At 31.3% G+C, this 461,373-nt stretch carries 371 protein-coding genes, 1 tRNA gene and 1 pseudogene (1 of these 373 running past the window's edge); 179 read left to right on the top strand and 194 right to left on the bottom strand.

The genetic code is table 11. The features are described from left to right. Window positions 1-1,137 carry the 5' portion of a hypothetical protein gene (locus ACE193_RS17405; protein ID WP_375559497.1) on the bottom strand. Its footprint begins 48 nt before the window's first position, so only the first 1,137 of its 1,185 coding nucleotides appear in the window; the start codon lies at window positions 1,135-1,137; the stop codon falls past the left edge of the window. A 196-nt stretch (window positions 1,138-1,333) separates the two neighbouring features. Then, window positions 1,334-2,329 carry a ribonucleoside-diphosphate reductase small subunit gene (locus ACE193_RS17400; RefSeq protein ID WP_375559496.1) on the bottom strand — a complete coding sequence of 332 codons (996 nt, stop codon included), beginning with the start codon at window positions 2,327-2,329 and terminating at the stop codon, window positions 1,334-1,336. Between the two features lie 458 nt (window positions 2,330-2,787). Between ACE193_RS17400 and ACE193_RS17395 the strand changes: the two genes are divergently transcribed. Then, window positions 2,788-3,363 (top strand): hypothetical protein, encoded by a 576-nt coding sequence (locus tag ACE193_RS17395; RefSeq protein WP_375559495.1) that lies wholly within the window; start codon window positions 2,788-2,790, stop codon window positions 3,361-3,363. Between the two features lie 144 nt (window positions 3,364-3,507). Here the strand turns inward: ACE193_RS17395 and ACE193_RS17390 are convergent, their stop codons facing one another. From ACE193_RS17390 to ACE193_RS17380, 3 genes are all read right to left on the bottom strand, one after another. Next, the gene (locus ACE193_RS17390; protein WP_375559494.1) at window positions 3,508-4,350 is read right to left on the bottom strand and encodes a DUF5694 domain-containing protein; all 843 of its coding nucleotides are present in this window, start codon (window positions 4,348-4,350) and stop codon (window positions 3,508-3,510) included. A gap of 182 nt (window positions 4,351-4,532) precedes the next feature. Next, window positions 4,533-5,690 (bottom strand): acyl-CoA dehydrogenase family protein, encoded by a 1,158-nt coding sequence (locus ACE193_RS17385; RefSeq protein ID WP_375559493.1) that lies wholly within the window; start codon window positions 5,688-5,690, stop codon window positions 4,533-4,535. 133 nt (window positions 5,691-5,823) lie between these two features. Beyond that, entirely contained in the window at window positions 5,824-6,441 is a 618-nt protein-coding gene (locus ACE193_RS17380; protein WP_375559492.1) for a hypothetical protein, read from the bottom strand. 180 nt (window positions 6,442-6,621) lie between these two features. On the opposite strand from ACE193_RS17380, the gene ACE193_RS17375 reads away from it, so the two are divergent. The 3 genes from ACE193_RS17375 to ACE193_RS17365 are packed head-to-tail and all read left to right on the top strand — an operon-like array spanning window position 6,622 to window position 9,733. Further along, the gene (locus tag ACE193_RS17375) at window positions 6,622-7,521 is read left to right on the top strand and encodes a DUF2167 domain-containing protein (protein ID WP_375559491.1); all 900 of its coding nucleotides are present in this window, start codon (window positions 6,622-6,624) and stop codon (window positions 7,519-7,521) included. 55 nt (window positions 7,522-7,576) lie between these two features. Continuing rightward, window positions 7,577-8,545 (top strand): 6-phosphofructokinase, encoded by a 969-nt coding sequence (gene pfkA, locus ACE193_RS17370; protein WP_375559490.1) that lies wholly within the window; start codon window positions 7,577-7,579, stop codon window positions 8,543-8,545. Between the two features lie 27 nt (window positions 8,546-8,572). Next, entirely contained in the window at window positions 8,573-9,733 is a 1,161-nt protein-coding gene (locus ACE193_RS17365) for a hypothetical protein (RefSeq protein ID WP_375559489.1), read from the top strand. 72 nt (window positions 9,734-9,805) lie between these two features. Here the strand turns inward: ACE193_RS17365 and ACE193_RS17360 are convergent, their stop codons facing one another. The 8 genes from ACE193_RS17360 to ACE193_RS17325 all read right to left on the bottom strand — a co-directional run bounded on the left by ACE193_RS17360 (window position 9,806) and on the right by ACE193_RS17325 (window position 20,303). Continuing rightward, window positions 9,806-10,558, bottom strand: coding sequence for a DUF4382 domain-containing protein (locus tag ACE193_RS17360; protein ID WP_375559488.1), 753 nt, complete (start codon window positions 10,556-10,558; stop codon window positions 9,806-9,808). Between the two features lie 149 nt (window positions 10,559-10,707). Beyond that, window positions 10,708-11,715, bottom strand: coding sequence for a hypothetical protein (locus tag ACE193_RS17355; protein WP_375559487.1), 1,008 nt, complete (start codon window positions 11,713-11,715; stop codon window positions 10,708-10,710). A 223-nt stretch (window positions 11,716-11,938) separates the two neighbouring features. Continuing rightward, window positions 11,939-13,102, bottom strand: coding sequence for a glycosyltransferase (locus ACE193_RS17350; RefSeq protein WP_375559486.1), 1,164 nt, complete (start codon window positions 13,100-13,102; stop codon window positions 11,939-11,941). Between the two features lie 187 nt (window positions 13,103-13,289). Further along, window positions 13,290-13,493, bottom strand: a complete 204-nt coding sequence (locus ACE193_RS17345) for a hypothetical protein (protein ID WP_375559485.1) — start codon at window positions 13,491-13,493, stop codon at window positions 13,290-13,292. A gap of 339 nt (window positions 13,494-13,832) precedes the next feature. Further along, window positions 13,833-15,515, bottom strand: a complete 1,683-nt coding sequence (locus tag ACE193_RS17340) for a formate--tetrahydrofolate ligase (protein WP_375559484.1) — start codon at window positions 15,513-15,515, stop codon at window positions 13,833-13,835. 78 nt (window positions 15,516-15,593) lie between these two features. Then, window positions 15,594-16,706 carry a hypothetical protein gene (locus ACE193_RS17335; RefSeq protein ID WP_375559483.1) on the bottom strand — a complete coding sequence of 371 codons (1,113 nt, stop codon included), beginning with the start codon at window positions 16,704-16,706 and terminating at the stop codon, window positions 15,594-15,596. 403 nt (window positions 16,707-17,109) lie between these two features. Further along, window positions 17,110-17,844 carry an aspartate/glutamate racemase family protein gene (locus ACE193_RS17330; protein WP_375559482.1) on the bottom strand — a complete coding sequence of 245 codons (735 nt, stop codon included), beginning with the start codon at window positions 17,842-17,844 and terminating at the stop codon, window positions 17,110-17,112. Window positions 17,845-17,915: 71 nt separating this feature from the next. After that, a complete protein-coding gene (locus tag ACE193_RS17325; RefSeq protein ID WP_375559481.1) occupies window positions 17,916-20,303 on the bottom strand; it encodes a TonB-dependent receptor domain-containing protein in 2,388 nt (795 codons plus the stop codon). Window positions 20,304-20,755: 452 nt separating this feature from the next. Between ACE193_RS17325 and ACE193_RS17320 the strand changes: the two genes are divergently transcribed. Beyond that, window positions 20,756-21,769: an IS110 family transposase gene (locus ACE193_RS17320; RefSeq protein WP_375559480.1), complete on the top strand. Its 1,014-nt coding sequence runs from the start codon at window positions 20,756-20,758 to the stop codon at window positions 21,767-21,769. A gap of 188 nt (window positions 21,770-21,957) precedes the next feature. Here ACE193_RS17320 and ACE193_RS17315 read toward each other — a convergent pair whose 3' ends face one another. From ACE193_RS17315 to ACE193_RS17300, 4 genes are all read right to left on the bottom strand, one after another. Continuing rightward, window positions 21,958-22,371, bottom strand: coding sequence for a hypothetical protein (locus tag ACE193_RS17315; protein WP_375559479.1), 414 nt, complete (start codon window positions 22,369-22,371; stop codon window positions 21,958-21,960). A 15-nt stretch (window positions 22,372-22,386) separates the two neighbouring features. Next, the gene (locus ACE193_RS17310; RefSeq protein ID WP_375559478.1) at window positions 22,387-22,605 is read right to left on the bottom strand and encodes a DUF2281 domain-containing protein; all 219 of its coding nucleotides are present in this window, start codon (window positions 22,603-22,605) and stop codon (window positions 22,387-22,389) included. Between the two features lie 3 nt (window positions 22,606-22,608). Beyond that, window positions 22,609-23,196: a Uma2 family endonuclease gene (locus ACE193_RS17305; RefSeq protein ID WP_375559477.1), complete on the bottom strand. Its 588-nt coding sequence runs from the start codon at window positions 23,194-23,196 to the stop codon at window positions 22,609-22,611. Window positions 23,197-23,277: 81 nt separating this feature from the next. Next, window positions 23,278-23,877, bottom strand: a complete 600-nt coding sequence (locus ACE193_RS17300) for a hypothetical protein (protein WP_375559476.1) — start codon at window positions 23,875-23,877, stop codon at window positions 23,278-23,280. 288 nt (window positions 23,878-24,165) lie between these two features. On the opposite strand from ACE193_RS17300, the gene ACE193_RS17295 reads away from it, so the two are divergent. Further along, window positions 24,166-24,618 (top strand): hypothetical protein, encoded by a 453-nt coding sequence (locus ACE193_RS17295; protein WP_375559475.1) that lies wholly within the window; start codon window positions 24,166-24,168, stop codon window positions 24,616-24,618. 221 nt (window positions 24,619-24,839) lie between these two features. Beyond that, on the top strand, window positions 24,840-25,928 hold the full coding sequence (locus tag ACE193_RS17290) for an ISAs1 family transposase (RefSeq protein WP_375558711.1): 1,089 nt from the start codon (window positions 24,840-24,842) through the stop codon (window positions 25,926-25,928). A 131-nt stretch (window positions 25,929-26,059) separates the two neighbouring features. Here the strand turns inward: ACE193_RS17290 and ACE193_RS17285 are convergent, their stop codons facing one another. The 4 genes from ACE193_RS17285 to ACE193_RS17270 form a co-directional block, all read right to left on the bottom strand. Continuing rightward, a complete protein-coding gene (locus ACE193_RS17285; protein WP_375559474.1) occupies window positions 26,060-26,497 on the bottom strand; it encodes a hypothetical protein in 438 nt (145 codons plus the stop codon). 697 nt (window positions 26,498-27,194) lie between these two features. After that, window positions 27,195-27,848 (bottom strand): hypothetical protein, encoded by a 654-nt coding sequence (locus ACE193_RS17280; RefSeq protein WP_375559473.1) that lies wholly within the window; start codon window positions 27,846-27,848, stop codon window positions 27,195-27,197. 28 nt (window positions 27,849-27,876) lie between these two features. After that, complete coding sequence (locus tag ACE193_RS17275) at window positions 27,877-28,689, bottom strand: hypothetical protein (RefSeq protein WP_375559472.1); 813 nt, start codon at window positions 28,687-28,689, stop codon at window positions 27,877-27,879. Between the two features lie 87 nt (window positions 28,690-28,776). Then, entirely contained in the window at window positions 28,777-32,175 is a 3,399-nt protein-coding gene (locus tag ACE193_RS17270; protein ID WP_375559471.1) for a methylmalonyl-CoA mutase family protein, read from the bottom strand. A 272-nt stretch (window positions 32,176-32,447) separates the two neighbouring features. Here ACE193_RS17270 and ACE193_RS17265 point away from each other — a divergent pair, with 272 nt between their 5' ends. Both ACE193_RS17265 and ACE193_RS17260 read left to right on the top strand, forming a co-directional pair. Then, on the top strand, window positions 32,448-34,244 hold the full coding sequence (locus ACE193_RS17265) for a T9SS type A sorting domain-containing protein (protein WP_375559470.1): 1,797 nt from the start codon (window positions 32,448-32,450) through the stop codon (window positions 34,242-34,244). A gap of 229 nt (window positions 34,245-34,473) precedes the next feature. Further along, window positions 34,474-34,629, top strand: a complete 156-nt coding sequence (locus tag ACE193_RS17260) for a hypothetical protein (protein ID WP_375559469.1) — start codon at window positions 34,474-34,476, stop codon at window positions 34,627-34,629. Window positions 34,630-34,829: 200 nt separating this feature from the next. Here ACE193_RS17260 and ACE193_RS17255 read toward each other — a convergent pair whose 3' ends face one another. From ACE193_RS17255 to ACE193_RS17245, 3 genes are all read right to left on the bottom strand, one after another. Beyond that, window positions 34,830-36,560: a von Willebrand factor type A domain-containing protein gene (locus ACE193_RS17255; protein ID WP_375559468.1), complete on the bottom strand. Its 1,731-nt coding sequence runs from the start codon at window positions 36,558-36,560 to the stop codon at window positions 34,830-34,832. A 151-nt stretch (window positions 36,561-36,711) separates the two neighbouring features. Next, window positions 36,712-37,311, bottom strand: coding sequence for a hypothetical protein (locus ACE193_RS17250; protein WP_375559467.1), 600 nt, complete (start codon window positions 37,309-37,311; stop codon window positions 36,712-36,714). A gap of 262 nt (window positions 37,312-37,573) precedes the next feature. Then, on the bottom strand, window positions 37,574-39,115 hold the full coding sequence (locus tag ACE193_RS17245; protein WP_375559466.1) for a polysaccharide biosynthesis C-terminal domain-containing protein: 1,542 nt from the start codon (window positions 39,113-39,115) through the stop codon (window positions 37,574-37,576). A gap of 216 nt (window positions 39,116-39,331) precedes the next feature. Between ACE193_RS17245 and ACE193_RS17240 the strand changes: the two genes are divergently transcribed. After that, window positions 39,332-41,485 carry a prolyl oligopeptidase family protein gene (locus ACE193_RS17240; protein ID WP_375559465.1) on the top strand — a complete coding sequence of 718 codons (2,154 nt, stop codon included), beginning with the start codon at window positions 39,332-39,334 and terminating at the stop codon, window positions 41,483-41,485. 66 nt (window positions 41,486-41,551) lie between these two features. Here ACE193_RS17240 and ACE193_RS17235 read toward each other — a convergent pair whose 3' ends face one another. From ACE193_RS17235 to ACE193_RS17195, 9 genes are all read right to left on the bottom strand, one after another. Further along, on the bottom strand, window positions 41,552-41,869 hold the full coding sequence (locus tag ACE193_RS17235) for a hypothetical protein (protein ID WP_375559464.1): 318 nt from the start codon (window positions 41,867-41,869) through the stop codon (window positions 41,552-41,554). A gap of 73 nt (window positions 41,870-41,942) precedes the next feature. Continuing rightward, window positions 41,943-42,656 carry a hypothetical protein gene (locus tag ACE193_RS17230; protein WP_375559463.1) on the bottom strand — a complete coding sequence of 238 codons (714 nt, stop codon included), beginning with the start codon at window positions 42,654-42,656 and terminating at the stop codon, window positions 41,943-41,945. 126 nt (window positions 42,657-42,782) lie between these two features. Further along, entirely contained in the window at window positions 42,783-44,060 is a 1,278-nt protein-coding gene (locus ACE193_RS17225) for an amidohydrolase (protein ID WP_375559462.1), read from the bottom strand. A 254-nt stretch (window positions 44,061-44,314) separates the two neighbouring features. After that, window positions 44,315-45,916, bottom strand: a complete 1,602-nt coding sequence (gene gldM / locus ACE193_RS17220; RefSeq protein WP_375559461.1) for a gliding motility protein GldM — start codon at window positions 45,914-45,916, stop codon at window positions 44,315-44,317. Between the two features lie 87 nt (window positions 45,917-46,003). Next, window positions 46,004-46,813: a gliding motility protein GldL gene (gldL, locus tag ACE193_RS17215; RefSeq protein WP_375559460.1), complete on the bottom strand. Its 810-nt coding sequence runs from the start codon at window positions 46,811-46,813 to the stop codon at window positions 46,004-46,006. 955 nt (window positions 46,814-47,768) lie between these two features. Continuing rightward, complete coding sequence (locus ACE193_RS17210) at window positions 47,769-48,830, bottom strand: SUMF1/EgtB/PvdO family nonheme iron enzyme (protein WP_375559459.1); 1,062 nt, start codon at window positions 48,828-48,830, stop codon at window positions 47,769-47,771. Between the two features lie 584 nt (window positions 48,831-49,414). Continuing rightward, complete coding sequence (locus ACE193_RS17205) at window positions 49,415-50,422, bottom strand: type IX secretion system membrane protein PorP/SprF (protein ID WP_375559458.1); 1,008 nt, start codon at window positions 50,420-50,422, stop codon at window positions 49,415-49,417. 382 nt (window positions 50,423-50,804) lie between these two features. Further along, a complete protein-coding gene (locus ACE193_RS17200; RefSeq protein ID WP_375559457.1) occupies window positions 50,805-50,987 on the bottom strand; it encodes a PspC domain-containing protein in 183 nt (60 codons plus the stop codon). A 158-nt stretch (window positions 50,988-51,145) separates the two neighbouring features. Continuing rightward, the gene (locus ACE193_RS17195; protein ID WP_375559456.1) at window positions 51,146-52,477 is read right to left on the bottom strand and encodes a DUF4419 domain-containing protein; all 1,332 of its coding nucleotides are present in this window, start codon (window positions 52,475-52,477) and stop codon (window positions 51,146-51,148) included. Between the two features lie 58 nt (window positions 52,478-52,535). Between ACE193_RS17195 and ACE193_RS17190 the strand changes: the two genes are divergently transcribed. Together ACE193_RS17190 and ACE193_RS17185 are read left to right on the top strand one after the other, a co-directional pair. Next, window positions 52,536-53,078, top strand: coding sequence for a transposase family protein (locus ACE193_RS17190; protein ID WP_375558620.1), 543 nt, complete (start codon window positions 52,536-52,538; stop codon window positions 53,076-53,078). Next, window positions 53,032-53,472 (top strand): transposase family protein, encoded by a 441-nt coding sequence (locus ACE193_RS17185; RefSeq protein ID WP_375558619.1) that lies wholly within the window; start codon window positions 53,032-53,034, stop codon window positions 53,470-53,472. The genes ACE193_RS17190 and ACE193_RS17185 overlap by 47 nt, the downstream gene beginning before the upstream one ends. Here ACE193_RS17185 and ACE193_RS17180 read toward each other — a convergent pair. From ACE193_RS17180 to ACE193_RS17170, 3 genes are all read right to left on the bottom strand, one after another. Continuing rightward, entirely contained in the window at window positions 53,457-53,828 is a 372-nt protein-coding gene (locus tag ACE193_RS17180) for a hypothetical protein (RefSeq protein ID WP_375559455.1), read from the bottom strand. The genes ACE193_RS17185 and ACE193_RS17180 overlap by 16 nt on opposite strands. Window positions 53,829-53,963: 135 nt before the next feature. Next, window positions 53,964-57,752 carry a gliding motility-associated C-terminal domain-containing protein gene (locus tag ACE193_RS17175; RefSeq protein WP_375559454.1) on the bottom strand — a complete coding sequence of 1,263 codons (3,789 nt, stop codon included), beginning with the start codon at window positions 57,750-57,752 and terminating at the stop codon, window positions 53,964-53,966. 175 nt (window positions 57,753-57,927) lie between these two features. Then, on the bottom strand, window positions 57,928-58,089 hold the full coding sequence (locus ACE193_RS17170) for a hypothetical protein (protein WP_375559453.1): 162 nt from the start codon (window positions 58,087-58,089) through the stop codon (window positions 57,928-57,930). A 360-nt stretch (window positions 58,090-58,449) separates the two neighbouring features. Between ACE193_RS17170 and ACE193_RS17165 the strand changes: the two genes are divergently transcribed. Further along, entirely contained in the window at window positions 58,450-58,908 is a 459-nt protein-coding gene (locus tag ACE193_RS17165) for a hypothetical protein (protein WP_375559452.1), read from the top strand. A gap of 98 nt (window positions 58,909-59,006) precedes the next feature. On the opposite strand, the gene ACE193_RS17160 is transcribed toward ACE193_RS17165, so the two are convergent. Together ACE193_RS17160 and ACE193_RS17155 are read right to left on the bottom strand one after the other, a co-directional pair. After that, window positions 59,007-60,188 (bottom strand): hypothetical protein, encoded by a 1,182-nt coding sequence (locus tag ACE193_RS17160; RefSeq protein WP_375559451.1) that lies wholly within the window; start codon window positions 60,186-60,188, stop codon window positions 59,007-59,009. A gap of 90 nt (window positions 60,189-60,278) precedes the next feature. Further along, window positions 60,279-60,707 (bottom strand): OmpA family protein, encoded by a 429-nt coding sequence (locus tag ACE193_RS17155; RefSeq protein ID WP_375559450.1) that lies wholly within the window; start codon window positions 60,705-60,707, stop codon window positions 60,279-60,281. Between the two features lie 185 nt (window positions 60,708-60,892). Here ACE193_RS17155 and ACE193_RS17150 point away from each other — a divergent pair, with 185 nt between their 5' ends. Beyond that, on the top strand, window positions 60,893-61,822 hold the full coding sequence (locus ACE193_RS17150; protein ID WP_375559449.1) for an Rpn family recombination-promoting nuclease/putative transposase: 930 nt from the start codon (window positions 60,893-60,895) through the stop codon (window positions 61,820-61,822). Between the two features lie 63 nt (window positions 61,823-61,885). On the opposite strand, the gene ACE193_RS17145 is transcribed toward ACE193_RS17150, so the two are convergent. The 3 genes from ACE193_RS17145 to ACE193_RS17135 all read right to left on the bottom strand — a co-directional run bounded on the left by ACE193_RS17145 (window position 61,886) and on the right by ACE193_RS17135 (window position 67,323). Next, window positions 61,886-62,443 carry a hypothetical protein gene (locus tag ACE193_RS17145; RefSeq protein ID WP_375559448.1) on the bottom strand — a complete coding sequence of 186 codons (558 nt, stop codon included), beginning with the start codon at window positions 62,441-62,443 and terminating at the stop codon, window positions 61,886-61,888. 108 nt (window positions 62,444-62,551) lie between these two features. Then, on the bottom strand, window positions 62,552-65,863 hold the full coding sequence (locus ACE193_RS17140; protein ID WP_375559447.1) for a S41 family peptidase: 3,312 nt from the start codon (window positions 65,861-65,863) through the stop codon (window positions 62,552-62,554). A gap of 242 nt (window positions 65,864-66,105) precedes the next feature. Beyond that, window positions 66,106-67,323 (bottom strand): choice-of-anchor L domain-containing protein, encoded by a 1,218-nt coding sequence (locus ACE193_RS17135; RefSeq protein WP_375559446.1) that lies wholly within the window; start codon window positions 67,321-67,323, stop codon window positions 66,106-66,108. Between the two features lie 264 nt (window positions 67,324-67,587). Between ACE193_RS17135 and ACE193_RS17130 the strand changes: the two genes are divergently transcribed. Then, window positions 67,588-68,406, top strand: coding sequence for an IS5 family transposase (locus tag ACE193_RS17130; RefSeq protein WP_375559445.1), 819 nt, complete (start codon window positions 67,588-67,590; stop codon window positions 68,404-68,406). Between the two features lie 31 nt (window positions 68,407-68,437). Here the strand turns inward: ACE193_RS17130 and ACE193_RS17125 are convergent, their stop codons facing one another. The 6 genes from ACE193_RS17125 to ACE193_RS17100 all read right to left on the bottom strand — a co-directional run bounded on the left by ACE193_RS17125 (window position 68,438) and on the right by ACE193_RS17100 (window position 73,330). Next, window positions 68,438-69,643 carry a PQQ-dependent sugar dehydrogenase gene (locus ACE193_RS17125; protein ID WP_375559444.1) on the bottom strand — a complete coding sequence of 402 codons (1,206 nt, stop codon included), beginning with the start codon at window positions 69,641-69,643 and terminating at the stop codon, window positions 68,438-68,440. Window positions 69,644-69,885: 242 nt separating this feature from the next. After that, window positions 69,886-70,197, bottom strand: coding sequence for a helix-turn-helix domain-containing protein (locus ACE193_RS17120; RefSeq protein WP_375559443.1), 312 nt, complete (start codon window positions 70,195-70,197; stop codon window positions 69,886-69,888). A 6-nt stretch (window positions 70,198-70,203) separates the two neighbouring features. Further along, entirely contained in the window at window positions 70,204-70,542 is a 339-nt protein-coding gene (locus ACE193_RS17115) for a type II toxin-antitoxin system RelE/ParE family toxin (RefSeq protein WP_375559442.1), read from the bottom strand. A 149-nt stretch (window positions 70,543-70,691) separates the two neighbouring features. Then, a complete protein-coding gene (locus tag ACE193_RS17110) occupies window positions 70,692-71,066 on the bottom strand; it encodes a hypothetical protein (RefSeq protein WP_375559441.1) in 375 nt (124 codons plus the stop codon). A 144-nt stretch (window positions 71,067-71,210) separates the two neighbouring features. Continuing rightward, a complete protein-coding gene (locus ACE193_RS17105) occupies window positions 71,211-72,215 on the bottom strand; it encodes a zinc-binding alcohol dehydrogenase family protein (protein WP_375559440.1) in 1,005 nt (334 codons plus the stop codon). A 92-nt stretch (window positions 72,216-72,307) separates the two neighbouring features. Then, window positions 72,308-73,330 (bottom strand): methyltransferase domain-containing protein, encoded by a 1,023-nt coding sequence (locus tag ACE193_RS17100; protein ID WP_375559439.1) that lies wholly within the window; start codon window positions 73,328-73,330, stop codon window positions 72,308-72,310. Between the two features lie 150 nt (window positions 73,331-73,480). Here ACE193_RS17100 and ACE193_RS17095 point away from each other — a divergent pair, with 150 nt between their 5' ends. Further along, window positions 73,481-73,999 carry a 3'-5' exoribonuclease domain-containing protein gene (locus ACE193_RS17095; protein ID WP_375559438.1) on the top strand — a complete coding sequence of 173 codons (519 nt, stop codon included), beginning with the start codon at window positions 73,481-73,483 and terminating at the stop codon, window positions 73,997-73,999. 260 nt (window positions 74,000-74,259) lie between these two features. Beyond that, window positions 74,260-74,646 (top strand): hypothetical protein, encoded by a 387-nt coding sequence (locus ACE193_RS17090; protein WP_375559437.1) that lies wholly within the window; start codon window positions 74,260-74,262, stop codon window positions 74,644-74,646. Window positions 74,647-74,885: 239 nt separating this feature from the next. Here the strand turns inward: ACE193_RS17090 and ACE193_RS17085 are convergent, their stop codons facing one another. The 6 genes from ACE193_RS17085 to ACE193_RS17060 form a co-directional block, all read right to left on the bottom strand. Further along, window positions 74,886-77,927 (bottom strand): SbcC/MukB-like Walker B domain-containing protein, encoded by a 3,042-nt coding sequence (locus ACE193_RS17085; RefSeq protein ID WP_375559436.1) that lies wholly within the window; start codon window positions 77,925-77,927, stop codon window positions 74,886-74,888. Between the two features lie 100 nt (window positions 77,928-78,027). Next, window positions 78,028-78,900 (bottom strand): hypothetical protein, encoded by an 873-nt coding sequence (locus ACE193_RS17080; RefSeq protein ID WP_375559435.1) that lies wholly within the window; start codon window positions 78,898-78,900, stop codon window positions 78,028-78,030. Between the two features lie 135 nt (window positions 78,901-79,035). Beyond that, a complete protein-coding gene (locus tag ACE193_RS17075) occupies window positions 79,036-80,067 on the bottom strand; it encodes an Omp28-related outer membrane protein (RefSeq protein ID WP_375559434.1) in 1,032 nt (343 codons plus the stop codon). A gap of 295 nt (window positions 80,068-80,362) precedes the next feature. Next, window positions 80,363-80,662: a ribosome hibernation-promoting factor, HPF/YfiA family gene (gene hpf, locus ACE193_RS17070; protein WP_375559433.1), complete on the bottom strand. Its 300-nt coding sequence runs from the start codon at window positions 80,660-80,662 to the stop codon at window positions 80,363-80,365. A 247-nt stretch (window positions 80,663-80,909) separates the two neighbouring features. Beyond that, window positions 80,910-83,219: a 7TM diverse intracellular signaling domain-containing protein gene (locus ACE193_RS17065; protein WP_375559432.1), complete on the bottom strand. Its 2,310-nt coding sequence runs from the start codon at window positions 83,217-83,219 to the stop codon at window positions 80,910-80,912. Between the two features lie 351 nt (window positions 83,220-83,570). Next, on the bottom strand, window positions 83,571-87,503 hold the full coding sequence (locus ACE193_RS17060; protein ID WP_375559431.1) for a response regulator: 3,933 nt from the start codon (window positions 87,501-87,503) through the stop codon (window positions 83,571-83,573). A gap of 412 nt (window positions 87,504-87,915) precedes the next feature. On the opposite strand from ACE193_RS17060, the gene cdaA reads away from it, so the two are divergent. Further along, window positions 87,916-88,740 carry a diadenylate cyclase CdaA gene (cdaA, locus tag ACE193_RS17055; protein WP_375559430.1) on the top strand — a complete coding sequence of 275 codons (825 nt, stop codon included), beginning with the start codon at window positions 87,916-87,918 and terminating at the stop codon, window positions 88,738-88,740. Window positions 88,741-88,768: 28 nt separating this feature from the next. On the opposite strand, the gene ACE193_RS17050 is transcribed toward cdaA, so the two are convergent. After that, a complete protein-coding gene (locus ACE193_RS17050; RefSeq protein WP_375559429.1) occupies window positions 88,769-90,289 on the bottom strand; it encodes a sodium:solute symporter in 1,521 nt (506 codons plus the stop codon). Window positions 90,290-90,359: 70 nt separating this feature from the next. After that, a pseudogene (locus tag ACE193_RS17045) lies at window positions 90,360-90,746 on the bottom strand (GxxExxY protein). Window positions 90,747-91,129: 383 nt separating this feature from the next. Here ACE193_RS17045 and ACE193_RS17040 point away from each other — a divergent pair. Continuing rightward, window positions 91,130-92,095 (top strand): VWA domain-containing protein, encoded by a 966-nt coding sequence (locus ACE193_RS17040; protein WP_375559428.1) that lies wholly within the window; start codon window positions 91,130-91,132, stop codon window positions 92,093-92,095. Window positions 92,096-92,203: 108 nt separating this feature from the next. Beyond that, entirely contained in the window at window positions 92,204-94,351 is a 2,148-nt protein-coding gene (locus ACE193_RS17035; protein ID WP_375559427.1) for a GAF domain-containing protein, read from the top strand. A gap of 48 nt (window positions 94,352-94,399) precedes the next feature. Here the strand turns inward: ACE193_RS17035 and ACE193_RS17030 are convergent, their stop codons facing one another. The 5 genes from ACE193_RS17030 to ACE193_RS17010 form a co-directional block, all read right to left on the bottom strand. After that, window positions 94,400-96,460, bottom strand: coding sequence for an OmpA family protein (locus ACE193_RS17030; RefSeq protein ID WP_375559426.1), 2,061 nt, complete (start codon window positions 96,458-96,460; stop codon window positions 94,400-94,402). Between the two features lie 186 nt (window positions 96,461-96,646). Further along, window positions 96,647-97,912 carry a hypothetical protein gene (locus ACE193_RS17025; RefSeq protein WP_375559425.1) on the bottom strand — a complete coding sequence of 422 codons (1,266 nt, stop codon included), beginning with the start codon at window positions 97,910-97,912 and terminating at the stop codon, window positions 96,647-96,649. A gap of 42 nt (window positions 97,913-97,954) precedes the next feature. Beyond that, complete coding sequence (locus ACE193_RS17020) at window positions 97,955-98,482, bottom strand: hypothetical protein (RefSeq protein ID WP_375559424.1); 528 nt, start codon at window positions 98,480-98,482, stop codon at window positions 97,955-97,957. Between the two features lie 12 nt (window positions 98,483-98,494). Next, entirely contained in the window at window positions 98,495-99,340 is an 846-nt protein-coding gene (locus ACE193_RS17015; RefSeq protein WP_375559423.1) for a glycosyltransferase family 2 protein, read from the bottom strand. 2 nt (window positions 99,341-99,342) lie between these two features. Next, window positions 99,343-100,590, bottom strand: a complete 1,248-nt coding sequence (locus tag ACE193_RS17010) for a glycosyltransferase family 4 protein (protein ID WP_375559422.1) — start codon at window positions 100,588-100,590, stop codon at window positions 99,343-99,345. A gap of 67 nt (window positions 100,591-100,657) precedes the next feature. Between ACE193_RS17010 and ACE193_RS17005 the strand changes: the two genes are divergently transcribed. After that, complete coding sequence (locus ACE193_RS17005; RefSeq protein WP_375559421.1) at window positions 100,658-101,419, top strand: methyltransferase domain-containing protein; 762 nt, start codon at window positions 100,658-100,660, stop codon at window positions 101,417-101,419. Between the two features lie 5 nt (window positions 101,420-101,424). On the opposite strand, the gene ACE193_RS17000 is transcribed toward ACE193_RS17005, so the two are convergent. The 7 genes from ACE193_RS17000 to ACE193_RS16970 form a co-directional block, all read right to left on the bottom strand. Further along, window positions 101,425-102,072, bottom strand: coding sequence for a hypothetical protein (locus ACE193_RS17000; RefSeq protein WP_375559420.1), 648 nt, complete (start codon window positions 102,070-102,072; stop codon window positions 101,425-101,427). 96 nt (window positions 102,073-102,168) lie between these two features. Next, window positions 102,169-102,837 carry a class I SAM-dependent methyltransferase gene (locus ACE193_RS16995; protein ID WP_375559419.1) on the bottom strand — a complete coding sequence of 223 codons (669 nt, stop codon included), beginning with the start codon at window positions 102,835-102,837 and terminating at the stop codon, window positions 102,169-102,171. Window positions 102,838-102,920: 83 nt separating this feature from the next. Continuing rightward, window positions 102,921-103,874: a glycosyltransferase family 2 protein gene (locus ACE193_RS16990; protein ID WP_375559418.1), complete on the bottom strand. Its 954-nt coding sequence runs from the start codon at window positions 103,872-103,874 to the stop codon at window positions 102,921-102,923. A gap of 59 nt (window positions 103,875-103,933) precedes the next feature. Further along, on the bottom strand, window positions 103,934-105,271 hold the full coding sequence (locus ACE193_RS16985) for a flippase (RefSeq protein ID WP_375559417.1): 1,338 nt from the start codon (window positions 105,269-105,271) through the stop codon (window positions 103,934-103,936). 40 nt (window positions 105,272-105,311) lie between these two features. After that, the gene (locus ACE193_RS16980) at window positions 105,312-108,506 is read right to left on the bottom strand and encodes a gliding motility-associated C-terminal domain-containing protein (protein WP_375559416.1); all 3,195 of its coding nucleotides are present in this window, start codon (window positions 108,504-108,506) and stop codon (window positions 105,312-105,314) included. A gap of 95 nt (window positions 108,507-108,601) precedes the next feature. After that, window positions 108,602-110,215, bottom strand: a complete 1,614-nt coding sequence (locus ACE193_RS16975) for a gliding motility-associated C-terminal domain-containing protein (RefSeq protein ID WP_375559415.1) — start codon at window positions 110,213-110,215, stop codon at window positions 108,602-108,604. Window positions 110,216-110,492: 277 nt separating this feature from the next. Then, entirely contained in the window at window positions 110,493-112,355 is a 1,863-nt protein-coding gene (locus ACE193_RS16970; RefSeq protein ID WP_375559414.1) for a hypothetical protein, read from the bottom strand. Between the two features lie 77 nt (window positions 112,356-112,432). Between ACE193_RS16970 and ACE193_RS16965 the strand changes: the two genes are divergently transcribed. Together ACE193_RS16965 and ACE193_RS16960 are read left to right on the top strand one after the other, a co-directional pair. Next, window positions 112,433-113,722: a DUF4271 domain-containing protein gene (locus ACE193_RS16965; protein ID WP_375559413.1), complete on the top strand. Its 1,290-nt coding sequence runs from the start codon at window positions 112,433-112,435 to the stop codon at window positions 113,720-113,722. A gap of 285 nt (window positions 113,723-114,007) precedes the next feature. Next, entirely contained in the window at window positions 114,008-114,808 is an 801-nt protein-coding gene (locus ACE193_RS16960) for a uroporphyrinogen-III synthase (protein ID WP_375559412.1), read from the top strand. A 114-nt stretch (window positions 114,809-114,922) separates the two neighbouring features. Here the strand turns inward: ACE193_RS16960 and ACE193_RS16955 are convergent, their stop codons facing one another. Then, complete coding sequence (locus ACE193_RS16955) at window positions 114,923-115,048, bottom strand: hypothetical protein (RefSeq protein WP_375559411.1); 126 nt, start codon at window positions 115,046-115,048, stop codon at window positions 114,923-114,925. Between the two features lie 118 nt (window positions 115,049-115,166). On the opposite strand from ACE193_RS16955, the gene ACE193_RS16950 reads away from it, so the two are divergent. Beyond that, window positions 115,167-116,354 carry an ISL3 family transposase gene (locus ACE193_RS16950; RefSeq protein ID WP_375558606.1) on the top strand — a complete coding sequence of 396 codons (1,188 nt, stop codon included), beginning with the start codon at window positions 115,167-115,169 and terminating at the stop codon, window positions 116,352-116,354. Here ACE193_RS16950 and ACE193_RS16945 read toward each other — a convergent pair. From ACE193_RS16945 to ACE193_RS16935, 3 genes are all read right to left on the bottom strand, one after another. After that, complete coding sequence (locus ACE193_RS16945; RefSeq protein ID WP_375559410.1) at window positions 116,315-116,842, bottom strand: retron system putative HNH endonuclease; 528 nt, start codon at window positions 116,840-116,842, stop codon at window positions 116,315-116,317. The two genes, ACE193_RS16950 and ACE193_RS16945, sit on opposite strands and share 40 nt — an antisense overlap. A 30-nt stretch (window positions 116,843-116,872) precedes the next feature. Then, entirely contained in the window at window positions 116,873-119,488 is a 2,616-nt protein-coding gene (locus tag ACE193_RS16940; protein WP_375559409.1) for an AAA family ATPase, read from the bottom strand. A 276-nt stretch (window positions 119,489-119,764) separates the two neighbouring features. Then, a complete protein-coding gene (locus ACE193_RS16935; RefSeq protein WP_375559408.1) occupies window positions 119,765-120,175 on the bottom strand; it encodes a hypothetical protein in 411 nt (136 codons plus the stop codon). A 181-nt stretch (window positions 120,176-120,356) separates the two neighbouring features. On the opposite strand from ACE193_RS16935, the gene ACE193_RS16930 reads away from it, so the two are divergent. From ACE193_RS16930 to ACE193_RS16880, 11 genes are all read left to right on the top strand, one after another. Next, window positions 120,357-121,310, top strand: a complete 954-nt coding sequence (locus ACE193_RS16930) for a leucine-rich repeat domain-containing protein (protein WP_375559407.1) — start codon at window positions 120,357-120,359, stop codon at window positions 121,308-121,310. 310 nt (window positions 121,311-121,620) lie between these two features. Next, window positions 121,621-122,703 carry a transposase gene (locus ACE193_RS16925; RefSeq protein ID WP_375558860.1) on the top strand — a complete coding sequence of 361 codons (1,083 nt, stop codon included), beginning with the start codon at window positions 121,621-121,623 and terminating at the stop codon, window positions 122,701-122,703. A gap of 22 nt (window positions 122,704-122,725) precedes the next feature. Next, a complete protein-coding gene (locus ACE193_RS16920; protein WP_375559406.1) occupies window positions 122,726-123,808 on the top strand; it encodes a leucine-rich repeat domain-containing protein in 1,083 nt (360 codons plus the stop codon). 11 nt (window positions 123,809-123,819) lie between these two features. Further along, window positions 123,820-124,188, top strand: a complete 369-nt coding sequence (locus ACE193_RS16915) for a hypothetical protein (RefSeq protein ID WP_375559405.1) — start codon at window positions 123,820-123,822, stop codon at window positions 124,186-124,188. A 294-nt stretch (window positions 124,189-124,482) separates the two neighbouring features. After that, window positions 124,483-127,179 (top strand): DNA gyrase subunit A, encoded by a 2,697-nt coding sequence (gene gyrA, locus ACE193_RS16910; RefSeq protein ID WP_375559404.1) that lies wholly within the window; start codon window positions 124,483-124,485, stop codon window positions 127,177-127,179. A gap of 152 nt (window positions 127,180-127,331) precedes the next feature. Next, window positions 127,332-128,540, top strand: a complete 1,209-nt coding sequence (locus ACE193_RS16905) for a tetratricopeptide repeat protein (RefSeq protein WP_375559403.1) — start codon at window positions 127,332-127,334, stop codon at window positions 128,538-128,540. An 891-nt stretch (window positions 128,541-129,431) separates the two neighbouring features. Continuing rightward, window positions 129,432-130,100: an L-threonylcarbamoyladenylate synthase gene (locus ACE193_RS16900; RefSeq protein ID WP_375559402.1), complete on the top strand. Its 669-nt coding sequence runs from the start codon at window positions 129,432-129,434 to the stop codon at window positions 130,098-130,100. A gap of 401 nt (window positions 130,101-130,501) precedes the next feature. After that, window positions 130,502-131,140, top strand: a complete 639-nt coding sequence (locus ACE193_RS16895) for a hypothetical protein (protein WP_375559401.1) — start codon at window positions 130,502-130,504, stop codon at window positions 131,138-131,140. Window positions 131,141-131,222: 82 nt separating this feature from the next. Then, window positions 131,223-131,861 carry a hypothetical protein gene (locus tag ACE193_RS16890; protein WP_375559400.1) on the top strand — a complete coding sequence of 213 codons (639 nt, stop codon included), beginning with the start codon at window positions 131,223-131,225 and terminating at the stop codon, window positions 131,859-131,861. A 122-nt stretch (window positions 131,862-131,983) separates the two neighbouring features. Beyond that, window positions 131,984-132,838, top strand: a complete 855-nt coding sequence (locus ACE193_RS16885) for a CPBP family intramembrane glutamic endopeptidase (RefSeq protein ID WP_375559399.1) — start codon at window positions 131,984-131,986, stop codon at window positions 132,836-132,838. Between the two features lie 171 nt (window positions 132,839-133,009). After that, window positions 133,010-133,792, top strand: a complete 783-nt coding sequence (locus ACE193_RS16880) for a metallophosphoesterase (RefSeq protein WP_375559398.1) — start codon at window positions 133,010-133,012, stop codon at window positions 133,790-133,792. A gap of 126 nt (window positions 133,793-133,918) precedes the next feature. On the opposite strand, the gene ACE193_RS16875 is transcribed toward ACE193_RS16880, so the two are convergent. Further along, window positions 133,919-134,680: an EI24 domain-containing protein gene (locus ACE193_RS16875; protein ID WP_375559397.1), complete on the bottom strand. Its 762-nt coding sequence runs from the start codon at window positions 134,678-134,680 to the stop codon at window positions 133,919-133,921. 70 nt (window positions 134,681-134,750) lie between these two features. After that, on the bottom strand, window positions 134,751-135,758 hold the full coding sequence (locus ACE193_RS16870) for a DivIVA domain-containing protein (RefSeq protein WP_375559396.1): 1,008 nt from the start codon (window positions 135,756-135,758) through the stop codon (window positions 134,751-134,753). 160 nt (window positions 135,759-135,918) lie between these two features. Here ACE193_RS16870 and ACE193_RS16865 point away from each other — a divergent pair, with 160 nt between their 5' ends. Continuing rightward, the gene (locus ACE193_RS16865; RefSeq protein WP_375559395.1) at window positions 135,919-136,467 is read left to right on the top strand and encodes a 2OG-Fe(II) oxygenase; all 549 of its coding nucleotides are present in this window, start codon (window positions 135,919-135,921) and stop codon (window positions 136,465-136,467) included. Window positions 136,468-136,534: 67 nt separating this feature from the next. On the opposite strand, the gene ACE193_RS16860 is transcribed toward ACE193_RS16865, so the two are convergent. The 4 genes from ACE193_RS16860 to ACE193_RS16845 all read right to left on the bottom strand — a co-directional run bounded on the left by ACE193_RS16860 (window position 136,535) and on the right by ACE193_RS16845 (window position 139,391). Continuing rightward, window positions 136,535-137,395: a hypothetical protein gene (locus ACE193_RS16860; protein ID WP_375559394.1), complete on the bottom strand. Its 861-nt coding sequence runs from the start codon at window positions 137,393-137,395 to the stop codon at window positions 136,535-136,537. Window positions 137,396-137,442: 47 nt separating this feature from the next. Then, complete coding sequence (locus ACE193_RS16855) at window positions 137,443-138,237, bottom strand: sterol desaturase family protein (protein ID WP_375559393.1); 795 nt, start codon at window positions 138,235-138,237, stop codon at window positions 137,443-137,445. A gap of 149 nt (window positions 138,238-138,386) precedes the next feature. Next, window positions 138,387-138,983 (bottom strand): Crp/Fnr family transcriptional regulator, encoded by a 597-nt coding sequence (locus ACE193_RS16850; protein WP_375559392.1) that lies wholly within the window; start codon window positions 138,981-138,983, stop codon window positions 138,387-138,389. An 81-nt stretch (window positions 138,984-139,064) separates the two neighbouring features. Further along, window positions 139,065-139,391, bottom strand: a complete 327-nt coding sequence (locus ACE193_RS16845; RefSeq protein ID WP_375559391.1) for an ATP-dependent Clp protease adaptor ClpS — start codon at window positions 139,389-139,391, stop codon at window positions 139,065-139,067. Between the two features lie 169 nt (window positions 139,392-139,560). On the opposite strand from ACE193_RS16845, the gene ACE193_RS16840 reads away from it, so the two are divergent. Continuing rightward, a complete protein-coding gene (locus ACE193_RS16840) occupies window positions 139,561-140,628 on the top strand; it encodes a glycosyltransferase family 2 protein (protein WP_375559390.1) in 1,068 nt (355 codons plus the stop codon). Between the two features lie 250 nt (window positions 140,629-140,878). Beyond that, window positions 140,879-141,193, top strand: coding sequence for a rhodanese-like domain-containing protein (locus ACE193_RS16835; protein WP_375559389.1), 315 nt, complete (start codon window positions 140,879-140,881; stop codon window positions 141,191-141,193). Window positions 141,194-141,294: 101 nt separating this feature from the next. Here ACE193_RS16835 and ACE193_RS16830 read toward each other — a convergent pair whose 3' ends face one another. After that, window positions 141,295-142,479 (bottom strand): CapA family protein, encoded by a 1,185-nt coding sequence (locus tag ACE193_RS16830; protein WP_375559388.1) that lies wholly within the window; start codon window positions 142,477-142,479, stop codon window positions 141,295-141,297. A gap of 319 nt (window positions 142,480-142,798) precedes the next feature. On the opposite strand from ACE193_RS16830, the gene ACE193_RS16825 reads away from it, so the two are divergent. After that, window positions 142,799-142,975, top strand: a complete 177-nt coding sequence (locus ACE193_RS16825) for a hypothetical protein (protein ID WP_375559387.1) — start codon at window positions 142,799-142,801, stop codon at window positions 142,973-142,975. Window positions 142,976-143,026: 51 nt separating this feature from the next. Here the strand turns inward: ACE193_RS16825 and ACE193_RS16820 are convergent, their stop codons facing one another. Further along, a complete protein-coding gene (locus ACE193_RS16820; RefSeq protein WP_375559386.1) occupies window positions 143,027-145,132 on the bottom strand; it encodes an AAA family ATPase in 2,106 nt (701 codons plus the stop codon). Between the two features lie 57 nt (window positions 145,133-145,189). Next, a complete protein-coding gene (gene gldC / locus ACE193_RS16815) occupies window positions 145,190-145,531 on the bottom strand; it encodes a gliding motility protein GldC (protein ID WP_375559385.1) in 342 nt (113 codons plus the stop codon). A 313-nt stretch (window positions 145,532-145,844) separates the two neighbouring features. Here gldC and odhB point away from each other — a divergent pair, with 313 nt between their 5' ends. Then, the gene (gene odhB / locus ACE193_RS16810; RefSeq protein ID WP_375559384.1) at window positions 145,845-147,401 is read left to right on the top strand and encodes a 2-oxoglutarate dehydrogenase complex dihydrolipoyllysine-residue succinyltransferase; all 1,557 of its coding nucleotides are present in this window, start codon (window positions 145,845-145,847) and stop codon (window positions 147,399-147,401) included. A gap of 82 nt (window positions 147,402-147,483) precedes the next feature. Here the strand turns inward: odhB and ACE193_RS16805 are convergent, their stop codons facing one another. From ACE193_RS16805 to rpsT, 5 genes are all read right to left on the bottom strand, one after another. Further along, window positions 147,484-152,403, bottom strand: coding sequence for a PAS domain-containing protein (locus tag ACE193_RS16805; protein WP_375559383.1), 4,920 nt, complete (start codon window positions 152,401-152,403; stop codon window positions 147,484-147,486). Window positions 152,404-152,453: 50 nt separating this feature from the next. Further along, the gene (locus ACE193_RS16800) at window positions 152,454-156,824 is read right to left on the bottom strand and encodes a PAS domain-containing protein (RefSeq protein WP_375559382.1); all 4,371 of its coding nucleotides are present in this window, start codon (window positions 156,822-156,824) and stop codon (window positions 152,454-152,456) included. Window positions 156,825-157,109: 285 nt separating this feature from the next. Continuing rightward, the gene (locus tag ACE193_RS16795; RefSeq protein ID WP_375559381.1) at window positions 157,110-161,312 is read right to left on the bottom strand and encodes a PAS domain-containing protein; all 4,203 of its coding nucleotides are present in this window, start codon (window positions 161,310-161,312) and stop codon (window positions 157,110-157,112) included. 461 nt (window positions 161,313-161,773) lie between these two features. Further along, on the bottom strand, window positions 161,774-163,717 hold the full coding sequence (gene dxs, locus ACE193_RS16790) for a 1-deoxy-D-xylulose-5-phosphate synthase (RefSeq protein WP_375559380.1): 1,944 nt from the start codon (window positions 163,715-163,717) through the stop codon (window positions 161,774-161,776). A 188-nt stretch (window positions 163,718-163,905) separates the two neighbouring features. Next, a complete protein-coding gene (gene rpsT / locus ACE193_RS16785) occupies window positions 163,906-164,163 on the bottom strand; it encodes a 30S ribosomal protein S20 (RefSeq protein WP_375559379.1) in 258 nt (85 codons plus the stop codon). A 710-nt stretch (window positions 164,164-164,873) separates the two neighbouring features. On the opposite strand from rpsT, the gene ACE193_RS16780 reads away from it, so the two are divergent. Then, on the top strand, window positions 164,874-165,257 hold the full coding sequence (locus ACE193_RS16780) for an STAS domain-containing protein (RefSeq protein ID WP_375559378.1): 384 nt from the start codon (window positions 164,874-164,876) through the stop codon (window positions 165,255-165,257). A gap of 109 nt (window positions 165,258-165,366) precedes the next feature. Here the strand turns inward: ACE193_RS16780 and ACE193_RS16775 are convergent, their stop codons facing one another. The 10 genes from ACE193_RS16775 to ACE193_RS16730 all read right to left on the bottom strand — a co-directional run bounded on the left by ACE193_RS16775 (window position 165,367) and on the right by ACE193_RS16730 (window position 175,829). Then, a complete protein-coding gene (locus tag ACE193_RS16775) occupies window positions 165,367-166,932 on the bottom strand; it encodes an OmpA family protein (protein ID WP_375559377.1) in 1,566 nt (521 codons plus the stop codon). 82 nt (window positions 166,933-167,014) lie between these two features. Next, window positions 167,015-168,151, bottom strand: a complete 1,137-nt coding sequence (locus ACE193_RS16770) for a hypothetical protein (protein WP_375559376.1) — start codon at window positions 168,149-168,151, stop codon at window positions 167,015-167,017. A gap of 97 nt (window positions 168,152-168,248) precedes the next feature. Continuing rightward, window positions 168,249-169,361, bottom strand: a complete 1,113-nt coding sequence (locus ACE193_RS16765; RefSeq protein WP_375559375.1) for an NAD(P)/FAD-dependent oxidoreductase — start codon at window positions 169,359-169,361, stop codon at window positions 168,249-168,251. Between the two features lie 118 nt (window positions 169,362-169,479). After that, window positions 169,480-170,607 (bottom strand): DUF4369 domain-containing protein, encoded by a 1,128-nt coding sequence (locus tag ACE193_RS16760; protein ID WP_375559374.1) that lies wholly within the window; start codon window positions 170,605-170,607, stop codon window positions 169,480-169,482. 90 nt (window positions 170,608-170,697) lie between these two features. Further along, a complete protein-coding gene (locus tag ACE193_RS16755; protein ID WP_375559373.1) occupies window positions 170,698-171,237 on the bottom strand; it encodes a DinB family protein in 540 nt (179 codons plus the stop codon). A gap of 129 nt (window positions 171,238-171,366) precedes the next feature. Beyond that, window positions 171,367-171,879, bottom strand: a complete 513-nt coding sequence (locus ACE193_RS16750) for a hypothetical protein (RefSeq protein WP_375559372.1) — start codon at window positions 171,877-171,879, stop codon at window positions 171,367-171,369. A 221-nt stretch (window positions 171,880-172,100) separates the two neighbouring features. Beyond that, entirely contained in the window at window positions 172,101-173,033 is a 933-nt protein-coding gene (gene gldN, locus ACE193_RS16745) for a gliding motility protein GldN (protein WP_375559371.1), read from the bottom strand. Window positions 173,034-173,282: 249 nt separating this feature from the next. Then, window positions 173,283-174,083, bottom strand: a complete 801-nt coding sequence (locus ACE193_RS16740) for a hypothetical protein (protein WP_375559370.1) — start codon at window positions 174,081-174,083, stop codon at window positions 173,283-173,285. A gap of 3 nt (window positions 174,084-174,086) precedes the next feature. After that, complete coding sequence (locus tag ACE193_RS16735) at window positions 174,087-174,935, bottom strand: hypothetical protein (RefSeq protein ID WP_375559369.1); 849 nt, start codon at window positions 174,933-174,935, stop codon at window positions 174,087-174,089. 42 nt (window positions 174,936-174,977) lie between these two features. Then, window positions 174,978-175,829 carry a hypothetical protein gene (locus ACE193_RS16730; protein WP_375559368.1) on the bottom strand — a complete coding sequence of 284 codons (852 nt, stop codon included), beginning with the start codon at window positions 175,827-175,829 and terminating at the stop codon, window positions 174,978-174,980. Between the two features lie 229 nt (window positions 175,830-176,058). Here ACE193_RS16730 and ACE193_RS16725 point away from each other — a divergent pair, with 229 nt between their 5' ends. Further along, window positions 176,059-176,346 (top strand): hypothetical protein, encoded by a 288-nt coding sequence (locus ACE193_RS16725; RefSeq protein ID WP_375559367.1) that lies wholly within the window; start codon window positions 176,059-176,061, stop codon window positions 176,344-176,346. A 14-nt stretch (window positions 176,347-176,360) separates the two neighbouring features. Here ACE193_RS16725 and ACE193_RS16720 read toward each other — a convergent pair whose 3' ends face one another. The 9 genes from ACE193_RS16720 to ACE193_RS16680 form a co-directional block, all read right to left on the bottom strand. Continuing rightward, complete coding sequence (locus tag ACE193_RS16720; RefSeq protein ID WP_375559366.1) at window positions 176,361-177,107, bottom strand: hypothetical protein; 747 nt, start codon at window positions 177,105-177,107, stop codon at window positions 176,361-176,363. Window positions 177,108-177,153: 46 nt separating this feature from the next. Next, entirely contained in the window at window positions 177,154-177,927 is a 774-nt protein-coding gene (locus ACE193_RS16715) for a hypothetical protein (RefSeq protein ID WP_375559365.1), read from the bottom strand. Then, the gene (locus tag ACE193_RS16710) at window positions 177,924-178,508 is read right to left on the bottom strand and encodes a hypothetical protein (RefSeq protein ID WP_375559364.1); all 585 of its coding nucleotides are present in this window, start codon (window positions 178,506-178,508) and stop codon (window positions 177,924-177,926) included. The genes ACE193_RS16715 and ACE193_RS16710 overlap by 4 nt, the downstream gene beginning before the upstream one ends. Then, window positions 178,498-179,451, bottom strand: a complete 954-nt coding sequence (locus ACE193_RS16705; protein ID WP_375559363.1) for a hypothetical protein — start codon at window positions 179,449-179,451, stop codon at window positions 178,498-178,500. The genes ACE193_RS16710 and ACE193_RS16705 overlap by 11 nt, the downstream gene beginning before the upstream one ends. A 160-nt stretch (window positions 179,452-179,611) precedes the next feature. After that, on the bottom strand, window positions 179,612-179,971 hold the full coding sequence (locus ACE193_RS16700; protein ID WP_375559362.1) for a hypothetical protein: 360 nt from the start codon (window positions 179,969-179,971) through the stop codon (window positions 179,612-179,614). Between the two features lie 288 nt (window positions 179,972-180,259). Further along, a complete protein-coding gene (locus tag ACE193_RS16695) occupies window positions 180,260-181,141 on the bottom strand; it encodes an aspartyl protease family protein (RefSeq protein WP_375559361.1) in 882 nt (293 codons plus the stop codon). A 148-nt stretch (window positions 181,142-181,289) separates the two neighbouring features. Next, complete coding sequence (locus ACE193_RS16690; RefSeq protein ID WP_375559360.1) at window positions 181,290-182,660, bottom strand: PDZ domain-containing protein; 1,371 nt, start codon at window positions 182,658-182,660, stop codon at window positions 181,290-181,292. 112 nt (window positions 182,661-182,772) lie between these two features. After that, complete coding sequence (locus ACE193_RS16685) at window positions 182,773-183,813, bottom strand: helix-turn-helix domain-containing protein (RefSeq protein ID WP_375559359.1); 1,041 nt, start codon at window positions 183,811-183,813, stop codon at window positions 182,773-182,775. Between the two features lie 17 nt (window positions 183,814-183,830). Continuing rightward, on the bottom strand, window positions 183,831-184,937 hold the full coding sequence (locus ACE193_RS16680) for an ATP-binding protein (RefSeq protein ID WP_375559358.1): 1,107 nt from the start codon (window positions 184,935-184,937) through the stop codon (window positions 183,831-183,833). Window positions 184,938-185,052: 115 nt separating this feature from the next. Between ACE193_RS16680 and ACE193_RS16675 the strand changes: the two genes are divergently transcribed. Both ACE193_RS16675 and ACE193_RS16670 read left to right on the top strand, forming a co-directional pair. Beyond that, window positions 185,053-185,505, top strand: coding sequence for a hypothetical protein (locus ACE193_RS16675; RefSeq protein ID WP_375559357.1), 453 nt, complete (start codon window positions 185,053-185,055; stop codon window positions 185,503-185,505). A 150-nt stretch (window positions 185,506-185,655) separates the two neighbouring features. After that, window positions 185,656-186,426 carry an NRDE family protein gene (locus ACE193_RS16670; protein WP_375559356.1) on the top strand — a complete coding sequence of 257 codons (771 nt, stop codon included), beginning with the start codon at window positions 185,656-185,658 and terminating at the stop codon, window positions 186,424-186,426. Between the two features lie 4 nt (window positions 186,427-186,430). Here ACE193_RS16670 and ACE193_RS16665 read toward each other — a convergent pair whose 3' ends face one another. Then, window positions 186,431-188,275: a chloride channel protein gene (locus ACE193_RS16665; protein WP_375559355.1), complete on the bottom strand. Its 1,845-nt coding sequence runs from the start codon at window positions 188,273-188,275 to the stop codon at window positions 186,431-186,433. A gap of 205 nt (window positions 188,276-188,480) precedes the next feature. On the opposite strand from ACE193_RS16665, the gene ACE193_RS16660 reads away from it, so the two are divergent. Continuing rightward, window positions 188,481-188,708, top strand: a complete 228-nt coding sequence (locus tag ACE193_RS16660; RefSeq protein ID WP_375559354.1) for a hypothetical protein — start codon at window positions 188,481-188,483, stop codon at window positions 188,706-188,708. A 218-nt stretch (window positions 188,709-188,926) separates the two neighbouring features. Here the strand turns inward: ACE193_RS16660 and nuoH are convergent, their stop codons facing one another. Further along, entirely contained in the window at window positions 188,927-190,015 is a 1,089-nt protein-coding gene (nuoH, locus tag ACE193_RS16655) for an NADH-quinone oxidoreductase subunit NuoH (RefSeq protein ID WP_375559353.1), read from the bottom strand. A gap of 352 nt (window positions 190,016-190,367) precedes the next feature. Here nuoH and ACE193_RS16650 point away from each other — a divergent pair, with 352 nt between their 5' ends. From ACE193_RS16650 to ACE193_RS16640, 3 genes are all read left to right on the top strand, one after another. After that, window positions 190,368-191,477, top strand: a complete 1,110-nt coding sequence (locus tag ACE193_RS16650) for a DUF6268 family outer membrane beta-barrel protein (protein ID WP_375559352.1) — start codon at window positions 190,368-190,370, stop codon at window positions 191,475-191,477. A 200-nt stretch (window positions 191,478-191,677) separates the two neighbouring features. Then, complete coding sequence (locus ACE193_RS16645) at window positions 191,678-192,199, top strand: DUF2147 domain-containing protein (protein WP_375559351.1); 522 nt, start codon at window positions 191,678-191,680, stop codon at window positions 192,197-192,199. Between the two features lie 425 nt (window positions 192,200-192,624). Next, window positions 192,625-193,530 (top strand): IS982 family transposase, encoded by a 906-nt coding sequence (locus tag ACE193_RS16640; protein WP_375558897.1) that lies wholly within the window; start codon window positions 192,625-192,627, stop codon window positions 193,528-193,530. A gap of 200 nt (window positions 193,531-193,730) precedes the next feature. Here the strand turns inward: ACE193_RS16640 and ACE193_RS16635 are convergent, their stop codons facing one another. Continuing rightward, window positions 193,731-194,549, bottom strand: a complete 819-nt coding sequence (locus ACE193_RS16635; RefSeq protein WP_375559350.1) for a DUF2711 family protein — start codon at window positions 194,547-194,549, stop codon at window positions 193,731-193,733. 125 nt (window positions 194,550-194,674) lie between these two features. Beyond that, complete coding sequence (locus ACE193_RS16630; RefSeq protein ID WP_375559349.1) at window positions 194,675-196,180, bottom strand: Do family serine endopeptidase; 1,506 nt, start codon at window positions 196,178-196,180, stop codon at window positions 194,675-194,677. 729 nt (window positions 196,181-196,909) lie between these two features. On the opposite strand from ACE193_RS16630, the gene ACE193_RS16625 reads away from it, so the two are divergent. The 9 genes from ACE193_RS16625 (at window position 196,910) to ACE193_RS16585 (ending at window position 205,802) form a co-directional block, all read left to right on the top strand. Further along, window positions 196,910-197,134: a FeoC-like transcriptional regulator gene (locus ACE193_RS16625; RefSeq protein ID WP_375559348.1), complete on the top strand. Its 225-nt coding sequence runs from the start codon at window positions 196,910-196,912 to the stop codon at window positions 197,132-197,134. 310 nt (window positions 197,135-197,444) lie between these two features. After that, a complete protein-coding gene (locus ACE193_RS16620) occupies window positions 197,445-198,413 on the top strand; it encodes a TOMM precursor leader peptide-binding protein (protein WP_375559347.1) in 969 nt (322 codons plus the stop codon). 8 nt (window positions 198,414-198,421) lie between these two features. Beyond that, window positions 198,422-199,711: a YcaO-like family protein gene (locus ACE193_RS16615; protein WP_375559346.1), complete on the top strand. Its 1,290-nt coding sequence runs from the start codon at window positions 198,422-198,424 to the stop codon at window positions 199,709-199,711. A 52-nt stretch (window positions 199,712-199,763) separates the two neighbouring features. Continuing rightward, the gene (locus ACE193_RS16610; protein ID WP_375559345.1) at window positions 199,764-200,639 is read left to right on the top strand and encodes a SagB/ThcOx family dehydrogenase; all 876 of its coding nucleotides are present in this window, start codon (window positions 199,764-199,766) and stop codon (window positions 200,637-200,639) included. Next, window positions 200,636-201,496, top strand: a complete 861-nt coding sequence (locus ACE193_RS16605; RefSeq protein WP_375559344.1) for an ABC transporter ATP-binding protein — start codon at window positions 200,636-200,638, stop codon at window positions 201,494-201,496. Before ACE193_RS16610 ends, ACE193_RS16605 begins: the two co-directional genes overlap by 4 nt. 12 nt (window positions 201,497-201,508) lie before the next feature. Then, entirely contained in the window at window positions 201,509-202,225 is a 717-nt protein-coding gene (locus ACE193_RS16600) for an ABC transporter permease (RefSeq protein WP_375559343.1), read from the top strand. A gap of 14 nt (window positions 202,226-202,239) precedes the next feature. Beyond that, window positions 202,240-202,713, top strand: coding sequence for a hypothetical protein (locus ACE193_RS16595; protein ID WP_375559342.1), 474 nt, complete (start codon window positions 202,240-202,242; stop codon window positions 202,711-202,713). A gap of 11 nt (window positions 202,714-202,724) precedes the next feature. Continuing rightward, window positions 202,725-203,531 carry a hypothetical protein gene (locus ACE193_RS16590; protein WP_375559341.1) on the top strand — a complete coding sequence of 269 codons (807 nt, stop codon included), beginning with the start codon at window positions 202,725-202,727 and terminating at the stop codon, window positions 203,529-203,531. Window positions 203,532-203,639: 108 nt separating this feature from the next. Then, window positions 203,640-205,802, top strand: a complete 2,163-nt coding sequence (locus tag ACE193_RS16585; protein ID WP_375559340.1) for a carboxypeptidase-like regulatory domain-containing protein — start codon at window positions 203,640-203,642, stop codon at window positions 205,800-205,802. 164 nt (window positions 205,803-205,966) lie between these two features. On the opposite strand, the gene ACE193_RS16580 is transcribed toward ACE193_RS16585, so the two are convergent. Next, window positions 205,967-206,119, bottom strand: coding sequence for a hypothetical protein (locus tag ACE193_RS16580; RefSeq protein ID WP_375559339.1), 153 nt, complete (start codon window positions 206,117-206,119; stop codon window positions 205,967-205,969). Between the two features lie 426 nt (window positions 206,120-206,545). On the opposite strand from ACE193_RS16580, the gene ACE193_RS16575 reads away from it, so the two are divergent. Then, window positions 206,546-210,715, top strand: coding sequence for a two-component regulator propeller domain-containing protein (locus tag ACE193_RS16575; protein WP_375559338.1), 4,170 nt, complete (start codon window positions 206,546-206,548; stop codon window positions 210,713-210,715). Between the two features lie 109 nt (window positions 210,716-210,824). After that, entirely contained in the window at window positions 210,825-211,370 is a 546-nt protein-coding gene (locus ACE193_RS16570) for a SiaB family protein kinase (protein ID WP_375559337.1), read from the top strand. Here ACE193_RS16570 and ACE193_RS16565 read toward each other — a convergent pair. Together ACE193_RS16565 and ACE193_RS16560 are read right to left on the bottom strand one after the other, a co-directional pair. Next, on the bottom strand, window positions 211,367-211,792 hold the full coding sequence (locus tag ACE193_RS16565; RefSeq protein ID WP_375559336.1) for a hypothetical protein: 426 nt from the start codon (window positions 211,790-211,792) through the stop codon (window positions 211,367-211,369). The two genes, ACE193_RS16570 and ACE193_RS16565, sit on opposite strands and share 4 nt — an antisense overlap. Before the next feature lie 61 nt (window positions 211,793-211,853). Next, window positions 211,854-212,351: a GNAT family N-acetyltransferase gene (locus ACE193_RS16560; RefSeq protein ID WP_375559335.1), complete on the bottom strand. Its 498-nt coding sequence runs from the start codon at window positions 212,349-212,351 to the stop codon at window positions 211,854-211,856. A gap of 180 nt (window positions 212,352-212,531) precedes the next feature. Between ACE193_RS16560 and ACE193_RS16555 the strand changes: the two genes are divergently transcribed. Then, entirely contained in the window at window positions 212,532-212,999 is a 468-nt protein-coding gene (locus ACE193_RS16555; RefSeq protein ID WP_375559334.1) for a DUF4293 domain-containing protein, read from the top strand. Window positions 213,000-213,101: 102 nt separating this feature from the next. Here ACE193_RS16555 and porV (ACE193_RS16550) read toward each other — a convergent pair whose 3' ends face one another. The 3 genes from porV (ACE193_RS16550) to ACE193_RS16540 all read right to left on the bottom strand — a co-directional run bounded on the left by porV (ACE193_RS16550) (window position 213,102) and on the right by ACE193_RS16540 (window position 217,230). Further along, window positions 213,102-214,250 carry a type IX secretion system outer membrane channel protein PorV gene (gene porV / locus ACE193_RS16550; RefSeq protein ID WP_375559333.1) on the bottom strand — a complete coding sequence of 383 codons (1,149 nt, stop codon included), beginning with the start codon at window positions 214,248-214,250 and terminating at the stop codon, window positions 213,102-213,104. Between the two features lie 332 nt (window positions 214,251-214,582). Then, the gene (gene porV, locus ACE193_RS16545; protein ID WP_375559332.1) at window positions 214,583-215,770 is read right to left on the bottom strand and encodes a type IX secretion system outer membrane channel protein PorV; all 1,188 of its coding nucleotides are present in this window, start codon (window positions 215,768-215,770) and stop codon (window positions 214,583-214,585) included. Between the two features lie 365 nt (window positions 215,771-216,135). Further along, window positions 216,136-217,230 carry a hypothetical protein gene (locus ACE193_RS16540; RefSeq protein ID WP_375559331.1) on the bottom strand — a complete coding sequence of 365 codons (1,095 nt, stop codon included), beginning with the start codon at window positions 217,228-217,230 and terminating at the stop codon, window positions 216,136-216,138. Window positions 217,231-217,686: 456 nt separating this feature from the next. Here ACE193_RS16540 and lysM point away from each other — a divergent pair, with 456 nt between their 5' ends. The 3 genes from lysM to ACE193_RS16525 all read left to right on the top strand — a co-directional run bounded on the left by lysM (window position 217,687) and on the right by ACE193_RS16525 (window position 220,841). Further along, window positions 217,687-218,178 carry a peptidoglycan-binding protein LysM gene (lysM, locus tag ACE193_RS16535; protein WP_375559330.1) on the top strand — a complete coding sequence of 164 codons (492 nt, stop codon included), beginning with the start codon at window positions 217,687-217,689 and terminating at the stop codon, window positions 218,176-218,178. Window positions 218,179-218,350: 172 nt separating this feature from the next. Next, the gene (locus tag ACE193_RS16530; protein WP_375559329.1) at window positions 218,351-219,877 is read left to right on the top strand and encodes an MBOAT family O-acyltransferase; all 1,527 of its coding nucleotides are present in this window, start codon (window positions 218,351-218,353) and stop codon (window positions 219,875-219,877) included. Window positions 219,878-219,881: 4 nt separating this feature from the next. Then, on the top strand, window positions 219,882-220,841 hold the full coding sequence (locus tag ACE193_RS16525) for a hypothetical protein (protein WP_375559328.1): 960 nt from the start codon (window positions 219,882-219,884) through the stop codon (window positions 220,839-220,841). Window positions 220,842-220,913: 72 nt separating this feature from the next. Here the strand turns inward: ACE193_RS16525 and ACE193_RS16520 are convergent, their stop codons facing one another. The 3 genes from ACE193_RS16520 to coaBC all read right to left on the bottom strand — a co-directional run bounded on the left by ACE193_RS16520 (window position 220,914) and on the right by coaBC (window position 223,604). Continuing rightward, window positions 220,914-221,531: a class I SAM-dependent methyltransferase gene (locus ACE193_RS16520; protein ID WP_375559327.1), complete on the bottom strand. Its 618-nt coding sequence runs from the start codon at window positions 221,529-221,531 to the stop codon at window positions 220,914-220,916. 83 nt (window positions 221,532-221,614) lie between these two features. Then, a complete protein-coding gene (locus tag ACE193_RS16515; protein WP_375559326.1) occupies window positions 221,615-222,178 on the bottom strand; it encodes a class I SAM-dependent methyltransferase in 564 nt (187 codons plus the stop codon). 46 nt (window positions 222,179-222,224) lie between these two features. Beyond that, entirely contained in the window at window positions 222,225-223,604 is a 1,380-nt protein-coding gene (gene coaBC, locus ACE193_RS16510) for a bifunctional phosphopantothenoylcysteine decarboxylase/phosphopantothenate--cysteine ligase CoaBC (protein WP_375559325.1), read from the bottom strand. Window positions 223,605-223,747: 143 nt separating this feature from the next. On the opposite strand from coaBC, the gene ACE193_RS16505 reads away from it, so the two are divergent. After that, complete coding sequence (locus ACE193_RS16505; protein WP_375559324.1) at window positions 223,748-224,074, top strand: hypothetical protein; 327 nt, start codon at window positions 223,748-223,750, stop codon at window positions 224,072-224,074. A gap of 352 nt (window positions 224,075-224,426) precedes the next feature. Next, complete coding sequence (locus tag ACE193_RS16500) at window positions 224,427-224,975, top strand: EF-hand domain-containing protein (protein WP_375559323.1); 549 nt, start codon at window positions 224,427-224,429, stop codon at window positions 224,973-224,975. Window positions 224,976-225,070: 95 nt separating this feature from the next. Here the strand turns inward: ACE193_RS16500 and ACE193_RS16495 are convergent, their stop codons facing one another. Next, on the bottom strand, window positions 225,071-226,084 hold the full coding sequence (locus tag ACE193_RS16495) for an IS110 family transposase (protein WP_375559131.1): 1,014 nt from the start codon (window positions 226,082-226,084) through the stop codon (window positions 225,071-225,073). 298 nt (window positions 226,085-226,382) lie between these two features. Between ACE193_RS16495 and ACE193_RS16490 the strand changes: the two genes are divergently transcribed. From ACE193_RS16490 to ACE193_RS16455, 8 genes are all read left to right on the top strand, one after another. Next, a complete protein-coding gene (locus ACE193_RS16490) occupies window positions 226,383-227,183 on the top strand; it encodes an alpha/beta fold hydrolase (RefSeq protein ID WP_375559322.1) in 801 nt (266 codons plus the stop codon). A gap of 13 nt (window positions 227,184-227,196) precedes the next feature. Next, entirely contained in the window at window positions 227,197-227,742 is a 546-nt protein-coding gene (locus ACE193_RS16485) for a hypothetical protein (protein WP_375559321.1), read from the top strand. A 28-nt stretch (window positions 227,743-227,770) separates the two neighbouring features. Then, window positions 227,771-229,072: a 3-deoxy-D-manno-octulosonic acid transferase gene (locus ACE193_RS16480; RefSeq protein ID WP_375559320.1), complete on the top strand. Its 1,302-nt coding sequence runs from the start codon at window positions 227,771-227,773 to the stop codon at window positions 229,070-229,072. A gap of 133 nt (window positions 229,073-229,205) precedes the next feature. Beyond that, complete coding sequence (locus ACE193_RS16475) at window positions 229,206-229,478, top strand: DUF4834 family protein (protein ID WP_375559319.1); 273 nt, start codon at window positions 229,206-229,208, stop codon at window positions 229,476-229,478. 131 nt (window positions 229,479-229,609) lie between these two features. Beyond that, the gene (locus ACE193_RS16470) at window positions 229,610-231,010 is read left to right on the top strand and encodes a DUF4419 domain-containing protein (protein WP_375559318.1); all 1,401 of its coding nucleotides are present in this window, start codon (window positions 229,610-229,612) and stop codon (window positions 231,008-231,010) included. Between the two features lie 166 nt (window positions 231,011-231,176). Continuing rightward, window positions 231,177-231,839, top strand: a complete 663-nt coding sequence (locus ACE193_RS16465) for a fatty acid desaturase (protein WP_375559317.1) — start codon at window positions 231,177-231,179, stop codon at window positions 231,837-231,839. A gap of 116 nt (window positions 231,840-231,955) precedes the next feature. After that, on the top strand, window positions 231,956-232,414 hold the full coding sequence (locus ACE193_RS16460; RefSeq protein WP_375559316.1) for a hypothetical protein: 459 nt from the start codon (window positions 231,956-231,958) through the stop codon (window positions 232,412-232,414). A 96-nt stretch (window positions 232,415-232,510) separates the two neighbouring features. Further along, window positions 232,511-232,942 carry a hypothetical protein gene (locus ACE193_RS16455; protein ID WP_375559315.1) on the top strand — a complete coding sequence of 144 codons (432 nt, stop codon included), beginning with the start codon at window positions 232,511-232,513 and terminating at the stop codon, window positions 232,940-232,942. Between the two features lie 146 nt (window positions 232,943-233,088). Here ACE193_RS16455 and ACE193_RS16450 read toward each other — a convergent pair whose 3' ends face one another. Beyond that, window positions 233,089-235,374, bottom strand: coding sequence for a carboxy terminal-processing peptidase (locus tag ACE193_RS16450; protein ID WP_375559314.1), 2,286 nt, complete (start codon window positions 235,372-235,374; stop codon window positions 233,089-233,091). A 423-nt stretch (window positions 235,375-235,797) separates the two neighbouring features. On the opposite strand from ACE193_RS16450, the gene ACE193_RS16445 reads away from it, so the two are divergent. The 6 genes from ACE193_RS16445 (at window position 235,798) to ACE193_RS16420 (ending at window position 243,072) form a co-directional block, all read left to right on the top strand. Further along, window positions 235,798-236,475, top strand: coding sequence for an FkbM family methyltransferase (locus ACE193_RS16445; RefSeq protein ID WP_375559313.1), 678 nt, complete (start codon window positions 235,798-235,800; stop codon window positions 236,473-236,475). Next, window positions 236,472-237,275 (top strand): hypothetical protein, encoded by an 804-nt coding sequence (locus ACE193_RS16440; protein ID WP_375559312.1) that lies wholly within the window; start codon window positions 236,472-236,474, stop codon window positions 237,273-237,275. The genes ACE193_RS16445 and ACE193_RS16440 overlap by 4 nt, the downstream gene beginning before the upstream one ends. A 216-nt stretch (window positions 237,276-237,491) precedes the next feature. After that, window positions 237,492-239,372 carry an O-antigen ligase family protein gene (locus ACE193_RS16435; RefSeq protein ID WP_375559311.1) on the top strand — a complete coding sequence of 627 codons (1,881 nt, stop codon included), beginning with the start codon at window positions 237,492-237,494 and terminating at the stop codon, window positions 239,370-239,372. A gap of 186 nt (window positions 239,373-239,558) precedes the next feature. Further along, window positions 239,559-240,734, top strand: coding sequence for an MBL fold metallo-hydrolase (locus ACE193_RS16430; RefSeq protein WP_375559310.1), 1,176 nt, complete (start codon window positions 239,559-239,561; stop codon window positions 240,732-240,734). An 80-nt stretch (window positions 240,735-240,814) separates the two neighbouring features. Further along, window positions 240,815-241,615 carry a helix-turn-helix domain-containing protein gene (locus ACE193_RS16425; RefSeq protein ID WP_375559309.1) on the top strand — a complete coding sequence of 267 codons (801 nt, stop codon included), beginning with the start codon at window positions 240,815-240,817 and terminating at the stop codon, window positions 241,613-241,615. 80 nt (window positions 241,616-241,695) lie between these two features. Beyond that, window positions 241,696-243,072 (top strand): S41 family peptidase, encoded by a 1,377-nt coding sequence (locus ACE193_RS16420; RefSeq protein WP_375559308.1) that lies wholly within the window; start codon window positions 241,696-241,698, stop codon window positions 243,070-243,072. Window positions 243,073-243,165: 93 nt separating this feature from the next. Here the strand turns inward: ACE193_RS16420 and ACE193_RS16415 are convergent, their stop codons facing one another. Both ACE193_RS16415 and ACE193_RS16410 read right to left on the bottom strand, forming a co-directional pair. Then, the gene (locus ACE193_RS16415; protein WP_375559307.1) at window positions 243,166-244,593 is read right to left on the bottom strand and encodes a C1 family peptidase; all 1,428 of its coding nucleotides are present in this window, start codon (window positions 244,591-244,593) and stop codon (window positions 243,166-243,168) included. A gap of 241 nt (window positions 244,594-244,834) precedes the next feature. Further along, on the bottom strand, window positions 244,835-245,968 hold the full coding sequence (locus tag ACE193_RS16410; RefSeq protein WP_375559306.1) for a transglutaminase domain-containing protein: 1,134 nt from the start codon (window positions 245,966-245,968) through the stop codon (window positions 244,835-244,837). Between the two features lie 353 nt (window positions 245,969-246,321). Here ACE193_RS16410 and ACE193_RS16405 point away from each other — a divergent pair, with 353 nt between their 5' ends. From ACE193_RS16405 to ACE193_RS16395, 3 genes are all read left to right on the top strand, one after another. Continuing rightward, on the top strand, window positions 246,322-247,389 hold the full coding sequence (locus tag ACE193_RS16405; protein ID WP_375559305.1) for a DNA polymerase beta superfamily protein: 1,068 nt from the start codon (window positions 246,322-246,324) through the stop codon (window positions 247,387-247,389). 90 nt (window positions 247,390-247,479) lie between these two features. Next, window positions 247,480-252,312, top strand: a complete 4,833-nt coding sequence (locus ACE193_RS16400; RefSeq protein ID WP_375559304.1) for a TIR domain-containing protein — start codon at window positions 247,480-247,482, stop codon at window positions 252,310-252,312. Window positions 252,313-252,473: 161 nt separating this feature from the next. Further along, window positions 252,474-253,478 (top strand): helix-turn-helix transcriptional regulator, encoded by a 1,005-nt coding sequence (locus ACE193_RS16395; RefSeq protein WP_375559303.1) that lies wholly within the window; start codon window positions 252,474-252,476, stop codon window positions 253,476-253,478. A gap of 419 nt (window positions 253,479-253,897) precedes the next feature. Here the strand turns inward: ACE193_RS16395 and ACE193_RS16390 are convergent, their stop codons facing one another. The 3 genes from ACE193_RS16390 to ACE193_RS16380 all read right to left on the bottom strand — a co-directional run bounded on the left by ACE193_RS16390 (window position 253,898) and on the right by ACE193_RS16380 (window position 258,116). After that, window positions 253,898-254,995 carry an HNH endonuclease gene (locus tag ACE193_RS16390; RefSeq protein ID WP_375559302.1) on the bottom strand — a complete coding sequence of 366 codons (1,098 nt, stop codon included), beginning with the start codon at window positions 254,993-254,995 and terminating at the stop codon, window positions 253,898-253,900. Further along, on the bottom strand, window positions 254,988-256,490 hold the full coding sequence (gene dcm / locus ACE193_RS16385; protein ID WP_375559301.1) for a DNA (cytosine-5-)-methyltransferase: 1,503 nt from the start codon (window positions 256,488-256,490) through the stop codon (window positions 254,988-254,990). The genes ACE193_RS16390 and dcm overlap by 8 nt, the downstream gene beginning before the upstream one ends. 168 nt (window positions 256,491-256,658) lie before the next feature. Next, entirely contained in the window at window positions 256,659-258,116 is a 1,458-nt protein-coding gene (locus ACE193_RS16380; protein ID WP_375559300.1) for an adenosine deaminase, read from the bottom strand. Between the two features lie 209 nt (window positions 258,117-258,325). On the opposite strand from ACE193_RS16380, the gene ACE193_RS16375 reads away from it, so the two are divergent. Next, window positions 258,326-259,516, top strand: a complete 1,191-nt coding sequence (locus ACE193_RS16375) for an AIR synthase related protein (protein ID WP_375559299.1) — start codon at window positions 258,326-258,328, stop codon at window positions 259,514-259,516. A gap of 171 nt (window positions 259,517-259,687) precedes the next feature. Here the strand turns inward: ACE193_RS16375 and ACE193_RS16370 are convergent, their stop codons facing one another. Further along, entirely contained in the window at window positions 259,688-260,980 is a 1,293-nt protein-coding gene (locus ACE193_RS16370; RefSeq protein WP_375559298.1) for a hypothetical protein, read from the bottom strand. 221 nt (window positions 260,981-261,201) lie between these two features. On the opposite strand from ACE193_RS16370, the gene ACE193_RS16365 reads away from it, so the two are divergent. After that, window positions 261,202-261,801 (top strand): carboxymuconolactone decarboxylase family protein, encoded by a 600-nt coding sequence (locus ACE193_RS16365; RefSeq protein ID WP_375559297.1) that lies wholly within the window; start codon window positions 261,202-261,204, stop codon window positions 261,799-261,801. Between the two features lie 416 nt (window positions 261,802-262,217). On the opposite strand, the gene ACE193_RS16360 is transcribed toward ACE193_RS16365, so the two are convergent. Further along, a complete protein-coding gene (locus ACE193_RS16360; RefSeq protein WP_375559296.1) occupies window positions 262,218-263,000 on the bottom strand; it encodes an N-acetylmuramoyl-L-alanine amidase in 783 nt (260 codons plus the stop codon). A gap of 202 nt (window positions 263,001-263,202) precedes the next feature. On the opposite strand from ACE193_RS16360, the gene ACE193_RS16355 reads away from it, so the two are divergent. From ACE193_RS16355 to ACE193_RS16315, 9 genes are all read left to right on the top strand, one after another. After that, window positions 263,203-264,669, top strand: a complete 1,467-nt coding sequence (locus tag ACE193_RS16355; RefSeq protein ID WP_375559295.1) for a peroxiredoxin family protein — start codon at window positions 263,203-263,205, stop codon at window positions 264,667-264,669. 219 nt (window positions 264,670-264,888) lie between these two features. After that, the gene (locus ACE193_RS16350) at window positions 264,889-266,121 is read left to right on the top strand and encodes a PP2C family protein-serine/threonine phosphatase (RefSeq protein WP_375563368.1); all 1,233 of its coding nucleotides are present in this window, start codon (window positions 264,889-264,891) and stop codon (window positions 266,119-266,121) included. A gap of 192 nt (window positions 266,122-266,313) precedes the next feature. Then, window positions 266,314-267,210 (top strand): prolipoprotein diacylglyceryl transferase, encoded by an 897-nt coding sequence (lgt, locus tag ACE193_RS16345; RefSeq protein WP_375559294.1) that lies wholly within the window; start codon window positions 266,314-266,316, stop codon window positions 267,208-267,210. Between the two features lie 118 nt (window positions 267,211-267,328). Beyond that, window positions 267,329-267,694 (top strand): hypothetical protein, encoded by a 366-nt coding sequence (locus ACE193_RS16340; RefSeq protein WP_375559293.1) that lies wholly within the window; start codon window positions 267,329-267,331, stop codon window positions 267,692-267,694. Window positions 267,695-268,014: 320 nt separating this feature from the next. Continuing rightward, entirely contained in the window at window positions 268,015-271,146 is a 3,132-nt protein-coding gene (locus ACE193_RS16335; RefSeq protein WP_375559292.1) for a two-component regulator propeller domain-containing protein, read from the top strand. A gap of 131 nt (window positions 271,147-271,277) precedes the next feature. Next, complete coding sequence (locus ACE193_RS16330; RefSeq protein ID WP_375559291.1) at window positions 271,278-272,015, top strand: LytR/AlgR family response regulator transcription factor; 738 nt, start codon at window positions 271,278-271,280, stop codon at window positions 272,013-272,015. Window positions 272,016-272,366: 351 nt separating this feature from the next. After that, window positions 272,367-273,218: a T9SS type A sorting domain-containing protein gene (locus tag ACE193_RS16325; protein ID WP_375559290.1), complete on the top strand. Its 852-nt coding sequence runs from the start codon at window positions 272,367-272,369 to the stop codon at window positions 273,216-273,218. 366 nt (window positions 273,219-273,584) lie between these two features. Continuing rightward, window positions 273,585-274,082 carry an Lrp/AsnC ligand binding domain-containing protein gene (locus ACE193_RS16320; RefSeq protein ID WP_375559289.1) on the top strand — a complete coding sequence of 166 codons (498 nt, stop codon included), beginning with the start codon at window positions 273,585-273,587 and terminating at the stop codon, window positions 274,080-274,082. Window positions 274,083-274,101: 19 nt separating this feature from the next. Next, a complete protein-coding gene (locus tag ACE193_RS16315; protein ID WP_375559288.1) occupies window positions 274,102-274,650 on the top strand; it encodes a hypothetical protein in 549 nt (182 codons plus the stop codon). A gap of 107 nt (window positions 274,651-274,757) precedes the next feature. On the opposite strand, the gene ACE193_RS16310 is transcribed toward ACE193_RS16315, so the two are convergent. After that, on the bottom strand, window positions 274,758-275,795 hold the full coding sequence (locus ACE193_RS16310) for an oxygenase MpaB family protein (protein WP_375559287.1): 1,038 nt from the start codon (window positions 275,793-275,795) through the stop codon (window positions 274,758-274,760). A 288-nt stretch (window positions 275,796-276,083) separates the two neighbouring features. Here ACE193_RS16310 and katG point away from each other — a divergent pair, with 288 nt between their 5' ends. Then, window positions 276,084-278,330, top strand: a complete 2,247-nt coding sequence (gene katG / locus ACE193_RS16305) for a catalase/peroxidase HPI (RefSeq protein ID WP_375559286.1) — start codon at window positions 276,084-276,086, stop codon at window positions 278,328-278,330. 111 nt (window positions 278,331-278,441) lie between these two features. Here the strand turns inward: katG and gltX are convergent, their stop codons facing one another. Continuing rightward, on the bottom strand, window positions 278,442-279,986 hold the full coding sequence (gltX, locus tag ACE193_RS16300; RefSeq protein ID WP_375559285.1) for a glutamate--tRNA ligase: 1,545 nt from the start codon (window positions 279,984-279,986) through the stop codon (window positions 278,442-278,444). A 285-nt stretch (window positions 279,987-280,271) separates the two neighbouring features. On the opposite strand from gltX, the gene ACE193_RS16295 reads away from it, so the two are divergent. From ACE193_RS16295 to ACE193_RS16280, 4 genes are all read left to right on the top strand, one after another. Beyond that, window positions 280,272-281,003, top strand: coding sequence for an ATP-grasp domain-containing protein (locus ACE193_RS16295; RefSeq protein ID WP_375559284.1), 732 nt, complete (start codon window positions 280,272-280,274; stop codon window positions 281,001-281,003). A gap of 647 nt (window positions 281,004-281,650) precedes the next feature. Then, complete coding sequence (locus ACE193_RS16290) at window positions 281,651-282,109, top strand: hypothetical protein (protein WP_375559283.1); 459 nt, start codon at window positions 281,651-281,653, stop codon at window positions 282,107-282,109. 422 nt (window positions 282,110-282,531) lie between these two features. Next, a complete protein-coding gene (locus ACE193_RS16285) occupies window positions 282,532-283,731 on the top strand; it encodes a hypothetical protein (protein ID WP_375559282.1) in 1,200 nt (399 codons plus the stop codon). A gap of 89 nt (window positions 283,732-283,820) precedes the next feature. Further along, window positions 283,821-288,809 carry a C25 family cysteine peptidase gene (locus ACE193_RS16280; protein ID WP_375559281.1) on the top strand — a complete coding sequence of 1,663 codons (4,989 nt, stop codon included), beginning with the start codon at window positions 283,821-283,823 and terminating at the stop codon, window positions 288,807-288,809. A gap of 331 nt (window positions 288,810-289,140) precedes the next feature. Here the strand turns inward: ACE193_RS16280 and ACE193_RS16275 are convergent, their stop codons facing one another. After that, the gene (locus ACE193_RS16275; RefSeq protein ID WP_375559280.1) at window positions 289,141-289,773 is read right to left on the bottom strand and encodes a TetR family transcriptional regulator; all 633 of its coding nucleotides are present in this window, start codon (window positions 289,771-289,773) and stop codon (window positions 289,141-289,143) included. Window positions 289,774-289,902: 129 nt separating this feature from the next. Between ACE193_RS16275 and ACE193_RS16270 the strand changes: the two genes are divergently transcribed. From ACE193_RS16270 to ACE193_RS16255, 4 genes are all read left to right on the top strand, one after another. After that, entirely contained in the window at window positions 289,903-290,796 is an 894-nt protein-coding gene (locus ACE193_RS16270; RefSeq protein ID WP_375559279.1) for an alpha/beta fold hydrolase, read from the top strand. 112 nt (window positions 290,797-290,908) lie between these two features. Next, the gene (gene pyrF, locus ACE193_RS16265) at window positions 290,909-291,724 is read left to right on the top strand and encodes an orotidine-5'-phosphate decarboxylase (RefSeq protein ID WP_375559278.1); all 816 of its coding nucleotides are present in this window, start codon (window positions 290,909-290,911) and stop codon (window positions 291,722-291,724) included. 93 nt (window positions 291,725-291,817) lie between these two features. Next, complete coding sequence (locus ACE193_RS16260) at window positions 291,818-292,270, top strand: hypothetical protein (protein WP_375559277.1); 453 nt, start codon at window positions 291,818-291,820, stop codon at window positions 292,268-292,270. Between the two features lie 93 nt (window positions 292,271-292,363). Beyond that, window positions 292,364-294,214 carry a cystathionine beta-synthase gene (locus tag ACE193_RS16255; protein WP_375559276.1) on the top strand — a complete coding sequence of 617 codons (1,851 nt, stop codon included), beginning with the start codon at window positions 292,364-292,366 and terminating at the stop codon, window positions 294,212-294,214. 41 nt (window positions 294,215-294,255) lie between these two features. On the opposite strand, the gene menD is transcribed toward ACE193_RS16255, so the two are convergent. The 9 genes from menD to ACE193_RS16210 form a co-directional block, all read right to left on the bottom strand. Continuing rightward, the gene (gene menD, locus ACE193_RS16250; protein ID WP_375559275.1) at window positions 294,256-296,037 is read right to left on the bottom strand and encodes a 2-succinyl-5-enolpyruvyl-6-hydroxy-3-cyclohexene-1-carboxylic-acid synthase; all 1,782 of its coding nucleotides are present in this window, start codon (window positions 296,035-296,037) and stop codon (window positions 294,256-294,258) included. 319 nt (window positions 296,038-296,356) lie between these two features. Beyond that, window positions 296,357-297,073 carry a tRNA pseudouridine(55) synthase TruB gene (truB, locus tag ACE193_RS16245; RefSeq protein WP_375559274.1) on the bottom strand — a complete coding sequence of 239 codons (717 nt, stop codon included), beginning with the start codon at window positions 297,071-297,073 and terminating at the stop codon, window positions 296,357-296,359. Between the two features lie 28 nt (window positions 297,074-297,101). After that, complete coding sequence (locus ACE193_RS16240; RefSeq protein WP_375559273.1) at window positions 297,102-297,611, bottom strand: hypothetical protein; 510 nt, start codon at window positions 297,609-297,611, stop codon at window positions 297,102-297,104. A 46-nt stretch (window positions 297,612-297,657) separates the two neighbouring features. Next, window positions 297,658-298,272 carry a TMEM175 family protein gene (locus tag ACE193_RS16235; RefSeq protein WP_375559272.1) on the bottom strand — a complete coding sequence of 205 codons (615 nt, stop codon included), beginning with the start codon at window positions 298,270-298,272 and terminating at the stop codon, window positions 297,658-297,660. 79 nt (window positions 298,273-298,351) lie between these two features. Further along, on the bottom strand, window positions 298,352-298,849 hold the full coding sequence (locus ACE193_RS16230) for a rhodanese-like domain-containing protein (RefSeq protein ID WP_375559271.1): 498 nt from the start codon (window positions 298,847-298,849) through the stop codon (window positions 298,352-298,354). Window positions 298,850-299,007: 158 nt separating this feature from the next. Continuing rightward, window positions 299,008-299,907, bottom strand: a complete 900-nt coding sequence (gene lipA / locus ACE193_RS16225; RefSeq protein WP_375559270.1) for a lipoyl synthase — start codon at window positions 299,905-299,907, stop codon at window positions 299,008-299,010. Between the two features lie 126 nt (window positions 299,908-300,033). Further along, a complete protein-coding gene (locus ACE193_RS16220) occupies window positions 300,034-301,065 on the bottom strand; it encodes a hypothetical protein (protein WP_375559269.1) in 1,032 nt (343 codons plus the stop codon). A 148-nt stretch (window positions 301,066-301,213) separates the two neighbouring features. Next, window positions 301,214-302,248 (bottom strand): acyl-CoA reductase, encoded by a 1,035-nt coding sequence (locus tag ACE193_RS16215; RefSeq protein ID WP_375559268.1) that lies wholly within the window; start codon window positions 302,246-302,248, stop codon window positions 301,214-301,216. A 189-nt stretch (window positions 302,249-302,437) separates the two neighbouring features. Continuing rightward, on the bottom strand, window positions 302,438-303,142 hold the full coding sequence (locus ACE193_RS16210; protein WP_375559267.1) for a porin family protein: 705 nt from the start codon (window positions 303,140-303,142) through the stop codon (window positions 302,438-302,440). A gap of 871 nt (window positions 303,143-304,013) precedes the next feature. Between ACE193_RS16210 and ACE193_RS16205 the strand changes: the two genes are divergently transcribed. From ACE193_RS16205 to ACE193_RS16190, 4 genes are all read left to right on the top strand, one after another. Continuing rightward, on the top strand, window positions 304,014-304,901 hold the full coding sequence (locus tag ACE193_RS16205; protein ID WP_375559266.1) for an ABC transporter permease: 888 nt from the start codon (window positions 304,014-304,016) through the stop codon (window positions 304,899-304,901). A 27-nt stretch (window positions 304,902-304,928) separates the two neighbouring features. After that, window positions 304,929-306,200, top strand: coding sequence for an ABC transporter ATP-binding protein (locus ACE193_RS16200; RefSeq protein ID WP_375559265.1), 1,272 nt, complete (start codon window positions 304,929-304,931; stop codon window positions 306,198-306,200). Between the two features lie 28 nt (window positions 306,201-306,228). Continuing rightward, complete coding sequence (gene cysD, locus ACE193_RS16195) at window positions 306,229-307,131, top strand: sulfate adenylyltransferase subunit CysD (protein WP_375559264.1); 903 nt, start codon at window positions 306,229-306,231, stop codon at window positions 307,129-307,131. Between the two features lie 224 nt (window positions 307,132-307,355). After that, window positions 307,356-308,465: a cytochrome-c peroxidase gene (locus tag ACE193_RS16190; protein WP_375559263.1), complete on the top strand. Its 1,110-nt coding sequence runs from the start codon at window positions 307,356-307,358 to the stop codon at window positions 308,463-308,465. A gap of 58 nt (window positions 308,466-308,523) precedes the next feature. Here ACE193_RS16190 and ACE193_RS16185 read toward each other — a convergent pair whose 3' ends face one another. The 3 genes from ACE193_RS16185 to ACE193_RS16175 form a co-directional block, all read right to left on the bottom strand. Further along, window positions 308,524-308,808, bottom strand: a complete 285-nt coding sequence (locus tag ACE193_RS16185) for a TIGR03643 family protein (RefSeq protein ID WP_375559262.1) — start codon at window positions 308,806-308,808, stop codon at window positions 308,524-308,526. Window positions 308,809-308,912: 104 nt separating this feature from the next. After that, complete coding sequence (locus ACE193_RS16180; protein ID WP_375559261.1) at window positions 308,913-309,335, bottom strand: arsenate reductase family protein; 423 nt, start codon at window positions 309,333-309,335, stop codon at window positions 308,913-308,915. Window positions 309,336-309,408: 73 nt separating this feature from the next. Beyond that, complete coding sequence (locus ACE193_RS16175; RefSeq protein WP_375559260.1) at window positions 309,409-310,140, bottom strand: hypothetical protein; 732 nt, start codon at window positions 310,138-310,140, stop codon at window positions 309,409-309,411. A 164-nt stretch (window positions 310,141-310,304) separates the two neighbouring features. Between ACE193_RS16175 and ACE193_RS16170 the strand changes: the two genes are divergently transcribed. Continuing rightward, entirely contained in the window at window positions 310,305-311,588 is a 1,284-nt protein-coding gene (locus tag ACE193_RS16170) for a metal ABC transporter permease (protein WP_375559259.1), read from the top strand. 19 nt (window positions 311,589-311,607) lie between these two features. Here the strand turns inward: ACE193_RS16170 and ACE193_RS16165 are convergent, their stop codons facing one another. Both ACE193_RS16165 and ACE193_RS16160 read right to left on the bottom strand, forming a co-directional pair. After that, window positions 311,608-311,946, bottom strand: coding sequence for a GRAM domain-containing protein (locus ACE193_RS16165; protein ID WP_375559258.1), 339 nt, complete (start codon window positions 311,944-311,946; stop codon window positions 311,608-311,610). 45 nt (window positions 311,947-311,991) lie between these two features. Further along, complete coding sequence (locus ACE193_RS16160; RefSeq protein ID WP_375559257.1) at window positions 311,992-313,470, bottom strand: OmpA family protein; 1,479 nt, start codon at window positions 313,468-313,470, stop codon at window positions 311,992-311,994. Between the two features lie 145 nt (window positions 313,471-313,615). On the opposite strand from ACE193_RS16160, the gene ACE193_RS16155 reads away from it, so the two are divergent. Further along, window positions 313,616-314,383, top strand: a complete 768-nt coding sequence (locus ACE193_RS16155; RefSeq protein WP_375563367.1) for a CDP-alcohol phosphatidyltransferase family protein — start codon at window positions 313,616-313,618, stop codon at window positions 314,381-314,383. A gap of 56 nt (window positions 314,384-314,439) precedes the next feature. Here the strand turns inward: ACE193_RS16155 and ACE193_RS16150 are convergent, their stop codons facing one another. The 3 genes from ACE193_RS16150 to ACE193_RS16140 all read right to left on the bottom strand — a co-directional run bounded on the left by ACE193_RS16150 (window position 314,440) and on the right by ACE193_RS16140 (window position 321,485). Continuing rightward, a complete protein-coding gene (locus tag ACE193_RS16150; RefSeq protein ID WP_375559256.1) occupies window positions 314,440-316,692 on the bottom strand; it encodes a GAF domain-containing protein in 2,253 nt (750 codons plus the stop codon). Window positions 316,693-316,994: 302 nt separating this feature from the next. Continuing rightward, the gene (locus ACE193_RS16145; protein ID WP_375559255.1) at window positions 316,995-320,324 is read right to left on the bottom strand and encodes a carboxypeptidase regulatory-like domain-containing protein; all 3,330 of its coding nucleotides are present in this window, start codon (window positions 320,322-320,324) and stop codon (window positions 316,995-316,997) included. Between the two features lie 213 nt (window positions 320,325-320,537). Further along, a complete protein-coding gene (locus ACE193_RS16140; RefSeq protein WP_375559254.1) occupies window positions 320,538-321,485 on the bottom strand; it encodes a hypothetical protein in 948 nt (315 codons plus the stop codon). A gap of 348 nt (window positions 321,486-321,833) precedes the next feature. Here ACE193_RS16140 and ACE193_RS16135 point away from each other — a divergent pair, with 348 nt between their 5' ends. Beyond that, entirely contained in the window at window positions 321,834-323,402 is a 1,569-nt protein-coding gene (locus ACE193_RS16135; protein WP_375559253.1) for a choice-of-anchor D domain-containing protein, read from the top strand. 436 nt (window positions 323,403-323,838) lie between these two features. Then, window positions 323,839-324,732 (top strand): IS982 family transposase, encoded by an 894-nt coding sequence (locus ACE193_RS16130; protein WP_375559252.1) that lies wholly within the window; start codon window positions 323,839-323,841, stop codon window positions 324,730-324,732. A gap of 8 nt (window positions 324,733-324,740) precedes the next feature. Here the strand turns inward: ACE193_RS16130 and ACE193_RS16125 are convergent, their stop codons facing one another. Next, on the bottom strand, window positions 324,741-324,962 hold the full coding sequence (locus ACE193_RS16125; protein WP_375559251.1) for a hypothetical protein: 222 nt from the start codon (window positions 324,960-324,962) through the stop codon (window positions 324,741-324,743). Window positions 324,963-325,107: 145 nt separating this feature from the next. Beyond that, complete coding sequence (locus ACE193_RS16120; protein WP_375559250.1) at window positions 325,108-326,085, bottom strand: AAA family ATPase; 978 nt, start codon at window positions 326,083-326,085, stop codon at window positions 325,108-325,110. Between the two features lie 325 nt (window positions 326,086-326,410). Between ACE193_RS16120 and mazG the strand changes: the two genes are divergently transcribed. Then, window positions 326,411-327,283, top strand: a complete 873-nt coding sequence (mazG, locus tag ACE193_RS16115) for a nucleoside triphosphate pyrophosphohydrolase (RefSeq protein ID WP_375559249.1) — start codon at window positions 326,411-326,413, stop codon at window positions 327,281-327,283. 84 nt (window positions 327,284-327,367) lie between these two features. Then, window positions 327,368-328,396: a UDP-3-O-(3-hydroxymyristoyl)glucosamine N-acyltransferase gene (gene lpxD / locus ACE193_RS16110; protein ID WP_375559248.1), complete on the top strand. Its 1,029-nt coding sequence runs from the start codon at window positions 327,368-327,370 to the stop codon at window positions 328,394-328,396. Between the two features lie 131 nt (window positions 328,397-328,527). Here lpxD and ACE193_RS16105 read toward each other — a convergent pair whose 3' ends face one another. Together ACE193_RS16105 and ACE193_RS16100 are read right to left on the bottom strand one after the other, a co-directional pair. Further along, window positions 328,528-329,280, bottom strand: coding sequence for a hypothetical protein (locus ACE193_RS16105; protein WP_375559247.1), 753 nt, complete (start codon window positions 329,278-329,280; stop codon window positions 328,528-328,530). Further along, the gene (locus ACE193_RS16100) at window positions 329,270-330,214 is read right to left on the bottom strand and encodes a hypothetical protein (protein WP_375559246.1); all 945 of its coding nucleotides are present in this window, start codon (window positions 330,212-330,214) and stop codon (window positions 329,270-329,272) included. Before ACE193_RS16100 ends, ACE193_RS16105 begins: the two co-directional genes overlap by 11 nt. Before the next feature lie 304 nt (window positions 330,215-330,518). On the opposite strand from ACE193_RS16100, the gene ACE193_RS16095 reads away from it, so the two are divergent. From ACE193_RS16095 to ACE193_RS16085, 3 genes are all read left to right on the top strand, one after another. Then, entirely contained in the window at window positions 330,519-331,910 is a 1,392-nt protein-coding gene (locus tag ACE193_RS16095) for a bifunctional UDP-3-O-[3-hydroxymyristoyl] N-acetylglucosamine deacetylase/3-hydroxyacyl-ACP dehydratase (protein WP_375559245.1), read from the top strand. A gap of 28 nt (window positions 331,911-331,938) precedes the next feature. After that, the gene (locus ACE193_RS16090; protein WP_375559244.1) at window positions 331,939-332,571 is read left to right on the top strand and encodes a LysE family translocator; all 633 of its coding nucleotides are present in this window, start codon (window positions 331,939-331,941) and stop codon (window positions 332,569-332,571) included. A gap of 77 nt (window positions 332,572-332,648) precedes the next feature. Further along, window positions 332,649-333,185, top strand: a complete 537-nt coding sequence (locus tag ACE193_RS16085; protein WP_375559243.1) for a DUF1877 family protein — start codon at window positions 332,649-332,651, stop codon at window positions 333,183-333,185. A 47-nt stretch (window positions 333,186-333,232) separates the two neighbouring features. Here ACE193_RS16085 and ACE193_RS16080 read toward each other — a convergent pair whose 3' ends face one another. The 3 genes from ACE193_RS16080 to ACE193_RS16070 all read right to left on the bottom strand — a co-directional run bounded on the left by ACE193_RS16080 (window position 333,233) and on the right by ACE193_RS16070 (window position 337,219). Next, window positions 333,233-334,465 carry a M14 family zinc carboxypeptidase gene (locus ACE193_RS16080; RefSeq protein WP_375559242.1) on the bottom strand — a complete coding sequence of 411 codons (1,233 nt, stop codon included), beginning with the start codon at window positions 334,463-334,465 and terminating at the stop codon, window positions 333,233-333,235. Window positions 334,466-334,467: 2 nt separating this feature from the next. Beyond that, window positions 334,468-335,265, bottom strand: a complete 798-nt coding sequence (locus tag ACE193_RS16075) for a hypothetical protein (protein WP_375559241.1) — start codon at window positions 335,263-335,265, stop codon at window positions 334,468-334,470. Between the two features lie 79 nt (window positions 335,266-335,344). After that, window positions 335,345-337,219, bottom strand: a complete 1,875-nt coding sequence (locus ACE193_RS16070) for a TrkH family potassium uptake protein (RefSeq protein ID WP_375559240.1) — start codon at window positions 337,217-337,219, stop codon at window positions 335,345-335,347. A gap of 318 nt (window positions 337,220-337,537) precedes the next feature. On the opposite strand from ACE193_RS16070, the gene asnS reads away from it, so the two are divergent. The 5 genes from asnS to ACE193_RS16045 all read left to right on the top strand — a co-directional run bounded on the left by asnS (window position 337,538) and on the right by ACE193_RS16045 (window position 342,740). Further along, window positions 337,538-339,007, top strand: coding sequence for an asparagine--tRNA ligase (asnS, locus tag ACE193_RS16065; protein ID WP_375559239.1), 1,470 nt, complete (start codon window positions 337,538-337,540; stop codon window positions 339,005-339,007). 12 nt (window positions 339,008-339,019) lie between these two features. Continuing rightward, a complete protein-coding gene (locus tag ACE193_RS16060) occupies window positions 339,020-339,451 on the top strand; it encodes a hypothetical protein (protein WP_375559238.1) in 432 nt (143 codons plus the stop codon). Beyond that, window positions 339,448-339,948 carry a DUF2199 domain-containing protein gene (locus ACE193_RS16055; RefSeq protein WP_375559237.1) on the top strand — a complete coding sequence of 167 codons (501 nt, stop codon included), beginning with the start codon at window positions 339,448-339,450 and terminating at the stop codon, window positions 339,946-339,948. Before ACE193_RS16060 ends, ACE193_RS16055 begins: the two co-directional genes overlap by 4 nt. Window positions 339,949-340,069: 121 nt before the next feature. After that, window positions 340,070-341,395, top strand: coding sequence for a TraB/GumN family protein (locus ACE193_RS16050; protein ID WP_375559236.1), 1,326 nt, complete (start codon window positions 340,070-340,072; stop codon window positions 341,393-341,395). A 493-nt stretch (window positions 341,396-341,888) separates the two neighbouring features. Continuing rightward, entirely contained in the window at window positions 341,889-342,740 is an 852-nt protein-coding gene (locus tag ACE193_RS16045) for a hypothetical protein (protein ID WP_375559235.1), read from the top strand. A gap of 523 nt (window positions 342,741-343,263) precedes the next feature. On the opposite strand, the gene ACE193_RS16040 is transcribed toward ACE193_RS16045, so the two are convergent. Then, on the bottom strand, window positions 343,264-344,745 hold the full coding sequence (locus ACE193_RS16040; protein ID WP_375559234.1) for a sugar MFS transporter: 1,482 nt from the start codon (window positions 344,743-344,745) through the stop codon (window positions 343,264-343,266). Window positions 344,746-345,054: 309 nt separating this feature from the next. On the opposite strand from ACE193_RS16040, the gene ACE193_RS16035 reads away from it, so the two are divergent. The 6 genes from ACE193_RS16035 to ACE193_RS16010 all read left to right on the top strand — a co-directional run bounded on the left by ACE193_RS16035 (window position 345,055) and on the right by ACE193_RS16010 (window position 348,835). Beyond that, window positions 345,055-345,142 (top strand) — tRNA-Ser (locus ACE193_RS16035). A 478-nt stretch (window positions 345,143-345,620) separates the two neighbouring features. Next, window positions 345,621-346,469, top strand: coding sequence for a MotA/TolQ/ExbB proton channel family protein (locus ACE193_RS16030; RefSeq protein ID WP_375559233.1), 849 nt, complete (start codon window positions 345,621-345,623; stop codon window positions 346,467-346,469). Between the two features lie 155 nt (window positions 346,470-346,624). Further along, window positions 346,625-347,152, top strand: a complete 528-nt coding sequence (locus ACE193_RS16025) for a hypothetical protein (RefSeq protein WP_375559232.1) — start codon at window positions 346,625-346,627, stop codon at window positions 347,150-347,152. 12 nt (window positions 347,153-347,164) lie between these two features. After that, on the top strand, window positions 347,165-347,746 hold the full coding sequence (locus tag ACE193_RS16020) for an ExbD/TolR family protein (protein ID WP_375559231.1): 582 nt from the start codon (window positions 347,165-347,167) through the stop codon (window positions 347,744-347,746). A 62-nt stretch (window positions 347,747-347,808) separates the two neighbouring features. Next, on the top strand, window positions 347,809-348,267 hold the full coding sequence (locus ACE193_RS16015) for an ExbD/TolR family protein (RefSeq protein ID WP_375559230.1): 459 nt from the start codon (window positions 347,809-347,811) through the stop codon (window positions 348,265-348,267). A 124-nt stretch (window positions 348,268-348,391) separates the two neighbouring features. Next, a complete protein-coding gene (locus tag ACE193_RS16010) occupies window positions 348,392-348,835 on the top strand; it encodes a hypothetical protein (RefSeq protein WP_375559229.1) in 444 nt (147 codons plus the stop codon). Window positions 348,836-349,011: 176 nt separating this feature from the next. On the opposite strand, the gene ACE193_RS16005 is transcribed toward ACE193_RS16010, so the two are convergent. Beyond that, on the bottom strand, window positions 349,012-349,707 hold the full coding sequence (locus ACE193_RS16005; RefSeq protein WP_375559228.1) for a VanW family protein: 696 nt from the start codon (window positions 349,705-349,707) through the stop codon (window positions 349,012-349,014). Next, window positions 349,704-350,369 (bottom strand): class I SAM-dependent methyltransferase, encoded by a 666-nt coding sequence (locus tag ACE193_RS16000; RefSeq protein WP_375559227.1) that lies wholly within the window; start codon window positions 350,367-350,369, stop codon window positions 349,704-349,706. Before ACE193_RS16000 ends, ACE193_RS16005 begins: the two co-directional genes overlap by 4 nt. A gap of 544 nt (window positions 350,370-350,913) precedes the next feature. Here ACE193_RS16000 and ACE193_RS15995 point away from each other — a divergent pair. Continuing rightward, a complete protein-coding gene (locus tag ACE193_RS15995; RefSeq protein ID WP_375559226.1) occupies window positions 350,914-351,627 on the top strand; it encodes a DUF4386 domain-containing protein in 714 nt (237 codons plus the stop codon). Between the two features lie 4 nt (window positions 351,628-351,631). On the opposite strand, the gene ACE193_RS15990 is transcribed toward ACE193_RS15995, so the two are convergent. The 5 genes from ACE193_RS15990 to ACE193_RS15970 form a co-directional block, all read right to left on the bottom strand. Then, window positions 351,632-352,213: a Crp/Fnr family transcriptional regulator gene (locus tag ACE193_RS15990; protein WP_375559225.1), complete on the bottom strand. Its 582-nt coding sequence runs from the start codon at window positions 352,211-352,213 to the stop codon at window positions 351,632-351,634. 325 nt (window positions 352,214-352,538) lie between these two features. Continuing rightward, window positions 352,539-352,745, bottom strand: coding sequence for a hypothetical protein (locus tag ACE193_RS15985; protein WP_375559224.1), 207 nt, complete (start codon window positions 352,743-352,745; stop codon window positions 352,539-352,541). A gap of 185 nt (window positions 352,746-352,930) precedes the next feature. Next, complete coding sequence (locus ACE193_RS15980; RefSeq protein ID WP_375559223.1) at window positions 352,931-353,620, bottom strand: hypothetical protein; 690 nt, start codon at window positions 353,618-353,620, stop codon at window positions 352,931-352,933. A gap of 97 nt (window positions 353,621-353,717) precedes the next feature. Next, window positions 353,718-354,296, bottom strand: a complete 579-nt coding sequence (locus ACE193_RS15975; RefSeq protein WP_375559222.1) for a Crp/Fnr family transcriptional regulator — start codon at window positions 354,294-354,296, stop codon at window positions 353,718-353,720. Window positions 354,297-354,654: 358 nt separating this feature from the next. Further along, window positions 354,655-355,116, bottom strand: coding sequence for a hypothetical protein (locus tag ACE193_RS15970; protein WP_375559221.1), 462 nt, complete (start codon window positions 355,114-355,116; stop codon window positions 354,655-354,657). A 424-nt stretch (window positions 355,117-355,540) separates the two neighbouring features. Here ACE193_RS15970 and ACE193_RS15965 point away from each other — a divergent pair, with 424 nt between their 5' ends. Then, the gene (locus tag ACE193_RS15965) at window positions 355,541-356,554 is read left to right on the top strand and encodes an IS110 family transposase (protein WP_375559220.1); all 1,014 of its coding nucleotides are present in this window, start codon (window positions 355,541-355,543) and stop codon (window positions 356,552-356,554) included. Window positions 356,555-357,244: 690 nt separating this feature from the next. On the opposite strand, the gene ACE193_RS15960 is transcribed toward ACE193_RS15965, so the two are convergent. From ACE193_RS15960 to ACE193_RS15950, 3 genes are all read right to left on the bottom strand, one after another. After that, window positions 357,245-357,832, bottom strand: coding sequence for a transposase (locus ACE193_RS15960; RefSeq protein ID WP_375559219.1), 588 nt, complete (start codon window positions 357,830-357,832; stop codon window positions 357,245-357,247). A 232-nt stretch (window positions 357,833-358,064) separates the two neighbouring features. Next, window positions 358,065-361,793: a methionine synthase gene (metH, locus tag ACE193_RS15955; RefSeq protein WP_375559218.1), complete on the bottom strand. Its 3,729-nt coding sequence runs from the start codon at window positions 361,791-361,793 to the stop codon at window positions 358,065-358,067. 265 nt (window positions 361,794-362,058) lie between these two features. Continuing rightward, on the bottom strand, window positions 362,059-362,769 hold the full coding sequence (locus ACE193_RS15950) for a DapH/DapD/GlmU-related protein (RefSeq protein WP_375559217.1): 711 nt from the start codon (window positions 362,767-362,769) through the stop codon (window positions 362,059-362,061). 573 nt (window positions 362,770-363,342) lie between these two features. Between ACE193_RS15950 and ACE193_RS15945 the strand changes: the two genes are divergently transcribed. Further along, window positions 363,343-364,353: a M23 family metallopeptidase gene (locus tag ACE193_RS15945; RefSeq protein ID WP_375559216.1), complete on the top strand. Its 1,011-nt coding sequence runs from the start codon at window positions 363,343-363,345 to the stop codon at window positions 364,351-364,353. 133 nt (window positions 364,354-364,486) lie between these two features. Here the strand turns inward: ACE193_RS15945 and ACE193_RS15940 are convergent, their stop codons facing one another. Together ACE193_RS15940 and ACE193_RS15935 are read right to left on the bottom strand one after the other, a co-directional pair. Continuing rightward, window positions 364,487-364,792: a hypothetical protein gene (locus ACE193_RS15940; protein ID WP_375559215.1), complete on the bottom strand. Its 306-nt coding sequence runs from the start codon at window positions 364,790-364,792 to the stop codon at window positions 364,487-364,489. Window positions 364,793-364,953: 161 nt separating this feature from the next. Continuing rightward, on the bottom strand, window positions 364,954-365,832 hold the full coding sequence (locus ACE193_RS15935) for a DUF2911 domain-containing protein (protein ID WP_375559214.1): 879 nt from the start codon (window positions 365,830-365,832) through the stop codon (window positions 364,954-364,956). Between the two features lie 217 nt (window positions 365,833-366,049). Between ACE193_RS15935 and ACE193_RS15930 the strand changes: the two genes are divergently transcribed. Then, on the top strand, window positions 366,050-366,913 hold the full coding sequence (locus tag ACE193_RS15930) for an undecaprenyl-diphosphate phosphatase (protein ID WP_375559213.1): 864 nt from the start codon (window positions 366,050-366,052) through the stop codon (window positions 366,911-366,913). Between the two features lie 87 nt (window positions 366,914-367,000). On the opposite strand, the gene ACE193_RS15925 is transcribed toward ACE193_RS15930, so the two are convergent. Together ACE193_RS15925 and ACE193_RS15920 are read right to left on the bottom strand one after the other, a co-directional pair. Further along, on the bottom strand, window positions 367,001-367,699 hold the full coding sequence (locus tag ACE193_RS15925) for a hypothetical protein (protein WP_375559212.1): 699 nt from the start codon (window positions 367,697-367,699) through the stop codon (window positions 367,001-367,003). A gap of 94 nt (window positions 367,700-367,793) precedes the next feature. Further along, window positions 367,794-368,972: a cysteine desulfurase family protein gene (locus tag ACE193_RS15920; RefSeq protein WP_375559211.1), complete on the bottom strand. Its 1,179-nt coding sequence runs from the start codon at window positions 368,970-368,972 to the stop codon at window positions 367,794-367,796. A gap of 421 nt (window positions 368,973-369,393) precedes the next feature. On the opposite strand from ACE193_RS15920, the gene ACE193_RS15915 reads away from it, so the two are divergent. Continuing rightward, entirely contained in the window at window positions 369,394-371,061 is a 1,668-nt protein-coding gene (locus tag ACE193_RS15915) for a tetratricopeptide repeat protein (RefSeq protein ID WP_375559210.1), read from the top strand. Between the two features lie 351 nt (window positions 371,062-371,412). On the opposite strand, the gene ACE193_RS15910 is transcribed toward ACE193_RS15915, so the two are convergent. After that, window positions 371,413-372,177, bottom strand: a complete 765-nt coding sequence (locus tag ACE193_RS15910; protein WP_375559209.1) for an S-adenosyl-l-methionine hydroxide adenosyltransferase family protein — start codon at window positions 372,175-372,177, stop codon at window positions 371,413-371,415. A 261-nt stretch (window positions 372,178-372,438) separates the two neighbouring features. Between ACE193_RS15910 and ACE193_RS15905 the strand changes: the two genes are divergently transcribed. Further along, on the top strand, window positions 372,439-373,722 hold the full coding sequence (locus ACE193_RS15905; protein ID WP_375559208.1) for a sensor histidine kinase: 1,284 nt from the start codon (window positions 372,439-372,441) through the stop codon (window positions 373,720-373,722). A 13-nt stretch (window positions 373,723-373,735) separates the two neighbouring features. Here the strand turns inward: ACE193_RS15905 and ACE193_RS15900 are convergent, their stop codons facing one another. Then, entirely contained in the window at window positions 373,736-375,457 is a 1,722-nt protein-coding gene (locus ACE193_RS15900) for a tetratricopeptide repeat protein (RefSeq protein ID WP_375559207.1), read from the bottom strand. A gap of 167 nt (window positions 375,458-375,624) precedes the next feature. Beyond that, window positions 375,625-376,533 (bottom strand): cell division protein FtsX, encoded by a 909-nt coding sequence (locus ACE193_RS15895; protein ID WP_375559206.1) that lies wholly within the window; start codon window positions 376,531-376,533, stop codon window positions 375,625-375,627. A 347-nt stretch (window positions 376,534-376,880) separates the two neighbouring features. Between ACE193_RS15895 and guaB the strand changes: the two genes are divergently transcribed. The 5 genes from guaB (at window position 376,881) to ACE193_RS15870 (ending at window position 382,209) form a co-directional block, all read left to right on the top strand. After that, complete coding sequence (guaB, locus tag ACE193_RS15890) at window positions 376,881-378,326, top strand: IMP dehydrogenase (protein WP_375563366.1); 1,446 nt, start codon at window positions 376,881-376,883, stop codon at window positions 378,324-378,326. A 192-nt stretch (window positions 378,327-378,518) separates the two neighbouring features. Then, window positions 378,519-379,058: an acyl-CoA thioesterase gene (locus ACE193_RS15885; RefSeq protein ID WP_375559205.1), complete on the top strand. Its 540-nt coding sequence runs from the start codon at window positions 378,519-378,521 to the stop codon at window positions 379,056-379,058. Window positions 379,059-379,107: 49 nt separating this feature from the next. Beyond that, window positions 379,108-379,557, top strand: a complete 450-nt coding sequence (locus ACE193_RS15880; protein WP_375559204.1) for a hypothetical protein — start codon at window positions 379,108-379,110, stop codon at window positions 379,555-379,557. Between the two features lie 263 nt (window positions 379,558-379,820). Then, entirely contained in the window at window positions 379,821-380,936 is a 1,116-nt protein-coding gene (locus ACE193_RS15875; RefSeq protein ID WP_375559203.1) for an SPOR domain-containing protein, read from the top strand. 151 nt (window positions 380,937-381,087) lie between these two features. Continuing rightward, the gene (locus ACE193_RS15870; protein WP_375559202.1) at window positions 381,088-382,209 is read left to right on the top strand and encodes a hypothetical protein; all 1,122 of its coding nucleotides are present in this window, start codon (window positions 381,088-381,090) and stop codon (window positions 382,207-382,209) included. Between the two features lie 128 nt (window positions 382,210-382,337). Here the strand turns inward: ACE193_RS15870 and ACE193_RS15865 are convergent, their stop codons facing one another. Continuing rightward, the gene (locus tag ACE193_RS15865) at window positions 382,338-382,844 is read right to left on the bottom strand and encodes a pyridoxamine 5'-phosphate oxidase family protein (RefSeq protein WP_375559201.1); all 507 of its coding nucleotides are present in this window, start codon (window positions 382,842-382,844) and stop codon (window positions 382,338-382,340) included. 160 nt (window positions 382,845-383,004) lie between these two features. Continuing rightward, complete coding sequence (locus ACE193_RS15860) at window positions 383,005-383,349, bottom strand: hypothetical protein (RefSeq protein ID WP_375559200.1); 345 nt, start codon at window positions 383,347-383,349, stop codon at window positions 383,005-383,007. A 335-nt stretch (window positions 383,350-383,684) separates the two neighbouring features. On the opposite strand from ACE193_RS15860, the gene ACE193_RS15855 reads away from it, so the two are divergent. The 6 genes from ACE193_RS15855 to ACE193_RS15830 all read left to right on the top strand — a co-directional run bounded on the left by ACE193_RS15855 (window position 383,685) and on the right by ACE193_RS15830 (window position 394,648). Beyond that, window positions 383,685-384,344, top strand: a complete 660-nt coding sequence (locus ACE193_RS15855; RefSeq protein ID WP_375559199.1) for a hypothetical protein — start codon at window positions 383,685-383,687, stop codon at window positions 384,342-384,344. A 220-nt stretch (window positions 384,345-384,564) separates the two neighbouring features. Continuing rightward, the gene (locus ACE193_RS15850) at window positions 384,565-385,164 is read left to right on the top strand and encodes a hypothetical protein (protein ID WP_375559198.1); all 600 of its coding nucleotides are present in this window, start codon (window positions 384,565-384,567) and stop codon (window positions 385,162-385,164) included. A 140-nt stretch (window positions 385,165-385,304) separates the two neighbouring features. After that, complete coding sequence (locus tag ACE193_RS15845; protein ID WP_375559197.1) at window positions 385,305-386,159, top strand: hypothetical protein; 855 nt, start codon at window positions 385,305-385,307, stop codon at window positions 386,157-386,159. After that, complete coding sequence (locus tag ACE193_RS15840; RefSeq protein WP_375559196.1) at window positions 386,149-388,650, top strand: leucine-rich repeat domain-containing protein; 2,502 nt, start codon at window positions 386,149-386,151, stop codon at window positions 388,648-388,650. The genes ACE193_RS15845 and ACE193_RS15840 overlap by 11 nt, the downstream gene beginning before the upstream one ends. A 223-nt stretch (window positions 388,651-388,873) precedes the next feature. Further along, window positions 388,874-391,585, top strand: a complete 2,712-nt coding sequence (locus ACE193_RS15835) for a CHAT domain-containing protein (RefSeq protein ID WP_375559195.1) — start codon at window positions 388,874-388,876, stop codon at window positions 391,583-391,585. A 207-nt stretch (window positions 391,586-391,792) separates the two neighbouring features. After that, complete coding sequence (locus tag ACE193_RS15830) at window positions 391,793-394,648, top strand: CHAT domain-containing protein (protein ID WP_375559194.1); 2,856 nt, start codon at window positions 391,793-391,795, stop codon at window positions 394,646-394,648. Between the two features lie 128 nt (window positions 394,649-394,776). Here ACE193_RS15830 and ACE193_RS15825 read toward each other — a convergent pair whose 3' ends face one another. Beyond that, window positions 394,777-397,221: an outer membrane beta-barrel protein gene (locus ACE193_RS15825; protein ID WP_375559193.1), complete on the bottom strand. Its 2,445-nt coding sequence runs from the start codon at window positions 397,219-397,221 to the stop codon at window positions 394,777-394,779. 246 nt (window positions 397,222-397,467) lie between these two features. On the opposite strand from ACE193_RS15825, the gene ACE193_RS15820 reads away from it, so the two are divergent. The 13 genes from ACE193_RS15820 to ACE193_RS15760 all read left to right on the top strand — a co-directional run bounded on the left by ACE193_RS15820 (window position 397,468) and on the right by ACE193_RS15760 (window position 412,302). Beyond that, window positions 397,468-400,965, top strand: coding sequence for a two-component regulator propeller domain-containing protein (locus ACE193_RS15820; protein WP_375559192.1), 3,498 nt, complete (start codon window positions 397,468-397,470; stop codon window positions 400,963-400,965). Window positions 400,966-401,011: 46 nt separating this feature from the next. After that, window positions 401,012-401,920 carry a response regulator gene (locus ACE193_RS15815; RefSeq protein WP_375559191.1) on the top strand — a complete coding sequence of 303 codons (909 nt, stop codon included), beginning with the start codon at window positions 401,012-401,014 and terminating at the stop codon, window positions 401,918-401,920. A gap of 239 nt (window positions 401,921-402,159) precedes the next feature. After that, window positions 402,160-402,648 (top strand): DUF4494 domain-containing protein, encoded by a 489-nt coding sequence (locus ACE193_RS15810; RefSeq protein WP_375559190.1) that lies wholly within the window; start codon window positions 402,160-402,162, stop codon window positions 402,646-402,648. Window positions 402,649-402,979: 331 nt separating this feature from the next. Next, complete coding sequence (locus ACE193_RS15805; RefSeq protein WP_375559189.1) at window positions 402,980-403,861, top strand: helix-turn-helix domain-containing protein; 882 nt, start codon at window positions 402,980-402,982, stop codon at window positions 403,859-403,861. Between the two features lie 115 nt (window positions 403,862-403,976). After that, window positions 403,977-404,537 carry a hypothetical protein gene (locus tag ACE193_RS15800; protein WP_375559188.1) on the top strand — a complete coding sequence of 187 codons (561 nt, stop codon included), beginning with the start codon at window positions 403,977-403,979 and terminating at the stop codon, window positions 404,535-404,537. A gap of 7 nt (window positions 404,538-404,544) precedes the next feature. Next, window positions 404,545-405,426: a hypothetical protein gene (locus tag ACE193_RS15795; RefSeq protein ID WP_375559187.1), complete on the top strand. Its 882-nt coding sequence runs from the start codon at window positions 404,545-404,547 to the stop codon at window positions 405,424-405,426. Window positions 405,427-405,495: 69 nt separating this feature from the next. Beyond that, entirely contained in the window at window positions 405,496-405,795 is a 300-nt protein-coding gene (locus ACE193_RS15790) for a hypothetical protein (RefSeq protein ID WP_375559186.1), read from the top strand. Window positions 405,796-405,889: 94 nt separating this feature from the next. Further along, window positions 405,890-406,090, top strand: coding sequence for a hypothetical protein (locus tag ACE193_RS15785; protein ID WP_375559185.1), 201 nt, complete (start codon window positions 405,890-405,892; stop codon window positions 406,088-406,090). Between the two features lies 1 nt (window position 406,091). After that, window positions 406,092-406,721, top strand: a complete 630-nt coding sequence (locus ACE193_RS15780; protein WP_375559184.1) for a ferric reductase — start codon at window positions 406,092-406,094, stop codon at window positions 406,719-406,721. Window positions 406,722-407,066: 345 nt separating this feature from the next. After that, on the top strand, window positions 407,067-409,016 hold the full coding sequence (locus ACE193_RS15775) for a DUF3857 domain-containing protein (RefSeq protein WP_375559183.1): 1,950 nt from the start codon (window positions 407,067-407,069) through the stop codon (window positions 409,014-409,016). Window positions 409,017-409,167: 151 nt separating this feature from the next. After that, a complete protein-coding gene (locus ACE193_RS15770) occupies window positions 409,168-410,379 on the top strand; it encodes a retropepsin-like aspartic protease (protein ID WP_375559182.1) in 1,212 nt (403 codons plus the stop codon). A 226-nt stretch (window positions 410,380-410,605) separates the two neighbouring features. Continuing rightward, entirely contained in the window at window positions 410,606-411,088 is a 483-nt protein-coding gene (locus ACE193_RS15765; RefSeq protein WP_375559181.1) for a MarR family winged helix-turn-helix transcriptional regulator, read from the top strand. Next, the gene (locus ACE193_RS15760) at window positions 411,085-412,302 is read left to right on the top strand and encodes a retropepsin-like aspartic protease (RefSeq protein WP_375559180.1); all 1,218 of its coding nucleotides are present in this window, start codon (window positions 411,085-411,087) and stop codon (window positions 412,300-412,302) included. Before ACE193_RS15765 ends, ACE193_RS15760 begins: the two co-directional genes overlap by 4 nt. A gap of 99 nt (window positions 412,303-412,401) precedes the next feature. Here the strand turns inward: ACE193_RS15760 and ACE193_RS15755 are convergent, their stop codons facing one another. Further along, a complete protein-coding gene (locus tag ACE193_RS15755) occupies window positions 412,402-415,404 on the bottom strand; it encodes a glycoside hydrolase family 3 N-terminal domain-containing protein (protein ID WP_375559179.1) in 3,003 nt (1,000 codons plus the stop codon). Window positions 415,405-415,635: 231 nt separating this feature from the next. Between ACE193_RS15755 and ACE193_RS15750 the strand changes: the two genes are divergently transcribed. Next, complete coding sequence (locus ACE193_RS15750) at window positions 415,636-416,154, top strand: hypothetical protein (protein ID WP_375559178.1); 519 nt, start codon at window positions 415,636-415,638, stop codon at window positions 416,152-416,154. Between the two features lie 180 nt (window positions 416,155-416,334). On the opposite strand, the gene ACE193_RS15745 is transcribed toward ACE193_RS15750, so the two are convergent. Beyond that, the gene (locus ACE193_RS15745) at window positions 416,335-417,642 is read right to left on the bottom strand and encodes an MFS transporter (protein ID WP_375559177.1); all 1,308 of its coding nucleotides are present in this window, start codon (window positions 417,640-417,642) and stop codon (window positions 416,335-416,337) included. 384 nt (window positions 417,643-418,026) lie between these two features. On the opposite strand from ACE193_RS15745, the gene ACE193_RS15740 reads away from it, so the two are divergent. Together ACE193_RS15740 and ACE193_RS15735 are read left to right on the top strand one after the other, a co-directional pair. Continuing rightward, window positions 418,027-420,003 (top strand): AAA family ATPase, encoded by a 1,977-nt coding sequence (locus ACE193_RS15740; protein WP_375559176.1) that lies wholly within the window; start codon window positions 418,027-418,029, stop codon window positions 420,001-420,003. Between the two features lie 130 nt (window positions 420,004-420,133). After that, a complete protein-coding gene (locus ACE193_RS15735) occupies window positions 420,134-421,078 on the top strand; it encodes a hypothetical protein (protein ID WP_375559175.1) in 945 nt (314 codons plus the stop codon). Window positions 421,079-421,116: 38 nt separating this feature from the next. Here the strand turns inward: ACE193_RS15735 and ACE193_RS15730 are convergent, their stop codons facing one another. Beyond that, entirely contained in the window at window positions 421,117-424,215 is a 3,099-nt protein-coding gene (locus ACE193_RS15730; RefSeq protein ID WP_375559174.1) for a PD-(D/E)XK nuclease family protein, read from the bottom strand. Window positions 424,216-424,435: 220 nt separating this feature from the next. On the opposite strand from ACE193_RS15730, the gene ACE193_RS15725 reads away from it, so the two are divergent. From ACE193_RS15725 to ACE193_RS15715, 3 genes are all read left to right on the top strand, one after another. Then, on the top strand, window positions 424,436-425,185 hold the full coding sequence (locus ACE193_RS15725) for a hypothetical protein (protein ID WP_375559173.1): 750 nt from the start codon (window positions 424,436-424,438) through the stop codon (window positions 425,183-425,185). Window positions 425,186-425,724: 539 nt separating this feature from the next. Next, entirely contained in the window at window positions 425,725-426,387 is a 663-nt protein-coding gene (locus ACE193_RS15720) for an RNA polymerase sigma factor (protein WP_375559172.1), read from the top strand. Next, on the top strand, window positions 426,368-427,804 hold the full coding sequence (locus ACE193_RS15715; protein ID WP_375559171.1) for an outer membrane beta-barrel protein: 1,437 nt from the start codon (window positions 426,368-426,370) through the stop codon (window positions 427,802-427,804). Before ACE193_RS15720 ends, ACE193_RS15715 begins: the two co-directional genes overlap by 20 nt. Before the next feature lie 185 nt (window positions 427,805-427,989). On the opposite strand, the gene ACE193_RS15710 is transcribed toward ACE193_RS15715, so the two are convergent. Then, the gene (locus ACE193_RS15710) at window positions 427,990-428,721 is read right to left on the bottom strand and encodes an NAD-dependent epimerase/dehydratase family protein (protein WP_375559170.1); all 732 of its coding nucleotides are present in this window, start codon (window positions 428,719-428,721) and stop codon (window positions 427,990-427,992) included. 301 nt (window positions 428,722-429,022) lie between these two features. Further along, complete coding sequence (locus tag ACE193_RS15705; RefSeq protein WP_375559169.1) at window positions 429,023-429,913, bottom strand: dienelactone hydrolase family protein; 891 nt, start codon at window positions 429,911-429,913, stop codon at window positions 429,023-429,025. A 138-nt stretch (window positions 429,914-430,051) separates the two neighbouring features. Between ACE193_RS15705 and ACE193_RS15700 the strand changes: the two genes are divergently transcribed. The 3 genes from ACE193_RS15700 (at window position 430,052) to ACE193_RS15690 (ending at window position 431,399) form a co-directional block, all read left to right on the top strand. After that, entirely contained in the window at window positions 430,052-430,192 is a 141-nt protein-coding gene (locus ACE193_RS15700) for a DUF2256 domain-containing protein (protein ID WP_375559168.1), read from the top strand. 118 nt (window positions 430,193-430,310) lie between these two features. Continuing rightward, entirely contained in the window at window positions 430,311-430,772 is a 462-nt protein-coding gene (gene smpB / locus ACE193_RS15695) for an SsrA-binding protein SmpB (protein WP_375559167.1), read from the top strand. Window positions 430,773-430,817: 45 nt separating this feature from the next. After that, window positions 430,818-431,399 (top strand): NUDIX hydrolase, encoded by a 582-nt coding sequence (locus tag ACE193_RS15690; protein WP_375559166.1) that lies wholly within the window; start codon window positions 430,818-430,820, stop codon window positions 431,397-431,399. Window positions 431,400-431,405: 6 nt separating this feature from the next. On the opposite strand, the gene ACE193_RS15685 is transcribed toward ACE193_RS15690, so the two are convergent. Then, window positions 431,406-432,554 (bottom strand): DUF1573 domain-containing protein, encoded by a 1,149-nt coding sequence (locus tag ACE193_RS15685; RefSeq protein ID WP_375559165.1) that lies wholly within the window; start codon window positions 432,552-432,554, stop codon window positions 431,406-431,408. Between the two features lie 154 nt (window positions 432,555-432,708). Between ACE193_RS15685 and ACE193_RS15680 the strand changes: the two genes are divergently transcribed. The 3 genes from ACE193_RS15680 (at window position 432,709) to ACE193_RS15670 (ending at window position 435,633) form a co-directional block, all read left to right on the top strand. Further along, complete coding sequence (locus tag ACE193_RS15680; RefSeq protein WP_375559164.1) at window positions 432,709-433,368, top strand: hypothetical protein; 660 nt, start codon at window positions 432,709-432,711, stop codon at window positions 433,366-433,368. A gap of 385 nt (window positions 433,369-433,753) precedes the next feature. Beyond that, the gene (locus tag ACE193_RS15675) at window positions 433,754-435,091 is read left to right on the top strand and encodes a tetratricopeptide repeat protein (protein ID WP_375559163.1); all 1,338 of its coding nucleotides are present in this window, start codon (window positions 433,754-433,756) and stop codon (window positions 435,089-435,091) included. A gap of 131 nt (window positions 435,092-435,222) precedes the next feature. Continuing rightward, window positions 435,223-435,633, top strand: coding sequence for a hypothetical protein (locus ACE193_RS15670; protein ID WP_375559162.1), 411 nt, complete (start codon window positions 435,223-435,225; stop codon window positions 435,631-435,633). Between the two features lie 89 nt (window positions 435,634-435,722). On the opposite strand, the gene ACE193_RS15665 is transcribed toward ACE193_RS15670, so the two are convergent. The 10 genes from ACE193_RS15665 to rpsF all read right to left on the bottom strand — a co-directional run bounded on the left by ACE193_RS15665 (window position 435,723) and on the right by rpsF (window position 441,692). After that, entirely contained in the window at window positions 435,723-436,244 is a 522-nt protein-coding gene (locus tag ACE193_RS15665; RefSeq protein ID WP_375559161.1) for a hypothetical protein, read from the bottom strand. A 167-nt stretch (window positions 436,245-436,411) separates the two neighbouring features. Next, complete coding sequence (dcd, locus tag ACE193_RS15660) at window positions 436,412-436,948, bottom strand: dCTP deaminase (protein WP_375559160.1); 537 nt, start codon at window positions 436,946-436,948, stop codon at window positions 436,412-436,414. A 45-nt stretch (window positions 436,949-436,993) separates the two neighbouring features. Beyond that, window positions 436,994-438,082, bottom strand: a complete 1,089-nt coding sequence (gene ribD / locus ACE193_RS15655; protein ID WP_375559159.1) for a bifunctional diaminohydroxyphosphoribosylaminopyrimidine deaminase/5-amino-6-(5-phosphoribosylamino)uracil reductase RibD — start codon at window positions 438,080-438,082, stop codon at window positions 436,994-436,996. Between the two features lie 60 nt (window positions 438,083-438,142). Further along, the gene (locus ACE193_RS15650) at window positions 438,143-438,424 is read right to left on the bottom strand and encodes a hypothetical protein (protein WP_375559158.1); all 282 of its coding nucleotides are present in this window, start codon (window positions 438,422-438,424) and stop codon (window positions 438,143-438,145) included. 97 nt (window positions 438,425-438,521) lie between these two features. Then, window positions 438,522-438,962: a transposase family protein gene (locus ACE193_RS15645; RefSeq protein ID WP_375558619.1), complete on the bottom strand. Its 441-nt coding sequence runs from the start codon at window positions 438,960-438,962 to the stop codon at window positions 438,522-438,524. Continuing rightward, window positions 438,916-439,458, bottom strand: coding sequence for a transposase family protein (locus ACE193_RS15640; protein ID WP_375558620.1), 543 nt, complete (start codon window positions 439,456-439,458; stop codon window positions 438,916-438,918). The genes ACE193_RS15645 and ACE193_RS15640 overlap by 47 nt, the downstream gene beginning before the upstream one ends. 50 nt (window positions 439,459-439,508) lie before the next feature. Beyond that, window positions 439,509-440,348, bottom strand: a complete 840-nt coding sequence (locus ACE193_RS15635) for a hypothetical protein (protein ID WP_375559157.1) — start codon at window positions 440,346-440,348, stop codon at window positions 439,509-439,511. Between the two features lie 147 nt (window positions 440,349-440,495). Beyond that, the gene (gene rplI, locus ACE193_RS15630; RefSeq protein WP_375559156.1) at window positions 440,496-440,939 is read right to left on the bottom strand and encodes a 50S ribosomal protein L9; all 444 of its coding nucleotides are present in this window, start codon (window positions 440,937-440,939) and stop codon (window positions 440,496-440,498) included. 60 nt (window positions 440,940-440,999) lie between these two features. Continuing rightward, complete coding sequence (gene rpsR, locus ACE193_RS15625; protein ID WP_338760526.1) at window positions 441,000-441,257, bottom strand: 30S ribosomal protein S18; 258 nt, start codon at window positions 441,255-441,257, stop codon at window positions 441,000-441,002. 60 nt (window positions 441,258-441,317) lie between these two features. Next, window positions 441,318-441,692, bottom strand: a complete 375-nt coding sequence (rpsF, locus tag ACE193_RS15620) for a 30S ribosomal protein S6 (RefSeq protein ID WP_375559155.1) — start codon at window positions 441,690-441,692, stop codon at window positions 441,318-441,320. A gap of 154 nt (window positions 441,693-441,846) precedes the next feature. Here rpsF and ACE193_RS15615 point away from each other — a divergent pair, with 154 nt between their 5' ends. The 3 genes from ACE193_RS15615 to ACE193_RS15605 all read left to right on the top strand — a co-directional run bounded on the left by ACE193_RS15615 (window position 441,847) and on the right by ACE193_RS15605 (window position 446,000). Continuing rightward, window positions 441,847-442,407: a Uma2 family endonuclease gene (locus ACE193_RS15615; RefSeq protein ID WP_375559154.1), complete on the top strand. Its 561-nt coding sequence runs from the start codon at window positions 441,847-441,849 to the stop codon at window positions 442,405-442,407. Between the two features lie 203 nt (window positions 442,408-442,610). Further along, entirely contained in the window at window positions 442,611-443,069 is a 459-nt protein-coding gene (locus ACE193_RS15610; RefSeq protein ID WP_375559153.1) for an SH3 domain-containing protein, read from the top strand. An 81-nt stretch (window positions 443,070-443,150) separates the two neighbouring features. Continuing rightward, window positions 443,151-446,000: an OmpA family protein gene (locus ACE193_RS15605; protein ID WP_375559152.1), complete on the top strand. Its 2,850-nt coding sequence runs from the start codon at window positions 443,151-443,153 to the stop codon at window positions 445,998-446,000. A gap of 36 nt (window positions 446,001-446,036) precedes the next feature. On the opposite strand, the gene ACE193_RS15600 is transcribed toward ACE193_RS15605, so the two are convergent. Both ACE193_RS15600 and ACE193_RS15595 read right to left on the bottom strand, forming a co-directional pair. Next, window positions 446,037-446,516: a hypothetical protein gene (locus ACE193_RS15600; protein WP_375559151.1), complete on the bottom strand. Its 480-nt coding sequence runs from the start codon at window positions 446,514-446,516 to the stop codon at window positions 446,037-446,039. Window positions 446,517-446,596: 80 nt separating this feature from the next. Continuing rightward, window positions 446,597-447,040 carry an HAD family hydrolase gene (locus ACE193_RS15595; RefSeq protein WP_375559150.1) on the bottom strand — a complete coding sequence of 148 codons (444 nt, stop codon included), beginning with the start codon at window positions 447,038-447,040 and terminating at the stop codon, window positions 446,597-446,599. Window positions 447,041-447,159: 119 nt separating this feature from the next. Between ACE193_RS15595 and ACE193_RS15590 the strand changes: the two genes are divergently transcribed. After that, window positions 447,160-448,386 (top strand): S41 family peptidase, encoded by a 1,227-nt coding sequence (locus ACE193_RS15590; protein ID WP_375559149.1) that lies wholly within the window; start codon window positions 447,160-447,162, stop codon window positions 448,384-448,386. 319 nt (window positions 448,387-448,705) lie between these two features. Further along, on the top strand, window positions 448,706-451,369 hold the full coding sequence (gene ccsA / locus ACE193_RS15585; RefSeq protein WP_375559148.1) for a cytochrome c biogenesis protein CcsA: 2,664 nt from the start codon (window positions 448,706-448,708) through the stop codon (window positions 451,367-451,369). 61 nt (window positions 451,370-451,430) lie between these two features. On the opposite strand, the gene ACE193_RS15580 is transcribed toward ccsA, so the two are convergent. After that, complete coding sequence (locus tag ACE193_RS15580) at window positions 451,431-452,273, bottom strand: hypothetical protein (protein ID WP_375559147.1); 843 nt, start codon at window positions 452,271-452,273, stop codon at window positions 451,431-451,433. A 187-nt stretch (window positions 452,274-452,460) separates the two neighbouring features. On the opposite strand from ACE193_RS15580, the gene ACE193_RS15575 reads away from it, so the two are divergent. The 6 genes from ACE193_RS15575 (at window position 452,461) to ACE193_RS15550 (ending at window position 459,957) form a co-directional block, all read left to right on the top strand. After that, window positions 452,461-452,901: a hypothetical protein gene (locus tag ACE193_RS15575; RefSeq protein WP_375559146.1), complete on the top strand. Its 441-nt coding sequence runs from the start codon at window positions 452,461-452,463 to the stop codon at window positions 452,899-452,901. A gap of 15 nt (window positions 452,902-452,916) precedes the next feature. After that, complete coding sequence (locus tag ACE193_RS15570) at window positions 452,917-453,366, top strand: MarR family winged helix-turn-helix transcriptional regulator (RefSeq protein ID WP_375559145.1); 450 nt, start codon at window positions 452,917-452,919, stop codon at window positions 453,364-453,366. Window positions 453,367-453,399: 33 nt separating this feature from the next. Then, window positions 453,400-454,032: a nitroreductase family protein gene (locus ACE193_RS15565; protein ID WP_375559144.1), complete on the top strand. Its 633-nt coding sequence runs from the start codon at window positions 453,400-453,402 to the stop codon at window positions 454,030-454,032. A 195-nt stretch (window positions 454,033-454,227) separates the two neighbouring features. Continuing rightward, window positions 454,228-454,674: a GNAT family N-acetyltransferase gene (locus ACE193_RS15560; RefSeq protein ID WP_375559143.1), complete on the top strand. Its 447-nt coding sequence runs from the start codon at window positions 454,228-454,230 to the stop codon at window positions 454,672-454,674. A 114-nt stretch (window positions 454,675-454,788) separates the two neighbouring features. Further along, entirely contained in the window at window positions 454,789-455,472 is a 684-nt protein-coding gene (locus ACE193_RS15555) for a hypothetical protein (protein ID WP_375559142.1), read from the top strand. 387 nt (window positions 455,473-455,859) lie between these two features. Further along, window positions 455,860-459,957 carry a LamG-like jellyroll fold domain-containing protein gene (locus tag ACE193_RS15550; protein ID WP_375559141.1) on the top strand — a complete coding sequence of 1,366 codons (4,098 nt, stop codon included), beginning with the start codon at window positions 455,860-455,862 and terminating at the stop codon, window positions 459,955-459,957. Between the two features lie 156 nt (window positions 459,958-460,113). Here the strand turns inward: ACE193_RS15550 and ACE193_RS15545 are convergent, their stop codons facing one another. Then, window positions 460,114-461,256 (bottom strand): glycosyltransferase family 4 protein, encoded by a 1,143-nt coding sequence (locus ACE193_RS15545; protein ID WP_375559140.1) that lies wholly within the window; start codon window positions 461,254-461,256, stop codon window positions 460,114-460,116. Window positions 461,257-461,373 lie beyond the last annotated feature (117 nt).

Raw genomic sequence — 461,373 nt, 5'->3', positions numbered from 1 at the left:
CTCAATAAGATTTTCATAGTTTTCTTCTACAAACATTTTGAGATACTTTTTATCTTTAGCTTGTATTTTTTCTATTTGGGAATTTACATTTTTTATTACTTCTTTTATCTCTTGTTGATTTTCTTTTATGACACGCTTTGATAGGTTATCAAACTCTTTTTTACCTAATGTTTTTATTAAAATAGTAGGTAAGTTTGCCTCATGTCCTAGGCTTTCTTTCTGTTCTTCCAACTCACGAGCTTGATTGAGAAGCATTGTATTAAAATAATTGATTTTCTCTTCACTCAATTTTGTGTTATCGGTTTCATCAAGTTGTGCTAGTTGTATAGACAATAGAGTAAAAAGGTCATCATTGCGATAGGCTTCTGTAATTTCTTGAACGAGCTGTGTTTTTTCTAATTGTTTGATTTCATCAGGTTCTTTATCAGGGTGCAACTCTTTCATGAGTTCTTTGTACACTTGCTTTACAGTTTTGCTAATATTTTCTAATTCTTTATTTCTTTTTTCTTCTTTTTCTAGTTGCTTTTGACTTTTCTTTCGCTCTCCAAATCCAAAATCTCCAAAAAAAGAATTTTTAGCATTTTCTAAATTTTCACTAGAGAATTTCTTTTCAAATTCTTCCATAAACTCTTCATCTTCTTCATCACTGAGTAGTTTTTCTTTTTCTTCTTCAGTAATTTCAAATCCAAACATATCCATCACTCGTAATAACTTTTCTTTTTCTTCTTTAACAGCTTCAGCTTCTGTTTCTTCTATGGTTTTTTCTGCAAAACGTTCATAGAGTTCGTCTAATCCTTCTTGTTCTTTCTCAAAGATTAAATCCTCAATAAGAAACAATATTAATGCCTTAAATTTTTCATTTTGTTTTTTTCCTTTCAGTATTTTTTCATCAAAAATAGTTACTAATTCTTTAATCAAAACAACTTGTCTTTCGTTTATTTTATTAGTGGCAGGAATAACTTTAGACATCATTTCTTGACGAAAAGACTGAACCTGTGTAGAGGCTAAATTTATATTGTCTTTTAATCTTTTGACACGCTTGATACGGTAATTAAATAGATTCTCTAGTTTGGAGAGTTCTTTCTTCTTTTTATCAATAACTGGAATAATCTGTTTGTCTTTGGAAGCCTCTTTCATAGAAAAATATAATTAATTTCAAAAAAATATAAGCTATAATTACAACAAAAGTACAGATAAAAAAAATATTTTACACATTTTGAGTGATGTAGTGTGCTTTTTTACAAAAAAAACCGAAATTCAATAGATTTGAATTTCGGTTTTTTTTATTAACCGTCGTTGAGGTCTGAACTGTCAACGAGGATTTTACAAAAATCTAAAAATCTTCATCTAAAGAAAACTTTGGAGAATCATCATTATTATTCATAACTCCAGCTTTTTGATATTCTGCTACACGTTTTTCAAAGAAATTTGTCTTTCCTTGCAAACTAATCATTTCCATAAACGGAAAAGGATTATGACTTCCATACTGCTTTTCACAATTTAGTTCGCCTAATAATCTATCAGCTACAAATTCAATATATTGATTCATCAAATCAGCATTCATTCCGATAAGACTTACAGGAATGGCATCAGTTACAAACTCTTGTTCAATTTTTACAGCATCTGTAATAATTTCTATAATACGTTCTTTTGGAAGTTTGTTTTGTATGTAATTGTTGTATAAAAGACAGGCAAAATCACAATGCAAACCTTCATCACGAGAAATAAGCTCGTTAGAGAAAGAAAGCCCTGGCATTAAGCCACGTTTTTTAAGCCAAAAAATAGAACAGAAAGAACCACTAAAAAAGATTCCTTCCACAGCAGCAAAAGCTACCAAACGCTCTGCAAAATTATCACTTTCAATCCATTTCAATGCCCAATCGCCTTTTTTTGCAACACAATCTAAGTTATCTAAGGCATTGAATAAATAATCTTTTTCTTTTGTTCCTTTTATATAGCTATCAATAAGAAGTGAATAGGTTTCGGCATGAACATTTTCCATCATTACTTGGAAACCATAAAAACAACGAGCTTCTGGAAGCTGCACTTCCTTCATAAAATTGACAACCAAATTTTCATTCACAATTCCGTCAGAAGCTGCAAAAAATGCAAGAACATGTTTTACAAAGTGGCGTTCGTTGTCACTCATATTTTCCCAATCCTTCATGTCATTAGAAAGGTCTATTTCTTCGGCAGTCCAAAAACTAGCTTCTGCTTGTTTGTACATTTGCCAAATATCGTCGTGTTTGATAGGAAAAAGGACAAAACGATTTGGGTTTTCGGCAAGTAAAGGTTCGTGTAAAAGTTCTTTCGATGGTGTATTTGACATATAAAAATGATTTTGATATTTATATAAAAGGGCGTAAAAAACAACCCTGTATTTGTTTAAAAAACGTTTTCAGATTTTATTAGACTTTTTTAGTCTGTATTTAAAGTAAATGAATAGTGTACCAACAAATTGTAAAACGAAAAGGGTTGCAAAACTACAACATTATTTTTCTTTCCTTTACCATTATTCGTTTGTTTTGTTGATTTTTAGTTTTTGGAATTGGACAGATAGCTATTTTACTAACGATAAATTTCTCTACATATTCCCTCCACATTCTCACAATCTCATATATCTTTACAATAGTTCGTGTGTTTTTACAAAGGTCGATATTTTGAATTTATTTAAAGAGTTTTTTTGAAATAAATCTCAAATTAAATTTTTTGTTTCTACTCAAACCTGTATGTTTCTCAAAATCTTGTAAGTTTAAATTCTGATTAACCTATTTTTTTACGCCTTCTATGAAATCATTTGTTTACAGCTTTCTGATTCTATTTTTCTCAATTATTCTTTTTTCTTGCAATCCTGATAAAAAAAAACGAGTTTCTCCTACTGAACCAAGAAATTCTACTACACAGAGTTCTGTTTTGTTTTTTAAGAATATGCGAAGTTTGGATTATGATAAAATAGATGAACCCAAACTCAAACGAGAAATTTATGTACACGAAGATGCTAATAAAGATACTTTAGCACCTGTTTTGAATCTGACTATTGTTTATTTGTGGGATAAAGATAAAGCCTATATCATTACAGACCCAAACAAATACATAGAGGATTATTTTGATACATCTGAAAATGATACGCTCAAAATCCGATGGAAAAACCCAAAAACAAAGGCACAGGGAACGCTTTTTTATATTGCAGGACACGTCGATACACAATATGAATTTGCAACACGCATGTATAACAGCCTTTTGGATAAACACGAATTTTATATGCTACCTAATGAAATACCAATTCTGAATACTGAAAAAGAACGAGAAACTTTTCGTATTACAATGATGGATTATTATCGTTTGGTGGGAGTTTTTAGGTAGATTATTTGTTTTTATCGTTGACGTTTTAAATCTATTTACACAAAAGCCTCTTATAAAAACTAATAGTTTTTTATGAAAAAACATCCATTTAGGAAATATATTTCTTGAATGGATGTTTGAATAATTTAGAATAGAATTTTATTTTTAATCTAAAATTTCTTGTAGTTCTATTCCTTTCAAATTTGAATGAGTTGAAATAACTTCATGGATAAGTGTCACATGACTTGAACCTAACAAAATCATAACTTTTTCATCTTCATTTGTGACTTGTCTCTGCATAATAGAAAGCATGTACAAATTTCTTCTATACCATTCTGATGCTAAATAAGCACCCACAAAATTATCTATACTACCTATTTCATTTATTGTTTGAGTATAAAGTGCAATATCTTTTTGACGTAAAGATGAACTATTAAGAAAATATAAAATTTCTTTAAGAGATTTATCAGCATCTATTTGATCATCAAAGCGTGCTGAAAATTCTTCAATAGTTTGCATAATTTCATTTTGTAATGCTGATTGATTATTTTTTTGAGCTACTTCCATCAAACTATCAAAAGGGAAATTTACATCTGTATAATCCATTGCATACACTTTATTATGACCTAACTTTTTAGCTGCACGAAAAGCAAGTTGAAAAATTTCATTTTTTTTATAAAAATCAGATAATTCTGGATTCTCAAAATATGTTCCTTTTAAATATAGGTCATACAAAGAATCTAACTCTTCCTGTTCATTGTATTCCCACTCTACAAAAATTTTGGAAGGATTATAACCCTTTATTTTGTCTGTAATCTCATCTAACTCTGCTTGACTTTTCTCGCTTTCAATATTAAAACTTTTTGTTTTAGCTGCGTCAAGACCTGGGTTATTAAAATGAAAAGTGCCAAAAAGAAGAACTTCAGTAGGTTTACTTTGTTCAGAGTTTTGAGCGATTACTGAAAATGAAATACACAATAGAAATACGAAGCAACATATTTTTCTCATAACTTATAAAATTTGAATAATGATTAATGAATTAGAATACTTTTTTTGAATGAGATACGACTACTAGATTTCAATATGTCAAAAAAGGTTGCAAGTTACCTAAGAAAAAAACTACACAAGTAAAAAGCCCATTCTAATTTTTAATCAGAATGGGCTTTTATTTTTTTATAATTTAGAGACCTTTACTTCAAAATTGCTCTTGAGATAACGAGTTTCTGAATTTCAGAAGTTCCTTCTCCAATCGTACATAATTTAGAATCTCTGTAATACTTTTCTACTGGAAAGTCTTTTGTATAACCATAACCTCCAAAGATTTGTACTGCCTCAGAAGCTACTTTTACACACACTTCAGAAGCTACATATTTTGCCATGGCAGATTCTTTATTTACACTTTTTCCTTTATTTTTTAGGTCGGCTGCTTGACGAGTAAGAAGTTCGGCAGTTTCTACATCAGTAGCCATTTCTGCTAGTTTGAAGGCAATCGCTTGGAAATTTGCAATCGGTTGATTAAACTGCTCACGCTCTTTTGAATATACAATAGAATGACGCAAAGCTCCTTTTGCAATCCCAAGGCTAAGAGCTGCAATCGAAATACGTCCACCATCCAATACTTTCAATGACTGTACAAATCCTTCGCCTACTTTTCCTAAAATATTATCTTTATGAACTCTACAATTATCAAAAACGAGTTCGGCAGTTTCAGAAAGACGCATTCCTAATTTGTCTTCTTTACGTCCACCAGAAAACCCTTCTGTCGTTTTTTCGATAACGAAAGCAGTCATTCCATGAGAATCACCTACTTCACCAGTACGAACAATTACAACAGCAATATCGCCACTTTTTCCGTGTGTAATGAAATTTTTTGTTCCATTTATTACCCAATAATCTCCATCTTGAACGGCAGTTGTACGCATATTTCCTGCATCCGAACCTGTATTTGCTTCTGTAAGTCCCCACGCACCAATCCATTCAGCCGTTGCTAGTTTTGGTAACCAACGTTTTTTCTGTTCTTCGTTTCCAAACTGCAAAATATGACCTGTACAAAGTGAGTTATGAGCAGCCATTGAAAGCCCAATGGAAGGGTCAATAACAGCAAGTTCTGAAATAGCAGTTACGTATTCTTGATAACCAAAACCACTTCCACCATACTCTTCAGGAACTAAAACGCCCATTAAGCCCAAATTACCTAATTCTTTCATTACATCAACAGGAAAATGTTGGTCGTCATCCCATTTATTACGGTTTGGTGTGATTGCACGTTCTCCAAAGTCTTGTACCATTTTGGCAATCATTTGAAGGGTTTCTTCTGTGTTTGTTTGTGTAGGTGTTACTACTGACATATATTTTATTTTTTATGGTTGTTTTTTATTGATTATTCTAGCTCTAAAGTTACGAATTTTTTATGAATTTTTATCTGATAATAAAATTCAGATTGCTTGTTTTTACTACTAAATGAGGAATTAATTTGTTTATCTAAAAAGCAAACCCTAGAGTAATTCCTAAACGCAAATCATTTTTATAACCTTCACTTAATTTTACTTCTTTTCCAAAAGAATCAAAAAATATAAAATCTCGTTTTTCTCGGCTTGAAATTAAAAATCCATACCCTGCAAAAGCAGAAAGAGCAAGGCGTTTGTAATTATATCTATATCCTAGATTTAGTCCTGCAAAAAAATTATTATAACTGTGTGAGTAGTTTATATTGTCAAGTGTTATAATTTTAGTTTCTTTTCCTGTTCTATATTTTACATAAAGTCCTCCAAACAAACCATTACTAAATTTATAAGATTTGTTAGCAAAAAAATAATAACGATATTCTGCTGCAACAGAGAACATATTTCTGTCTTCTTCTTTCAAAAGACCATTCAAATGATAATTAAAACCTAGCCAAATAGCTTTATTTTTAAAGGCTCGCTCATAGCTCATTACTAAGTTTGCTGAAGGAAGTCCTAAAAGATTGAGTGAAACTCTATTTTTGTATTGAGGATACATAGTTTGAGAATCAGAATTTTCAATATCCTGTCCTTTTACCAAACTGATAGACAAAATAAATAGAGCAAAAGATAAAAAGCAGAAAATAATAATTTTCATAAAAATATCTATTTGTGATTTTGTAAAATGTGATTAGAAGCAAAATAGTCTTTATTTTTTTAGAATCATATTTTGGAGAGCTATTTATTATCCAAAAATAATAGATGAGAAAGAAAATAATTTTGTATCTTAAATCTTACAAAAACCAACAACACACTACTAATTTTAAAATATTGAGCTATGAAAACACTTTTTTATTTTTCAACCTATTTATTTATAGCTTGTTGTTTATTTATTTCGCCTTTTGCTTTTGCTCAAAACGAAATACAAAAAGAAACAATTGGACAAATTGGACAAATAGATTTGGCAGGTGTTGCTTTACTTTCTGTGCCCAAAGGTTTTGTTTTTATGGAAGGAAATTCTGCACAATCTCCTTATCGAATAGCTTGTGATAGTATCGAATATTTAGGTTGTTTGGTAGCCATTCCAACTAAAAACACTCCTGATTCGATTACTGAACCTCCTTTTATTATAGAGTTGGTTTATATAGAAACAGGTTATATTCCTGATACGACTATTTTCAAAACACCTGAAGATTTTTTTTGGAAAGATATTATTCAAACGAACCATAAAAAAAACAAATACATTCAAAAACAAGGTTGTGATACTCTCGCTATTCAATCTTGGGCAATGAAACCCTACTTTTTAGAGAATCAACATCAGTTGCAATGGGCTGTTTCTTGTTCTTCTAATAAGAAAAATTATATTCGTCATAGCACACACAAACTGGGTAGATATGGAGTTTTGGAAATGAATATTAGCACTTCGCCTAGCCATCTTTTAGAAGTCAATTCTCAAATTCCTTTACTGACTTCTAGTGTAGAATTCTATAACGGATTCAGACATGAAGATTTTGACCCTAATTTTGATAATCTAGCAGCTTTTGGATTTGCTGGTATTTTGGCTGGAAAAGTTCTGACAAAAGTAAAAGTTGTTCCTTTTATTTTTAAATGGCTCAAATGGGTAATTATTGCATTACTTGGTGCTTTTACATTCTTTAAAAGAAAATTAATAAAAAGAGATTTGGAAAACAATTTAGAAATAAACTATCTTGAATCAGAATTAGAAAATGAGGAATAAAAGTTCATTTTTAATAAAAAAAACCAATACTTAACCATTAATCACTAATTAAGACGTGAAAAAAATTGGAGTTTTTACATCTGGAGGAGATTCTCCTGGAATGAATGCGTGCTTGAGAGCCGTTGTAAGAGGTGCGTTATATTACGGTGTCGAAGTCTATGGAATTCATAGAGGGTATCGTGGAATGATAGAAAATGACATTCACACTATGACTTCTAGAGATGTCAGTAATATTATTCAGCGTGGAGGAACAATTTTAAAAACAGCTCGTAGCCAACGTTTTATGACAAAAGAAGGGCGAGCAAAAGCCTATCAAAATCTCAAAAATTTAGAAATTGACGGACTTGTTGCCATTGGTGGAAACGGAACACTAGCAGGAATGCAAGCCTTTTCAGCAGAACACAAAATGCCATTCGTGGGTGCACCAGGGACAATCGATAACGACCTCAACGGAACAGATTACACCATCGGATTTGATACAGCCATCAACACAGCTTTAGAAGCCATCGACAAAATAAGAGATACAGCCGATTCATTAGAAAGAGGTTTTTTTATCGAAGTAATGGGCAGACATTGTGGAGATATTGCACTCTTGACAGGAATTGGAGGAGGAGCAGAAATAGTCATGCTTCCCGAAATTGTAGATTCTTTAGATGAAATAGTTGTTTCTATCAAAGAGATGTTAGCCAATAAAAAAACATCTTTGATTGTAGTGGTAGCAGAAGGCGACGAACTAGGAAATGCCGAAGAACTGGGTAAAAAAGTAAGAGAGCAAATACCAAAATTCAAATTTAGGGTTACTAATCTAGGACATATTCAGCGTGGAGGTTCGCCAACAGCAGCCGATAGAGTTTTAGCTAGTCAGTTAGGGTTAGCAGCAGTAGAAGGGCTTTTATCTGGAAAAACCAATGTTATGGTCGGACAACTGAAACGAAAACTAACTTATACTCCCATTGAAGAGTGCTTGAAACCTAGAAAGATTGATAATGACCTTGTAAGAATGCTCCGTATTTTGAGTACCTAGAATTATCATCACTTTTATTAGAAAATAATGCCAAAAGATTATTACGATAAGCCAGAAGATTTTGAAAATATGCAAGTGTATATTGACAAAATAGAAGAAGGTAAAAAAACAGGAGTGCCTGTCGCTATTCAAGCTTTATGGGATGGAGATACACAAGGTTGGTGTATTTATATGGAAGTCATTATTGATACTAAAAATAGATTTTCTAAATACTCAATTTTCCATTTATGTACGATGCGTTTTGCATCCGATTTACGGATTTTTAATGGACAACCTACACCTTGGGAAGAAACAATCGTAGCAAAAAAAATTGGAAACCTCATCAGTAAAAAATATAATATTCCTTTTTGGTTTCCTGCTTCAGAAGCTCCAGACGATGATTGCCCTTCTTGGCTTCAAAGAGATAAAGGAATACATTGTGCTGATTGTAATAAACTTATTATTCCTACTGATAGCTCGTATTTGCCAAAAGATATTTGTTATAGTTGTCATTTGAGAAGAGAAGCAAAAAAAAATTTCAGTAATGATATTTCTACAAATGACGAATTGACTATTTATACAATAAAGTATGATTTAGATAAAAATGATTTTAATTCTTATCAAGGATGGATGATGATGCAAGGAAAAGGAGATATTTATGCAATGATTGATACTATTTTGGATGAAAAAAATATAAAGATAGAAGAGATAGAGAGCTACAGTTTCTTTGAGAAAGATTTGAAAAAATTAATCACACTTTATGAAAAGCAAATAGAGAATTACTTTGAAAAATACTATGAAGATTTGAGAGAAGATTTTGAAGATGATGATGAGGAAGAGTTTATAAAATTTGTCCATAATGGTAAAGCATACTTTATCCATCACTTTTTTGACCACGATGTAATAAGTGATACTGACACCATAAAATCTCTTCAATCCATAATTGACGAAAACCAATACCTTTATCTCTTCTTTTCTAGAAATAAAACAAAACAGCTTGATACCATAATGGGGTTCATGAAGGGAGAAAAAAACACAACTCTACAAAAAATCACAGATTACTACTCTAAGGCTGAAAATGAAAAATATAGAACAACTTTAAGTAAAGAACAAATCAACAAAAATATTCAGAGATTGATAGAAAGAGATTATATTTCTATTGATGAAAATGAAGTGACTTCACTTACTTTCAAAGGAAATTTTTATTAGAGTTTCATCACAAAAAAACTCATTTTACACGATGTGTAAAATGAGTTTTTGATATTTTTTTTCTACAAACGATTACTGAATTGTAATTGTCTCTAATGTTTTTACTTCTCCATCACTAATTACTACATCAGAAATTGTAACAGGAGAGTATGCTAAAGGAGGCTCAACTCTTACTTGATACGTTCCTGCTGGAAGTCCTTTGATTAAGAAACATCCATCATTTGTATAAGCACTTGCTACAAACACACCATTTTGAGAAACAGTAACTAAAGACTGAACAGAAGAAGGCGAAGTACAACCTTTCAGAGAACCACCATCGCTTTCTACAAAAGTACGAATAACTGGTTTTAGATTATAATTTCCAGAATTTCCTGCTTTTACAATAGAACGAGCAGCATCAAAGTCTAGCATAATCACATATTTCAAATCAGCTTCTAAAGTAGTATTGATTTTCAACTTTAAACCTGATTGTTGTGCGCTAGGTGTTTTGAGGTCGTGAGTTTCTCCATCTTCTACAAGTGTATTGTTTTCTCCCAAAACCAGACGAATTTGAGATACTTTACCAGCAGGAAGTTCTTCGCTTGCCAAAAGAGCATCAATACCGTTAGTAAGTTCTAAAAGATTATATATTCCTTGATTGGTTGAAAGTGTTGTCCAGCCTTGGTCTTCATCAGCAGCCGTTTCAGAAGTATGGATTCTGACTTCTCTAACATCAATATAAACAGCATCATACTCAGCAGGTGCATCTACAAGGCGTACTTCTAATTTGGCATTTCCATTTTTATCCTTATCATTACAGGAAAAAAGAGAGATTGAGAGTAGCAAAAAAAATAAATAATGAATTTTCATAATATGTTCTTTAGTTTCAAGATAAAAAAATACAGTTCCTATTGAAAGAACTGTATAACTATAACAAAAATAATACTACGTTGTTTTAACAAAAATTGTACTCATTTATTTTTAGAAAAACAAAATCAACTTTGACTTTCAGAATCATCTGAACACTCATCTTTTGTTTTATATTTAGATTCTATGTTTTGTATATGATTTTCTAAATCCTCAAAATCTGAAAAGACTTGAATTTGAGAAAGTCTATTATCATCTTCTTCATCTATTTCTTCTTCCTCTTCTTCAAAGTCATTTTGTGTTTCCTGTTCTGTTATTTCTTGTTCCAAATTAAAGTGTTGAAGTTCTGTTTCTGTATCAAATTTTGAAATCGGTGTTGTCATTTCTGTTTCAACTATCTCCTTCTCTTCTTTGGTTATTTCTTCTTTATCAATTTCAGTATTGAAGCTAGGCTTTGGTGTTTTTTCAATTTTTTCAGTTTCTGCAACTATATTATTTTTGTCATAATCTGTTGTTGGATTTTCATATTCTTCCATCACTTCCTCCAATTCGTCATCACTATAAACAGGACTTTCAGGATGTGTATATTGTCTTAACCATACTTCTCCTTCTTCTATCGTCTTAAAAACGGCACAATTAACAAGCGACATGAGCTTTTCTCCCATTCCATATTTTAAAGAAAAAACAGCAAAAATATCTTTATCCGAAACCACAGTAGCAAAATGTTTCAAACCTGCGTCATGCACCATTTGCGACCAAACTTCATTTGCCCAGCGAGGAATATTTGGATTTGTTCCTTTGAATTTTTGAGCATCTAAAAAAAGACATGTTACTTTTGTGTGCCGAATCATAGCCACTTCTCTCAAAAGCACTTCACGAACTTTGTCCTCACTCACAAACTGTTTCCAAATTACATCAATACGACGTTTTTCTGGAAGCCATTTCATAGAAATATAATCTGTTTCGAAATGAGTGGGTGTATCAATGAAATTTTTGTGTGTCGTTTGTGCCAAAGGTTGATCTACAGCAGGACGCTTGACAGAAGGAAAAATAGGCTTTAAACTAGACGATTTTTTGACAGAATTATTCTCTGAATTCGTATTTATATTATTCTGTATATTATTATTTATGTTCATATCCGTTGCTACAAAGTAAATAGAATAGAAAGTTATGACAAGGAAAAAAATTACAAACTACTTTTTTTTATTTAGTAATAGCAGTTTATAGCTTTGTCTTGTGTATTTTTTATTGAATTATTTATAGAATAGGATTTGTTATTGTAACACTAATAAGTTCAAATAGTTAGCCATCAATACTTTGTTGATAGAGGAATAATGGGTTTTTGTCGAATAGAAAAAGCTATTCTATTTCTTCATACAGCTCTAAAATTTTCTTTGCTAGGTTTTCCCATGAATACTTTTCTTTAAAAACACGTAGGTTTTCGCCATAATCTATGTCTTTCTTTTTATCAAAAAGCTCTTCTATTGCATTCTGAATGGCTTTTGGTGTCGCATTTTCGGCTATTGTACCTGCATCGTAAGGCTCTATCAAATCACGAAGTCCTCCTACATCTGTAACAACAGACGGAACTTCAAAATGAAAAGCGATTGCTGTAACTCCACTTTGAGTAGCGTGTCTGTAAGGCAAAACATTAGCATCAGCAGCCGAAAAAAGTAGATTTACTTCACTATCCGAAACATAACGCAGACGAGTATCAATATTTTGTTTTTTTGGATGATTATCTAAAAGATTTTGAAGCTCTTTATTTTCGTTATCTGATAAATATGATTCTCCTGCAATAATCAAAAAATAATCATTATCTAATTCTTTAAAGGCTTCTAAAAGTAAATCCAAGCCTTTATATTTTCTGACAAAACCAAAATAAAGTAATATTTTTTTATCTTCAATTTTATCAATTCCTTCTATTTCTGAAAGTCCTAGTTTTTCTAATGCTTCTTTTCGTTCTACTTTTTCTCCAAAATGCTCATAAATTGGATGTGGATGAAAGATATATTTTGCATTTGGTTTTCGTTCTAAAAGATCTTTCTCCACAGATTTGCTCATCACAATATACGCATCTGTATTTTTGAGAAAATATTTTGTAAAAATCTCATCAAAAAAACGTTTTTCGTGGGGAATCATATTATCTACAATGACAATCGATTTTGTTCCTTTTTTCTTCAATTTCTTAGAAACTGTTGCTAAAGCTGGCGCAAAAAAAGGCAACCAGTAGCGCATCAAAAGCAAATTAGGTTCTTCTTTTGAGATTTTGGAAGTCGTTTGTAGATAGGAAATTGGATTTATACTACTGATGATTCGTTGTGTCGGAATTTGGTCTGCATTGTCTTCCGAAGTAGAGTATTGTGTCTGCCCTGGAAAGAGAAATTCGGGATATTGCGTAGTAAAATTATAAGCAGAAACAGAAATATTTAATTTCTCAAAATTGCGATACAAAAGCGCATTAAACTGTGCAATTCCTCCACGAAAAGGATAAAAAGTAGATAAATAAGCTATTTTCATCATATATTATTTTGTTGATGTTGCTATGCTAAAATATCAATAAAGGCATTTTTTTAGTTTGCGAAATGTAATAAAAACAAAAACCACCAATTAGTAGATTCTAATTGATGGTTTAAAGGACGGTATTTTTTTTAGTAAAGTAAAGTTTTATTTGTGCTATTTGTTTTTTCTAACAAAATAAACTCTAAAATTATAATGCAGGTATTAGATGAGGTACTTCTGTTTGATTAGGTGTGCTTACTCTTGCTTTGCTTGTTGTAGCATTCGGATATTCTGAATTTTGTGCTGTTTTTTTATATTGAAAATGCATCATCACAAAAGCCATAATTATCAATACTGTCAAAGCCCAAATCGTCAAATTTTCTTTTTGCTGAAAAAAAACATAGTTTTTCATTGGGTTATAAGTTATTTAAAGTAAAGTAGTTATTGTTATTTTGTCCAAACTATCTTTTGAGTGCATAGATTTTTTGATAGTTTTACTATTGTGATTTATTATACGGAAATAAAGAATAGTTGTTGCCATAAATACTTATTTAAAAAAAATAATTCTTTAAAAAATGATAAAATAGCTTAACAACTTTAGTATTTCCTTTTAATCTTCCCTTGTTTTACACAAAGTAACTACTTATCTATTATTGATGGATTACAACAATATTAATTTATTGATGAATTTTAAAATGGTAGGCTAGAAAAATACAAGCCTTTTAGCCTATAAATGAGCTAGACTAAAAACCTAACTCAAGCCTTCTATAAATCCATCTTTTATATCAATTTGTAATGCTTGTGGTTCTTTTGGCAATCCTGGCATTCTCATAATTGCACCTGCAACAGCCACAATAAATTCAGCACCACTATTGATAACCAAATCTTCAACATTGAGTGTAAAATCTTTAGCTACACCCAATCTTTTGGCATCATCAGAAAAAGAATATTGTGTTTTGGCAATACAAATAGGAAAATGAGAAAAACCTAAATTATTTATCTTAGTAAGCATTTTTTGAGCTTTATCAGATAACGAAATAGTATTTGCTCCATAAATTTTTTGAGCTACTTTTTTGATTTTGGTTTCTATATCGTCTTCATTTTGATATGTAAATGCTAAAGGCTTTGAAGGATTATCTTGACACATTTCTACAACCGTTTGGGCTAGTTGTTCTGCTCCTTTTCCACCTTCCAAAAAGCCATTATTGATAGCAAATTTTACATTTTTCGAATGACAAAACTCTTTCAAAAATTCAATCTCTTCATCTGTATCAAAACTAAATTTATTAAAAGCCACAACCACCGATTGTCCAAAAGACTGCATATTTTCGATATGCTTTTCTAGGTTTTTTGTTCCTTCTTTTATTCCTTCCAAATTCGGTTTCTTGATTTCCGATTCTGCTATATTTCCATGAAGTTTTAGAGCTTGAGAAGTAGCTACGATAACAGTAATTTTTGGAGAAAGTCCAGACTTACGACACTTTATATTCATAAATTTTTCAGCTCCCAAATCTGCTCCAAAACCAGCTTCCGTAACTACATAATCAGCAAAATGAAGAGCCATTTTGGTAGCCAAAACTGAATTACAACCATGAGCAATATTTGCAAAAGGTCCTCCATGAATAATTGAAGCTGTATTTTCAGTTGTCTGAACTAAATTTGGTTGAATAGCATCTTTCAAAAGTACTGTAATTGCGCCTTCAAAGCCTAAATCTTTTACAAAAACTGGTTCTTGTTTTACTCTATATCCTAATAAAATATTTCCGATTCTAGCTTTCAAGTCTTCCAAATCATTCGAAAGACACAAAATCGCCATAATTTCGGAAGCAGGCGTAATATCAAAACCTGTTTCGGTCGGCACTCCATTACTAATACTTCCCAACCCTGTAACTACATTTCTAAGCGAACGGTCATTGACATCCAAAACTCGTTTCCAAAGAACTTGACGAAGCTGATTTTCAGAACCTCTATTTTGAAACTGATAATTATCCAAAAGAGCAGCAATCATATTATTTGCCGAAGTAATAGCATGAAAATCGCCTGTAAAATGCAAATTGATATTTTCCATTGGCAAAACCTGTGCATAACCTCCACCTGCTGCGCCTCCTTTCATTCCAAAACAAGGTCCTAGAGAAGGCTCACGGAGTGCTACAATCGCCTTTTTTCCAATCTTTGCAAGTCCTAATCCCAAACCTACCGAAGTGGTTGTTTTTCCTACTCCAGCTTTTGTGGGTGTAATAGAAGTTACTAAAATTAAACTTGACTTTTGACTTTGTTTTTCAGAATTATTCTTAAAATCAAGTAATTCTAAAGGTAATTTTGCAATATATTTTCCATAAGGAATTAATTCTTCTGTTGGAATAGTTACTTTTTTTGCTATTTCTGCAATAGGTAATAGTTTGGTTTGGCGAGAGATTTCTATATCAGATTTCATGGTAAGTTATTTTTTGTAGTTTGTTAAGGATTTACAGGATTGATGGAATTTTAAATAAAAAATTATCTACTTTATAATTTATTGAATTACCAAATTTTGTTTTGAATCCTTGTTATCAACTATTTTACTTCTGATAATTATGTCGCTATCCATTGTAAAAAGATTGTGTTTTTGTAGTATTTCTGGAGCTTCTATCCCATGTTGTAAAAAAGCATTCAATGCAATGGTATGAATAAGACCTTCAAAAACTTCCATTTCAGAGTAGTTAGGAAAACAAGTAATACACTGTTTGACCATCACACCATCTGGAAAACCTAGAGCAGGCAAACCATTGACATCAAAAAAGCGCAAAGTTCCCTCTTTATCCAATCTGCCATCAATACGAGTAATACCTTGTACGTTTAGGGCTTTTGCTATGGGTGCAATATGTGTTTTCAGTTGGCTCAGAATAGCTTCATCTGAAATATAGGGTTGTATTTTATCGTCTTTATCCCACGAACGAAGTCTTTCCTGACGATTAAGAATATTATTTTTACCTGGTACGCTTTTTACAATATAAGCCGTCGGTAAAAGCAAAACATCATTACCTAGCTGAAGATAACCACACGTAATATCATCACTCGGTAAAAACTCTTCGATAATTACATCGCTATGTGGAAAGTCATTTAAAATTTGAGAGGTGTATTCTTTTACTTCTTCTTGATTTTTTGCCAAGCAAACACCAATACTACCCGATTCGGCAGTAGGTTTTAATACAAGTGGGTACGGATAATCAGAAAATTGAGAAATTAAAGTATCAATTTCATGTATATTTTCACGAGTAATAAGAGTAAAAAAAGGAATTGGCGATTGATTTTCTTTCAATATTGCTTGACAAACATCTTTTTTTAGAACGCTTTGAAGTGTCTTAGAATCAGAACCCACAAAAGGCAAATTGCGATTTTCTAGGTATTCATTTAACCAAACAACCTTATTATTTTCATCATCGACAAAATAAGCATTTGACCAAACTAAAGTATCCGAAGAAAGCTCATCTAAGGTTTTTTCTAATTGCACAATGTTTTCTACTTCTGTTGTTGTTACTTCTATGCCTGCTTTATGCAAAACATTTATTGCAGTTTTTAAGTCGGAAGGAGAAGTAAACCATCCATGAGTCCAATGATTTTTGCTATTGATAAGTAGTATTTTCATGAGTAAGTTGTTTTTTGTTTAAAATTATAGTACAATGTGATATACAATAAATTATATTTTTATTGATTTCGTTTCACTAAAACACCAATAAAGGCAGGTACATAACCCTTGTTTTTTCTAAAATTCTTGGATGTATGCTTACCATTATAATCAACTCACGTTTTGTGGTATAAGTATTTTAGACTTCCTAGTCTGAATAAAGTCATTTTTTTTACTTTCATAATAGACTGGGAAGTCTGTTATACACAACTTGAGTTGATTACCAAAAGAGCCTTTTCCAAATATATAAATTTCTTCCAAAAAAGATTACTACTTTCAAAACAAAAAGCATTATTTTATCTAAGTCTTTGGTTTATGTCAAAATAAAGGTAAAACAGTAAGTGTATGGAAAGTTATTTCAGGTTTATTCTTTTAATTTGAAAGGATCTACTTCTCGAATTAATGCTCTTGCTAATATTAGGTTAGGGTCTATTATTGGCTTTGATGAATCTATATTTTTGATAATCAAGGGTAGTTCAGTACAAGCAAATAAAATAGCATCAACATTTTCAAACTTATTTATTTCGGTTTCAATATTTTTTTTTGCCTTTTGAGAAAGCTTTCCATTGTATTTTATGCCCCAATGTTCATTATATAGAGCTTCGTGAATCGCATTTCTTCCACTTTTATCTAGAAATTTTAGATGGATTGGAACATCTTTAAAAGTATCTTGATAAATATTTGCCTCAAAAGTTCCTAATGATGACAAAACTCCAATAGTAGTATGATTAAATTTTCTAAGAGCTACTTTTTTCACTTCGTTTGGCAAGTGTACAATTTGGACTCTTTTATTTGATATTCCCATTTCAGATTTGAATACCTCAAAAATAGATGGCGCATGAAATGTATTGCAGGCAATTCCAATAACGTCTAATTTGTATGTCTTAACTTTTTCAGTAATGTATAAAGCAGGGTTTTTAGAAGTTTTGCCCAAAAGAAACTCCGACCTGTCAGGTATATTTTGGCAAAATGATAGACACACTACATCTAAATGGTGTTTATCTTGGGATGCGATAGTATTATCATAAATTTTTTTATTGACATCTAGCCCAGCATAAGGTCCTATGCCTCCAATAATACCTATTACTTTTGATTGCATAATTTAATTGAATCTCTCAAAATTATTGAATTATTGTTAGGACAAAATATCTTAACTTCTATACTTTTGCCTTATCGTCTTCTTCCTGAATAACTCATTGCTTCTCCTTTCCCAAAGGCATAACTTACACCAAAGGTTATGAAACGTCCACGTTGTCTAAAATTATATATTTCGAAGGTAGGTTGGTTTACAAAATTTTCTTGAATCCTAGATGCAAATACATCTCTAACTCCTAAATTTGCTACTACTTTACCTTTGATAAACTTTTTGCGAATACCTAGATTCATAAAAGCAAAACCACTTTGATTGCCCTGTACAGTTTCGAAACTAGAGCGATAATTTCCAGTTATTTCGAAATCAATATCAGCAGGTAATTTTATTTTTGAGTCTAAACGAGCTGACCACTGATTGCCTGTAAAATCAAAGTTTTGATTCTCAAAAACTCCTTTACGGTCAAAATAAGTATAATTAAAATTACCATTAAAAGTAAGCCACTTTACAGGACTGTATTTTCCATTTGTTTCAAAACCAAAAAGAGAATTTGTTCCAATATTTTGAGGTGTAGTAACCGTAACATTATCAGAAAAAGTAGAAACTCGCTCTACTACATCGGTCGTATATCTATGATAAAAACTAGAACTCATTGAGGCTTCTCCAATATCATAAATACTTGTCAGTTCATACGAATCTGTAAATTCAGGTTGAAGGTTTGGATTACCTGCACGAATATTAAAATTGTTTCTAATATTAAAAAAAGGATTCAAATCCCATAATCTTGGTCTGAAAACACGCCTAGAATATCCTGCTTGAAGTGCAAGATTTTCTGATACTTTATAGGAAGTATGTAGAGAAGGAAAAAGATTAGTAAAGTTTTGAGAATTTGCCTCATCGGTAGTGGTTAGTAAAGTTTGAAGGTCTGTATTTTCTACACGCAAACCTGCTTTTATTCCCCAAATTTTATTTTCAAAAGCACCAGTCGCATAAACACCCAATACTTTTTGATTCCATTCAAAATTATTAGTAAAATCTAGGTTGGTTATGTACTCGCCATTTTCAAAATTTTGCACTTCAAAATCATTTCCTACATCATTAATTACATACAGTGTACCTGTTTCGATAGTATAATTTTCTGATAATGGATTGACATAATCTGCTTTGAATGTATAATCTGCTTTCTGAAAAGTAGTCGCTGTACGCTGATTAGTATCTATATTTTCGCCCTCTAAAGTTCTATCAACAAACTGAGAGGAAAGATCTTTTCCAAAAAAACTTCCCAAAGCACTCACTTGAAAAGTATGGTCTTCGTTGTTTTTGAAAGTTTTTGTCCAGTTAAATTCATATTGCCATTTTGGATTAGTAGCTTCGGTTGTTTCATTACGTCTCCACTTAGAAACAAGCCTATTCTCTTCCAAAAAGCTAAAATTGGTTTCGGAAGGTTGGTCTTCTATTTCGTAGGCAAAATTTCCTGAGAGCGTAAAGACATTGTATTTATTCAAATGATAATCTGTTCCGAGTGTAATATTAAAAAAAGTTTCGTTTCTGAATTCTTTTCCATCACTTAAAATAACTTCTCCATTAAGTAAATTCTGACTTCGTGATTCAGTTATTCTAGGAATTGAACGATAGCCAGCCCCAAACTGAGTAAACAAATTGAATTTTTCGGTACGACGATTTATACTTCCTCCAAGACTATGATTATCAGGAATACCTGTATTGGCAGAAATAGAACCATTCCAACCTTCTTTCGATTCTTTTTTAAGAATAATATTCAAAATCCCTGCTGTACCAGAGGCTTCATATTTAGCAGAAGGATTCGTAATTACCTCAATACTTTCTATCATATCTGCTGTAATGCTACCGAGTGCATTACCCGAACCATCAGCCAAAATAGAAGGTTTTCCATTGATGAGAATTTGTACGCCACCACTTCCACGCAAACTAATTTCGCCTTCAATATTTACATTGACAGAAGGAACATTATTCAAGACTTCAAGCGCACTTGCTCCTGTTGTGCTAAGGTCTTTACCTACATTAAAAACACGTTTGTCTAATTGAAAAGTCATTTTAGAAGTTTCGCCTTCTACTACAATCGCATCTAGCAGTTGAGTATCTGGAGCAAGTGATACCATTCCTAAATCTATTTTATTATCAATTATCTCAAAGTCTGTTATAGTTTTAGTTTGATACCCCATAAAACTAATTTTGACATAAAAATCAGTAGAAGTAGTAGAAATAGAGAACTGTCCTTCCTCATCTGATGTCATTCCTGTAATGAGTTCTTTGGTATTGGTAGCGTAGAGAGCGACAGTAGCGTAGGGAACAGGTTGTGATGTTTCTTCTTCTACTAAATTACCAACAACTTTAATTATCTGTTTTTGACCTTGTTCTTGAGCAGTAGCCAAACCACTCCAAATAAAAAATGAGAATAAGCAAATGACTTGTAGTAGATAGTGTTTCATGTTGATTTTTTTGATAGTTAAATTATATTATTTCCAACTTTATGTTTTTAAAGGTTGTTTAGATTTTGACTTTTTTTGTGAAACAAAACATTTTTAAAACAGTCAAATCAAGACATAAAAAAACTCTTCAAATAATAAATAAGGTTCTCTGATAATTTTTGCACTATGTCGTTGGTGGGACACCAACCTTTAGGTTTGTAGTAGATAAAATAGATGTAATTTCTTATCTTGTATTTAAGAATTCATCTAGTAGGAAGAGAACCTATGAAACGAGCCAGACTATAAAAATCTATCTCTCGAAACAGCCTCTTCCTACCTTTATTCAATCTCAAACTCAAATAGTTTTCGGAGTATTTTTATTGACCTAAAAATAAACTCATTAGATAAGGTTTTAAGTCCGATTGAATATGATGAATCATTTTTTAAATTAGGTAACCCTAAATTAACTTTTTATGCAGACTTACCAAAATTTTATAGGCATCGATGTGAGTAAAGAACATTTAGATATTGCTATTCTTCAAGAAGGAAAGTTAGTAGATCACCAGCGTATTGCAAATAATTTAAAGACAATACAGACCTATCTTTTTTCTTTTCAAGACCTTTATGAGCTAGAGAAAAGTTTGTTTTGTATGGAACATACAGGTATGTATATCAACTGGCTTGTTATCGCTTTGATGAAATTTGATTGTGCCATTTGGGTAGAAAATGCTATTCAAATTAAACGTTCTATGGGTGTCAAAAAGCTCAAAAGCGACAAAGTTGATGCTGAAAATATCGCAGCTTATGCCTTTCGTTTTCAAGACAAAGCGAACTTATATACTCCTCCTACTCAAGAGCTAGAAACCCTAAAAACCTTGCAGACACTACGAAAAAAGCTAGTTACTCATAGACAGGAGCTAGAAACCTACGTTAGTGAGCAGAGTCAATTTAGCAAAGCGTCTATTCAGCAGCTTCTAGAGGAAAGCTCTAAAACAACGTTGGAACACTTGAGTCTTCGCATAGAAGAAATAGAAAAACAAATGCATCAAATTATCAAAGATGACCCTGAGCTTAAAGAACTCTATCGGCTCACCACTTCTGTAGTAGGTGTTGGAAAAGTAACAGCGATTCAGTTACTAGTAGCTACCGACGGGTTTACCAAATTTGATACTGCCAAACAACTAGCTTCTTATTGTGGTGTTGTGCCTTTTGAAAATTCATCTGGAAAATTTAAAGGAAGGGCAAGAGTGTCAAAAATGGCGAACAAAACCCTCAAAACAGCTTTGCACATGTGTGCTTTATCTGCTATGAAAGTAGAGGGGGAGATGAGAGATTACTACCTAAGAAAAGTAGCCGAAGGAAAGAACAAAATGAGTGTGATTAATGCTTTACGAAATAAGATTATACAACGCATTTTTGCTTGTGTAAAAAACAAAACACTATATGATAGAAACGGAATAAATTTTAACAATTTTTCTAAAGGTTAGGCTTGGTTTTACCATAGTTTTCAACGGCAGGTTATAGCCGTTGTCGGTGTCTCCACCGACGACCATCAATGTTCAAAATTCGAAAAAATCAATAAGGTGCAAAAATTGTCAAACAACCATAAATTATTCAAAGAAAGTTATAACGATAATCGTTTTATGAGCTAGGGCTGGGAGTTTACTATCCAATTTTACTTCTGACGAAAAAACTTATAATAAAGACTAGGAAGTATAAGGGCTAATATAAAAAGAAGGGTAAGCACAACTCCTAAATAAGGTACGTTTATGTGTTTGCTGTCTGTTCCAATCATTATCAAAAACATGACAGCACTTGCATAAGAATGAAGGAGTAAACGAAAAGGGTAGAAACGCTTCTTCTTAGTTTTATTACTGCCACCTGCCATTAATATATACAATACAAATACAGCTACACCTCCTTCAAAAATATATTCCGTCTTACTCAATGAATATTCACCCTCATAAATTTCAATAAACGGAGGCAAGTTTTCCCAGTTGAATAACGCATATAAATAAGGAGCTAGAAAAATAACAAGAATTAAGGCTTCCTTACTAAACTCTCCTAAATCTATTTTCCCTGTTTTCATAATTTGAGTTTTACTTTACATATAGTCTTTAAAATCTTCTAAAGGCTCATCAAAATCATCTGACATATAAGTTACAAGTCCTTTCATTGCTCCAAACTTTCGTTCTTTTAGAGGTGGCGAAACACTTTTTTTAGCAATAAAATTATCTACTCCTTTTTGAAGGTCTTGCAATACATCATCGGAAAGCATATCTATACGACGAAATAAATTGAGTTTTATATCTGAATTGTTCATAATTTAATTTTCAAAAACTATTCTATCATAAATATCAACGAAAGGAACATTTAACGTTTCGGTTTCAGAAATGACCAACTCAAGCGAATTTTCCAAACCTTCAATAGTCTGAATATTCCATAATGAAGTTGGACTCTGACGAGAATAAATCTGAATTTTTGCTTCATCTTGTTTTACCAAAACATAATGACGAAGTGAGAAAAGTTGTCTGTATAAATCAAATTTATCTCCTCTATCGAATGCTTCGGTAGATTTTGACAATACTTCTATAATCACAACAGGATTTTTGAAAGCATCTTTATAGTTTTCAGCTCGTTCTTTTTCTCCACAAAAAATCATCGCATCAGGATAAAGATAACTATTGCTGTTTTCTAAGTAAAGTTTTGTATCACTATTCATTATTTGGCATGATTTGCCTTTTAGCTTCATATTTATTTCTGACAAAATATTTGTAGTAATCGTATTATGTTCATACGTTCCTCCTGCCATCGCTTCTACATAGCCGTTGTAGTATTCATATTTTTGATGCGTTTCTTCTTCTAGTTGTATATAATCTTCTAATGAAAGTCTGCTTTGTTTTTGTTGTTGCATGGCTTTTGAGAATTAATGGTAAATGCTTTCTTAAATATACGCATTAAATGGTTTTGATGTTCTACTATGAAAAGTAGTGTCCTAGAATTTTAAATCTTTCGGTTCTAAATCAAAGAAAGTTTCACGCCCTAGATACTGTCCATAATCTCGTGCAACATCTTCAATCAGTCCTATTTCGCCCACAGGGTGAAAATCATGTCCATACAAACTCAAATAAACTGTACGTTCTGTTTGAAATAATCTTTCTTTTTTATCAATTAACTTAAATCTCAATGAGGTAAAGAATTTCATCCATCGTTCAATAGTATCTCCAAAAACCTCCTTTGCTTCTTCTCTGCTCAAATTATCTTCTTGACCTGCTGTATAATTGAACTGAGAATGGTAAACATAAATATATTCTTCCTCAGCATGTATAAAGAAGTCATTAATAGCTGAAAACTCTTCTATTGCATCATGTGTAACTTCTATTTCTTCACGAGTTATGATTACTGGCTTTTTCTTACGAATGACCACTCTAGCATCTTCGGGCAATTCAGCAATTTCATAATCTAAAGGAACAGCTTCTATTAAATCAGGGAATTTGTCTGAGGTAGTAACATAATAGCGATATCCACCTTTTTTGGTTTCAACTTGCTTAAAATAATGGACTTTACCTTGTCGGTTTGTATAAGAATAGGGCATAATTTATATTGTTTCGAATGAAAAGTGACTTTACAAATATAAGAATTTATTAATTTTGAAAATAGGTCAAAAAAAACCTTCTTCAAATAATAAATTATTCAAAGAAGGTTCTATAAAACGCCTTACCTTTTCCTAAACGCTCCTTCCTGTTTGCAAACTATTTTAGAATGAAAATCTAATTCCCACTTGCAACAGAAATACAAAAACCACGGCAAGGATTTTCTAAATTCTAGAGATTGGTAAATTTTATTTTTTACATTTGTAAACTATATTAAATTGTACCAAAAAATGAATATAAAAGAGTCTATTGAAAAGTTTGTTGAGGAAATACTAGCGAATGAAGATAATGAATTAAAAATAATTGATTTAGGAAAAATAGAAACCGAATTTTCTCAAAAAATAATAGAAGAAACAGAAGAAGATTTGAATAACTTTTTAGTTTCAATAGATTCATACAGTATTCGTCATAGTTTAAACCGACACGGAAAAGATAAAGAATTAAATACTTCACAACTGCCTATCGAAGAATCTGACTTTCCAAAACTTATAGAAGTAGTTTTTGAAGCTGATTTAATTTTGAAAGATGAGAAAAAAGGCAAAAAATCTATTTTATTTCATAAAAATACAGAAACTACTCTAATAGCTATTTTTGAGATTAGACGAATTACCAGTAAGAAAAAGAAAAAAGTAAGTCGAATAATGCTGCAAACACTTTACAAGAAAAAGCCTTCCACTAAATAATAAATTATTCAAAGAAGGCTATATAAAAAACCTCACCGACGTAATTATGTTCTAAAACCCAATTACTCACGCCTAAAAACGACTTCGGTTACTATTTTTATACAAATATACGAAATTGATAGTATAAAAGTTGTATTATCTCAAAATCTACAGACTAAACGCACTATAAAATTAATAAAAAAGAGTTAATTTTCGTTCTCACTTTTAATTTTTTCTCTTTTATGGTCAGTTTAAGCTCTTATTTATCAGAAGTTCCTGATTTTCGTAGGCAAAATAAAAATTACTTGCACAATTTGCAGGATATTTTGCTTTTAAGTGTATGTGCTATTTTTCATGGTGCAGATGGTTATGAAGAAATAGCCGATTTTGGTATTGAGAAAAAGGAATTTTTACAAAATTTTCTACGTTTGCCTAACGGAATTCCTTCCCATGATACTATACGTAGAGTTTTTTTACACTTAGATAGTGCTTTTTTTAATAGTTGTTTTATGGATTGGATTTCAGCTTGCATTAAAGATTTAGGTTTACCTTATCAGCAAATTAGTGTGGATGGAAAAGCTCTTCGGGGTAGTAAAACGGGGATTTATTTAGTTAGTGCTGTTGCTAGTGAACTAGGTTTGAGTTTAGGACAGGTTCAAGTAGAAGAAAAAAGTAATGAAATTACGGCTATTCCAGCTCTTTTAGGAATGCTTTATTTGAAAGGATATGTTGTTTCTTTAGATGCTATGGGAACACAACAAGCGATTGCTCAACAGATTATAGAGAAAGAAGGAGATTATTTTTTAGCCCTAAAAGGAAACCAAAAACATCTTTTAGAGCAAACAGAGCTTACTTTTAAAGTAGAAAAGGCTGATGATATATTTGAGACACAAGATTGGTCAGCAAGTGCTAATCAAGTAGTAGAATATAAAGTAGAGGTAAGTTCAAACTGTAAATGGATAGAAAATCTAGCTAATTGGTTAGGTTTAGTAACTTTAATAAAATTAACTACAAATAGCTCATTACGAGGAGAACATATACGCTATTATATCTCAAGTATTAAAAATTTGAGTGCAAAACAAGCCTATAAATTAGCTAGAGGGCATTGGGCAATAGAAAATAAATTACATTGGCAACTAGACGTTATTTTAAAAGAAGACGAAAAAAGAAACCGAAAAGACAATTCAGTTCATAATTTAGCACTAGTCAGAAAAATAATACTAAATGCTGCTAAAATGTATGAAACTAAACTTAGCACTAAAAAAATGATGAATAAAATTAATTGGAATACAAGCTATGCTGAACAACTTTTTACCAAAATGTTCATTTAATAGTGCGTTTAGTCTGATAAATCTAATTCCCACTTGCAACAGAAATACAAAAACCACGGCAAGATGCCGAATACATAGAACTCACTCGGCAAAGTCAAGCGAGAGCCGTTTTACGAGCGACAGCAGGAGAATTAATGACAATTATCGTTTACTATTAATGGAATGTAAATATATATTTTTTCTTTCTTTTTGAATATAGTAAAACTAAGTAAATCCATATTTGAAGCAATACTTATTAGAATTTCCAAGTCATTAACATAAGTATCGTCTATATCAATATTTACTCCTACATCATTACATAAAAAACTCTCTGCCACCATTCCATTAGATCTAATGATACTTATTTTCATTGAATCTATTGTACTATCAGTATAACTGATTGATTCAATTACTTTTTTATTAGATGGGCAATTTATTTTTAAAAATTGAATTTTAGACACTTCTATGTCATTAATAAATAATGTATTACAGTTTTGTGCCTTACAAGAAAATTGAGTGAAAAATAAAATGTTTGATATGATAACTAGTATCAAAACAGATAAAATATTTTTTATTTTTTTATATTTCATAATATTTTTTAATTGCCTTTAGGGCTAAAAGGATTTATTGGATTTGTTGGTTTTACATCTTTAAATAATTGTATATTAGGCTTTGGAATGTCTTTTAGTACATCACTTAACTGAGTTCTTGCGACAGTTCTCTCGCCTTTGTTGGTCTTTAACTTCGGCAATGCCGTTGTGATGACCAACAAAAAACACACCGACCAATTTGCAAACCTACCTCCAAAACTAGTGCTAATTAAAAACAAAAAACAAATCTTTTGTCTTACTGCTGTTCGTTTGTCTGTTGTTGGTCATCGTAACGGCAAGCCGAAACTAAAGACCAACAACGGCTTTTTTTATTCTTTCCTTAAATGGGAACACCAACAAGAACATAGAACTCACTCGGCAAAGCCAAGCGAGAGCCGTTTTACGAGCGACAGCAGGGGGAATTTGTGAAATGATTTGGGCTTGGATACCAAAAAGTAAAAGATGATTTCCTAGTAAATCACTTTACTTCGCCTTTGTTGGTCTTTAACTTCGGCAATGCCGTTGTGATGACCAATAAAAAACACACCGACCAATTTGCAAACCTACCTCCAAAACTAGTGCGAATTAAAAACAAAAAACAAATCTTTTGTCTTACTGCTGTTCGTCTGTCTGTTGTTGGTCATCGTAACGGCAAGCCGAAACTAAAGACCAACAACGGCTTCTGAATTTTTATAAATTAATTTGGATAAGCATCAAAATATTTCTTTTTATCAAAGTCATAAATCAATATTAGAAAATTTGTTTCAAAAGTCAATTTCCACATCTTTTTGAATACTTCTATTCTATAATCATCGTTGAAAACATTTATAAAATAAGGACTGTAATCTTTTTTATCAATGCTTGGTTTATATTCTATTGGCAATTCAATTTTAGTTACTTTTAATCCGTTGTCGTCTTCAAATTTTGGTTTCTTCTTAGAAATTTCATTAAATACAGATGAAATAACAGAAGTAAAATTACTATTTAAACCTCCAATTATTATTTCACAATTATCAAATTGAAATTTGAGCTTTCGAACTTTCAATCCTCCAAATACAGAATTATCCTTATTCAGTTTTTCAAGTTTTTCAAATAGTGGTTTTAATAGATATTTTTTTCCTCCAGCCTTTATTGTATCCCATAAAAAACCACCTGCCATTGCTCCAACTAGAAAGTCTTTTAGTTCAGAGTTTATAAAGATAGTCATCCAAAACTCACCTCCTTCTGCTGCTGCTGGAATCCACTTCGGTCTTATTTGATAATTGAAATGCTCATCTAAAGAAGTTTTGAACTCTTCTATATTTGCAAACTCCCTTTCGTTATATTCTATAGATAAAAATAAATCGTTCATATTTAGAATTGGTTTAATAAAATACTTATTATGCTCTTGAAGGAACTGGTCTATCAATTTGGTTGCATCTCAGTACAAACTTCTTAATAGTAACTCCATCTGATGTATTTTCAGCTATAGCTTTATCAATTTTTTCTTCATAATCACTTGTGTCATCTGCCCATGCTAAAATCAAAACAAGACCATGTTTTATTGAACATGAATCCATATAACGTTTTAATTGCTCTACTCCTGTTCTTTGATGCCCATGTTTTTTTACTTCAATTAAGCATTGTGTAGAGATATTTTTAGCGAATGATAAATCACAAAGACCTCCTTCTAGCTTTGGTTCTCTATTTATAATAATGTCTTTTAAATTACAGTAACTCATCATCATAAATTTTACTATTGGATGTAAATCTACTTCACTTTTACTTTCATCATAATACTTATACATCTCGTTATTAGAGATTTGATTTTGTACTTCATTTAAAACAATTTCTATATACTCAACCAAATCTTGAGAATTAAGTATGGTTTTGTTGTGAATAGTTTGTTTTGCTTGGCTATCACTAAAAAAATTTCCGACATCTTCTACAACACCAAATAAATTATTATAAAAATTATCAACTACTTGGTTATAATTTTCACCTAAGAAATCTTGGCTAAAGCACTTTTCTATAGTACTCCTTCTTGTAGCTGCTGAACAAGTAGCTATTTCTACTTGTGATGTAACTACATTTATTTCCTCCAGTCTATCTCTTATGTCAGAAAGTACAGTATTTGTATTTTGTTTTATGCCTTCTCTTGCTCCTTCATTATAGAAATCTGATATTTTAATAATTTTTTCTGTTGTAGTCATTATTTTGAATTTGTAATGTTAAGATACGAAAATACTAAAAAAACCTATAAGATTTTTAAAATCTTATAGGCTTGCATAAAATTAAAATTACATATTCCTCCTATACTGCCCACCAACCTCAAACAACGCTCTAGTAATCTGTCCTAACGAACAGGTTTTAGTAGCTGTCATTAAGTGTTCAAACATATTTTCGTGTTTGATGGCTGCTTTTTGAAGGTCTTTGAGTATTTGCTGATTTTTTTGTTCGTCAAAAGAATGTAGCGATTTGAGCATATTTATTTGATACTCTTTTTCTTCTTCTGTCGAACGAATTACTTCGGCAGGAATAACGGTAGGCGAACCCTTCGAAGACAAAAATGTATTTACACCCACAATCGGATATTCGCCTGTGTGTTTTTGCATTTCGTAATACATACTTTCTTCCTGTATTTGTGTACGCTGAAACTGTCTTTCCATCGCTCCCAAAACACCACCACGCTCTGTAATTTGGTCAAAAATCTTCAAAACAGCTTCTTCTACCAAATCAGTCAGTTCTTCAATAATAAACGAACCTTGCAACGGATTTTCATTTTTTGCTAGTCCTAATTCTTTATTGATGATAAGCTGAATCGCCACAGCACGACGAACAGAATCTTCCGTTGGTGTCGTTATGGCTTCGTCGTAAGCGTTGGTATGCAGCGAGTTACAGTTGTCGTAAATGGCATACAAGGCTTGCAGAGTAGTACGAATATCATTAAAATCAATTTCTTGTGCGTGAAGTGAACGCCCCGAAGTTTGGATATGATATTTTAGTTTTTGCGCTCTATCGTTTGCTCCATACTTATTTTTCATCGCCTTTGCCCAAATACGACGAGCGACACGACCAATAACAGAATATTCTGGGTCAATTCCATTCGAAAAGAAAAACGAGAAATTCGGTGCAAAATCATTAATATCCATTCCTCTACTCAAATAATATTCGGCAAACGTAAAACCATTACTCAATGTAAAGGCAAGTTGCGTAATCGGATTTGCGCCTGCTTCTGCAATATGATAACCCGAAATAGAAACCGAATAGAAATTTTGAACGTGATGGTCGATAAAATACTGTTGAATATCTCCCATTAGTTTTAGCGAAAATTCGGTACTAAAAATACACGTATTTTGCGCTTGGTCTTCCTTCAAAATATCAGCTTGAACTGTTCCACGTACTTGTGTGAGTGTTTTTGCTTTTATTTTATCATAAACTTCTTTATCCAAAACTTCATCGCCTGTTGCTCCCAAAAGCATCAGACCTAAACCGTTATTTCCTTCTGGCAAATCTCCATTATACGTAGGACGAGTTTTGCCTTCGTATTTTTTCTTGATTTTTTGTTCAACCTCTTCCTCTAATTCGTTTTCTTTGATATAAACTTCACATTGTTGGTCAATGGCTGCATTCATAAAAAAGGCACAAACCGTCGCAGCAGGTCCATTAATGGTCATTGAAACCGAAGTCGTTGGGTCAGCCAAATTAAATCCTGAATAGAGTTTTTTTGCATCGTCCAAACAACATACATTTACACCAGAGTTACCTACTTTTCCGTAAATATCTGGACGATAGGCTGGGTCTTCTCCATACAATGTAACCGAATCAAAAGCCGTCGAAAGTCGTGCAGCAGGCATTCCTTTTGAAAGATAATGAAAACGTCTGTTGGTGCGTTCGGGTCCTCCTTCTCCTGCAAACATACGAGTAGGGTCTTCGCCAGTACGCTTAAATGGAAAAACACCTGCCGTATAAGGAAATTCCCCTGGTACATTTTCTTGCAAATTCCATTTCAAAATATCTCCCCACGCTTTGTATTTTGGTAGAGAAATTTTAGGAATTTTGGATTGAGAAAGGGAAACGGTATAGGTTTTAAGGCTAAATTCTTTATTACGAACTTTATAAACAAAATCATCTGCCGTATAAGTAGCAACTTTTTGCTGCCAATCTTCAATGATTTTCCAGTTTGTGCCTTCTAAAGAAAGTTTTATTTGTTCGAAAGTATCTTTTAAGCCGTTGATGATAGAATCTTTCAAATCTTTTTCCATTTCTTCATTTTCAGAAATAGAATTAATAGAAAGTTCTAAACCGTATAATTTCTGTGCAATTTCGGCTTGTTGCTCTACATTTTCATCATAACGATGGTTATTTTCACTAATTTCTGACAGATAACGAACTCTTGAAGGAGGAATAATATATTGCTTTTCAGACGTAGAAGCTGAAATTTCGAAAGAAGAATCAAACTTCGTAGGCGATGTTTCATTGATTTTATTAATCAAAGTACGATACAAAGTATTCATTCCAACATCATTAAATTGCGATGCAATCGTACCAAAAACAGGAATATCCGTATCTGGCGTATCCCACAAATTACGGTTTCTTTTGTACTGTTTTTTGACATCACGAAGGGCATCTAAAGCACCACGTTTATCAAATTTATTGAGTGCAATAATATCAGCAAAATCAATCATGTCGATTTTTTCTAATTGCGAAGCTGCACCATATTCAGGTGTCATTACATAAAGTGATGCATCAGAATGGTCTGTAATAGCTGTGTCGGATTGTCCAATACCAGAAGTTTCGACGATAATTAAATCAAATTCGGCTGCACGAAGAATATCAATCGCATCTTGAACGTATTTTGAAAGAGCTAAATTTGACTGACGAGTAGCCAAAGAACGCATATAGACACGCTCATTTGTAATCGAATTCATACGAATACGGTCGCCCAAAAGTGCGCCACCAGTACGACGACGAGAAGGATCGACAGAAACAATAGCAATCGTTTTGTCTTCAAAATCCATCAAATAACGTCTTACAAGCTCATCGACAAGGGAAGATTTACCAGCACCACCTGTTCCCGTAATTCCCAAAACGGGAGCTACTTTTTCAGGTATTAATTCTTTTATTTTCTTTAGAATTTCTTTATTTTTTTCTGGATAATTTTCTACTGCTGAAATTATTCTTCCCAAATTTTTAGAATTTCTTTCTTTCACTTTTTCTACTTCACTTATTTCTACGTCGTGTCCTGTTGGAAAATCCGTTTGTTCAAGTAAATCATTTATCATTCCCTGCAATCCCATCGAACGACCATCATCTGGATGATAAATTTTTGTAATGCCGTAGTTGTGTAACTCTTCGATTTCGGTAGGCAAAATTACACCACCACCACCACCAAAAAGTTTTATGTGTCCTGCACCTCTTTCTTTCAAAAGGTCGTGCATATATTTGAAAAATTCTACGTGTCCACCTTGATAAGAAGTAATGGCAATCGCTTGAGCATCTTCTTGAATGGCACAATTTACAATTTCTTCTACCGAACGGTTGTGTCCTAAATGAATCACTTCTGCACCCGAAGATTGAATAATTCGGCGCATTATATTTATAGCTGCATCGTGTCCATCAAAAAGAGCTGCTGCCGTAACGACACGCAGTTTGTTTTTGGAAATATAAGGGGCTTGAACTGGAGGATTGGTACTCATTTTTATAGTCTGTTTTATTTTTGTGTTGTATTCTTTGGGTTTGAAAATGGTTATTGTCAGTTACATTACAAAAATAGTAAGAAAAAGCGAAGTTTTTTGTTTTGGGTAATTTAGAAAATAATGAATGTCCATAAAATTTTATGTCTTTACCATTTATGAAATAAAACTAGCTGTTTATGAAAAATCATTTTTTCTCTAGTCAGTACAATGTTAGTTTTGCACAATCTTTAAATAATAACATTTATGTATCACTTTAAATTATTTATTTTATTATGAATTATTCAAAACTACGATTAAAAAGCTTACTTTTTCTAGGGTTATTTTTTACTTTATCTCCCTTATACTCAGCAACTATCTATGTAGATAAAGCAGCTACTGGGAGTTCTAATGGCAGCAGTTGGACTAATGCTTTTATAGACCTTCAAGTTGCTATCAATACTTCAAACTTTGGGGATATCATCAGAGTAGCAGAAGGAAATTACAATGCTCCTGCTATTTCTTACAGATTAAAAGATGGCGTGGATATTTATGGAGGTTATCCTAGTGCAACTAGAGGTATTTCTGTTTTTCTTATTGAGGCTTTAAGAAACATACGTACTTTTCCTACAACTCTCACACGTAATAGGATAGGTGCTATCAATCCAATTATATTAATTAACAACTCTCTAAACAGTACTAGTAATTTAGGAATAACTACATTAGATGGCATTAATATTAAAGGAATAAACTGTGTAGAAGTTAACATAAATACTTTACCTCTTAATAATATCATTGGTATTAGGTTTAGAGACTGTATTTTTGAAGGGGCAGGAGCATTAAATAATAGAGGAGAACATGGTTTTTTAATAACAAGTGGGGTAAATAGTTATATAACTCCTCAATTTACAAATTGTGAGTTCAAAAACTTTAATTCTGCTTGTTTTAAGCTTAAAAAAAGAATTTCTAATGGGTTGTACATGCTAAACCCATCATTTCGTAATTGTAGATTTTATGATTCTAGTTCTGGAATAAATATATATGATTTGATAAATGCAGCATTAGGTGGTGGAATTTCGATTAGTATCCGTGATTGTATGTTTTATAACCTCAAGAATACAACTTTGAAAGGAACTACAGGGGGAGCTTTAGTAATTAGTGGTCATAACTCACGAATTATTCACACAAGGGTCAATAATAGTATTTTTTATAATAATGATGCCGTTATGACTGCTAATTTTTCTAATTTAAGTAGAATATCTACTGGATTTAATTCTTGCCAAAATACATTTCGTAACTGTACTTTTTACAAAAATAATCGTAAGAGAGCATTTTCATTATATGACAAAGACCAAGAACTTGCAGACTGGCAACAACATCCTGTTCTATTTTTAGATAATTGTATCTCATGGGATAACATAAATGCAGCAGGTAAATGGATAGAATTGGATGAAGGAATGCATGTAGAAGTAGAAAATAGTCTTTTAGAAATGACTAATGCTAATTCTAACGGACAATCTACAAACTCTGCTGTTAGTCTTCTTAATCCACACCCAATTATTAACAGGATTAAAGTTAATACCCAAACCATTTTTGCACAAAACCCACAGTTTGTAAACCCTTCTTTATCTGCTATTAATTTGAGAGTTCAAGGCTCTTCTCCTGTTATCAATGCAGGTTATAATTTATACTCATATAGAAATGAGAAAGATTTAGGAGGAGTTAATCTTAGACTTTTAGATAATATCATAGATATGGGAGCTTATGAGTTCTGTGAATTTGGTGAGGGCAGATGTAATCCTATTACAATAGATCCACATGATGATCATCATACACCAATGGGTAAAATAGCTATAAAAGATAATAGTATTTCAAATCAAATAACTATTTATCCAAATCCTGCGACAAATCAAATAAATCTGAAAACGGTAACTCCTATTGTTTCAATAGAGTTGATTGATACTAAAGGACAATTACTTCGTAGTTGGGCAAATCAACAACAATTAAACATTCGAAATTTGCCAAAAGGATTGTATATTCTAAAAATAACTACTACAGGAAATACACAGTCCATCCGTTTTGTAAAAGAATAAATTAAAAATAGTGTTTTATCTTAGCCTTCTATTCGTATATGAAATATGTTTAGAAGGTTTTTTTTACATAAACATTGGAATTATGCTCATTGATTATCAGTTAGCTATCCTAGTTTATCTGCCCTTCATAAAACTAGGATTATTGCTATTAGGTCAAATTAAAAGACATTTTAAAGTATCAGACAATTAGAGGGAAATTTATTATCTTGAAATAAAAAACACTAAGAAAATGAAAGAAATAGAAAAAAAGGCTATTAAACTTATAAAAAAAGGGCGTAGAGTAGATGCTGTTAAGTTTATAAGAGATAATACCAATTTAGATTTGAAAAAGTCGAAGGAATATATGGAAAGTTTGATAGATAAAATTATTGAAGAGAATCTATAATATTTTGCAAACTTTACAACTAGGGAATACAATTTTAAAAATAAAAAAGCCATTTCTAATAAATTAGAAATAGCTTTTGGATAAATAGATAAATTTGGAATTATTTTAGTTTTTCATAAGTGCATTTTGTCTTTTTTTATTCTGCCTTTATTGGTGTTTTAGTGTAGCGAAACCAACAAAAATATCTTACTTAGCCCCTATTATTTAGACATAAGCTGACAGCTTTCTACCAATTTCAAAAACTCCAAACGGTAGCCTTCTGTATCTTTTCCTTTTGCAGCTTTAGCAAGACTAATAACTTGATTGTAACTTGCATTCGACTTAAATTCTGAATTTCTCAAAATCATTCCAAATTCTGCTACGGCAGCCGAAAAACGGAAGTTATCAGATGTTTTTTCTAGCTTGATATTCTCATCTTTTAAAGGGCTTACAATTAAATTACTGGTATTTTCATCAGGTTTTTTATAACGCAGTTTTAAATTCAATAATTCATCAGAAGAAGCTGCTGCTGTATAAGACTCTTTAATTTTGCTATCCTCTTTTTGATAACGCAAATCATCTACCGAAGGAAAAAACTCACTTTTTACACCCACTGGAATAATTTCATACAATGCCGTTACAGTATGTCCTGCACCAAGTTCACCAGCATCTTTTTTGTCATCATTAAAATCTTCTTTTGCAAGCATTCTATTTTCGTAACCAATCAAACGATAGGCTGCTACTTTTGCAGGGTTAAACTCAATCTGAATCTTGACATCTTTTGCAATCGTAAAAAGTGTAGCTCTCATCTGTGTTACAAAAACCTTTTTTGCTTCTTGAATATTATCGATATAAAAATAATTTCCATTTCCTGCATTACTCAACTCTTCCATTTGGTGGTCTTTGTAATTTCCCATTCCAAAACCACAAAGTGTCAAATAAATTCCGTCATTACGTTTAGTTTCAATCATCGTTACTAAATCTTTTGCAGAATTTACACCTACATTAAAATCGCCATCGGTACACAAAATAACTCGGTTGTTTCCTTCTTTTATCAAATTATCCTTAGCTAAAGAATAAGCAAGTTGTATTCCTGCTCCTCCTGCTGTACTTCCACCAGAAGAAACTGCATCTAGTGCCTTTATGATTTTGTCTGTTTCTGTCGCTGGAGTAGATTCCAAAACCAAACCTGCTGCACCTGCATAAGCTACAATCGCAATACGGTCTTTGCTAGAAAGTTGAGTTAGAAGAAGTTTGAGCGAAGAACGAAGAAGAGGTAATTTATTTTGAGCTTCCATCGAACCCGAAGCATCAATCAAAAAAACAAGATTTGAAGGCGCAAGATTATCATAATCCAAATCTTTTCCTTGTATTCCTACGTGAACCAGTTTATGCTTTTCATTCCAAGGTGCAGTAGAAATTTCTGTACTGACTGAAAAAGGATGTTTTCCTGTTGGTTTCTTATAATCGTAATCAAAATAATTTATAAACTCTTCAATACGAACAGCATCAGGGTTGGGAAGTTGCCCAGACTGAATAAAACGACGAGCATTTGAATAAGAAGCATTATCAACATCAATCGAAAAAGTAGATAGAGGCTCTTTAAGAGATTGAATAAATTTATTTTCTATCTGTTTTTGGTATTCTTCTGTGTTTTGAGAAATTTGGTCATCAACTGAATAATATTCTTCTTCTGAGGCAGCATAGTCATAGTTTGCATTATTCTTTGAGTCTTTTTTGTCTTGATTTCTGCTTATTCTGTTAGTAGAAGAAGCTACTCTGTGGTCTTGTTCAGTTGCAACTTCTGTCATACCCATAGAGTCCTGTTCTGTAAATTCTTTTTTAGAAGCACAAGCCACAAAAAATAAAGTAGAGCTGGCTACTAAAGCAACTTTTGAGAGAGATGAAAAATTTAATAATGATTTTTTTAGAGATTTTCTAAGAGATTCCATAATTATAAAAATTAGAGTGAGGTAAATTTGTTTGTTTGGTAAGTAGATGCACGACTTCACAAAATTCCACACAAAAATTTTTATTTTTTTTGAAATACTATTTCCATACAACCGTTAACGAGCTTGGCAGCGTCGTTGAGGATTATTTTTCTTAATACCATTTTCCAAAAATTATTTTGACACCAAAATGATTTGTCGTTTCATTTTCTCCTACTTTATACACAAATTGAGTTTTGCCGTATTGTAAGCTAAATGAAAGCCCAAATTTTTCATCAATTAATAAATTATAACCAACTTCTCCCCAATATCCATAATTCATTTTTGATTGTGAGGGTGAATTTGTAAGACTAAAAACAGGAGCTACAAAAAAGCCTTTTGAAGGAAGATAACGTTCTTCTTTTTTTAAAATAAAAATAGGCAAAGCAGCTTCAAAACCGATATGGCTAAACTCATTAAAATCTTGGCGTATTCCCAAATTAAGAATTGGATTTATTCTAAAATCTACTCGCTTTGAAAATGAGGTTTGATAGACAATAGGCAAAATATTGATGTCAAACTCGCCTTTTTCATAAAAAGGTTCAACAGTAATAAAAGGATTTATTCCCCACAGATGCGTAGATTTTTTTTCTTTAATTTTCTTTGTTTTGATTCTATTTTCTGTACTATCTATTTGAGCAAAAAGTGAGGAGCTAAACAGAAAAAAAGTAGTGCAGGATAATAAAAAAACGAATGTGCAAAAATGTAATTTCATTGTAGTCTGATTTAGTTTACTTAATTAATCAATTAAACCAAAAAGCTACGCAAAAATTTAGACAAAAAAAATACCCTTTCTATATCTCAAGTTTCCTGTACTTAAACGAAAACTGTCAGCGATTAGAAAAGGTATTTTTTTGCAAGTAATGAGAAAGGTGTAAATTTAAAGTACGCTATTATAACGGATTTGAGTTTGAAAAAGTTTCTTTTTTTGTTTTTTTTGTAAAAATTGCTCGTGAAGACACGAGTAACCTAAAAAATTACTTCTTCAATTTCCTAAAAGTTCGATATTCTACCAAAATAGTAACCACTAAAAACAAAACTAGCAATCCATTTTGAATCAAATGTTTTTGCCAAAAGCCTGTCCATTCTATATTCAAACAAATAAAAATAAGTGTTGTAGAAATTCCTAAATACAAAATCATTTTCAGAATTGGATAAGGAATCGGTTGATATTTTCTACCCAAAAGATAACACAAAGCTGCCATCAAAAAATAACAAGAAAGTGTCGCAATCGCACTTCCAAAATAACCATAAAAAGGAATCAAAATAAAATTGAAGCTAATCGTAATTATTGCACCTGCAAGGCTTATCCAAAGTCCAAAATGGGTTCGGTCAGAAACTTTGAACCAAACTGAAAAATTATAATACAATCCCAAACAAATATTTGCCAAAAGCAAAATTGGAACAATAAAAAGTCCTTCGTGATATTCCTTATTTCGAATAAAAATATTCGCTATCCATTCCATATTCAAACTCACACCAAGCATCATCAAAACACAAACAATCGTAAAAAAATGAGTAATTGTGGCAAACGTTTTTGGTGAATCTTTCTGACTAGCCTGTGAGAAGAAAAACGGTTCTGCACCATATTTAAAGGCTTGAACAGCCAAAGTAATAAAAATAGAAAGTTTGTAACACGCCGAATAAATTCCGACAGCATCCATTGGAGATTTATTTGGATAAAAATTATCAGGAAGCCATTTTTGTAATAAACTTCTATCCATTACTTCATTTATTGAGGCAGCAATACCTGCAAAAATCAAAGGATAGGCATATAAAAGCATAGGCTTAAAACTCTGCCATTCTTTTTTCCAATTAAAAGCAAAACTAAAGTCTTTAAATTCTTTCCAAAGTAGTGGAATTACAGAAGAGTTTGCAATTAAGTTAGCTAAGAAAACATATCCCAAACCAATTTTTGGGTCATAAATCAGTTTTGCATACTCTTGAAAAAATAAAAACTGCGTTCCTTCTGCGCTATGTTTGCAAAAATAGAGAAAGAAAAAGTTTAGAAAAACGGTCAGAACAATAACAGTCATTCGAAGAGAGGCGAATTTTATTGCCTTTCCTTCTGCTCTAAGCCGTGCATAAGGAATGGCTACCACAGCATCAATGGCAATAATACAAGCAAACCATTTTACAAATTGAGCATTGTTGGGATATTCTAAAAAGGTAGCAATCGGTTGGGCAAAAGTCCACATCAAACTGCTCAAAACAAGCGAAGTAAACAAAACAGAATTCAAAGAAAGATTATAAGGTGTTCCATTTTTAGCTGATGGATTATTTTCATTCTCTGTTTCTTTCTCATCATTTTTAGTTATAAAACGAAAATAAGTCGTTTCCATTCCATGTGTATAAATCACATTCAGAAGTGCAGCATACGCATAAAAAACAGAAACACCTCCATATTCATCAGGTAAAAAAATATCTGTATGAAAAGGAGTTAGCAAATAATTTAGTAAGCGACCAATTATTCCAGTAAGTCCGTAGATGGCTGTTTGAGAGAGAAATTTTTTATACAACTTATTTTCTGTTTGATTTTAAAATCAAAATTACTTCAAAATAAAGGATTATCAAATTTTATTGTACTTAAACCCTAAGGGTCTTCAGAGACACTTAGGGTTTTATAATTACGTTTTTAATTAACTATTTTTACAAAAATCAATCTGTAATTATTCTGTATATTATCAAACAGATTATAAAATTTATACCTTTTATAAAATAAACAGACACACTCAATGAAAAAACTCATTTTACCTTTATCCATTGCTGCAACTTTACTTTCAGCTTGTGGAACAGAAAAAAAAGCAAATGCAGAAGAAGAAACTCCTGTTACTTTTGAATATCCCGAAACAAAAAAAGGAACAGTTGAAGATACCTATTTCGAAACAAGTGTAAAAGACCCATATCGTTGGTTAGAAGATGACCGAAGTGCAGAAACAGAAAACTGGGTAAAAGCTCAAAATAAAGTTACTTTCGATTATCTCAAAACAATTCCGTATCGTGAAGAATTGAAAAGCAAACTAGAGAAAGTATGGAATTATGAGAAAATATCTAGTCCTTTTAAAGAAGGAGATTATACTTATTTTTATAAAAATGATGGATTGCAAAATCAATATGTTGTTTATAGAAAAAAAGAAGGCGAAGAAACCGACAATGTATTCTTAGACCCAAATACATTTTCAGAAGATGGAACTGTTTCGATGGCAGGACTTAATTTTTCGAAAGATGGTTCTCGTGCAGCCTATCAAATTTCAGAAGGTGGAAGCGATTGGCGAAAAGTAATTGTCATTGATACAGAAAGCAAAGAAGCGATTGAAGACACACTCAAAAATATAAAATTTAGTGGTGTAAGTTGGAAGGGAAATGACGGTTTTTATTATTCTAGTTACGACAAGCCAGAAGGAAGCGAACTTTCAGCCAAAACAGACCAACACAAACTCTATTTTCACAAAGTAGGAACTCCTCAAAGTGAAGATAAAGTAATTTATGGAGCAACAGCCGAACAAAAACACAGGTACGTAGGTGGATATTTGACAGAAGACGAAAATTATCTATTGATTTCGGCTAGTAATTCTACTTCTGGAAATAAACTTTTTATGAAGGATTTATCTAAAAATAATTCTCCACTTGTTACCATTGTTGATAATGAAGATAGCGATACGTATGTAATGGATAATGAAGGCTCAAAACTTTATCTAGTTACAAACTTAGATGCGCCAAATAAAAAAGTAGTTATGACAGATGCTTCAAAACCAACTCCTGAAAACTGGAAAGATGTAATTCCTCATACTGAAAATGTTTTGAGTGCTTCTTCGGGTGGTGGATATTTGTTTGCTGAATATATGGTAGATGCCATTTCTAAAGTGATTCAGTATGATATGGATGGAAAGGAAATCAGAGAAATAAAATTACCAGGGGTAGGAAGTGCTGGTGGTTTTGGTGGAAAAAAGGAGGATAAAGAAATGTATTTTTCTTTTACCAATTATAATACACCGAGCAGCATTTATAAATTTGATGCAGAAACAGGAGAGTATGAATCGTACTGGAAACCTGCTATTGATTTTAATTCAGAAAATTACGAATCAAAACAAGTTTTTTATAATTCAAAAGATGGAACTAAAATTCCAATGATTATTACCTATAAAAAAGGAACAGAACTAAACGGTAAAAATCCAACTATTTTATATGGTTATGGTGGTTTTGATGTTAGTCTTACGCCTAGTTTTAGTGTTGTAAATTCGGTTTGGTTGGAGCAAGGAGGCGTTTATGCTGTTGCAAACCTTAGAGGTGGAGGAGAGTATGGAAAAGAATGGCACGACGCAGGAACACAGTTGAAAAAACAAAATGTTTTTGATGATTTTATTGCTGCTGCTGAGTTCTTAATCAAAGAAAACTATACTTCTAGTGAGTATTTAGCTGTAAAAGGAGGTTCGAATGGTGGACTTTTGGTAGGTGCAGTTATGACTCAACGTCCAGAGCTTATGAAAGTAGCTATTCCTGCTGTTGGTGTTTTGGATATGCTTCGTTATCACACCTTTACGGCTGGCGCAGGTTGGGCGTATGATTACGGAACGGCAGAGGATAACAAAGAAATGTTTGAGTATTTGAAAGGATATTCTCCTGTTCATAATGTGAAAGAAGGTGTTTCTTATCCTGCAACACTTGTTATTACTGGCGACCATGACGATAGAGTTGTTCCTGCTCACTCCTTTAAATTTGCTGCTGAATTGCAAGACAAACACCAAGGAAATAACCCTGTTATGATTCGTATTGAAACCGATGCAGGTCATGGCGCAGGCAAACCAACTAGCAAAATCATTGAAGAAAATGCTGATGTTTTTGCTTTTACACTTTATAATATGGGATTCAAAACGCTTCCTAAAAAGTAACTAAAAATCAAATTTGATTAGTTAAAAACGGTTTCAAGTAGAAGTAATTGAAACCGTTTTTTTGTGCTATTTTTTGAGGGAGTTGGCTATTTCTTTTAGCTTTTGAATAGAAAGTTCAGTAATATCCACAATTTCTTCTAAATCCAAACCTTTTAAGATTAGTTTTGTCGCAATTTCTATATTTCTTTCTTCCTTTCCGATTTCTTTGCCAATTTCTTTTCCCTCCTCTTTACCTTCCTCTTTTGCTGTATCCACTACATTTTTAATATCTCTGTACGTTTTTAAACTATCCTCATAAGCTATTCTTTCTTTTTTATTGAATTTGGCACTTTCAGCAGTATTGAAATCAGTAAAAGGATTTAAGTATTTTTCTTTTGTCGACATAATTGAAATTCTTTAGGATGAAAAATAAATCTACTCTAAATTTACGAATTAAATAACAGATTTTTTCCTTCGTTTAATTCTTTATTGCTACATAAGGATTATCAACAATTTTCTTTACCAAATACAAATAACTAATCACTGCATGAACAGCCAAAGCCCCAAAGGTATGCCATAAAAAATGTGTTCCCATTGGAAAAAAATCATTAGACATTTCTGTATTATCCATCGTCCGAAAGAAAATAGCTATACAAAAAAGTAACAATCCTATCAAAATTCGTCCTTTAAAAAGCCAATTCGTTTTTCGTAGATAAGAAAAAATAGGAAGTAAAATAACAAGAGCTAAAGAAGTATATTCTATCAAATTACGCATCGAACGAGGAATAAAATCCATTGATTTTAACATAAACATCAACAAAAAAGGAAATAATACAAGCACAACCATAATAAGCCAATGAACACCTAGCTTTCTAAAAAAATAAACGACTCCACTCACACTCAAAATAAAAATAGGTACCCAGTCCATCAATAGCCATACTTCATGGCTGCGTGTCGCATGATAAATCGTACCTCCAATATATCCAATAGATAAAGTAATAATTACATAGGTCATAAAACGATACTTACGAAAGTTTGGATAAATTTTGATTGTCCAATAAATAATAACAAATAGAAATATCAAATTACTAGCTGTATTGAAGGGTTCGACAGGCAAACGACCTAAAACAGTTTCTTGATAAATAGGACCTGAATCGCCAACTGAAATTCTACCTAGATGTTGAAGGAGCATAAATAATAAAAAAGGGAAAGTTCGAAAATAACACAAAAAAAATAAACACTACCAATAAGATAGTGTTTAACGTAAAATTAAATAAATGTAGTATAAATGAACAAATTTTTAATAACTACAACATTTTTATTCTTCTGAGAACAAATCTAAAGCAGACTGTACCATTACTTTCACACCTGTTTGAATAGAAGGTTTCGGAACTGGTGCATAAAAAGGAGAGTGCAAAGAAGGCAAAGGCTTTCCTGTTTTTTTGCTTTCCTCAATTTTTTCAGGTTCTACCACTCCCAACCAAAACAAACTAATTGGCACATTTTCAGCAGTACGACCAAAACGACTAAAATCTTCTCCTCCCATTACTGGATCTACTTCCACTACATTTTCTTCTCCTAAAATTTTCTTAGCAGAGTTTGCTACTTTTTCTGTTAGTTTTGGGTCATTGATTGTTGCAGGTGTTGGATTTCCATCAATTTCTATAATAGGCATTTTTTCTACTCCTGCTGCCATCGCATAGCCTTTTGCCATTCTTTCAATCGCTTCTAAAGTATGATTTCTGACTTTATCATTATAAGAGCGAAGGGTTAGCTGTAATTCTGCACGGTCTGAAATAATATTGTGTTTTGTCCCTGCATGAAAAGAACCGACCGTTACGACGGCTGCATCAGTAGGCGAAGTTTCTCTACTTACAATCGTCTGAAAACCAAGTATCATTTGAGAAGCCAAAACGATGGGGTCTTTTGTTGTATGTGGATATGCACCGTGTCCCCCTTCTCCAAAAACAGTAATATTTACCATATCTACATTAGCAAGTGCTGCATTTTTACAATACCCAATCGTCCCGTGAGGTAGATTTGCATTTGTGTGCAGAGCAAGTGCATAATTAGGTGTTCCAAATTTCTTATATAACTCTGCTTCTACCATTGCTTTTGCACCACTTCCAACTTCTTCGGCTGGCTGTGCTACCAAAATCAATGTTCCTTTCCACGTATCTTTTAAGTTTGCCATAGTTTGCGCTACTCCTACCAAAACAGTCATGTGCATATCGTGTCCACAGGCATGCATGGCTGATACTTCATTTCCATCTTTGTCTGTTCTTTTCATTGTACTCGCATAAGGCAAACCTGTTTTTTCTTCTACTGGTAAAGCATCCATATCTGCACGAATAAGGATAGTTTTTCCCTTTCCATTTTTCAAAACTCCTACTACTCCATAATCTCCAAACTTTTCAGTTACTTCATAACCTAACTTTCTAAGTTCAGAAGCCATTTTTTTTGATGTTTCTTCTTCTTGTTCTGATAACTCTGGATTTTGATGAAGATAAGTATATAAATCAATAAGAGAAGGTGTATTTTTTTCTAATTGAGAATTTATTTGTTTTTCTGTATTTTCTAAAGTTTGAGTTTGCATAGTATTGGTATTTGTTTGAGCCAGTAAGTTAAATGAGTTACAAGAAAAGTAAATCAATAAACTAAGTATAACTAAAGTAGAACGAATCATGAAATAATATTTTGAGTAATTGAATGAAAGTGAATATAATGTACAATTTAATCAAAAATAGTTTGAATAATCAATGCTCAAATACATAACCACAAAAAAAACAGAACACTTTTGATGTTCTGTTTTTCTATATATGAAAGAAATATATAACTCTCTACGACTTATTAGTTAATAGAATAAGTAATAATTTCTTGTCCCATACTTACATTTTCTACTTGATTTTTAAAGTTCATACGTTGAACACCACCTAATTCAATAACTAAGCGATCTCCTGGTTTAGCTTTACCACCTAAATCAGAAATATTAGCAGTAGGACCATTTGCTTTTGTAGTACCAATTACACGTTTTCCTCTCGCAAGAGTAACAGTAAATCCTGCTACACGATAACGAGCATCCTTAGGTAATTGATCTTTAAAACTAGCATCTGGAATAGCATCTAATGTAACACTACGAGGACATGCACCTCCTTGTTTTAAGTTCAAACCTCTTGCTTTGACAGTGGGCTTAGGAACAAGTTTTACACTAAATTTCTTAGTACCAATAGTATTTCCTCCACTAGAAACAGTAAGAGCCATACTAGCAGAGGTCGGAACAAGAGTTACTTTACTTCCACCTCCTGATATAGCTTGCCCACCAGTTGCAGAGAAAGATGGCTTGTATTCTACACCAAGTGCAGGAACTTTTACTTTCAGTTCATTACCACACTTTAAGTAGAGTGAGTTTACAGTACCAGATTCAATTTCAATTACTGGAGAAACTACTGTATATTCAATAGGGTCTGTAGTAAGTGTAGTATCTTGTCCAGCAGAGTTTTTAATGGTAATAGAGCCTTTCCATGTTTTCTTAGCTCCTTCTGTAGTACCACCTGAGGCAGTAAACTCTACAATACCAACACCATTAGATTCTGGACGTACACCACCTGTAGTAGCTGTCATCTTTGGTTTTATAGTACTAGATGTTGCTGATATAAATAGCTTTGCTTTGTATTTAGTTCCTGCTGCAACTACATTTGATTCAGCAGAAGCCATAGCAACCACTTGATCAAATTTAATTTGGAACTCTCCAATACGACCACGCATAGCATCAATAGCAGTTGTTTCTACTTTTACTACATCATTTTCCATTTGAGAAAGTACAGCAAGAGATGCAACCATTGGAGTATTTTGGAAATTAATATGTTCCCATTCCATTCCGTCATATTTAGATGCCTTGTAGCGTTCTACATCACCTTTTTCAGGAGCTAGAGGAACTAGCTTTTTATTTTCCAATACACCTCCTAAGCTATCATCAATAGCAATAATCTTATTCACATAAGCATTTAGCTCTGTTTGAAGTTTTGCAGCTTCTCCAGATTCTAAATCCTCATTAAGACCAAGCATAATACGATTAATGTCATCATATTTATCACCCATTGGATAAGCTCCTGTTTCAGGATCCATTGCACCCATTTCGGTAATAATACGCTCACGTATTTTTGTGATATAAGTGATCATTTTACCTGTTTCAGCTTGGATATCTTGAGCTTTCTTGTAGATAGCTCTATCTCTTGGATTATTTCCAGCTTCCGTAATCTGGTCATCCATAGATTTTATAATTTTCTCATTGGTACTTCTACCAACTTCTTTAGCACTTTGAAGACTATCATCTATAAAATAGAATTTTTCAAGTACTTCATTTTGAACCTGCAAGGCGAGAAGGGCAGTCAGTACTAGGTACATCATACCAATCATCCGTTGCCTTGGGGTTTCTTGTCCTCCACCTGCCATACTTTTTTATGGTTTTTGGTTAATAATTATTTAAAATTTAAAGAATGAAATAGAATTTCAGTTGTATTTTTATATACAGAACTAAAATTAGCCTTTCATTGCAGTAAGCATATTGCCATATACCTTATTAAGGGTAGTGATATTAGTCGTCAATTTAGACATTTGCTCTTTGAATACTTGAGATTCTTTGCTTGCATCTGCCATACTTTCCATAGCTTGAGTAAGATTGCTATAGAATTTGTTCATTGCTTTCAAGTGACTGTTAGCATCTTTCAATTCCATTTCATATACAGCATTCAACCCAGCAAGGTTTTTAGTGATTGCTTGTACTTGAACGTGATATTCTTTCGCATCTTTAGCAGCATTAGACATTTCGCCCATTGCAGATACAGTAGAAGAATAAGCAGAATTAAGACTTGTAAGCGACTTAGAAGCCTGCTTTAAGTTATTAGAATAGTCATTTGTAGAATTTACTGCTTCTGTAATACTTTTCATACGAGTAGCTGTATCGTTCAAAGACTGAATGCCTTGTCCGAAACGCTTGAATGAATCAGCAGAAAGATTAGCTTCTCCTAACATTTTGTCAAGACCAGCCATAAGAGCAACGTCTTTGTTTGGATCATCTTTCTTAGCTACAACAGCTTTTACATTTGCATCTACTAAGCCTGGATACACACGTTCCCACTCATAGTGAGGATTTGGTGGTTGAGCTGGCTCAAAAAGACCAAATAAGAAGATAACTGCTTCTGTTGAAAGACCGACGATAAGCATGAAACTTGCACCCGGCCAGTGCATGATTTTAAATAAAGCACCTAATACTACAACGGCAGCACCTACACTGGTTGCCTTAGGAATTATTGTACGATAAAAACGTTGAAGTCCTGTTTCTTGAGCCATAGTTCAAACGATTGTTAGAGTTGAGAGTTGATTTATTAAAAAGAAGTTAAAATTTCAATGGATTAAATATACATAAATAGATTTATATAAAAAAGATTTTTCTTCATATTTATTATAACCTTCCTATAATTTTCATTACTGTTTGGTAATTCTAAAATAGTGTTATGGAAAGCTATTTCTATTGTATGTATTTTATTAGTTACTCAAATTATTGATAGACAAGAGTTTAATAATACTTTAATACTAAATTTATTGGTAATAAGTTATTAAAACCTCTTATTTCTCAATTTGAATAGCCTAAATAAGTCATTTATTTGGAATGTTCCAAAGATTTTGCAAAAAAAATAGGCTTAAATTGAATAATTTAGAATGATTCATAAGTATAATCAACAAATATTCAACATTCAAATAGATATTTATCCTCCATTACAAATAAAAGAGTTTGAAAAATAAATATTTAAGCTGATATAACTCAGAGTTTGTACCTTATTAGAATTGATTTAAGTTGATTAGGTTCATTTCTCTTTCTTTCAAAATAAATAGAACCCCATTTTGCTTTAAAAACTATTCTTAGACAAAATCTAAACAGATACATAACTGAATCATAAATTTCTAATAAAAAAATAGATTATACAAGTGTTTTACACAAAAAATACAATTATTTTATAAAAACCATTCGTAAATTTTATATTAGCTTTTTACTTTTAAAAAGATATTATCTTCTATCACAAATATCATAGCTAATTTCTATTTTTTTTTTGGAATGAACTCCCCTTTCGTCCAATATATATATCAAACAAATTAATGGTCGTTTATTATCGATAAGATTACAAACTGTTTTGTATAAAAAAAACTCATCTTTCAAAAAACACCATATAAATTGAGTTTTAGTAAAAAAGATAAGTTTTTTAGTAGTTATATAATCTGACAAATCAAATTATTACTATTTATTTTTTTAGAATTCCATTCCAGAAGAACGACCTAAATAAGTCATTACACAACGGAAACCTGTATAAGCAGTTACTGAATCTTGGTATTGATAGTTACGAGTACCTGTTTCTATAAAGAAAGCAATATCTTTCCAAGAACCACCACGAACCAATTTACGAGGCTCACTATCATCAATAAAAGTAGGATTCAAATCCCAAATAAGTGGCATTGCATTAGGCGCATACGCATCGTTACACCATTCAGAAACGTTTCCAGCCATGTCATAAAGACCAAAATCATTAGGGAAATATGCACCTACTGGGTTTGTATATTGGAAACCATCATCATAATAGTTACCACGCCCTGGTTTGAAGTTGGCAAGCGCACAACCTTTAGCATTTCTTGTATAAGGACCACCCCAAGGGTATTTTGCAACATCACGACCACCACGAGAAGCATATTCCCATTCAGCTTCTGAAGGCAAACGGAACATAGGAACTGGGAATTTACCAGCAGATTCTCTAGCCTCATTCATAAACTTAGTTCTCCAACCACAAAATGCTTTAGAAGCAAACCAGCTTACACCTACCACAGGATAATCATCATAAGCAGGGTGAGCATAATAATTTTCAGTCATTGGATCGCCGTAGTGATGCGTAAAGTTTGTCATCCAAACGGTAGTATCAGGATAAAAGCGTTCTTTAATTTCTTCTTCTGACAAAATTTCGCCATCTACTGAATCTGGGTTTTCAGTCATTTCATCAATAAACTGACGATATTCGTTGTTTGTAATTTCTGTTTGATCCATATAAAAACCACCAATCGTAATCTGACGGTTCATATTGATTTTTGAAGAAAGGATGTCTTGGTCTGCTTGTCCCATGTGAAATGTACCAGCAGGAACGACAATCATTCCATAAGGCACTTCTTGTCTCCAGCCTTCACGCCCTAAAGCTCCTGTAAGTTCTCCACTTTCTTGTAGTTTGGCTAAATTGCTTCCACCACCACAGCTTTGAAGAAAAAGGGCAGCAGTTACACCTAAAAGGACAGCCCAAATTGTACGAGTTGTAAGGATTTTTTGTATCATGTTCGTAGTCATGTTCGGTTTTCTTGTTATAAAGGTCAAGAACGCATCTATTTTTAAACTATCATTTTTTAAAATGTGAATAAGCAGTGTATAGATTTGTTTTGTTATGAGTTTCTTAAAAATTAAGTAGTATGTCTTAAATACTTGAGAGTAAATTTTTAAATCAGATTTTTGATCAGATTAATTTCTAGTTTGTCTTATTATGGTAAACATAAAATAATAATGCCACAATTAGTCTATTTATTGTCTGCCCAATCGTTTAGATATTAATTTTCAAATTAATTTGATTGGTTAATAGTCCAGTTTAGATACTACCATTCTTTGTTACTGTTATACTAATAACTACATTTTTTAGAGATTAGTATAGTTTTACCGAAATATTTATCAAATTTATCGAATTTTTTTGTGTATTCGTCGAATCCAAGCAACTTTTTTTATGTGTTTTATCAAAAAAGTGAATTCTAGCGCAAAAATAGCTTTTCTCAAAATATTATTTGGTCAAAAGTCTTATTTTTCTGTAAAATAATTTTACAATATATTTTGAGTATTCTTTTTGGGCAGTTTACTTAACTACTTATACACTATTAGAAACGAAAACGAGGCGTTCGTATTGTAGGAAGTACCTTAGGTTTTGGAGAAGGAAGGCGATATCCAATTGATATTTCATGCGAAGTAGGTTGTTTGGCATCTCTTCCACTGGTTACCAAGTCTAATGAATAAGTAATTCTGAGGTCTTTGTTTTCCAACATATTTACACCCAAAATCAAAATTCCTGCATCAAGTGCATTCGAAGCTCTTGCCGAAATACCTCCAAAATAAGTTTCATCATAATTTAATAGGATACTCCCTTCATACGATAAAGCTCCCGAGGTAAACTTCAAAATTGCTGAAGGTTGTAACATAAGAGAAGGAGAAACATCAAAACTACTTCCACCCATCAAATAAACATGAGGCTTTAAAGAAGTAATATCAACTCCTGTGCTATAATCAAAAGTAGATTGCAACAAATGATTTGTGCTTACTCCTACATAATATCCTTTTACAGATTGATAATACAAACCTACTGCCAAATCAGGTTGAAATTGATTTTCTACTCCTGTACTTGGAATCCTTGGGTCATTTTCTTGATTTGGACGATATACACTAAAATCAATGCGTTGATTATACATTCCTCCACGAAATCCTAAAGAAATACGATCTTTATTTTTTAAATTAAAATGATAAGCATAAGAAATCTGAATTTCGGTGCTACTCAAAGGACCTATTCTGTCATTAGCAAAATGAAGCCCTACTCCACTATTAATACGATTGAGAGGCATACTTACAAAACCAACTTGCGAACTAGGCGCACCACCATCATCAAAAGTAGGCGAATAATTTATCCATTGACTTCTATGAAAAACTCCCATTGTTGTATAATCTGCATTACTTCCTGCTGTTGCTGGGTTGAAATAAAGACTATTGAACATATACTGGCTAAACTGTGCATCTTGTTGTGCTAAAAGTGTTGTGCTAGTAAGAAAAAATATGGCACAGAAGAAAAAAAGGCTAAAAAATAAACTAAAAAGAGTAGAGAGAAAATATTTTTTCATGATTTTGATTACATTATATAGGATAAATGGCAGTAAATTAAACTGTATATAAATGAAGTTAAAAGTATTCAGAAGGTCTTTATATAGAAAATTCTTTTGTATTTCTATATTTTCATTCAATTTTCAATTCTAAATGTAGAATAAATTATAGAATGGATATGCTAAGTTAGTAAACTTTTGAAAAAATAAACTCAAAGTACAAACAAATCCATAAAAAATTCCACTCTTTAACAATTTAATTGGTTAAAAAGTGGAATTTGAAGCAAAATAGAATTATAAAAGTGTTTTGCTTGCGATATATTATTGCTTTGAGATATTTAATTACTCCTAACTATGTTACTTTATTTCTAATTCAAATCTTTATTTTTTCTATTTGATTATATTAAAATTCTTTAGGCATTACGAGAGCCAAAATAAGATAAAGAAGAATAGGCGAACCTACTCCAAAAAATGTAAATAGAACAAACGCTATACGAATCAAATTGCTATCCCAGCCAAAAGCATCTGCAATTCCTCCACAAACACCTGCTATAACTGAATCATAAGTAGATTTTGTAAGTTTCATAAAGAAGATAGATTATTTTAATAGTGAGTAATTTATTTAAAAAAATGTGGTTTTTGCATTACACACACTTCTACATTATAAGCTACGAATAAATGACTTATAAGGTTACAAAAAAAGATAAATTTCTTTAAATTGTGATACGGCTTTTATAAAAAAAGCTAATCTAATGGAATAACAACTTTACTATTGGCTTTTATTTTCACATTTCCATTTCCTGAATCATCCATCAAAAGCAAATCCCCCTTACTTATTAAAGCAGGAAACCATTCTTTATCAAGTCTTTTTAGAGTTTCTTCAATTATTTTTTTCGTTTTTTTATTGCCTGTAAACTCTATGTCGTGTACTTTTCCATTAATCAAAACTATAAAAGAAACTGTATCTTTTGCTACATCAATTCCTGTGAGTTGGTCTTTAATTTCTTGTTTCACAAACTCAATACTTTCTTTGCTTCTCTTAAATTCTCTATGATTATAGATAGCCAAATTAGTCATACTATCTACTACAAAAGGACTCCAAACTTGGTCTTGATGGGGCATTGTGTAATCTTTACGGTATCTTTTGAGGTCGTGGTCTGCTAATTTTGGTTCTTGTTCGCAAACAGCCCAAGAAATAAGAGGCTCTAAAGACTTATCTGGATATTGTTTGATAGCAAAAAAACCAGCATAAAGATTCAGTTTTTTAGTTTCATTTTTTAATTGATTGTTCCAAGTTATATCAACTTTTACAATACTAGAAGGAAAATCAGATGTAGATAAGGTAGAAAGTAGATATTTGTTGCCTTCTATAAATTTATTTTTGATAAAAATCTTTTCATACTTCATATCCATTTTTACAGTATCCATACCAATTCTTTTACCTATGGCAGGCAAATAGGGGAAAAATTTTATAATCCAACCCGAACTATACGCATGCCCATAAGAAAGTATATTTTTATAAATATCTTTCCAAAAAACAGTATTTTTTTTATCATCAAAAACATTGATAAACTCTTGAATGATAGGTTCTAATTCTATTCTCCAATATTTTAGTCCTAATTTGTCTAGCTCTTTTAGTCTTGAATAAATCAATTCCCAGTCTTCTTTTGTTCCTGTAATTGTAATATAAGGAATCCCACAACCACTCTCTCCAACATACTCGAAAGCTTTTTTATACGAATTAAGTAAAGTTACTTGATAAGCTGTAGTTTGAGTTTTAGTAGTGGTAGAAAATTTGGGGACGAAGAAAGAATAAAAATCTGAATTGGTATATTTTGTAGTTTCATTAGACAAAGAAGTCACAAGTTCTTGCCAGTGTTTGCCATCATATTCTAAACTATCATTTCTAATTATCAATTTCTTAGATTTATTTTTTTTGAATATAATTTTCTCTAAAGACTTAAAATTTTCGTTGATATGAATGGAAGTTCCTTGTGTAATGGCAAGCCAAATAATATCAGGTGACAAAACCAAAGGACGATGTTCATCAAAAGATGTATGAATAGTTTGTATCAAAATATTAGACTTTAAAACGTAAATTTTATTATATTAGCGGTCATTTTATCCTTACTTTATGATTGATTTACCTAACTTACGTAAAAAAGAAAAGCCTTTTATGGCTCTTACTAGCTTGACTATCAAAGAGTTTGATGAGTTATTAGCTACTTTTTCTCCACTTTGGGAAAAACATTATATGTATTATGACCTCAAAGGAAAGGCTAGAAATAAGCCCACCTTCCGAGAACACGCAAAAATACAACTAAAAGGTAGTGAAATGAAACTTTTTTTTATCCTTTACTACTTGAAAAACAACCCTTTACAGGAATCTTTAGCTCTTACTTTTGATGTTTCTCAAGGAAAAGTTAATCAATGGATTAACAGCCTTCTTCCCATTTTAAAAGAAAGTTTAAGAAAAATTAATGTATTGCCTGCAAGAAATGAATCGGAATGGACAATAAAACTTGCAGATCGTGTTGAAGAAGCAGGTAAAGCCTTAGAGTTATGGGTAGATGGAAGCGAACGTGAAATTCCTCGTCCCTCCGATTACAAAGCTCAAAAAGAAGTATATAGTGGAAAAAAAAAAGCACACTATAAAAAATACTTTAGTTACAGATAAACATCAAGAGGTAGTTTTTTTAGGAGATACAGAAACAGGAAAAGTACACGATAAACGTTTATTAGAAGAAGATGATATTACCTTTCCTGAGGGAACTATTCTTCATCAAGATACTGGTTATCAAGGTCATAGACCTAAAGGTGTCCTTATTGAGCAACCCAAAAAAAAGCCTAGAGGAAAAGAATTATCGGAGCAGGACAAGGCTGAAAATAGTAAAAAGTCTAGTCGTAGAGTACGTGCAGAACACAGCATAGCAGGAGTAAAAAGACTTAGAATTGTCTTAGATGAAATCCGATTGTGGGGAGAAGAGGTAAGAGACCAAGTCATGGAAATTGCGTGTGGTATTCATAATTTAAGGGTAAAGACAAGAATAACCTATCAAAAATTATCGTAATAAAGTCTATTATTGTATGCACTTACTAAATCAGCATTTTGATGCTCTTTTGGCATAAAGATAAGCTCTCTATTTAATTGATTTTCAAAAACTTTTTTACCTTCATTAATAGCTAAAAACTCTTTTGCTATTTGTACATTATCTACATCAAATCGTTTGCTGCTTGGGATACGAAAAGAAGTATCGCCTAGTTCAAAACTCTCTTGCATTATTTTTTTTAAAGAGTCTTGAGTAATTTTTTGAGCAACTACCTGTAAGCTATCTGGATTAGAAACTTCTTTTACTTGCTTGTCAGAATTACAAGCACTAAAAAATAATAGCAAAAGCGAGAAGATTATAAGAATTGTGTTTTTCATTTTTTTCTATTTGCAAATAACTCATTTTTTAAACAAACATTCTACAAAACAAAAATACCATTTTTAACTTCATTTTGAATGATAAAAATGGTATTCTTATAAAATTACTTTTCTAATGCTAAAGTGTAAGCTACATTAATCTATCAAAATAGTAAGCCAGTTTTTGTAAGTTTTATTTCTGTATTTGATTAAGAAATAATACTGACCAGAAGTAGCATTTTTTCCGTCCCATTCAAAATTACGGTCTTTACTTTCGAAGAGTAATGTTCCCCAACGATTATAGATTTCTACACCTTGAAACTGGTCATTACAATCGTCTTCTGGAAGATTTGGAATATAGAAAGTATCATTTTTTCCGTCATTATTCGGAGTAAAGACATTAGCAGGTGTAAAATCAAGATTTACAGAAGCATCTTCTACAATAATTGTCAGCGTTTTTGGGGTAGAAGCACGAAGTCCACAACGAGTAGTATCCGAAGCCGTAAAAATGACTTTAAATTCTTTGCTAAACTCGCCTCCCAAAATATCACATTGAGGAGTCCAAGAAAAATCACTTTCAAGAATAGGGAAACCTTGTTTGTTTTCGTATTGCATTCCCAAATCTGAAAGAATAAAACCAACTCCACGAGCCGACAAATCCAACCTATCTCCATCTGCATCATTGGCAAGGGAAGGAATAATTAGTTCTTGTCCTATCGATATACGAACAACACATTCATTCGGATTAGAAGTAGAAATCGAATCTACATTTTGAAGTTCCAAAGTAGGAGGTGTGTTTCTTGGATCGACAGTCAAATCAAAACGAACTTTAATTGTGTCAGTATAAATAATATCACAGTTGGCAATATCAGTAACAATAAATTCTGCAAAATAAGAAGTATCTGCATTCTGAAAACCGAGATTCGAACACGAAGGCTGCCACGTAAACTCACTTATAAGACTAGGAAAACCAAATACATCTTCAAAATTCATATTCAAATCAGCAAAATTAAATCCTATTCCTCTTCCTATTAAAGAAAGCGAACTATTATCTACATCTTCTCCTGTTACATCAAAACGAACAGACTCATCTACACGAACTGAACGAATATATAAATCTTGTGCAGCATCAAAAGTCAAATCTGCCGAAAGCTCAGGCGAACGATTTGGATTTCTTTCGTACAATAAAATCAATTTTACTCTTACTGTATCACCTAACGATTCTTGACACTCATTAAAATCTTTAATAATAAAATCAATCAAAAATTCTCTTCTAGGGTTTGCAACAGGGTCATTTCCTAAATATTCACACAATGTTTGCCAGTCAAAGGTACTTTCAATAGGAGCAAAACCACTTACTTGTGGAAAACTCATATTAAAATCAGAAAGCTCAAAACCTACTCCTTGTGCATACAAAAGAACACTATCGTTTTGAGCATCAAGTCCCAAAACATCAAATGAAATTGCATCACCTACAAAAACGGTGTCCACAAAAACCTGTTCACGAGTATCAAAAGTTATTATTTCTGGTCTTGCTTCTGGTGCTGTATTATTTGGGTCTGGAGGAAGAACAACTAATTTTACATCAATTTCTTCTTCTAATGAACTTTCACACTCATTAAAATCTCTTACTCTGAATTTCAAATTTATTGCTTCTCCAATAGGAATATTTGTTTGATCACAATTTGTATTCCATACAAAATCAGTTGTCAAGATTGGTCTTCCTTGTACTGGTGTAAATTGCATTTGATAGTCAGCAAAAGTAAATCCTATTCCATTTCCTGTAATTTGAATGCTATCTCCATTTGGGTCATCGCCTGTGAGTGTAAAACGATAAGGTTCTCCCAAAGTAAGTGTATCACAATATGCCATCATTGTCGAATCATAGACAAGCGAAGCACGAATGGTCGGTTTTATATTCGGACGAGGAAGCAAAACAACACGTACTTGTATTTGGTCTGTCGAATCAGCATTTCCACAAGCATCATAATCAGCTACATTAAAGTTCATGATAAAAGTCTGTGGATTGCGTGGATTGTCCAAATCTTCACAAGTTGTTTGCCATAAGAAATCAGAATTTATACTTCCAATTCCTTGTAAAGGCGAATAAGTAATACTTCTTCCAGTAGTTGTAAAATTTTGAGGAACAAACTCAACAGTCAGACTATCTCCATCTGGATCAGTAGCAAGTGTATTAAAATCAATTATTTCTCCTACAAAAATACTATCATAGACATATTGATTTGTTGCAGCATCAAAAGTAAGATTTGCAGAAATTTCGGGTGCACGATTTTGTGTAGTATCTCTTACTACTTTGATTTGCAAACAAGTTTCTACACTTTCTGTTCTATCACACTTTCTTGTGTCTGTTGTGGTAAAACTAACATCAAAGGTTTTTTCGGTTTCGTTGGGTGCAAGAGTATTACAATCAGGTGTCCAAAGGACTTGCCCATTCAAAACAGGAGTTCCTTGCGTTTCACCCGTAAAACTTGCCCCTGCTGGCAGTCCTCTCACATCAATATTCAGAGGGTCGCCATTTACATCGTCGGCTGTTGTATTTATTGTTAGTTGTTCTCCTACTACGACTTCCTTTATATAGCAATTTGTGGCTGCATCAAAAGTAGCATCAGTAACGAAAGTAGGTGGGTCATTTGGAGGATTTCGAATAAGTACATTTACACGAATAGTGTCCAAAAGAGGAACAGCACAACTATTATCCAAAACAATAAAATCCATAATATACGGTTCGGTAGGGTCATTTGGATTGAGAGGACATTCAGGAAAACAAACATTCAAAGAAAGTTCATCGCCTCTTCCACTAATATTTCCACCATTTTGCAATAATATTCCATCTCCATCTGTAAAATTAATAGGTTTTACCCTAGCAGAAATTACTGTATTTGGGTCAGAATCTGTAACGAAAAGATTTCCACATCTAGGATCATTTGGGTCAAGAATAATGGTTGTTCCTTCTCTATAACGAGTTGGTTCTGCATCGGCTTGGAAGGCTACATTTGGCTTTGTCGCTGTTGGACAATCAATTACCAAAAGCTGATAATCTCTTCTTACTTCTCCTATTTTCACTCCATTTCGATATTCATCTACGGCAATAGCAAATACATAAAGCCCTGTTTGTGAAGCTGTAAGAGAAATAATTCCATTTTGGTCTATCCGAAGAGGGACACTCCCTGGTACCATATTATTCAAGTTTATTCCAGGGGAAAATTCTACTGTTGTATAAGGTCCTGAGAGTGGGTCTGGGCGTGGGTCATTTGCTGTACTGAATCCATTAATAGGAACAGTCAGACGATAACGAAGCTCATCTCCATCTGGGTCAGAACCACTAAAATCAAAGAAAAAAGGTTGATTTACACATACATAATCACTCAAAGGAGGAAAAATTTCAGGTTCAGAATTGATGAATGGTCTTCCATTTCTATCTACCAAAGCAGGAAATTCTAGATACATAGTCAGTCCAGCATCTTGAGGATTAATGATATTACTAATCACATTATTTCTACAACATCTTTCCCAAACCATATAATAGCCCTCTGGTTCATTAAAAAGGCTTCTATTTAGTGTAATTTCTTGTGCATAATAAATACGACGCACCAAAAGATTTCCAATAGCACAATCGGGGTCTGTATATTCTACTGGGTCATCTGAGATACGAGCAATGTCCAAAAGCAAAACTTGTTGATTTGTCCTTTTTGAAAAAATACCAACAAGAGCTGTATCATCAATAGCTCCTGGATTTCCATTTACAGCATCAAAATAGGTTACGACTCCTATTCGGTAAACATCTCCTCTTATATGATTAAATTCTAACTCTCCCCCTACAATATGTGTAGCAAAAGTCGAAAAGTGTATGAGTAAAGAAAATAACAAAAACGATAAAAAAGGAATTCGTTTTTTGAACAAGTTTGTATAAATTAAATTTTTCAAAATTTTATGAAGTTATGTAAATACGCTAAATAATCTCAGAAGGAAGCAAATTTGCAATTATTTTTAAATAATTCTTTATTTTTTCCTAAAAATACAACAAAAAAACCTTACAAGACTAGCCTATAAGGTTTTTAACAATTCGAAAATACATTTTACTATTAATTTTGCTATAAAATTAAGATTTGAAAATGCTATAAAGAAGGTAAATGCCTCCAATAATTACAGCAGCTGTAAAAGCCATTGATAAAGTTGCTGCAAAAAATCCAACGATAAGTTTGATAGCTACAATAGCTACCACTACTAAAACGCCTATTTTAACGGCTTTCATGATATTCATATTTTTTTAAATTTAGTTAGAGTGTGAAAAGGTAAAATAATGTTAGTTTGAACTATTTTTGTAAATCTTTATGATTAAAATTCAAGATACAAAAAATGAGTGAATTACAGAAATATTTTTGTCTGTACGTTGTTTAGCTTGTTATACGTAAAAACGTAATAAAAAGATAAGTTAAATTTTATTTAATACAAAGTCTAGGTTATTTCTTGTCTAAGTGATGTTCCTTATTCTTGAAAAAACATTCCTTTTTTAAAGCTTTTTTTAAACAAAACCCCTTTCGTATTAGATATGATATAGAACTCTTTAAGGGTTATTTTTTTATCTAAACCACTTTTTTCACCTTTCAAATTTTTACCAACTATGTTAGAGATGCAAACAGAAAACGAATACTTACAATTACCTTATAAGGTAGAAGTTCTACAACAAAACGAGATAGCAAATATCTATTGGATTCCTAAAGCAAATACAATGGTTTGTGAAGCCGTACACGAATATATGCCAGAAGAAGATTTCAAAGTTTTATTTACAGAAATCTCAAATTATGTTGCTAAACATCGCCCTGAAAATTTTGTTTTTGATAAAAGAGCTTTAAAGGCCTTTCATCAGCCTTCTATGGAATGGTATTTCACAGAATGGAAAAACGATATGTCTAAATTATATGGTTTGAAAAAACACCGAAAACTTCTTCCTGCTATTACTTGGTTTGCACTTGCTGTAAGAGCAGGACGAGCAGAATTAACCAAAAAATATCCAGATGCCGAATTTCACAATCTTGATATTCAATATAAAGACTCTGTTTTAGAAGCTATTAATTCATAAATTTTATATTATGAAGAAAGTTTTACAAACAAAAATAGTCTTGATTTTTTTGATAAAAATCAAGACTATTTTTTGTTTACATAATATTAAACAAAAAATTATTTTTTTTGCATTTTCTTTTTCTCTTTTTTGAGTTCTCGTTTTTCTCTATGTTTTTTGATTCTTCTAACAGCCATTTCTACCTGTTTTTCTAAATGAATCTTTTCCCTTCTATTTTTTTGAATCTTTTTTTGTAATGCTCTAAGTTGTGATTCTGGGTTTGGATACATAATTCGTTGTACCAAGTCAGCCAAAACTAATGCCTCTCTTACTTTTGTTATTACACCTCTAAAACGATACGCTCTAGCCAGTTGATTTACTCTAGCAATTCCTTGAATAGCTCTAAAAGTTCTTAGAAAGGAAACTAAAGGCAATAAAATAATAAATAAATCAATCCAATTTGCCTTACAATAATCTAGCTTATCTCTTGTAACAGAAAACATTAAGATAAACTCAAAAGTAAAAGCAATCCAAATAAAAGCTTGTACAGCTTCTAAATACAAACTAATATCAGGAATACGAGCAGCTACCTGTTCGCCAACTGTTTTATTCAAGTCAATAAATAAAATAGGAATAATCAACAAAGCAATCCCAATCATGGGCATACTAAACTTTCTTTTTAACTCCTCCAAAAGCACATCATTACACTTACTCCACCTCCAAAACGGAATCCACAACCAATCATTATCTGACAAACGTCTTGCTCCCATTCGTAAAGGCATCAGAGGAATAGCCACAACTCTAAAAATAAGTTGATTAGTAGAAACTTTTATTCCTTCTTTATTTTTCAAATGAAATACATATAGCAACTCTGCTAAAGGCACAACCATCAAAATACCATACAAAATTGTCATTTGCCACAGCACTAATGGAGTAACTAAAAAACGAGCTTCGCTAGAAAAACTGAACATAATAATAAAACCCATCAGCATCAACATAACAATGCTAAACCAAAACATCAAAGGTGCAAAACGATTTTCGAACATCTGTAATTTGCTAATCGATGGCAATTCTTGACGTATCAAAAGAGGTTCATCTTTCTGTTTGTAAATAGCCAAAACCTCATCAATCATCTTGCTATACTCATCTACGCCTTCTTCTGTTTCTTCTTCATTGATGACCTCATCATCAAAAAAAACACGCAGACGCAGTAGTTCAGAAGGATTATCAATTTGATTGATTCTTTCAATTAATTCTTCTTTGGTGGGTAAATTATTGGTTCTCGTTGTATTTGATGACATTTTTTATTTTTTCTAATCTAGTTTTTCTGTTTGTGTAAAGATACAAAAAAGGCTTTGTTTCAAAAAAATGAATCAAAGCCTTTTTATATTCTAGCGAGTTACTCTAATTTCTACTCTTCTATTGATTTCCCTATTTTTTTTCAAAAATTCTCCTTTTACTGTTTCGGGAACACAAAGTTGTTCATATCCATATCCTTTTACCATAATTTGTTCTTCTATTTTATAAACGTCTGACATTCTTTCTATCAAATAATCTTTACAAACTTGTGTCCTTTTCAAACTCAATTCCATTGCTTCTTCTTTGTTCAAAACTTCTGCTTGGTCTGTATATCCTTCAAATATAATCTTAAATTGGGGATATGTTTTTAGAAAAGAATATACAGCAAAAAGTTCTTTTCCTCCCTCTTCATTTATTTCTGTAGAGCCTATTTCAAAATAAACTCTATGAATAAGATAACTACATGGATTAAAACTAGAACAAATTAATAGAATACAGAAGATGAATATGTTTTTTTTCATAAAATTTATTTTTTAGAAGTTTGCTTTCCTATAAAATTACAAAATAGTACTCAATAAAAAGACTTTGCATCAAAAAAATGATACAAAGCCTTTTTTAATCCTAAATTCGGATTTCTTTATTAGCTAGTTTCACTTTTAGTTTGTAAATTTATAAACACATTTCTTCATCTTGAAAATATAGAATTATGTCCACACAAGAAAAGTATTTGAACCCATTTACTGATTTTGGTTTTAAAAAACTATTTGGTTCTGATGTAAATAAAGATTTATTGATTCATTTCCTAAATTCTGTTTTACCAAAAGAAGCTACTATTACTGACCTCAAATATCTCAAAACAGAATATCTTGGACAGGCTAAAATGGATAGAAAAGTAATTTATGATTTGTATTGTGAGAATGAAAAAGGAGAGAAATTTATAGTAGAATTACAAAAAGCAAGACAAGAATTTTTCAAAGAACAAACCATTTTTTATTCTACCTTTCCTCTTCAAGAACAAGCAATAACAGGAGATTGGAATTTTAAATTAAAGGCAGTTTATACCGTTTCTATCTTAGATTTTTTGATTGATGATAATTCGTATTCAGCAAAAAAACGGGAGATAGAAGATAAAGAACCCGTAAAAATAAATGTAAAATTACTAAATACTGATACACACGAAGTTTTTTATGACAAACTGACTTATATATACATTCAAATTCCTTTATTTGATAAACAAGAAGAAGAGTTGGAAACGTATGAGGACAAATGGTTTTATATCATAAAAAATCTACAAAAATTTAAAAATAGACCACAAAAATTACAAGAACGAATTTTTGATAAGGTTTTCCAAACTGCTGAATTAGCCAAATTTGATAAAAAACAAAGAATGGCGTATGAAGATAGTTTGAAGTATTATAGGGATATAAAAAATGTAATTGATACAGCAAAAAAAGAATCCTTGAAAGAAGGAGAAGAAAAAGGGCTAAAAAAGGGGATAAAAGAAGGTAGAGAAATTAATCAAATAGAAAATGCTAAAAATGCTCTTCTTGAGGGGTTGTCTATTGAAGTTACATCTAAAATAACTAAACTTTCTATTGAAGAAATACAGAAAATAGCAGATTCATTAAATAAATGATTTTTACTAGCTACTTAACTGAATATTTTATATCGAAAGAATAAAATAAAGCCTTTTGTTCTATCAGTAACTCCTAATTATATATCCACTCTCTTCGCTCCAAGTGATAGTAGGTTTAGATTTATTGTATTGTATTAAACGAATAATTTTTGTAGAATCACCTTCCAAACCTTCCCAAAAAATATGAGCTTTTAGTGTGTCAAAGTTAATTCTATGAATGATTCTAATTTCATCTCTATATTCACCACTAATTTTATCTAAATAAGAGTATCCAAATTCACTCAATGCCTTATTAAATTCTTTTTTATTAATAGGTAGATTCATTATCGAGTCTAAAAAAATAGTGTCATTATAAGGAATGGAAATCGTATCTCCTGTATATACAAAACCTTTTCCATCTATATCTCCAAGAAAAACTGTGTAAAAAACTTTTAAACGTTTATCAGTTTTTGGTTGGACATTAAAATAACCACAACTTCCAATAATAGTATCACATTCTGTGAGTTGATTTGTATCAATGTCAAATACATCATCAAATGGATTATATGTAGGAGTTTGTTTGTAAAGAATAATTCCAAGACAGAAAAGCAGGGCAGAGCAAAGGTAAAATAAGTGTTTCATATTTTTATTTTTAGAAGTTCAAATTAAAGATAAGAAAAAAGGCTTTCTATCAAAAAAAATGATACAAAGCCTTTTTGTTGTTTACGACACTTGGAAAGTATCGGCTGCTTACGGTTTTCCACTATCTGTTTTCTTCTCTGCAATTTGCTTCAATAAAATTTCAACAGATTTTTGTAACTGCTCGTCTTCATTATTTGCTTTTGCATTCGGAGAGTTTTCTACAAGTACATCAGGCTGCGCTCCGTTATTTTCCATATTCATTCCAGAGCCTTTCACATACCAACCTCTGAATGGCAAACGAACAAAAGAACCATCTACCAAAGATGCACCACCAGTAGAAATCACAGCTCCAAAAGTAGGTTGACCAACAAGAGTACCCAAACCTAACGTTTTGTAAGCATGAGAGAAAATCTCAGCATTCGAATAACTATTGGCATTACAAAGAGCGATAGAAGGTTTTGTCCAAACAGGGAAAGGCAAACGCTCACCATACGGATAATAACCTGCAAAATCTTTTTGGTTTTTCAAGTCTTCCGTTGCACCTCTAGGAACAGTATAAGCGTGTTGTTTGGTCGTCAAAATTGCCATCAAATAATCAGTAGTCCAGCCACCACCATTAAAACGAACATCAATAACTAAACCTTCTTTTCCTTCGCCTTGTGCAGCCAATTCTCTTTCAAAACGCTCAAAACTCTGCCAGTTCATACCTTCAATATGAATATAACCGAGCTTGCCATTTGAATACTTTTCGGTTAATTTTTGGCGTTCTCTTACCCATTCTTCATACAATTCATCATTCAAAGAAGACACAGGACGAATAACAACTTCTCTCGTTTCTCCTTTGGCATTCTTGACACCCAAAACAGTACGAATATCAGACTTATCAGCAAAAAGGTTATAGAAATTTTCATTCATTTTTACCTCTTGTCCATCTACCGAAGTAATAACATCGCCTACCATTATTTTACTAAATTCTTTATCAGCAGGACTATTTGGAATGACACGCATTACTTTTGCACCATCTTTTGTCATGACAATTTCAGTTCCTAAAAGACCTGTACGTTCTTTTTGTGTATCCGCCCTATCTCCTGCATAATATCCCATGTGACTTGCATTGAGTTCTCCCAACATCAAATTCATAATTTCTTGAAAATCACGTTCAGAAGATGCTTTTTGAGTCCAGTCTTTATATTTTTTGCCTAATGCTTCCCAGTTTTCGCCGTGAAAGTTAGGGTCATAAAAACGCTCGTTTATCAAACTCCAAACTTCATTAAAGATTCCTTCTCTTTCTTTTTCGTAATCAATTTCCATACGAGCAGAAAAAGGCAATCCTTCAGGTTTTCCACTTGCAACAGGAACTTTGAAAAGCGAACCACCACGAGCAACATAAAATAATTCCTTTCCATCAGGCGACATACTCACACCGTAAGGCGTTGTTCCTCCTTGTGTAATTGATTTACGCTCATCGCCATTCCATTTTACAGAATATAAATCTTGGTCGTCAGTAGAAGCAGACCAACCACCACGATTAGTAACAAAATAAAACGTTTCGCCATCATCAGAAATTACTAAATCAGACTCATTTCCGTTCATCATGGTTACTTGTACAAGGCGTTCGTGGATTCTATCAAAATCAATTTGGATAGGTTCTACTTCTTTTTTCTTCTCCTTATCTTTGTCTTTGTCCTTTTTATCGTCGTCTTTTTTCTCTTCTTCCTTTGGCTCATCGCCATAATTTACCTTTTCTTCCCAGTCGCTTTTTGTTTTTTGCCAGTCTGTTTTATTCAACCAAACAAACCAAACATCAGCATCTCCATTATTACGCTCTGAAATAAAACCTAATTTGCTTCCATCTTTACTCCAAAAAGGTTCGCTATCAATACGAGGATGATAACTAATATTTACTGGTTTTTTGCTTCCATCTGCTGCTGCAATATAGACTTCTGCATTAAAATTCAAATCTTCTTGACTGTATGCAATCCATTTACTATCAGGCGACCATTGCAATCCACTAGCCGAATTCCAACCTTCTAAAATAACTTTTTCATTTGCTATTTTGCCTGTTTTTCCATCAATATCAGCAATAATGAGTTTATTCGAACGAGTAAAAGAAATCTTTTTTCCATTAGGCGAAACGGTCAAATTATCTTCGTGTGCAGGAGTTTCTGTAAGTCGTGTAGTTTTGTATTTTAGAGTTTCGAAAAGACCATTTTTCTTTGCATCGGCAGAATTTACCATAAAAATGTCTTTTTGTCCTTCTCTATCAGAAACTAACAAAACAGTAGAATCATTCAGAAAAGCAACTTCTTGCTCACGAAAAGCACTGTTTGTAAGTCTTACCGTTCTTTTGTTTTCTTTGTCATTTTCCATCAAAAATACTTCTCCACGAACTGCAAAAGTTACTAATTTTCCATTCGGAGAAACAGAATATTCTTGCAAACGATTACTATATGTTTTTCTTTCTATTGGGTCAAAACGATAATCGTAGGTTACATTTACATTTAATGGTTCAATTTTTTTAGAATCGACATCTAATTTGAAAACACCTGTTCCTTGCTCCAAAACAATAGTTTTTCCGTCTTTACTAACATCAAAATGACGAACTCCATCATCTTTGAAAGTAGTAAGTTGTTGAGTAGTTCCATTTATTGCTCCTTCATCTGTCAGATTAATTTTATATAAATTATAACTTTCATCAGCTTCACTTACAAAAAATAAAGTACGACTATCTGACCAATCTGGGTGCATATCATTCCCTTGAAAAGTCGTAAGTTGTGTGTATTTTTTGGTTTTGGTATCGTATAAATATATATCACGATTGGCAGCACCACGATAATTTTTTCTGTGTGGCTTGTTATAACCATCTACATACGCCACAAAACGCCCATCTGGCGACATCGAAGGCGTATAACCAAGCGCATCAAAATAGCGTTCTGGTGTTCCTCCTGTTGCAGAAACTTTCTGAATTTCGTGCGCCCATTCTGCTTGTGCAAAATCACGACGAGCAGTAAATAAAAGCGAATTATCATTTGTCCAACCTGCTAAATTATCTCCTGAAGAACGGTAAGTAAGTCGCATTGGCATTGAACCAACAGTTTCCATTACAAAAACATCATCATTTCCATAACGGTCGCCTTGAAAGGCAATCATCTTTCCATCTGGACTAAAATGAGGATTAAATTCGTAGGCTTCATGAATTGTTAGGCGAGTAGCATTTCCACCCGAAACAGGTACAGACCAAATATCGCCTTGAAACGAAAAAGCAACCGTCTGTCCATCTGGACTAATGGCAGGATAACGCAAAAAAGGTTTTTCGGCTTGTTGTGCAAAAGCAGTTACAAAACCAGTAGAAGCAATAGCCAAGGCTAAACCTATTTTTTTGGTTTTATGTATAAAATTTGAGATTTGTAAAAAGGACATAGTTTGAAGTTAAAGTTATGTCGTCAGTGGGGACACCGACAACGGCATAGATTTTTTTCTTAAAAATTCTTTTATTTGTTTACAAATTACGATACAAAAAGTAAAGGCACAAATAATTACCTCAATACGTTGTTATGTCTTGAATTAGGTTACATTTTTTAAAGAAAAACTAGATTTATTGTGATTTTTTAAGGCGAAAAAGTTAGTTTCTATTTTCCGACAACCTTTTAAAAAAACACTATTTACCGTGCTTTGACTCCTTTTGCCTTTAAAAATACAGCACTATCAAAAAAGGGGTCTCCAAAATCTGCAATGGCAATTTTTATATGATATTTTTTACCTCTCTCCAACAGAATTTTGGCTTCCAAGAGAGTTGAAAAGCCATCATATTGCCATGCTTTGAATAAGTACAAATCTTTGTCCCACGAGTTGGCAATGTAGTAGTCATTGTTGGTAATATGATTGATATTTCCTACCGAAACAGGTAAAGTGCTATTGGGTACGAACGCTATATTTTTTGCATTTTTGCTGCCTTCTTGACTAATATAAATACCAAATATATCGTGATAATCTAAAAACTCAGGATATTCCTCTGAGGCAAAAACATACTCTACTATTAGTGTATCAGCATTAATTTCAATATCAAATTCCATAATACAAGGGTCAAATAAAAGAGCATCTTTGCCTGCACTCTTCATTAAATCTTTATCTGCTGTAGTGTCGTTGCTCCATACGTGGGTAATAGAAGGCGAGTTGTTTGGTCCTATGGCATTTTCAGCATGTCCAGTAGTCATGACTACTCCTTCTATTATTTCTATGGTATTTTTCTTTTCTTCAAAGTCCATGTGATTATACACCATACTGGCTTTGTTGTTCATCTTTAAATTAGAAATTTTGACATTCTTTCCTTCTAAAATATTCTTTATACGTGTATCTAGTGTGTTTTTATTACCTGCTTCTACTTTTACTTTTATTTTTTCTAACTTCTTGATAACTTCTTTAGGTAACTGAACAATAGCATTTGGAGGACTTCCACTTTTTAAATGTATCACAAATCCATGAAAATGAGAGTGGGCAGCAGAAATATTATTTATTCCAGTTTGTTTTACAAAAACCCATTCAATCCAAGGTTTATCAAATAATTCTGGCATCAACAAATACAGATGTGCAAGGCGTTTTTTTGTAAGTAAAGTTAGGTCTTTCCCTTTTGGAAAATCAGTATATATCATCTCCACTTTAGATATAATATTATTTTTTATCTGATTTGTAGAGGCTGCATTCACTATCTTATACCCTCCATAATTAGTCCGTAGATATATCTTATTTTTCTCCCATTTGATATTATACTTCTCTACTTCAATGGTATCAAGTTTTAAATCCCAACTCATTGGAATTTGTGCATACAAAGGTCTTGCACTTAGAAAAATAAACAAAACCAATAAATATACTTTTTGTGTCATAAAGATTTGAATGAAGTTGTTTGAGAAAACAGAATTAAATAAATTACCATTTTCAAATTTGTAATTTACTGATATTCACTATTTTTAATTAAACTCGCTACTTTAGCAGTTCGTAATTATTCATTAAATTACGTTTTTTTAAAAAGAAAAAGTAGATTTAGAGCGTGTTTAAATTTTATTTTGCCAAAATTTGCAATTTCACTAATATCACTTTACAAAGTTAAATAAAATGAGAATTTGTAGAAGAAGTAGTACTTTTGTTAAATGAAAGAACAAAAAACAACAACTTCTAGGCAACAACGTCGCTTCCTACAGCGCAGTTTTAAACCCTTGACAAATTCTCAATGGGAAATTATAAAAAATCTTTTAGATAAACCAAGAAAACGTAAGCATTCTTTGCGAAATGTTCTTGATGGAATCTTAAAAATAACTCGTACAGGAACTCAATGGCGTAATTTAGACTCTTGTTTTCCACCTTGGGAACTAGTCTATTATTACTTTCGTAAATGGCAAAAAAAGGGAGTTCTAACATTTATTTTAAATCATCTTGTTGGTTTAGAACGAGTTAGGCAAGAGCGTAATGTTTCTCCTACCACTTGTGCAGTAGACAGTCAAAGTGTTAAAATAGCTGCTTTTATAAATGAAGAAGTAGGCATAGACGGTTTTAAAAAAATTAATGGGCGTAAGCGTCATATTGCAGTAGATAGCTTAGGATTACCTCTTGCTATTCACGTATCAGCAGCAAATACTTATGATGGAAATGAAGGTATTGAACTATTTTCTCAATTAGAAGAAGTAGCTTCAGAGCTAGAAATTATTTTCGCAGATAGTGCTTACAAAGGATATTTCAAAGAATGTGCAGCATGGTACAAATGGAAGGTTGAAATTACACAACGTCCACCTAATGAGAAAGGATTTGTTCCTCAAAAGGGAAGGTGGCAAGTGGAAAGGTCGTTTGGATGGTTCAATTTTTTCCGTAGATTAGCCAAAGATTACGAAAAAACAATACAATCTTCTGTAGCTTTTATACAAAGTGTATTTATTACTATAATTTTAGCTAGATTAGATAGAGAAAATTTTTAAACACGCTCTTATTGTGGTTTTTTGAGCAAAATTACTTCTGATAGCTAATTTTATAAACTGCTCCTGCATAATCATCAGAAACCAATAGCACACCTTCATGATTGACAATGACATCGACAGGTCTTCCCCAATTTTCTTCTCCTTCTAACCACCCTGTTGCGAAAGGTTCATAACTAATAGCTTTATTCCCTTCTAGTTTTACTAAAGTAACACGGTAACCTACTTTATTAGAGCGATTCCAAGAACCATGTTCGGCAATAAAAATCTGATTTTTATATTCTTGTGGAAACTGATTTCCTGTATAAAAACGCATTCCTAAAGCTGCCGTATGAGCCACTAATTTCTGAACTGGTGGCACAAACTCATCACAACTTCTTTTATCTCCAAATTTTGGGTCTTTCACATCGCCTGCATGACAATAGGGATAGCCAAAATGAAGTCCTTTTTTGGGAGCAAAATTGAGTTCGTCGGCTGGCGTGGTGTCATTCATTCTATCTCTTCCGTTGTCAGTAAACCAAAGTTCGCCTGTCTGTGGATGCCAATCAAAACCAACAGTATTACGTATTCCTTCTGCAAAAATTTCAAAATCCGAACCATTAGGATTTATTCTTGTAATGGAGGCATAAATCGACTTTTCACTCTCACAAATATTACAAGGCGCACCCACAGGAACATAGAGTTTTCCTTCTGGAGAAAAAGCAATAAATTTCCAACCATGATGCTTGTCTGTTGGGAATTTATCAGTAATCAAAATAGGTTTGGGAGGACTTTCTAAGTTTTGCTCTATGTTTTCAAACTTCCAAATTTTGTCTATTTCTGCAACATACAAATCGCCGTTTTTGAAAGCTACACCATTTGGCGTATTCATATTTTCAGCAATCACAAAAACTTTATCAGCTTTTCCATCCTTATTTTTATCTGTAATGGCATAGACTTTATCTTCACTTCTGTTTCCCACAAAAAGAGTTCCGTCAGGAGAAAGTGCCAACGAACGAGCATTCGGAATGTCTGCATAGAGTTCTATCTTGAATCCTTTGGGTAGTTTTATTTTATCTAATGGCAAACGGCTTGTAGTAGTGTCATCGGGTTTTTGTGCGTTTCCGATTGTATTTGTGTCTTTTGCTCTTGCTTGTCTTCCTTTATCGTTGCAAGAAGTAAAAACAAAAAATGGTAAAATGACAAGGATTAGTAGATATGCCACTACTGATTTTGATGGTCTAATTTTGTTCTGTTTCATAGTTTAAAAAATCGTGTTTTTGTTGGTGTCGCTACGCTAAAACACCAACAAAGGCTGTTACAAAAAATGATTATAGAATAATGAAACAGTAACTTTACAATTATATGATTGGTTTAGAAAATAATAGATTTGTATTTATTTACTTTGAGTATCAAATATATTTTTATTTTTCAAGATAAAAAAACTCCTCATTCCTTTTTTTGATTGGAATGAGGAATTTTTGATTAAAAGTAAAACTGCAATTATACCAAATTAAGATTTCCATTCGTGAGTTCAATTTTAAAGCTAATTTTAGAATTTAGAGCCTTAAAAACTTTAAGTACAAGCTCAAAACTAACACCTTTCAAATCACTTTCAAGTATAGAAATTTGAGATTTTTGAACGCCTATCAATTCTCCTAATTGTTCTTGTGTTAGATTACTTTCTTCTCTAGCTTGTTTTATGGCGTATGCAATTGTATCAAGTCGCAACTCTGTTTCAAACTGTTCTCTTTTTGGAGTTCCTTTTTTTCCGATGTATATGTCTGTTACTTCTTCTAATGTATAGGTTTTCATAGTTTTTTATTTTTTAGCTTCAAAATAATCTTTCATAATTTTTTCTGTCTTCGCTATTTCTTTGGTTGGTGTTTTTGCTGTTTTTTTGATAATGGCGTGAGTAGAAATAACGACTGTATTTGCTTTATCTGTCTTATTCCAAAACGCAAAAAGTCTGTATTTAGTTTTATTGTGAAGTGTTCTGAATTCCCAAACGGTATCATTTAACTTTTTAAAAAGCTCACTATCATTTACTAATTGTGCTTTTCTAAGGTTATAAATGATTTTATCTCTTGCCTTTTCATCTAGTTCATTCAAAAATTCTACAACCTCTTCTAATAATTCTACCTTAAATTTTTCGTTCATTAATCATATTTTTAGTTTGTACTTTATCAAAATCTAATTTAAGAAAATAATCATCAACTAGACAAAAAATTCCTCACTCCTTTTTTTGATGGGAATGAAAAGATAAAAGTGTGATACTTGAATATAGTTATAGATTCTTGGTAAGATAATTATGAATGGGTGGTATTAGAAGTAAATTTCAAATAAAAACTCTCTCCTAAAAATATCAAATAAGGAATAATAAGCAACGCCCAAAGATAATATTCAAGAAGCAGAGCCATAATTAGATTTCCTATTACTCCCAAAACAACAAATAACCAAGTGTTTTTATAATTTGCTTTTTTAGAGGATATTGAGAGAACATAAACAAGAGTAACAGATGACCATGAAATATTCAAAAAAAGCAGAAACCAACCTGCAATCATAGCAAGTCCCATTCCACAAGCTCCAACTTTTATTGCCCAAGTATTTAGGAAATGATAAACAATACTATGAAAGATGACTACTATCAAAACATTGATAAAAGTGATATGAATTGATTTCATTTTGATTTTTTAGGGTAAAAATGAGAATTATTATTTCAACTTGGTCAGACTTTCTGAACAAACCAAGTTGAAATATAAGCTATAATCAAAACGAAATGATTTATAAAAAGATACAATAACATTTCCTATTTCCTAAATCTCCAATTACTTCATCGAAACCACTAATTTCCCAAATCCTTCTCCGTCTTTCATTGTATCAAAAGCCGAAATTATATCAGAAAACGGAGTTACAGAACCAATAATCGGTTTTATCTTGTGTTTTTCTACGAAGTTTACCATTTCTACAAATTCTTTATCACTTCCCATAGTTGAGCCTTGAATTCGGATTTGATTAAAAAACATTCTATACAAATCAATTTTTTGAGGCAAACCTAAAGTCGCTCCATAAAAAACAATCCTTCCAGAACGTCCTAAAAGTTTGATTATTTCGGCAAACGTTTCTCCTCCTGCGCTATCAATGGCACAATCAAAACTTCCTGCTTTGTCTTTTAATTGTTTGTTCCAATCTGGGTCTTTGTAATTTACTATTCCTGCTGCACCCATTTCTTCTAAAGTTTCTAATTTTTCGTCATCTCCAGAAGTTACAAAAACTTTTGCTCCTGCTGCAACTGCAAACTGAAAAGCAAATTGAGCTACTCCACCACCAGCACCCGAAATCAAGACTTTACTTCCTTTTTGGATTCCTCCATGATAAAAAGCAGAACGAAATGCTGTTAGTCCTGCAAGTGGCAAAGCAGCAGCTTCTTCTAAAGAAAGTGATTTTGGTTTTTCGACTAATCTATCTTGATTGACACACAAAAATTCGGCAAATGTTCCGTCTGTTGGCATTCCCAAAATATGATAATCTGCTGATTGATGTCTTTCATCGTCTCCCCAGTTATTATTTGGATTGACAATTACTGTTTTTGATTCCCATTTTTTTGTGTTTTCTCCTGTCTTTACTACAATTCCACAACCATCAGAACCTAATGTAGAAGGACGAATTCCAGGATAAAGTCCTTCTCTTATCCATTGGTCTCGCCTATTTAGAGCTGCCGTTTGCATTTGAATAAGAACTTCATTTTCCTTTGGTTCAGGAGTTTTGATGTCTTGTAATTGGATTCTGTCTGTGTGTGAAGAGTCTTTTTCAAGAAGGCGTAAGGCAAGCATAAAAAAATAGAGTTTGTGTAAAAATTAATAACTAAGTTTTTGATAAATAGTTAATTTTGAAACAAGTCATTTTGTTTTAAAATTCATCAAATTTATTTTTTGGTTGCACTTATGATATAATACGAAAAATGATTTCTTGCTAGTCCTAAAAACATCGTCATGAGAGGTGCAAAAATATTATTTTTTCGTTCTTGATTTAGGTTTTTGAGAGATTTTAATTTGATTTGTTTGAGCAAAAATTTGAGGGTAATATAAGGAACATGAGCCACCGAAGGCGCAACTTTCCAAGAAATATCTTCTATTTTTATATCTATAAAACCGACTTTTTTCATTGCTTCTACAAATGGATTTATTTGTCCCATTTCTGGTAATGCCCAACACTGACAGGTTTTTTGATAGGCTTTTTCTACTAAAAAAGGAAGTTGGTTTCCGTGTTTTAAAAAACCGTCTGCAATTACTAACCTCCCTCCACTTTTAAGTAATCGGCTGGCTTCTTCTAAGAATGCGAACTTATCTTTTCCATTTCCATAACAACTACTTTCGATGGCATAAGCAGAAGTAAAACTACCATCTAAAAAAGGGGTATTTTCATAATTTGTACAAATAAACTTTATATTGCCTTCTATATTTTGGTTTCTGATTTCGCCATTTTCTAGTTGCTGCTTTAATAAAAATTTTCCTAATTCAATTTGCTCTTTTACTAATGTAATAGCTGTTATTTTAGCAAAAGGATACATTTGAGCAAAATACCTTGCACTTGTTCCTACTCCACATCCCAAATCAATGGCTTTTATTTCTTGATTTGATTTTTTGATATGTTCATAAATTTCCAAACGTCCAAAAACTTCTTTTGTCATTTGAAGAAGCATTTTTTCTAAATCAAGAGGATTCATTCCCTTTTTATAAAAACCAAAATGCATGTGATAGTTTTGACTCCAAAATTTATAATCCTCGGTAGCTTTTTGATAATATAAAATAAGGTCTTGATAGTTTTTGGTAAATGAATTTTCTGCTATCAATTTTTTAGATTTTTTTCTGATGGAACTAAACGAATTTTCAGTTTGGTTTTGCTGAAAAGAAAGTGATTCGAAAGGAGAAATAAGTGTGTTTTTCATAAGTTTCATTTTAAATTGAAAGTTTTGAAATTATAACGTAGAATATTACCTTTTGAGTTACGTTTTTTTACACTATTTTTTTCAAGAACTGACTTTTTAAAAACAACAATCTATTAATCAACAACTTACAACCTTAAAAAAATAAAAATTATGACTTATATTATGGTAGATATTGAAGCTGATGGCGCAATTCCGTCAGATTATTCTATGATTTCGTTGGGTGCAATCGTAGTTGATGAAGCTCTTGACAAAACATTTTATCGATGTTTGCAACCTATTTCAGAAAATTATAATCCAAAAGCATTAGCCGTTTCGGGTTTTAGCAGAGAAGAAACAATGAATTTTGAGAAACCCAAAATTGTGATGCAAGATTTCAAAGATTGGATAAAGGAAGTTTGTAAAGACCGACCAATTTTTATTAGTGATAATAATGGCTTTGATTGGATGTTTGTGTGTTGGTATTTTCATCATTTTTTGGGAGAAAATCCGTTTGGTTTTAGTTCACAAAACTTGGGAAGTCTTTACAAAGGCATTGTTAAAGATACTTTCAAGAATTTTAAGCATTTGCGCCAAACCAAACACACACACAATGCACTTGAAGATGCAACAGGAAATGCAGAAGCCTTATTAACTATCAAAAAAGAGTTTGGATTGAAAATTAAACTTTAAAAAATCACTATTCTTATTCATTTTATTACAGCAATACAATTTTAAGGAATAGCTATTTTGCTTATAAACAATGCGTTTGGCTTGAAATATGTTAGATTTTTATAAAAAATGGAACTTATTTTATTTGTAATTATACAATATCAAATAAATTTGAGTTAAGAGGAAGCGATTATTCAAAATATTGATTATGTTATGTTTGTTTCCATCATTTTATAAAAAAGAATATCCTATCATTTCTAATCCTTAAATCTACTATTATTTTGAAAATAAATTTATTTATACTGCTTTTTACAGGTCTTTTGCTAAGTTTATTGGGTTGCGCTTCTGTTACTCCTGTGGCTGCCCAAACTATTGACCCAGACAAACCCAATATAGAATTACTCTCTAAAGAGCAAATTCAAGAATGGAACTCAAAACCGATAAAAGAATGGAATGAGTTTTTTGGCTCAGAAGCCGAAACATGGAATCCATTTCAAATGAAATTTTATGAAGATGTATCTGTAAAAGCTCTTTCAGAAGAAGAAAAAAATGAACTAATGAAATACGAAGATGCAGACTGGGAGAAAAGATTTGGAGGAACAATGGATACTTGGAAAATCCACCAACTTCTTTTTTACTCTGCTATTCTCAATTTGTCTGTCAATTAGAAAAAATTACAAATTTAATTTATTTAATGTCTTTTTATTAGAAGTCTAATCTTGTTTTTGAGGTTAGACTTTTTTGTTTCATAAAATACAAATACTGTAACTGATTAGCGAGTGAACTATATGATTTTTATGATAGAATAAAGATAAATACAAATTCTTTTTTTCAATAAAAGGAGGTTTCTCATTGCATTTTTCTTCATTCATCATAAAAATCATTTACCAATAAGTTATGTTTGTTATTACCCAGCCACCAGTTTGATACTACTTCCTTCTGTTTGATTTTTTTGAATATGAAGGTGCGTTCTGATTTCTTGTTGCAAACTTTCTACATGTGAAATGATTCCGACTACTTTGTTTTCCTTTTGCAGACTTTGAAGTGTATTAAGCACAATTTGAAGTGAATCATTATCCAAAGAACCAAAACCCTCATCGATAAAAAAGAATTCTTGTTGTTTTCGCATACTCTCCGAAAGTGCAAGCGCAACACACAAAGAAGCCTGAAAAAGTTGTCCTCCCGAAAGCGTTTTGATAGCCCTTGTTTTTCCTTCACTCAAAAAATCACGTACTTCAAACTCATTGTTTTCATTCAAGATAAGCTCTAAAGAATGATGTGTAAGTTCTCTAAAACGAACATTAGCCAGCCTGCACAAATTCCTCAAATATTCTGTCGAAGCAAAATCAACAAAACCACCACTTCCACCTTTAAAAAGTTTGGTAAGCGTTTGTAAATTGTCTTGTCGTTGCAAAAGTTTGGATAATGCTTTCTCCTGTTCTGCTTTTTCTAAAGTATCTTTTTCTGCTTTTTTGATTTCTTGATTGATGATAGTTTGCTGTGAATTATCTTGTTTTTGTTTGGTTGTGAGTTCTTTTATTTCTTTTACTAATTTTTCATAAGAATCATTTTCATAATTTTTCCCTGTCGTTTGTTGTTCTAATTTTTGATAATCTTCTAAAGTAGTTTTTAGGTTAGTAAAAAAAGTAGTTATTTCTTTTCGCTCGTTATCTGTATTGAGTTTTTGATTTAGAATTTTTCCAATATCATTTTGAGAAAAGTCTTTTTGTAAATCTTGATTTACTTTTTCTATTTTTTGTAAAATCTGTTTTTGATTACTTTCTAGTTCTTCATTGAGATTCTCAACTTGAGAAAGAATGGATTTTAGCGTTCCTTCTAATTCACTTTTTTGGTGGAAAAACTGTTTTTCTTGTTCTTGATTCTTTAAAAACTCTTGATCTGATTTTTCGGCATTCTTCTTTATTTCTACACTCATTTTTTCTAATTCTGAAATAGAATAATTTTCATAAAACGAACTTACTTTTTCAGAATTTCGCTCTAATTCTTTTATTTGTCCTGTCTGTGAAGCGTGTTCTTGTTTTAGTTTTTCTAATCCTAGTTTATATTTTTCTATTTCTTGATTGAGATTTTCTACTTCTTTTTCTAGCTCAGAAAGTTGAGTATCAGATTTTTTGATTTGATTTTGAATGCTTTTTTGTTCTTTCTGAATTTTCAAGATTTCATTTTTAGATAAACTTTTCCATTCTTCTAAAAATGCTTTTTGATGAGCTTCAAATTCTGTCTTTATTTTTAATTGCTTTTGAAGGATTTTATCTAAATTTTGCTTCTTTTCTGTAATTTTTTCTACAAGACGATTTGCTTCTGTTTCTTCTTTTTGTAGTGTTTTGAGATTTTGTTCGTCTTCTTTTTTCTGTTTTTTGAGCGATTTTAGATTGCTATCAATATTTTCTACATCTAAAATATCTGGGTGAGATTGTGAACCACAAACAGGACATGGCTGTCCGTCTTCCAAACTATGCACAGCTTGATGAAGCCCTTTTTGCATCGTCAATTTTTCAATTTCTTGACTCGTCTTTTCTATATTTCCAGTCAATTCTTTTTCAGAGACTTTCAGTCTACTACTTTCAAAGTCCTTTTTTTCTACTTCAATTTTACTGATTTCTGCTTTTACGTTTTCTGCTTCTGTATTTATTTCAGATTGATTTTTTGTTAGTGTTTCACTTTTATCAAACCAAATAAACGCATTTTGTAGATTTTCGGTATCAGTAATTTTGCTTTTAAGTTCTGAAAGATTATTTTTTTCTTTGACAAATTCAGATTTTTTGAGTTGATTTTTTTCTTGACTCTCTAAAATCACTTTTGTTCCTTTTTCTATTCTTGCAGTTCTTTTGCTGTATTCTTCCTCTGACTCTTTAAGTTTTATAAGTTGATTAATTGGTTCAATTTGCTCTAGTTTTTTTAAGTTTTCTTCTTTTTGGATAGAAATTTCTTTTTGTAACTCAACTGTTTTATCATATTTTTTTTGAATTTTTTGACAATTCTGTTCTGTTTCTTTTTGCTTTTCTTGGACAGAATTCAAGTTGGTAGTTATTCTTTTTTGGTCTTTCAAATCCTGCTCAAATTCATTTTTCATCAAAATAAATTGATTCAAATTAATTTCTCTTTCTTTTATTGTTTCTTCTTGTAATTGTAGTTTTTGAAGTTGAATATATTTTTTATTTTTTTCTTCAAAAATCGTTTTGATGATTTCTAACTGGCTCTTTTGTTCTGTTTTTTGATTGATTTGTTTTTCTTGTTCTGAAATTAATTTAGTTAAACTCTCTAATTCTGTTTTTTTATTTTCGATAAAATCTTCTGTCAAATATTCAAATTGATGCAAAATTCTGTCTTCTATCTTTTCAATATCGTTTTTAGTTTGTTTGAGTAGATTTCGTGTATTATCTGCCAAATCATATTCGTGCAGCGAAAAAATATCTTTTATCATGTCAATTCTAGCAGCAGGTTTTAACTGCAAAAATTCGGCAAACTGACCTTGTGGAATAATAACCGTTCTTTTAAAATTATCATAAGAAAGTCCGATTGCCGTTTCTACTTCTTCAAATTCGATAGTTTGCCACTCATTACCATTTGTTTTTTTGGCTGCTCTTCGGGTATAATTAGTAACTGTATCAAATTTTTTAGAATTTCGTTTGGCTATAAATTCGCATACAAAATGTTCTTTTTCTTTTCCTGCCAAAAACTCAAAACTAATTTCTACCACATCAGAATCCAAATTCATCATGTTGTAATATCTATTATCACCACTAATATTTAACTTATCAGTTTTGCCAAAAACAGCAAAGGTAATTGCTTCCAAAATACTAGATTTTCCACTTCCTACTTTTCCAAAAATACCAAAAATGCCAGCTTCTGAGAGTGTATCAAATTTGATAGTATGCTTTTTTTTGTATGAATAAAGACCGTTGATAGATAATGAAAGTGGAAACATGAGAATAAAGTATGAAGTTAGAAGTATGAAACAAGAAGTAAATACAGGAAATTATGTAGAAAAAAAGCTCGCCTTTTTCTAGATTGAAGTTCTTTTTTAATTATTCAGCTTTTTCCAAATCAAGGCTGACCGTAGAAATAAAATTCATTTCCATGTTTCCAAAGTCCATTTTGAAAGGCATTTTTTCTTGGATTGAATCTGGAATAACATTTTGTTTTTTATCATCATCTTTCTGCAAATCACTTATTTTCATCTTGATTTTCATTTCTACTTCTGTTTTGGTAAAATATCCTTTTTCTATATCAAAAATATATTCTCCTTTTCCTTTTATTTCGTGTTGGTGTTTTTGCTGTACATCTTCTGGAATATCATATTCATTAATCAAAATATCATTCTCGAAGATATATAGATTTTCTTCAATGGATTTGAGCGTAAGGGTCTGATAACCTTTTACCATAATTTGAGAACCAAAAGCATTCATAGGCATTTGAGCAGGTATTTTTATAGATTCTCCAATTTTCAAATCCTGTGTAGGAATAGGCAAAATTCCTGTATAAAATAATTGCATTCCTTCACTAATTTCGCCCTCTATTGTTCCATCACTTTTTAAGCCTCTGACAAACATATCGGGAAATTGTCCACCTTCTTTTTTGAGATTTTGCATAAACAAATCTCCCAAGTCTCCTATATTCAAATCTTTGACAACAATATCGGCTTTTCCATCTGAGGTAGGTGTAATAGTTAGTTTTCCAGTTGCAGTATTGGTCATTCCAAAACCTGAAAAAATTCCTCCCATCGGACTAACTTCTGTTTTTTGAGTAAAATTGTAAGTGAGTTTATCAAAGTTTTTAAACTTCCACCTAATTACTCGTTCATTTTTAGAATCAGAACAACCTGTCAGTAGAATAAAACTGAAAGCAACAGCAATACTAAGAGTAGAATAAAAAATACGATTTATTGATATTTTTTTCATGGTAATTTGTAAAATAATGAGGATATGAAAGAATGTAAATTTATAAAAAATAGTCATTAGAATTTATAGGATATAATTCTAATGACTATTTTGTACGTATTTTAGATACTATTTGTTAGGAATAGATTTGAAAAATTAGTCCCAATCTTGAGTTTCTCCTAATTTTACTTTTTGAGCATTCAAAACAGAAGGTCTGCTACCGTCTTTTATCAAAACAGCTACTACATACGATTCTGCTAAATTATCATTACGAGTAAGATTGATTTGAAATTCTTTTTTGAATTTTTTGAACTCTCCTACATTCTCAGCACTGATTTCTTCTCCATCTAATACTGTAAAAGCACGTTTGGCTACATGATTATGTACATAGTCATCAATCACAGCAGGAGCTTCATAATATTTATTATATACTCCACCACTAAAACGTGAATCTCCAGATAAATAATTTTGTTGTGGCGATACAATACCATCTTCTATTAAATAAATAAGAATTCGGTAGTTAGTAGAAGTACTTACATCTTGACCAAAACCCACATGAGCTTGAACAGTAGCGATTGCATCAGCTTCATTAATATTTGTTTCTAAAGCCATTCCAACAGAAGTAGTCGTTTTTTCTAATAGTTTGTCTATTGATTCTGCCCATTCTTCTGGGTGCATAAATACATCTCCTGAGCTTGGAGAAGGCAAACGATTCACTAAGCCAGAAGGAAAACCTGCTAGATTATAAACTCTATCTAAAGCACTTAATATCCCATCATTTTTCATTGGTTCAGTAGGGCTTCCTCCATGAACAGCTACACCATACACACGGTTTGGATATTCTGCTACATATTTATCCATCATTGCAGTTCCCATTGGACACCAGCCACACCATGTACCTGTTGCTTCTTCAATTACTACCTTATGTGTAAATGATGCAGGAATTGGACTAATTGCTCCATCTTGTGGATTTGGGTCTGTGTTTGTGTCATCATCGTCGTCATCAGTATTATCATCATCATCGGTGTTGTCGTCATCAGTGTCGTCATCTGTACCTCCATCGTCTGTACCTCCTCCAGTATTATCTACTGGGTCTGGTGTAGGTTGTGCAGCCTCATCCCCACCACCACAAGATGCTAAGGCGAAACAAAATAGGAAAATAAGTAAAAAGTTGAAAATGTACTTCATAGTATTAATTTTTTAAAGATGTATTGTGATTTAGTAGTAAGATTTTATATTTTCTTAATTGAATAACTAATTTGACTAATTCTTTAATTAAAAAAGTATAATTTTATACTGGTTATTCACAAAAATACGGCTATTTATTTAAAAAACGAAATAGAATTTTGCATTTATTCAAAAAAATAGAATTCTCTGTAAGCATTAGATTCTACATACAAAAAGACATTTCAAAATACTATTAATAATATTCTGAAATGTCTTTTTTGTTTAAAATAGAATGAATAAAAAGTATAAGTCTAATTTAATATGAACTCGTTTTTTCTTTAAATTTTTTAATTTGACGACGCAATGCCTCTACAGTTTCGTCTGTAGCAAACTCAAACGTTTCACCTGCTTCTTTTGCAAAAAGACTTGTACCAGGTACATTTAAACGAATCTCTACTACTTTTTCTTTTTTTGGATCTCCTTTTTCGGTACGAATATATACCTCTCCGTTAATGATTCCGTCGTAGAAAGTTTCTAGTTTGTTTACTTTTGTTTGGATAAAGTCGCTTAGTGTCTCACTTTTGTCATTATCGACATAATACATTTCTAACTTCATAAAAATCGAGGTTAAGGTTAAAAAAATAAAATATTATACTTTTCGTAATAAATTCTTTATTGTAGATTGATTTAAAAAAATATCTTAGTTTGTACAGAATTATATTTTTCATTCTATATCATTTTTAATATTGAATTTGATATTAAATTCGTGTTACATTCTAATTTCAATCTACATAAATCAAAGAATAAAAACAAGCATTAGAGCAGAAAGTTTAATAATTTTTGTTTTTGTTTTTTCCTCCTTTTTATTTTGCTTTGGTAGGCAATGAAAATGAGAATATTGTACCTTTTCCTTCTTCACTATCAATCCATATTTTGCCTCCATTTCCTTCAATAAACTCTTTACAGAGTTTGAGTCCGATTCCTGTTCCTTTTTCTTTATGCGTTCCTAGTGTAGTAAAGTTTTCTTCATTAAATATCTTCTTCTTGTTTTGTACAGAAATTCCAATTCCTGTATCTACTACTCTTACAATCAAAAAATCATTTGCTGTTTCTTCAGATTTTACCAAGATAGTATCTGTTTTTCTACAAAATTTTATAGCATTAGCTACCAAGTTTCGGATGACCAAATCTATCATATTTTTATCAGCATAAACGATTGTTTCTTGTACTACTTGATTGGTAAAAGACAAATCTTTACCTTTTATTTCTTTATCAAACAAATTTTCTTTGTTGGCTACTAATTTATAAATATTAAATTCTTCTGGGTCGGCATGCAAACCACTCATTTGACTTTTTGCCCAATAGACTAAATTATTAAGTAAATCAGATGTATAATTTACATTTTTGATAATTTCGGGAAGAAAATACTTGAGTTCTGCTTCTGATATTCCTCCTTTTTCGAACAAATCCAAAATTCCTTTCAGTTGAGCAAATGGACTACGCAAATCATGTGAAATAATAGAAAACAGTTTATCTTTTGTATCATTAAGACGTTGAAGTTCCAGTTCTTTATTCTTCAAATCACTTACATCTGTTACAAAAACAGTCGCATATTTTAGCTTTTTATTTTCGTCAAAAACAGGAAAATATTTTCCGTAGGAATGCAATATTTGTCCGTTAGGCAAACGAAGTGGGTCGGCAAATTCTACTATATTTCCTTGTATTACTTTCTCAAAATAGGGGGCATGAATAGCTGCTATATTGTTGGGTAATACTTTACTGTGGTGTGTTCCTTCTATACTTGAAGTAGGCAAAAAGAAATTATCTTCATACATTTTATTAGCAATAATATAGTTTCCATCTGTATCTATCATTGCCACAAAAATAGGCAGATTATCAATAATTGCTCTCAAAATCATTCGTTCTTGATTGGCTATTTCTAACTTTAATGTATTGGTATTTGCTTCTTCCAACTGCTTTTGATTATCAATAATTTGATTTCTCATTTCAATTTCTTTTTCAGCCTTTAGAAGTAAATTCTGAACCACTCGTTTGTTTTCTTTTCGTAAAGCACGAATATGGTCGCTCAAGGCAAGTGAAAAAAGCCAAATTTCTAGTATTACACCAAAATACACAGCATTACGAGTATAAATAAAATAAGGAATGATTCCATTGATAGTAGCCAAATAAATTAATACTGATGCTAAAAAACATGACCAACCTAGAGAATAAAAAAGACCATTCTTTTTACCTTTAAAAGTAACCCAGTATGAAATAATTAGGTTTGTAATAGCATTTAGTGCAAGAAAAGATTGATGAAGAAATTGAATTTTTTGTAGTGGAACAAATAAATTAGACAAGCCTATAAGAAAAATTATAAAAAGAAGTATAATCAAAAAATAATAAGCCTTTTTATTATTATTTTTTAAATCAAGATAAAAAATAGATATTACACCCACTATGATCTGTATAGGTGTAACCCAAACAGCAATATGTGTATGAATCCAAATATAAAAATCTTCTTTCCCAAAAATATCAACCCAAAAAGTATAATTATTAGCAAAAGTAACCGAAAAAGTAATTCCGAAAAGATAGCAAACATATAATAAATAGAGTTTTTTTCGAGTAGCAAAAAACAAAAAGCTATTGTATAAAAACATCACTAGCAGTGCTCCCACAAAACCTGCTGCCATAAAATCTTCTTTGTCTTTTTCTTTTTCTAGGGTCTGCAAACTTCCTATTAATAGAGGTAGTTCAAGAGAACGTCCTGTTTTTATTTTTATATAAAATGTTTGAGTTTGTCGGTTATCTGATTTTTGAAGGGGCAACCAAAATGTATTAGAGGGATATATTTCAGTTTGCTCTGTGCGTAATACACCTGTTTTGAAAGGAGAGGGATAGTTTCCTAATGGGTCAGGAATATAAAAATCAATTTCCCATAAATAGGTAGTATTTATATTAAGCCAACTATCTACATTTGATTTATTTTGTGTTAGAAACTTAAACCAAAACACATTTCCAGATGCTTTTTTAGAAAAAATATCTTTATTATAAAGTTCGAATTTGCCTTCCTTTTCTAATTCTTGAATCTGCTCAAATGATAAGTTATTTGTTTCATCTTCCAAAAAATAGACTTGTTTTCCTATTTTAAGTAAATCTGTCGAATGATTCATCGTTATCACATTATTTTGCCCAAAAGACAATGTAACAAGTAAATAAAAATAAAACAACAGAATAAATCTAGACATAAATAATAAAGAAAGGGTATTTTTATGTTGTAATAATAACAAATATTTATTTTTGAGTAATATAAAATATCTATGTATCTAAATGTCAATATAGAGAATTTAATAAAGTATTGATAGAATAAGGATTAATTTTATCCAAACTTTATATTTAGACTCTGCAAATCTATATATTTCAATCAATTTTTTATCCATTTATCCAGTAAACTTAAACAAAAAATGCAGAAATTATATTTAATCTCTGCATTTCAAAAAATAATAGGGTAAAATATCAAGTAACTATGCTTTCTGTTTACTTAGATGCTTTTTGATAAGTTTCATCAAAATAGTATAATCTACTGGTTTTGTCATATAATCATTTGCTCCTACTTCAAGACATTTTTTTCGGTCTTCATCAAGAGCTTTTGCTGTTACGGCAATGATAGGCAAATCTTTCCATTTGTCTTGCTTTCTGATATTTTCGATAGTTTCAAAACCATTCATAATTGGCATCATAATATCCATTAGTACCAAATCCACAGGTTCTTCTTCTAGTGCTTCTAATGCTTCTTTCCCATTAAATGCCTCTATAATATCAGCATCATGATTTTCTAAAGCAGAAGTCATTACAAAAACATTCCGAATATCATCATCAACAATCAAAATTCTTTTCCCTCTCAAATCATCGCTATTTGCTTCATCAGCTTCATCAGCTAGATAAGACTCTAAACTTTTATTAACAATGGAATCAAAATCTTCTGATTTATCTTTATTAAAGTGGTCGTTACTATTATCTCTGTCTGCAAAAGTAGTTGTTGCTATTTCAGCTTCGGAATTTTTAATTTCTTCTTTGCTTTCTGAATTAGTTTCAATTTCTTCTTTTTTTGCAGCCTCTTTTACCGACCCTTTTGTTGGATTTTTTTCGTGTACTTGATGCAAAAACATTTTTGCTTTCTCCAAAAGTTGTGTATAGGCTTGTGGATGTTTTATGATTACACTAACTGAATACAAGCGCATTTCCTCTTTTTCAGAAGTCGTCAAGTCTTTTCCAGTATAAATAATTACAGGGATATTGAGATTATGTTCTTTTATAAATCTACAAAGTCCCATTCCTGTTCCTTTTTCTAGTTTCAAATCAGCAATTACGATGTCATAATTTCCTGTTTCTAATTCTTGAATAGCTGCTGTTTCGGTAGTAACACCTTTACAAACTACGCCTTCTTTATCAAACAATTCTAACAAATAATTTTGTTGAAACTCATCATCTTCCACAACCAGCATTTGTTTTGTTGATTTGTGAGAAATCCCTGTCAAACGCAATACCTCATCACGAACAGCCTTTGCTTCAATAGGTTTTTGAAGATAACCCACTGCACCTTTTTCTAGTAATTCGATATTTCTATCTCTAGCCGAAACAATCGTAATTGGAATATGACGGTATTTTGGTTTTGTCTTTATTTGTTCTAAAAGTTCTGCGCCTGTAATATCTGGCAATCCCAAATCCAAAAGAACACCCAATGGATTGAAATATTCTACATCTTGCCAAAATTCTTTTCCAGAAACAGCAATCACACTTTTGAAACCTAACCCACGACTAATTTCAACCAAACTATTAGCATAATCTACATTATCTTCTACAATCAGAATAATATCATCACCTTGATTGACATTTTCTCTGTCATCTTCTACAGCAAGTTGAGATACTCGTTTGTACTTTCTTAGTGCAGCTTGCTCTTTTACTTGTGCCACATCATCAGCATTTGAGCGAAGCTCTACTCTTTTCTTTTTATCATAGACAACATCTAATTTACGCTTCTTGGCATCTTCTTCTGCAATATGGTTTTCGATCGGAAGAAGCATATAAAACTCACTTCCTTTTCCATGTTCAGAACTCAAATGAACTTCTCCACCGAGCATATTGGTAAGTTCACGAGCAATAGAAAGTCCTAGACCTGTCCCACCAAATTCTCTTGACACCGAACCATCTACTTGTTGGAAGGCTTCAAAAATAACTTTTTGTTTATTGCTAGGAATACCGATACCAGAATCAATAACAGAAATCTTGACAGGTAATTTTTCATGATTACTTTTCGAAACACGAATCGTTACACTTCCTTTTTTGGTAAACTTAAAGGCATTAGACAAGAAATTTTTCAATACTTGACTAATTTTGTCTCTGTCATTAAACAGTTCAATTCCTAGTTGGTCATCGACAACAAAATCTAGTTTTTTCTGTCTTGCCAGTTCGTCAAACAAAGGTTTGAGATGAGAAAGTAATTCACTTGTATGGAAGTGATAAATATTGACACTCATTTTTCCAGCCTCAATCTTCGAAATATCAAGAATATCATTGATAAGATTGAGTAAATCATTACCTGATTGATAAACGATGCTACATTTTTGCACTTCTTTTTCAGATAAATTCTTAGATGAATTTCGACGAAGCATATCAGAAAGCAAAATAATAGAATTGAGAGGTGTTCTGAGTTCGTGCGACATATTTGCCAAAAACTCTGACTTATATTTACTTGCTCTTCCTAGCTCATCAGCTTTTTCTTCTAAATCCGTTTGAATGACTGTAAGCTGTTCATTACGAATCTGTAATTCTGTACGTTGTCTTTCTAGTTGGTCTTGCTGCTGTTGAAGCTCTTCATTAGTTTGTTGTAGCTCTTCGGCTTGTTGCTGCATTTCCTCATTTTGCTGTTGCAGTTCTTCAGATTGCTGCTGCACATGTAACTGTTCTTCTTTCAAAAGAACATTTGCTTTTTCTATTTCTTTTGATTTTTGTTGTGCTTCTCTTTTGGCTGCTTGTGCGACCTCAAAAAGATTTTTGATACGCTCACTCTGTAAAGCAGAATACAAATGTGAAGAAACAAGCTCTGCCGAGCTGCCAATAAGTTGTTTTTTAAGCTCTGTAAATGGCTCAAAACTAGCTAATTCTATTACACCACAAAGTTCATTTTCATATAAAAGTGGAAATGTATAAGTAGATGAAGGGCTACGACTTACTGTTCCTGTTGTTATATTTTGAGAATTATCAGGAATGTTTTTTAGCATAATTGGCTTTTTCTCATAAGCTACCTGTCCGACTACGCCTTCTCCTAAATGATACTCACTAGATAACCTGTCTCTATCTGTAAAGGCATACGAACTATACAGTTTTAGTTTTCTATCTTCTTCATCATAAATATAAAGAACTGCACAACCGACTTGCAAAAACTCACCTAAGAAACTAATACTTTTCTGCCCCACTTCTTTTGAGGTAAAATGTCCAGAAAGTAATGCGTTTAGTTTATTTGCACCTTCTTTCAGATAATGTTGATTACGCAAAGAATGTGTCATTTCATTGAGTGCAATACTCAAATCATCCTTTTCTCCTCGTACATTAAGTTGGACATCATAATTTCCTTGCGAAATAGCATTTGCTTTTTCTACAATCAGCCCAAGACTTCTTATAATTTCATTAAAGCTTTGTCCTAACTTTCCTATTTCGTCATTTCGTCCTCTAAGTTTGAATTCTATATTTTCCAAATTTCCTAAAGCTACTTGTTCGGCTTTTTCTTCCATTATTTCGATAGGACGACTTACTTCTCTTTTTATCCAAAATGGAATAGCAATAGTAATTACAAGTACAATAAAACCAAAGCCAAGTAAGGTTACATAAGCTTCCCCTACCACTTGGTCATTGTCTTTTTGTACTTGTTCAGCAATTTCTTCTTTTGTTTTGATTAAATTATCTAATGTGCTTTTTAGATCTTTTGATTGTATTTCTAGTTTTCCATAAATCATTTCTCTTGAACGCTGTAAATCTTCATCATCAATAGCATAAACTAACGTAGCACGCCTAAGAATTTTGAATTCTTTGAGTGATTCTGTAAACTTATCATAGAGTTCTTTTTCTTTTTGAGAAGTCATTTTATTTCCTAATGCCTTTGTCCAATCTTTTATTTTCTCCTCTTCATCTTCTATTTCATCCCGATATGTTTTTCTCTGAGCTAATGAATCGGACAGAATCACATCTCTAGTCTTGACTAAAATCATTGGATAGGCTTCTGCAATATGAGTAAGCAAACGAAGACCTTCAAAGTGAACTTCGGAAACTTCTTGAGAGCGTTTACGCAAATCTTCAACAGAAGTTAACGTAAAGAAAGACATAATCCCTACTACAACCGTAATAATAAGAAAACTAAGTGTTATTTTGAGAGATAATTTTAAACTATTAAACCATTTCATAAAGTATAAGGCTTTTAAATTGGACTTTTTAAGACAAGGAGAAAACGAACTATATTTTGAATTTTTATCTGTCTGATTTTTTAGATAATCTTTAAATAACAGAATTTGATTCAAAAATCCTGCTTGTTTAGCTAAAATAAACCTTTTTTTCGACGAATACTAACTCTAAAAAAGAATTACGAATTAAAAATTAAAAATTACGGATAGAACCCGTTTTTAATAGCTCATTTCTAACTTAGAATTCGTACTCCTTTATTATAATTTTCAAAAAATAATAATTGAAATAGAGTAATTCCTTTTTGGAGGATATGATTTATTTATTATTTTATCTTACTTTTGTTTAAGACAGATGAATTTGGAGGACTTTAAATTCATTTATCACTAATCATTTATCACTAATCACTAAAAAGGCTTGTTTTTCTGTTTCAATATTGGATTTTTGGAGGTAAAATGGGTAGATATTTTTGATATTCTACTGGTTGGACTTTTAATTTATAATTTTTATAAGCTCGTCAGAGGAACGGTTGCACTACGTGTGTTTATTGGTTTTTTGTCGCTCTATTTTTTATACCTTATTGTGCAGGCTACCGAAATGGAGCTTTTGTCTTCTATTTTGGGGCAATTTATGGGTGTGGGTGTAGTAGCTGCTGTGGTTTTGTTTCAAGATGAATTGCGTCGTTTTTTGCTTCTGATTGGAAAAGCTCCTGCCTTTAATTCTGATTTTTGGAATAGTCTTTTTGGAAAAGATACAGCAAATATAATTTGGAATATCGATGCCATAGTAGATTCGACAAAGGAAATGGCTCGTACAAGTACAGGCGCACTTATCGTAATTTCTCGTTTTGATGATATGGAAAAATATGCTGAAACAGGTGATATTATTGATGCCAAAATTTCAAAACGAATTATTTCATCTATATTTTTCAAAAATAGCCCTTTGCATGATGGTGCAGCTATTTTTTATAAGGGTCGTATAATGGCTGCTCGTTGTAGGTTACCTCTTTCGACCAACGAACAAATCCCTGCTTCTTTAGGAATGCGACATCGTGCAGCTATCGGAATGAGTGAAGGAACAAGTACGCTAGTTTTGATAGTTTCTGAAGAAACAGGGCAAATTTCTATCGTAAAAAATGGAAAAATCACAAAAAATCTATCTCCACAACAGACTCGTCAAATGCTCAATGAATATTTGTCTGCTGAAGAAAAAGAAATTGACGCTGTGCCTTTGCCAAACTAAATTCTGTAGATAGTATTACAAATAATTTTTATTTCTTAGCCAACAAAAGCCCTAAAAAAGTAAGTCCACCATTTATCAAAATAGCTTCGTAACCGATTTTATAACCTCCAAAAATTTCAGGCGAATTATTGATAAATGAAACCAAAGAAAATGTAATAATAGGCGCAATCACACAAATAAAAGGTGTAAAATTATCTTTTATTTGAATTTTGGTAAACATTCCAAAGGCATACAAACCCAATAAAGGACCATAAGTATAACCTGCTGCCGTAAAAATTCCATCAATAACTGATCTATCATTGATATAATGAAGTGCCACAATTACAAAAAATAAAACGGCTGCAAAACCGACTTGTACTTTCAAGCGAGTAGATTTTTTTTCTTGTTCGTTTAAAACTTGTTTTTGGGGTAAATCAATGATTTTAGTTTCTGTATTTTTATCTGTCAAAATCGAATTTGAAGAGTCTTTATCATTAAAACCTAAAAAATCCACACAAAAAGAAGTCGTAAGAGCTGTAAGAGCCGAATCTGCACTAGAATAAGCTGCTGCAATAATTCCGATTAAAAATAAAATTCCTGCAAGAGCTGGCAAATGATTTTTGGCAATAATTGGATAAAGCATATCTGTTGCTTCTGGAATTTCTATTCCTTTTGCGCCTGCATACATATATAAAAGCGCACCCATAGCAAGGAACAATAAATTGACAAAAACTAAGACGATACTAAACCAAAATATATTTTTTTGAGATTCTTTGAGCGTTTTGCAAGACAAGTTTTTTTGCATCATATCTTGGTCTAATCCTGTCATTGTGATAGCAATAAAAGCACCTCCCAAAAACTGTTTATAGAAATTTTTTGGTGTATTCATATCCCAAAAGAAGGTTTTGCTCATAGAATTATCCGAAACAGAAGCATAAATTTCTGAAATAGAATTTAATCCTAGTTCTTTTCCTATCATTACAATCGTAATTCCGACAGCTAAAAGCATAAAAAGAGTTTGCAGGGTGTCTGTCCAAACAATCGTCTTGATTCCTCCTTGAAAAGTATAAAGCAAAACCAAAATAATCGTAACAAAAACAGCTATTTCAAACGGAATTCCTAATGGCTCAAAAAGAAAAATCTGCAATACACCAGCAGCCAAAAACAAACGAAAAGCAGAGCCTACAATCCGAGATAAAATAAAAAAACTAGCTCCTGTTTTGTACGACCAAAAACCAAAACGAGTATTTAGGTATTCATAAATGGAAGTTAGATTGTGTTTGTAATATAGAGGAAGCAAAACGGTTGCGATGACCAAATAACCCAATAAATAGCCAAAAACGATTTGCATATAACTAAAGGCATTCGCTCCCACCTGCCCTGGAACAGAGATAAAAGTAACACCAGAAAGTGATGCACCAATCATTCCGAAAGCCACCAAATACCAAGGTGCATTTCGATTGGCAGTGAAAAAAGTTTCGGTAGTTGCGCCTCTTGATGTGCGCCAAGAAATAAAGAATAAAACTCCGAAATAAGCGATAAGAACGAAAAGGGTAGTTTGTGGGGACATGTTTAAAATACTGGAACTTATTGGTTAATGATCTATATGATTTTTATGATGAGTGAAGATAAATACAAATTTATTTTTTTATAAGTCTTGTTCTTCTTTTAAATACAGGCTCTACTCCAAAATTCAATAATAAGCCAACATCCAAACCAGTCGCTTTTAAATAATTTTGTAATTGTGCTTCATGTTCGGCTAAAAGGTTTTTGATAGCCTTTAATTCTAAAATAACTTTATCCTCTACTAATATATCAGCAAAATAATGTCATACTTCAAACTCATTATAATATACTTTTATAGGAATTTGGGTTTGTGCTTTCAATCCTATTTTAGTCAGTTCTATACATAATGCTTTTTCATACACAGCTTCCAAAAAACCATGACCTAGCGTGTTATAAACAGTAAAAAATGCTCCTATAATTTTTTTCGTTAGGTCACTATGTTGATAGTTTGCTTTTTGCATGAAATTATTTTTTATGGTAAAAAAAGAGAATCCTAATGTATATTAGTCAATGTTTTTTATGAATTAAAATAAATAGGAATGCAATTTTACTGAATAAAAACCAATAATAACAACTTCTAAAATAAAAAAGCGAGTCCTTCATTGTATTTAATCTTCATTCATCATATAGATCATAAAAATCATCAACCAATAAGGCTAAGTAGTTCAAAATTATAGCAAAGTATCAAGATAAATTGAGTGCAATTTTGATAAATTACACTAAAAAATTCCTATAAATCACAGTTTTTGCTTACTTTCACTCAATTATTTTAATTAAAAAACACGCCTTTGTTGGTATTTTCGTGATAGCAACACCAACAAATACCTAGACTTTTTATTATATTATGATTTGGAACAACGATTTAGGAATTCTTGAAACTGTATTTATTCTTATTTTTTTACTTTTATATGGACTTTATATTTTTAGAACGCATAAAAAGGCAACCTACCTTCGGACTTCTTCGAAATATGTTTGGTTAAAATTTGCACTCCGAAGTAGCTATTTTACTTTACTTATTTTGGCTCTTTTAGGACCTTCTTTTGGTGAAACAAAACAAGAAGTAAAAAGTGTAGGTAAAGATATTTTTTATTTGGTAGATTTATCTCGTTCGATGGATGCCATAGATATTCAACCTTCAAGAATGGAGCGAATAAAACACGAACTCAAAGGAATTACGGCAGCATTTCCGTCGGATAGACAAGGGATTATAATTTTCTCATCGGAAGCATTCTTACAATGTCCACTTACAAGCGACCAAAGTGCATTGAGACTAATCTTAGAATCATTGAATACTGGACTTGTACCAAGTGGAGGAACTGATTTTGCACCACCTTTGAAAATGGCTTTAGAAAAATTTGAAAGTGATAAAGAAACCAAAACAAATTCAAAAATTATCATTATGATAAGTGATGGAGAAGATTTTGGAGAAGAAACTGGCGATGCTATCGATGAAATTGAAGATTTGGGCATCAAACTTTTTGCTTTAGGAATCGGAACAGAACAAGGAGGGAAAATACCTAGTGGAAGTGGTTTCAAAAAAGACCAACGCAATGGAGAAACGATTATTACAAAATTAAATCCATCTGATTTGCAAGACTTAGCAAGTCAAACAGGAGGTAAATATTTTGAAATTGGAGAAACAAAAAATGATGTTCAACGACTAATAAACTCTATTCAATCTATTCAAGGAGAAGTAAGAGGTGTAAAGCAAATTGATACAACGACAAATAAATATTATTATTTCTTGTATGCAGCCTTGTTTTTGGCAATTATTGACGTTTTATTTACCATCAAAGTAATTAAAATTTAATTTTTTTATTAAAAAGGTTTCCAAAAATTGAAACTGCTAAATTCTTTTTGTATCTTTTGATTCTACTATTTTTTTCTGAATAGTTTTGATAATTATTCCTTATTATTTATGAATTTCCAACATCTAAAAATTAGTCAAAAATTAGCTATTCTGTTTTCAGGATTGTTTGTGATGCTTTTACTTCACTATTTTTTAGTTTTTCGACTAGATTCTAATATTTTAGATGATGGAACAAAGTTAGATATTGCCCAGCGCAATGGAATGGCAATTCAACAAGCTATTTTTTATCTCCGAAATGTAGTAGATGGCAACCAACAAACTGACCTTAATGACCTTAGTAACCGAGTAAGTTCGATTAATTCTCATTTAGATATTTTGCAAAATGGAGGAATATATAAAGCTCGTTTTGATGAAGAAATAGAAGTAGAGCCTGTCGGAGAAGATATTACTAACCAATTAATAGCCTTTCAACGCCTTTGGAAAGAATTTGACAAACGATTTACCAAAATAAGAACGACTACTCAGTTGCATCATGATAGTGTTCTTGTCTATTATATCCCTGAAAAAACAAGTACAACAACACAACTTCCAGTAGAAGAAGATTTATTTTCTTTGGGGAATTTAGGAGGTTTGAGTGGTTTGGATGATTTATCATATTCATTTGATGAAACAACAACATCTACCAACTTTTCTACCAATTATAGAAAAATGGAATATCGGTTTGATAATGTCTTAAATGGAAATATTGTTCCAGATGTAAATTTCATTATCAGAAATGCTGAAAAACTCATTTTACTTAATAAAAATTTAGAAAATTCCCTTTCTACTCGTTTGCATTATGACCAAATTCGTTTGCGTTATTGGATGGTTGCACTTTTCTTAATTAATGCTATCGTTATTGGTTTAGGATATTGGTTTGTTGTCAAGACCTCTCTACATCCACTTCTCAAAATTCGTCAGCTTATCAATCGTTTGGCAGCAGGTGATATTTCTCGTAATCTTTTGGCTCGTTCTCACGATGAAGTAGGTAATTTGATTCAAGATTTGAGTCGTTTTTCACAAGGATTAGAGCATATTACAGATTTTGCAACCCAAGTAGGAAAAGGGAATTTTGATGAGGCATTTGAAGTCAGAAGCAAAAAAGATACATTGGGATACGCTCTTTTGGAGATGCGAAATGACCTAAAACAAAATTCTGAAGAAGACAAACGAAGAAACTGGGCGAATGAAGGAACAGCAAAATTTTCAGATATTTTGCGCCAACATGCACAAGATATGCAAGCCCTTTCTTATCAACTTATCTCTAATTTAGTTCATTATTTAGATGCCAATCAAGGTGGAATTTATAGTTTAGAAAAAGAAGGAGATGATAAAGATGCAAAAGCAAATCTAGTCTTAAAAGCTGCTTATGCCTACAACAAACAGAAATTCATAAAACAATCTATTCCTGTCGAACAAGGGCTTTTAGGTCAGGCAGTTATGGAAAAAGGACATTTGTACTTTAATCAAATATCTTCTGATTATATTCGTCTTACTTCTGGTCTAGGAGAAGCAACACCTAGTTATCTATTAATTGTTCCTTTGATTTCGAATGATGAAGTACACGGTGTTATTGAAATTGCTTCTTTCAAACCCATTGAAGAATATCAGCTTGCTTTTGTCATTAAATTATCTGAAAGTGTGGCTGCAACTCTTTCCAATGTACGAAGTAATGAACGCACAAAATTACTTTTAGAAGAATCTCAAATGTATGCCGAACAGATGCGAGCGCAAGAAGAGGAAATGCGTCAAAGTATGGAAGAGCTTACCACTACCCAAGAAGAACTAGAACGCATTCAAGGAGATTTGAGAGAACGCTTAACTAACTACGAAGCTGTTGTAAATAGCACAAAAAGTATGATTTTGGCTCTTGATCAACACTATAACATTAAGGTTCTGAATCGTTCGTATGCTGCAATGCTTCGAAGATTAAAAGGTACAGAAGTTCCGAATGGCTCAAATATTTTAGAAATCTTAACACAAGAACAACTTGAATACTGGAAGCCTTATTATGAACGTGCTTTGGGTGGCGAATCATTTACAATGGTTTCGAATATCAAAAACTCTGAATTTGAAGATATGTATTATGAATTAGAATTCTTCCCTCTTATTGCTACCAATGGAGTAATTACTGGTTTTGCTATTGTGAATAGAGACGTAACTTCGCTTAACCCTGTTCGTTTTACAGAGTATGAAGATATTGAGCCAATTATATAAAAAGATAAATTATGCAACCAGTGGCTGCACAACTGAAAAATTAAAATTCTAATCCAAAACCTTTACTTCAATTCTGCGATTTAGTTCTCGTCCTTCTTTCTCGTCGTCATTACTAGCGATTGGTCTTTCTTGTCCATAGCCATTTGCTTTCAATCTTGTTTTTTCTACTCCTTTTTCTATCAAAAAATCAATTATACTTTGCGCTCTTTCTTTAGATAAAATAAGATTTTGAGAGGCAGTTCCCACATTATCTGTATGCCCAATTATCTCCAAAGAAATTGATTGATTTTCATTTAAAAAACCTGCTACCTCTTCTAACATTTGATAAGATTCTGGTTTCAAAGTAGCATTTCCATTTTCAAAATAAATATTTTTTAGTGTTATACTTTTACCTTTATTTATAGATGAGTTATTAATCAGTTTTTGTAATAATTTCTTATTTTCTGACTGACTTTCATTTGTAACAATTTTTTCTTCTACATACAAATACGCATTGATTACATAATTTTTAGAATTCCGTTGAGCAAGCATATAAGGATTTAATGAAATTTGGTCTTGATAAGCTAATCTATTTTGATAACGTATTTCTATATTAAAAACAGTTTCATTATTTGGTTTCATTTGATAATTAGAATTTACTTGCTTTTCAACTTTGCTTTTCAAATATATTGGAATATTAATTTCATAAAACCCTTCTTCATCTGTTTTAGTTTGAAAAGTTGCGCTATCTACTGCATAATTTATACTTTTGAATATAATATCAGCATTTTGGACTGGTTTTTTTTCTAGTGTTCGTTCTCTAAATTGTCCTTTTACCTCTACTGAATCAAAAAAGAACACTTCATAAATATCATCTCCTCCTTGTCCATTTATTCTATTAGAAACAAAATAACCTAATTGATTCGTTTGATTTTTAGAGTTATCAATGCTAAAATATAAATCATCAGCGACACTATTGACTGGATAAGGAAGAATTACTGGTTCTTTCCACAGCTTTGAAGTAGTATCAAACTCTGCCTTAAAAACATCAAAGCCTCCTGCCGAATTTTCTCTATTCGAACTAAAATAAAGTATATTATTTCTATCTAAAAAAGGGGTTACTTCACTTGATTTAGAATTTATTTTATCTAAAACTTGAGGCTTCTCAAAATCTTTTTCTACATTTTCTCTTATGGCAACAAAAAGTTCATAATTTCCTTTTGATTTATAATCAGAAGCGAAAACAAGCATTTTTTTATCATAAGAAAGACAGGCATATTCTTGAATTCCCTTTTCTTCACTTAATATCTCTGAGAATGATTGAGGTGTTTGCCAAACTCCTTTTTCACGTTTGAGTGTTTTCAAATCTCCATTTTGAGAAATAAGAAAAGTTTTATCGCTGCTAGTAAGTTCATATTTCAAAATCTGCAAAACACTAAATTGAGAATCCAAAGACTCTGATTTATTCCATTGCTCAATTTCTTCTATTGTTCCATTTTTTTCTATTTTGGCATTGTAGAGCGTAAGTATTTCGGTATCATAACGGTCAGTAATTTTTTCTTTAAAACTCAGTCTATTACTACTATAAATCAGATTATCAGAATACGGAATTTTACTCACTCCAAAATCATGAAAAGGCGAATTGACGTGTTGCCCCATATTTTTCACCAAATAATTTGCAGGTCTTTGATAGATTTCTAATGCCGTTCTGAGATGAGAAAGAAGTTTGTCGTAGGTTTCTATTCTATTTTTTTGATTATGGTCAGCATAGATTTTAAGCATTTCAAGAGCATTTCCAAACTCTTCATTGAGAAAATATGCCTCTGCTAACCAATAAAAATAATGAGTATTTTCTTTGAGATGTGTTACATTTACAGCCTTCAATTCGCTCAGAGCCTGTTCTTGTAAATGCAAATGTAACTTACAAATAGCAGCATAATATTTTGCATCTTGATGGAGAGAGTTTTCGGATTTTATTTCATCAAAATAATAGAGTGCACTTCGATATTTTTCATTTTTAAGGTCTTCTTTTCCATTCAGAAAATATTCCTTTTCATTATAACCAATTTGTGAAAAACAAAGAGGGATTTTCAAAAAAACCAATAAAATTATAACTATTCTTTTTTTCATATTTCATTAAATAAGTGCTTTCTTATAACTATCAAAAATAACTAAAAAGGCTTTGCTTCAAAAATGATGCAAAGCCTTTTTATCATAACATTCATATTTATTAACGGTCAAAATACTATTTTTCTTCTTTTTTTAAACCAATACTTCTATAAATATCTTTCATAGCTATTTTACAATTTCTTATTTTTATTCAATTTCTATTTCCAAAATAACAACAGGTTTCCAGTCTTCTTTTGGTTTGTTTTCTCTGTCATAATTTCCCCATTGGCTATTAGCAATATATAAAAATTTATTTTCATACAAAACACCATTTGTAGGTTCTCCAAAATGATTATTTCCTTGTTCCAAAATTTTTCCTTTTGTTACTTTTTGCTTTTCCATATCTAGCTCAAAACTTGAAATTCGCATCGGAACTGTTCCATTTTGAATTGTAATAAGTTTGTTTTTATAGAGATAAAGTCCGTCAGTAGTTTTGAATGAAAAGCCTTTTGGAGCTTCTAAAGCTGTCATTTTCCCTGTCTGAATATTTATTTGATAAATGGTAGAAGAATAATCTGCCACAAAAGCCCATTTTCCATTATCTGAAAAAGCAATTCCTTGCAATGAACGCCATTTTGGATTTGTCCATTTTACATCTAGTTTTTGAGTTTCTTCATTCCAAACATAAATAATCGGATTTTGGCTATCTGTACAATACATTTTTCCATCTTTTCCCTGCTTTATTTCTCCCAAAACATGGTCTAAAGAATCTGAAAGTTCGTATTCAAAAAGCACTTCGTTTGTATTTCCGTCCATACAAAAAATGGTTGCTTTTCCTTTGTTTTCTTCTTTGTAAAGCGACGAGTTTTGCATTTCGCTGGTTACTCCCCATAATTTTTGAGTTTCTTTTACATAAAAAAGGTTCATTACTGGCATTTTCATTTCTATATATGAAGTGTCTTGTCCTTCTAAAAACCCAATAGCAGGTTTATTGATACAAGCAAAAGCCATTTTTTCTTTATCTATAAAAGTGATTCCTTCAATGTGTCTTGCAGGAAGTAAAAATGCTTTTTTGCTATTTTCTACTTTTTCATTTTGTTTGTTCCAAAGTTTTTGAAGGTTTTTGAGTTGAGATTTTTTGAGCGAACTAATAAGTTCTTCATTATTTAAAATAGAAGTATCAGCATTAATGAGAGCTAATTTTTGAAGAGTTTTCTCTGTTTGTTTTGAATCTTTATTTAATGAATAAGACAATGCTAAGTAATTGAGAACAGTTGGATGATTTGGCCGAAGGGTATCCAAAATTTGAGCATAATAAAGCATCGAATCATACTTTTTTTGAGTGTACGAAGTCTGTAAATCATTGAAATACTCTGTTACTGTTTTTTGACTAAAAGCAGAATTTGAAAAAAATAGAGAACTTAAAAAGAATAAGCCAATAAAAATGTTTTTTTTGTAGAAGTTTGTTTTCATGATTGGTTTGTGGTAAGAGTGAATATTTTGATTGGTAATAAGTTAAATTACTTTTTTGTATGGTAATTTACTTTCGATTAAACTTTGTATTTCTTCATAAATAGGTTCGTCCTTTGTGTCAAATACCATAAAATCATTATTTATCCAAATCAACAAAAATTCTTTGTAATTGGAATAATATGAAACAGCTTCCCATTTAAGCTCTGTTTGCCTTATATCATCATAATATCTAATCGATTGATTTGAAAACTCATAACAACAACCTGTTATATTTTTACCAAAATCATCAACTATTTTCGTTACTATTTTTTTATATTTAAAACGACTATAAATAACAACAGAAACTGCAATCAATAAAATACCCCCAATAATTATAACAAAAAGAGTATAAGGATTGTAAGGCTCAGATTTTGTATATGTAACAAAATGTAAAGTTATAAAAGTAAGTAATACAAAGAATGAAATTTTTATACTTTTTATAGTTTTTAAATGAGCTATGTTCCATTTTATCAAAAGTAGGCGCATAGATTTTTCTTTGTCATATTTTTCTTCTAATTTAATTATATTCATAATCGTCAAAGTTTATTTTTTAATTTCTTTCCTTCCTCCAAAAATTTTAGTCTTCATTTTTTCCATTTTCTCAAAAAAAGAAGTAGGTAAGACATTACGCAAAGTTTCTACAAAATACGTCCAAACGATAAGTTTCCAAAATGAGAAAGCCGTTTTAACACTTTTATCATGTTTTTGCACAATTTCTTTAGATTCAAAACGAACTTTGAGTTTATTTTTACTACTCAATCCATCTGTTTTGAAGTTGGCTATTGATTTTGGGAAATAATAAAATGAAATTCCTGTTTTATAGAGTTCATAAACTTGCTCAAAATCTGAAGTGATATACTTTCCAGAAAAAAGCTGTTTTTTGGCTAAACTCGTTTTTAAAAGCATACTTTGATGACAAAATTTCATTCCTCTCCACGTTTTTTCTAATGATTCTGCTTTTACTGTTTCTGAAAAGGTTTGATTAATGACTTTATAATCTCCATAAATAAGGTCTGGAAAATCTGTTTTAGAATCAAAATTTTGATAGATTTCTGTAAAAACTTCTTCAATAATTTTATCATTTACAAAAGTATCTCCAGCATTCATAAACAGAATATAATCACTTCTCTTGCTTTCACTAGCCAAATTTATGGCTTTATTCATCGCATCATAAATTCCATTGTCTTTTTCACTTATGTAATTTGAAATATTCTCTTCATATTTCTTTATAACCTCTAAAGTATTGTCTTTTGAGTTTCCATCAATGATAATATATTCAATATTTGGGTAGGTTTGATTTGCTACATTTTGGATTGTTTTTTCTAGCTCTTCGGCTGCATTGTAACAAACGGTAGCGATTGTGAGTGTTGAGAATTTTATTTTTTTCATTTTTATTTGTTGTCTTGTAAGATAGTATCATAAACATCTATTACCTTAGAAACATAATTTTCTGTACTAAAATTTTCTTTCACAAACTCAAACGAATTTTGTCTTATTTCATTACATAACTCTTGATTTTCTATTGAAAAAGCCATTTTTTTTGCTAAGTTTTGATAATCCGAATTATATAAAAAACCTGTTTTCTTTTCATCTATTTTATCTTCAATAAGTTCGCTTGTCGCACCACTGTTTTTTCCTATCAAGACACAACCACACGCCATTCCCTCAATCGTTACTCGTCCCATTCCTTCGGCTTCCGAACACATCAAAAGAACATCACTTTCCAAAAGTTTTGAGATAGGATTTGAAATATACCCTTCAAAAATTACTTTTCCTTCTAAAGAATATTCTTTCACCAAATTTTCTAACTCTTCTTGATAGCCTTTAAAATTTGATTTTCCGATAATCTGTAAAACTGTATTTGAGTATTTTTTTTGAATTTCTGCAAAGGCTTTTATAGCTTCGCTTTGTCCTTTAGCTGGATGTAAAAGTCCTAAAATGCTAAAAATAAATGGTTTTTGCGTAGTTTGATTATTGGTTTTTATTTGTTCGAACTGTTTTTTCAAATCTTCAAAAACTTGCTTTTCAAAAATTCCATTATAAATTAGAAATGTATTTTGTTTATCTTCTTCATTTTTTCGACTATTTTCAGTTGGGAAATGATGATTCTGAATAGCTTTTGAAATAACAATTTTGGCATCTAATTTTTGCCATTCTTGACGGACATTTTGCCACGATGTATAAGGAACAAGAAAATAATCTTTATCGCCAAACTCTCTAAAGTGCTGAATATGTGGAATATATAAGACGTTCGCTACAAGCTGCCCCACATCAAAAACAGAGGAGTTTGAATGAATAATATCAATATTTTTTTGCTCTACCCATTTCAAAATCTTTAAAATAGCTTTTTCATTTTTCATTTTTGATTGAATGGCAGAATACTTGAAAAATAAAGAGCGAAGTAGCTTTTTTAGTCCTTTTTCTTTGGGAGAAATAACTTGCATATTGAGCAAAAAGGGAATAATCTTAAATTCAATATCATTTTTTTGTAACTCCTCTGTAAACTCTCCTTCCCCAGCTACGATAACAAAAGGTTTTATATTTTTAGTAGTATGATTTTTTAAGCCTTTTAATAGGCTAAGTAAGGAACGATTTGCACCAAGCAACTCTCCATAATGTGAAAGAAAAAGTAGTTTCATTTTTTTAAAGTATTTTTGCCTACAAATCTACAAAGTTAATTCAAACTCTATCTTTATTTTATAAATTATGGCTACAAAATGGCTTCCCAAATCAGTAAAAGAATTTATTTTAAAAAAAACGCTCAAAGGAAATTATGTTTTTTGTCCTTGTTGTCAGAATAATTTAGCTACGTTTTTTCCGTATGGAACTATTCCTCGTTCGAATGCCTATTGTCCGATTTGTAGCTCTTTGGAAAGACACCGTTTGACGTGGCTTTTTTTGGAACAAGAGAATTTATTACAAAATGAAAATAGTAAAGAAGGAAAATTAAAGGTTTTACATGTTGCTCCTGAACCTGCCCTTTTTCGTCGTTTGATAGAATTAGATAAAAAAAATATAATCGATTATACGCCTTGTGATAAGTTTGAAGAAGGTTATGAATATCCAAAAATCACTAAAAATTATGATTTAACAGAATTGCCAGAAAAAGATAATTCATTTGATGTGGTGCTTTGTTCTCATGTTTTGGAACATATTCCAGATGATACAAAAGCCTTAGAAGAAATTTATAGAGTTTTGAAACCAAATGGAAAAGCTATTTTATTAGTTCCCCTTGACCAAAAATTAGAAAAAACGTATGAAGATTGGTCGCTTACCTCTCCAGAAGAACGCCTAAAAGCATTCGGACAAACTGACCATGTGCGTATGTACGGAACTGATTTTGATGCTAAAATCAAAAATGTAGGATTTGAAGTAGAGCAATTTAGCTCAAAAAACTTCGATTCTGATGAGCAATTCAAGTATGGGTTATTAGATGAAGATATTTTATTTTGTGCTACCAAAATTTGAATTGTTTATGTTCTAACTATCCAGCATAGATACTTCTGTTTTCCTATTCCTTCTAACATATCTCTAAAAATTGGTCTTTCTTGAGTTATAAATTTTGGTAGATTTTCTCCTTCTAAATAATGCAGCATAGTGTATTCATTTATTTTTTTTGCCGTTTTCTCATCTAAAGACTCATAATCAAAGCCTTTTTGTAAATACTCATTTCTACCTAAAAACGATGTTGTATTCAAAATCTTATTGAGTTCACTACTACCTTCTTTCGCTGCTGATAGCATATGATGTGTAAACATAATTTTAGGCTTACAAAACCATATATTTTTCAAATAAGCACTTGACTGGAAAAAGATATAATAGTCATTTAAATTCTCATACATCATCATCGAAGAATCGTATCTGTCTAACTCATCAAAATATTTTAAAACTAATTGAGCCTGTCTGTAATCATATCTAATTAAATCTTCAGACAAAATTTTATTATCGACAAAATAACTAATTTGTTTGTTCTTAAATATGCTTTCCATATCAACAACTTCTAGGGCTTTTTTCAAAATTAAATATTTATTCTTTACAGATATATCTTTATTAATAGCTGTATTGTATGCTTCTTTGTCAAAAAGCACAAATGATACATTCCATCTATTTGCATAATACATAGATTCTCTAGTTTTTTTATGTATAAAAAAAATTACAAAAAGTAAAAGTCATAGTTATCTCTCAAGACGTTGTCAGCATCTCACCGACAACTTTTACTATTTTTTCTCAATCGTAGTAATAAACTGAAAAGTAATCAAGTCTTTAAAAAGAGGTAATTTATTCAAAACTGGAATAAAGATTCCATCTAAAGGTGTTTTTCCTGTTTCTTTCAAACGGTAATTTCGTGCTGCAATTTTGAATGTTGCATTTTTTGGAGCAAGAGAAGGCAGATTTTTACGCATAAAAAAACGAAGGTGCGTATCGTCATAAATTCCTCTATCTCTCATTGGTAATTTTTGATTGAGCAAATGAAAAAAAGATTCCCAAAAACCAAAATTAGGCAGAGAAATAATAATTTTCCCGTTTTCAGAAAGATGATTATAAAGCTCTTCGACAACTTTCCAAGGAAAACGAATATGTTCCAAAACATCAGCACAGATAATAGTATCAAATTCTTTATTTTCTAAAAAATTAGGCAAGGCGTTTTGATTCTCTAAGTCAATTGTATAGGCTTCATCCAATCTATTTTTGGCTATTTCTATGGCTTCCGAATTATAATCAATTCCTGTTACATGACTTTCTGAAAAAAGTGCTTTTATAGATTCGCCCAATGCACCCTCATTACAACCTACATCTAAGACTTTTTTTGGTGTAGAAAGCTGTTTTATAATATCTGGGCGTGTACCTGTGTAGGCTTTTACGTTTTTTACTTTTTTGTTGTTCATTTTTAATGAGTTTGTAAGGTCTATTAATCACGCTTTTGAGAAAGCATTTTGTTTAGTTCTGGGGAACTGAACACACAGTTTAATTATTCTAAAAAATGAGGAGCTTCTTCTTGACAAATTAATCGTTGTTTTTTGATAACCTCTAGGTTTTTTAAGATACGAAAGTAAGCATTCCATTCTGCCCAAAACTCTACTATTTCATTTTTTTGTAAATGTCTCAATGCTCTTTTTGCTGTATGAGAAAAACTTTTTACTTTTCTATTTTTGAATGAATAATTGATATTTTTAAAAAATGCGATTTGGTCGGAATAAAAGCGAGTCGTAAGTTGCTTTTTTCGTTCTGAAAATGACTTTTTTTGTTGTGTATGTCCTTTATAACGAGCGTGATGAACGATGCTATTTGTAACAACTCCCATTTTTAATTGATGAAAAGTTCGTCTATTATTCAAATCATTATCTTCTCCATACAAGAAAAAAAGAGGGTCAAATCCTCCTATTTTTTGTAAAAATTCTTTTGAAATTAGCCAAGCGGCTGCATTTGTAAAAGGAAGCTCTATTAATTCTATATCAAAATCTTTATTTGGATTATTCTCTAAACTGGGAACTACTTCTTTTAAATGTAAATAATGATTTGGGTCAAAATAATTTCCTTCTGTATTGACTTGTAGAGGCGACAAAATTCCGTATTCAGGATTTTGAATTGCTTTTTCTACCAAAACAGGAATAGAGTTTTGAGTAAACCAAGCATCTTGATTCAATAAAAAAACAAAATCATAATCGTTTTCTAAAGCGTATTTCATCCCCAAATTATTTCCTTTTCCGAAGCCTACATTTTTATCTAAGAAAATAAGTTGATGTATTTTTGAAGTGTTTTTTTCTAAATATGTTTTAGATTCATCTGTCGAAGCATTATCAACTACAAATAAATCTACTTTACAGGAATTATCTGTACTGCTTTTTTCTATACTTTCGATACACTCTGAAAGTAAAGGCATTCCATTATAAACCACCACTACGACAAGCACTTTTGTAGGCATTTTTTATTGTTTTTGTGTCGTCAGTGGAGACACCGACAACGGCAAGAAGTATCAGTTACTTATTTTTTTCTTTTTTCCTCCAAATAAGTTTGTATGAATTGATTTATTCGGAAAGGAAACGTAAAAATACGAATTTGAAAGAGAACCAACTTAATTAATTTTTCATGAAATAAATTACTAATCGTATAAACCAATAAATAAGAAATGACAGTTGCCCAAGCTGCACCTTTTATTCCATAGATAGGCAAAAAATACCAATTCAGAATAATATTAACGATTGCACCTAACAGTGTTCTGAAAAAGACAATTTTTTCCAGTTTTTCGGCGTAAATCCATTTTCCACTTACTGCACCAATAGATATAAAAAAGCCTCCTATAATATGAATTGTCAAAATTTCAGCAGAAGGAACATATTCTTTTCCATACGCCAATAAAATAATCCAATCACTGAACAAAAAACAAAACAAAGCTACCAAAATAGCAAACCAACCCAAGACATCAAATAGTTGTTGTAGGCGCATTTGATACCGTTTTTCATCACTTGCCTTTGCATGAAGAATAGCAGGAAAAACAGAAGCACAAATAGAAAGAGGAACAAAATACCACATTTCACTAAGTCGAACAGCAGCAGCATAATAGCCATTTTGAGCATCATCTTGGAGTATCTTTTCTATCATTACTTGGTCTATTCGCATATAAATACTCATCAAGCCATTGCTGATTAATAGAGGTAAAGCAGTTAGAATAAGTCTTTTGGCAACAATTTTATCAAATCTCCATTTAAAAAGGTCTTTTGATTCAAGTTGATAACCTACAAGCAAAGCAATAACTAAAATTATATTTTCAGCAGCCAAAGCAATAGCAAAATAAATCAAAGGAAGTTCAAGAAATATAAAAACTAATTTCAGAATTGCGCCTATTGAAAGCGAAATTAAAAAGGCTTTTACTTTTCGGTCTGAAATTACTTTTGCTTGAAAATAATAGATGACAATATCAAAAGAATTGAAAAAATAACCAAAAGAAATAATGCCAATAAGCCAACGAGTTTCTATATTCTGTTCATAAAAAAAAATATACACAAGCATTGAAAGCAAAAACAATCCACCACCAACTAGGCGAAGGATTAAAGCAGTTCCTAGTATTTTTTGTTGAAGTTTGAAGTCAGTTATTAATTCTCTCGTAATTACTTCTGTAATTCCTAAAAAAGTAAGTGTATTAAATAAAACAACTGCACTTTGAGCATAATTAAGAGTACCAAAACGTTCTGCACCCAAATAACGAGCAACATACAAGCCGACAAATACTCCAGAAACTATTTGTAGTAATTTTTCTAAAATTAACCAATTCGTATTTTTGGCATATTTCAGAAAGTGTGTTTTATCAAATATTTTAGCCATTTATCAAATTTCTATTTTATTTCCTATATTCTTGCTCATTTTAATCCTTTATAACATGAATCCATAATTTGATTTCACTATCCGAACACACATCATAAGCAATTACAAAATACATTCCACTAGGCAAGTTATCAGCATTCCAATCGTGCTTATAATCATCAGATTGATATACTTTTTCTTCCCAACGAGAATAAATAGACAGCTTTGCATTATCAGTTGGAAATACAAATGTGTCATTAAACCCATCGTTATTTGGAGTAATTACATTAGTAACATCTTGTTCTATAAGAGTTGGGTTTCTACCTTTTACTTCTGTCATATCTTCAAACTGACAACCAAACTCATCAACTACAATTATTTTATAGATTCCTTCTTGATTAACTAAAACTATCTCGTCAGTGGAAGTTTCTCCATTAGGAAATATCCATAAATAGCTTGTAAAAGCTTGGGAAAAATTCTCACTCAAAGATAATTCAATAGATTGATTGATACAGTTTAATTCAAAGTTCTCCTTGATTAAATCTTGCTCTGTTTGGTTAAATTGAACGTTTACAGTATCTGTAAAATTACAACCTGCTGAATTTTGAACTTGTAATGTATAAACTCCTGCTGCACTTGCTGTAATGGTTTGATTGGTAGAAGTTGTTCCATTTGGTAATGTCCACAAATAAGAAGTATAACCATTTGGTGCTGATAAAGTCGTTGTTCCACCACAAGGAAAAGAAAAACTATCAACTACTAAATCGGTAGGAGTAGAGTTTCCATCAATAATTACAGTTGTTGTATCTGTAAAATTACAACCTGCTGAATTTTGAACTTGTAATGTATAAACTCCTGCTGCACTTGCTGTAATGGTTTGATTGGTAGAAGTTGTTCCATTTGGTAATGTCCACAAATAAGAAGTATAACCATTTGGTGCTGATAAAGTCGTTGTTCCACCACAAGGAAAAGAAAAACTATCAACTACTAAATCGGTAGGAGTAGAGTTTCCATCAATAATTACAGTTGTTGTATCTGTAAAATTACAACCTGCTGAATTTTGAACTTGTAATGTATAAACTCCTGCTGCACTTGCTGTAATGGTTTGATTGGTAGAAGTTGTTCCATTTGGTAATGTCCACAAATAAGAAGTATAGCCATTTGGTGCTGATAAAGTCGTTGTTCCACCACAAGGAAAAGAAAAACTATCAACTACTAAATCGGTAGGAGTAGAGTTTCCATCAATAATTACAGTTGTTGTATCTGTAAAATTACAACCTGCTGAATTTTGAACTTGTAATGTATAAACTCCTGCTGCACTTGCTGTAATGGTTTGATTGGTAGAAGTTGTTCCATTTGGTAATGTCCACAAATAAGAAGTATAGCCATTTGGTGCTGATAAAGTCGTTGTTCCACCACAAGGAAAAGAAAAACTATCAACTACTAAATCGGTAGGAGTAGAGTTTCCATCAATAATTACAGTTGTTGTATCTGTAAAATTACAACCTGCTGAATTTTGAACTTGTAATGTATAAACTCCTGCTGCACTTGCTGTAATGGTTTGATTGGTAGAAGTTGTTCCATTTGGTAATGTCCATAAATAAGAAGCATAACCATTTGGTGCTGATAAAGTCGTTGTTCCACCACAAGGAAAAGATGATGAAGTCGGAACTAAATCAGGTGATGCAGGAGCTGCTAAAGTTATAGTAGTTTGTGCAAAAAAATCACAATTACTTGCATTTCTTGCTCTCAATGAATGCACTCCTACTTGTGAAGTTGTGATGGTTCGGCTTGTAGAAGTAGTTCCGTCAGGGAAAGTCCACAAATAAGAAGCATACCCTGTAGGTGCTGAAAGAGTTGTACTTGTTGCAGAACAAGGAATAGTGGTAACTCCTGAAATACTGACTGAACCTACACAACAAGTAGAATTTTTAGTTAAACTAATGCTACCTGTATTTATGGCATTTCCATTTCCTAGAGTTATTGGGGTTGTATTAAAAGTAATATTATTTATTGTTCCTGTGATGTCTTCAACAGGGTCTGTAAAATTAGTTTGATTACATTGCGTACTTGTGGCATTGTGCATTTTTACTACATAAACATCATTTTGTCCTGCTCCAAAACTAGCTGTTCTTCCAATAATTACAATTCCATTTCCATCATTAGTAAGCACTACACTTCTAGCTTCTTCAAATCCTGTTCCTCCAAATGCTTTACTCCAAAGATAACTTCCATTTATATCAGTACATAACACTAACATATCTCTATCTCCTCCTCCAACAGAAGAAGTATAACCTACAAAATAAAGTTTACTTCTATCAGCCGTAGCAGTCGCATAAAAAACTCGTTCTAATTGGTTTCTTCCAAATTTTTTCCTTTGTGTAATTGTTCCATCTTGTTGCACTTTACAAAAAGCCATTTCCAAATCAGAAGACATGTTTCTATAACTTCCTGCTACAATCGTTTCAGTAGCCGAAAAAGGCAAAATCACTCTAAATTCATCATTATCAGATCCTCCAAAACGTTTTCCCCAAACTTGGTCTCCATTTCCATCTATACAAGTAATTGCATTATCATACCTTCCACTTGGCGTTCCAGAGCTATTTCCACCATACGCTGTTGGCAAAATAAAATTTCCATTTTGAGTTTGTCTAATTCCTATGAAATATTGATTTACACTTCCTCCACTCAAACCTCCACCATGATAGGCTTTACACCAAATTATATTTCCTGTTGAAGAAAGATGCATTACCATGCCACTTCTATCATTTCTGTTTGAATCGAATGCAAAATATCCTGTTACCATATATTCTCCATTTGCTAACTCTAAAATATGTGTTGGAGCTACGTAATTAGAATAAGTATATATTTTCTGCCATTGCACTACTCCACTATCATCTGTTTTGATAAACAAAACTCTTTCGGCAGAGCTAGAACTTCTTGTAGTAGTGGCAGCTATAAGAAAACCATTATCACTTGTCTTGATAAGATGCCAAGCACTCTCATCTGTATTTGAATCTCCATAAGTACGTTGCCAAACTAACTCTCCATTTTCATCGATTTTTGAAAGATATAAATCTTTTCTACTTCCTGCTTGTATATCTCCTAAGATTACATACCCATCTCCAACAGCTAAAGCTGCAATTCCCTCTTGGTTTCCAGTTAATCCATACGTATTTTGAAAAGATTGAGCAAAAATATTAGAATAAGGAAGTAATAAAGTATAAAAAAGGAAAGTGAAGAAGAAAGCTCTCATATATTTTAGCATAGAAATTTAGCTCAGTAAAAAATATAAATAATCCACAAAATTACTAAAACATTCTCTAATGCTGACTATTTACACATCAAAACTTATTTCCTTACATCTACCCAAAATTTCATTTTCTGCCCCGTACATAAAATAATCAGAGTAGCATAATATGTTCCACTTGAAAGCTTTTTAGCATTCCAATCATTTTGATAATTCTCTGATTTGAAAACCATCTTACCCCATCTATCATAGATTACTAATGAAGCTCTTGAACCTTCTTGAAGAGGCAAAACTAAGTAATCATTTTTGCCATCACCATTTGGAGTAATTATGTTGGGTAAACTTGTTTCATCTATTGATTCTTGTACACAACATAAATTTTCACTCTCAAATTTAATTTCATTTTGCATCATCAAATTGCCATTGCCAAAAGAAGGAGTATATTCACTAAATGAAAATTCTTTTACTTCTAAATCTAGTGGAGTAAGAGTGTTTTTAACCTCATTAGCATTACAGTTCTTTTGAATAGTTTCTTTTTTATCATCAAAGTTCATTCGCACTACATAAACATCTTCTCCACCAAAACCAAAACTCTTTGTTTTGCCTACTAAAATAAACCCACTCTCATCGTTGGTAGCAATTACACAATTCAAAACATCATCCTCTTTTCCTCCAAAAGTTTGACTAGTAATATAATTTCCTTTTGAATCAATGATTAAAGCTAATCCATCTTTATTTCCATTACCAAAAGAAGTGGTCATTCCTGCCAAAATATGATATTTTTCTTTTTTTGTAGAAGCAATACCGAAAACACGTTCTACTCCTTGTTTTCCAAAATAATTAACCTTTTCAAACTTTCCTTTTTGATTTAAGAATGCAAAAACCATATTATAATTATTTGCTGATGTACGGTAATGTCCTGCTGCAATAAATTTATTTCCTTTTGAGGAAATAATAGCTTCAAAAGAATCATTATATCCCTCTCCAAAATGTTTTGCCCAAACTTGTTTTCCATTGCCATCTATACATGTAATGGCATGATCATAAAGCCCGTTAGATGTATATTTTCGATTTCCTATTGGTGTGGTAATCAAATAATTTCCATTTTTTGTAGCTGTTGCTTGTAAAAAATATTCATTTCCTCCAGATCCAGAACCACTATCATACGACTTTGACCAAATGATTTCTCCTTTTTCTGACAAACGCATTGCCATAGCATCTCTAGTATTTGTACTGACATCAAAAGCAAAATACCCAGTAATCAAAAAATCACCATTATCTAAAAGCAAAGCACTTGTCGGAACATTATAGACCTGATGTGTATATGTTTTTTGCCAAATTATATTACCTTCTTGATTGACTTTCAAAAATAAACTTTGCTGATTAGTAGGGTTATTTGATGTTGGGATTTCAGTAGTGGCACAAATCAATATATTATTATCTTTTGTTTTAATCATATCCCAAGCCACTTCATTTTGCTCATTTCCGTATTTTTGAGTCCAAAGCAAATGTCCACTTTCATCAATTTTCATTAAAAAAAGACTTGAGTTATTATCAAAGCTAGTCGTTGTTCCTAAGATAAGATATTCATCTTCAATAGCCACAACTTTTTTTGCTTCTTCATTTCCTCTCATACCATATACATACTCAAAAGAAGATAATTTTTCTGTCTGCGAGAATACATAATTACAAAAGCTATAGAATGATAAAAGCATAAATACAAGTAGTATTTTGCCTATTTTTAAAACTTCTCTCTTTAGAAAATTAATCGATTTCATCTAATTTGTTTTTTTTGAAAAGAAAACTACTAAAAATAAAACTCTCTTACAATTTTTTTCAAAGATTTTTAGAATAGAAGCTTTTTTTTATTAAAAATAATTTGTTTGAAATAACTAATCAAGTATTAATTTTTAAACACTTAAATTCAAATTTTTGGCATACAAAGATTAGTAAAAAAGTAGAATACAGTAATCAAAACCTATTCTCATTCATTCATTTCAACCTCAAAAAAACTTCCCCACTTTTTTTATCCTGTATTTGAAACTTAATTTTTGATTGAAGTTGAGTAGGAATAGATACATTTTGTCCCAAAATCAGAAAATCTAAATTATACTCTTTTATAAAAATAGTTTTTAAAGAATCTGTACAAACAATTTCTTTTTTAGGATTGTTTTCACGCAGCCAAATAGCAAAAACATCAGCTTCAATGGTCATAAAGGAAGGCTCTTTTTCAGTTTCGACACAAGCCATATTTAGATTATAGATACGTTTTATACCTGTTTTGAAAGCCAAATATTCCCCCTCTATTTCAAAACTTTCAATTCTATTAAAGACCAATCTAGCTTCATAGTCTTCTTTTTCATACCAAACTGCTCCTATTTCTAGATTTTCTTGTTTTCCGATTTCATTGAGATATTCTTGACTGTGTTCTTGTTGAAGGTATGTTTCTCTCCAAAACCAATGCAGCGTAAAAACGAATTGATACAAAAGCAAAAAACTGAAAAGCACTTTTACTTTGTTATTCAAATTATTTTTTAATTTAATAAAAAAATAAATTAATCCTACTTGTACAAATGGTAAAATAAAATTTCTGAGAAACTGAAACTTTTCTATGTGAAAAGGCAAGAGTAAATAAAAGAATATTGCTCCCAAAGTTGCTCCTACAAAAAATAAAAAGATAATTTGAATAGGTTGAAAAGTAATTTTATTGTTCTTAATTGGTTTGATTATTTTTTTAGTTACTTGTAAAAATTCGTTATAAAAAATAAAAACAAAAGGAATAAAAATGAGTACAAAATTAAAGGCATACAAAGTTACTTGTTTGAAAAAACGAAAAAACGTAGAACTGCTCTGACTAAGAAGCAAAACTGAAATGCTTTCATCAGCTACATTTTGCTCTGATTTGGTAAAATGATAAAAGCCCAAATAACATAGAGGAAGAAGGAAAAAAAGAACACTTTCTAATTTATATTTTTTCAAAAATTCTATTTTTTTTTGATAAAATAAAACAACTCCAACTACAAAAAGTCCTGCCCAACACGAAGCCCAAAGTGTTGGTGAAACAAAAACAAGGGTAAAAACCACCCAAATTATAGCCCGATAATTTTTATAAGAATAAAAGATAAAAGCTGCCACCCAAAAAAAATAATGTTCGGAAAGTCCTGTAAAAATGGTATTAGAAAGCCAATAAGTTGCTGAAAAAAGACTACTGTATTGATAAAAAGGAAAATAAATCCCACCCAAAAATAGCAAAGCAACACACCAAGCAAAAGCAGAAAAAGAAGGTTGAGAAGTATTTTTTTCTAAATTAAAACGCTCATAAATAGATAAAAACCCCACCCAAACACAAATTTGTAAAAGAGGTAAAGTAATTAGTGAATAAGCTAAATAACCTGAAATAGCAAAGAGTTTAGAAAAAAATGCAGTCAGCCACAATTCAAAAAAATGATAGGGAGAAGTTCCCAAAACAGCAGGTGTATCATTATGAAAAGCAAAAAAACTTTCATATTCAGAAGTCAATAATCTTTCAGACAAACGAGCGTAAAAAACAGAATCTTTTGAAGGAATACGAAATGGAAAAGTGCTAGTCAGTTCGAAAATATTAAAAACAAAAACAGCATTTAAGAGCCAAATCAATATACTTCCCAGAATCAGCAATAAAAATTTCTTCAAGTTATTTTTCTGAAATAATAAAAAACCATTCTTCACATAATTACTTTGAATCACAAAATACAATACCCCACATAGTATAGGAAATAAAAATACTTGAATACTTTCTCCATTCTTTGAGAGAAGAGAAGTCAAGACACTCAAAAAAGAAATCGTAAAAAAGAGAAACCAAAAAAGAAAAGTCATATTTTAGAAAGAAATTAGCTAGTTTTGTAGTGTAGTGCATCCTTTAGGGTGCGAAATAAAAAAAATCTGAAATTAGTGTGAAAAGTCTTAGCCATTCTCTAATAACTTCTATTTCTCTCTTTATCTTATTTTTTACAGTTTTTTTGAGTGTTCAAAATTCTGTGATGGCTTTGCCTGCCCTGCCTACGGTGGAATCTAGCTCAATTTATCAAACTTTGAGTGAAAAATGGCTAATTTATGATGAAGATTTGGAAAGTTATGTTCCTTACTTACCAACGGTTCATAGTCAGTACAGAGCCTTACATTTGATTTTTGATTTCAATAAAAACCTAGTTGATTATGAGAATAATTATTTAGGAATTGCGTTGCCCAAAGATGCAAAACTATTTTGGAATACTCGTTTTTCGTCCATTGTTACAGAAAAAGAATATGTAGAAATTTCGTTTGATAGTTTGATAAATTTATATTCTGATAAAGAAAAACATGAGAATTTTAATGGCTTTTTGATGCTGACTGTTTACCAAGAAAAACCTCAAAATCAAATTCTTGAGCCTTATTCTACTTATATCCTTACTCAGAAAAATAGTTTTAAGAAAATAGAAACAACTAAAAAAATAGAAATAAATCCTATTACATTACAAAAACCAAAATCTCCTGTACCTGATTGGATTTTGATGATAAACTGGTTTATGGTCGGAATTGTCGTTGTTTTTTCAGTAGTTGTGCATCCAATTATAGGAACAGAAGCCTTTGGAGAATCGTGGAGTTATTTTTTCAGACCAGCCAAAACATTCAAAAGAACTGAACTATTACCTCAAATTGGTTATGTTATTTATTTTAGTTTGGTAATGGGTTTTGTATGGATTTTCTATTACTATGTAGAACTCTACGGAACAACTACAAATAGCTATTTTCTTATCAAAAACAACTTGTTTTCTTTTGTTTTAAATTGGCTTTATGCTGCTTTTTGGTGTTTGTGTATTGCTGCTTTTAGATTATTTTGGATTCAACTAATGGGCAAACTCTTTTTCAAAAGCAGTCAGATTAGTGAGCAACATATACAAGCTATTACTTTAGGAAATACATTTGTGATGAGTGTAATTTTTGCAACAACAGTATTATTTTCTTTCTTAATTAATTCTTTTTATAGCCCTTCTTCAGATGCAATACTAACAGCTACAAATAGTTCTTTTCTCTATTATTTTGTTCTATTAGTAGTTCTTTCTATCCTAACTCACAGTTTATTAGTCAGTTATTATTTGTTTACACGAACAAATGCTGGTAAGTTGTATCTTTTTTCGTACCTTTGCGCCACCGAAATAATTCCCCTTTTGATAGTCTCAAAATGGATTATCTCAGTTTCTTAGTTTATTCTCAATTAAATCAGTCAATTTTAACAGTTTTTTAGATTAAATACAATTTTAAATTAAATTAATCAAATTACTTAGTTAGTAGTAGGCTTTTAATTAGGTTAGATGAACTTTTCTAGATTTTAGACTAATCTCTAAATCTGTATTTATAGTTTGCGTAAATATAAATTATTTTCTGAATAAATCACTCTTTAATGACTGATTTATTAACAAAATGAAAATGTTTAGTTTATGACAAACAGTTTTAGTCGTAGTTTTTAACAAACCAATTTTTGCAACGATATGGCAAACGAAGCGAATGCCTCACACCCAACACCTGCACCTAAGCAAATTCGTAGTGTATTGATTTCTCAACCTGCTCCTTTGACTGACAAATCTCCTTATCACGACCTTTCACAGAGGTACAATGTAAAGGTAGATTTTAGACAGTTTATTGAAGTGCAGCCAGTTTCTTTACGTGATTTTAGAAAGCAGCGTATCAATATTTTAGACCATACGGCAGTAATTTTCACAAGTAGAAATGCAGTAGACCATTTTTTTACGCTTTGTAAAGGGCTAAAAATCACTATTCCTGATGACATGAAATATTTTTGTGTCTCAGAACAAACAGCCATCTATCTTCCTAAATATATCAATCTTCGTAAGCGCAAACTTTTTGTAGGTGAGCGTACAGCAGAAGATTTAAACAAAGTCATTGCGAAACACAAGAAAGAAAAATTCTTATTTCCATGTTCAGATATTCGTAGAGATGATATTCCTTCTTTCTTGAGAGAAAATAATATTGAACACTCAGAAGCCGTCATTTATGCTACTGTTTCTAGTGATTTATCAGATTTGGAGAATGTAAATTATGATGTAATTGCATTTTTTAGTCCATCAGGAATCAAATCTTTATTTGATAATTTCCCTAAATTCAAACAAAAAACTACTCGTATTGCTGCCTTTGGTCCTACGACTGCACAAGCAGTTAGAGACCACAATTTGCGTTTGGATATTGAAGCACCTCTTCCGAATGCACCGTCTATGACAGGAGCAATCGAACAATATATTCGTAAAATGAAAGAAGAATTAGGGATTGAATAAGACAAAACAGGATTAAAATCCTGTTCAATTAATTAAAACCAAATTCTATTATATTAAAAACTCTCTTCTCAACATTCAATTTATTTGACTTTTTGAGAAGAGAGTTTTTTGTTTCTATTTAGGAAGTTGTTTTAATTTTTTCTCCAAATAATAGATTTTGACTTGACAAAAAGGCATTAATTTTCCTTTTTTTGAGGTATTTGCTTTGTCTATTTCATTCTCAATAAAGGATTTTTTCATTGGTTCTTTACTAAATTTCTGCTTAATCATCATTACTACAGCATCTATAACGCTTTTCCTTAAAACTTTTAATGGTTCTTCCGACAATTTAGCGATAATTTCTTAATTTAGCCTTTCTATGGATACTAACACAATAGCAATTTTATTAGGTTTTTCAGATTTTTCAGTAACGAAAATAGAATCTTCTCCACTTCGCTTAACTATTTATGGAGAAAGTAATTTAGCCGATTCTATTTGTCCTAATTGCTTGAAAAAGTGCAATAAAGTGACTTCTACTTCAGAACGTATTGTTCGTGACCGAAATATTTTAGACAAAGAGGTTTATTTACACTTAACTTCTCGTCAATTTCATTGTCAAGATTGTACTCGTTACTTTCAAGAAGTTTTTAGTTTTGTTTCTAAGCAAAAAAATCAAACTCATCGTTTGGAAAAATATCTTTATTTATGTTTGAAAGATAGCAGTTTCAAAGAAGTAGCTATCCGAGAAAACATACTTTGGGATGTTTTAGATGGTATTTTTAAAACCTATAGTAAACGTGAGATAAAAAAACACCTAGATTATTTTCCTCGACGTTTAGGTATTGATGAATTTGCTTACAAAAAAGGAAAAAAGGAATATGCTGTTGTTTTAGTAGATTTAGATACAGGTCAAGTTTGGGATATTTTAGAATACCGTAATAAAGAGTATTTAAAAGCCTATTTTTTATCCAAAGGCGAAGTTTTTTGTACTAGTATAGAAGTATTTTCTTGTGATATGTGGGAGGGATTTTCAAATACAGCAAAAGAAGTATTTCCTAACGCTGATGTAGTAATAGATCGCTTTCATTTTTTTCAGCATTGTAATAAAGTGCTAGATAGCATTCGTAAAGAATTACGACGAAAAGATGATAAAAACGTTCATTTCAAGCAAATAAAATGGCTTTTATACAAGGCATGGAAAGACCTTACTTATAAAGAAAGACGAGTTTTACTTAAAGCGTTTAGGTTTAGCTCAACGCTTAGACAGGTGTATTTTATGAAAGTGGAATTACAAAATATATTTAATACTGATTTGAGTAAACAAGAAGCTAAAAAACTACTAGACCAATGGATAGAAGAAGCTCAAAAAATAAATCATAAGGCTCTAAATAGATTTATAAATACGTTTAATTCTTGGAAAAATGATATTATTAATTTCTTCAAAGATAGATATTCTAACGGAATAGTAGAGGGAATTAATAATAAAATTAAGACCCTCAAAAGGAGTGGGTATGGGTTTAGAAACTTTCAAAATTTTAGATTGAGAATGATAGTCAAATTCATATAATCGCTAAAAAGTCGGAAGAGCCCTTTTAATTCTTCAACATTTAGATTTAAAATGTCTTCTAATTCATCTCGTACTTCCTCACTTTCAGAGGTCATTTCTCCACTTGCTGTATATTTGAGTTTTTGTAAAATATGTTTTCTTGAATTTTCATGTGGAGCAAGAAATTTTAATTCTTCATTTTTTTTCAATGTATCACAATGAGAAATATTTTCATTAGTTTTTCCTTTACAAACACCCAACAAGTTATCATAGTCTAATTGAAGTTCAGGATATTTATTTTTGTCTTTTGGCTTATAATGTTCAATCTGCATTCCATCAAAGTCAATTCTTTGCATACAATAACAACAAATATGACCTTGTTCTTCTAATAAACTATGTTTTAAATCATCCATAACATGTTTATCCAAATCGACATATTTTGGTAACGGAACTGTTTTTTTTGTTTCAATTAATGATTGTGGCTGTTGTTTCTTTTTTATAAAACGCATTCTTTCAGTCTAGTTTTTTAGTTCTAAAATTTAATCTTCTATAAAATCTATCATTGTTTGCGCTCTCAAAATCTCTGGGTCATTTTCTCCAAAATCCTTTATAAGTTCAGCTAGTTTTTTATTTGCTTCTTCTATATTTTCATCATCAATCAATCTATACAAATCATCTAATTTTTGAGCATATTCTTTCGGACGTTCAGCAACATTCATAAAATCTAATAGAATACTTTGATAACTTCTACCCTTCGTATGAATATGTGCATTACTCACTTGTCCGTTTTCGGTAAGCATAAATACGTTTTCTTTTTCCAAATAAGGAATAATAAGTGGCGAATGAGTGCTAAAAACAAAAAGCGTATTAGGAAAATACTTATTCAAAACATTCATCAAATTAGCCTGTACTTGTGGGTGTAAATGAGGGTCAAGTTCGTCAATCAAACAAAAAGCTGGATAAGTTTGAAAGTCTTTTTTTCTACCCAAAGCATGTAAACCATAAACTTCCTGCATACGCTGCAAAAGTCCACCAATCCAACCAATAATGGTATTAAAACCTTGACTTACCAAAGAAATAGGAATTCCATTTTCAGCAAGTTCTGTGCAAACCCAAACTTCACTATTTTCTCTCACTTCTTTAAACTTAATTTTTTGGTCTAAAAGCTGTGAAACAATCTCAAAGACTAAATTAATGGTTGTTCTTTCAAGAATTTCAGTTTCTTTTTTGGTAGAATTTTCCTGCCTATTTATACGAACTTCTTTTTCATTTGCCTTTGCATACAAATCAATAATCCAACGAGAAAAATTACTCAAACGTCCGTCGACTTCATTATGAACCAAAGGAAGTAAATCAGAAACGTGTGGACGAAGTTGTCTATTTGTTTCTTTGTTTCCATTTGTTCCTCGTTCTCCACGAAGCTGCGAAAAACCAATAATCAAAGATTCTAAAAATGACTCATCAAGAAGCGCAAAATCTCCTTCCTCTTTCCATTCTAATTTGCCGTCTTTAGCAACAAGACAAGAAACTTTATTATATTCTTTTTTATTGTCGATTAAATAATGGAGTTCTATAAAAGCATTTTCTCGCTGAATAATTCCATTTTCTAAACCATATATTTTTACCAAACTATTCAGTTTGTCTAGTTCTAGTGATTTTGAAGAAATTCCAATTAATCCTAAAATGATAGCTCTTAAAATAGAAGTTTTTCCTGTTCCATTTGTTCCAATAAAACAATAGGCATTCTGATTGCTTTCTTCGAAATCAATTTTTAAATCGGAGAAATGACCTATATTTTTCAAAACTAATTTTTCTAGCGTAACATTCGGAAAATTGGTCTGCAAACGCTGATAAATAATTTCTTCTAATTGTTCTGTATTTTCATAAAACGATACATTTTCTTCTTCTCTTAGTTTGTTATGCGTTTCCAAAACCTGTGGCATTTTGGCAATGTTCATTTTATCGCCTGTATGCTTTTTAATATCTGCTAGAAAAATAAAAATCTGTTTTTTCTGTTTTTTTGCTTCCTCCAAAATCTCAAAAATTTCATTATCATTTTCTGATTTATCCACAGGAGAAACCAAAACCAATGTAGAAATAGCTTTTTGTTCTTGTAATTCTTTTACTGAATGAATAGAAATGATATTTTTTATTTCTGATTCTTTTTTGAGTTTTTGTATGAAGTTTTCGAATTCTTTTTTGAATAGGGAAGTGTCTGTGTAGATTAGAATTTCTTTCGTTGAAAGTCTTGGTTTATGAGTTTGGTTTTCTACTTCATTATCCATAAAGAATAATATTGTTTCTTCCGATGCTCCGAAACCTTTATAACGTGGGTCTTCTATTCTGTAATCTCTTTCTTCTTGATTTTTGAATGAGAACTCTGTTTGAAGAATATTTGTATCTACTGTTGACATGTTGAAGAACACACTCTCACCTCTATCATCTACTTTTTTTATATTTCTTTCAAAAACAATTTTTTTATTCTCAAATAGAAAAAATAACACATCTCTAACAGTCTCAATAGGTGTATTGACTAACTCAAATAAATAGCTTACTTCGACAATAATATTCTTTGATAATAATATTTTAGAAAAACTATGTTCTTTTTCTATTGATACAATTTTGTCTGTACTTATTATAGTATTATTCATCAAAAAAATCGTCTTAGACTTTTTCAATTTTAGTAAGCTAGTAATAGCTTCAAGTTGAAATACACAATCCGTTATACTTATTACTGAAACATTATTTACTTGAATCGCAGCATTTAATGATAATTTATTTTTAAATATACATTTGTGTATTCCAATTCCTCTATCACTTTCAATATGTATAAAATTTTTCAAAACTGATCGCTCTTCAAAACGTATGTTACTTATATTAAGAACACCACTTTTTATTGAAATTACACTAAAACTATTACTTTTTAGGTTAGAAAAAACTACGCCTTTTTCACCTATTATATGGGTAACCCCTACTCTGTTTACAATTATTTCAACTTTATAATAACCCTTTTCTACTAAAATAGTAAGGTCTTGTTGTGATTCTTCGAAAAATAAAGCCTGTTCAATACTCTCATAATCGCCACTTCCATCTTGTGCGACGACAACAGTTTTAAATTTTTCAGTATTTTCTATATTGTTATCTTCTTCGTTCATTAGTTTTATTTTTTTATTTAATCAAAAATACACAAATTCATCAAAAAAAATAGGCAGCTTTCAAAAAAACTACCTAAGAACAATTACGAATTAAAAATTACGGATTACGAATTTAATTCATTGATTATCAGATAATTGAATGTTTTAAAATAGCAGTTTATTTAATTCTTATTCCCTACTTCAAAATTGTTTTACAAAAACAATTAAGAAACAGAATTTTATTTACATTCGTAATTTTTAATTCGTAATCCGTAATCCGTAATCCGTAATTGATTCTTACGCCGAAGGATTCATAACCACACTATAAACGGTAATAGAGTTCAATTCTCTACCAAAATAAAGTTTGTCTAGTGCTTCGTACATATTTCTTGCACGAAAATACGAAGTTTGTAATTCTCGCTGCCCACTATCTTCCTTCGAAACCCACTGAATAGTATAAGAACTATCACGCTCACGGTAGTTGCGAACGTACTCAAACATTTTTTTGAGTGCATCTAATTTGTCTGTTCCATGTTCGGTATGAAACAAAAAAGATTGATTGTGGCGAGGATTAACTGTAATTAAATTTAATTTTACAGTTGTACCTTCTTGTGAATAATCAAAAATAAGACTTCCATCAATTCCCAAATGGTCTTCTATGCCTTTCTGAATGCGTGCAGATTCTACGTGTATGTCGTTTGGTGTCATTTTTTTATGCTTTTATTTAACCTTGATTTTTTACGAATATGTAAAATTAAGAAAATCAATGAATAGTTTCTTTGCAGTTATCAAATTAAGTTCTACGTTTATCAATTATCTTATCGTAAAAAAACTAAAAAGTTGTATTTTGTAGTCTATCTAAAACTTAATTTATTATTTTTTTACCCAAATGAACGAATTACCAATATCTATTTTAGAAAATAAAAACCTTGAAAGCCTCATTTTGGGAGATAATTTTGAAGCTGATAAAGAATTTGGGCAAAGTCAAGAGTTTTATGACGGAAATTGGGAACACGAAAATCAACTTGAAAAAGTAGATGTATCTGATTTCAAAAAGCTAAAACAGTTAGATTTGAGAGGAAATAGACTAAAAAAAATTGAAATACACGACCTGCCTTTTCTTGAATCTATTAATTTAGAAAGAAACTGGTTGAGTGAAATTTCATTGAAAAATTTACCTCAATTAAAATACCTCAATTTGGTTTCCAATCGTTTTGTAGAACTCCAAATTAGAGATTTACCTGCTTTAGAAGAACTTAATTTGAGTAAAGGAAGACTAGAAACAATTTATTTAGAAAATTTACCTCAATTAAAATTACTCAAGCTAAATACTAATCGTCTTTCAAAATTAGAACTCAATGATTTGCCTAGTTTACAAAAATTAGAAGCAACTTACAACCTTCTAAAACATTGGAAAGGATATAATTTGCCTTCATTAGAAGAGGTTAATTTTGATAACAATCGTTTTCACAAGATAGAATTTAAGAACCTAGAAAACCTACGACAAGTAAATATTTCTTACAATTTACTGGAGGAACTTAGCCTAAAGAACCTTGTTCGTTTGACTAATTTTTATGCCTTTAGAGCTGATATAATTGATTTTGAAGTTGAATCTTCTCAACTACCCCAACTTTCCACTCTTGGACTTTCAAGGAATAAACTCAAAAAACTTGAATTGAAGAATTTACCTCATTTAGCTGTAATTTTTGCTGATAAAAACAGAATAGAAGAACTAAATTTGGAAAACTTACCCAGTCTGCAAAGAATTTCAATAGAGAGAAATAAATTAAAAAATGATTCTTGGAAAGAAAAATTATCTTCTCAAATAAAAGTTTTTGAATAAAAAATAAAGGTTCTCTGACAATTTTTGTCTTTTTGATAATTTTAAACGTAAAATTAATTCTATTTTGTATTTTGTTCAAGTCTGTACCAAAGGTCTGACTTGGACAAAATAAGCCTTTTCAGAGCTTTAAATAATTATTTTAAACTGGTCAGACCTTCGGTACAGACCAATTTAAAATACAAAATAGTTTTTAAATAAGAAAGGAAGGTGCAAAAATTGTCAGAGAACCAAAATAAATTGGTTCTTTATGATTTTAGTTGCAAATGTTTAAATTAGCATTTATTTTCTCTTTATTACAAATATCATTTTTATGGATAGTGTAATTGTTTTTGATGAATTATTACATATTGTCGCTCCTTTTCATATTCGTCAAATTGATAAAGATGAATTAGCCAAAAAGGTTCATGTTTATGTTGAAGTTTGTTCTACTTACCGTCCTTCTGCTTTTGAAGACTGGCGTATTCATAGCTATAAAGATAGAGAGTGGGAGCATTTAAATATTTTTGAATATCGCTGTTTTATTCATTGTAAACTACCTATTTATCAAAACAAAATTACTAAAGAAACTTCTCAACTTAAAGTAGATTTTTCTAGAGAGTTTTCTCGTTTTACTCTACTTTATGAGCAAAAAGTAATGGATTTACTAAAAATATATCATTGTTTTCAAAAAGTAGCTAAACAACTAGGTATTTATACACAGCGAGTGGAACACATTTATCACTATTATACGCAAGACTTAAATGAAAATCCACCTCTAGGAGCAGTTAGAAAAATAGGAGCAGATGAAACTTCTACTAAAAAAGGACATGATTATATCACTTCTTTTATAGATATGGAAACTTCAAAAATAATTGCAATAGAAGATGGGAAATCAGGGGCTACTTTTGAGCAATTAGCTCTACACCATCCTAATCCTAATACAGTAAAGGAGATTTCTATTGATATGTCTCCTGCTTTCATTAGTGCAGCCAATGAATATTTTCCAAATGCAGCTCTTACTTTTGATAAATGGCATGTAATTAAGTTATTATACAAACACTTAGAAAAGTTAAAGAAAACACCAATTTATGATAGTCTAGTACTTAGTATGGAAAAACTTGAAAGTTTTTACGAGAACAAATCAATAGAAGAAGCCAAAGCACAATTACTGTTTATGGCTGATTTTGCAGAAGAAATAAAACCCAAAAATCCATTCACAAAGACAATATATCGTCATTTTGAAGGTATTATAAATTACTTTTCTTCTAAACTAACAAATGGTATTTTAGAGGGAATTAATTCAACTATACAGGTAATTAAAAGAGTAGCTAGAGGATTTAGATACACTCATAATTTCAAGAAAATGATACGATTTATTTTTAGTGATAAAGTGTATTTGCAACCGAATTCATAAAGAACCAATAAATTCATTTTTTATGAAAAATCAAGACGAAGCCGAGCGAAGAATACAAGAAAATAAATCTACATTGAATACCCATTTAGATTTATCTGAATTAGAATTAAAAGAACTTCCAACATCTATTTCAGAATTAAAACACTTGATTTTTCTGAATGTAGAAGGAAATAAACTGGAAGAATTGCATTTAAGAGATTTCCCCTTTCTATCCAAAGTAGTAGTTTATGATAATCCTATCAAAAAACTAATTGTAGAGAATTTACCTAATTTACTGGAGCTTGAAGCAGATGAATTAGAAAAATTGGAAATGATTAATCTACCTTCTTTAAACTCATTACAGTTAACGAGAACAAAACTAGACACACTCAACCTTTCAAGTTTTGAAAATCTGAATTATGTCAATTTAGAACATTCTACTATCAAAAATTTAATTTTGAATGATTTGCCTAATTTATGGTTTATCAATGTAAAACAAACTCTTCTCAAAGAACTCATTTGTAAAGACTTATCTCATTTACAAGTTATTGAAGGTTATAAATCAACACTAGAAAAAGTAGAAATACAAAATCTACCCAATTTAGAACATTTGTATCTTCCAGAAATGCAACTCAAGGAATTGAGTATTGAAAATGCACCTCATTTGAGATGGCTCAATTTAGCTAAAAATCAGCTTACTCATTTCAAATTACAAAATCAAGATTATTTAGAAACGCTTAATTTATCAAAAAATCGCCTTACAAAGCTGGATATTTCGCACCTAAAATCATTGGAAAAATTAAATTTAGATAATAATCATCTGACTTCCCTTTCAATTACTGATTTTCCGTTCTTAGATTTCTTGACAGCAGAACACAATCAAATCAAAAAATTAGAACTCAAGAATCTTCCTCGTGCAAATTATGTACGTATGTGTTACAATCAAATTGAAAATGTAGAAGCCTTTTCATGTGATTATTTAAGTCACCTCAATCTTGCTAGAAACTCTGTTAAAGATTTTCGTTTTTTTGAGTATTTACCTCATTTGGAACATATTACAACAGGAAATGATGTTTGGGGATATGTAAAAGTTGAAGACTTTAAGGAGGAACTTAGAAATAAATAAAGCTATAAAGAATGACACAAAACGAACTTACCAAAGTTATTTTTTGGCAATTAATCGCCTTTGCAAAACTAGAAGAAAACCCACAAACTGAATTTTCTACTTCTCCTATTTTATTTGAATTTGCTAAAACACAAGGAATAAAAAATACAATAAGCGTTTTCAGAACTTTAGAAATGTATAATTTTCTGTCCACAGAATCGCCTACTTTCCAAACTATTTCCCTCACTCAAAAAGCAATTTCTTTGAAACAACAAGAAGATGTAAAGGATAAAATAGATAAAAATAATTGGGCTATTTTTTTAGCAGAAGAAGATGAAAAACACCAAGTTGCAAAAGAGTTGAGAAATGAAAATGAGTTCTTAAAAATTTTGATAAAATAAAGTTGATTTGTAGGCTTTCAGAGGGCTTTTTTACGTTATTATACTATCCATATTGAACCACAAAAAATATTGCCAAATTACCTATTTTTTCGTAACTTGCAGAGTTGTTTTTTAGGGAAAAAATATCAAAAAAAACAACTTGCAAATAAGTAACTGATAACACGTATTTTGAATGATTACAAACGAGTTTACACGCATTTTAAATTAGTTGCACCGAGCTTTCGGTTAGTTAAGCTGATTTTCCAATTCGTAATTCGTAATTCGTAATTGTTCATTCATTTACACTAAAAATATATGGCAGATATAGAAAATGGTTCAGAAGACCTTTTGGATGATGGAAACAGTAATATCATTCCTGTAAGTATTGAGGACGAAATGCGAACGGCATACATTGATTATTCGATGTCCGTTATTGTTTCTCGTGCTTTACCTGATGTACGTGATGGCTTAAAGCCTGTACACCGTAGAGTTTTGTACGGAATGTCAGATTTGGGAGTTTATCACAATAAAGCATACAAAAAATCAGCTCGTATTGTGGGTGAGGTTTTGGGTAAGTACCACCCTCATGGCGATTCGTCAGTTTACGAAACAATGGTTCGTATGGCGCAGGAATGGTCGCTTCGTTATATGCTCGTTGATGGACAAGGAAACTTTGGCTCTATTGATGGCGATAATGCAGCTGCAATGCGTTATACAGAGGCTAGAATGCAGCGTTTGGCAGAAGAAATGTTAGCAGATTTGAATAAAGAAGTAGTGGATTTTATTCCAAACTTTGATGATTCATTGACAGAGCCTTCTGTTTTACCTGGGAAATTACCTAACCTTTTGGTAAATGGTTCGGCTGGTATTGCTGTCGGAATGGCAACAAATATGGCTCCTCACAACCTTACAGAAGTCATTGATGGAATTATTGAATACATCAAAAATCCAGAAATTACGGTTGAAGAACTCACAAAATTTGTAATTGCACCTGACTTTCCAACAGGAGGAATTATTTATGGCTACACAGGTGTAAAAAAAGCATTAGAAACAGGTCGTGGAAGAATTGTGATGCGTGCCGTTGCAAACATCCATACTGACAAAAATAATCGTGAGCAGATTATCGTAACCGAAGTTCCTTATCAAACCAATAAAGCAACGCTGATTGAAAAAACGGCTGCTATGGTCAATGAAAAGCGTATTGAAGGAATTTCTGCTATTCGTGATGAGTCAGATAGAAATGGTTTGCGTATCGTTTATGATATTAAGCGTGATTCGATGGCAAATGTAGTCTTGAATCAACTTTTCAAATATACAGGTCTTCAAACTTCGTTTAGCGTAAATAATGTTGCCCTTGTAAAAGGTCGTCCAAGAATCTGTAATCTTAGAGATTTAATTAGTTATTACGTCGAACACAGACACGAAATAGTTGTTCGTAGAACAGAATATGACCTTAGAGAAGCTAAAAAACGTCTTCATATCTTAGAAGGTCTTTTGAAAGCTCTTGATGTAATTGATTTAGTCATTGCAACTATTCGTAGCTCAAAAGATGCCGAAGAAGCAAGAAATGTTCTGACAGGCGAAGGACAAATGAATACAGATAGTCGTTTCTTCAAAGATATTACTGTTCCTAGTGGATTTATTTTTGACTTTTCAGAAATTCAAGCCAAAGAAATTTTGGGAATGCGCCTTCAACGCCTTACAGGATTAGAACGCAATAAAATCCAAAACGAACATGATACTCTTGTTTTGACAGTAGAAGATTATGAAGATATTTTAGCTAAGGTAGAACGTCGTATGCAAATTATTACAGACGAACTATTGGAGCTTAAAGAAAAGTATGGCGATGAGCGTCGTACTCAAATCGTTCATAGTGCAGAAGATATTGATATCGAAGATTTGATTATCGAACAAGAAATGGTAATTACTATTTCAAATGAAGGCTATATCAAACGTACTTCTTTATCAGAATATAAATCACAAGCTCGTGGTGGAAAAGGCTCAAAAGGTGCAACTACAAAAGCTGATGATTTTGCAGAACATTTGTTTATAGCTTCTACACATAATTATTTACTGATTTTTACAGACCACGGAAAAGTATATTGGCAAAAAGTATATGCCATTCCAGAAGGCTCAAAAACTTCAAAAGGTCGTCCTCTTCAAAACCTTATTTCAATAGAATCAGGTGAAAAAGTACAGGCTGTTATCAATGTAAAGAACTTCAAAGATGAAGATTATATCAATAATAATAATCTAATTTTCTGTACAAAGAAAGGACAAATCAAGAAAACAGTTTTGGAAGCCTACTCTCGTCCTCGCCAAAATGGAATTAATGCCATTACGATTAATGAAGGCGATGCACTTTTAGATGTTCGTTTGACAGATGGAAGCAACGAAATTATTATGGCTGTTGGTTCGGGTCGTGCAATTCGTTTTAATGAAACACAAGTTCGTCCAATGGGAAGAACAGCATCAGGAGTTCGTGGTATTTCTGTAAAAGAAGGCGATGAAGTAATTGGAATGGTTTGTCTGAACCGTCCAGATTCAAATCTTTTAGTTGTTTCTGAAAAAGGATACGGAAAACGCTCTGACATAGAAGATTATAGAGTTATCAAACGTGGTGGAAAAGGAGTTACTACACTCAAAATCACAGAGAAAACAGGTAGTTTGATTGCTATAAAAGAAGTAATCGATACCGACCATTTGATGATTAGTAGAAAATCGGGTGTTATGATTCGTTTTGCTGTTTCCGAACTTCGTACTATGGGACGTGCTACACAAGGTGTTCGTTTGATAAACTTAGCAGAAGGAGATGAGATTGCTTCAGTCGCTAAAATCGAACATATAGAAGAAGAACTAGAAGAGATTTTGTTGGAAGAAGGAATGGAAAACCTAGATACAGATGTAAATGGAGAAATTTCTGCAAATCTTGCTGATGAAGCCAATAATTCTGAGAATGGAATTCATCCTAAAAATGAGGATACAGAAACTGATAAAAATTCAGAAGAGTAACAAAATGTAAAATCTTTTTTTTTGCATTATAGTTGCATTAAGTTTAGAAGTTCTATTTTTGTAGCATATTTTTGCAGAACAAAATAGAACTTCTATTTTTTTGTAAAAAAATAATTTAACCTTAATTAATTTAAAACTCATTCACTAATAAAATGACAAAATCAATATTCAAATCAATTCTTGCAGGAGCTGCTTTTGTAGCTAGTTCATTGCTTACAAGTACGGCTATTGCACAAAATGGAGCTGTCAATAGTGCAGAATTTTTCATATTACCAGAAAATGCTAATTATGAAAAAGCATTAGACAAAATTCGTCAAGCTACTTTTCACGACAAAACAAAAGACAAAGCAAAAACGTGGTATGTACGTGCTAAAGTTTTTACAGCTATTTTAGAAGTTGGTGCAGAAAACCCCGAAGTAGCTGCCCTTGTAGAAAACCCAATAGATAGTGCGTTTGTTTCTATGAATAAAGCATTAGAAATAGAAAAAGCAGAAGGAGATGACAAATATACTAAGTATATAGAAGAGCCAGCTTTTCAAAGTTCACTTGGAATGGAAACTGGTTTACAAGTTCGTTTGAAAGGTGCAGTTCTAAACCAAGTACAAAAATATCAAGATGCTGAGGACTTTGCAATGGCTTACGAAACTATGATTCCTATCGTTACTTATCTTCCTAAAGATACAACGAACTTAACTTATATTGGTTATTTTGCTGATAAAGCAGAAAAACTAGACAAAGCAGCTATGTATTACGAACAGCTTGCAGATATGGAAGAATATCAAGGAGCTATGGAAGCCTATCAATCGGCTGCCTATGCTTATTATAAAGCAGAAGATAGCGTTAATTTTCTTAGAGTATTAGAAAAAGGAAGTGAACGTTTTCCAAAAGAAACGTATTTCCTTACTAATATTGCTGATACATATATCAGACGTAAGGATTATCCTAAGGCTATTGAAATACTTGAAAAAGTAGCTGAAATAAAGCCAGATACAAAAACACTGACAAATATTGCTATCATGTATCAAGGAGAAGATCAACCTGAAAAAGCAGTAGAGTATTACAAAAAAGTATTGGAGTTAGATGCTCAAGATTACGATGCTACTTTTGCATTAGCTATTCATTATTACAGACAAGCTGCAGATGAATACAATACCTTAGAAGGAAATGACCAAGATCCTACAAATCCAAAGATGAAACCTATTCTTGAAGATGCTGAGCAATCTATTAATTATGCAAAAAAAGCCATCGCAATAAATGATGATGATATCACACTTTATAATATTTTAAAAGATTTATATACAATGAAAGATGATACAAAAAATGCAGAATTAATGAGCAAGAAGATAGAAGAAAAAAAATAATTTGATTTTTATTTTATAGCTAAAAACCTATTTGTCTCAAAGACAAATAGGTTTTTTTTATCGATTATTTCTTCGAAAATAAAGCACAAAAAAAAGATGATACTTCCAAAGGCTGCATCATCTCCCACTACTCACTAACTATGGCTACTGCAATTTCTTCCGTAGAAAAAATGACATAGCCAACAAAAGATTTTTATATATAATAATCTACTTCAGAGAATTAAAATCAAAAAATAGATATTGGTTTGTCAAATTTAGATTCTTACACCTTTTTCTTTCAATTTTTGAAAAACAAACTTCCCAAATCTATCATTTAGGAAGTTGTTAGGAATTGTTAGGTTGTAAGTTAGAAGGTTTCAAAACATAATAGTTTTGGTCTTCTGTTTCTATGACCCACTAAGTAGGCAATAAGGTTGCACCAATTTTTTATTTTTTTAAAAAAAATTGAAATAAACTTACTATTTACTCAAAAAATGTTCAAAGATTAGCCTCAAACTCACTATTATCTCGTTAAGTGGATTTATAAAACTGCATGCAAGCAGAATAGTATTTGGGTTTTCACAATAAAATCAAAATAATTTTCATTAAAATCTTGCAACACACAAAGAAATTATGTATTATTGGATAGAGTAAGAAATAAAGCAGCTATTTTTATCAAATTTAAAAGTAAAGATTCTAAATTGAGAATATTTTATTTATTTTTCAAGAACTGATTTTTATCCTATTTTACTCCTTATTCAATAAAAGATTTAAAGCCTAATTAAAGCCAAAGAAGATTAAATAATTTTTATTTTTAATACAATAAAAATATACTTATATTTCAAAACTTCTTAAATATTTTCACTAAAAATAAAAGAAGTTTATTTTTTACTAAAAAGTTATTAACATAGTATGGCAGAACTCCTAAAAATACACCCAGATAATCCACAAGAAAGCAAAATTCAGAAAGTGGTCGAAACGCTAAAAAATGGTGGTGTAATTATTTATCCTACTGATACAGTTTATGGAATAGGTTGTGATTTTACAAATGCAAAAGCAGTAGAAAAAGTATGTAAAATTAAGGGAATTGACCCAAAAAAAATGCATCTTTCTTTTATATGTTATGATTTGAGTGATATTAGTTTGTATGCTCATAGAGTAAGCAATCACGTTTTTAAAGTAATGAAAAAAGCTCTACCAGGCGCATTTACTTTTATCTTAGATTCAAGTAATAAAGTACCAAAAGTAGGTGGAGTAAAGAAAAATCAAGTCGGTATTCGTGTTCCTGACCACAAAATTCCTAGAATGATTGTACAAGAACTAGGAAATCCCATCGTAACAACTTCTGTTTATGATAAAGAAGGAAAACCAATGACAGATCCTTCACTCATGAAAGAAGAATACGAACATTTAGTTGATATTGTTATTGATGCAGGAATGGGCGAAATTCAAGCCTCAACTGTTATTCGTTGTATAGAAGATAATATTATTTTACTCCGTCAAGGACTAGGAGATATAGAAAAATTTGCTGATGTTCTTTCAAAAGAAGAAGCCGAATCACTTCTAGTAGAAGAAGAATAAATAAAAGAAATTATAAGATTAGATTTTTCATTTTTGATTTTGTTTTAGTGAATAGAAAAACCACTACTTTTTTGAGGTAGTGGTTTTTTTGTCTCCTAATTCTATAGAAATCATATAATATAAATATTAAACTTTCCTATTACTGATTCTATCTTGTGTCTATCTATTCTGTCAGCATATACTGGCGAAAAAGAGTGTCCAAGCAAGATGCTTGAACGATATATGTTTAGGAAAAAATAGCTTTTATTTTGGCATAAAGATATTTTTTGTAGAGCAGATCGAAAAAAGAAAAAAATTTTTATTTTGATATAATGATTTTGCAAAAAATGTAATTTATCGTAACTTAAGCAACAAATAAATAGAATCATCTATTCAAATCACAATTTTAATAAAAAACAAAAATGGTAGATAAATTTCTGAAAGCAAAACATTGGCAATTATTTTTCCTTTTAGTAGGAGTTCCTATTGGTTTATTCCTTACCATAGGAGTGATTATATCATCCATACTAAAAGGAGGAACACCACCAGAACCAGAAGATTTTTTCAAGCTCATCAGTATAGCAAAGTTTTTTCCATTAGTAATCGTTCTTTTTGCATCATTGCTTTTTAGTTGGTTTTGGTCAGTTGCCAACGGACTTCAAAACAATATGCCAAGTAGTGTAGAAATGAAAACGACAAAATTTAGAATATTCTCTATTGTTCCTTTGCTTTATATTAGTGGATTTTGTGTTTTTATCTTCATTACACTTGCTAAAATAAAACCTCAAATATTGCTACAAGACTTACCTCAAATTCCTATGGAATGGCTAACACCAATTCTTTTTATTTTACATATTTTGTCTATTTTTGGAATATTTTATTCTATGTATTTTACTGCAAAGGCACTCAAAACAGCCGAATTGCAAAGAGAAGTAACTTTTAAAGATTTTGTGAGTGAGTTTTTTATGTTTTTGTTTTTTCCTGTTGGAGTTTGGATATTGCAGCCTAGAATTAATGAGATGGCTGAGAAAAATACCAATGAGAGTTATGAGGATATGTAAAAAATGAATTATGTTTTTTTTTTTTAATGGGTTTATTATAAATAAGTATTTATAGTAATTACAAAGTTCTATTATAATTAAAATGAAAAAATATCATTTTTTACTATTTATTCCTTTTGGACTATTTTGTCTTTATATTTTGAGTATTTTGATACTAAATATTGATTATTCTAGAGAATCATTTGAAAGAGACCATTACAAATGGAAAATAGAAGGCATGAAAGAATTTAGTTGCTTATGTGATTTGTTTGAGAACAATCAATTTTCAGGAACAGTAGTCTTATATAAAAATCCATTAGGAGCTGGAGAAAATGACATAATTTCTATCAAAATTGATTCTCTGTCAGATTCTGCTTTTATTAAAGATGTTGAAATACAAAATTTTCTAGGTGTTAGCAATTATTTAATTAAAGATAATAATTTAGTCTTGAAAGTAGGACCTAATCAAGGACCTCAAAATTTAAAAAAAGGGGATAAGGTTAGTAAGTCAAGAAAGGAAAGACTTATATCTTTCAAAGGTAATTATGGAGTTAAGACATTTGATCCATATTATAGATTTGAAGATATATTTATTAACTGTACCAATTTAGATACTATGGATGTACTTTATAATCTACAACAACATATTAAATACGATAAGTTAAGTAGAGTAAGTCACCCGATAGATTATAGAACAGTAGAATATATGGCTGATAAAATAGAAGAGCAAAATAAAAAATGACTCAAAAAATCTTCCCAAAATCTCTAACCCAAGAAATTCCAAAAAACAAAAACAGCCATTTTGCTACAAAACAAATGGGTTAAAAAAAACTCTTTTTTCTCATTCCAACCAAGCTAAAACAAGTGTCAAAAAAATCACCAGAAGTTAAGGAAGTGTGGAAAACAATAACACTATTTTTAATTTTACTTACCACTTTAAGTTCAATAGCCTACTATGCAATTTTAAAATTAAACCCAACAAGTATTTATGTTGGGGCTTTAATGATTTCACCAGCAATAGCAGCATTTATTACCCTAAAAATTAGAAAAAGGTCTATTTCAAGTTTGCCTTGGAGTTTAAAAGAATTGAAATACCTAAAATTCGCATATATAACACCTTTATTATATGTTTCAATTGCTTATGTACTAATTTGGCTTTTTGGTTTCGGAGAGTTTATCAATACTGAAACTATCTTAAAATGGAGTGATGAGTTAGGTATTAATAGTTCTAATCACACATTAGTTGTCGCAGTAATGATTTTTCTATTATTAACTGTTGGGGTCATCAAAAATTTAGGTTCTACTTTAGGAGAGGAAATTGGTTGGCGTGGTTTTCTACTTTTCGAATTGAGAAAAGTCATGTCTTTTAGAGCTGTAAGTATCACAAGTGGATTAATTTGGGCAATATGGCATTTTCCTGTAATTCATTTGATGTATGGCAGAGGCGAAAACTTGTTTTTACATTTAGGAGCTTTTACAATTATGATACTTGGAATATCTGTAATTTTGGCTTATTACACCTTTAAATCAAATAGTTTGTGGGTGGCAGCTATTTATCATTCTATTCATAATATTTATATTCAAAAAATAGCTACACCTTTGACTATTTCAAATGATAATACTGTATTTTGGAGCGATGAATATGGGTTTATGATTCCAATTATAACAACCCTTTTTGCTATTTATTTTTGGAGAAAAGCTGAAAAAGAAGAATTGTAATACTTAAAATACAAACATGCGTTTTGCCATAAATGATATTTACCGTTACAACAAAATATTTATTGGGGGTTTCTTTATTATTATCAGTCCAAAATCTCTTAAGAGCCATAAAATTTTAATAGCTTCTATCTAGATCTGTTTTTTTTAGTAGAACACTATCAGGAATATAAAATGAAACAAAAAATCTTCCCAAAATCTCTAACCCAAGAAATTCCAAAAAATACAGGCAGACGTTTTGCTATTAGCGATATTCATGGGTGTGGCAAAACGTTTATTTATTTGGTAGAAGAAGTTCTAAAACTCACAAAAGACGATCAACTTTTCGTTTTGGGAGATTTGATTGATAGAGGAAAAAATGCAATTCTTTTGATAGATTATATTCTTGAAAAGCAAAAAGAAGGCTATCCCATTTTTGTTTTGATGGGAAATCACGAACAAATGCTTTTAGATTTTTATGAGCAAAATGGAAATCAAATTTCTAAAAAAACAGTAGCCCACAATCATTTAGAAGAATTAATCAATAAAGACAGAGAAATCAAACCAAAATATGCAGCCTTTTTCGAAAGTATGCTTTTTTATATTGAGTTAGAAAATTGCCTTTTGGTTCACGCAGGTTTTGATATAAATTACGAACCTCTAAATGGAGAAAACCTTTTTACAAATGCCTACGCAATGCTTTGGACAAGAAAATTTAAAGGAAATCTATACAAAACCAATCAAAAACCTGTTGTACACGGACATGTAGTTCATAATTTGGAAGAAATAAAAGAGAATTTAGAACTAGCAAAAGAAAACCGAACAGCTATCGTTCCGATTGACAACGGTTGTGTATATGTGAGCCTAGGAAAATACAGAAAGTACAAAGGCGAAGTAGGAAATCTTTGTGCAATAGAACTAACAGAAAAAAATAATATGTGGGAACTTTTTTATACGCCTTTTCGTGATAAAAATTAAATGTTTTGTAGGTTAAAGGCTTGCCTTTGACTGTATTTGATTGATTTCCCAAGCTACTGAAACGACGACATAATAAGTCAAAGGCAAGCCTTTGCCCTAGCAATTTTTGCCACGAACAAAATTTATTTACTTTTCCTCCAATTCATAAATCCCCAAACCTGCCGAAATACACGCCCAAATAGGAGCAAATAAAATTCCCAAAAAAGGTATAAAAATCATAAAATACATAGTCATTCCGACACCAATAGCAAAAGGACGGTGTTTTTTTACGGTGGCTCTGCTTTCTTTTACACCTAATTTCATAAACTCATTTCTCAAATCTATCATTCCAAAACCTAAAAAATAAGATTCTACCAAAATAATCAGAATCGTAGTAAATGGAGAAAGAAACGACACAAAAAGTCCTATCAAAATTAGAGGAATCGTAATTGATAGTTCGATGGCTAAATTTGTAAGGTTGATAGTCAGACCACGTTTGAGGTCGTGTAAAAATTGAGGAAAATGAAAATCTTCATTCGGACGTTCTGGGTGTAGAATTTCTTGAACCTTTGCAGCTACAATAGAAAGAGCAGGCGAAAGCAAAATCAACATCAAGTATTTATAGGATTTGAAATAAATCAAAAAAGCAATCAAGCCTACAATAATAGCAACAATATAAGAAAGTGTTTTTTGCCACCAAGTAATTGGATTATCTAATCTAAAAAGACCTTCAAGCCATTCTATTGTATCTCCTACAAAAAAATATCCTACAACTCCGACCGAAACAAAAATAATAACATTCAGAAGCGCAGGTAAAAAATAATATTTCCACAGATTATGTTCACGAGTAAAAGCCAATGCCTTGCCATACAAACGAACACCTAACCAAAATTTTGTAAATGGATTCATAAAGATTTATTTTCCTAATTGATTTTCTATTTCTAATTTCTGACTTCTTACCTCATACTTCTGACTTTATTTACAAATCACTCAAATCAAAAATAATTCCCCTAGAATTAGAACTAGATTGAGAAGATGAACTTTCTTTTTCTTGTTGTTTTTGCTGCTCTGCTTTCTCTTGTTGTCTCATTTTTTGAGCAAACTCTTGTCTTTCTCGTTGTTCTTGTTCTTCTATTTCTCTTCTGATACGTTCTTGTTGTCGTTGTGTTTGTTCTAATTCTTGTCGTATTTTTTCTTGTTCCTCTCTGCTTTTTACTTCTGCTTCATGTTTTACTTCTTGACGAATTTCGGGAACAGTCTTACGAGGTGTTTCTTTATCATAATTAGTAGATGAAGAATAATCTGAATAAGCAGAATCACTTTGATTATATAATTCTTGATAATTTCCTCCTTCAAGTTGCTTCAACTGTTCTCTAATAATCTGACTGTGATGTTGGTGCATTCTTTCGGCACGTTCCAAAGCCTGTTCGGAAGTATGTTCCACATCTAATTTAGACAAACGCTCAATTTTTGAAAGAGCTGTTTCCATAAAACTTTGTAACTCTTGCATCATCTGTGCTTTTTGCTGTGCGCTATATTCGTAGGCGTAATTCAAAAGTTTTATCTCTCGTTTCATTTCTGTAAGCGTTTGGTCAGCAAGCTGTTGAGTGCTTAAAAGAATACTTTTTGCATTTGATTTGGCATTTTGCAGAAGTGCATCGGCTTGCATTTTTCCTTCTAAAATCATCAAATCAGCTCGTTTTTGAGCTTGCTCTAGGTTTAAGCGATTTGCTTCCTGTGCATGTGAAAGCGATTCTAAAAGCGTGCGCTCAATTTCTTTGAGTTTGGCAAGTTCGGTATGCAAATAACCTACTTGTCTTTCTAATTCTTCGTTGCGATGAGACACCGAACTCATATTTTCGGCAACATCAGAAAGATACTCACTTACATCTTCTTTTCGATAGCCACCAAAAGTAACCTGCTTAAAAGAATGTTTGCGAATTTGTGTAGGGGCAATAGGCGTTTTATTGTTGTTTGTGTCTGCCATAACTCGTTATGCACGATTATTTTTTGAGAAACTGTTTTTAGTAATAGGAAAGTTCTGCTAAAATAACATTTTTTTTATTCTTTTATTGGAATAACTTGAAAGAATTAATTTATCTTGTTTACTTTCTACTAAATTATGTAAAATTTGAACAGCCAAGTTTATGAAAACAACTCACTTACTAAGCAATAGAATCATAACTATAAAGAATTTCTTTACACCTCAAGAATGCAAAAAGTATATTGATTTGAGTGAAAATTTAGGCTATGAAGCTGCAAAACTAGATACAGGAAAAGTAGTTTCAGAAATTAGAAATAATAAAAGAGCATTTTATGAAAATCAAGAATTAGCTGATTTAATTTTTGAAAGAGGAAAAGATTTATTTGTTCCCAAAATTGGAAATAGTGAGGTAGTTGGAGTAAACGAACTTTTTAGATTTTACAAATACGAAAAAGGACATCAGTTTAAAGGACATCAAGACGGAAATTTTATCAGAAATGAATCTGAAGCGAGTTATTTTACGTTTATGATTTACTTGAATGAAGGTTACAAAGGAGGCGAAACTACTTTTTTAAAACACAGAATTATTCCCCAAGAAGGAATGGCACTCATTTTTTTACACAAACTCTACCACGAAGGAAGCGAAGTTTTGGAAGGTCGAAAATATGTTTTGAGAAGTGATATTATGTATAAATTGACTGAAAATGAATAAAAAACTCTTATTCATTTCCAAAACTAGAAATAAATAAGAGTTGAGATAGCTGTTTTTCTAAAAAGAATTACGGTAATGTAATAACTCTAGTTTGATTTCCTGCTGTGAGTGTTGCTTCTTTATCACAAATACCGTTTCCATAATCTAAAGTTACGTTTGGAATAGCTCTTCCTGTACTTCTGGTAAATTGAATATCCAAAATTCCACTTACAGGGTAGATAATTTGTTGTGTCCAACAAATTGATTTTTTGGTCAATGGATTTGTAATAGTAGAAGTAAAAGCAATTCCATTAGCTGTTGTTCCTGCCGAGTTTCCTGTGATGGTAAAAACATCATCAGTATAATCTAATGAACCAAATCCTTCTGTCCATGTATAAACTCTGTCAAAAGTAAGTTGAATAGTTCTATCAGGAAAGACAACTGTTCCGTTTTCTAATTTCAAATTATACTGCCATTGGTCAGACGAATTTCTAGCAATTCCATTTGTATGTAAAGTTCCTGTTAATCCATAATTATTGACTGCATAGTTTTGGAAAGTAATGGTTAGCTCATCTCTTGTCATTAGATTTCTATCTCTATAATTGATGATGACCTTTCCACTACGAGTACGTCCATCTTGTCCGACACAACTCGTCCCAAAATCAACTGTAATTGTTCTTGTTGTTTCATTGTGTGTAAGTGTTGCACAGGCTTCTACACGCCCAGAACGAGAACCTTCTAATTCTCCATCTAAGCCATCAAGGGCTGTATTATAGGCATCATAAAACTGAATTTCGGCTGTTTCAGCATCTTTTGAAGTTTCAAATGCTTCTTCGTTGTCTTCGGCTGGTGTGTCTGTATCAGCTTCTTGACAGGCTGTAAAACCAATCATCGAAACGATAATCATGATTGAAAAAAAATGAAGTAATTTGCTTTTTGTGAAGTTCATAATTGAATAAATTTAAAGGTAAATAAATGAAAAGTTTATTAGAGGATTTAAGTCAAAATATGTGCTAGTTTTTTTCCAAAACGTTTTTCTTGAATTTTATCAAACTCTGCTACATAATTAGGGTTTTCTGTCTTCATTATTCTGTCCCAAACTCTAAAATAAAGTCCATAATTTCCTTTAAATTTGGAATGATGAAGGTTGTGATACACCGAAGTATTCATAATATCAAAAAGCCATGAGTTTCTAAACCATTTTGGCGTAATTTCGAATCCTAAATGTCCGTAAACACTAAACCAAAACGCAATAAAAGTAACAGCCAAAATAGCCACAGGATGAGCAGGAACAATAAAAATCGTTATTGGAATAATGATAGCTTCAAGAATAGCTTCCAAAAAGTGAAATGAATAAGCAGCCCAAGGCGACGGATTAGTAGATTGATGATGAATGCGATGAATATGCTTAAATAATTTGGGCGAATGAATAGTCTTGTGCATCCAATAAAAATAAGTATCTTGAATAACAAGAATCAAAAAAACACTCACAGGAAGCCACCACAACGGAAAATCAGACGTATTTGTATAAATCTGTGAATAACTACCCAACGAAGAATAAATAAAACCAAAACCAATAATCCCGAAAATAAGGGTAGAGAAAATAGAGTTTTTTATTTCTCTCAAAAAATCTTTGTTTTTGGCAAAACGAGTTTGAATTTTGTTATTCAAAAATTGATTATAAAATAATTTATAGACAATAAGAAAAGCAACTCCTGCAAAAACAAAATATCGAATTAGATTACTAATAAGAGGTAAATAAGGCGAAAAATGAAAAGAATAATTTTCCATAGTGGTATTTGTTTTAGTGTGTATAAAATTATCTAAATAGCTCAAAACCAAATCATAAAACATTGATTATGAACGATTTGATTTACACAAATATACTATACAAAACACCTCTTGGAGATTAACAAAAGATAAGTAATGAAAAAATATGCTTATTTTTTTTGTGCCTTTGTAGCAATTCTTTTCCTGATTCTTGAAAGGGAAACAGGTGTCATGCCCAAAATAGTAGCGATATATTTATCTGGAAGACGATTGACAATATTTGGTTTTGACTTGACGAATTCAATATAACGCTCTTCTGGCGAATAGAGAGTAAAGGATTCTATTCTTTCAAAGGCTTCTTGTAAAATGCTTAATAAAAAATGTCTTCTTCCTTGTTCTAATTTCGGATTTTTTTCTAAAATTTTTTGAGCGACATCATAATCTATCACTAAAATTTCCGTTTTTTCTAAGGCTTGATAATCAAAACGAGCAGGACGGTTATAAAGAATGACATCATAAGAAGCGATAAATTGGTCTTCCCAACGCACCAAAGTAGTAATTTCATCTCCTTTATAATTGACTATAAAAGCACGAATTAATCCTTTTCTGATGTAGGCAATTTGTCTTTTTTGTTCTCCTTCTTTTATAAAATAATCTGAAACATCAAGTTTTTTGAGCTTTGCATTTGCAAAAACTTCTTTAAGGTCTTGTAATCCTAAACCTTTAAAGATTCCGAAATAATGATTTAGTTTTTCTAATTCTATCATATCAAATAGGTGTTTAAAACTATTGTCAGAGTTATTTTGGATTGTCAAAACACTCTTGACAATGTTTTTAGAAAGAAAAAATTACAAAATTTCTACCCAAATATTCTTATCACAAACAGCTTTTCTGAGTGGTTTGAGTTCATTAAATGTTCCTGTTGTAATAGTCGCATGTCCTTTTGTATTGGCTTCTGTTACTACATCAAACGCATCTCCAGATGAAAGTTTGCAGACTTGAATAATTGTATTTATGATATAATCTAGCTCATTTTTTTCATCTTTAAAAAGCACCAATTCACGTTCTAGGGAAGCATCTAATTGTTCTTCTGACTCAGTAAGAGTTTCGATTAATGTTTCTGTAAGTTGTTTTCTTTGAGGGATTGATTTTTGGTTGGCATATATAGCTTTCATAAAATAGTAATTTATTTTGATTTTGTTGATTGATAGAAATTCTATTTATAAATAATGTTTGAGATAGAATAAAGTTTAAGCTATTTTTGTAAAACCCTAAAAGAAAGTAAGACAACAAAACATTTGAATTGTATTTACTTCATACCTCTAACTTCATACTTTTTACTTTATGTTGAGTGTCGTAATGCCTGTTTTTAATGGAGAAAAGTTTATCAAAATAGCTATTGAAAGTATTTTGAATCAAACTTATACAGACTTTGAATTAGTTATTGTAAATGATGGCTCAACTGATAAAAGTGCAGAAATAATAAAATTTTATCAAGATAATCGTATTCGTTTTTTAGAAAATGATGGCAATAAAGGAATTTTTTATACTCGTAACCGTCTTTTTGATGAAGCAAAAGGAAACTATATTGCTATTTTGGATTGTGATGATTATGCAGAACCAACACGATTAGAAAAGCAAATCCATTTTTTAGATAAAAATAAAGAATTTGGTTTAGTCGGTTCTTGGATTACGCTTATTGATGACGAGAATACAATAAAAGGAGCTTGGCAACTAGAACATCGCCCAGAACGAATTCCTGCAAAACTATTATTTTCTAATCAGTTTGCACAATCTGCTGTCATGATGCGAAAAGAATTTGCAGATTTGAAATATAGAGAAGAATATCCTCCAACAGAAGATTATGACCTTTGGGTACGTATTTCACACAAAACCCGAGTAATAAACCTAGCAGAATCTTTAGTAAAATACAGAATTCACAACCAAAATATTAGTCAGACACAAAGTGATAAAGCAGATAAAAATGTATTGAAGATTTATAAAAATCAATTAGAAGACTTAGGAATTTATGCCAATCAAGATGAATTACTGATTCATAAAAGAATAGGAAATATGGATTTTGAGCAAAATAATGAATTCTTTTTTGAAAAAGTAAAAGCTTGGTTAGAACTTTTACATAAAAAAAATGAAGAAATAGAAATTTATAATAAACTGGTTTTTAATGAGCTTTTAGGAGAGTTTTGGGCAGAGCTTTTATCTAAAACTATTGAGCTTCCTATTGCTAAAACAGAATTTCATCATTCTTCCTTGTCTTCTTGTCTCAATTCTACCAAAAAGAATAACCTTTCAAAAGCCTTTCAATTACGTTCCTTTCCTTTCAATTATACGCTCAAACCTGCTTTGAATGTCATAAAGAATTTGAAAGATTGGAAAAGTAAAAGAAAAAAATAAATTCAATTATTTTTTCTTCTGTAACTTCTGTTACCAAATCTATAAAAAAAAACCTCTAATTTTGTTATATTAAAATTTAGCTCTGAAGTTGTTTAAGAATGTTCATTTTTCCATAGAATTGGGTTTGCAAACCCAATTCTATGGAAAAATAACACTGCCTTTGTTGGTGTTTTAGCGTAGCGACACCAACAAAAATACGTACAAAACTCATTCTTAAACAACTTCATACACTCTAAAACGATATATAATTATGTTAGATGCAATTAAAAATTTATTCGGTGCAGCAGCTCCAACAGATTACAAAGCACTTTTGAAAGAAGGCGCAATTATTATTGATGTCCGTTCGAAAGGCGAATATGCAGGAGGACACATTCAAAACTCTAAAAATATTCCTTTAGATACTTTAGCAAATCAACTCGGACAATTTAAAGATAAAAATCAAATTATTATTACCTGTTGTGCTTCTGGCATGCGTAGTGGAAGTGCAAAAAGTTTGTTGCAATCAAAAGGCTACACCAATGTTTATAATGGTGGTGGTTGGTCTGGTTTGAATAATAAGATTTAATAAAAATGTAGGTTAAAGATTTATTTTTGAGAAATTTTGGTAAATCATAAAATGCCAATACAGTTAAAGGCAAGCCTTTAACCTACAAATATTATCTTTTTTTACTTCTCTTTTATCAAAATTTCTCCACTATCTGTAATTTCAATAATTCCTTCTGGAATATCTGTTTTGTTGAGGTTTTGAATGATTGGAATTACTTTTTTCTGTTTGTCAAGCGTAACTCCACCTCTTCCAAGCTGAATAATTGGTGTAATCTGACCAGAAATAAATTTGCCTTCATTATCAACTTTTAAGTTTACAATCGGAGCAAGCCCACTTTCTCCACGCAAACTAAAACGGTCATACGTACAAAAATTACCCAAACTATACGCAATAAATCTATTTTTATAAACTTCCATAGCACGAGTAACATGAGGTCCGTGTCCGAAAATAATATCTGCACCTGCATCAATCATGGCGTGAGAAAACGCATATACATTTCCTCTATTTTCTCCATAAAAAGTTTCTGTTTTGCGTGTAATGTGTTGTTTGCTTCTGCCTTCTGCTCCTCCATGAAAAGACACAATTACTACATCACAAGAATCATTTAGTTTTCTAACAATCGCTTCGGCTGCCTTTATATCTCTAATATCCATTGTGCCAGAATTTGGAGCAAAGGCTGCAAAACCATATTTTACACCTTCTTTTTCGAACATTGTATAAGGACAAGAAACCAAGCCAGCATATTCTACATCAATACTTTCTAAGAATTTTTTACCATTTTCCCTGCCTGAATTTCCAAAATCTCCTACATGATTGTTTGCAATACTGACTACATCAAAGCCTCCTTGTTTCAAAACACCTTCTACTAATTTTTCGGGCATTCTGAAGGCATAACAAACAGCAGGATTCGAACAGTGTTTTACTTGTCCTCCTTTATCCAAAACTACACCTTCCAAGTTTCCAAAAGTAATATCTGCACTTTGTAATAATGAATCTACATCTGAAATCAAGTCTTTTCCATCATTGGGTGGCAAATGTGCAACAGAAGGAAAATTTGTTCCAAACATCATATCGCCTACTCCAATAATTTGTAGAGTTTGTTTTTTGGTAGAATTATCTTTCACAGAAGAAAACGTACTATCATTTAATTTTAACTTTAAAGAGTCTGTTAAGTTATTAATAAGAGCTAAAGAATCGTTAGTTTCATTCAGAGTAGCTTTGTAATCTGTTTGGCTACAACTAAAATGAGAAATACTAATGGCAGGAAGAAGAAAAACGAAAAAAAGAAGTTTTTTGATTTGCATAGAAAATAGGGAATTTGAGGTTTTGTAAGGCGATATGAAAAGAATTGTTTTTGAAAATAAAAATAATAAAAAAGAATTGTTTTTGAAAAAACAAAAAACGTTAATTACAAATTAATAAGAATTTAATTTGGTTATAACTTGCAAAAACAAATAAAATTTCGTATATTGACTTTGTTGGTAACTTAACTGACAAAAGTAAGAAGTAATTACTTTATAGATACATTTTTTAGAGTACAAAATTTAATTATGCCTAATTATCAAAAGTAATACAAAATACCACTTACTCATTTGTGCTTCAATTTTTTTAAACACTAATTCAATGATTTTTATTGCCACTCAAGAACAAAAAGGAAAAATAACTGCATTTTTTGCAAAAAACAAAAAACAACTTAAAGAAAAAGGATTCAAATGGATTCGTAAATTTGATGACGAGCATCGTGCAATCCTTTGGGTAAACGAAAGCTATTTATTAAACAAGAAAGAATATCTTTATTAAAATATTTTGGCGAAGCTAAATTTAGTAATTCGCCTTTTTATTGATAACCAATTACTTCTTACTGGTAACTGTAAAATAGTCTTTTGCTATTATTTCTAAATAATCGTGATACGGACTTAGTTTGGGGAGCGCATTTTTTATTTTTAGATATAACTGCTCTGCATAGAGTTTGTCATTTTGTCCAATAGCTTGTGATAATTCGGTCAGATAATCATCCATAATGGGAGATATTTCTGTTACATTTCCTAATAAGCGAGCCAAAATTTCACTGATTGTCCAAGCCCAAGGCATTCCTTCCATCAACAGAGGATGAGCAATAATGCGCTCATCTTCCCATTCTAAAGAAATAACATTATTAGCTGCCATAGATTGAATCATAAACGGACTTTGTGTTCCTATCAAAAACTGTGTATTCGGAAATACTTCTGAAAGACGAGGAATGAGTGTACGCTGTAAATTAGGACTTAAATGAACATCAATTTCATCAATCAAAACAATGGCTTGAATACTTTCTGGGTGTTCTAAATCAAAAGGATGCTGAATAGCTCGTACACATAAATCCAAAATCCAACTAAAAACAGTCTGAAAACCATCTGACATAGCAGAAATAAGAGCTTCTCCAGCCGAAGTCTGAAAGATAAAATCTCCATCTTTATTTAGCCCTAAAAGTCCTTGTTCTAATTTTTCATCTTGTTCATTTTCTGCAATTTTTTGAGAGGGTGCAAGCAAGCGATTGACTATTTTTCGAATAGGTTCAATATTATTCTCTATATAAGAATAAGTACTATGGTCATCTTCACTTTTCAAGAAACCATTTTCTCCAAACAAAGATGCAATAGGCGCAAATGTACGATGCTGAAAATCATAATTTCGAAGTCCTCGTTTTCCTGTGCTATATCCCAAAATCAATAAATTTGCTCGTATCATTTCAAAATAACGGCGATGACTTCCAGTATTCATCACACCATTTCTATCAATTTTGAATTTAATATTTACTTCTTCCCCAAATCCTTGCAAACGTAGCACTAAATGTCCTGCATCTTTATTTCCATGAACAATATTTTCCCATCCATAATTCAGAGGAGGTTTGGGAATATTAGAAAGCCCAAGCGCAATAAGTTGAAGAATAGTCGATTTTCCTGTTCCGTTTGTTCCTACAATTAGCGTAATATTTTCTTTTGTATGAATATGAGGCAAATCAATAGAAAGTTTATCAAAGCAACGTATATTTTTGATAAACATGGATTCTAAAATAAGTGTATTATCTTCACTAGCTCGCTGTTCTTCTGGAAAATCAATAGCCAGAAAAGGAGTAATCGTTTCGATAAAATGCACTTGTACTTGCTCCAATACACGTAAAATCTCAAAATCTTCACACTCATTAATAAAAAAATACTCAAAATTAAAGAGCATGTTTTTTCCCAACATAGCATGAGGAGTTCGCTGTGCAGCCATCGCATTAAGCTCTGTTAGGATAGGTTCAAAATACTTTTGAAGGAGAGGATATGGAGCTGGATAACGAACAGTTTCTTCTAAAAGGCTCGTAGCAGCTTCATACAGTTTTTGAGTAATCTCACGAATAAGACGATGACGAGCTACTGCCGAAGACCCCATATTTATTTTATAGGCTGTAATGGTAGAAGCTGCACGCAAATTTCTTTTGATTGGTTGCAGATTCCCATCTCTATCAATGGCAAGATATTTTTCTGGAACGTCTAGTTCAGGGTTAATAATAAGTGGGTCTTCTGCCAAATGAATATCCGAATCAGCACGCCAAAGTGTTCTATCTTCTGGAGGAGTTTTTACTCGTTTGTGCTTATTCATTATCGGAAACTGACTGTCTTCGTAGAGTTTGCATTCTTCACAAACAGGCAAAAGATTTGTCCATTCATAAATAAGCCAATAATAAAGCTCTGGCGAACGATAATGCGTCAAAAAAGCCGTCGATTCTTCAATAGAAATACCTACTTCACAAAAAGCACATTTATGATAATGAATTTCAAGAAGTTTTCCCAAAACATCTTCGTGCATCAAAATATCCAAACGTGGATAACCCACAAACTTTCCTATCTCCAAAAGTGTCTGAATAACTTTTTCAGTCTCTGGAGATTGTAAAATAGCTGGAACATCATTTGGATTTTTTCGTACTGAAATCATAAAATTCTTGGCTTCTCAAACCCTAAAGGGTTTCTGAAAACCCTTAGGGTTTAAAATTTACTTTTCTGTATTTTGTTGGCTTTCTTTCAAATATAAAGCTAGTTTTTCACAAAGTTGATGAATTTCTTGTGCCATATATTCATCATTGGTAGCTCTAAGAAGAGTATCTGCCATTCCACCCAAAATATTGATACTAAAACCTTTCATTTCTTCGACAGGCATGTCTTTTGTCCAAAGATCTAAACGAAGGCAGTTTTTTTCGTGTCCATCCCAAATAGCCAAAGCGATTGCCTTTGCTTCTTCAAGTTGTTGTCCACTATCAGTCGCTTTCCAAAATATTTTTTCGGGTAGATTTTTATCATCTAATTCTATACTAAAACGGATTTCAGATTGTTTCATTTTGTGATTTTATGTGTCGTTGGTGGCGACACCAACAACGGCGTTTTTTTTATACTGTTGCTTATGTCTTGATAAGCAACAGCGAAATAAGAATACAAATTTACAAAAAAATAAATGGTATAATATAAACTATTATTTTGCAGATTTATCTAATACAAAAGTCAAAACAGAAGTCTTATCATTTATCACAATTTTTTAGTATTTTTGAAGTATATTTAAACTATTGTAGTCTATTTTGGATTTTATACAATAAATTCTTAATAAACCTAAGAAAACAACCAAAAAACCGTAACGACAAAACTCCTAATACGATATGGCAAAAGAAATGAAAATACCTACCGTTGGCGAATCTATCACAGAAGTAGTCATCGCAAACTGGCTTGTAGAAGATGGTGACCACGTAGAAATGGATGACCTTATCTGTGAATTAGAATCTGACAAAGCAACTTTTGAAGTTCCTGCTGAAGCTGACGGAATCATAAGATTCAAAGCAGAAGCTGGTGATACTTTAGAAATAGGCGCACTTCTTTGTGTTATTGAAGAAGGAGAAAATGGAAACGAACCACAAAAAGAAACTAAGACAGAAAACAAATCAGAGAAAAAAGAAGATTCTTCTCAAAAAGCAGAAGATTATATTATGAAAATTCCGACAGTAGGCGAATCTATTTCAGAAGTAGTCTTGGCAAACTGGCTTGTAGAAGATGGCGAAGAAGTAGAATTAGATGACCCAATCTGTGAATTAGAATCTGATAAAGCAAACTTTGAAGTTCCTGCTGAAAAAGCTGGAAAAGTATTTCACATGGTAGAAGCAGGTACTACACTTGCTATTGGAGATGATTTTGCCAAAATTGAAGTAGGTGGAAATGGTTCTTCTAGTTCGGATTCTTCTAGCTCTAAAACAGAAACAAGTAGCTCAACTAATGAAACGTACTCTAGTTCAGATTCTAGTTATGCAACAGGACATGCTTCTCCAGCAGCAGCAAAATTATTAGCTGAAAAAGGAATTGATGCCAAAGATGTAAAAGGAACAGGAAGAGATGGAAGAATAACAAAAGAAGATGCTCAAAATGCTCAAAAGTCAGCTTCTCAACCAAAAGCACCATCTTCCTCTAAGAAAGATAACAAAGCACCTGCATCTTCTGGAAATTCTACTCAAGGCGACCGTAGTACAAATACAGAACGTATGTCTTCACTTCGCAAGACGATTGCAAAACGTTTGGTCGCTGCCAAAAATCAAACGGCAATGCTTACTACTTTTAATGAAGTAGATATGTCGGCTGTTATGGAAATGCGTAAAAAATATAAAGATAAATTTAAAGAAACACACGAAATTGGTTTAGGTTTTATGTCTTTCTTTACAAAAGCTGTAACAATGGCACTTATGGAAATTCCAGGTGTAAATGCTCAAATTACAGGCGAAAAAGATGATGAGATCTTATATCATAATTATGCTGACGTTTCGATAGCAGTTTCTTCTCCTCGTGGTTTGGTTGTTCCTGTTATTCGTAATGCAGAGCAACTTTCATTTGCAGGAGTAGAAAAAGAAGTAGTTCGTTTGGCTGTAAAAGCGAGAGATGGCAAACTGACGATTGATGAGATGACTGGTGGAACTTTTACTATTACAAATGGTGGTATTTTTGGTTCTATGCTTTCTACTCCAATTATCAATGCTCCTCAATCAGCTATTTTAGGACTTCATAATATTGTCCAGCGTCCTGTTGCGATTGATGGAAAAGTAGAAATTCGTCCGATTATGTATGTTGCTCTTTCGTATGACCACAGAATTGTAGATGGAAAAGAATCTGTAACCTTCCTTTACAGAATCAAAGAACTTATAGAAGACCCTTCAAGATTACTTTTGGGAGTTTAAACTAATAAGTCGTTGGTCAAGACACCAACAATATTAAACCCTAAGGGTCTTCAAGGTCCTTAGGGTTTTTCTATGGTAAAAATTATTGAATTGGTAATTCTACGAAAAAAGTAGTTCCTGTATTTTCACCTATATTTTCAGTTTCGAACCAAATTTTGCCATTATGTTTTTCTACAATTTTTCTGACAATATTAAGTCCTAGCCCACTTCCTTCTCCTGCTGGTTTGGTAGTAAAGAAAGCATCAAATATTTTTTGCTGAATTTCATCAGAAATTCCTTGTCCTGTATCTTTTATAACTACTAAAATAGTATTTTCTTGTCTTTTAGTAGTGAGATAAACTTTACCTTTTTTATTTCTACTCATATCAATCGCTTGAATGGCATTGTGGAGTAGGTTTGTCCAAACTTGTGCTAATTCATCTTCATAGGCATTTATTAAAGGTAAGTCTTGCATTTGCTTGACTACCTCAATTCCGTATTTAAGTTTATTATGATATAAAATCAGAGTATTCTCTAGGCTCTCATTAATATTAGTAACTTGTTTTTCTCCTGTATGGTCTTGACGAGAAAAATTTTTGAGTGTTATAATAATTTTTGATGCTTTTTCTGTTGCTATTTGTATCGTATTATTGCTATTGGCAATAGTTGCAATTTGATAAGCAGCTTCTAAGATTTGTACGGCATTAGGCAATTTTATGAAGTGTTCATAAAGTTGCTCTTCTTGTGCAATTCCAATATCCACCAAAACATCAGCTATTCTATCAGATTGAGGTATTTTTTGGGTATCCAACTCATCAATTAATTTGTATTTTAGGTTTCTCTTTTCTCTTGAAGAATAAATAATATTCGCTTCAATGGATTTTTCTATCAATGAACTAAATTGTTCTAGTTCTTTTTCAGATAGAAGTCGCATAATTTTAGGAAGCTTTGAAAGAGTGCTTTTGAGCATTTTTTCTATACTTGCAGATGAAGAGTGAATAGCTCCTAAAGGTGTATTTATTTCATGAGCAATACTAGCAACAAGCTGTCCTAGTGTTGTCATTTTTTCATTATGAATAAGTTGAGATTGTGTTTCTCTTAATTCGGTTAAAGTTTCTTGAAGTTGTTTGTTTTGTTGTTGTATTTTAATTTCTGTTTTCTTTAACTGGTCAATGTTTTGCATAATTCCTGTCCATATAATTCCTCCATCATCTGTATGAGTTGGCTTAGAGGTTGCATGAATCCACACTTCTTTTCCATTCTTCAGAAGACGCAATTCAGATTCCCACTTTTGCATAGTATCAGTCGATTTTTGTACTGAAGATTGAAAACCTAATAAATCTTCTGGATGTATTGCTTCAAAAATATCGCTTGAAACATCATTCAGCATTTCTTCAGATTTAACTCCCAAAACCAATTCTGAACCTTTGCTCACAAGAGGAAAAGACACACTTCCTTCTTTATCTCTTTTAAATTGATAAATCAGAGCAGGAACAGCATCAAAAATTTGTTCTAACTGTTGTTTTTGACTTGTTAAATCTCTTTGAAGATGATACATTTTTCTGATTCCTTTTCTTAATTCTTGTTCAGAAACAGCTAAATCTTTATTTTGACTTTCAATGATTTGTTCATGTTCTTTTTGCTTTGTAATATCTTGTGTTACCCCAAAAACAGAAATCGGTATATCATTTTCATCTTTAATCAATACAGCTTTTGATTCATGATAACGAATTTTTCCATTAATAGGTACAGTTTTGTATATTGTATGATACTGTGAAATTTTTTGTTTGATTAAATCTACAAGCATTTCATTAACTTTTATAACATCATCAGCATTGACTCTTTTAGCTGCACTCTCACTATTTATTTTCGCATTCTCATCAACCCCAAACATTCTTTTGGTCTGTTTATCCCAATAAGGTTGGTTGGTTGTTAGGTCTAACTCCCACAATCCAATCCCTGTTTTTTCTAAAGTAGTAGAAAGCTTATTTTGAATGGTTTGAATTTTTCGCTGTGCTTTTTCTAACTCATCTACCTTTTCTTTGAGTTGTAATTCAGCACTTTTTTGGTTTGTAATATCTAGTACTGTACCTATAATTACCTTTTCATTTCTTTCTTCAATCAAGACTCCTTTAATATGATAATAATACATTTTATTATTATGATTCATTTTAGATTTTATATCCAAAATAGAAGATTGGCTTGTTGAAATCTCCTCAAGATTTTTAAAAAAATATCCTAAGTCTTCAGGATGAATTTTTTCTTGCCATCTTTCAGGAGCAAATTCTTCTTTTGTTTCATGAAAAATTGTATAACACTGGTCATCCCATTCTGTTTTCCCTGTTTTGAGGTTTAGCTCCCATAATCCTACTCCTGTTTTTTCCAATGTTATGGAAAGTTTATTTTGAATGACTTGAACTTCTTGTTGCACATTCTCTAATTCATTTACTTTTTCTTTTAGCTGTAACTCAGCATTTTTTTGATAGGTAATATCTTGTGTAATTCCTAGTATAGAGATAGGAGTTTCTGTTACATCTTTTATCAAAATAGCTTTTGATTCATGAAATTTTATTACTCCCTGTATAGGTATAGTTTGATAAACCATGTGATAGCTTGTGACTTTTCCAGAAATAAAGTCATTTAAGTGTTTGTTTATACGCTTTCCATCTTCCTCATTGATATAATTAAATTTATTTGTTCTGCTCAATGCTCCTTCTGGTAAATCAGTTGCCCCCAACATTTTTCTAAGTTGATTGTCCCAATATATTTCATTTTTTTGAAGGTCTATCTCCCAAAGTCCAATCCCCGTTTTTTCTAAGGTTGTAGAAAGTTTATTTTGAATTTTCTGAATTTCTTGTTGTGCATTTTCTAATTCATTTACCTTTTCTTTGAATTGTAATTCAGCTTGTTTTTGTTTTGTAATGTCTTGAAAAGTTCCATATAATTCAACACACCTTCCATTCTCCATTTGAGGAAGTCCTATAATGCGTACCCATTTATGCTTTCCTCTAAAATTAATAAGCTCTAACTCTTCGTCAAATGGAATGCCGTCTTCTCTTGCTTCTTGTAGTATTTTTATCACTTTTTCTCTACTATGTCCTTTTTTAAAGAAGTTTATTTTTGCAGGTGTATCTAATTCTATATCGATAGGCAGTTCATAAATATTATGTACAATAAGATCCCAAATAATATCTTTCGTATTTACATCATAATTCCATGTTCCGATAGTAGCACTTGCATTACAGGTTTCTAAAAGTTTGCTTGTAGATAAAAGGTGTCTTTGAGAAACTTCTAATTCTTCTAACTTTTGTTGAAGATTAATTTTGTTTCTTTTTTGTTTATCTATATTTTGAATTGTTCCATAAATTTCTACACATTTTCCATTTTTAAAAGTAGGTATGCCTATTGTTCTAACCCAAATTTCATTTCCTTTGGCTGTAATAAGTTTTAGCTGTTCATCGTAAGAGATACCTTCTTCTACTGCTTTTGTAAATGCTCTTGTGATTATCTGTCGGCTGTATCCAGCTTTAAAAAAGTTAATTGCATTTTGAGTATCAACCACAAAACTATCCTCTACCTCATGTATCTGTTTAGTAACTTTATTCCATTTTACATTAAGATTATTTAACTCAACCTCCCAAGTACCAATTTGTGCAGCTTCATTAGAAGCATCTAGTAGTTTTTGTGTATGAATAAGTTGGCTTTGTGTAGTTTCTAATTCTTCTACTTTTTCTTTTACCTCCAACTCTCTTTCTTTTTTTTCTGTTATATCTTGAAATGTACCATACATTTCGATACACTTTCCATTTTCAAATGTAGGTATTCCTATTGTTCTTATCCATTTTTCATTTCCCTTTGCTGTAATAATTTGTAGTTGTTCGTCAAAAGGAATGCCCTCTTCTAATGCATTTGTAAATATTCTAGTTATTGTTTCTCGGCTATATCCCTCTTTATAGAAAAGAATTCCATTTTGAGCATCAGACACAAAATCGTCTTCTACCTCATGAATATCTTTAATTACTTTGTCCCATTTGGTAGAGTAGTTCATTAGATTTAACTCCCAAACACCTATTTGTGCAGCTTCATTACAAGCTTCTAATAATTTTTGTGTATGTATTACTTCATATTGTGTTTCTTGTAGTTGTTCAAGGTTTAGACGTAATTCCTCTTCACTTACTTCTAATTCTTTCGCTTTTTCTTGAAAGGCTTGTTGAGCTAGTATTTTATCAGTTACTTCTATACCTACACATTGTATTTCTTTAATATTTCCTTGTTTGTCTAAAATAGCTCTATACTCCCAGTCTGTATAGATGATTTTTTTAGTAGTTTGATTTGTTTTTTCATCAAAAATAGGTTTTCTCAACTGAACAAATGCAGATTGATTTGGATTAGCAAAACACTCATAGACAGCATCTCTACATTTTTGATGGTCTTCTTGTATAATAATAGATATGGCACTTTTTCCTATTATATCATCTCTTTTAAGATTCAAACGCTCACAAAAGTGATTATTGACATACGAATAATTACCTAATAAGTCAGTTTGTATAATAAAAAGGGAATGATTATTTAGCATAGATTCATACCTCTCTAAAGTTTTTTCTAGTTGTTCTTCTTGTTTGTGTTGTTGAGTGATATTTGTGTGTGTAATTACTACTCTATGATTTTGGCTTTCTTTTTTACCAAATACAAGAGCTTTTAGTTTTAACCAAAACACTTTTCCTTCTTTATGTACAAATCGTATCTCATCTTCATGTACAGACTGAGTATTTTTGAGATATTTATTAAAAACCTCTTGAATTTTTGCTTGATCCTCTTGATGTACAATTTTTTGAATTTGATTGCCTTGTAACTCTTGATATTTATACCCTAACAGATTACAAAAATTGGGATTAATCCATTTGTCATCTGACTTTTCTAAATTCCAGAACCAAACACCATCAAAAGCATTCATTTGAATAAAATCAAAGAACTCTTCGTCAGATTTTAGAATTTTATAAAATTCTTTTTTCAAATAATTCATAAGGGGTAAGGGAGTTTATTTATTTATTATGTGTTTTGATTGTTGTGAGTCTATCTATTTTTGTCTAGGGGTAATTCTACAAAAAAAGTAGTTCCTGTGTTTTTACCTATATTTTCTGTTTCAAACCAGATTTTTCCTTCATGTTTTTCTATAATTTTTTTAACAATATTAAGTCCTAATCCACTTCCTTCTCCTACTGGTTTAGTCGTAAAGAAAGCATCAAAAATTCGTTTCTGCACTTTATCAGGAATTCCTTTTCCTGTGTCTCTTATGGAAACTAAAATGTTGTTTTCTTCTTTTTTGGTAGTAAGATAAATTATTCCTTTTTTATCTATGGCTTGAATAGCATTGTGAAGTAAATTTGTCCAAACTTGTGCTAACTCATCTTCATACGCATTTATTATAGGAATATCTTGCATATCTCTAACTACTTCTATACCGTGCTTTAATTTATTTTGATAAAGGATGAGTGTGTTTTCTAGGTTTTTATTAATATTTGTAGGTTTCTTTTCTCCTGTATGGTCTTGACGAGAAAAGTTTTTGAGTGTGATAATAATTTTTGCAGCTTTTTCAGTAGCTATTCTTACAGTTGAATTACTTTTCAGAATTGTTGAGACTTCATAAATAGAATCAAAAATTTGTACTGCTTGAGGTAATTTTAAGAATGGTTCATAAAGCTCAGATTCTGAGTGTAACCCAGTATCTACTAACATATCAGCAATTCTATCAGCTTGAGAAATATTTTTGGTTTCCAAATCAGCAATTAGGTTGTATTTGATAGCTCTTTTTTCTCTAGAAGAATAAATAGCATTTGTTTCCATTGATTTTTCTATCAAGGTATTAAAGTCTCCTAACTGCTCTTCAGAAAGCAACTTTATTACCTTAGGCAACTTAGATAGCGCATCTTTGAGTAATTTGAAAATAGTCCCAGCCGATGAACGAATAGCTCCTAAAGGTGTATTTATTTCATGAGCAATACTAGCAACAAGTTGTCCTAGTGTTGTCATTTTTTCATTATGAATGAGTTGAGATTGTGTTTCTCTTAATTCATCTAGCGTTTCTTGCAGTTGTTTATTTTGTTTTTGAATTTTTAACTCTGTTGCTTTTAGCTCATCAATATTTTGCATAATACCTGTCCATACAATTTCTCCATCCTCAATTAGAGTAGGTTTGGAAGTAGCATGAATCCAGACTTCTTTTCCTTCTTTCATCAGCCTTAATTCAGATTCCCATTGTTGCATCTTCTCTGCTGACTGTTGTACTGAATCCTCAAAATCTAGAAAATCATCTGGATGAATAGCTTCAAAAATCTCTTTGGAGGAGGTATTTCTAATTTGCTCTGACTCTACTCCTAAAATAATTTCTGAGCCTTTACTAACAAGAGGAAAAGAAACATCACCATTTTTATGCCTTTTAAATTGATAAATCATGGCAGGAACAGCATCAAAAATTTGTTCTAATTGTTGTTTTTGATTTTCTAAATCTTGTTGAAGATGATACATTTTTTTGAATCCTTTTTTTAGTACTTTTTCAGAATCAGCTAATTTTTTATTTTGTTTTTCAATGATTTGTTCATATTCTTTTTCCTTGGTAATGTCTTGGACAATTCCTATTATTTTCTGTTCCTTATCTTCTTCGACCAATACACCTTGAGAATGATAATAACATATTACATTATTCGTATGTATCATTCTATACTTGATATCAAAGGTAGGTAAGTTACCTTTCATAAATTCATCAACATTTTTCAAAACATATTCCAAATCCTCAGGATGAATTTTGTCTTGCCATTTTTGAGGTGTAAAATTTTCCTTTGTTTCTTTAAATAACTCATAGGCTTTTTCATCCCAAAAAGGTTTTCCTGTTGTAAGATTTAGATTCCATAACCCAACATTTGTTTTTTCTAACGTTAAGGTAAGATTTTTTTGAATTTTTTGAATTTTTTGTTGTGCTGCTTTTAGCTCTTCTAACTTTTGTTGAAGAGCAATTTCATTTCTTTTTTGTTTATCTATATTTTGGGTTGTTCCGTAGAGTTCCACACATTTTCCATTTTCAAATGTAGGCACACCAATTACTCTTACCCAAATTTTATTTCCTTTTGCTGTAATAATTTTGAGTTCTTTATCAAATGCAGTTCCTTCTTCTAAAGCTTTTTTAAATACTATTTGAATTGTATCTCGGCTGTACCCCTCTGTATAAAATTCTATTCCATTTTCAACTGTAGTAACAAAATTAGTATCTACTTCATGGATTGATTTAGTTACTTTATCCCAAATTACAGCATAATTATTTAGGTCAAGTTCCCAAGTTCCAATTTGTGCAGCCTCATTAGAAGCATCTAATAATTTTTTTATATGAATAAGTTGATGCTGCGTAATTTCTAGTTCTTCTACTTTTGCATTTATTTCTAGTTCAGCTTCTTTTTGAGGTGTTATGTCTTGAAATGTACCATATAGTTCGACACATTTTCCATTTTCAAATGTAGGAATTCCGATAGTTCGTATCCAAACTTCATTTCCTTTAGTAGTAACAATTTTAAGTTGTTCGTCATAAGGCACTCCTTCTTCGAAAGCTCTTTTAAATACCTTAGCAATTTTTTCTCGGCTATATCCTTCTTTGTAAAATAGAATCGCATTATCAACATTCCAAGTAAAGTCATCATCTACTTGATGAATTTGTCTAGTAACTTTATCAACATTTGTACTAAAATCATCTAAATTAAGTTCCCAAGTACCTATTTTTGCAGCCTCATTAGTAGTATCTAGTAACTTTTGAGTATGAATAAGTTGATTTTGTGTACTTTCAAGCTCTTCTATTTTTTCTTGGAACTGAATTTCTTTTTCTTTTTTATCTGTAATATCTTGAAAAGTACCATATAAAGCGACACAAACTCCATTTTTCATAGTAGGTACACCTGTCGCACGAACCCATCTGTTATTTCCTTTATTAGTAATAAATTGAAACTCATCATCATAGCTTATTCCATATTGGATAGCCAATGCAATATTTTTTTTAATTTTCTCTTGCTCTTGATTTTTATAAAAAGAAACTCCAATTTTAGTATCAACTATAAAATTCTCATCTACCTCGTGTATTTCTCTTATGATTTTATCCCATTTTATAAATTGTGTTTGTAAATCTAACTCCCATATTCCAACTCTTGAGTTTTCATTACAGGTTTCAAGAATTTGTTGGGTATATATTAAATCTTTTTGTGCTTTTTCTAATTCTTCTACTTTCTCTTTGAGTTCTAATTCAACATGTTTTTGAGAGGTAATATCTTGTATAGTGCCATAAAACTCTATACAAACCTCATTTTCCATAATAGGCACTCCGATTACTCTTATCCATTTTTTATTTCCTTTGTAAGTAATAATCTCAAATTGTTCATCAGGACTTTTGCCTTCTGTCATGGCTAACATGCCTACTTTTTCTATACGTAATTTATCTTTCTCTTGGTAGAATTCGATACCATTGTTATGTATTACAAAATTCTCATCTACCTCATGTATATCTCTAGCTATTTTATCCCATTGTACAATTCCTGTTTTTAAGTCTAAGTTCCAAACACCAATCTTAGCATGCGAATTACATGTATTGAGAAGTTTTTGTGTATGAACTAATTCTTTTGTTTGCTCTTCTTTCTGTTTTTCGGCAGCTATTCTTTCACTTACATCTACTCCTACACACTGAATTTCTGCTACTTGCCCATCTTGATTAGTAATTGCTCTATACTCCCATTCTGTATGAGCTATTTGGTTATTTGGAAGTGGTTTTTTGAGAAATATGAAATAAGGTTGGTTTGGGTTTTCAACACATTTTTGAGCTACTTCTATACATTTTTTATGATCTTCTACTAAGATAGAACTCATCGCATTTTTTCCTACTATATTTTGCTTATCCAATCCAAAACACTCGCAAAAATAATCATTGGCATACGTATAATTAGCATTCATATCTATACGAATAATAAAAGTAGAATGATTATTTAGAATAGACTCATATCTTTTTATTAAAGAATAAATATTTTTATGCGTAATTTCTTTGTACCCAATTACTACATGAGAAGACTCTTGATTTTTATTTTTTACCACTAAAAATGAAAAAGAGAAACAAATAATAGAACCATCTTTATGATAAAAACGGATGAGTTGTTCATCAAAAGTATTTTTTTGAGAAAAAGATTGAATTTGATTTAAAACATCTCTATCTTTTTCATAGACAATTTCTACTAAACTATCTGTATCAAGATAATTATCTTCATATCCTAAAGCATGATTAAAAGCAGGATTAATCCATTTTTTTTCTACATTTTCTATATTCCAAAACCATAATCCATTTATAGCTATTGACTGATTAAAATCAAAAAACTCTTCGTCAGATTTTAGAATTTGATAGAATTCTTTTTTTAAGTAATTCATAAATACGATAAGTTGCTAAGGAATAGAATTAAATAAAGCACTCATTTAGAAAAAAATAAGCCATTGATATTCAATACATTACATTCGTAATTAGCTTCGCTGCTTTGACAAGTTGTAATCATTCCTAATGATAAAGTAGTAATTATAAGTAAGTTATTATTGATAAATTCAAATGGTATATTGAACTTAATTGTTTTGACAAAAAGAATAGCATACTCTCTGACGATAAAATAACTCTATTTCAAGATTATTAAAATAGAGCTATTTTTCTTTCCATTATTCTATTTATTCTATGATAGGAATTTCTACAAAGAATGTTGTTCCTTTTCCTTCTTCACTTTCAAACCAAATTTTGCCATTGTGTTTTTCTACAATTTTCTTAACAATATCTAATCCTAATCCACTTCCTTCTCCTGCTTTTTTTGTTGTAAAGAATGCGTCAAAAACCCTTTCTTGAGCTTCTTTTGGAATCCCTGTTCCTGTATCTGAAATACTGACAAGAATTTTTGTTCCTTTTTCTTCACTTTTTAATGTAAGTGTGCCTTCATTTTTCATTGCCTGTATCGCATTATGGATAAGGTTTGTCCAAACTTGTATCAACTCATCTGGATATCCTTGAACTTTAGGAATGTTTGCAAGTTTTTTTTGTACCTCAACTCCATGTTTGATTTGATTGTGATATAAAATAAGTGTGTTTTCGATACCTTTATTGATATCCATTTTTTCTCTTATTCCATTTTGCTCTTGGCGTGAAAAGTTTTTGAGTGCAAAAATTATTTTTGATGCTCTTTCTGTTGCCATCTGAATGGTTTGGTTACTCCTAATGATTGATGAGATATGACTGATTGTCTGTAAGAGAGAATAAGGATTTTTGGTTTTGAGAATAGCATCAACCATTTCTTCGTCTTTGTAAATGCTACTATCTACAAGCAAATCAGCAAAACGATTCGCATATTGTACCTTTTTGTAAGCATCTAGTTTATCAATTAAGTCGTATTTTAAAGTCCTTTGTTCTCTAGAAGAGAGAGGGGTATGAGATTCAGCCGAAAATTTGACAGCTTTATTGAAAATTTTGAGTTCATCTTTAGGCAATGCACTCAAAAAATCAGGTAAAATAGGTAATGTTTCTGTAAGCGTTTGTTCGATTCCTCCTGCTGACGAACGAATAGCTCCCAAAGGTGTATTAATTTCGTGTGCAATATTTGCCACAAGTTGCCCCAATGTCGCCATTTTTTCACTATGAATAAGCTGACTTTGTGTACTTTTGAGTTCTCTGAGTGTTCTTTCTACTTCTATTTTTTGTCTTTGTAGTTCTTCTTGTGTGGTTTGAAGTTCTTCAAAGTTTTGACGCAATTCTTCTTCTGAAGTTTGAAGAGCTTTATTTTTTTCTAAAATAAGCTGTTCATCTTGCTTTCTGTCTGTAATATCCGTTTCTATTCCCACAAATTGTACGACTTCGCCTGTTTTTTCATCAAATACAGGGGTAATACTGAGTTCTAACCAATATGCTTTTCCATATTTGGTATAATTGAGTATTTCTTGTGTAAATGGCTTATGAGATTTTAATCCCTCACGGATTGCCAAAACATGGTCATAATTTGTATCTTTTCCTTGTAGAAGCGCACCTGGTTTTTTGCCTATCACTTCGGTAAGAGAATACTCTGTTACTTTCAAAAATCCTTCATTTACCCACGTAATATAACCTTGTGCATCTGTAATAACGACTGCATTACTGGTTTCACTAGCCACTACAGAAAGACGTTTCAAATCTTCTTCATCTTTTTTGCGCTTGGTAACATCAGTTTCAATACCAATAAATTGTGTTATTTCTCCTGAAAGTTTGTCTATAACAGGAGTAATATTGAGTTCTAACCAATATTCATTACCCTGTTTATCATAATTTAAAACTTCTTGAGTAAATGGTTTTTTAGATTTCAAACCTTCACGAATAGCCAAGACATGGTCAAAATTAGTACCTCTTCCTTGTAATAACTTCCCTGGTTTTTTACCTATAATTTCAGGAAGTGTATAACCTGTTGTTCTAGTAAAACCTTCATTTACCCACGTTGTATAACCTTGTGCATCCGTAATTACGATCGCATTACTGGTTTCTCTAGCCACCACAGAGAGTTTGTCAAGTTCTTTTTCAGCTTCCTTTCTCTCTGTAATATCTTGTGCCATCCCAAGGTAACCAATAGCTTCTCCTGTTTTATCATTTTTTATGATACTGACACGTAACTCTATTGAAATTTTGTTTCCATTTTTAGAAATATATGTCCACTCTTTTGCAGTTGGTAAATTTCGTTTTGCTTTTGTTGTAAGGACATCAAAACCAAGTGGAATCTCTTCTCCTAACTCTTCAGTGAGCTGTTTTGCATAGGATTTTACTTCTTCCATATCGTGAAATATAGCAGGAGAAACCTTTCCAACTACTTTTGTAGCATCATACTCCAATAACCTCTCAGCCTGTGAGTTAAAGCTAGTAATTGTACCATCCAAATCAGTTGCAATAAGCATCATAGGAGCATTTTCTAAAATAGCTTTTCTATAAAGACCTTCTTCTTCAATTTTGACTTTTTGTTCTTGAAGTTGTTCTTGGGTTGCATTTAGTTCTTCTAAGTTTTGTCTTAATTCCTCTTCTGTTGCTTGTAATTCTTCTTGTTGAGTTTGAATTTCATTTTCAGCTCTTTTCTGAGCATTGTAATTTGTAGCAATTTTGATTACTCTAATTACCTTCCCTTTTTCATTTTTTACAGGACAATACGCACCAAAAATCCATAAATCTTTATCTGATTTGGTTTTTCTTCTGAATACTCCACTTACTGTTTTGCCTTCTTCTAATTGTTTCCAAAGATTTTTGAAATAACTTTCGGTTTCTTCATCTTGAGGCAAAAGGTCTTTGTGTGAAAGTCCGATAAGCTCACTCTCCGAAAACTCTGTCCATTCAGTAAAAATTGGATTTACCTTAATTATTTTTCTTTCCAAATTGAATTCTACATATCCAAAACTGGTACTGATAGCATCTAACTGAGATTTATTTAATAAGAAAGTTTCTTGTAATTGTTCTTGTGTAGCATTTAGTTCTTCTAAGTTTTGTCTTAATTCTTCCTCTGTTGCTTGTAATTCTTCTTGTTGTGCTTGGATTTCAATTTCAGCCTGTTTTTGAAAATTATAATTAGAAGCAATTTTGATGACTCTAATTACCTTCCCTTTTTCATTTTTTACAGGACAATACGCACCAAAAATCCATAAATCTTTATCTGATTTGGTTTTTCTTCTGAATACTCCACTTACTGTTTTGCCTTCCTCTAACTGTTTCCAAAGATTTTTGAAATAACTTTCGGTCTCTTCATCTTGAGGCAAAAGGTCTTTGTGTGAAAGTCCGATAAGTTTACTATCAGAAAACTCTGTCCATTCTGCAAAAATTGGATTTACCTTAATTATTTTTCGCTCTAAATTAAATTCTACATACCCAAAACTTGTACTGATAGCATCTAACTGAGATTTATTTAATAAGAAAGTTTCTTGTAACTGTTCTTGGGTTGCGTTTAATTCTTCTAAGTTTTGTCTTAATTCTTCCTCTGTGGCTTGTAGTTCTTCTTGCTGTGCTTGTATTTCAATTTCAGCCTGTTTTTGAGAGTTATAATTAGAAGCAATTTTGACTACTCTAATTACTTTTCCTTTTTCATTTATTACAGGACAATATGCACCAAAAACCCACAAATCTTTATCTGATTTAGTTTTTCGTTTGAAAATTCCACTTACTGTTTTGCCTTCACTTAATTTTTTCCAAAGGTTTTTGAAATAACCTTCTGTTTCTTCATCTTGAGGCAAAAGATTTTTGTGAGAAAGTCCGATAAGCTCACTTTCTGAAAACTCTGTCCATTCAGCAAAAATAGAATTGGTTTTAATTATTTTTCGCTCTAAATTAAATTCTACATACCCAAAACTTGTACTGATAGCATCTAACTGAGATTTATTTAATAAGAAAGTTTCTTGTAACTGTTCTTGGGTTGCGTTTAATTCTTCTAAGTTTTGTCTTAATTCTTCCTCTGTTGCTTGTAACTCCTCATGTTGCTGTTGAATTTCAAACTCTTGTTCCTTTTTGGCTGTAATTAAATAACGAATAGATAAATAACTCGTAATTTTCTTATTCTCATCAAACATTGGATTAATTACTGTATCGACCCAATAATAAGAACCATCCTTGGCTTTATTTTTCACTTCTGCCCTCCATGTTTTTCCTCTAGAAATATCTCGCCACATTTCTTTCCAAAACTCTTTTGGATGATGTCCAGAGTTTACAATTCGGTGGTCTTTTCCTAAAAGTTCTTTTTCTGTATATTTAGAAATTCTACAAAACTCTTCATTGATTTTTGTGATTTTTCCTTCTTTATCAGCAATAGAAATAATGGCACTTCGGTCTAGTGCATCTACTAGAGATTGAAGTTGATTTTGACAGTTTTCTAATTCTTCGTAAGTAGTCATAAAAGTAGCTTTTGAGTATTAATTGTATTGTTTTCCCTAAATATTGTAGTATTTGCCTATTGAATTTGAGTGGAATGATTAGCTCCTTAATTCTCTATCTAACAAGTAATTATAAAGTAGTTCTGAATTTAAGGTATTATTTGTTGGGCTTATCACTTAAATTTTACATTTCTTATAATTCGCACCTTGTTTATGAAAAATATGATAAAACCATATAACAAAATATGACTTTTGACAGGTTTTTAGACTAAAAATAATTATTATTCTATTTTTCATTTAAGAAAAGTTCTTTTTTAAATAAAAAGCTCAACAAAGAGTTTGTGTATAAAATTTTACACGCATGTTATTATACCCTTTGATAGCTAATCTAGTATCATAGAATCATTTTTTTTATACGTAATATAACTTTTTTGTGTTTAAAAAGCTATATTTTTCGATAAATCCCTTATTTATTAGCCTTTTTAAATCTTTTCACCAAATAATATTCTTAATTTCTGCATTATGGTCTTTGTATCGATTCCACAAAAACTATACTGTTCTTGTTGGGTTGCGTGGGAAATAATTTGGTTTGGAATACCTAAAATTTCTACTTTATCAAGGTTTTTTGAATAATTATACTCATTCACAAATTCTAAAATAGCACTTCCAAATCCTCCTATTTTACTTCCGTCTTCTATTGTGATTATATTTTTAATATTCTGAAAACTCAAAATATGATGTAAAGCATCTTCATCTAAAGGCTTACAAAAACGCATATCGTAATGAGCTACCTTGTTTTGACATTCTTGATTCTTGTCTAATATATCAATCGCTTCTTTGGCAAAATTTCCTACAATTCCGTAAGAAAGAATAACGATTTGAGTTTCTGGGTTTACTTCTTTTATAATTCTGGCTTTACCTATTTTTATTTCTTCAAACTCATTTTTATTATTTAATTTTTGCTTGTTTTCTTCATTATTTTCCAATAAAAATCCTTCTCCACGAGGATAACGGATGGCAAAAGAAGTTTTATTTTTATCTAATTGAGCTGAAAAAAGCATATTTTGAAACTCTATTTCGTCCATTGGAGCAGCCAAAATAAGGTTGGGGATTGGACGAAGATAAGCAATATCATAAACGCCTTGATGAGTTGCACCATCAGCTCCTACAAGTCCAGCTCTATCAATACAGAAAATTACTTTGAGTTCTTGCACACAAACATCGTGTATAATTTGGTCATAACTTCGCTGCAAAAAAGTAGAATAAATGACACAAAAAGGAATCATCTTTTGAGTAGCCAACCCTGCCGAAAAAGTAACAGCGTGCTGCTCTGCAATTCCGACATCAAAAACTCTTTGAGGAAAAAGTTCTTGCATTTCTAAAAGCGAACTTCCAGAAGCCATAGCAGGAGTAATAGCAATAATTTTAGAGTTTTTCTTGGCTAGTTGTATGATTGTTTTAGCAAAAACATCTTGAAATTTGAAAAATGATTTTTTAGTTGAAGGTTCTGATGTTAGAAGTTGTCCTGTTTTGGTTTCAAATTTGGCTGGTGCGTGCCACGAATTATATTTTGATTCTATCTCTAAATTACTATCCTTAATTATTCCTTTTCCTTTTACAGTTTTGATATGAATAAAATGAACTTTATTTGAGTATAAATTTTTCTCTGTATTTTGTTTTAATTCTTCAAAAAAATCACGTAAAGTTTCTAAATTGTGTCCATCGATAGAACCATGAAAATTTCCTCCAAAAAACTCAAAAATAGAAGGAATAGTAAACCTTTCATTTAATTCTTTTTCTGACTGTATTTGAGAAGTCTTTTTTGTCCATTTCTGTTTTGAAAGGTCTTCAAAATGACTTTTGAGTGTTCCAACATTTTCATCAATAGACATTCCATTATCATTCAGAATTATCAAAATATTAGGTTTGATGTCATTTTCCGAATTATTCTGTAAATTATTAAGAGCTTCAAAAGGCAAACCAGCCGTAAAAGCTCCATCTCCAATAATGGCAATATGCCAACGGTTTTTTATGCTCTCATCTTGTGAAAATTGAGAAGCCACAGCCATTCCCAAAATAGCAGAAATAGACGTAGAAGAATGTCCTGTACCAAAATCATCAAACTTACTTTCTTTAATAGACGGAAATCCTGAAAGACCATTTTGCTTTCTGATAGTATGAAAATCATCTTTTCTACCTGTCAGAATTTTGTGTGCGTAGGCTTGATGCCCAACATCCCACACAAGTTTGTCAGATTGTTCTGTACCCAAAAAAATAAAGGCTTTGTGTAAAGCAACTGTAAGCTCAATTACTCCCAAAGTTGCGCCCAAATGTCCACCATTTTGTGCTACATGTTCGATAATAAAACGACGAAGTTCTTGGCACTTTCTTTCTAATTCTGTAAGAGTGAGATTTTTGATAGGCATTTTTACTACATTGAAACCTCGTTGACGGCTTCATTTGAGTCTCAACGACGGCTGATTTTATTAAAATATATCAACCGTCAACGAGCTTAAAAGCGTCGTTGAGGATTTTCAAATTAAAACAGAAAAAGGCAACTTTAATAAATTTAAAGTTGCCTTTTTTAATGAAATACTAAAATATGTACTACAACTTATGCAGACAAAGTGTTTACATATTTCATCAGCTTAGATTTTTTGTTAGCAGCATTTCTATCATGAATGATATTGCGTTTTGCTAATTTATCTACCATTGCTACTACTTTAGGAAGTAATTCTTTAGCTTCTGTTGCATCAGTAGTTGCACGAAGACGTTTGATATAAGTACGTGTCGTTTTTAATTGGTAACGGTTACGAAGACGTTTAGCTTCATTCGAACGAATACGCTTAAGGGCTGATTTATGATTTGCCATATACTGTTAAACTATTTTTGATGAAAATTTCTAACTTATTTTTTAGAATTTTTTCTTTAAAATTAGAAAAATCATCTGATTAAAAAGAATTCTTTATGTATTAATTAAATTACTAAAAAAATCTAATTTCAATCCTAAATTTAATAAAAATAGAGCAATCCGTTTATTAAATTACAGAACTTTGATTTTATGAGAGGAATAAAATTAAAGTCTGATGAAAAATAGTAGCTTTTATTTTTAGATAGTAAAATAGAAGCGTTATGCCTACTTTTCTTGATTATTCGTTTGATTCTTTGTTGTAAATCAACTGAACCTACGATTTTTTGAACTGATTTCTTTTGATGAAAACCTTATCTTATATAAAATTTAAGATAAGGACTTTTCTACTGTTCCTATCAAATAAGAACCTTGTAAAGAGCGCAAAATTACGACTTATCTACAACTTTCACAAACTATAAAGCAATAAAAGTAAATAAAAACTAAAAAATATTTTTGATAGAATAAAGAAAATTCTGATAAATCATAAATTAGGAAAGACTCGTAAACAAGATTCAAACAATAGAGAGATTTTGAGGTTTTTTTGTAACTTGCTAGACAAATAAACAATTTGATTTTTTAGATGTCATTAATTTTTTTGAAAATTACTTTGTATATTATTTCAAATCTATTTTCTGATTCCTACTCCATATTCAAAATTATAAAACTATACTATGAAATTTACACTCAACAAACAAGAACAATATACTGTATTTAAGTTGCAAGAAGAAAAATTAGATTCTTCGATTGCACCCAAATTAAAAACTGAATTTTTTACCTTGTATCAGTCTGGAATGATTAATCTTATTTTTGATATGGGAGACATCAAATATGTAGATTCATCTGGTCTTAGCTCTATTTTGGTAGCAAAACGCCTTTCTGAACAAATCAACGGTTATTTGGCTCTTGCTGCTGTCAGTGACCATGTTATGAAACTCATGACAATATCAAAATTAGATAGTGTTCTGAATATCATTCCAACAGTAGCAGAATCTGTCGATGCTGTTTTTATGGCAGAATTAGAGCGTGATATTAAAGAAGACGAAAAAAATAATTAGAATTTCGTATTTTTGTTGGTGTCGCTACGCTAAAACACCAACAAAGGCAGTGTTATTTTTCCATAGAGTTAAGCTCTATGGAAAAATGAGCTTTCTTATCTAATTCTGTTTATTCCACCTCCAGAATTTTCATTTCTACTCTTCTATTTTCAGCAGAATTAAACTTGACTAAAGGCTTTGTTCCTCCGAATGCTTTTTTCTCTATTCTTGAAGGGTCAATTCCTCTGTCTGTCAAATATCTATATACTGTTTCTACACGTTGTCTTGACAAATCTAATTGTTGTTTGGCTATACGTGCATAACTTGGGTGTGCAGGATGTGGGTCTTTGTCGGTATGTCCCGAAATTTCAATTCTGACTTTTGGATTTTCTTTCATAAAATCAACTAATGTTTGTACACCTTCTGCATTATTGAGAGAATAACTTTTGATATTAAATTCAATATTTTCTAAACTGATGGCTTCTCCTTTTTTGATTTCTTTTTTATTAAAAATCACTTTCGGAACTTCAATTTTTGCAATTTCAATCGTTGGTTTTACAATTTCTGTTTCGACTTCTATTTCAGGAGTTTCAACTTCTATTTCATCGATAATAGTAGGTTTAATTTCCTCCACCACAGCCACAATTTCGGCTTCTTTCGGAATTTTTATTGTCTTAAACTGCATCTTAAATAATCCTTCTTCTGGAGTTCCGAGCCAAATATCATTGTTGATGTCATACGCCAAAGCCGTAACAGCACTCACAACCAAACCCGAATCCTGATTATAAAAAATAGGATCTTCATCTCTTGAAAATTTAACAATACCTTCATTTCCTGCTATCCAAACACTTTCATTTGGTGTAACCAAGACATCATTAAATCTAAAATTTCTAGATTTTGTAACCCTTTTGGACATCTGAAACATCTCTTGATTACACACCAAAAACTGCTTTCCTTTACGATTAAGAGCTGTTACACACAAATTCCCATCAGGTTTCAAATCAATATGTAAAACATTGTCATAACCATAACCATCGTTAGTTACATTAAAAGCATCTTTGAATTTTCCATTTTTGATATTAAACATTCCTGCGCTTGTTCCCACCCAAACAACGTCATCATTATCTACCGTTACAGCATTAATCACATCACTAGGAATATTGGGTTCAATTTCTTGATTATAGATTGTCTTTTTATTGTTTGCTGCAATGTGCCAAAGTCCACCCTGTGCTGTAGCAATCCATTTTCCACCTTTCGAATCTACATCAATCGAATTGATATAAAAACTCTTATTACTAAAAGTCGGTATTTCGGTATGCCAAATATACTCTCCATAAGCATCTAAATTGACAACACTTACAATATCATTCGAAAAAGTACCCAGCCAAATTGTTCCTTTTTTATCGAAACGAATAGAACTTACTTTATCTATCAAAGAATCATATTTACCAGCTCTATTGAATGTTCGGACAGTAGAATCAGCATAAAAAGCAACCAAACCATTTTCAGTGGCAACCCATTTTGTGTCATTTTTGTCAATAGCAATAGAATTGATTTGTCCTTCTGGAAAACCTGTTCTGTTTTTGCTGATGTTTCTAAACTCTACTTTTTCTACTACTTCTGCATTTTGAGCAAACGAAGAAGCAAATGAGAAAAGGAGTAAAACTAAGATGAGAAGTAAACTATTTTGTTTCATTAAATTAATAAATTAGGGGTATTTATATTTTTTTGATAGAATATTCAAGATTCGTTCCTAACTATTCTGTGAAGTAATTTTACTATTGAACCAATAAACAACGAATTTGATTTGTAAAACGAATTGGAATATCATCAGTAGAAAGTTCATTTAACGTCCCTGCATCATAAATCCCATGTTTTTCTACGCTCATTCCTGTTTCTTCCTCTTCACAACTTCCATGATTGATAGCATATTGAGTTTCGCTTTCAGATGCATGTTTTGAAAAAATTAAATGATTATTAAAAAAATATACTCCACTCACTTGTTTTTTGAAAACAATACTTGCTTTTTCTTCTGAGTAAACTAACATTTCGAAAGAAGAATCTACTCCAGTTCCTTCCAAAACAATATATTTTCCTTGCAAACCAATTAAAGAAACATAACCTTCTAACTCAAAAGAAAAACCATCAAAAGGAGTCAGCATTCCAGAAATTGTTGTTTTATCGGTTGCTTCTTGATAATTGATTGTAATTTTTTTCTTTAACTCTTCTCCTTCAAAAGCACCAAAACTATATTCTTTTGAATTTCCATTTATACTCACACTTTTTGGAAGTTCTGAATTATAGATAAAATTAGATTCTCTTTGCATAAAAAAGGGTTTAAACAAATCTGTTTCTGTTACTAATCTTGGCTTTAAAAAAGCTATTACATCTGTTTTTGTGAGAAAATAAGGAAATTCTATTTCATCTTGTATTGCTCCTTTTCCTACTGATTGTGTTTCAAAATCTTTTGCATCTTTTTCTTTTTTACTGATTTTGTGATACCATTCTTTTCCTTCTTTTACAACTATTTCTTGTCTGAAATTAGCATACTCTTTATGATTTGTTTCATAATTTATATACACTAAATTTCCATCAAAATCCATGTAATAAATTACTTTCCAATTTGGTAATTTTCTTTCTTCTGAATACGGATAAATACTCACAGAAATAGGATTCTCAATTTCTTTTTGCTTGTCTTTCATTCTTTGAGAACGAAAATAAACTGTATATTTTTCGCCATATTCGTTTTGATAAACATACGATTTATTAGTTGAAGTACGCTCTTCTTCTGTATCAGCCTTCAAAATCCAGTCTTGAACTTCTTTAGGAAAATCTGATTGAGCAAAAAGAGAAGAAAAACAGAAAAAGAAAATAGGGATTAGAAAAATTTGTAATGATATTTTTTGAGTATTCATGTAGAGTTGACTTCTATGTATGTTCTGATTAAATTTAAAACCTAAATAACACTCATGATTTATGCCACTTTATTCTCAATAATAATAATTACAAGTTCTATTTCAACAACCATTTATTAATTCGGAGTATTTTATCTAATTCTTTTCCATTGAATAAATGTTCTACAAACTCATTGGCAAAATAAGGAATCATCGAAACACCTTTTGCACCAAAACCATTAAAAATACTCATTTGAGGATAATCTTTGTGTGTTCCCATAAGTGGATAACGAGTGCGTGTGGAGGGTCTGATACCAGCTTCATGATTTGTAACCTTATAAGGCAAATTCAAAACTGCTTGAAGTTTGGTTTCAATTTCTTCTCTTGCTTCTTGTGTTGGCTCTAATGTCAAATCATCATGATTATAAGTTGAGCCTGTACGAAAGGAACTTGTAAAAAGCTCTCTCACTTTGTCATTCAAATAATTATGAAAAGGAACAACCCAACAGCCTTTATTTAGGATAATTTGATTGAGTTTCCTAGCTGTTTGTTCATCTCTATCAAAATCAATATGCAAAATTTCACCTTTTGCTGGTGCGATAGGCAATTTATCAAAAAAGGGATTTGTTTTGTCTAATACTCCTCTACAAAAAATAATATGCTTGGCTTTAATATCTTGATAAACTACCTTCTCTTTTTCACTTTTATCATCCAAAATCAATTTATCAAACTCAAATAATTCTTCTCTGTATGCTTTTTTTTCTATCAGATATTTTTTGATTGCTTCTAAGAAAATATCCGTTCTCAGATGCCCTCCATTTTTTATTAAAAGTCCACCCAAAGGCTCATTTACATTTTCTTCAAACAACGGTTTTTTAGGATAAATTACTTCTTCGGTAGCTTTATTTTCTTGTGCCGACCAATCTTGTTGTTGCTCTAAGGTTTGAAAAGGGCGATAAATAGGTGTTTGGAAAAAGAAGTGGCAATTAAATTGTTTTTCTAATTTTGGGTAAAAATCATTTAGGAAAGTAAATAACTCTTTGCTTTTCCACGTTCTGACAAGATTTCGTCCTGTAATAGGATTACAAATTCCTGCTGCTATTTTCGAACAATTTTGAAATTTGGGTTCGTCCAAAATCATTATTTTTTTTCCTCTTTCAAGCAGCGTATAGCCTAAGATAGAACCAGCCAAACCTTGTCCGATAATTAAATAATCAAATTCGTTTTTCATTTTTTGGATACAATCAACAATTTAAAATTAATTTTATTTTTTCAATAAAAAATGTCTGACACTATGAAAACAGGTCAGACAAATTTCTGTTATTTTGAAACGTACTTATGTTTTCGATTTATTTTATCAAAAAAGAATTCAATTTTTCTATTGAATTGGTCTTATAGAGCATTTTTTGAGTGGAGTCTAAAACAATAAACAAAGGCAAACTTGTCAGATGATATGTAATAGCTGCATTTTGATTTGTTGAAAGGTCTATAAATTGTGTATGATTTTGAGGTAATTCTTTTATAGTTTGTTTCCAAGAGCTAATCTCTGAATCTAAAGAAATACCTACAAAGTGATATTCTTCCTTCATTTTGGCAGTTTCTAAAGATTGAATTTTCTGTACTTGTGATACAGTTTTTGGGTCAAAAGAAGCCCAAAAATAAAGTATTGTAGGTTTTTGTTCTAAACTAGAAATAGAAACAGAGTTGCCTTCTGTATTGTGGAGTGTAGTAATATCAGGTGCAGATTGTCCTATTGATATTTTTTTTATTTGTTTGATATATGAATTGATTTGATTTGTCCAAGTAGATTCTTTTCCATTTACCAAATTTTCCAAATCAGTCAGATAATCTTCATCTTCTAACATATAATTTACAGCCAAAAACGAACGCACAGCATAATCTAAAGAATCTTCTGTAATAAACTTTTTGTTATAATTTTTCCATTCTTCGTACTGCTTTTCATACTCTGTCATTGTATTTTGATAGCTTACTGTATCTCCAGTCTGTAAACTATTCATTGCTTTTACATTTAATTCTTTCATGTTTTTTTCATAGCCTATTGTTCCTTTTCTATACATATCAAAATGAGAATGTGAACGAGAACCTGTAATTTTCGCTTCTGAAAGTTTGCCAGCATCAGCTTGGATTTCCATTTTTGAAGGTTCAAAAAACACGACTAAATTATCCGAAGGAGAAAACGTACTATCTGATTCTCTGAGCAAAGTGAGGTAAAAAGGAGTTGGTTCGGTAATATTTCCTTTGAGTTCGAATTTGCCATCTTTTTTGACACTAACATCATAAAGAGGTACAATATCTTTTGTACTAATATCAGAAACTATCATTTTCATATCTTGCGATAAATTATTGATATTTCCCTCTACTAGATATTCGTTTTCAGATGTTTTTTTCTCAGAATTACAACTATAAAAAATAGAACAAGCAAAAAATAAAAGCGAAAAATAAATACTTTTTTTCATAAAAAAAGAAGAATTGATAATGAATAATAAAATTAAGTTTTAAAAACTGTCAAAAGTATATTTTGTTAGATGGAGATAATCAAAGCCCATTTATTTAATAATATAACGCTCTTCCAAAATCTGTAAATGATGAATTTCGTGTCCTGCAATCATATAAATAAGCGCACGAACTGACATTTCATTATGATTAGCTTCTCCTATTTTAGCAGTCTGTTTGGCATCAAAACTTTTGAAAAGTGCCACCGAACATTTACGAACAATCTCATACCTGTCCAACAAATCTGAATACGGAATTGCATCAAAATTTGCCTCTCTGACATATTCATTTTCATTAAAACCTGCTAAAGACTGCTTTTCGCCACGATAAAAAGACAAAGCACGGTACGACATAATTTGCTCTGTATCAATCATGTGTCCTAAAAGTTCTTTAATACTCCATTTACCCTCTGCATATTTGAATAAAGCCTCTTGTTCTGAGAATTTGGCAAAGCTTTTTTTGGTTTCTTCTCCTTGTTGGGATAAAACTTCTATAATATCTTGTATTTTATTTTCTTTCATATATTCGCCAATTAATCTGATATAATTAGCATAAAAAGAAGCATATTCACTTGAGCTTGGAAATAAAATCATTTTGAGAGTGTTTTTATTAAGAAAGTTAAGAGGAAATAAAAGTGCATAAAAAAACTACGCTTACAAAGAAACGTAGTTTTTTAGTATGTAGAAACTAAATGGTAAAAATTTTACTCATTTCAATTTATTTTATTTCTTTTTATAAATTTTCTTTGTGTCGTCGCCTTCTTTTGTCAAAACAAGTTTGTCATCTGTAAGCTCAACAATCGTATAAACTACTGGGTCTTTTTCTTTGCCTGCTTTTTTGTCCCATGCTGCCATAGAGATTGTTTTGCCATCTTCTGACATTGTCCAATAACCTACTGTAGAAGAAGACAAAAGACCTTCACCTATTTTCTTTTGATAAGACAATTTTGTTTTGTCAGACTTATCTCTGCCAAAAGTAAGTGTTTCGGCTACAAAATCAGCCATTGCACCAACATCGCCTTTGAGTTGAATATCCGAAGTTACACCTGTTGCATCTTCAGCAGTTTCTGAACCACCTTTAAGATTTGCATTTACATCATACTTCCAAGCTGATGCCATTAGTTTTTCGCCTGCTTCTGGCACTTTTGCTTCCTTACCACCTCCACAAGAAGTAAAGCCTATTGCTAAAAACAATAAAGCAACAAATAAAGACACTGAATTAAATTTAATATTCATTTTTTAATAATTTTGATAAATAAATTTGGTAAAAAAAATAAAGGTAAAATAATATTTTATTACTTGATAAATAGATAAAATACTAATAACACCTTTTGTAAATATAAGTTAAAATTATGTAATAATCAAAATTTATCTAAAATACTCCTCACTTTTAAAACACAAAAAAACCTTTCCTACAAAGCTGTAAGAAAGGTTTTGAATAAAATAAAAATCAATATTTAGTTTTCCCAAAGATGACTTTCATATTCTACTAATTGATGTTCGTATTGTTGAGCTGCAATAAGAGCAGAACGTTGGTCTTCGTAAATATCAACAATCATATTATCTCTAGCGTTGTCATATTTGATAACACGAGCATTGAATAAACGTAAATCAAATGCTTCTTCTAAATTTCTGTGATGACGGTTGTTGCGCTCATTGTACCAAATTGCTTGTGAATTGTCACGGAAAAGGTTTTGAACCAACTCTTTGTATGAAAATGCAGCTAATTTTTTCTCTAAACCTGTTGCAGGATTCATTTCAGCAGGAATAATAATTGTAATAGCTTGAATATCATGCTTCATACGAGAGTGCTTATTATCAAACAATAAATCTTCTTTGATTTCTAATAAGTGAAGTTGCTTAGGATAGAATTCGTTGGCTATTGTTTCAGCTTCGGCACTTCCTCCACTATCGCCACCCCAGTCTCCACCAGAACCCCAATCATCTCCGCCTCCACCAAAACCACCAAGGTCGTCTGCAGTAAAGCCCATCGCAATTTCTTCTTCTGTAAGTGTTACTTCATCTGAAGGGATAGTAAGGTTTTCTAAAAACTCTTCTTGTGACATACGAGTACGCAAAGAATCGTTTTTGTAAGGACGTATAATTCCTAATTTTACAGCATCAATAATTACTTTTGTAATTTCGTTTTCTACTGCAAAGAAAGGCAAGTTTTGTTTTTCTTTTAAAGACATTCTAAACCAAAGTGTCTTTTTGTACATAATATGCGATTCGTGCAATGGACGGATTGAGTTATGATTATAACCGTCTTGTGCATACTCCATTCCGAACTCTTGAGCATTAGCCGAAAAAGTAACTCCACATATAAGAGCTGCCATTCCGATAATTCCTTTGGTAAGAACGTTTAATAGATTTGTGTTTTGTTTCTTCATAGTTAATAAAAGTAATTCTAATTTATTATAGAGATGATAAAATAATTCTTGTTTTGAAAGATTAAAGTTAAACCTTTTTTCTGACTAAAATTGTGTCTTTAATTGCTTTCTTTGCTTATCTAACGTTGAATGTATTTCAAAATTGCATTGAAGTTAATATTTTTTTCGATAAACAGCTTGTTTTTTTAGACAAACAGTTGATTTTCTTCGATAAACAAGTTTATTTTTTCAACTATCTCTTTTATTTCATTACTTTCGGTAATATACATTGATAGTTAAAGGTAATTTTCCCAAAAGTTCTTCCCATTTATAAAAATATACTTTTCTGAGTTGTGCATTTATTTTTCTTTCTTTATAGATTCCATTTTTACTGAATCCTAGCGTTAGGCTCAAGTCACACATATCTTTATACCTTGAAGTATCTCCATCTACATAATTGAAAGAGTATTGAAATTTTGAAATTGTATCTAATGGAAGTTCCAATTCTTTAAAATCATTTCTAAATGTAAGCACTTGTTTTTTGTTATCTATGGCTAATTTGTGTCCTTTATCAAAAGGAAGGATATGTTTAGAAATTGAAGCAGGTAATTTTTTGATAATTTTCTTTAAATTAAAAAGCAAACCTATAGAACTCATTCCTACCAAAACCGACATAATAAATACATCTTGCCTACTCTTTGCTAAAGATACTAACCAAAATAATATAGAAAACCCAGAAAGAATTATCATTACAAGCTCTAAAAAACCATAAATTACGTTTTGATAATGAAACCCTGTATCAAATCCCTCAAAATCAAAAGGTAAAAACTCTAGTGGTTTTGCTTTTAACCAAAGCGTTTGAGCAACAGGAATAGTACTAAGGGTATTTGTTTGATTACAATGTTTTCCACCCAAATACTCCCAACTTTCCTCAAAAAAAGCAGATTTACAAGCCGAACAAATTACTATTTTATGTCCTGCTTCGATAAGCTCGCCTGTAATTGGGTCGACTCTTTGTTGTACTAAAAAATCTTGGTCTTTTTGTTTTTCTAAGTAATGGGAATGGTGCATTTTTTATATTCTTTGACTAATTATTTTTGTTTCGATATGAGAAGGTAATTTATTTATAAAATATTTCCATTGATTCAATTCTATTTTTGCTATTTCTGTAATCAATGTTTTTTGATTAAACTCTTCGTTATTGATAAAATCAAATGTTGCTTTTAATTGAAATACCTCTTTTTCATTCTGATTCTTCTTTATTGAATAAAAAAAATAATCTATTTTCACTATATTTTGCAAAGGAATCACAAAACTCTCTTCTTGATTTCTTATAGAAAGCACTTGATATTTTTCGTCTATTATCAATCTATATTTTAACTCTTCCTGTGAAATAGCAAGTCTTCTAAATTTCCTATATCTAGGGCTTTTACTCATTAATTTGATATGCAAATTATTAAAAAGTTGATATAAAATAAATAATACTGTCAAACAAGAAAGAGTACAAAGTAGTATAGGAGTAAAATAATTATTTTCGGTTATGAAAAAAGACAATAGATAAAGAAATCCTCCTACAATTACCATTGGAGTCAATAGAGAAAAAGCTACAAAAACAAAACTTATAACTGAAACTATCATTTGTTCTTTGGGCTTCAATAATTCAGTATCACTAAACTCAAAATCTAATTCTTTAAACTTGATTTGAATACTTTCAGCAATAGGAATTTTTGAAAGTGTCTTTGTTTGATTACAATGTTTCCCTCCCAAATATTGCCAGCTTTCCTCAAAAAAAGCAGATTTACAAGCCGAACAAATTACTATTTTATGTCCTGCTTCAATGCGCTCTCCTGTAATTGGGTCGTTTCGTTTTTCGTTTAGAAAACCTTTGTGTTTGCGTTTTTCTAGTTTATGGGAATAGTGCATTTATTTTATTATTTCAAAATTATGTTGTGTTATCCAAACTATTCAATAATAATTTTGAGTATTATTTCTTTGAAAAACTTTTAGATTCTTAGATAATTTATTTAAGAAAGTGTCTAGTTTGTGTCTTTCACTCTCCTTAAAAATAGATTCATAGTTGGTAGTTTCCTTTTTCGAAATAACACAAATCTGGAGAAGTAAAAGTCCATTTTTATCAAAAATTCTGTCAGCATTATAAATATAGACAATCTTCTCTATGTTAGAAAAACAAACTTCTTTTTCCCCTAACGCTGTTTTTGAAACAATACTTTTGTTTTTTAAATTGATGGCAAAATAATTTCCTTTAGAATAATTTTGACGCAGATTTTTGATAAGAAAACGATTTTTATTTTTCATTATCTGACCAAAAAAAGTAGTTTGATTGGAAGAGCTTTTGACTACAGAGATATAAAAAATAACACTTCCAATAGGCATTAAAATCATATTAAATAAAACCTTATAGCCTTCACTTTCAATAGAAGGAATAAAATACCAAATCAAAATAATAGCCACTAAAGGAACAATACTAAGAAAAGCATTTGTTGAAAACTGAAAAACCTTGTAGATAAGTTCACTAAAAAATGAACCTTCATTCTTCACATCAAAAGGCAAAAAAACTAAAGGTTCTCCATTGAAATAAATTTTTTCAGTTTTAGGAATTTTATTGAGAGTTCCGTACTGGTCGCAATGCTGTTGGCGCAGATAATTCCAACTTTCTTCCAAAAAAGCTGATTTGCAGGCAGCACAAATCACGACACAATCGCCTTCGTATATTTTGTCGCCTGTAATAGGGTCTATTCTATTTTGTGAGAGAAATTCGGAATGTTGGTCTTCATCTAAAAAATGGTAGTGAAACATAAGCAGTAGAGTTTTAGTAATTTTTTATGGCTATCTTTATGTACAATGTACTCTTTAAAATACGTTAAAACTACTTTTCTAGTTGCTCTTTTTGCTCAAAATCGGTCTGTTTTAGTTACCGATGTAACTATTTTTTATATTTTGAAGAATTGTTTTTGTTTGAAGTTTCTATCTCAATAATCTAGCAATTTGAACTGACAAATCCATAAAAATAATTTTAAAACCACTTATGAAAACAAACGATTTTTACATATTTTTAGGTTATTCTTTAACTCGCATTCCTCAATGGGGTCATTCTCGCACATTAATAAGTATTTTAGACCGATTTGAATTGACTGATTTATTAAATAGAAATTCTTTACCAAACGAAGATTTTGAAGTAGAAAAAAATTTTATAGTAGTAAAAAGAAAGTTTGAGTATAAAGATTGTGAAGGTTCTCTCAAAAGAATCAGAGAAGCTATTCCAAAAGAAAGAATAGATTTTTATAATTCTATTTTAGGGATGGAAGAAGAGTAAATGAGTAATTTTTATCAAAATACCTCCTCAATTTCAAAATCATTTCGCTGTCCAGCTTTTATATTGAGTTGGTAGTTTTTTGTATTTCCGAACGTATCATTTGTATAATAATCTGTTCGGATTTGAAAATGAAGTGTCGTGTCTTTTTCTACATCAAAATATAGTTTCTCTATGGGCTGGTTGTTTTGATAGAGTTGGTAGGAGAATAGCTTGGGATTATCAGAGTAATGCAAAAATATTGTTGGACTTAAAGTAATTAGGTTAAGCGAAAATTTATCAAAAGTAACCCAGCTACCACTTGTCATGCTAAACTCCACTATTTGAGCTTGATTGTGGATTCTGTACAAAGTCATTTTATGAAATGCTTGAAGCAATGAAGAGTTAGGATTTTCATAGTTTAGTAACTCTGTACTTTTGGTAGAAATAATATTCTGATAAGAACTATCTCTCAAATATTCTTTCAATACAGTCCATTTATAATTGTCAGTTTTGAATAAAGAATCTGAAAACTCATAGTTCTTCCGAAGTAAACCATATAAACTAACATCTCGTGGGTCATTTCCACTTTCTGACATTTGAGTTTCTCCTTCTAGTAATTTTTCTAAAAAAACTCTTTTACTTTTCTCTATCAAAAACTTACTACTTCTTTCAAGTGATTTGATATTTCTTTCCTCTTGCCTTTCTTCCCAAAAAAAGTATGCACAACAAAAAATCCCTATCAATACCCAAAGAGAAACAGAAAATATAGTTTTAGTTTTCATTTTAAATAATATTCAATAGATTTTGGATGGAAAATATCTGACTTTTTTATCTTATTTCCTCTATTTCAAAATCGTTTCGCTGCCCAGCTTTTATATTGAGTTTGTAGTTTTTAGTGCTTTTGAGTGTATCATTTGCATAATAATCTGTTTGGATTTGAAAATGAAGTGTCGTATCTTTTTCTACATCAAAATATAGATTCTCTATGGGATGGTTGTTTTGATAGAGTTGAGAAGAAAATGGTTTTTCATCAAAATTATCAAACTGATATTCTAATGCAATAGCTGAATTAAACGGCAAAACTTCTAAATAAAGAGGATCAAAACGTATTTCAAGACGACAACCAACATGATGAAGTCTTATCAAATTATACCTGCTATGGACTCTATACAATAACAATTTATGCAGCTTTGTAAGTTGTTTGGAATTTTCATTTCGATAATTCAAAAGTAGCTTGTCTTTTTCATTGTCTAGGTGTGAGTAGTTATAAAAATTACCTATCACATATTTTTTTAAAGTTTTCCAATTATAATTAGTAGTTGTATAAAGAGATTCCGAAAAATCTGTATTTCGTTTGAGTGAATCATAAATAGCTACATCTCTAGGATGAAACCCATACATTTTTAAGTCAAAATATTCTTTATCCAAAATGATGTGTTTTTTGAGTTTGATTTTTTCTACTAAAAAACGTTCACTTTTATCTAGTGCAACTTCATCTTTTCCTTTTCTCTCCTCTTGTTTCTCCTTCAAAAAAAAGCATAAACAACAAAAAACCCCTATTAATACCCAAAGAGAAACAGAAAATATGGTTTTATTTTTCATTTTAAATAGTATTCAATGGGTTCTGGATGGAAAATATCTGTCAGTCTAAGAGCTATTTTATCGTTTTCTATAACTTCAATATCAAACCTTCTATATTCTGCTCCACAATAAGATATGTCTGGGTAGATTTCATCATCTACAAAATTCATCAAGTCTTTGTATAAATAAAGTTTGTGTAATTTATTTACAAATTTATTTTCCTTAGATGAGCAATAATTAAAATCATTTTGAGAAATAATTTTATTAGAAAACTCATTTTTAGTCAGAGGATTTTTTCCCATATCATCTAGTGAAATAGTACCTTTTTCGTATCTGACTTCTGCTAGTTTATAAGCATTTTCTATGTTACGAAATGTATATTGTTCTCTTTTATTGTAAGGAATAACATCTCCTACGTGATACAAAAGTGTCAAATATCTGTCTTTGTGAGCCTGTTTTATTGAGTTTTTCAAGGTTTGGCTACTTTTTTCTACTGCAAGAACCTCATTTTCTTTCTTGTTCTTTTGAGAAACGAAATAAAAAACTCCTAGAAAAGCAATCAACACCCAAAGCGAAACAGAAAGTAGAATTTTACTTTTCATCTTTATAATAGGTATTGAGGTAGTTAAAATCTTGTACGATAACAAAAGAAGTATCACTTTGAAGAAGCGTTGGAATTTGTACTTGAAACTTCTGCATTCCTTTTCTAAATTCTTTTGGAACAATTATAAATCCATTCTCATCAAATTTGGTTTCTACATTTTCTGGGTAAACGAGACGAGTATTCTCTTTGTCAAAAGGAACAACACTCATTGTAGTAACATAATACGGTTTGTCTTTTCCTTTTTGGTAATGCACATAAGGCACAACTTTTATATCTTCTGCTTTCAAAGCAAGAGGAAAAAGAAAATATTTTCTTGAAAGTAGTTTTGCATCTTCGTAATACATAGTGGCGAGTTGTGCCTCAAAACGAGAATAATGAAAGGCTCTCAAATAATCGTCTGTATCAAAATAAAAATCGTCTAATTCTTCGTTGCTCATTCCTTCTTCAAACACAAAATCTTGATAACGCTTCGAAAGCGAGGAATCTAAAGCTGATACTTTTTGGACATATTCATTGAAAGCTGTAACAACTTTCAGATTAGGAAATTCGACGACAGTACGCTCTTCTGTATATTTGGGATTTGATTTTACTTTTTCTTTGACTAACTCAAATCTTGGCTCTTCAAAATAGGTATTATGAGTTTCTTGATAAATTTTTTGTAGTTCATCTCTTTGTTTTTTGAAACGAGCGTGTATTTTTTTTACATCATTATTTTCTTTAGTTCCATATGTTTCATCGATACTTTTTTTTGCACTTCCCAAAGCATTGGATGCTAAGTATTCATATTCCTGCTTTAAGCCTATATTTTGATGATAATTATAACCAAAAATTTCTTTTTCAGTTTGAGTATAACGTTCATCAAAAAAAGTCTTGTACCCAAAAAAAGTGAGTAGCAACAATAAAATAGTCGTAGGCAAATAAGGGTTTTTTAGATATTTCATAATTAAAGAACGAAAAAAGACTAGATTATTATCTGAACAGACTATAAACGGTCTGCTCTACGAGGCTAACCTATATAGAAATATTAAAAAGTTATCTCAAAACTCTGGCAATCTGTATCGATAAAAATTTAGGTGTAGTTTAGTTTTCATTTTGGTATTATTATCTTTTAGATAAAGAAAGGTAGGCTTCATCATAACCAATAGCATATTCTTTTGGCAAGAGTGTATTTATTTTTGCTGCCAAATCAAAAATAGGTTTTACTTTGACATCGTATATGTGAATTGATTTACTCTTTCCTTTGTAATTGACTGTGAAATCATATTCTACCATATCATCAATGGCATAATAGGAATAGCTTTTTCGAAGTTCGTCAAATTCTATTTTATCTAATAAATCAGTAATTATTTTTCTATCAGTTTTAGAAACTACTTTTGAATAGGATACATTTTTTATAGGTGGTGTTTGTAATCTTATATTAATACAATCTTGTGAGATTTTGTAATTATTGTGAATGAGCATTGCGCTTTCTTCAATTTCAATAGAAAAAACATCTTTATTTTCTATGATTGAACTTGAAGGAATATCAGTAAAAGAACAAGTTAAAAATATAATAGCAAATACAATTATTTCATAATATGAATGTTTAAAGTGTTGTTTTATCTCAATAATCTAGCAATCTACACCGACAAATCCATAAAAATAATACAAAAATCACATAAAAGTAAAGTGTTATTGTTGTCTCCAAGAGAGCAATAATAACACTTTACTTATGCCATACTTAATCAAGCAAACTATCTAGTTAGTAATTTAGTCTTGTATTATCATTCTTTTATTGAGAATATCGATAGTTAATTTACTGTTTTTGAAGAAAGAGCTTCCTATAAGTCCTTCATAGATTAACCCTTCTCTGAATACTACAGTTGGCTTTTCTATACTCCTTTTTTCATCTTTACAAAGGCTGATTGTATTTAGTTGAACAATTTTATCTTGTACCTCAGTTTGTGAAATAGGTCTTTTAAAAGGTCTAACTTTCACACTACTTGTGTCGATATTTAGATTTTTTTCGAAATAAGTATTTATAAGAAAAGTATTATAACCACTACCTGTGTCAAATTCAGCATTTATACTCACTTCGTCATTTAAGCAAACTCTTACAAAAATATCTAAAGAAGTGTCAGTATGACTAGATATAGAAATAGGGAGAATTCTATTATTTTCAGCAAGCTTATTGCACTCTTTTTCTTCCAAAAAACGAATTTTGTTATTTTGAAAGTCAATACTAAACGGTTTATCTTCAAAAAACTTCAAAGAAAGTAGCCCATCAACACCATAGTTATCCAAAGGTGGGTATACTGCAACTTTAACATCTTCTTTTATTTCTTCTCCTACTGCTATTGAAGATATAGAATATAATTCGCCATCTAGTCTATCCCCATCACTTCTAAAGCCTGTTATAAAACCAGCATTTTGAGATGACTCCTTTACCTTCTCAAACATCTTTGAAGAAAGAACGATAAGCCCTGCTCCTGTATCTAAAATAAAGTTACCTTTTACTGAGTCTTGTAACGTTACCTCAACGACAATATGTCCTTCTGGAGTAATCATTATTGGATACTCTTTAGCAAAAGAAGTGGTTATGGATAGTACAAAAAGTAGTGATAATAATAAGTGAGTTAGCTTAAATTTCATAATTATTATAAGTTTAATGTAAAGAAAAGTTTCGTATCTGTAGATGTAAGAGAAACTACCAAGGTTGCTTTAATGAAAAATTAAATTTACTTTCTACCTCAATAATCTAGCAATTTACACTGATAAATCAATAAAGATTTCTTATTATTTAATTTTGTAACTGCACCTCTATCCATTTATCAATAATAGGAATAAGACTTTCTGACTTTTTAGGACCCTTCCAATTGAAAGCATCTTTAGGAGAAGAGTAGGTGCTTAATAAATGTCCAGCTTTTGGAATGACAAAAAATTGTGCTGTATTAGGTTTATTTTGATTGACTAAATAAGTAATTTTATCGTGGTCATTTTTGCTCATAATCCAATCATATTCTCCATACAAAACTAAGGTAGGACTTTTGACTTTTGACCACGCTTCTTCAAAATTTTGTTCCTGTACTTGATGATAAAACTTAGCAGAACGACCGTATTGATGTGCATCTTCTTCATACCAAAGCTCGGAAAATTGAGGGTACTGATTGATTATTTCATAAGGAAGTTTCTTTTCGACATAATATTTTTGATAGAAAGGAATATAACCTTTCATTTTCTGATTAATTTGAGGGTAACTCTCTCCTACCAAAGACAACCTTCTTCGCTCCAATTCTATCATGTGTTCTAACCAAGTAACTGTACAACCTCCAGAAACAATATATCCTTTAATGTTTTGATTTTCGCCTACAAGTGGTGCAAGTGAAGTTCCCAAACTCAAACCTAGAATATAAATTTGTGTTGTATCTACATTTGGATTTTGTTTTAGAGCAGCAAGAGCCTTTTTATATCCCTCTAATTCTCTACTCAAATCACACTCTGAACAAGCAATACCTTCACTATCTCCTACACTTGGTTTTTCCACTCTCATAAATGCCATTTGAGAAGAGTTGGTAAAATAATCTAAAATATAATCGTAGCCATAGTAAGGTTTGCGATTATTTTCTATGCTAGAACACGAAAGCCATTGAACCAACAAAACAGCTGGGTATTTTTCTTTTTTCTGTTTGGGAATAGTTGTAATAGTACGCAGTTTGTCACCATATTCTGTAGCAACGTAATTATATAAAATTGTATTATTTTTATACGATTCTAAAGGTTGATTTTCAAATATTACTTCTTTTTTTAGAATGTCTTGATTTCTCAAAATAATCATTGCAATAGTTTTGTTTCCCTTTATTCCATACAAAATATCATTTGTCTTTGATTTCTGATTTAATGAAATATCATTTACTTGAGTAATAATATCTCCTACTTCAATTTCTTGTTTTGCTATATGACTTAGAGAATCTATTTTTGTTATTTGTGCTGCCCCAGAAGACAGAACTTTGAATGAGAAACCTAGTTTTGCTTTTCTTTCTAAACCTCCAATTAATTGTAAGTTTTGTTTATTTTTTTGAGCAAAAACAGAAAAGCTAGAGCTTTGACATAAGCAAAGTAAAACGAAAAAACAGAGTACATTTTTGATTAAAAAATACTTTTTGAGTTGCATAAAATTAGATAGTTAGATTAAAATTTGGATAAATAAATAATACCAACAAATCTATTTTTTTTAAAAACTAGTTCTGTTCTAATTTATAAAATTGTATATGCTAATTTAGAAATTAGAAGTCTGAATGACTCCTCCTGTATGTTTTTAGAGTATTTTCTGAATATTTCTTTTGAAATTCAAGAGGAGTTTGTTTGTGTTTTTTCTTGAATACGGTATAGAAATTAGAAGGTGAGTTGAAGCCACAATCAAATGCAATAGCTTCAATGCTAAGATGATTATCTGTAACCAATCGTTTCTCTACTTCATCAAGGCGATAAGACAACAAAAACTGTGGAAAGGTTTTTTGAAACTGGTTATTGATAGATTTCGAAACCAAATGAGTAGGCTGTTTTAATTTATCTGAAAGAGATTTCAAAGTCAATGAAGAATCTAAATAAAGCTTATCATTTTCAAAAGCAGCTTTTACTTTTTGGCTAATTCTAATCAAATTTTCATTCTGATTATGGGATGTTTTTTTAGGTTTTTCATTCTTATTTTTTTCGTGTTTATTACCTGTTTCAAACCAACTAATCCCATACAAACTACAACTTCCAAGAAATGTAATCAAGACATAAACAAATCTAGAATCTGTCAGAAGTTGAATACCAAAACTTACCCAAATAGCAAAAAAAGCTATAAAAATTAATTGTACTTTTTGATTAATGACTTTTTCTGAATAAGCTAAATAAAAACTATATAAGCCATATATCGCCAAATAAAATACGGCTATTGTATAGTACAAATAAACTGAATAAGCATCATCATAAAAAAACAGTAAAGCCAAAAGCAAAAATACAGGTATAAAATGAAAGGAAAATTGAGTATAATTTATTATTTCATTATTGAGTTGCTTGATATGCAAAAGCAAAAAAACACCTCCCAAGAACATTCCCAACAAACCTGAAAGAGGAATAATGAAAGGTATCGTCGGAAAAAAAATAATCAAAACTGATTTTGACAAACGAATAGCAAAAGAAATCAGTAAGCCTATTATACCACTAACTCCAAGGAAAGACGACGACTTTTTAGCAAATTTTAATGTCAAAAATAAAGTATGTACTAAAGCAATCGCACTAAAAGAGGAAATAATAAGATTTGTATAATCTGTGGTCATAATTTTAATATTTTTTTTTACCTCAATAATCTAGCAATCTGTACCGACAAATCCATAAAAATAATTTTAGAGTTTGCATTTCTTTCTAAGTGAAAATAGGCTTCATCAATCTTTTCTACTAACGAAAAAACATTTCTTTCGTCAATCACTTTAGCAAAACTCTGTACAAACTTTAACGTTTCGGATTCGGTACGAATAAGCTGTTCTGTTCCAAAATTAGAAATTAAAGATTCTCTCAAAATAGTCAAAGCATATTGCAAAAGCGTTTTTTGTCCTTCTTTTCCTAGACTATGAAATACATCAGCTTGATTTACAAAACCTGCATAATCGTGTTTGAAACAAAGGCGCATCCAATCTCTAAACCATTCTTGATTTTTGTTTTGAGTATGTTCACTAAGTTTCATGGCTTCATTCAAATTTCCATCAACTAAAGGTGCAATTTCGGCAGCTTCATCTTCTTTTATATTCTGACTTACCAAATATTCTTTTACTTCTTTATCTGAATAACGAGGAATCTGAATAAGCTGACAGCGTGATAGAATAGTCGCCAACATTTTATCCGTTTTTTCAGTTACCAAAAGGAAAATCGTCTTTTTTGGAGGTTCTTCTAGCCCTTTCAAAAGTGCGTTGGCTGCACTGGCATTCATATATTCAGGTAACCACAAAATCAAAATTTTATAGCCTCCTTCATAAGCCTTTAGAGATAAAATTTTTGAAATATAACGACTTTCTGCTACCGAAATACTAAACTGTTTGCCGTCCGTTTCCAAATAATCTGACCAATCTTGCAAAACAGGATATTTGTGTTTTGGTAAAAATTCTCTCCAACCTTTCATAAACTCCTCTCTTTCTTTGTAGGCTTTTGCCTTTGCTGTCGGAAAAACAAAATGTAAATCTGGATGAATCAGTTTTTTGTAACGAATACACGAACTACATTTTCCACACGCATCATTTTCTTGTTTGTTTTCACAATTCAAAAAGGTAGCATACGCCCACGCAAGAGAAAGTCCTGCACTTCCTTCATAGCCCAAAAAAAGCTGTGCGTGAGCTACATGGTTGTTGTGAACGGCAGAAGTAAGTGTTTTTTTGAGTTGGTCTAAGCCTAAAATATCAGAGAAAAGCATTTGTTTTTAGTGATTAGTGGTAAGTGAAATACAAAATACCGTTTATTAGTTTTATTCCATGTTTCGAACACAAAGATAACAAAACATTTTCCTTCATTATTTGATTTTATAGATTATGAAATTAACTGTCGAAACTCCAATTAACCGTTCTGCTGAAGAAGTATGGAATGGTTTTACAGAAAAATTATTTTTAAAATTGAGTCCTCCTTTTCCAAAATTAAAACTTAATCGTTTTGATGGCTGCAAAGTAGGTGATGAAGTACATTTAGAATTAGATTTTGGGATTTATAGCTCAAAATGGACTTCTTATATTATCGAACAAGCAAATACAGAAAGTGAAATTTATTTTATAGATACAGCCGAAAAAGATTTGCCTTTTCCTCTCAAAAAGTGGAAACATCATCACAGAATCAAAAAAGTAGATGAAAATAATTGCATTATTATCGATGATATAGATTATTATACTTCTTCAAAAGCATTAGATGCTATTATTTACCCTGCTATGTGGGCGCAATTTGCATACAGAAGTCCTGTTTATAAGAAGTTTTTTAAAGGAGAAAATTCGTAGTTTTGTGTTTTATTTGTAATTGGTAGGTCAAAAGGCTTGCCTTTGACTTTTTAAGTAGTGTTTTTCTAGTTTAGAAAAATCAAAATACAGTCAAAGGCAAGCCTTTAACCTACATATATTTCGTAATTTTTAATTCGTAATTATTTTAATATGTGTACGCTTACTTTCGTTCCCTTAGAAAACAAAAATTTCATTCTCACTTCTAGCCGAGATGAACAAAAAACTCGTAAAAATTCTGAATTACCTTCTTTTACAGAGATAAATAATACAAAAATTCTCCGTCCTGTGGATGGCGACGCTGGGGGTTCGTGGATTGGAATTACTGATAAAGGACGTACACTTTGTCTTCTGAATGGTGCTTTTCAAAAACATACTAGAAATACACCGTATCGAAAAAGTAGAGGAATTATTTTGATGGAACTTTTATCTTCCAACTCTGAAAGTGAAATTGAAAGCTATAATTTTGATAAAATAGAATCATTTACACTTATTTGGATAGAAAAGAAAGTGAGTTCTGTTTCGCTCACAGAATACCGTTGGGTAGAAGAGGAAAACAAATTACACACAAAAATCATAGATTCAAAATTCGCTTATATTTGGTCTTCTGCAACACTTTATACTTCTGAAATAGCCGAAAAACGAGAAGAATGGTTTGAAGAATGGACAGAATTTTATCTCAAAAAGGGACAAAGTTTGGATACCATTTCTCAAATTTTATGGCATTTTCATGTCAAAGGAGGAGAAAAACAAAATGCTTCGCCTAGAGAACAAATTTTGATGGACGACCCACACGGAGGAACAGTTAGTTTGACACAAATTATTTCTCATTTTGGCTCACAGGCTATCAAAAACAAACTTTCTATGAAACATTATAATTTGAATACCTTGAAAAATAGTGTGGATGAGGTTATTGTGAAGTAAGTTTCTACCAAACCTCTTCATTTTCTTCTTGCATTCCTTCTCTATATTTATTGAAAATAGTTGATTTAGAAACAAACCCTAGATACTTTCCATTTTTTATAACAGGCAAATTCCACGCTCCACTCGTTTCAAATTTTTTCATTACGGTATCCATTGTCTCACCATATTCTACCATTTCAGAAGGACGTTGCATTAAATCACGCAGAGTAATAGTGTCGTACTTTTCAGATTCAAACATCAATTTTCTAACATCATTGAGTTGAATCATTCCTACAAATTCTTTTTCTTCATTTAAGACAGGAAATAAATTACGATGACTAAGTTTGATTACATTTACAAGGTCTTGCAACGTTCCTTTTTCTGGAACAGGTTTAAAATCTTTTTCTATTAATTTATTGATTTTTAGCTTACTAAGTACTTTTTTGTCTTGGTCGCCTTTTATAATATCTCCTTTTTCTACAAGTTCACGAATATAAGGCGAATGAGGCTCAAAATAAGTAACTGTAATATAAGTAACTGCCGAAGTAAGCATCAAAGGAACAAATAACTCGTAGCTACCTGTCAGTTCGGCAATCAAAAATATGGCTGCCAAAGGTGCATACTGAACACCACATATAGCTGCACACATTCCAAAAAGAATAAAATTACTTTCAGATAAATTTTCCCAACCAATAATATTAATTATTCTAGCAAAAGTAAAACCCAAAACTCCTCCCAAAAATAGCGAAGGTGCAAAAGTACCACCACTTCCACCTGCTGCAATCGTGATAGCAGAAGCAACACATTTGAATAAAAGCATTACCAAAACATAACCTAAAAACAGATATTCAGGAGGTAATTCTTTAAAAATAATATTATTTGCAAAAATTATGATTTCACTACCACTCAAGAGAGATTTTAAAAGCATTGTTCCCTCTCCATAAACAGGAGGAAAAACGACAATCAAAGCAGAAAGAAAAAGCCCTCCAATAAGTGCTTTTAAATAGGGATTTGGAATTTTATTGGCTAATTGATTTATTTTTTTGACAACCTCCATAAAATAAAGAGATAAAAATCCACAAGCAATTCCCAAAACAATACAATAGGGAACATCAATCGTTTGAAAGGCATCTTTTAGTTTGAAAGTAAAAAGAGCATCATCACCACCCAAGACCAAAGCAGTAAGTTTGGCAGCCACAGAAGCAAGAAGAATAGGGACAATATTAGCAATACTAACATCAAATAAAATAACTTCGGCTGCAAAAATAACTCCTCCAATGGGTGCATCAAAAATAGCTGCAATCGTACCAGCTACCCCACAAGCAATCAATAAAATACGTTTTTTTTTGGCAAAAAGCATCGCACTACTCACATTTGAACCGATAGCACCACCCGACATCACAATAGGAGCTTCCAAACCTGCCGAACCACCAAAACCAACCGTAAAAATTGCTCCTAGCATGCGAGAATAAATATTACTAAAATCTATCTTTCCATCTTTTTTAGAAATAGAATAAAGAATATCTGTAAAACCATGTCCAAAATCAGTTTTGAATACTACATTAGATAAAAAAGCAGTAATCAGCAGTCCGATAGTCGGATAAAAAAGCAGACCATAGTTATAATTTTCAGAAAATTGACTAGAAGAAGCCAAATAATGTTCTACCCAAAGTACTGTTGTGCGTAAAAACATGGCAGCCATACCAGCCAAAATTCCTATAAAAATACTAACAACAAGTAAAAAGTTTTTATCAGAAAGATATTCACTTTTCCAAATCAAAAAACGAATAATATTTCCGTTTAGCTGTTTTGAATAGTGAGTAAATGAGGTATGTAGTTTGTCAGAATAAGTTTCGAAAAAATTAGGCAAAATTAGCGTAGGTTTCTAAGGTAATTGTCTGCTTTTGAGAAATAGACGATTTATTAATGTAATTTTAATAAATTATTTAGTTTAGCAAAAATAAGCTAAATATACTATACTTGTAGTCAATTAGTAATTAATAAATTAAAAATTATGAAAATAATATTTTAGAATCTAACTACTTATTTTTTATTCTCTATAAAATTTCAATTCTATGAAAAAAAATTACCTTATCTATTTATTTTTAGTTCTATCTCTATGTTTCTCTTGTGGAATGAATAAAGACGAAAAAGTAAATGATGCTTTTTTGAAAGATAGCTCACAATACGAACAAACCAAATTATTAAAACAATCTAATAAAAAAAGTGTAGAAATTGATACAGCTATGAATAATATAAACTCAGAAGATCCAGCCATTCCTATTTTTGATGATGAAGATTAATCAAATTAAAGCCTTAAAAAATCATTTTTTAAGGTTTTAATTTTGTGTCTGTGTCAGTTTTTCTTCTTCCCCAACAACTCATCCTATTTCCCTCTCCAATAAAGCTAACTTTTCTTTTAGTTTGAGTAGATACTATTGTAATTATAAAAAACCATTCCTATCTCGTCAGCATATGCTGACAAAAGAGCAAGTACAAGATAGAATCTTGCACTAGAAATTTATGATAAAAACACCTTCCAAAAAGCCGTCAAAAGCAATAAAGCAAGAGAAAAAGGAAGTAAATATTTCCAACACATGGTCATCAGTTGGTCGACACGTAAACGAGGAAAACTCCACCGAATCCACATCTGAATCAGCATAAAAACAATAGTTTTGCTCATCAACCAAAAGAAAGACCAAACAAAACTAGAGAAATGTCCTAACTCTCCACTTGTATAATTCGCTAACTCAAAACTTCCAATATTCGGAAAAGGCGTATTCCAACCTCCAAAAAACAAAATACTGGTCAGAAGTCCTATCAAAAGCATCATTCCATATTCTGAAAGCATCAAAAACGCCCAACGCATGCCTGAATATTCTGTTTGAAAACCTGCCACAAGTTCTGATTCTGCTTCTGGAATATCAAAAGGTGTTCGGTTGGCTTGTGCAAGACCAGAAATAAAGAAAATTAGAAAGACAATAAAGAAAAAAGGCATAGAAATAATATTCCAAGACAAAATTCCTCCTATATTTTGTGTTTCAATATTTAGAAATGAAATTCCGAATAAATACGTCGTTTTGTCTGTAAAAATGCCTTGCACTTGACTCATTTCCTGTAAATCTAAAGAGCCATTCCAAACCACGACACACAAAATAGAAAGCCCTAAAGGAAGTTCGTACGAAACCATTTGAGCCAACGAACGAACAGCACCATACAAAGAAAATTTATTGCTAGAAGCCCAACCAGCCATCAAAATTCCGATAACGTCTAAAGCTACAATTCCGAGCCAAATCAAAACACCCAATGGCATATTATTTTCAGAATTTGCAGAAAAAGGAACAATAGCAAAGCCTGCAAAAACAGCTATAAAAACCAAAATAGGGGCAAATTTGAATAAAAAATGATTTGTAGAAGCTGGAATAATATCCTCCTTGAAAAGTAACTTTACTACATCTGCAAAAGTCTGTAAAAGTCCAAACCTTCCTGTTTCAGTTGGACCAATACGGTCTTGAATAAATGCAGAAACTTTGCGTTCGACATAAACTCCGACAAGCGTATTAAATAAAATTAAAGAAAGTGTAAAAAATATTATGAAAATAATAGCCATACTATTATATTTGATAGTAAGATGTAGAAAATGAATTATTTTATCTATATTTAGGTCAGAATGATTTTTATTAAAATTTTATTTTCAAAACCTGTTATTTATCAAAATTAAATTTTATTTATTCGTTTTTTAAAGAAATGATACTATCTTAGTAATTCACTTATAAAATTATCAATTCTAAATTTTAGTTTTCCCTTAGGAACAGAAATTAATTAAGATATACATCTTCAAATGCAAACGGTTGATAATCAATGTATTGTATTCGTAATCCGTAATCTTTAATTCGTAATCGTTCCTTACTTATTTTAAGTAATTACAAAATTACACACAAACCTCAAAAAATCTTTATTTTATGAACAAAAGATACCGTTTATTTGCGTTCGCCTTCGTATTTTGCTTTTTTCTTTTTGGAAACTCCTTCTTTGCAAAAGCACAAGTAGATACAGGCGATGTTATCGAAACTGATGAAGAAGAGTTTAGTATGGATGGCTTTGAAGAAGCCGATGATACAGTCATCAAAAAATATTGTAACAACAAAATTACCAATCTAAACCCAACTACACTTATTGGATTGAGTTATGATTTTATGTTTGGAGCAGAATTAGAATCTACAAACCCAGATGATAGTGATAGTACTTTTAGTTACAAATCTCCAATCAGTCTGAATCATGGTGTTCGTTTAGATGCTAATATTCCTTTAGTTTCAAAAAGCAATATTATTTTCAATGCTACTTTTTCGTACTGGGAAAGTCGTTATAATTTTAATGAAAATGATGTAAACCAAAATGATCCTCTTGCAAGATCATTAAGTAATAATGACCTTCGTACAGCTACTTTGGGAATTCTAGCTTTCAAACCTCTTGATGAAAAACATTTTCTTATCTTTCAAGCAGCTACTTCACTCAATGGTAATTATAGCATCGGAACATATGATGCTGGAGAGGTTGAACCCGATTTTGGCAAAATGAAATATACTGCTTCTTTACTTTATGGTTGGAAAAAAAGTGACAATCAAAATATAGCTGTTGGTATTACTCGTACTTATCGTGGTGGTCGTCTGCTTCATATTCCTATTTTCCTTTGGAACAAAACATTCAATGATAAATGGGGAATGGAATTATTACTACCTGCTCGTGGTGGTCTTCGTTATAATTTTTCTGCAAAATCTTCTCTTAACTTTGGTTATGAGTTGGAAGGACAAAGTTATCTTCTTCAAAACTCACCTGGTAATGACCTTTTTGCTACCAACAACTACGAATTAAGTAAGTCTGAAATTCGTGGTCGTATTATGCTCAATCAAGCACTTTCTAGCTTTATTCGTTTGAATATTCAAGCTGGTGTTGCTCCTGCTTATCGTTTTGATTTGGCAGATGATGCAAGTAGTGATGCAAATGATGTTTCATTAGGAAGTTTAGGTTTACCAATGTATTTCCGTATTGGACTTAATTTTGTAAGTCCTTAATTTACAAACGATAAGCTCTTAAAAAATTCTTCTTTTATACAAAAGGCATAGTTTTTGGATTTTCAACACATAAATAGTAAAACTATTACTTTATGTAGCAAAACAATCTTAAAATCAAGTTTGTAATAAACATCACAGAAGATTGATTTGTAATTTTATTAAAACCTATTCAGACAACACTTTAATTTTAAAATCTCATTATGAAAACACTTCATATCTTATTTGTAGCTCTTTTTGCATCTTTATTCGTTTTGACAAGTTGGACAGCAGCAGAGTATTACTCTCCAACTCAAGATAACCCTGGAGATATTTTGATTGGAAACTGGCAACCAAGCGACAAACGCTCAGTTATTCGTATCTCAAAAGGAGATGCTAGTAAAGGACAAGATGAAAATAAATACTATGGGCGTATTGTATGGCTTATAGAAAAAAACAACCCAGACGGAACTCCTCGTTTGGACATCAATAATCCAGATGCTTCAAAACATTCTAATAAAATATTAGGAATGACTAATATGAGAGATTTGGAGTTTACAGGTACTGCAAATGACCTCACTTGGGGAAATGGAAATATTTATGACCCAAAAAATGGTTCTGATTATAGCTTTGAAATGACAATGGACAAGAAGAACACAAACCTTGTCGACGGACGTGGTTATATTGGTGTATCTATGTTTGGTCGTACTGATACATGGAAACGTCTTACCAAAAAAGGAGAATAATTTTTATTTTTCTCTACTATAAATTTCACAAAAAACTCTTTCTATTTGCTTAGAAAGAGTTTTTTTGTGTATTGAATTATTTTTATTAGTAAACAAATAAAATTCATTAGAAAATGTAAAATGGCTGTTGATGAGAAGAGAGTGCGAGGATTGAGTAGGTAATTAAAATTGTTGTAAAAATAGGTTCTCTGACAATTTTTGCACTTTGTTCTAATTATGAGATATTTGAATGTTATTCATTTTGTTATATCTAGTGATTTTTATTTGTAGGGAAAAGGCATGCCTTTTCTTAAAATAACGTGAACTCGGTATTTAACTACTTGATATTTAGCGTTTTATACTGTTTTTTAAGAGTTTTTTATCAAAAAAGGCTCAAAAAGGTTATTTTTGAATAGCATTAATCAACTTTAACCCTTTTTCGCCTTATGAATGACAAAAATATAAAATTTGATGAAGACCAACTAATCGGTATTTTTTATTTAGTAGATGAGTTCTGTTTACAAGCTCAATCCTATGTTTCTAGCCATTGGGTAGGTAGCAAAAGTCAATCTTCTTCTCATTCTCCAACTCGTATTCCTGAATTAAGCGCAAGTGAAATGATGACTATTTTGATTTATTATAACTACTCTGGTTACAAGAATTTTCAATACTATTATCAACGTCTTGTTAGTACAGATTTACTACCTTATTTTCCTAAACTTTGCTCCTACAATCGTTTTTTAGAACTCATAGAAAGAGTGAGCCTTCCCATGTATGTGTTAGCTAAATTACTCTGTGCTAAAAGTCAAAAAACAGGAACTTATTTTGTAGATTCTAAGAAAATAGTAGTTTCTGATAATCGTCGTATTCACTCGCATAAAGTGTTTAAAGACCTTGCAAAACGAGGAAAAGGCTCAATGGGCTGGTTTTTTGGTTTTAAACTTCATTTAGTTATCAATCAATTAGGAGAGGTGATGGCATTTGAAATCACAGCAGCTAACAAGGCTGACAATAACCACAATCTATTGAAAAAATTACTCAATAACTTAGAAGGAAGTTGCTTCGGAGACAAAGGCTACTTGACAAAATTATGGCAAGAACTCTATGAAAATGGACTTAAATTAATTACTAAAGTCAAAAAGAACATGAAGAATCAACTTATTACGTTGAAAGAAAAATACACCCTCAGAAAAAGAGCAGTTATTGAATCTGTAAATGACATTCTGACTTCTGTTTTTGACATAGAACACTCTAGACACAGAAAACCAATAAATGCTTTTACACATATGTCGGCTACCATAGTTGCATATCATTTATATCCAGAAAAACCTAGAATTTTTGTACCCAACTAATACCGAGTTCACGTTAAAATAGGTGTTTATAGTTTAATTTGGGCTATAAAATTTCCTACTGGGTAGGAAAAGACGTGTCTTTTCCCTACAATTCTCAAAATATCAAATGATAGACGAAAACGAGTAGGTGCAAAAATTGTCAAAGAACCTAAAAATATTGACAACAGCTAAATCTTTCTTCATATTCATTATGTTGCTTTCTACTTTTGAGAAATATTCAATAATCTCTCAATTTCTCCTTTTTCCCAATCCCATAAATGAGTATCATTTTCATCTGCCCAAAACCCTTCGAACTCTTCAATCTTATCGACTTGCTCTATATATTCTGTTTTTGTAACTGTAAAATAAAAAAAATCATCCCAACTTATTGCAAATAAAATTGAATTATCTTTTGAATAAATGTAGTAATCCTTAAATGTTATTTTATTTATAAACTCTTTTTTAGTGATGTTTTTGATATTTAATGTTCGTTCGTTTTCATATAGTTCATCTATTACTATAATTTCATTTTTACCTAATTTTTTGAGAAGATTGAAAATTCCAATTTTAGTAAAAACATCAAATGCTCCCTCTACTGGTAGCCATAATTCGTTTTTTTCTGTGTATTCTTCTAAATTATTCAATAATTCAAGTCTTTCTAAACGCTTTTTATAAGAGCCTATCGATGTTTTTAATGATCGGTTAATCTCTTTATAGTCATGTAATTCAGTATTGTCAATTAAATTGTTCCATTTTATTACTTTTCCATAGGCTAATATTTCTTCGTCTGTTGGATAATTTTTATTGGATTCATAGATTTCTATATTATCACTTTTTATATTTTCAAATATTTTATCTGTTTCTTTGAGTTCTTCTAAAGTGATTTTGTCTTTTCCTCTTCTTGATAAAGTTTTTGAATTAGTTTCAATTTGAAAAAATGGCAGAAAACAAATTTTTACGGCATCAAAACATTCTTTGTAATGTTCTAAAATAGGAGTGTCTTCTTTAGGATATATTTTTCTATCGTCAATTATTTTCATTTCTAGTAAATTTTGAAAACAGTGTTTTTGTTTATCAAAAATATCTATTTTTTTACTCAAATAAAAAAATCAGACAATCCAACGACCATCTGATTTTTTCTGTCAATTTTCAAGAAAACTAAAACCTACATCGCAATAGCAAAGAAACCTCTTCTACCTGTTGGGTGGAAACCTTCAATCAAAACGCCTCCTGTTTTTCCTTCTAAAAGTCGGATTACATCAGCAGAGCTATCTACTTTTTCTTTGTCTATATGTGTAATAATAAATCCTTCTGGCACTTGTGCTTCCTTGAATTTTCCATCTTTGATAGAAGCTATTTTTACTCCTGTCGTACCTATTTTGGTAGCATCTTCTGGAGAAATATTCTGAACTTCGATTCCTAAGGATTCAATTTTCATCATTTTTCCTGCTTGATTCGTAACCAGTTCAGTTGTTCCTAGACGGTTTTTGAGTTCTACATTTGTGTTTCGTTCTTTTCCATTTCTAAGATAAACTACTTTTACTTTATCCCCTGGACGTTTACGTGCAATACGTTCTTGAAGCTGTGCAGAAGTATTTACTTGTACGTCATCTACTTCAATGATTACATCGCCTTTTTCCAAGCCTGCTTCTATTGCACCACTATTTTCAGTTACGCCAGCAACATAGATTCCACGAACAACAGATAAATTAAGCTCTTTAGAAAGTTCTGCTGTTACATCTCTGATTTGTACTCCTAAAAGTCCACGCTGAACAATTCCATGTTCTCTCAAGTCAGTTACTACTTTTTTTACAATTTCGGTAGGAACGGCAAATGAATATCCAGCAAAAGAACCTGTTGTAGAAGCAATCGCTGTATTAATTCCTACTAATTCTCCTTTTACATTTACCAATGCGCCACCACTATTACCAGGGTTTACGGCTGCATCAGTTTGTATAAATGCTTCAATTCCTAATCCATCTTGACGACGCAAAATATTGATATTTCTTGCTTTTGCACTCACAATTCCTGCTGTTACGGTAGAAGTAAGGTCAAAAGGATTTCCTACGGCAAGAACCCATTCTCCTACTTGCAAATCATCTGAATTTCCAAAAGAAACTGGACTTAATGTTTCGTCAGCATCAATTTTCAAAAGAGCCAAATCTGTACTTGGGTCTGTTCCGATAAGTTCTGCTGTATAGCTTTTTTGATTATTCATAACTACATCAATACGAGTTGCATTTTCTACAACGTGATTATTGGTTACGATATAACCATCTTCTTTAATAATTACTCCCGAACCCGAACCCATTCTAACTTCATTTTGGTTCTGATTTCTGTCAGGCATTTGCTGTCCAAAAAAATCTCTAAAAAGGTCTTCCATTGAATTTTGCTGACGATTACTCATCAAAGCAGGGTTTCCGAAAGTCTGAATATGTACAACGGCTGGTGTAGCTCGTTTGGCAGCTTCCACAAAATTTAAGTTTTGAGGAGAGAGGTTTGGACTTACTGGGTCTGGGTTTCCAAAACCTGTCTGTACAAATGGCTGATTTGTATTTTGAAAATTACTTTGACTTTGTGGTATAAAAAAGTTGTGGTAAACGCCTAAGGCAATTCCTGCTCCCAAAATAGCAGAAAACAAGACGGTAAAAAATAATCCTAATCGTTTCATATAATGATAAATTTAATTGATGATTTTATAATTGAAATAAAGTACAGTCTAATATTTTGTTTATAAACTGCCTTCTATAAATTTAGTTCTGAATTTTATGCTAGTGAGTTACTAATTTTACTGTTTTGATTGCTAAAGTCGTACTAATTCTCATTACTGTCAATCTGATTAACAATTTCTAAGAAAAGCTAATAAAAATAAAGAAAAAATAGCATCATTTTAAGATTGATTATAAAATGGAGTGTTAAAATGACTTTTTCATAATGTCGTTTTGTCAGTTTTGATAAAACCTTCAATTCTTTTACTAGACTTACGTAAATGCGTTTTTCATCTTACCAGTCTGCTCTAATGAAACAGGGTTTATTTCATCATTTAAGACCACCTAACAAAGCAGTAGCAAAAGAATAAGTTCATTTCAAAAACTGAAGTGCTTTTATTGTTACTGAAAGTAGATAATCAATATAAATATAATACAACTATTTAACCCCTAATATAATTTTGTTTTATTCTATGATTAGTATAAAAAGATAAATTTCTATTTTATTTAAAAAATCGCTTTTGTTCCACCATAATACTTTGTTTTTTAACTAAAAATCAAAGGCATCTCTAGTAATATTTTTATCAAAAAATTGACAAAAATTATGTTTTTTGTAAAAAATTCATAACTTTGCTGACTACTATTAACACTATTATCAGACACAAATAAACTACAAAAAACACTAATTAACAATGAATTACCTAGATTATCACTCAAAAATAACTTATTTAAAGGAAAACATTCAAAAAGGCAGAATATGTTCTTTATCAGAGGTCGCTACAAAATTTGAATGTTCAGAACGCACAGTAAAAAGAATGTTATCAAATTTAAGAGAACAAGGCTTTAATGTACAATATTGCAGAAAATTAAATAAATTTTTAGAGAAAAAAGAGTTGAGGACAGATAATGTCCTCTAACCAAATTATATTTGCAATAGCTAAAGTTAATTATGAGTACTCAAAACAAACTTTAGCAAACTTTAATTATTCACATTTAATTTTTTATACTATGAAAATTTCAAAATTGTCAAAAAAGTCATTTAAACATGATTTGTTAGCTGCTGCTGGTTGTTGCAACTGTTGTTGTAACTGTTGTTGTTGTTGGGGTGCTGAAGAAGCTGTTGTTGCTAAGTAACAACAAACCACAAGGACATAAAATCCACACAAGGGTTTGGTAAAATTTATTACCAAACCCTTCTAATTCTTTCACAACTAATAAAAATAAGCAATGATAACCGATTACGATATATTCAAAGATGAAGAAAACGGTTGTTTTCAACTATCTACTCACTCAGTTTCTTATGCAATAGAGTTTGATAATGAGGAAAAAGAAAACATATTTTTAGAAGCTGTTTCTTTATTACAAGAGAAAGAAGATTTATCCCTTTCTCAGCTTACCAAAGCACTTACTAAGACGGCTAATAAAGACATGGTATTAGAAGTTTTGTCTAATCTAGCAGATTTTGACCTTCTACCTACTGAATGGGCTAAAGAATTAGGAGTTGATACTTCAAGTACCTATACAGATAAAAATTTTAGTGAATTAGATACCAAAACGATTGTAATTATTGGCGATAGCCCACTAAGCACACGCTTACACAAAGAATTATCAGATTCCTATTACAAACCTGTTTTACATCACAAAAAAACAAAAGACCTTACTATTGACAGTATTCAAAGCCTTATCAAACAAGCTGATTTGGTTGTTTTGGATTCTAATCAATGGTCGCCTTACCATATAGAACTTGTTAATAAAATTGCCTTAGATGAAAACAAACCTTGGTTATTTATTGGAGGAATAGATAGTGGACAATTAAAAATTGGACCTCTTTTTTATGGAAAAGAAACAGGTTGTTACAACTGTTTAATTAGCCGTGTGAAGAGTAATCATGAATATCCGACATTTTTTAATTCGTATGAACAACATTTGAAGGAAAACAAAAAAGCCTCTAAACCCGACAAATTTGTGCATGAAGAAACGATGTATAGCGTACTTGCTAACATGGCAATGCTAGAAATCTTTAAGTTTTTTGAATCTTGGGCAATTCCTAGCACCTTCAAAACACTGCTTACAATGGACATTTTTAACATGAATATTCAAAAACATAATTTACTCAAAAAACCATATTGCGAAGTGTGTCATCCAAAACTTGAATATAGTGCTTCGGCTTGGTTAGAATCTGTTACATTAAAATAAAAATAAAAATGTCTATATCTTCTTTAATAAATAGTAATAAAGCAATTTCTACCGAACTCGGCATTCTAAATTATGTAGTAAAATTTCCTAGAATGAACAATGACCCATTATTGATGGGATATGGAATATGGCCTTCTGATACAAGTTTTTTGGGTGGTGAAAAATATGGAGGACGTAGTAGTGGTTGTGGATACGAATGGCAAGAATCTCTTCTAGGAACGATTGGAGAAACAGTCGAACGTTATGCTCCTGCATTTTATGATGTAGAAGAACGTATTTTTTCTTCCTATGAAAATTTAGGTCAGAATGCAATCCACCCCAGCGAATATGCTCTTTTTCATGACAAACAACATGAAGATAGTCGATTTGGAATTAAAAAATTTGATGAAAATGTAGAAGTATCTTGGTTTCCAACTCACGACCTTACCTCTGGAGAAACAGTTTATTGCCCAGGGCAATTTATTTTTCTCCCTTTTACAATGGACAAAAATTGGATTAACTCTAATACTTCAACAGGACTTTCTGCACATACAAACTATTACAAAGCGTTATTAGGAGGGCTTTATGAAGTAATAGAAAGAGATAGTTTTGTAATGACTTGGATGCAAAATATTGTTCCACCAAAAATAATCATTGACCAAGAAATTCAAGATTATTTGGATACATATTTCCCAAAACATTATCAATGGCATTTCTTTGACATTAGTTATGATTTAGAAGTCCCAACTGTATTTGGTTTTTGTTTTGGAGAAACTGAATATGGAGAGTTTGTAGGTGTAGGTTCATCTACTCGCAGCACAATGGGCGATGCTCTAAAAAAAGTGATTCAAGAAATAGGACAAGCCATACCTTATTTTAGGTATTTATTGGGAGAGAAAAAAGACTGGCAACCGAGTGATGACTTTAATGAAATTCGTGATTTCGAACAACATTCTATTTTCTATCTAAAAAGAAAAGATTTGTGGCATGTTTTTGATAAATGGATAGATGCAGAACAAAACAGAAAAATTGATTTTCATGAATCTCAACAAAATACGCCTCAAGAAGAAATAAAAAGAATTGTAAAAATTCTAAAAGATAAAAACTATAATGTATTAGTAAAAGACCTTACTACTCCAGATATTCGTCAGATAGGTTTTTATAGTGTAAAAGTATTTGTTCCTCAACTCCTTCAAATGGCTGGGATTTACCCTTTCTATTTTAGTGGAGGCAAAAGATTGTATGAAGTACCTGCAAAATTAGGTTATGTAGCCAATGATTATGACAACTTGAATAAGTATCCTCATCCATTTCCTTGATTTACCATTTACCTATCAGTTACTTTTATATACATCAAATAAATACTAAAAAATGAATATTAGCACACTCAAAACTCAATTTAGTGAAAAAGATGGCTCTATGTATGGGCGTAAAAATGTAGAAGAATCTACTGCCATGCTTTATCACGAAAACTCAAAATTTAATTCTTACTCTATTCGTTCGCAAGGAGAAAAAATTGCAGCTTTCAACAATCCTTATGTCAATGAACGCTCTAGTCAGCCTTTCAAATGCTACCCAGGTTATCCAACAATAGATTTATCTGCTTATAAAGATATAGAGTTTGAATCTAACTTTCAATCTCTCATTACCAACAGACGTAGTGTAAGAGATTTCAAAACTTCTTATAAAGTATCTTTATATGAACTTTTTGTCAGTTTGTATCACTCGTATGGAGTAACAAAATGGGCAAAAATGCAAGGATTAGAAGAAGGTAAAGAAGGGCATCTAGGTTTAAGAAATGTTCCTTCTGGTGGTGGATTATATCCAATCGAAATGTATGTAGTTATTTTTAATGGACATATTCCTGCTGGATTATATCATTTTAGACCTGATACAGCTTCTTTAGAGGTTCTTAAAGAAGGAGATTTTGCAGAAGATTTACTAAAAATTGTTCAAGCAGAACCGTATGTAAACATGAAATCTGCTTCAGGAATCCTTATCACAACAGGAGTCATTGAAAGATTAATGATTAAATATGGAGAACGAAGCTATCGTTTTTTGATGCAGGAAGCTGGTTATGTAGGCTTTTTGTATAATTTACTTTGTGAATCGTTAGGTCTAGGCTGCTGCTGGTTGGGTGGTTATCACGATGATAATCTGAATGAATTTTTAGGAATAGATGGAGTATTCGAAACAGTAAATAATGTAATTGCTTTTGGTTCTCCAAACGAACAATGTAGTATATGAAAACTATCGAAGTAAATAAAGTAAGTTATACTTACAAAGGAAAAACTATATTATCAGATGTATCTCTCTTGGTCGAAGAGGGAGATACATTTGCTTTATTGGGTGAAAACGGCTCTGGAAAATCAACACTTATAGATGTTATTTTGGGAGACATAACTCTTTCTAGTGGAACAATACAGGTTTTTGGCAAAACTAAACCTAATTTTAAAAAAATAGGAGTCGTTTATGACCATTTACCTTTTTTTCCTTTATTAAAAGTAAAAGAAATCATAAGTTATTTTGCTGCCATTTATGGAGTTTCAGCTTCTGAAGTATATGAAAAATATAAAGTTGTCTTTCGTTTAGAAACTATTTATGAATCTCATATTCAGCAATTATCACAAGGAGAAAAAAAGCGTTTGGCTATTATGCTTTCTTTATTAGGTAATCCGAAATTATTGATTCTTGATGAACCTTTTTCTCATATTGACCCTACTATAATTAATTCTATTTGGTCAGTATTAAAAAGTGAAAACAGAACTATTTTATATACTACACATGACTGGGGAGCAATCGCCCAACAAGCAAATAAAGTAGCTTTTATCAGAGATGGCAAAATGACAGGAATTCCTTTAGATACTTCTACTTTCAAAGAGCAATTACCTGGTTCTAAAAAAATCGTAACTAGGTATGATGATAATGTAAAAAATATATTGACTGAATATAATTACTACACAACTTCTGATGAAAATGTACATATATTTTGTGATGATAAAGACAAATCTATCCTTAGTAATATAGCCAAACATACACACAACTTCAGCATTCAGGATACCGATATTCAAGATGCTTATCTATACAATACCAAAAACATTTAAAAGTATTTAATTATGGGACGTTATTTATACAATGCCGTTTTTTATCAACTCGTAATATTTTTGAGAATCAAACAAGCTGTTTTTTTCACATTGATATTTCCTGTATTCTTATTTGTAATATTTGGAAATATTTGGGGCAAATCAGACATTTGGTATGTAGAATTTATATTTTTTGGTGTTTTGGCAATGACAGTAACTAGCGATGGACTTTATGCTATTGGGCCTGTTATAAAAGAATATTATGCCAATGGACTTATAAAATATCTCAATAAAATGCCTCAAAGTGTCCTTACGCATTTTGTAGGATTGATTCTGAGTAGAATATTTGTCTTGGTAAGTATCTTTTTGGTACTTGCGATTACTGCTTTTTTAGTTTTTGGGTATGTTGTTACACTTACAAAAATACTTGCAGGATTGCTACTCATTGTTTTAGGATTATTTATATTTTCATTTATGGGTTTGGCTCTTTCATTTGCCAATATCAAACATAAAAATGATAAGGGAATAATAGGCTTTGTATATTATATATTTCTTTTTACAAGTGATGCTTTCTATCCAGTAGGAGAATTTAATTCTACTATCAAGATGATTGGTAATTTACTGCCTTTAAATCCTCTTTTACAGATAGCTCGTGAAGGCACATTTTCTCCTTTTGTATTAGCTTTTTGGCTAATTTTTCCTGTTTGTGTGTTTTATTATTTTTATAAAAAATCAGATATAACTAGATAATTTAATATTGTATTATGCTCATTCAACTATTATTAATATCTTTATCCATTAGTTTATTGATTGTTATTCATGAACTAGCACATATCATTGCTGCCAAAATATTAGGACTTACCATACAAAAAGTAGGAGTAGCTTATACACCTATGCCTCATGCCTACGTAAAAGTAGATTTTCCTCGTAAAGTCAAATCAAGACTTATCTATCTATTTGCTGGTGCATTCGCAACACAAGTCTTATTTTTTATTAGTTATGCAAACAATTTTTTTGAGCAAAAATACTTGTATTACGCATTCTTGATTCAGATTGCCATAGAATTTAACCCTTTTTATTCTGATTTTACAATAGCTTATGTTTCTCTTCAAAAGGTAGAACGAAATGCTAACTTTAAGCAAATACACAATAATTATTTGTATTCTCCACAATGGTATATTCATTTTGCTCTTTGGTTTTCAATATTATTCCTATTATCTAATTTAAAAACATATTAAAAAATACTAAAATGAAAAATTTATTTTTTATAGGTCTGTTATTTATTATTTATGCTTGTCAAGCTAATACATCACAAGCTATTAGTGCAGAAGTACAAGATTATGAAGTACAAAGTCAGTCTGTGTCTTCAGATTCTTTGATGGTTAATATTCAAAAGAAAATCTATGATACTTTTGTAAGTACAATGATGAGCCAAAAAAATCAAGCTCTCTTGGATTTGAACAAAGAACTTACAACTCTTCATAAAGAGAAAAAACAAAACTTGATTCTCTACTGGCAGGCTTATCTTCATTATTACAATTCTATTTATTATCTCAAAACACAAGATAAAGACAATGCCGAAACACAAATTGATAAAGGAATTGAACTCTTAGAAGACATGGATAATAAAAATTCGGAAGATTATGCTCTTTTAGCGATGCTTCAAAGTTTTTCTATGCAATTCAAATCAGGTGTTAAAGTTCCTTTTATTTCTAAAAATGTAGAAAGCAATGCTCAAAAAGCTGAAAAACTAGATGCTTCAAATATCCGTGCTTATTATGTACAAGCAAGTAATGACTTTTATACACCAGAGCAATATGGAGGAGGACAAAAAGCTGAAAAATTACTTTTAAAGGCTGTTTCTTTACCCGAACAATCCATAAAAAGTCCTTATTTGCCTTCTTGGGGAAAAGAAGAAGCCTATGAAATGATTACTAAACTCTATATAAAAGCTGAAAAATGGGAAGAAGCAAAAAAATATTATCAAGAAGGAATTGAAGCCTATCCAAACTCGTATGTTATCAGTCAATTAGCTACAAAATTAGTAGGGAAATAAATTAGTAGATAAAAAATCATTTATTACAAATAATAATAAAAAGGAACTTTATATTTTTCATAAGAATTTTATAAAGTTCCTTCTTTTTACTAAAATTTTCACACCAAAATGTATTTTAAAAAACTACTGGTCTTTTTTGCTTTATTTTTTATTTTTCAAATCACAACATTTGCTCAAACCAATTCTATAAAAGGAAAAGTAGTCGATTCTAATAATCAACCTATTTTTGCAGCTAATGTATATTCAAGTAGTTTTCCAAATAAAGGCACAACAACAGACTTTGATGGAAATTTTATTCTGTCTTCTTTTACATACCCTGATACATTATTAGTTTCTTATATTGGCTATGAAACCTATAAAATTTATTTGGAAAAATCACCATTAAAAGATAGCATTTTTATTGTTTTGGAAGGACAAGAAAACCTTCTTAATCAAATGATTATTACAGCCAAAAATCCTATTTCAGAAGAGTTTTCGGTCATAAAATTGGAAAAAATGGATATTTATACCAATCCAATTTCAGCAGGCGACCCATTGAAAGCAATTACAGCTTTACCTTCTTCTACTAATACTGACGAGTCTGCAAACCCTGTTTTGAGAGGAAGTAGTTCTGACCGTTCTCGGGTTATTTTGAATGGCGTACCCGTTTATAAACCTGTCAGAAATGGACAAATAAATGGTTTGGGGAATTTTAGTTTATTTAATGCTGAAATGATTGACAAACAGTATGTTTATGCCAGTAATCCACCTCTTACGTATGGAAATACAAGTGCAGGATTGATAGAAATTCAGACCAATGACCAATTAGACTATAATCATGTTCAAGCCTCTTTGAGTTTGGCAAATATTGGTGGATTAGTTTCTAGAAAATTAGGCGAAAATACATTTATTCAAGTCTATGGTAATTATCAGTTTCCAGATGCTTTTTTAAAACTCAATGAAAAACGCATCGAAAACTTAATTGACTTCACAACAAAAGATGCAGGACTTAATTTTCATTCTAATTTGACTGACAAAAGTTCAATAAATTCATTCAGTTATTTTATTGATGAATCCTATATTGCCACTAGAAATTCTTATTCTTATGAAGGGCAAAATGATGCTCAAAAAAACCGTTTTTTTTCTATCAACAATTATTCTTTAAAAGGCGAAAATTACAATTTCAAAATAAATACATTAGTAGATTTTAGCAAACAAGATTATAATTTTGGAAATCTAACTTCTCAAATAGAAAACAAACAAAGCTATATTTCTTTGGATTACAAGTACTTACTTCTCAAAACAACTTCTATCCAGACAGGAATTTCGTATGATTATTCTACATATAATTTTAATGACAGCCTACCAGAATATTATTATGCAAATGCTCCCACAGACCCTAATTATTTCTACAAACACCAATCTGAAAATAATAATATAGAAGCCTATATTTATTCAAATTGGAATATAAACGACAAATTAACAATGTCGTCAGGCTTTCGTTCAAATATCCCAACCCAAGAACAAGACTATTATTTGAGTACTCAAATGTCTTTTAATTATAAACCTAACAAGAAAAATAATTTTATTTTGAGTGGAGGGCGTTATCACAATTATACAACACCTTCTTTTATCGATGCAAATTATTTCTTGTTACAAAGCCTTCAATTTGCATTAGATTATTCATATTCTACAAAAAAAGTTTTGTTTACGACAGCAGTTTATCACAAATACGAAACAGGAAATTTTAAAGACTTGGAAACTATTACTTTTGATAAAGCCAAAATTACAGGGTTTGAAGTATTCATGAAGCATAATCTAACAAAAAAAATAGACTATTCTTTAAGTAACACCTTCATTAATCAACAAGTCAGAATCAATGAAAATTATCAAAAAGGAGCAAATCAATTAAATTATTTGATTAAAGCATCAATTACCTATTCAAACCCTAAGTTATTTACGGCTGCACTTTTTTATATAGACCGACCAGGTACTTATTTTACATCTATTGACAACGGAATTTTTAGGAATGAAACAAATACTTATGAACCTGTTTTTAGTTCTACCATTTATAACCAACAACTTAATTCTTACAAAAATTTGAATCTAAATATCAGTCGTTTTTTTCCCTTTGGAAAATATGCCTTAGTTCTTTATGCGTCTGTAAATAATATCTTGGATAGAAAAAATGAACAAAATGCTTTGTATTCTTTTGATTATCAGAATCAATATTTTAATAATTTCCAAGGAAGAACATTTTATATGGGATTGGTTTGGCAGCTCAATAAGTAATTTTTTATTTCAGATTCAACAAAAAAATCCCTATTCATTTTTGATAAAAATAGGGATTCAATTTTCTTGATAAAAAAATAAATTATGAAATGTAAATAAAGCAAATACGTTAAAATTATAACTTTCAATGTATTAAATTAATAATTTACCATTTATAATTATTTTTAGCTATTTACAGAACTCTGAACTGTCTTTGTAGTCTTTTTTGCATAAGTAGGACACGTTTTGTAAGAAGCACAAGAACTAGCTGTGATTACTAAAAGACATCCAATGATAGCTGATGCTCTGCGAATATTTTTGATTGAAGTAATTTTCATAGAAGTAGAATTTGAAGTATAAAATATCTTTAGGATAGTAGTATAAGAATACTAGATAAAATAAGTACAATTAAATTAATGGAGAGTAATAGTACAAAAGTACGAAAAATTCGATGATTTAGTTGCAGCTAACTTTGTTTAGATAACGTATTTTTATGTAAATTGGTATATATTCATTTTACAAACAAATTAGAGCAAATAACTTGCCTTTTTGATGTAATAACCTCAACTAAGACTCAACTAAGAGAGTAAGATACAAATAGTTAGAAACTTGGTTTTTTCGTCGAGTATTTCAGATTATTTACCGAGCATTTTGATTGTATAGCTGCTTTATGGTTACAAGTTTGAAAAGTATAGGCTAAAGTACAAAATAAAAATCCTATCTTCTCAAGTGTGCTTCTACAAGCCTATTTAATTTTTTGAATTATGAAATCGCTATCTTCTAAATTCTTATCTTCACAAAGCTCAACCTACAAAATTCAATTCTTTTGTAAAGGTCTTTTTTCGCTTCCCTTTTTTACATTGCCTTTCATTGGTTACTTAATTCTTCTTATTGTTTTGTTTTTCGGAAACAGTTTGTCTGTATCTGCTCAAAAAACTATCTCCAAACAAGTAGAAGCACAACAAAACCAACAGGCACAAGCAATAATGGGTTTGCGTTTCAAAAATTTCAATTCTGATGATGGATTAGCTCAAAATAATATTACTGCTATTTTACAAGATACTCGTGGTTTTTTGTGGATAGGAACAGGAGATGGATTGAGCCGTTATGATGGCTATGAATTTAAAAATTATACACACATAGTAGAAGACTCTTCGTCTCTTTCGGCTGGAATGGTAACAGCTCTACACCAAGATGATGAAGGTGTACTTTGGGTAGGAACAACAAACGGAATTAATAAATATAATTTTACACAAGACCGTTTTATTCAATATAGACTGAAAGAAAACAAAATTTCGAATCTAAATACTCGTACAGTAAGGAGTATTTTTCAAGACAGTCAAGAAACACTTTGGATAGGAACAGAAAACGGAATTAAGATTTATGATAAACTCAACAACAGTATCGAATATTCACAAGAATATAATGGTCTTTTAGATGTACCTGTTTTGGCATTGTATGAAGATGCTGATAGTACATTTTGGGTAGGTACAGAAAATGGTCTTTATAAATTAGACAGACAACGTAGGACTTTTACTCCTGTTTTTATAGACGAAACACAACTCACACAATTTCCTGTTTATACTTTTTTTGAAGATAAAAAACAAAACCTTTGGATAGGAACACAAGAAGGTGCTTTCAAATTAAATAGAGACAGAACACAACTAAAAAAATATTCGGCTACAAGTTTTCCTAATACACTCAGCAATGATATTGTCAAAACAATAGCACAAGACCAAAAAGGAGATATTTGGATAGGAACGTATGGAGGAGGAATTAATCGTTTCATAACCAAAACAGAACAAATAATATCTATTCGTCAGAACGATGCTGAACAATATTCTTTAAGTGATGACATTGTACAAACTATCTACCACGACAGAAGTGGGATTATGTGGATAGGAACGTATGATGGGCTTAATAAATATGATGAAGAAAAAGAGGTCTTTTATAATTATCCAATTCCCTTACAATATGTAGCTCACAATCTTCAAACAGAAGTATGGGCTTTAGAACAAGATTATTTAGGAAATACATGGTTAGGAACTGAAGATGGGTTGTATGTCTATATGCCAAAACCTGAATCTACGGAGTGGGAACTTATCAAAATTAGTGATAAAATTGGACTTCGTAATAAGCATATTTTGAGTCTTTTAGAAGACAAAAAAGGAAATCTTTGGATAGGTACACTACAAGATGGATTGTATAAATACCGTCTCAAATCACTTGGTTTTGCAGGAAACTCTACTTCTGAAGCTATTCCCTTTGACCTTACCAATTTAGCCAACAAACCTTCAAAAACAGACCCTCAACTTGCAGATAATAGCATCTGGACAATGATGCAAGATACATACAATGACATTTGGATAGGAACAAACAATGGACTTTATGCTATTAAAGAAGGAACAGAAAAAGCAAATAAATATACAGAAAGAGATGGCTCTGGATTGAGTGATAATTCTGTGTGGGCATTATTACAAGACCGTTATGGTATTTTGTGGGTAGGTACAAGCAATGGACTCAACCGTTTTAGAAAACAAAGCAATGATTTTATTACCTACAATCAAGCAAATGATGATTCGGGAGGATTGAGTAACGGTTATATTGTTACTCTTTTTGAAGATGAAACAGGCGTGCTTTGGGCAGGAACACACGGAGGAGGACTTAATCGTTTTCATAAAGAAGCTGATAACTTTACACATTATACCGAAAAAGATGGTTTGCCAGACGGTGTGATTTATGCCATCGAACAAGACAATAGCCGTCATTTATGGATTAGTACAAACAGAGGTTTGTCAAGGTTCAATATTGACACACAAGTTTTTAGAAATTACGATGTAAATGATGGACTTCCTAGCAATCGCTTCAATCACAATGCCGTAGAAAAAACAAAAAATGGAGAACTTATTTTTGGTACAGTTTACGGAATTACTGTTTTTCATCCAGATAGTATTAAAGATAATAGTTATATCCCTCCTGTTTATCTTACCAATCTTAAAATTTTGGGAAGAGATATTCGTGCAAATGACGGAACAGGTATTTTGAGTAGAAATATTGCTCAGACAGATATGATAACACTTTCTCATGGACAAAATAGTTTTTCAGTTGATTTTGTAGCTCTGAATTATCGTCTTCCTAAAAAAACAGTCTATATGTACAAGTTAGAAGGTTTTGATGATGAATGGCATTATACTTCTTACAGAAATCACACAGCTTCTTATACCAATTTGCCAGAAGGTAGAGAGTATATTTTGAGAGTAAAAGCTGCTAATAGTGATGGATATTGGAATGAAAGTGGTGCGACTTTACGCATTTATATCAACCCTCCTTATTGGGAGGCAATTTGGTTCAGAATTGCATTAGCTATGCTTTTGATTGGTGCTGGAGCTTCGTTTTGGTTTTGGAGAAATGGAGAAATGCAAAAGCAAAAAAGCCGTCTTTCTATGGAAGTTCATCAAAGAACAAACGAACTAGAAGAAGAAAAAGAAAAATTACAGATTGCTTACAATGAAATTTCTAGTCAAAGTCGTCAGATTTTGGATATGAATGCTGTTTTGAAACAAAAACAAGCCGAAGTAATGGCACAACGTGATGACCTTTCAAAACAAAGAAATGAAATCGAAAATTCGTATCAAAATGTACGTGTACTTTCAGATATTGGACAACAAGTAACTGCTACTTTAGATTTTGACCAAATGGTAGCTGTGCTTTATCAACATGTCAATAGTTTAATGAATGCCCCAGGGTTTGGAATTGGAGTATTGAATGAAAAAAGTAGCTTGATAGAATTTAGAGGGTATTCAGTAGAAAGAAATCAGTTAAATTATGATTTTAATGCAGCAAGAGACAAAACTCTACTTTCTGCTTGGGCAATTCGCAACCAAAAAGAAGTAAAAATAGGTGACCTTCAAAGTGAATATGCAAAATATGTCGCTGGAGAAGTGGTCGCAGTAGGAACTACGATTCCAAAATCACTTATCTATTTGCCTTTAGCCATAAAAGGTCGTCCTGTTGGAGTTCTGACAGTACAATCTTTAGAAAAAAATGCTTACTCTGACCGTCATTTGACATTATTAAAAGGATTAGCTTCTTATGTTTCGATTGCATTGGATAATATTCAAAACTATTCAGAATTAGGACAAGCAAAAAATACAATTCAAGAAAGTAGTGTTCGTATTATGGACAGTTTGCGTTATGCACAAACGATTCAACAAGCTATTTTACCTACTGATGATATGTTACAAAGTAGTTTTGATGATTCTTTTATGATTTTCAGACCAAAAGATGTTGTTTCAGGTGATTTTTATTGGCTTAGAGAAATAGAAGGACGTATATTTATTGCATCTGTCGATTGTACAGGACATGGTGTACCAGGGGCATTTATGTCTATGATTGGAAGTAGATTACTCAATGAAATTATCAATGAAGCAAATGTTCTTGAACCTGCCAAAATTTTAGATGAATTACATATTCGTTTGAAGACGGCTTTAAAACAAGAAGATTCTAAAAATGATGATGGAATGGACGTTTCTTTATGTAGAATTGATGCGCTAGAAGAAGATACACTAGAACGAGAAATTGTTTTTGCAGGTGCAAAACGTCATGCTGTTTGGGTAAGTAGAGGAGAATCTCATATCCTAAAAGGCGACAAAAAATCAATCGGAGGATGGAGAAAAAACAAAAAACGTCCGTTTATACAACTTCAAATGACTGCCAAAAAAGGAGATGCTCTTTATTTATTTACAGATGGAATAACTGACCAAAACAATATCGCAGGCGCAAAATATGGTTCGAAACGCTTGCATCAATTATTAAATCAGAATTCAGATTTTGATATGAGCGAACAAAAAACTATTTTAGAAGAAGATTTGGATCGTCATCAAGGAAATCAAAAACAACGTGATGACATTACCCTTATCGGAATTAGACTCTGATTCAATTAAAAATTAAAAATTACGAATTACGGTTAGTCAGCTTTAACTATCAAAGAGATATATTAAGGTATTTAACTGATAACTGGTAACTGATAACTGGTAACTGAATATGCTTGACTTATACCCTTCTTTAGCTCAAAAAGATGTTATTTTAATGTATCAAGGTGCAATGTCACAAACTATTTTGGCGACGATGGCAAAGCGATTGCGTGAAGCTGAAGAAGACTATTTAGTTAGCAAACGTCTTTTTGCCATCATTATCGAACTAGGTCAGAATATCAATCATTATTCTGAAAAAAGAGAATTTTCTGTTGCTGATAGAAGAGAAGTAGGCTATGGAATGTTTGTCATACAAAAAACAGAAACACATTATATTTTTACGGCTGCTAATAAAATAAAAACAAGTAAAATAAAAAAGATGAAAAGTCATTGCGAACACATCAATTCACTTAATGGAAAAGATTTGCGTGTTTTTTATCGCTCTCAAAGACGTGCTACTCGCCAAGATGGACACTACGGAGGAAATATTGGTTTTATAGAAATGGTCAGAAAATCGAATAACCCATTAGAAACTGAATTTACTATTTCTGAAAAAAATGAAAAAATGGCGTACTTTTCTATTCAAGTAAAAATGAATCGTCTTGAGGTTTTTTAGAGTTTATTTTCTTCTTTATTTTCTCCATACTCTTCTTTCATAATATTGTCCATTGTAGTTATTAATTCTAAATGTTCATAAACAAACCATTTATTTCCTCTTTTTTCAAAAGAACAACATAAAGAATAAATGGGGATTTCATTGGTGGAATCTAAACTAATCCCAATCATAGTAATATCGCTTGGATTGAAAAAACTATCAAATTTGATTTCTATTGGCATAAGTCTTTTCTTTTTAATATTCCCACCCACATAATTACTTTCTTGAATAAATTCTTCTGTATTGACAAACTCATTTAAAACTTCATAAACTCCTGTCTTTTGTATCAAAAAATAATATCTGATATGATAAAATGCAGTTATAAAAGGAATAAATATAGCAAAAAATAGCACAATTCCCCCAAGAATATAAAGAACTATCATAATCAAAATTTTATAAAACGAAAAATTCGTAATTAGCTACGCTGCTTTGGCAGGTCGTAATTTAAACTTTATAAATCATTTTGTAGTGCATAATTCCACTTTCTTCAAAAATATCTCCGTCTTTTTTGAAGCCACAACGCTCATATAATGAAACGGCAGCAAGTTGAGCGTGTAAATAAATTGTTTCTACGGTCTTGAACTCTTCCTTTTTTTGGATTTGTTGCAATGCAAACTCTACCATTTTTTGTCCTGCTTTTTTTCCTCTATCTTCTTCCAAAACAGCAAAACGTTCTAGTTTTATTTTTTTAGGAGAGTTATCTTTATGCTTTTCTGTTACTCTAAAACGAGCCGTTCCGATGGCTTTTTCATTATCATAATTACTTTCATCTATTGCTAGAATATGAGTTGCAATTTCATCTAACCCATCAAAATCATCTTCTTCAGGAACATTTTGTCCTTCTATAAAAACGATTCTACGAATAGCAAAAGCACGTTCTAAATCTTCTTTGACAGTCTGAAAAGCGTGAGTAGGATAATTTTCGATAAGGCGAACAGTCATAATAAAATAAGTAAAAAAGACACTTTTAATGATTAAATAACAAAGATTTTAGAATCTAGTACCACTTTTTGGACTAAGTTCTGTAATTTTGCACCCACAAAAATAATTTATTTAAAGTTTTAGACAAACTTTTGAGTTTTCTAATTCATTTAATTTATAATCAATTCATTTAATAAAATTATGATTCAGCGTATTCAAAGTATTTTTTTATTGATGGTTTCTATCTTGATGGGACTTACTATTTTTCTTCCTATTTGGGGGAAAGCAGATGGAGCAAACAAAATTGAAATGAACTCTATCGAAATGATACAAACTCTAGCAGGCGATTTAGTAATGGAACAAACAACCATTTATTTGGCTATTATTGCAGGTCTGACTGCTATTCTTGCTTTTTGGAATATCTTTAACTTCAAAAATCGTCGTTTTCAAATGAAGATTGGTCTTTTTTGTATGTTGCTTATTTCAGCTTTTATTGTTATTAGCGTTTTTATTACGTATCAAGCTCAAGATATTTTTTCTCCAGAAATAGGAGGAGTATTTGGAGTTGGATTTTTCTTGCCTGTTGCAGCTATTTTATTTAATTGGCTCTCTGTTCGTTTTATCAAAAAAGACGAAGATATGGTGCGTAGCGCAGACCGTTTGAGATAAGTTTTACGTAAAAGTAAAAATCAAAAAAGCCATTTCTATTTACTTAGAAATGGCTTTTTTTATAACTGGTTCAAGCGTTGACGCTTGAACCAGTTATAAAAACTACAAATTCTCTTTTTTAGAACCAAAAGAACAAATCAAAGAAAGTTGTACTGTACTATCATTTGGAGAATTGGTACTTCCTTTTGCAATAGAAGCATTCAAAGCAAGTGCCTTTCGTTCTACTCCCAAACCAAACGTAAAATAACTATTATTGCCCTTGTTTTCATTTTCATGATAATATCCACTTCTTATTTTGAATGTGTTTTTATACGAATATTCTACTCCTAGAGCCAAAATTAGTTCTTGCATCTCTTCACTAAAACCATTTGGCGCATCTGAAAAAGAATTAAAAATAGAAGAAGCTACACTTTTTTTAGGAATTAGATTACTTGAAGAATTTGGGGTAGGAACAAGTAATTTATTCACATCAAAAGCAATCGTAAACAAATTATCTTGATTAAAATGATGAATAAGAGCTGTTCCGATAGCTAAATTTGTAGGTAAATATTCTTCTATATTCGCTATGTATGAAATAGGACTTCCAATATTTGAAACATTTATTCCTAAATTCCAATCTACTTTTTTTTCATTGATTGAAAAATCTGTTTTGTAAAATGCTGATACATCTACTGCACCTACATTTTGAGTAGAATTGAAAGAATTTGAAGTATCATAAACTAATTGATTAGAACGAATAAACCTAAATGTACCTGCAATACTCAACTTTTCAGAAACTTTTTGAGCAAAAGTGGCATCTAAAGTAAAATCACTCCCTATTGGTTCACTTTTCAAATTGCCTTGTTGATTAGTAAATATAATATTTCCTTTATTAAAATAACGAGAAGAAATAGCAACTGCTTGTTTTTCGTTTAGCTTTTTGGCTGCTGAAAAATAAACAAACCACATACCATTAACCACTCTTCTAAAGACAGGAGAATAAGAAGCTCCAAAATTCCATTCTTTTTCAAGAAAAGTGAGTTTTGAAGGATTCCAAAACGTAGCATTTACATCTGAAGAAATTGCTGTTGCTGCATTTCCCATAGCACTACCACGAGCATCAGGCGAAAAACGTAAAACTGGAACGGCTGTTCGGATTGCTCTATTTATTGGTAAAGAATCTGCTGGAACTAATTGAGCAAAACAAAAATTAGAAAAACTACTTAAAATTAGAATTAAAAAAATAACACTACTACTTTTTACTGTTTGCATATTTTAAAAAAATCAAAGATAAAAATAGAATAAATAATTAGACGAAAGGGATTTACTTAAAATATTTAATTCGGAAGAATTTTATTTATAAAACAAGTAAACATTTAGTCATTCAGTATTTTTTTTGATTCTTTTTAAATATAGTATACTCATAAGCTTTTGGTTTTCGAAAAAGTAAGCCTGTCAGACACTTTCATAAGTGTCAGTACAGTTAAGAAAACAAACTATCTGACACCTTGAAGGTGTACTGATAGAAGAAAAGTTTTGAAATCCAATTACGAAGTAGTATAAACCTATAAGGTTTTCGAAACCTTATAGGTTTGGCTTAACAATTAGTTAGTTCCTTCTTCGGGAACATCTAATTTATCGCCTTTATTGATATTGAATAAAAGAGAAAAACGAATCGTATCAGCAAGTGGATGTTGTTGTTGATTTGGAATAAGATAAGCGAAATCAAAACCAAAAACTTGATAACGCAAGCCTAAACCTACTGTAAAATAACGACGGTTTCCTTTATCTTGGTTTTCGTGAAAATAACCACCACGAAGTGCAATCAAATCAGCATACCAATATTCTGCACCTACGGCAAAAATCATTTCTTTTACTTCCTCACTAAACCCATCAGGAGCATCTCCAAAAGACTTAAAGATAGAAGACAAAACAGGGTCATTTGCACCATTAGAAGCTGTATTTTCAGGAGTAGGAACAAGTAACTTACTCATATCCAAAGCAAGAGTCAATTTATTAAACTCATCAAATTCGGCATTAAAAGCTGTTCCGATACGCAAATTAGCAGGCAAATAGTCTTGTTGTTCGGCATCATTATAGGTTACTGGCGCACCAATATTTGAAATATTTGCACCCAATGCCCAATCACCTTCAAAACTCTTAAAATTCAATTTGCTTTTATAAAACATCGAAACATCTACTGCACCTGTATTAGCAGGACGTACATTTGTAGTTGGAGTGCCATTGGTTACATTTCCTGCCAAATTGGAGTGAATAAAACGAAATGTACCAGCAATACTCAATTTTGGAGACAACTGTTGAGCAAAAGTAGCATCAATAGCAGCTTCACGAGGATTAAAATCTTGTAAAGGCTGCCCTCTAGCATCTGTAAATTGAAGACTTCCCATATCAAAATAACGGAAAGAAACACCTACCGTTTGAGTCTTTGAAATTCGTTTTACACCACTTACATATCCAAGCCACATATCATTTACCAATCTTTGCAACCAAGGAGAATAAGAAACACCAAACGACCAATCATTTTCTATGAAAGCTAATTTTGAAGGATTCCAATGTGCAGAATTTGCATCAGGTGAAGTAGCAGCTCCCAAATCGCCCATACCAGCAGCACGAGAATCAGGTCCCACTAACAAAATAGGAACGGCAGTTGTGATAACTCTACGTCCAGTAGAATCAACACCGATTTGAGCTGAAACTGTATTAAAATTTGAGTAAAAAAAACTCCCTACTAAGCAACCCAAAACGGCTGCAAGAACTTTACGTATTTGCATACAATTATTTAATTTTTAAGAATATAAATTTCGAATATAATTTAGTTAAAAGCTGAAGGGATTAAGCCTCATTAATCTTTTTTTTGTTTATAAAAATACTATTTCTATCTTATTTGATAAGATGGAATTATATTTTTTTGAATAAACTAATTGTGACAAAATAAAAGACAAGTAAAATTTTTGTTCATAGGCTAAATCAGCACGTAAACTAAGGGAAATACCAAAGGATTTGGCAAAAGTGGATATTTAATGACCGTTTACAAAAATATAAAAAAAATCTATTAAACGATAGTAAAGAGAATTAAATCTATAAAAACATTGAAAAAATAGGAGAGAAACTTAAAATTATTTTCTTATAATTTATTTTATAGTACTTTTCTTTTAATAAACTGAATTATTTCTTGACTGAATTTTATGTAAACTGGTAATTGATTATAATCTACAACAAAAAAAGATTTTTCTTCACTCCCAAAACTTCTATAAAAACGAGCTACTTCCTTTTCTTGTGCCGATTCAAAATCTAAAATTGTTTCATAAGTTATGTCTTTACTTTGAATATCAAAATTATTTGTAATTATTTTTTCTTGAATAAATTTATCTAAAAACCATCTTCTGCTTTCGTCTTTTTTATTTTTTGGATTAGCTGCCTTATTCGTTGAATTAAATAAATAAATCCATTTGGTAATAGAACTTTCTTGAGTATTGATTGTATAAGATGATTCACTTTTTACAAAAAAAATTCCACTTACTATTTCTTGTTCTTTGTTTTTGATGTAATACAATTCTGCCAAATCTTTTTCTTTCAAGATTTTGAAAAGAGCTTTCAGAGTTGGTTTTGCTTGGTTTGAAATTCCATTTTCTAAAAAAACGCTTTCTTCAAAAAAATCATAAAGTAAATCTATATCATCATTTTCCGTTTTTTTTATGGATTCAAAATTTTGTTTTTGCGCTTGATTGATTCTATACTTTGTATCTCTTTTATAGTTTTGACGAATTTTAAGGTAATTGTGCTGCAAAGAAAGATGATGATTTTTGTATTTTTTTAAATTTTCTTCAAGTTTATTATCATTTTGATTAATAAATACCTCTTCAAATTCGGTTGAAAACTCTTCATAATTTGTAGTATTAAACGGATAATTTGAGACGAGCTTAAATTTCTTTTGAAGTAAAATCAAGAAGTTTTTAAATTCTAAAGTCGATAATTTTTGAGTAGAAAAAACTCCTAATTGTTGTGCAAATAAAGGAACTTGTAAAAACTGGATTCTATATTTTTTCTTGACAGGCAAAGGCATTACAGCTATATATTCATTATTTTCATCTTCTAAAATAAAACCTTCCCAATTCGGAGAAACACAATCCAAATACCACGAAAAGGCATAAATTATATTTTCTTTTGATAAAGAAATACATTTATCCCATTTTTTTTTATCGATTTGATGATGTTTGAAATGGTTTAACACAAAAACTTTTTAAGTAGAATGAGTAAATATTTTTTAGGGTTAGCTTTACTGAACTGTCGTTTGACAGGATTGAGAATACAGAGAATAAAATCACCTTTTTGTTAAAGTTAAATGCAAATACTCTATAAATGGTCTGTTCTACGAGACTGACCTATATTGCAATTATTTAATAATGTATAGTAGTCTGATTTTCATCACAAAAATAATCAACTTTTTTATCATCTCCATTTTGATTTTCACCTTCAAAGAAAGCTAAAATGGAGTTTAAAAACTATAACAACCTTGTAAAACTTTACAATTAAACACATTTATAGTATCAGCCATTTTTTATAAACATGTCTTGAATAGATTTATTTATAGCATGGGGATTCAAAAAATTTTATTATCTTTTGTCTTTAGTTTAGTATAAGATTATAAAGTCTTATTTTCTCAAAATTTAATTTTTAATTTTTCACTATGGGATTATTTTCATTTATTAAAGAAGCTGGGGCAAAAGTTTTTGGCAAAAAAGAAGAAAAACAACAAGCTCCTGACCCTCAAATTGCAGAACACATACAGAAAGAAGAACAAATTGAAAAATCACAGTTAGAAGCATTACGAGACGAAGTTCTTCGTCTAAATATTCCTATTGAAAATATGAATCTAGTTTTTGGACAATCTGTAACCGTAACAGGAAAAACAAAAACAAATGCAGAGCGTGAGAAAATCATTTTAGCTATTGGAAATGTAGAAGGTGTTTCTATTGTAGAAGACAAAATTGAGGTAGAACAAGCAGAACCAGAAGCTCAGTTTTACACTGTCAAAAAAGGAGATAGTTTATCCAAAATTGCAGGAGCATTTTATGATGATGTAAAAGCCTATCCAGTTATTTTTGAAGCTAACAAGCCTATGCTAAAAGACCCAAGTTTGATTTATCCAGGTCAAGTATTGCGTATTCCTTCTAAATAAGCTCTCATTATTTTGAGAAATATAAAAGACCTTTGTACCTTTGTTACAAAGGTCTTTTGTACAAAGGTCTTTTGGTGTTTTATAACCTTATTCTACTACTATCCAGCAAATTAATATCAGTAAAATAAGCTTGTTATTGTTGATATTCTAATTCTTTGATATTTATTACTTTATGATTTTCAACTCTTGGAGCTTTGCTGTATTTTTTCCTACAGTTATCATTATTTTCTTTTTGCTTCCTTTTCGGTATCGTTGGATATTGTTATTATTAGCAAGTTATTTATTTTATATGGTTTGGCGAGTAGAATATATAGCCTTACTTTTATTTTCTACTTTAGTAGATTATTGGTGTGGCTTGAAGATGAGTAGCCAAACAGAAAAAGAACAAAGAAAACCTTATCTCTACATAAGTTTATTATCTAACTTAGGGCTTTTATTTAGTTTCAAATATTTAGATTTTGTTACTACAAGTACTAATACACTACTTGATTTTGCAGGTATTTCTATTCAAATTCCCCTTGCTAATTTATTACTCCCAGTAGGTATTTCATTTTATACTTTTCAGACATTAAGTTATTCTATTGATTTGTATCACGGAAATATAAAAGCAGAAAAACATATAGGTATATTTGCTGTTTTTGTGTCTTTTTTTCCACAATTAGTAGCAGGCCCTATCGAAAGAGCGTCACATTTGTTACCTCAATTTAGACAAAATCATCGTTTTGATTATCAACGAGCTAAATTTGGACTACAACTAATGGCTTGGGGATTTTTCAAAAAATTAGTTATTGCTGATAGAATAGCTATTGTAGTAAATCAAGTTTATTCATCTCCAAACGATTTTTCTGGATTAAGTATATGTATCGCATCCATATTTTTTGCCTTCCAAATTTATTGTGACTTTTCGGCTTATTCTGATATAGCTATTGGGGCATCTTCTATAATGGGATATGATTTAATGAAAAACTTTAATAGTCCTTACTTTTCAAAATCTATTTCTGAATTTTGGCGTAGGTGGCATATTTCCTTATCTAGTTGGTTCAGAGATTATGTATATATTCCTTTAGGAGGAAATCGCACATTAAAATGGAGATGGTATTATAATCTATTTATTACTTTTTTGGTTAGTGGTATTTGGCATGGAGCAAACTGGACTTTTGTAATTTGGGGAGTTTTACATGGTTTTTATTTAATAGCAGCCTTGATGTTTCAACCTTTTACAGAAATAATATATTCCAAATTACACCTACCCCGAAAAGGATTTTTATATAAAATTACTCACATTGCTATTACTTTCTTTTTAGTTGTATTGGCTTGGGTATTTTTTAGAGCGAATACAGTAAGTGACGCATTTCTCTTATTAAAAAGAAGTATAAGTCCTGATTTTGTTTTGCAGGTAAGAGATTTACTTTGGGTATTTAAGTCTAGTCTGTTAGAGCCTCAAAATATAGTTTGGAATAACCCTATTAAATTAGGCAATGAAGTCTTAGATATTAGCTTCTACGAATTTAATGTAGCTATTTTTGCTATATTTAGTATGGAAATTATACATTTTTTACAATCTCGTTATTCGTTGAGAAAATCTATTGCAAAGTTTCATTGGACACTACGATGGTTTTTATATTACCTTCTGATTATCAGTATAATTTTATTTGGGACATTTAGCTCTCAATCTACCTTTATCTATTTTCAATTTTAAATTAATGATAAAATTTTTATTAAAAAATTTGTTGTTTAGTATTCCATTTATTATTCTCTTTATTAGTGGATTGTTTTTTTTGCCTACAACTTTAGAATCTAATAATATGTTGTATGCCAGTAAAGCAAAGCGAGAAAGGTTAAAAAGTATTACATCTCCCAAAATAGTTTTTATTGGTGGTTCTAGTATCGCTTTTGGATTAGATAGTAAAATTATAGAAGAACAACTTGGATATCCTGTGGTAAATATGGGACTTCACGCAGAAATAGGTTTACATTACATGGTTTTAGAAACATTACCTTATCTAAAAAAAGGAGATATTGTGATTATAGCAGCAGAGTATGAACAGTTTGATAATCAGACTTTTTACGGAGGAGAAGTACTTCCCCCTTTATTATTTGATATTCATAATGATTATGAAACTTTAGATTTGACAAGTACTATTCGCTTATTTCCAGATATTGCAAATTACAATCTAAAAAAAGTGCGAGGTTTTCTTTCCTACAACCAGCCAAATCAAAAAACAAGTGTAAATCTTGACAAGCCTACAGTATATGCAAAAAAATCGTTTAATAAATATGGCGATATGACGGCACATTGGAATCTTGAAAGTCCTAAACAAGAAATTTCTAACGCTAAACACAATAATAATAAAAAAATAAGCAATAATGTGATTACTTTTTTATTAGATTTCAAACAAAAAATGGACATCAAAGGTGTAAAAACGCTATTTGTACCTCCTCCATATAAAAAAACCTTATTTAATAAAGAAACAGAATATATAACAAATATAGATGCAAGGTTGAAAAAGGAAGGTTTAGGTTATATTACTACGCCAAGTAAATACACTTTTCCTGATTCTTTATTTTTTGATACCAGTTATCATCTAAATAAAAAAGGAGTCGATAAACGAACAAAATACCTCATAGAAGATATTTCAAACTATATAAATAACCAAAAATAGCAAAACTTAACACTAAAAATATAGCACTCAATGAGTAAAAAATTGTCCTCAAAAACAGTTAAAACATCAAAGTTATTTCTTCTCAAATCCACAAAATAAGAAATTTTGTTTTGTATCAAAAGGCGTAATATGGTCTTCTTGCAAACAAGATATTTTATTAAAACCATTAAATTGAGCAGTCAAACTTTCTGCATCGTACTGTGAAACCTCCAAACCACTACATTTTTTAGCTCCTTCTTTCGAAAAAGTAGCGATAACTAGACTTTTAGTTACACATTTTTCTACGGTTTGAATGTATTTTGCAATGTGATTGGGTTCAGTCAGAAAGTGAAAAGTAGCTCTATCGTGCCAAAGGTCAAAAGTTGTTTTGGGTTCGAATGCTGTAATATCACTTACTATCCAAGTTACAAACTTTGCTTTTGTTGGAAATCTTTCTTCTACTCGTTTTTTTGCTTTTTCTAAAGCGATGGATGAAATATCCAAAACGGTAATATCAGTAAATCCATCTTCTAATAAAAAATCTACAAGCAGACTTTCGCCACCACCAATATCAATAATTTTGGCATCTTTTTCTAAATTGAAAGCAGCAATAAAATCAAGTGAAGTTTGAGGTTTTGCCTGTGTCCAGCTTACTTCTTGTGGGGTTTTGGTTTCATAAACGGTTTCCCAGTGTTGTTTTTTTGAAGTCATTTTTGATAGGGTTTCATAATAAATTACATACTTAAAGTGATAACTCTGCCATTGTCCTTACTGACGACTAGGAAGCAGTTATTTTATATTTTTTTTACAATGTACATAACATAATTTGTTTCTGATTTATGCCCTGTTTCTTTGTCCTCATAGTTATAAATTAATGAAGAGTCATTTAATACTTTAAAATCTAGTTTCGTATTTTTAATTGTTTCTTTAAGAATTTTGACTTTTGAGCTTGTATCTTGAATACAGATACAAATTAGGCTTCCTTTTTTAATTTTGGTAGCTATTTTTACAACCAACTCTATTTCTTTTTTTCTGTCCCTTTTTTCAAAATGAAACATTGAATCAAGGAGTACAATATCAAAATTTTGATAGTCATCAAATTTGTAAATATCAGCAACAAAACCTGTCAAGTTTAATTTTTCATTGTTATTCAACATTTGGTCAATTCCAATTCTTGAATTATCAATTCCAGTAACATCATAACCCAATTTAGCTAAGGGAATTGCATCTCTGCCTTGTCCACATCCTACATCAATTAATTTACCTTTACTTTCATAGTTTTTAAAAAACTCAATCAACTCTGTATAAGGTTCTCCAAATAAGTTTTCTGTTGTATAAAAATTGTCGTAATCTGCCATGTTTTTTTATTAAAAAATGAATAATCTTTTTTTTACTAGAATTAGACTAAAACTCCTCTTCTTTATTGATTTCAAATTTCTTGTGAGCAATCGGTTTTTTGATTTCTTCTTTTACTTCTTCCTCTATTTTATCTAAAACAGGATTTTTTCTTAAATCTAATTTTTCAATAATCGTTTTTAGAATATCTTGTGCTACTTCGATTTTTGATTTTAGCTCAAAATCAGTTTTTCCTTTTGTATCAATGATGCTTATTTTGTTGGTGTCGTATCCAAAACCTGCTCCTTTTTCTTGTAGAGAATTAAGAACAATCATATCCAAATTTTTCTTTTTGAGTTTGGATTGAGCATTTTCTAGTTCGTTATTTGTTTCAAGAGCAAATCCTACCAAAAACTGACTACTTTGTTTTTTTGCACCAATGGTGGCAGCAATATCTGGATTTTTGGTAAGCTCTATTACCATTTTATCAACGCCTTCTTCCTTTTTTATTTTTTGAGTAGCAACTTCCAAAGGACGATAATCAGCAACGGCAGCAGCAAAAATAAAAATATCAGTTTCTTGAAAAACCGTTTCGACAGCCAAGAGCATTTCATCAGCCGAAGCAATTTTTACAACGTTTATATCTTTAGGGCTTTCAAGGCTAGAAGTAGAAATAAGCGTAACTTCTGCACCTAATTTTTGAGCTTCTGTTGCAATAGCATAACCCATTTTTCCAGAAGAATGATTACTCAGATAACGAACTGGGTCAATAGCTTCACGAGTTGCACCTGCTGTAAGGGTTAGTTTTTTTCCTTTTAGTGGTAAATAGGGAGGTTCAATTTCTTTTGTAATGGCTTCTTTTTCTTCATAATTCTCAAAAAAAACATTCAAAAATGTAATAATATTCTCAGGTTCTTCTAACCTTCCTTGTCCTATGAGTCCACTAGCAAGTTCGCCATGTGTCGCTTCAATTAGAATATTTCCATAACTTTTTAGATAGTCCAAATTTCTCAATGTTGAAGGGTGCTGATACATATCCAAATCCATTGCAGGAGCAACAAAAACAGGACAACGAGCTGATAAATAAGTAGCAGAAAGCAAATTATCACAAAGTCCATTCGCTAATTTTGCAATCGTATTTTCAGAAGCAGGAGCAATAATAAAAGCATCTGCCCAAAGTCCCAAATCGACATGATTATTCCAAACTCCTTCTTTATTTTTTATAAAATCAATCAAAACAGGCTTTTTTGAAAGTGTAGCCAAAGTAAGAGGCGTAATAAAATCAGATGCTGATTTTGTCATAATAACTTGTACCTCACAGCCTTGTTTGACTAACAAGCGTACCAAAAGAGCTGATTTGTAAGCCGAAATACTTCCACAGACACCCAAAAGTATTTTTTTGTTTTGTAAATGATTGATAGAGTTTTCAGAAGTTGGAGTAGTTGCCATAGTAAAAATAGATATTTGTTGTTGTTTTTGTACAACTGGTTCAAGCGTCGACGCTTGAACCAGTTGTACAAAAATAAGCGAAAAAGAACCTCAAACAAAAAATAAACGTTGCTATAAAAACAATCACTCAAACTTTATAAAAAATGAACGATTACGAAATAGATTATTCAAAATACCCAAACTTAGAACAAAACGAAGAAGTAGAAAAATGTGCCTTGTGTGAGCGAGAAAAAAGACTCGGCTTTCATCATTTGATTCCTAGAAAAATGCACCGAAGAAAGAATTTTCTAAGGAAATTTGGAAAAGAAGAAATGAAAAAACGAGGAATCAGAGTATGCAGACAATGCCACTCCACTATTCATAAATTTTGGGACGAAAAAACGCTAGGTGAAACCTACAATACCAAAGAAAAACTCATGGAAACCGAAGAAATGCAGAAATTTGTAATGTGGGTAAAAAAAGTAAAATAATTAGTAAATTGAGGTGTTTTATAGAAGTTCTATTTTCTATGTCGTTGTTGGTGTACTTACCATAGCCGTAAGATTAAAAGTTTATTTGTCTTTCTGTTCTGTAGGAACTTTATATTGGTAGAAAAATAAAAAGTAGAAATTGTATTCTGTTCTGTTAGGAACTACATATTGGTAGCATTTCAATAGTATTGAATAAAAAATGCTACCAATATCAAACTCCTACGGAGTAAATGAGGTATAATTTCGTTGTTTTTACTACCAAGATAAAACTCCTAACGGAGTAAAAATCAAAATTTATTAATAACCTTACGGCTATGGTGTACTTACCAACAACATTAAACCTACCAAAATTATGCTTACTAACTTCCAAAAAAAGAAAATGACTCATTTATTCCATTTCTTTGATAGAAATGAAGATGGTTTTATCGAACCCAAAGAATTAGACCAAATTGTTGATAATTTGGCTGTTTCGGAAGATGAAAACGAACAAGCACATCAAAAGCGTTTGCAACAAATGTTTCATCGTTTTTGGAAGCAGCTCATCGATGCAGCCGACGAAAATGGAGATGGAAAAATCAGTTTAGAAGAGTTTGTAGAAGTACACGAAGTTTTGATTGCAGACTCTGCTTCTTATCAGCGTTATGTTTACCCATTTATCGAAAGTTTGTTTCATTTGATAGATTTAGATAAAGATAAACGTTGGGATAAGAAAGAGTTTACGCATTTTTACAAACTTTGCAAACAAAGTCAAGAATATGCAGAAGAAGCATTTTCAAGGATGGATGCAAATAATGATGGTTATCTTTCTCACTTGGAAGTAATTTTTTGTTTTAGAGAGTTTTATCTTTCGAATGATAAAAATGCCACAGGAAATTATTTTTTTGGTAAAATGGAAAATTAATTACGAATTTTCAATTACGAATTACGAATGAAATACAATTCATTTTTTATTATGTAATTAAACTATCGCCGTTGAAAACTATGGTAAAACCAAGTCTAACCTTTAGAAAAATTGTTAAAATTTATTCCATTTCTATCGTATAAAACTTTGTTTTTTACACAAGCGAAAATGCGTTGAATAATTTTATTTCGCAAGGCATTAATGACACTCATTTTATTCTTACCTTCTGCTACTTTTCTTAAATAATAAGCTCTTAATTCTCCTTCCACTTGTAAAGCTGATAAAGCACACATATGTAGAGCCGTTTTAAGTTGCTTATTAGCCATTTTTGAAACTCTAGCTTTTCCTTTGAATTTTCCAGAAGAATTTTCAAAGGGAACAACACCACAATAACAAGCTAATTGTTTAGCTGTATCAAACTTAGTAAATCCATCAGTAGCTACTAATAACTGAATAGCAGTTACTTTTCCTACTCCTGTCACGGAAGTAGCTAATTGATAGAGTTCTTTAAGATGTGGGTCGTTTTTTATAATTTGGTTCATTTCTTCTTCAAGCTCTTTTATCCTTTGTGTCAAATGCTCTAAAGTAGCTTTAGAGTTTTCTTCAAGCAGTTTTTGAGTAGAAGATTTACTAAATTGACTTTGTTCATTGACATACGTTTCTAACTCTTGTTTATGATTGACTAGCGTTTTACGTAGTTTTTGAAGTGTTTTTAAGTCTTCTAGCTGTTCACTGGGTGGACAATATAGATTTGCTTTGTCTTGAAAACGAAACGCATAAGTAGCAATACGCCCAGCATCAACTTTATCATTTTTACCTCTATTAGCTCCTCCAGAACGCTTTACTTGAAGAGCATTTTCTACCCAAATAGAACACTTAAAATCACTAAAAGCAACCAAAAGCCAGTTAATGTAAACACCTGTATGTTCCATACAAAACAAACTTTCTTTAATTTCATGCTTGTCTTGAAAAGAAGAAAGGTAAGAAGTTATACTTTCTAAATTATTCACAATATGTTTGTATTTGATGGGTTTGCCTTCTTGAAAAAGAGCTATATCTAAATGGTTTTTACTCACATCAATACCTATAAAATTTTGGTAAGTTGGCATAAAAAAGTTAATTTAGGGTGACTAATTTAAAGTGATTCATCGTATTCAATCAGACTTAAAACCTTATCTAATGAGTTTATTTTTAGGTCAATAAAAATACTCCGAAAACTATTTGAGTTTGAGATTGAATAAAAGCAGATAGAGGCTGATTCAGGATATAGATTTCAAAATCTTGCCGTGGATATAGGTTCTCTATCTGCTAGATGAATTCTTAAATACAAGATAAGAAATTACATCTATTTTATCTACTACAAACCTAAAGGTTGGTGACCTCACCAACGACACATAACTAAAAACAATGAAATTAAAACTCCCAGACGGTCTTTCTATTTATTACGAACATTATTTTATTGATGAATCTAAATACACACTTGTTTTTTTGAATGGTCTTTCTCAATCGACACTTTCTTGGTTTCCGATTGTACAAGTTTTAAAAAATCAGTTTAATATTGTATTAATAGACCAAATTTTTCAAGGACAATCTGACCAAAAAGGTGAGTACAGAAGTTTTGAACAACATGCAGCCGATGTCAATCAAGTTTTGGAAAAAGTAAATGCAAAACGTATTGTTCCTGTCAGTATTTCGTATGGTGGTGCTATTGCGATGCGACTTTTGGTAAATTATCCTAAAAACATTGAAAAAGCCGTTTTGCTTTCTACCTTTGCAAACCGAACTCCGTATTTTGATTTTATCGGAACAAGTTGGAGACGTGCGCTTTTGGTGGGTGGTTATGAGCTAATGCTTGATGTGATGTTGCCTGCTGTTTTGGGGCAAGATTATTTTTTTAGTCCACTTATTCCCATTCAAGATATTCAGAATGCACGATTACTCAATAAAATTAGTTCAGATTCATTGATGAAACTAATGGATGCAACTGAAAATAGTAGTGATTATAGAGAGGAATTAAAATCTGTAACTGTTCAAGTAAAAGTAATTCATGGTTCGCAAGATATTCTGACAACTCCTCAAATGGGACAAAATATTGTTGATGCGCTTCCAAATGCAAGTCTTAAATTGTTACCAAAAAAAGGACATACACTTAATTTAGAAGCAATTCCAGAACTGATAACAGGAATTGAAAGTTTTTTGAAAGTATAAAACAAAAAGCAGAATGACAATCTATCAACTTTTACAGGATTTTTATGTAAAAAACACAATTCCTTTAGATGGAGGGGCAAATGATAATTTACTTCCTATAAATTTGGGTTTTGTTAAGTTTACTATTTATAATCCAACATGGCGAAGAAAAGTAGTCCATATTCATGATATAGAACATGTTTTGTGTGATTGTGATACAAGCTGGAAAGGAGAATCTTTTGTAGCAGGATATGAAATGGGGGTGGGTTTTTACAAAATTTTTCCTATTTGTTTATTTGTATTTTTTGCAATGGGATATAGTTTGTGGCTGTATCCAAAACGAGTTTGGGAAGGATTTGTAGAAGGATTAAAAAATAAAAACCTACTTGATTTGAATATGGAAAAAGAGGAATTAATGAATTTAGAAAAAACAGTGCTTCAAGCCAAAATAAGGAAGACAGAAAATAGTAATGTTACTCTTACTAGCCTATTAAAGTTTTTTGTATTAAGTCTAATAAGTCAAATTTTACTCTTTTCTCCTGTTTGGTTTTTTGTAATTTTGTGGACAACAATTAACTAAAACTCTTAGGGTTTAGAATTTAAAATAAATGAAAAGTTGGCTTTATGATGCTTCTCTGTGGGGGTATTGGCAGGGAATAAAAATAGCTGCACCCTTTCACGAAAAGGCAAATTTATTTAGAGAAGGACGAAAAAATTGGAAAACAGAACTGCAAACCAAGTTTGAAAAAATTAAGCAGCCTGTGGCGTGGTTTCATTGTGCTTCTTTGGGTGAATTCGAACAAGGAAGACCTATTATAGAAGCCTTCAAAGAACAATATCCTCATTATAAAATTCTATTGACTTTCTTTTCTCCAAGTGGTTACGAAATCCGTAAAAACTATGACAAAGCTGATGTAATTATGTATCTGCCAATGGATACACAACAAAATGCTAAGTTTTTTATTGAAACAACAAAACCAAAAATTGTCTTTTTTATAAAGTATGAATTTTGGCATCATTTCATTGAAGAAACTTCAAAACGTAATATTCCTCTTCTTTCAGTTTCTACGATTTTTAGGGATGACCAACATTTTTTTAACGGAAAAAATCAAAACAAAAGTAATTTTTCTACAAAAATGCTAGAGCGTTTTACATATTTTTTTGTACAAAATAAGCATTCAAAAGATTTATTGAGTCGTATAAATATCAAAAATGCAAGAGTTTCGGGTGATACTCGTTTTGATAGAGTAGCAATGATTGTTTCTCAACGGAAAGAATTACCCATTTTAGAAAAATTTATTGGACAAAATAAACTTTTAGTTGTCGGAAGTTCGTGGAAAGAAGATATTGAAATAATTGCACCTGCTTTTAAAAATGTGATTGAAAATTCTGATATAGAAAATGAAAAAATAAAATTGGTCATTGCTTCGCATAATATTGGAGAATCTGACCTTCAAAAGATAGAAAAAGCATTTGATTATCTTAAAATAGAACGTTATTCAAAAATAGATTTGAATGATAAAAAAAGCATTGAAAAATTGCAAAAAGCTGATTTGTTGCTTATTGATAATATCGGACTTTTGTCTTCCATTTATAGTTATGGCGATGTGGCATATATTGGTGGCGCATTCGGAAAAGGTTTGCATAATATTTTAGAAGCTGCAACTTTTGGAATGCCTATTATTTTTGGAAATAAAAATTATCAAAAATTTCAAGAGGCGATTGATTTGTTAGAAAAAAAAGGAGCTTTTTCTGTTTCGAATCAAAATGAATTAGAAACTTTATTAAAAAAACTTTTTAAAGACGATTATTTTAGAGAACAGATTAACGAAATCACACGAGAATACGTAATTCAGAATACAGGTGCAACAAAGCAAATTATGGATTATTGCAAAAAGATATTGAGTTAGAAGGAATATTAATTTTCAAAACAAAATACTTATTTTCAGGCTTTTAAAGTAATGTATTTATAAATTCGATACTTCATTCGTATTTTTGCAATTCCATTTATCACTACTAATTAAACGTTAATCACTATTTATCATGTTGAAGTTTTTTATTATTTCGGCTATTATTCTTTATGTATTATATGCCTTTTCTGGCAAAATAATGCAGTTTTTGGCTAAAATTTTATTGCGAAAAGTCCAAAAACAAGCACAAAAACAGTACGAAACACAAAATGATATTCGTCCAGAAGGAGAAATTAGAATTGAAACTCCTCCAACAAAAAATATTCACTCCAATCAAGAAGGAAAAAAATATGATTTTGATAATATAGGCGAATATGTAAATTTTGAAGAGATAAAACAGAGTTAGATTTATTTGTCAGACACTTCAAAGTGTCAGACAATCTAATGAATTAAAGCAAAAAAAGAAATTTGTATTCATCCTGCCTTTCATCATAAAAATCATATAAATCACTCGCTAATCAGTTACAGTATTTCAAAATGAATCAAAAAGCCTCCATAACCTTCGAAGTAGAAAAACTAAAACGAGCTAAAAAGCCATTAAAAGAAATTTCTTTTGAGCAGATTAGTAAGCAGTTTTCAGAAGAAACAATTATTGGTTCTGCTGATGGAAAAGAGTTTGTCAGTTTTGGAACGCACTCTTTTTTGAAGGGAATGCAGGTGGCGTATGCCGAACATCGTCCTTTTGTTTTGTCGCCTGATATGATTTGGTTATTGATTTGTCAAGGTTTTTCGAAGCATGTAGAAGTAAATGCTGAAAAACTCCGTCATTTGTTTGTTGATTTTGAAGGAAAAAAGGAATTGGTAATCCAAAATGATAATTTATTAAATCCAAACAAGACAATTTTAAAAGCAGAATGGGAAAAGTCTATTGATGAAATGAATGGCGAAGTAGCCAAACACGTAGGAGAGGATTTGATAAATAACTTGACAGCAGATTTTAGCACGACTTCACTCACTGAAAAAATTGTAAGTCAGATTACGGTTTTGAATGCGTTTCAGCCTTATTTTGAATATACATTTGTAACTTGTATTTGTGGAATTCCCCAAATTACATTAGAGGGAACAACAGAAGACTGGCAAAAGGTAATTGATAAATCTAAAAAAATAGCTATTTATGAGCTTGATTGGTGGATAAATGAACTATTACCTATTCTTGAGGAGATAAAAGAAACTGTAAATGGAAAAAGGAATAAACAGTTCTGGATGAATATGTTTAAACAGCATACTCTTAATGAATATGGCAGTCCTACAATATTAGATGGTTGGATTGTTCGTTTCTTTCCATATTATCAAAATGGATATAAAAAAGATTTATTTGAAATGGGTTTATCTGGTATTGACGACTTGCCTCCTCAAATCGTAAATGTTCCTTTTATTCATAGAGTTCTAGGAGGGATAGAAAGCATAGATATACCAAAAGAATTTTTAGCAGGTTTTTTTGGATTAGAACAGAATGCAACTGATTTGTCCTTACGTCCTGTTATAGAATGGAGTATTATTCGAAAGAGGAAAGAAATAACGCAATTACCAAAGAGAAATGAAGGGTGGAGTACTTTGTTTTATGGAAATATCGGAAATTTCCCTTCAGAAATACTAGAGTTTCAAAGTATTCATGCCTTGAGTTTACAATTTAGAGATACTATAAGATTGCCTAAAGAGTTGTCTAAGATAAAAATTGGATATATTCAATTAGAAGGAGATGTAGAAGAAGGCACTGAAAAGAAAATCTTGAAGATTATTAAGAATATAACTAGAGGTGAAATAAATGGGCAAAAGTTTGACACCAAACCAAAAGAAGGTTCTAAATTCATAAAAACTGAAAAAAAGACTCAAAATAAACAAACCTTTCTCTACAAACTCAAAAACTTATTCAATTAAGAAAAAAGAAGTTCGTATTAATCTGTATTCAAAATCCTACTAATCCTATAAATCCTTAACCAATCAGTTACAGCATTTTCGAAAAAAAGAAGTTCGTATTTATCTTCATTCATCATAAGAATCATATAAATCATTTACCAATAAGTTATAGTAGTCATTCAAAAAAATGAATCAAAAAGGAACATATATCGGAATTACAGTTATTACGCTTTGGCTTCTTAGCCTTGGTTTTTTGCTGAGTGTCTATGAAATAAACTGGTATAACCCTCTTACCTATCTGTTTTTTCTTGTTCAAACTCATCTTTATACAGGGATTTTCATTACGGCACACGATGCAATGCACCACACCGTTTCGAAAAACACAAAAGTAAATAATACCATCGGAACGATTGCAACAGGACTTTTTGCCTTCAATTATTACCCAAGATTATTAAAAAAACACCACGAACATCATCGTTTTGTAGCGACGGACAAAGACCCAGATTTTCATCATGGAAACTTTTGGATTTGGTATTTTAATTTTGCCAAAAACTACATTACCATTATTCAGATTGTTTTGATGGCAATTACTTATAATATTTTGAAACTCATTTTTCCGATAGAAAATGTTATTTTTTATTGGATGATTCCTTCTGTGGTAGCAACGTTTCAACTTTTTTATTTTGGAACGTATTTACCTCATCGGCACGCACCAGACAACAAACACCATTCTAGAAGTCAGGATAAAAACCACGTTTGGGCATTTATTTCGTGTTATTTTTTTGGTTATCACTACGAACACCACGACAGTCCGAATACGCCTTGGTGGAAACTTTATCAAAAAAAATAAAATTATTTGTAGGGAAAAGGCACGCCTTTTCCGAAATTACAATTTCGTAATTAGCACTAAAAAGTGTATATTTATTGAGTTGATGCTATTTTTATTCAAATAAAACTCTACCAATTATGCAACTTCAAACATTAAATTTCAAGACTGTTTTTATTGCTATTCTTTGGATGGTTATTGCTATTTGTGGAGTAACATCTCTGTACTATACAAGCTATGGTCAAACTTTTGGCTATACAGATTTGAAATTGTGGATTGATGTGGCATTTTATAGTACAATGGCACTTTCGGCTCTTTTTGTAGTTAAAGGATTTGATAAAAGAAAAGAACGCAAACGATTCTACAAAAAACAACTGGAAATTTTGAATTTATTTACACAAAATGAAGAAAATAATAGCTCTATTTCTTTACATCAAATTCTATCAAAAACTGCTTTTTCAGAAAGCGAAACAAAAGGACTTTTAGAATATTTGGTTGCAAAAAACATACTCATTCCTAGCTTTTCAGAAGAAAAAGAATTGATTTACAAACTAACTGATAGGCATTCTTTAGAGAAGTATTTGAAGAAAATCCATTAAAAACGTTTAAAAAACAACTTTCTCATATCTTATTCGAAAAATTAACCGTATCTTAATTATCACATTTTACTTCTTTCTACTCTAAAAATTACGGTTATGGGTTTCAAAAATAAATTTTTCAAAGTTGCTTCTGCTATTACTGGAGGCATTTCTTCTTTTGTTAGTATTGCAGTATTTTCTGAACTTATTGGTACAGGAGATTGGGATTTAGTTGTAGGTGTATTGAGTGCTGGAGGTATTGCTACGGCTGCTACTTATAATACACTTCGTCTTCATAAAAAAGAGAAAAAAGAGCTTTTCCAAAAGAAACAGTTAGATATTTTGTACTTAGCTGTTCAAAATCATGGACAACTCACTCCTACACAAGTTGCACTACAAACCAATACACCGATTGATGAAACAAAAGAACTTTTGGATTCTCTTTCTGATGCTGGTGCGATGGAATTGCAAGTTTCGAATAAAGGAAATTTAGTCTATACACTTATTGATGAAGTGTATTTGCAAGATTATATGGAGAAAATTGGATAAGATAGCTACTTTTTATGTTGCCCATAAAAAAAGAGTTTGAATTTTTTTTCAAACTCTTTTTTGTTTTTTAGGAACAGACTAGGAAGTCTGTACTAGTAGCCTTTGTTGGTATTTTAGCGTAGCCGAACCAACAAAAATAATTTTATTTATTGTACTTGATTCATAATACGAATAGCTTCTTGCAAGTGAACATCCTGTTTGAGTTCTTTTCCAAATTTCTCAAAACTAGCTTGTTTTACAGTATCAGCTTTATTTTCAGCCAAATCTTTCTTTAAAGCAATTATTTTGAGTGTTTCATCTGCTTTTGCTAAGTTTTCGTATTTCTTAGATTCTTCTTCTAAGGTACGTTGTAAAGCTCTGTATTCTTCTAAATTGAGTGAATAAAGAGTTTCATTTCTACGTTTGTTTAGTCGTTTAGCATTTTCATCAATAGAAGAGAAAGTAGCATTTTTCGAAACTCGTTTGTCTGTATCTTTCTGAACTTTATCTAATTTGTATTTAGGTGTCCATTCTTGGTATTTTGCTTTCTTTACTTCATCCCATTTCAAAGCATACGGTTCTTGTTCTTCGCCAAAATCTATATACGAATACATATCTGGAAGTATAATATCTGGAACTACTCCTTTGAGCTGTGTAGCACCTCCATTGATACGATAATATTTCTGAATAGTCAGTTTTAAAGCACCTAAAGGCTTTATATTATCGTATTCTTGTCCCAATACTCTATCCAAATCAAGGAAGTTTTGCACCGAACCTTTTCCAAAAGTAGGGCTTCCAACCACAATACCACGATTGTAATCTTGTACGGCAGCAGCAAAAATTTCAGAAGCCGAAGCACTAAATTCATTGACAAGGACAATCAAAGGCTTATCAAAAACTACTTCTTTGTCATTATCTTTATAGACTTGAGGCAAACTTCCACGAGCTTTTACTTGAACGACAGGACCAGTTTCGATAAACAAACCAACAATATCAATAACATCGCCCAAAGAACCACCACCATTATTTCTCAAATCTAAAATCAAACTTTCTACATTTTCATCATTGAGTTTGATGAGTTCTTCTTTCATATCTCTAGAAGAAGTACGACCATTTTTGTCTTGAAAGTTAGAGTAAAAGGAAGGAAGTTTTATATACCCTATTTTTTTCCCTTTTTGAGGTTCTAAAACAACAGATTTTGCATACGTTTCAGCCAAAACAACAACATCACGAATAATTGGAATTACTTTTATTATTCCATCTACCTTTTTGACTGTCAGACGAACTTCTGAACCTTTTTTACCACGAATAAGTTGAACAGCATCATCTAAAGGCATATCAATAATCGAAACAGGTTCGTCATCTCCTTGTGCTACCTTTTGAATAATATCTCCTTCTTTGAGTTCTCCTTGTTTCCAAGATGCACTACCTGGAACAATATTCATTACTTTTATTTCTCCTTCACGTTCTTGCAGAGTTGCTCCAATTCCCTCAAACTGACCCGAAAATTGAATATCAAAATTTTCTTTGTCTTTTGGTGGATAATATTCTGTATGTGGGTCGTAAGCACTTGTAATGCTATTTAGATACAGGTTTCTCCAATCTTTTTTGCTTAGACGATACATACGTTTGAAAAACTCATCTTGATTTTTTTGTACACGCTCACGAGCATCTTTTTCTAATTCAGTTATTGATTTTGCTTTATAGCCTTTTTCATCTTTTTCTTTTTTCTCCTCTGCTTGAAGCAAATCATCTAATCGAACCATTACTTGATATTTCAAAAGTTTACGCCAAACTTCTTTTTGCTGAGTCTCATCTTTTGCATAGTTTGCTTTATCGCCATCTAATTCGATAGTTTCATTTTTAGTAAAATCAAAAGGAGTTTTCAAAACTTCAGTACTTATTTCTTCTGACTCTTTTAGTCGTTTTTCGAAAATCTCATAAGCAGTATTGAAGAAAGTATAATCTCCTTGCATCGCTTGGTCATCAATCAGATTTTTTTGCGCTTCAATTTTCTTAAAGTCTTCTTGTGTAAAATAACGTTTATTATTATCCATTCGCTTCAAAAACAAATCAAATGTTTTGGCAGCAAAATCATCATCTAAAGCCAAAGGTTGATAATGTTGTTGAGTAAGAGCTTGTACCAATAGAGTAAGTAAAAAACGATTTTTTTCTTCGCTATCCTCATCTGGATCATCTAATGTAGTCAGACTTGGGTATTGTAGAGCTACATTTTGAGCCACCATTTCCATCGGAACTTGATTAGAATCTAATTCTTGTGCTTCAGCAGTAGTTTGATTTTGATTGCAAGAAGACAAGACAAGAAGTGCAAAAGCACTTAAATAGCCGAATTTAACAGTAGATTTAATTTTATTACTTATAGATTGCTTGGCTTGTTGAAAAAGTGTTCTCTCACTTTGTTCAGTATATATATTTTGAAGGTATGTTTTCATGTATAAATTAGTAAGGTTGGATAACTTAAATTAAAGCGAATAAAGACAATGTTATAGATATTACGCTTTCTAGTACTCTTATTTTTATTTTATCTTATTGCGAACTTAAATAAATTAGTCTAAAAAATTAAGCCAAAATACATACTATTTTTTAAAATAAGGTGTTTGGAGGCTTTAATTTGATTTATTTTTGATTTAACACATTAGAAATAACATTTGTTAGTTTTTCTTTCAAAATAATAGTTCATCGTTTAGAGTTATTCCCTTAATAAAACTATGAAATGAGCAGAGTTTCAGGGTCTAAAACCAGTAAATCATAAAAAGGATAGAAAATAAATCATATAGGCTTATTTTTTGCCCTTTAATTTTCTATTATCAATAGAATAGTAGAACTTTGTCGTTTCATTCTACAAACCTTACTACATGTTTTTCAAAAAAACCAAACTCTCTGAAAAAGAACCTCATCAAAAAGTGAGTTACTCACAATCTGGAGAAGATTTAATTATAGATTTTTTCTTTACTGCTCGTCAAATAGATAAGCCTTCTTATATTGATATTGGTGCATATCATCCTTACAAAATAAGTAATACAGCACTTTTTTATGAAAAAGGGGCAAGAGGGATAATTATCGAACCTAACCCTGATGGATTTGAAAAGTTTATGAAATATCGTCCTGAAGACACAAATTTAAATATTGGTGTTGGTAATGAAGCGTCTGTTCTTTCTTATTACTCAATGAATTCGGCTACACTAAATACTTTTTCAGAAGAAGAAGCTAAAAGGTATGAAGAGCAAGGTTCTGCACATATAGAAAAAGTAATTGAAGTAGAAGTGAAAACATTAATATCTATTCTTGAAAAATATAATAACGGTATGTTTCCAGATTTTCTCTCATTAGATGTAGAGGGTTGGGATTATCAGATTTTAGAATCTTTAAAGCAATTTCAAACCACACCCAAATTAATTTGTGTAGAAACATACAGTTATACTGAAGGTTATATTTATAAAGAAAAATTTGATAATCTAATGAAAGAATTAGGTTATGTAGTTTATGGAACTACGACAATTAATACTATTTATGTAAAAAATGAACTTTTATGAAAAATATAAAAAACCTAATTTATATTCTATTCTCTGTATCTGTGTTTACATCATGCATGCTAACAGATTTAGAATCTATACCTCCAAACTCTGTAAAAGTAGCACAGGGAGGAGTGACTATTCAAGACCAAAGTACAGTCATCGAATATGGAACATTGCGAGTTATCAAAGATTCTGTAACTAGAAATTATACACTTACTAACTCTAGTAATCAAATGCTTCGTTTTAGTGCTATTACAAGTGATAATCAAGATTTTTTTGTAAAACTAGAAAGAGATACACTTGCATTATTTCCTAGAGAAACGCTTAATTTTTCTGTTACTTTTTCTCCCCAATTAGGAGGAGAAACAATAGGAAAAATTAGCTTTTCTACCAATGACCCTGCTTTTCCTGTTTTTAGTTTTGGTGTAAAAGGGGAAGGAATTACGCCTCCCGAAATTGTAGGAAATAATTCGCCTCAATTTGATTCATTAAATGGTGTACCTTTGGGTTTTGGAGAACCTAATGGAACTCTTTTTACAGTAGAAATTTATATTGAAGATACCTACGATAGAATAGACCCTTCACAGCTTAGTGTGGAATTGCAAGCGATATTTAGCAATGGCGACCGACCTGCTCCTGTAATCAAAAATCCAAGTCAGATAACACTTAGTGAAGACAAAACACGTCTATCGTATAGTTTTGCTGTTCGTTTTGGACAAAGTAGCTTTGTAGATGTCGAAACCAAACTAATTTTAGGAAATGGAGATATTTCTAATGCTTTCAAAACACGTATAGAAAGACCAGGAGGAGCAAATTAATTCATTTTTCTACTCAAAAGAAAGACATTTACTTTTAACTAAGTGAATGTCTTTTTTTATCTCTCAAAAAATCAATACATTTGAAAGATAAATTATAATAAGACATTTTTCTTTTTTGTCAAAAGAATAGAAATCAAACCAATTACTATTTTTAAGTTTAACTATTTGGTAGTCAAGTGTCTAAATCCGTAATTTTTAATTCGTAATTGCTACTAAATGAATGCTTCTAAATGGCTTTGGCTTACTAGTCTTGCTCTTCTTCCTTTTTTATTTGCTAAAAATGGACAAACTCAAATTGATTCTGTACTTTTCAGAACTGCAATTTGGAGTGCTGCCAATTTTTTGATTTTGGCTCTTAGTTTTAAAGAAATTCCTTTTTCTATCTTCAAAAAAATAGGTATTTTTTCTTTTTTGGGATATGCAGCCATCGGAATTTTGAGTTATCTACTTGTTCATTTTTTATATGCACCTTTCCAACTTGAAGGAGTTTCTGAAATTGTACGTCTTATAAATTCCTTTTTTTCTATTATTTTTTCTATCCATTTTATCAAAAAAGAAGAGAAACTATTACTATTGCTTGCCAAAATTATTTCTATTCAAGCTGTTATTCTAGCAGGAATAGGAATTTTGCAAGTGATGGGAGTTTTAGAAAATTGTGCTGATGGAGTTGCTCCTTGTGGTTTTTTGGTCAATCGAAATCTTTTTGGTTCTTATTTGGTCTTAGGACTTCCTTTTGGGCTTTTGGGTTTTCAATACTCTATAAAAAGTAAAGAAGAAAATAACTTTATAAATGTCCTTTTTTATTTGGCAGGAATAATAATCATTCTAACAGGAATTTATCTTTCCCAAACTCGTAGTGCTTACGTTGCAACAGCTTTTATAGGTCTTTTTTATGTGCTTTATTTCTTACTCAATCTTCGCTTTCTGTATGTAGCTCTAACTGTTTTGGTTTTGGGAAGTGTTGGAGGATTTACTTTTTATCAATATTCTATCCTAAATCCTAATAATTTTAACCAAAATTCAAAGGAAAAAAGTTGGAGAGATTTAACACAAACTGATAGCCAAGCCGAACGTCTTTTGATGTGGGAAAAAACACTTTCGATGATAAAAGAAAACCCCATTTTAGGAGTAGGTTTTCAAAATTGGAAATACCAAATTCCTAAATATAGCTTGGAAGGACTTAGAAGTGAAAAAAATGAAGTTAATGCACAGCGTCCTCACAATGATTATTTATGGATAGCTGCTGAAAGTGGACTGCTTACACTTTTATTATATCTTTTTTTGATGGGATATTTGATTTATATAGGAATCAAACACAAATCTATTTTGGTACTTGTTGTTTTTGCTTTTTTGATTGATTCTGTTTTTTCTTTTCCAAAAGAACGAATTGTTCATACACTGATTTTGGCTACCAGCATTGGAATTATTTTGAAAGATGATAGAAAATTATTTCATAAAAATTCAAATCAAAAAGAAGAGATTTCAGAAATAAAACAAGAAGAAAAAATAATCGTAGAAACTCCTAAACCAACTAAAAAACAGAAGAAGAAAAATAGCCAAAAAATAGCTCAAAAACCTCAAATTATTCTGCCTTCTATCCAAACAATTCCTTCTTATTTAGCCTATTCAAGTTTATTTGTTTTGGGAATTTGTTTTTATGTTTCCTTCGTTCAGAACCGAGACAAAGCCAAAACGATTGATTTACTTATCAATAATCAAAGCCGAAATTTTAAGGCTGTTTTACCTTTATCCGACCAAATAAATAGTTATTTTGTACCTTCTGATTATTTCATTAACTCGGTGTATATGCACAAAGGCTATGCATACCTAAATTTACAAAATCCAAAAGCTGCAAAAGAAAATTATTTAAAAGGGTTACAACAAATGCCATATAGTATTGCTCTTTTGAAACAAATAGCCAACCTTTATCAGAATGAAAAGAAGTATGATAGTGCTATTTTTTATTATGATAAAATGCAAAAAGTCATTCCACACCTTCCAGAAACCTATCAACAAATGTATAATAATTACCTTTTGAAAGGAGATACTCTAAGCGCAAAGGAAATGATAGAAAAATGTCCTGCACCTTGTAAGTAGTATTTGTTGGTGGTGTCACTACACTAAAACGCATAATAAATAACCTATTTAACACATAATTTATAATGATTAGAAATTTTAGCAGTTCAAAAATTGCTAAAAAATGACTAAAAATTCATCAAAAATGCTTTTTAGTGAAACAAAAAATTGTCATTTGCGTTAATTCGTTCTAAAAACCTTTTAAAAATGAAAAAAAAATCACTTAAAGATTCTCAAAAAACCTTTAGACAAAAATTGAAAACATTTTTCAAACGAACTTTCTATACTTTTTTAGTCCTAATAATTATGCTTACAGTTGCTACAAATCTCATTTTAAGACAAGACAAATTTGGAAAACTTCCAGATGGTCAGCGTTTGGAACGCATCAAAAAATCGCCTAATTACAAGGATGGAGCTTTTCAAAATATTCATCATACACCTGACCTTAGTGAAGACGCAAGTTATTTTGGTATAATGAAAGAGTTTGCTTTTGGAGATAAAAGTCGTGTTTCTCCTGCTGACAAAATTCCTTCTACCAAAATTGATTTACATTCTTTAGATAAAAGTGAAAACATCTTAGTTTGGTTTGGGCATTCTTCTTATTTTATGCAGCTTGATGGAAAAACAATTTTGGTCGATCCTGTTTTTAGTGGTTCGGCTTCTCCTTTTTCGTTTACTGTAAAAGCTTTTGAAGGAACAGACGTTTACACTACTGATGATATTCCAGAAATAGATTATCTTTTCATTTCTCACGACCATTGGGATCATGTAGATTATGAAACACTTTTAAAACTGAAACCAAAAACCAAAAACATATTTTGTGGTTTAGGTGTGGGAGCGCATTTTGAGCATTGGGGATTTGACTTAGAGAAAATTCATGAGGAAGATTGGAATACAAGAATAGAATTAGAAGATAATTTTGAAGTTCATGTAACGCCTACTCGTCATTTTTCTGGACGTGGTTTTAAACGTAATCAAGCTCTTTGGGCTTCTTATGTTTTGAAAACTCCTACTATGCAGATTTATATCGGTGGAGATAGTGGATATGACACACATTTCAAAGAAATAGGTGATAAATTTGGTGTTTTTGATTTGGTAATTTTAGAAAATGGACAGTATGATAAAAGTTGGAAGTACATCCACATGATGCCTAAAGAAGTTTTGAAGGCAGCAAAAGATTTGAATGCCAAAAGGTTATTTCCTGTTCATTCTTCAAAGTTTGCTTTAGCCAATCACGCTTGGGATGAACCTCTCACAAAAGTTTCGAATCTCAATCAAAATTTAGAAAAGCCATTTTCTTTAGTAACTCCAATTATCGGAGAGAAGGTAGAAATTCAGAATATGAACGAATCGTTTGAAAATTGGTGGGAAGGTTTGAAGTAAAACTGTAAGATAGAATATTTAGAGTTTTATTTTTGTAGCAAAACAAATAAACTATTTTTTAAATATACAAACAAACTATTTTGGATTTCTATTCTGAACACGAACTAAAAAACGAATCTCGCTTTGTAAACAAACTATGGCGTTTGGATAATAGTCATCAAAAAATAGCCATTGATGATTTGAAAATTCTGCCTAATGGTTGTTTTAATATTGGCTTGTTGATAGGTAAAGGTGCTTTGGTTACATTTAAAGAGAAAAAATATAACCTTACTGAAGGTATTTATTTATGCTCTCAAGTTACTCAACCTGTAAACTTGACCCTTTTAGGACATTCTAAAGTTATTTTGATTCAATTACACGCTTGGAGTTTTTCATATCATTCAGAAAATGATTTTAGCAACTTTACAGATGATATTTCGCAGAGTGAATCTAATCAAGAGTTATTTGATAAACGTATAGATTTGGGTAGTACATCTATTTTAGAAGACACCATTAATTTAACTCAAAAATATTTTTCAGAAATTGATAAAAAACACACTCAAAAAAAAATCATTGAGCAACTTGCTTCAAAAATAGTGTCTCAACAAGGAGATTGTAATATTGCTGACCTTACTAAAGAATATGATTATTCTGAAAAATGGATACAAAAGAAGTTTAAAAAGGCTACAGGACTAACACCAAAACAGTTTGCCAAAATAATACAGTTTAGATATTCTGTTGATAAAATTGCTTATGGTAATGCAGATGACTCTCTCACGTCTATTGGTTATGAAGCTGGATTTAATGACCAATCTCATTTTATCAAAAATTTTCGGCAATTTGTAGGTACTACACCAAGTAAATTTGATCCAAAAAGTTTCGTATTATCCTTCAAAAAATAAGAGTTCGTTTTTTTACAATTTTCTTTATTGACTCTTGATTATTTTTGCATAAAATCCACTTAAAAAACCATACTCAAATTATGAAATCAGTATATTTTATTGCTCTATTTTACTTTTTATCTCTTTCTACTTTTGCTCAATCTTCTTCTAAATTTTCGAAACAAGAAGTTTTGGAAGACTTAGATTATCTTTATGAATCTTTGAACGATGCTCATTATAATCTATATGCTTATACTTCCAAAGAAACCTTTGACTCTGCCTATTTAGCTATAAAAAACTCTGTTCAAAAAGATTCTTTAGACTTGTTAGAAACTAGCAGTCTATTTCAAAAATTTGCAGCATTCGCCAAAAATGGACATACAGGAATTAGTTTTCCTATCCAATCGTATGGAGAATATGTCTATGCTGGAGGCACTCTTTTTCCATTAGAAATTGCTTTTGAAGACAATAAACCTCTAATCAGAAAAAACTGGTCAGACAATGAAAACATAAAAATTGGTTCAGAAGTTTTGAGTATCAATGGAAAATCTATGAGCGAAATTTTAGCCAAAATATATCCACAAATTTCAGCCGAACGTCCTTATTTTAAAAATGTCAAGATAGAATTATTTACCTTTCCAAGATTTTATTGGCAAATATTTGGAAAACAAGACAGTTTTGAAATTGAAATAAAAGAAAACAAGAAAACTCAAAAATACACAATCAAGTCAGTAGAAGCGATTGAAGGCTATGAAATGAAGCGAAATGACATCATTAATCCATCAAGAGAATTGAAATTTATTGATAATATAGCTTATCTTCATTCTGGTAATTTTTCAGGAGATGAAAAACTTTATGAGAACTTTATCGACTCAGCATTTGTGGAGATTAAAAAGCATAAAAGTAAAAATTTAATCATAGACCTTAGAAATCATGGAGGAGGACATGATTCATTTGGCGATTATTTGGTTTCTTATTTTGCAGATAAACCTTTCAAATGGAACTCAGAGTTTACACTCAAAATCAGTAAACCTGTGAAAGAACATGCACGAAAAAATTATGATACGACTAAAGTTTTTTGGCAAAAAGCTCTTGCTCACGAAAATGGAGAAGTTTATTCTTATGAGCAGGAAGAGTATCAGCCAAAACCTAAAAAGAAGCGATTTAAAGGAAAAGTTTATGTTTTGGTAAACAGACAATCACACTCACAGTCAGCCGTAACAGCAGCACAGATTCAAGATTATAAATTTGGGACTATTGTAGGCGAAGAAACAGGCGATTTTCCTTCTTTATATGCTTCTATATTTCAATATTCACTACTAAACACAAAAATTTCTATTGATATTTCAAAGGGTTATATTGTGCGTGTCAATGGTAGCAAAAAGCAAGAAGGTGTAATCCCAGATATTTTCATTAAGGATTATTTGTTGGATGAAGATGATGAGATTTTAAAGCAATTATTAAAGAAGATTGAATGAGAATAAAGTTTTTAACGTTGTCGGTGTCCCCCACCGACAGCTTATTCAAATCCTGTTAATATAATTGTCTCTGAAGATAGTTGAAAACTATAATCATTTATGCTCTAATTCTACCACAAAAAAAGCAACCGTTCCCTTCAATGAACTTGTAGAAAATTTGACTTCATTAGTAGAATAATTAACTTCATTAGGACTAACTAATTTATTCCCCAAAACTTGAATTAAACTTTCTTTTAATGTTCCTTTTCGTTGTCCTAGTTGCTGATAAATTTGATTTATATCTAAAGGATAACGAGAGTAAATAACACAAAACTCATCAGTTCCTGCTACATTATCCATCGTTAGATAATGTTTTTCATCTGGAAAAGCAATTTCGCCATTATGGTATGGCAAAAACGGACTTATATAGGCTTTATGAGGAAAAACAACTTGTACATTTTTTGTTTTATCGGTTGCAAAAGCATAAACGTAAGCAGGCTCAAAATTGGAAAGATAAAGACGAAAATTTGTACCTCCACTAAACGGTTGAGGTGTTTTGTAAGTCGCAACACCATTCTTTTTTAAGTCAATTTTATTTCCATTAGCAAGTTCAAATCGCAAACTTCCAGCTAATAAAGGACGTTCTTTTTTTGGTTTGTAATACGGAACAAGCTCGTAAGCAAAACGCACAAAATCAGTAAATGTATCGTATTCTATCCACGTAAAACCACCATTTGCCCAGCCTGTCCCCCAACTATTCATTATTTCGAAAGCTCCTTTTTCTCCTTTTTTATCATCAAAACCAATGACACAAATTGCGTGTCCTCCCCAACCTTGTCCTGCTTTTTCAGTAGGCTTCCAAAACTCTTTCGCATCATAAATAGAGGGTGGGGCTTCCATTCCAATTACAACAGGGTTTCCTTCTGTAAGACTTTTTTTGAGTGCCAAAATTCGTTCTTCTTGTGTAAAACCAATATTCCACAAACGCACATAATCTTTTAGTTTATAATCTTCGGCTTCTTTATAAGTTCTTTCAGGAACATAATCGACACATTGTTCTGGAAAGCTGCTTCGTTTTGCAACACCATGAACCTGCATTTTTTTGAGTGCATCAGTCATAATTGCACCATACGTGCAATCTTGGTCTTCGTCTTCTTTGACTAATTTATAAATAAATCCAGGAGAAAAAATGAGTTTATCAATCTCTGCTTGTGAGCGCAAATCTAATTGACGAGCTTCTAAAATTGTTCTTGCAGCATAAGCTGTTGTCCAACCTACACACGTTCCATAACTTCCTTGGTCACCAGGGGTAGGGCAGTATTGTTTTAGTGAAACAGCAGAAGGCAGACCACGATAACTTTCTTCTGTTTGCTGAGATTTTAATTGAATTTTTTCACTTGCTTTGGTTTCTTCTTCCAACAATAAACCTCTACCATGATTATCTAAACTTGGTTTTTGTTGAGCAAAAAGAGAAAAAGAAGTAAGCAAAAACACGCACAAAAAAGCGTATTTTGAACTATATTTATACAATGGAATTTTCATTTGGATAGAATTTATAAGTAAAACAGACTTCCTAGTCTGTTGGAAATACTATATTTTGCACAGACTAGGAAGTCTGTGATACATTTTATACCAAAACGCAAAAGTAATGCCTTCATTGTATAGAACTTTTCTACAACTTAAATGATAATTATTGTTTAGCTCCTATTTGAATTTTTTGGTAAGCTTTTCTTAGGTGTGTATATAAAACCAAATAAGGTCAAGAGCAAGAGATAAATAATTTCTAATTTAAAGGAACACCAAACCAAGTTACTTTATAAAACATAGACTTTCGTCCTAACTTGCCTTTACTAAAATATAATGTTAGCCAGTCTTGTTGTTCATTGAGTTGTTTTGAAATATCATCTATTGATTTAGTTAATTGCTTAATCATATTAGCTGTGTTTTCATCAGTGTTTGAAATTTGGCTTAATTTATTTCTTGCCTCTTCTATTTTATTACCTACACTATCAATTAGACTCTGTATTTCAGAATCAGTTTTCTTCGGTGTGAATTTTTTGTTTCTATAATTTATAAATTCATTTAAACCATTAATAGCATCATTATATTCAACAACTGCTGAATTATATAGGTTTACAATTTTTCTTCGGTGGTCATTCTCTATTTCTAATTTTAAATGTTGAAGTCTATCAAAAATCATTGAATTTTTTACTCCATTTTTTTCTATGCGATATGCTGTAGAAACTAATTGTTCAATATGATTTTGTTTTTCATAAACTTGGATTGTATCCTTGAAGTTAAAAAACGGCTTAGTTTTATCTTGTTCTATTTTACCTTCGTAAAATTCTTGGTTTGTTACTGGGTAATTTACAAACTGCCATAAATAATCGAAAGGTATGTGAGATTTGATGAGTCTTGTTGGATTAGCTTTGTAGTATTCGTTATTTATTCTCTTAAAAAACTTTCCACCATCTACATAACCAGAACCCCATGTTGGATCAAAAAGAACCCATGAGCTGTCAATTAGTGCTGCACTCCAAGCATGAGGGATATAGTCAGTAAAACCATTTTGCTTTGTATAGCCTTCAACAACGAAAGATTTAATACCTGACTTATTACAAATATCTGTAAATAATAAAGCATAATTTTCGCAAATTCCTTTTCTGGTTTTAAGTGGCTTTGCTATTTTTTCTTCTTTTTTTTCGTAGAAGTTCATTGCAAACATATTTTCAATGTCATATTCAATATTTGATGCAACCCAAATAAATATTGCTCGTGATTTGTCTTTATCAGTTGAAAAGTTAGAAGTAATATAATTTGCAATAAGATCAGTATTTTTTGTCAATGAGTCAGGAAGTTCCAATGCTTTTTTATCGATGGCTAAAAACTCATTGGCTATCGGTTTTTGAGCAAACACGGTCTGAGTTATCAAGATAAAAAGAATGGTAAATTTTATCAATCTCATATTATTATTGTCTTTTTTATGCGTTTGTATCCTAGTTTAGTTTCCTGTATGATATTTTTAGGATTTCCTAAAGTAGTGAAAATTAGAAGCGCAAATATACAATGAAATTCTAAATACTCAATTTCGCACTCTTGTTATACCTTTACTTCGGCTACCCAAATAGTCGTCTAAAATTATGGTAAAACCAAATCTAAAAAAAATAGCACCAGAAAAAGACTAGAAAATCTAAAACTGAACTTAAATTTACATTTATTTGCTTTGATGGGGTAATTTTCCTTATTCTTTAAAAAACATTATTACAACTTATGATAAACCTAGAAACACTAAAAGAAGAAAATTTAATCCTCCTAGAAGCACTTGCAGGAAGTAAAGCCTACGGAACAGATTTACCAACTTCAGATACAGACATCAAAGGAATTTTTATTCTACCAAAAGAAAAGTTTTATGGTTTGGAGTATGTTCCACAAGTGAGCGATGAGAAAAATGACGTTGTTTTTTATGAAATAAAACGGTTTATAGAACTTTTAGCTAAAAACAATCCATCTGCTATCGAAATTTTTCACACAAAAGATTATTTCCATAAAAACCTGATTCTTGACCTTATAAAATCAGAAGATATTTTATCAAAAATGTGTAGAGATACGTTTGCAGGTTATGCCCTTACACAAATCAAAAAAGCAAAAGGACTAAAGAAGAAAATTTTTAATCCAATGCCAAAAGAACGAAAAACGGTCTTAGATTTTTGTTATATCTTAGCTGATAATGGTAGTATTTCGCTTCAAAAATGGCTCAAAACAAACGATTACAAACAAGAAAACTGTGGGCTTTCATCAGTAAATCATATCAAAAATACGTATTTGCTTTTTTATCATAATCAAAATGAACAAAATGACTTTTATTATAAAGGAATTCTGAAAAATATAGATTCGAATGAAGTAAGTTTGAGTAGCATTCCGAAAGGAGAAAAACCAGTTGCTTATTTGTATTTCAATAAAGAAGGCTATGCAGCGCATTGTAAAGAATATAAACAGTATTGGGAATGGGTAGAAAAGCGAAATGACACACGCTACGAAAATACACTTGAACATGGCAAAAATTATGATGCAAAAAATATGATGCACACTTTTCGCCTTTTAGATATGGCGATTGAGATTTTAGAGAAAAAAGAAGTCATTGTAAAACGTCCAAATAGAGAAGAGTTATTAAAAATTAGAAGTGGTTTTTTTACGTATGAAGAATTAATAAAAAAAGCAGACCAAAAAATTGAAGAGTTAGAAAACGCCTATCAAAATTCTACTTTACCAGAATTTCCAAATGTAGAAAATTTAGAAAAGGCTTTGATTGAGATTAGAAGTAAATTTTATTCAGAATAAATTATTCTCTGTTCTGTTTTGTAAGCTATTTATTTTATCTGTATTTTGTGAAAAACTATATAAAACAAATCAAACTGCTTATCTTCTTCTATGTCCAACTTCAACAACGTTTTCATTTCTTATGGAAGAGCAGAGTCAAAAGCCTTTGCAGCCAAATTACATGATGATTTATGCAAACGAGGTTATGATGTTTGGTTTGACCAAAATGATATTCCTTTAGGCGTAGATTTTCAACATCAGATTGATAAAGGAATAGAAAAGGCAGATGTCTTTGTTTTTATTATTGCCCCTCATGCAGTAAAATCGGTGTATTGCAGAAAAGAAATTGATTTAGCTGTAAAAAGAGGCAAACGTATTATTCCGATTATTCAAATTGAACCTACAACAAAAGAAGTTTGGAATCAGCTTCACCCAAATATCGGAAAAATAAACTGGGTTTATATGCGTCAAGAGTGGCAAAAGGATATTCCACAAGAAGAATACAAGCCGATTGATAATTATGAAGAAGGCTTTGAAGGACTTTGGAATTTAGTAGAAAAAAATAAAGAATATGTCAGAAAACATACCGAAATATTAGAGAAAGCTCTCAACTGGGAGCATCATAATAAAGATTCTCATTTGCTTTTAGTAGGAAAAGAACGACAAGAAGCTGAAAAGTGGCTTTTGACAAAGTTTACAAGCGAACAAGCTCCCTGTCTTGCTTCCGAACTACATACAGAATTTCTTTGTGAGTCACGTAAAAATGCCGAAAATCTATTCACAGACTGTTTTATTTCTTATTCTTCACAAAATAAAGAGGAAAGAGAAGCTGTTCGTTTGGCACTAGCTAGACATTTAATTACTACTTGGACACACAACCGAGATATTGTAAAAGGAGAAGAGTTTGATAAAGCTATAGAAAGAGGAATTGAAGGAGCTGATAATTTTCTATTTTTTATTACAAAAGATTCTATTATTTCAGAATATTGTCTGTTTGAGTTGGCGTATGCTGAAAAGCTCAATAAACGAATTATTCCTTTGCTGATTGAAGAAGTTCCTTTAAAAGAATTTCCTTCTCAAATCCAAAATCTGCAATACATTGATTTTACAGATAATGTAATTACAGAAATTAGCTCAAAGAATGAAAAGACTGATTTTGAAAAAGATATTGATACATTATTAGAAGAAATCAAGCGAAATCAAGAGCATTATAGAAAACACAAAGTATTCTTAACCAATGCTTTAAAATGGGAAAGGCAGAATAACAACACCTCTGTTTTGCTACGAGGTCATAAATTAGATGAAGCAAAAGTTTGGCTCAAACGAGGACAAAAATTAAGTAAATATCAACCTTTGCCTTTGCACGAAAATTTTATTTTAGAAAGTGAAGCCAAAAGTGGAAATCTTGAAACCGAAATTTTTGTTTCCTATTCTCGTACTGATAGTGATTTTGCTAGAAAGCTAAACGAAGAGTTACAATTCAACGGAAAAACAACGTGGTTCGACCAAGAAAGTATCGCTTCTGGGGCAGACTTCCAACAAGAAATTTATAGGGGAATAGAAGGTGCAACTAATTTTTTATTTGTGATTTCTCCTGATGCTATTGAGTCACCTTATTGTGCTGATGAAGTAGAATATGCCCAAAAACTGGGAAAACGTTTTGTTACTGTTTTGCATAGAAAAACCGACCCAAGTACGCTTCCTACTGCGTTGGCTGCTGTTCAATGGATAGATTTTGTAGGCAAAGATTTTAATAAACAGTTTGGTGAAGTCATCAGAACTTTAGATACAGACAGAGAATATGTCAGAATGCACAATGTTTGGCAAAAAGAAGCTTTACAATGGCAACAGAGCAATAAAAACAAAGATTATTTACTTAGAGGAAGTAGTTTTGCTTTAGCAAATGAATGGTTAGAGTCTGCCGACAAAGAAAAAAAACAACCTCAACCAACCGAGCTACAAAGAGAATATTTAAAAGAAAGTGATGCTGCAATTTTTGCATTACAACGCAAAGAAAAAAATACAATTAAACGTCTTAGAGGACTTTTGGCTGTGGCTGTTGTGGCACTTATTGCATTTCTAGGCATCAGTTTCTATGTCTATTACCTTTATAATACCTCTAATCGTCTTCGTGTTTATGCTGAAGAATTGAACGTAAGAGCTAATCGAAATCGAATCAAGGCAGAAGAAGAAACTAAAAGAGCTAAAAATGCCTTAAAAGCTGCCGATAAAGCCAAACAAGAAACGAGCGAAGCATTAATACAACTAAAAGCAAATGAGGAAAATCTTAGAAAAGCACTATCAGATGCAATCAATTCTAAAAATTTTGCAGAAACAAAACGTATTCAAGCCGAACTAGCAGAAAACAAAGCTGAACAAGAAAAAGAAAAAGCTATCATTTCTCAAAAAATAGCTGACACAGAATCCAAATCAAGTGAAAAAATATCAACAGCCTTACAATTAACCGAAAAAGACCCAACGTATGCTCTATTTCTAGCCAAAGCAGCCTACAAAGAAAATCCAAAACCAGCAACTAAAGAAGTTGTATTTTCAATAAATCGTAATCATTCTTTTTATGAGAAAAAATATAAAGGACATAAGTATTCAGTAAATGAAATAGCAGTTTCACCATCAGGACTAATACTGACGGCAAGCAGTGACAAAACAGCACATCTTCTAAATAGCAAAGGGGAACTTATCAAGAAGATTACAGAACATGGTAATTATGATAATGGAGCTGGATTCTCTGCAGATAGTCAAGGAGAGGTTGTTAAAACACTTACAGAGAATGATAAGTCTGTTAATGCAGTTGCTTTCTCTGATGATGGAAAGTTATTTGCAACAGGGAGTAGTAAAAGCGTAACAGTTTGGACTAAAGAAGGAGAATTGATAAACACTTTTTCTCATGAAAATACAATTAGTAAAATAGCTTTCATGCCAGATAATAAAACTCTGATAGTTGGAGATTATGGTTCTTTTTTGAGAAAATGGGATATTGAATCTAAAGAACTAATACAAGAAAAAGAATTAAATGAAGGAGAAATTACAGATATAAAAATTACTTCTGATAGCAAAAAGATAATTGTATCTACACCTCAAGATGCAAATATTCTTGACCAAAACCTAGAAATAATAGATTACTGTTTTTCTTATGGAGAACACGTAGAAACTATTGATATTTCGTCTAATGATAGTTTACTTGTAACAGGAAGTTGGTCTGAAAGAAGAATAAATTTATGGAACTTATCCGATATTAGTGAGCCTGTTTTTACAGTGCCTACGGATTATGTAAAGAGCATTAGTTTTTCTCCTGATGGGAATTATGTTTTGGCTGGCTTACTCAATGGAACTATACAAAAGTATAATTTGAAAGGAAACTTAATAAAAACATTTAAAGGACATCAAGACCGTGTAAGTGGAATCAATTTTATCGACAACAAAATGGTTACTTCTTCTCACGATGCTACTGTCTTGATATGGCAAGATGAAGGTAATTTACTTCAAGAAAAGAAAATCCATGAAAAAACAATTACTGGTCTATCTCAAAATAAAATAAGTAATAATTTACTCACGTCTTCTTATGATAAATCTTGGAAATTGCATACAGAAAATGGAAAACTAATTAGAGAGAAACAGTATGATACAGAAGTAATATCATCAACATTCTCAAAAGATGGAACAAAAGCAGTCATAGGTCTAAGAAGTAAAGAGGTAGAGTTATGGAATAAAGATTTGACACAAAAAGAAGCTACCATAACTATTCCCAATCCTGTTAGAAAAGTAGCTATTTCTGATGACAACAAATATATTGCTATTGGTGCAGATAATACGGATGAAGGCAGAGGAAGAGTGTTTATATATAATACCAATGACTTAACTAGAAAATTAGTAATAAGTACACGTTCTAAAATATCAGCTATTAATTTTGATTCGAAAAATTCAAAGTATATAGGCATTGGGGATGAAAAAGGAACACTTCAAATATGGAATATAGAAACGGAAAGGATGTACAAAAGTCTTAACTCTCTATATCCTCATCACATATATCTTTTAGATTTATCAAAAGAAAAAGAACTAATTCTTGTAGGAGGGCGAAATGATAATGCTATTTTGAGTGATTGGAGTGGAAAAGTAAAAGCTAATTTGATAGGACATACCTCTTTTGTTTTAGGAGGAGGGTTTTCAAATAATCAAGAACAAATCATGACATCTAGTACCGACCGTTCTATTAAAATTTGGGATATAGAAGGCAATCTCATAAAAACTTTTACTGGACACCAAGCTAATGTAAATGAAGCTATATTTTCTAATGATAATAAAAAAATATATTCTGTTGATAATGATGGAAATATAAAAATTTGGAATACTGTAGTGTCTCCTTTTGAGAGTAATAATTTGTATTCTCCTGCTGCTCCTGATTTACTAAGTATAGGAGTAGAACCGAGTAAAGAAGATATAGAAAATGCAAGTTTGAATGAAATATTAGGATTAATAGACCAATACAATGAGAAACTAGATGAAGCTGGTTATAGCATAGAAAAATATCCGATTACAATGAAAATAGTTAGCTTATTTGATATTGCTTCTACAAAAAAAGGATTTTCAGATGATAATCAATTCTATTATGAAGTAGCTTATTCAAAAGCAATTAATAATGGATTGCATATAAATCAAAAAGAAGAAACCCTTCTGCTTGCACAAAAAGGAATTGATAAAGGATTTACAGAAGAACTATTTACACAAGGTGCTTTTGCTGCTTTTCTTGCTACTAATGATTTTGATAAAGCTGAAAAAATCTATCAAAAAAACTATACTAATTCAGATTGGTTAGAATGGTTAATAATAGATATAGATTTATTTTTAATAACTGAAGTAGTAACAGAAGAACAAGAGAAAAGATTTAATAAAATGATGACTGATAGTGGAATAGAAGTAAATGAGTAAAAAATAATATTTTTTTGGCAAAGTCCATTTAAAATGCGTTTTTTGTTAGAATTATGATTTGATATAAAAGTTGTTTCGTTTTTATGAATCATCAAATTAAAATTGTAATTAGCTACACTGATTATTTCATAATTCGTAATTTTTAATTCGTAATTGTTACCATGGCAGCTACCAAACTCGCTTTTTTTCGTTATTTGCTCATCGACCAAATGTTACGCAGCAAATTCAAACCTTTTCCTACTAAAGATGAATTGTTAGAGGCTTGTCGTGAGCGTTTTGGAGTTTCATCAGCTTCTACCATCGAAAAAGATTTGGCTGCTATGCGTGATGAATTTGATGCACCGATTGAGTACAGCAAAAAAATGAGAGGGTATTCGTATTCAGATACAAAGTACAAATTTTTGTCTGTCAATCTTTCTGATGATGAGCAACTGGCTATGGCTTTTGTAGAATCTCTTTTGGGAGAATTTAGAGAACTTCCTATTTTTAATGAGTTTTCAGGGGCAGTAGATAAAGTTTTGGATGGAATGGAAATTGCCAAAACTTCCGAAATACAGAAAAATGTACAACGAATTATTCAAGTCGAACAATCTATTTATAAAGGAAAAGGAACACACCAACTCAAAGATTTAATCTATCATATTTCTGAGCAAAATGTCATCAAAATATTCTATCAAAAACACAACGAACCACACACAAAACCATACAGTATTCATCCTTATTTGCTCAAAGAATACCGAAATATGTGGTATTTGATTGGTTGGGTACGAAAATACAATGAAGTCAGAACATTTGGTTTGGATAGAATAATGGACATAGAACCCTCCGATGAAACTCTTTTTATGACTCCAGAACAGGCACATTTTAATCCAGAAGAATTTTATCATTATTGTATTGGTGTTTCGGCTCTGAATCAAAAACCAGAAGATGTAATTTTGAGTTTTGATCCTTTTCAAGGAAAGTATATCAAATCGCAACCGATTCATCACACGCAAGAAGTTTTGATAGAAGACGATAATGAATACAGAATCCGTTTGCATTTGATTGTAAATTACGAACTAAAAATGTTGATTTTGGGCTACGGTTCATCGGTTCGTGTGATTAGTCCTTCTCCACTTGAACAACAAATTCGGGCAGAACTTCAAAATACATTGCAGCAGTATTAAATCTAATTGAGAATGGTCTAAAATACTTCTCTATACACTCTAAAAACTACTTTTGATTACTCTAACGAAACTGACCGACCTTTATCAAAGTCAGTCCGAAAAGGCAGTAGTGACAATAAAAAACACCATAATTCATTGATATCAAAAATATAATACCGAGTTAATTTATATGTAAAATACCAATGGTCTGCTCTGATATTCAATTTTGAAGGATGAAACGACTCAATAAAAGTTAGTTTTAATGTGTGTTTTTTACTAGAGATTAGAGTGTTTTCCATTGATTAGTATATATCAAATTATTGATTTAGATATTCTAAAAGTGTAGAACGTTTTATTTGTTGTATCGAATGAACTCAAAGATATGATATTGGTTTGGTTATCGTAAATGAGGAGGGTTTTTGAATATTGTGATTCAAATTTTATATTAAATCATCTATATTATCTTGAAACACATTTTGTCTATGATATTCTAAATATTTCTCTCTTTGTTCAGGATATATTCGTAATACATTTTTTGCATTTGGATTAATTCTTAATCTTTCCCAAGTATATGCAGTTAATTGTGTTCCACAAATTAATTCTCCTTTATCTGTGAAAGTTATATAGCCTTGGTCAAATAATTTATCATAAGTGGGGGATAATGCTAAACCATTTAGATAATCTATTGCTTCGTTTACCTTATCCTCATTTATGCAGGTTATATATGGTTTAATATGACTTGCTATTAATAATCTTTCATCTGAAATTTTTGTAAAAGGGCATTGTGGCATATGTTCAATAACAGACTTTCTGTATTTATGCTGTCCTTCTCTTGAAGGAGTCTTTTTAGTGACTCTTTTCTTAGTTTCTTTAGTAATTATTTCTGATGTTGAACTAGAAATTTTTGGATGTACAATTGATCTAAATTGATAATCTAATAAGATTCTGAAATAATATAAAGGAGTAGAGTTACTTCCTTGATTACTAACTGGTATTAACTTCAAAATAGATAAATAACTTATTTTTGGTAAAACAAGTCTTCGCCATATATCCCAAATCTTATCATCAGATCGAATATAGCCTCTGTTGAGTTTATTATCTTTAAAGTCTGAAACATCATAGATTGAAAAGAAGATTTTTTCTTTTTCTATTCCATTTACAGTTTCTATATGTTGATTGTAGTATTCGGAAATATCAAAGTTATAAATTTGTTCTTGTTTTTGATATTCAACCCTTGCATCATATAGGTACTTTAGTAAATTAGTTTTACTGAAAAAACATCTATCTTGAATAGTTGTATAAATTCTCTTACCATTCTCTTTACCTTCTCCCCATTTACTATATTCAAAAAAGTCGCTTAATCTGTTGCCATTTGAACCTATATAACTACCAACATATTTTCTTGATTCACCATTACCTTTAAACATTGAAAGTTTATTTTTCCGAAAAATGAAACTGTCCTCTGCTCTAAGGTTTTGAATTGAATCAATTATAAAGTATTCATTTTCGTCTATTTTTATTTTTTGAAAGTTACTCATTGTTTGGTTCTGCAAATTTAGTTATATCTATTTGTTTAAGTAAGGCAATCAAAACATCAACAACTATACTGTTTCCTGCTTGACGATACATTTGTGTATCACTGACTACCTGTTTAAAATCGTCTCTAAAGCCCATTAGTCTAAGACATTCTTTTGGTGTTAATTTTCTTATTCTTCCCTTGTTATGAGTTACATAATTATCAACACCAGCTCTATGCATTTTATGCATTGATTGTAGTAAAGGACGTGCAACTTCTAAATCTGTTTTTATTTTAGTTTTAAAATTTTTTGTTCCTTCTGAAAGCACATACTTTGTTACTTTTTCTGATAAATAATATTTTTCCTCAACATTATTCACATCAAATATAAATTCATCAAACTCTTGATTTTCTTGTGATTCAAATACGAAATCTCCGTGCCAATTGAATTGTTGATTTGCTTTTTGGCAAATAGCAACATCTCCATTTATTTGAGTATAACGTTTTTTTCTGTTTTTTGAGCTTGTAACAAATTTTACACCTTTTTCTTTTAGATAATATTTACTATCTGTATAATCTTCAAGAAAATCTTGCATTTTATATTCCAATTCAATTGGTTCAGGAAACTCAAAGCTTGTTTTTTTATTTTTAAACCCTAAGACAAAAATTCGTTCTCTATGTTGTGGAATTCCATAATCTTTTGCATTCATCACTTTATAAGAGTATTTATATCCTAATTCATCAAATGTAGCTTTTATGGTTTCAAAAGTATTACCTTTATCATGATTTATTAATCCTTTTACATTTTCAAAAATAAAAACTTTGGGTTGTGTAGCCTTAACAATTCTTGCAAATTCATAAAAAAGTGTTCCTCTAGTATCTTCAAGACCTCCACGTTTTCCTACCATAGAAAATGATTGACAAGGACTTCCACCAACTAGAATATCAATTTTTCCTTCGTATTGTTTTGCTTCTTCATTTGTTAAATCTAGAACATTATTATACCAGTTACTTTCGTTAATTTTATAATTTTCAAAATAGCTCTGTTTTACGAACTTATCTGTGTCACTTGCAAATACTATTTCAGTGTTTAAGTTTAACCTTTTGAAAGCATACTCAATTGCTCCAATGCCAGAGAAAAGAGTTGCAACCCTTGTTATTCTATTTGGAAACTCAAATTCTTTTTCAGTCCAAGGTTCTTGAAATTTTAGTTTTCCTTGTTTTCCTGCATGATGCTCAAGCTGTCTATTAACAATATTTAATACATCTTGATAGTTTGGATATTCTTTTAGCTCTTGAAAAAGCTTTGTTGAATGGTAATAGTTTAATAATTCTTCTTTTTGTGTTTGAAGAATTTCAGATAGAGAAACTATTTTTTCTGAAGATAATGAACGTTCTTCACGTTCAATTTTTCCTAGTGTAGAAGTATCAATATCTAAATAAGAGGCTACTTTTCTCATTGGGTAACCTAAGGCTTTTCTACGTTGTTTTATATATTCTCCAAAAGTAAGTGTCATATCGTTATTTACAAGGTTTTTTTAGGACAAAAATAGTCCAAAAATATGGAAATTCAAATTTTTTTATAATGAAATTTAAAGAATATGATTTTTTTCCATTAACTTGAATATAATATCTCAATATACAACATTCACTTTTATTTTAAAAAACAAAATCAGCAAAAAATCTCACTCCCCCTCCAAAAACCCCACTTCAAACTCCAAAAAATGACCTTCTAAATCCTTCCTTATTTTTTCCTTTTCTGATTGATTTAGAAATGAATATTTAATACTATTAAAAACCATTTTTTTGATGTCTTGATAGTTTATGGAAGGATAATCTCTTGTTAGTATCAAAAATTGCTGCGTCAAATCTGTTCGGAGTACGCCTGCATCGTCTGTCGAAATTACTATCGGTACATTATATGCCTTGTATAAAAGTATAGGATGTTTATTTCCACTCACACCCAAAATAAAATCATTACTAGAAAAACTAATTTCTATGGCGATTTCATTTTTAGCCATATAAGAAAGCAGTTCTTCTGATTTTTTCTCATAAGCAATATCGACACCGTGTCCGATTCGCTTTGCACCTGCAATAAATACAGCGTCATTGATATGATAAGTTAAATCTTCTGGTTTTACTAATCCTAGGGTAAGTTCGCCTGCGTGCATGGCAGTTTTTACGTTGGGATAAACTGATTTAAAATATTTAAAAAGCTGCATGTGTAACCAATAATCTCTCATCGATACAGCATTATTTTCTGGTGCTACAATGTTTACACCCACTATCAAATCGGATGTACTGGCAGAATGAAAAGCAATTAAAAAAGATTTGAAGGTAGTCGCAGGGTCTAACAAACGAATAAAATAATTTTGATAACGCATCGTAAATCTTTCGTCGTCTATTTTATTTTCTGTGTGCAGTTTTTCTATGAGTTTATTGTGTTTTTTTACTTTTGAAAGAAAAACAGCATCATCTACCTTTGTGTAGTAGGTGTAAAGCTCTGCTAGTTTTGTTTGTATAGCATTATCTTTGGTTTCTTGTAAGGCAAATAATTGGTTAGTAAATTCATTGTCTTTTTCAAATTTATCATAAAAACCTGTGCTTTTAAACATTGTTTCGATATAACTCACATTTTCAGAAATGGCTCTATTTTTTATTTCTCTAAGTCCTTCATTATAGGTTTGACTTTTGGGAATACTGAACTTGTCGAAGGTAGAAAAGAAGTGTTCATCAGTTGGGTTTGATACATAATTGAAGTAGAGTTTAGACCAAGATTCTATGATTTTGATTCTAATATCAGACCAATAGCCATCTTCCTTCAAAGAATTAACTTTCGACCATTCACTTATCTCATTTTTAGGTGCTTGTCTATCAGCAATAGCATACGAATTTCTATTAATCCATAAATTATTCTTTTCCACATATTCCAAATACGTTTCAGCATAGACCGAACCACTATAATGATGATGTAAATCTGCTCCTTTTGGAAGTTTAGCAAAAAACTGTCTCAACCGAGCTTCATCATTTCTAATGCTATCCAAATAGGTATCAATTTTATCTAAAGTTTCTGGATTTGTGTTTTGTGCAAAACTAAATTGAACAATAAAAAATAGTAGAAATAGGATTAGCGAATGTTTCATTTTGATAGTAGTGTATGTTGGTCTTTTTTTTATAAGGACACTAATATACGACATTCGTTTGTTTATCGTAATGAGAAGGTTATTTTTGATAAAACCTACAAAGAAATGAATTGTATTTTGCACAAACCCTATTATTTTCAGACTTTTGTAAACTAACTGGTTCAAGCGTCGACGCTTGAACCAGTTATATTAACCTCAACCCAATAAATATGACTTCTCGTTATGCACAACGTGGTGTTTCTTCACAAAAAGAAGATGTACACGCAGCCATCAAATCTGTCGATAAAGGAATTTTCCCGAAAGCCTTTTGTAAAATAATCCCTGATATTTTGGGAGGAGATGAAGACTATTGCAATATCATGCACGCAGATGGTGCAGGTACAAAATCGTCTTTGGCGTATCTTTACTGGAAAGAAACAGGCGATTTGTCGGTTTGGAAAGGAATTGCACAAGATGCTGTCATTATGAATATTGATGATTTGATTTGTGTAGGAGCAACAGATAATATTTTGCTTTCTTCTACCATTGGACGAAATAAAAACCTAATTACAGGCGAAGTAATAGCTAAAATTATCAACGGAACAGAAGAATTATTAGAAAACCTTAGAGAGCAAGGAATTACAATTTTCAGCACAGGAGGCGAAACGGCAGATGTAGGTGACCTTGTCCGTACAATTATCGTCGATAGCACCGTAACAGCACGAATGAAAAGAAGTGATGTAATCAGCACCGACAAAATAAGTGAAGGTGACGTAATTGTAGGTTTAGAATCGTTCGGACAAGCAACTTATGAAACTGAATACAACGGAGGAATGGGAAGTAATGGCTTAACCTCTGCAAGACACGATGTTTTAACTAAAAAATATGCCCAAAAATACCCAGAAAGTTTTGATAACTCTGTTCCTAGTGAACTCGTTTATAGTGGTTCTAGGAGTTTGACTGATATTTATGAAAAACTTCCAAAGGACATCAAAACAGATATTGGAAAACTGATTTTATCGCCTACACGCACGTATGCACCAGTAGTGAAAGAAATTTTAAGTAAAATCAGAGAGCATATACACGGAATGATTCATTGTTCTGGAGGAGCGCAAACCAAAATTCTTCATTTTGTTGATAATTCTCAAAACCTGCATATCATAAAAGATAGTTTGTTCGAAACGCCACCACTTTTTGAGTTGATTCAATCAGAAAGTAAAACGGATTGGAAAGAAATGTATCAAGTCTTTAATATGGGACACCGTTTAGAGATTTATCTTCCAAAAGAACATGCTCAAACAGTCATTGATATTTCAAAATCGTTTGGAATTGATGCAAAAATTATTGGTAGAGTAGAAAAGAATGAAAATGAAGGTAAAAAACTGACTATTTCTTCAGCTCATGGAGAGTTTATATACTAAGGAATAATTATGAATGTAATACATTGAATATCAACAATTTGCTATTTTTAAATAAGTATGTTATTTAATTTCAATTCCTAAGGTAAGAGTAAACATTATCACCGTTAATTATTTTTTTTCATAGCGACAGATTTGTAAACCTGTCGCTATGGAAAAATAAGTCTCTTTTGTTTATATCCAATTCAGAAAGTCAATATTAATAATACAATGACTTATCCAATCTACTTTCAAATAAATACTTTCAAATGTGTTTTGAAATAAATGAGAATATGAATCAGTATAAGCTAAGTTTCCAAAATCAGTTCCATCAAACAAATCAGCTCTTTTTTTACCACTTGTAAAATAGAAAAGTAAACCAAGTATTATCAACACAGCAATAACAGCTAGTGCAATTTTGATAACGCTATATGGACGTTCTCCTTGTACTTCACCTGTGCGAGCATTGACTAGAAAACGAAATGCCTTATCATTATAACGGTAAGCACTTATCCAAAGAGGCAGTAAAATATGTTTGAATGTAATATCATTATGATTGGTTTGGACACTTTGAATACGCTGCTCATCTCCTCCAATATCAGATGAAACCATGGTTCGTATTTGTGTTTCCATTTTATCTTTTGCCACCTCAAAACCACTTTTCAAATCCACTTGATAGGTTTCTGTTTGAAAACCAGACAAATAACGATCATCATAACCAGCAAGTTTTTCCAAATCCCAAGGTTCTAATTTATCTACATATTTTTGAGGCAATGAATGACTCGCCAAAACCAAAGTATCATCAAAAAAATGGTCAATACGTCCAGATACGTTTGTCCAACGAGTATGCCTGACTTGTCTCGTTTGAGCGTTTCCGTCGCTATCTGTATAGTTTTCTGTGGTGTAATAATAATCGCCTCTTGCTCCTTGATAACGAGAATTTGTATCACTATCAAAAGTCCAATAGGGAATATACATTCCTTTTAGTTTTTCGGTAAGTGCTGCACGTTTTTTCAAATCATTGGGAGCAAACCACAGACTAGAAACCCAATCTTTAAATAGCTTTCCAGCTTCTTTTTGGTCAATAGTAAAAGGTAATAATGATTTGGGTTGAAATACTTCTACTGTTTCGGGTGAAGAGGTTACCAAAGGAGTTCCACAAAAAGCACATTCATCAGAAACTACATTGGGCTTGAGTGTTGCTCTTGCTCCACAACCATCACATTGAACAGTTTGTAGTGTTTGTACTTGTGTTTTATCAGCCGTTTGTTCAAGAGCTTGATAAAAATCATATTCTTCAATCACTACTTCTTCTTCTGGAGCAATTTCGTTTTCTGCACCACAGTATTCACATTTCAAAACAGTTGTTCCAGGGGCATACGTAAGAGTTGCTCCACAATCTTTACAACTTAAATTTTTTGCTTTAGTATTTAAATCAGGTATTTCTCCATCAGGGCGACGAGGAGAATCTTCAGGTAAATCTGGCATAATTTGGTAATAATTATAAATTGGTGATTTTGTTTTCTTAAAAATAGAAAAATTAGAATCAAAACTCAAATTTCTCAATAACTAAAAATAAAATAAATTCTATGTTCGAAAATAAATGGATTTATTTCTGCTATAAAATTTGAGTTTTATAGGAATTAAATTTTTAATTATATTGACTAAATTTTTGAAACACTATAATTTTTAATTTCAATAAAACACACATGAAACAACCTTTAGTCCATCCAAAATCATCAGAAGACGATACTCAACTTCAAGAACTTATCGAATTTTATGAAGAAACACTCGGTTTTTGTCCTAATAGCGTCAAAACAATGCACATCCGTCCACGAATTGCGTATGCTTTTATCGAAATGAATAAAGCTGTTATGGAAAATCAAGGTAGAGTTACAAGTGCGTTAAAACGACTTATTGGCTATATTAGTAGCCATGCAGCAGGCTGTCGTTATTGTCAAGCACATACTATTCGTGCAGCTCAAAGGTATGGAGCAGAGCAAACACAACTAGAAAATATTTGGAGTTACAGAACTCACGAAGCCTTTTCAGAAGCCGAAAAAGCAGCCTTAGATTTTGCTTTAGCTAGTTCACAAATTCCTAATGCCGTAACTGACCAAGTAGCTGAAAATCTAAGAAAATACTGGAATGAAGGTGAGATTGTAGAAATGCTTGGTGTTATTGCCCTTTTCGGTTATCTCAATCGTTGGAATGATTCTATGGGAACAGAAATGGAAAGTCCAGCCGTAGAGTCAGGTGAGCAATTTTTGAAAAGTGATGGCTGGGAAGTAGGAAAGCACAAATACTAGAAAAAAGATATAGATTTGTAGGACAAAGACTTGTCTTTGACTTGTTAAGTAGGTTCTTTTTAGCTTAACCAAAATACAAATACAGTCAAAGGCAAGCCTTTAAACTACAAATACACTACTGTACCCTACTATTTTTTTGTAGGGTATGATAGTTAAGGATTTGTAGGATTGATAGGATTTAAAATGCAGATTAATACAAAATACTATTTGAATAAGTCAATTTTAAAGACATTTTCTAAAAAAACGTATTTTAATTCTCTGTGTTCCTCTGTGAACTTTGTGTTTTAAAAAAAGTAGGATACAGTACAAATACACTATACTCTGCTGTTTTTCATGTTTAAAAAAGTATGGGTTAAAACCCTGTTTGTGATAATGAAGACAAACAGGTTATTCAAACATTTATACAAAACAATATTCTATTTTGCCGAAACTTCATTTTTATATTCCTTAAATGCACGATAAATTCCTGATGCAATATAAGTTTGTCCGTTATCTGTTTTCAAATAACCTTCTTCTTTTGTGTTGGTCAAGAAACCAATTTCTATAAGAGCTGCTGGCATTGCTGTTTTCCACAATACTAAAAAACCACTTTGTTTTACACCTCTATTTTCTCTATTTACACGCTCTTCGAACTGTTTTTGTACTTTGGTCGCAAAGTCAATGCTTTTGGTTTGGTTTGCACTCTGAAAATTTGACATTTTGATATACGAAATAATGCTATATGGGTCAAATTGATACTTTTCTTTGTGATTTTCTTCTTTCAAGATAACAGCATTTTCACGCATGGCTACATCAAGGTTTCCGTCTGTTTTGTGCATTCCGATAGTATAAGTTTCTGCACCCAAAACAGCTTTATTTTTAGCTGCGTTACAATGAACAGAAATAAATAAATCAGCTTTATTACGATTTGCAATAGCTGTGCGCTCATCTAATTCTACAAAAACATCACTATCTCGTGTATAAACCACCTTTACATCTTTCATATTTTCTTTGATATAATTACCTACTTTCAAAGCGACAGCAAGAGCAACATCTTTTTCTTTTGTTTTACTACCCGAACAACCAGGGTCTTTTCCTCCATGTCCTGCATCAATAACAACTGTAAAATTAGTAGCATCTTTAGTCGTAAAACTAAAAAGAGTCAAGCCAAATAAGGCAATAAAAAATAAATAAGGAAGAGATTTTAAAAATTTATTCATAACAGATTGCTAATTTTTATTAAGTCTGATTTTTAGATAGAAATGAAATTATATATTCTATCTTCAAAATTAACAAAAAACTTTCCAATTTGGATATAGTATTGTTTTATACCTTTGACAATCAAATAATAGACTACTCCAATCATCGTTTGTAAAGTAGTAACACAACTAATTTGAGTTTTGTCTATTCACAAATTATTCTATGAAAAATAAATTATCATCTATCTACATTCTATTTCTAGCTTTTTTCTCTGTTTCTTCTGTTTTTGCACAAGATTCTACTTCTATCAAAATTACTTTACCTGATTCTGAAAAATGGAGTACGGATAGTGTCAAGATTTATAATTTTCTACACGACAAATGGACTTTTTTTGATAAAATAGATACTGCAACTAATTCTTATTTCATCAAATTTCCTTGTAAAAGAGCGATAGAACAGAATGTTTATTTAGGTAATAATAAAGGTTTTTACTTGCTTACTCTGCCAAATGATGCTATTGAAATAGTTATTGACGAAAAAGGTAAGCCTACTTTTTTGAAGGGGAAAACGTATAGAGAAAATCAAATTACTTATAATATGTATAGTTATCCCAAATTTGATATAGAATTTTATTTCAATAATTCTCCCTATATTCTAGATACAGATAGTTTAGAACTGACTATACATAAATATGATAGCACACTTCGAAGTATGATTGAAAGTTGTGATACAAGTCTCAAGCAAATAGGTGCTGATTCTACCTTTGACAAATACTTCCGAAACCAGTTATCTATTTATAAAATAGAGAAATATGATCAAACTTCTTTACAATACTCTGAAAATAAGTCTCTTTTTAAAAAAAACATAGATGGCAACTATCCTTATGCTAAGGATTATGTAGATTTATTATACGAACAAATACTAGAAGCAAATTGCACAAAAACAAAACGTGGAGGGGTTGATTATAATTACTATGTTTGTGCTTATCAACAAGTAAAAAAGATAGAGGATAAGCAAATAAGAAATTATTTAATTTTGAAAATACTTGATAGTAGAGGGTTTTCTACTGGAATGTTATATCAGACTAAATGGTGGAGTGAAGAGGAAAAGTTATTCAATGAGTTATTGAGTAAAGTTAAAGAAGCATTTCCTAATAATAAGCAAGTAGCAATTATAGAAGAAAAAGCTGCTCTTTTCAAACGTAAGTCAGAAGACTTACCTGCTCCAAATTTTACATTAAAAGATAAAAATAATAAGAAGGTTTCTTTATCTGATTTTAGAGGAAAATATGTTTTTATTGCTTTTATAGATTCTGCTGCTAAAAATCTTGAAAATCATGCTTGGTATTCAGAGCGACTTTATAAAAAATACTCTAGTAAAAAAATTGCTTTTCTTTATATTTTTGTAAATGATAGTGAAGAGGACTGGAGAAATTTAATTTCTACACAAGAAGTTGAGGGAATACATCTTTTTGCAAATGAAGAACAAAGTAAAGAATTATATGAAAATTATGGTAAGAAGGATTATAAAATTAAATCAAGCAATAAAATCCAAATGACTAGGCGTGGTATAGATGCTAGGCAATATCTTGTAGTATTTATAAATAAAGAAGGATACCCCATAAGTAATAGTTTATATCTAGGTCATAATATGGATTGGGTAGCTAAGAAGATTTCAAATGGAGAATAATTCAGTATTCAAGTAAAATAAAAACATGGTTTCATTTTTGATTATCTCACTTTTGAATGCTTTATTTCCGTCGAAAAGATATAATAAATTATAGCTTTTTGTACTTTTGTTAGTATATTAGCCTATCTTTTAAAGATTTGCACAATACGCATTCTAAAAATATCCTAATTCTCTGTTTTAATTTTATAATTTCCCTTTTCTCCTTTTTCAATTTTGACTGTGGCAATACGTCCGAATTCTTATAAAATATTGGTAGCTGACGATTATGATAGCAATTTAGCTGTCATTGAAAGTATTTTCGAAGAATCTGGTCAAGTATTTGAAATTATTTATGCTCACGATGGGCTTTCAGCTTACGAACAAGGAATTTCAGAGTCACCCGATTTGATTATCATGGACTGGGAAATGCCTCAAATGACAGGCATCGAAGCTGTCAGAAAACTAAAAGCAAGACCAGATACACAACACATTCCAATAATCATGACGACAGCATTTACTTCGTCAGAACATTTGGAAACAGCTCTTCAAGCTGGAGCAATAGATTATGTCCGTAAGCCGATTGATGAAGTAGAGCTTTTGGCTCGTGTCAATTCTGCACTACAACTGGTTACTTCCTACAAACAAATCTTGGCTCAAAAAGATGAAATTCAAGAAAAAACAAAGAAATTAGAAGCTGCTTTTGACGAAATAGAAAAGAAAAACGATAAAATCATGAGTAGTATCAAATATGCAAAACGCATACAAGATGCTCTACTCCAACCTGCTGCCTCATTACAAAACTTAATCAAAGACTCATTTATTCTCTATAAACCTCGTGATGTAGTAAGTGGAGATTTTTATTGGTTTTCTGAGAAAGATGAGAAAATTGTTATTGCTGCTGTTGATTGTACAGGTCATGGCGTTCCAGGGGCATTCATGTCTATGCTTGGCGATACATATCTCAATCAAGTAGTGGGTGTAATGGGAATTATTGAGCCTAATGAAATTCTTAGTCAACTTCATGAATCTATCCGAATGGCTCTCAAACAAGACTCTACGCAGAATCGTGATGGAATGGATATTACTGTTTGTGTAATAGACAAAAAAGAAAGAACACTCAAATTTGCAGGAGCAAAAAATCCATTGGTTTATATTCGTGATGGTGAAGTTATTAGAGTAAAGGGAGATACAAGTTCTATTGGTGGAAAAAATGCAGAACTTACTTTTACAACACATACTATCGAATTGACTGACGAACCAACTCCATTTTATATTTATTCAGATGGTTATCAAGACCAATTTAGTAGTGGAATGCACAGTAAGTTTATGGCAAAACGCTTCCGAAAACTCCTTCATAAAGTCCACAAATACCCATTTGCAGAACAAAAAGACATCTTAAATCATATCCTCAAAGATTGGATGCGCCAAACTCGTCAAGTAGATGATATTTTGGTTATTGGGTTTGCTGTATAACTGAATTATTTTTCAAAAACTTCTCAAAAAAACATAAAGAAACACTATAATTTGCAGCCTACGAAAGAATTGCGTTATCTTTACATTCTTTAAAATAGCTGACACTTTAGCTTCGCTGATTTTCCAATTCCAAGTGTCAGTACTAAAATATTTTCGACAATCTGGAAACTGTCGGCTACCTATTTCAAAAACATGTTAGACTTTCTTAACTTAATTTCAGCTATTTCTTGGGACGTAAGCCCAGAAATTTGGCAATGGAAATTTATTAATCTCCGTTGGTACGGACTTTTATTTGCCACAGGTTTTATTGTTGGTTATTTTATTTTTTCCAAAATTTATAAAATAGAAGGCAAACCACAAGAAGACTTAGAAACATTGCTTACTTATATGGTCATTGCAACTGTTGTGGGTTCTCGTTTGGGGCATTGTTTGTTTTATGACCCTGTTTATTATTTATCCAATCCATTAGAGATTTTCAAAATTTGGAAAGGTGGTTTGGCTTCTCACGGTGGAACTATCGGACTTTTGGTAGCTCTATTTTTATATTCTAAAAACCACAAAGACCAACCTTATTTATGGCTTTTGGACAGAATTGTAATTCCGATTGCACTTGCTGGTGCTTTTATTCGTTTAGGAAACTTAATGAATTCTGAAATTTACGGAGGTGTTACAGATTTGCCTTGGGGCTTTATCTATCTTCAAAATGGAGAAACTCTAGCCAAACACCCAACCCAGCTTTATGAAGCAGGTTCATACATTCTGATTTTTATTTATTTGATGTTTTCTTATCTTCAAATGAAACGTTATACTCCAAGAGGAAGAATTTTTGGTCAGTTTTTGATGTTACTTTTTGGCGCACGTTTCCTTATCGAATTTGTAAAGAATACACAGGAAAACTGGGAAGTTGAGATGATAGCAACCTACGGAATCAATATGGGACAACTTTTGAGTATTCCTTTTATTATTGTTGGAAGTTACTTTTTTATTCGTTCGTTTTCTGAAAAAGCAAAAAAAGAAGCTATTGAATTTGCTGAAAAAGATACTACTAATACTGTCGGTAAAGTTGATTCTAAAGGTAAAAAGGTATAGTTTTGATTAGAATTAAATGCTATTTGCTAAAAAACTGATTTGAGTTTCGTTACTTGAATCAGTTTTTTTGACTATTTTATGCAAATAAGAAAAGGCTCAAAGTAAAATTTTGCTGATTATGAAATGGAACGAAGACAAAGACATCGAAACTGAATGGTTTAGATTATGTCGAAAATTACAAAGTCATTTTGATAAAAAACCTGACTTAAATGGAATTTTATTTTTGATGGGAATACAAGAACTCGGACAAGGAATCCGAACATTCAGCAAAGACGAAAAACAAGATTTGATGCACATGGCGACGTGTAAGGCGTTGAGTTACTCAGGTTATTATGAGTTAGAAGGAGAAGATGAAGACGGCTGGGTACATTGGAAACTCATCAAACCCTTGCCTATCTTGAAAATTGAAGACCAAGAAAAACTCCTCAAAATGAATATTATTACTTATTTTAAAGAGGAAGTCTTTAGAGATGAAGTGATATAAATAAGTAGCAGAAAATTACTAAAACAAACGCATATAATTGATGAGTGTTGTTTTTTTGCATTGGTTTTGAATAAAAAAATAGTGGCTTTTTAAATAGTACAGTTATGAAGTAGCAAAGTTATTTCGTAGCTGTTTTTTTTATTATCCTAATCAACTAACTCTAGTCTTTGTTGATAAAATGTTGATTTTAGGCTTGCTAACTTCTTAAACTTTAGTACTTTTATCTTATAAAAAATAATTCTACATTTAGGTAATCTTTCATTCCAATCTCCCTTTTTTTCATTTAAAATACTATTTATGACAATTCAATTAGGCATTTAATGACTTCTTTTACAAGAAATATCTTATTTATACTTATTTTTTATGCTTTATTTTTCTTACAAGTAAAGGCTCAAGATTATGTTCTTAATTATGAACAATTTACGACCAAAGAAGGATTAGCCAATAATTTTGTAAGTTGTATTATAGAAGACAAACAAGGATTTATGTGGTTTGGAACTCAAGATGGTTTGTGTCGTTATGATGGTCATTCGTATAAAGTCTATAAAACAGATATAGAAAAAAATCATATTCTTTTATCTAATAATATCCTTTCATTAGCTGTAATTAATGATTCTGTGATTTATGTAGGAACAAAAGCAGGTTTGCATCTTCTGAATACACATCAAAACACAATTACTTCAATAGAAGAATTTAAAAATAAAAATGTCAGTCAGATTCTTATTGATACAAAAAAGACTATTTGGGTAGTCAATCAATATGAAAGTATTTTTATAAAGAAATCTACGAACAAAAACTGGCAACCTGTTACAGACATATATACAAATTACAAACACAGACCAAGAGTACATATTACAGAACAAACTATTAATGGAGAACAAAAAATAATGTTGAGCATAGAGGATAGAATAGGTTCTGGTTCTCATGCGCTGTATCAATTTGATGACAATCAATGGAAACTTATTTTTGACGAAAAAAATATATATTTAGATGCTGCTCATAAAGGAAATTTGTTAGTTACTAAAGGTGCTATGATTCACGAATTTGACTTAGAAAAAACTTATAAAGATGATAAATTAAGTGTAAAATATATACAGGCAAGAAATAGGCAAAATGATAGAATAGCAAGTAATTTTAGTGCAAAATCATATCAAAACAACTTATATATCCCTTTGAGTACTTCTATTTTAGTAGTAAATTTGAGTACCTACAAAGTAATACAAGAACTCAAAATCCCGAATCAAAATAACGTAATCAAGAGTATCCATATTGATACAAGAGCCAATTTATGGGTTGCTACTTCTGGTAGTGGTGTGTATATATTTCCTACTCATGCACTCTACACAATTAGGGGATATAGACACAACGAAAATAATAATATAGATCTTATAGGTCTTAGTAAGACAAGTATTAGAGCAATTTATAGAGATACAACTACTAATACTACATGGATAGGCACATATTCCGAAAAAAGAATACTTGATATTTTTTGGAAAGATTCTATCAAAACAACATTACCTATCTATTCGTATGCTTTTGTAATAAAAGAAGATAAAAAAAATAAAAACACCCTTTGGATTGCTACTAATAACAGTGTTTTGAAGGTGCAAAAATATCCTCCTAAAGTAATAAAATCATATTTTATAGATTGGAAACCAAGGGCTTTAGAAGTAATTAGTGATTCGATACTGCTTTTTTCTGATGTAAAATATTTATATGTTTTTGATATAAAAAAGGAAAGAATAATAAAAAAAACACCTTTTAGTAAAATTACTTATTTGTATCAAGATAGAGCTAAAAAAATATGGATAGGAACAGAAACAGATGGTTTTGCCTGTTGGGATATAATTAATGATACCACTCATTATTATAATCCAGAAAAAAAATCAAGGGTATCTAGTTTGTGCGTCAAAAATATATACCAAGATACAAAAGGACTTTTTTGGATAGCAACCACCAAAGGAATTTATTCTTTCAATGAAAAAACAAAGTCTATCAAAAAATTTGATGAAGGAAATGGATTACCCAATAACGTAGTATATACAACATTAGAAGATGAAAATTATAACTTATGGCTAAGTACAAATAAAGGAATTTCGAAGTTTGATATAAGTAATGAAACCTTTACCAACTTTGATGTAAATGATGGGTTACAAGACGATGAATATAATACACATTCTTTTCATAAAAGTAGTGATGGAGAACTATTTTTTGGAGGAATAAAAGGAGTAGATGCTTTTTTTCCAGATGATTTAGCGAAAAATAGAAATAAAAATATTCCCAATCTTTTTTTCACAGGACTAAAACAACGAGGAGAAGACATAAAAATAAATATACCTATCGAAAAAATAAAAGAAATAACTCTTCCTAGTGATTCGGCTCAAATGCTGACTTTTGAGTTTGCTGCGCTTAATTTTTATCAAAGTAAAAAAAATCAATATGCTTATAAAATAAAAGAAATTGACACAAGTTGGGTTCAGTTAGGAAATAAAAATGAAATTATGCTTACCAACCTAGCAACAGGAAATTATACGCTTTGCATAAAAGGCTCAAATAATCATGGTGTTTGGAATGAAGAAGGAATAACTTTAAAAATTAAAATTATTCCTCCTTTTTGGCAGCAAAACTGGTTTTTGTTTAGTCTTATGATGTTATTTTTAATGGGTTTTTATGTTCTTTATAAAGTAAGAATATATCAATCTAGGCGCAGAGAAGAAAAATTAGAAATTCAGATAAAAGAGCGTACCAAAGAACTTGCAACAGCTAATAAAAGCAAAGACCAACTTTTTGCTATCATTGCTCACGACCTTAGAAGTCCTTTGACGGCTTTTGAAGATATTTCAAATCAAATAGAATATTTTCTTAGAAAAAACAAACCTGAACGCCTTTTAGAACTAGGAAAACATATTGATACTTCTATTCAAAACATGAATATTTTATTGAATAACCTTTTGGGCTGGGCATTAATTCAACAAAATCATAAAATTCAAATTAATCCTCAAACTATAGATTTGTCTGAAACGGTAGAACGAATGCTTTCTATTTATAAAAATGTAGCACAAAGTAATCAAATCAATCTCAAAAATTTTGTGAAAGGAAATATAGAAATAAGAGTAGATATAGATTCTTTTCAAACCATTTTGAGAAACCTAATTAGTAATGCTTTAAAATATACACCTGAAAATGGAACAGTAATTTTGCAAACTCTACAAGACAAGGAAAGTGTTACCTTAGTCATTCAAGACACAGGAGTAGGAATGAATGAAGAAATAATAAAAGCTATTTTTGAGCCTAATTCAATACAAAGTAATAGAGGAATTAGAGGTGAAAAAGGAACAGGATTAGGACTTGCTTTGTGTCAAGAATTTGCTCAAATTAATAATATCAAAATGGAAGTAGAAAGTCAGCCAAATGAAGGAACTATTTTCTATTTGACTATTCCCACTCCATAAATCGACCGTTTAAATCTAAAAATCACCCACTTACGACATTTTTGTAAGAGAAAGGAATAGTTTTTTTACTTTTATGAAAAATAACACGCTGCTTAAATGCAAATCTAAGTAACCTATTAATAACTGATAGTATGAGAATAATTGTAGTTGAAGATGAACCTATTTTTGCCAATGCCATCGAACGAATCATAGATGAGTTAGGATATGAATTGGTGGGAATGACAGATAATTCAGAAGAAATGCTACGTTTTTTTATGAGTATGAAACCTGACCTAGCTCTCATGGATATTCATATCAAAGGCACAATGACAGGAATTGAAGTAGCTAAGAAAATAGTTGATTCTGATTATTCTGTACCTATTATTTTTGTTACGTCTTACTCTGACAAACATATTTTTGAACAAGCAAAAGAAGCGAATCCGTATGCGTATATTGTAAAACCAATAGATACTAAATTATTACAACGAACCATAGAACTTGCCATTATGCGTTACTCTCAACCCAATCATTCTGAAGACAAACAGGTTTGGAAAAAAGATGTTTTGGTAAGAAAAAGTCTATTTATCAAAACTGATAACAAACTAGAAAAGGTAGATATTGAAGATATTTTATTTGTAGAAGTAGTAGATAAATATTGTGAAGTACAGACCTATAAAGAGAAATATTTAGTCAGAATGACACTTAAAGAAATAGATGAACGTTTGCCAGCTTCGGATTTTGTTCAGATTCATAGAAGTACTATCATAAACGCTAATTTTATAGAAGATATAGACTTAAAAGATAATCTGTTAACATTACATAATCGACAATTTGAAATAAGTAAGCGTTTTAAACCAAATTTATTGAGCAGACTAAACACATTCAAATAAATTTTTTAGTTTTTTAAATTAAAGGATAGGGAGGTCATAATTTAAAAGAAATTATATTCCTTTCGTTAAATGTCGATTTAGAAAGCCATTCTTCACTGAGGGATGGTTTTTTGTCGTTTTTTACAAAAAATGATATGATATAAATAACTCAAAAATTATTAGGTTCTATTTTTACCCTTTTAAACACCAAAACTTCCCACTTACGACATTTTTTAGATATGAAATATAAGATTAAGTAATTTTACTATTAAAAAGAGTGACAGAAACTACACTTGTTCTTTTGCCTCTATCTTTAAATTGTACTTAAATTTTGGTAGTATTTTACCACATTATCAAAAACGTATTTACCACATGAAACTACTGTACTTTATAAAATACAACAAAAAAATATTCTTACTACTATTATTTAATTTTATTGTTATACAACTATCTGCTCAAAACAAAGCCCTAGATTCTACTAATAGAGATACTACTAATTTTGAAGCACATATTTTAGGAGAATCTATACAAACAAGTTGTAAGGGTGTAATAGAGCTATTTGCTCAAGAAGTAGAAAATGTATCCTATTACAGATGGTATTTGAATGACCAACCTTTTGATGAAGGAAGAAACTTGATAACAACAGTAGCAGGGTGCTACACACTTTTGGTTGGAAAAGGAAACTACAATGCAATTTCTGAAGAGGTCATTGTTAAGTTAAATAAAAAACCTTTAGCTAAAATAGCACAACTCAATAAAACCCATTTTTGTGATAATGGAATTTTGAATGCTGATTTAATCAATCCAAATGCAGCTTATAAATGGATTTTAAATGATAGAGTAATAGGAGAGGAAACATTTGTTTTGGTTTCAGAATCTGGTATTTACACACTCCAAGTAACTCAAAATGGTTGTCAGGCAAGTACAGAAATTGAAGTTTTTGTTTCATCAACTTCTCCATTACATTCCCCTTTTTTAGACGTTTTTTTCACAACTTACCCAAATCCAAGTAAAGGTTTTTTCAATGTTAAGTTTCCAACTCCTTTGATAGAAGATATACAAATCTCTATTTTTGATTCAACAGGAAAAATAGTCAAAAAGCAAATTTTTGAGAAAAATAATCAAGAGTTTATTATTAATATTCAAGAGTTTTCAAAAGGAATGTATTTGATTCGTCTCAATCAAAATAATTCTACCTATTCTAAATCAATTATTTTAGAATAAGAGCTAACTACTTCGTTAAAAATTAAGCAGATGCCGAAAGCCTTCATTCTTTGAGTGAAGGTTTTTTTATATAAAAAATTTTAGCATATTTTGTGGTAAAATAAAATCTAGACGAAACAAACAAAAAAGGCGATGCCAGTAGCAACGCCTTTTTGACCTTAACCAATAAACAACACATAAAACACACGCCCTACTATATAGGGTCTGAATTAAGTTTTATTAGATACACTAAAATTCTTAATTCGTTATGCAAACATACTATTTTTTTTTGAATTCTAAAACTTTTGCAAAATATTTTGTAGATATTTAGGCAATTTGCAATATTTCTTGTATTTTTTAGGAAAATTATAATAACACAACAATAAAATGACTAAAAATTCTCAAATCGATAGTTGCGACCTTCGTATTTTGTCTGAACTGACAGATGACGCAAAATTGCCTTATACGGAAGTTGCTGATAGAGTATTTGTTTCGGGAGGAACTGTACACGTCAGAATGAAAAAAATGCAGGATTTAGGTATCGTAAAAGGTGCTGCCTTGACGATTGATTATGCCAAATTAGGGTATGATGTTACTGCTTTTTTGGGGATTTATTTGGAAAGAAGTTCTATGTATGATGAATCCGTCGAACAGTTATCTAAAATTCCAGAAATTTTGAGTTTGCATTATACAACAGGTGCATACAGTATTTTTGCCAAAATTATTTGTAGAGACACAAAACACTTGAGGGAAGTCTTACATGACAAAATTCAAAAAGTACCAGGCATAGTCAGAACAGAAACATTCATCTCTTTAGAAGAACGAGTAGAACGTGTACCACTTTTGAAACAATTAGCCGAAGAAAGTAAAAATGAAGAGGTCTAATTAATTTTGTTGAGAGCTTATGAAAACTGCAAAACTTATACAAACAGGACGAGCAATAGCTATTCTTTCTTTACTAATTGGAACAGCTATTTTTGTTGTGTATTATCTTACTTCTACTGATTTTCTTTTGCTTATTGGTTATGTTTTTATTGTCTTATCAGCAATTACCAACAGTATCTTTTTAATTTTAATCTTGATACAATATTCAAAGAAAGAGAGTCACAAATTCCCTCTTTTCATAACAGCAGGAATTATTTTACTCAATATTCCTGTATTATTATTTTATTCTTGGATTACATTTCTATTGATGGACATCATGAGAATCAATTTTATTAATTCTACAACAGAAACAATCACAGAAATTAAAATTAAAGGTTGTCAAAATAAAAATATCAAACAATTAGAAGCTGGACAAAGTGAAAGTGCTTGGGTAGTAATAAAGGGCGATTGTGAAATAGATATCGAATATTTAATAAAGGGAAAATTAGAAAAAGAAACTGTTGTACAATACGCTACGACAAGCATGGGACACAAAATGAACTATAAAATTGGAAAGAAGACAGAGTAATTGTATATGGAAAAGGCAAGCCATTTTCTATACTACAAACCTAAAGGTTCACGTTAAACTAATTTTCATTTGAATTTAGGTCTAACTTCTATTTCATACTTCTGACTTTATTTCTGTTGTGCAATCAAATTGCGTGCTTCCCAGTACGAACGAACAGCATGAGGACTTTTGCCAAAACTATTTTTCATCGTCTGAATAATTGGCATTGCTTCTACCATATATTTTGTCCAATTTGCAGCAGGAACACCCAATAAATCACAAACTCTATCGCCCAAAAGAAAACGCATATAACTATGAATATAACCTTTAGGAACAACAGAAGGCAAAATTTCCTCAAAATGAGAAAGTAGAGTTTGCATCAAAACAGTTCCTTCATGAGAAGATTTGAAATGACGCATTTCTGTATTTTGAGAAAGAAAAACAGCTTCTTTCATTGTTTGAGGAAGTATTTTTTTATCAATGCCTAAAAGCTGACCGACTACATACCAAAGATGTAAATAATCTTCGGCATCTTCATTTGTAAACTTCTTTCCTAGCTTTCGAAGTCCACGCAAAACAATAGACGAAAAAGCAATATTTGTTCCCATCAAATCCTCTTGATTGATAGGCAAACCCCATTTTATATCCCAATCTTTATGGTTTTTGACATGAAAACGAATTGCAGCATGTAATAATCTAACTTTCAAAATTGTCGTAAAAGCAAGTCCGTTTGGCTTTAAGCTATCTGTTTGATTGATTTCAAAAACAAAACGAGCCGTTTCTAAAAGCCTTTTTTGTGCATCATTTCTCATTCGTTCCGAAAAGTACAAAACCTGCGCTCCATCAGCAGCAGCATAACAATACGGCAAAGACATTGTACCTAAAAGACTCAAACAATCTTCTGCATTTTTTTGAAAAAACTCTTGTCCTTTTGCTATTTTTTCTAAATCAGAACCAACAGGCAAAACAGCATTTTCTACAAAATAATTTCTTATAAAATCAGGCAAATCAGTAGGCAAACTTTGGTTATCTCCCCACTGAATCGTAATTACTTTTCTAAGATGTTCCCACTCATTTTGTTCTTGTGTTTTGTGTATGATTTCATCAGCTACTTTATCGCCCTGAAGTCTATAATTGTCCCAATCTATTTGTGTTAGGGTTTGCATTTTTTTATTGCTTTAGTTATTTCAAATTAACCTTATAATTTTCTTAATTTTTTGGCTAACTCTATGTTATTTGAAATGGTTTTAATTCGTCTGCAAAATAACAATATCACTTTTATCTATATTATTATAAAAATTATCAATTTGATTGATTATTGTAAAATTCTGACCTTTGTGATGTACCAAAAAGGAAAAGTTCTACTTTAGTCTTTTAATTATGCAATTCTTTTCTTAAATTATTGGCTAATAAGGATTTATAAATCACTCTATACTCTTAAATATTCAAAAAAAATGGAACACAACACAAACCCTCACACATCAAACGGAAAAGGCAAAGTTTGGGACACCAACGAATCTAGCAAATGTCCATTTATACATGGAGGAGCTGCAAATTTTGTGGCAGGGCAAGGAACATCAAATTTAGACTGGTGGCCAAATATGCTAAAAACAAATATTCTTCGTCAAAACTCATCGCTTTCTAATCCAATGGATAAAGGCTTTAATTACGCAGAAGAATTTAAAAATCTTGATTTAAAAGCTATCAAAAAAGACCTTTTTGAATTAATGACAACTTCTCAAGATTGGTGGCCAGCTGATTATGGTCATTATGGTCCATTTTTTATTCGTATGGCGTGGCATAGTGCAGGTACATATCGCACGGCTGATGGTCGTGGTGGTGGTGGTTCAGGGACTCAACGTTTTGCTCCTCTCAACAGTTGGCCAGACAATACAAATCTTGATAAAGCTCGTCTATTACTTTGGTCAATCAAGAAAAAATATGGTAAAAAAATCTCTTGGGCAGACCTTATGATTTTGGCAGGAAACTGTGCTTTAGAATCAATGGGTTTAGAAACTTTTGGTTTTGCAGGTGGACGTGAGGATGTTTGGGAGCCAGAACAAGATATTTATTGGGGTTCGGAAGGTGAATGGCTAGGCGACAAGCGTTATTCAGGAGATAGAGAACTAGAAAATCCTTTAGCAGCCGTTCAGATGGGACTTATTTATGTAAACCCAGAAGGACCAAACGGAAATCCAGATCCATTAGCTTCAGCAAAAGATATTCGTGAAACCTTCGGAAGAATGGCAATGAATGATTATGAAACGGTTGCTTTGATTGCAGGTGGACATACATTCGGAAAAACACACGGAGCAGCAGACCCAAACAAATACGTAGGTGCAGAGCCAGCAGGCGCAACCATCGAAGAGCAAGGAACAGGTTGGAAAAATACATTAAATACAGGACACGGAGTAAATACAATTACGAGTGGTTTGGAAGGAGCTTGGACAACAACGCCAACAAAATGGAGTAATGATTATTTTGACCATTTATTCGGTTTTGAGTGGGAATTGACTAAAAGTCCAGCAGGAGCAAACCAATGGAAACCAAAAAACGGAGGAGGAGAAGGAACAATTCCTGATGCTCATGATTCATCAAAAAAACATGCTCCTTTTATGCTTACAAGTGATTTGGCATTGCGTGTAGATCCAGATTACGAACGAATTTCAAGACATTTTCATGAAAATCCAACTGAATTTGCTGATGCTTTTGCTCGTGCGTGGTACAAACTAACACACCGTGATATGGGACCTATTTCTCGTTATTTGGGAGAGGAAGTTCCGACAGAAGAGCTTATTTGGCAAGACCCAATTCCTGCTCGTGATTATGATTTGATTGATGCAAAAGATATTGATTCTTTAAAATCTAAAATCTTAAATTCTGGTTTATCAATTTCTGAATTAGTTTCTACAGCGTGGGCTTCGGCTTCTACTTTTCGTGGTTCGGATAAGCGTGGAGGTGCAAATGGTGGTCGTTTGCGTTTAGCTCCTCAAAAAGATTGGGAAGTAAACAATCCAAAACAACTAGCTAAAGTATTGAACGCTTTAGAAGAAATCAAAAAAGGATTTGATAATGGAAACAAGAAAGTTTCTATGGCTGATTTGATTGTCTTGGGTGGTTGTGCTGCGATTGAAAAGGCTTCTAAAAATGCAGGTCATGATATAAAAGTTCCTTTCACAGCAGGTCGTACTGATGCAACAGCCGAACAAACCGATGTAGATTCGTTCAAATTCTTAGAGCCACAAGCAGATGGTTTCCGTAATTATTCTAAAGCTGAATTTACAGTTTCAGAAGAAGAAATGTTAATTGATAAAGCTCAACTGATGACCTTGACTGCTCCAGAACTAACTGTTTTGGTAGGTGGAATGCGTGTTTTGGATACTAATTTTGATGGTTCTTCTCACGGAATTTTTACAGAAAACAAAGAATCACTAACCAATGATTTCTTTACTAATCTAATTGATTTTACAACTACTTGGAAAGCAACTTCTGATGACCAAAGAACATTTGAAGGAAGTGATAGAAGAACTGGAAAAGTAAAATGGACAGGTTCTCGTGTAGATTTAATCTTTGGCTCAAATTCAGAACTTCGTGCTTTGGCAGAACTTTATGCATGTGATGATGCAAAAGAAAAATTTGTACACGATTTTGTCGCTGCATGGAATAAAGTAATGAATTTGGATAGATTTGATTTGGCTTAGTTTTTAGATTTTATTGGAAAAATGAAAAGACAGTCTGATTTGATTAGACTGTCTTTTTTGTTGTTTTGACTTGAATATAAAAATATATTATTATAAAATAATTCTGTTTTACTAAGCCTTTACTTCCAATTCATCAATAGCCTTTTCAATTCTAGTAGAAACTTCTTCTTTTCCTAAAAGAACAGCTACTTCCATCAAATCAGGTCCCGAACCTGCACCTGTCAAAGCAAGTCTTAGAGGCAACATAACAACTCCCATTTTCACACCTGCATTGGTGGCAGCATCATAAACGAGTTGTTTTGTTTGTGCTTCATCTTCTAATGATTCTGTATTTTTCAATAGTTCTACAAAAGAATTTAAGCCTTTTACAGCATCAGCATTCCATTTTTTGGCTACTAATTGCTCATCATACTCAGATGGAGCTTGTAAAAAAACTTTAGAACCTTCCCAAAAATCACTCATAAATACAGCACGTTCTTTCAAGATTCCAGCTAATTTTTCTAAATAAGAAGTATCAGCCAAAGAATTAGAAACCATTTTTGAAGCTAAATAATCAGCAATTTCATTATTTGGTTTGTTGCGTAGATATTGTTGATTAAACCATTTTGCTTTATCAAAATCAAATCTTGCTCCTGCTTTATTTACTCTAGCAATATCAAAGGCTTCAATCAATTCTTCCATTGAGAAAATTTCTTCGTTATTTCCTGGATTCCAACCCAAAAGAGCTAAAAAGTTTACAACGGCAGCAGGTTCAAATCCCCATTCTCTAAAGCCCTCAAATTTTTCATCTCCTGTTCCTTTTCCATTCCATTCTAACGGAAAAACAGGCATATTAAATTTTGCGCCATCACGTTTTGAAAGTTTTCCATTTCCGTCTGGTTTCAAAATCAAAGGCAAGTGAGCAAATTTTGGCATTGTATCTTCCCAACCCAAATAACGATATAAAAGAACGTGTAAAGGAGCAGAAGGAAGCCATTCTTCGCCACGAATAACGTGAGTAATTTTCATCAAATGGTCATCAACAACATTCGCCAAGTGATAGGTAGGCATTCCGTCAGATTTCAACAAAACTTTATCATCAATGGCAGACGAATGAACAACTACCCAATTACGAATCATGTCATTGAGACGAACTTCTTCTTTACGTGGAACTTTCAAACGAACCACATATTTTTCGCCACTTTCCAAAAGACGTTTTGTTTCGTCTTCTGGCAGCGTCAAAGAATTACGCATTTGTGTACGAGTAATACTGTTGTATTGAGGAGAAGCAACACCTGCATTTTTCAAACGTTCTTTCATTGCTTCCAAATCTTCTGAAGTATCAAAAGCATAGTAAGCATGTCCGTTTTCGATAAGCTGCATCGCATAATCTTTGTACATATCTTTGCGCTCAGACTGGCGATAAGGCGCATATTGTCCTCCGTGTTTTGGACTTTCAGTAGGCACAATTCCAATCCATTCTAAGGCTTCCAAAATATAATCTTCTGCTCCTTCTACAAAACGAGTTTGGTCGGTATCTTCTACACGAATGATAAACTCGCCACCATGTTTTTTGGCAAATAAATAATTGAAAAGGGCAGTTCGGACTCCTCCGATATGCAATGCACCTGTTGGAGAAGGCGCAAAACGAACTCTTACTTTTGTGTCGTTACTCATAAAATTGATTCTATATAGTTTTTTTGATGTATTGCTATTTTAGGTTGTTTGACAATTTTTGCACCTTATTAATTTTTTCGAATTTTGAACATTGATGGTCGTCGGTGGAGACACCAGCAACGACATAGTGCAAAAATTATCAGAGAACCTTATTTTATTTCTGATTTAAAACACAAATTTACAAAAAATAATAATGCTTCTTAGTACACTTTTTATTTGGTTTTAAATTCTTAACTTGATGTTTGGATTTGTAGTGGGTGCATAACAATTATTTTGAAAAAATTTATGAAATTATATACAGAAAAATTAGTCAGAGGAGATTTTAGCAATGTTAGCTTTTATGCAGGAATTGAAGCCTTTTATAGTATGGGTTTTGAAATAATAGAGGTAGATAATCTTGAGAATTTAAAAATAGCTGAGGATAATGTATTCTTTGGAAGTATCAAATTTATTCAGAGTGCCTTAAAAAAGTTGAACATTAAAGTACCTGAACATAATGATTACCCAGAAAGTTTGAATAAATATTATGGAAGGAGAATTAGTGAATCGACGATAAATAAAATTTCGAATAATCCAGAATTATGGAATGTTTTTGTGAAACCTAAAGGGCAGCTCAAAAAATTTACTGGAAGACATGTCAAAAATACATTTGACCTTATAGGTTGTGGTGATAGAGAAAATGATGTTCCAATATGGATATCAGAACCTGTGGAATTTGTTAGTGAATGGCGAGTTTTTGTAAGATATAATAAAATTCTTGGTGTCAGACCTTATAAAGGAGATTGGAGGGGGCAATATGATTATAAAATAATAGAAGAAGTTGTCAGTTCTTATCAAAATGCTCCAGCAGGTTATGCAGTTGATTTTGGATTGACTAAAGAAGGCAAATTCTTAATTGTAGAAGTTAATGAAGGATATTCTATAGGAAACTATGGCTTGTTTTATACTGATTATGCAAAATTAATAGCTGCTCGTTGGGCAGAAATGACAAATCAACAAGATTGGTGTAATTTTTAATTGTAACGATATATTTATCAAAAATGCAAGTCTTTATGGATTAGAAAAAGTACACTGTTTATTTTGAGAAAGAAACACATAAAGTTATGATAAATGATTACAAAAAAGAGCTAGAAAAAGTTAATTTCAAATCAAATACAGTTTACTTCCCCCCAAAAAAGCAAATTAATCTATTTCATTTTTACAGAATTATTAAAATAAAAAAGAATAGATTTATGTATAACAAAGTGTTCAAACATAATTTGTATTTAATAAAAATAAAAATAATTTCAAAAATCTTGAAAAAATTTTACAAAATCTATTGTTATTAAAAAAACTTTGTTATTTTTGCCATACAAGAAAGTCATTTTATATACTATATTCTTGAATATCATTTTTATATAAAACATAAAAAGCGATATTCATTCAACTTCTAAAGTGAATAAAAGTAGCCCCTTATATATTTTGCAACTTTATAGAAGAAGAATATGTAAAAATAAAATAAAAAATAGATTTATAAAGTGAGCTTTAAAACTATATATATATTTAGATATTAATTTTAGCTAAGTATAGAATTCTCTATTAAATATTCCCTGTTTATTTTTTAGATAACGTATTTTTTTTACTTGTATTTACCCAAAGTAATTTTCACACAAATTTTTAATGTTATGACAAAATCTGTCAATTTTAGTGAACAACAACTTGCAGAAATTACTGCTCGTTATGAGCGTCGTTTAGCTGCAATTACCAAAGAATCAGAAGATATTCGTGCTGTTCTTGCACGCCTTAAAGGAGAAGAAAGACACAGTAGTCTTAGTGGTAGTGGCGATAGAGGAATGCGTCGTGGACGTATCCAATGGGAAAAATTTATCCTAGACAAATTGCAAGAAAAAAATGAGCTTTTATTCAAATATGAAATGCGTGATTTAGCTTTCGAAGATGACCGTATTGGCGATCGTAGCGCAATCCAAGTAGATAGAGCATTATCTGCTGCACTTTACAAACTTAAAGACCGTATTCAGAGCTATAACGTACCTGGTAAAAAAGGATATGCGTATGGCTTGCCAGAATGGTTTGATGCAAAAGGCAAAGCAAAAGAAGAATTTGCAGACAAAGAATGGGATTAATCCTATCATTGTACTACTTTTAATCAAAAAAGGCTTTCTACTATTCGTACTGGAAAGCCTTTTGCTATTTATAGTATTTTGTAACTTGTATTATTTTTGTACAAAACCAAACTGTTAAATAAACGCCTAATCACTTTCTATTGAAAATAAAATTTAATGATTTGTGTATCTTTGTATAATTTACACATAGTTAGCTAACTATTAAGTCATTAGTAGGTAAGTTCAGTTTTTTTATAAAAAAAGAAAAATGCCGTTGTTGGTGTTTTAGCGATAGCGACACCAACAACTACAAGTTGAAAGTAGAGGTCTAAAATACAAAAAGAGACCAAATATTTTTTATAAGAAAACCCTATAGGTAAGTCAAAATGGCTTTATGTTTACTTTTTTATTTTGTATATACTACTTCATCTTTATTTTAATCAATGAATTCTATTTTTTCTCTATACATAAAACTATTCAGTACTCTTCTGACTCTAATAGTAATGCTAGTGGTTTTCCCTTCATTATCAGTAGCTCAAACAGCTCCTAAATATAGTAATGAATTTTTAGCTATTGGAGTAGGAGCAAGAGGTTTGGCTATGTCAGGAACACCTGTTTCATTTACAGATGACGTAACGGCTGCCTATTGGAATCCAGCAGGGCTTTTGCGCTCAAAAGAACAGTATGAACTTTCATTGATGCACGTTTCATATTTTGGAGGAATTGCTAATTACGATTATGGAGGATTTTCTGCTGCTATTGATTCTACCAATCGAATAGCTTTTTCTGTTATTCGTTTTGGTATTGATGATATTCCTGATACTCGTTTTTTGATAGATGAAAATGGAAATGTAGATTATAATAATGTAGGCTCATTTGCAGAAGCATCGTATGCATTTATGTTTTCGTATGCTCGTGCCATGAGTTTAAAAATAAAAGAAAGAGAAGCCACAGAAGAAAAGGAATATAGAGCAGAAAAAAAATATCCTATTTATTTGGGCGCAAATGCAAAAATAGTTCATCGTTCGGCTGGTATTTTTGCTACTTCTTGGGGATTTGGAATTGATGTAGGAATGCAAACGCAAATTAAAAACTGGCAGATTGGAATAATGGGACGTGATATTACAGGAACATATAATGCCTATTCATTCAATAGTGATGCTGTCAGAGAAACTTTTTCAAGAACAGGTAATGAAATTCCGACCAACTCATTAGAAGTAACATTACCTCGTCTTACTTTGGGAGCTTCTTATCCTTGGCGCACCAAAAATCAACAGTTTGGAGTTATGGGAAGCATGGGACTAGAAACTACTTTTGATGGAAAGAGAAATACAGTCATTAAAACAGATTTTGCATCTGTTGCTCCTACTTTTGGGGTAGAGGTAGATTACAAAAACACTGTGTATCTACGTGGTGGAATAGGTAACTTTCAACAAGTTACAGATTTTGACCGTAGCAAATCTTGGACGTATCAACCAAACTTTGGTGTAGGTATTGTAGTTAAACAATTTGTGATTGATTATGCGATTACAAATGCTTTTGATCAATCTGTTGTTCCTTATTCACATGTATTTTCACTTCGTTTTTTATTCAATCAACAACAAATAAATTCGTTGAAAGCATCTAGTAAAAAAGGACAATAAATTACAATTCATTAGTAATTCATAAAAAAGGAAAGATAAATCACAGAAAATTATAAATTTACGGTTTACACAAAATATTCATTATGGCTATGAACAAACATATATATTCTTTTTTATTTGTGGTGGGAATGCTATTTTCCTTCTCAAATCAAACAAAAGCACAACTCTATTTTCCACCTGCTGATTTTAGTCAGTATATGGATTGGGTAGATTACGACAAAACATATTATAAAATTACCATTAGCGAAGATGGTATTTATAGACTTAATTTTCAAGAATTAGTAGATGCAGGCATTCCTTTGGGTATCCATCCTAATCGCCTTCAAATGTATTACCATGGGAAGGAAATCCCAATTCATGTAGAGGGGGAGTCAGATGGGCGTTTAGATTCATTAGATTATATTGAGTTTTATGGAAAAAGGAGAGATAGCGAACATGACAAACTACTCTTTCCAGACCCTACCAAACGTACCATAGAAAGCCATTCTTTGTATGGAGGAACATCAGTTTATTTTCTGACTTATACAAAGACCAATTTAGAACAGGGATTGCGTACACAACAATATTATGAGCAAAATACGCAAGGGTTTGAAAAAGAACGCTTTCATATTGAAGAAACAAGATTTTCGTTTCCTAATTTATTTACAAGTGGTCCTCTTTATCCTCTAAGTTTTCTTTCTACGAACGGAAGAGGAGCTTTGGTAAGTGACTGGCAAGAAGGAAAAGGTTTTGCAAGTATATTAATAAAAAATGGTAAGAACAATCCAATTACATTCCCTAACAATCCTATAGTAGATTATGTGGGAGATAGTTTGGTAGAAGCAGAAGTCGGAATGCGTATTGTAGGACGAGAAAACACATATAATAATGTCAGATTTTCATATACCATGGGAACTGCCAAAATATTGATTGATGAAGTGGAATTTGAAAACTATCAAGTAGTGAGCAGGTCAATAAAAATTCCTGATTCATTAGGTATATTTGGTAATGGACGTGGAGGATATTTAGTAGAGGATTTATATCAAGCAACAGGAAGTGGAAGATATAGTTATTGTGAAAGTTGGGCAAAATACCCACAAGCAACTCGTATGAATGGCGAAACAGACAAAAAATTTAACTTACAGGTAAATCTACAAGGCAAGTCATATCTTGAAATAGAAAATCCGACTTCACAGGTTCGTTTTTTTGATATTACGAATCCTCAAAACGTAATTGAAATTCAAGCAGATAGTGTACAAAATAAGCGTACCATGATTGTTCCTAATACAGGACAAAAACGAATTATTTATGCTTCCTCAGTTACTAAGTCTATTGATTTAACTTCAATAACAAAAGCTAACTTCAGACCTATCACAACATTAGATGCAGATTATATTATTCTTACATCTAAAAGTCTAAGAGAAGGATTTGGAGAAGACCTAGATGCAGCACAAGCGTATGCAAATTATCGTGCCAGCGAACAAGGAGGAAGTTATACTCCTCTTATTGTAGAAATAGACCAGCTTTATAATATCTTTTCGTATGGCGAAACTACTCCTCTTTCTATTCGTCGTTTTGCTAATTATATGCTTACCAATGGAAATCCTAAATTTCTATTTCTTTTGGGTAAAAGTGCAGGAATTCTTCATACCAATCCTAATGGTAGTAATATTCCTCCTTATGGTTACCCAGGTTCTGATCACATGCTTACAGCAGGGTTACTAAATAGTAGCTTAGAGCCTGCACTTGCTACTGCAAGACTATCAGCTAAAAGCCCCAAAGAAGTAATTGATTATCTCAATAAAGTAAAAGAACACGAAACTATTGAAGGTGATCAAAGTTGGCGTAAACAATTTTTACATTTAAGTGGAGGATATTCTCCTTCCGAACATGCCAGCTTTAAACGTTATGTGCAAGGTTTTGAAGATATTGTAAAGGGAAATTATTTGGGCGCAGAAGTAAAAACACTTTCCAAACAAACAACTGATTTTGTAGAGTTTATTGATATTTCGGAAGAATTAAATAAAGGACTTTCGTTTATTACTTTTTTTGGTCATTCTGGAATAAGTTTTACAGATATAGAAGTAGGCTTTGTCAGTAATTCTCTTCTTAATTATAACAACAAAGGACGCTATCCAATGATGATTATGAATGGCTGCGAAACAGGTGATATTTATAATGGTGGTGTTTCGTTTGGTGAAGATTGGTTAATTACACCAGATAAAGGAGCAATTTTGTTTCTTAGTCATAGTAAACTTGGTTTTAGTGGGCAGTTGCGTCTTTATACACAAACATTCTATGAAGAAGCCTTTACTAAAAGAGAAAATTTAAACCTTCCAATAGGAATCGTAATGCAGAAAATGCTTAGTACCTATATGGCAAGAAATGGAGTGCAAAATGAAATAGCAAGAGCTGCAGCACAACAAGTTATTCTGCAAGGAGATCCTGCTGTCCGTCTTATTCCGATTGATAAGCCTGACTATATGATAAATAATGCTCGTGTTAGTCTTGTTCCAGCACAAAATGAAACTTTTGTCAATGCAAACAGTGATAACTTTAGAGTAAAAATTGCTGCTCGTAACTTAGGAATTATGGACTTTCAGAACCGTAGAATAAGTGTCCGTGTAAAAAGAACATTCCCTGATGGAACAAGCGATTTTTATACAGTAAAAGATTATCCTTCTATTGCAAATGAAGATACACTCTATTATGATATTTCAGTAGGAGAAGCTGCAAAGGCAAAATCTATCGGATTAAATAAATTTGAAGTTTATTTAGATTATTTTGAAGAAATTGATGAATCTGATGAAACAAATAACTATGCTTCTTTTGAGTACTTTATGCAACGTGGAACAATGATTACACTTGCGCCAAAAGAATATAGCATCGTAAATACAACTACTCCAATTCTTATAGCTCAAAATAATAATCCATTTACAGAAGTAAGAAGCTACGAATATGAATTAGATACAACACACTTATTTAATAGTTCTACCAAAAAAACGATTGTATTACAAGACTATATCACAACAGAATGGCAAGTAAATCTACCTGTTTTGAGAGATAGTACTGTGTATTATTGGCGTGTTCGTTATGCAGAGCCTCAAGGAGAAGATGATGAGCAATGGGCTACTTCATCATTTATTTATATAAATAATAGTCCTGCTGGTTGGTCGCAAAGTCATGTTGCTCAATTTGAAAAAGCCGATTTCAAAGGAGTAATTTATCCAACTAATACTCGTAAGTGGGAGTTTCAACCCTACAATCTGAATTTTGAGGTACAAGCAGCAGGAACTCGTTCTACAGAAGCTGGAAATTATTATATCAAAATGGATGGAGTAGAATTAGTAAGCAGAGGATGTTCTGGTTTAATTGCCATTGCTATCGATGACCGTACAGGAACTATTTATAATCCATTTCCAGATACTTCTTGTGGAGCTTCATTAGTTGCAACGAGAGTACCTTCTTCTGTTGCTGGAATTGCCAATTATTTCAATAGCATAAGAGATGGAAGTTATGTGATTATGATGAATACAACAGCAGTTGGAGCTGGAAATTTACTAGGTGGACTTTCAATCTTAGGACTTTCAGATGAACAAGCTGCTAATCTTGGTAATATTGCTGCAAGGTCAGCATTCGTAATAGTAGGAAGAAAAGGCGCACCAAAAGGAACAGCACAAGTAGTTAATTTACAAACACCAACTGATGTAATCAATGAAAACTTTACCATTTTAGGAAGTTCTGACAAAGGCATCGTAACTTCTTCTTTAATAGGACCTGCTGCTGACTGGGGAAATATGTTTAGAAAAGTTCGTACAACAGGAAATGACGATTGGAAAATTGACATTGTAGGAGAAAACTTTACAGGTTCTCAAACTACACTTGTTGAGGATGTAACACAAGATAATTTTGCATTAAGTCAAATTGATGCGAATCAATATCCTTATTTGAGATTACGTGCCACACTTAGTGATTCGGTAGATAAAACTTCGCCACAATTAGATCGTTGGCAAGTCATTTATAGAGAAGTTCCTGAAGGAATTTTATTATATGATACACTTTCTTATCGTCAAAACACAAACCTTCAAGTTTCGGCTGGCGATTCGGTCGACATTCGTTTTCGTTTCCGTAATATTTCAGGTAATGACTTTGCAAGTCCTTTGATTGTACGTTATACAGTCAGAAATGCTCAAACAGGAGTTACAACAGAATCGTATGATACATTAAGTAGCTTGGCGAGAGGAGAAGAACTTTTGTTTGATGCAAAATTCTATTCCTTAGAGTATTTTGGAGATAATTTATTGACTGTCTTTATGAATCCAAGAATACAAGGCGAACAGCTTTATGAAAATAATATCTTGCAAGCTAATTTTACAGTAATACCTGATAATGTAAATCCTGTTTTGGATGTCGCTTTTGATGGAATAAAGATTATGGACGGAGATATTATTTCACCTACACCTCTTATTTCCATTCAATTACGAGATGAAAATAAGTTTTTGGTACGAGAAGATACTGTCGGAATAAATATGTACTTGAGTAAGTGTGATAGCTGCGAACGAATAAGATTGAATTATGATGGACAGAATGTACAATATTTTGCTTCACAGGATAATAATTTCCGTTTAGAGTATCGTCCAGAACGATTAGAAGATGGAAAATATACACTTTCAGTAGATGCTCAAGATAAAAGTGGAAACCGTGCAGGTGCAGAAGATTATAAAGTGAATTTTGAAGTAGTAAATAAATCAACTTTGACACATTTCTATCCGTATCCAAATCCATTTTCTACCAAAATGCACTTTGTCTTTACACTCACAGGGGCAGAAGTGCCTGATGATATACGTATTCAAATTATGACCATTACAGGAAAAATAGTCAGAACGATTACAAAAGACGAACTAGGAGCAATCCGAATTGGAGATAATGTTACTGATTTTACGTGGGACGGAACAGACGAATATGGTGATAAACTCGCCAACGGTGTTTACCTCTACAAAGTAGATATTCGTGATAATCAACTTAATTTCGAACACGCACAAACAGCCAAAGATAATCTCTTCAAGAAAAATATAGGTAAAATTTATATTATGAGATAAAACTCTGAAATTTAAGGTGTCAAGTAGTTTGATATAAATCAATAAAAAAGTACAAAGTCTAATTTTGTACTTTTTTATTGTCTTAAAATTATTTCTTTGAGTTACAAATGAGTAATTTGAGCCTACTCTACGTTATTTTTGAATGATTTACTTTTTTTGGATTGATTAAATAATTTTTAATGCGATTAAATAAAATACCCTTTTTTTTAGTGTGTTTATCACTTTTTGCTTGTACAAATGAAGAGCAACAAAATAAGGAGATAAAAGAAGTTATCATTCAAGAAGATTCTAAAAATTTGACAGATACATCTATTTTTTAAAGGATGATAAATCAAGCTATATTTTCTTCAAATTCCTCAAAAATAGTTCTTCCTTTTTCTGATAAATAAGGAAACATCAAATGATTGACATAACTGACATATTCATTCTTCAAGCTAAGTTTTTCAAATTCCTCATTTCGTAATTGCATAAAAAAGAAAGTTCGCATTGCTCCACTAAGTTCCATCAAATAGAGAATATTTTTTTGCTCAAAGTTCTTTCTGAATATCCCATTTTCTACAAGTTGCATCAAAATGGATTTCAACATAGATTTTCGCTGCTCATTTTCTTGATTGATTTTTTTTGCTAATTCTTCGTATTCCCTAATCAAAAAAACATAATCTTTAAAGAGAAATAAATAGGAAAGAGAAATATCAAACGTGTAAAAAGGAGCTTTCAGAATCGCTAAAAATAGATTTTCTTCTCCCAAAAAAGCCTGTGAAACTTGCTGCATTTCAGTTTTATATTCTTGATATAATTCTGCAATCAGTTTTTCTTTTGTAGGAAAATGATAGGTAATATTTCCATAACTTTTATTCATTGCCTTGGCTACTTCACGAAGCGTAACTGAAGGAATTCCTTTTTGATTGAATAAATCTCTTGCTATTTTTTTGATTTCTTGGCTAGTATTGGGTTTGTTTTTCATACTACAAATTTAGTAAAAAATATTTTTAGGTCAGATGGACTAATTTAAAAAATTATTGATTATCTTTGATAAAAATTAAATCATTTTGCTGTTGTTGGAGTCTCCATCAATGACATAAATTTTATTACAATGAAAACAGGAACAATCTATAAAAAGCCGATTTACAAACAAAATTTAATGAGTTTGTATGACCAAAAACTCAAATCATTTACAAGTAATGATTATGAAGAATTGAATATTGAAACCTTTGCAGGAAATACACACATCATTGTAAGAGGAGAAAAAAATTTACCATCTGTTGTAGTTTTTCATGGCATTCATGCAGGTGCGCCAGTTGCTTTGGAAGCCATGCAGGATTTATACAAAAAATACAGAATTTATGCGATTGATACAATTGGACAAGCCACAAAAAGCGATGAAACGACACTTGATTTTAAAAATCATGAATATGGAAAATGGGCAAGTGAGATTTTAGAAAAATTGAATCTTCAATGTATTCCTGTAATTGCTATTTCGTATGGTGCATTTATTTTGAATGAACTCATAATAGTGAGTCCACAAAAAATCCAAAAGGCTATTTATATTGTTCCTTCTGGTTTTGCAAATGGCGATTTTTTGCCTTCTTTTTCTCGTTTGAGTATTCCACTTTTTAAGTTTCATTTTACCCAAAAAGAGAAAGATTTAGTCAAATTTATGGATGCTTTTTTTACTACAAAAGACAAGCATTGGATAGAACTACAAAAAAACATTCTATTGGGTGTAAAAATGGATTATCGTCGTCCTCCCTTACTTTCTGAAAAGAATACACAAAATTTTGAATCACCTGTCTTTGGAATTATAGCAGAGAATGATGTCTTTTTTCCAAAAGAAAAAGCTATTCTGCGTATGAAAAAAGTTTTTTCTGATTTGAGAGAAATTCATATTATGAAAGATGCCAAACATATTCCTGACACAAGTCGCTATGATGAAATCACAAATAAAATTGAAGGATGGTTATCTATTTCTGATAAAAATAAAGAATAAAAACCAAGCATTGAAAGATTAGATAAAAACACTATTTTTGTGTAAAAATTATTCCAAAATTTAGATACCTCAACAATAGCGAAGTCTCATTGAGGGTTAAAAAACAAAAAAAGTGAACCGTACCAAACTCATTTCCCAAATAAAAGCTAAAGAATCCTATCTCTGTGTAGGCTTAGATAGCGATATTAAAAAAATTCCTTTTCATTTATTGAATGCAAAAGACCCTATTTTTGAATTTAATAAACGAATTATAGATGCAACAGAAAAGTATGCTGTTTCTTATAAAATCAATACTGCTTTTTATGAAGCTCTAGGAACAAAAGGTTGGGAAAGTCTTCAAAAAACGATTGAGTTTCTACCTCATGATGTCTTTATTATTGCTGATGCAAAACGTGGTGATATTGGAAATACATCGTCACAGTACGCAAAAGCATTTTTCGAAAATCTAAATTGTGATGCTGTTACAGTTGCACCATATATGGGTGAAGATTCGGTAAAACCTTTTTTAGAAATAAAAGATAAGTGGACAATTTTGTTGGCTCTAACTTCCAATTCTGGAGCGCAAGATTTTGAAATGCTAGAACTCAAAAATGGTAGAAAAGTCTATGAAGAAGTTTTAGAAAAAAGTCAAAACTGGGGAACAGAAGAAAACTTAATGTATGTAGTAGGTGCAACAAAAGCAGAATACATTGAAAATATTCGTAAAATAATTCCAAATCATTTTCTATTAGTTCCAGGAGTAGGAGCGCAAGGAGGAAATTTAGCAGAAGTTTCGAAAGCAGGAATGACAAAAGACTGTGGACTTTTAATAAATTCTTCTCGTCAGATTATTTATGCCAGCAAAAACAGAGATTTTACAGAAATGGCAGGAAAAAAAGCACAAGAAATCCAACAAGAAATGGCCTTGCTCTTATCTGCAATCAGTTAATTTAAACTTCCTTTTCCTTCTAGAGATACAATTTTAAGAGTTGAAAGTAACAAAATCAACTACTTATTTTCATAACTTCACTTATCTTGATTCATGGAAAACATTCTAGTATCTAGTAAAAAACACACTTTAAAACTAACTTTTGCCGATGCCTTTCATCCTTCAGAATTAAATATCAGGGCAGATCACTGGTATTTTACATACAAACTTAGTCTATTAGATGATTCTTTGACATTTGGAAAATGGTTTACTGGAAAGTTTTGGAAATTGAAGGAGGAGAATATAATTATATTTGAAGAATATGCCAATGAGAGTTTTGATGAAGAATCTATCAAGCATGATAATGATGTTGTATTAAGACTTTTTCTAATTGACTTTCAAAAAAATGCTACGGCAAGGTTTTCTCACTTTCAAGGAGGGCAATTTGATGTAACAGAATTGACAGAAGATGGTAGAATAATTTTTCAGAAAAAACTACATTATCAAACAAGTGAATTTGAGATTCGTCTTGATTCTTTAAAGTTTGAATTCTTTAGTAAAATTTAGAAAATAGATTCGAAATAGAGAAAATAAACGATTATTGTATCTTTGAGTTAATATTCAGAAAAACACTAACCAATCATTCAAAACTCAAAAAACATGATTATTGCAGAAGATAAAACACTCAATTATACAAAAGAAGTCCTAGAAAATATGCCAAACGACTGGCTAAAACTAACTACACACAGACTAGATATTTATAAGGAAGAACTAGCAAAAACAGAGTTTTTAGAAAAATTTGAAATTTTATTTGAAACAAATAACGCTGAAAAATCGGCTTTAAGCGAACTCCCTACAGCTTACGATTATATCCGTTTGGGACATCCGTTGTCTTCTATTTTGGAATGGGCAATCTCCAAAATGAATAATCTAAAATCAGAATGTATAATCAGTTTTTCATCACAAACAACTCCTATTTTAGCTGTTTTAAGAAAAAATTTATTAACTAATAAAGCTACTCAAATCGTTTATAGTAGCAAATTACCTTCTTTTTTTGATGCCGAAATTATTAGAAATATTTATGGTTATGAGTTTGAATTAAAAAAAATTGAGAAAATAGAAGATATAGAAAATTTTGAAGGAAGTACAGTTTATATTTCACAAAAAAATGAAATTGGAACGGCTAATCTAAATTCAAATATTGATTTTTACATTAATCTTCATACTGATTTAGGAAGTATTTTATTTGTAAATGGAAAAGAAAATGAAAATTACATTTCAGAAATTCAGCACGTCCGTAGAAGAGAAACGATTGCTATGACTCCAGCCGATTGTTTGACGGCTTTGCATACCCTTACAGAAAATACTTCTTTCGAAGCTAAAAAATTTGATACAGAAAAAAATAAAAATTCTGTTTTAGCATCCATCAAAAAAATTACACATTCCGATTCGAAGGCAGTTGTTGGTTCTAGTGGACTTTCGGTTCAGTATGCTATTATGATGGGGTTGGTGGAAAATGCGCTAGAAAACCATAAAGGAAAAGCGATTAAATTTCTTGTTCCTCCGAATTGTTATGGTGGTACAAACGACCAAGCGAGGAGAGTCGCAGCTTGTTTGGATAATGTGGAAGTGATGGATTTGCCTGTTGATGGCGATAATGATATGGTAAAAAGTATCAATACCGTTCTTAAAAAAGTGGCAGAATTAGATGCTGTTCCTTATATCATTGCCGAAATTCCGACCAACCCAAGAGTGGAAGTTCCGAATATGATTGAACTTGAAAAAGCATTGAGTGCAACACGCAAAACTCCAACTGGTCAAAAGGCTATCGAACCTGTTTTTATTTTAGACCAAACTTTTTGTCCGAATGTAAATTTTTTAGGCGAAAATCAAATTCTTTCTACGGTCAAAACGATTTCGTATGTCAGTGGTTCAAAATTTCCTAGTGGTGGAAAAGTAACGGTTGGTTATTGTGTAGCCAATCAAAAAGCTGATTATTTGATGGAAAAGACAGAAAAGAATATTATTCTTTGTGATAACGAAGCGACAGATTTACAAATGGAAATTTTGGCAGAGCAACTACCATCGATGAATGAGCGTATTGAAAAAGCCTATCAAAATACACGCAAATTTGTCAATTTTATCAAAGAGGTTTTACCAACAGCAAAAATTAATTTTGTGTCAGAAGAACTGGCTCAAGAAGGCTTTACACCATCTGTTTTTTCATTAGACTTACCAACAAAAGGAACTACTGCCGAAGAAAAAGAAGCGCACAAAAGGGAATTGAATAATAAATTAATCACGATGATGATTACTCAAATTCCAAACGAAAGTAAATATTGTGTAAGTTATGGACAACTGAAAGGCTGTTATTGGACAATTCCTGCCACTTCTACGCAAGGAACTACCAAAGAATCTGACAAAGATTATATTGCTCGTGTTTCGCTTTCTGCTGATATGGATTTAGAACTTCATAAGAAAGTATTTTTGGATTTTGTGGAACAGATTTAATTTTAGCATAAAACCCATGAAATAAATTCGTGGGTTTTATTTCAATCCACCTCCAAAAACTTAACAGCTTTTTTATAGTCTTGAAAAACTTTTGTATTTGTTTCTATTGATGTTTTTACTTCAATGATAGAAATTCGGCTTCGCTTTTCGGTATCTAACTCTAATTTTTCTAAGGCTTCTTGAAATTCAATTTTACTTTTATCTTCACAAAAAGTATATTCTAATTCAAATTCTTTGCTCAAACTTTCAGCATTCAGAGGTTGTTTGATTACAAAAAACTCGTCTGATTCGGGTTGTTTGGCTGCATCTGGAAGCATCTTAAAGATTCCTCCACCATGATTATTAAGTAGAATTACAATCAAATTTTTTGGTAAATAATTATTCCAAAACGCATTTCTATCATAGAAAAAAGCTACATCGCCAGTCAATAAAATATTCAAGGTTTCATCGTCTGCAAGAGCATGTCCAATGGCTGTACTTGTTGAGCCGTCAATTCCACTTGTACCACGATTAGAGAAAATTTCAATCTCTTTATTCGCATCTTTATCTAAGTTGAGATAGTTTGCATAACGCACACTCATACTGTTTGCCAAATGAAAATTAGAGCGTTGTGGTAAGTGTTCCATCAATATTTTGACAGCTTGAAACTCTGAAAAAGGTTGCTCTTCGAAAAACTGTGCATTTAATTTTTTAATTTCGGCATCTGTTCCACGCCAATTATCCACAAAAAATGATTGACGATACGACTCTGCAAAAGCTGTTTGCTTCTCCAAAACCTTTCTAAAAAAATAAGATGGATTGAGAGGAATTACTTTTGTGAGCGACTGAAAAGTATCGGCAGCAATTCCAGCAGGTTGAATGTGCCAATGTTCAATAGCAGGATATTCACGCAAGAATTTTTTAAGGTTTTTTGAAATGACTGATTTTCCAAATGTAATCAATAATTCTGGTCTGAGTTCTTCTAAACTTTCTCTATTCATCAAAAAAACATCTTGATGCTGGATACTATTTTTCACAATATGAAGATTTGAAATTACATCAGCCACAACAGTAACTTCCAAACCATTCAAAGCAGAAATCAAACGCTCATTATAACGCATTTGTCCACCCACAATTAGTTTTTTCTCTGTTCCATTCCAAACTTCCAAAAGTTCTTCCCAGTGTTGTGTTCTAATTTTTGGACGGCTATGAATTTGTTCTATAATCTTTACATCGACATCATACTTTATTTGATTTTCATAAAAATTATTTACACTTTCTTCTAAACTTGATTCCTCTTGATTTTCCACAGGAGGATAAAACGGCTCACGAAAAGGTGCATTGATATGAACAGGCGCAAAAGGATATGTTTTCGATAAATTTATGGCTTCTGAAATGGTGCGTTCGATATGCCAAACAGCATCTTCATGCGACAAATCAACTGGCAGCGTATAACTTTCTTTTACATGTTTTCCATAAATATTTGTTTGTCGGATTGTTTGTCCGTCAAATTGGTCTATCCACTCTGGAGGACGGTCAGCCGTCAAGACAAGCAACGGAATTTGTTGAAAATAGGCTTCTGCAATCGCTGGGGCATAATTATACGCTGCCGAACCCGAAGTACAAATCAAAACAACAGGTTTGTTTGTCTGTTGTGCAATTCCTAACGCAATAAAAGCAGCCGAACGCTCATCAGCTATCACTTTGCAATTCAAATTTTTATGCCTTACAAAAGCCAAAGTAAGAGGAGCAGACCGAGAACCGGGTGAAATAATTACGTTTTCGATGCCGTGTCGGTGGCAAATGTGAGCAATATTCCATATTGGTTGAAGAGTGTAAGACATAATTGAATTGACAATTAAAAATTAAAAATTACGAATTAATTCAAATATAGTATTTCTAAGGTAAATCCGTTTTATTCAACAAAAATAATCAATTAGAAATTATATATCTATACCTATTCAGAACTTAATCTTGTTTATTCTCTTGTTTATCGTCTGTTTTTATACTTTGGCATATTAATAGCTATTTAACTAATCGTGATTGCCACGAGATTGGTAATTTTTTCATGGCTATAAAAAAGAGGTTTCGGCATGTTCTGAAGCCTTTTTTTGTGGATTGATATTCTTTGAGTTAAAGGCAAGCCTTTAACCTACTAATTTCTTACTTCTCTTTTGGTTTCCATTCTTCCAAAAACTGTTCAATCGTATGTGCATCTTCAAGTTTAAACTCTCCAATTCTTGTTCTTTTAAGTCCAGACAAATGTGCGCCAGTTTCTAATTTTTGACCCAAATCATGAGCTAGACTTCTGATATATGTTCCTTTACTACAAACGATTCTCAAAGAAATAACTGCTTCACTTTGTGATAAATTAGATTCTACAATTTCTAATTCTGAAATGGTTACTTTTCTTGATTTGAGTTTTACTTCTTCACCTTCTCGTGCTGATTGATAAGCTCTTTTTCCTTCTACTTGTATAGCCGAAAAAATGGGTGGGATTTGGTCTATTTCTCCTTGAAAATCTTTCAAAGCAGTTTGTATTTTTTCTAAAGAAAGATTAGAAACGTTTTTTGCATTTTCCAAATCTGTTTCCAAATCATAAGAAGCAGTCGTAAAACCAAAGGTAATTTGAGCCACATATTCTTTTTCTTGCCCTTGAAACTGTTCGATTTGTTTGGTCATTTTGCCAGAACATAGAATTAATAAACCTGTTGCTAATGGGTCAAGCGTTCCTGCGTGTCCTACTTTTACTTTCTTTTTTTGTTCGTATTTTTTGATAGCATAACGAATTTTGTTCACGACATCAAAAGACGACCAAGTAAGAGGTTTGTCTATCAAAATTACTTTTCCTTGTGAGAATATTCCTTGTTCTTCCTGCATTTTTTATATGATTTTTTTGTAAATACTCTTACAGACTAGATATTTGTGCTGTTTGTTTATACGTTAATTTCAAATTCTCATCCTTTGTTTTTTCTCTTACAAAAGACATTTTCCAATTACTTTCTCCATCATTCATTTCTACAATTAGACTTTCATCCGTAAATTCTAGGACATTCCAATACCTATCTTTTTTATCAGGTTCGTACAAACGAATTTGGTTTTCTTCTTCCAAATATTGCCACAAAACTACTTCTTTGCTTGTATAAACATTGGTATATAAAATTCCTTTTGTGCCTTCATAGTTTTTCATTTCGAATTTGACATACATCGAATCTACCTTTAGCTGAATAGTAGAATCTTGTTGTTTTCGGACTACATCTCTGACACTTTCAGGAAAACTTTTGATACTTGTTTCTAAGATAGGCGAACTAAGACTTTTTCCTATCCATTTTCCTTCTAACTTTTTAGATGCATTTTCACAACTTGCCAAAGCAATTATTAAAATAGCAAGAATAATATAATTGTTTTTTAATAACATAATTTTTTCAGTTTATTTTTATAAATTAATTCTGAATAAAGATATTCTATTTATTTTCGTCTTCCTCTTTTTGTTTTTTTCTTATTTCTTTATAAAAAGTTTTTTCGATACGTTTGTCAGGAACAATCCAAATCAGAGCAACCCCAAAATAAATCAAAATAGAAAGCCATTGACTGACAAAAGAAAGAGGAATAGCACAAGCATACAAAATTAAGGAAATTTTGCCTTTATAATCATTTCCGATAGCTTTATATAAAATAGAACTCTCTCCATGAATTTTGAGAATCAAATATTGTAAGATAAAATATGCAATGGCACTCATCAGCAAAACGATACCATATAATGCCTGTGGCACAGCAGAAAAGCTAGTTCGCCCTATCCAACCCGAAGTAAACGGAATCAGAGAAAGCCAAAAAAGCAAATGAAGATTTGCCCATAATACTTTTCCGTTTACATATTTAGTAGCTTGAAAAAGATGATGGTGATTATTCCAATAAATCCCTAAATACAAAAAACTCAAAATATAACTCAGAAAAATAGTATATACTTCACCTAAATCATATAAACTCGCTCCTTTAGGAACTTTCATTTCCAAAACCATAATGGTAATAAGAATTGCCAAAACGCCATCACTAAATGCTTCTAATCTACTTGATTTCATCTCTATTTTGATAAAAAGAAAAAAGATAAATCTGAAAGTATCAAATTTATCTTTTTGTAGTGTAATAACCTAAAATTAGTTATATGCCATGTTGAGTTTCTGCTTTTACTTCTTTCCATGCATCCATTCCTCCATCTAGTTCGATAATGCGTTCGAAACCCATTTCTTTTGCTTTTTCTACTGCTTTTGCACTACGTCCACCTGATTTACAATAAATAAAAAGTGGTCTATATTTTTCTAGTTTGTCTAATTCTTCTTCGAAAGAGTCATTATTAAAATCAATATTTTTTGCTTTTGGAATACTTGACTGAGCAAATTCTTGTGGTGTTCTGACATCAATAAGATTATATAGTCTTAATTCAACCATTTTAACACGAAACTCTGGAGCTTCCAATTTCTCTACCTTTTGTTTTTCAGCATTGAGATTTCTACTATCACTTTCTGCTTCCAACTCTTCTTCCTTTTGATTTTCTTGAGTGCTATTTTCTGTATTCTCAACTTCCTTATTATTTTCTTTACAAGCCGAAAAACAAGTAATTAAGCTAAATAAAGAAAAGAGTAATAGTAACTTTTTCATAGTTTTTTATTAGAATTTTGAATGAATAATTTTTAACAGTTTTTTTTCTAAAAAATAACAGTCTTTCTTTTTTGTTTAGAAAGACTGTTTTTTATTAGCATCAAATTTAAGAAAATACTTTTTAAATTATATCTACCTAAATCATAATTTAGAGTAATTTATACATTTACATGTCTTTCGGCATGATATGAAGAACGAACTAATGCACCTGATTCAACATACTTCAAACCACGTTTTAAGCCTTCTTCTTTGTAAAAATCAAAAACTTCTGGATGTACATATTCTGTAACAGCAAGGTGCATTCTAGTAGGCTGCATATATTGCCCAATAGTTAGAATATCACAACCATTTTTTACAAGATCGTCCATTGTTTTCAAAACTTCCTCATTTGTTTCTCCCAAACCTACCATAATTCCTGTCTTAGTACGCTTTCCATATTCTTTTGTGCGCTTGATTTGTTCCAAACTACGTGCATAACGAGCTTGTGGACGAACACGTTTGTAGAGTTTTTCAACCGTTTCTATATTATGAGAAACAACTTCTTGTCCTGCTGAAATCATGATTTCTAAGGCTTCCCAATTTGCTTTTGTATCTGGAATAAGTGTTTCGATAGTTGTCGTTGGCGAAAGTTCTTTTGTAAACTTTACAGTATTATGCCAAATTTCTGCACCTCTATCTTTGAGTTCATCACGATTTACAGAAGTAATAACAGCATGTTTTACTTTCATAAGGCTAATCGCTTCAGCTACTCTTCTTGGCTCGTCAGTATCATATTCAGGTGGTCTTCCTGTCTGAACAGCACAAAAAGAACAACCCCGAGTACAAACATTCCCCAAAATCATAAAAGTAGCTGTACCAGCTCCCCAACATTCGCCCATATTCGGACAATTTCCACTTTGACAAATAGTGTGTAATTTATGCTTACTGACAAGTTCATTTACTTGTTTGTAATTTTCTCCAACAGGCAAACGGACACGCAACCAGTCTGGTTTTTTGCCATTGAGCTGCTCTGGAGTTTTATTTTTTTCGTTTATATTTATAACTGGTAATTCTATCATATATGTAGGTGTTTGTTGCTTGATAAAAATACAAACAACGGCTAAAATATATCTAATTTAATTTTGAACTATTTTATCCAAACAGATAATGATTCTGTTCTGCTTTTACACAAAGATACAAATTTTTTATGCCTTTGTATATTGATAATCTATCGTTTTACTTAGCGTTTCACCTTCGTAATGACGTTCTCTTATCAGTTTGGCATCTTTGAAAATAGAGATTTTTTTGGTAAAAGAACTGTTTAAAGGATTTGTTTTTATTTCAGATTTAGCAAACGGACTAACAAAGTTTTGATTAATTATTTGCCATAATGCTCCATCTTGATAAATATATTCTAAGCTAGAATAGGAAAGTAGATTTTCGCCTTTTCTCATTTCAGTTCTGACAAAAGTAGGTGTATTTGTTTTCTCTTGATACGAATAAAAAACAACTGTTTGAGCATTTGTTTCGTAATTGGTATAATGCGTTTTTTGAAGCAACATTTGATTATTAGCTCCTTTTGAATAGGTATAAACTTTATCTTCTAATGGCTTTTTATCATCTATAAAAACGACTTCTTTTTTGCGTTGGCGAGTTGTTTCATCAAAATAAGTAATGTATTTTTTATGAACTGGATTTTCTATTTTTTTATTTCCACTAAAAATAAAATCTAAAGTAGGTGTTATTTTTCCTTCTTTTGTAGGCTCATAAAAATTGACAACTTCTTTACCAAAAATACTATCAAAGGCTGTATAAGAATACAAAATTCGTCTTACAAGCTCTTTGTTATGATAGATTTTTTGCTCTGTAATTTTTCCTCTTTCATCTTTGTATGAAATACGCTTTTGTTCTCCCCAAACTGGGTGTGTGATGGTTGTTGTAGGCTCTGAACCATACGTATAATTTACCTTTACAACTCCTTCTGTTGTATAAACATCAAGTCTTTTTAGGCGAGCAAGTGTGTCATATATATAATCTGTTTTGAGGTCTTGCAGAGGCTCTTCAACACTCATGAGCCTTCCCTGTCCATCGTAATTATGAACACTATGTTTTTGGGAAACTTTATCAACAGTAGTAGTTTGCCAAGCAATAATTTGAGTTTGGGCAATCGTTTTTGTAGAAAATAAAACAAAAAAAGATATGAAGAATACAGCAAAAAATAAATTAAATGTACGCATAAGTTGATTAAAATTAATTTGGTATTTGTTTTTACTTAAACGTATAAAAAGGATATTTTGATATGTTTTTTTTAGATGTCTAAAAACAGGAAAAATAATTAGAACAAAAATTTCTCAAAATAAGTACATTTTTGTTCTAATCATTTATTTATAACTCTATCAAAAAACTCATTGTATCCACTCCATCAGCATAATCAGATACTTTTGGATGTTGTGCTTCTCCAAAATCAATACTATTTTCAAACCACCCATTTGCTGAAGCTACTACTTGTATCTGTTCTTCTTTTTCTTCTATGGTTTGTTTTACCCCTTCTATATCTTGATAAATTTCATAATACAAAACTCCAGTAGGCGACGAAATAGAAGTATCTTTTGTAAGTAAAACATTAAAAGCATCAAAATGGTGAATTTGTTCCATCAAATAAATTGCTTTGTAGTAATCATAATTATTAGCATATTTATTATGATTTTTCATAGAGTTCCATTGCAAATAAACTGTATCTAATAATTTTCCAAAATCATACTCTTCAGGAACATACAATTTTGAAACATTACGACATCCTAACCCAAAGTACTGAAAAATATCTATTGATAATCTTTCTAATTCTTCTTGTGTTTCGTCTCCTTTTATAACAGCTACCGATGAACGATTTTTACGAATAATACTTGGGAATTTTCCAAAGTAATACTCAAAATAACGTGCTGTGTTGTTACTTCCTGTGGCAATATAAGCATCAGCACCTTTTAAGTTTGGAAGAACATAAATATAATTTCTAAACTCAGGCTCTACTTCAAAAGCCCACTCTATTAGTTTTTCTATCAGAATTGTATCTTTTTGGCTAGGCTTTATCCATACTTTGTGTCCACTCAAAAGTACAGAAAGTATATCATGAAAACCTACAAAAGGAATATTCCCAGCAGGTATTAGTCCTATATTTTTTGTAGGAAAGTCTATTCCGATTTTATCTAACTTGTCTGTATTATAATTTTTTAGCCAATTTTCTAGACTTTCTTTTGTAAGCATGCTACGAATAGAGGCTAATGCAAACTCTGTATTTTCAGGTGTAAACCAATTATTATGAATATAGGCTTGATGAAAAATAGGCTGTTTTTCTTCATTTGAGAGAGAATCAATGAAATTACCTAGTGCAATTAATGCAGCTTTGCGATGAGAGAGTGTCATTACTAAAACAGAAAAATAGGTTGTATAAATTTGATATAGGCTGCAAAGATATAAAAATTATGCAGCATGATTTTTATATCTTCTTTTTAAACTCATTTTTGATTAAAACACAAAAAATCCTGTCTGATTAATCAAACAGGATTTTTAAAATTCTTATTGTTATATCAAAATGATATAAAATTGGTTAGATTATAGAGAAAAACCTAAACCTACCATAAGAGCTATATCACTGATACTTGAAGTATTGCTCAATGGAGTTACAGAGTTTACACCATTACCACGTGTTCTGATAGACTTCGATAAACCATGACGGTAACGAGCATCTACTAACAAGGTAGCAAATTTTACATCAAATTGTAAACCTGTACCTACTACAACACCAAAGTCGTGAGGAGAAAAGTCATTTGTTACTTCAAAAGTTTGGTCAAAGTTATAACCATAAGCAGAACCAGTTTGACGGCTATATACATACGCATTATAGTTGTAAGATGGTCCTATGTAAAGACGTGGGTGATATACAGAAAGAACTGGAATACGTACATTTACTAAAGCATTTGCTTGGAAGTTATTTGTACGATAAGTTGTTTGTGTAGTTGAATATGTAGTAAACGCATTCTGAACCCAGCCTAATTCTAACTCAGCACCTACCCATTTTGTAAAGTTATAACGACCAAATACATGGATTTGAGGAGAGAATTCTTTCCCATTTGCGTCATTTTGGATGAAATAACCTACTGCGCTACTAGTGCGCATGTCAGCAAGGTTAAAGCCAGACTTAAAGCCGACCATAAGTTTAGACTCAGCTTCACCTGCTCCATCTTGAGCAAAGGCTGCGCTTGAAGTTAATACAACTGCACATACAGCAGTAGCAATAGCACGGATTGAACGTTTCAAAGAGAATTCAATGTTAAAGGGTACTTTCATAATTTAAAAGGTTGTTGTTGTAAGATAACGGATTTTGTTCGAAAAAAGTAAATTTTCTCCAAAATAGAAAACTTTGCTGCAAAGGAAAGCATTTTTTTTTAATTTCTTGCAAATTTTATTCACTTATTTTTAATGAATACAGTTATTAAATTTTATTTTGGTTGTATATGTCTGCTAGTTTAGGTTATTTTCTGACTTAGAGCGTTAAAATAGCTAGTTAAGAACTATACTAGATTAGCAGGTTAATTTACATAAAAAAATAAAAAAATAAAAATTTGATTGAATAAAAAATGTTTGTTATTCCTTTAGAGTTGGTTTTAACTCTTAAAAAATTTTCAAGAAAACTTCATCAAAATGCAAAGAACCTAATTTTTAGTTCTATTATATAAAGAATGATTTTCCCAAAACATTTTGTTTCTTTTATTAAATTTCTATTAAAAATTGATTCAAAAATAAATTTGAACCCAAAATTACTAAAAATTATGAACAAAACTAATTCTATTGGATTAGAAAATTATTTTTTTTTATAAAAAACTCTATAACCAATATATTTATAAATTTCACTTTAGGTTTGAAGGTATAAATTTAATTATGTATAATAAGGGTTTAATAGTGTCGTTTTTTACTAAAAAAAATGGTCATTTCATATACGTATATACTATCTCTCTAGTTGCTTTGTTTGGTAAATTTTTAATTTTAAGTACTTCATTTTTATTAGTTTTGCTATTTTCTAATCAACCTTTGTATATTTGCAATCTTCTTTGAAATATTTTGTTCTAAGATTTCTTGAGATTTCTTAGTCAATTTTATATATACTATTTTTATTTACCTTTTTATTCTTGTGAAACAAAACGATTCATCAAATTACGATTTATTCATCAAAGCTGGTCAGACAGAGGGTAACTATTGGAAAGATCTTTGGCGTTATAAAGATCTTTTTTTCATTTTGACATGGCGAGACTTGAAAGTTCGTTACAAACAAACTGTTCTAGGTATTGCTTGGAGTGTTATTCGTCCATTCCTTACCATGGTTATTTTTACAGTTGTTTTTAGTGGTGTTGCTGGACTTCCCTCTGAAGGAAATGCACCTTATGCAGTTATGGTTTATGTAGGACTTTTGCCGTGGCAATTTTTTGCGAATGCACTTTCAGAAAGTAGTAGTAGTTTGGTTGGTAGTGCCAATCTAATATCCAAGGTTTATTTTCCTCGTTTGATTATTCCAACAGCTTCCATCATTACAGCGTGTGTAGATTTTTTGATTTCTTTTGTGTTACTGTTACTTTTGATGGCAGTTTATCAATATGTGCCTAGTTGGAAAATTGTTTTTTTACCTTTATTTCTGCTTGTTGCTTTTTTGGCAGCTTTTGGAGTAGGACTTTTGCTTACAGCCATGAATGTAAAATATAGAGATTTTCGATACATTATCCCTTTTATTATTCAATTTGGTGTTTATATTTCTCCTGTGGGCTTTAGTAGTAATATTGTATATGAAAAACTAGGTAATAAAATGATAGCAATGGATATGGCTTGGCTCACTGATTATTTGGTTGCTCTTTATGCTATCAATCCAATGGTAGGTGTTATTGATGGTTTTCGTTGGTCTATTATTGGCAATGCTGAAATGAACTGGAGTATGTTTGGAGTTTCGATTGTTATGTGTTTACTTATTTTGACTTATGCAATTTATTATTTCCGAAAAACAGAAAAAACATTTGCAGATGTTATTTAACAATATATATTATAAAAAAGAAATAAAATGAGTCAAAGTATTATTCGTGTAGAGAATTTAGGCAAAAAGTATATTATAGGTAATGAACAACAAGACCGTTATATATCTTTACGTGATGTCATCACCAACAAAGTAAAATCTGTTTTTTCCAAACAACAAGAAAAAGACGATTTTACAGAGTTTTGGGCATTAAAAGACATCAACTTTGATATACAGCAAGGTGATAGAGTAGGAATTATTGGGCGTAATGGTGCAGGCAAATCTACTCTTCTAAAAGTGCTCAGTAGAATTACAGAACCTACAACAGGTAGTATTGCCATAAAAGGACGTGTAGCCAGTCTTTTGGAGGTAGGAACAGGTTTTCATCCAGAGCTATCAGGCAGAGAAAATATATTTCTTAATGGTGCTATTTTGGGAATGGGACGTTCAGAAATCAAATCTAAGTTTGATGAAATTGTTGATTTTTCAGAAATAGAAAAGTTTTTAGATACACCTGTAAAACGTTACTCTTCGGGTATGTATGTCCGACTTGCTTTTGCTGTTGCAGCACATTTAGAACCTGAAATTTTGATTGTAGATGAAGTATTAGCAGTAGGGGATAGTAAGTTTCAGAAAAAATGTTTAGGTAAAATGGGAGAAGTATCTAGCCAAGGCAGGACTATTCTGTTTGTAAGTCATAATACTACTTTTGTTAGAAGTCTTTGTAACAAAGGCATTTGGTTAGATAAAGGTCAAGTCAAACAAACAGGTTCGACAGCAGAGGTAATCAATAGCTACCTGTCTTCTATGCATGACCGAGTCTTTGATGAAAATAGTGAATTACATAATAGCTTGAATAGAAGAGGAAGAGGAGATGCTAGATTTAGTAAAATAGCTCTTACAGACGCAAAAAATGCAGAACAATCAGCTTTTTTGAGTGGCGAAGACATTAAATTTAATTTTGAATTAAAAATAAACGAACCTTTATCTTTGCTATTTGCTTCAATTCTATTCAAATCTTCCACAGGAGAAATAATAACTAATACAGAGAAAAAAAACCTTTCTCATTTACTTCAACCAAATGAAAAAGGATATAATATTTCTTTTTCTATCCTCTTAAAAGACAATCCTTTTCGTGTAGGCGAATACGAAATGTATTTTTGGTTGGGAGAAAACCCAGAAAAGTTTTTTGATGTAGTGGATAATGTACTTCCTCCTCTTCAAATATCTACAAATAAAGATGAAGATGAGTTGGCCTATAATCCTGCTTCTCCACACGGTTTTTTTGATATTAACACACAAATTATTTCAGCACAATAACCTTCTAAGTTTTTAACTCATTTGCAAAATGAATTACAACCTTTCTCACCTTGACCAACTTGAAGCAGAAGCCATTTATATAATGCGTGAAGCAGTGGCACAATTTGAAAACATAGCGTTACTGTTTTCGGGTGGAAAAGATTCGATTACCCTTCTTCATCTAGCTCGCAAAGCATTTTATCCTGCTCAAATCCCTTTTCCATTATTGCATATTGATACAGGACATAATTTTGAAGAAGCCATTGAGTTTAGAGATTATTTAGTAGAAAAAACGAATACAAAGTTAATTGTTCGTTATGTTCAAGATTCTATAAATCAAGGAAAAGCCCTAGAAGAAACAGGTTATAATGCCAGCAGAAATAAATTACAAAGCATTACACTTCTAGATGCCATCGAAGAGCTAAAACTAGATGCTTGTTTTGGAGGTGGAAGACGAGATGAAGAAAAAGCAAGAGCAAAAGAACGTTTTTTTTCTCATAGAGATAGTTTTGGAGAATGGAATCCAAAAAATCAACGCCCTGAGTTATGGAATTTATTTAATGGAAAGAAACAATATGATGAGAACTTTAGAATATTTCCTCTCTCAAACTGGACAGAATTAGATGTTTGGCAATACATAGAACGAGAAAAATTAGAACTTCCATCAATTTATTTTACACATCAAAGAGAATGTTTTGTTAGAGATGGGGTAATTATGGGGGTTACAGATTTTATACAACTCAAAGCAGAAGAAGAAAAAAAAATGATGCAAGTACGTTTCAGAACTCTTGGAGATGCAACCTGTACAGGGGCAATAGAATCTCCTGCTTCTACGGTATCTGAAATTGTAAAAGAAGTCGCAGCTATGCGCTTGACTGAAAGAGCAGGGAGAGCAGATGATTTGCGTTCAGAAGCTGCCATGGAAGACCGTAAAAAAGAAGGGTATTTTTAAAAAAGACTCCTAAAATCACATAGTAAACATTATCACGGTTAATTTTTACTGGATATTCAGTTTCTCAAAACTAAATTTTATTTGGTTATCTGACAATTTTTGCACCTTGGTGGTCGTCGGTGGAGACACCGACAACATAGTGCAAAAATTGTCAGACAACCTTTTATTTTTTAAAACAAGAATAAATAAAGAAACGTTTGAGTAAAGAAAATCAAAAAATAACCATGAAAAATATACTTGCTTTACTTTTATTAATTCCTTTTTTTTCTTGTACAGAAAAAGAAAACCCAAAACCTTCTGAAGAATTAACAGGAGTTTTTCCTGTCGAAGAGTTACTTTATTTTGGAGATGCAAACCTTCCAACAGACAATATCACAACGTATGAAGGTGTAGAATTAGGTAGAAAATTATTTTATGATAAACGACTTTCTTCTGACAAAACGGTTTCTTGTGCTAGTTGCCACAAACAAGAACTAGCCTTTACAGATGGAAAAGCAAAAAGTATTGGTGTAAATAATGAAGAAATGCCAGTAAGTGCAATGTCTTTAGTAAATCTGACTTGGAATAGTCGTTTGACATGGGACGGAAAAAGTCAAACTTTAGAAGAACAGGCTATTTTACCAATGGAAAATCATAAAGAAATGAATCAAAATGCAGAAGTTACAGTTCAAATTCTCTCTGAAACAACTGAATATCCTACTCTTTTTGAAAAAGCATTTGGAACAAATGAAATCACACCACAAAAAATAACAAAAGCCTTAGCACAATTTCAGAGAACACTTATCAGCAACAATTCAAACTACGATAAATATTTGAGAGGAGAATATCAAGCCACCGAATCCGAACTTAGAGGCATTCAATTATTTTTTACCCATCCAGACGCAGAGCAAGGAATTAGAGGTGGAAATTGTGGAGATTGTCATTTGGGTTCGCTTACTTCTGGAAGTACTTTAGGTTTTGAAGGATTGCACAACAATGGTTTAGATACAGATGAAAACTTAGAAGAAGGATTATTTTCTGTTACTCAAAATCGTTTTGATAAAGGAAAATTCAGAACTCCATCACTCCGAAATATTGCCCTTACTGCGCCTTACATGCATGATGGAAGATTTCAAACTTTAGAAGAAGTCATCGAACATTACAACAATGACATCAAAAGAAGCCAAACTCTTTCTTCACTGATTACGGCTGCCAGTAATGATTTTATTACCGACCCAAATGGAGAAATTCGTTTGGCTCTCACAGAGCAAGAAAAGAAAGATATTATTGCCTTCTTAGAAATGCTGACTGACGAAGAATTTATTACAAATCCTAAGTTTAGTGAGCCAAAGTAAAATATAACTGTCGTTGAGGCTCAAATGCAGCCGTCAAACGGGGTTTTTGAAAATACATTTATCTTTTGCTAATTTTATTCATCGAAATTGTCTTTTGAAGACTACACCTAAAACGCTTTAAGTCTTCGGTTGCTTTTTTTGAGTGTTTGGTGCTTCTTCCTTGTACTCGTTTTCTCCACATTCTAAAAGAAGAAGATTTCATTTCTCTACGCATGAGGGTAATGGTTTCTTTTTCTGTTAAGTTAAATTGTGAAAGAATGGCATCAAAAGGTGTTCTGTCTTCCCACGCCATTTCTATTACTCGGTTTTTATCTCGTTCTGAAAGTTGTTGCAATTTTTTCATAGCTTTTGTTTTGTTGAAGGTAGCTTAAACGGTAAATATTTTGATACAAAAAAAGTTTGCATAAACTTTATACAAACTTCTCAAAACTAATATTTTGGAGTAATTTATTTCATTTTCTCATTAGCTGGACGGTTTGAATAAAGAGCCGTAATTTCATTACGTTGTTTGCACAAAACAGCTTTTTTATCAATGGCAGCAATAGGAAATTTTATCATCTTATAATCATTTACCAAAATGGTCAGCCAGTCCTTCATTTCATATTCTTTGTCTTTAATTTTTTCATCATAATTTTTATGATGTTCATCAAAAAGAACTTTAGGTTCTAGGTTGAGCCAATTTAAAAGAGTTTTCCACATGGTTGGAGTAAGGTCTTTTAGTTCCATTTCACGCACAAATTTGGCAATTCCTTTTGCTTCTGTGCGTCTTTCTTCCCAGTTTTTTTGGTCTTTATCATATATAAAAACCAGTTCTTGGGGTTTGATTGAGATACTTTCCATAATTTCGTCTTGAGTTTCGTTCTGTTCCATAATAGATTAAAAAATATAGGTTAAAAATAACATAACCTTATATAACAAGAAAAGTTATTACGAAAATAAAAAACTATCTTTCAAGTTCTATTTGCTCTAGTATTTCTTTTGGTTTCAGATAGGTATTTTTTTTGAATAATTTATAAGATTCAGAAGCATTAGATTGAAAAATAGCATAATATGACCAATCGTACATTTGCCATTTCAAACCTCTAGCAACTGTCATACTATCAATTTCTTTCTCATAAATAGCTTTTCTTTTTTTACTTGTATAAGCCCAAAGACGTTGCAACACTCCTCCAAAAGTTCGATTTTGATAATCTACAAAATGACTAAATTCATGTGCAAAAATTCCAATACTTGCATTAAAAGGAACTTCATCAATGGTTATCATTCCTTCTTTTTGGCTGTTATTAATACGAACTACATAGTTTCTTTTAGATTTATTTTTGAAACACAAAGAACCAATAGTAGGACGTGCATTGAGTGTTGTTTTGATAGCACATTCTTTGAATGTAATAGACGTTTCTATGAGTTCAGGATAGTAGGAAAGAGCTATCAAAATAGCTAGTTTATATTTTTCTGGAATCTTTTTATTTTTGCCATATATCGTTTCCAAACTATCAACAACCCTAGGCTGCTGCGAGCTGTCGATGCAATGTAAACTAAGGAGAGGAATAGAAACATGAGGAGGATTTTCTAAAATAAAACTTTTATCTTCAACAGTATTTTGAGAAAAAGAAAATGAGTAAAAGCAATAAAATATAAATTGAACTAAAAATAAAACAATTATTTTAAAAAACATATAAAGTAAGTAGGAATTGAATAGAAATAAATATCTATTTATTAAACTACAAAATTTAGGCTAGAAACGAAATTATATCTTGAATAAATTGATTTATTTGAAATAATATTTGTTTTGTATTCAAAACCCTAACAATAAAGTTAGATTTTTCTAACTTTGTGTATATGAATGAAATAATTGATTTTTTGTTATTGACTGAACCCAATACTCGGTATGTGGTCTTGGGTTCGATTCTTTTAGGGGCAAGTTCGGCTATTGTAGGCTGTTTTACATTTTTACAAAAACGAGCTTTAGTAGGCGATGCTGTGGCACATTCAGTTTTACCAGGGGTTTGTGGTGCTTTTTTGATGGCTGGAACGAAGAATCCACTTTTTTTGATTTTGGGTGCTTTTGTTTCGGGTTGGATTTCCATTATTTGTATGAATCTGATTACACGATATAGCAAACTCAAAGAAGATACGGCTGTTGCGCTTATTTTGTCTGTTTTTTTTGGTTTTGGTGTGATGCTACTTACGTATATTCAACAGTCTGGAAATGCTTCTCAGTCTGGGTTAGAGAGTTTTTTGTTTGGAAAAGCTGCTGCATTGGTGGGAAGTGATGTTTGGGTTTTTGGTGGTTTGGCTGCGCTGATGCTTCTTTTGGTTGGGCTTTTTTACAAAGAATTTATTATTGTTATTTTTCATAAAAGTTTTGCCCAAACGATTGGACTTCCCATTATTGCTATTGAAATTTTACTTACTACACTGACCGTTTTGGCTGTTGTGGTGGGCATTCAGTCAGTGGGAGTTGTTTTGATGGCTGCGATGCTTGTTACACCTGCTGCTGCTGCTCGTTTTTGGACAGACAAACTCCATTATATGCTTTTTATTGCTGCTGGTTTTGGTGCTTTGGCAGCTATTGGAGGAGCTTTTGTTTCTTATATTCAAACTCAAATGCCGACAGGTCCTTGGATTGTTTTGGTGGCTTCTGCGATTGCAATGTTTTCGTTTTTCTTTGCGCCAAAAAAAGGAATTGTGGCAAGAAGGCGACGACAATTTTTATATAAAAAACAGATTTTGGAAGAGAATATTTTAAAGGCAATTTATCATATTGCAGAAAAAGACACTACAAAAACTATTTCATCTTTTGAAGATATTGAGTTTCAACGTCATTTTAAGCCTGTTCTTCTAAAAAATTCATTAAAAAAACTAACTCGTAAAAAATTTATAGAAAAAACTCAAAACGGCTGGCAACTCACAGATAAAGGAAATATAAAAGCAAAAAGATTGGTAAAACTGCATCGTCTTTGGGAATTATACTTGACCGAATTTGTACGCCTTGCACCTGACCACGTACACGAAGCTGCCGAAGCCTTAGAGCATATTCTGACTCCAGAAATTGAAGCGCAATTAGAAGCTAGACTAAAATATCCACAAAAAGACCCACACGATAGAGATATTCCATATTGATTTATTTTTTGTTGCAATTTCATTTTTCTTTCTGTTCCTCAATCTTCTTAATCACACCACCAACAGGCAAAACACCTCTATCAAAAATATGAACTTCTTTATCTTTCATTTGGATATGAAGTTGATTAAAAAGAAGCATTACTTTTTGAGTAGCCATTGCATTAATGTCTTCTAAAGGAATCACAAAACCACCTTCAATAGCACTTACACTAAGATTTTCTATTTGAAAGTTTCCTTCAAAATAAAGATTTTTCTTTGTCAGATAAAGAATTCCATTGTATTTGTTTTGTGCTGGAGAAAGGTAATGAAAAGTCCATTTTCCTTGTAATGTTTCGTTTTTTGGGAGTTGGAAAGCCATTTTTATATATAATTTTTATTATGACACTTGGAAAGTCAGCTACATTTAATCCACAAAGATAACTTCTACTCTTCTATTTTCCTTCATTTGTTCTGGTTTTGTAGAAATTGGGCGAGTTCCTCCATAACCAATAGTTCTAATTCTATTCGGACTTATTCCTTTTGCAATTAAATAATTTCTTACCTCCACAGCTCTTTGTTCGGATAACTCTTGATTTTTTTGAGCATTTCCTATTGGTGCAGTATGCCCTTCTATCAAAATTCGGATTTCTGTATTCTTATTCATAAACGTAATAAGTTCATTCAGTTCATCTTCGTATTCTGGCAAAATATCAGCTTTTGCAGTTTTGAACTGAACTTTTAATCGTAACTTTTTTCCTTTTATGGCTTCTGTTTCTTCTGTTTTTAATAATTCTGCAAGGCTTTTCTCTTCTTTTAATTCTTCTAAATCAGAAACAGTTTCAATTTCTTGTTCAGTATTCTGTGTAATTTGATGATTATCTTTTTCTGTCAATTTTTCAGGATAAGTTACTCTCACAAAAAGCCCTCTTCCTTCTGTTCCTACCCAAATATTGTCATTTTTATCAACAGCTAGAGAAAGTGCCGAATTACTTTGAAAACCTTGCTTTTCTCCAAACTCAGTCCATTTTTTATTACCAAAAACATCAAACTTTGCCACTCTATCAGCAGCGACCCACAAATTTCCTTTACTATCAAATTCCATTATGTTCGGAACTTGATATTCAAAAGATTCTGAAAGAGAATAGGTTGTCCATTTTTTACCATCTTTTGTAGTTTTTAGTGTTCCTTTATCTTTTTTATCATATCCCAAAACCCACAACTGATTTTTATAGACTATCATTTTACTTCCTTTTGTAAAATCTGAAACAGATTTGAATTTGTGTTTTTTGTCAGTTACAGAACTATGTTTTGTATAAAAAAGTCCTGTTTCGGTTGCAACCCAAAGCACTCCATTAAAAAAAACAATATCATTTATATTTTCATCCCTTTTTTCTACTTCTACTTTTGTGGCTTTTGCGCTTGAATTTATCGATTTTTTCCACAGACCATTTCCTCTACTAGCTATCCAAACACTTTTCGAATCTACTGAGAAAATTAAATTACTGACTATTTTTCCTTTCAAGAAATCAAACTTCTGAGTTTCTTGTTCCTTTGTTTCTGTGTCTAAAATGGTTACTTCATTTGAGTAGGTTACAAACCAAATTTTATTATTTGGCATGTTTTTGATGTGCAAAATAGATGTTTTTGGCAAAAATTCGTTTGCATTGACAAGAGCTTCTTCGGTTACTTCTTCGATTTGATAGACTCCATTTTCTGTTCCTATCCATTTATGATTATCTTCACCTACAAAAATAGAATGAACAGGTAGTTTGTCGTCTGAATTATCTTCTGTCAAATCAACTGAGAGAAATACTTGTGAATAAACAGTGTTATATTTTGAAAAAGATTCTAAAATAAAGAAACTAATCAAAATCAGAATTTGTATATTTATTTTTTTTATCATTTTATTATTTTTTAGAAATTACTAGCGCAAGATTCTATCTTGTGCTTATTCTTTCGCAAGCATAATGCTTGCAGAAAAAGAACGTCCAAGCAACCTGCTTGAACGAGAAAAGATTTTGAGTATAAACAAACAAAAAACAATCCGAATGAAAAAACATATTCCTAATTTCTTGACATGTTGCAACTTATTTTTTGGCTGCATCGGTATTATTTTCAGTTTCAAAAACTCGCTTGATATTGCTGCTTATTGTATCGGAATTGCAGCAATTTTTGATTTTTTAGATGGTTTTGTAGCAAGAATGTTGAAAGTCAGTTCGCCTATTGGTAAAGAATTAGATTCATTGGCTGATTGTGTAACCTTTGGTGTTTTGCCTGCTTTTATTTTATACCAACTTATGATTTCAGCTAGTTTGGAGAAAGTAACACAAGGTTTAGTTGATGGACAAGTTCCAACAGCAATGGACTCTTATTTGCCTTATATAGCTCTTTTGATTGCCATTTTTTCAGCTTTGCGTTTGGCAAAATTCAATGTGGATACTCGTCAGTCGGATTCATTTATTGGTGTTCCCACTCCTGCAAATGCTATTTTGATTGGTTCAATTCCTCTTATTTTGCTGCACAATCCAACTTATTCTAGCATTATTCTAAATCCTATTTTGCTTTCTGTTTTGGCTATCGTGATGAGTTTACTTTTAGTGGCAGAGCTTCCACTTTTTGCATTAAAATTCAAATCTTTTGCTTTTAAAGGAAATGAAATTCGCTATACTTTTCTTCTCTCAAGTGTTCTTTTACTTGTTTTCTTGCAATTTTTGGGAATCCCTTTAGTGATTTTGCTTTATATTCTGCTTTCTGTAATTAGTAATATAGTTTCTGTAAAAGTGGCTGATGAAGATAATTTGATTGAGAAAAAATAACTTTGATTTTTTATTTGATGTAGGTAGGGAATGAAAAAATATTTGTGTAAAATGGATTACTTTTTATTCTCTAGCTCCTCTACTTTTTTCTGACAAGCTAGTAGTTTTTGTTCCATTTTGTCTTTTTCTTTCGATAAGGTTTCTATTGACTCATTCATAGACTCCATACTCATTGCCATCATTTCTTCTTGCGAATTCATTTGTTCGATATACTGTTCTTGTTCTTTATGTGCTTCTGCTAATAATTCTTCTCGTTTTTCGACTTCTTGTTGAGCTTCTTGCATTTGTTCCATAGCTTGTTGCATGACCTCTTCCTGCATACGCATCTGTTCGACGGTTTCTGCTTGTTCGTCCAACATGTCTTCTAAGCGCATTGCTTGTAATTTTTGGTCTGTAATATCAGTTGCAATATGAATAATGCGTTCTAAATTTTTATAGTTATCCATAACAGGATAATAAGTAGCTCTCAACCAAAAAGAAGATTTATCTTTTGCTTGGCGTTCGAACTCTCCTTCTACAATAATTCCTTGGGTTAGATTTTCCCAAAGTTGCATATATCTATTCGATGTTTCGTAGCCGTCTTTGAGTAAAATGGTATGTGGTTGTCCTTTAACTTCTTCTTCTGAATATTGAGATATTTTCAGATATAGCTCATTTACTTCAGTAATTATCCCTCTTGGATTGAGTTCTATCATGGCAGCAGCTTGATTTATTGCATTGAGTTGATTTTCTAACTCCTTACTCTTTCTTTCTACCATTTCTTGTGTCGCTTGTAGCTCTTCAACATTCTGACGCATTTCTTCCTCTTGCGCTCTCATTTGTTCGGTCATTTCTTGTGACTCTTTCAAAAGAACTTGAGTGCGTTGATTTACCCTAACAGAAGAAAGTGTAGAAGCAAAACTCTCAACAATTTTTTCTACAAACTCTATACGATACGATTCTGGTGGATTAAAGAAAGCTAACTCTACCACTCCATATAATTTTTGATTATACATCAAGGGAGCTAATAAAATGGAAGACGGATTTGTATTTCCAAGTCCTGAAGTAATATGAATATAATCATCAGGAACATAAGACAAAAATACAGTTTCGCCTTCTTGCCAAGCCTGCCCTGTAAGTCCTTCACCCTTTCGGATTTTTTTCTCTAAATACTTGGGTTTGTCCCATGCATAAGCAGCAGCCAAATACATATATTCTCCTTCAGAATCAGGTGTTTCAGAGATGACAAATATACCACCTTGATTAGCTTCTGTATATTTTACCAAACGTTGAACAATAGCAGCAGCAAATTCTTCTATATCAGCATAATTTGCTCGTAGAATATCTCCAAATTGTGCTATTCCTTCTGTTATCCAAGCTCTTCGACGGTCCTCCTCAGCTACTTTTGATAAGCTATTACGCATATCTAAAAGGGCATTTCCAAGAATATCATTTTCTCCCAATACATCAAAAGCACTATTGTAATTTCCATTCCCTATTTTACGAGCAAACTCAGATGTATTTTTAAGACTTTTGATGAGTTCTTGTAGAGAACGTGTCATTTGCCCTATTTCATGATTTCCTATTCGAATTCCGAAATCTGAATTAGGAATAGAACCTCTAGCCAGTCCAGCTAATACTTGATTGAGTTTTTGAATTGGTTTGGATACAATTCGTAAGGAGACAAGGCTTGCAATAGTACCAATAGTAAGAGTGGTAAGTCCCAAAACTAGAATAATCCTGTACAACCAATTTAATGAGCGTTCGACGGAATCTCCATCAGCTTGTTTTTCTTTGAGTTTGCTTGCTTCTAAGGCTTCTAAGTTTTTTATGAGTGTATTGCTATTGGGAATAATCATCTCACTGACTAATCGAATTGCCTTTTCTCGTTTGTTTCCATCGTTGTAATCTTCCGAACGATTAAGGATGGTCATTACCTCTTGTTCAGTTTGAAGAACATCATCAAAAGCAATAATAATAGAATCTACACGATGAACATTTTCTTTGTTTTGCCAATCTCTTTTAAGGGTACTTATTCTATCCTTTACTTCTGGGAATTGCTCATTATGCAACAAAATCAAATCTTCTTTATCATCAATATTATCAGGTAGATGAATCCAGTTGGTGATGTACATCTTTGAACGAGTAACCAACAAAAGCAAATCATTAATAGCCTCTACCGAAGGAGTAATGACGGAGAAGGATTGATGAAGCATACTTTGGCTACGGGTAAGCATAACCAAACTTAGTGTAGAACTAAGCAAAGCAACAATGATAATGATAAGATTACCAGCAAGTACACGCTTGCCAATAGTATTGAGTTTCCACATAAACACTTATAATAGTGATTAGTTTTTAGTGATTAATGAGTACAATGAAATTGTAATTTTTAATCTGGTAGTTTGTAATAGACCTAACTGAATTGGAAAGATAACCAAAAAGCTACTTAATAAAAAGAATTTTCGATAGGAATTTGGATAGATTAGCTTAAAATAGCTATACAATTTAGATAAAAAAATAATATTTATACAATTTAGATAAAATAAAACCCATCAAAAAACCCTTTCAGAAAAATTTCTGAAAGGGTTTTGAATTTATTTTTCCAAACTTAATTACGAGATTCTATCAATTATTATTTGAAGATATAACGTACACCAAGTTGCATTTGCCAACGTGAGCTGTAGAATCCAGTATCTACAATTTCAGATACTTCTTTAGCTGTTCCACCATCTTCAAAAGTAAATTGAGGAGTAAAATCGCCATTATCTTCGTCTACAAATCCTTCAAAGTCAATAGCAGCATAGCTATCAAAAGGCATTTCACGACGACGCCCCCATTCTTTATTCAAGAAATTAGAGAAGTTGAAGATATCAAAAGTAATTTGAAGTTGATTGCGACTTCCACTACCTGTAGTAATAAAGAAGTCTTGCACTAATTTCAAATCAAGAATAGACTGAAAAGGAAGACGTGCACCATTACGCTCTGCGTATTTACCACGATTTGCACTTAAGTAATCATCATTTTCGATAAAGGCATCAAGCTCAGTCCATTGTTGAGCAGCAGTAGCAACTAAATTACCATCTCTATCAATATTATCAATTAAATTGATTTGGCTTTGATTTTCAGGGATGAAAAGTAAGTTGTTGAAATCACGTCCTGAACGGTCATCACCTTGAATAGCACCAGCATAAACATAAGAGAATGGTGTTCCAGACTGTCCATTATAAAAAAGTGATATTGTAGTTGATGCAAAATCGCCATAAGTAGCTTTTCCAGAAACAAAAAGATTAATACGGTGTCCTGGGTCAAAGTTAGAACGACTAAGTTCTAAGTTATTTCTGTCAGTTACATACGTGTTTCTCCAGTTAGAAGAGTTCTGAGAAGAAGTTCCATCAAGAACTGAAGTAGAACGACCATACGTATAGGCTACGTTTGCAGACCAATCCATTTTGTTACCAGAGAATGGTTTTTGGATTTGAGCAGTAATGTTATAAGAATACCCTTCATTTGTATTAGTAGCCAAAAGTACACGGTCATAATCACGAGTAATTGCACCATCATAAACAGGACGATTATCAAATGACGTATTAACATTTCCTACTGGTGCTTTTACATTGATGTTGCGATACAAAATTTGATTGATATTTTTTGTATAAATCCCTTCTAAAGTACCTACTAAACCATAAGGAAGCTTTGTATCAACAGCTAAACTTGTACGGAATACTTGAGAATACTTAAAATCATCTGCAAAAAGGTCAATCTGACTTGCACCTTCCGAAACAGTTGAAATACTTCCATCTCTATTTGTAATAGCAATATCGCTACCTGTATATTGATCAAAAGGATCTGGATTAAATGGTAGTGCAGTTGTATCTCCATTTGCAAAAGCACTAGCAGAAAGAGGATCATTAGCAAAAACACTTGCTATATATACACCATTGTTTGTAAAAGCTCCACCAGGCCATACAAAAGGAATACGACCAGTAAATAAACCTAGACCACCACGAACTTGTACAGAACGATCTCCTTTTATATCATAATTGAAACCAAAACGAGGTGAGAAAAGAACGTTTCCTGAAGGAATAGTCCCTGAAGAAACACTTACATCAGGTGCCCAAGTTTGAAGCATTTCAGGAAGAGCATTCGCATTGAAACCTTCATTTGCAGTAGGCTCATCAAAGAATAAAGGAATGTCTATACGAAGACCACCTGTAAGAGTAAGTTTATCTGTTGCTGAATACTCATCTTGAACATAAAAACCTAGTTGAGCAGCCGAAAACTCTGCAGCTACAGCTTTAGCAGCATCACCTTGCTGTGCATCTACAGTAGGAAGAAGAGAGTAAGAACGTACATAACGATTTGGATTATCATTATAGAAATCCTCTAAACTACCATATCTATAAACACCATAGTTTTCACGTAGGAAAAGATTATAAATAGAATAGAATTCATTGTGAGTACCTAAAGTAATTGTATGTTTATCTTTAAAGATAGTGAAGTTATTCGTTAGGATAAATACATCTTGATTCAATTCATTACCAATAGAAAAAGGCTCTGAACCAAAATTGATATTGTTACGTCCATCTTGAATTTGTACTCTCGGAAATGGATCGCCTTCAAAGTTGCGGTCATCACGAACAGCAGTATAACCAACAATAAGTTTGTTAGACATATTAGCATTCAAATTACTCTTTAGTTCTAAAGTAGTAGAGTTAGTATTAGAAGGGAAAAGTTCTGAACCTCTCAAGAAATTGATATTACTAGGATCACTAGCTTGTCCTTCCAACTCTTCACCAAAAGAATAACTATGACGTAATGATAATTTGTGTTTTTGGCTAATATTCCAATCAATTTTAGCCAAGACTTTATTAGCATCTCTTGTACGACCATTGTCTAAATAACCACCTAAATCATAACCATAATTAGTTGAAACAAAGTTTACTAACTGATCAACGTCTGCTTGAGTAGCATCTCCACGGAATGATTCAAATGGAAATGGTTGTGATTGTTCTTCACGTTGCATCTCTGCATTCACAAAGAAAAATACTTTATTTTTAACAATTGGACCTCCTAAACGAAAACCAAATGTATTACTTTTAAAATCATTTAATTTTTGACGTTCTACACCTTCAGTATCTGTTGGAGTTTTTCCTGCAAAATTTTCATTACGAGTAAACCAATAAGCAGAACCTTCAATTTTATTTGTTCCACTACGAGTAACAGCATTGATACCACCACCAGTAAAATTACCTAAAGTAACATCATAAGGTGCTACAACTACTTCCATCTGCTCAATCGCATCAGGACTGATTGGAGAGATACCTGTTTGTCCACCGTTTGTACCACTAGCAGAAAGCCCAAAAACATCATTACTTACAGCTCCATCAATAAAAATAGAGTTAAAACGATTGTTTTGTCCTGCAATAGAAATTTCAGGACCATCATTTCCTTCTGTTACATTTGCTTGAGGAGTAACACGTAAATAATCAGCTAGATTACGAGAAGCTGTAGGCATGTTATCAATTGTTTCAGTAGAAATAACTGTAGATGCACCTGTTTTTTCACCATCAATAATTTCCCTTTCACTAGTTACTGTAACTACTGCTAGTTCACTTACTGTTTCTTCTAGTAAGAAATCAAGACTAAGTGTTTGACCTAAAGAAAGATATACATTTTCTTTTTTATTGTCTTCATATCCAATATATTGTACAGTAATAGTATAAGGACCACCAACATTCATATTACGGATAGAATAATTACCGTTTAGAGAAGTTACAGTTCCAAATTGAGAACCTGTTGGTGTGTGTACTGCCAAAACAGTTGCACCTGGAAGTTCTTCTCCATTTTTGTCTTTTACGACACCACTAAGGGATGCCGTCGTAGAGCCTTGTCCGAAGGAATTGAATGTTACCGAACAAGCAAATACGAAAGCGATAAGGCTTAAGATGTAATGCTTCATCATAAGATTGATAAAAGGGTTGCTAAATAGAAAATTAAGTAACTCTGACACAAGTGGTCAAGAGTTTTGATTTAAGTTTCCACAAAGGTAAGACAGACCTATCAATCTTTACGTTTCAGTATTATTAACAAATTAAGAATAATCGATATTCAAATTCTTGACTTTTAAGAAGATATACTATTTTCAGTTTATTTTTTAAACTGCCTCCAGTACAAATTAATTACTTACTAAAATATTTTCTTTGATATTCAAATGATATTCTTTTTCTGAAATAGAATCATTTTTTAATAATTCTTGCAAAGAAAGTTTGATTAATTTATAAAAAACTTCATTTTTTTCGAAATAAAAGGCATTTTTAGCCATTTTGAGGGATTTTCCAAATTTTCTTTGGTTAAAAAACAAAACTCCTTGATTAAAATAAAGTAAGGCAGAAGCATTTTCCAATGTTACCAAATTGTTAAATGTATTATTATCTGATACTAATACAATTTCATTTTGTACTACCTTTTCTACTTTTTTCGCTTGTTCTCCTAAGTAAAAATCAATTCCTTTTGGTGTAGCAATAAATCCTTTTTCTAAATTGGTACTCTCAAAGATAATTTCACTCTTATCTGATAATTCTATTTTTATAAAAACATGAATTGGAGTTTGGACAAGTTGATAGGTATAATTAAAGTTTCCTCTTTCCTTTATTTCTTCCAACAGTACAGCATACAAAACAGAACCAGTCAAGCAATCATATTTTCCACTATCAATCGTTTGAAAAAAACTAGAGTATAAAGTATATTCTTTTAAAAATGTTTCTTGTACAGCAAAAAACAAACGTCTTAATGTTTTTGCTTCGTTGGTGGGTACAATCTTAAATGTTGCATCAAAATCTATAATTTTCTTAATTGCTTTCTCCTTCATTTCTGGAGTAATAGAATCATGAGTATCTAAAAAATCAGAAACTTGGGAAGACATCTTCTGTTCGTTATGAGAGTTAGAAGACGAGTTGAGAGAATAAGTAGGCAGAGCAAAGCTAAAAGAAAAGCCACTCATCAAAATTGTCACTATGAACAAATGAAGAACAAAAAATAAAGCCTTTTTGCTTGAAAAAAGTAGAGTTTCTAATCTAAGTAAAATATTTATTCGATACGATAATATGTGTTTAGAGTGTTTCAAAATAATAAATGATTTAAAAGGTGGTCAGAATAATGAATAATCACGAAGAATTTAATAGGTTCTTTGATACAGATTCCAAAATAAATAGGGATTAAATGAATGAATCTATTAACAATTTAGTAACATTTGGTTAATATTAACGAAAATTTCTGAGAAAATGTTATTCTGATTGGTATAAATTTCAAATTCTCTACAAAACTCTTTTCCTTAGAATTGCTTTTTAGAAATACAATAAGGTAGGATTGGTAAATGATTTGTATGATTTATATGATGAATGAAGATAAATACAACTGTAAGTCAGCGAAGCTAAACTACTTTCTTTATAATTTAATTAAAAAATAAAATTCTATGCATTTCATATTTTCAAAATACCTTAATTTATTTTTTCTTCTTTCTTTAGTATTGTTTTTTAGCTTTTCTTTGGTCAGTTGTCAAGAAAATGAGGAACTTCTTTGTCCAGAGTTAGTAGTTTATTCGCTACAAAGTGAAATAGATAGTCCTGCAAAAAATGAAATAGCCGAAAATCAGATTTTGACTTATGAGGTAGAAGAACAACTAGGTTTTGAACTTTCTTTTTTGATAGAGAATAAAGGAGGAAATATCCTTAAAATAGGCGAAATACAATCAACAAGTACAGATTCTACACTCAATTTTGAAATTATTCAACCTCTAAAAAATAAGTTTGAAACAGGTGAAAATGATTCTTTTAGACTAGATTTTGAAGGGTTGGAAATAGGAGAGTATCAAATTCCGATTACGATTCTTTCGAATGATTGGAACGAACCTAGCTTTATTTTCTTCATCAAAATAATTGTAAACCCTCCACCTGCGCCAAAATTTCCAGATATAAAAGTGTATCAACAAACTACTTTTATTCCTTCCCAAACAGGAACTTATTTTTTGAATGATACAGAAGCAGGACAGCGTTATGAAACCATTTTTACTATCAAAAATGAAGGAGAATCAAAACTCATTATTTCAGATATTATTTCTACAACAACTGATTTTGAAGTGCAAGATGTAGCTCAAAACGAACTTTTGCCTAATCAAGAAACTACTTTTTTAGTCATCTTTGAACCTACTGAAGCAAGAAATTATTCTACTCAAATTCAGATTGAAAATAATGACCCCAATAATGAAGAAAACCCCTATATTTTCGAAATAATTGCTAATCCAAATCCTGCACCTGAGCCAGATATTGCCGTTTTTTATAGAGATGGAAATAGTACAGAGCTACAAAATGGCTTTGAGTTTATAGAAGGAGGAGATTTAGAAACGGATTTTCAAGAAATTTTTGAGTTTGAGATTGAAAATCAAGGAAATACAACGCTTAATCTTTCTAGCATTTCAAGTGATAATTCTGATTTTGATGTTTCGAATATAACTACAAATAGCTTAGAGCCAACTGAAAAAACTCGTTTCTTTGTTCGTTTTACAGCTACTACTTTAGGAGAAAATATAGGAACAATAAGCATTCAAAACAACGACCCAGACGAAAATCCATTTACATTCAAGATTCGTTTTACAGTAAAAGAACCTGCTTTTCGTATCAATTATCTGACAGTTACTATTCCAGATGGACTAAATACAGTTCCTTCAAATACAGGTGCAAATCGCACCCTTTTTCAGAAAGAATTTGAAGTGATTGACCCACAAAATATCGTTACTGGTGCTGCTGTATTGAGAGTAAGAGTAATTACAGATAGTGGAGGGAGTGATTCTTTTTCAGTAACTACTTTCGGAACAGATGGAAGACGAATTTTCTTTGAGAATGATTTTGATGAGCTTTTTTATAGACAAAGTATTCGTTTTGCAGAAGCTGACTATTTAGATTTTGAGGTGTATTTAGAACTTCCCACAGGACAGCGTAGTAATTTGGAAAAATATAGGCTTTTACGTCCTAATGGTGCAAACTAGAGTTTTTGATATAAATAGAAAAGTCCTTATTTCTGAAAATGAAATAAAGACTTTATTCAATGCTCAAAGTTATTAAAGAGCTTTTCTTTTTCTAATTTCCTTTGTGCTAAATAGATTTTCGTTTCTTTATTCAAAAACCCTCCTCGTTCAAGCCAAAATGTTTTGAATGGGTTATAAATAGGCTTTCCATAAAGAGGTGAAGGGTAAAATATAGCTGTCTTATTTTTTTTAAAATAATTCCAGTTTACTCTGTCAAAATGATAATGTCTATCTAACCAACTCTTTACTCCTTTAACGTGAACTCGGTATTTAACTACTTGATATTTAGTTAATTATGTATTAATTTGATTTATTTTTATCAAAAAAGGCTAAAAAAGATTATTTTTGAATAGCTCTACTCAACTTTAATCTCTTTAGCCTTATGTTTGACAAAACTATGAAATTCGACGAAGACCACCTCATAGGTATTTTCTATTTGGTAGATGAGTTCTGTTTACAAGCTCAATCTTATGTATCCAGTAACTGGGTAGGAACGAAAAGTAGTTCTACTTTTCCTTCTTTACCTACTCGTGTTCCACAATTATCAGCGAGTGAAATTATGACTATCTTGGTATATTATAATTACTCAGGTTATAAGAATTTTCAATACTATTATCAGCGTTTTGTTTGTACTGATTTAGCCCCTTATTTTCCTAAACTTTGCTCCTATAATCGTTTTTTAGAATTGATAGAAAGAGTAAGTTTACCGATGTATGTACTGGCTAAATTACTCTGTTCTAAAAGTCAAAAAACAGGGACTTATTTTGTAGATTCTAAGAAAATAGTGGTCTCTGATAATCGCCGTATTCATTCTCATAAAGTGTTTAAAGACAGCGCAAAGCGAGGAAAAGGCTCAATGGGTTGGTTTTTTGGTTTTAAACTTCATTTAGTTATCAATCAATTAGGAGAGGTAATGGCTTTTGAAATTACAGCAGCAAACAAAGCAGATAATAATCATAACTTACTCAAAAATTTATTGAAAAATCTAAAAGGAAACTCCTTCGGTGATAAAGGATATTTGACAAAAATATGGCAAAAACTATATGAAAATGGACTTAAAATGATAACCAAAACTAAAAAAAATATGAAGAATCAACTCATCACTTTGAAAGAAAAATATACCCTCAGAAAAAGAGCCGTTATTGAATCTGTAAATGATATTTTAACTTCCGTTTTTGACTTAGAACATTCTAGACACAGAAAACCAATAAATGCTTTTACTCATATGGCAGCTACAATAGTCGCATATCATGTATACCCAGAAAAACCTAGAGTTTTTGTTCCCAACTAATACCGAGTTCACGTTCCTTTATAATTTCTGATGCCAGAGAGATTGAAACAGTTCTTCTTTCCAAAAACGTCTAATACAGTTATTATATCTATTGCTTCTCCTGTTTTCTCATCAATATAAAAAGCCACTATTTCTATTTCAGAAATATACATTTTCCAATGTATTTCCTCCCTACCAATAAGGCAAATAGAATCTTCATTGATTTGTAAATATTCTCTTTCTACCTCCATAGCTTTTTACTCAAAAAACAGCATAAAAAATGGATAACTTCTTAATCATAAACTAAAAAATCATCCATTCTAAATTATTTTTATATATCTTTTAGGAATAGAAATTAATAAGTTAAATTCGTAATTTTTAATTCGTAATTGTTCCTTACACTTTATTAATAGCTACTTTCTGCAAAATTCCATCAATGATATTTCGTGTTGTGATTCCTTCAGCTTCGGCTTCAAAATTTAGAATAATACGGTGTCCGAAAATATCATAAATCACTTCTTTGATGTCTTCTGGAATTACATAATCTCTTCCTTCCATAAATGCCATCGCCTTTGCAGCACGATTAAGCGCAATACCAGCACGAGGAGAAACACCAAACTGAACATATTTTGCTTCTTCTTTCAAGCCATAATCTTTTGGAAAACGACTTGCAAAAATTAGTTCGACTACATATTCTTCAAGCTGCTCGTTCATTTTTACTTGATTGATGGCTTCACGAATAGCAAAAACTTCATTACTAGAAAGAACTGGATTTACTTCTTCTTTATAATTTGTATTTGCCATACGACGCATAATTTCTAATTCCGATTTTTTATCTGGATAAGTAATAAAAACTTTCATCATAAAACGATCGACTTGTGCTTCTGGAAGTGGATATGTTCCTTCTTGATCGACTGGATTCTGCGTTGCTAATACCAAAAAAGGCTTATCCAACTTAAAAGTAGTTTCTCCAATCGTAACTTGTCTTTCTTGCATGGCTTCCAAAAGAGCAGCCTGTACTTTGGCAGGAGAACGGTTGATTTCATCAGCAAGAATAATATTTGAAAAAATAGGTCCTTTCTTTACCTCAAATTCTCCTCTTGTTTGATTATAAATCATTGTTCCGATAAGGTCAGCAGGTAAAAGGTCTGGTGTAAACTGAATACGTTGGAAACCTAAATCCAATACTTTTGCAAGTGTATTTACTGTCAAAGTTTTGGCAAGTCCTGGAACACCTTCTAAAAGTACGTGTCCTTGTGTAAAAAGTCCAATCAAAAGACGATTGACCATATAACGCTGTCCGACGACAACTTTTCCCATTTCTGTATAAACCTGTTCTATTTTAGCTCTAAGCTCTTGATTATCAGCAGTCATATAATGATAAATTACGTTTTTTGAGGGTTTGATAAATCAAACTTCTACATAAATGATTTTGGTGTAAAAACTCTATGATTAATAAGTTGAACACAACATAAGACAAAGATTTGTTTAAAAATTGTATTTTGCAAATCTTAGCCATTTCTTTTAGTTTCTTTCTAAGAATTATTCTGAAAGATAAGTAATAATTAGCTATCTTTTGTCAATCCATTTTTTTTTAAGAAATTTGTAGAACCAATTACGAATTATTAATTACGAATTACGAATAAATTATATAGTTAAAGTATATTTTTAGAATTCGACTTCGCTTTCAACTTCACTTTTGCAAAAAACTAAATCAGAATCTCTTCTTGAAAGGGTAAAAGAAACCCAAACAGAACCAACAAAGGCTTTTCAAAGATTGCTTTTTGTGATGGAAGACCTTAGAGAAAATTGTCCTTGGGACAAAAAACAGACATTAGAATCGCTTCGATACCTTACGATTGAGGAAGTGTACGAGCTTTCTGATGCCATTTTATCACAAAAAGACAAGAAAGACAAAACAGAAATCAAAAAAGAACTAGGCGATTTGATGTTGCATTTAGTTTTTTATTCCAAAATTGCTTCTGAAACTAATGATTTTGATGTTACAGATGTTTTAAATTCTGTTTGCGAAAAACTTATTCATCGTCATCCTCATATTTATAGCAATGTTATTGCAGAAACAGAAGCAGAGGTAAAATTGAATTGGGAAAGAATTAAATTACAAGAAAAAGGTAATTCTGATTCTATTCAAAAACCAAAAAGTCTTTTTGAAGGTGTTCCTAAATCTATGCCTGCGCTTGTAAAAGCAATCCGAATTCAAGAAAAAGCTCGTGGAGTGGGTTTTGATTGGGATAAAGCAGTTGATGTTTGGGAGAAAGTCAAGGAAGAAGAAAGCGAATTATTCGAACATATTGATACTTCTGACAACACTGTTCATAAAGTAACTAATCAAGAAGAAGCCGAACAAGAATTTGGAGATTTACTCTTTTCAATGATTAACTATGCTCGTTTTTTGGGTATAAATCCTGAAAATGCACTTGAAAAAACAAACAGAAAATTTATAGGTCGTTTTGAGTTTTTGGAAACAGAAGCACAAAAAGACGGAAAAAAATTAGAAGAAATGACCTTAGCTGAAATGGAAAATTACTGGCAAAAGGCAAAGAAAATATAACCAATAAATAATAATAAAACAGACCCTAAGGGTTTTCAGAAACCCTTAGGGTCTAAGAAAATAAAGGGAAATAATACATAACAAATGGAACTAACTACACAGGCTATCGCCAATTTGGTAGGTGGAAAAGTGGAAGGAGATGAGAAGGCAAAAATTAATACAGTTGCCAAAATACAAGAAGGTACAACAGGTGCGATTGCTTTTTTGGCAAATCCAAAATACGAAAATTTCATTTATGAAACCAAAGCAACGGCTGTTTTGGTAAGTGAAAATTTTGAAGCAAAAGAACCTATTTCTACTACACTTATTCGTGTTCCTGATGCTTATACAGCATTTGGAAAACTTCTTACAGCTTATCAACAAATGACATTGATGAAAAAAGTAGGCATCGAAAAACCTTCTTTTCAGTCTAGCACAAGCGATTTGGGCGAAGATGTTTATTTGGGAGCATTTAGTTATGTAGGTGAGAATACCAAAATAGGAAATAATGTCAAGATTTATCCTAATTCTTATATTGGAGATAATTGTAAAATAGATGATGATACTGTTATTTATGCAGGCGTAAAAATCTATTCAAACACTAAAATTGGTAAAAATTGCATTATTCATTCGGGTGCAGTCATCGGAAGTGATGGTTTTGGTTTTGCTCCTCAAAAAGATGGTTCATACCAAGCTATTCCTCAAATTGGAAATGTAGTTTTGGAAGATAATGTTAGTATTGGTGCAAATGCTGCTATTGATTGCGCTACAATGGGTTCGACACTCATCAAAAAAGGTGTCAAAATTGATAATTTAGTTCAGATTGCTCATAATGTTCAAGTAGGAAAAAATACCGTTATTGCTGCACAAAGTGGTGTTTCTGGTTCTTCTGAAATTGGAGAAAGCTGTATTTTAGCTGGACAAGTTGGAGTGGTTGGGCATATCAAAATTGCTGATAAAGTAACCATTGCTGCACAAAGTGGTGTTTCGAAAACCTATACAAAAAAAGGAGGAAATCTTTTGGGTTCTCCTGCCAACGAACACGGACAACAAATCAAAAACTTTGTCGTCATTAAAAACTTAGCTTCTTTGAAGAAAAAAGTTGATGAATTGGATAGGAAAGTGAATGGGTAAATGATTTTTTTAAAACTTTGACAGTCCTTTCACAAGGCTGTCAATAGTTTTTGCTCAACTATTGTCAGAGTTATTTTGGATTACCGAAAAACTACTGACAAAGTTTTACGAATATGTTACGTCACACAAACCTATTTCTCTACAATCGTTTCAATTTCTTCATAATCATACTTTCCTAAAAAATCTCCTTTAGGAGTCGTTTTGTAGCGTGTACGGATTGTTTGAGGATTTCTGCCTAGCTTTTCTACAACGGTTTCAAATTCAAAATTAGTAGAGTTTGTTTTTGGATAGTTACAGTAAAAAATATCAAAATAACCTCTATCTAATTGCAATCCTATCTTATTTTTTTCGAATAGATATAATTTTGGTAGTCTAAAAAAATGACAAAAGCATCCTATTTTGTGATATTTTTCGTTATTATCATCTCTAAGAGTAGTTAAGAGAGTATTTTTGTACAATAGTTTATACAAGTTAGATTTATTATAAAAATGTTCATTTTCAGTTATAGGCTTCAACATACTTATATATTCATTACCACCAGAGTAATCTACGTAATATAATGACTCTACATTTGCAAAATTGATTTTACCTTTCATTTCTAGAGAATCAACAATATCTTCTACTATAGATATACTATCCAATATTACTCTACCTCTTGGATTATCATATTCCATCATTATCATACCTCTTTTATCTCTTTTTCTCCAAATTTCTAGTTCATTAAATCCTAAATTATGCAACTTATGAATTTCATTTGCAGAAACAATAAGGTGTTTTTCAGTTTTGTTTTTATTGTTCTGAAGTAAATAAAGTTGATAAGAAATTAAGCCCACAAGAAGCCAAAGCAAAGCCGAAACTGTATAGTATGTTTTTTTATTTTTCATATTGGGTTCTGTCTATTCCGTATTCTAAATAGATTCTTTTATGATTATCATTGTGATTTATATCTGGAAACCATTTGAATTGTAAGTCTTTTATATCAAAATTTCCTTCATCTATTATGAAAAAACCTTTTTCGTTAATGTGATACTTGACATTGGTTTGAAAATGCTCTTTCGTTGCTATACTTTTTCTTGTAGAATCCATAAAAGGAGCTACTTCAACCATAAAGACATCATAATTTCCTTTTTCAGATTTATGTATTGTAGGAAAGAAAATATTATTAATAGATTTATCACTACACTTAAAATAGCCATATTCTTCAGCTAAAATAATAATAGATACAAAATTGATATACGCTAATTCTGCTTTAACTCTCGCTAAATGAATAAGAGTTTCTATAGTCTTTCCTTTTAAATATTTTTCAGTTAGTTTCTTATTAGATTGTCCATTCTGAAATGTATAGTTTTGATATTTTTGAGCAAGTAAAGTATCTATTTTGCTGATTTCTTGTACATACTCTTGAAATAATGTTTGAATTTCTAACTCTTCGATAGAAAAATACTTGTTATAGATTTTTGCTTTTTCTGCCTTGTGTGAAGATTTAATTTTATTTTCAAGCTCATAAACAGGTTTGTTTATTTTCTTTAAATATCTAGAATGAATACTTCGCAAACTATCAGATTTATCAATTAGAACTTTATAGAAAAACCTATCAAAATTACCCATTTCGGAAAAACAAGCATCTGCTGAATGAATACTTTTATCTGCTGTATGAGCAAATAGATTTGATAATCTATCCGTGTCTGCTTTGGTTTGTTCTAATAGTACAAGCTGTTTTTCATCGTATTTATCAATCCAAAATACATCATGGACATATTTCCCTCCCAAGATGAGCAGAATAAATAAAGGAATAAGAGGATGAAGTATTTTTTTCATAAAGAAAAATCTGATTTTGAAAAACTAAATGTTTGATACTTGTTAAAATAGGTAATTTATTTTAAAACATAAAACTCACTTGATTTATTTTAGCACGACATAAACAGTAAGACAAACAATGCTTTTATAAAGATGTCTTCTGATAATTAAGTAGTCTTAATTAATTCATTATTCAAAAGAAGTTTTTACCTTTGTAGAACTAATAAACTAAGTCTATTTCGTTATTTCTTTTAATTTATCTCAAAAATTGATACTAAGGTCATAACTGGCTCAACAACTTGCCTTTAAATCTGTCTTTATATATATGAAAACCAATCAACACACAATACAAAAATCCGTTACCGTTTCAGGAATCGGTCTGCATACAGGCGTAAAATCTACCATGACTTTTTTACCTGCCAAACCAAATCATGGAATAAAATTTTGCAGAATAGACATAGAAGGAAGACCTGTCGTAGATGCAGACGTAGATTTTGTAGTTGATGTGTCAAGAGGAACAACCATCGAAAAAGGAGAAGCACGAGTAAATACGGTAGAACATACACTAGCTGCTCTTGTCGGTTTGGAAATCGATAACGTAATGATTGAATTAGATGGACCCGAACCTCCAATTATGGATGGAAGCTCCATTGATTTTATTAATAAATTAAAAGAGGCTGGACTAGAAGAGCAAAATGTACCTCGTAATTTCTTTGAAATCGATACAAGTATTCATTATACAGATGCAGATAAAAATATAGAAATTGCAGCTCTTCCTTTGGATAATTATCGTCTTACTGTAATGGTAGATTATAATTCGCCTGTTTTGGGAAGTCAGTATGCAGCTTTAAATGATATTTCTGAGTTTGAAAAGGAAATTGCTTCTTGTCGCACTTTTTGTTTCTTACACGAATTGGAAACGCTTTATAATAATAATCTTATTCAAGGTGGCGATTTTGATAATGCTATCGTGATTGTAGATAGAGTTTTGTCGGATGAAGAAATGGCTCGTCTTGCCAAAATGTTTAATAAAGACAAAATAGAAGTAAAGAAAGAAGGAACATTAAATAATGTAGAACTTCGTTATAAAAACGAACCAGCAAGACATAAATTGTTAGATTTAGTGGGTGATTTGGCTCTAGTTGGTCGTCCGTTGAAAGCACAAATTTTGGCTGCAAGACCAGGACATGCTGCAAATGTTGCTTTTGCTAAAAAAATAAAGAAAAGAATTCAGAAAGCATCTGGTGTTCAGATTCCAAAGTATGACCCAAAAACACCTCCCGTTTTAGATGTAAATCAAATATCTAAAATTCTTCCTCATCGTTATCCGTTTATGCTCGTCGATAAAATCATTTATTTAGATGAAACGTCGGTTATTGGAGTAAAAAATGTAACAATGAATGAACCATTTTTTCAAGGACACTTTCCAGAAAACCCAGTAATGCCTGGTGTTTTACAAATAGAAGCGATGGCACAAACAGGTGGGATTTTGGTCTTGAACACAGTTGATGACCCAAATAATTATTGGTCATATTTTATCGGAATTGATAATTGTCGTTTCCGTCAGAAAGTCTTACCAGGAGATACAGTTATTTTCAAGTGTGAGCTTGTAGCACCTATTCGTAGAGGAATTGCTAAAATGAAAGGACAAGCTTATGTAGCAGGTAAGTTAGTTTGTGAAGCTGTCTTGACGGCTGGTATTGTAAAGAAAGACTAAAAGAATATTCAATAAATATACTATTTTTATGATACCTTTTAATGATTTACTTTTATTTGCACTAGCATCTTTAATAATGGTTTTGTCTCCAGGACCAAACATGATTTATCTAATTTCACGTTCATTATCACAAGGAAAAAATGCAGGTCTTATTTCCCTTTTGGGAGTAATTAGTGGATTTTTATTTCATGTTCTTATGGTTTCTTTTGGACTTACAGCTATATTTTTTGCTATTCCGTATGCCTTTATAGTTGTCAAATTTCTTGGAGTAGGGTATTTGTTATATTTGGCATACAAAACTCTTACCTCAAAAAACAAAGCTTTTGAAAGCAATAAAACACTAGAAAAAGATAGTTCATTAAGGCTCTTTAATATTGGGTTATTAACAAATATACTTAATCCTAAAATGGCTGTATTCTATTTATCTTTCTTCCCTCAATTTATAAAGGTAGAATACGGTTCAGTTTTGCTTCAAAGTTTTCAACTTGGTATCATTCAAATTATAATTAGTCTTACAGTTAATTTTTTAATCGTAATTTTTGCTGCAAAGATAGCCAACTGGTTTTCAAAAAAACCTCTTTGGTTGAAAATCCAAAAATGGTTTATGGCTTCTGTACTAACAGGACTTGCAGTTAAAATGGCTTTTACTAAAATCAAATAATTTTATCAGCAAACTTTAATACAAACTCAAAACGCATTTGCTTTTCTAGTAAATGCGTTTTTTACATAAAAAATAAAATGGGACAAAGCATAGCCTTATACGAAATCAGTAAAGAACAATTTGATATTTTAGCTCAAAATCCTTCTTGTTTTGATGAGAAAATGACGGAGGAATATCAAGTTTTTGAAAATAACTTTGAGGGCATTTTATTTGTTCTTCAAAAAACAATTTCTGATGAATACAAAGAAGTTATTCAAGAAGTTTTCTATTCTAAAGACCACATCGGAGACAGTATTATTGATTATTTTGACTCATTAGAAGGAGAATATGATGGCAATTCAGATTTTAAAGACAATGCTATTTCATACTTACCTCCAAAAAGAGTAAACCTACTAAATCAAATTCTGAACGAAATAGATAAAGAATACTTTCTATCTCAATATAATTCAGAAGAACTCAACAATAACAGAGTTTATCCCGAAATATGGCACGACCACGAAACTACGGATAAAGCGTACAATAAATTAGATATTGAGAACGGGTTTGATAAGCTAAAAATGATTTTTAATGAAGCCACTAAAAACAAAAATTATATTCTTTCCTTTTTGAGCTAAAAATAGGTAGGGAAAAGCAACTCCTTTCCCCACCTCAATAGAAAATCTTAAATCAATCCAGACACAACACCATTCACAACAACAAAACGCTTATTCGGATTTTTTATATTTTCAAAAACCAAATTAGGATTCTTTTCAAGGTCTATTTTTTCACTTTGCATGATAAGTTTGTAGTCCTCTAAATTATGCTCTTCGTGTCCGTAAAAGGTCGATAAATCTCCCATATCCACTATCTGACTTTTAAACAGATATTGATGTTCTTTTGTATCAAATTTAGAATGTCTTTCAAAAGCTATATCTGCTCTAAACTTTACAAACTGTGGATATTCAATTTCTACATTTCTAAGAATTACATCATAAAACTGTGTTCCATTTAAAGGTAATTTTTCGTAGGCTTCTATTGATTTATCTTTGTGTAAGTCATTAGCAATGCTTAAAAGTCCATTCAGAATAGAAACATAATTATATTTTCTGACTTCTTGCTTTTCCCAATCGTTTGGATAATGACCCGATTCTATCAAAATTGTTCCGTAGCCAAGTTTCTGAAAACCATCTCCAAAAGCACGAACTTCAAATTCATCATCAAATTTAGCCATCTTTCCTCCTAACTCTTCCTCCAATCCTTCTACCATCAAAGAAATTACTTGCATGGCTTCTAATCTTCGCATTCCTTCTTTTTTAATGGTCGTTTCCTTATCAAAAGCAGGAGCAAGAAAAGCAAGTGTAGTCGGAACAGGAGTTTTTCCTACTGAATACTTTGAACGTTGGTCGTGTAGATTAAAACTAAAAAGAGGTTGTATTTTGGCAGCCAAATCAATGAGTAAATTTGCTTCTGGTGTTTGTCTTTCTACGAAATCTCTATTCATATCAATTCCTTGTGCCGTTCTGCGTGTAAAAAGTGCTGTTCCATCAGGATTAAGAACAGGAACAAAATGCAGTGTAAAATGACCTTTTAGAATTTCTACTAATTTCTTATCTTCTTCTGTAAATGGATTTTCTAAAAAATGAAAAATATCTAAAAGTGCCATTGTTGCTGTTGGTTCGTTGCCATGCATCTGTGACCAAAGCAAAACAGGTGTTTTTCCATTCCCAAAAGTAAGATGATAAATAGGTCTTTTTTGAGCAGATTCTCCTAATTTGTTTTTAGTGAAATTAGAATTTTGTTTTTTTATTACATCCTCTAAAAGCTCATTAAATTCTTCAGGTTGAAAATGTCTATAAACTAATAATTTTTCTTTATAGAGTGAATAATTTTCTAAAAGTTGTGGCGTAAAATTCATTTTTATTTTTGATTTAATACAGGGATGCTATAAGGTAATTCTTCCAAAAATTTACTCCAGTTGGGGATTTTGTCTTGATGTAAAATAGTATGAAACTTTATTTTTTTTTCTTCTTTAGTCTTAATTTCTAAAGAAAGTATATAATTATCTTCTTTCCGACAAACTTGAGCCGACATATATTTAAGAGAATATTTCAACTCCTTAATTTGAGTAAAATTAATTTTATTTTCAATCTTCTTTTTTTTATAGTTTATAGATTGATTTTTCAAATCAAGAGCTACATAAGTAGCTTTCTTAGGGTTGTCTTTACCTATAAAAGACCTTTTTCTACGATTCAAGTTTACAGCTACGCCAATCATACTTAATGCAATCCCTAAAAAAATAACACCATAAATAGGAGATGTTTTAATTCCAATAAAAAAAACCATAAACATTACTGTAAATGTAAGTGCTATTGCTCCTAAACTAATTAGTATTGAACTTTTGATAAATTCTCTCTGTCCTTCTTTTCCTTCTTGGGAAAAATAACTTCCTCTTCGAAACAAAAAAGGCAAATACTCTAAAGGTTTTGCAACTAATTGTAATAATTTAGAAACAGGAATTTCAGATAAACTTTCTTTTTGATTACAATGTTCATTTCCCAAATACTCCCAACTTTCTATAAAAAAAGCAGATTTACAAGCAGCACAAATCACAATAGTATGCCCTTCTTCTATTTTTTCTCCTGTAATAGGGTCAATACGCTCTTGTTTTAAAAAATCTGAATGGGTAGTTCTGTCTAAATAGTGAGTGTGAAGCATTTTTTTTATTATTTTTGATTTAATTCAATCAAATTTCAATTAGTAAAATCTGATTTCTAACCTCATACTTCTGACTTTACTAACCCACCATTACGTGAGCATTCGGATAACGATAAGAATTTGTAACAACAGCATTACTAAGAGCAAGAGCAAGAGTAAGTGTTCCGACACGTCCCAAATACATAGACATAATAATAATTACTTTTCCCCAAAAAGAGAGTTCACCTGTTAAGTTCATACTAATTCCGACGGTTGCAAAGGCAGAAACCTGTTCGAAAATAATCTTTAATATAAATTTTGTATCGTTTGGAGAGGAGGGTTCTTGTACCAAAAGTAGAAGAAAAATAGCCAAAATATTATATGCAATCGCAAAAATAAAAATGGCAAATGCTTTTCTAATAAGCTCATCTGGAATAGTTCGGTTTGCAATTACGATGCGCTCCTGCCTTCTGATACTCGCCACAGCAGCCACAAAAACTAACACAAAAGTAGTAATTTTGATACCACCAGCCGTCGAACCCGAAGAAGCACCAATAAACATCAATACCAAACACATCATAATCGTAGCAGGATTCAATGCTTCAAAATCCATTGTATTAAAACCTGCCGTTCTTGTTGTCATGGACTGAAAAAGTGCCGTTACGAAGGCTTGAATAATAGTTCTGTCTGTTAATTTTTCTATTTCTAATAAAAGAAAACCAATCGTACCAATAACAAGCAACGTCATTGTAGTATAAACGTTGATTTTGGTTACTACATTCCATTGTTTCCAAGGTTTTACAAAACGCTCTTTTATGCTTCTGAATGAAAAAATATCTTCAATGGTTGTATAACCAAGTCCACCCAAAACGACAATCCAAACAATAATAAAATGTAGATTGTACATTCTATCAATTTTGTAATTTGTATCTGCCATTCCTCCAGAAAACAAACTAAAACCACCATTACAAAAAGCAGAAACTGAATGAAAAAAGGAAAAGAATATTTTTTGTCCTACATCTTCAAATTGCTGACTTTGTTCCCAAAGCTCTTCGTCCCACGCATAATAAATGCCGATTGTACCCAACAGCTCAATAAAAAGAGTAATCAAAACAACTTTACGAAGAAGTTTGGTAGCCGAAACAAGCGATTCACTACTCAAATAATCTTGAATAATAGATTGGTGTTTTATTCCTACTCCTTGTGTCAAGAAACTAGCAAAAAATGTAGCAAAAGATACCATTCCAATCCCTCCTAATTGTATCAGCACCAAAATTACAATCTGTCCCTTGAGCGTAAAAGCAGTAGCCGTATCCACTACAATAAGTCCAGTAACACAAGAAGCACTCGTAGAGGTAAAGATAGCGTCAATCAAATCCAAACTTGTTTTACCAGGAGTCATTGTCGGCAGCATCAAAAGACCTGCTCCCATCAAAATCAAAAGAACAAAACTAAGAAGGAAAGTTGTAGCAGGTTTATAGCTAATTTCTGAAAGGTGTGTCGTGATACGTGTCAAATCTAACCCTATCATCAAGAGCATATAAATTGACAGAAAATGCTGATTAGAGAGTTCTGGATTAGAAAATCCTAAAAGTTCAAAATAATAGTAGGTAATTCTGAAATTGAGAATATAATTTATTATTCCACAAAAAATAACAAAAGCAATCAGAAGAGCCTCAAACCAGTTTTTACGTAAAAAATCTATCCAATGAGAATCATAAATGACCCTAAAAATAAAAAATATTGCAAAAGCAAAAAAAATAATATCTAATGTACCAAAAATCACTCGTTCAATAGGAGCATCTACATGAAAACCATAACGATACACCAAAAAGCCAAGCGCAATAGCCGAACAGATTACTGAAAGTGTCTTTATCAGTAATAAAATTCTGTCCCGACTTTCAAACACATGGTTTTGAAATCGTTCCCGAAAAGTATTTCTATATGTAGAAAAACGAGTTTTAAAATTCTTCAAGCAGGATGTACAATTTTACTTTATTGGTATAAAAAATAACAAGTACTATTTTTTATACGAACACAAATTGAATTTTAGTTCAAAGAAACAAATTTTTTTGGCAAAATAATAATCAAATAAACTTGAAACTTAGTAGATTAAGTCTATTTTTATAAAAAAATGAACCTTAGAACGACTATTTTGTGTTTCAATTTTATATTTTGAAAAAAATGACGTTGTTTTGTACTACGTAGCTGTCAGCTTCCAAGCTGTCAGAAAAATACAAAGACTTTAATTTATGATACTTTAAACGATAGCTTGGAAGCTATTGGCTACATTATGAAAAGACAAGATATAAAAGACTTATTAGAGTCAAAAGAATTTGACCAACCTGTCCATACAAAAGGATGGATTCGTGGAGAACGTGGAAATGCGTATGTTCGTTTTTTAGGACTTAATGACGGTTCTAGCCTTGAAAATATTCAAGTAGTGGCTGATGCCGAAAAATTTGATGAAAATCTTAGAAAGCGTTTTAATGTTGGTGCTGCCGTTTCGGTTACAGGAACTTTAGTAGAATCAAAAGGAAAAGGTCAGAGCGTAGAAATTGTGGCTGATTCGATAGAGGTTTTGGGGGATGCTGATGCTGAAAAATATCCGATTCAACCAAAAGCACACTCTATGGAATTTTTGAGAGAAAATGCACACCTTAGAAGTCGTACTACTACTTTTGGCGCAATTTTCCGTTTACGTCATGCACTTTCATTCGCCATTCATAATTATTTCAATGAACGTCGTTTTTATTATTGGCATTCTCCAATCCTTACAGCATCTGATGCAGAAGGAGCAGGAGAAATTTTTAGAGTAACCAATTTTGACATTGATGATTTTGATTCAATTCCTAAAATTGCAGAAGGCGACCACAAAGGAAAAATAGATAACAAAGAAGATTTCTTCGGAAAACCAACCAACCTTACTGTTTCTGGACAGCTAGAAGCAGAACTAGGAGCTTTAGGACTGGGAAGAGTTTATACTTTTGGTCCTACTTTTAGAGCTGAAAACTCAAATACAGCTCGTCATTTAGCTGAATTTTGGATGGTAGAACCCGAAATGGCTTTCTATGATTTGAAAGATAATATGGATTTGGTAGAAGATTTCTTGAAGTATTTAATAAAATATGCCTTAGACAATTATAGAGAAGAAATTGAATTTTTAAATACAAAATTTGTAAAAGAAAATTCTCAAAAGAAAAAAGAAGAGCGTGCAGAAATGGGTCTAATTCAAAAATTGGAGTTTGTTTTGGCAAATGATTTCAAACGAATTACTTATACAGAAGCGATTGATGTTTTACTTAACTCTAAGCATTACAAAAAAGGTAAATTCCAGTATGATGTAAAATGGGGAGTTGATTTACAATCTGAACACGAACGTTTCTTAGTAGAAAAACACTTCAAAACGCCTGTTATTCTTTATAACTATCCGAAAGACATCAAAGCATTTTATATGCGTCAGAACGATGGAGAAGAAGCAGGAAAAGAAACCGTAGCAGCAATGGACGTACTTTTCCCTGGAATTGGAGAGATTGTAGGAGGTTCGCAGCGTGAAGAGCGTTTGGACAGATTACAAGCACGTACTGATGCAATGGGAATTACAGAAGAGCTTTGGTGGTACTTGGATACTCGTAAATTTGGAACGGTAGAACACTCTGGTTTCGGACTTGGTTTTGAGCGTTTGATATTGTTTATTACTGGAATGGGAAATATTAGAGATGTAATTCCTTTTCCTAGAACTCCTAAAAATGCTGAGTTTTAAGAAATTATGAAAATGCACGAAATAACAATAGAAATTGATTCTAATGAAGATATTTGGAAACTTATCGATAAAGAGTCAGACCATATTTTTATAAGTAATTTTAATCCAAATTCTTCTACTTCTTGGTGGAAAACTGATTTAAAAATTTCAGAGAATCAAAATTTAAGGAATATCTCTGTTCGGAATATGAGTGTAAATTTACAAGTAAATTTAGCTACTCTTAAAGAAATAATTGAATTAAATACACAAAGTTTGGTTATCTATCAGTTTGCTAAACCTATTCCAGACACACTTTTAGTAAATCAGTTAATGGAACAATCAAAAGAGAATATCCTAATTCAGAATGATTTAAAACATTGTTTTATTGTTAATTTTGAGTTCTTGACAATAAAATCTTTTGATGAAAATTTTATTAATGACATTCATAAAAATAGTATAATATGACTTACTTTTGTAGTGAATGTGGTATAGAACATGATGATTTTAATAGTTTAGCAATAGCTTTCGATGCGCCTATTTACTATACTAATCTTTCAAAAGAAGAAAGAAATAATAGAGCAAAATTAGGTGCTGATTTTTGTATCATTCACTATGAAGATCAAACTGATAGATTTATTCGCTGTGTCTTGTCGCAAAAAATTCTTAATAGTTGTCAAGAGCTTGAATATGGTCTTTGGGTTTCTGTAAGTGAGAAAAGCCATCAAGATTATTGGGATAACTTTAATAATGAAGAGGATTCTACAAATTATTTTGGTTGGATTAGTAATTCTATTTCAGAATACAAAGATATTATCAAAGTTCCTGTCAAAATATGTGTTTTAGAAGGCAATCAACGTCCAGAAATCATTCCTGATGAAAATTTTGAACATCCTTTTGTTGAAGATTATTATAATGGAATTACGGAAGAAGAAGCAAAACGAAGAATTAGTCATATAATATAAACCTCAAAAAGTCTTTTCTAACTAAGTTGGAAAAGACTTTTTTTATTACAAAAACACATACTTTATAAAACAGAAACTATCTTTGCAAATTATTTAAAATCAAAAAATAAACCCAACAAAAATGAACAAAATTTTAAAATTAGCCTTCTTATTTCTTTTCCTAACAAATATAGCTTGCGCTCAAAATTCAAACGAAAAAACACTACTTTGGAGAATTTCTGGAAACGGACTTTCAGAACCTTCTTATTTGTATGGGACAATTCATGTTCCAAATAACAAATTTATGAATTTTAGTGATTCGATGAAACGAGTTTTACGAACTGTAAATTCGATAATAGTAGAAGTACACGAAACCAATCCTTTTGCTGGATTATCAGGAATGTCAATGGAAGATGGAAAATCACTAAAAAAACTTCTTGGAGAAAAAGACTATGCAGAACTTGAAAAACGTGTAAAAGAAGATTCCAAACTAGCAAGTTTGTTACCTTTTTTAGATAAAATAAAACCTCTGATTATTAGTTCTCAACTTTCAATGCAGCATGCAGAAAAAAATATGGAACTTCCTATGGACTTTCTGTTTGGTTTAAAGGCAAAAGATAGAAATCAAAAAATGATAGGCTTAGAAACTACTGCCGAGCAGTACAAATCATTTGGAGATGTAAACATGGACGAACAATTAAGTATGTTGCGACATGTCATCTATAATGTTGAAGCTGATAAAGAAGAAATGGAAGAAGTAACGGCTGCCTATTTAGAACAAGATATTGATAAAAGTGCTAGTTTTATAGCAACTTATCAAGAAGAATACCCTGATTTTGTAGAGCAAATAATGACAAAAAGAAATATCAGAATGATTCAGCGTACTGATAGTTTATTGAAATTAGAATCGAATCGTCTTATTGCTATTGGTGCTGGTCATTTGGGAGCAGAAGATGGTTTTATTGCAGTCTTGCGCCAAAAAGGATATACTGTAGAAGCTGTGATGCCTACTTATACCGAAGAACCTAAAGTAAGAATTGATTATAATCCAAAATGGGTTTCTTTCAAAACAAAAGATTTTTCGTGTAAATTTCCAAATGAAAAACCTATTCAAAAAGACCCTTCTCAAGAACGTTATACATTAGAACAAACAATAAATGGCAATAAAAATGCTTTTATGGTTTATTCTCAAGAAATAAAAGCAGAAGGCAGAACGAGAGAACAATTTTACGAAGAAACAAAAACAAATATCAAAAACTCTCAATCAAGTTCAGTATTACATGAAATAAAAATTGATGGGCTTGATGCCGTAGAAACCCAGCTTAATATGATGGGACAAACGATGAGAGCTATTTATGTAATCAATAAAAAACTGGATAGAGTAATAATGATTATGGTAGTAGGAGAAGAACAAGTTATAAAAGCTGATTTTGCTGATAAATTTATCAATTCCTTTAAAATCAAATAAATTCTGGTCAGAACTAGGGCAAACGCACGAAATTTTATTTTTTAAGAATTGGTTCAAGCGAGGACGCTTAAACCTGTTTTTGTCTAATTCAAGCGTCCTCGCTTGAATTTTAAAACTAAAAAAATAGGTCAAAAAGAGTATAAAATTACAGCAATTCCCAATGTAACACGAATTCAATCTCAAAGCTATGATTTAGTCTTTTTTTTGCTAAAAAAATCAACATTTAAGAGAGTTTAAAGCTACTTTTTCAAATTTTTGAATCCTAGAAAGGCGTTTTATTGCTAATTTAATTTACATTGGGAACTGCTGATAAAATTACACATTTTATTTTCGTGCGTTTGCCCTGGACAAGAACTATTTCAAATCCTTTTTTAATTTCTCAAAATTAGAAGAGGATTTTTTCTTTTTCATCAATTTCTCTCTAAAAATAGCTAGAAAAAACAATCAAATTTCCTATATTGAGAAGTAAATATCAAAACTTATTACAAGATGTATGGAACAAATTACTCCTTTACTCATTACAGGTCTTTTGGCAATCTTAGGAACAGTCATTGGAAATATCGTCAATGGCTATTGGTCGACGCAACTTGCCAAGAAAAATGCACAATCGGCTCTCATTCAAAAAGCCATGGAATCGCCAGACCCAAAAGTAAGAGCCAAATCTTTAGAGTTTTTGATAAAAGTAAATTTGATAGAAGACAAAAAAATCACAGCAGGTGTAAATGAAATACTTAATTCAAAAGAATTAGACCTTTTGCCTCAATTCAATGCGCCTAGTATTGTCCAAACAGATAAAGTAGGTGTAACCGAAATGAAAAGCGCAAAAAGTCAGTTGGTAGATAAAGAAAAAAGTGAAGGAAATCCGATTGAGCAAGATAATTTCTTAGCTCTGACTGGTTTTGTGGTACGTAGTGGAGATATTATCGATGGTTTTACGCCTATTTTTAGTGAAATAGGAACAAAAGACAAATTATTTAAGTCCAAAAGAATGGGCAAACATTTTGGAGGAAATGATGGAGGTTCAACCGAAATTTATAAAGAAGGTTATCTTATTACAGGAATAGAGCTTATTCGTGGTTATTATTTTGGACGTGAAGAGGTAATTCACGTACAAGTTACTTGGCACAAACTCACTCCAAAAGGAATTGATTATAATGATAAAATTGTTTCAGAGAAACTAGGAAGTGGCAATTTTGCTGAGTTTAATGAACAAACACCTTCTAGCATTTTTCAAGCAAAAGCAAATCATTTTATTACTGATTTTGCAGCACAACAATCTTATCATTCTGATGGAAGTACATTTTTGCATGATATGAAAATCACAGAAGAAGCTTTGCCTGTTTAGATTTTATAATTAAACAACTAAAAGAGCTATTTCGAATACCAATTTCAAGTTAATCATAACATTCTCATAAAAATGTAGAGTTATTTTTCTATTCTTACATGAACTCGGTATTAGAATTTATGTATTAATCAGTCTATGCTTCTTTATTAGCTGATTTTGCGAACTATCTTGTCAGTACACCTTCAAGATGTCAGACAATTTAGTCCAACATCGCTGTCTGACACTCTGAAGTGTCTGACAGGGACATAAAGCCTACTGTTTACCCACATGTTTTTAAACGTAAAACACAGATAGTGTATTTGTAGGTTAAAGGCTTGCCTTTGACTGTATTTGTATTCTTTTCAAACTAAAAAATGACTACCTAACTTGTCAAAGGCAAGCCTTTGCCCTACAAATTTCAACATTTCCATTGGTTTGGAAACTATTTTATGCAAAAACAACCTATTTTAGACTTGTGGGTAATCGATAGGGACATAAAGCAAGAATATAATACCGAGTTCACGTTATTTTAAGTAAAAATAATCTAAATTTCATCTTCGGCTATCCATTGCAAATCCTCATCTAATCCTTCATTTTGTTTTTCTTCTTTATTTTTGGCATTAAACCTACGTATTATTGTTCGTCTTGTCTTTTTAGGTCTTTTTGATTTTCTCTTTTTTCTATTGAATAGTTTTGAATCTCTACTTAAATCTGAATAAGCCAAGAAAAACAATACTAAAAGTAGAGCTAAAGGAATTAGTGTTAAATAAAAGGCTGTATAATCTACAAAATACTTGTATGATTCAGAAGAAAGAGATGTCAAGAGTAGTTTTGCAAGCATTGTTACTCCTAATAAAAGCCCAATAACTAAAGGTTGCTGCCTTTCCGAAGCCTGTGTAATTACTACAACATAAATTAAAGGCAAAATAGGAGCTAAGAAAAAAGCAGTGGCAGGAAGAAGCAACGAATAAGGCGAAATATCATTAAAAACAGAAGCAGCATAAATAGTCTGACTACTTAAAATATCACCATTCCAAAGCACCAAAGACATAAGTCCGAGTACACAGAATACAAAAATCATAAAACGTCCTGCTCTTTGTAAAACAATTCCAATGAGCAAACGACTAATTGCCATAACTAAAAATAAAACTGCCAGAACACCTAAGTCATAGAACTGTCTATTTCTCAAATCTATAAGTTTGACTGCAAAAACATTTGCCCACTCCTCAAAATGAATATAAATAATAGAGGCAATAAAGACACAAAAAATAGAAAGTAGCAAGATAGAATTAACAAGTAATCCATTTAATGATTTACGAGCATGACGAAATTCGTTTTTCCAAGATTCTGGAATCGTTCGTGGTGGGTAATGATAATGTAAAAATTGAAAACCAATAGCAATAACTAAGAACGGCAAAAGAATCCAATAAGCATGTGTCCAAGAAGAATCAATATCTTGAATATAAGGCAAAAACAAAACATAACTAAATGCAACTCCCAACAAATACATTCCTTCTAAGTGCATAACTCGCCTTGCATGTTGCCCTTTATGCTTCGATTCCAAGCTAACAAGCCAATAAGCTGCCAAACGAACAAGGGCAAACGAACCTCCTGTCAAGAAAAATAAAAACTCTGCTAAAGCAAAATTATGTGTTTGGAAAGAAACAGCAATCGCACAAACAGCCATCAAAGACAAACAAGCAACAATTATATTACGAGCCGACCAACGAGGAACAATAATAGCTCCCACAATCGTAAAAATAATATAACTAATATCACGAATATTCATCAGAATAGTCGTTTCACTACTACTTCTGTCATACGAAAATACAGCTCCCAAAACAGCAAATGCAGCAGCATGATAAAGAACACCGTATATAAGAAAAGCACTACCCAAAACAGCTGTAATTGGAAGTTCGGGACGTTTGTAGACTCTTTTTGAGCCTTGCCCTCTTTTGGGAGAGGGTAAAGTAATCTTAATAGAATCTTCTGTGTTGTTTGTTTCTGTATTTAATGTATTATCCAATGTAGTTCTAGAAAGAGAAAATAAATAAAACTATTTTCTAATTTTGGTATATGTAAAGTAATTAAGCACAAAATACATGATTTTGATAGATTCTCAAACCTTATTCTTATCAATCCTAGTTGTGTGATAGTTTTTTTTGCTTTTAGCTCTTTTGAGAGTAAAAAAAATGCTTATACGGATATTATAAAAATAAGTTTTGTCAGATTAGCAAAAAAAATGAAATAAAATTTGCATACCGTGTTTTTTCTTAATTTATTTGTAGATAGATTAAAGAATAAAAGATACTTTATTCAAAATACATGAATTTTTAGAGAGGTGTCCGAGTGGCTTAAGGAGCTCGCTTGGAAAGCGAGTATGCCCCAAAAGGGTATCGGGGGTTCGAATCCCTTCCTCTCTGCAAAAAACAAAACTATAAAATTGATAGAAAATGGTAGAATTGTACTAGAAAAAAACTTTTTTTTGATTATCTCAAACTAAAATGTTACTTTTAGGACATAAAATGTATTCTTAATCTACTACTACTCTTTTAGATGAATTTGTGAAGCTACAAAAACACCTATGTGAAAGTAGTAAAATTTTATAGTTTGTGTTAATTCTAAAATAATTTTTTAGTAAAAAACTTTATTGATACTAGAAAGATTATTTTTTTTGATTGAAATTTTATTACTTTGTCAAATCTTATTTTAATTATAAGTTCGTTTTAAATTCATTTTCACAATTAAGTTAAAAATTAAACCCTTTGTTATTTTGTTAGGCAATAAGTTTAGTTTTGATTTAATCTATTGTCAATCTTAATTTTACAACCTTAGCCCAAACTGCTAAACCTAATATCTTAACCTATAAGATTATTTACTCCGTAAATCACTCAGACTAATATGAAAAAATTATTTTCTCTGCTTGCCCTAATCTGCTTCTTTGCTATTGGTACAACGCACGCTCAAGACGACAGCGAAATGATGGTAAATCAAGACTCACTAGATAGAGTTCAAGATTCAATAGCTACTGCTCAAGCTGAAGCTGATAAGGCTGCTGCTGAAGCGGCTGCTCTTAAAGAAAAAGAAAATGCAACCACTGAAGTTGTTCAAGAACAAACAACTCACGAAGCTATCAAAGAAAAATTTATTGAAGGTGGATGGCAGTTTATGTCATTGGTACTTATCTGTTTGATTATCGGTCTTGCAGTTGCTATTGAGCGTATCATTGTCCTTAACCTTGCTAGTACAAACAAAGACAAATTATTAGCTAAAGTAGAAGATGCTCTCCGTGAAGGTGGCGTTTCTAGAGCACAAGAAGTTTGTGCTGCTACTCGTGGTCCTATTGCAGATATATTCGCACAAGGCTTAATGAGTGCTAATCGTGGTATTGAAATCGTTGAAAAAACGGTTATGTCTGCTGGTTCAGTAGAAATGAGTAAGTTAGAAAAAGGACTTATTTGGATTTCGCTTTTTATTGCTCTTGCTCCAATGCTTGGGTTTATGGGTACAGTAATCGGTATGATTGGTGCATTTGATGCTATCCAAGCAGCAGGTGATATTCAACCTTCACTTGTAGCAGGTGGTATCAAGGTAGCCCTTCTTACAACAGTAGGTGGTCTTATCGTAGCAGTAATCCTTCAAATCTTTTATAATTATTGTGTGTCTAAAATTGACTCAATCGTTACAGATATGGAAGATGCTTCTATCTCTCTTGTAGATTTGCTTATGAAACATGACCTTTCTAAGTAATTAGTTAAGAACTGAAATAAAATAGGGTGTATTAGTTAAAAAGTAATACACCTATGCTATTTTTGAATTTCATAGTTCTTCAACAACTATAAAATCACTTAGAAAAAATCATTTACAAATTTATTTAGATACTCATAAATTAGATAAAAAGAATTATGAAAAAATATCTTTCTTTAATAATCTACGGTATTGTTGTCGTTTTATTCGTTGCTTTTGGTGTATATGGCTGTTCAGGCTATCCTGCTCAAAAGAAATTAGCATTGACACAAGCTGTAGAAGAAAAAGGTTATACAGACGTTACTGAAGACCTTATGGAAAAAGTACAACTACCTACAAAGGTAGAAGATCAAATAACAGGTAATGCAGTTGCAGATTGGTTTATTCCTCTCTCTTATGTGCTTGTAGCATTTGCAATGATTGCAGCTATTGTACTTCCTTTAGTTTATACGGTTACTCAAGACCCAAAAGCACTTGTCAAAATTGCCATTTCATTAGGTGTTTTACTTGTTGTCTTCTTTATTTGTTATGCTTTTGCTGATGCAACAGCCGTAAAAACAACAGACGAAGAAATGAGTGCAGAAGGTGCAAAATATATTGGAGGTGTACTCATTATGACCTATGTTATGATTGCAGTCGCTTTTGTAGGAGCTATTTTTGGTGAAGTAAGCCGTTCATTTAAATAAGAAATTTTTATTATGGGAAAGAAAAAACGTGACGATGTAGGCGTAAATGCCAGTTCGATGGCAGATATAGCCTTTCTATTACTTATCTTTTTCTTAGTAACTACACGTATTGCTTCCGAAAAAGGAGTTTATAGAGATTTAGCACCTAAGCCAGAAGGAGAAGTCCCTCCAGTCGAACTCAATAAGCGAAATGTATATAAAATTATCATTAACTCTAGTAATGAGTTGCTTATCGAAGGAGATGAAGGAAAAATGAGTCAGATAAAAAAAGAGGTAAAAGCACACGTAAATAATTATGGTGTTGATCCTGAGCTTTCTGTAAGTCCAAAAGATGCTATTATTTCAATCAAAACAGATAGAGGTACAGATTATACAACCTACTTGACTGTTTTAGATGAAATTCTACAAGGATACAACGAACTTAGAGCAGAATATCTGACTAGAGAATTAGGTGAAAAAATTACTGTTGAGGATTTCTTAGAAATTTCAAGACAGGATACACAAGTAAATAAAGACCGTTATAAATTAGCTAAAGACAAATATCCTCTCAATGTATCTGATGCAGAGCCAACAGGTAGTGGAGGAGCACAGTAATTAGCTTAAATAATAACCAAGATATAGATATATAGAAATACCATTTCTAAACCAGAAATAGCATGCCTTTTAAAAAGAAAGCCAAACCGAATCCTGAGATACCTACTTCTGCTTTGCCAGATATTATCTTTATGTTACTTTTCTTCTTTATGGTTTCGACTGTAATGAGGGAAAACACACTTAAAGTAAATGTACTTTTGCCACAAGCAAATCAAGTACAAAAAATGGAAAAAGCCAATTTGGTAGCCAATATTTATATTGGTAAACCAAAAGAAGCAGACCAATTTGGTAGCGCACCTCGTATTCAAGTAAATGATGTATTCATTACTTTAGACCAAATTCAACAGTTTGCAATAGAATCTATGGCAAATGTACCCGAAGTAGATAAAAATCGTTTTCGTGTAGCTATAAAAGGCGATGTTGGTTTGGATATGGGAGTTGTAATAGATATTCGTGAAGAACTTCGTGAAACAGAAGCTCTCAAAATCTATTATGCAGCCTCTAAAGGAGAAGGAGAATAGTATCATAAAAAACTAAGAAAAAGGAAAAAGCCATTTTCAATTTATTGAGAATGGCTTTTTTATGTCCAAAAAATAATTGTATATTATTGAACCAAACTAATTCTACTCTAAATTATTTGATTTTATGGAAAAACAACTACTCACAAAAATACAAAATGAAATGGGTGATAATTGCGCTTACTTTTATCAACTCAAAAAATACCCTCATATTCTTCTTCAAGAATGGAAAGGTTTCTGTTTGCCTGAAGAAATTAAAGAAGGACATACAAAAGTAATTGATTTAGTAACAGAACATCAGTTTACTCATCTTATTTCAGTCATCGTAGAATTAGAAGGTGCTTTTGATGAAGTAAATGAATGGTTTTTGAAAGAATTCAATCCTAAAATGGTAGATTTGGGAATGCAATATGAAGCTATCGTTCAAAGTAAAAATCTTTTCTCTCAACTCTCTGCTGAAGATTTAGTAGAAAATAGTGAACTTAAAGAAATTGGCTATCACATGCGTTTATTTGATTCTGTGGAAAAAGGTTTGAAGTGGTTTGAGGAGGAGAAAAAAGATATACCATAATACCAAAATAAAAACTATTTTACCTTTTACTACTTCTGTTCTACGAAACTGACCTTATTTGGTAAGTAAAAAAGACTATTTATTATCAGTCCAATATTAGATAAGGGTCAAAATTATAGTGCTTACTCGGCTTGATTTGGAAGCAAAATTTGGATGTAGTTTATAGGAAGTTGTTATTAGCACAAGTTTTTGTATTTAGATATATTTACTACTTTTTCTGAATCAGTTACTATTTCAACAAATGTGTATTCTTTTTGCTTTTCAATTTTAAACTCTAAAGTATTTTCTTTAATTTCTTCTGTACTTAAAAGTTTTATTAAAATGTTTTGTTCTATTATTTGTATTTCAAATTTTATTGGAAATGAATTTGTATTTACAACTCTCAAATCTTTATAACCATAAACCAATGTTGCATCTGTTCCTAATGGGCAGAATCGTGTTTCATCGTTGTAGATATCGACTGAATGATTATGTCTTTCTAAAATTTTTAATCCTGCTATCAGACTTATGTAATAAATAATTCCTGAAACTTGGCATAAGCCACCACCAACATCTTCAGTAATTTTTCCATTCTGAATTGTTCTTCCTTTTCTAAACTGTTTATTTGGATTGCCAATGATATTCCAAAATGAAAAAATCTCATTTGGCTGTATTAAATATTTATTGATTTTATGACTTGCAACTGAAAAATTATATAATTTACTTTCAAGTGTTGCACTTTGTTTTATTTCTTGACTCAATGATATAAAATACTCAAAACTGGCTTCTTTATCTACTTTTTGAGCAAATCTAAAGAAATCTCTTGTTATCAAGTCTGTTATAAATCTGATGATTAGTCTTCTATATAATTTGATTGCTTTCCAATGTTTCATTTTTTTACAAATTCAATTACTTGATAGGAACTGTACTCTTTTAGAAAAGAATTTGATAACAAACGATCTAGTTTAATAAATAATGGTCTCAACTTTTTTGGAAACCTGTGAATCGGAACAAATAAAATTCCAAATGAGTTTTTTAATTCAAAGTTTGAATTTATTTTTTTTAATTCTTGATTTGTTAAACTAAACGCACCATGCCAATTCTTACTTTTATAATTTAGTAATTTCCTTCTTTTAGAGGAAGGAATATCAAAAATAATTCTTCCATTTTTAGTTAATATCCTGTCACATTCTTGAAGAATTTTTTCCATTTTTTCTTTATTTAAGTGCATAAAAAAATGAAAACTTATAATTGTGTCAATTGAATTATCCTCAAAAGTTGTCTTTTCGGCATCTGACAAATAAATCTCTTTGTGAGGAAATTTTTGTTGAGAAATTTTGACCATTTCTTTACTAGCATCACTTCCATAATTTGCATAGTCCATAAATCGCCCACTTCCACAAGCTAAATCTAATATTATCTCATTGTCATTAGTCAATAATTTATTCAAAATATTTCGCTCTTGTTTGTCAATAAATTTTCCATACGAATTATCAAATCTATCATCATCATAAATTTTAGCTAGTTTATCGTAATAGCTTATAATTTCATCCATATTTTTTTTCTCATTTTATAAAAACTCTGATTTTATTGATAAATGCAACTGCATTCAATTATTAAAAAACACCACTAATTCAATACAGAACTAATTAGTGTTTACAATATACAAAAAATAAAATCTTGAAATACAAAATCACGGCTGGAAGTCGAATACATAGTGATTACTCAGCTTGAACTAAGAAAAGGGCTGGGGTCATAGCGTGTGACATATAGACCTTAATATAAAAATTTTGATTCTGCAGTTGAGCGACAATTAAGTTGATGTATAAATTACAACAGTAGATTTTTTTCACAAAATACTTGGTTTTGGAATAACCTTAGAAACAATTACGAATGTAATACACTGAATATCAATAATTTGTTATTTTTAAATGAGTATGTTATTTAATTTCAATTCCTTATTGTATTATACTTTCCTTTATTTATATTAAATAGCAAAATGGTCTAATTTATTACGTACCTTTCTTCATTTCTTATCTTAAGTCAATGCACATTTTTTTTTTGAGAGCGACCTTTGCTTAAAATAAACTAACAAAAAAATGATACTCTCAAAACTTCAAAATCAAGAAAAGGTATATTCAAAATTAGCTGGTCTTTTATATCTTATTATCGCCATAATAGGTGGATTTAGTATAGGATATATGCCGAGTGAAATTATTGTTGAAGGCAATTCAGCACTTACATTTCAGAATCTATTGAGTCATCAAGAATTATTTAGATGGGGTATTGCAGGAGATATTGCTGTAATGGTTTTGGAAATTCTGCTTACTGTGATGCTCTATCATCTTTTTAAATCATTTAGTGCCACAGGAATGATCATTGCTACTTATTCTAGGCTTGCTATGGCTATAGTAATGGGAGTGAATCTTATAAACTATATGATTCCTGCAATAATTATGAATCAACCTGAATATCTCAATTCATTTAGTTCTGCAGAGTTAGAATCCCTAACTCTTCTTTTTTTCAAGGCACATAGATATGGAGAGTTGGCTTGGCAGATTTTCTTTTCTATTCATCTTTTTATGCTTGGCTATGTCATTCGAAAATCAGACAAAACTCCCAAATGGTTAGATATTATAATGTTAATAGGAAGTATTGGTTATGCAGGAGATAGCTTCACTCAGCTTACTTTAATGAAAGTAGAACTACTTTCTGTATTTTTCTCATCTTTACTTATTTTGGCTGTAATCGCTGAATTTTGGTTTGCATTTTGGCTCTTGATCAAAGGAATAAGCAAAGAAGACACAGTTTAAAAAGTTATGATTTCTTCTGATAAGCTCTTTTTTTTATTCGACTAAGAGATTCAGGTGTTACGCCTAAGTAACTTGCGATTTGATGTTGTGGAACACGATTCATTAGACTTGGATTATTTTCCATTAAATCTGAAAATCGTTCTTCAGGAGAGGAGGTCATAAAAGTAGCCATTCTTTCTTGAAGAGTTCCTGCATCCTTTTCAACTTCGTTTTTTATAAATTCTGTTAGTCTTGGAATACGTTTGCACATTTGATTAACCAAAGATTGATTGCCAACTGTCAATAAGCAATCCTCAGAACATTCCAAAAAATGCTTAGAAGGAACTTGATTGGTATAGCTTGAAAAAGAATTGACAGATTGACCTTCTGTAAAAAATGCTGTGGTTTTCTCTAATCCATCTTTTATATAATATTCTCTGATGCAGCCTCTTATTACAGCATAACATTCTTTTGAGATATTTCCTTTTTTTAATAAGACAGTTCCTTTTTTAACCTCTCTTAGTATTGTGTTTTCAACAATAGTTTCAACTTCATCTGCATTTAAAAATGGGAAGTTGGATATAAATATTCTGAGTTCGTCTTTCATCATTTTTAATTTGAAGTTAAGTAACTGGGCAAAATTATTTATAGGTTAACAAAATCTGTCTGACACCTCAAAGGTGTCTTGACAGTTTAAATTTCCATTTTCTAATTCTTTTTTAGATGTGTTTTATTTTGCTCAGTTACTTATAATGTTTATAGCTTGGTATTAGTTATTTTTTGGAATACAAAGTAAATGCTAGAAGCTAAATATACCTCAATTAACCAATTGTTACAAATGAGTATGACACTTAAACTATGAACAGGTGTGTAACTTAGTTATTGTCTCCAATATTTTGAGGACATCAGTCTCAGAAGGTAATTTTAACACATTATTTAAGAAAAAACTTTCTGCATAAGGATAATTTGAATTTTGTATAAATTTGTTTAGTGGCTTCATCTAATTCATCATCTGTATGCTTAAAATTTATTGTACTATTATCAATAAGTAACCAATCAGCTCCAGTTTTTCCAAATGCCATTCCTACACTTCCTGCGTTAAAAATACAAATATCGCCCACATTGATATCAAATTGCATGTGTGTATGACCACAAATAGCTAATTGAACATCAATATTCTCAAATATTTGTATTTTTTTTCCTCTGTTCTTAGCACGCTAAGAACTATAAAACATAAAAGCGTCACACTTGTATTGTATTAAATACAAAGCTTGACGCTTTAATACATTTTAGGCTCGTAGTAAAATACTACGCACAAGTGTCTTTATACATTATTAGGTGCTTTTTTTCTTACTATCAATTGTCTAATACTAGCTAAGTGTGAAAACAAAACTATCGGAACTATGACTGTTGGAAGCCATACAAAAGGAAAGTAAGTTACTCCAATATTGGGTTGGTCAAATGCTAATTGTTGAAAGGGAGTTTGTGCACTTAATACAGCTATCACCAATATATTAATCAATAAACCTAAACATACGATATTCCATATTAGAAGACTTTTTCGTCCCATTGTTTTTTTAATAAACACGAAATAATAGAGTATTGGAGCTGTAATTCCTGATAGGATGTCATAATTATAGCCTTCAAAGGTCATTAAGTCTGGAATTAACCCACCTAAAAAGATATAATAAAGAACTATTTCCACAGGAATGCGTACAATATGCACTATGGTTAAATATTTTAGGCTAAGGCTATCAATAAACTTTTTGCTCTTTTTATTGGTAAAAAATATCAAAACAAATAACATAGTCGGAGCAACTAATAAAATAACCCTTGGTGGAAATGTTCCCAATTTTTGGTAAAATCCAGTTACTCCTAATACACCTACAATAAGCATCCATAAAATAATGCCGTAAAGAGTTTTTTTATGATTAGAAGCTTTAAAAAATACCCAAACAGAGATTAGGGTTGTTAGAATTAGTCCAAGAGATGTGAAAATTGAAATATCTGCCATTTTGTAATCTTTAATTGTGAATAATCTTTATTATGAAATTCAAAGTTAGGCAGTCAAAAATGTAATCCACTTGACAAAAGGCAAGAAAAAGCTAAAGTTATTTTTTCTTTCGTATTCTACTTAGTGTACTATCTGTAACTCCTATGTAGGAAGCTATATATTTTAAGGGTACATATTTTACTATTTCAGGTCTTGAAATCAGTAAGTGGTGGTAGCGTTGTTCGGCAGTTTGATTAATCATTGCATAGTTTCTCTTTTTGGAAGCGATGAATTCTTTAACTAAAATAGCTCTTCCAAAATCTCTAAATGCAGGTTTATGATGAAACAGCTTGTTTAATTCTTCGTAAGAAATACGATAACCTATACAATCAGTTAGAGCTTGAATATTTGTTTCAGATTTAACTCTATTAAAAAAAGAGGTAATTTCAAAAACGATATTATTTTCCGTGAAAATATCTGTAGTGATTTCATTTCCTTCTAAATCATAAAGAAAAACTCTCATTAATCCTTTTTGAAGAAAAAAATAGTCGTCACTAACTTTATTCTCTTCTAAAAAAAGTGAGTTCTTTTCAATTTTTGTAAAGTGAAATGCGTTGGCGATTTCTTCAGCCTCCATTTCATCTATTGGAATGATTTGTTTAATGAAATTTATTAATGAAGATCGATTTTTATCCATATTTTAAATTACCTCTAATATATTTATAAACGCAACTGCACTCTGTCATTAAAAAACACCATAAGCTCAAAAAAAGAACCAATGGTGTTCACAATATACAGAAGATAATGATTTTTCTACTAAGTTTAAATTTTAATTATGAATAAAATACTCTAACAACAAATACAAAAACCACGGCTACAAGCCGAATACATATAAATCACTCGTTAAAAACGAGCGATAGCCTTGTAGTTTTACGAGTGAGAGCAGGGGAACTTGTAAAAACTAAAAGCGTGACGCTTGTATTGTAAGGAATACAAAGCGTGACGCTTAAATACATTTAGGTTCGTAGTGTGGTGACATTACGAACAGGTGGGAATTATCTGAGCATTATTACTCTTCGTTCTTGTTTCTCTAGACTTTCATGATTTTCTATTACTCTTGAACCAAACCTAACAAACCTGTTTTCGTCTAACTCTTCTATAACTTCAAATTCAAATGGTTCTACACCAGTAAAGAAATTAAAATATACTTTGGTATTATTCTCTGCAAGATCCCAGCGTCCTTCATGTGTTTCTCCTAAAGAATTTGTCATAGAAAATGTACCATTTATATTAACCTCATAAACTGCTCTATCTTCATTAGGAATGACACTAGTTTGGTGATCTACTGTTCCATCTTTATAATATGAATAGTTATCTACTTGTGAATAATACCATGTTCCTTCTAATAAGGATTCAATTGTTGGTTCTTCTTCTTCTATTACGTCATCATCTTTTCCACAAGATGAGAGAGTTAGACCAATCAAAAGGAAAAAAAATAAATAAATCTTGGTGTTCATCAGTATTATAAATTTATGTGGAAAATGAAAGTACAAACTTACATTATTATTACGGAAAAATCAAGACGAATAGAAAAACTAAAAGCGTCACGCTTGTATTGTACGAAATACGAAGCGTGACGCTTAACTACATTTAGGTTCGTAGTGTGACACTACGAACCTTTAGGTTTGTACTGACAAAAATAGATGTAATTTCTTATCTTGTATTTAAGAATTCATCTAGCAGATAGAGAACCTAAACTGCGAACTAGATTTTAAAATCTAACATCTGAATAAGCCTCTATCTGCTTTTATTCAATCAGAAACTCAAATAGAATTCGGAGAGCCTTTATTTCCAGTAAAAGCCACCTCATTAGTTAAGGTTTTAAGTTGGATTGAATAGTGATGAATACTATTTATTTACCTACCACTAAATTAGTTTTTTATGCAGACTTACCAAAATTTTATAGGCATTGATGTAAGCAAAGCGCATTTGGATGTTGCTTTAATTCAAAATGCAAAACGTGTTTCTCATACACAAATCAAAAATAATATAGAAGCTATTTCAGCTTATTTAGAAGAACTAAAAGGACAAATAGATTTATCAGAAACTCTATTTTGTTTAGAATCAACAGGTCATTATATCAATTTTCTAGTAACTACTTTAGTTAGTTTTGATTGTTCTATTTGGGTAGAAAATGCTTTGCAAATCAAAAAATCAATGGGAGCAACCAGAGAAAAAAATGATGAAATTGATTCCGTAAGAATTGGTTTATATGCTTTTCGTTTTCAAGACCAAGTACGATTATATAGCCCTGTCAATGAAAAAATCACTGTTTTGAAGACTTTACAGACCTTGCGAAAAAAACATGTAGTTCATAGACAAGAGCTAGAAACCTATGCAAAAGAAACAAAAGCATTCAGTAAAAAAGCTATACATGAAGTCATCGATCAACATACACAAACCTTGTTAGAGTATTTAACTCTACAAATAGAAGCTATTGAAAAGCAAATGTTAGAAATTATTCAGAACGACCAAGAGCTAAAAGAAATCTATCAGCTTACTACTTCTGTAACAGGTGTTGGAAAAGTAACAGCTATTCATTTGATTGTGATGAGTGAAGGGTTTACAAAATTTGATACAGCCAAACAACTGGCTTGTTATGCAGGAGTAGTACCTTTCAAACGCTCCTCTGGAAGTTTTAAAGGAAAAGCAAGAGTATCAAACAGAGCAAACAAAACACTCAAAACAGCTTTACATATGTGTGCCTTATCTGCATCAAGAGCAAAAGGAGAATTGAACGACTACTTTATAAGAAAAGTAGCCGAAGGAAAAAATAAAATGAGTGTCATTAACGCCTTGCGAAATAAAATTATTCAACGTGTTTTTGCCTGTGTCAAAAACAAAATACCTTATGATAAAAATGGACTAAATTTTAACAATTTTTCTAAAGGATAGGATTGGTTATACCATAGAATTCAGATGGGGGGCTTAACGGAGTTGTTATTATTTGTCGTTTCATAATTAACCACCGTTTAAGCAACCTAAACACATTAAAGAATGGAGTCTGTAACCCCAAAAAGTCAAAGTCACAGCGAAAACCAAAAGTAAAATAAAAATTTTATAGTCTTTTTGCCGAACCAGTCCATTAAGACCAAACAAAAATATTAGTCCTGAAATGAAGTATAATATTGTCCCGAAAAAAGATCCACTGTTCATATGGCTATTCGCTGTCTTTTGTGCATAAGGTAATAGCAAAAAATAGGTCAATAAGTTAACCACTATAATTGTCGTCAATATGTATGTGTCCTTTTTTCTCACTTTATTTTAGTCTGTTGTTGTGTCGTTATGGGATGATGCATAACTTGTTTATAAACGCAATAGCGTTTAATTTTATAAAAAAACACCACCAATTCCCAAAAAAGAACCAATGGTGTTTACAATATACAAATAATAACGTATTAATAATTCAAATCAAAACTTTTATATCTGTCAGACACTTTCAGAAGTATCAGACAGTTTAGTTGATTTAATTGTCTGACATCCATGAAGATGTACTGACAATATTTGGAATATAATTTTTACTTTTCAGACAATTAGCTTAGTTGAATTATCTGATATTTATGAAAGCATCTGATAATAAGATTTTCAGAATATAAATTTTAGTTTTTCCTCTGGAATCATTTGATACGACTCTTTCAAAAAATTCTCTTTATCAAAGTCTATAAATTGATTTGTTAGTTCTTTGTTGCACAATGTTCCGTTTCTAAGTTTAGCATAGTCTTGAAAAGAGCAAAACTCCCAATCTTCTAATTTAGTTACTAAACCTGCTTTCAAAGGATTTTGATGAATGTAGTAAAAACATGTATCAGCATAATTTGCATCTCCATCTTCTAAACTTTTTGCTATTGTCTTTGGCTTAAAAAGTGCATTTTCTCTATTCTCTTGAACATTTACACCTTTTGCATAACTACTCAAAACAATTCGAAAAGCATTTGAAAGCCTATTCATGGTTAAACTTCCAACTCTAATTTCTTCTACTGAATATTCAGTTGTGGAAATCAAAAAGTGAAAATGATTAGGCATTAAACAATAATTTATTACCTCACAATAAGGAGCAACATGCTTTTTTACAAATCGTAAGAAATACAAATAGTTTTCTCTATTGAAAAATAACTGATGTTTGTTATTTCCTCTATTGTAAATATGGTAAAGTTGTTCAGATTGAAGATACATTTTTTATAGTTGTGTTTGTGTAATTGTCTGACACCTATGAAGGTGTACTGACAATATCTGAAAGTTTGTTTGAACTGTCAGACGCTTTCACAAGTGTCTGACAATTTTTAGATTGAATATATCTTTCAAATTTATATAATTGTCTGCCACCTATGAAGGTGTACTGACAATCTGAAGTTTGTTTGAACTGTCAGACACTTTCATAAGTGTCAGTACAGTTCTGTATTCAAAATCAATAATTCAAATTACTACCCAACCATCTTTCTATTTCCTCAACAGACATATTTTTACGTTTTGCATAATCTTCTATTTGGTCTTTGCTGATTCTTCCTACTCCAAAATAAATAGATTCGGGGTGTGAAAAATACAAACCTGAAACAGCTGCCGTTGGTAACATCGCTAGGCTTTCAGTAAGTTCAATTCCTGTTTTTTCGGTGGCTTTCAGTAAGTCAAATAAAAGTGTTTTTTCGGTATGGTCTGGATTTGCAGGATACCCTGGTGCTGGACGAATACCTACATATTTTTCTCTTACAATATCTTCTTTTGTGAGATTTTCGTCTTTTTGATAGCCCCAATATTGTGTACGAGTTTGTTTGTGCAATAACTCTGCAAAGGCTTCGGCTAATCTATCGGCTAAGGCTTGTAACATGATTTTGCTATAATCATCGTTTTTGGCTTCAAACTCGGCTAGTTTTTTCTCAATTCCGATGCCTGTCGTTACAGCAAAAAGACCGATATAATCCTTTAGACCTGTTTCTTTTGGTGCAACAAAATCAGAAATACAAAGATTTGGCGTTTTGCCTGTTTTTTCTTGTTGCTGACGAAGATTTCTAAAATAAGTCAAAACTTCGGTGCGCTCGTCATTCGTATAAATCTCAATATCATCATCATTGACAACATTTGCAGGATAAAAACCGATTGCTCCATTTGCAGTCAGCCAACGACCAGAAATGATTTTGTCTAGCATATTTTGAGCATCATCAAATAATTTTTTGGCTTCATTTCCATGTTTTTTGTGATTGAAAATACGTGGATATGCGCCTGTAAGCCCCCACGTCATGAAAAACGGACTCCAATCGATGTACTCTCTTAGCTCTACTATATTGAAATTATTAAAATAACGATTTCCTAAAAATGTCGGTTCTGTAATTGTTGTCGTGTTCCAATCAATTTTGAGTTTGTTGCGTCTTGCTTCTTGAATGGGAATATATTTCGCTTCCGACTGTCGTTTTTTGTGGTCTTCTGCAAGTAGGGTATATTCGTCTCTTACTGTTTTTGAATACTTCTCTTTTGCTTCGTCATTCAATAAATTTGACATCACAGGAACAGCCTTTGAAGCATCCACCACATGAACCACCGAACCCGAATAACTAGGCGCAACTTTTACAGCCGTATGAATACGTGAAGTAGTTGCTCCACCAATCAAGAGAGGAAGTTTTAAGCCTTGTTTTTCCATTTGCTGCGCCACAAAAACCATTTCATCAAGCGACGGCGTAATAAGTCCACTAAGACCAATCACATCAACGCCATGATTTACAGCTTCCTTCAAAATCTTATCGGCAGGAACCATTACACCCAAATCAACAACATCGTAATTATTACACGCCAAAACAACACCTACGATATTTTTTCCAATATCATGAACATCGCCTTTTACGGTAGCTAAAAGAATCTTTCCATTTTTCTTTACTTCCTGTCCAGAATCACGTAATTTTTGTTTTTCTGCCTCTAAAAATGGAAGTAAATGAGCTACGGCTTGTTTCATTACACGAGCCGATTTTACTACTTGTGGCAAAAACATTTTTCCTGCTCCAAACAAATCACCTACTACATTCATTCCGTCCATTAATGTACCTTCAATGACATGCAAAGGGTGTTCTGCTTTCTGTCTTGCTTCTTCTGTATCTTCAATGATATATTCTGTAATTCCGTTTACTAATGAATATTCAAGACGTTTTTCGACAGAATTTTCTCGCCATGTTTCGTCTTTTACTCGTTTTTTTCCTTCTCCTCGGTAGTTTTCAGCAATATCAACTAAAAGCTCTGTTCCATTTTCAGGATTTTTATTCAAAACTACATCTTCAACGTATTTTAGAAGTTCTTTATCAACATTATCATAAATTTCTAACATTCCTGCATTTACAATTCCCATATCCATTCCAGCTTTTACGGCATGATAAAGGAAGACAGCATGAATTGCTTCACGCACCACATCATTACCACGAAACGAAAACGAAACATTACTTACCCCACCACTTACTTTTGCGTGTGGCAAGTTTTCTTTAATCCATCTTGTTGCATTGATAAAATCGACAGCATAATTATTATGTTCGTCAATTCCTGTTGCGATAGCAAAAATATTAGGGTCAAAAATTACGTCTTCGGCAGGAAAACCAAGTTCGTTTACCCAAATATCATAACTGCGCTTACAGATTTCAATTTTTCGTTCATAGGTATCTGCTTGTCCGTCTTCATCAAAAGCCATAATAATAACGGCAGCACCATAACGACGAACGAGTTTTGCCTGTTCGATAAACTTCTCTTTACCTTCTTTGAGTGAAATTGAGTTTACAATTCCTTTTCCTTGTACACATTTCAAACCTGCTTCTATGATTTCCCATTTTGAGGAATCAATCATAATTGGAAGTTTGGAAATGTCTGGCTCTGAACCGACAAGATTGAGAAAATGAACCATTGCATTTTGAGAATCTAACATTCCCTCATCCATATTAATATCGATGACTTGCGCCCCACCTTCTACTTGTTGTTTGGCTACGTCTAAGGCTTCTTGAAATTTACCTTCTTTTATTAATCTTGAAAATTTCTTTGAACCAGTAACATTTGTTCGCTCTCCAACATTTATAAAATTAGTATTTTTATCTGCTGTAAAGGCTTCCAAACCTGACAAACGCATTGCTGTTTTGCGCTCTGGAATTTTGCGAGGTTCATGTTTTTCGGCTTCTTCGGCAATGGCTTGAATATGGTCTGGTGTAGTTCCACAACAACCACCGACAATATTAAAAAGACCTTCACTAGCAAAATCTTCTAACAGACGACTCATTTGTGAAGCTGTTTCGTCATACTGACCAAACTCATTTGGAAGTCCTGCATTTGGATAACACGAAACAAAGCAATTTGCCACTCTTGAAAGCTCACGCATATACGGCTTCATAAGCGCAGCACCCAAAGCACAATTCAGACCAATAGAAATAATATTTGCGTGTGCAATCGAATTATAAAATGCTTCTGTTGTTTGTCCAGAAAGAGTACGACCACTTGCATCTGTAATTGTTCCCGAAACCATAATTGGCAAACGGTCAGCTTGTGGAATATTTCTATCATCAAAGTATTTTTCAACAGCAAAAAGTGCAGCCTTACAGTTTAACGTATCAAAAACAGTTTCTATCAAAATTAAATCAACACCACCATCAACCAAACCACGAACTTGTTCGTAATAAGCCTCTACCAAATCATCAAAAGTTACGGCTCTATAAGCTGGGTCGTTTACATCTGGCGAAATAGATGCTGTTCTGTTAGTTGGACCCATTGCACCAGCCACAAAACGAGGTTTTGTTTCGTGATAAATTCCTCCAAATTCGGCTGCTGCTTCTTTGGCAAGTTTGGCAGACTCATAATTGAGTTCATAAGCTAATTCTTCCATTCCATAATCAGCCATTGCGATTGTGGTAGCACTAAAGGTATTGGTTTCTACAATATCTGAACCTGCTTCAAAGTATTTTTTGTGAATATCTCTAATAATATCAGGTTGAGTGATTGATAAAAGGTCATTATTTCCTTTTACATCTTGTTTCCAATCTTTAAAACGCTCACTTCTGAAATCTTCTTCTTCTAAAGTATGGCGTTGAATCATCGTTCCCATTGCACCGTCCAAAACTAAAATACGTTCTTGAAGGTGTTTGGTAATTAATTGATGGATATTTATGCTAGTTTCTGTATTCATATTTGTAGAAGGCAACTTCCAAGTTGTCCTATTATTTTTTATTGTTTTAGAAAAACAGTTTGGAAACTGTTTGCTACTTTTGAGGATGCAAAATTACGGAACTTCAAATCAAAAAAGGTAATTCATTGTTAATCAAAAGGGTTTGGCAAATGATTGACAAAATTTTATGTAGGTTAAAGGCTTGCCTTTAACTATATTATAATTTTACAATCTCTTAAAAATACTATGTTTTTGTCAAAGGCAAGCCATTTGACCTACTAATTATTTATAGCGAAATAGCCTTTGCAGGATTACCTAAAACGGTTTCTTTTGCTTTTATGTTACTCAAAACTACACTTCCTGCTCCTATTCTTGCGCCTTTTCCTATCGTAACACCTGCAATAATTGTTACTCCATTTCCTACAAAAACATCTTCTTCTATTTTTACGCCATTTCCTATATTTGTTCCAATTCCTATTTGCGTAAAATTTCCTAGTTCTACTTCATAATCTAGGGTAGCATTTGCACCAATAATACAGCTTGTTCCAATTTTCACATCTGCGCCTATCATTGTTCCCATTCCTATCATTGTTCCATAGCCCATTGTAGCATCATCAGCAATATGAGCAGTAGAATGAACAGCTACGGCAGGATATTTTTTTCTTTGTTTGTAGATTTTTTTGATAAGTCTTTTTCTATCAGCTACATTTTCTACGGCTACAAAATAATCACATTTATCATTGATAAGATTGAGCATATCATCATCATCAGAACTTCCCATTATAGAAACGTGATTGATTTCATTTGGAAAAATCGCCGATTCAGAAACAGCAGTTTCTTCTTTATAATCCTCATCAAGGAAGCAATAAATGATATTATCTGTACTTTGTAAAACCTCCAAGGCAACCTTTCCAAGACCCTTTGCGCCTACAATAATAAGTGGAAGAATTGGAGGAAGTTCGTTTGAATCAGTAGGAAGAGAATGAATAGAATCCATAAAAATAAAATGAGTTTTTTTGATAGAAAAATGAAATATGTTTAAACTACAAAGGTACTTTATTTTTTGTGAAATTAATGTAGCTGAAGAAACTGTATCCAGCCAACTTAAGGTTCAAAAAAATCAAGACATAAAATGCTCCTTAATTTGATTAGAAATCAAAAATCTTTTTTAAACACAAAAAAAACTTTTTTTAGTTCAAAAACTCCTCTTTTTACTGAATTTGAGGCTACATACGGTAATTCATCGAAAAAAGTTTTATGTTTTTTGGAACTTTTCTTATTTTTTTGCTTCTTTGCATTACTAATCTTTAGTTGGATACACTAAAAAGTTATGATTATCAATCATTTATCATTTCAATAAAAAATATTCAATTTATTATAAATCCTGTTTTGAGTTAATACAGAAAAGTATTTTTTTAAGTATAGAAATACATTCTAAATCAATTAAAAACAAATTAATAAACGTTCTTTAAATAAGTTTTAATCCAAGTTTTGGAGTCAGTTTTGAACTAAAACAAACTTGATTATTAGTTATTTTGTCTGACAAAGGTTAGCAACAAACACTAATTATATGGCAAAAGTAAAATACTATTATGACACCGAAACGTGTCGTTACGAAAAAGTAAAAGCGTCTAAAGCAGATATTGCATTTAATATTCTTGGACTCTTGGTAGTTTCAGCAGTACTAGCAGTCGGTTTTGCGACATTTTACACTCAAATGTTCCCTTCAAAGGAAGTGGCACAACTTAAAGAAGAAAAACAAGAGCTTTTGACTAAATATCAAGTTCTTGATAAAGAAATTAGTCAAGCAACTGATATGCTTTCACATCTTCAACAACGAGATAATAAATTATATCGTTCGATGTTTGAAGTAGAGCCTATTCCAATGGAAATGAGAAAAGGAGGAACAGGTGGTTCAGAAAAATACAAACATTTATTAGATGATAATCTTGTAAATGAAACGCTTATCGTAAATACACACGAAAAATTGGATAATCTAAAAAAACAGATGTATATCCAAACAAAATCGTATGATGAGCTTATGAAATTGGCGCAAAGCAAAAATGACATGATGGCTTCTATTCCAGCTATTCAGCCTCTTTCAAGAAAAGATCAAACAAGTTTTGCATCTGGTTATGGAATGCGTACACACCCTATCTATAAAGTTCGTAAAATGCATGCAGGTTGTGACCTTAGTGCAAGAACAGGAACAGCAGTACATGCAACAGGTGACGGTGTCGTGATAAAAGCAGATTGGTCTAGTGGTTATGGAAGATTAGTAGAAATAGACCATGGTTATGGATATATTACAAGATATGCACACCTTTCAGCTTTTGACTGTAAGAAAGGACAAAAAGTAAAACGTGGACAATTAGTAGGAAAAGTAGGTAGCACAGGACTTTCAGTAGCACCTCACCTGCATTACGAAGTACGTTATAACGGAAAACCTGTAAATCCGATTAATTACTTCTTTAATGATTTGTCGCCTGCAGAATATCAACAATTAGTAGAACTTTCTTCTCATGATGGACAATCACTTGGTGGTGGTTCGGATGAAGAAGACCACAATCATGTTCACTAATAATAAAAAAAATATTAGATTTTCATAGAAACACAAAAAAGCACTATAATTTTTTATAGTGCTTTTTTGTGTTTAATAGTTAGGACAAGTTTAGGACTAACAAATTATGTTCCTATAAATAAGAACACATATTCTAACGCAATTTGAAACGTTTGCTTTCTTTTACTTGACTTACTGTATTTTTGATACGAGTAATATCTTCCATAGAAGCTCCTGCTGTCAGAATATCTAAATCTGCACTTGAAACAATGACTTCTACATTTTCTAAACGTTGGCGCAATTCCTCATTTTCTTGCATTATCATATCAAGTTGTTGTTGTTCTTGTTGACTAAGACGACGAGCTACTTCTAGTTTTTTTACTTTATAGAAATAATTCGTAACAATGGCACTTGTAGCAATTCCAAATGTACTACCAAATATAATTAATAGCTCTAGCATAAATATTGGATTAAAGTTGATTCTAATGTTGTCCTAATGTACGAAAAAAAACTAAATCTAGTTATATCAAAATTTCTTGTATCAAAAAAAGCTATTCATTCTTTTTAGAAATGAATAGCTTTTTTTGATGTTTAAGCTTCTTTGACTATATATTTTTTTGCTTATTTCACTTTTTTAGTCCATTCAGCTAAACTAGTTTCAATACTTGCTTTGCGAGCATCATAAAAACCACCTCCATTTTTTGTACCCATCTCTTGTGCTTTCTTTGCAAGTGCAACAGCTTCTTTATAATTTCCTTGTTTTGCTTTTACTTGTGCCATAATCCATTGAGGGAAAAAGTGATTATCTCTCAATTTTATAGAAAGATCTGCCCAAGTAGCAGCTTTTTCTACATCTAAATCATTCTGAACATAATACTCAGCAGCCGAAGCATAATCATACCATGCTCTGCCATAAATACCCATTCCTTTATCAATTGAAGCCACTGCATTTGCTTTTGTATCTGTCGTGACTTTAATAGGAAGCATTGTTTTTTCCCAATTCATTACTAAATGTGCTTCATTATCAGATTGAGGTAAAATAGAATATGCTAAATATTCACGCATCTCAGCCTCTTTTGGAGTTACTTCTACACGAATAACATCATCTTCTTCCAAATAAGAAAAAACACCATTTCCTTTAGAGTCTTTATTCAAAATAACTGTCCATTTGTCCTCCGTTGGAATCGTAATCAATGTATAAGAACCAGCCTCAACTTTTTTGCCCTCTACCATAACATCAGTGCTAAAAGTAACTTTGGTAGGAGAGTTTGCGCCTGTACGCCACATTTCGCCATAAGGAATAAGTTCTCCCCAAATCTTACGTTCACGAACAGCTGGAGCAGAATAATCTACCGAAATTTTGGTAACCCCAATCACTTGTGAAACTGAAGCTGCAGGACTAGGAACAGGCATTTCTACTTGAGCGCAAGACTGTTGAATGGCAAGTAAAAAAAGCGCAATAATAATAGGAACAATTAAAAGTGTGTGTAAATGTTTCATAGAAAAAAATATGATAAAAAATAGATGAGTAGTGCGTATTGTCTTTAAATTACTCAAAATTTACGTAAAAAATTGCTTCAAAGATGCAATAAACCTTCATTTATGAAATGATTTAGTTTTTTTTAGGAAAAAGTAGTTGCCTTATTGCCAAACTCTCTTAATTTTGTGCCTTTAGATAGTAAAAAAATAACTCTTTGGTATAATAAAAAAAGAAATTATGGAATGGATTGAGGCTCTTATTTTGGGTATTTTGCAAGGATTGACAGAATTTTTACCTGTCAGTAGTAGTGGACATTTGGAGCTTGGGAAAGCACTTTTGAATATTAATCCATCTAACGACCTTCTTTTTTCGATTATTCTTCACGCTGCAACTGCCCTTAGTACTCTCGTCGTTTTCAGAAAAGAAATTGGTTTTATTCTGAAAGGAATGCTAAAATTCAAATGGAATGATGAATGGGAATTTGCTGTAAAAATCGTAATCTCTATGATTCCTGTGGGAATAATTGGTGTGTTTTTTAAGAAATGGGTCGAATCTTTTTTTGAAGGAAATATTCCTTTTGTAGGTGGAATGCTTTTAATTACAGGAGTTTTATTGATGATTACTCGTCTAAAACAAGAAAATGCCCTTCCTACAAGTGGACAAAAAGCAATTTTAGATGAAGAAACTACACCAAAAGAAACGCATAGCCAAACGGCTGCTCTTAATCAAAATATTTCTTATTTACAAGCTTTTGTTATCGGACTTGCTCAAGCCATTGCCGTTTTACCAGGTATTTCTCGTTCGGGAGCGACCATTGCAACGGCTCTTTTGATTGGTGTTCCACGTAGTGAGGCTGCTCGTTTTTCGTTTTTGATGGTTCTTGCACCTATTTTTGGAGCTACTCTTTTGGAAGTAAAAGATTATTTTGAAAGTCCAAATCCTGCTACTTTGGATATTTCTTTTCTCTCCATTGGATTTATTACGGCTTTTGTAGTGGGTCTGATTGCTTGTTATTGGATGGTGGAACTGGTCAAAAAACGTAAACTGATTTATTTTGCTGTCTATTGTTTGATTGTTGGACTGATTGCGCTTTTTGTGTAATTAAATACTATAAATTGATTGGCGAGTGATTTTTATGATAAATACAGGATAAATGCGAATTGCTATTTTTTTTGATGATTATCAGAATTAACATGTTCCATAATGCCAAACTCTTCTGTATTCTGTTCTTGTTATTTCTATAATCCAATTTGTATTAAACTCTGGACAACTTTTGTTTGGATATTCATTGAGGATAGCAAAAATTCTATTTCCGATTTTAAAAATTGATGTCACAACTGAATAATAATTATCAGAACATACATTATAATCATATCCTTCATGTGTTTTAAGATTTATATGTTCTGTTTGTTTTTCAGAATTTGAAATAAGAAGAGAAGAAAAATGATGTAGAATATCTGATTTAGTTGTACTTACATTTTTTTCAAGACCTTTTTCATATTTGAAGACGAGTTTTATTTGAGTAGTTTTTACATTTTCTCCTATCCAAATTCTCTCTATCAATTTACATTTTGCTTTACTTTCAAAAAGTATGTTGGGATATTCTGTATTGTTTTCAAAACTTGATGTAGAAACAGTATTGACTAGCCAAATACTCAAATAATTTTCTCTGTCTATCGAACAAAGTGTATCATTTACTTTCACTTGATAAATGTTTTTCTTTCCAATTTTATCCCACCAATTTGTTCCATTTTGACTAAAATTATACACACTTGCAGTAGAATCATAAAACTTTCCTTCGCCTACTAGCATTTTATCATATCCATTCCCCTCAAATCCAATTCCCAAAAAGAGGCAAGAAAACAGAATTAACACTTTGATTTTCATAGTTATTTTTAATTATTTATAAAGTTTCTTGTGTATAAAAAAACTCGTAAAGTACAATACCTCACGAGTTTCAAAATAAACTAAATATAAAAGCCTATTTCGCCAAAACAGGCGCATAAATTTCATTTACTTTTTCTACTACATAATCAATTTCTTCAACTGTATTGTATTTACTGAATGAAAAACGAACTGAAGGACGAGAAGGGTCATTTTTGAGAGCCGTCAAAACGTGTGAGCCAATTTCTGAACCACTAGAACAAGCACTTCCACCCGATGCAGAAATTCCTTGAATATCCAAATTAAATAAAAGCATATCGCCCATATCTGATTTTGGAAACTGAACGCTCAATACTTTTGGAAGTCCTGTTTCAAGATTTCCAGATTCTCCATTAAAACCTACATCTTCGCCAAAAATTGCTCTTAGTTTTTCTATCATTCTGCTTTTTAGAGAAAGAATATGTTTTTTGTGAGCATCTCTTTCTGAAATTGAAATCTCTAAGGCTTTTGCAAGTCCAATAATTCCAGCTACATTTTCTGTTCCACCACGCATATTACGTTCTTGCGCTCCTCCTGTTTGGAATGGACAAAAACCTGCATCGTGGCGAATGTATAAAAATCCAATTCCTTTTGCTCCATGAAATTTATGTGCAGAACCTACAATATACTGAACAGCCAATTCTTGCAAATCCATTGGATAATACCCCATCGTCTGAACAGTATCAGAATGAAACATAGCATTGTGTTTTTCGCAAATTTCGCCTGTTTGTTTCAAATCTAGAATTGTTCCTATTTCATTGTTTCCATGCATAAGTGAAACTAAAGCTCGTTCATTTTTAGTAGAAAGATTACTGAGAAGCTCGTCTAAATGATTCAAATCAATATTTCCTCTTTTATCAATATTTACCATACTTACTTTTGCTTCTCCTCGCTTTTCCAATTCCTCAACAGTATGCAAAACAGCGTGATGTTCCAAAGGTGAGGTAATAATATGTTTTAAATCATGCGAACGAACAGCACAACGAATTGTGGTATTATCAGCTTCTGTTCCTCCAGAAGTAAAAAATATTTCGGCAGGTGATGTGTTTAAAAGACTTGCAACTGTTTTGCGAGCCTTCTCAACGGCAGATTTTACAATTCTTCCTGTACTGTGTGTAGAAGATGGATTTCCAAAATGTTCTGTTAAATAAGGCATCATTTCATCTAAAACAGCTTTATCTAATTGTGTAGTCGCTGCATTGTCTAAATAAATGCGAGAGGAAGAAGAAATTGACATAAATGGTATATGGATTTAGTATGAACAGTAGTATTTTTCTGATTGATTTTTGACTAATTACTTAAAACTAAAAAATCTTTCCCAACTGTTCAATATATTAAATGTGTTTTTGGTAAATGTTAAGTTATTGATTATGAACTTGTTAATCAATAATTCAAGTTCACAAAGGTACAGAGATTTTATAAAAAATTCAATTCTATAGCAATTTTTTGGTTTATTGAATAAAAACTCTAAGAAATCATTAAATTTCGGCGTTACTAACTACTCTACAATAGAATTTCGAAAATATATTTGTCAGGACACCTCTTCAAGGTGTCAGACAATTCATTTTTTAACTGTACTGACACTTGAAAGTGTCTGACAGTTCTATCAGTTTCGAAATTATTTTTGACTGAGTATAACTATTACAAATCAAAACAATATGAAATTAAATTATTATTGCTTTTTCCTTCTCCTTTTATTTTTCTTGAAAATAGAAACTGGTTTTGCTCAAAATCAAATTGATTCTTTACAAAAAGAATTGAAAAACAGTCATCCAGATACTTCTAAAGTCAATTTGTACAACGAATTAGCTTTTCAGATGAGTATTCAGAATATAGACTCAGCTCTGATTTATGCAGAAAAAGGATTAGAGTTAGCTCAAAAGAATGATTTTAAAAAGGGAGTTTTTATAAATTATGAAAATACAGGAGTTATTTATGCTGAAAAAGGAGATGCAGATAAGGCAATGGAGTATTTTTTAAAAGCTATTGTTTATAAAGAAGAAAATTTACCTAGTACTTCTCTTGTAGAAATATATAGACAGATAGGAATTCTATTTTTCAAACAAAAAGAGTATCAAGAATCTGAAAAGTATTTTAAAGAAGCTTTAGTAGTAGCTCAAAAAGAAAATAATCCCATTATTTATGAAGTTTATTTCAATTTAGCAACACTTTACTCTAAACTCAAAAAATTTGAGGAATCTGAAAGTTATTTTGATAAATGTTTGGAGCAAAAAAATATATCTTATAGAGAAAAAGGAGGCGTTTATCTCAATAGAGGAAATATGTATCAACGAATGAAAAAATTGAAAGAGGCTGAAGAGTCCTATCAAAAAGCATTGGATATTTTACCAAAAGAGGAAACAAAAACGCTAGGAAAAATCTATAATAGTTTAACAGATGTAGCTCTCAAAACTGGAAGATATACGTTGGCAGAAAAATATGCACAAAAAGGATTAGAGTATGCAGAAAAAAGTCAAAATATTCGTTCAGCTATTTATGCTCGTCGGAATTTGAGTTATGCCTATTATTTGAGTGGAAGTTATAAAAATGCTTTTGAAGTATTGGAAGAGTACAGAAAATTAAGTGATAGTTTAATACAAATGACAAATACAGAAAACCTAAATGAGTTAGAAAAAAAATATCAAAACGAAAAAAAACAAAATGAAATAGAAAAATTAAAACAAGAGCAAATTCTTTATACAGAAAGAGAACAAGCAACCAAAACTAGAAATATTCTATTTTTGATAATTGCTATAATCACAACCATTGTTTTACTTCTTATTTTACAGCTTCAAAAAACTAGATATAAAAGAGATATTGCTACAAAAGAGAGAGAAAAGGAAAACCAAAAACAAATTCAACTCTTAGAGCTAAGAGAAAAAGAACTTCAAATACAACAATACAAAGAACAACTTCATAGGCATACTCATAATTTACTTCAAAAAAATCTTGTTTTGAGTGAATTAAGAGAAGAGCTAAATAGCTTAAAAGAATTTGAAGACGAAGAACAGAAATATAAAAAACAGAAAATTGAAGAATTGATTAATGGACGCATATTAACAGAAGAAGATTGGCAAAATTACAAACAGATTTTTTCGAATGTATATCCTCGTTTTTTTGAGAAGTTGAAAAATGATTTTCCAAAAATTTCGAAAGCTGAAAAACGAATCGCTACCCTTCTCAAACTAGGGCTTTCACAATATGACATGGCAACTATTTTAGGTATTTCAGAAGAGAGTGCAAGGAAAGGAAAATACCGTTTGCGTCAGCGTTTGGGAGTAGAATCAGACGAGGCAACTATCAAACTTCTTGAACAGATTAACTAACATTATCTAAAAAACTAACTAAATAGTTGTCTTTATTACTCAACAACTAAAGATGCTTTTTGGTATATAAACACCTGTATAACAACACTTTACACTTTTGCCCCAGTTTTGTCCCAAGATTTTTTAGTCATTTTTGAGTGATTTGCGTACATTTGATTGTGCTGCTACTACAAAGGAGAGTACTATTTATTTTTAGTTTCTCTTTGAAGGAAATAGCACAACTAATATTACCAATTTTACCTTTTTACTTTCTTTTAAGTGAGCCTTAAAGCAAATTCAGAATGAAGAGAATATCTTAATTTTGAGTTTGCTTTTTTGTTTTATCTTTTTCAAACTAATATCATAAAATCCTTATTCTAAGTACAAAATTACCTCATCACCTTTTCTTAGACGAAGCTGTTTTTCGGCATTTTTTTCAGGAACAAATATTTCTACTCTTCCAAAAGAGCCATTTATTAGATTAGGCATTCTTTCATTTCCTTCTAAGAAAAAATCACAAAATTTTGCTTGTTGTTCTAGTATTTTACCATATTTTATCCCTTTTCTTGCTCTAAGGTTAGTTAGTGCATTACCATATTTATCAAAAGACAAAATTTCTCCTGTTACTGTTTTTTCTTCTTCATTGTAAGTGCTAAATGGAAAATTGAGAAACCAATCATACTGAATTTCTTCGCCCATATTTTCCATCGCAATTCCGTTAGCAAGATGTGCAGCCACAGGTGCAAAAATATCTCTTCCATGAAAACTATTAGCATCACTTTCAAGCATATACGTTTTGTTTGTGATTTCGACACATTGTTCTACATCTTCAAGAGCCGTTATTAAATCCAACATTCCGTTATGAGGAGCAACAAAATAATAACCACCACTTTTGACGATAATCGGTTGTCTATCACTTCCAACTCCAGGGTCAATGACACATAGAAAAATTGTTCCTTTTGGAAAATAACTATAATGAGCTTCTAGAAGTAAAGCTCCACGCAAAATATCATAATCTGGAACAGAATGTGCCAAATCTATCAAGTTTACATGAGGAGAAAGTGATTTGATAACACCTTTCATCACTCCTACGAAACCATCTTGATACCCAAAATCAGTAAGTAATACGATATTCATATTTAATCCTTTTGCCTGCATTTTATTTTTTCTTTCAATTCAAAAATTGAAAAGCAATATACATAAAGATTGTGATTTTTGCCTTATATATTTGTTTATTTTAATAACTTAATAGTTATTGCTTTTTAATTATAAAAAAAGCAGGGATAGTTCCTTAATTTAAAAATTTGATTATCAATGTTTTATTCTTAATTTTCTAATCAGAGTCAAAAAAAAGAAATAGACATAATTTATCTTGTCAAAGTACACTTACTAAACAGAATGAAAAATACAATTCGTGATTTTTTAGAGAATGAACCCAAACATCGAAGTAAAAACATAACTTTTTTAGTTTATTTTCTACTTGTTTCTATGACAATCAGTTTCATTCCTGATGTATATTTTGGTTTGTGGGAAAACTTATGGTTTTGGGTTTGTATCTCTGTATATTTAGTTAGTGTTTTAATTGTTAAGAGCTATTTAAGTATTAGTTGGGCTGCACATTGGTTTTTATTTGGATTTAATTTCGTGGCATTTTATTTTGCAAGTAGTATTGGAAAAGATAGCAATATTCATTTTCTGTTTTTCTTATCTATCCTTCTTATTCCCTCTGTCATAAATTTAAGCTCAAAAAGATATGTTCTTTTTCATATTATTTCTCCTTTATTTTTTTTATTGGTTTTAGTTCTTTTTGACTTTTCAGTTTTTTCTAAAATAAAAGGTGTTAATCCCATACACGAAGCTATTTTTGGAAAGGTAAATATGGTTTTGGTATTTGTTTTATTTCCTGTAGTAGCTTTAATTTTGGTAAAGTCGTATCAAGATATTTTTATAAAATTGATAGAGTCTGAAAAAGAAATTTTAGACAAAAATGCAGAGCTTTCAAAGACAAATCAAGAATTAGATAACTTTGTGTATAGTGTCAGTCATGATTTGCGTGCGCCTATTTCCTCTGTTTTGGGATTAATTGCTATTTCTAAACTAGAAAATGACCCTATTCAACTTAAACATTACGAAACTCTAAAGGAAAAAAGTCTTCTCAAGTTAGATTCTTTTATCAAAGATATTTTAGATTATTCTCGTAATTCTCGTGTAGAAATAACACCTCAAAAAATCAACTTGCAAGACTATTTGTTACAATTAATTCAAGAGTTTGAATATTTACCCAAAGCAAAAGATTTTGAAGTAGAAATTATTATTTCTCAAACAGATGATTTTCAGACAGATTTGTACCGAATAAGTATTATTTTTAATAATCTAATTTCAAATGCGTTTCGATATTCAGATGCACAAAAAGACAAACGTTTTTTGAAAATATATGGAGAAGTTAAGCAAGAAAAAGCCTGTATTTTTATTGAAGATAATGGAATTGGAATATCAGAAGAACACCAACAAAAAATATTTGAGATGTTTTATAGAGCCAGTGAAAATAGTCAAGGTTCGGGTTTGGGACTTTATATTTTGAAAGAAACACTAGAAAAAATACAGGGAACAATCAAAGTAAGTTCAGAAGTAGGAAAGGGAACTTCCTTTTACCTAGAATTTCCGAATCTAATAAAAAAGTAGGTTTTTATTTTGTTTACCCCTTAATCAACTTATCCCCCAAAGAATTTGCTTTGGAATCATTAAATTTCTTCAAAAACTGTCCTAATTCTGGGAAAGGTACTTTTTTAGGTTTATATTTTTTGGCAAGTTTTAGGTACGCTTTATTTCTAGTTTGAGAATAGAGAGCCACAGCACAAAACAAACGTACATCTGGGCGTTCCAAGCCTTTTACTAACTCTTGTTTTATCTCTTCATCTTTTTCTAATGCAGACAGAGCTAAAATAGCTCGCATCTGACGCACCTGCAATGCATAATAAGTTCTATTTTTCCATTTAGCAGACGTTTTTGGTAAAGGCAAATACAATTCTTTTATGAGTGCCGTTCTACTTCTTTCATCATTTAGTTTTGATAAATTCTTTGCAATATCCATTGACTCAGGTAAATAATCATATTCCAACAAATCAATCAAAACATCGTGCATATTAGGCGATTTTTTCCTTACCAAAGTAGTTGTTACATCTCTTGTTAGCTTTATTTCTTTTGTTTCTTGTAAAAGTTGTATCAAAAGCCATTGTCCGTAATGTGTGTTTGCCAGCGTATTAATTATATTTTTTCGTTCTCTAAATAAAGAATAATAATTATTAAAAGTACGCATCAATTCAGAATCTGAAGCATCAGCAGCCAACACAGTAATTAATAAGTTTTGTGTAGAAATGTCTTTCTCATTATTTTTATCAGAAATAGTATGTATTAAAGAATCTAGGAGTTTAGACCAATTTTTTTTCTGACTATAACTTTTTGTTAGTAGTTTATCCAAAATCAAGGCATTTTCCTTCGAAAACTCAAAGCGTGCAAATTTAGGAATAGAGGCATAAAAATCAGCTTTTTGTATCATTTCTAAAGAAGGTAAAGTTTCTACTTCCTCCTCCTTTTTATGGTTTTCATCATTTTCACCTTCTTGAGTGTTTTTCTCAATACTTTCTCTTTCTGTCAAGATGCGAGCTAATTCTCTATATGTATCAGGGTTTTGAGCATCAACTTTTAAAGAATAATTTAGTCTTTCTACTACTAAATTATCTAAAGAATCCTGTTCTTTTTGATTAGATGTTTTTATTTTAGCTTGATAAATAGCTGCATTTGTGAGATAATGACTATTTTCTGGATAAAGTTCTGCAAGTTGTTTATAATAAATAAATGTACTATCAAATCGTCTATTCATTTCATAAAATTCACCTAATCTTTCCAAAACGTACTCTTCATACGGATAAATTTTGTAGGCAGCTTGATAGGCATTAATTCCCTCTTGCCAATATTTCAAAAAAGAAGGAGAGGTGTTTTTGATAAAATCTTGTTCATAGAGTTCTGATTTTTCTTCTATTTCTGTCTCTGAATATGTTTTTAGATAAATAGAAGGTGCATTTTGCTCTGCTTTTTCAAAAAAAACATTTCCAATATTCATGTGAAAGACAAAATCGGACGGTTTGCCATTTAAACCTTCACTCCAAATATCAATAGCAGTTTTCCATTCTCCCAAATGATAATTCATTTTTCCCAATACAGAACGAGAATCCGAATCATCAGGGTCATGTTCTAAATTTTGGCGTAATAATGTTTTGGCTTCGTTGTGGTTTCCTGCATTAAAAAGAGAAATAGCCTCATCTAAAGAATGAGGAATGGAAGCCGTTTGTGCAATTACTGAAAAATTAACTAATAAGTAAAAGCTAGAAACAAGAAAGAAAAGAATATATTTTTTCATTATCGATATTCATCTAAATTAAAATAAGCCTTAAAAGGGCAATTACAAGATAGAGAAATAAAAGAAAATTCTAAAATTTGATATTTTTAATCTATTCGTTTCTCTAGTTCTTAATCTAAACGAAAATAAATTGATTCTAGTTGCAATGTCTTTTTCTACACAAAAAATTAATACAAGTCATCCAATCGCATATACAAATATTTGCTCACAGCAATATAAGCACTAATTGTATTGATACTAACTCCCAAGACCAAAATAATAAAACCAAGACCAAGAATAGAACTCATATAATCAAAAGCATTGAGTTCTGGAATCCATAAGGCAAAACCTTTGGCAAGAATAAGCACCAAAACATAAGCGATGACTCCTCCAATGATTCCATGAATAAAAGCACGACGAAGAAAAGGTTTTTTGATAAAAAATGGAGTTGCTCCGACAAGTTGCATACTTCGAATCAAAAAACGCTGAGAAAAAAGTGCAAGACGCACACCACTATCAATCAAAATAATTGCAGCAATAAAAAATACAACAGCAAAAGCTGAAAAAATATAACTAATTGTTTGTAGGTTTTTAGTAATCTCTTCAATATACTTATCTTTAAAATCTACTTCATAAACACCGTCTATGCTTTCAATTTGAGCTTTTAGAAGTGCCATTTTATTTTTTTGATAATAAGATTCTTCTACATTGATATAATAGGCATCAGGCAAACGATTTTCTCCTACCAAAAACTCTTCAAATTCTACTCCTGCTTCTTGTCGCATCATTTCGGCAGCTTCTTCACTTGCCATAAAACGAATACGAGGTTTTCCCTGTTCATCTTTCAAGACAAATTCTAATTGAGTGAGCTTTTTCTGAATACTCAAACGCTGATTTTCATTGACATCTCTACGCAAATACACTTCTACTTCTACATTTTGCTTTGTTCGAATAGAAAATTGATACGTATAAATCAAAATCAAACCCAAAAGTCCTGTAATAAAAAGTGCCAACGTAATATTAACTAGCACACCCATATATGGATAAGAGCCAATGCGTTTTTTGGAAAAAGGACGATTGATAGAAGGAAATTGCAATACTTTTAGTGATTAATGTTCAATGATTAGTGATTAATTAAATTTCAATTAATCTACAGTACAAAAATACTAAAAAGTAATTTAATTACATCAAATAAACTGTATTCCCTCCTCCAACTCTTTACTCTCTGTGATTCAAAAAGGGTGTTCTCAATTTTAATAAAAAAAGAATATTTCATTCAAATACTTGTAAATCCAAATAATTCCTTAATTTTGTATGGCAAATAGAAACATTACATTATTTGCACATGCCTGAAAATTCCACAACCCAAAACGGTGCAGCTACAACTAGCCACCCAAACCTACAAAGCCAGAATATTTCTGATGCTTTTGCTTCCAAATTCTTAATGGAAGCTCTCACTTACGATGACGTATTACTTGTTCCTGCCTATTCTGAAACACTTCCTAGAAATACGCAAACGAAGACTAAACTTACTAAAACAATTACATTGAATGTGCCGATTGTTTCGGCTGCAATGGATACGGTTAGTGAGGCTGAAATGGCGATTGCTATTGCTCAAGAAGGAGGAATGGCATTTATTCATAAAAATATGAGTATTGCACGCCAAGCCGAACAGGTAAGAAAAGTAAAACGTTCGGAAAGTGGAATGATTACTGACCCAGTAACTGTTTTTCCGAATCAAACCCTTGCAGATGCAAACCGATTGATGAAAGAATTCAAAATTGGTGGAATCCCTGTTATTAATGAAAATAAAAAATTAGTTGGAATTCTTACCAATAGAGATTTACGTTTTCAGAAAGACCTTTCTCTTCAAGTTTCGGATATAATGACTTCTAAAAATCTGATTACAGCAAAAGAAGGTGTTGATTTGCAGCAAGCAGAATCAATTTTAGATGCAAATAAAATCGAAAAGCTATTAATTATTGATAATGAAAACAATCTAGTAGGACTTATTACTTACAAAGATATTCTCAAAAATAGTGATAGACCAAATGCCTGTAAAGATGAATTAGGTCGTTTGCGTGTGGGTGCTGCCGTTGGTGTTACTGGCGATACTTTAGAAAGGGTAGCTGCACTTGTAAAGTCTGCTGTTGATGTTATCACGATTGATACAGCTCACGGACACTCAAAAGGTGTTATAGAAATGCTCAAAAAAGTAAAATCTAGTTATCCAAAACTTCAAGTTATTGTAGGAAATGTAGCCACAGGTGCAGGTGCAAAAGCTCTTGCAGATGCAGGTGCAGATGCTGTAAAAGTAGGTGTAGGTCCTGGAAGTATCTGTACAACAAGAATTATTGCAGGAGTAGGAATGCCTCAATTATCGGCTGTTTTTGAAGCTGCTGAGGCTGTAAAAGGAACAGGAGTTCCGATTATTGCAGATGGAGGAGTACGTTTTTCAGGAGATTTAGTCAAAGCGATTGCAGCAGGTGCATCTTGTATTATGATAGGTTCACTTTTAGCAGGGACAGACGAAGCACCAGGGGAAATGATAATTTATGAAGGTAGAAAATTCAAATATTATCGTGGAATGGGTTCGATTGAAGCAATGGAAGACGGCTCAAAAGACCGTTATTTCCAAGATACAGAAGATGATATTAAAAAACTTGTTCCAGAAGGAATTACTGGAAGAGTAGCTTACAAAGGAAAAGCTGCTGAAGTGATTTATCAACTTGTTGGTGGACTTAAAGCAGGAATGGGTTATTGTGGTGCAGCTTCTATTGAAGATTTGCAGAAAGCACAATTTGTCAAAATTACCAATGCAGGAATGAGAGAAAGCCACCCACACGACGTAATGATAACTCGTGAAGCTCCAAATTATAGTAGAAATTAAATTTTTTATTCGAAAGTAAATGAAACGCATAAAATTTATAAAGTTTTATGCGTTTTTTTATTGTCATTAATAGTAATTTTCAAATAGATAAAGAAGTTTAATTTTAGAGAATTAGATATAAAATTTTAATCAAAATTAGCTAGTTTTGTAATCTTATAAATTATTCAATTTACTTATTTCATTATATCAGTTATGCAACTTCCTCAACCCAAACACAAAATAAATCCTTTGTCAAGAACTGAATTTCTTGTTCGCTTTCAAGATTGCGACCCTTATGGACACTTGAATAATGGAAGGTATTTAGATTATTTTCTTGATGGAAGAGATAATCAAGTAACTTATGATTATGGGTGGAGATTGGTAGATTTTATAAATGAAGAAAAAAAAGGTTGGGTAGTTCAGAAACAAGAATTGGCATATTTGCGTTCGGCTGTTTATGGAGAAGAAATTGTAATCCGAACAGCAACTGTTTTTTATGATGACTCAAATTTGATGATTGAATGTAGGATGCTTAACAAAGACGAAACGCAATTAAAATCACTTCTTTGGATGAAACTTGTTTTTATTAATCTTACTAACGGACGAAGAACAAATCATACCGAAAATATTAAAGAATTTTTCTCAAAAGTAAATCTAAATGAATTTGATGCAGAAAAAATAACTTTTGATGAGCGTGTAAAAGAACTTACTACTTTTTATAAAAGTCAAAGGACAAAAAAGGAAAGTATCTAATTAAATTTAACCTAAATATATCTATTATAAATCATCAATTTAAAAATTTATGAAATCTGCCAAAAGACTATTTTTGTTTTTTTCTGTCCTTTTTACATATTTATTTTTCACTTCCTTTGTTCAAACAAATCAGCTCCAACTAACTCAAATTGATGTTTGGGAAGGACTAGAAGCATTTCATATGTCTATTGCTCTGACATTTCACCCTGCTGAGGATGGAGATTTTGAGCCTGTAAAAAATGACTCAGATGAACTTGTAGAAGCTGCCGAAAACCTTTTAAGCTCTAAATTACCAGTCTATTTTGAAAAATCTGAAAGTAAAAAATTAAAAAAAGATCTTCAAACTACACTACAAAAATTAGTAAAACAGAGTAAAGAATTGCATACTTTGGTAGAAACAAAAAAAGCAACTGACAAAGAATTATTGACAAAACTAAATAACTTACACAGTACTTATCATCATATTGAAGAGTTAAATAATCAAGCAAAGAAAAATTAAAGAATAAAGAAACAGAAAACAGTAGGTAATACGTTTTCTGTTTTTTATAATTTTAGCTAAATTGAACCTAAAATAAAGTTAGAAAAATACAAATAACATTTTTGGTTCGTATTTTGGATATATAATTTTGATGAGGAAAATCAAAACTGTCTTTCTAACTCCATTTTTTTAACTTTCCTCGTTATTTATTATTTAAAAAATGCTAGATTCTGATTCTCATTTGACTTTCATTTCAAGTGATGGCTTTCAAAATGTTCTCTATTATGAAAAAATATACGTTATTCTTATTCTCTGCTTTCGTTCTTTTAGCTTTCAGTCAAACAAGTAAAGCACAGGCTGTTTATACTTTTCCTATGCTTGTTCAAGAACAGGTAGAGGTAAAGTCACACCCCTTACCTTCAGGATTTGATGAAAAAGGAGATACCACACTGACGGTTTATTCTGGTTTGTATGGAGATTTTTCTGTTTATTTTGTCAATGGTCCTCAATACCATCACATTTTGAATCCTAACCCCACAGGACTTCTGATTAATGGAAAAGAATATAATTTTTATTGTGACTCAGAAAGAGGGAGTGAAAAAAATATCTCTAACTTTTTAGATATTTACGAATTTGAATATTTGGGAAGAAAATATCTTTGTTTTTTTAGTTTTAGAGAAGATTGTTTGCATAAAGGGTGTTTGTATCGTTGTTATAATTTATTTGATGTAACTGATCCCAACAATGTATCAGCCAATTCATTTGCAAGCGTATATGGAGAAACATTTACGTTTGGAGATTATAATAGTGATGGTGTAATGGATTTTATTCGTGTAGCTTCACAGCTTCCTCCTAATATTGAAGAAGACAAAATCCCAACAGAAGATAAGTCGCTTTACGGATTAGTTACTGTGTTTTCATTTGATAAAGAAGGAAAAGCAGTGGATATAAAACATGAAGGAAATAGCTATTATTTATTTATAAAAGGAACAGATGAAGAGTTTTCAGGGTTTGAGGTGGTACAAAATGATTGGTTTATTCCATTAAAAGATCAATCAGGAAAAATAGCTCCTATTACACCTTATTATGCTCCTTATGTTTCCTTTGACCCTAAAGAACCTTTTTTGTATGATGCAAAAGGCTACCGAGTTCCTCAAAATGTTTGGGCAGTACAAGTAGCTGAGTTTGATGAGATTGAAGGTGCTTTAGATTATTGTGAATACTTGATGCAAGGAGGGCTGGAAGATGTCTTTGTGTATATAGACCAATACAATAGAGATTTGCATTTTTTGGTTTTGGCAGGAAATTATCAAAACAAAGAAAAAATACAACAGTTACAGTTAGACTTAAAAAAAGCAGGTGTAAATGGTAGATTAATAAATATGAGAACAGAGTTTTAATCCTACTTTTTGAATTAATTTAATTCTTCATATTCTATTCCTTAATAAATATAACTTTTAGTAAAATCTAGCGTTTTGAAGATAAGAATAAAAAATCTTTAATTATACTATAAAGTCTGCTTATCTAATAAAAATGAAAAAAGCACAGTTTATGAAAAATATAATCGTATTTATCTTATTTATAGGTTCTTTTATGCTGTATGCATCTTCTGTTTTGGCACAAGATTATCAAATAGCACAACTTAGCCAAGAGCCAGTTACTATTACGATGCATCCTACACCTTCTCTTCCGAGAGAGAAGAGTGATACCAGTTTTACAGATTATCAAGGGTCAAGTATCCCGATTTCTTTATACGTACTCAATGGTCCTCAATACCATCCAATTATAAATCCAGCACCAACAGGAGTATATATAAATGGACAACATTTTAGGTTTTATTGTAGTATCGAACGCTCATTAGTTCAGTATTTAAGTATTTTTTTAGATGTTTATGAGTTTGATTTTTTAGGTAAAAAATACCTTTGTTTTTATACATTGAGTGAAGAATGTATGACTAAAGGGTGTCGTTTTAAGTGTTATAATCTTTTTGATATTACTAATCCAGATAAAGTTGTTGCTTATGCTTTTAATAGTATTCTTCCTGGTATAGAATCATTTGGAGATTTTAATTTTGATGGTAAAATGGATGTAATTACAGCACTTCCAAAAATGCCTGAGAGTTTTGTAGAGTCTCCAGAAGATGATCGTCGTTCAAATATACTTATTACTGTTTATACACCAACTATAAATGGCGACCTTGCAAGAATGGAAAAAGAAGAAGATGGAAATCCGTATTATTTGTATATCAAGCCTGTTGATGAAGATGTACAAGCATTTTCTGTATTGCAATATGATTGGTTTATGCCTTTCAAAAAAGATAACCAAGTATTAGAAATCAAAACATTTTATCCTCCTTATCAACCCTTTGACCCCAAAAATGATTTTATGTATGACCATAAAGGACATAGAATTGATAAACGAAGGTGGGTAATTCATTTGACAGATTTTCCAGAACAAGAAGGAGCGCAAGAGTTTTGTGAAATGCTTATTGAAGAAGGATATAGAGAAGCCTATATAAAAGTGGATCATTATGGTCCTGATTTTACTTTCAAAATTTTATATGGAAATTATTGGAGTAAAAAGAAAGCAGAACAAATACAACACATGCTTGTAGAAAAAGGAGTTGTTGATAGACAACAACCAGGAAAAGTAATTCCTTTAGACAAAAATTAATACATAATAAATAACGTGAACTTGGAACTCAAAATAGTCTTTTATAGCTCAATCGCATCTAAAAATAAAGGTTTTTAGATGCGATTGAGCTATTACATAACCTGTAATTCTAAACTTCCTCATTAATTTCATACTTTCAAATGCCCTTCTACACCACTATCCATTTTTTCACCTGTTAGAGCAGAGGCTACAATTTTGACCATCGAAACAATTTTTCCGTCTTTGGTATCCCAATAATAGGCATCGTCTGGAAAAACTTCAATGATTGTCAAATTAGGGTCATCTTTTCCGTTTGGAAACCATGCTTTTGCTAATGGCTCCCAAATTTTGTCAATTTTTTCTTTATTTTTTGAAATGGTTGCTTTTCCATACACACTCATAAATTCACTATCAGAAACATTTGAAAACATAAGCTGAACTCTTGAATCTAATAATATTTTTTCGTTGTGGTCGCTATCGGCTGCACTCAAAAACAAAATATGTCCATCTTCTGAAACTTCTTGTGCTGTCATTGGACAAACTGAAAAAGGCGTTTCTGATAAATTAGTAGCAAACATGCAAACTCGTTGTTCTTTTACCATATCTTGCATTTTGCTAATAGCTTTCTTGTCGATAAGGTTTTTTACTTCTCCCATAATATAGGTTTTCTGTATTTAGATTAAAAAAAATAGTTTAAAAAATATTCCTAAATAATTAGAATTTAGAAATAGTATTGAATATATCTCTTTTCTGTATTAAAAACAGTCAAAACAAAAAAAAGTTTTAACTTTTTCTAGTTCGTAGTTTGAAGATATATCAAAACCAATATTCCCTCATTGATTTTTGCAGACTTTTCAACTCTTCTTTTTGTGTATCTATTAGTAACTCTAATTTTTGAACCTCTTTGAAATAATAACACAAAACCTCTGTGTTGGTAGCTTTATTTTCTTTTTTGTCTATTATTTCCGTTATTTGAATATGAGTGACTTTTAAGATCCTTTCTAAATCTTTTGCCTTTGTTTCTATTTTATCCAAAAAATCAGCAAAATAAGCTGTGTAATAATTTGCTTTTCTAGTAAAATGAATTCTTTCAAAATGACTTTCTAGTTTTTGATAAATGCGTGAATAATCATTTTTGAGTTGCTGTGTTATTTTGTTCATTGAAACTTTAGTCAGCCGTAAGAAAAATATTTTTTTAAACACTTTTTAAGAGTTTTTGTTAAAAATAGATAGCAAATAACAAACCTTTCAAATTTATTTTTTAAGCTCTCACTTTTTTATCAAACCTGTCAGCAAATTTGCTACACAATTTAGCCATAAAAATACTATCACAATGTTTTTTTTGAATGTTTTTAATTATCAAAATTCAATTCTTTTAAAGAAAACAAGTATTTATTTAAGTTGTTTTAATTAAATTATTAGAACAATTTTTTATTTTCAATCAATTTTTTACTTAATCCGTATTTTTTAAATCACTTCAAACCCTATTTTTTGTTATGCAAAAGAACAAGTCAATTCGCAAATGGTATTTTCGTCTAAGTTTTTATCTCATTATTCTCTTAGGAATGGGAACTACCCTAACTACTACAAGTTGTAACAGTAAAAAGAAAGCTGCCGAAGCTGCAAAAGCACAAGCAGCAGCAGAAAAAAAACGTAAAGTTGAGAAAGCAACTGCTGACCTTCAAGCCGTTTTGAATGATACTTCCATGTCTGCCGATGAGCGTCAGAAAAGAATTGATGCTATCAAAGCAATGAATGTTGATGACCCAACTGTAAAAGACCTTATCGCTCAAGCAGAGCAAAGCGTAAGAGAGCAACGCATCAGAGAAGAAGAAGAAAAACGTCGTAAAGAAGCTGAAGAAGAAGCCAGTAAAAAGAGCAAAACTATCAAAGATTTCTTCTCAGAAATTGCTAATGCAAGTGATGCAAACACAGCAAATGCTTCTATTCAAAATGCACTTAAATTATTTACTTCTCCACAAGCTCCTGTTTTGATTATCATTGCAGAAGAAGGAGGAGAAAAAGATTATGACGAGCCTACAACAGCCGAAAAATACCTCAATTTCATCAAAGACCAAAAGAAAATGAATCACAAAGTAGTGAGCATTGGTACAGATGCAAATGGCAAAATCAAACTTTTAGAACTTAGTAATTAATACATGTTGATTAGTTAAAAAGCTAACAACAACTATTGAAAAATTGTGGTTGATGTAATTATCAGCCACAACTGAGTTTTGATTTTTGGCACAGTTTTTTGATTTCTAAGTTATTATTAGACATCATTCTCTAGTTATTATCATTCAATGAGTAACTGCATTTTCAGTTACAATGTCATTTTTTAAACTTTTTAAATCCACTATTTGAATTTCAGTTATTATGAAAAATATCAAAAAAATTCTTTTCTCATTTTTATTTGTTTTTGCTTTTATGGCAGTAGATTCTTCTGCTTCTGCTCAAACAAACGCTGACCTTAGTCCTACTCGTAAACGTGCTATTGATTCTCTTGCACTTGAAAAAGTAAAAGACTTGAGCCGTTATATTTCTATTATTGGCAACAAATCTACACAGTATTCGGAAGCAATGCGTGTCATTGACCGTGCTATGGAATTATTTTCTGATGGTGCAGAAATGGGCGTTTCTTCTGTAAACTCTAAAGCGATTCGTTATTATGGTGTTCGTAAATATTTTGACCGTTTGATGGCTCTTAATTACGACCAAGTAGAAATCGATTGGTTTAATATTCAGTATATTTCTGACCTAGAAAAACAACCAGATGGTCGTTATGTAGGTGTAATTACTATCTTCCAACGTTTTCAAGGTAAATCTGCCGATGGTTTGGTTCAGTATTCTGATGTAACTAAAAAGGACATTACAGTTTATGTAGAACGTAAAAAAACTACTATTGCTGGTCGTGAAATCGGCTTTTGGGATGTTATGTTAGGAGATGTTCGTGTAAGTGAAACAAAGAGAAACTAGACAAGTTCGATTACGAATTACGAATTACGGATTACGTTTTTTATTTTTTAAAGCATGTAATTGGTTTTCGTAATTCGTAATTTTTAATTGACTTCGTCGTCTTTCAGTTCGCAATTAATAAAGCAATTCGTAATTAATTTATGATGATAGTAAAAAATATTTTTTCAACTTTCCTTTTGGCATTAGTTTTTCTTTTGCCTTTTTCTGTTTCGGCTCAAATAGGTAATTATTTGGGAGACGAATCTGATTTGTATGCTGCAACAAAGCAAATGAATCAGTTTTTTAGGCGTTTTAATCATGAAGAGGACAAACTAGGAAATAAGTTTGACCCAACAAGTAAAGAATTTAGAAATAACTCAGATAGAAAAGATTATATTAATATTCTATTTGATGGACAAAATAAAGCTGTTCCTCAATCCGTAAAAAATGATTTTGTAAATCAAGTTACTAACTCAACTAACCCTACATTTTTAGAGTTTCATGGTGGAAATTGGTTTGCAGAGGTAACCACTCGTTTCGTTTATGAAGGTAGAGAACAAGACTTGACACTTTTTATGAAGCTCCAAGAAGAAAAAGTGGGTTCAAAATGGGTAATCAGTAATGTTTATTTTGCTCCTTTTGCCAAAATAATGGGAAAAGATATTCAAGACCCAAGCAAATTTTTACATCCCCTTAGCCACGAACTAGAGTTTATGAATCTAAGAAAGATATTCGATGAGCCTCAAGAACTCAAAGAAGTCAAAAATTATGTAGAAACAGGTCATAAAACAGATTATGTAAGTTTGTTTTTGTACGAAGTAGCTCGTAATGCACTACAATTCAAAACGGTTACAGATGTAAAATTTCACTTTTTCCAAATAGATAATTGGTATCTTGAAGTTTCTCGTTTTAATCGTGGAGGATACAATAATGGGTGGCTGATTTCGAATTTGGCTCGCCTTACTCCTGATAATAAAGATGTTTTGTTAAATTATATATATTCTAATGGTAATTAATTTCCGTTCTTATCTCTTATGCCTTTTATTGGCATTCACTACTACTACTCTTTTTGCCCAGACAACAAAAAACACAGGCAAGAATGATAAAGACAAAAAAACACAAGGCGAACAGATTTCAGCCGAAAAACTAGAAGAATACGAAGGACGTGTCCGTTCTTTGGTTTCTTTTATGCAATTTATGTACAATACATTAGGCGAAGAAGAATCGTCTGTTCGTGATAAAGAAACGATTGTCAATCAAAGTTTTCAAAAAATCTTTAAAGATAGAGATGTTCAGATAGAAGATGATTTGATTGAAAAACGTGATTTGTGGGTAAACAAAAATGTACAGTCTTATTTGAAAGACATTGACTTTTTCTACAAAAATGTAACTTTCAAATATGAAGTTTCTAGTATTGCTCATAGAGTTGCTCCCGATGGAATGATTTTTTTTACAGTTACTGCAAATCGTGCATTAGAAGGCACAAATTTTAAAAATGAAAAAGTAAAAAATAATCTTCCTCGTTATATAGACATGAGCTATGACCCAGAAAGTCAAGACATGAAGATTATTAGTATTTATACAAGTCAAGCGAACGAAACAGAAGTTTTACGTAGTTGGTGGAATGATTTACCAGCCGAGTGGTTAGCTGTTTTTAGTCAATACGTAACTATTCCTGTTGGAGATTCGATTAGTAATACTCAACTTCATTCTATTGTAGGAATGGAAGTTTTGGATATTAGTAATAACCCAACTGTAAAGGATATTCAGCCAGTAAGTCGTCTGATGAAACTAAAGACATTTAAGTGTGCAAACACATCGGTTGCAAACCTGTTTCCACTTCGAAGTATCACTAATTTAGAAGTTTTGGATGCTTCTAATACGCCAGTTCAAGATCTTTTAGCTCTTACTTATGCAACCAATTTGAGAGAACTCAATGTTTCAAACACAAAAGTAAGTGATATAAAAACACTTGAATACTTGACACATTTAGAGCGTTTGGATATGTCTATTACAGGTGTAAATTCTTTGGAAGCTCTTGGAATGGTAGATGGAAGTATTTTGAAAGAACTTAGAATTTCAAAAACGAAAGTAGCTAATCTTGATCCACTCAAAAACAGTTCTGATTTGCAATTTTTGGAAGCCTCTTTTACTCCAATTACTTCAATTTCGGCACTTTCAGAAACTAAAGAACTAGAGCGTTTGGATATTTCGAATACAAATGTAAGTAGCTTAGAACCTCTTTCTAAACTAGAAAAATTACGTTTACTTTATGCCAATAATACTAAAATTTCTAGCTTAAAACCTCTTGTTTCTGTTGCTGCTTTAGAGCGTGTTTATTGTGACAATACAGGTGTAAAACTAGGACAGGCACAAGAACTAACGAAATCAAAATCAAATATTTTGGTAGTTTATGAATCAGAAGCATTACAAAATTGGTGGAAAAATTTATCTCTTGAATGGAAAGAAGTTTTCAGAACAGCAAGCAAATTAACGCCATCAAATCCAACAAAAGAAGAATTAGCTACTCTTTCAAGAATTACAAAAATTGATGCAAAAGGACAGTCTATCAAAACGGTTGAGCCACTTCGTATTTTTGAAGGATTGAAGGAAATAAATATTAGCAGAACGCAGGTTACAGACATTACAGCTTTGCGTGATTTGATTGCTTTAGAAGTGTTGGAAGCAAATAATACCAAAATTTCAGATGTTTCTTCGTTGCAAAGTTTGGCTAGATTAAAAAAACTAGATATTGAAAATACATCTGTAAGTGATATTTCTACATTACAAAATCTGACTAATTTAGAGTTTATTTATGCTGATGGTTCGGCTCTCAAAGATGAGCTAGTTGCTACATTTTTAAATAAAAATCCTTCTACCATTGTAATTTACAAAACAGTTACACTCAATAATTGGTGGACAGGGTTATCTGCAAGTTGGAAAAAGGCAATGAAAAGTCATGTCAAAATAGAAACAGAGCCAAATAAGGAACAGTTACACGCCATGATTTATTTAGAATCAATTAATCTTGATGGAATAAGTGATATTCGTGATTTGCAGCCTTTACAAATGTCTGTTCGTTTGCGTGAACTTAGTTTTGTGCGTACAAGTGTAAGCAATCTTTCTCCTATCAAAAATATCCAAACGCTTCGTATTTTGCGCTTTTCAGAAACTCCAGTTTCTAATCTTGAGCCAATTACACCTCTTAGAGATTTGGAGCAATTAGTTTTTGAAAATACACCAGTAGAAAGCCTTGAGCCAATGGGAGCATTCAAAAACCTCAAACGCTTAAACTGTGCAGGCACACAAATCAAAACCATAAAATGCTTAGAACCTTTAAAAGAACTAACCGAACTTTCTTGTAATACTACAAAATTACGCAACCTTAAAGGCTTAGAAAATATGAGAAAATTAGAAATTCTGCGCTGTTACAATACCAAAATTTCTAGTAGAAAAGTAGATGATTTTAAGAAAGACCACCCACGTTGTGAAGTGATTTATTATTAGAATTATTTGATTCAAGCAATATTTGAAGTTGTCAAGAAAACAAATCCTTATTCAATTTTTATATTGAGTAAGGATTTTTTGTATTGGTCTTGTTCCATCTGCATGTACAGTATTATTTTCCACTTGTCTATATTTTGTCCATACACATTTTTTGGAATTTTGGTAACAATGCACTTTCTTGTTGATTCATAAAAATATACTGTGTGCTACTAAATTCTTAATTATGAAATTTACATTGTTACTTGTATTACTGTTTTTTGCTTTTAATTTTTCTGCATTTACTCAAAATTTAGAAAAACTAAGCTATCAAGAATTAGATAGTATTGGTTTAGATTTATTAAGGAATGAAGACTATAAAAAATCAGAGAAATATTTTCAAACAGCTTTGTCAAAAATTGAACTTGAATTTGGAAAAGAAGATACACTCTATGCTCAAACGACAATTCATTTGGCTTATGTTTATATGGAGGATTTGCGTTATCAAGAAGCCAAGCCTCTTTTAATAGAAGCTAGAGAGCTTACACAAAAAGCAGTAGGCAAAAATCACAAACACTATGCTCATTCATGCTATTTTTTGGCTAATTTTTACTTAGAAAATGCAGTCTATACAAAAACAGAGCCTCTTTTTTTGGAAGCAAAAACTATTTATGAAAAGTTAGGAGAAAAAGATAATGAATTTTACCTGCGTGTTTTGAGAGGACTTGCCGACATATATTACGAACAATCTTTATACGATAAAGCAGAACCTATTTATCTAGAGCTACAAGCAATTATTGAGAAGGAATTAGGCAAAAATCATTTGTGGTATGGCATAATCTGTGAAGATTTGGCAAATCTCTATTCAGATATAGGAAAAAATGACAAAGCTGAAAAACTATACTTTCAAGCAATGGAAATTTATGAAAAAGAAGAGGGGCAAGAAAGTGAAGGCTATTCTTCTATCTGTAATAATTTAGGAAATCTGTATTCAGATATAGAAATGTATGAAAAAGCAGAAACATATTATAATAAAGCTATTCAAATAGATATGAAAATTTTTGGTAAAAATAGTCCTTTACTTGCTGATGATATTAACAATATTGCCGAATTATATATCCTACAAGGCAATTATAAGAAAGCTAAAAAGTTTCATAAAAAAGCTCTTTCTACCTACCAAAATATATTTGGAGAAGACCACCCAGATTATGCACTTTCTTGTTTTAATTTAGCAAGTCTTTATAAAATTCAACAACGCTATCAAACAGCTGAAAACTATTATGAAGAAGCATTAAGAAACAAAAAAAAGCAAATTAATAGGTTGTTTCCTACACTTTCAGAAGAAGAAAAAACTCTTTATTATAACGATATATTAATGTTTTTTGAAGGCTTTATAGATTATGCAATAACTTATCATCCTCAAAAAAAACAAATGAGTGCAAGACTTTTTGATGAGCTTCTTTTCATGAAAGGAATTATTTTTTCTTCTACTCAAAAAATGAAAAAACAGATTTTAGGCAGCAATGATACAACTTTAATATCACAATATAAAAACTGGAAAAGACAAAAACAGAATTATATTAGCCTGTTACAAACTCCTATAGAAGAGCGAGATAAAGCTATTGATATTACGAAATTAAATTCTGATATAAATGAACTAGAACGAGAAATTTCGAAAAAATCAGCATCTTTTAAAGAAAATACAACAAAAAAAGACTACACATGGCAACAAGTAAGAGAAAGTCTTTCAGAAAAAGAAGCTGTTATCGAAATGTTTCATTTGATAAAGTACAATAAGAAAGGAAACGAAATAGATACAGTTTATATAGCCCTTATTCTGACCAAAGAAACAAAAGAAAATCCTGAACTTTTAGTCTTAAAAAATGGACAGGAACTAGAAAATGAAGCTCTATTTTTCTATCAAAATAATATTGACTTTCAATTAGAAAATAATGAATCTTACAATCAATATTGGAAACCAATACAAGACAAACTAGATAGCCTTTCTAATAAAAAAGGGTATTCTAAAATCTATTTTTCGCCTGATGGAGTTTATCACAAACTCAATTTGAATACATTCAAAAATCCAATAACAGAAAAATATCTCCTAGAAGAACAAAGTATCCAACTCATTACAAGTAGTAGAGATTTGATACAACTCAAAAATCAAGAAGATAAAAACTTAGATTTGAGTAAAAACTTTGCAGAATATAAAGCCTATTTATTGGGTTATCCTTCTTATAACTTAAATGGCAAAGATACTTTAAAGGTAAATGGAATTGATAGAAGTCTGAATGGTTTGCAACGTGTAGTAGGTCAACAAACTGTAATTCCTGTCTTGGAAGGAACAAAAATAGAAACCAATCGAATTAATAATTTGCTAAATCAGAAACATGTTTCTACAATTCTTTTACAAAATAATGAAGCCACAGAAGAAAATATAAAAGCACTAAAAAACCCTACTATTCTACATATTGCAACACATGGTTTTTTCATAAACGAAATCCCAAGTAGTAAAGTAACCACAATGCAAGAAGCTGAAGATAGAAGTTTGTTAGAAAATCCATTTCTTAGAAGTGGGCTTTTACTAGCAGGTTGCCAGAATCCACAACTAGGAGAAGAAGACGGAATTTTGTCAGCCGAAGAAGCCATGAATCTCAATCTTGACGGAACTGAACTTGTAATTCTTTCTGCTTGTGAAACAGGTTTGGGAGATGTTCATAATGGAGAAGGTGTGTATGGACTTCAACGAGCATTCCGACAAGCAGGAGCAAAAACACTTATTATGTCGCTTTGGAAAGTAAGTGATGAAGCTACACAACTTTTGATGGTTACTTTTTATGAAAGTCTTTTGAGTGGAAAATCAAAACGAGAAGCCTTCAAAATAGCTCAACTGAAACTTAAAGAAAAATACAACGAGCCTTATTATTGGGGAGCTTTTGTGATGGTAGGAGAGTAAAGCCAATGTAGAATTCTGATTTTAGAAAGTAGAAGTAGATGAAGTGAAGATTGAAATAGGAATTGGACTTAGCAAGGTGTCAAATAAGACTGTAAGACTTTTTTCTGTTTGTCTATATTTTGTCTATATGCTTTTTTTGGTTCTTGTTTGGGAATACGTTTTATTGTTGATTCAATTAACTAAAATACGTTACTAAAATCTACAATTATGAAATTTGCCTATTTAAGTATCTTACTTTTCCTTATTAGCTTTTCTTCTTATTCACAAAACAAAGAAAACCAAAATCGTTTGGATAGTATAAGCACTACATTAGAAAATCTATCTTGGAAAGAATTGGATAGCTTAGGAGACCAAGCTAGAGAAGCTCTCAATTATAAAGAAGCTGAAATTTATTTTAAAAAAAATATAGAAATAGCAAAATCTGATAGCCTTTTAGCTACTTCTTTACAGAAACTAGGCAATCTTTATCATCTAGCAAGGAGATTTAATGAGGCACTAACTGTTTTTTCAGAAACCAAAGAAGTACAAGAGAAATTAGGAAAACAAAGAGTTGATTATGCTTCAGCTTGTAGAAACTTAGCAGTAATTTATAAGGAATTAGGAAATTTGGAGGAAGCAGAAAAACTACAATTAGAAGCCAAAGATATTATAGAAAAAACAGTAGGCAAAAATAATAATGAGTATGCAAAGTCCTGCAATGAATTAGCTATTATTTATAATGATAAAGGAAAACCTATCAAAGCAGAAGAATATTACCTAGAGGCTCTAGCAATTAGAGAAAATTTTAAAGATAAACTTCCTCTTGAATACGCTGTTAGTTGTGGAAATCTAGCCATCGTTTATATCTACCAAGGACTTTATGATAAAGCAGAACCTTTATGTATAATCGCTAAAGAAACTTGCAAAAAAGAAGTTGGGGAAAAACACCCTTATTATTCAGCCTTTAGTGGAAACTTAGCTTATTTGTATTTGCAACAACAGAAGTATGATAAAGCTAAAGAAATCATGTTAGAAATAATAAAAATCAAAAAAGAAACTGTTGGTAAGAACCACCTAGATTATCTTAACTCTTATAGAAATCTAGGTTATTATTATAAAGCAGAAGGAGACTTTAAAGAAGCAGAAGTGATTTTTGCAGAACTAAGAGAAAAATATGAAAAATTATTAGGAAAAGACCATCTACTATACGCTATTAGTTGTAACGATTTGGGAACGGCTCATTATTGGCAAGGAGAGTACGAAAAGGCTGAACAGTTTTACTTAGAAAATAGAAAAATTATAGAAAAAATATTAGGAAAACAAAATAAAGACTATACAAGAACACAATCGAATCTAGCCATACTATACAGAGACGCAGAATTATATACAAAAGCAAAGCCTTATTTTGAAGAGGTAACAAACAGAGTAAATGCAGATGTTATTCTATACTTCCCTACTCTTTCGGAAAAAGAGAGGTTTAGTTACATGCAAAATGTAGAACACTTTTTTGATAAACTCACCCAGTTTGTTATCAAATCTTATCCTGCAAATAAAATTAATAGCGAAATGCTATTCAATCAACAATTATTTAGTAAAGGAATTGTATTTTCTTCTACTCAAAAGATGAAAGAACAGATTTTGAATAGTAAGGATTCTGTTTTGATAAATCAATATGAAGATTGGAAAACGGAAAAAGAAAACTATATTTCATTACTTCAACTACCTTTAAACGAACGAGATAGTTCTATTAATACAGAAAAAATAGCATCTCAAATCAATGAATTAGAAAAAGAAATTTCTAAAAAATCAAAATTGTTTGAATCAAATACTACTCAAAAAGAATATAAATGGCAAGATGTCCAAAAAACCTTATCAGAAAAAGAAGTTGCAATAGAAATAGTTCGTTTTAATAAAAAAAATCAGTATAACGAAGAATTTGACACTACATATATAGCTATGATTGTAACCAAAGAAACAATAGAAAGTCCAGAGCTTATACTCTTAGAAAATGGACACGAACTAGAAAATGGTGCTTTAAGTTTCTATCAAAATAATATTGAATTTCAATTAGAAGATACAGAATCGTACAATCAATACTGGAAACCAATTCAAGATAAATTAGATAGTCTTTCAAATAAAAAAGGCTATTCAAAAATCTACTTTTCACCTGATGGGATTTATCACAAAATCAATCTAAACACACTTCAAAATCCTAAAACAGGGAAATACTTAGTAGAACAGGAAACTATACAACTTATCACAAGTAGTAGAGATTTGATAGAAAGAGCAGAAAAAGGAATTACAAGTATTGATTTGAGTAAAAATTTTGAGAAATATCAAACCTTTTTGCTAGGTTATCCTTCTTATAATCTAAATGGAAAAGATACCCTAAAAGTAAATGGAAAAGACAGAAGTCTGAATGGTTTGCAACGTTTGATAGGTCAGCAAACAGTTGTTCCAGTTTTAGAAGGAACAAAAGTAGAAACTAATCAAATCAATGATTTATTTGATAAAAAAAATGTAAAAACGACACTTTTTCAAAACAAGGAAGCAACAGAAGAAAACATCAAAGCACTTCAAAATCCTACGATTTTACATATTGCTACACACGGTTTTTTTATCAATCAAATTCCAGATAGTGAGGTAAAAACAATGCAAGAAGTTGAAAATAAAAATCTTTTGAAAAATCCATTTTTACGAAGTGGACTTTTACTAGCAGGTTGCCAAAATCCACAAACGGGAGAAGAAGATGGAATATTATCAGCCGAAGAAGCTATGAATTTACATCTTGATGGAACTGAGTTGGTCGTTCTTTCAGCTTGTGAAACTGGTTTGGGAGATATTCAGAATGGAGAAGGTGTTTATGGACTTCAAAGAGCATTCCGTCAAGCAGGCGCAAAAACGCTTATTATGTCGCTTTGGAAAGTAAGTGATGATGCTACACAGCTTTTGATGGTTACTTTTTATGAAAACCTTTTGAGTGGAAAATCAAAACGAGAAGCCTTCAAAATAGCACAATTAAAACTCAAAGAAAAATACAACGAGCCGTATTACTGGGGTGCTTTTGTGATGGTGGGAGAGTAAAACCAAGTTAGAAGTATGATTTGAGAAGTTAGAAGTGAATAAAAATTGGAAAAATGAAATACAAAAAACACTTACTAAATTCAATAATTTGACCTTAGCAAGTGTTCATTTTTTTATTTGTTCAAGAATTATCCACCAACACGATTACTCTCATCTTCTGCACCTGTTTTTCTTCTACGAGCAGATTTTACTTGTTTATTTCCAAAGTTATAGCTTAAATTTACTCTAATCTGACGACTTTCCCAGCCTCCACTTCCTTGAATCAATACATCGCCAAACTGTGTATCTCCACGCCAAGGCGAAGTAAAAAAGACATCACTCATAGACATTCTGAAAGAGAGTTTATCTTCCAAAAATGATTTTTGAATTGCTAAATCCATTGCTCCCAAGCTCTTGGTTTGATATGTTCCTCCCCAAACGGAAGGCGAATTGTACCAACCCGAAACCTCAAATTTGTAGCCTTTTGGTAAAGAAAATGTATTTTGTCCATACAAACTAAGCGTATTTTGAGAAACAGAAACAAATTCTTCTGTTTTTCCTTTATACGAACTTGTATAGGCATTCACACTCAAAAAAGCATTCCACCATTTATTTATCTCAAAAGGATAGCTCAAATTAAAACTCCACGTTTCTTGTGTCGCAATATTTTGTTCTTGAATTATACTTCTTCGCTCATCTTGTGAAGTCGTAACTTGTGCAAAAAAATCATTGACATAGCTATAACTTATCGAAGTATTGAGTGTGTATTTATAGGTATGCGAAAACTTGATATTGTCAGTATATTGAGGCTGCAAAAAAGCATTTCCTTTTCTCAAAGTCAGCTCATCTAATTGCTGTTCGAATGGATTCAAGTTTTGATAATTTGGTCGCTCTATTCTACGGCTGTATGTCAGACCAAAAGAGTTATTTTTGTTTGCAGTATATGTCAGACCACCACTAGGAAAAAGATTTAAGTAATCTCGTTTTACTTGTTCATTATTTTCGTCTTGATTACTGTTTAGTTTTCCATCTGACTTTGTGTGTTCGGCACGTAAACCAAACTGAAGATTCATTTTTTTCCATCTTCTATTATAGTTGAAATAAGCTGCATTTACAATTTCTTCATATACAAAATTATTACTCTTATCTACATTAAGAACCTTTACTCCATCTATTTCATCATAAAAATCAAATGTATTATCTGTATTTACCATCGATGTTTTGATTCCAATTCCTAATTTTCCTTTCAAAAAATTCTGTTCATAATCAGTCTTAAAAGTAAAAATATCAATCGTAACAGGCATTACCATTTCATAAATAAATTGAGAAACTAAGTCTTGCTCATTTCCAGTATAATAATAATTTGGTTGATAGGTTTTTCCATCATTCTTGTACTGTCCATAATCCAAATCTACATTAAAAGTATGCCCTGTTGTATCTTCATAGCGATAATTTAGATTTCCAAGTAAATTATAAAAATCTCTTTGATTCAAACTTTCAGCTACCAAAACTTGAGAAACTTCTTTTGTAGATTGGCTGCTAATAGGTGTTCTTGTATCATTATCAAAATTCATTTTACTAAAATTTCCATTGAACAAAACTCCAAACGTACTTTTACTACTTGCAAAAATATCTGTTCCTAATTTAATATTATGACTACTTTCATCTATTAGACCTTCCGAACGAGCATCAAAAATCAAATTATTTTGAGTTCTGTAAAGATTGATAAAACGCCTAGTTTCTCCAAAACGATTGCTATACGTCAAAAATGTATTTGTTTTTTTAGTACGATTATTCAATGAAAGCGAACCATTATAACGCTGATTATCCCAAACTGAATACCCCAAACTTACTGTTCCATTTGTACCAAAATTCTTATTTTTCTTTAATTTAATGTTCAAAATACCTGCGCTTCCTGCTGCATCATATTTAGAAGAGGGTTGAGTAATAATTTCGATAGACTCAATATCAGAAGCCTGCAATGTATTCAGATAATTTGTCAAATCTTCGCCTTGCAAAACTGAGCGTTTGCCATCAATAAAAACTTGAACGCCACTTTTTCCTTCTAAAATAATTCCATTGTTATTATCCAAAATCACCCCTGGTGCTTTCCTCAAAACCTCTAAACCCGAGTTTCCAGAAGCTGCGATTGTTCCCTCTACATTAAAGACTGTTTTGTCTGCCAAAACTTCTACCATTGGTTTTTTGGCTACAATTTCGACAGCATCAAGTACATTATTACTTTGAATAACAAATTTATTTATATTAATTTCTTTTGAAGAATTTTCAGTAACTGAAATGGTTGCAGAAGTATATTTTTGATAACCTACACTGGTTACGATAATAAAATAGTCTCCATTTCTGACATCCACTAATCTAAAGTTTCCATCAGCATCAGCTACTGAGGCTTTAGCAAGTGAAGAATCAGAAAGATTCATTAATCCGACGGCTGCAAATGAAACAGCTTCTCCATTATCAGATTCGGCACTTCCTGTGATAGAATGAGAATTAGTTTGGGCAAAAACAGAAATAGAAAAAAGTGATAAAAAAGTTAGTAAAGTTAGTTTTCGGAAAGAAGTAATTAAATTTCCCATAGTTTGGTTATTGATAAATAATAAACAGTAGTTAGATTGAAATATTTGCACTAATAGTATAAAAGGACAGTCAGATATTACGAAGGTTGCATATCTTTAGGCTTTTTTGTGAAAAGGAAGTAGTTTGTTAATGTTTATTAGGAAATAAGAGTCTCAAAATCTTCTTAGAAAAATATTACTTTCTATTTTGTAAATTTGTAGTTCTAAAATGTTGATATTATGTTGATTTTTGGAAAAAGCAAAATTATGAAGCGACATTTATTATTTATTTATTGGCTAATTTTTTCTTGTCTTTTTTGTTCTGCACAAAAGACACAGGCACAAGACTATGACCTTGCTTACCAACATATTACAACAGAAGAGGGTCTTTCAAATAATTTTGCCACTACCATTATTCAAGACCAAAAAGGATTTATTTGGATTGGAACACAAGAAGGACTCAACAAATATGATGGTTATTCTTTTAAAATTTATAAATCCAATATCGAAAAAAAATATCATCTCAATAGCAATCATATTACATTTTTAACAGAAGCAGCAGAGAAGGATATAATCTGGATAGGAACAATAACAGGACTTAGCAAACTACATACGCAAAAAGATACAATAGAAAACATTGCTTTTTTTGATAAAAAACATATCAATTATATTTATCAAGACTTAAAAAAAGATACTTGGGTAGCCACTGACAAAGGGCTTTTTAAGGAAAAAAATAAAAAGTGGATTGATGTTTCTTTGAGTTCGAAACTAAGTCAGAGTTATAGTTTTATTGATGAAAAGTATATCAATGGAAGTAAAAAGCAAATTTTAGTAATTACTGAGCGTATTGACCCTGATAAAAATACCCTTTTTTGGAGAGAAAAAGATAATGATAAATGGCAAAAAATAATAACAACGACCCACCACTTCCAATACCTAGAAAAAAATGGAACAGTATGGACTTCTTATAAAGATGAGCAATTAGAAGATTATAATAAAATTTATAATTCAACTATAAAAGTAGATTCTATCTATTTTGATAAGTCTAAACACTCAAGAATGACAACACCATTTTTGGCTTTCAAAGATGCACCTAAAAACGACACAATAAATAATGTTTGGTTTTTTGAAAGCCGAGGAATTGCTTTAGTTGATTTGAACAAAAAAAAAATTCGCCAGTGGTACTACTGGAAATATTTTACAAAGACAATAGATCAATACGTTGTAGAAACTATTTTCAGAGATGCTTCCAAAAATTATTGGATTTGTACGCAAGGAATGGGTGTCTTTTTATTTGCTGATTATACAATCAATAATTTTCGTACTTATAAATACCATCTCGCACCCGAATACGCACTTAGTCAGCCTAGTACACGAGCTATTTATCAAGACCCTGTCAATAAAAATATGTGGATAGGAACATACAGCAATAAAAACACAGTTGATATCTTCTTAGGAGATTCTACTAAAAAAACACTTTATATCGATAGTTATGTTCATTTGATTAAAGAAGACCCTACTCATAAGAATATTCTTTGGTTTGCTACCTCATCAGGAATTAGAAAAATTGATAAAGAAAAATTTAAGGTTTTGGAAACCTATAAAATGGATAGGAATTATTTACAAGATATTTTGCCCCTCAATGATACCACTATTTGGGTAGCAGGACAAGACAATCTTTACCATTTCCATCCAACTACTAAAAATATTACTTCTTATCCTCATTTAGATAAAATATCACATATTTTTCAAGATTCTCAAGACAAAATTTGGTTAGGCTCTACCGAAAAAGGAATTGGTTTTTTGGCAAAATCTAAAAAATTAAATCAAGAAAATGCTCAACATACATTTGTTCAGTATTACAACCCAAATAAAGATAAAGAAAATACAGTATGTCATGTCAAACATATAGAAGAAAGTAGCACAGAAAAAGACATTTTTTGGATAGCCACAACAACAGGTTTTTATAAATTTGATAGCAAAAAAAGACAGTTTTTAGAATATTATACCGAAAAAGAAGGACTGCCAAATAATATCGTTTATGCTATCTTAGAAGACAATGAAGGGAATTTGTGGGGAAGTACCAATCACGGAATCTTTAAATTCAATCCAAAAACAAAAACCTTTACCAACTTTGACAAGCAAGATGGTTTGCAAGACAATGAATTTAATACCTTTTCTTACTTTAAAAGTAAAGAAGGAGAATTATTCTTTGGGGGAATTGATGGTGTAAATGCTTTTTTTCCAAAAAATATGAAGAAAAATGAGTTTGTTCCTCCTATTTACCTAACAGGTTTTGAAAAGTTAGGAAAGAAAGTAAATTTTAAAAAAAATATTTCAGAAATTACAGAAATTTCCTTGCCATTAGAAGAAGCTCAAATGCTTACTTTTCATTTTGCTGCACTTAGTTTTTATCAAAGCAACAAAAACAACTATGCTTACAAACTAGAACCTTTACAAAAAGAATGGATTAATTTAGGAGCAAAGAATGAACTCACTCTTACTAATCTTTCAGCAGGAAATTACACCCTTTACATAAAAGGCTCAAATAACCATGACATTTGGAATGAAAAAGGAATCAAAATAACAGTAAAAATTATTCCTCCTTTTTATCAAACTCTTTGGTTTCAGTTTTTATGTATTTTTGCTACTTTGGTTTTAGTTTATTTTTATTATAGATATAAAGTTAGAGAATCCAAACAGAGAGCTATTTTCTTAGAAATCCAAATAAAAGAACGCACACACGAAATAAAAGCACAAACAGAAGAGTTAAAAATCACAAATGAAAAACTCAAAGAACTTGATAATTTTAAGGAAAAAACCACCAATATGCTCGTTCATGACTTAAAAAATCCTTTGGGAACAATCATTTATGAAGCAAAAAATAATGTTCCAATACGAAAAGCTAGTCAGAGAATGATGAATTTGTTAATGGCTTTATTGGATTCTCAAAAAATACAATCGCCACAGTTTCAACTCAACTTGGAAAGAGTAAATTTTAATGTTATTTTAGAAAATGTTTTAGAAGAAGTAGAGGTATTTTTGACAGAAAGAAAAATACAAATAATCTATGAAGAAAATGCTATCTTTTGGCTAGAGGTAGATAAAGATTTGATTGGGCGAGTTCTTGTAAACCTACTGACCAATGCGATTAAATACAGTTCTAAACGTTCATATATCAAAGTTTCTATTCAAAAAAATCAAGATAATTTTGCTCAAATAACTGTTACAGATAATGGTTTGGGAATAGAAAAACATCAATTAGATACTATTTTTGATTCATATAGACAAGTGAATGCTCAAAAAGTGGGAAGTGTTTCCTCTACAGGTTTGGGACTTTCATTTTGTAAACTTGCCATAGAAGCACACACAAAAGAATTTAAAAATACATTCAAAAATGATAGTACAATTTGGGTCGATTCTATTCCAAATACTGAAACAAATTTTCATTTTATTGTTCCACTTTTGGAAATAGAAAAAATAAAACTCAGTCAAGAAAACAAATTAGAAGTTTTTTCAAATGATACCAAAAGCAAAACATTTTCTCCTAGCAATTCGTATCAATTCTCTAAAGCCGAGGTCAATTATTTACTTCCTATTATAGAAGAATTGAGAAATTTAGAAGTCTATCAAGTTACTCAAATTCGTAGTATCTTAAACTCTATAAACGACGAAAGTACAACGATTGCAGCTTGGAAAAATGATATTCAAGAAATTCTCTACCAAGTAGATGAAGAAAAATATCAGAAATTATTGAATATATAAACATATTGCTCGTGTCCTCACGAATGACCTTAATACTATTTTCCTTTTGAATACCTACACTATCCTAGTCGCTGACGACACTGAAGAAAACCTAAAGCTGATTACTGAATATTTAGAAAATGATGCAAAAGAAAGCCAAAGTAAAAATCTGTTACCTTTTGATTATCAAATTTTGCTCGCTCCAAATGGAGAAATAGCTTTAAAAATTGCTCAAAAAGCAGAAATTGACTTGCTCATTACCGACTGGGAAATGCCAAAAATGAATGGATTAGAACTTATTTCTGCGTTTCAATCTGATAAAAAACTACGTAAAATTCCTATTATAATGGTAACTGGAATGTATGTAGAAGCTAAAAACCTTAAACTCGCCTTAGAAAAAGGAGCGATTGATTTTATTAGCAAACCGATTCATCAAATGGAATTGGTAGCACGAGTAAAATCTGCCATAAAACTACAAGAATCCTTCAAAATTATCGAAGAGCAAAAGAATAAAGAACTTAGTGCAAAAGTTTTGCACATTCAAAGGCAAAATGAAATTTTGATAGAAATTGATAATCAGTTCAATGATTTCTTAAAAAGAATTAGAAGAGATAACAAACAAAATCAAGAAGAAAATGAAGATTCAATTACTGATTTGTCAAGTTATTTTTCCGAACTCCAAAGTATCAAAAAGAATCTCAAAAAAAATATAGATACAGAACACGACTGGGAAAACTTTCAACTTCGTTTGCAGCAAAACCACCCAGAATTTGTACAAAAATTAGCTGTCTATGAAGACTTAAAACCTCACGAATTACGTTTTTTGACGTATCTTTATATCAGAATGAACGACAAAGAAATTGCAAGAATCTTAAATATCAATTACCAAAGCGTAAGAGCCTACAAATCAAGAGTAAAGAAAAAACTAGATATTGAGGATGGAATTTCTTTGAATGATTGGATTGTGAGTCTTTGATGAAAGGAATTAGGGAATGGGAGTTGGGACATGGAAAATGAAAACTACTTTATAATTCCAAAACCTGCTAATCGAATTGGCATTTTTCTATAAAAATATGTATTTTTGGTAAAATTTAAAACAGAATTTTCATATCACACAAGGAATAATAATTTGATTAAATTTACGATTTTAAACTTTTAAATATTTGATAGTCAGTATTTTTAATTCGTAATTGTTCCTATAAATCCCATACAAAAATGAATTATTGGTTTCTCTGCAAAGTCAGTTATACAAAAGAATTAGAAGACGGAACGGTAAAGCGCATGAAAGATAATTATCTGACCGACGCAACCACACTCACAGAAGCAGAAGCACGTATGCACGAAGAAGTGGGTCGTTCGATGCGAGGAGAATTTTCGGTGGCAGCAGCCAACAGAATGAACTTTGTAGATGTTTTTACCTATCCAAATGTTGATAATTACTACAAATGTAAAATCCGTTATGTAACTATTGATGAAGCAAAAGGCAAAGAACGTGAAGTAAAAAATCAAGTTTTGATTGCTGCTGATGACTTATTAGATGCTCATACACGCCTTACAAAAGAGTTTTCGTCGATGCTTGTTCCTTACGAAATCATTGAGATTATCAAAACTCCTTTAGTGGAAGTATTCCGTTATAAGTCGCCTGACGAAAGAGTTACGCCAAATCTTCGCCCTATTTCTGAAATTGAAGAAATAGAAGAGTAAATGTAACTTACGCTTTAGCATGAGTAAAACGTACCGAATGCTTTAGCTTTCGAACGAAAAAGCTGCAAAAACAAAATTTGCAGCTTTTTTTGTTGCCTTTATTTTGATAAAATAAAATCCAAAACACAGCTACAAGCCAAATACATATTGCTCACTCGTTAAAAATGAGCGACGGATGGAGATTTAAGCCTCTTCATTTTAAACTTGATATTTGACCAAATAAAATGATTTATTTCTATCTTGCGTCTAAAGTTTTGTCAGCATGTAATGTAATAAAACATAAGAAAGAATCTAGCACCAAAATACCACAAAAAATCTCATTGTAGGCAATATGAAAAAAGACATTCCACACGTAAAATTTAATCCTTCAAGTGATGGCAATTTTGATTTTGAAGTTATTTCGGTTGAAAAAATAGCCAAGAGTAAAGAACAATATGAGCATAATCCTGAATTACCACATCAACTAAAGTTCTACAATTTAATTTTTTTTACGGAAGGCAAAGGCAGGCATTTTATTGATTTTGATTGGTATCCTGTGGAACAAAACAGTCTAATTTATCTTGCCAAAGAGCAAGTTAATGCCTTTGAGTTTTCAGAAAATCTAAAAGGTTTTTGTCTTATTTTTACAGAAAAATACTTTGTAGATTGTTTTTCGAATCTGTCTAGCGATTTTGTTTTTAGACTATTTAATCCTCAATTATTCTCGCCTGTCTTACAAATTCCGAAAGAATCTGATTTTGAAAATTATTTCAATTTACTCAGAAAAGAGTATGATAATCCTAACTCATTCAATCAAAAAACTATCATTGATGCGCTTTTTGTAATTCTTATTTCTAAAGCAGAGAGTATCAAAAAAAATCAAATCCTTCCTAGTAAGGATTTTTCAAAAATTAGTGTCTTTCAAAAATTCACTTCCTTGATTGAGCAAAATTTATCTAAAAGTAGAAACGCTGATTTTTACGCTAGTGAATTAGCAATAACCTACAAGCATCTGAATATAATTTGTAAAGAATTAGTAAATAAGACTGCTAAAAATGTAATTGATGATTTTGTAATTCTTCAAGCAAAAAGAAATCTAATTAATTCGGCTATAAAAAGTAACGAACTGGCTTTTAAATTAGGCTTCGAAGACCCTACAAATTTCACTAAATACTTCAAAAAACATACAGGTTTGACACCAAATTCATTCTTAAAATCGCTTTCAATCAGCTAAAACACATAAAGGTTCGACTTTAACCATATTTACTCCTACTTTCATCTTTCTTTCAGCTCATTTTTACCCCAACTTTGTATCAAATAAAATTTATCAATTAAATCAATTTGAACAAATGAGACAAATAACGCAACTGAAAGCATTAGCTTTTGTCCTAATTACAGTAGTATTCATATCATCATGTGGCAAAGATAGAAAAGATGATGAGCCAACAGTTTTACCTATAACTTTAGGAACAGAAGTAAGTGTAAAAAACACAATACAATTAGCAGCCGATCCATCTTCAGGTGGAACAGGGGGAGTTGAAACAGCAATAGAAACACTTTTTGGTTTGCCAGCAAATGCTCTTGTTGCTACAAATACAGTATCAAATAGTATTGAATTTGATAATTATTTGAATGGATTATATGACATTGATTTGTCTGAAAACGAAATTACTTTTGATTTAGTAGCTCCTGCTAATGACCCAACTTATAGCCCTATTTTTAGAACTATAGAAGCAGGTACTTTTGACCGTTATTACTTCACTTTCAACTCATCACACAATGTAAAAGGTTTTTCATCATCTAACTCATCTGTCAATCTTAGAATTGATTCAGATAAGGTTTTGGTTGTTGAAATTAGTGAAGGCTTTGATTTTAACTCGGGTGCAACATTTACCATAACATTAAATTAGCAGTTATATGAAACAAGTAATTGTAGCAGTCCTAATTGCTCTTGTAATAGCATCATGCAGTACAACAAATAAATCATCAAATATCAAAAATAGCACAAAAATGGACTCAAAAACAAAGTTATCCAACAAAGATAAAGTAGTAGCACTACTAAACAGTTTTAATACAGGCGACCAAACACCTATTTCTTATATTAACCCAAATAAATATACTCAGCATAATTTAGGTGTTGGAGATGGTTTGGCTGGATTTGGTCAAGTGATGCACCACGCACCAGAAGGTGGTTTTAAAGCTAAAGTCATACGAGTTTTTGAAGAAGGAAATTATGTTTTCACTCACACAGAATATGATTTTTTCGGTTCTAAAATTGGATTTGATATTTTTCGTTTTGAAGATGGTTTAATAGTAGAACATTGGGATAATTTTTCTGAGGTAACACTAGCAAACCCAAGTAATCACAATCAAACAGATGGAAACACTACCATTACAGATTTAGACAAAACCAATGCTAATAAAAAATTAGTAAAGGATTTTATAAATACAGTTTTGATAAAAGGTGAGTTTGATAAAATGCCTAATTATTTTGATGGAGACAACTATATCCAACATAATTCAATGATTGGAGATGGACTTTCTGGATTAGGTAAAGCATTTGAAGAAATGGCTAAAAACGGTGTAACAATGGTTTTTGAAAAGAATCACATCATTTTGGCAGAAGGCAATTTTGTACTTGCTGTAAGTGAAGGAAAATTTGCAGAAAAACCTACTTCATTCTATGATTTATTTAGAATTGAAAACGGAAAAATTGCTGAACATTGGGATACAATAGAAACTATTGCTCCTGAATCTGATAGAAAAAATAGTAATGGTAAATTTAACTTTCCAAACTAAATGAAAAATATAATAATCCTAATTTTAACTTGCATAACCCTTTTTGGTTGTCAACAACGTGAAATAAACATGAAACCATATATTATCGAAATTACGACCTTCAAATACAAAAACGCTGTAAACTCTGCTGATTTTTGGAAAGAAGACGCACAAATCCAAACTCAATATACAAGCCTACAATCTGGGTATATTAGTCGTGAAGCTGGTTATTCAGCAGAAAGTAACGAAGTTTTGGTTATGGTAAAATGGGAAACCAAAGAAGATGCTGATGCTTCTATGCAAAAATTTATGACAGATAAATCTGTTGCAAATTATGTAGAGATGATTGATGCCCCTACAATGAAAATGACACGTTATACTGTTGAGTAAAATGGTTTCAGAATAAGTAAACAGTAGTTCTAATTAAAAAATAGAGCTACTGTTTTTTGAATTTCAGATTTGTACATTTAAAAATAATAAAACTATGAGTCAAGTAACTACCTGTCCTACATGTGGCAGCAAATCAAAATTTAAAGAAAAAAATGGAGAGGTTTCTTATAAAGCTATTCAAGATGATGAAGCCTTCAAAAAAATAAGTCAGCTCAAAAAAATGATGGAGAAATTCAAAGAAAAAGCTGAAGATTTAGAAAAGGAGTTAGAATTGATTAAATCAAAAGAAGAATAACATGAAATTTATAAAAAAGAATTATGGTTGGATGCTTGTAGCTACTCTAGCTATATTGCCTTTATTTATCATATCTAATATGATTGTTGTAGATTTTTCAAATGGATTATCTATTACACCGATTGGAAATACAACAACAGAGGTCAAATCTACCTTAGCTATGTTATATCATATTTCTGGTGAGTTTGCAATTAGATGGATGACTGCTGTACTCACTTGTACTCCGTTTTTCATACTCTTTGGCGTTACTAATCTTTATGTACGACAAGCTATGGGGATTGCTACTGCTGTTTGGAGTTTTATACATTTTATCATTTTTATATTGGCTGAAGGTTTTACAGAAACATTTACCCAAGTAAATTATATACTAGGTTTTTTAGCTGTTTTGATACTTATTCCTTTATTTTTCACTTCAAATAGAAAATCAATGAAACGATTAAAATTAAAGTGGAAAAAATTACAGAGTTTTGCCTATGCAGCCATTTTTTTTAGTTTGCTTCATGTTGCCATTTTAGATAAAACTTGGATTATCTATGCTATACTTGTTGGAGTTGGATTTATATTGAGAATTCCGTTTATAAAAGATAGAATCATTGAATTTAGAAAAGGGAGAAAGATTACTACATCATAAAAATAATTTTTTTTTGATTTTAACTTGTAAAGCATAAAATTTTACGAGTTTTTTATTTTCAGTTATACCTCGCAAGATTGCTCCCACTCATTGTGTAACGAGTGAGCAATATGTATTCGGTATCTTGCCATGTATTTGTATTCCGTATTTTGCTATCATACAGTAACGATCACAAATGTAATACAATTAAAAAAAGCTGCAAAAGTAAAATTTGCAGCTTTTTTGTTGTCTTTATTTTGATAAACAAATTTCTGCTTCAAATCTTTTTATTGTAAAATTACGTAAACTAAAGATGTGCTAATTTTGTAAAAATACATTTATTCTACTCTTAAAACGATACATTTAATGCTCAAAAATAATTTTATAGTGCAGCCTATATTTCTATTCTTCTTTTTTTCGGCTTTTATAGCAAATTCATTTAGCCAAAGTCCAGAAGAAATTTATAATCAATACAAAAAAGAATTTCCTGATAAAATGGCTGTTTTGTTAGAAAAAAACGACGAAATAACTATTGATTTTGAAGACGATACCGTTTCAACAATTCATACCGAATATGAAGATTTATTATTCTTGACCGAGCGTGCAATTGGTCTTGCCAATCAAAAGGCGTATGAATCTTATTTTTCTAAAATTGAAGAAATTGATGCCATTACACTTGTTCCGAATGGAAAACGCTACAAAAAAATGAAAGTAGAATATTTCAAAAAGGAAAAAGAATCTTCTTCAGGAATATTTTATGATGATTTGGAATCAACCAATTTCATTATGCCTAACGTTTCTCCACAAGCTCGTACACAGGTTTCTATTACTCAAAACATCAAAGACCCACGTTTTTTGAGTTCTTTTTATTTGGATAGTTATGTTCCGATAAAGTCAGCAAAATTGACTTTGAAAGTTCATAAAAATATAGAAATTGCTTACAAATTATTCAATACAGAAGATATAAAACTAGATTTTCAAAAAACAGAAAAGGGAAATTATATCATTTATGAATGGATAGCCAAAGACTTAGAGGATTTTAAGTCAGAAGACAATGCACCACGTCGTAATTATTTTTCGCCTCATATTGTCTATTATGTTACACAAATAAATTACCCAAACCGAACGCAAAAAGTAGCTAAAAGTGTCGCTGATTTATACGATTGGTATGCAGGTTTGGCTTGTAAAGTAAATTTAGAAGATGATGCAGAATTATTTAAAACAGTTCAAGAATTAACAAAAGACGTAACTGGTGAGCAAGAAAAAGTAAAAAATATTTTTTATTGGGTACAAGATAATATCAAATACATTGCTTTTGAGGACGGAATGCAGGGTTTTGTTCCTAGTGAGGCGAGTTTTGTTTATTCCAAACGCTATGGAGATTGTAAAGGAATGTCTTCAATTATTCATAAGATGCTCAATATGGCAGGAATTGAAAATACATATCTAACTTGGATTGGTTCTAGGAGTTTGCCGTATAAATATTCTGAAATTCCTACTCCGATTGTGGATAATCACATGATTGTAACTTATCAACCAACAGAAGGTGAGTTTATTTTCTTAGATGCGACAGATTCTTATTCTCCTTTTGGCTTTCCTTCTTCGATGATACAAGGAAAAGAAGCTCTTTTAGGAATGGGAAGAGAGCAACATAAAGTTGCGTTAGTTCCTATTATTGATAAAGAAAAAAATTATTCAAAAGAATCTGTTTCTATTTCGATTTCAGATAAAAACTTAGTTGGTAAAGGACAATATTCAGCAGAAGGTTATCCAAAAGGCTACATGACACATTATATAGATGGACTTTCGAAAGAAAATGAAAAAATCTATATGAATCGTTATTTTACAAAAGGAAACAACAAGTTTTTTGTAGATGATTATACAATCAATAATCTAAATGAAAAAGATGAAGCTCTAAAGATTGAATACGATTTCAGAATTGAAGACTATGCAAAGTTTGTAGGTGATGAGATTTATATCAATATGAATATGGAAAAAGCCTTTAGCAATAATGAGATAGAAGAAGACAGAAAAGCTCCCATAGAAAATGATTATTTGTATGAAGCTAATAACAGTACTTTTTTAGAAATTCCAGAGGGATATGAGGTAGAATATTTGCCTGAAAATAGTAGTTTTGAGAATGATTTATTTGGTTATAAAATCGAATACACAAGAGAAGGCGACAAAATAAAGTTCGTTCATAATCATTACAAAAACTATTTACTTTTAAATAATGAGAGCTTTGAGGATTGGAACAAAATGATAAAAGAAGTCAATAAAGCCTATCGTGAAGTGATTATTTTGAAGAAAAAATAATTTTTTCAAGATTAGAAAACATAAAAGAACCATTTCTAAGCTAATTATTTTAGTTTGGAAATGGCTTTTTATTTTATGCAACCCACTAAAAAAAATATTGTCTTTGAAGTTGTTTAAGAATATTCTGAATATAAAATAACCAACAAAATCAATGAAAAAGCTACTATTTTTGACAACTTTACTAATCTTATCTTCCCTAACTTGTTTTGCTCAAGAAAACTTACCCATTCTAAAGAGTAATTCTTCAGTTGTAAATGTTAAAGAGGGAAATGTATTATATCTCAACTGTTGGACAATAGATTCAAATATTAAACTAGACAAGTATGTCGTTCATAAATTTGATAAAGAACAGGAAATAAGTTTCTATTCAGATATAGATACAATTACTTTTAAAGTAACACCAAATAAAAATTATGACTTTATTATACTTTTAGAGGGCAAAAAGGCATACACTAGAATTAGTACAGACTTTAATAAAAATCCTTCTACTCCAAATAAATTAAAATATTATCATCAAAATCCAAAACCATCTACAAAAACAGATACAATTCCTTTTTACATTGGAGAAGATAATCGTATTCACATAAAAGGCATAATAAATGGTAGTGATTCGCTAGATTTTTTATTTGATACAGGTGCTGATGCAGTTGTCATAACCTCTTCTCTTATTGAGGAAAAAGTTGAAATGGAGCTAGATGGTAAAGCTGAAAATGGAGGTAGTGATGGCTTTTCTGTCGCAGAAACAAGCTCTAACAATAAGTTAATAATCAAAAATTTGGTTTGGGATAATGTTAACATTATATCTATTGACTATAAAAACCCTTCTTTTGATGCTGTATTAGGTTGGGTTGCTTTTGAAGGAAAAGTCATAACAATCAACTATGATTTGAGAATGTTAATTTTGAATGACTCTCTTCCATCTACAGTAAAAGACTATTCGAAGATGGAAACAAAAATGATTAGAAATGTGCCTTATATAAAAACGACACTAACCATCGGACAAAAAGAATCAACAGACTGGATAGAATATGATAGTGGATCAGATGGAACTTTATCTCTCAGTCGAAAATATATAAAAGACAACAATATAGATACTGGTACTATGGATTTAATAGGTACTGCTTTTTCGTCTGGAAGTAGTGGAATAGAATGGAAAGAGACTAAACATACTTTACCAAAACTAAAATTTGGTGCGTTTGAAACCTATCAAATACCAATTTATGTTGCAGAAAAAGACCCAGAAGGAATTGAATTCAATGATATTTTGGGAAATAATCTTCTCAAAAGATTTAATGCAATAATTGATTTTAAAAACTATGAGATTTATCTAAAGCCAAATAAATTATTACATTCAGAGTATTAAAAATACTACCTCAGACAACCAAAACCCATTTTCAAACTAATTATACTGGTTTGGAAATGGGTTTTTATGACATAGGTTTTATGAAATTTTCTATCTACAATGGTATTGCCAGCAAACCAACGGCTTAAACATTAACATTTTTTAAATCTAAACTTTACAACTATTAGTTGACTATTCAACTAATAGTGGTAAATTTGCATTAGTTGAACTTTCAACCAAAAAAAATATGAACAAAGAAATATTAAGAGAAATTGGAAAAATCTATAGGTCATTAAATTCATTTTCTGACTTTTTGATGAAATCTATTAATCTAGAAAAAGGACAATATCAATTTTTGATGCGTGTCAAAGAAAATCAAGGTATTAACCAGCAAAATTTATCCTCCTTACTTTTAGTAGATAAAACAACTACAGCCAAGGCCATTAGTAAACTAATTACTAAAGGTTATATACTCAAAAAAGTGGATCAAGATGATAAACGCAATTCTAATCTTTATCTTACCTCAAAAGGAGAAGAAATTTGTGTTTTCTTAGAGAAGGAAGAACAATTTTCAACCAAAGTTGCACTAGAAAACCTTACTAACCAACAACAAGAAATTCTTTTAAATCAATTAAAGGAAATAAGCAAAAATACACAAAGTTTATATTCCAAATTAAAGAATGATGAAAAAGAATATTATTTAAAAATAATCAACCAAGAAAAATTATGAAAAAGCTACTATTTTTAACAATTTTACTAATCTTATCTTCTCTAACTTGTTTTGCTCAAGAAAACCTTCCCACCCTAAAGAGTAATTCTTCAGTTGTAAGTATTAGAGAGGGAAATGTATTATATCTTAATTGTTGGGGGATAGATTCAAGTGTCAAACTAGATGAGTATGTTGTTCATAAATTTGAAAAAGAAAAAGAGATTAGTTTCTATTCAGATATAGACACAATTACTTTTAAAGTAACACCAAATAAAAATTATGACTTTATTATCCTTTTAGAAGGAAAGAAAGTATATACTAGAATTAGCACAGAATTTAATAAAGAATCTTCTAATTCTCCTTTAAATATATTGAAATATTATCATCAAAATCCAAGACTATCTACAAAGACTGACACAATCCCTTTTGTTCTTGGTAAAGATCATCGAATTCACATCAAAGGAACAATAAATGGTAGTGATTCATTAGATTTTCTATTTGATACAGGTGCTAATGCAGTTGTACTAACTTCTTCATTGATTGGAACAAAGGTTAGTATGGATTTGGATGAAGAGGTCAAAAACACTGGTAGTGATGGAGTTTCCATAAAGCAAAAAAGTTCTAATAATCAGTTAGTAATTAAAAACTTAGTTTGGGATAGTGTTAGTATTACTGCTATTGATTATCAGAATCCTTCCTTTGATGCTGTATTAGGTTGGATTGCTTTTGGAGGAAAAACTGTAGAAATAAACTATGATAAAAGAATATTGATAATATATGAATCAATGCCAAACCTTTCAGAAAACTATTCAAAAATGGAGACTGTAATGTTAAAGGGAATTCCATATATGAGAGCAACTCTTACTACTAGAGAGAAAAACTCAACAGGTTGGTTTGAATACGATACAGGAGGAAGAAAAGCTTTTTACCTTAGTCAAAAATACGCAAAAGAGAATGAATTGGATGGTACAACAATGAATATTATATCAACCACTACTTTCTCAGGAAGTAAAGGAGTCAGAAGCAAAAGAACCATTTATAATTTACCAAAATTAAAATTTGGTGTGTTTGAAACCTATCAAATACCAATTTATGTTGCAGAAAAAGACCCAGAAGGAGTTAAATTCAATGATATTTTGGGAAATAATCTACTCAAAAGATTCAATGCAATAATTGATTTTAAAAACTATGAGATTTATCTAAAGCCAAATAAATTATTACATTCAGAGTATTAAAATGTAGCTCATTCTTTAGAATGAGAAAGGATAAAAAAACCATTTCTAAACTAAAATAATTAGCTTAGAGATGTTTTTTTTGATATTTAATTTCTAAATTTATTTTTCCATCACCGACTGAAAAACAGCCTCTAACATACGTGTACGAATCCCTTTAGTAACTAATTTTCTATTGGTTTCGTCTGGATACGTTCGGTTGGCTAAGAAAATAAAAACAATTCCTTTATCTGCATCTGCCCAAGCTGCCGTTCCTGTAAAACCTGTATGTCCAAAGGTATTTTCAGAAGCATAAATCGTTGCAGGTATCTTTTTTCCTTTCACAGATTTATCAAAACCAAGTCCTCTTCTTCCTCCGTTTATTTGCCTTTTAGTAAACTCATCTACGACTTCTTTATCAAAATATTGAATGCCTCCATAATTTCCACCTTGAAGGAAAGTTTGCATCAAAATAGCAACATCATTGGCATTTGCAAATGTTCCTGCGTGTCCACTTACACCACCCAAAATAGCCGTTGAATAATCGTGGACAATTCCACGAACCTCATCTTTTCTGAAAATATTATCTACCGAACTAGGCACAATCTGACTTTGGTCGTGCTTATAAAGAGGATGATAACTTGCCGTAGAAAGTCCAAGCGAATTATAAAAATTATTTTCTACCAAATAATCCAACGAAGTACCCGAAACACGAGCTACAAGCTGATTGAGCATATAAAAACCTCTATCACTATAACGATAACTGTATGAACCATCATCACGTTTTTGACGCATAGGAGATTCAATTACCCAGTTCCAAATACTATCTCTTATTCCTGCTTTTGCATAAAGATTTGGAGCAATTTCTTCACAATACTCTTCATCACACTGATTGCTATAAAATTTATTAAAGTTTGTTTCATTTGAAAAAGTTTCAAACCACCCTGGCATATTTCCGTGATAACCTCCTCGGTGCATCAAAACTTGACGAGCTGTAACTTCTCCTTTTTCTGAATCCTTTAATTCTGTCAAATAAGTAGAAATAGGAACATCTAAGTCAATTTTTTTCTCATTTACGAGTTGCATCATAGCAGGAACTGTCGCTACAATTTTGGTAAGAGAAGCCAAATCATAAATAGATTCATTTTCTACTTTTTGCTTTTTATCATACTTAAAATGTCCATACGATTTTTGAAAAATAACAGTTGAATCTTTTATAATAACAACTTGACATCCAGGAGTTGCTCTATATTTTATGGCTTCATTTGCCAACCAATCAATTCTTTTATTGAGGTAATCCGAATTCATTCCATGTCCTTCTGGATAATCTGAATACCTCAAACGCTCTAATGATTTGGTAGTAAATCCATCACCTTCTTTTATTTTATCTCCTGCCGAAACAGGAACTCGTCCTTGTGTCTTTACTGCACCAAAAAGAACTTGTGGAACAGATTTTTGCATCATTTCATTATCTATGTATGCAGCAACTAAATGTTTTTGGTCTTCAAATTTTTCTAAACTATAAGCGTGTCCAAAATCTACAACCACAACATTTTTACCCAAATCTTGTAATTCTTTTACAAACTTCTGTGTCGCTGCCGAAATTCCAAAAGTATTACTTACAGAATATTGATTGACACCAAAAACGCCTACAATAATTACTTTTTTATTAGATAATTTTGCTTTTGCAGATGAGAAGGCAGAAGTAGAAACAGCAGGAATAGCAATATGCTCAAAAGATGCATAATTGGAAAGCATTTTTTGAAAGGCGTTTCCTTCTTTTTCATTAATTACAATACTGCCAAAAGAAAGCGTATCTAATTTTTGAAAAGGAATCAAATTATTCTCATTTCTGACAATCGTAACAGCTTTTTGATGCAATTTTTCATTCAAGATATTTGCTTTTGCATTGTTCAAATCAGCATCTAATCCTTTTAATTCTATGGGTTTAAAATCATTTAAACCTACAAAATATTTTGCTCTCAATACTTTTCTTACTCTTTCTTCAATTTCTGCTTCTGATATTTTTCCTTCTTCTACTGCCTTTTTGATAAGTGCAATTCCTTTAGGAATACTTGCAGGATAAAGCAAAACATCATTTCCTGCCAAAATAGCTTGTACATTTCCTTCATCTGGAGTAAAATTAGAAGAAAGTCCTTTCATATTCATGGCATCCGTAAAAATCAATCCATTAAAACCAAGTTCATTTTTGAGTAAATCTGTAACTACATTTTTTGATAAGGTTGTAGGAATATTTTCAGTGCTATCATACGCAGGAACATTCAAATGAGCTACCATGACCGACAAAACCGAATCAGCAAAAAGACGTTTGAAAGGATATAATTCAATGTCAGATAAGCGATTTTTGTCGTGTTTGAGTTGTGGAAGTGTGTAGTGTGAATCCGAATCTGTATCGCCATGACCAGGGAAATGTTTTGCTGTTGCGATAATTCCACCGTCTTGCATTCCGTTTGTGTAAGCAATTCCATATTCTGCTACTCTGTATTTATTTTCTCCAAACGAACGAGTACCAATAACAGGATTTTTTGGGTTACTATTGACATCAATAACTGGCGCAAAATTGACATGAACGCCCAAGCGCAAACACTGACGAGCAACTTCTTTTCCCAAATCATAAACAGCAAGGGAATCATTCATTGCTCCCAAAACCATCTGACGAGGATAACTAATTGTGTTTTTTAGGCGCATTCCTAATCCCCATTCTGCATCCATTGCGATAAGAAGAGGAATATTTGCTTTTGCTTGATAACGGTTGGTAAGTTCGGCTTGTTTTTGAGGTGTTCCTTGAAAAAATATTAGTCCACCAATTTTGTATTTTGTAATAAAGTTATCAATTTCTTTATAGTGCTTTTCATCTCTATTTGAATAGGCAGCAATCATAAAAAGTTGAGCTATTTTTTGCTCTAAATCCAAATTAGAAAGTTTTTGATTGACCCACTTTTCTCGTTTTTCCCATTTAATACTATCAATTCGTTGTTTTTCTTCTACTACAGCTTTAGCTATAATTTGTGCGCTTGTGGTTTGTGCCATAAGAGGAGGAAGCAAAAAAGAAAATACAATACTAGAGAGAATAAAAACTTTGACTTTAAAATTATTTTTTATCATTATTCATTTTAAATTTATGGCATCACTTATCATTTTTACTAAGAAAATAAGGGAAATAAGTAATTACTGGTTGAAAATAGAGAGGAAATACAGAAAACTAAGGAATAAGAATAATTCAATAATTATTCCGAAATAAAAGTAGGCAAATCTATTAGAAATTGAAATAGCAAATCTGAATTAATTATCTTGGAAATGATAATCATTCGTTTCCAATTTTATCAAAAACCACTTATGAAAATTTTAGAAATTTTTACTCCTACACATCATTTTACACATCAAACTTCATTGCAAACTGAGAAAGTAAAAATCAATTTACAAAACAGCCTTACACCAAAGAATGCAAAATTACCTCGTTTTTCAGTTACCAATAAACGAAAATCGTATGAAGGAGAGGTTTTGGAAGAAGGTTTTATTATTTCAAGAAGAAAAAAAGGAAGTAAAAATAGTTTTCCTCCCATAGCAAAAGGAGTAATAAAAGAAAGCCAATTTGGAAGTGAAATTTTTGTAGAAATTCAACATCGTATATATGTTCAGATTATGATATTAGCTTTCTTTATCTTACTTATGATTGACATTAGTATTGCACTTCTATTTTGGCTTACTTCTGTGGGAACTGATTTTATTTACTTGACTCTTTTTTTTGGTATCACTTTTAGCTTTGGATTTATTTCAAATTATTATAACTCTAAAGAAGAAGTAAAAGACTTGAACAAAGATTTAATATTATTTATAGAAGGAGAAAAAAAATAACTACTTTTTTTTGCAATTATTTAAAACATATACTTATTATTTTACACAAAATAAGTATTCAAATCATTTCCATTTAGAATAGAAAAACTATTTACCTAATCACCAACTTTTTAATGCGTCCCTAAAAAAGACACCAAACGTCATTTTATTGAAACATAGAATGACGTTTTTGATGCAAATTTATATCTTAATCGCTTTTCTATTAATCTGTAAAAGCACAATCAGACCAATAACAAAGAAAATAGTAAGCGCAAAAATACCATTTCGCATCGATTCTGAATAATCTTCAATAAGCGCAAAAACACCCATTCCGATAGAAGTAGAAAGACGGTCAGCGACATTGAAAAAACTAAAATAAGAAGCTGTATCAGGTGTGTCTTTTGGTAAAAGTTTGGAATAAGTAGAACGAGAAAGCGACTGAATACCTCCCATTACAAGACCAACTAAAATAGCCAAACCGTAAAAATGTTCTGCCGTTTGGACAAAATAAGCCAAAATACAAATCAGAATCCAAAGAATAATCAAGATAGTAAGTGAAAATATATTTCCTTTTTGGTCAGATACTTTAGCAAAAAGATATGCTCCCAAAATTGCCACTACTTGAATAATCAAAATAATAGCAATTAGATTTTCTGTTTTAAGATGTAATTCTTTTTCTCCAAAAAGTGATGCCATAAACATAACTGTCTGAACACCCATATTAAAAAAGAAAAATGAAATCAAAAATTTGAGAAGGGAAGGCAATTTTTTGGCTTCATTCCAAACCATACTCAGCTCTTCAAAACCTTTTTTAAACCAGTTTATTTTTTCTTTGTGTGAAGGAGGATTATCTTTCAAAAAATAAAAAGGAATTTGAGCAAACACAATCCACCAAATACCAACAGAAAGAAAAGACCAACGAGAGCCTTCAGCAGCATCAGCAAAACCAAAAAACTCTGGTTTTAGAGTCATTCCAATATTAATAATTTGTAAAAGAACGCTTCCAATATATCCAAAAGCAAACCCCTTTGCACTAACAGAGTCAAATTTGTCTTCGGTTGCTATTTCAGGTAAAAAAGCATTATAAAAAATCATTCCACCAGCATAGCCAATACTTGCCACTCCTGCACAAATAATTCCTAATTCTACGTTAGTTCCATCAAAAAAGAACAAACACAAACAAGAACCTGCCCCCAAATAAGTAAAGAATTGCATAAAGCGTTTTTTCGTTCCTCCATAATCTGCCATTGCTGAAAGAGGAGGCGAAATAGCTGCAATTATAAGATAAGAAAGTGCAATAGCATACGAATACAAAACTGTATTTTCGATACTCATTCCAAAAAAATCTACTTTTTCACTTCCAAAAGCTGCTCGTGTGGCTTGATTAAAGAAAATAGGAAAAATAGTAGTGGTAATAACAAGGTTATAAACCGAATTTGCCCAGTCGTAAGTAGCCCACGCATTGATGATGCGAGAATTATTTTTGGGCATTGGAGGATTTTTTCTCATAATTGAATTGTGTTTTTTGTCGTTGGTGGGGACATCAATAGTGGCAAGAAATTATAATGACATTTTTAATCTTGCTTACAAAGATACAAAAAACAAAAAAGCATTATTCAAAAGAATAATGCTTTTTTCAGTAAGGGGAAAGATAATACAGTCTTGAATTTCTTTAAAGGCAGATAATAAAAATGTCTGTCTTTACTTCTTTATACCCAAAATTTGATTTAATCACCCTCTAATTTTGAAAAAAATTTATTAAAATATGTTAATTGCTGTTTTCTAAACAAATTCTTTGTCTTTTTCACTACTCAAAAATGAGAAAAGCAATTCCATTTTTTATTGTATCTTGTTTTCTATTTTAAAACGCTCCTCTTTACTCAAAAATCTACTATGGAACTCCTTTATCTTTGGATTGAAGATTATAAAAATATCAAACAACAAGGATTTAATTTTAGTCCCTTGTATGATTTTCATTTTGAGCCTGATAAACCAGATGAAAATGGAAAAATAATAAGTGGAACTTTGACAGATAATATAAAAGAAGAAGACCGAGCAAAGAAAAGAGATTTTTATAATGGCTTTTTTGGAGATGGAATAAGTAATGTTACGGCTATTGTGGGAGAAAATGGAGCTGGGAAGAGTTCAATTTTAGAAATGAATTATACTTTCTGTGTTTACTCTATTAATGATAATCTTTACTTCTCTCATATGTATGAATATAGTAGATTTACCATAAGAACAAATATAGATAATAGACAAATTCAGTTACACAAAGAAAAAGGCTTGATAGTATATTATAGTAATAGCTTTAGTTTCCCTAATGTAGATGTGTATGTAGAGAATATCTCTTCTGTAAATATAATAACAGAAAATTGGATAACAGCATATAAAGAAAGGAGTGAAGAAAAATTTAAAATATTTGATGCTATTTCACAATGTGAGTTTGTTAGTAAATTCAATAACAAGGAATTACCTTTTAAGTTACCACCTGCTATATTAATTACCATCCCTCTTGAGAGAGAAATGGCTAAACTCAATAGCTACATAGAAGAAATGGAAATAAATTCAAAAATAATAAAAAGATATTCAGAGCTTTATCATAAAGAACTCATTATTGCCCAATTCTTCAAGAAAAAATGTACAGAACAAATCAAAAATAATTTGGATAAAAATGTTATAAAAGAAGAGTTATTCCTATGCCTTTTACAATGGACAATCCTTCTCAATTTTTTCAACTCTAATTTATTGACAGAAGCAAGTCGTTTTGAGATGATAAAAGATACTTCATTATACGAACTAGCAATAAACAGATGGTTTGATACTTTTTTTGATGACCATGTTAAGTCATATTATAGTGAAAGTGGACTTTCAGAATGGGAAGGCATTTACAAAGGGTGGGCAGAGAATACTACCAAACTAGTTTCATTTATTGATAAAATGATAAAACAAAAAAAAATAGTATTTGATAATAGAAGATATCGTGGTGGAACTAGTTTTTTTGGTAGTGTTGATGATATTAACTTGAGCGAGTATTTAGCTCAAGAATGGGCTAATGAACCATATGTAGATATAGCTATTTCATTAAAAACCAGTAGTGATTTAGATATGAAAAACTTATCTATTTTTTTAGAAAAATACAAAAACCTAATTTGGTATAACAGAATCCTTTCAGATGGATTCTTCAATTTCACTTGGTGGAATATGAGTGCAGGAGAAATGTCTTTCCTTAGTTTACTGTCTCGTTTAAACTCTATTAACTTTACTATTGAGGGTATTAAAGATAAACCTAGTGCTGTTTATATGAATAGAGAAATTGATTCTCTAATTATTCTACTTGATGAACCCGAAATTGGTTGGCATCCTCAATGGCAAAAATTGTTATTAAATAATTTACTTGATACTCTACCAAAAATATTTCCAGATAAACAAATTCAACTTATTCTAACTTCTCACTCTCCTTTTTTGGTTTCTGATTTGCCAAAAGAGAATGTTATTTTTTTGGAGAAAGAAGAGAATACAGGTTTGTGTAAAGTGTCCAAACTAGAGAGTATGAAACACACATTTGGAGCGAATATTCATACGCTTCTGACAGATTCGTTTTTTATGAAAGGTGGTTTGGTGGGGGAGTTTGCTCAAACTAAGATTGATGAAGTGATTAAATTATTAGATAAGTCAAAACTAGAAAAAGAAGAAATAGAACATTGTGAAATGATTATTTCAATGATTGGAGAACCGATTGTAAAAACGATGTTGCAGAAACTTTTGGATAGCAAACGCCTTCGAAAAGTGGATAAACATAGTACAGAAATTGAAAAACTACGTAAAAGAATAGAAGAATTAGAGAAAAATAACAGTAATGACTCTTAAATACTAAAAATCCTCTATCAGTACACCTTTAAGGTGTCAGATAGTTAATTTTTGAACTGTACTGACACTTCTGAAAGTGTCTGACAGTTTTATCTTACAAAAGCTTTCAATAGTTACAACTCCAAAAAAAATGATTCCAATACAACATAGAGATTTAGAAAAACTGGCGCAAAGGCATTGGGAAGCTATAGAGAATTATATGACAGGTAAAAAAGTAAAATACAACATGAAATATTATGACAAAAAAGTAAAAAAATATTTTCCATTACTTTCATTCAAAGAAATTGTACTAGCAAATCCTAATTTAATTGATGATTTGGCTAGTTACTGGGATATTTTTGTCGTAAAAGATTATGCAGACTTTGAGCCACTAGCAGAAACTTCTTACAAAAGCTATTTAACAGGAGGTGAAACATTTTATAGTAAAGACAAGAAAGGAAACAAAATATACTATGGCTCTAAAAACCTTGTAGAAAGTTTAGGAGTTTCAGTTTGTCCGTATTGTAATCGAAATTATATCAAACTTGTTGAAGTAGAAAGAGAGGAAACAGTAAATAATAAGTTAATTCGAATTGATGAATTAGACCACTTCTACCCAAAAGGAAAATATCCTTTTTTAGCTGTATCATTTTATAATCTCATTCCAAGCTGTAAAACTTGTAACCAAACTTTCAAAAAAGAAGAGATGGTTTCAGTAAATCCATATTCTAAAATGGAAGAGTTTAGTTTTGGTCTGAGAATCAAAAATTCAAAATTCTATTATGATAAAAATGGATTTTGTATTTTTTATGAAAAAGCTAAAAAAGTATTAGGCAAAAATTTTGAAGTTTTTCATATAGATGAACTTTACAACCAACACAAAGACCAAATTTTAGAACTTATCCAAAAACAAATTACTTATCCAGATTCCTATATTGATGAGCTTTTTCAAAAATACGAAGGCACTTTTTTTAGGAATAAAGAAGACGTAATTCGGCATCTTTCCAACGGAATTATGGAAGAAGAAAATTTTCATCTTCGCCCTCTCTCCAAACTTACTCACGATATTGCTAAGGAATTGGGTTTGTTGGATTGATTTCAATTTTATTTGTAGGTTAAAGGCTTGCCTTTGTCCTACTCTGTTTCTTCCTCCTCCCAAATATCCACATCAATCACATCAGAAAACGGAATCGCTGCATCTAGCATATTTTCTACTACTTTCTGTAAAAAAGTTTCTACTTCTGACAGAAAACCATCTAAAGTCAAATCTTTTTCGGCTTTTAGAGTATAAGGCGTAAAATTAGAACTTAGCTTTCTAAAAAACCAAAAACCTGAAACAATTTGATATTCTTCTAAGCTAAAATCTGTTGGCAAATGATTTATTTGTCCTGCTTGATAGGTTTTGATAAACAAATATTTATACAAAACGAGTTGAATAATCTTGGCTTTTTCATCACTCAAAAGCTGTTCGAAAGTATCGGCTTTTAGTGCTGCTGCATCCATCTTTCCAGTTTTGTAATCGATAACTTGTAGCCTTTTTATTCCTTCTTTTGTTGTGATAATATCAATTCTATCAGCCGTTCCGATGAGTTTTAAAGGAATTTTACGGATTTTCCCATCAATTTTTATATCAAAAGTAATTGTATTTTTGAGTTGTTGTTCTAGGGCAATCAGACGAATAGGAGCTTCCTCTTTCTGCAAACGCATAAATTCGGGAATCAAAGACTGCGTAACTTCTTTCAATAAAAAATTCTTTCCTGTATCGTGCATCACACCACCAGCTAGTTTTGTGATGAGTTTTTCTACTAAAAGTTTCAAGTTTTCTTTGTCTTTTCGTGTTTTGTCTAGCCACTCTTCATTGATTTCTTTTCCTACCAATGGCTCAAAAAGTTCCTCCAATGCCTCGTGCATAACCTGTCCGTAGGTGTGCTGAAACAAATCTTCTTCCATCATCGGAGGTTCGTTTAGTTTCAAAACTTTCTTTTCATAAAAACGCATCGGCTCTTCCAAATAACGACTGATATAACTTGGCGACAAACCTTCTTCTGTCAAATATTTTTCTAGTCGTTGGATAATGGCAGGTGTTTTTTCTACCGTTCTTGTGCTGTTTTCGAAAGTAGGTAATTGAAGTTCCAAACGAGATTCATAAAAACTAATATTCTCTAAATGAGCCAGTTCACTCTTTATTTGATTGACATAACGGCTCGGTTCTCCTCCACGCATTCCCTCCATATCAGAAGCATAAATGAGCGTTATTTTTTTGCTGCGTTGTAAAAGTCTATAAAAATTATAAGAATAAGCAGCATCGTCTTCGGTGTGTGTGGGAAGATTAAATTGCAAACGAATATCAAACGGAATGCTAGAAGTAAGCACTTTTCCACGAGGAAAAATCCCTTCATTTGCCGAAATAATAATTACATTTTCAAAATCTAAGGCTCTACTTTCCAACATTCCCATAATCTGAATAGGCGCAATCGGTTCTCCAGTAAACGGAATTTTTCTATCACGCATCAACTCCAAAAGCAGTCTTTCGAAGGATTCTATCTTTAATGGAATTTTCAGCTTACTTTTTTCACTTTGACTTTCAGATAATTTTGATTTATTTTTGTTTAATTTCTGACTTAATTCTTCATCAATTTCTCCAAAAATAGAATTTCCAATATGTGTTTCTTTATTTGGTGCATAAGTAATTATCATTCTCTCAATCTGTTTTAAGAGCTTATAAAACTCAAACAAATATTCACTTTCCAAAGAATGTTCTTCTTGGGTAAAACGGTGCGCCAACGCCTCAATAATCTTAAAAAAAGAACGTAAAGCCTTATGGATATTTCCCGAATTATTTGTATCTGATTCTTTCGGATTACGTTCATTTTTGCCCCAATCTTCGAAGAGCTGTCCATATAACCAGCCATTTTTCTTATAATCAGATAATTCTTTTACAGAAAAATAAATGATATTTTCTTCGTGCATTCGCTGTAAAGGTGGATTTTCATCTTCATCAATCGGACGAATATACGGATGTTGCAATATTCTTTGTAAATCTTTATGATAAACGCTCAAAGGTTGGTCTTCATCACGCAACATATTTTCCTGTGCTTGAAAAAGATTTTTTATTAAAGAAAATAAAGGCGTATTTCGAAGCGAAACGCCCATTGTAATGTTGACCAGTTTTTGAATATTTACACCTTCACTACTTTTTGGGAGAGAATAAAGCATTGGCAAAAGCATTGTTTCGTCTGGCAACAAAACGGCTGTGTGATTTCTAGCTTCTGAAAACTTAAAAAATTCATTTTTATAAATCATCTTTTCAATCATTTCATTCAAAAGATGTCCTGCTGTTTTGGCTTGTGTAATCGTATTTACTACACTGATTACTTCAATTTCCTTTTTCTCTGTTTGGATAAGGTTTTCTATAAAACTAATTTCTTCTGGCTTTCCTTTTATGAATCCATTTTGAAGGAATTTTCTAAAATAATTTCCTGCTTCGTGCCATTTAGCATCGATATAAAATTTGTCCATATCCCAAAACGTTTTGGCTTTTCCTAGCTTTTCTAACTTTCGGATAATGAGTTCTTCTGCTTTATAAAGCTGATTAAAACCTATAAAAACGGCACATTTTATTCGTTGGTCTTCAATTACTTGTTCCAAATTTTCATAGACCCAACGAAAAGCCAAACCACTATATGCACGATTAGAGCTTTCTAATTTTTCTCTAAAATGATTGTAGGTCTTTTCTACATTCTGCCAAAAAAGATAATATTCTGTAATCCTACTTAGTGAACTAATGGCTTCTTCTTGTCCTTCTTCTCCAAACATATCTCCCCAACGTTCTAGCGTTTTTACCTCGTCCAAATATTCAAAAAGCTCATGTGATTTAACCAAATTTCTATCAATCAAATTAAAGTCTGATAACATCGTAATTGCCATCGGAGCAAAACGTTCCAACGAACCAGCCACAGCTTTATCAAAATTTTGGTAAGAATCGTACAATTCAAAAACAAGCGCACTTGTATCTTCAATTTCCAAACCCGAAGAACCCACAATAAAATCTTCTAAAGAAATTACTTTTGGCGAAAAAATGGTTTCTTCTGCTATTTCTGAAAGAAATGTTTTGAAATACAAACACGCTCTTCTCGTCGGAAGAACGATATGCAAGTCTGAAATATCAGTTTTCCATTCTCGGTATAATTCAGTGGCTACTTTGTGAAGGAAGGAAGGAGAATATAAAGACATATATTTATTTTTATAAAAAACTACTTTTTTTTGATTTGGAATTACAAATTACGCATATTTTTTAATTGAGTTCTAATTATTTTAAACTTCACTTTTAGTTCTATTTGAAAAAAAATATTCCTAAACAGTATTTTTATCAAAAAATTCTTATTTTTAAGCAAGTTTTAAGTAAACTTTCAATTTTGCCAAATTTATTTTATCATTTTAATTTAGAAAAATTATGAACTTAATTTCATTCAAATCAATTTTAATTGGAGCTTTTTTAGTAGGAACTTTTGCTTCTTGTGGAGGCGAAAAGAAAGAAGAAACTCAAGAGGAAACCGTAGAAACAGAAGTAGCTGGCGAAGTTACAGGAGAATTGAGTCTGACACAGACAAAATTTAAGACAGGAGAGCCAATTAATGTTACTTTTAAAGTCAATCAGAAATTAGATAAACATCCTTGGATTGGAATTATTCCGTCTGAAATACCTCATGGCGATGAATCTAAAAATGACCAACACGATGTTTCTTATAAATATTTTGATAATCAAGAAAGTGGAACATTAGAATTTTATACACCTAAAAAAGCAGGAAAGTATGATTTCAGAATGCACTCTAGTGATAATAATGGAGTAGAAATTACTTCTGTTTCGTTTGAAGTAGAAGATGCAAATACTTCTGAGATAACTGGCGAACTTAGTTTGGAAAGAACTACGTTTACACCTGGTGAAAAAATTATGCTTACTTTTAAGGTAAGTCAGAAATTAGACAAACGCCCTTGGATTGGAATTATTCCATCTGAAATAGAGCATGGCGATGAATCTAGAAACGACATGCACGATGTTTCTTACAAATATTTTGATAATCAAGAAAATGGTGTTATAGAATTTATGTCTCCTACAAAAGAAGGAAAATATGACTTCAGAATGCACTCTAGTGATAATAATGGAGTAGAAATTACTTCTGTTTCGTTTGAAGTAGCTCAATAGTTTATTCATTTTCTTGCTTTATATAAACAGCAAACCAATATTTTTTTATACAAGATAAAAAAATATTGGTTTTTTTTATGGAAACTTACAAATCAAGTTATTTTTTGTATTTTTGTGTTCTACTACTACTCAACTATTATTTTTACGATATTTATCCTTATCTAAATAATTAAACTCTTTTTAGATTACTAACAAATTAATTTTATTTTTTTGTGATATTTTGCTGCACTTTTAACTCTATCTTCGTACAATAAATGAGTTAATTTCTAATTATAATTAAATTTTTTAAAGTAAAAATCCACAAAAACTCATTATTGCATTGATAATCAGCAATTTACACATACTAATAAGCTAAACAAAGTTAGATTTTGTATGACAATAAAGCTGAAATAGGTAATTTTAATTTGAATCTAAAATATAATTTTTTAAAGAAAAAACTACTTGAAGCTTAAGTAAGCTAATTTATTTTGGCTTTTTATTTTTTTCGTGCAACCATTTTACAACAACTGTGGGTCTTCTATATGAGTGAATTTCCTTTTATGTCAAACATTTCTGCATATAACGGAAGTCAATCAATTGAAAAAGCTGAAGATGAAGAAGAAATAGATACAGATAATACGAACCAAGAAACTCGTACTTCTTATATTCCCTCTTCTGACGAAACTCAACTTATCAATGATTGCATTAAGGGCAAACGTCTGGCGCAACGTTCTTTATACGAACAGTTTGCTCCCAAGATGTATGCTATCGCAATGCGTTATGCCAAAACGACACTAGAAGCTGATGATATTTTGCAAGAATCTTTTATCAATGTTTTTAAACATATTGAAAGTTTTGCACAGGATTGTCCGATAGAGTTTTGGATTCGTAGGATTGTTATCAATCAGGCACTCAAATCAGGAAGAAGCAAATATGATAAAGCCTTCAAAGAAGAAGTAAGTGATATAAATTATAATTCGGAAGAAAATATAATTTTAGACCAATTTGACTTAGAAGAGCTTTTGCAAATCATTCGTAGGCTGCCTGATGGTTTTCAGCAAGTTTTTAGTTTGTATGCTATTGAAGGCTACAAACACAAAGAAATTGCAGAGCTATTAGGAATCAGCGTAGGAACATCGAAATCACAGTACGCACGAGCAAGAGCGCAATTACAAGAAATGCTCTTGAAAGAAGATGAAAGCTATGAACAACATCGGAAATAATAACCGAAAGCAGTTGGAAGAGCAATTTAAGAATAAGTTCGAAAATGCCCAATTTACACCACCTGCTCACTTATGGGAACAAATAGATGCAGCTTTGGATGCAAAGCCTTGGTACAAACGTCCTTTATTTTACTGGACTTCTGGACTTGTGGCAGCTCTTCTTTTGGTGGTTATGTTTTGGTTTACGATGTTTTATGAAGATACAAATACATCTTCAAACAATGATGTTGTTAATTCTGATAAAATTGAAAATACTCAAAATGGCATAAATAATATAGAAAACAATACAGAATTAAATAATACAATATCAAATTCAGTTCAAGAAAATAAACTGAATAATTCTGATACAAAAAGTTCTAACTCTAATTTTTCTAATGCAGATACTTCTGATAAAAATGTTCCTTCAATAGACAATAACCCTACAACCAATACAGATAAAAATTCTGATGTAGCCATTTCTATTATTCTAAATACCAAAGACAAGAACAAAAAAGATAAAAATATAGATTTACAAACAGATAGTAACTCTGATGAAACTATTATAGAAACAAACACAGATTTAGTCTTAATTGACTTTAAAGAAATTGATTGGTCAAAATATTTACCTATTGGAAATCCTTATTTTGAACAAGAAGAACTATTAATAAAAATAGATAGCACAAACGAAACTGTTGCAAACAACCAAAATAGTAAAAACCCAGCCGAAGATTCAAAAAAACCTTCTGGGATTGCTCTTACTGTTGGTATCAATCACACACAAGGAATTTATAAACCTAGTTTTAGAAGAGATTCTCTTTATTCTGGACTTACAGTTATTGAGGCATATAGTTCGAATTTGGCTGATACACTTCCACAAATGAATATTCAAGGAACATATCAACAAACAGGTTTTGATGTTGCTTTAGCCTTTGGAAAAAATAAACGTTGGAGCTTGAATACTGGCTTAGGAATGGGAAAAGCTAATTATTCTTTTGGTTCTACTAATTATGTTCGTATTAATGTAGATTTAACAGCTCCAATAAACTTGAGAGAATTTCCAAATAATCAAGTAGAAGTAAAATACGAATGGATACAAATTCCAATAGCTATTGGGTATCAGATTGGAGAAAGTAGAGCTAAAAAATTTAGTGGTTTTGCACAGCTCGGAACAGCAATAGAGTTTTTGAATAGTTATTCTTATACAAGTGCTGACCCTGACTTTACTTACGCAATAGGAACTCACAGAACTACAAATACACAAGTTTGGACACAAGCAGGAGTTAATTATCACATTACGAACCGTTGGACACTTTGGGGAGGGGGAACTTATAAATCCTCGCTTTCTTCACTCATAAATGAAAATGGAGTTACTTTTTCTTCACAGGCTTATGGCTGGCAAGTAGGAACTCGTTTTACGATTTTTAAGAGTGGTAAGTAATTGCTATTAAGTAACTGAGCAAAATAAAACATATCTAAAAAAGAATTAGAAAATGGAAACTTAAACTGTCAAGACACCTTTGAGGTGTCAGACAGATTTCATTAACCTATAAATAATTTTGCCCAGTTACTTACTAGACAAAAAACTCTCATTTACTCATAAATGAGAGTAATAAAACAATTTTTTTATTCTACTGCTAATTTAAATAGCTCAAAAGCATCTGCTTTGGGATTGTAGCCTACCTTACTTATAGATTCTGTTATGTCCATTCGTTTGTATCTATTATTTGAAATAGCATTTAGCACTTCATGTTTAATATTTTCAGTTTCTATACACCCAACCAATAATTGATTAAAATCATCAGGATGCAAAAACGCACTTAAGTCTCTTGCATTCATTTCAGAAAAATCTTTAGGAAACTCATACGCTCCAATACGCAAACAGATTGTAGATATGGTAGTAGTAACAGAATAATAAGCAGCTAAAGCCTCACCAAAACACTTAGAAACACCATAAATATTTTTAGGCTTTACAAGCATATCTTTGTTTATTTGAATATCAGTTGGATATCCCTCAATAGTTTGAGCACTACTTGCAAAAATCAACCTTTTGCACTTGGCTTTTGCAGCAGCTTTGAATATATTTTGCGTTGTTTTGATGTTTGTTTCCAAAATCTCATCTGAGTCTGAAATTGGATCGACTATTCCTGCTAGATGAATAACTGTATCCATTCCTTCACATATCCTTAAACAGGAAGAAAAATCCATTAAGTCAGCTTTTTCCACTCGTACTTTGTTTGTAAAAGTAACATCATCTGTCATAATATCCATAACAGTTATTTGATACTTTTTATCATAGTTTTGTACGAAGTGTTTAGCTATTTTTCCAAAACCTCCAGTTATTAAAATCCTTTTCATAGAAAATGTCTTTTTTTTTATATTCTGAAGTTGTTGAAGAATAAATATGTTCCTCTGAAGAATTTTTCTCTATTCTTAAAGCAACTTCTCTATTTTAAATAAATCAGCCTAATAATATAGCCTAAAAAGATACAAACATACTTATTAATCTATAAATTATCTAATAAAACCTAGAAGTAGTATAATTAAAACTTACTATTAATCAATGACATATTAAACAGGTTTTTCTTCTAAAAAAGAAAAATGCTGTTGTTGGTGCTTTTGATAGCTACACCAACAACAGTAATTCGTAATTGAATATTTAATACCAATTCTTTTTCAAAAACTTAACTGTTTTCTTACGAGCTTCTTTGGCTGCCGTTTCATTATAAGCTGGAGAACTTGGATTTGCAAAAGCGTGGTCAGCTTCATATCCCAAAATAGTAATTGTTTTATCAGCTTCTTTCATTGATTTTTCAAATTCTTTCATTACTTGTGGCGTAATCCATTTGTCTTTGTTAGCATAGATTCCCAAAACAGGAGATTTAATAGTCTTTATTCTTTCCATATCTTTTTCAGGCATTCCATAATACATAACCGTTGCTTTTGTATATTCATTGGAAATAATCGAACCTTGTAGTGACCAACCCCCACCAAAACACCAACCAATTGTAGCAATCTGTAATGGCTGACTAGCTTCTTCTATCGCTTTCACTTTTGCATATTTAGTTACAGCCTCAATGATTGCAGTAGCACGAGCATTATCCATTCCTTGCATGTATTTTTGTGCATCTTCTCGTGTTGTTGCTACATTTCCATCATACAAATCAATAGCTATTACATTGACTTTTTTTCCAAAATCTTGGTAATACTTTTCAACTTCCTTTTTCACATAGTCATTTAGTCCCCACCATTCGTGAAAAACAAATAAGTATTTTCCTGTTGGTTTATTAGGTTTTACCATAAAAACGTTAGCAACTTCTCCATCTTCTACAGCTATTTCCGACATTTCTCCATACTGAGGAGTAAAATCAAAAGCAATCGGATTGGGATGTTTGTTTACAAATTCTTTATCATTTGTAAACTTAGCAAACTCATCAACAGCACAGCATGCTTTATTTTCATTTTCTGAATCTGAAAAAACAAAATAAGAGCCTAACCCTGTAAAAAGAGCAATAAGCGATAAAAAGAGATAATTTTTTGAGAATATCATTTTGTAGTAGGGTTTAAAATACAATTACAAATTAAAAATGAAGTATTTTGTTTGAAATACCTATTCCGAACAATAAGTAAAGCTAAGTTGTTTTGAGGAAGAATCTAAATTGATTATTTTTTATAGAAATAAATTAGAATGAGCAAACACATCAAAAAATCAGATTTACCACAAAAAATATGTATTGTTTGTCAAAAACCCTTTACTTGGCGCAAAAAATGGAAGAAAGTATGGGATGAAGTAAAATACTGTAGTGAAAGGTGTCGAAGATCCAAATAAATTAACTCTGTTTTTAAATTTGTAATTTTGTTAAATTATGTACGTAAAAAATAGTTCGAACTTATAAGAACTAAAATAAGTTTAAGATAAATACACTCACTAAAAAATAAAAAAAAATATGTCAGGTAAGAAAAAAGAAATCCAAAAGTCAGTCAGTATCAGAAATCGTAAGGCTTCTCACGAATATCATTTTATAGATATTTATCAAGCTGGTGTAGTTTTACAGGGAACTGAAATCAAGTCTATCCGAATGGGAAAAGTTACGATAAGTGATGCTTTCTGTTTGTTTATTGGAAATGAATTATTTCTTCGTAATCTACATATTGCACAGTATGATAAAGGAAATATTCATAACCACGAAGAAAAAGCAGATAGAAAATTACTTTTGAAGCGAAAAGAACTCAAAAAACTTCAATACGATGCACAAGATGTCGGTCTGACAATCATTCCAACAAAAGTATATGTCAATGATAGAGGGCTTGCAAAAATAGAAGTTGTACTTGGAAAAGGTAAAAAACTATATGACAAACGCCAAGATTTGAAAGCAAAAGATGCAAAAAGAGAACTTGACCGTTTTTAAACAGTAATAAATAGTTATCAATTAACTTCCAATACTTTTTTTAGAATGAACAAACAACCCATTTTAGATTTACTACAAGATTATAAAACTTCATTTTCTGAAGAAATAGAATTTCGTAAGCAAATGATTGATTTTTTAGAACAAAATGATGACTTTGCTTTACGTTCTAATCTAACTGGACAACTTACAGGTTCGGCTTGGGTAGTCAATAAAGAGCATACAAAGGTACTTTTGATTCATCACAAAAAACTCAATAAATGGCTACAAATTGGTGGACATATAGAAAATAGTGATCAAACGATTGAAGAAACTATTTTGAGAGAAATAAAAGAAGAAAGTGGTCTTAAAAATTTAAAACTACTTTCTTCTAGTATTTATGATATTGATATTCATACCATTCCTCAAAAAAGAGAAATTGCAGAACACTTACATTTTGATATTCGTTTGATAATAGAAGTTGATGAAAATGAAAAATTAACTCCTCAAAATAAAGAAATTTTGGCTATCAAATGGTGTTCTAAAAATGAAGTTCAAGACTTAGCAGAATCAACTATTTCTATCAACCAATCTATGAAAAGGATGGTTGATAAAATGAAAAACTATACAGTTTCTCATTCTAAAGAATGAACTAACTTATCTCAAAATAGCCTGTATTTTCATTGTTCGAATAGGTTTTCTAGGGTCATTACAAATTACAGTTAGCGAACGAATATATGTTCCTTTATCTTCTGGCGATTGAAAAACAACTTTGACAATGGCGTTGCTGTGAGGTGAAATTTCATTCCATTCTGACTTTTCTGTAATCAATTTACAACCATATCCTTCTATTATTCTATGCACTCTCAAAGGCATATTACTTTCATTTTTTAACACAAAGGTAGCTTCTAAAGAATCCTTTCCTTCTAAATTTTTGAGATAATGACTTCCTAAGTTGATATAGTCATCTTCAATTTTTAACTCGGGGTAGGCTTCTAACATCTCAGCATCCAATGTAGGAAAATGTTCTTCTATATTGGCTGTTACTTTGAACTCTAGCTTTGTATTTTTTTTGTTTTGCTCTCCAAAAAGCAGTACAGAATCTTCTAAATAACCAAAATCATTTTTGAGAAGAGGGTCATAAATCACGTAAATAGCACTCGTTTCTCCTGCTTTCAGAATATGAGTAGAATCAAAACGTACTTGCAAATAATTTGGTAGTTCCATTTTTCCTGTAAAAATAAAATCTTCTTTACTTGAATTATAAAATTCAAATTTTTTCGTAATCGGAACTTTATTTAATAGATTTCCAAAATGCAAATATCTAGTACGTGTACGTATTTTTGGTGTTTTTTCTAAGGCATATTTAAAATCTCTTTCTTTGTCCAAAACAGGTTGCAACTGTCCTTTTAACATTAAAGTTTGTGTCCCTGCTTTGTCTGTCTTTACTGTAAAAACTTTAACAAAAGTGCCATAATTGTAGGGCAAAAACACCAATTCTACAAAACTACGTTCATCTTTTTTTATAGTTGTTTCTGTATTTTCGTTCGAAAAACTGCATGCACAATCCGTTGAAATTTCTAGTATTTTGATTTCATCTTCAGAACTATTATTGAAATAAAAACGATGAACAAGTGTATCTTGAAATTCTATTTTTCCAAAATCAAACTCTGTCTCCTCAAAATCTAAGCTAGAGTTTTGAGCAAAACTTATCGTTGAGATAGATATAAAAATGAAACTAAGAATAGATATAGAAAAGAGAGAAGAGAGAAATATCTTTTTTAATGCAAATTGTATTTTGTACATAGCTGATTACTTATTAACTTGTCTTTATTAAAATGAGTATAATTTTTTCTAAACGAACGAAGAGAAACATAAATAAAAAAAGATACTTAGAAATTATCTTTGTAAAGTATATTCTAGAAAACTAGTCCAAATCGTTTTCTTCCAAAGCAAAATTATGGATTCGAATACAAAAGTAACAAAAAACAACTTTGAAGGTGCTAATTTTTTATTAGTAAGTTGGTTAGATACAATAGCAAATTTTTCATTACCTAAAGATAAAGATGTAGAGATTTTTACACTTTTAGGCATTCAATACAAAGAAAATACTCGTTATTATCACAACTGGGAGCATATAAAAGCAATGATTAAGGGTTTGTATAATTATCCAGAAGAAATAAATGATACACTTTCTATCGAATTGGCAATTTGGTTTCATGATGCTATTTATGTACCACTCCGAAAAGATAACGAAAGTAGAAGCGCAAAATTTTTTCAAGAACAATTATCACTCTATTTACCTATCGAAAGAGTAAGAAAAGTAATGAATTATATAGAAGCTACAAAAAATCATTCTAAAACATCAGATAGAGATTTACAAGTACTTTTAGATTTAGATTTGGCTATTTTAGGTCAATCAAAAACAGTATATCAAAACTATTCTGAGCAAGTAAGGGAAGAATTTGGCTATGTACCAAACTTTTTATACAAACGAGGAAGAAAACTTGTTTTGAAAAATTTTTTAGACAGATCTACCATCTACCAAACTTCATTTTTCAAAGAACAGCTAGAAGAGCAAGCAAGAGAAAATATTAGAGAAGAATTAGAAAGTCTATAAGACGAAATACTCATGTAAAAATTTAAAATTCCTTAAGGAAAAGTATGTACTATCTAAAAATAGTGCATATTTTTTTTGTCAAATTTTATAGAGTAAATCTCTATTTTTCAAGTAATTAAAGCCATTTGTGAAGATTTTAAATCATTAAACTATTGACTTTAATTGAAGTATTCAAAGTTTTTATAAAACAATAAAAAGACATTTATTAGAAGTATCAAATAATTGGCAAAAATAGTATCTCCTTCGCTAAAAAAAGTATGTATTAAGTAACCTTTTGTTGGCATTTTCTCGTTTAACAAAGTAAAGACTTTAACTATCCTTAATTTCAAACAAACACCTATATAAAATACTACTACTAACGTTTTAATAAAAAACCAATAAATATATGAAAAAGACGATTTACTTTACACTTATTATCTTGGGTAGCGTCTTTAGTTTTGCTAACTTTACCAACTTCGTTTATGCCCAACACGAAGGTTTAGATTGGTTCGCTAACGGCGAACGCCACAAACAACAAGCTCGTTATGATTTGGCTTTACAAGAGTACGACAAAGCTGTACAGAGAGAGCCACGCAATCATCTTTACATTTTTTCAAAAGCACAATGTGAATACCAACTCAAAAAACCAAAAGAGGCTGCACAATCACTTAGTTATGTTATTCGTCTGAATAGTAATTATTCACCTGCTTATGCTTTACTTGCTAAAATTTATGCAGACCAAAACGATAATGCAAAAGCAGCTCAACTCTATGATATTGCAGCACGTTACGAAAAAGAAACGGATAAAAAACAGTTTTATCGTTTTTTTGTAATCAAACAAAACTTAGCTGAAAAAAACTGGACAACAGCATTTGAAAAAATTAAAGTTACAAAAACTGAATTTCCTGAAAATCTTGAACTTTATTATTTAGAGTCCCAAGTAGCTAATTATCTAGGTAAATATAGAGAGGCTGTTGAGGCTATCAAAACTGTTGAGCCAAAAATAGCAACCTTGCATCCTAGCGAAAATGCTCGCTATTACTATCAAATGGGCTATGCTTATTACCATTTAGATAATTTTGAAGAGGCTTTCAAAACATGGTCAAAAGCAAAGTATGGAAACTTTAAAAATAAAATTGAAGAGTTTTCTCCTGCTCGTTATGCGTATTTGGCAGAAGCGTATGTAGAAGTTCGTCAATTTAATGAAGCTCAAGCTTACGCACAAAAAGCCTTAAAAATAGACCCTAATAATGCGAGTGCTTATTTTACACTTGCTAACTTGCAAGATAGTAAGGCTACAGACAACGTAGATAAAACACTAGAGCTTTATTATAAATCGGCAAAATTTGAAAAAGATTTGAAACGTAGCGCACAGATTTATGAAGAAATTGCACGCTTAGAACTTTCTAAAAACAACTATGAAAATGCACTACAAGCAACAAAAAATGGCTTAACATTTAATTCAGCAAACAAAAATTTGCTTTATCTAAACGGACTTAGTCTTTTTCATCTTCATAAACACCAAGAAGCTGCCGATGCACTTCAAAAGGCTCTTGCTCAAATGAGAGACCCTGTTGAACATTCTCGTTGTATGTTTTTATTAGGATTAGTTTATCGCAATGGAGGAAAATTAGATATTGCACGTAGAGCATTTGCAAATGTACAAGCTCAACCTTTCAAAATTGCAGCTACCAATGAAACTAAACTGATACAACAAGCAACAGAAGGCGAAGAAGAGTTATAAAGATAAATTTCACTTATTACTATCTACCTAAAGCCATTTTTTATAATTGAATCAATTTGATTTTTTTGTAAAAAATGGCTTTTAAAATTATAATTTTAGGAATATTTTCTTTAATTCTAAATTTTTATTTTATGTATTTTACAAATCATTTTGCTCTATTAGTACTGTCTGTTTTTTTAATTTGTTCTTGCAGCTCTAAAAATAAGGATAAAGAAGAAAAGGATAAAGTTAAATTTGAAATAGAACTAGGCGCAATTAGTAATGAAAGGACAATAGGTAATTTGGATTTTCTTCCTACATCTGAAGAAAACATGAAGTTTGGATTTGATGTAAGTGGAAATTTAATTGCACTTCTTGAAAAAGGAACTCAATTAGAAAAAGAAACCTTTCAAGATATTTCTTATAAATTTCGTCAAGATTCTGAAGGAATGCGATTAATATTAGTTTGTAAAGGAAAAGCTATTGCTCATGCAGAAGAAATTGCAGCCGTTTTAGAGAAAGATTTTGAAGAGAAAAAATCAGAAAAATTAAACTCTCTTTAGAATCAAAAAACCTATCATTTTAAGTTAAAGTGATAGGTTTTTAAATTTTAGAAACAGACACAACAGACTAGGTAGTCTGTTATACTTTTTTACTCTCCAAACTCTTCCAATTTGAAAGTATAATCTTTTGGATCTAATTTGAAAGTTCCTTTGTTGAAACTAGAAATAAATTTAGCTACTGTATCATCAGTTACTTCTTTTACTTTCAAGCAAACATCTAAGCCTACACCGTATTCGACTGCTTCGTCAAAATCAATGTATTCACTTACTTGTATTTCTTGATTCTCTTCAATTTCGGCTACTTTTTCATCAAAGTACTCCATAGACTCAGACTCTTCATCTTCCATTTCAGATTCTAAATGAAAATCTGGAAATGTATCAGCTACACGTTCTTCTGCAAGAGCAAAAACCTGCATTTCGTACTCAACACGTAATGCAAACAAACATGCATCAAATATAACGGCGTTGCCTTTATACTCTCCAATAAAATAAAAACAAACTGATTCGGAAGTGCGTTCAATGTCTTCATTGATTACAAAATCACGTCCTTCTTTTAGAGCTTTATCTCTAATAGTTTTGATAGCTTCTGCTGAATATCCTTCGTTTTGCATAGGTTTTAGATTCAATTACGAATTACTTTAAACTCAATACAGTAAACTAATTAGAAATTGTAAAAGAGTTATGGTAAAACGCTAGGTTTGTATTATATATTTTTTATTAAAAAATGATTCAAAATTTTCCTACCAAACGCAAGAAGCCTTTGATTTGTTGTTAAAAACTAAAATTTATTTTTCCACATCATCGATTCTACTGGTTTTGTACTTCTTTCGTTGTACTTAGCAGAATTCTTTTTGTTGTAAGGTCTTTCAATTTGTCCATCCACTTTGAAGTAAATAAGCTGACCAATCGGCATTCCTGCATAAATACGAACAGCTTGCGTAACCGAAATTTCTAATGTCCACGCATTACAAAAACCGACATCGCCTTTTCCTGCCGTTGCATGAATATCAATTCCCAATCTGCCTACGCTAGATTTTCCTTCCAAAAAAGGAACGTGAGCCATTGTTTCGGTATATTCTTCTGTTACTCCCAAATAAAGCGTATTCGGTTGAAGAACAAAACCTTCTTCTGGAATCTCAAAAGTGGTAATTTTATTATGTGCCTTGGCATCTAAAATTTCGTCTTGATAGGTAGCCAAAAACTTACCCAAATGTACGTCGTAAGAGTTTGTACCCAAACATTCTCTATCAAAAGGCTCAACTAAAATAGTCCCTTTTTCAATTTCTGTTAGTATTTCTTTATCTGAAAGAATCATTTTAATAGGTTGCTTTTTGCCAAACCTATAAGGTTTCTGAAAACGTTATAGGTTTTTTATAAAAATTTCAAGTTTATTGTCTTCTATTATTTCTGTTTTTATAGGCAAAATAGAAAGTTTTGGAGCTTCAAATCCTTCATTAAAGAATACATTTGGAGCTGTAAAACGACGGATTTCATCATAAAATCCATTTTCTATCAAGGAATGTAAAATATTACTTCCTCCTTCTATAAAAACAGAATGAATATTTTTACGGTGCAAATCTTCAAATAACTCTTGCCAAAAATTAGCTTGACTTAGTTCTATGAGTTCTGTTTGTAAAAATTTATTTACAAAAGTAGTCTTTTTTGAGTTATCAAACTTATCATTATCAGAATAAGCATAAAAAATTGTAGGCTGCGAATCATCAAAAACCGAAAAGCTAGAGTTCAACTCATCAAAACCATTTCCTGCTAAGATAATTCGTGTCGGATTTTTGCCTGTCCATTCTCTTACATTTAACTTTGGATTGTCTTGCAAAACGGTATTTTTCCCTACCAGAATTCCATCTTCTTCGCTTCTCCATTTATGCACCAATTTTCTAGAAACAGCATTGCTAATCCATTTTGAAGTACCATCTTTTCGTGCAATAAATCCATCTGCCGTTTGCGCCCACTTCAAAATAATATACGGACATTTTTTCAGAAAAGCAGTCATAAAACGTCTATTTTGATACTTTGCTTCCTGCTCACAGATTCCTACCACAACTTCAATTCCTGAATTTTTTAGTTTTTGGATTCCTCTTCCTGCATCATTTTGAGCAACTAACGGATTTGGGTCAAGTGTGGCAACAACTACTTTTTTGACTTTTGCTTTAATGAGTGCATCAGCACAAGGAGGCGTTTTTCCAAAATGACTACAAGGTTCTAAAGTAACATAAACAGTCGCTTCTTTGAGTAAATATTTGTCTTCTTCTGAAATGCTATTAAGCGCATTTACTTCTGCATGTGCTTCTCCATATTTTTGATGATAGCCTTCTCCAATAATTCGGTTTTTGGCTACAATTACACAACCGACCAACGGATTTGGACTTACAGAACCTTTGCCTTTTTCGGCAAGTTGTAAGGCACGTTGCATGTATAGTTCTTCGTTCATTTTTCAAAATATAATAGTCAAAGGCAAGCCTTTGACCTACAAATAACAAAAATTATTTTTTTATTCTTCACAATATAATTTTAATGGAATAGAAACGAGTTGTTGTCCATTCCATTGCAAAACGTATTTTTTTCTAATGTTTATACTATTATTTGGTGGTACTAATGGATAAGAAATAAGATACAAACGTTGTTTTTTCTCATCAAAAATAGGAAAAGAACCCATCTTTGTATCTCTATGATAAACTTTTAGTTCTTCTCCTTCTATACAATCTTTACAAGGAATGGCTTTATTATCTTTTATTTCAATCGCTTGAAGAATGCCATATCTTTCTCCTCCCATTTCACCATTACGCTCATGTAAAATAATAAAAACTGGGTTTCCATTTTTTTCTACTTGAAAAACCTGTTTAGGAAATACTGGATTACAATAGACTTTATTACGATAATTTTTGATAGGTTATTCTTGTCTTTACCCTTAAATTATGAATACCACACGCAATTTCCATGACTTGGTCTCTTACCTCTTCTCCCCACAATCGGATTTCATCTAAGACAATTCTAAGTCTTTTTACTCCTGCTATGCTGTGTTCTGCACGTACTCTACGACTAGACTTTTTACTATTTTCAGCCTTGTCCTGCTCCGATAATTCTTTTCCTCTAGGCTTTTTTTTGGGTTGCTCAATAAGGACACCTTTAGGTCTATGACCTTGATAACCAGTATCTTGATGAAGAATAGTTCCCTCAGGAAAGGTAATATCATCTTCTTCTAATAAACGTTTATCGTGTACTTTTCCTGTTTCTGTATCTCCTAAAAAAACTACCTCTTGATGTTTATCTGTAACTAAAGTATTTTTTATAGTGTGCTTTTTTTTTTCCACTATATACTTCTTTTTGAGCTTTGTAATCGGAGGGACGAGGAATTTCACGTTCGCTTCCATCTACCCATAACTCTAAGGCTTTACCTGCTTCTTCAACACGATCTGCAAGTTTTATTGTCCATTCCGATTCATTTCTTGCAGGCAATACATTAATTTTTCTTAAACTTTCTTTTAAAATGGGAAGAAGGCTGTTAATCCATTGATTAACTTTTCCTTGAGAAACATCAAAAGTAAGAGCTAAAGATTCCTGTAAAGGGTTGTTTTTCAAGTAGTAAAGGATAAAAAAAAGTTTCATTTCACTACCTTTTAGTTGTATTTTTGCGTGTTCTCGGAAGGTGGGCTTATTTCTAGCCTTTCCTTTGAGGTCATAATACATATAATGTTTTTCCCAAAGTGGAGAAAAAGTAGCTAATAACTCATCAAACTCTTTGATAGTCAAGCTAGTAAGAGCCATAAAAGGCTTTTCTTTTTTACGTAAGTTAGGTAAATCAATCATAAAGTAAGGATAAAATGACCGCTAATATAATAAAATTTACGTTTTAAAGTCTAATAATTATGTTCGTTTACTTCTCTACATTCTATTTTATCAACAATCAATTTACTATTTTCAGATTCACGATATTGAATATATACATCAATATTATCTCCTCCTTCACTTAAGTCATACATTGGAAAATAGAATATTCTAAATCGTTTATTTGGAGAATATAAAATATGGAGTTTTCTATCTAATTTTGGAAGAACATAATCATAAGCAATAGGCTCTTTAAGAAGCTGAAATAATTTTTCAGAAGCTAATTTTCTAATTTTTTCCTGTTGTTTTTCTTTTTCATCAGAATCATCTAATTTTATATTTCTACTAGAATCTAATAATGATATAATTTCTTGTTCCTTATCTAGCAATTCTTTTGAAGGTGTAATTGTAGAAAGTTTTTCAGGATTATTATGTCTTCCTTTATAGTAATAACTAGGATAAGATTTTTCGCCTATATATAAAAAACTTGTATCTACAATTACATTTAAAGCTGCTTTAAAAACAGCCGTATCTTTTCTATAAAATGAAAGTAAATGATATGTTCTACTTCTTCCCTCACTTATATCACGATAAGTTTCTGCTTTCCAGCCATTAAACATTTTAATATCTACTTCACAATTAGCCAATTTCACTTGCATTTCTGACAAACTATCCTTTTCAGCAACAGAATAAGCCATAGAAATATATATTTTTTCAAGAACATCAATAGTTCGTTTTTTGGCTTTTTCATTTTTGATTTGAGAAAGCCATTTTGTTGGATTTACTGGTTTTTGTGCCGAAACAGAATTTGTTTTGTTTTTACAAGAAACAAATAGAGTCAGCAAGAGAAGTAAGAAAGCTAGATGTTTCATTTTTTGATAAATAAAATACTGATACTTATGAAAAGTTTTTTTACAGTAAAAATAGAAAAAACAATTCCTTTTTAAACACAAAAAAGTCTCTTTATTCTTTGTGAATGAAGAGACTTTTTTATTTTTTTTAAAGCAAAAGAGAATAGATTATTCTTCGATTACGTTTAATTTAATTTCTGGTTGTACTTCTTTGTGAAGATAAACAGAGATTGTATATTCTCCAAGCATTTTGAGGTCGTTTGGCATCGTGATATTTCTACGATCAACTTCAAAACCTTTTTCTTTAAGAGCTTCTGCAAGCTGAATAGGAGTAACTGCACCGAAGATTTTGCCAGATTCACCTGCTTTAGTACGAATTTCTAAAGTTACGGCTTCTAATTGGCTGCCCAATTCTTGAGCATCTTCTTTATGTTTGGCGAGCTTACGAGCTTGCTGGCGTTGTGTTTCGGCTACCGATTTACGGTTAGAAGCTGATGCTACCATTGCAAGTCCTTGTGGAATAAGATAATTACGAGCATAACCCGGTTTTACAGTTACGATATCGTTTTTATCTCCTAAGCCTTTAACGCCTTGTTTTAAGATAATATCCATAGTCTATTTTTGAATTATAGGTTTTGGGAATGAATAAATAAAATAGGAAAGAAGGCAGGCTTATTTTCCGTTGTCATCAACAAATGCCAATAGACCTAAGTGTCTAGCACGCTTAACAGCTTGCGCTACTTTACGTTGGAATTTGAGACTGTTACCTGTAATACGACGAGGTAATACTTTACCTTGGTCGTTTAAGAATTTTTTCAAAAACTCAGCATCTTTGTAATCAACATACTTGATACCTGATTTTTTGAAACGACAATATTTTTTGCGACGCTCTTGTCTTGAGCTGTGGATTGGTTCGTTGATTAAAGGCATAATCTATGAATAGTTTTTTTGTAAAAAAAAGGAAATTAGTTTGAGAAAGCGATAGAAAAATTATTTCTTTTTACCTTCTTCTTCTTTAGGAGTTTCTTTCTTTTTATTAAACTCTCCATTACGACGACGCTCATTAAAAAGCATAGAATGCTTGTCAAGAGCTACCACTAAATGGCGCATTACACGTTCTTCACGACGAAATTCTGTTTCCAAACCTTTTAAAAGTTGTGGATCAGCTTCGAATTCAAAGTAGTGATAATGTCCACTATGTTTCTTTTGCATCGGATAAGCGAGTTTTTTCAAACCCCAGTTCTCACGATTGTAAATGTTAGCACCGTTATTTGTCAAGTAGTTGTAGAACTTATCGCTAATTTCTTCCAACTGACTCTCGGACAATACGGGCGTGAGAATAAATGTTACTTCGTAATTTCTCATACCAAATCAGTTAATAGTGTAAAAAAAATGAAGTGCAAAGGTAAGACTTTATTTTTTTATTTGCAAAGAGAATACGCAGATTATTTTTCTTCAACATAAAACTCAATAATTTCGTATCTTTAGTTAAAAGGAAACAACTAAAACTTATAAAATAATGGGATTACCAAAAGAAGACCAAAAACCACAAAAACTAACTTTTCAAGAATATATCAATTTAGAGAGAGAAAATGACCAAAAATATGAATATCACGATGGTTTTGTTATTGCTATGGCTGGAGGAACAATCAATCATTCAAGGATTAGTGGAAATATATTTGGAAAGTTTTGGTCATTATTAGATGAAAAAGGAGGCAGCTGTGAAGTTTTCAATAGCGATACAAAACTAGCTTTTCAAGATAAAAAAAAGTATTTATATCCTGATGCAATGGTCGTTTGTGGAGAAGTAGAAGAATCAGAACACAAAAATCATGGCATTACAAATCCAATAATTATCATTGAAGTTTTATCAAAATCAACAGAAGAATTAGATAGAGAAGATAAGTTTAGTTTGTACAAACAAATTCCTAGTTTAGAATATTATGTTTTGATTTTACAGGACAAGCCACAACTAGAAATATATAGAAGAATGAAGCTAGAAAAACAAGACCCCAATAAATCCTTATGGCAAATCGAAACCATCACAGGAATAGAAAAAAGCTATATTTTCCTACTTTAGACTTAAAAATTCCATTTACTTATATTTACAGAAAAGTAGAGTTTTAGTTTTTTCTAGTGCAAGATTCTATCTTGTACTTGTAACTTCGCAAGCATATGCTTGCAGAAACGATAGACACAAGGTAGAACCTTACGTCAGAGTGGGGAAGTTTAAATCAAATTTTATTATATTTAAATTATAAACATTAACTTAAATTTAATAGCATGGAATATGTAGCATATGGTTTATTTATTTGTTCGTTCTTAGTTTTTCTGCTTTCATTTTTTACACTATTATCAGGAAGTAAAAGAGATAGGAGATATAAAACAGGATATAAAAACAATGTTCGTCCAGAAAAATTTAGTAATAGAATGTCAAATATGTTTCGTATGTGGCTACATGCTTTAGCAATACTTGGCGCAGGGGTAATAGTATTTTTTATTTCTACTATCATGGAGAGTGGCAATAATTCAAAAGAAGAATTTGAATTAACTGTAACAGCAAAGAAGGGACTACATTTAAGAAGTTCAATAAGCCTAGATGATAGCACAATTATAGAAACTATACCTTACAAAGAAAAAGTAAAAGGTATGCAGAAAAAAGATAGTCTAAATTTTGAATGGTATCAAATAGAATATAAGAGTCAAAAAGGTTGGGCTGTTAGTGAGTATTTATCTGAGTAAATTTCTAAACAACTAGCATTAATTTTGAGTAATTTATCATAGTGTTCTACAAAACAGAATCATCTAAAACACAAAATCTATATGCGTTTTTTTTTACTTGTATTTTCTTTCTGCTTATTTTTCCAACCTCTCGTATTTTCTCAAAATACGCTAAAAGAAGGATTACAAAATCTTCAATCCAAAAATTACCCAAAGGCAATTTCTATTTTTGATGAATTATTAATAAAAGAACCTCAAAATACAGCTTTGCTTTATAATCGTGCGTATGCTACGCTTTTACTTCACAACTCAAATAAAGTCGTCGAAACCAAAACCGAAGATTTGCGTTTCAAAAACTTTCAATCTCAACACGATACTCTAAAATACGCTTATAATTTGGCTTCTCAAGCCTTAGAAAATTATAGAAATCTGTCAGAATCAGACAAAAACAAACTCATTTCGGAAGGAATAGGCAATTTTAAAGATGTTTTTAATCTCAAAGAAGGCATTGCAACGGCTGCTTCAAATCTTATTGTAGATGCTTTTTATTATGTTCCTTTTCAGCGTTTGCCACTTACGCCACCTTACAATCGCCCAGAAAATGCAGATACGACACAGGCTTTGCGCCATATTTTGGTCTTGCAAGCAACTGACTTTTTGGAAACCTATCAAAAAACTCGTCCATACAACGGAATCAAAAATGCTCGTCGAAGTCTTTTGAAAGAGTTTATTACCATTCCAGATTTACGTGCTAGAGGAACAGGAAATGGCTATTTATATGAAAAATATTGTGATTGTATTTTAGAAGATTACACAGAAGACGAACTAAGAAATATTATTCCAGAGTTTTACGGTGCAGATTGGAATTTTCCTGAATATGGTTATAAAAACAAAGAAGAATACAAAAAATTAGAAGCCTTTGCCAAGACAAAAAACATGACCGTTTTGCAGCTTTTTTGTAAGCTCAATCTTCATTATAAAGGAGTAATTTATGAAAAAGACAAGTGTATTAATTGTGATTTGTATGAAGGTTTTATAAAAGAGTTTGCGCCTCATCAATTAGCTTTTGTTGCTGTTCAAAAATTGGCTAGTTCGTTTATTTTAGATAAAAAATGGAGTGAAGCAAGTGCAGTTTATCAGAAATTTAAGCCACTTTTTACAAATAAGGATTTTGGAAAGAAAGATGATTTTGATAAAATAATTGCGCTTCTAAATGCAAAAGAAGATAATCTAAACCTAAAGAATTTAGGACAGAATATTAATACAGAAGGTTATGAAACTGCGCCAGTTCCGTTTTTAGATGCTTACGGAAATGAAGGACTTTATTTTTGTAGAATGGATTTGGGAACAGGTCAAGATGTTTATTATTCAATGTTTGAAAATGGAAAATATACAAAAGCAATTCGTTTGCCCAATGGCGTAAACACAAATACACATGAAGTTCCTCAAAGTGTCAGTTTTGATGGAAATACGCTTGTTTTGTTTGGAAATTATGGAAGTCTTGATGCCTATAAAATTGAGTTACGACAACAAAATAACAAACTAGGAAACGGAGATTTGTTTTTTGCAGAGCGAAATATAAAAGACGGTTCTGATAAAAATAATACAAATAATCCGACTTGGGGACGTATAAAAGCCTTTCCCTTTCCTGTCAATACACCAAATTATGAAGCAGGTTTGAGTTTTTCAGTTGATGGAAATGCTGTTGTTTTTTCATCGGATAGAGAGGGTGTAGTAGGAAATCATTTACCCAAAGCTCCTAAAGACCGTTTGTATTTCCATGGAAGAGAAGAATTTAATATTGATATTTTTGTAAGTGAAAAAAATCAAGAAACTGGAGAATGGAATAAGCCTATAAATTTGGGCGAAATCATAAATACTCCTTTTGCCGAAACGCAGCCATTTTTACATCCAGATATGAAGACGCTTTATTTTGTTTCGGACGGACATTATGGACTTGGAAGTGGCGATATTTTTATGTCAAAACGCTTAAATCCGAATTCTTGGACAGAGTGGTCTGAACCTGTAAACCTAGGAAAATCTATCAATACACCATTTTTAGATGGTTTTTATATGGGAACTTCTGGAGAGTTTGCTTTTATTGTTTTGAAAAACACAGAAACAAATAATCAACAGAATCAAAATAATTCTTACAAGACCAATTATGACATTTATCGTTTTGAAGTGCCTGAGCGTTTTCGTCCAGATCCAGTTTTACCTCCTACAATCATCACAGGAAAAATTGTTGATAAAGATGGAAAAGGAATTCAGACACAAATTTTTATAGAAGATTTGACAACAGGAAAAATTATTTCTTCAACAAAAAGTAATGCAAAAGATGGTTCGTTTCAAATTCAAATTTCAAGTAATTTAATTTCTAACTCAAATTCCTCAAATTCTACTTCTTCAAAAATAGGAATGTATGCAAAACAAGAAGGCACGTTTTCTACTTCTCAAAACATTTCTATCAATCAGAATGGAAATGCAAGTCAAGGAAATAATGGAGAAAATAATGGAAAAAGTAAAACAGGAATGAAAGGCAATCCAACAATTATAAATACCAATCAAAACCTAGAAGTTTATGAAATATCCGAACTCATAAACAATCAAAAAACAGTTAGACTAAATAATCTGTTTTTTGATTTTGATAGTTATGCACTTCAAGAAGCTTCATTACCAGAAATAAAACGTCTTTTTGAAATTTTGAAAGAAAACCCAATGCTAAAAGTAAATATTGAAGGACATACTGATAATACAGGAAAAGCAGATTATAATCTACAACTCTCAAAAGACAGAGCAAAAGCTGTTTCTGAACAACTTATTTCTTTAGGAATTGATAAAAGCAGAGTGAGTTATGAAGGTTTTGGTTCTCAAAAACAGATTGCAGATAATTTTAATGAAGAAGGAAGATCAAAAAATAGAAGAGTTGAATTTAGATTGTCAACTATTTAAACCTATAAGGTTTCAAAAACCTTATAGGTTTGGACATTACAACTGCTTAAATGATTTTGCAATTTGAGTCATTTGTTTTTCAAATAAAGCTCTCTGATTTTTGGCAGTCCATTGAGCGATTTGATAATAATTATCTTTTCCTTTCACAACTGTAAAGCTATAATAGACAGCAACTTTATCTTGTGTTTGTCCTTGAATAGTAAAGTTTTTAGCAGGCAAATCATTGATTTCTAAATCTTCAATTTCGGTACGTGCGCTGATAGTTATTGTTTCACCAATAGAATGACTGATAATATCAGTATAACCTTTCAAATTTGGAGGATATACTTCTTCTGCATTGTTTTCTACTATTTTTCTAGTAAATTCTTTTCTGTCTTCTTCTATCACAATGACAAAAAGTTCTTTATCAAGGTTTTGATATTGTAGTGAAGCATTAGGATTGAGTGAATCAGTTGTACTCAAAAAATCAGGTAATTCTAACGAATAGTCATTATTGATTTCTATAACTTTGTTCATAATTCAGTATTTTTTTAGGTTTTAATAAAAGCAAAATTAATCAAATTATAATTCTGTTGTAAAGTATTATTAATTTAAAATTAAGTAGAAATTTCTTTTTTTATCTTTTCAATCCAACTTTTATCATTTGGCAGAATAATTATTGTCTTAAAATTTAGCTTTTGTCCTTCTATTTCTACACCTTTCAAATCATCAATATGTACATCAAAACCAAAGGCTGGAGGAAATTTTGAAGAATTTATATTCCTACTTTTCAATATTTTTTGATTGTGTTGTTGATTTATTATTCTATTTACTTTTATTCCATAATAAAAAAGCATCAACCAAACTTTGAATTTACTTCTAAAAGAAGTCGTATAAATATGAATAATATGACCTTCTTTTTGCAAATCAGAAATAAGTTTTGCAGTTCCCAAACGAATCGGCTCAATACCTAAAGTTTTAGCGAAAAAACTACGTTGTTCTGCTTCAAACTCATTTCCATGTGGAATAAGTGTACTGTCTAAATCAAAACTGATATTCATTTTTGGAATTAAGAAAGATTGTTTTGTTATTTTTTTGAAAAATCAACAAGTTCTGAAACATGTTCCATAATAAAGCTATTTTTGTGAAACTAATAATAACTTTATTTTTTATAAAAAACATGGAAAAAATTATAATTACTCTTTTCTTCACAATTTCATTTTGCTTTTTTACTAACGCACAAGTAGATAAAGTTAGAGAAGACTTAAATCAAATTATAAGCGATATATCTACTGATTATGCTTATTTAGATGAAAAAAGTATAGACTTAGAGTGTATCAAGAAATTTTACAACAAACAAATTGATAGTAGTAAAAACAGAACAGATATCGTTTTATTATTTGAAAATCTTTTAAACGAATTTTATGATAGTCATCTTATTCTGAATACCAATACAAATTCATCTTTTCGTTTGTATTCGCCTATTTATGCTACTTTTGAAAAGGAAAAAGCAGTTATTACAAGTGTATGGCAAACTGAATTAGAAAGCTTAGAAAGTAATATCATTGGTGCTGAAATACAGAAAATTAATGGAATAAATATAAAAGAAAACATCGAAAATTTTCCTACACATTGTCAAGATAAAAATTTGCCTCAAGTAAGAGAATGGATACTTAATAAACTATTAGCTGGGCAATATGATAAGTCTAGAATACTTACTCTAAAAACAAAAGATAATGCTGTAATAGAACTTGACTTAGATAAACTCAAATTGAAACAATATGAAGAGTTAGTAATTAGTAAAAAAGTAGATAATATTGGAATTATAGAAATACATAATTCACTTGGTAACAATAATCTTATTTCCAAACTTGATAGTGTATTGAATGACTTGATGGATACAGAAGGATTGATAATTGATTTGAGAAATACAGTAGATGGGGGAAATTCCTATGTAGCTCGTGCAATCATGGGACGGTTTATTAATGAATCTTTGCCATATCAAGTTCATACAGTAGAAGAACAATACGATGATAGTCCAAAAGTTGATAGAAAATGGATAGAATATGTAAACCCTAGAGCAGAGCAGTATAAAAAACCTTTAGTCATTTTGGTTGGTAGATGGACAGGTAGTATGGGGGAAGGCATTGCCATTGGTTTTGATGCTATGAAACGAGGAAAAGTTGTAGGCTCAGAAATGGAACGTTTAGCAGGAGAAATGTATTATTTTCCTTTCAAAAATCAAAGTTTTGGATATAGGGTGTCTGTGGCAAAACTATTTCATGTAAACGGCATACCAAGAGAAAAATATATCCCTAAATATTATATAAAACAAACTACGACACAACAAGATGAAGTCCTACAAAAAGGAATAAGTTTGATTAAAAATTATAAAGAAAACGAATAATACAACTTAAAATAAGTGAAAAGAGGCTTTCTAAACCTGCTTAAAAAGCCTTTTATATTGATAATGAATGTTTTAGGTCGTACCTTTGCAAAAAATTAAGGAGGTAAAGCTAATTTGTTGATTTACAAAATGATAACAAACAAATTTACTCACAATTTATTTCTTCTGTAAAGTAAAAAAGTAACTTACTCTTTAGAGTGAGAAAAAAGTACCGAATGCTTTTGCTTTCGGACAAACTATAAAATAGATATTATATTTTTGCCTTTGTTGGTGTTTTAGCGAAACGACATCGACAAAATCACATACATTTTGTTCCTCTATGAACTTACTGATTGGTCAGATAGGACATTTATTTGTCATCATTTCTTTTGTTTCTTCGATTGTGGCTGCAATTGCTTATTATTTTGCAAGCCAAAATACTGATTTAACTTCTCCTCAAAAACTCCAAGAAACTAATTCTTGGAAAAAAATGGCTCGCCTTGCTTTTGGTGTGCATGCATTTTCTGTAATTGGTGTAGTGGTGGTTCTTTTTTCGATTATTTACAATCATCAATACGAATATCATTATGCGTGGAGTCACTCTTCGAATAATTTGCCATATTATTATATGATTTCCTGTTTTTGGGAAGGACAAGAAGGAAGTTTCTTGCTTTGGATTTTTTGGCATGTCTGTATTGGTGCTGTGATTATTTTGCGTTCAATTTTTGTCAAGCACAAAAAAGATAATACGTGGGAAGCTCCTGTAATGATGGTTTTTGCTGCTGTACAGGCATTTTTGGCTTCTATGATTTTGGGTGTAATTGTGCCTTTTGCAGAACTTAAAATTGGTAGTTCGCCTTTTATTTTGCTTCGTGATGCAATGGATGCGCCTATTTTTCAATCTCAGCCAGATTATATTCCTGTCGATGGAACAGGTCTAAATCCACTTTTACAAAATTATTGGATGGTTATTCATCCTCCTACATTATTTTTGGGTTTTGCGCTTTGTCTTGTTCCTTTTGCTTTTGTGATTGCAGGATTATGGAAAAAAGAAACTACCAAATGGCTCAAACCTACTTTTGCTTGGTCGTTATTAGCTGCTGCTGTGTTGGGAATAGGAATTGTAATGGGTGCTTATTGGGCGTATGAAACACTTAATTTTGGTGGCTATTGGAATTGGGACCCTGTTGAAAACGCTGTTTTTATTCCTTGGCTTGTTCTGATTGCAGGAATACATGCTATGACAATGCAACAAAAACGACCTTCGATGGCAAAACTTTCTGCTATCTTGATGCTTTCCGTTTTTCTTTTGATTTTATATTCTACCTTTCTTACTCGTAGTGGAATTTTGGGAGATAGTTCAGTTCACTCTTTTACCGATTTAGGACTTTCGGGACAGTTACTTATTTATCTTTTGTTCTTTACTGTTGGAGCAAAAATTTTATTCTTTATGAATTGGAATAATTTTCCTAAATCAAAAGCAGAATCTAGTTTTTATTCAGGTGAATTTTGGGTTACGCTTGGTGTTGTCGTTTTAGGACTTTCAGCATTACAAGTTTTAGTTCCTACTTCTATTCCCGTTTATAATGCTATTTTAGATGCTTTAGGAATTGATTCGAATGTAGCTCCTCCAGCCGACCCAGAAAGTTTTTATACAAAATGGCAGCTTTGGTTTAGTGTCGGAATTGCTTTTTTATCAGCAACAGGACAAATATTTTGGTGGAAAAGAATTGAAAAATCAAACATCAAAGATAATTTTGTTATTCCTTTGGTCTTGACAGCTATTATTACTACCATTATTATTGCAGTTGCTCAAATAAAATTAACTTTACCATCGCAAGAAGAAACAACCTTTTATTCTATTGTTCTTGCAGTTATTAAAGCAAAAGAAATAGGGTATGTAGTTTTGGTTCTGACAGCTACTTATGCGCTTGTCAGTAATGGAATTTCTATTGCAAGAACCATTAAATTAAATCCAAAATTGGCAGGTGGTGCATTGGCTCATATTGGCGTTGCGCTTATGTTTTTTGGTATTTTGTCTTCTTCGGGATATGATGAAATTGTATCGATGAATATGTCAGGACTTTTGTATAATAAAGAATTTTCTGATGAAGTAAATAGAGAAAATGTTTTGCTTTTCCGTAGTCAGCCTACCAAAATGAGCAAATATACAGTTACTTACAAAGGGCAATATTGGGATTCTCCGAATTTCTCTCATTATGTAAACAAAGAAGACGTAAAAGGAACAGCCTACGCTCACAAAGTAGTCGCTCAAAAAGATTTGATTCATAACGACAAAGTAGAAGTAAAAGCAGGCGATACACTTCGAATTTTTGAAGAAAACACCTACTACAAAATTGATTATGTAGATACGCTTACAAAAGAAATGTTTACACTTTTTCCTCGTGTACAACAGAACCCTCAAATGGGTTTTGTGGTAAGTCCAGATATTTCACAGGGTATAAAAAGCGACCTTTATACGCATTTGAGTAGTCTTCCAGACCCAGCCGAAGAGCGTACATGGAGCAAACCAGAACAGAAAACTCTTTCTCCTTTAGATACTTTTATTGTCAATGATTTTGTGGCAGTTTTGGATGGTGTGCATCGTGGAAAACCGTTGGCAGATGAAGATTATATGATTTATGCCGAAATCAGAATTTTGGATAGAGAAGAAACTTATACTGCAAAACCTATTTTTCAGATAAAAGGAAATGAAGTGCGTGGAGTTCCCGAAATTATAGAATCAGCAGGAGTAGAGTTTACGATGATGAATATTGACCCAAAAACAGAAGAGTTTACATTCAATATCCGAACTACACAGCGTGATTGGATAATCATGAAAGCCTTAGAAAAACCGTATATTAGTTTACTTTGGCTAGGTGTAAATGTAATGACTTTGGGTATTTTGGTGGCAATGTGGAGAAGATATACAGAAGCTAAAAAAGTAATGACTTCTAAAAAATCAAATTCAAAAAAGCCAAAAAATGAAGTTGAATTGGTTTAAAAATTAGGTGCTTTAATAGTTATTGAGAATAAAAAATGAAGTCGTCATTGAGGTTCAAACCTTAATGGCGACTTTTCCATTCTTGTTTAGCTTCTTTGCTCAAAAGTAGCATTGCAAAACTAAAACACAATAAGAATAAACTCAAGATTACTACAGTTATAGAACCAATTATATATATTTTATCTGTTGTAATAGTAAGGGGTTCTGTAATCAATAAAGCAATAAAGATTCCCACCAAACCTGTACCTACAAGCAGACTTACCACTGAAAAAATCCAACTTCCTACTTTAGGAAATAGCCACAAGATAATACCAATTATTAAAAAGAAACAAGGAATAGAAATGCTCCAAGTAGGTACTCCCACAACTAATAAAGAAGGAAAAAGAAAAATAGAAAACACAACAGAACAAATAGAAACAATACGATTTGGCTTCCAAAAAATAGATAAATTCGTCTCTTCTTGAATTTCTAAAAAATCCGAATCTAAAGAATCATTATATTCTATAACTGTATTTTTTCGAATCTGTGTTATTTTCGAAAAAGCCAAAAGAAAAAAACAAATTGCAGGAGGAATGGTGGGAACGGTTATAACTAGCAACTCTTCTGATGTTGATTTAGCAATGCTAAAAAGAGCAATAAGTCCTATCAAAAAACACAATGAAACTAAATAACTAAGTAATTTAGAAAAACGCACAAAAGTAGTCTGCCAGCTCAAAGAAGCACAAAAAGAAAGAAAACTCAAACAGATGAGTAATAGAAAAAAAACAAATTGCCTCTTTTGGTAAAGCTCAATAGGAGAAAAATCTACTTCAGAAAAGAATAAGAAAAAAAGACTAAAACAAAACATCGCCACCGATAAATGTAATAGAGAAATAGAAATACGTATAGATGTATTAATGAGCATAGCTTTAAGAAAAATTATATAAAAAAAGCATTCTATTCTAAAGATAAGAATAAAATGCTTTTTTGCTGTTACTCATTCTTCAAAATAAGTAATTCTGAATTGATTATGTCAGAAAAATTCGTATATTTGCATCGCACACGATTTAATCGCAAAAAATAAAAACTCAAACGACTTAAAAATTCATAAAATGAAAACATCAACGGTACAAAATGTATTTAGAATCTTGTTAGCTTTATTTATGTTCTATGCAGGGGTTAGTCATCTTACTTTTAATAGAATTGATTTTCAGGCGCAAGTTCCTGATTGGATTCCTTTTTTTAGTAAAGACTTAGTTGTTATTCTGTCAGGAATTGTAGAAATAAGTTTAGCTCTTGGATTGGCTTTTTGGAAATCTAAACGAATTGAGTTTGGCTGGGCATTGGCAATCTTTTTTATCTTGATTTTCCCTGGAAATATTTCGCAATACTTGGAAGGAAGAGATGCTTTTGGCGCATTAAATTCGGATAAAGCAAGATTAATACGACTGTTTTTTCAACCTGTTTTGATAGCTTGGGCATTGTGGTCTAGTGGAGCTTGGCAAAACTGGAGAACAAAACAAAAGCAGAAAAACGAAGAGAACAAGAATTAAGAAAAAATAAAAGCAATGGAAGATTCAAAACTAAAACTAAACAATCAAATCTGTTTTCCTTTATACTCTGTTTCTCGTCTTATCACAAAGGCATACAAACCTTTTTTGGATAAAATAGGAATTACCTACCCTCAATATTTAGTATTGATTGTACTTTGGGAAAACGATACACTTACCGTAAATCAGATTACAGAAAAATTACTTCTCAATACAAATACACTTTCTCCAATGCTCAAACGTATGGAAAAAATGGAAATAATTGAGCGTAATCGTTCGAAAGAAGATGAAAGAAGTGTAATTATAAAACTGACAGAAAAAGGAAAAGAAATGAAAAAACAAGCCTCCTGCATTCCAGAAGAGCTTTCAAAAGTACTCATCACTGAAAATATAGAAATTTCAGATATTCAGAACTTAAAAAATGTTTTGAATGAATGGATAAACGTTTTATCAGAAAACAAAGACTAATTTATACTAAAACTCAATTAAAAACAACCAAAAATGGAATTATTAGACAGACTCAACTGGCGATATGCTGCCAAAGCAATGAATGGCGAAAAAGTAGCACAAGAAAAAATCGATAATATTATCGAAGCAATTTCTCTTGCGCCTACTTCAAGTGGATTACAACCTTTTGAGGTTTTTGTTGTTACAAATCAAGAAATTAAAGACAAAATCAAACCTATTGCTTGGAATCAATCTGTCGTTTCAGACTGTTCACATTTGTTTGTTTTTGCAGCTTGGGATACTTATACGGCTGACAGAATCAATAAAGCATTTGATTTGGTAAACGAAGTTCGTGGTTTCAAAAATGAAGGCTGGGAAAACTACCGTCAAATGTTATTGGGCAGTTATCCACAAAAAGATGCAGAAGAAAATTTTCAACATGCAGCCAGACAAGCCTATATTGCTTTTACAGAAGCCCTAACAGCGTGTGCTTTCGAAGAAGTAGATTGTACTCCAATGGAAGGCTTTGACCCAAATGCAGTAGATGAAATTTTAGGATTGAAAGACAAAGGACTTAGAAGTTGTGTTCTTCTTCCAGTAGGTTACAGAAAAACTGAAAATGACTGGTTGGTAAACTTAAAGAAAGTAAGAAAAAGCAAAGAAGATTTGGTTACTTTAGTTGACTAAACTTTTTATCATTTCATAAAAGTAAAAGGTCTTAACATCTCGTTATGACCTTTTTTATGTTTGAGGGATCAGACAGGTTTTGATAACATCTAAATAATTTTGTTCAATTAATACAGCTAAAAACGTATTTAATTCTAAATTTACATTATTCAACCTATTAGAAAAGACTAACTTCTAACCATTTATTCCAAAATAATGAAAACAATAAGAACTAATTCTGAAAACAACGATTTTATTGATTTAGTAAAACTACTTGATGCTGATTTGGCTCAAAGAGATGGAGATGAACATTTTTTTTATGCTCAGTTTAATAAAATAGATAAAATAAAGTACGTTATTATAGCTTATGAAAATGATGTTCCTTTAGGATGTGGAGCAATAAAAGAACTTAATAGCCATACAATGGAAGTCAAAAGAATGTACACTTTATCTCAAAGTCGTGGCAAAGGCATTGCTTCCAAAATTCTTTCAGAACTAGAAAAATGGGCAAAAGAATTATCTTATCAAAAATGTGTCTTAGAAACAGGAGTCAAACAATCTGAAGCCATAGCACTTTACAAAAAAAGTGGTTATAATATAATTCCAAATTATGGACAATATATTGGAGTGAAAAACAGTAGGTGTTTTGAAAAGACAATTTAGGTTTTATAGGTAATGCAATACAGATAAAAGATGCTCTCCCCCTTTTGTGTTTAAGTATTTTGATTCTTATCTTGTAAAGTGCTTTTTTATTACAAATACTTAACTCAATTATTTATGAAAAATCTACTTTATGTATTGCTCCTGTTTGTATTTATTTCTTGCAATGGAAATTCAGAAACCCAAACAGTTGAATCTTCTGATATAAAAGAAAATATTACTTCATCAGAAACAATTACAGAAAATACCCCAACGGATACAAATCAAGAAACACAGGCAGTCCAATCAAAAGAATTAAAAACAGTTGAAGATATTAGAGAAGAATATCAAACTATACAATCCAAAATAACTAAGGGAAAAATGGATTCGTCTTCTTTTAGATACCAATGTGATGGAGGAGGAGGACAAATCGTTTATTTTTCAGAAAATAAAGAACTTCGAAAAATAACATATAGTAGTGGATACGAACATGGAGGAGTTATAAAAGAATATTTTCTGAAAGACAATACTCCTTTTTTTGTATTTCATGATGCTTCTACATGGACTTTTGATGTAGGTTCAAAACAAGAAAATGCAACTAGAGATGATATGACAGAAAAACGTTTTTATATCATTGATAATCAACTCATAAAGTGTCTTGAAAAAGAGTTTACCATTCATTCGTCTATCAAAAATAACCCTACTTCTGCAACAGTTGCAAATAAAGAAGTTACTTGTTCTGATTTGACCGAATTATTGAAAGATTATGAATTAGTTTTGAAATATAAAAATCAAACAGCAGATATGGAGTGTTTAGAATAAAAAAAATCTTATCCCTATTTTGAGGTAAATTCCAAACAGCCTGTAAATTCAAAAATGAGTTACTTTCAGAATGTATAGGAAAATATCTTTTAAACTATTTTGGTTTTATTTCTATTTTTTTGCTTTTACACGAAACAGAAAAAACACTATAAAATACAATTTTTCAACTTTTTTTTAAAAAAAACTCATAAAAGCATATTCAAGCGTTACAACCTCTAGTTTTTTTTAAAAAAACTTAGCTTTTTAGATTAAAAACAAGGTTTTTTAGACTAAAAAAGTTTTTTTGGTGAAAATATTGTGATATTTAATATTGATAAAGTTAAGTTTTACTTTATTAAATTCAAAAAACACATAATTGAATAGTTATATCAATCACAACCTAGCACCATGAAAAATTTTATCAATTTGTTTAAAGCATTTTTTGTTGCTTTATCACTTCTACTACTAATTCCTTCTGTTCAAGCACAAACAGATACACGTTTTTGGTTTGCAGCTCCTGATATTACTACCGACCATGGTGATGCTCCTATTCGTATTGTAGTATCTGCTTTTGATGTACCAGCTATCGTTACAGTTACTCAACCAGCTAATTTAGCCTTTCCTACCTACATTGTAAATGTACCTGCTAATACATCTGAAATAATCAATATAGAACCAGATAGAGCATTAATAGAAACTCCTTATGATACTCCAACTCCTGCTACTCCTGAAGTTAGTACCACAGGCTTGTTAGTAGAATCTACTGCCAAAATTACAGCTTATTATGAAGTAAACAGAAGTAACAATCCTGATATTTTTGCACTCAAAGGAAATAATGGTTTAGGAAATGATTTTTATGTCCCCTTTCAAAATACATGGGATCACCGAACAGGTTATACACCACAAGGAAGAAGTGGTTTTTTAGTTGTTGCAACCGAAGACAATACTACTGTTACAATTACTCCCACTCGTGCATTAGAAGGAGGACAGGCTGCAAATGTTCCTTTTGTAGTGATACTTAACAGAGGAGAGACGTATGTAGGTTCTGTGAATGAACCTTTAGCAACTGGATTTCCTTCAGGTTCACGCATTCAATCTGATAAAGTGGTAGCTGTTACAAAATTTAGTGATTCTATATTTACTGGTGAGGGAGGATGCCATGATTTAGCAGGTGATCAACTTGTTCCTATTGATGTAATTGGAACAGACTATGTCGTATTAAGAGGACGTTTAGGCATTGGCAGTGGTACTCCTGCAGGAAATCCTGAATTAGTGGTAGTTACAGCTACACAAAATGCAACAAACGTTTCTATTGATGGAGTATTTATAACCACTCTTAATGCAGGAGAAACTTATACTCATACTTTACCCACAGCAGGTCAGCAGATTTTTGTGCAAACAAGTTTACCTTCTTATGTAGGACATTATGCTGGATATGGATGTGAGGTAGGTTTTGCTCTGTTGCCTCCTGTATCATGTACAGGTTCTCTCACAACACGTATAGTACGTTCAGATGGAGGTGGAGATTTTACTATCAACTTAATGACAAGAGGAAGACCAGTAGGAGGAGCATTTGATTATACAGATGATTTTACTATTAATGTAACCATAGGAGGTGTAACTACTGCTTTACCTACCCCTATATCTGCTAATTTTACACAAGTAGGAGGAAGTGATTATTATGGAGGACAATTTACTTATAATAATACAGATGTTCCAGCAGGAGCTGTTATAGAGGTAACCAATGCTAACGGACTTTTTCATCTAGGGTTTGTAAATGGAGGTGCTGGCACAGGAACTCGTTATGGGTATTTTTCTGATTTCAGAGCTTTAGATTTAGGAGAAGATGTAAATATAAATTATGGTACAAATACTACTGTTGTTGCAGATATTGACGCTACTACCTTTGAATGGTTTGTAGATGGAGCATCTGTACAAAATGGTGCAAGTAATAGTTATACAGTTACTAATATTCAACGCCGACAGACAGTAAGAGTAGAAGCAACAGTAGGGGATTGTATTATTAGTGATGAGATTTGTGTGGGTACAAATGAATATGTGTGGGATGGAAGTTTTCCTGGTGGAATTTCCAATGAACTAAATTGGAGTAAACCTTGTGGAGCGATAGGCATACCAGATTGCAGTATTGATATTATTATTCCTCCAACTCCCATCGCAAGTTCGGCACTAAATGTCGAAAATGGTGAAACATTAATTGTTCGCAATATTACTATACTAGATGGTGGAAATCTAAATGTAGCTACTGGAGGACAAGTAAATGTTTGTGGAAATATGATTCATGATGGTAATCTAAGTATGCAAATTAATTCTGATTTCAGATTTGTAGGAACTGGAAGACAAGATTATTCAAAAGCAGCTACTGGAAATGGAGAATTTGAAAATTTATTTATCGATAATACAATAGGAACTTCTACATTCAATAATATTGCTGGTGTTACTGTGCTTTCTTCTAGTAATCAAGATTTGACCATAAGTGCAACAGGAACACTAAATTTTGTACAAGGTTATATTGTCCCCGAAGGATTTCCTACTGCTAATGGAATAGATATTTCTCGCTCTGTTATTATAAACAACCCCAACCCAAATGCAATAACTGGATTTACAACTACTGCCACAGGTACTACTCTTCCAACTGATTATTTTGTAGCAGGAAACTTAAATAGAGCCAAAAACCCAACAGGTAATTATTCTTTTCCTGTTGGATTGGTCTTGCAAGAATCCTCTACTATTTTACCAGAGCCTAATAAAGATGGTGCAATGACTGCTGCATTTGAGAATAGTGATTGGCAGTTAGCTGCTTATGGAGGAGTAACTTGTAACCCAAATCCAAATGGAGTTCTAACAATGACAGCCAATAACAAATATGTTGATTTTGGAGCTAATACAGGGAATATAGGAATAGCTGGTAATAATTCTCGTACAGTAGAAATATGGGCAAATATTACAGACTTTAATGGTGCTGGTTTATTTCAGTTTGGTAATAGTACTGGAACTAATAATTCTCAAGACTTTGCCTTGGTAACAGGTACAACTGATAACTCTTGGTTTATACGCCTCAATAATGGATTTGATTTAGAACTTATAAATCTACCAAACAGTATAAATAACTGGCATCATTATGCTCTTACTTATGATGAAACAAACCAACAAGTAACTTTTTATTATGATGGATTACGCATCCGTACTTATGATTTGCCTGCTCCTTTAAATACAGTATTATCAAATGGCTATGTTGGAAGATGGAGTGGAAATGGGGGGGCTTCTACAAGAGGACAAGTCGATGAATTAAAGGTTTGGGGTGAAACACGCACAGAAGCACAAATACAAGCCTCTTTTGCTGAAGGTTGTGCAGCAAATGCTTTACAATGTCCACAGGCAGACAATCTTAGAGCCTATTACGACTTTAATGATGCTAGACCTCCTTTTGGAAACCCAAATACTAGAATTATACAATCACGTACCATACAATGTCCAGTTCCAACATTTACTTATCAACGAGCTGATGTTAATTTTAATGCAGCTAATACAGTAGATAATGTTACAGCTTCTTTTAAACAATTTGTTAGTGTGCCACCAGCAACAGGACAAACTAATATTTGTGCTGCTGACTTTGACACTGATCCTGCTTTGGACAATGGTTTTTGGAATTTTTCATCTTTTGATGCTACTAACAATCCTGTTCCAGTAAATGCAGCTTATCAGATGTATTTATTTAATAGAGATTATGGAAATGATGCAGGAGGTTCTACTACTGTAATGCAGTTAGACGAAAGTGAAAACCCGTATGGACTTACTCCTCCTTGGACTATTCCTGATGGATTTTGTATAACTAATACTCCCCAGTTCACAGGAAGAGGAGGGTTTACAGGAAATATGGGATTCTTTGCAACAGCTCAGTCTCAAGATATTACACTACTTCCTATCGAACTTCTATTTATCTCAGCTAAAGCTAAAGAAAATGCTATTTTAGTAGAATGGGCAACTCTACAAGAAAAAGATAATTATGGTTTTGAAGTCTTTAGAGCTGAAGAAGATGGCAAATTTGTCAAAATTGGTTTCATAAAAAGTAAAAAACAAGGACAAACAAGACAAGATTATAGTTTGTTAGATGTAGAAGTAAGACCAAATGTAACTTATTACTATAAACTAAAACAGATAGATAATAATGGTAAGTTTGCTTTTACAAAAATAGTTTCTGCTAAACTTTCTGCTATTGATTTTACAGAAGAACAAACTAATACACTTTTTCCTAATCCTACAGATGATGAATTTACGCTTTATTTAGGAGGAAAAGAGTTTGTAAGAGGAATGGAATTAGAAATTACTTTGGTAAATGCCATTGGAGAAATATTAGAACACAGAACTGTCGATACATCAATAGGTAATTATTTCACTTTCCAAATGGCAAAATATCCAAATGGATTATATTTCTTGAAAATTGTTGGACAAACTTCTTCTACAATTATGAAAGTAGTGAAGGAGTAAAATCAATTTAGATTTTTTACACCAAAAATGTCAGTTTTATGATACAGAGTTTTAAAAACTTAAATTCTAAACTGACATTTTTATTATTACTGTAATTGAGAAAACTTTTTCTATTTTTTTCAAAATAATATTCTGTTTCTTACTCTAAATAGTGAGCTATATGGAAGAATGAGTTACATTTTTATAAATTTCTAATGTTTTCTTTGCTGTATGTTCTTTTGTAAAATTTTGAAGATGAAGAATGGCATTTTCTATTAGTTTATTTCTTAGCTCATCATCATTCAAAACTTTTTCTACATTTTCAGCCAAAGAAGCAGAATCTTTGATTTTTGAAAGCAAACCTGTCTGATTATTAATTACAGATTCTGGAATTCCTCCTGCTGCCGTGGCTACCACAGGAACTTTACTTGCAAAAGCATCTAAAATACTTGTGCCTAACCCTTCTGTTTGGCTTGTAAAAAGAAAAATATCAAGTTCTTTCAAAATAATAGGAATATCATTTCTAAAACCTGTCAGTATAAAATAATCTTTTATTTCTTGGTTTTGATTGAGCCAGTCTTGAATTTCATTTTCCGAACCATCTTCTTTTCCAATTAATAAAAAACGTACTTTTTTATTACTTTCTTCTAACCTTGAAATCAAAATCTTTGCAGTTTCCAAAAAAGTAATATAATCTTTGTGAGGTGCAAGAGCTGCTACATTTCCTATCAAAACAATATCTTTTTCTAAATGATATTCTTGTCTTAAAATGAATGTTTCTTTATCTATTTCTCTAAATTTATTGAGGTCAATTCCACTATGAACCGTAACCAGTTTTGATTTGTCTTTGATAGATGGCGCAGTAATTTCTTTTATTTTATCCGAAACACAGACTATTTTTTTGATAGAAGAATGATTGTATTTGTACTTTGAAAAGAAATTATTTTTGACAGGAAAATCAACCCTTCTACTCAAAATAAATTTTGTTTTATTTTGAAAAAAAACGGCTGACAAAACGGCTATTGTATGTGCATGTGCATCGTGCAAATGAACAATATCTACTTTACTTTCTCTACAAAAAAAAGCTAAAAACTTTGCTTGTCCAAATTTTGAACTTCCTTCTAATTTTTTCACTTCCAAATCAGTAGTTGTATTTTTTTGATTATATTTTGAAATAAAATCAGATAGAGAAGAATTTTGAGGAGTTAAAACGGTTTGTTTAATCTTTTGCTTATCTAATTCAGTAGCTAAATAAGCAATTTGTTGTTCGCCTCCTCGCCAATTTTTGGGAGTAGAAAGATGAGCAATATGAAAATCCATTGACAAAATGATTAATATTTTATTCTCAAAACATAGAAGTGTTTAAGAATGTACATTTTTCCTTAGGTTTGCAAGCCCAATTCTAAGGAAAAATAACCCAGCCTTTATTGGTGTTTT

This window comes from Bernardetia aquimarina (assembly GCF_042180575.1).
Classification (GTDB): Bacteria; Bacteroidota; Bacteroidia; order Cytophagales; family Bernardetiaceae; genus Bernardetia.
Note: the sequence above shows the minus strand (reverse complement) of the source record. Positions and strands in the feature narration are given on the sequence as shown.

Bases quoted from the DNA above. Each gene is read 5' to 3' on its own strand.
- ACE193_RS17400 (WP_375559496.1), bottom strand. From the start codon at position 2,329: ATGTCAAATACACCATCGAAAGAACTTTTACACGAACCTTTACTTGCC.
- ACE193_RS17395 (WP_375559495.1), top strand. From the start codon at position 2,788: ATGAAATCATTTGTTTACAGCTTTCTGATTCTATTTTTCTCAATTATT.
- ACE193_RS17390 (WP_375559494.1), bottom strand. From the start codon at position 4,350: ATGAGAAAAATATGTTGCTTCGTATTTCTATTGTGTATTTCATTTTCA.
- ACE193_RS17385 (WP_375559493.1), bottom strand. From the start codon at position 5,690: ATGTCAGTAGTAACACCTACACAAACAAACACAGAAGAAACCCTTCAA.
- ACE193_RS17380 (WP_375559492.1), bottom strand. From the start codon at position 6,441: ATGAAAATTATTATTTTCTGCTTTTTATCTTTTGCTCTATTTATTTTG.
- ACE193_RS17375 (WP_375559491.1), top strand. From the start codon at position 6,622: ATGAAAACACTTTTTTATTTTTCAACCTATTTATTTATAGCTTGTTGT.
- ACE193_RS17365 (WP_375559489.1), top strand. From the start codon at position 8,573: ATGCCAAAAGATTATTACGATAAGCCAGAAGATTTTGAAAATATGCAA.
- ACE193_RS17355 (WP_375559487.1), bottom strand. From the start codon at position 11,715: ATGAACATAAATAATAATATACAGAATAATATAAATACGAATTCAGAG.
- ACE193_RS17350 (WP_375559486.1), bottom strand. From the start codon at position 13,102: ATGATGAAAATAGCTTATTTATCTACTTTTTATCCTTTTCGTGGAGGA.
- ACE193_RS17345 (WP_375559485.1), bottom strand. From the start codon at position 13,493: ATGAAAAACTATGTTTTTTTTCAGCAAAAAGAAAATTTGACGATTTGG.
- ACE193_RS17340 (WP_375559484.1), bottom strand. From the start codon at position 15,515: ATGAAATCTGATATAGAAATCTCTCGCCAAACCAAACTATTACCTATT.
- ACE193_RS17335 (WP_375559483.1), bottom strand. From the start codon at position 16,706: ATGAAAATACTACTTATCAATAGCAAAAATCATTGGACTCATGGATGG.
- ACE193_RS17330 (WP_375559482.1), bottom strand. From the start codon at position 17,844: ATGCAATCAAAAGTAATAGGTATTATTGGAGGCATAGGACCTTATGCT.
- ACE193_RS17325 (WP_375559481.1), bottom strand. From the start codon at position 20,303: ATGAAACACTATCTACTACAAGTCATTTGCTTATTCTCATTTTTTATT.
- ACE193_RS17320 (WP_375559480.1), top strand. From the start codon at position 20,756: ATGCAGACTTACCAAAATTTTATAGGCATCGATGTGAGTAAAGAACAT.
- ACE193_RS17315 (WP_375559479.1), bottom strand. From the start codon at position 22,371: ATGAAAACAGGGAAAATAGATTTAGGAGAGTTTAGTAAGGAAGCCTTA.
- ACE193_RS17310 (WP_375559478.1), bottom strand. From the start codon at position 22,605: ATGAACAATTCAGATATAAAACTCAATTTATTTCGTCGTATAGATATG.
- ACE193_RS17305 (WP_375559477.1), bottom strand. From the start codon at position 23,196: ATGCAACAACAAAAACAAAGCAGACTTTCATTAGAAGATTATATACAA.
- ACE193_RS17300 (WP_375559476.1), bottom strand. From the start codon at position 23,877: ATGCCCTATTCTTATACAAACCGACAAGGTAAAGTCCATTATTTTAAG.
- ACE193_RS17295 (WP_375559475.1), top strand. From the start codon at position 24,166: ATGAATATAAAAGAGTCTATTGAAAAGTTTGTTGAGGAAATACTAGCG.
- ACE193_RS17290 (WP_375558711.1), top strand. From the start codon at position 24,840: ATGGTCAGTTTAAGCTCTTATTTATCAGAAGTTCCTGATTTTCGTAGG.
- ACE193_RS17285 (WP_375559474.1), bottom strand. From the start codon at position 26,497: ATGAAATATAAAAAAATAAAAAATATTTTATCTGTTTTGATACTAGTT.
- ACE193_RS17280 (WP_375559473.1), bottom strand. From the start codon at position 27,848: ATGAACGATTTATTTTTATCTATAGAATATAACGAAAGGGAGTTTGCA.
- ACE193_RS17275 (WP_375559472.1), bottom strand. From the start codon at position 28,689: ATGACTACAACAGAAAAAATTATTAAAATATCAGATTTCTATAATGAA.
- ACE193_RS17270 (WP_375559471.1), bottom strand. From the start codon at position 32,175: ATGAGTACCAATCCTCCAGTTCAAGCCCCTTATATTTCCAAAAACAAA.
- ACE193_RS17265 (WP_375559470.1), top strand. From the start codon at position 32,448: ATGAATTATTCAAAACTACGATTAAAAAGCTTACTTTTTCTAGGGTTA.
- ACE193_RS17260 (WP_375559469.1), top strand. From the start codon at position 34,474: ATGAAAGAAATAGAAAAAAAGGCTATTAAACTTATAAAAAAAGGGCGT.
- ACE193_RS17255 (WP_375559468.1), bottom strand. From the start codon at position 36,560: ATGGAATCTCTTAGAAAATCTCTAAAAAAATCATTATTAAATTTTTCA.
- ACE193_RS17250 (WP_375559467.1), bottom strand. From the start codon at position 37,311: ATGAAATTACATTTTTGCACATTCGTTTTTTTATTATCCTGCACTACT.
- ACE193_RS17240 (WP_375559465.1), top strand. From the start codon at position 39,332: ATGAAAAAACTCATTTTACCTTTATCCATTGCTGCAACTTTACTTTCA.
- ACE193_RS17235 (WP_375559464.1), bottom strand. From the start codon at position 41,869: ATGTCGACAAAAGAAAAATACTTAAATCCTTTTACTGATTTCAATACT.
- ACE193_RS17230 (WP_375559463.1), bottom strand. From the start codon at position 42,656: ATGCTCCTTCAACATCTAGGTAGAATTTCAGTTGGCGATTCAGGTCCT.
- ACE193_RS17225 (WP_375559462.1), bottom strand. From the start codon at position 44,060: ATGCAAACTCAAACTTTAGAAAATACAGAAAAACAAATAAATTCTCAA.
- gldM (WP_375559461.1), bottom strand. From the start codon at position 45,916: ATGGCAGGTGGAGGACAAGAAACCCCAAGGCAACGGATGATTGGTATG.
- gldL (WP_375559460.1), bottom strand. From the start codon at position 46,813: ATGGCTCAAGAAACAGGACTTCAACGTTTTTATCGTACAATAATTCCT.
- ACE193_RS17210 (WP_375559459.1), bottom strand. From the start codon at position 48,830: ATGATACAAAAAATCCTTACAACTCGTACAATTTGGGCTGTCCTTTTA.
- ACE193_RS17205 (WP_375559458.1), bottom strand. From the start codon at position 50,422: ATGAAAAAATATTTTCTCTCTACTCTTTTTAGTTTATTTTTTAGCCTT.
- ACE193_RS17200 (WP_375559457.1), bottom strand. From the start codon at position 50,987: ATGAAACTTACAAAATCTACTTATGATTCAGTTATAGCAGGTGTTTGT.
- ACE193_RS17190 (WP_375558620.1), top strand. From the start codon at position 52,536: ATGATTGATTTACCTAACTTACGTAAAAAAGAAAAGCCTTTTATGGCT.
- ACE193_RS17180 (WP_375559455.1), bottom strand. From the start codon at position 53,828: ATGAAAAACACAATTCTTATAATCTTCTCGCTTTTGCTATTATTTTTT.
- ACE193_RS17170 (WP_375559453.1), bottom strand. From the start codon at position 58,089: ATGAATATCATGAAAGCCGTTAAAATAGGCGTTTTAGTAGTGGTAGCT.
- ACE193_RS17165 (WP_375559452.1), top strand. From the start codon at position 58,450: ATGTTAGAGATGCAAACAGAAAACGAATACTTACAATTACCTTATAAG.
- ACE193_RS17160 (WP_375559451.1), bottom strand. From the start codon at position 60,188: ATGTCATCAAATACAACGAGAACCAATAATTTACCCACCAAAGAAGAA.
- ACE193_RS17155 (WP_375559450.1), bottom strand. From the start codon at position 60,707: ATGAAAAAAAACATATTCATCTTCTGTATTCTATTAATTTGTTCTAGT.
- ACE193_RS17150 (WP_375559449.1), top strand. From the start codon at position 60,893: ATGTCCACACAAGAAAAGTATTTGAACCCATTTACTGATTTTGGTTTT.
- ACE193_RS17145 (WP_375559448.1), bottom strand. From the start codon at position 62,443: ATGAAACACTTATTTTACCTTTGCTCTGCCCTGCTTTTCTGTCTTGGA.
- ACE193_RS17140 (WP_375559447.1), bottom strand. From the start codon at position 65,863: ATGTCCTTTTTACAAATCTCAAATTTTATACATAAAACCAAAAAAATA.
- ACE193_RS17135 (WP_375559446.1), bottom strand. From the start codon at position 67,323: ATGACACAAAAAGTATATTTATTGGTTTTGTTTATTTTTCTAAGTGCA.
- ACE193_RS17130 (WP_375559445.1), top strand. From the start codon at position 67,588: ATGAAAGAACAAAAAACAACAACTTCTAGGCAACAACGTCGCTTCCTA.
- ACE193_RS17125 (WP_375559444.1), bottom strand. From the start codon at position 69,643: ATGAAACAGAACAAAATTAGACCATCAAAATCAGTAGTGGCATATCTA.
- ACE193_RS17120 (WP_375559443.1), bottom strand. From the start codon at position 70,197: ATGAAAACCTATACATTAGAAGAAGTAACAGACATATACATCGGAAAA.
- ACE193_RS17115 (WP_375559442.1), bottom strand. From the start codon at position 70,542: ATGAACGAAAAATTTAAGGTAGAATTATTAGAAGAGGTTGTAGAATTT.
- ACE193_RS17110 (WP_375559441.1), bottom strand. From the start codon at position 71,066: ATGAAATCAATTCATATCACTTTTATCAATGTTTTGATAGTAGTCATC.
- ACE193_RS17105 (WP_375559440.1), bottom strand. From the start codon at position 72,215: ATGCTTGCCTTACGCCTTCTTGAAAAAGACTCTTCACACACAGACAGA.
- ACE193_RS17100 (WP_375559439.1), bottom strand. From the start codon at position 73,330: ATGAAAAACACACTTATTTCTCCTTTCGAATCACTTTCTTTTCAGCAA.
- ACE193_RS17095 (WP_375559438.1), top strand. From the start codon at position 73,481: ATGACTTATATTATGGTAGATATTGAAGCTGATGGCGCAATTCCGTCA.
- ACE193_RS17085 (WP_375559436.1), bottom strand. From the start codon at position 77,927: ATGTTTCCACTTTCATTATCTATCAACGGTCTTTATTCATACAAAAAA.
- ACE193_RS17080 (WP_375559435.1), bottom strand. From the start codon at position 78,900: ATGAAAAAAATATCAATAAATCGTATTTTTTATTCTACTCTTAGTATT.
- ACE193_RS17075 (WP_375559434.1), bottom strand. From the start codon at position 80,067: ATGAAGTACATTTTCAACTTTTTACTTATTTTCCTATTTTGTTTCGCC.
- hpf (WP_375559433.1), bottom strand. From the start codon at position 80,662: ATGAAGTTAGAAATGTATTATGTCGATAATGACAAAAGTGAGACACTA.
- ACE193_RS17065 (WP_375559432.1), bottom strand. From the start codon at position 83,219: ATGAATCATTCGACAGATTTACTTAAAATAGGAAAACAAGTCTATTTT.
- ACE193_RS17060 (WP_375559431.1), bottom strand. From the start codon at position 87,503: ATGAAATGGTTTAATAGTTTAAAATTATCTCTCAAAATAACACTTAGT.
- ACE193_RS17050 (WP_375559429.1), bottom strand. From the start codon at position 90,289: ATGTCCCCACAAACTACCCTTTTCGTTCTTATCGCTTATTTCGGAGTT.
- ACE193_RS17040 (WP_375559428.1), top strand. From the start codon at position 91,130: ATGATTTGGAACAACGATTTAGGAATTCTTGAAACTGTATTTATTCTT.
- ACE193_RS17035 (WP_375559427.1), top strand. From the start codon at position 92,204: ATGAATTTCCAACATCTAAAAATTAGTCAAAAATTAGCTATTCTGTTT.
- ACE193_RS17030 (WP_375559426.1), bottom strand. From the start codon at position 96,460: ATGAAAAAAAGAATAGTTATAATTTTATTGGTTTTTTTGAAAATCCCT.
- ACE193_RS17025 (WP_375559425.1), bottom strand. From the start codon at position 97,912: ATGAAAACAAACTTCTACAAAAAAAACATTTTTATTGGCTTATTCTTT.
- ACE193_RS17020 (WP_375559424.1), bottom strand. From the start codon at position 98,482: ATGAATATAATTAAATTAGAAGAAAAATATGACAAAGAAAAATCTATG.
- ACE193_RS17015 (WP_375559423.1), bottom strand. From the start codon at position 99,340: ATGAAAAAAATAAAATTCTCAACACTCACAATCGCTACCGTTTGTTAC.
- ACE193_RS17010 (WP_375559422.1), bottom strand. From the start codon at position 100,590: ATGAAACTACTTTTTCTTTCACATTATGGAGAGTTGCTTGGTGCAAAT.
- ACE193_RS17005 (WP_375559421.1), top strand. From the start codon at position 100,658: ATGGCTACAAAATGGCTTCCCAAATCAGTAAAAGAATTTATTTTAAAA.
- ACE193_RS17000 (WP_375559420.1), bottom strand. From the start codon at position 102,072: ATGTATTATGCAAATAGATGGAATGTATCATTTGTGCTTTTTGACAAA.
- ACE193_RS16995 (WP_375559419.1), bottom strand. From the start codon at position 102,837: ATGAACAACAAAAAAGTAAAAAACGTAAAAGCCTACACAGGTACACGC.
- ACE193_RS16990 (WP_375559418.1), bottom strand. From the start codon at position 103,874: ATGCCTACAAAAGTGCTTGTCGTAGTGGTGGTTTATAATGGAATGCCT.
- ACE193_RS16985 (WP_375559417.1), bottom strand. From the start codon at position 105,271: ATGGCTAAAATATTTGATAAAACACACTTTCTGAAATATGCCAAAAAT.
- ACE193_RS16980 (WP_375559416.1), bottom strand. From the start codon at position 108,506: ATGAGAGCTTTCTTCTTCACTTTCCTTTTTTATACTTTATTACTTCCT.
- ACE193_RS16975 (WP_375559415.1), bottom strand. From the start codon at position 110,215: ATGCTTTTATCATTCTATAGCTTTTGTAATTATGTATTCTCGCAGACA.
- ACE193_RS16970 (WP_375559414.1), bottom strand. From the start codon at position 112,355: ATGACTTTTCTTTTTTGGTTTCTCTTTTTTACGATTTCTTTTTTGAGT.
- ACE193_RS16960 (WP_375559412.1), top strand. From the start codon at position 114,008: ATGGCAAACGAAGCGAATGCCTCACACCCAACACCTGCACCTAAGCAA.
- ACE193_RS16955 (WP_375559411.1), bottom strand. From the start codon at position 115,048: ATGAAAAAATCCTTTATTGAGAATGAAATAGACAAAGCAAATACCTCA.
- ACE193_RS16950 (WP_375558606.1), top strand. From the start codon at position 115,167: ATGGATACTAACACAATAGCAATTTTATTAGGTTTTTCAGATTTTTCA.
- ACE193_RS16945 (WP_375559410.1), bottom strand. From the start codon at position 116,842: ATGCGTTTTATAAAAAAGAAACAACAGCCACAATCATTAATTGAAACA.
- ACE193_RS16940 (WP_375559409.1), bottom strand. From the start codon at position 119,488: ATGAACGAAGAAGATAACAATATAGAAAATACTGAAAAATTTAAAACT.
- ACE193_RS16935 (WP_375559408.1), bottom strand. From the start codon at position 120,175: ATGACACCAAACGACATACACGTAGAATCTGCACGCATTCAGAAAGGC.
- ACE193_RS16930 (WP_375559407.1), top strand. From the start codon at position 120,357: ATGAACGAATTACCAATATCTATTTTAGAAAATAAAAACCTTGAAAGC.
- ACE193_RS16925 (WP_375558860.1), top strand. From the start codon at position 121,621: ATGGATAGTGTAATTGTTTTTGATGAATTATTACATATTGTCGCTCCT.
- ACE193_RS16920 (WP_375559406.1), top strand. From the start codon at position 122,726: ATGAAAAATCAAGACGAAGCCGAGCGAAGAATACAAGAAAATAAATCT.
- ACE193_RS16915 (WP_375559405.1), top strand. From the start codon at position 123,820: ATGACACAAAACGAACTTACCAAAGTTATTTTTTGGCAATTAATCGCC.
- gyrA (WP_375559404.1), top strand. From the start codon at position 124,483: ATGGCAGATATAGAAAATGGTTCAGAAGACCTTTTGGATGATGGAAAC.
- ACE193_RS16905 (WP_375559403.1), top strand. From the start codon at position 127,332: ATGACAAAATCAATATTCAAATCAATTCTTGCAGGAGCTGCTTTTGTA.
- ACE193_RS16900 (WP_375559402.1), top strand. From the start codon at position 129,432: ATGGCAGAACTCCTAAAAATACACCCAGATAATCCACAAGAAAGCAAA.
- ACE193_RS16895 (WP_375559401.1), top strand. From the start codon at position 130,502: ATGGTAGATAAATTTCTGAAAGCAAAACATTGGCAATTATTTTTCCTT.
- ACE193_RS16890 (WP_375559400.1), top strand. From the start codon at position 131,223: ATGAAAAAATATCATTTTTTACTATTTATTCCTTTTGGACTATTTTGT.
- ACE193_RS16880 (WP_375559398.1), top strand. From the start codon at position 133,010: ATGAAACAAAAAATCTTCCCAAAATCTCTAACCCAAGAAATTCCAAAA.
- ACE193_RS16875 (WP_375559397.1), bottom strand. From the start codon at position 134,680: ATGAATCCATTTACAAAATTTTGGTTAGGTGTTCGTTTGTATGGCAAG.
- ACE193_RS16870 (WP_375559396.1), bottom strand. From the start codon at position 135,758: ATGGCAGACACAAACAACAATAAAACGCCTATTGCCCCTACACAAATT.
- ACE193_RS16865 (WP_375559395.1), top strand. From the start codon at position 135,919: ATGAAAACAACTCACTTACTAAGCAATAGAATCATAACTATAAAGAAT.
- ACE193_RS16860 (WP_375559394.1), bottom strand. From the start codon at position 137,395: ATGAACTTCACAAAAAGCAAATTACTTCATTTTTTTTCAATCATGATT.
- ACE193_RS16855 (WP_375559393.1), bottom strand. From the start codon at position 138,237: ATGGAAAATTATTCTTTTCATTTTTCGCCTTATTTACCTCTTATTAGT.
- ACE193_RS16850 (WP_375559392.1), bottom strand. From the start codon at position 138,983: ATGATAGAATTAGAAAAACTAAATCATTATTTCGGAATCTTTAAAGGT.
- ACE193_RS16845 (WP_375559391.1), bottom strand. From the start codon at position 139,391: ATGAAAGCTATATATGCCAACCAAAAATCAATCCCTCAAAGAAAACAA.
- ACE193_RS16840 (WP_375559390.1), top strand. From the start codon at position 139,561: ATGTTGAGTGTCGTAATGCCTGTTTTTAATGGAGAAAAGTTTATCAAA.
- ACE193_RS16835 (WP_375559389.1), top strand. From the start codon at position 140,879: ATGTTAGATGCAATTAAAAATTTATTCGGTGCAGCAGCTCCAACAGAT.
- ACE193_RS16830 (WP_375559388.1), bottom strand. From the start codon at position 142,479: ATGCAAATCAAAAAACTTCTTTTTTTCGTTTTTCTTCTTCCTGCCATT.
- ACE193_RS16825 (WP_375559387.1), top strand. From the start codon at position 142,799: ATGATTTTTATTGCCACTCAAGAACAAAAAGGAAAAATAACTGCATTT.
- ACE193_RS16820 (WP_375559386.1), bottom strand. From the start codon at position 145,132: ATGATTTCAGTACGAAAAAATCCAAATGATGTTCCAGCTATTTTACAA.
- gldC (WP_375559385.1), bottom strand. From the start codon at position 145,531: ATGAAACAATCTGAAATCCGTTTTAGTATAGAATTAGATGATAAAAAT.
- odhB (WP_375559384.1), top strand. From the start codon at position 145,845: ATGGCAAAAGAAATGAAAATACCTACCGTTGGCGAATCTATCACAGAA.
- ACE193_RS16805 (WP_375559383.1), bottom strand. From the start codon at position 152,403: ATGAATTATTTGAAAAAAGAATTTTATAAAATTCTAAAATCTGACGAA.
- ACE193_RS16800 (WP_375559382.1), bottom strand. From the start codon at position 156,824: ATGAATTACTTAAAAAAAGAATTCTATCAAATTCTAAAATCTGACGAA.
- ACE193_RS16795 (WP_375559381.1), bottom strand. From the start codon at position 161,312: ATGACTACTTACGAAGAATTAGAAAACTGTCAAAATCAACTTCAATCT.
- dxs (WP_375559380.1), bottom strand. From the start codon at position 163,717: ATGCCTATCAAAAATCTCACTCTTACAGAATTAGAAAGAAAGTGCCAA.
- rpsT (WP_375559379.1), bottom strand. From the start codon at position 164,163: ATGGCAAATCATAAATCAGCCCTTAAGCGTATTCGTTCGAATGAAGCT.
- ACE193_RS16780 (WP_375559378.1), top strand. From the start codon at position 164,874: ATGAAATTTACACTCAACAAACAAGAACAATATACTGTATTTAAGTTG.
- ACE193_RS16775 (WP_375559377.1), bottom strand. From the start codon at position 166,932: ATGAAACAAAATAGTTTACTTCTCATCTTAGTTTTACTCCTTTTCTCA.
- ACE193_RS16770 (WP_375559376.1), bottom strand. From the start codon at position 168,151: ATGAATACTCAAAAAATATCATTACAAATTTTTCTAATCCCTATTTTC.
- ACE193_RS16765 (WP_375559375.1), bottom strand. From the start codon at position 169,361: ATGAAAAACGAATTTGATTATTTAATTATCGGACAAGGTTTGGCTGGT.
- ACE193_RS16760 (WP_375559374.1), bottom strand. From the start codon at position 170,607: ATGAAAAAAAGTATTTATTTTTCGCTTTTATTTTTTGCTTGTTCTATT.
- ACE193_RS16755 (WP_375559373.1), bottom strand. From the start codon at position 171,237: ATGATTTTATTTCCAAGCTCAAGTGAATATGCTTCTTTTTATGCTAAT.
- ACE193_RS16750 (WP_375559372.1), bottom strand. From the start codon at position 171,879: ATGAATATTAAATTTAATTCAGTGTCTTTATTTGTTGCTTTATTGTTT.
- gldN (WP_375559371.1), bottom strand. From the start codon at position 173,033: ATGAAGAAACAAAACACAAATCTATTAAACGTTCTTACCAAAGGAATT.
- ACE193_RS16740 (WP_375559370.1), bottom strand. From the start codon at position 174,083: ATGCACCATTCCCATTACTTAGAAAAACAAAAAGACCAAGATTTTTTA.
- ACE193_RS16735 (WP_375559369.1), bottom strand. From the start codon at position 174,935: ATGCACTATTCCCATAAACTAGAAAAACGCAAACACAAAGGTTTTCTA.
- ACE193_RS16730 (WP_375559368.1), bottom strand. From the start codon at position 175,829: ATGTTTCACTACCATTTTTTAGATGAAGACCAACATTCCGAATTTCTC.
- ACE193_RS16725 (WP_375559367.1), top strand. From the start codon at position 176,059: ATGAAAACAAACGATTTTTACATATTTTTAGGTTATTCTTTAACTCGC.
- ACE193_RS16720 (WP_375559366.1), bottom strand. From the start codon at position 177,107: ATGAAAACTAAAACTATATTTTCTGTTTCTCTTTGGGTATTGATAGGG.
- ACE193_RS16715 (WP_375559365.1), bottom strand. From the start codon at position 177,927: ATGAAAAATAAAACCATATTTTCTGTTTCTCTTTGGGTATTAATAGGG.
- ACE193_RS16710 (WP_375559364.1), bottom strand. From the start codon at position 178,508: ATGAAAAGTAAAATTCTACTTTCTGTTTCGCTTTGGGTGTTGATTGCT.
- ACE193_RS16705 (WP_375559363.1), bottom strand. From the start codon at position 179,451: ATGAAATATCTAAAAAACCCTTATTTGCCTACGACTATTTTATTGTTG.
- ACE193_RS16700 (WP_375559362.1), bottom strand. From the start codon at position 179,971: ATGCTCATTCACAATAATTACAAAATCTCACAAGATTGTATTAATATA.
- ACE193_RS16695 (WP_375559361.1), bottom strand. From the start codon at position 181,141: ATGAAATTTAAGCTAACTCACTTATTATTATCACTACTTTTTGTACTA.
- ACE193_RS16690 (WP_375559360.1), bottom strand. From the start codon at position 182,660: ATGCAACTCAAAAAGTATTTTTTAATCAAAAATGTACTCTGTTTTTTC.
- ACE193_RS16685 (WP_375559359.1), bottom strand. From the start codon at position 183,813: ATGACCACAGATTATACAAATCTTATTATTTCCTCTTTTAGTGCGATT.
- ACE193_RS16680 (WP_375559358.1), bottom strand. From the start codon at position 184,937: ATGCTTTTCTCTGATATTTTAGGCTTAGACCAACTCAAAAAAACACTT.
- ACE193_RS16675 (WP_375559357.1), top strand. From the start codon at position 185,053: ATGAAATTAACTGTCGAAACTCCAATTAACCGTTCTGCTGAAGAAGTA.
- ACE193_RS16670 (WP_375559356.1), top strand. From the start codon at position 185,656: ATGTGTACGCTTACTTTCGTTCCCTTAGAAAACAAAAATTTCATTCTC.
- ACE193_RS16660 (WP_375559354.1), top strand. From the start codon at position 188,481: ATGAAAAAAAATTACCTTATCTATTTATTTTTAGTTCTATCTCTATGT.
- nuoH (WP_375559353.1), bottom strand. From the start codon at position 190,015: ATGGCTATTATTTTCATAATATTTTTTACACTTTCTTTAATTTTATTT.
- ACE193_RS16650 (WP_375559352.1), top strand. From the start codon at position 190,368: ATGAACAAAAGATACCGTTTATTTGCGTTCGCCTTCGTATTTTGCTTT.
- ACE193_RS16645 (WP_375559351.1), top strand. From the start codon at position 191,678: ATGAAAACACTTCATATCTTATTTGTAGCTCTTTTTGCATCTTTATTC.
- ACE193_RS16640 (WP_375558897.1), top strand. From the start codon at position 192,625: ATGAATGACAAAAATATAAAATTTGATGAAGACCAACTAATCGGTATT.
- ACE193_RS16635 (WP_375559350.1), bottom strand. From the start codon at position 194,549: ATGAAAATAATTGACGATAGAAAAATATATCCTAAAGAAGACACTCCT.
- ACE193_RS16630 (WP_375559349.1), bottom strand. From the start codon at position 196,180: ATGAAACGATTAGGATTATTTTTTACCGTCTTGTTTTCTGCTATTTTG.
- ACE193_RS16625 (WP_375559348.1), top strand. From the start codon at position 196,910: ATGAATTACCTAGATTATCACTCAAAAATAACTTATTTAAAGGAAAAC.
- ACE193_RS16620 (WP_375559347.1), top strand. From the start codon at position 197,445: ATGATAACCGATTACGATATATTCAAAGATGAAGAAAACGGTTGTTTT.
- ACE193_RS16615 (WP_375559346.1), top strand. From the start codon at position 198,422: ATGTCTATATCTTCTTTAATAAATAGTAATAAAGCAATTTCTACCGAA.
- ACE193_RS16610 (WP_375559345.1), top strand. From the start codon at position 199,764: ATGAATATTAGCACACTCAAAACTCAATTTAGTGAAAAAGATGGCTCT.
- ACE193_RS16605 (WP_375559344.1), top strand. From the start codon at position 200,636: ATGAAAACTATCGAAGTAAATAAAGTAAGTTATACTTACAAAGGAAAA.
- ACE193_RS16600 (WP_375559343.1), top strand. From the start codon at position 201,509: ATGGGACGTTATTTATACAATGCCGTTTTTTATCAACTCGTAATATTT.
- ACE193_RS16595 (WP_375559342.1), top strand. From the start codon at position 202,240: ATGCTCATTCAACTATTATTAATATCTTTATCCATTAGTTTATTGATT.
- ACE193_RS16590 (WP_375559341.1), top strand. From the start codon at position 202,725: ATGAAAAATTTATTTTTTATAGGTCTGTTATTTATTATTTATGCTTGT.
- ACE193_RS16585 (WP_375559340.1), top strand. From the start codon at position 203,640: ATGTATTTTAAAAAACTACTGGTCTTTTTTGCTTTATTTTTTATTTTT.
- ACE193_RS16580 (WP_375559339.1), bottom strand. From the start codon at position 206,119: ATGAAAATTACTTCAATCAAAAATATTCGCAGAGCATCAGCTATCATT.
- ACE193_RS16575 (WP_375559338.1), top strand. From the start codon at position 206,546: ATGAAATCGCTATCTTCTAAATTCTTATCTTCACAAAGCTCAACCTAC.
- ACE193_RS16570 (WP_375559337.1), top strand. From the start codon at position 210,825: ATGCTTGACTTATACCCTTCTTTAGCTCAAAAAGATGTTATTTTAATG.
- ACE193_RS16565 (WP_375559336.1), bottom strand. From the start codon at position 211,792: ATGATAGTTCTTTATATTCTTGGGGGAATTGTGCTATTTTTTGCTATA.
- ACE193_RS16560 (WP_375559335.1), bottom strand. From the start codon at position 212,351: ATGACTGTTCGCCTTATCGAAAATTATCCTACTCACGCTTTTCAGACT.
- ACE193_RS16555 (WP_375559334.1), top strand. From the start codon at position 212,532: ATGATTCAGCGTATTCAAAGTATTTTTTTATTGATGGTTTCTATCTTG.
- porV (WP_375559333.1), bottom strand. From the start codon at position 214,250: ATGCAAACAGTAAAAAGTAGTAGTGTTATTTTTTTAATTCTAATTTTA.
- porV (WP_375559332.1), bottom strand. From the start codon at position 215,770: ATGCAAATACGTAAAGTTCTTGCAGCCGTTTTGGGTTGCTTAGTAGGG.
- lysM (WP_375559330.1), top strand. From the start codon at position 217,687: ATGGGATTATTTTCATTTATTAAAGAAGCTGGGGCAAAAGTTTTTGGC.
- ACE193_RS16530 (WP_375559329.1), top strand. From the start codon at position 218,351: ATGATTTTCAACTCTTGGAGCTTTGCTGTATTTTTTCCTACAGTTATC.
- ACE193_RS16525 (WP_375559328.1), top strand. From the start codon at position 219,882: ATGATAAAATTTTTATTAAAAAATTTGTTGTTTAGTATTCCATTTATT.
- ACE193_RS16520 (WP_375559327.1), bottom strand. From the start codon at position 221,531: ATGACTTCAAAAAAACAACACTGGGAAACCGTTTATGAAACCAAAACC.
- ACE193_RS16515 (WP_375559326.1), bottom strand. From the start codon at position 222,178: ATGGCAGATTACGACAATTTTTATACAACAGAAAACTTATTTGGAGAA.
- coaBC (WP_375559325.1), bottom strand. From the start codon at position 223,604: ATGGCAACTACTCCAACTTCTGAAAACTCTATCAATCATTTACAAAAC.
- ACE193_RS16505 (WP_375559324.1), top strand. From the start codon at position 223,748: ATGAACGATTACGAAATAGATTATTCAAAATACCCAAACTTAGAACAA.
- ACE193_RS16500 (WP_375559323.1), top strand. From the start codon at position 224,427: ATGCTTACTAACTTCCAAAAAAAGAAAATGACTCATTTATTCCATTTC.
- ACE193_RS16495 (WP_375559131.1), bottom strand. From the start codon at position 226,084: ATGCCAACTTACCAAAATTTTATAGGTATTGATGTGAGTAAAAACCAT.
- ACE193_RS16490 (WP_375559322.1), top strand. From the start codon at position 226,383: ATGAAATTAAAACTCCCAGACGGTCTTTCTATTTATTACGAACATTAT.
- ACE193_RS16485 (WP_375559321.1), top strand. From the start codon at position 227,197: ATGACAATCTATCAACTTTTACAGGATTTTTATGTAAAAAACACAATT.
- ACE193_RS16480 (WP_375559320.1), top strand. From the start codon at position 227,771: ATGAAAAGTTGGCTTTATGATGCTTCTCTGTGGGGGTATTGGCAGGGA.
- ACE193_RS16475 (WP_375559319.1), top strand. From the start codon at position 229,206: ATGTTGAAGTTTTTTATTATTTCGGCTATTATTCTTTATGTATTATAT.
- ACE193_RS16470 (WP_375559318.1), top strand. From the start codon at position 229,610: ATGAATCAAAAAGCCTCCATAACCTTCGAAGTAGAAAAACTAAAACGA.
- ACE193_RS16465 (WP_375559317.1), top strand. From the start codon at position 231,177: ATGAATCAAAAAGGAACATATATCGGAATTACAGTTATTACGCTTTGG.
- ACE193_RS16460 (WP_375559316.1), top strand. From the start codon at position 231,956: ATGCAACTTCAAACATTAAATTTCAAGACTGTTTTTATTGCTATTCTT.
- ACE193_RS16455 (WP_375559315.1), top strand. From the start codon at position 232,511: ATGGGTTTCAAAAATAAATTTTTCAAAGTTGCTTCTGCTATTACTGGA.
- ACE193_RS16450 (WP_375559314.1), bottom strand. From the start codon at position 235,374: ATGAAAACATACCTTCAAAATATATATACTGAACAAAGTGAGAGAACA.
- ACE193_RS16445 (WP_375559313.1), top strand. From the start codon at position 235,798: ATGTTTTTCAAAAAAACCAAACTCTCTGAAAAAGAACCTCATCAAAAA.
- ACE193_RS16440 (WP_375559312.1), top strand. From the start codon at position 236,472: ATGAAAAATATAAAAAACCTAATTTATATTCTATTCTCTGTATCTGTG.
- ACE193_RS16435 (WP_375559311.1), top strand. From the start codon at position 237,492: ATGAATGCTTCTAAATGGCTTTGGCTTACTAGTCTTGCTCTTCTTCCT.
- ACE193_RS16430 (WP_375559310.1), top strand. From the start codon at position 239,559: ATGAAAAAAAAATCACTTAAAGATTCTCAAAAAACCTTTAGACAAAAA.
- ACE193_RS16420 (WP_375559308.1), top strand. From the start codon at position 241,696: ATGAAATCAGTATATTTTATTGCTCTATTTTACTTTTTATCTCTTTCT.
- ACE193_RS16415 (WP_375559307.1), bottom strand. From the start codon at position 244,593: ATGAAAATTCCATTGTATAAATATAGTTCAAAATACGCTTTTTTGTGC.
- ACE193_RS16405 (WP_375559305.1), top strand. From the start codon at position 246,322: ATGATAAACCTAGAAACACTAAAAGAAGAAAATTTAATCCTCCTAGAA.
- ACE193_RS16400 (WP_375559304.1), top strand. From the start codon at position 247,480: ATGTCCAACTTCAACAACGTTTTCATTTCTTATGGAAGAGCAGAGTCA.
- ACE193_RS16395 (WP_375559303.1), top strand. From the start codon at position 252,474: ATGGCAGCTACCAAACTCGCTTTTTTTCGTTATTTGCTCATCGACCAA.
- ACE193_RS16390 (WP_375559302.1), bottom strand. From the start codon at position 254,995: ATGAGTAACTTTCAAAAAATAAAAATAGACGAAAATGAATACTTTATA.
- dcm (WP_375559301.1), bottom strand. From the start codon at position 256,490: ATGACACTTACTTTTGGAGAATATATAAAACAACGTAGAAAAGCCTTA.
- ACE193_RS16380 (WP_375559300.1), bottom strand. From the start codon at position 258,116: ATGAAACATTCGCTAATCCTATTTCTACTATTTTTTATTGTTCAATTT.
- ACE193_RS16375 (WP_375559299.1), top strand. From the start codon at position 258,326: ATGACTTCTCGTTATGCACAACGTGGTGTTTCTTCACAAAAAGAAGAT.
- ACE193_RS16370 (WP_375559298.1), bottom strand. From the start codon at position 260,980: ATGCCAGATTTACCTGAAGATTCTCCTCGTCGCCCTGATGGAGAAATA.
- ACE193_RS16365 (WP_375559297.1), top strand. From the start codon at position 261,202: ATGAAACAACCTTTAGTCCATCCAAAATCATCAGAAGACGATACTCAA.
- ACE193_RS16360 (WP_375559296.1), bottom strand. From the start codon at position 263,000: ATGAATAAATTTTTAAAATCTCTTCCTTATTTATTTTTTATTGCCTTA.
- ACE193_RS16355 (WP_375559295.1), top strand. From the start codon at position 263,203: ATGAAAAATAAATTATCATCTATCTACATTCTATTTCTAGCTTTTTTC.
- lgt (WP_375559294.1), top strand. From the start codon at position 266,314: ATGTTAGACTTTCTTAACTTAATTTCAGCTATTTCTTGGGACGTAAGC.
- ACE193_RS16340 (WP_375559293.1), top strand. From the start codon at position 267,329: ATGAAATGGAACGAAGACAAAGACATCGAAACTGAATGGTTTAGATTA.
- ACE193_RS16335 (WP_375559292.1), top strand. From the start codon at position 268,015: ATGACTTCTTTTACAAGAAATATCTTATTTATACTTATTTTTTATGCT.
- ACE193_RS16330 (WP_375559291.1), top strand. From the start codon at position 271,278: ATGAGAATAATTGTAGTTGAAGATGAACCTATTTTTGCCAATGCCATC.
- ACE193_RS16325 (WP_375559290.1), top strand. From the start codon at position 272,367: ATGAAACTACTGTACTTTATAAAATACAACAAAAAAATATTCTTACTA.
- ACE193_RS16320 (WP_375559289.1), top strand. From the start codon at position 273,585: ATGACTAAAAATTCTCAAATCGATAGTTGCGACCTTCGTATTTTGTCT.
- ACE193_RS16315 (WP_375559288.1), top strand. From the start codon at position 274,102: ATGAAAACTGCAAAACTTATACAAACAGGACGAGCAATAGCTATTCTT.
- ACE193_RS16310 (WP_375559287.1), bottom strand. From the start codon at position 275,795: ATGCAAACCCTAACACAAATAGATTGGGACAATTATAGACTTCAGGGC.
- katG (WP_375559286.1), top strand. From the start codon at position 276,084: ATGGAACACAACACAAACCCTCACACATCAAACGGAAAAGGCAAAGTT.
- gltX (WP_375559285.1), bottom strand. From the start codon at position 279,986: ATGAGTAACGACACAAAAGTAAGAGTTCGTTTTGCGCCTTCTCCAACA.
- ACE193_RS16295 (WP_375559284.1), top strand. From the start codon at position 280,272: ATGAAATTATATACAGAAAAATTAGTCAGAGGAGATTTTAGCAATGTT.
- ACE193_RS16290 (WP_375559283.1), top strand. From the start codon at position 281,651: ATGACAAAATCTGTCAATTTTAGTGAACAACAACTTGCAGAAATTACT.
- ACE193_RS16285 (WP_375559282.1), top strand. From the start codon at position 282,532: ATGAATTCTATTTTTTCTCTATACATAAAACTATTCAGTACTCTTCTG.
- ACE193_RS16280 (WP_375559281.1), top strand. From the start codon at position 283,821: ATGAACAAACATATATATTCTTTTTTATTTGTGGTGGGAATGCTATTT.
- ACE193_RS16275 (WP_375559280.1), bottom strand. From the start codon at position 289,773: ATGAAAAACAAACCCAATACTAGCCAAGAAATCAAAAAAATAGCAAGA.
- ACE193_RS16270 (WP_375559279.1), top strand. From the start codon at position 289,903: ATGAAAACAGGAACAATCTATAAAAAGCCGATTTACAAACAAAATTTA.
- ACE193_RS16260 (WP_375559277.1), top strand. From the start codon at position 291,818: ATGGAAAACATTCTAGTATCTAGTAAAAAACACACTTTAAAACTAACT.
- ACE193_RS16255 (WP_375559276.1), top strand. From the start codon at position 292,364: ATGATTATTGCAGAAGATAAAACACTCAATTATACAAAAGAAGTCCTA.
- menD (WP_375559275.1), bottom strand. From the start codon at position 296,037: ATGTCTTACACTCTTCAACCAATATGGAATATTGCTCACATTTGCCAC.
- truB (WP_375559274.1), bottom strand. From the start codon at position 297,073: ATGCAGGAAGAACAAGGAATATTCTCACAAGGAAAAGTAATTTTGATA.
- ACE193_RS16240 (WP_375559273.1), bottom strand. From the start codon at position 297,611: ATGTTATTAAAAAACAATTATATTATTCTTGCTATTTTAATAATTGCT.
- ACE193_RS16235 (WP_375559272.1), bottom strand. From the start codon at position 298,272: ATGAAATCAAGTAGATTAGAAGCATTTAGTGATGGCGTTTTGGCAATT.
- ACE193_RS16230 (WP_375559271.1), bottom strand. From the start codon at position 298,849: ATGAAAAAGTTACTATTACTCTTTTCTTTATTTAGCTTAATTACTTGT.
- lipA (WP_375559270.1), bottom strand. From the start codon at position 299,907: ATGATAGAATTACCAGTTATAAATATAAACGAAAAAAATAAAACTCCA.
- ACE193_RS16220 (WP_375559269.1), bottom strand. From the start codon at position 301,065: ATGCGTACATTTAATTTATTTTTTGCTGTATTCTTCATATCTTTTTTT.
- ACE193_RS16215 (WP_375559268.1), bottom strand. From the start codon at position 302,248: ATGACACTCTCTCATCGCAAAGCTGCATTAATTGCACTAGGTAATTTC.
- ACE193_RS16200 (WP_375559265.1), top strand. From the start codon at position 304,929: ATGAGTCAAAGTATTATTCGTGTAGAGAATTTAGGCAAAAAGTATATT.
- cysD (WP_375559264.1), top strand. From the start codon at position 306,229: ATGAATTACAACCTTTCTCACCTTGACCAACTTGAAGCAGAAGCCATT.
- ACE193_RS16190 (WP_375559263.1), top strand. From the start codon at position 307,356: ATGAAAAATATACTTGCTTTACTTTTATTAATTCCTTTTTTTTCTTGT.
- ACE193_RS16185 (WP_375559262.1), bottom strand. From the start codon at position 308,808: ATGAAAAAATTGCAACAACTTTCAGAACGAGATAAAAACCGAGTAATA.
- ACE193_RS16180 (WP_375559261.1), bottom strand. From the start codon at position 309,335: ATGGAACAGAACGAAACTCAAGACGAAATTATGGAAAGTATCTCAATC.
- ACE193_RS16175 (WP_375559260.1), bottom strand. From the start codon at position 310,140: ATGTTTTTTAAAATAATTGTTTTATTTTTAGTTCAATTTATATTTTAT.
- ACE193_RS16170 (WP_375559259.1), top strand. From the start codon at position 310,305: ATGAATGAAATAATTGATTTTTTGTTATTGACTGAACCCAATACTCGG.
- ACE193_RS16165 (WP_375559258.1), bottom strand. From the start codon at position 311,946: ATGGCTTTCCAACTCCCAAAAAACGAAACATTACAAGGAAAATGGACT.
- ACE193_RS16160 (WP_375559257.1), bottom strand. From the start codon at position 313,470: ATGATAAAAAAAATAAATATACAAATTCTGATTTTGATTAGTTTCTTT.
- ACE193_RS16155 (WP_375563367.1), top strand. From the start codon at position 313,616: ATGAAAAAACATATTCCTAATTTCTTGACATGTTGCAACTTATTTTTT.
- ACE193_RS16150 (WP_375559256.1), bottom strand. From the start codon at position 316,692: ATGTGGAAACTCAATACTATTGGCAAGCGTGTACTTGCTGGTAATCTT.
- ACE193_RS16145 (WP_375559255.1), bottom strand. From the start codon at position 320,324: ATGATGAAGCATTACATCTTAAGCCTTATCGCTTTCGTATTTGCTTGT.
- ACE193_RS16135 (WP_375559253.1), top strand. From the start codon at position 321,834: ATGCATTTCATATTTTCAAAATACCTTAATTTATTTTTTCTTCTTTCT.
- ACE193_RS16130 (WP_375559252.1), top strand. From the start codon at position 323,839: ATGAAATTCGACGAAGACCACCTCATAGGTATTTTCTATTTGGTAGAT.
- ACE193_RS16125 (WP_375559251.1), bottom strand. From the start codon at position 324,962: ATGGAGGTAGAAAGAGAATATTTACAAATCAATGAAGATTCTATTTGC.
- ACE193_RS16120 (WP_375559250.1), bottom strand. From the start codon at position 326,085: ATGACTGCTGATAATCAAGAGCTTAGAGCTAAAATAGAACAGGTTTAT.
- lpxD (WP_375559248.1), top strand. From the start codon at position 327,368: ATGGAACTAACTACACAGGCTATCGCCAATTTGGTAGGTGGAAAAGTG.
- ACE193_RS16105 (WP_375559247.1), bottom strand. From the start codon at position 329,280: ATGAAAAATAAAAAAACATACTATACAGTTTCGGCTTTGCTTTGGCTT.
- ACE193_RS16100 (WP_375559246.1), bottom strand. From the start codon at position 330,214: ATGAAAAAAATACTTCATCCTCTTATTCCTTTATTTATTCTGCTCATC.
- ACE193_RS16095 (WP_375559245.1), top strand. From the start codon at position 330,519: ATGAAAACCAATCAACACACAATACAAAAATCCGTTACCGTTTCAGGA.
- ACE193_RS16090 (WP_375559244.1), top strand. From the start codon at position 331,939: ATGATACCTTTTAATGATTTACTTTTATTTGCACTAGCATCTTTAATA.
- ACE193_RS16085 (WP_375559243.1), top strand. From the start codon at position 332,649: ATGGGACAAAGCATAGCCTTATACGAAATCAGTAAAGAACAATTTGAT.
- ACE193_RS16080 (WP_375559242.1), bottom strand. From the start codon at position 334,465: ATGAATTTTACGCCACAACTTTTAGAAAATTATTCACTCTATAAAGAA.
- ACE193_RS16075 (WP_375559241.1), bottom strand. From the start codon at position 335,265: ATGCTTCACACTCACTATTTAGACAGAACTACCCATTCAGATTTTTTA.
- asnS (WP_375559239.1), top strand. From the start codon at position 337,538: ATGAAAAGACAAGATATAAAAGACTTATTAGAGTCAAAAGAATTTGAC.
- ACE193_RS16060 (WP_375559238.1), top strand. From the start codon at position 339,020: ATGCACGAAATAACAATAGAAATTGATTCTAATGAAGATATTTGGAAA.
- ACE193_RS16055 (WP_375559237.1), top strand. From the start codon at position 339,448: ATGACTTACTTTTGTAGTGAATGTGGTATAGAACATGATGATTTTAAT.
- ACE193_RS16050 (WP_375559236.1), top strand. From the start codon at position 340,070: ATGAACAAAATTTTAAAATTAGCCTTCTTATTTCTTTTCCTAACAAAT.
- ACE193_RS16045 (WP_375559235.1), top strand. From the start codon at position 341,889: ATGGAACAAATTACTCCTTTACTCATTACAGGTCTTTTGGCAATCTTA.
- ACE193_RS16030 (WP_375559233.1), top strand. From the start codon at position 345,621: ATGAAAAAATTATTTTCTCTGCTTGCCCTAATCTGCTTCTTTGCTATT.
- ACE193_RS16025 (WP_375559232.1), top strand. From the start codon at position 346,625: ATGAAAAAATATCTTTCTTTAATAATCTACGGTATTGTTGTCGTTTTA.
- ACE193_RS16020 (WP_375559231.1), top strand. From the start codon at position 347,165: ATGGGAAAGAAAAAACGTGACGATGTAGGCGTAAATGCCAGTTCGATG.
- ACE193_RS16015 (WP_375559230.1), top strand. From the start codon at position 347,809: ATGCCTTTTAAAAAGAAAGCCAAACCGAATCCTGAGATACCTACTTCT.
- ACE193_RS16010 (WP_375559229.1), top strand. From the start codon at position 348,392: ATGGAAAAACAACTACTCACAAAAATACAAAATGAAATGGGTGATAAT.
- ACE193_RS16005 (WP_375559228.1), bottom strand. From the start codon at position 349,707: ATGAAACATTGGAAAGCAATCAAATTATATAGAAGACTAATCATCAGA.
- ACE193_RS16000 (WP_375559227.1), bottom strand. From the start codon at position 350,369: ATGGATGAAATTATAAGCTATTACGATAAACTAGCTAAAATTTATGAT.
- ACE193_RS15995 (WP_375559226.1), top strand. From the start codon at position 350,914: ATGATACTCTCAAAACTTCAAAATCAAGAAAAGGTATATTCAAAATTA.
- ACE193_RS15990 (WP_375559225.1), bottom strand. From the start codon at position 352,213: ATGAAAGACGAACTCAGAATATTTATATCCAACTTCCCATTTTTAAAT.
- ACE193_RS15985 (WP_375559224.1), bottom strand. From the start codon at position 352,745: ATGCAATTTGATATCAATGTGGGCGATATTTGTATTTTTAACGCAGGA.
- ACE193_RS15980 (WP_375559223.1), bottom strand. From the start codon at position 353,620: ATGGCAGATATTTCAATTTTCACATCTCTTGGACTAATTCTAACAACC.
- ACE193_RS15975 (WP_375559222.1), bottom strand. From the start codon at position 354,296: ATGGATAAAAATCGATCTTCATTAATAAATTTCATTAAACAAATCATT.
- ACE193_RS15970 (WP_375559221.1), bottom strand. From the start codon at position 355,116: ATGAACACCAAGATTTATTTATTTTTTTTCCTTTTGATTGGTCTAACT.
- ACE193_RS15965 (WP_375559220.1), top strand. From the start codon at position 355,541: ATGCAGACTTACCAAAATTTTATAGGCATTGATGTAAGCAAAGCGCAT.
- ACE193_RS15960 (WP_375559219.1), bottom strand. From the start codon at position 357,832: ATGTATCTTCAATCTGAACAACTTTACCATATTTACAATAGAGGAAAT.
- metH (WP_375559218.1), bottom strand. From the start codon at position 361,793: ATGAATACAGAAACTAGCATAAATATCCATCAATTAATTACCAAACAC.
- ACE193_RS15950 (WP_375559217.1), bottom strand. From the start codon at position 362,769: ATGGATTCTATTCATTCTCTTCCTACTGATTCAAACGAACTTCCTCCA.
- ACE193_RS15945 (WP_375559216.1), top strand. From the start codon at position 363,343: ATGGCAAAAGTAAAATACTATTATGACACCGAAACGTGTCGTTACGAA.
- ACE193_RS15940 (WP_375559215.1), bottom strand. From the start codon at position 364,792: ATGCTAGAGCTATTAATTATATTTGGTAGTACATTTGGAATTGCTACA.
- ACE193_RS15935 (WP_375559214.1), bottom strand. From the start codon at position 365,832: ATGAAACATTTACACACACTTTTAATTGTTCCTATTATTATTGCGCTT.
- ACE193_RS15930 (WP_375559213.1), top strand. From the start codon at position 366,050: ATGGAATGGATTGAGGCTCTTATTTTGGGTATTTTGCAAGGATTGACA.
- ACE193_RS15925 (WP_375559212.1), bottom strand. From the start codon at position 367,699: ATGAAAATCAAAGTGTTAATTCTGTTTTCTTGCCTCTTTTTGGGAATT.
- ACE193_RS15920 (WP_375559211.1), bottom strand. From the start codon at position 368,972: ATGTCAATTTCTTCTTCCTCTCGCATTTATTTAGACAATGCAGCGACT.
- ACE193_RS15915 (WP_375559210.1), top strand. From the start codon at position 369,394: ATGAAATTAAATTATTATTGCTTTTTCCTTCTCCTTTTATTTTTCTTG.
- ACE193_RS15910 (WP_375559209.1), bottom strand. From the start codon at position 372,177: ATGAATATCGTATTACTTACTGATTTTGGGTATCAAGATGGTTTCGTA.
- ACE193_RS15905 (WP_375559208.1), top strand. From the start codon at position 372,439: ATGAAAAATACAATTCGTGATTTTTTAGAGAATGAACCCAAACATCGA.
- ACE193_RS15900 (WP_375559207.1), bottom strand. From the start codon at position 375,457: ATGAAAAAATATATTCTTTTCTTTCTTGTTTCTAGCTTTTACTTATTA.
- guaB (WP_375563366.1), top strand. From the start codon at position 376,881: ATGGAAGCTCTCACTTACGATGACGTATTACTTGTTCCTGCCTATTCT.
- ACE193_RS15885 (WP_375559205.1), top strand. From the start codon at position 378,519: ATGCAACTTCCTCAACCCAAACACAAAATAAATCCTTTGTCAAGAACT.
- ACE193_RS15880 (WP_375559204.1), top strand. From the start codon at position 379,108: ATGAAATCTGCCAAAAGACTATTTTTGTTTTTTTCTGTCCTTTTTACA.
- ACE193_RS15875 (WP_375559203.1), top strand. From the start codon at position 379,821: ATGAAAAAATATACGTTATTCTTATTCTCTGCTTTCGTTCTTTTAGCT.
- ACE193_RS15870 (WP_375559202.1), top strand. From the start codon at position 381,088: ATGAAAAATATAATCGTATTTATCTTATTTATAGGTTCTTTTATGCTG.
- ACE193_RS15865 (WP_375559201.1), bottom strand. From the start codon at position 382,844: ATGGGAGAAGTAAAAAACCTTATCGACAAGAAAGCTATTAGCAAAATG.
- ACE193_RS15860 (WP_375559200.1), bottom strand. From the start codon at position 383,349: ATGAACAAAATAACACAGCAACTCAAAAATGATTATTCACGCATTTAT.
- ACE193_RS15855 (WP_375559199.1), top strand. From the start codon at position 383,685: ATGCAAAAGAACAAGTCAATTCGCAAATGGTATTTTCGTCTAAGTTTT.
- ACE193_RS15850 (WP_375559198.1), top strand. From the start codon at position 384,565: ATGAAAAATATCAAAAAAATTCTTTTCTCATTTTTATTTGTTTTTGCT.
- ACE193_RS15845 (WP_375559197.1), top strand. From the start codon at position 385,305: ATGATGATAGTAAAAAATATTTTTTCAACTTTCCTTTTGGCATTAGTT.
- ACE193_RS15840 (WP_375559196.1), top strand. From the start codon at position 386,149: ATGGTAATTAATTTCCGTTCTTATCTCTTATGCCTTTTATTGGCATTC.
- ACE193_RS15835 (WP_375559195.1), top strand. From the start codon at position 388,874: ATGAAATTTACATTGTTACTTGTATTACTGTTTTTTGCTTTTAATTTT.
- ACE193_RS15830 (WP_375559194.1), top strand. From the start codon at position 391,793: ATGAAATTTGCCTATTTAAGTATCTTACTTTTCCTTATTAGCTTTTCT.
- ACE193_RS15825 (WP_375559193.1), bottom strand. From the start codon at position 397,221: ATGGGAAATTTAATTACTTCTTTCCGAAAACTAACTTTACTAACTTTT.
- ACE193_RS15820 (WP_375559192.1), top strand. From the start codon at position 397,468: ATGAAGCGACATTTATTATTTATTTATTGGCTAATTTTTTCTTGTCTT.
- ACE193_RS15810 (WP_375559190.1), top strand. From the start codon at position 402,160: ATGAATTATTGGTTTCTCTGCAAAGTCAGTTATACAAAAGAATTAGAA.
- ACE193_RS15805 (WP_375559189.1), top strand. From the start codon at position 402,980: ATGAAAAAAGACATTCCACACGTAAAATTTAATCCTTCAAGTGATGGC.
- ACE193_RS15800 (WP_375559188.1), top strand. From the start codon at position 403,977: ATGAGACAAATAACGCAACTGAAAGCATTAGCTTTTGTCCTAATTACA.
- ACE193_RS15795 (WP_375559187.1), top strand. From the start codon at position 404,545: ATGAAACAAGTAATTGTAGCAGTCCTAATTGCTCTTGTAATAGCATCA.
- ACE193_RS15790 (WP_375559186.1), top strand. From the start codon at position 405,496: ATGAAACCATATATTATCGAAATTACGACCTTCAAATACAAAAACGCT.
- ACE193_RS15785 (WP_375559185.1), top strand. From the start codon at position 405,890: ATGAGTCAAGTAACTACCTGTCCTACATGTGGCAGCAAATCAAAATTT.
- ACE193_RS15780 (WP_375559184.1), top strand. From the start codon at position 406,092: ATGAAATTTATAAAAAAGAATTATGGTTGGATGCTTGTAGCTACTCTA.
- ACE193_RS15775 (WP_375559183.1), top strand. From the start codon at position 407,067: ATGCTCAAAAATAATTTTATAGTGCAGCCTATATTTCTATTCTTCTTT.
- ACE193_RS15770 (WP_375559182.1), top strand. From the start codon at position 409,168: ATGAAAAAGCTACTATTTTTGACAACTTTACTAATCTTATCTTCCCTA.
- ACE193_RS15765 (WP_375559181.1), top strand. From the start codon at position 410,606: ATGAACAAAGAAATATTAAGAGAAATTGGAAAAATCTATAGGTCATTA.
- ACE193_RS15760 (WP_375559180.1), top strand. From the start codon at position 411,085: ATGAAAAAGCTACTATTTTTAACAATTTTACTAATCTTATCTTCTCTA.
- ACE193_RS15755 (WP_375559179.1), bottom strand. From the start codon at position 415,404: ATGATAAAAAATAATTTTAAAGTCAAAGTTTTTATTCTCTCTAGTATT.
- ACE193_RS15750 (WP_375559178.1), top strand. From the start codon at position 415,636: ATGAAAATTTTAGAAATTTTTACTCCTACACATCATTTTACACATCAA.
- ACE193_RS15745 (WP_375559177.1), bottom strand. From the start codon at position 417,642: ATGAGAAAAAATCCTCCAATGCCCAAAAATAATTCTCGCATCATCAAT.
- ACE193_RS15740 (WP_375559176.1), top strand. From the start codon at position 418,027: ATGGAACTCCTTTATCTTTGGATTGAAGATTATAAAAATATCAAACAA.
- ACE193_RS15735 (WP_375559175.1), top strand. From the start codon at position 420,134: ATGATTCCAATACAACATAGAGATTTAGAAAAACTGGCGCAAAGGCAT.
- ACE193_RS15730 (WP_375559174.1), bottom strand. From the start codon at position 424,215: ATGTCTTTATATTCTCCTTCCTTCCTTCACAAAGTAGCCACTGAATTA.
- ACE193_RS15725 (WP_375559173.1), top strand. From the start codon at position 424,436: ATGAACTTAATTTCATTCAAATCAATTTTAATTGGAGCTTTTTTAGTA.
- ACE193_RS15720 (WP_375559172.1), top strand. From the start codon at position 425,725: ATGTCAAACATTTCTGCATATAACGGAAGTCAATCAATTGAAAAAGCT.
- ACE193_RS15715 (WP_375559171.1), top strand. From the start codon at position 426,368: ATGAACAACATCGGAAATAATAACCGAAAGCAGTTGGAAGAGCAATTT.
- ACE193_RS15710 (WP_375559170.1), bottom strand. From the start codon at position 428,721: ATGAAAAGGATTTTAATAACTGGAGGTTTTGGAAAAATAGCTAAACAC.
- ACE193_RS15705 (WP_375559169.1), bottom strand. From the start codon at position 429,913: ATGATATTCTCAAAAAATTATCTCTTTTTATCGCTTATTGCTCTTTTT.
- ACE193_RS15700 (WP_375559168.1), top strand. From the start codon at position 430,052: ATGAGCAAACACATCAAAAAATCAGATTTACCACAAAAAATATGTATT.
- smpB (WP_375559167.1), top strand. From the start codon at position 430,311: ATGTCAGGTAAGAAAAAAGAAATCCAAAAGTCAGTCAGTATCAGAAAT.
- ACE193_RS15690 (WP_375559166.1), top strand. From the start codon at position 430,818: ATGAACAAACAACCCATTTTAGATTTACTACAAGATTATAAAACTTCA.
- ACE193_RS15685 (WP_375559165.1), bottom strand. From the start codon at position 432,554: ATGTACAAAATACAATTTGCATTAAAAAAGATATTTCTCTCTTCTCTC.
- ACE193_RS15680 (WP_375559164.1), top strand. From the start codon at position 432,709: ATGGATTCGAATACAAAAGTAACAAAAAACAACTTTGAAGGTGCTAAT.
- ACE193_RS15675 (WP_375559163.1), top strand. From the start codon at position 433,754: ATGAAAAAGACGATTTACTTTACACTTATTATCTTGGGTAGCGTCTTT.
- ACE193_RS15670 (WP_375559162.1), top strand. From the start codon at position 435,223: ATGTATTTTACAAATCATTTTGCTCTATTAGTACTGTCTGTTTTTTTA.
- ACE193_RS15665 (WP_375559161.1), bottom strand. From the start codon at position 436,244: ATGCAAAACGAAGGATATTCAGCAGAAGCTATCAAAACTATTAGAGAT.
- dcd (WP_375559160.1), bottom strand. From the start codon at position 436,948: ATGATTCTTTCAGATAAAGAAATACTAACAGAAATTGAAAAAGGGACT.
- ribD (WP_375559159.1), bottom strand. From the start codon at position 438,082: ATGAACGAAGAACTATACATGCAACGTGCCTTACAACTTGCCGAAAAA.
- ACE193_RS15650 (WP_375559158.1), bottom strand. From the start codon at position 438,424: ATGGGAGGAGAAAGATATGGCATTCTTCAAGCGATTGAAATAAAAGAT.
- ACE193_RS15640 (WP_375558620.1), bottom strand. From the start codon at position 439,458: ATGATTGATTTACCTAACTTACGTAAAAAAGAAAAGCCTTTTATGGCT.
- ACE193_RS15635 (WP_375559157.1), bottom strand. From the start codon at position 440,348: ATGAAACATCTAGCTTTCTTACTTCTCTTGCTGACTCTATTTGTTTCT.
- rplI (WP_375559156.1), bottom strand. From the start codon at position 440,939: ATGGATATTATCTTAAAACAAGGCGTTAAAGGCTTAGGAGATAAAAAC.
- rpsR (WP_338760526.1), bottom strand. From the start codon at position 441,257: ATGCCTTTAATCAACGAACCAATCCACAGCTCAAGACAAGAGCGTCGC.
- rpsF (WP_375559155.1), bottom strand. From the start codon at position 441,692: ATGAGAAATTACGAAGTAACATTTATTCTCACGCCCGTATTGTCCGAG.
- ACE193_RS15615 (WP_375559154.1), top strand. From the start codon at position 441,847: ATGGGATTACCAAAAGAAGACCAAAAACCACAAAAACTAACTTTTCAA.
- ACE193_RS15610 (WP_375559153.1), top strand. From the start codon at position 442,611: ATGGAATATGTAGCATATGGTTTATTTATTTGTTCGTTCTTAGTTTTT.
- ACE193_RS15605 (WP_375559152.1), top strand. From the start codon at position 443,151: ATGCGTTTTTTTTTACTTGTATTTTCTTTCTGCTTATTTTTCCAACCT.
- ACE193_RS15600 (WP_375559151.1), bottom strand. From the start codon at position 446,516: ATGAACAAAGTTATAGAAATCAATAATGACTATTCGTTAGAATTACCT.
- ACE193_RS15595 (WP_375559150.1), bottom strand. From the start codon at position 447,040: ATGAATATCAGTTTTGATTTAGACAGTACACTTATTCCACATGGAAAT.
- ACE193_RS15590 (WP_375559149.1), top strand. From the start codon at position 447,160: ATGGAAAAAATTATAATTACTCTTTTCTTCACAATTTCATTTTGCTTT.
- ccsA (WP_375559148.1), top strand. From the start codon at position 448,706: ATGAACTTACTGATTGGTCAGATAGGACATTTATTTGTCATCATTTCT.
- ACE193_RS15580 (WP_375559147.1), bottom strand. From the start codon at position 452,273: ATGCTCATTAATACATCTATACGTATTTCTATTTCTCTATTACATTTA.
- ACE193_RS15575 (WP_375559146.1), top strand. From the start codon at position 452,461: ATGAAAACATCAACGGTACAAAATGTATTTAGAATCTTGTTAGCTTTA.
- ACE193_RS15570 (WP_375559145.1), top strand. From the start codon at position 452,917: ATGGAAGATTCAAAACTAAAACTAAACAATCAAATCTGTTTTCCTTTA.
- ACE193_RS15565 (WP_375559144.1), top strand. From the start codon at position 453,400: ATGGAATTATTAGACAGACTCAACTGGCGATATGCTGCCAAAGCAATG.
- ACE193_RS15560 (WP_375559143.1), top strand. From the start codon at position 454,228: ATGAAAACAATAAGAACTAATTCTGAAAACAACGATTTTATTGATTTA.
- ACE193_RS15555 (WP_375559142.1), top strand. From the start codon at position 454,789: ATGAAAAATCTACTTTATGTATTGCTCCTGTTTGTATTTATTTCTTGC.
- ACE193_RS15550 (WP_375559141.1), top strand. From the start codon at position 455,860: ATGAAAAATTTTATCAATTTGTTTAAAGCATTTTTTGTTGCTTTATCA.
- ACE193_RS15545 (WP_375559140.1), bottom strand. From the start codon at position 461,256: ATGGATTTTCATATTGCTCATCTTTCTACTCCCAAAAATTGGCGAGGA.